The organism is Paenibacillus durus ATCC 35681, assembly GCF_000993825.1.
Lineage (GTDB): Bacteria > Bacillota > Bacilli > Paenibacillales > Paenibacillaceae > Paenibacillus_AQ > Paenibacillus_AQ durus_B.
Genome location: NZ_CP011114.1, coordinates 57,672 through 519,044 on the forward strand (window position 1 = coordinate 57,672; position 461,373 = coordinate 519,044).

At 50.0% G+C, this 461,373-nt stretch carries 397 protein-coding genes, 15 tRNA genes, 3 rRNA genes, 12 pseudogenes and 3 riboswitches (2 of these 430 running past the window's edge); of the genes and pseudogenes, 318 read left to right on the forward strand and 109 right to left on the reverse strand.

Features of this window, described 5'->3' with window-relative positions:
* The 4 genes from VK70_RS00260 to corA all read left to right on the forward strand — a co-directional run.
* A protein-coding gene (locus tag VK70_RS00260; protein WP_025697492.1) for an amino acid ABC transporter permease crosses the window boundary here: on the forward strand, positions 1 to 383 show its 3' portion. Its footprint begins 268 nt before the window's first position; the window shows 383 of its 651 coding nt (coding positions 269-651); its start codon lies beyond the left edge, outside the window; the stop codon is at positions 381 to 383.
* Positions 384 to 479: 96 nt separating this feature from the next.
* Entirely contained in the window at positions 480 to 1,763 is a 1,284-nt protein-coding gene (locus tag VK70_RS00265) for an ATP-binding protein (RefSeq protein WP_046722600.1), read from the forward strand.
* A 3-nt stretch (positions 1,764 to 1,766) separates the two neighbouring features.
* Positions 1,767 to 2,669 (forward strand): response regulator, encoded by a 903-nt coding sequence (locus VK70_RS00270; protein ID WP_025699057.1) that lies wholly within the window; start codon positions 1,767 to 1,769, stop codon positions 2,667 to 2,669.
* Positions 2,670 to 2,753: 84 nt separating this feature from the next.
* The gene (corA, locus tag VK70_RS00275) at positions 2,754 to 3,713 is read left to right on the forward strand and encodes a magnesium/cobalt transporter CorA (protein ID WP_025699055.1); all 960 of its coding nucleotides are present in this window, start codon (positions 2,754 to 2,756) and stop codon (positions 3,711 to 3,713) included.
* Positions 3,714 to 4,145: 432 nt separating this feature from the next.
* Here the strand turns inward: corA and VK70_RS28750 are convergent, their stop codons facing one another.
* From VK70_RS28750 to VK70_RS29190, 5 genes are all read right to left on the reverse strand, one after another.
* Positions 4,146 to 4,340, reverse strand: a complete 195-nt coding sequence (locus VK70_RS28750; protein ID WP_233277744.1) for a Rossmann-fold NAD(P)-binding domain-containing protein — start codon at positions 4,338 to 4,340, stop codon at positions 4,146 to 4,148.
* Between the two features lie 39 nt (positions 4,341 to 4,379).
* Positions 4,380 to 4,856, reverse strand: a complete 477-nt coding sequence (locus VK70_RS00280) for an SDR family NAD(P)-dependent oxidoreductase (protein ID WP_233277745.1) — start codon at positions 4,854 to 4,856, stop codon at positions 4,380 to 4,382.
* A 70-nt stretch (positions 4,857 to 4,926) separates the two neighbouring features.
* Positions 4,927 to 5,670, reverse strand: a complete 744-nt coding sequence (locus tag VK70_RS00285) for an SDR family oxidoreductase (protein ID WP_025699053.1) — start codon at positions 5,668 to 5,670, stop codon at positions 4,927 to 4,929.
* 40 nt (positions 5,671 to 5,710) lie between these two features.
* Positions 5,711 to 6,616: an SDR family oxidoreductase gene (locus tag VK70_RS00290; protein ID WP_046722601.1), complete on the reverse strand. Its 906-nt coding sequence runs from the start codon at positions 6,614 to 6,616 to the stop codon at positions 5,711 to 5,713.
* Positions 6,617 to 7,000: 384 nt separating this feature from the next.
* A complete protein-coding gene (locus VK70_RS29190) occupies positions 7,001 to 7,153 on the reverse strand; it encodes a hypothetical protein (protein WP_158454091.1) in 153 nt (50 codons plus the stop codon).
* A 268-nt stretch (positions 7,154 to 7,421) separates the two neighbouring features.
* Here VK70_RS29190 and VK70_RS00295 point away from each other — a divergent pair, with 268 nt between their 5' ends.
* Positions 7,422 to 7,895: a DUF2798 domain-containing protein gene (locus VK70_RS00295; protein ID WP_025699050.1), complete on the forward strand. Its 474-nt coding sequence runs from the start codon at positions 7,422 to 7,424 to the stop codon at positions 7,893 to 7,895.
* A 150-nt stretch (positions 7,896 to 8,045) separates the two neighbouring features.
* On the opposite strand, the gene VK70_RS00300 is transcribed toward VK70_RS00295, so the two are convergent.
* Entirely contained in the window at positions 8,046 to 8,606 is a 561-nt protein-coding gene (locus VK70_RS00300; RefSeq protein ID WP_025693832.1) for a hypothetical protein, read from the reverse strand.
* A 363-nt stretch (positions 8,607 to 8,969) separates the two neighbouring features.
* Here VK70_RS00300 and VK70_RS00305 point away from each other — a divergent pair, with 363 nt between their 5' ends.
* From VK70_RS00305 to rlmD (VK70_RS00320), 4 genes are all read left to right on the forward strand, one after another.
* Complete coding sequence (locus VK70_RS00305) at positions 8,970 to 9,260, forward strand: YerC/YecD family TrpR-related protein (protein ID WP_025333183.1); 291 nt, start codon at positions 8,970 to 8,972, stop codon at positions 9,258 to 9,260.
* 5 nt (positions 9,261 to 9,265) lie between these two features.
* Positions 9,266 to 10,039: a sirohydrochlorin chelatase gene (locus VK70_RS00310; protein ID WP_025693833.1), complete on the forward strand. Its 774-nt coding sequence runs from the start codon at positions 9,266 to 9,268 to the stop codon at positions 10,037 to 10,039.
* Positions 10,040 to 10,302: 263 nt separating this feature from the next.
* The gene (locus tag VK70_RS00315) at positions 10,303 to 11,193 is read left to right on the forward strand and encodes a diacylglycerol kinase (RefSeq protein WP_025693834.1); all 891 of its coding nucleotides are present in this window, start codon (positions 10,303 to 10,305) and stop codon (positions 11,191 to 11,193) included.
* Between the two features lie 69 nt (positions 11,194 to 11,262).
* On the forward strand, positions 11,263 to 12,999 hold the full coding sequence (rlmD, locus tag VK70_RS00320) for a 23S rRNA (uracil(1939)-C(5))-methyltransferase RlmD (protein ID WP_046724009.1): 1,737 nt from the start codon (positions 11,263 to 11,265) through the stop codon (positions 12,997 to 12,999).
* Positions 13,000 to 13,060: 61 nt separating this feature from the next.
* Here rlmD (VK70_RS00320) and VK70_RS00325 read toward each other — a convergent pair whose 3' ends face one another.
* From VK70_RS00325 to VK70_RS29295, 3 genes are all read right to left on the reverse strand, one after another.
* Positions 13,061 to 14,368: an alpha/beta hydrolase family protein gene (locus VK70_RS00325; RefSeq protein ID WP_025696949.1), complete on the reverse strand. Its 1,308-nt coding sequence runs from the start codon at positions 14,366 to 14,368 to the stop codon at positions 13,061 to 13,063.
* 178 nt (positions 14,369 to 14,546) lie between these two features.
* Positions 14,547 to 14,975 carry a DUF3021 family protein gene (locus VK70_RS00330; RefSeq protein ID WP_025696950.1) on the reverse strand — a complete coding sequence of 143 codons (429 nt, stop codon included), beginning with the start codon at positions 14,973 to 14,975 and terminating at the stop codon, positions 14,547 to 14,549.
* Between the two features lie 14 nt (positions 14,976 to 14,989).
* Complete coding sequence (locus tag VK70_RS29295) at positions 14,990 to 15,451, reverse strand: LytTR family DNA-binding domain-containing protein (protein ID WP_324607994.1); 462 nt, start codon at positions 15,449 to 15,451, stop codon at positions 14,990 to 14,992.
* A gap of 124 nt (positions 15,452 to 15,575) precedes the next feature.
* On the opposite strand from VK70_RS29295, the gene VK70_RS26165 reads away from it, so the two are divergent.
* The 3 genes from VK70_RS26165 to VK70_RS00350 all read left to right on the forward strand — a co-directional run bounded on the left by VK70_RS26165 (position 15,576) and on the right by VK70_RS00350 (position 18,148).
* Positions 15,576 to 15,914, forward strand: coding sequence for a GNAT family N-acetyltransferase (locus VK70_RS26165; RefSeq protein ID WP_051505141.1), 339 nt, complete (start codon positions 15,576 to 15,578; stop codon positions 15,912 to 15,914).
* 34 nt (positions 15,915 to 15,948) lie between these two features.
* On the forward strand, positions 15,949 to 16,197 hold the full coding sequence (locus VK70_RS00345) for a hypothetical protein (RefSeq protein ID WP_233277747.1): 249 nt from the start codon (positions 15,949 to 15,951) through the stop codon (positions 16,195 to 16,197).
* Positions 16,198 to 17,227: 1,030 nt separating this feature from the next.
* Positions 17,228 to 18,148, forward strand: a complete 921-nt coding sequence (locus tag VK70_RS00350; protein WP_025696953.1) for a type I restriction-modification system subunit M — start codon at positions 17,228 to 17,230, stop codon at positions 18,146 to 18,148.
* A 51-nt stretch (positions 18,149 to 18,199) separates the two neighbouring features.
* On the opposite strand, the gene VK70_RS26870 is transcribed toward VK70_RS00350, so the two are convergent.
* The 4 genes from VK70_RS26870 to VK70_RS00365 form a co-directional block, all read right to left on the reverse strand.
* The gene (locus tag VK70_RS26870; protein WP_081754920.1) at positions 18,200 to 18,487 is read right to left on the reverse strand and encodes a hypothetical protein; all 288 of its coding nucleotides are present in this window, start codon (positions 18,485 to 18,487) and stop codon (positions 18,200 to 18,202) included.
* Between the two features lie 115 nt (positions 18,488 to 18,602).
* The gene (locus VK70_RS00355; RefSeq protein WP_046722603.1) at positions 18,603 to 19,574 is read right to left on the reverse strand and encodes a serine hydrolase domain-containing protein; all 972 of its coding nucleotides are present in this window, start codon (positions 19,572 to 19,574) and stop codon (positions 18,603 to 18,605) included.
* Between the two features lie 24 nt (positions 19,575 to 19,598).
* Positions 19,599 to 20,423, reverse strand: a complete 825-nt coding sequence (locus tag VK70_RS00360; protein ID WP_025698959.1) for a WYL domain-containing protein — start codon at positions 20,421 to 20,423, stop codon at positions 19,599 to 19,601.
* Positions 20,410 to 21,720, reverse strand: a complete 1,311-nt coding sequence (locus VK70_RS00365) for a helix-turn-helix transcriptional regulator (RefSeq protein WP_025698960.1) — start codon at positions 21,718 to 21,720, stop codon at positions 20,410 to 20,412. The genes VK70_RS00360 and VK70_RS00365 overlap by 14 nt, the downstream gene beginning before the upstream one ends.
* A gap of 440 nt (positions 21,721 to 22,160) precedes the next feature.
* Between VK70_RS00365 and VK70_RS28150 the strand changes: the two genes are divergently transcribed.
* From VK70_RS28150 to VK70_RS00380, 4 genes and pseudogenes are all read left to right on the forward strand, one after another.
* A complete protein-coding gene (locus VK70_RS28150; RefSeq protein WP_155986975.1) occupies positions 22,161 to 22,301 on the forward strand; it encodes a hypothetical protein in 141 nt (46 codons plus the stop codon).
* Positions 22,302 to 22,314: 13 nt separating this feature from the next.
* Complete coding sequence (locus VK70_RS00370) at positions 22,315 to 23,430, forward strand: slipin family protein (RefSeq protein WP_025698962.1); 1,116 nt, start codon at positions 22,315 to 22,317, stop codon at positions 23,428 to 23,430.
* A gap of 27 nt (positions 23,431 to 23,457) precedes the next feature.
* Positions 23,458 to 24,294, forward strand: coding sequence for a nucleotidyltransferase domain-containing protein (locus VK70_RS00375; RefSeq protein WP_025698964.1), 837 nt, complete (start codon positions 23,458 to 23,460; stop codon positions 24,292 to 24,294).
* 50 nt (positions 24,295 to 24,344) lie between these two features.
* Positions 24,345 to 24,688: pseudogene (locus VK70_RS00380) on the forward strand (RtcB family protein); the annotation flags it as partial.
* 22 nt (positions 24,689 to 24,710) lie between these two features.
* On the opposite strand, the gene VK70_RS00385 reads toward VK70_RS00380, so the two are convergent.
* The 5 genes from VK70_RS00385 to VK70_RS00400 form a co-directional block, all read right to left on the reverse strand.
* Positions 24,711 to 26,135 carry a PQQ-dependent sugar dehydrogenase gene (locus VK70_RS00385; RefSeq protein WP_025698967.1) on the reverse strand — a complete coding sequence of 475 codons (1,425 nt, stop codon included), beginning with the start codon at positions 26,133 to 26,135 and terminating at the stop codon, positions 24,711 to 24,713.
* A gap of 167 nt (positions 26,136 to 26,302) precedes the next feature.
* Entirely contained in the window at positions 26,303 to 27,847 is a 1,545-nt protein-coding gene (locus VK70_RS00390) for a flavocytochrome c (RefSeq protein ID WP_025698969.1), read from the reverse strand.
* A gap of 525 nt (positions 27,848 to 28,372) precedes the next feature.
* Positions 28,373 to 28,462 carry a putative holin-like toxin gene (locus VK70_RS29300; RefSeq protein WP_268958508.1) on the reverse strand — a complete coding sequence of 30 codons (90 nt, stop codon included), beginning with the start codon at positions 28,460 to 28,462 and terminating at the stop codon, positions 28,373 to 28,375.
* A gap of 124 nt (positions 28,463 to 28,586) precedes the next feature.
* The gene (locus VK70_RS00395; protein WP_046722605.1) at positions 28,587 to 29,651 is read right to left on the reverse strand and encodes an iron-containing alcohol dehydrogenase family protein; all 1,065 of its coding nucleotides are present in this window, start codon (positions 29,649 to 29,651) and stop codon (positions 28,587 to 28,589) included.
* Positions 29,648 to 30,301, reverse strand: a complete 654-nt coding sequence (locus VK70_RS00400; RefSeq protein ID WP_025694834.1) for an MtnX-like HAD-IB family phosphatase — start codon at positions 30,299 to 30,301, stop codon at positions 29,648 to 29,650. The genes VK70_RS00395 and VK70_RS00400 overlap by 4 nt, the downstream gene beginning before the upstream one ends.
* A 167-nt stretch (positions 30,302 to 30,468) precedes the next feature.
* Between VK70_RS00400 and VK70_RS00405 the strand changes: the two genes are divergently transcribed.
* The 24 genes from VK70_RS00405 to VK70_RS00515 all read left to right on the forward strand — a co-directional run bounded on the left by VK70_RS00405 (position 30,469) and on the right by VK70_RS00515 (position 61,305).
* Positions 30,469 to 31,914 carry an ethanolamine ammonia-lyase reactivating factor EutA gene (locus tag VK70_RS00405; RefSeq protein ID WP_025694835.1) on the forward strand — a complete coding sequence of 482 codons (1,446 nt, stop codon included), beginning with the start codon at positions 30,469 to 30,471 and terminating at the stop codon, positions 31,912 to 31,914.
* Positions 31,915 to 31,938: 24 nt separating this feature from the next.
* Positions 31,939 to 33,303: an ethanolamine ammonia-lyase subunit EutB gene (locus VK70_RS00410; RefSeq protein ID WP_025694836.1), complete on the forward strand. Its 1,365-nt coding sequence runs from the start codon at positions 31,939 to 31,941 to the stop codon at positions 33,301 to 33,303.
* A 22-nt stretch (positions 33,304 to 33,325) separates the two neighbouring features.
* On the forward strand, positions 33,326 to 34,027 hold the full coding sequence (gene eutC / locus VK70_RS00415; protein ID WP_025694837.1) for an ethanolamine ammonia-lyase subunit EutC: 702 nt from the start codon (positions 33,326 to 33,328) through the stop codon (positions 34,025 to 34,027).
* A 217-nt stretch (positions 34,028 to 34,244) separates the two neighbouring features.
* The gene (locus VK70_RS00420; RefSeq protein WP_025694838.1) at positions 34,245 to 35,801 is read left to right on the forward strand and encodes a contractile injection system protein, VgrG/Pvc8 family; all 1,557 of its coding nucleotides are present in this window, start codon (positions 34,245 to 34,247) and stop codon (positions 35,799 to 35,801) included.
* A gap of 28 nt (positions 35,802 to 35,829) precedes the next feature.
* Entirely contained in the window at positions 35,830 to 36,981 is a 1,152-nt protein-coding gene (locus VK70_RS00425) for a pentapeptide repeat-containing protein (protein ID WP_046722607.1), read from the forward strand.
* On the forward strand, positions 36,974 to 37,498 hold the full coding sequence (locus tag VK70_RS00430; protein WP_046722609.1) for a hypothetical protein: 525 nt from the start codon (positions 36,974 to 36,976) through the stop codon (positions 37,496 to 37,498). Before VK70_RS00425 ends, VK70_RS00430 begins: the two co-directional genes overlap by 8 nt.
* Position 37,499: 1 nt before the next feature.
* Entirely contained in the window at positions 37,500 to 38,198 is a 699-nt protein-coding gene (locus VK70_RS00435; RefSeq protein ID WP_046722611.1) for a DUF4280 domain-containing protein, read from the forward strand.
* A gap of 22 nt (positions 38,199 to 38,220) precedes the next feature.
* Entirely contained in the window at positions 38,221 to 41,178 is a 2,958-nt protein-coding gene (locus VK70_RS00440) for a hypothetical protein (protein WP_046722613.1), read from the forward strand.
* A gap of 31 nt (positions 41,179 to 41,209) precedes the next feature.
* Positions 41,210 to 42,127, forward strand: coding sequence for an ankyrin repeat domain-containing protein (locus VK70_RS26170; RefSeq protein ID WP_025698332.1), 918 nt, complete (start codon positions 41,210 to 41,212; stop codon positions 42,125 to 42,127).
* 263 nt (positions 42,128 to 42,390) lie between these two features.
* A complete protein-coding gene (locus VK70_RS28155; RefSeq protein ID WP_155986917.1) occupies positions 42,391 to 42,600 on the forward strand; it encodes a hypothetical protein in 210 nt (69 codons plus the stop codon).
* Complete coding sequence (locus tag VK70_RS00450; protein WP_158454037.1) at positions 42,575 to 43,681, forward strand: pentapeptide repeat-containing protein; 1,107 nt, start codon at positions 42,575 to 42,577, stop codon at positions 43,679 to 43,681. The genes VK70_RS28155 and VK70_RS00450 overlap by 26 nt, the downstream gene beginning before the upstream one ends.
* Positions 43,674 to 44,198: a hypothetical protein gene (locus tag VK70_RS00455; RefSeq protein ID WP_046722617.1), complete on the forward strand. Its 525-nt coding sequence runs from the start codon at positions 43,674 to 43,676 to the stop codon at positions 44,196 to 44,198. Before VK70_RS00450 ends, VK70_RS00455 begins: the two co-directional genes overlap by 8 nt.
* 1 nt (position 44,199) lies before the next feature.
* Positions 44,200 to 44,919 carry a PAAR-like protein gene (locus VK70_RS00460; protein WP_046722619.1) on the forward strand — a complete coding sequence of 240 codons (720 nt, stop codon included), beginning with the start codon at positions 44,200 to 44,202 and terminating at the stop codon, positions 44,917 to 44,919.
* A 23-nt stretch (positions 44,920 to 44,942) separates the two neighbouring features.
* A complete protein-coding gene (locus VK70_RS27625; protein ID WP_052755966.1) occupies positions 44,943 to 48,050 on the forward strand; it encodes an ADP-ribosyltransferase in 3,108 nt (1,035 codons plus the stop codon).
* Between the two features lie 15 nt (positions 48,051 to 48,065).
* Complete coding sequence (locus VK70_RS00470; protein WP_025694554.1) at positions 48,066 to 49,091, forward strand: ADP-ribosylglycohydrolase family protein; 1,026 nt, start codon at positions 48,066 to 48,068, stop codon at positions 49,089 to 49,091.
* 140 nt (positions 49,092 to 49,231) lie between these two features.
* Positions 49,232 to 51,292: a zincin-like metallopeptidase toxin domain-containing protein gene (locus tag VK70_RS28760; protein ID WP_052755967.1), complete on the forward strand. Its 2,061-nt coding sequence runs from the start codon at positions 49,232 to 49,234 to the stop codon at positions 51,290 to 51,292.
* 17 nt (positions 51,293 to 51,309) lie between these two features.
* Positions 51,310 to 51,651: a hypothetical protein gene (locus VK70_RS00480; protein WP_025698523.1), complete on the forward strand. Its 342-nt coding sequence runs from the start codon at positions 51,310 to 51,312 to the stop codon at positions 51,649 to 51,651.
* A gap of 245 nt (positions 51,652 to 51,896) precedes the next feature.
* Entirely contained in the window at positions 51,897 to 54,452 is a 2,556-nt protein-coding gene (locus tag VK70_RS28765; protein WP_233277748.1) for a deaminase domain-containing protein, read from the forward strand.
* Between the two features lie 23 nt (positions 54,453 to 54,475).
* Positions 54,476 to 55,180, forward strand: a complete 705-nt coding sequence (locus VK70_RS00490) for an Imm3 family immunity protein (RefSeq protein WP_025699831.1) — start codon at positions 54,476 to 54,478, stop codon at positions 55,178 to 55,180.
* A 383-nt stretch (positions 55,181 to 55,563) separates the two neighbouring features.
* Positions 55,564 to 56,715 (forward strand): pentapeptide repeat-containing protein, encoded by a 1,152-nt coding sequence (locus VK70_RS00495; RefSeq protein ID WP_046722622.1) that lies wholly within the window; start codon positions 55,564 to 55,566, stop codon positions 56,713 to 56,715.
* Entirely contained in the window at positions 56,708 to 57,232 is a 525-nt protein-coding gene (locus VK70_RS00500; protein ID WP_046722624.1) for a hypothetical protein, read from the forward strand. Before VK70_RS00495 ends, VK70_RS00500 begins: the two co-directional genes overlap by 8 nt.
* A gap of 1 nt (position 57,233) precedes the next feature.
* Positions 57,234 to 57,956: a PAAR-like protein gene (locus tag VK70_RS00505; RefSeq protein WP_046722626.1), complete on the forward strand. Its 723-nt coding sequence runs from the start codon at positions 57,234 to 57,236 to the stop codon at positions 57,954 to 57,956.
* A gap of 23 nt (positions 57,957 to 57,979) precedes the next feature.
* Positions 57,980 to 60,961, forward strand: coding sequence for a zincin-like metallopeptidase toxin domain-containing protein (locus tag VK70_RS27630; protein ID WP_052755968.1), 2,982 nt, complete (start codon positions 57,980 to 57,982; stop codon positions 60,959 to 60,961).
* A 14-nt stretch (positions 60,962 to 60,975) separates the two neighbouring features.
* Positions 60,976 to 61,305 (forward strand): hypothetical protein, encoded by a 330-nt coding sequence (locus tag VK70_RS00515; protein WP_025697008.1) that lies wholly within the window; start codon positions 60,976 to 60,978, stop codon positions 61,303 to 61,305.
* A gap of 490 nt (positions 61,306 to 61,795) precedes the next feature.
* Here VK70_RS00515 and VK70_RS00520 read toward each other — a convergent pair whose 3' ends face one another.
* A complete protein-coding gene (locus VK70_RS00520) occupies positions 61,796 to 62,626 on the reverse strand; it encodes a nitroreductase family protein (protein ID WP_025697010.1) in 831 nt (276 codons plus the stop codon).
* Positions 62,627 to 62,759: 133 nt separating this feature from the next.
* On the opposite strand from VK70_RS00520, the gene VK70_RS00525 reads away from it, so the two are divergent.
* The 4 genes from VK70_RS00525 to VK70_RS00540 all read left to right on the forward strand — a co-directional run bounded on the left by VK70_RS00525 (position 62,760) and on the right by VK70_RS00540 (position 66,665).
* On the forward strand, positions 62,760 to 63,626 hold the full coding sequence (locus VK70_RS00525; protein WP_025697011.1) for a LysR family transcriptional regulator: 867 nt from the start codon (positions 62,760 to 62,762) through the stop codon (positions 63,624 to 63,626).
* Positions 63,627 to 63,713: 87 nt separating this feature from the next.
* Positions 63,714 to 65,252: a spore germination protein gene (locus VK70_RS00530; protein ID WP_158454038.1), complete on the forward strand. Its 1,539-nt coding sequence runs from the start codon at positions 63,714 to 63,716 to the stop codon at positions 65,250 to 65,252.
* A 10-nt stretch (positions 65,253 to 65,262) separates the two neighbouring features.
* Positions 65,263 to 66,435, forward strand: coding sequence for a Ger(x)C family spore germination protein (locus VK70_RS00535; RefSeq protein WP_233277817.1), 1,173 nt, complete (start codon positions 65,263 to 65,265; stop codon positions 66,433 to 66,435).
* Positions 66,435 to 66,665 carry a hypothetical protein gene (locus VK70_RS00540; protein WP_025695094.1) on the forward strand — a complete coding sequence of 77 codons (231 nt, stop codon included), beginning with the start codon at positions 66,435 to 66,437 and terminating at the stop codon, positions 66,663 to 66,665. The genes VK70_RS00535 and VK70_RS00540 overlap by 1 nt, the downstream gene beginning before the upstream one ends.
* Here the strand turns inward: VK70_RS00540 and VK70_RS00545 are convergent.
* From VK70_RS00545 to VK70_RS00555, 3 genes are read right to left on the reverse strand one after another with little or no spacing between them, the layout of a single operon-like run.
* The gene (locus tag VK70_RS00545) at positions 66,662 to 67,768 is read right to left on the reverse strand and encodes a GerAB/ArcD/ProY family transporter (RefSeq protein WP_081754801.1); all 1,107 of its coding nucleotides are present in this window, start codon (positions 67,766 to 67,768) and stop codon (positions 66,662 to 66,664) included. The two genes, VK70_RS00540 and VK70_RS00545, sit on opposite strands and share 4 nt — an antisense overlap.
* Before the next feature lie 35 nt (positions 67,769 to 67,803).
* A complete protein-coding gene (locus VK70_RS00550) occupies positions 67,804 to 68,541 on the reverse strand; it encodes a class I SAM-dependent methyltransferase (protein ID WP_046722629.1) in 738 nt (245 codons plus the stop codon).
* Between the two features lie 7 nt (positions 68,542 to 68,548).
* A complete protein-coding gene (locus VK70_RS00555; RefSeq protein WP_025696787.1) occupies positions 68,549 to 69,676 on the reverse strand; it encodes an ABC transporter substrate-binding protein in 1,128 nt (375 codons plus the stop codon).
* 333 nt (positions 69,677 to 70,009) lie between these two features.
* Here VK70_RS00555 and VK70_RS00560 point away from each other — a divergent pair, with 333 nt between their 5' ends.
* The 10 genes from VK70_RS00560 (at position 70,010) to rlmD (VK70_RS00605) (ending at position 80,560) form a co-directional block, all read left to right on the forward strand.
* Positions 70,010 to 70,762, forward strand: a complete 753-nt coding sequence (locus VK70_RS00560) for a FadR/GntR family transcriptional regulator (protein ID WP_025696789.1) — start codon at positions 70,010 to 70,012, stop codon at positions 70,760 to 70,762.
* A 20-nt stretch (positions 70,763 to 70,782) separates the two neighbouring features.
* Positions 70,783 to 71,478 carry a DUF2271 domain-containing protein gene (locus VK70_RS00565; protein WP_025696791.1) on the forward strand — a complete coding sequence of 232 codons (696 nt, stop codon included), beginning with the start codon at positions 70,783 to 70,785 and terminating at the stop codon, positions 71,476 to 71,478.
* A gap of 126 nt (positions 71,479 to 71,604) precedes the next feature.
* On the forward strand, positions 71,605 to 71,709 hold the full coding sequence (locus tag VK70_RS28160; RefSeq protein ID WP_158454039.1) for a hypothetical protein: 105 nt from the start codon (positions 71,605 to 71,607) through the stop codon (positions 71,707 to 71,709).
* Positions 71,710 to 71,890: 181 nt separating this feature from the next.
* On the forward strand, positions 71,891 to 72,916 hold the full coding sequence (locus VK70_RS00575; protein WP_025696795.1) for a LacI family DNA-binding transcriptional regulator: 1,026 nt from the start codon (positions 71,891 to 71,893) through the stop codon (positions 72,914 to 72,916).
* 23 nt (positions 72,917 to 72,939) lie between these two features.
* Positions 72,940 to 75,132 carry an alpha-galactosidase gene (locus tag VK70_RS00580; RefSeq protein WP_025696796.1) on the forward strand — a complete coding sequence of 731 codons (2,193 nt, stop codon included), beginning with the start codon at positions 72,940 to 72,942 and terminating at the stop codon, positions 75,130 to 75,132.
* 211 nt (positions 75,133 to 75,343) lie between these two features.
* Positions 75,344 to 76,585: an MFS transporter gene (locus tag VK70_RS00585; RefSeq protein ID WP_025696798.1), complete on the forward strand. Its 1,242-nt coding sequence runs from the start codon at positions 75,344 to 75,346 to the stop codon at positions 76,583 to 76,585.
* Between the two features lie 100 nt (positions 76,586 to 76,685).
* Entirely contained in the window at positions 76,686 to 77,051 is a 366-nt protein-coding gene (locus tag VK70_RS00590) for a DUF4180 domain-containing protein (RefSeq protein ID WP_025696800.1), read from the forward strand.
* Between the two features lie 71 nt (positions 77,052 to 77,122).
* Positions 77,123 to 77,701: a class I SAM-dependent methyltransferase gene (locus VK70_RS00595; RefSeq protein ID WP_025696802.1), complete on the forward strand. Its 579-nt coding sequence runs from the start codon at positions 77,123 to 77,125 to the stop codon at positions 77,699 to 77,701.
* Between the two features lie 121 nt (positions 77,702 to 77,822).
* Entirely contained in the window at positions 77,823 to 78,860 is a 1,038-nt protein-coding gene (locus VK70_RS00600) for an HD-GYP domain-containing protein (protein ID WP_025696805.1), read from the forward strand.
* 209 nt (positions 78,861 to 79,069) lie between these two features.
* Positions 79,070 to 80,560: a 23S rRNA (uracil(1939)-C(5))-methyltransferase RlmD gene (gene rlmD / locus VK70_RS00605; RefSeq protein ID WP_046722631.1), complete on the forward strand. Its 1,491-nt coding sequence runs from the start codon at positions 79,070 to 79,072 to the stop codon at positions 80,558 to 80,560.
* A 52-nt stretch (positions 80,561 to 80,612) separates the two neighbouring features.
* On the opposite strand, the gene VK70_RS00610 is transcribed toward rlmD (VK70_RS00605), so the two are convergent.
* Together VK70_RS00610 and VK70_RS00615 are read right to left on the reverse strand one after the other, a co-directional pair.
* Entirely contained in the window at positions 80,613 to 80,888 is a 276-nt protein-coding gene (locus VK70_RS00610) for a type II toxin-antitoxin system RelE/ParE family toxin (protein ID WP_025699195.1), read from the reverse strand.
* Positions 80,888 to 81,163 (reverse strand): hypothetical protein, encoded by a 276-nt coding sequence (locus tag VK70_RS00615; RefSeq protein WP_025699194.1) that lies wholly within the window; start codon positions 81,161 to 81,163, stop codon positions 80,888 to 80,890. The genes VK70_RS00610 and VK70_RS00615 overlap by 1 nt, the downstream gene beginning before the upstream one ends.
* Positions 81,164 to 82,191: 1,028 nt before the next feature.
* Here VK70_RS00615 and VK70_RS00620 point away from each other — a divergent pair.
* Positions 82,192 to 82,956 (forward strand): sugar phosphate isomerase/epimerase family protein, encoded by a 765-nt coding sequence (locus tag VK70_RS00620; protein WP_025699192.1) that lies wholly within the window; start codon positions 82,192 to 82,194, stop codon positions 82,954 to 82,956.
* Positions 82,957 to 83,329: 373 nt separating this feature from the next.
* On the opposite strand, the gene VK70_RS00625 is transcribed toward VK70_RS00620, so the two are convergent.
* The 5 genes from VK70_RS00625 to VK70_RS00645 form a co-directional block, all read right to left on the reverse strand.
* Positions 83,330 to 84,364: an NADH:flavin oxidoreductase gene (locus VK70_RS00625; protein WP_025699191.1), complete on the reverse strand. Its 1,035-nt coding sequence runs from the start codon at positions 84,362 to 84,364 to the stop codon at positions 83,330 to 83,332.
* Between the two features lie 100 nt (positions 84,365 to 84,464).
* Entirely contained in the window at positions 84,465 to 85,304 is an 840-nt protein-coding gene (locus VK70_RS00630; protein WP_036640882.1) for an IS3 family transposase, read from the reverse strand.
* Positions 85,298 to 85,642: a helix-turn-helix domain-containing protein gene (locus VK70_RS29400; protein ID WP_025695928.1), complete on the reverse strand. Its 345-nt coding sequence runs from the start codon at positions 85,640 to 85,642 to the stop codon at positions 85,298 to 85,300. The genes VK70_RS00630 and VK70_RS29400 overlap by 7 nt, the downstream gene beginning before the upstream one ends.
* A 157-nt stretch (positions 85,643 to 85,799) precedes the next feature.
* Positions 85,800 to 87,338 (reverse strand): DHA2 family efflux MFS transporter permease subunit, encoded by a 1,539-nt coding sequence (locus tag VK70_RS00640; RefSeq protein ID WP_051504985.1) that lies wholly within the window; start codon positions 87,336 to 87,338, stop codon positions 85,800 to 85,802.
* A 36-nt stretch (positions 87,339 to 87,374) separates the two neighbouring features.
* Positions 87,375 to 87,989, reverse strand: coding sequence for an FMN-dependent NADH-azoreductase (locus VK70_RS00645; RefSeq protein WP_025694419.1), 615 nt, complete (start codon positions 87,987 to 87,989; stop codon positions 87,375 to 87,377).
* Between the two features lie 165 nt (positions 87,990 to 88,154).
* On the opposite strand from VK70_RS00645, the gene VK70_RS00650 reads away from it, so the two are divergent.
* Together VK70_RS00650 and VK70_RS26190 are read left to right on the forward strand one after the other, a co-directional pair.
* A complete protein-coding gene (locus tag VK70_RS00650) occupies positions 88,155 to 88,820 on the forward strand; it encodes a helix-turn-helix transcriptional regulator (RefSeq protein ID WP_025694418.1) in 666 nt (221 codons plus the stop codon).
* Positions 88,821 to 88,850: 30 nt separating this feature from the next.
* A complete protein-coding gene (locus VK70_RS26190) occupies positions 88,851 to 89,276 on the forward strand; it encodes an amidase family protein (protein ID WP_324607995.1) in 426 nt (141 codons plus the stop codon).
* Between the two features lie 90 nt (positions 89,277 to 89,366).
* On the opposite strand, the gene VK70_RS26195 is transcribed toward VK70_RS26190, so the two are convergent.
* Positions 89,367 to 89,696 (reverse strand): hypothetical protein, encoded by a 330-nt coding sequence (locus VK70_RS26195; RefSeq protein ID WP_025694416.1) that lies wholly within the window; start codon positions 89,694 to 89,696, stop codon positions 89,367 to 89,369.
* Positions 89,697 to 89,895: 199 nt separating this feature from the next.
* On the opposite strand from VK70_RS26195, the gene bioB reads away from it, so the two are divergent.
* Positions 89,896 to 90,855 carry a biotin synthase BioB gene (bioB, locus tag VK70_RS00660; RefSeq protein WP_025694415.1) on the forward strand — a complete coding sequence of 320 codons (960 nt, stop codon included), beginning with the start codon at positions 89,896 to 89,898 and terminating at the stop codon, positions 90,853 to 90,855.
* Here the strand turns inward: bioB and VK70_RS29405 are convergent.
* Positions 90,848 to 90,994, reverse strand: a complete 147-nt coding sequence (locus tag VK70_RS29405) for a hypothetical protein (RefSeq protein ID WP_411431689.1) — start codon at positions 90,992 to 90,994, stop codon at positions 90,848 to 90,850. The two genes, bioB and VK70_RS29405, sit on opposite strands and share 8 nt — an antisense overlap.
* 102 nt (positions 90,995 to 91,096) lie before the next feature.
* Between VK70_RS29405 and VK70_RS26890 the strand changes: the two genes are divergently transcribed.
* The 5 genes and pseudogenes from VK70_RS26890 to VK70_RS26895 all read left to right on the forward strand — a co-directional run.
* Positions 91,097 to 91,264, forward strand: a complete 168-nt coding sequence (locus VK70_RS26890) for a transposase (protein WP_081754742.1) — start codon at positions 91,097 to 91,099, stop codon at positions 91,262 to 91,264.
* Positions 91,257 to 91,472: a hypothetical protein gene (locus VK70_RS00670; RefSeq protein WP_025694414.1), complete on the forward strand. Its 216-nt coding sequence runs from the start codon at positions 91,257 to 91,259 to the stop codon at positions 91,470 to 91,472. Before VK70_RS26890 ends, VK70_RS00670 begins: the two co-directional genes overlap by 8 nt.
* Positions 91,473 to 91,533: 61 nt before the next feature.
* The gene (locus VK70_RS00675) at positions 91,534 to 92,496 is read left to right on the forward strand and encodes a helix-turn-helix transcriptional regulator (RefSeq protein ID WP_025694413.1); all 963 of its coding nucleotides are present in this window, start codon (positions 91,534 to 91,536) and stop codon (positions 92,494 to 92,496) included.
* Positions 92,497 to 92,609: 113 nt separating this feature from the next.
* Entirely contained in the window at positions 92,610 to 93,236 is a 627-nt protein-coding gene (locus VK70_RS00680) for a type 1 glutamine amidotransferase family protein (protein WP_025694412.1), read from the forward strand.
* Positions 93,237 to 93,351: 115 nt separating this feature from the next.
* Positions 93,352 to 93,498 (forward strand): annotated as a pseudogene (locus VK70_RS26895) (PEP/pyruvate-binding domain-containing protein); the annotation flags it as partial.
* A gap of 66 nt (positions 93,499 to 93,564) precedes the next feature.
* Here the strand turns inward: VK70_RS26895 and VK70_RS27640 are convergent.
* On the reverse strand, positions 93,565 to 93,819 hold the full coding sequence (locus VK70_RS27640) for a hypothetical protein (protein ID WP_155986870.1): 255 nt from the start codon (positions 93,817 to 93,819) through the stop codon (positions 93,565 to 93,567).
* Positions 93,820 to 93,929: 110 nt separating this feature from the next.
* Between VK70_RS27640 and VK70_RS00690 the strand changes: the two genes are divergently transcribed.
* Both VK70_RS00690 and VK70_RS00695 read left to right on the forward strand, forming a co-directional pair.
* Entirely contained in the window at positions 93,930 to 94,493 is a 564-nt protein-coding gene (locus VK70_RS00690; protein ID WP_025694410.1) for a Chromate resistance protein ChrB, read from the forward strand.
* A gap of 15 nt (positions 94,494 to 94,508) precedes the next feature.
* The gene (locus VK70_RS00695) at positions 94,509 to 94,907 is read left to right on the forward strand and encodes a YkvA family protein (protein ID WP_036638835.1); all 399 of its coding nucleotides are present in this window, start codon (positions 94,509 to 94,511) and stop codon (positions 94,905 to 94,907) included.
* 491 nt (positions 94,908 to 95,398) lie between these two features.
* Here VK70_RS00695 and VK70_RS29410 read toward each other — a convergent pair whose 3' ends face one another.
* Positions 95,399 to 95,479, reverse strand: a complete 81-nt coding sequence (locus tag VK70_RS29410) for a putative holin-like toxin (RefSeq protein WP_376717980.1) — start codon at positions 95,477 to 95,479, stop codon at positions 95,399 to 95,401.
* Positions 95,480 to 96,172: 693 nt separating this feature from the next.
* Between VK70_RS29410 and VK70_RS00700 the strand changes: the two genes are divergently transcribed.
* The 7 genes from VK70_RS00700 to VK70_RS00735 all read left to right on the forward strand — a co-directional run bounded on the left by VK70_RS00700 (position 96,173) and on the right by VK70_RS00735 (position 102,415).
* A complete protein-coding gene (locus VK70_RS00700) occupies positions 96,173 to 96,874 on the forward strand; it encodes a hypothetical protein (RefSeq protein ID WP_025694408.1) in 702 nt (233 codons plus the stop codon).
* Positions 96,875 to 96,890: 16 nt separating this feature from the next.
* The gene (locus tag VK70_RS00705) at positions 96,891 to 98,129 is read left to right on the forward strand and encodes a Shedu anti-phage system protein SduA domain-containing protein (RefSeq protein ID WP_025694407.1); all 1,239 of its coding nucleotides are present in this window, start codon (positions 96,891 to 96,893) and stop codon (positions 98,127 to 98,129) included.
* A gap of 334 nt (positions 98,130 to 98,463) precedes the next feature.
* Positions 98,464 to 99,234, forward strand: coding sequence for a hypothetical protein (locus VK70_RS00715; protein WP_025694406.1), 771 nt, complete (start codon positions 98,464 to 98,466; stop codon positions 99,232 to 99,234).
* Entirely contained in the window at positions 99,231 to 99,683 is a 453-nt protein-coding gene (locus VK70_RS00720; RefSeq protein WP_025694405.1) for a hypothetical protein, read from the forward strand. The genes VK70_RS00715 and VK70_RS00720 overlap by 4 nt, the downstream gene beginning before the upstream one ends.
* Positions 99,684 to 99,956: 273 nt before the next feature.
* Complete coding sequence (locus tag VK70_RS00725) at positions 99,957 to 101,420, forward strand: DHA2 family efflux MFS transporter permease subunit (RefSeq protein ID WP_233277749.1); 1,464 nt, start codon at positions 99,957 to 99,959, stop codon at positions 101,418 to 101,420.
* Positions 101,417 to 101,827 carry a hypothetical protein gene (locus tag VK70_RS00730; protein WP_025694403.1) on the forward strand — a complete coding sequence of 137 codons (411 nt, stop codon included), beginning with the start codon at positions 101,417 to 101,419 and terminating at the stop codon, positions 101,825 to 101,827. Before VK70_RS00725 ends, VK70_RS00730 begins: the two co-directional genes overlap by 4 nt.
* A gap of 51 nt (positions 101,828 to 101,878) precedes the next feature.
* On the forward strand, positions 101,879 to 102,415 hold the full coding sequence (locus tag VK70_RS00735; protein ID WP_025694402.1) for a PadR family transcriptional regulator: 537 nt from the start codon (positions 101,879 to 101,881) through the stop codon (positions 102,413 to 102,415).
* 229 nt (positions 102,416 to 102,644) lie between these two features.
* On the opposite strand, the gene VK70_RS29415 is transcribed toward VK70_RS00735, so the two are convergent.
* Entirely contained in the window at positions 102,645 to 102,881 is a 237-nt protein-coding gene (locus VK70_RS29415) for a transposase (protein ID WP_081754741.1), read from the reverse strand.
* A 145-nt stretch (positions 102,882 to 103,026) separates the two neighbouring features.
* Positions 103,027 to 103,776: a class I SAM-dependent methyltransferase gene (locus VK70_RS00740; RefSeq protein ID WP_025694401.1), complete on the reverse strand. Its 750-nt coding sequence runs from the start codon at positions 103,774 to 103,776 to the stop codon at positions 103,027 to 103,029.
* Between the two features lie 281 nt (positions 103,777 to 104,057).
* On the opposite strand from VK70_RS00740, the gene VK70_RS00745 reads away from it, so the two are divergent.
* Entirely contained in the window at positions 104,058 to 104,633 is a 576-nt protein-coding gene (locus VK70_RS00745; protein ID WP_025694400.1) for a LysE family translocator, read from the forward strand.
* A gap of 24 nt (positions 104,634 to 104,657) precedes the next feature.
* Entirely contained in the window at positions 104,658 to 105,434 is a 777-nt protein-coding gene (locus VK70_RS00750; protein ID WP_025694399.1) for an AraC family transcriptional regulator, read from the forward strand.
* Between the two features lie 189 nt (positions 105,435 to 105,623).
* Here the strand turns inward: VK70_RS00750 and VK70_RS00760 are convergent, their stop codons facing one another.
* The gene (locus tag VK70_RS00760) at positions 105,624 to 106,103 is read right to left on the reverse strand and encodes a MarR family winged helix-turn-helix transcriptional regulator (protein WP_025694398.1); all 480 of its coding nucleotides are present in this window, start codon (positions 106,101 to 106,103) and stop codon (positions 105,624 to 105,626) included.
* Positions 106,104 to 106,274: 171 nt separating this feature from the next.
* Here VK70_RS00760 and VK70_RS00765 point away from each other — a divergent pair, with 171 nt between their 5' ends.
* The 9 genes from VK70_RS00765 to VK70_RS27650 all read left to right on the forward strand — a co-directional run bounded on the left by VK70_RS00765 (position 106,275) and on the right by VK70_RS27650 (position 116,101).
* A complete protein-coding gene (locus VK70_RS00765; RefSeq protein ID WP_025694397.1) occupies positions 106,275 to 107,147 on the forward strand; it encodes an SDR family NAD(P)-dependent oxidoreductase in 873 nt (290 codons plus the stop codon).
* Complete coding sequence (locus VK70_RS00770) at positions 107,148 to 108,605, forward strand: DHA2 family efflux MFS transporter permease subunit (RefSeq protein ID WP_025694396.1); 1,458 nt, start codon at positions 107,148 to 107,150, stop codon at positions 108,603 to 108,605.
* Positions 108,606 to 109,087: 482 nt separating this feature from the next.
* Positions 109,088 to 109,933, forward strand: coding sequence for an oxidoreductase (locus tag VK70_RS00780; RefSeq protein ID WP_025694394.1), 846 nt, complete (start codon positions 109,088 to 109,090; stop codon positions 109,931 to 109,933).
* A gap of 160 nt (positions 109,934 to 110,093) precedes the next feature.
* Positions 110,094 to 111,002, forward strand: a complete 909-nt coding sequence (locus VK70_RS00785; protein ID WP_025694393.1) for an AraC family transcriptional regulator — start codon at positions 110,094 to 110,096, stop codon at positions 111,000 to 111,002.
* Positions 111,003 to 111,307: 305 nt separating this feature from the next.
* Positions 111,308 to 112,039, forward strand: a complete 732-nt coding sequence (locus VK70_RS28610) for a DUF6448 family protein (protein WP_025694392.1) — start codon at positions 111,308 to 111,310, stop codon at positions 112,037 to 112,039.
* 14 nt (positions 112,040 to 112,053) lie between these two features.
* Complete coding sequence (locus VK70_RS00795; RefSeq protein ID WP_025694391.1) at positions 112,054 to 112,269, forward strand: heavy-metal-associated domain-containing protein; 216 nt, start codon at positions 112,054 to 112,056, stop codon at positions 112,267 to 112,269.
* Between the two features lie 21 nt (positions 112,270 to 112,290).
* The gene (locus VK70_RS00800) at positions 112,291 to 114,147 is read left to right on the forward strand and encodes a heavy metal translocating P-type ATPase (protein WP_025694390.1); all 1,857 of its coding nucleotides are present in this window, start codon (positions 112,291 to 112,293) and stop codon (positions 114,145 to 114,147) included.
* 53 nt (positions 114,148 to 114,200) lie between these two features.
* On the forward strand, positions 114,201 to 114,881 hold the full coding sequence (locus VK70_RS00805; RefSeq protein ID WP_025694389.1) for a Crp/Fnr family transcriptional regulator: 681 nt from the start codon (positions 114,201 to 114,203) through the stop codon (positions 114,879 to 114,881).
* A gap of 79 nt (positions 114,882 to 114,960) precedes the next feature.
* A protein-coding gene (locus VK70_RS27650; protein WP_144415158.1) for an IS630 family transposase occupies positions 114,961 to 116,101 on the forward strand; the annotation gives its coding sequence in 2 pieces (ribosomal slippage) (positions 114,961 to 115,400 and positions 115,399 to 116,101; 1,143 coding nt in all).
* Positions 116,102 to 116,153: 52 nt separating this feature from the next.
* Here the strand turns inward: VK70_RS27650 and VK70_RS00820 are convergent.
* Positions 116,154 to 117,158, reverse strand: a complete 1,005-nt coding sequence (locus VK70_RS00820; RefSeq protein ID WP_025696905.1) for a phosphotransferase enzyme family protein — start codon at positions 117,156 to 117,158, stop codon at positions 116,154 to 116,156.
* Positions 117,159 to 117,457: 299 nt separating this feature from the next.
* On the opposite strand from VK70_RS00820, the gene tnpB reads away from it, so the two are divergent.
* Together tnpB and VK70_RS00830 are read left to right on the forward strand one after the other, a co-directional pair.
* Positions 117,458 to 118,546: an IS200/IS605 family element RNA-guided endonuclease TnpB gene (gene tnpB / locus VK70_RS00825; protein ID WP_082210197.1), complete on the forward strand. Its 1,089-nt coding sequence runs from the start codon at positions 117,458 to 117,460 to the stop codon at positions 118,544 to 118,546.
* Between the two features lie 234 nt (positions 118,547 to 118,780).
* Positions 118,781 to 119,116: an antibiotic biosynthesis monooxygenase family protein gene (locus tag VK70_RS00830; RefSeq protein WP_025695366.1), complete on the forward strand. Its 336-nt coding sequence runs from the start codon at positions 118,781 to 118,783 to the stop codon at positions 119,114 to 119,116.
* A 126-nt stretch (positions 119,117 to 119,242) separates the two neighbouring features.
* On the opposite strand, the gene VK70_RS00835 is transcribed toward VK70_RS00830, so the two are convergent.
* Positions 119,243 to 120,115, reverse strand: coding sequence for a LysR family transcriptional regulator (locus tag VK70_RS00835; RefSeq protein WP_025695365.1), 873 nt, complete (start codon positions 120,113 to 120,115; stop codon positions 119,243 to 119,245).
* 122 nt (positions 120,116 to 120,237) lie between these two features.
* Here VK70_RS00835 and VK70_RS00840 point away from each other — a divergent pair, with 122 nt between their 5' ends.
* Positions 120,238 to 121,137: a DMT family transporter gene (locus VK70_RS00840; RefSeq protein ID WP_025695364.1), complete on the forward strand. Its 900-nt coding sequence runs from the start codon at positions 120,238 to 120,240 to the stop codon at positions 121,135 to 121,137.
* Between the two features lie 31 nt (positions 121,138 to 121,168).
* Positions 121,169 to 121,552 carry an NAD(P)H-dependent oxidoreductase gene (locus VK70_RS00845; RefSeq protein WP_046722643.1) on the forward strand — a complete coding sequence of 128 codons (384 nt, stop codon included), beginning with the start codon at positions 121,169 to 121,171 and terminating at the stop codon, positions 121,550 to 121,552.
* On the opposite strand, the gene VK70_RS00850 is transcribed toward VK70_RS00845, so the two are convergent.
* Positions 121,503 to 123,437 (reverse strand): pyruvate kinase, encoded by a 1,935-nt coding sequence (locus tag VK70_RS00850; protein WP_046722645.1) that lies wholly within the window; start codon positions 123,435 to 123,437, stop codon positions 121,503 to 121,505. The genes VK70_RS00845 and VK70_RS00850 overlap by 50 nt on opposite strands.
* Before the next feature lie 178 nt (positions 123,438 to 123,615).
* Between VK70_RS00850 and VK70_RS00855 the strand changes: the two genes are divergently transcribed.
* The 3 genes from VK70_RS00855 to VK70_RS00865 all read left to right on the forward strand — a co-directional run bounded on the left by VK70_RS00855 (position 123,616) and on the right by VK70_RS00865 (position 126,211).
* Positions 123,616 to 124,002 carry an iron chaperone gene (locus VK70_RS00855; RefSeq protein WP_025695801.1) on the forward strand — a complete coding sequence of 129 codons (387 nt, stop codon included), beginning with the start codon at positions 123,616 to 123,618 and terminating at the stop codon, positions 124,000 to 124,002.
* An 18-nt stretch (positions 124,003 to 124,020) separates the two neighbouring features.
* Positions 124,021 to 124,902: an aminoglycoside 6-adenylyltransferase gene (locus tag VK70_RS00860; protein ID WP_025695800.1), complete on the forward strand. Its 882-nt coding sequence runs from the start codon at positions 124,021 to 124,023 to the stop codon at positions 124,900 to 124,902.
* 85 nt (positions 124,903 to 124,987) lie between these two features.
* The gene (locus VK70_RS00865; protein WP_025695799.1) at positions 124,988 to 126,211 is read left to right on the forward strand and encodes a GGDEF domain-containing protein; all 1,224 of its coding nucleotides are present in this window, start codon (positions 124,988 to 124,990) and stop codon (positions 126,209 to 126,211) included.
* 456 nt (positions 126,212 to 126,667) lie between these two features.
* Here the strand turns inward: VK70_RS00865 and cdiI are convergent, their stop codons facing one another.
* The 10 genes from cdiI to VK70_RS00915 all read right to left on the reverse strand — a co-directional run bounded on the left by cdiI (position 126,668) and on the right by VK70_RS00915 (position 140,712).
* On the reverse strand, positions 126,668 to 127,060 hold the full coding sequence (gene cdiI, locus VK70_RS00870; RefSeq protein WP_025698578.1) for a ribonuclease toxin immunity protein CdiI: 393 nt from the start codon (positions 127,058 to 127,060) through the stop codon (positions 126,668 to 126,670).
* Positions 127,061 to 127,075: 15 nt separating this feature from the next.
* Positions 127,076 to 130,054, reverse strand: coding sequence for a contractile injection system protein, VgrG/Pvc8 family (locus VK70_RS00875; protein WP_025698576.1), 2,979 nt, complete (start codon positions 130,052 to 130,054; stop codon positions 127,076 to 127,078).
* A gap of 24 nt (positions 130,055 to 130,078) precedes the next feature.
* A complete protein-coding gene (locus VK70_RS00880) occupies positions 130,079 to 130,480 on the reverse strand; it encodes a DUF4280 domain-containing protein (RefSeq protein ID WP_025698574.1) in 402 nt (133 codons plus the stop codon).
* Between the two features lie 30 nt (positions 130,481 to 130,510).
* Positions 130,511 to 131,140 (reverse strand): hypothetical protein, encoded by a 630-nt coding sequence (locus tag VK70_RS00885; RefSeq protein ID WP_025698572.1) that lies wholly within the window; start codon positions 131,138 to 131,140, stop codon positions 130,511 to 130,513.
* Between the two features lie 2 nt (positions 131,141 to 131,142).
* Complete coding sequence (locus VK70_RS00890; RefSeq protein WP_025698570.1) at positions 131,143 to 131,667, reverse strand: imm11 family protein; 525 nt, start codon at positions 131,665 to 131,667, stop codon at positions 131,143 to 131,145.
* A 12-nt stretch (positions 131,668 to 131,679) separates the two neighbouring features.
* Positions 131,680 to 132,780: a pentapeptide repeat-containing protein gene (locus tag VK70_RS00895; protein ID WP_025698568.1), complete on the reverse strand. Its 1,101-nt coding sequence runs from the start codon at positions 132,778 to 132,780 to the stop codon at positions 131,680 to 131,682.
* A 21-nt stretch (positions 132,781 to 132,801) separates the two neighbouring features.
* Positions 132,802 to 134,325 carry a hypothetical protein gene (locus VK70_RS00900; protein WP_025698566.1) on the reverse strand — a complete coding sequence of 508 codons (1,524 nt, stop codon included), beginning with the start codon at positions 134,323 to 134,325 and terminating at the stop codon, positions 132,802 to 132,804.
* A gap of 404 nt (positions 134,326 to 134,729) precedes the next feature.
* Positions 134,730 to 135,185: a hypothetical protein gene (locus tag VK70_RS00905; protein WP_025698564.1), complete on the reverse strand. Its 456-nt coding sequence runs from the start codon at positions 135,183 to 135,185 to the stop codon at positions 134,730 to 134,732.
* Positions 135,186 to 135,274: 89 nt separating this feature from the next.
* Complete coding sequence (locus VK70_RS00910; protein WP_025698562.1) at positions 135,275 to 137,122, reverse strand: glycoside hydrolase family 66 protein; 1,848 nt, start codon at positions 137,120 to 137,122, stop codon at positions 135,275 to 135,277.
* A 218-nt stretch (positions 137,123 to 137,340) separates the two neighbouring features.
* Positions 137,341 to 140,712, reverse strand: coding sequence for a hypothetical protein (locus VK70_RS00915; RefSeq protein WP_144415159.1), 3,372 nt, complete (start codon positions 140,710 to 140,712; stop codon positions 137,341 to 137,343).
* A 257-nt stretch (positions 140,713 to 140,969) separates the two neighbouring features.
* Here VK70_RS00915 and VK70_RS00920 point away from each other — a divergent pair, with 257 nt between their 5' ends.
* From VK70_RS00920 to VK70_RS01015, 20 genes and pseudogenes are all read left to right on the forward strand, one after another.
* A complete protein-coding gene (locus VK70_RS00920) occupies positions 140,970 to 141,491 on the forward strand; it encodes a TetR/AcrR family transcriptional regulator (RefSeq protein WP_025697722.1) in 522 nt (173 codons plus the stop codon).
* A 109-nt stretch (positions 141,492 to 141,600) separates the two neighbouring features.
* A pseudogene (locus VK70_RS00925) lies at positions 141,601 to 142,571 on the forward strand (NAD(P)H-binding protein).
* 717 nt (positions 142,572 to 143,288) lie between these two features.
* Positions 143,289 to 143,568: pseudogene (locus tag VK70_RS28770) on the forward strand (IS4 family transposase); the annotation flags it as partial.
* A gap of 427 nt (positions 143,569 to 143,995) precedes the next feature.
* Positions 143,996 to 144,760: a VWA domain-containing protein gene (locus tag VK70_RS00935; protein WP_025697718.1), complete on the forward strand. Its 765-nt coding sequence runs from the start codon at positions 143,996 to 143,998 to the stop codon at positions 144,758 to 144,760.
* A gap of 42 nt (positions 144,761 to 144,802) precedes the next feature.
* Positions 144,803 to 145,261 (forward strand): tellurite resistance TerB family protein, encoded by a 459-nt coding sequence (locus tag VK70_RS00940; RefSeq protein WP_025697716.1) that lies wholly within the window; start codon positions 144,803 to 144,805, stop codon positions 145,259 to 145,261.
* Between the two features lie 345 nt (positions 145,262 to 145,606).
* Positions 145,607 to 146,206 carry a TerD family protein gene (locus VK70_RS00945; protein ID WP_025697715.1) on the forward strand — a complete coding sequence of 200 codons (600 nt, stop codon included), beginning with the start codon at positions 145,607 to 145,609 and terminating at the stop codon, positions 146,204 to 146,206.
* A 25-nt stretch (positions 146,207 to 146,231) separates the two neighbouring features.
* Complete coding sequence (locus tag VK70_RS00950; RefSeq protein WP_025697714.1) at positions 146,232 to 146,810, forward strand: TerD family protein; 579 nt, start codon at positions 146,232 to 146,234, stop codon at positions 146,808 to 146,810.
* 66 nt (positions 146,811 to 146,876) lie between these two features.
* On the forward strand, positions 146,877 to 147,455 hold the full coding sequence (locus VK70_RS00955) for a TerD family protein (protein ID WP_025697712.1): 579 nt from the start codon (positions 146,877 to 146,879) through the stop codon (positions 147,453 to 147,455).
* 14 nt (positions 147,456 to 147,469) lie between these two features.
* The gene (locus VK70_RS00960) at positions 147,470 to 148,051 is read left to right on the forward strand and encodes a TerD family protein (RefSeq protein ID WP_025697710.1); all 582 of its coding nucleotides are present in this window, start codon (positions 147,470 to 147,472) and stop codon (positions 148,049 to 148,051) included.
* Positions 148,052 to 148,121: 70 nt separating this feature from the next.
* Positions 148,122 to 149,369, forward strand: a complete 1,248-nt coding sequence (locus VK70_RS00965) for a TerD family protein (RefSeq protein WP_025697708.1) — start codon at positions 148,122 to 148,124, stop codon at positions 149,367 to 149,369.
* 26 nt (positions 149,370 to 149,395) lie between these two features.
* On the forward strand, positions 149,396 to 150,193 hold the full coding sequence (locus VK70_RS00970; RefSeq protein ID WP_025697706.1) for a TerC family protein: 798 nt from the start codon (positions 149,396 to 149,398) through the stop codon (positions 150,191 to 150,193).
* A gap of 127 nt (positions 150,194 to 150,320) precedes the next feature.
* Positions 150,321 to 151,532 carry an HpcH/HpaI aldolase/citrate lyase family protein gene (locus VK70_RS00975; protein WP_025697704.1) on the forward strand — a complete coding sequence of 404 codons (1,212 nt, stop codon included), beginning with the start codon at positions 150,321 to 150,323 and terminating at the stop codon, positions 151,530 to 151,532.
* Positions 151,513 to 152,859 carry a phosphoribosyltransferase family protein gene (locus VK70_RS00980; protein ID WP_046722651.1) on the forward strand — a complete coding sequence of 449 codons (1,347 nt, stop codon included), beginning with the start codon at positions 151,513 to 151,515 and terminating at the stop codon, positions 152,857 to 152,859. The genes VK70_RS00975 and VK70_RS00980 overlap by 20 nt, the downstream gene beginning before the upstream one ends.
* A gap of 120 nt (positions 152,860 to 152,979) precedes the next feature.
* Complete coding sequence (locus tag VK70_RS00985) at positions 152,980 to 154,275, forward strand: IS110 family RNA-guided transposase (protein WP_046722653.1); 1,296 nt, start codon at positions 152,980 to 152,982, stop codon at positions 154,273 to 154,275.
* Between the two features lie 402 nt (positions 154,276 to 154,677).
* Positions 154,678 to 155,814, forward strand: a complete 1,137-nt coding sequence (locus VK70_RS00990; RefSeq protein WP_025697333.1) for a cysteine protease StiP family protein — start codon at positions 154,678 to 154,680, stop codon at positions 155,812 to 155,814.
* Positions 155,811 to 156,611 carry an HAD family hydrolase gene (locus VK70_RS00995; protein ID WP_025697335.1) on the forward strand — a complete coding sequence of 267 codons (801 nt, stop codon included), beginning with the start codon at positions 155,811 to 155,813 and terminating at the stop codon, positions 156,609 to 156,611. The genes VK70_RS00990 and VK70_RS00995 overlap by 4 nt, the downstream gene beginning before the upstream one ends.
* A gap of 94 nt (positions 156,612 to 156,705) precedes the next feature.
* Positions 156,706 to 157,728 (forward strand): ATP-grasp domain-containing protein, encoded by a 1,023-nt coding sequence (locus VK70_RS01000; protein WP_025697337.1) that lies wholly within the window; start codon positions 156,706 to 156,708, stop codon positions 157,726 to 157,728.
* A gap of 48 nt (positions 157,729 to 157,776) precedes the next feature.
* Positions 157,777 to 158,427: a hypothetical protein gene (locus VK70_RS01005; protein WP_025697338.1), complete on the forward strand. Its 651-nt coding sequence runs from the start codon at positions 157,777 to 157,779 to the stop codon at positions 158,425 to 158,427.
* Between the two features lie 14 nt (positions 158,428 to 158,441).
* On the forward strand, positions 158,442 to 159,536 hold the full coding sequence (locus tag VK70_RS01010; RefSeq protein ID WP_025697339.1) for a toxic anion resistance protein: 1,095 nt from the start codon (positions 158,442 to 158,444) through the stop codon (positions 159,534 to 159,536).
* A 525-nt stretch (positions 159,537 to 160,061) separates the two neighbouring features.
* Positions 160,062 to 160,604, forward strand: coding sequence for a hypothetical protein (locus VK70_RS01015; protein WP_025697341.1), 543 nt, complete (start codon positions 160,062 to 160,064; stop codon positions 160,602 to 160,604).
* Positions 160,605 to 160,672: 68 nt separating this feature from the next.
* Here the strand turns inward: VK70_RS01015 and VK70_RS01020 are convergent, their stop codons facing one another.
* Positions 160,673 to 161,272 carry a TetR/AcrR family transcriptional regulator gene (locus tag VK70_RS01020; RefSeq protein ID WP_025697343.1) on the reverse strand — a complete coding sequence of 200 codons (600 nt, stop codon included), beginning with the start codon at positions 161,270 to 161,272 and terminating at the stop codon, positions 160,673 to 160,675.
* A gap of 170 nt (positions 161,273 to 161,442) precedes the next feature.
* Between VK70_RS01020 and VK70_RS01025 the strand changes: the two genes are divergently transcribed.
* The 5 genes and pseudogenes from VK70_RS01025 (at position 161,443) to VK70_RS01050 (ending at position 166,746) form a co-directional block, all read left to right on the forward strand.
* Positions 161,443 to 162,390 carry an NADP-dependent oxidoreductase gene (locus VK70_RS01025; protein WP_051505156.1) on the forward strand — a complete coding sequence of 316 codons (948 nt, stop codon included), beginning with the start codon at positions 161,443 to 161,445 and terminating at the stop codon, positions 162,388 to 162,390.
* 51 nt (positions 162,391 to 162,441) lie between these two features.
* Positions 162,442 to 163,332: a MerR family transcriptional regulator gene (locus VK70_RS01030; RefSeq protein WP_025697347.1), complete on the forward strand. Its 891-nt coding sequence runs from the start codon at positions 162,442 to 162,444 to the stop codon at positions 163,330 to 163,332.
* 131 nt (positions 163,333 to 163,463) lie between these two features.
* Positions 163,464 to 164,227 (forward strand): annotated as a pseudogene (locus VK70_RS01040) (IS5 family transposase).
* 116 nt (positions 164,228 to 164,343) lie between these two features.
* Positions 164,344 to 165,603: an FxLYD domain-containing protein gene (locus tag VK70_RS01045; RefSeq protein ID WP_046722659.1), complete on the forward strand. Its 1,260-nt coding sequence runs from the start codon at positions 164,344 to 164,346 to the stop codon at positions 165,601 to 165,603.
* 12 nt (positions 165,604 to 165,615) lie between these two features.
* A complete protein-coding gene (locus tag VK70_RS01050) occupies positions 165,616 to 166,746 on the forward strand; it encodes a S1C family serine protease (RefSeq protein WP_025694089.1) in 1,131 nt (376 codons plus the stop codon).
* Positions 166,747 to 166,845: 99 nt separating this feature from the next.
* Here the strand turns inward: VK70_RS01050 and budA are convergent, their stop codons facing one another.
* On the reverse strand, positions 166,846 to 167,562 hold the full coding sequence (budA, locus tag VK70_RS01055) for an acetolactate decarboxylase (protein ID WP_025694090.1): 717 nt from the start codon (positions 167,560 to 167,562) through the stop codon (positions 166,846 to 166,848).
* Between the two features lie 42 nt (positions 167,563 to 167,604).
* Complete coding sequence (gene alsS / locus VK70_RS01060) at positions 167,605 to 169,302, reverse strand: acetolactate synthase AlsS (RefSeq protein ID WP_025694091.1); 1,698 nt, start codon at positions 169,300 to 169,302, stop codon at positions 167,605 to 167,607.
* A gap of 257 nt (positions 169,303 to 169,559) precedes the next feature.
* On the opposite strand from alsS, the gene VK70_RS01065 reads away from it, so the two are divergent.
* The 3 genes from VK70_RS01065 to VK70_RS01080 all read left to right on the forward strand — a co-directional run bounded on the left by VK70_RS01065 (position 169,560) and on the right by VK70_RS01080 (position 171,932).
* Complete coding sequence (locus VK70_RS01065) at positions 169,560 to 170,987, forward strand: NAD-dependent malic enzyme (RefSeq protein WP_025694092.1); 1,428 nt, start codon at positions 169,560 to 169,562, stop codon at positions 170,985 to 170,987.
* A gap of 307 nt (positions 170,988 to 171,294) precedes the next feature.
* Positions 171,295 to 171,552 carry a hypothetical protein gene (locus tag VK70_RS01075; protein WP_025694094.1) on the forward strand — a complete coding sequence of 86 codons (258 nt, stop codon included), beginning with the start codon at positions 171,295 to 171,297 and terminating at the stop codon, positions 171,550 to 171,552.
* Complete coding sequence (locus tag VK70_RS01080) at positions 171,549 to 171,932, forward strand: retropepsin-like aspartic protease (RefSeq protein ID WP_025694095.1); 384 nt, start codon at positions 171,549 to 171,551, stop codon at positions 171,930 to 171,932. The genes VK70_RS01075 and VK70_RS01080 overlap by 4 nt, the downstream gene beginning before the upstream one ends.
* 220 nt (positions 171,933 to 172,152) lie before the next feature.
* Here the strand turns inward: VK70_RS01080 and VK70_RS01085 are convergent, their stop codons facing one another.
* Positions 172,153 to 173,736 carry an acetate--CoA ligase gene (locus tag VK70_RS01085; protein WP_025694096.1) on the reverse strand — a complete coding sequence of 528 codons (1,584 nt, stop codon included), beginning with the start codon at positions 173,734 to 173,736 and terminating at the stop codon, positions 172,153 to 172,155.
* Positions 173,737 to 174,007: 271 nt separating this feature from the next.
* Between VK70_RS01085 and VK70_RS01090 the strand changes: the two genes are divergently transcribed.
* The 3 genes from VK70_RS01090 to VK70_RS29195 all read left to right on the forward strand — a co-directional run bounded on the left by VK70_RS01090 (position 174,008) and on the right by VK70_RS29195 (position 177,257).
* Positions 174,008 to 175,966: an asparagine synthase-related protein gene (locus tag VK70_RS01090; RefSeq protein WP_025694097.1), complete on the forward strand. Its 1,959-nt coding sequence runs from the start codon at positions 174,008 to 174,010 to the stop codon at positions 175,964 to 175,966.
* A gap of 37 nt (positions 175,967 to 176,003) precedes the next feature.
* A complete protein-coding gene (locus VK70_RS01095) occupies positions 176,004 to 176,927 on the forward strand; it encodes a phosphoenolpyruvate carboxykinase (ATP) (RefSeq protein WP_025694098.1) in 924 nt (307 codons plus the stop codon).
* Between the two features lie 195 nt (positions 176,928 to 177,122).
* Positions 177,123 to 177,257, forward strand: a complete 135-nt coding sequence (locus VK70_RS29195) for a hypothetical protein (RefSeq protein ID WP_267885647.1) — start codon at positions 177,123 to 177,125, stop codon at positions 177,255 to 177,257.
* Between the two features lie 82 nt (positions 177,258 to 177,339).
* Here the strand turns inward: VK70_RS29195 and VK70_RS01100 are convergent, their stop codons facing one another.
* On the reverse strand, positions 177,340 to 179,037 hold the full coding sequence (locus VK70_RS01100; protein WP_025694099.1) for an ABC transporter ATP-binding protein: 1,698 nt from the start codon (positions 179,035 to 179,037) through the stop codon (positions 177,340 to 177,342).
* 414 nt (positions 179,038 to 179,451) lie between these two features.
* A pseudogene (locus VK70_RS01105) lies at positions 179,452 to 180,733 on the reverse strand (IS1380 family transposase).
* A gap of 372 nt (positions 180,734 to 181,105) precedes the next feature.
* On the opposite strand from VK70_RS01105, the gene VK70_RS01110 reads away from it, so the two are divergent.
* The 12 genes from VK70_RS01110 to VK70_RS01155 all read left to right on the forward strand — a co-directional run bounded on the left by VK70_RS01110 (position 181,106) and on the right by VK70_RS01155 (position 192,630).
* Positions 181,106 to 182,095: a radical SAM/SPASM domain-containing protein gene (locus VK70_RS01110; protein ID WP_025695557.1), complete on the forward strand. Its 990-nt coding sequence runs from the start codon at positions 181,106 to 181,108 to the stop codon at positions 182,093 to 182,095.
* Between the two features lie 58 nt (positions 182,096 to 182,153).
* Positions 182,154 to 182,303 carry a hypothetical protein gene (locus tag VK70_RS28165; RefSeq protein WP_155986907.1) on the forward strand — a complete coding sequence of 50 codons (150 nt, stop codon included), beginning with the start codon at positions 182,154 to 182,156 and terminating at the stop codon, positions 182,301 to 182,303.
* 91 nt (positions 182,304 to 182,394) lie between these two features.
* Complete coding sequence (locus VK70_RS28170; RefSeq protein ID WP_155986908.1) at positions 182,395 to 182,544, forward strand: hypothetical protein; 150 nt, start codon at positions 182,395 to 182,397, stop codon at positions 182,542 to 182,544.
* 120 nt (positions 182,545 to 182,664) lie between these two features.
* Positions 182,665 to 183,891: a radical SAM/SPASM domain-containing protein gene (locus VK70_RS01115; protein WP_025695558.1), complete on the forward strand. Its 1,227-nt coding sequence runs from the start codon at positions 182,665 to 182,667 to the stop codon at positions 183,889 to 183,891.
* Positions 183,891 to 184,844: a S8 family serine peptidase gene (locus VK70_RS01120; RefSeq protein WP_025695559.1), complete on the forward strand. Its 954-nt coding sequence runs from the start codon at positions 183,891 to 183,893 to the stop codon at positions 184,842 to 184,844. Before VK70_RS01115 ends, VK70_RS01120 begins: the two co-directional genes overlap by 1 nt.
* Before the next feature lie 20 nt (positions 184,845 to 184,864).
* A complete protein-coding gene (locus tag VK70_RS01125; protein ID WP_025695560.1) occupies positions 184,865 to 186,421 on the forward strand; it encodes an ABC transporter ATP-binding protein in 1,557 nt (518 codons plus the stop codon).
* A 101-nt stretch (positions 186,422 to 186,522) separates the two neighbouring features.
* A complete protein-coding gene (locus VK70_RS01130; protein WP_025695561.1) occupies positions 186,523 to 187,197 on the forward strand; it encodes a response regulator transcription factor in 675 nt (224 codons plus the stop codon).
* The gene (locus tag VK70_RS01135; RefSeq protein WP_046722661.1) at positions 187,185 to 188,372 is read left to right on the forward strand and encodes a HAMP domain-containing sensor histidine kinase; all 1,188 of its coding nucleotides are present in this window, start codon (positions 187,185 to 187,187) and stop codon (positions 188,370 to 188,372) included. The genes VK70_RS01130 and VK70_RS01135 overlap by 13 nt, the downstream gene beginning before the upstream one ends.
* Before the next feature lie 117 nt (positions 188,373 to 188,489).
* Complete coding sequence (locus tag VK70_RS01140; RefSeq protein ID WP_025695563.1) at positions 188,490 to 189,164, forward strand: ABC transporter ATP-binding protein; 675 nt, start codon at positions 188,490 to 188,492, stop codon at positions 189,162 to 189,164.
* Positions 189,161 to 191,590: an ABC transporter permease gene (locus tag VK70_RS01145; protein WP_025695564.1), complete on the forward strand. Its 2,430-nt coding sequence runs from the start codon at positions 189,161 to 189,163 to the stop codon at positions 191,588 to 191,590. Before VK70_RS01140 ends, VK70_RS01145 begins: the two co-directional genes overlap by 4 nt.
* A gap of 23 nt (positions 191,591 to 191,613) precedes the next feature.
* Positions 191,614 to 192,072: a hypothetical protein gene (locus VK70_RS01150; RefSeq protein ID WP_025695565.1), complete on the forward strand. Its 459-nt coding sequence runs from the start codon at positions 191,614 to 191,616 to the stop codon at positions 192,070 to 192,072.
* An 18-nt stretch (positions 192,073 to 192,090) separates the two neighbouring features.
* Positions 192,091 to 192,630, forward strand: a complete 540-nt coding sequence (locus VK70_RS01155) for an NADPH-dependent FMN reductase (protein WP_025695566.1) — start codon at positions 192,091 to 192,093, stop codon at positions 192,628 to 192,630.
* A 96-nt stretch (positions 192,631 to 192,726) separates the two neighbouring features.
* Here VK70_RS01155 and VK70_RS26905 read toward each other — a convergent pair.
* The 3 pseudogenes from VK70_RS26905 to VK70_RS01170 all read right to left on the reverse strand — a co-directional run.
* A pseudogene (locus VK70_RS26905) lies at positions 192,727 to 193,492 on the reverse strand (alpha-galactosidase); the annotation flags it as partial.
* Positions 193,428 to 193,613: pseudogene (locus VK70_RS29420) on the reverse strand (response regulator transcription factor); the annotation flags it as partial. The pseudogenes VK70_RS29420 and VK70_RS26905, both read right to left, overlap by 65 nt.
* A gap of 192 nt (positions 193,614 to 193,805) precedes the next feature.
* A pseudogene (locus VK70_RS01170) lies at positions 193,806 to 195,087 on the reverse strand (IS1380 family transposase).
* Positions 195,088 to 195,294: 207 nt separating this feature from the next.
* On the opposite strand from VK70_RS01170, the gene VK70_RS01175 reads away from it, so the two are divergent.
* Positions 195,295 to 195,645 carry a hypothetical protein gene (locus VK70_RS01175; protein ID WP_025695306.1) on the forward strand — a complete coding sequence of 117 codons (351 nt, stop codon included), beginning with the start codon at positions 195,295 to 195,297 and terminating at the stop codon, positions 195,643 to 195,645.
* Between the two features lie 78 nt (positions 195,646 to 195,723).
* Here the strand turns inward: VK70_RS01175 and VK70_RS01180 are convergent, their stop codons facing one another.
* Positions 195,724 to 199,719, reverse strand: a complete 3,996-nt coding sequence (locus VK70_RS01180; protein WP_046722673.1) for an S-layer homology domain-containing protein — start codon at positions 199,717 to 199,719, stop codon at positions 195,724 to 195,726.
* A 258-nt stretch (positions 199,720 to 199,977) separates the two neighbouring features.
* Between VK70_RS01180 and VK70_RS01185 the strand changes: the two genes are divergently transcribed.
* The 15 genes from VK70_RS01185 (at position 199,978) to VK70_RS01260 (ending at position 216,759) form a co-directional block, all read left to right on the forward strand.
* Positions 199,978 to 202,101, forward strand: coding sequence for a right-handed parallel beta-helix repeat-containing protein (locus VK70_RS01185; RefSeq protein ID WP_025694694.1), 2,124 nt, complete (start codon positions 199,978 to 199,980; stop codon positions 202,099 to 202,101).
* A 176-nt stretch (positions 202,102 to 202,277) separates the two neighbouring features.
* Positions 202,278 to 203,261 carry a sugar-binding transcriptional regulator gene (locus VK70_RS01190; RefSeq protein ID WP_025694695.1) on the forward strand — a complete coding sequence of 328 codons (984 nt, stop codon included), beginning with the start codon at positions 202,278 to 202,280 and terminating at the stop codon, positions 203,259 to 203,261.
* The gene (gene trpB / locus VK70_RS01195; RefSeq protein WP_411431690.1) at positions 203,261 to 204,556 is read left to right on the forward strand and encodes a tryptophan synthase subunit beta; all 1,296 of its coding nucleotides are present in this window, start codon (positions 203,261 to 203,263) and stop codon (positions 204,554 to 204,556) included. Before VK70_RS01190 ends, trpB begins: the two co-directional genes overlap by 1 nt.
* A complete protein-coding gene (gene trpA, locus VK70_RS01200; RefSeq protein ID WP_051505011.1) occupies positions 204,495 to 205,316 on the forward strand; it encodes a tryptophan synthase subunit alpha in 822 nt (273 codons plus the stop codon). The genes trpB and trpA overlap by 62 nt, the downstream gene beginning before the upstream one ends.
* A 226-nt stretch (positions 205,317 to 205,542) precedes the next feature.
* Positions 205,543 to 206,289, forward strand: a complete 747-nt coding sequence (locus VK70_RS01205; protein ID WP_025694698.1) for a YveK family protein — start codon at positions 205,543 to 205,545, stop codon at positions 206,287 to 206,289.
* Positions 206,270 to 206,938, forward strand: coding sequence for a CpsD/CapB family tyrosine-protein kinase (locus tag VK70_RS01210; protein ID WP_158454041.1), 669 nt, complete (start codon positions 206,270 to 206,272; stop codon positions 206,936 to 206,938). Before VK70_RS01205 ends, VK70_RS01210 begins: the two co-directional genes overlap by 20 nt.
* A 50-nt stretch (positions 206,939 to 206,988) precedes the next feature.
* Positions 206,989 to 208,833, forward strand: coding sequence for a polysaccharide biosynthesis protein (locus tag VK70_RS01215; protein WP_025694699.1), 1,845 nt, complete (start codon positions 206,989 to 206,991; stop codon positions 208,831 to 208,833).
* Positions 208,834 to 208,857: 24 nt separating this feature from the next.
* Positions 208,858 to 210,027, forward strand: a complete 1,170-nt coding sequence (locus VK70_RS01220) for a glycosyltransferase family 4 protein (RefSeq protein ID WP_046722675.1) — start codon at positions 208,858 to 208,860, stop codon at positions 210,025 to 210,027.
* Positions 209,990 to 211,177 (forward strand): glycosyltransferase family 2 protein, encoded by a 1,188-nt coding sequence (locus VK70_RS26215; protein ID WP_081754854.1) that lies wholly within the window; start codon positions 209,990 to 209,992, stop codon positions 211,175 to 211,177. The genes VK70_RS01220 and VK70_RS26215 overlap by 38 nt, the downstream gene beginning before the upstream one ends.
* A complete protein-coding gene (locus tag VK70_RS01235) occupies positions 211,134 to 212,192 on the forward strand; it encodes a glycosyltransferase family 1 protein (RefSeq protein WP_233277750.1) in 1,059 nt (352 codons plus the stop codon). Before VK70_RS26215 ends, VK70_RS01235 begins: the two co-directional genes overlap by 44 nt.
* A gap of 5 nt (positions 212,193 to 212,197) precedes the next feature.
* Positions 212,198 to 213,145, forward strand: coding sequence for a glycosyltransferase family A protein (locus VK70_RS01240; protein WP_025695705.1), 948 nt, complete (start codon positions 212,198 to 212,200; stop codon positions 213,143 to 213,145).
* Positions 213,142 to 214,215, forward strand: a complete 1,074-nt coding sequence (locus VK70_RS01245; protein ID WP_025695706.1) for an EpsG family protein — start codon at positions 213,142 to 213,144, stop codon at positions 214,213 to 214,215. The genes VK70_RS01240 and VK70_RS01245 overlap by 4 nt, the downstream gene beginning before the upstream one ends.
* A gap of 12 nt (positions 214,216 to 214,227) precedes the next feature.
* The gene (locus VK70_RS01250; RefSeq protein ID WP_025695707.1) at positions 214,228 to 214,962 is read left to right on the forward strand and encodes a glycosyltransferase family 32 protein; all 735 of its coding nucleotides are present in this window, start codon (positions 214,228 to 214,230) and stop codon (positions 214,960 to 214,962) included.
* Positions 214,963 to 214,975: 13 nt separating this feature from the next.
* Positions 214,976 to 215,590 carry a sugar transferase gene (locus VK70_RS01255; protein ID WP_025695708.1) on the forward strand — a complete coding sequence of 205 codons (615 nt, stop codon included), beginning with the start codon at positions 214,976 to 214,978 and terminating at the stop codon, positions 215,588 to 215,590.
* A 5-nt stretch (positions 215,591 to 215,595) separates the two neighbouring features.
* A complete protein-coding gene (locus VK70_RS01260) occupies positions 215,596 to 216,759 on the forward strand; it encodes an aminotransferase class I/II-fold pyridoxal phosphate-dependent enzyme (RefSeq protein WP_025695709.1) in 1,164 nt (387 codons plus the stop codon).
* A gap of 211 nt (positions 216,760 to 216,970) precedes the next feature.
* On the opposite strand, the gene VK70_RS27660 is transcribed toward VK70_RS01260, so the two are convergent.
* Together VK70_RS27660 and VK70_RS01270 are read right to left on the reverse strand one after the other, a co-directional pair.
* Positions 216,971 to 217,237 carry a hypothetical protein gene (locus tag VK70_RS27660; protein WP_144415162.1) on the reverse strand — a complete coding sequence of 89 codons (267 nt, stop codon included), beginning with the start codon at positions 217,235 to 217,237 and terminating at the stop codon, positions 216,971 to 216,973.
* A 184-nt stretch (positions 217,238 to 217,421) separates the two neighbouring features.
* Positions 217,422 to 218,078, reverse strand: coding sequence for an acetyltransferase (locus VK70_RS01270; RefSeq protein WP_046722677.1), 657 nt, complete (start codon positions 218,076 to 218,078; stop codon positions 217,422 to 217,424).
* A gap of 184 nt (positions 218,079 to 218,262) precedes the next feature.
* Between VK70_RS01270 and VK70_RS01275 the strand changes: the two genes are divergently transcribed.
* Genes VK70_RS01275 through galE form a run of 9 tightly spaced genes read left to right on the forward strand, consistent with a single transcriptional unit; the run spans position 218,263 to position 229,073 of the window.
* On the forward strand, positions 218,263 to 219,447 hold the full coding sequence (locus tag VK70_RS01275) for a nucleotidyltransferase domain-containing protein (RefSeq protein ID WP_025696176.1): 1,185 nt from the start codon (positions 218,263 to 218,265) through the stop codon (positions 219,445 to 219,447).
* Positions 219,444 to 220,673 (forward strand): glycosyltransferase, encoded by a 1,230-nt coding sequence (locus VK70_RS01280; RefSeq protein ID WP_025696178.1) that lies wholly within the window; start codon positions 219,444 to 219,446, stop codon positions 220,671 to 220,673. The genes VK70_RS01275 and VK70_RS01280 overlap by 4 nt, the downstream gene beginning before the upstream one ends.
* Positions 220,663 to 221,694: a glycosyltransferase gene (locus VK70_RS01285; RefSeq protein ID WP_025696180.1), complete on the forward strand. Its 1,032-nt coding sequence runs from the start codon at positions 220,663 to 220,665 to the stop codon at positions 221,692 to 221,694. The genes VK70_RS01280 and VK70_RS01285 overlap by 11 nt, the downstream gene beginning before the upstream one ends.
* A gap of 18 nt (positions 221,695 to 221,712) precedes the next feature.
* Positions 221,713 to 222,870 carry a polysaccharide pyruvyl transferase family protein gene (locus VK70_RS01290; RefSeq protein ID WP_025696182.1) on the forward strand — a complete coding sequence of 386 codons (1,158 nt, stop codon included), beginning with the start codon at positions 221,713 to 221,715 and terminating at the stop codon, positions 222,868 to 222,870.
* An 8-nt stretch (positions 222,871 to 222,878) separates the two neighbouring features.
* Positions 222,879 to 224,072 (forward strand): glycosyltransferase, encoded by a 1,194-nt coding sequence (locus tag VK70_RS01295; protein ID WP_025696184.1) that lies wholly within the window; start codon positions 222,879 to 222,881, stop codon positions 224,070 to 224,072.
* Between the two features lie 13 nt (positions 224,073 to 224,085).
* A complete protein-coding gene (locus VK70_RS01300; protein WP_025696185.1) occupies positions 224,086 to 225,279 on the forward strand; it encodes a glycosyltransferase in 1,194 nt (397 codons plus the stop codon).
* Between the two features lie 18 nt (positions 225,280 to 225,297).
* The gene (locus tag VK70_RS01305; RefSeq protein WP_025696187.1) at positions 225,298 to 226,473 is read left to right on the forward strand and encodes a glycoside hydrolase family 88 protein; all 1,176 of its coding nucleotides are present in this window, start codon (positions 225,298 to 225,300) and stop codon (positions 226,471 to 226,473) included.
* A 13-nt stretch (positions 226,474 to 226,486) separates the two neighbouring features.
* Entirely contained in the window at positions 226,487 to 228,037 is a 1,551-nt protein-coding gene (locus VK70_RS01310) for a lipopolysaccharide biosynthesis protein (RefSeq protein ID WP_025696189.1), read from the forward strand.
* A 1-nt stretch (position 228,038) separates the two neighbouring features.
* The gene (galE, locus tag VK70_RS01315) at positions 228,039 to 229,073 is read left to right on the forward strand and encodes a UDP-glucose 4-epimerase GalE (protein ID WP_025696191.1); all 1,035 of its coding nucleotides are present in this window, start codon (positions 228,039 to 228,041) and stop codon (positions 229,071 to 229,073) included.
* A gap of 58 nt (positions 229,074 to 229,131) precedes the next feature.
* Here galE and VK70_RS01320 read toward each other — a convergent pair whose 3' ends face one another.
* From VK70_RS01320 to VK70_RS01330, 3 genes are read right to left on the reverse strand one after another with little or no spacing between them, the layout of a single operon-like run.
* Positions 229,132 to 229,461 (reverse strand): helix-turn-helix domain-containing protein, encoded by a 330-nt coding sequence (locus tag VK70_RS01320; protein WP_025696193.1) that lies wholly within the window; start codon positions 229,459 to 229,461, stop codon positions 229,132 to 229,134.
* A gap of 48 nt (positions 229,462 to 229,509) precedes the next feature.
* The gene (locus VK70_RS01325; RefSeq protein WP_025696195.1) at positions 229,510 to 229,965 is read right to left on the reverse strand and encodes a lasso peptide biosynthesis B2 protein; all 456 of its coding nucleotides are present in this window, start codon (positions 229,963 to 229,965) and stop codon (positions 229,510 to 229,512) included.
* A complete protein-coding gene (locus VK70_RS01330; protein WP_051505112.1) occupies positions 229,962 to 230,261 on the reverse strand; it encodes a lasso peptide biosynthesis PqqD family chaperone in 300 nt (99 codons plus the stop codon). Before VK70_RS01330 ends, VK70_RS01325 begins: the two co-directional genes overlap by 4 nt.
* A gap of 355 nt (positions 230,262 to 230,616) precedes the next feature.
* On the opposite strand from VK70_RS01330, the gene htpG reads away from it, so the two are divergent.
* The 10 genes from htpG (at position 230,617) to VK70_RS01380 (ending at position 240,387) form a co-directional block, all read left to right on the forward strand.
* Positions 230,617 to 232,497 carry a molecular chaperone HtpG gene (htpG, locus tag VK70_RS01335; protein ID WP_025696199.1) on the forward strand — a complete coding sequence of 627 codons (1,881 nt, stop codon included), beginning with the start codon at positions 230,617 to 230,619 and terminating at the stop codon, positions 232,495 to 232,497.
* Positions 232,498 to 232,699: 202 nt separating this feature from the next.
* Positions 232,700 to 233,857: a nucleotidyltransferase domain-containing protein gene (locus VK70_RS01340; protein WP_046722682.1), complete on the forward strand. Its 1,158-nt coding sequence runs from the start codon at positions 232,700 to 232,702 to the stop codon at positions 233,855 to 233,857.
* A 306-nt stretch (positions 233,858 to 234,163) separates the two neighbouring features.
* Positions 234,164 to 235,093 (forward strand): ABC transporter ATP-binding protein, encoded by a 930-nt coding sequence (locus VK70_RS01345; protein WP_025699518.1) that lies wholly within the window; start codon positions 234,164 to 234,166, stop codon positions 235,091 to 235,093.
* A gap of 1 nt (position 235,094) precedes the next feature.
* Positions 235,095 to 235,637 carry an ABC transporter permease gene (locus VK70_RS01350; protein ID WP_025699519.1) on the forward strand — a complete coding sequence of 181 codons (543 nt, stop codon included), beginning with the start codon at positions 235,095 to 235,097 and terminating at the stop codon, positions 235,635 to 235,637.
* Between the two features lie 127 nt (positions 235,638 to 235,764).
* Positions 235,765 to 236,202 (forward strand): HEAT repeat domain-containing protein, encoded by a 438-nt coding sequence (locus tag VK70_RS01355; protein WP_025699521.1) that lies wholly within the window; start codon positions 235,765 to 235,767, stop codon positions 236,200 to 236,202.
* 25 nt (positions 236,203 to 236,227) lie between these two features.
* A complete protein-coding gene (locus VK70_RS01360; protein ID WP_025699523.1) occupies positions 236,228 to 236,701 on the forward strand; it encodes a 2-thiouracil desulfurase family protein in 474 nt (157 codons plus the stop codon).
* 379 nt (positions 236,702 to 237,080) lie between these two features.
* Positions 237,081 to 237,731, forward strand: coding sequence for a type 2 periplasmic-binding domain-containing protein (locus VK70_RS01365; RefSeq protein WP_025699525.1), 651 nt, complete (start codon positions 237,081 to 237,083; stop codon positions 237,729 to 237,731).
* A 21-nt stretch (positions 237,732 to 237,752) separates the two neighbouring features.
* Entirely contained in the window at positions 237,753 to 238,703 is a 951-nt protein-coding gene (locus VK70_RS01370; RefSeq protein ID WP_144415318.1) for a DMT family transporter, read from the forward strand.
* Positions 238,681 to 239,088 (forward strand): DUF2000 domain-containing protein, encoded by a 408-nt coding sequence (locus VK70_RS01375; protein WP_046722686.1) that lies wholly within the window; start codon positions 238,681 to 238,683, stop codon positions 239,086 to 239,088. The genes VK70_RS01370 and VK70_RS01375 overlap by 23 nt, the downstream gene beginning before the upstream one ends.
* A 12-nt stretch (positions 239,089 to 239,100) precedes the next feature.
* Positions 239,101 to 240,387: a 4Fe-4S dicluster domain-containing protein gene (locus VK70_RS01380; RefSeq protein WP_025694981.1), complete on the forward strand. Its 1,287-nt coding sequence runs from the start codon at positions 239,101 to 239,103 to the stop codon at positions 240,385 to 240,387.
* Positions 240,388 to 240,717: 330 nt separating this feature from the next.
* Here the strand turns inward: VK70_RS01380 and VK70_RS26915 are convergent, their stop codons facing one another.
* Positions 240,718 to 240,846 (reverse strand): DUF4023 domain-containing protein, encoded by a 129-nt coding sequence (locus tag VK70_RS26915; protein WP_081754791.1) that lies wholly within the window; start codon positions 240,844 to 240,846, stop codon positions 240,718 to 240,720.
* A gap of 164 nt (positions 240,847 to 241,010) precedes the next feature.
* Between VK70_RS26915 and VK70_RS01385 the strand changes: the two genes are divergently transcribed.
* The 19 genes from VK70_RS01385 (at position 241,011) to VK70_RS01475 (ending at position 248,733) form a co-directional block, all read left to right on the forward strand.
* Positions 241,011 to 241,865: a gamma-glutamylcyclotransferase family protein gene (locus VK70_RS01385; RefSeq protein WP_025694980.1), complete on the forward strand. Its 855-nt coding sequence runs from the start codon at positions 241,011 to 241,013 to the stop codon at positions 241,863 to 241,865.
* A gap of 334 nt (positions 241,866 to 242,199) precedes the next feature.
* Positions 242,200 to 243,754: ribosomal RNA gene (locus VK70_RS01390) — 16S ribosomal RNA — on the forward strand.
* A gap of 216 nt (positions 243,755 to 243,970) precedes the next feature.
* A 23S ribosomal RNA gene (locus VK70_RS01395) occupies positions 243,971 to 246,897 on the forward strand.
* 147 nt (positions 246,898 to 247,044) lie between these two features.
* Positions 247,045 to 247,161: ribosomal RNA gene (gene rrf / locus VK70_RS01400) — 5S ribosomal RNA — on the forward strand.
* Together the 16S, 23S and 5S rRNA genes with 15 tRNA genes alongside form the textbook arrangement of a ribosomal RNA operon.
* Before the next feature lie 59 nt (positions 247,162 to 247,220).
* Positions 247,221 to 247,297: transfer RNA gene (locus VK70_RS01405), tRNA-Ile, on the forward strand.
* 3 nt (positions 247,298 to 247,300) lie between these two features.
* Positions 247,301 to 247,373, forward strand: a tRNA-Asn gene (locus VK70_RS01410).
* Positions 247,374 to 247,440: 67 nt separating this feature from the next.
* Positions 247,441 to 247,529: transfer RNA gene (locus VK70_RS01415), tRNA-Ser, on the forward strand.
* Positions 247,530 to 247,576: 47 nt separating this feature from the next.
* Positions 247,577 to 247,651, forward strand: a tRNA-Glu gene (locus VK70_RS01420).
* A 7-nt stretch (positions 247,652 to 247,658) separates the two neighbouring features.
* Positions 247,659 to 247,734, forward strand: a tRNA-Val gene (locus tag VK70_RS01425).
* Positions 247,735 to 247,757: 23 nt separating this feature from the next.
* A tRNA-Met gene (locus tag VK70_RS01430) sits at positions 247,758 to 247,834 on the forward strand.
* Positions 247,835 to 247,861: 27 nt separating this feature from the next.
* A tRNA-Asp gene (locus tag VK70_RS01435) sits at positions 247,862 to 247,938 on the forward strand.
* Positions 247,939 to 247,987: 49 nt separating this feature from the next.
* A tRNA-His gene (locus tag VK70_RS01440) sits at positions 247,988 to 248,063 on the forward strand.
* Positions 248,064 to 248,081: 18 nt separating this feature from the next.
* Positions 248,082 to 248,156: transfer RNA gene (locus VK70_RS01445), tRNA-Gln, on the forward strand.
* Positions 248,157 to 248,226: 70 nt separating this feature from the next.
* Positions 248,227 to 248,302 (forward strand) — tRNA-Lys (locus tag VK70_RS01450).
* Positions 248,303 to 248,314: 12 nt separating this feature from the next.
* A tRNA-Leu gene (locus VK70_RS01455) sits at positions 248,315 to 248,402 on the forward strand.
* A 7-nt stretch (positions 248,403 to 248,409) separates the two neighbouring features.
* Positions 248,410 to 248,484, forward strand: a tRNA-Gly gene (locus VK70_RS01460).
* Between the two features lie 6 nt (positions 248,485 to 248,490).
* Positions 248,491 to 248,567, forward strand: a tRNA-Arg gene (locus VK70_RS01465).
* Positions 248,568 to 248,577: 10 nt separating this feature from the next.
* A tRNA-Pro gene (locus VK70_RS01470) sits at positions 248,578 to 248,651 on the forward strand.
* Between the two features lie 11 nt (positions 248,652 to 248,662).
* Positions 248,663 to 248,733: transfer RNA gene (locus VK70_RS01475), tRNA-Gly, on the forward strand.
* Positions 248,734 to 248,800: 67 nt separating this feature from the next.
* On the opposite strand, the gene VK70_RS01480 is transcribed toward VK70_RS01475, so the two are convergent.
* The gene (locus VK70_RS01480; RefSeq protein WP_025695098.1) at positions 248,801 to 249,001 is read right to left on the reverse strand and encodes a hypothetical protein; all 201 of its coding nucleotides are present in this window, start codon (positions 248,999 to 249,001) and stop codon (positions 248,801 to 248,803) included.
* A 129-nt stretch (positions 249,002 to 249,130) separates the two neighbouring features.
* Here VK70_RS01480 and VK70_RS01485 point away from each other — a divergent pair, with 129 nt between their 5' ends.
* Complete coding sequence (locus VK70_RS01485) at positions 249,131 to 250,033, forward strand: LysR family transcriptional regulator (protein WP_025695097.1); 903 nt, start codon at positions 249,131 to 249,133, stop codon at positions 250,031 to 250,033.
* A 175-nt stretch (positions 250,034 to 250,208) separates the two neighbouring features.
* Here the strand turns inward: VK70_RS01485 and VK70_RS01490 are convergent, their stop codons facing one another.
* Entirely contained in the window at positions 250,209 to 251,672 is a 1,464-nt protein-coding gene (locus VK70_RS01490) for an IS1182 family transposase (RefSeq protein ID WP_025695462.1), read from the reverse strand.
* A gap of 149 nt (positions 251,673 to 251,821) precedes the next feature.
* Entirely contained in the window at positions 251,822 to 253,114 is a 1,293-nt protein-coding gene (ltrA, locus tag VK70_RS01495) for a group II intron reverse transcriptase/maturase (protein WP_046722687.1), read from the reverse strand.
* A gap of 601 nt (positions 253,115 to 253,715) precedes the next feature.
* Between ltrA and VK70_RS01500 the strand changes: the two genes are divergently transcribed.
* Entirely contained in the window at positions 253,716 to 254,957 is a 1,242-nt protein-coding gene (locus tag VK70_RS01500; RefSeq protein ID WP_025695249.1) for an ISL3 family transposase, read from the forward strand.
* Positions 254,958 to 255,091: 134 nt separating this feature from the next.
* Here the strand turns inward: VK70_RS01500 and VK70_RS01505 are convergent, their stop codons facing one another.
* The gene (locus tag VK70_RS01505; RefSeq protein ID WP_025695250.1) at positions 255,092 to 255,874 is read right to left on the reverse strand and encodes an SDR family NAD(P)-dependent oxidoreductase; all 783 of its coding nucleotides are present in this window, start codon (positions 255,872 to 255,874) and stop codon (positions 255,092 to 255,094) included.
* 204 nt (positions 255,875 to 256,078) lie between these two features.
* On the opposite strand from VK70_RS01505, the gene VK70_RS01510 reads away from it, so the two are divergent.
* Positions 256,079 to 256,414, forward strand: a complete 336-nt coding sequence (locus VK70_RS01510; RefSeq protein WP_036639954.1) for a winged helix-turn-helix transcriptional regulator — start codon at positions 256,079 to 256,081, stop codon at positions 256,412 to 256,414.
* A 372-nt stretch (positions 256,415 to 256,786) separates the two neighbouring features.
* Entirely contained in the window at positions 256,787 to 257,431 is a 645-nt protein-coding gene (locus tag VK70_RS01515) for a DUF1847 domain-containing protein (protein ID WP_025695252.1), read from the forward strand.
* A gap of 260 nt (positions 257,432 to 257,691) precedes the next feature.
* On the opposite strand, the gene VK70_RS01520 is transcribed toward VK70_RS01515, so the two are convergent.
* The 4 genes from VK70_RS01520 to VK70_RS01535 all read right to left on the reverse strand — a co-directional run bounded on the left by VK70_RS01520 (position 257,692) and on the right by VK70_RS01535 (position 264,108).
* Positions 257,692 to 259,479 carry a stalk domain-containing protein gene (locus VK70_RS01520; RefSeq protein ID WP_025695253.1) on the reverse strand — a complete coding sequence of 596 codons (1,788 nt, stop codon included), beginning with the start codon at positions 259,477 to 259,479 and terminating at the stop codon, positions 257,692 to 257,694.
* 174 nt (positions 259,480 to 259,653) lie between these two features.
* Complete coding sequence (katA, locus tag VK70_RS01525) at positions 259,654 to 261,111, reverse strand: catalase KatA (protein ID WP_025695254.1); 1,458 nt, start codon at positions 261,109 to 261,111, stop codon at positions 259,654 to 259,656.
* Between the two features lie 213 nt (positions 261,112 to 261,324).
* Positions 261,325 to 262,941 (reverse strand): alpha-glucan family phosphorylase, encoded by a 1,617-nt coding sequence (gene glgP, locus VK70_RS01530; protein ID WP_025695255.1) that lies wholly within the window; start codon positions 262,939 to 262,941, stop codon positions 261,325 to 261,327.
* A 255-nt stretch (positions 262,942 to 263,196) separates the two neighbouring features.
* Complete coding sequence (locus tag VK70_RS01535) at positions 263,197 to 264,108, reverse strand: LysR family transcriptional regulator (protein ID WP_025695256.1); 912 nt, start codon at positions 264,106 to 264,108, stop codon at positions 263,197 to 263,199.
* Positions 264,109 to 264,247: 139 nt separating this feature from the next.
* On the opposite strand from VK70_RS01535, the gene VK70_RS01540 reads away from it, so the two are divergent.
* The 4 genes from VK70_RS01540 to aroD are packed head-to-tail and all read left to right on the forward strand — an operon-like array spanning position 264,248 to position 269,184.
* A complete protein-coding gene (locus tag VK70_RS01540) occupies positions 264,248 to 266,239 on the forward strand; it encodes an NAD(P)/FAD-dependent oxidoreductase (RefSeq protein ID WP_025695257.1) in 1,992 nt (663 codons plus the stop codon).
* A 30-nt stretch (positions 266,240 to 266,269) separates the two neighbouring features.
* Entirely contained in the window at positions 266,270 to 267,133 is an 864-nt protein-coding gene (locus VK70_RS01545; RefSeq protein ID WP_025695258.1) for a shikimate dehydrogenase, read from the forward strand.
* 40 nt (positions 267,134 to 267,173) lie between these two features.
* Positions 267,174 to 268,388, forward strand: coding sequence for an MFS transporter (locus VK70_RS01550; protein WP_025695259.1), 1,215 nt, complete (start codon positions 267,174 to 267,176; stop codon positions 268,386 to 268,388).
* A 31-nt stretch (positions 268,389 to 268,419) separates the two neighbouring features.
* Positions 268,420 to 269,184 carry a type I 3-dehydroquinate dehydratase gene (gene aroD, locus VK70_RS01555; protein WP_025695260.1) on the forward strand — a complete coding sequence of 255 codons (765 nt, stop codon included), beginning with the start codon at positions 268,420 to 268,422 and terminating at the stop codon, positions 269,182 to 269,184.
* Positions 269,185 to 269,273: 89 nt separating this feature from the next.
* Here aroD and VK70_RS01560 read toward each other — a convergent pair whose 3' ends face one another.
* The 3 genes from VK70_RS01560 to VK70_RS01570 form a co-directional block, all read right to left on the reverse strand.
* Complete coding sequence (locus VK70_RS01560) at positions 269,274 to 269,828, reverse strand: shikimate kinase (protein ID WP_025695261.1); 555 nt, start codon at positions 269,826 to 269,828, stop codon at positions 269,274 to 269,276.
* 191 nt (positions 269,829 to 270,019) lie between these two features.
* Positions 270,020 to 270,772 carry a MerR family transcriptional regulator gene (locus VK70_RS01565; protein WP_233277751.1) on the reverse strand — a complete coding sequence of 251 codons (753 nt, stop codon included), beginning with the start codon at positions 270,770 to 270,772 and terminating at the stop codon, positions 270,020 to 270,022.
* A 154-nt stretch (positions 270,773 to 270,926) separates the two neighbouring features.
* Positions 270,927 to 271,736, reverse strand: coding sequence for a 3'-5' exonuclease (locus VK70_RS01570; protein WP_025695263.1), 810 nt, complete (start codon positions 271,734 to 271,736; stop codon positions 270,927 to 270,929).
* Positions 271,737 to 271,880: 144 nt separating this feature from the next.
* On the opposite strand from VK70_RS01570, the gene VK70_RS01575 reads away from it, so the two are divergent.
* The 4 genes from VK70_RS01575 to VK70_RS01590 all read left to right on the forward strand — a co-directional run bounded on the left by VK70_RS01575 (position 271,881) and on the right by VK70_RS01590 (position 275,881).
* The gene (locus VK70_RS01575) at positions 271,881 to 272,381 is read left to right on the forward strand and encodes a CYTH domain-containing protein (protein WP_025695264.1); all 501 of its coding nucleotides are present in this window, start codon (positions 271,881 to 271,883) and stop codon (positions 272,379 to 272,381) included.
* Between the two features lie 128 nt (positions 272,382 to 272,509).
* Positions 272,510 to 273,919: a threonine synthase gene (gene thrC, locus VK70_RS01580; protein WP_025695265.1), complete on the forward strand. Its 1,410-nt coding sequence runs from the start codon at positions 272,510 to 272,512 to the stop codon at positions 273,917 to 273,919.
* 41 nt (positions 273,920 to 273,960) lie between these two features.
* The gene (locus tag VK70_RS01585; RefSeq protein WP_036639960.1) at positions 273,961 to 274,950 is read left to right on the forward strand and encodes a Gfo/Idh/MocA family protein; all 990 of its coding nucleotides are present in this window, start codon (positions 273,961 to 273,963) and stop codon (positions 274,948 to 274,950) included.
* A gap of 19 nt (positions 274,951 to 274,969) precedes the next feature.
* The gene (locus VK70_RS01590; protein ID WP_025695267.1) at positions 274,970 to 275,881 is read left to right on the forward strand and encodes a radical SAM/SPASM domain-containing protein; all 912 of its coding nucleotides are present in this window, start codon (positions 274,970 to 274,972) and stop codon (positions 275,879 to 275,881) included.
* Between the two features lie 521 nt (positions 275,882 to 276,402).
* On the opposite strand, the gene VK70_RS01595 is transcribed toward VK70_RS01590, so the two are convergent.
* Together VK70_RS01595 and rarD are read right to left on the reverse strand one after the other, a co-directional pair.
* Entirely contained in the window at positions 276,403 to 276,741 is a 339-nt protein-coding gene (locus VK70_RS01595) for an ArsR/SmtB family transcription factor (RefSeq protein WP_025695268.1), read from the reverse strand.
* Between the two features lie 54 nt (positions 276,742 to 276,795).
* Entirely contained in the window at positions 276,796 to 277,695 is a 900-nt protein-coding gene (gene rarD, locus VK70_RS01600) for an EamA family transporter RarD (RefSeq protein ID WP_025695269.1), read from the reverse strand.
* Positions 277,696 to 278,149: 454 nt separating this feature from the next.
* Here rarD and VK70_RS01605 point away from each other — a divergent pair, with 454 nt between their 5' ends.
* Positions 278,150 to 279,361, forward strand: coding sequence for an MFS transporter (locus VK70_RS01605; protein WP_025695270.1), 1,212 nt, complete (start codon positions 278,150 to 278,152; stop codon positions 279,359 to 279,361).
* A 330-nt stretch (positions 279,362 to 279,691) separates the two neighbouring features.
* A complete protein-coding gene (locus tag VK70_RS01610) occupies positions 279,692 to 281,533 on the forward strand; it encodes an ATP-binding protein (protein WP_025695271.1) in 1,842 nt (613 codons plus the stop codon).
* Positions 281,534 to 281,728: 195 nt separating this feature from the next.
* Here the strand turns inward: VK70_RS01610 and VK70_RS01615 are convergent, their stop codons facing one another.
* Positions 281,729 to 282,775 carry a LacI family DNA-binding transcriptional regulator gene (locus tag VK70_RS01615; RefSeq protein WP_025695272.1) on the reverse strand — a complete coding sequence of 349 codons (1,047 nt, stop codon included), beginning with the start codon at positions 282,773 to 282,775 and terminating at the stop codon, positions 281,729 to 281,731.
* A 467-nt stretch (positions 282,776 to 283,242) separates the two neighbouring features.
* On the opposite strand from VK70_RS01615, the gene VK70_RS01620 reads away from it, so the two are divergent.
* From VK70_RS01620 to VK70_RS01640, 5 genes are all read left to right on the forward strand, one after another.
* Positions 283,243 to 284,688 (forward strand): glycoside hydrolase family 32 protein, encoded by a 1,446-nt coding sequence (locus VK70_RS01620; protein ID WP_025695273.1) that lies wholly within the window; start codon positions 283,243 to 283,245, stop codon positions 284,686 to 284,688.
* 46 nt (positions 284,689 to 284,734) lie between these two features.
* Positions 284,735 to 286,198, forward strand: coding sequence for a glycoside hydrolase family 32 protein (locus VK70_RS01625; RefSeq protein ID WP_025695274.1), 1,464 nt, complete (start codon positions 284,735 to 284,737; stop codon positions 286,196 to 286,198).
* A gap of 338 nt (positions 286,199 to 286,536) precedes the next feature.
* A complete protein-coding gene (locus VK70_RS26920; protein WP_082210199.1) occupies positions 286,537 to 292,719 on the forward strand; it encodes a GH32 C-terminal domain-containing protein in 6,183 nt (2,060 codons plus the stop codon).
* A gap of 168 nt (positions 292,720 to 292,887) precedes the next feature.
* Positions 292,888 to 293,445, forward strand: coding sequence for an SLOG family protein (locus VK70_RS01635; protein ID WP_025694339.1), 558 nt, complete (start codon positions 292,888 to 292,890; stop codon positions 293,443 to 293,445).
* A gap of 165 nt (positions 293,446 to 293,610) precedes the next feature.
* A complete protein-coding gene (locus VK70_RS01640; RefSeq protein ID WP_025694340.1) occupies positions 293,611 to 294,408 on the forward strand; it encodes a nitroreductase family protein in 798 nt (265 codons plus the stop codon).
* Between the two features lie 172 nt (positions 294,409 to 294,580).
* Here the strand turns inward: VK70_RS01640 and VK70_RS01645 are convergent, their stop codons facing one another.
* Complete coding sequence (locus VK70_RS01645; RefSeq protein WP_025694341.1) at positions 294,581 to 295,063, reverse strand: hypothetical protein; 483 nt, start codon at positions 295,061 to 295,063, stop codon at positions 294,581 to 294,583.
* Positions 295,064 to 295,338: 275 nt separating this feature from the next.
* Between VK70_RS01645 and VK70_RS01650 the strand changes: the two genes are divergently transcribed.
* The 3 genes from VK70_RS01650 (at position 295,339) to VK70_RS01660 (ending at position 297,997) form a co-directional block, all read left to right on the forward strand.
* On the forward strand, positions 295,339 to 295,737 hold the full coding sequence (locus VK70_RS01650; protein ID WP_025694342.1) for a (deoxy)nucleoside triphosphate pyrophosphohydrolase: 399 nt from the start codon (positions 295,339 to 295,341) through the stop codon (positions 295,735 to 295,737).
* Between the two features lie 296 nt (positions 295,738 to 296,033).
* Positions 296,034 to 296,387, forward strand: a complete 354-nt coding sequence (locus VK70_RS01655) for a hypothetical protein (RefSeq protein WP_025694343.1) — start codon at positions 296,034 to 296,036, stop codon at positions 296,385 to 296,387.
* Positions 296,388 to 296,416: 29 nt separating this feature from the next.
* Positions 296,417 to 297,997 (forward strand): ATP-binding protein, encoded by a 1,581-nt coding sequence (locus tag VK70_RS01660; protein WP_025694344.1) that lies wholly within the window; start codon positions 296,417 to 296,419, stop codon positions 297,995 to 297,997.
* Positions 297,998 to 298,127: 130 nt separating this feature from the next.
* On the opposite strand, the gene VK70_RS01665 is transcribed toward VK70_RS01660, so the two are convergent.
* Positions 298,128 to 299,066 (reverse strand): hypothetical protein, encoded by a 939-nt coding sequence (locus tag VK70_RS01665; RefSeq protein ID WP_025694345.1) that lies wholly within the window; start codon positions 299,064 to 299,066, stop codon positions 298,128 to 298,130.
* Positions 299,059 to 299,211 carry a hypothetical protein gene (locus VK70_RS28175; protein WP_155986868.1) on the reverse strand — a complete coding sequence of 51 codons (153 nt, stop codon included), beginning with the start codon at positions 299,209 to 299,211 and terminating at the stop codon, positions 299,059 to 299,061. The genes VK70_RS01665 and VK70_RS28175 overlap by 8 nt, the downstream gene beginning before the upstream one ends.
* A 206-nt stretch (positions 299,212 to 299,417) precedes the next feature.
* On the opposite strand from VK70_RS28175, the gene VK70_RS01670 reads away from it, so the two are divergent.
* The 13 genes from VK70_RS01670 to VK70_RS01730 all read left to right on the forward strand — a co-directional run bounded on the left by VK70_RS01670 (position 299,418) and on the right by VK70_RS01730 (position 325,419).
* Positions 299,418 to 301,244 (forward strand): vWA domain-containing protein, encoded by a 1,827-nt coding sequence (locus tag VK70_RS01670; RefSeq protein ID WP_051504981.1) that lies wholly within the window; start codon positions 299,418 to 299,420, stop codon positions 301,242 to 301,244.
* Between the two features lie 16 nt (positions 301,245 to 301,260).
* The gene (locus VK70_RS01675) at positions 301,261 to 304,650 is read left to right on the forward strand and encodes a tubulin-like doman-containing protein (RefSeq protein WP_025694347.1); all 3,390 of its coding nucleotides are present in this window, start codon (positions 301,261 to 301,263) and stop codon (positions 304,648 to 304,650) included.
* A 4-nt stretch (positions 304,651 to 304,654) separates the two neighbouring features.
* Positions 304,655 to 307,147: a transcription initiation factor TFIID gene (locus tag VK70_RS01680; protein WP_046722697.1), complete on the forward strand. Its 2,493-nt coding sequence runs from the start codon at positions 304,655 to 304,657 to the stop codon at positions 307,145 to 307,147.
* A 54-nt stretch (positions 307,148 to 307,201) separates the two neighbouring features.
* Positions 307,202 to 308,476, forward strand: coding sequence for a vWA domain-containing protein (locus VK70_RS01685; protein ID WP_025698242.1), 1,275 nt, complete (start codon positions 307,202 to 307,204; stop codon positions 308,474 to 308,476).
* Between the two features lie 39 nt (positions 308,477 to 308,515).
* Positions 308,516 to 309,157, forward strand: coding sequence for a hypothetical protein (locus VK70_RS01690; protein ID WP_025698243.1), 642 nt, complete (start codon positions 308,516 to 308,518; stop codon positions 309,155 to 309,157).
* 311 nt (positions 309,158 to 309,468) lie between these two features.
* Complete coding sequence (locus VK70_RS01695; protein ID WP_025698245.1) at positions 309,469 to 310,725, forward strand: TRAFAC clade GTPase domain-containing protein; 1,257 nt, start codon at positions 309,469 to 309,471, stop codon at positions 310,723 to 310,725.
* Positions 310,726 to 310,728: 3 nt separating this feature from the next.
* Positions 310,729 to 313,821 (forward strand): GAP1-N2 domain-containing protein, encoded by a 3,093-nt coding sequence (locus VK70_RS01700; RefSeq protein WP_052755973.1) that lies wholly within the window; start codon positions 310,729 to 310,731, stop codon positions 313,819 to 313,821.
* A 94-nt stretch (positions 313,822 to 313,915) separates the two neighbouring features.
* Positions 313,916 to 314,106: riboswitch (cobalamin riboswitch) on the forward strand.
* Between the two features lie 267 nt (positions 314,107 to 314,373).
* Positions 314,374 to 318,897, forward strand: a complete 4,524-nt coding sequence (locus tag VK70_RS01705) for an S-layer homology domain-containing protein (protein WP_052755974.1) — start codon at positions 314,374 to 314,376, stop codon at positions 318,895 to 318,897.
* Between the two features lie 399 nt (positions 318,898 to 319,296).
* Positions 319,297 to 320,187 (forward strand): DUF4430 domain-containing protein, encoded by an 891-nt coding sequence (locus tag VK70_RS01710; RefSeq protein ID WP_052755975.1) that lies wholly within the window; start codon positions 319,297 to 319,299, stop codon positions 320,185 to 320,187.
* The gene (locus tag VK70_RS01715; RefSeq protein WP_081755035.1) at positions 320,139 to 321,125 is read left to right on the forward strand and encodes an energy-coupling factor transporter transmembrane component T; all 987 of its coding nucleotides are present in this window, start codon (positions 320,139 to 320,141) and stop codon (positions 321,123 to 321,125) included. The genes VK70_RS01710 and VK70_RS01715 overlap by 49 nt, the downstream gene beginning before the upstream one ends.
* Positions 321,041 to 322,891, forward strand: a complete 1,851-nt coding sequence (locus tag VK70_RS01720; protein WP_051505226.1) for an ABC transporter ATP-binding protein — start codon at positions 321,041 to 321,043, stop codon at positions 322,889 to 322,891. Before VK70_RS01715 ends, VK70_RS01720 begins: the two co-directional genes overlap by 85 nt.
* A complete protein-coding gene (locus VK70_RS01725) occupies positions 322,864 to 323,547 on the forward strand; it encodes an ECF transporter S component (RefSeq protein WP_046722703.1) in 684 nt (227 codons plus the stop codon). Before VK70_RS01720 ends, VK70_RS01725 begins: the two co-directional genes overlap by 28 nt.
* Before the next feature lie 165 nt (positions 323,548 to 323,712).
* Positions 323,713 to 325,419: a methyl-accepting chemotaxis protein gene (locus tag VK70_RS01730; RefSeq protein WP_025697175.1), complete on the forward strand. Its 1,707-nt coding sequence runs from the start codon at positions 323,713 to 323,715 to the stop codon at positions 325,417 to 325,419.
* A 132-nt stretch (positions 325,420 to 325,551) separates the two neighbouring features.
* Here VK70_RS01730 and qoxD read toward each other — a convergent pair whose 3' ends face one another.
* From qoxD to qoxA, 4 genes are read right to left on the reverse strand one after another with little or no spacing between them, the layout of a single operon-like run.
* Complete coding sequence (qoxD, locus tag VK70_RS01735) at positions 325,552 to 325,845, reverse strand: cytochrome aa3 quinol oxidase subunit IV (RefSeq protein WP_025697177.1); 294 nt, start codon at positions 325,843 to 325,845, stop codon at positions 325,552 to 325,554.
* A 1-nt stretch (position 325,846) separates the two neighbouring features.
* Positions 325,847 to 326,443 carry a cytochrome aa3 quinol oxidase subunit III gene (qoxC, locus tag VK70_RS01740; protein WP_025697179.1) on the reverse strand — a complete coding sequence of 199 codons (597 nt, stop codon included), beginning with the start codon at positions 326,441 to 326,443 and terminating at the stop codon, positions 325,847 to 325,849.
* Positions 326,440 to 328,389, reverse strand: coding sequence for a cytochrome aa3 quinol oxidase subunit I (gene qoxB / locus VK70_RS01745; protein WP_025697181.1), 1,950 nt, complete (start codon positions 328,387 to 328,389; stop codon positions 326,440 to 326,442). Before qoxB ends, qoxC begins: the two co-directional genes overlap by 4 nt.
* Positions 328,390 to 328,428: 39 nt before the next feature.
* Complete coding sequence (gene qoxA, locus VK70_RS01750; RefSeq protein WP_025697183.1) at positions 328,429 to 329,340, reverse strand: cytochrome aa3 quinol oxidase subunit II; 912 nt, start codon at positions 329,338 to 329,340, stop codon at positions 328,429 to 328,431.
* Positions 329,341 to 329,754: 414 nt separating this feature from the next.
* On the opposite strand from qoxA, the gene VK70_RS01755 reads away from it, so the two are divergent.
* The 11 genes and pseudogenes from VK70_RS01755 to VK70_RS27665 all read left to right on the forward strand — a co-directional run.
* Positions 329,755 to 330,927, forward strand: a complete 1,173-nt coding sequence (locus VK70_RS01755) for a polysaccharide deacetylase family protein (RefSeq protein WP_025697184.1) — start codon at positions 329,755 to 329,757, stop codon at positions 330,925 to 330,927.
* A 219-nt stretch (positions 330,928 to 331,146) separates the two neighbouring features.
* A complete protein-coding gene (locus VK70_RS01760; RefSeq protein ID WP_025697185.1) occupies positions 331,147 to 331,533 on the forward strand; it encodes a GntR family transcriptional regulator in 387 nt (128 codons plus the stop codon).
* Complete coding sequence (locus tag VK70_RS01765; protein WP_025697187.1) at positions 331,530 to 332,432, forward strand: ABC transporter ATP-binding protein; 903 nt, start codon at positions 331,530 to 331,532, stop codon at positions 332,430 to 332,432. Before VK70_RS01760 ends, VK70_RS01765 begins: the two co-directional genes overlap by 4 nt.
* Positions 332,407 to 334,440, forward strand: coding sequence for a DUF6449 domain-containing protein (locus VK70_RS01770; RefSeq protein WP_025697189.1), 2,034 nt, complete (start codon positions 332,407 to 332,409; stop codon positions 334,438 to 334,440). The genes VK70_RS01765 and VK70_RS01770 overlap by 26 nt, the downstream gene beginning before the upstream one ends.
* A 59-nt stretch (positions 334,441 to 334,499) precedes the next feature.
* Positions 334,500 to 335,021 (forward strand): mismatch-specific DNA-glycosylase, encoded by a 522-nt coding sequence (locus VK70_RS01775; protein ID WP_025697191.1) that lies wholly within the window; start codon positions 334,500 to 334,502, stop codon positions 335,019 to 335,021.
* Positions 335,022 to 335,285: 264 nt separating this feature from the next.
* Positions 335,286 to 335,987 (forward strand): YjjG family noncanonical pyrimidine nucleotidase, encoded by a 702-nt coding sequence (locus VK70_RS01785; protein ID WP_025697195.1) that lies wholly within the window; start codon positions 335,286 to 335,288, stop codon positions 335,985 to 335,987.
* An 83-nt stretch (positions 335,988 to 336,070) separates the two neighbouring features.
* On the forward strand, positions 336,071 to 337,003 hold the full coding sequence (locus tag VK70_RS01790) for a manganese-dependent inorganic pyrophosphatase (RefSeq protein WP_025697197.1): 933 nt from the start codon (positions 336,071 to 336,073) through the stop codon (positions 337,001 to 337,003).
* 191 nt (positions 337,004 to 337,194) lie between these two features.
* Positions 337,195 to 337,629: an RrF2 family transcriptional regulator gene (locus VK70_RS01795; RefSeq protein ID WP_025697199.1), complete on the forward strand. Its 435-nt coding sequence runs from the start codon at positions 337,195 to 337,197 to the stop codon at positions 337,627 to 337,629.
* A gap of 186 nt (positions 337,630 to 337,815) precedes the next feature.
* Positions 337,816 to 338,469: a nitroreductase family protein gene (locus tag VK70_RS01800; protein WP_025697202.1), complete on the forward strand. Its 654-nt coding sequence runs from the start codon at positions 337,816 to 337,818 to the stop codon at positions 338,467 to 338,469.
* Positions 338,470 to 338,730: 261 nt separating this feature from the next.
* The gene (locus tag VK70_RS01805) at positions 338,731 to 339,831 is read left to right on the forward strand and encodes a Glu/Leu/Phe/Val family dehydrogenase (protein WP_025697204.1); all 1,101 of its coding nucleotides are present in this window, start codon (positions 338,731 to 338,733) and stop codon (positions 339,829 to 339,831) included.
* A gap of 131 nt (positions 339,832 to 339,962) precedes the next feature.
* A pseudogene (locus tag VK70_RS27665) lies at positions 339,963 to 340,043 on the forward strand (SDR family oxidoreductase); the annotation flags it as partial.
* Between the two features lie 544 nt (positions 340,044 to 340,587).
* Here the strand turns inward: VK70_RS27665 and VK70_RS01810 are convergent.
* Positions 340,588 to 341,193 carry a peptidylprolyl isomerase gene (locus VK70_RS01810; protein WP_046724048.1) on the reverse strand — a complete coding sequence of 202 codons (606 nt, stop codon included), beginning with the start codon at positions 341,191 to 341,193 and terminating at the stop codon, positions 340,588 to 340,590.
* A 225-nt stretch (positions 341,194 to 341,418) separates the two neighbouring features.
* Between VK70_RS01810 and VK70_RS01815 the strand changes: the two genes are divergently transcribed.
* Positions 341,419 to 342,642 carry an MFS transporter gene (locus tag VK70_RS01815; RefSeq protein ID WP_025697207.1) on the forward strand — a complete coding sequence of 408 codons (1,224 nt, stop codon included), beginning with the start codon at positions 341,419 to 341,421 and terminating at the stop codon, positions 342,640 to 342,642.
* 68 nt (positions 342,643 to 342,710) lie between these two features.
* On the opposite strand, the gene VK70_RS26220 is transcribed toward VK70_RS01815, so the two are convergent.
* Entirely contained in the window at positions 342,711 to 343,307 is a 597-nt protein-coding gene (locus VK70_RS26220; RefSeq protein WP_025697208.1) for a hypothetical protein, read from the reverse strand.
* Between the two features lie 193 nt (positions 343,308 to 343,500).
* On the opposite strand from VK70_RS26220, the gene VK70_RS01825 reads away from it, so the two are divergent.
* The 22 genes from VK70_RS01825 to VK70_RS01930 all read left to right on the forward strand — a co-directional run bounded on the left by VK70_RS01825 (position 343,501) and on the right by VK70_RS01930 (position 370,245).
* Entirely contained in the window at positions 343,501 to 345,393 is a 1,893-nt protein-coding gene (locus VK70_RS01825; protein ID WP_025697210.1) for a sensor histidine kinase, read from the forward strand.
* 145 nt (positions 345,394 to 345,538) lie between these two features.
* On the forward strand, positions 345,539 to 345,922 hold the full coding sequence (locus VK70_RS01830; protein WP_144415164.1) for a hypothetical protein: 384 nt from the start codon (positions 345,539 to 345,541) through the stop codon (positions 345,920 to 345,922).
* A 432-nt stretch (positions 345,923 to 346,354) separates the two neighbouring features.
* Positions 346,355 to 347,800 carry a sensor histidine kinase gene (locus VK70_RS01835; protein ID WP_233277752.1) on the forward strand — a complete coding sequence of 482 codons (1,446 nt, stop codon included), beginning with the start codon at positions 346,355 to 346,357 and terminating at the stop codon, positions 347,798 to 347,800.
* Between the two features lie 24 nt (positions 347,801 to 347,824).
* Positions 347,825 to 348,460 carry a response regulator gene (locus tag VK70_RS01840; RefSeq protein ID WP_025697216.1) on the forward strand — a complete coding sequence of 212 codons (636 nt, stop codon included), beginning with the start codon at positions 347,825 to 347,827 and terminating at the stop codon, positions 348,458 to 348,460.
* A gap of 279 nt (positions 348,461 to 348,739) precedes the next feature.
* Positions 348,740 to 349,480 (forward strand): YveK family protein, encoded by a 741-nt coding sequence (locus VK70_RS01845; protein ID WP_025697218.1) that lies wholly within the window; start codon positions 348,740 to 348,742, stop codon positions 349,478 to 349,480.
* Positions 349,464 to 350,102 (forward strand): CpsD/CapB family tyrosine-protein kinase, encoded by a 639-nt coding sequence (locus tag VK70_RS01850; protein ID WP_025697220.1) that lies wholly within the window; start codon positions 349,464 to 349,466, stop codon positions 350,100 to 350,102. The genes VK70_RS01845 and VK70_RS01850 overlap by 17 nt, the downstream gene beginning before the upstream one ends.
* A 48-nt stretch (positions 350,103 to 350,150) precedes the next feature.
* Complete coding sequence (gene galU / locus VK70_RS01855) at positions 350,151 to 351,038, forward strand: UTP--glucose-1-phosphate uridylyltransferase GalU (protein WP_081754931.1); 888 nt, start codon at positions 350,151 to 350,153, stop codon at positions 351,036 to 351,038.
* 63 nt (positions 351,039 to 351,101) lie between these two features.
* Complete coding sequence (locus VK70_RS01860; RefSeq protein WP_025697224.1) at positions 351,102 to 351,791, forward strand: sugar transferase; 690 nt, start codon at positions 351,102 to 351,104, stop codon at positions 351,789 to 351,791.
* A 22-nt stretch (positions 351,792 to 351,813) separates the two neighbouring features.
* Entirely contained in the window at positions 351,814 to 352,758 is a 945-nt protein-coding gene (locus tag VK70_RS01865; RefSeq protein ID WP_025697226.1) for a glycosyltransferase, read from the forward strand.
* Between the two features lie 4 nt (positions 352,759 to 352,762).
* Positions 352,763 to 354,112, forward strand: coding sequence for an O-antigen ligase family protein (locus VK70_RS01870; protein WP_233277753.1), 1,350 nt, complete (start codon positions 352,763 to 352,765; stop codon positions 354,110 to 354,112).
* Positions 354,109 to 354,882 carry a WecB/TagA/CpsF family glycosyltransferase gene (locus VK70_RS01875; protein WP_025697231.1) on the forward strand — a complete coding sequence of 258 codons (774 nt, stop codon included), beginning with the start codon at positions 354,109 to 354,111 and terminating at the stop codon, positions 354,880 to 354,882. The genes VK70_RS01870 and VK70_RS01875 overlap by 4 nt, the downstream gene beginning before the upstream one ends.
* Positions 354,883 to 354,917: 35 nt before the next feature.
* Complete coding sequence (locus VK70_RS01880; protein WP_025697233.1) at positions 354,918 to 356,411, forward strand: O-antigen ligase family protein; 1,494 nt, start codon at positions 354,918 to 354,920, stop codon at positions 356,409 to 356,411.
* A 101-nt stretch (positions 356,412 to 356,512) separates the two neighbouring features.
* Positions 356,513 to 356,812, forward strand: a complete 300-nt coding sequence (locus tag VK70_RS01885; protein ID WP_025697235.1) for a hypothetical protein — start codon at positions 356,513 to 356,515, stop codon at positions 356,810 to 356,812.
* Complete coding sequence (locus VK70_RS01890; protein WP_046722707.1) at positions 356,802 to 358,022, forward strand: glycosyltransferase family 4 protein; 1,221 nt, start codon at positions 356,802 to 356,804, stop codon at positions 358,020 to 358,022. Before VK70_RS01885 ends, VK70_RS01890 begins: the two co-directional genes overlap by 11 nt.
* Positions 357,988 to 359,127: a glycosyltransferase family 4 protein gene (locus VK70_RS01895; RefSeq protein ID WP_025698507.1), complete on the forward strand. Its 1,140-nt coding sequence runs from the start codon at positions 357,988 to 357,990 to the stop codon at positions 359,125 to 359,127. The genes VK70_RS01890 and VK70_RS01895 overlap by 35 nt, the downstream gene beginning before the upstream one ends.
* A 94-nt stretch (positions 359,128 to 359,221) precedes the next feature.
* Positions 359,222 to 360,322 (forward strand): glycosyltransferase, encoded by a 1,101-nt coding sequence (locus tag VK70_RS01900; protein WP_025698510.1) that lies wholly within the window; start codon positions 359,222 to 359,224, stop codon positions 360,320 to 360,322.
* 4 nt (positions 360,323 to 360,326) lie between these two features.
* Positions 360,327 to 361,667 (forward strand): UDP-glucose dehydrogenase family protein, encoded by a 1,341-nt coding sequence (locus VK70_RS01905; RefSeq protein ID WP_046722711.1) that lies wholly within the window; start codon positions 360,327 to 360,329, stop codon positions 361,665 to 361,667.
* Positions 361,668 to 361,752: 85 nt separating this feature from the next.
* Positions 361,753 to 363,126, forward strand: coding sequence for a sugar phosphate nucleotidyltransferase (locus tag VK70_RS01910; RefSeq protein WP_025694423.1), 1,374 nt, complete (start codon positions 361,753 to 361,755; stop codon positions 363,124 to 363,126).
* 143 nt (positions 363,127 to 363,269) lie between these two features.
* Positions 363,270 to 363,352, forward strand: a riboswitch (cyclic di-GMP riboswitch).
* A 12-nt stretch (positions 363,353 to 363,364) separates the two neighbouring features.
* Positions 363,365 to 365,128: a glycosyl hydrolase gene (locus VK70_RS27670; RefSeq protein WP_162151000.1), complete on the forward strand. Its 1,764-nt coding sequence runs from the start codon at positions 363,365 to 363,367 to the stop codon at positions 365,126 to 365,128.
* A gap of 222 nt (positions 365,129 to 365,350) precedes the next feature.
* Positions 365,351 to 366,847, forward strand: coding sequence for a glycosyl hydrolase (locus tag VK70_RS01920; protein ID WP_046722715.1), 1,497 nt, complete (start codon positions 365,351 to 365,353; stop codon positions 366,845 to 366,847).
* 44 nt (positions 366,848 to 366,891) lie between these two features.
* A complete protein-coding gene (locus VK70_RS01925; RefSeq protein ID WP_025694426.1) occupies positions 366,892 to 369,567 on the forward strand; it encodes a discoidin domain-containing protein in 2,676 nt (891 codons plus the stop codon).
* Positions 369,568 to 369,789: 222 nt separating this feature from the next.
* Complete coding sequence (locus VK70_RS01930) at positions 369,790 to 370,245, forward strand: Dps family protein (RefSeq protein ID WP_025694427.1); 456 nt, start codon at positions 369,790 to 369,792, stop codon at positions 370,243 to 370,245.
* Between the two features lie 119 nt (positions 370,246 to 370,364).
* Here the strand turns inward: VK70_RS01930 and VK70_RS01935 are convergent, their stop codons facing one another.
* Positions 370,365 to 371,069, reverse strand: coding sequence for an AIM24 family protein (locus tag VK70_RS01935; protein WP_025694428.1), 705 nt, complete (start codon positions 371,067 to 371,069; stop codon positions 370,365 to 370,367).
* 47 nt (positions 371,070 to 371,116) lie between these two features.
* Positions 371,117 to 371,605 carry a coiled-coil domain-containing protein gene (locus VK70_RS01940; protein WP_025694429.1) on the reverse strand — a complete coding sequence of 163 codons (489 nt, stop codon included), beginning with the start codon at positions 371,603 to 371,605 and terminating at the stop codon, positions 371,117 to 371,119.
* Between the two features lie 243 nt (positions 371,606 to 371,848).
* Between VK70_RS01940 and VK70_RS27675 the strand changes: the two are divergent.
* From VK70_RS27675 to modB, 10 genes and pseudogenes are all read left to right on the forward strand, one after another.
* Positions 371,849 to 371,959, forward strand: a pseudogene (locus VK70_RS27675) (helix-turn-helix domain-containing protein); the annotation flags it as partial.
* Between the two features lie 196 nt (positions 371,960 to 372,155).
* Positions 372,156 to 372,869 carry a hypothetical protein gene (locus tag VK70_RS01945; RefSeq protein ID WP_025694430.1) on the forward strand — a complete coding sequence of 238 codons (714 nt, stop codon included), beginning with the start codon at positions 372,156 to 372,158 and terminating at the stop codon, positions 372,867 to 372,869.
* 204 nt (positions 372,870 to 373,073) lie between these two features.
* Positions 373,074 to 374,036, forward strand: coding sequence for a helix-turn-helix transcriptional regulator (locus VK70_RS01950; RefSeq protein WP_025694431.1), 963 nt, complete (start codon positions 373,074 to 373,076; stop codon positions 374,034 to 374,036).
* Positions 374,037 to 374,320: 284 nt separating this feature from the next.
* A complete protein-coding gene (locus VK70_RS01955; protein ID WP_025694432.1) occupies positions 374,321 to 375,310 on the forward strand; it encodes an ABC transporter ATP-binding protein in 990 nt (329 codons plus the stop codon).
* The gene (locus VK70_RS01960) at positions 375,307 to 376,299 is read left to right on the forward strand and encodes an ABC transporter ATP-binding protein (protein ID WP_046722721.1); all 993 of its coding nucleotides are present in this window, start codon (positions 375,307 to 375,309) and stop codon (positions 376,297 to 376,299) included. Before VK70_RS01955 ends, VK70_RS01960 begins: the two co-directional genes overlap by 4 nt.
* 134 nt (positions 376,300 to 376,433) lie before the next feature.
* Entirely contained in the window at positions 376,434 to 378,083 is a 1,650-nt protein-coding gene (locus VK70_RS01965) for an ABC transporter substrate-binding protein (RefSeq protein WP_025694997.1), read from the forward strand.
* A gap of 69 nt (positions 378,084 to 378,152) precedes the next feature.
* Positions 378,153 to 379,157: an ABC transporter permease gene (locus VK70_RS01970; RefSeq protein ID WP_025694172.1), complete on the forward strand. Its 1,005-nt coding sequence runs from the start codon at positions 378,153 to 378,155 to the stop codon at positions 379,155 to 379,157.
* A gap of 12 nt (positions 379,158 to 379,169) precedes the next feature.
* Positions 379,170 to 380,063, forward strand: a complete 894-nt coding sequence (gene nikC, locus VK70_RS01975) for a nickel transporter permease (protein WP_025693095.1) — start codon at positions 379,170 to 379,172, stop codon at positions 380,061 to 380,063.
* 299 nt (positions 380,064 to 380,362) lie between these two features.
* On the forward strand, positions 380,363 to 381,139 hold the full coding sequence (modA, locus tag VK70_RS01980) for a molybdate ABC transporter substrate-binding protein (protein ID WP_025694173.1): 777 nt from the start codon (positions 380,363 to 380,365) through the stop codon (positions 381,137 to 381,139).
* Positions 381,140 to 381,166: 27 nt separating this feature from the next.
* Positions 381,167 to 381,829 carry a molybdate ABC transporter permease subunit gene (modB, locus tag VK70_RS01985; protein WP_046722722.1) on the forward strand — a complete coding sequence of 221 codons (663 nt, stop codon included), beginning with the start codon at positions 381,167 to 381,169 and terminating at the stop codon, positions 381,827 to 381,829.
* A gap of 71 nt (positions 381,830 to 381,900) precedes the next feature.
* Here the strand turns inward: modB and VK70_RS01990 are convergent, their stop codons facing one another.
* Positions 381,901 to 382,878 carry a substrate-binding domain-containing protein gene (locus VK70_RS01990; protein ID WP_025694822.1) on the reverse strand — a complete coding sequence of 326 codons (978 nt, stop codon included), beginning with the start codon at positions 382,876 to 382,878 and terminating at the stop codon, positions 381,901 to 381,903.
* Positions 382,879 to 383,072: 194 nt separating this feature from the next.
* A complete protein-coding gene (locus VK70_RS01995; RefSeq protein WP_025694823.1) occupies positions 383,073 to 383,276 on the reverse strand; it encodes a TOBE domain-containing protein in 204 nt (67 codons plus the stop codon).
* A gap of 380 nt (positions 383,277 to 383,656) precedes the next feature.
* Here VK70_RS01995 and VK70_RS02000 point away from each other — a divergent pair, with 380 nt between their 5' ends.
* From VK70_RS02000 to VK70_RS02020, 5 genes are all read left to right on the forward strand, one after another.
* Positions 383,657 to 385,066 (forward strand): deoxyguanosinetriphosphate triphosphohydrolase family protein, encoded by a 1,410-nt coding sequence (locus tag VK70_RS02000; RefSeq protein WP_025694824.1) that lies wholly within the window; start codon positions 383,657 to 383,659, stop codon positions 385,064 to 385,066.
* A gap of 182 nt (positions 385,067 to 385,248) precedes the next feature.
* A complete protein-coding gene (locus VK70_RS02005; RefSeq protein WP_025694825.1) occupies positions 385,249 to 386,187 on the forward strand; it encodes a TRM11 family SAM-dependent methyltransferase in 939 nt (312 codons plus the stop codon).
* Between the two features lie 279 nt (positions 386,188 to 386,466).
* The gene (gene thpR, locus VK70_RS02010; protein ID WP_046722723.1) at positions 386,467 to 387,075 is read left to right on the forward strand and encodes an RNA 2',3'-cyclic phosphodiesterase; all 609 of its coding nucleotides are present in this window, start codon (positions 386,467 to 386,469) and stop codon (positions 387,073 to 387,075) included.
* Between the two features lie 63 nt (positions 387,076 to 387,138).
* The gene (locus tag VK70_RS02015) at positions 387,139 to 388,089 is read left to right on the forward strand and encodes a cell wall hydrolase (RefSeq protein ID WP_025694827.1); all 951 of its coding nucleotides are present in this window, start codon (positions 387,139 to 387,141) and stop codon (positions 388,087 to 388,089) included.
* A 52-nt stretch (positions 388,090 to 388,141) separates the two neighbouring features.
* The gene (locus tag VK70_RS02020; RefSeq protein ID WP_025694828.1) at positions 388,142 to 388,825 is read left to right on the forward strand and encodes a metal-dependent hydrolase; all 684 of its coding nucleotides are present in this window, start codon (positions 388,142 to 388,144) and stop codon (positions 388,823 to 388,825) included.
* 83 nt (positions 388,826 to 388,908) lie between these two features.
* Here the strand turns inward: VK70_RS02020 and VK70_RS02025 are convergent, their stop codons facing one another.
* Positions 388,909 to 390,096 (reverse strand): UDP-N-acetylglucosamine--LPS N-acetylglucosamine transferase, encoded by a 1,188-nt coding sequence (locus VK70_RS02025; RefSeq protein ID WP_025694829.1) that lies wholly within the window; start codon positions 390,094 to 390,096, stop codon positions 388,909 to 388,911.
* Positions 390,097 to 390,372: 276 nt separating this feature from the next.
* On the opposite strand from VK70_RS02025, the gene VK70_RS02030 reads away from it, so the two are divergent.
* The 6 genes from VK70_RS02030 to VK70_RS02055 all read left to right on the forward strand — a co-directional run bounded on the left by VK70_RS02030 (position 390,373) and on the right by VK70_RS02055 (position 401,103).
* Positions 390,373 to 390,954: a TetR/AcrR family transcriptional regulator gene (locus tag VK70_RS02030; protein WP_025694830.1), complete on the forward strand. Its 582-nt coding sequence runs from the start codon at positions 390,373 to 390,375 to the stop codon at positions 390,952 to 390,954.
* Between the two features lie 190 nt (positions 390,955 to 391,144).
* The gene (locus VK70_RS02035; RefSeq protein ID WP_046722725.1) at positions 391,145 to 393,499 is read left to right on the forward strand and encodes a YhgE/Pip domain-containing protein; all 2,355 of its coding nucleotides are present in this window, start codon (positions 391,145 to 391,147) and stop codon (positions 393,497 to 393,499) included.
* 346 nt (positions 393,500 to 393,845) lie between these two features.
* Positions 393,846 to 398,441, forward strand: a complete 4,596-nt coding sequence (gene gltB, locus VK70_RS02040; protein WP_046722727.1) for a glutamate synthase large subunit — start codon at positions 393,846 to 393,848, stop codon at positions 398,439 to 398,441.
* A gap of 195 nt (positions 398,442 to 398,636) precedes the next feature.
* Positions 398,637 to 399,215, forward strand: coding sequence for a hypothetical protein (locus tag VK70_RS02045; protein WP_025699353.1), 579 nt, complete (start codon positions 398,637 to 398,639; stop codon positions 399,213 to 399,215).
* 189 nt (positions 399,216 to 399,404) lie between these two features.
* Positions 399,405 to 400,328 carry an ABC transporter ATP-binding protein gene (locus tag VK70_RS02050; protein WP_025699351.1) on the forward strand — a complete coding sequence of 308 codons (924 nt, stop codon included), beginning with the start codon at positions 399,405 to 399,407 and terminating at the stop codon, positions 400,326 to 400,328.
* Positions 400,321 to 401,103, forward strand: coding sequence for an ABC transporter permease (locus VK70_RS02055; protein WP_025699350.1), 783 nt, complete (start codon positions 400,321 to 400,323; stop codon positions 401,101 to 401,103). The genes VK70_RS02050 and VK70_RS02055 overlap by 8 nt, the downstream gene beginning before the upstream one ends.
* Positions 401,104 to 401,258: 155 nt before the next feature.
* Here VK70_RS02055 and VK70_RS29305 read toward each other — a convergent pair whose 3' ends face one another.
* Positions 401,259 to 402,416: a M23 family metallopeptidase gene (locus tag VK70_RS29305; RefSeq protein WP_025699349.1), complete on the reverse strand. Its 1,158-nt coding sequence runs from the start codon at positions 402,414 to 402,416 to the stop codon at positions 401,259 to 401,261.
* A 215-nt stretch (positions 402,417 to 402,631) separates the two neighbouring features.
* On the opposite strand from VK70_RS29305, the gene cls reads away from it, so the two are divergent.
* Both cls and VK70_RS02070 read left to right on the forward strand, forming a co-directional pair.
* Positions 402,632 to 404,062 carry a cardiolipin synthase gene (gene cls, locus VK70_RS02065; RefSeq protein ID WP_025699347.1) on the forward strand — a complete coding sequence of 477 codons (1,431 nt, stop codon included), beginning with the start codon at positions 402,632 to 402,634 and terminating at the stop codon, positions 404,060 to 404,062.
* A 91-nt stretch (positions 404,063 to 404,153) separates the two neighbouring features.
* Entirely contained in the window at positions 404,154 to 405,062 is a 909-nt protein-coding gene (locus VK70_RS02070) for a YitT family protein (protein ID WP_025699346.1), read from the forward strand.
* Between the two features lie 94 nt (positions 405,063 to 405,156).
* Here VK70_RS02070 and ligD read toward each other — a convergent pair whose 3' ends face one another.
* From ligD to ku, 3 genes are read right to left on the reverse strand one after another with little or no spacing between them, the layout of a single operon-like run.
* On the reverse strand, positions 405,157 to 406,041 hold the full coding sequence (gene ligD / locus VK70_RS02075; RefSeq protein ID WP_025699344.1) for a non-homologous end-joining DNA ligase: 885 nt from the start codon (positions 406,039 to 406,041) through the stop codon (positions 405,157 to 405,159).
* 18 nt (positions 406,042 to 406,059) lie between these two features.
* Entirely contained in the window at positions 406,060 to 407,016 is a 957-nt protein-coding gene (locus VK70_RS02080; protein ID WP_025699342.1) for an ATP-dependent DNA ligase, read from the reverse strand.
* A gap of 9 nt (positions 407,017 to 407,025) precedes the next feature.
* Entirely contained in the window at positions 407,026 to 408,024 is a 999-nt protein-coding gene (gene ku / locus VK70_RS02085; protein ID WP_025699340.1) for a non-homologous end joining protein Ku, read from the reverse strand.
* A gap of 219 nt (positions 408,025 to 408,243) precedes the next feature.
* Here ku and VK70_RS28180 point away from each other — a divergent pair, with 219 nt between their 5' ends.
* The 9 genes and pseudogenes from VK70_RS28180 to VK70_RS02120 form a co-directional block, all read left to right on the forward strand.
* Positions 408,244 to 408,393: a hypothetical protein gene (locus tag VK70_RS28180; RefSeq protein WP_155986980.1), complete on the forward strand. Its 150-nt coding sequence runs from the start codon at positions 408,244 to 408,246 to the stop codon at positions 408,391 to 408,393.
* 4 nt (positions 408,394 to 408,397) lie between these two features.
* Positions 408,398 to 408,583, forward strand: coding sequence for an H-type small acid-soluble spore protein (locus VK70_RS02090; RefSeq protein ID WP_025699338.1), 186 nt, complete (start codon positions 408,398 to 408,400; stop codon positions 408,581 to 408,583).
* Positions 408,584 to 408,775: 192 nt separating this feature from the next.
* The gene (locus tag VK70_RS02095; RefSeq protein WP_025699336.1) at positions 408,776 to 409,768 is read left to right on the forward strand and encodes a DMT family transporter; all 993 of its coding nucleotides are present in this window, start codon (positions 408,776 to 408,778) and stop codon (positions 409,766 to 409,768) included.
* Positions 409,769 to 409,881: 113 nt separating this feature from the next.
* On the forward strand, positions 409,882 to 410,388 hold the full coding sequence (gene tsaE / locus VK70_RS02100) for a tRNA (adenosine(37)-N6)-threonylcarbamoyltransferase complex ATPase subunit type 1 TsaE (protein ID WP_025699334.1): 507 nt from the start codon (positions 409,882 to 409,884) through the stop codon (positions 410,386 to 410,388).
* Entirely contained in the window at positions 410,372 to 411,205 is an 834-nt protein-coding gene (gene tsaB / locus VK70_RS02105; RefSeq protein ID WP_046722731.1) for a tRNA (adenosine(37)-N6)-threonylcarbamoyltransferase complex dimerization subunit type 1 TsaB, read from the forward strand. Before tsaE ends, tsaB begins: the two co-directional genes overlap by 17 nt.
* Positions 411,202 to 411,717 carry a ribosomal protein S18-alanine N-acetyltransferase gene (gene rimI / locus VK70_RS02110; protein ID WP_025696164.1) on the forward strand — a complete coding sequence of 172 codons (516 nt, stop codon included), beginning with the start codon at positions 411,202 to 411,204 and terminating at the stop codon, positions 411,715 to 411,717. Before tsaB ends, rimI begins: the two co-directional genes overlap by 4 nt.
* Before the next feature lie 5 nt (positions 411,718 to 411,722).
* The gene (tsaD, locus tag VK70_RS02115; RefSeq protein ID WP_025696162.1) at positions 411,723 to 412,772 is read left to right on the forward strand and encodes a tRNA (adenosine(37)-N6)-threonylcarbamoyltransferase complex transferase subunit TsaD; all 1,050 of its coding nucleotides are present in this window, start codon (positions 411,723 to 411,725) and stop codon (positions 412,770 to 412,772) included.
* Between the two features lie 676 nt (positions 412,773 to 413,448).
* Positions 413,449 to 413,586 carry a hypothetical protein gene (locus VK70_RS28185; RefSeq protein ID WP_155986925.1) on the forward strand — a complete coding sequence of 46 codons (138 nt, stop codon included), beginning with the start codon at positions 413,449 to 413,451 and terminating at the stop codon, positions 413,584 to 413,586.
* 47 nt (positions 413,587 to 413,633) lie between these two features.
* Positions 413,634 to 414,803 (forward strand): annotated as a pseudogene (locus VK70_RS02120) (2-isopropylmalate synthase); the annotation flags it as partial.
* Positions 414,804 to 415,311: 508 nt separating this feature from the next.
* Here VK70_RS02120 and VK70_RS02125 read toward each other — a convergent pair.
* The gene (locus VK70_RS02125; protein ID WP_046722732.1) at positions 415,312 to 417,264 is read right to left on the reverse strand and encodes an ABC-F family ATP-binding cassette domain-containing protein; all 1,953 of its coding nucleotides are present in this window, start codon (positions 417,262 to 417,264) and stop codon (positions 415,312 to 415,314) included.
* A gap of 291 nt (positions 417,265 to 417,555) precedes the next feature.
* Between VK70_RS02125 and VK70_RS02130 the strand changes: the two genes are divergently transcribed.
* From VK70_RS02130 to VK70_RS02255, 26 genes are all read left to right on the forward strand, one after another.
* Complete coding sequence (locus tag VK70_RS02130; protein WP_025696942.1) at positions 417,556 to 418,188, forward strand: 5-formyltetrahydrofolate cyclo-ligase; 633 nt, start codon at positions 417,556 to 417,558, stop codon at positions 418,186 to 418,188.
* Between the two features lie 5 nt (positions 418,189 to 418,193).
* Entirely contained in the window at positions 418,194 to 418,670 is a 477-nt protein-coding gene (gene moaC, locus VK70_RS02135; RefSeq protein ID WP_025696940.1) for a cyclic pyranopterin monophosphate synthase MoaC, read from the forward strand.
* 45 nt (positions 418,671 to 418,715) lie between these two features.
* Positions 418,716 to 419,204 carry a MogA/MoaB family molybdenum cofactor biosynthesis protein gene (locus tag VK70_RS02140; RefSeq protein WP_025696938.1) on the forward strand — a complete coding sequence of 163 codons (489 nt, stop codon included), beginning with the start codon at positions 418,716 to 418,718 and terminating at the stop codon, positions 419,202 to 419,204.
* 160 nt (positions 419,205 to 419,364) lie between these two features.
* Positions 419,365 to 419,601, forward strand: a complete 237-nt coding sequence (gene tatA, locus VK70_RS02145) for a twin-arginine translocase TatA/TatE family subunit (protein WP_025696935.1) — start codon at positions 419,365 to 419,367, stop codon at positions 419,599 to 419,601.
* 121 nt (positions 419,602 to 419,722) lie between these two features.
* Positions 419,723 to 420,493 carry a twin-arginine translocase subunit TatC gene (gene tatC, locus VK70_RS02150; RefSeq protein WP_025696933.1) on the forward strand — a complete coding sequence of 257 codons (771 nt, stop codon included), beginning with the start codon at positions 419,723 to 419,725 and terminating at the stop codon, positions 420,491 to 420,493.
* A 465-nt stretch (positions 420,494 to 420,958) separates the two neighbouring features.
* Positions 420,959 to 421,240 (forward strand): co-chaperone GroES, encoded by a 282-nt coding sequence (groES, locus tag VK70_RS02155; protein WP_025688079.1) that lies wholly within the window; start codon positions 420,959 to 420,961, stop codon positions 421,238 to 421,240.
* 64 nt (positions 421,241 to 421,304) lie between these two features.
* On the forward strand, positions 421,305 to 422,933 hold the full coding sequence (gene groL, locus VK70_RS02160) for a chaperonin GroEL (protein ID WP_046722735.1): 1,629 nt from the start codon (positions 421,305 to 421,307) through the stop codon (positions 422,931 to 422,933).
* A 59-nt stretch (positions 422,934 to 422,992) separates the two neighbouring features.
* A riboswitch (guanidine-I (ykkC/yxkD leader) is annotated at positions 422,993 to 423,094 on the forward strand.
* Positions 423,095 to 423,181: 87 nt separating this feature from the next.
* The gene (locus VK70_RS02165; protein ID WP_025693853.1) at positions 423,182 to 423,523 is read left to right on the forward strand and encodes a DMT family transporter; all 342 of its coding nucleotides are present in this window, start codon (positions 423,182 to 423,184) and stop codon (positions 423,521 to 423,523) included.
* Positions 423,520 to 423,834, forward strand: coding sequence for a DMT family transporter (locus tag VK70_RS02170; RefSeq protein ID WP_025693852.1), 315 nt, complete (start codon positions 423,520 to 423,522; stop codon positions 423,832 to 423,834). The genes VK70_RS02165 and VK70_RS02170 overlap by 4 nt, the downstream gene beginning before the upstream one ends.
* Positions 423,835 to 424,597: 763 nt before the next feature.
* Complete coding sequence (locus tag VK70_RS02175) at positions 424,598 to 425,278, forward strand: GntR family transcriptional regulator (protein ID WP_025693851.1); 681 nt, start codon at positions 424,598 to 424,600, stop codon at positions 425,276 to 425,278.
* 7 nt (positions 425,279 to 425,285) lie between these two features.
* A complete protein-coding gene (locus VK70_RS02180) occupies positions 425,286 to 426,500 on the forward strand; it encodes a trans-sulfuration enzyme family protein (protein ID WP_025693850.1) in 1,215 nt (404 codons plus the stop codon).
* A 13-nt stretch (positions 426,501 to 426,513) separates the two neighbouring features.
* Complete coding sequence (locus VK70_RS02185) at positions 426,514 to 427,680, forward strand: amidohydrolase (protein ID WP_025693849.1); 1,167 nt, start codon at positions 426,514 to 426,516, stop codon at positions 427,678 to 427,680.
* Positions 427,681 to 427,714: 34 nt separating this feature from the next.
* A complete protein-coding gene (locus VK70_RS02190) occupies positions 427,715 to 428,758 on the forward strand; it encodes a methionine ABC transporter ATP-binding protein (protein ID WP_025693848.1) in 1,044 nt (347 codons plus the stop codon).
* Complete coding sequence (locus VK70_RS02195) at positions 428,733 to 429,392, forward strand: methionine ABC transporter permease (protein WP_025693847.1); 660 nt, start codon at positions 428,733 to 428,735, stop codon at positions 429,390 to 429,392. The genes VK70_RS02190 and VK70_RS02195 overlap by 26 nt, the downstream gene beginning before the upstream one ends.
* Positions 429,393 to 429,422: 30 nt before the next feature.
* Positions 429,423 to 430,457, forward strand: a complete 1,035-nt coding sequence (locus VK70_RS02200) for a uroporphyrinogen decarboxylase family protein (protein ID WP_025693846.1) — start codon at positions 429,423 to 429,425, stop codon at positions 430,455 to 430,457.
* Positions 430,454 to 431,299: a MetQ/NlpA family ABC transporter substrate-binding protein gene (locus VK70_RS02205; protein WP_025693845.1), complete on the forward strand. Its 846-nt coding sequence runs from the start codon at positions 430,454 to 430,456 to the stop codon at positions 431,297 to 431,299. The genes VK70_RS02200 and VK70_RS02205 overlap by 4 nt, the downstream gene beginning before the upstream one ends.
* A gap of 17 nt (positions 431,300 to 431,316) precedes the next feature.
* Positions 431,317 to 432,123: a pyrroline-5-carboxylate reductase gene (proC, locus tag VK70_RS02210; RefSeq protein ID WP_324607980.1), complete on the forward strand. Its 807-nt coding sequence runs from the start codon at positions 431,317 to 431,319 to the stop codon at positions 432,121 to 432,123.
* A gap of 2 nt (positions 432,124 to 432,125) precedes the next feature.
* Positions 432,126 to 432,890, forward strand: coding sequence for a VOC family protein (locus VK70_RS02215; protein ID WP_025693843.1), 765 nt, complete (start codon positions 432,126 to 432,128; stop codon positions 432,888 to 432,890).
* Positions 432,891 to 433,044: 154 nt separating this feature from the next.
* Positions 433,045 to 434,421, forward strand: coding sequence for a nitrogenase cofactor biosynthesis protein NifB (gene nifB / locus VK70_RS02220; RefSeq protein WP_046722738.1), 1,377 nt, complete (start codon positions 433,045 to 433,047; stop codon positions 434,419 to 434,421).
* 6 nt (positions 434,422 to 434,427) lie between these two features.
* Positions 434,428 to 435,306, forward strand: coding sequence for a nitrogenase iron protein (nifH, locus tag VK70_RS02225; RefSeq protein ID WP_046722740.1), 879 nt, complete (start codon positions 434,428 to 434,430; stop codon positions 435,304 to 435,306).
* A 106-nt stretch (positions 435,307 to 435,412) separates the two neighbouring features.
* A complete protein-coding gene (locus VK70_RS02230; RefSeq protein WP_036641463.1) occupies positions 435,413 to 436,039 on the forward strand; it encodes a nitroreductase family protein in 627 nt (208 codons plus the stop codon).
* Positions 436,040 to 436,278: 239 nt separating this feature from the next.
* Positions 436,279 to 437,052, forward strand: coding sequence for an endonuclease/exonuclease/phosphatase family protein (locus tag VK70_RS02235; RefSeq protein ID WP_025697121.1), 774 nt, complete (start codon positions 436,279 to 436,281; stop codon positions 437,050 to 437,052).
* Between the two features lie 24 nt (positions 437,053 to 437,076).
* On the forward strand, positions 437,077 to 438,204 hold the full coding sequence (locus VK70_RS02240; protein WP_046722743.1) for an extracellular solute-binding protein: 1,128 nt from the start codon (positions 437,077 to 437,079) through the stop codon (positions 438,202 to 438,204).
* Between the two features lie 93 nt (positions 438,205 to 438,297).
* Positions 438,298 to 439,305 carry an ABC transporter ATP-binding protein gene (locus tag VK70_RS02245; RefSeq protein ID WP_025698502.1) on the forward strand — a complete coding sequence of 336 codons (1,008 nt, stop codon included), beginning with the start codon at positions 438,298 to 438,300 and terminating at the stop codon, positions 439,303 to 439,305.
* A 75-nt stretch (positions 439,306 to 439,380) separates the two neighbouring features.
* Entirely contained in the window at positions 439,381 to 441,033 is a 1,653-nt protein-coding gene (locus VK70_RS02250; RefSeq protein ID WP_411431697.1) for an ABC transporter permease, read from the forward strand.
* 277 nt (positions 441,034 to 441,310) lie between these two features.
* On the forward strand, positions 441,311 to 441,766 hold the full coding sequence (locus VK70_RS02255) for a ZIP family metal transporter (protein ID WP_233277754.1): 456 nt from the start codon (positions 441,311 to 441,313) through the stop codon (positions 441,764 to 441,766).
* A gap of 249 nt (positions 441,767 to 442,015) precedes the next feature.
* Here the strand turns inward: VK70_RS02255 and VK70_RS26230 are convergent, their stop codons facing one another.
* From VK70_RS26230 to VK70_RS02275, 4 genes are all read right to left on the reverse strand, one after another.
* Positions 442,016 to 444,919: an S-layer homology domain-containing protein gene (locus VK70_RS26230; protein ID WP_081754978.1), complete on the reverse strand. Its 2,904-nt coding sequence runs from the start codon at positions 444,917 to 444,919 to the stop codon at positions 442,016 to 442,018.
* A 382-nt stretch (positions 444,920 to 445,301) separates the two neighbouring features.
* Positions 445,302 to 446,606, reverse strand: a complete 1,305-nt coding sequence (locus tag VK70_RS02265; RefSeq protein WP_025699677.1) for an ABC transporter substrate-binding protein — start codon at positions 446,604 to 446,606, stop codon at positions 445,302 to 445,304.
* 108 nt (positions 446,607 to 446,714) lie between these two features.
* Entirely contained in the window at positions 446,715 to 447,551 is an 837-nt protein-coding gene (locus VK70_RS02270; protein WP_025699675.1) for a carbohydrate ABC transporter permease, read from the reverse strand.
* A complete protein-coding gene (locus VK70_RS02275) occupies positions 447,551 to 448,501 on the reverse strand; it encodes a carbohydrate ABC transporter permease (RefSeq protein ID WP_081755013.1) in 951 nt (316 codons plus the stop codon). Before VK70_RS02275 ends, VK70_RS02270 begins: the two co-directional genes overlap by 1 nt.
* 149 nt (positions 448,502 to 448,650) lie before the next feature.
* Here VK70_RS02275 and VK70_RS02280 point away from each other — a divergent pair, with 149 nt between their 5' ends.
* Together VK70_RS02280 and VK70_RS02285 are read left to right on the forward strand one after the other, a co-directional pair.
* The gene (locus tag VK70_RS02280) at positions 448,651 to 450,492 is read left to right on the forward strand and encodes a cache domain-containing sensor histidine kinase (protein WP_025699673.1); all 1,842 of its coding nucleotides are present in this window, start codon (positions 448,651 to 448,653) and stop codon (positions 450,490 to 450,492) included.
* Entirely contained in the window at positions 450,489 to 452,102 is a 1,614-nt protein-coding gene (locus VK70_RS02285) for a response regulator (protein ID WP_025699671.1), read from the forward strand. The genes VK70_RS02280 and VK70_RS02285 overlap by 4 nt, the downstream gene beginning before the upstream one ends.
* 827 nt (positions 452,103 to 452,929) lie before the next feature.
* Here the strand turns inward: VK70_RS02285 and VK70_RS02295 are convergent.
* The 3 genes from VK70_RS02295 to VK70_RS02305 all read right to left on the reverse strand — a co-directional run bounded on the left by VK70_RS02295 (position 452,930) and on the right by VK70_RS02305 (position 455,479).
* On the reverse strand, positions 452,930 to 453,919 hold the full coding sequence (locus VK70_RS02295) for an aldo/keto reductase (RefSeq protein ID WP_025699668.1): 990 nt from the start codon (positions 453,917 to 453,919) through the stop codon (positions 452,930 to 452,932).
* 120 nt (positions 453,920 to 454,039) lie between these two features.
* Complete coding sequence (locus VK70_RS02300; protein WP_025699666.1) at positions 454,040 to 454,882, reverse strand: AraC family transcriptional regulator; 843 nt, start codon at positions 454,880 to 454,882, stop codon at positions 454,040 to 454,042.
* A 285-nt stretch (positions 454,883 to 455,167) separates the two neighbouring features.
* Positions 455,168 to 455,479 carry a (2Fe-2S) ferredoxin domain-containing protein gene (locus VK70_RS02305; protein WP_025333537.1) on the reverse strand — a complete coding sequence of 104 codons (312 nt, stop codon included), beginning with the start codon at positions 455,477 to 455,479 and terminating at the stop codon, positions 455,168 to 455,170.
* A gap of 338 nt (positions 455,480 to 455,817) precedes the next feature.
* On the opposite strand from VK70_RS02305, the gene VK70_RS02310 reads away from it, so the two are divergent.
* On the forward strand, positions 455,818 to 456,513 hold the full coding sequence (locus VK70_RS02310) for a general stress protein (RefSeq protein ID WP_025699664.1): 696 nt from the start codon (positions 455,818 to 455,820) through the stop codon (positions 456,511 to 456,513).
* A gap of 200 nt (positions 456,514 to 456,713) precedes the next feature.
* The gene (locus VK70_RS26235) at positions 456,714 to 457,616 is read left to right on the forward strand and encodes a GNAT family N-acetyltransferase (RefSeq protein ID WP_025699663.1); all 903 of its coding nucleotides are present in this window, start codon (positions 456,714 to 456,716) and stop codon (positions 457,614 to 457,616) included.
* A gap of 94 nt (positions 457,617 to 457,710) precedes the next feature.
* On the opposite strand, the gene glpX is transcribed toward VK70_RS26235, so the two are convergent.
* From glpX to VK70_RS02335, 4 genes are all read right to left on the reverse strand, one after another.
* The gene (gene glpX / locus VK70_RS02320; protein ID WP_025699662.1) at positions 457,711 to 458,703 is read right to left on the reverse strand and encodes a class II fructose-bisphosphatase; all 993 of its coding nucleotides are present in this window, start codon (positions 458,701 to 458,703) and stop codon (positions 457,711 to 457,713) included.
* Between the two features lie 136 nt (positions 458,704 to 458,839).
* On the reverse strand, positions 458,840 to 459,640 hold the full coding sequence (locus VK70_RS02325) for a pyruvate, water dikinase regulatory protein (RefSeq protein ID WP_025699659.1): 801 nt from the start codon (positions 459,638 to 459,640) through the stop codon (positions 458,840 to 458,842).
* 18 nt (positions 459,641 to 459,658) lie between these two features.
* Complete coding sequence (locus VK70_RS02330) at positions 459,659 to 460,315, reverse strand: helix-turn-helix transcriptional regulator (protein WP_046722747.1); 657 nt, start codon at positions 460,313 to 460,315, stop codon at positions 459,659 to 459,661.
* A gap of 191 nt (positions 460,316 to 460,506) precedes the next feature.
* On the reverse strand, positions 460,507 to 461,373 hold the 3' portion of the coding sequence (locus tag VK70_RS02335; protein WP_025699655.1) for a DMT family transporter. Its footprint extends 120 nt past the window's final position; the window shows 867 of its 987 coding nt (coding positions 121-987); the start codon falls outside the window, past its right edge; its stop codon occupies positions 460,507 to 460,509.

Below are 461,373 nucleotides of genomic sequence, written 5' to 3' on the forward strand. Positions count from 1 at the left end.
CGGCGATTGCGGCGCTGACGATTTTTGAAGGGGCGATGATTTCGGAAATTGTGCGCGGCGGACTTACCTCGGTTGACAAAGGGCAGATTGAAGCGGGACGCTCGTCGGGACTTACGGGAGTGCAGACGCTGTGGCATATCGTGCTTCCCCAGGGTCTCCGGCGCATGGTTCCGCCGTTGGTCAGTCAGTTTATTTCCCTGCTGAAGGACACATCGTTGGCGGTAATTATTTCTCTGGCGGAACTGATGCACAATGCCGGAATCATTATCGGACACGGCTACAACTATACGATTCCGACGCTGCTGCTTGTAGCGCTGATCTATTTTACAGTCAATTTCCTGCTGTCCCAGCTGTCCAAACGCCTGGAGACAAAGAATGCATGATGCCATGACGAAGTCGTTTTTCGTAGTATTTTATAGGAATTCACAGCGGTTTATGGTACTATAATGGCTAATACTAGCACGCGGGAGTATTGGCTAATGGGGCAGCCGCTTAACCGACATCCATATATTCAGATTCTGCTGGTCGCGGTTGTAACGGCGATTGCCGGGGAGTTCAAGATCAATCCCTATGCTGGCGACATCTTCAGAATCGGCTTAGGCAGCAGTGCATTTCTGCTGTTTTTGCTTTTGTTTCGGCATCTTCCGTTTATACTCACCGGCGTGGCTACGGGCGTATCCGTGCTGCTGTTCCGGACAGGCCTTGATCTGGCGGGAACGGATTTTACCCTGCTGGAGATTATGGCCAGACACTGCTCCGCGATGGTGTATTACATAGTTTTCGCTGTACTGATGCGTGTAATCAAAGAACGGATGGACGGTTTCCATCCGCTGGTGCTGGGGGCGGTGGCAGCAGTCATCGATCTGCTCTCCAATGAGATGGAACTGCTGACCCGGCTGTTTGTGCTGGGAACGACCTCGTTCCGCCTGAATGAATGGACGTATCTGATGGCGATTGCCATGCTGAGGACCTATTTTACGACCGGTCTATACAGCAGCATATCGATTAGCCGGCTTCGGCTGGTGCAGAAGGAACAGAACCGCCGGATGGAGCAGATGCTCGGCTTCGGATCGGGCCTGTACGGGGAGGTGTTCTATCTGCAAAAATCAATCGGCACGCTGGAACAGGCTACGCTGGACAGTTATGATTTGTATCGCAGTCTCAAAGACGGCGGAGAGCCGGCCCACAGCCGCCAGGTGCTCCATATCACGCAGCAGATTCATGAGGTGAAGAAGGATTCGCAGCGGATTCTGGCGGGTCTGACGAAGCTGGTGGACCGTGAAGTAACCGGCGACATGCCGCTGTCTGGCATTCTTCGTTTTACCGTGAAGAGCAACCAGAAGTATGCCGACATGCTTGGCAAGAATATCACGATCATTCAGCAGACCACCTCCGATTATGCCACTGCAAGCTATATCCCTCTGCTCACGCTGCTCAATAACCTTACAGCCAATGCCGTCGAGGCGATCAAGGATACGGGAACCATCTATCTGAACATATACGAAAAAGAAGAAATGACCGTGCTGACGGTCACCGACAGCGGCGGCGGTGTGAACGACCGCGACCGCGAGCTGCTGTTCGAGCCGGGCTTCACAACCAAATTCGATGATGAGGGCGTGGCGGCAACGGGAATCGGACTGTCGCATGTGCAGGATATCGTCAGGTTATTCGAGGGCAAGATTACGGTCAGCAACGCCCCCTATGCAGGAGGGGCCATGTTCAAGATCGCCATTCCCACGAAGAATCTGCGAAAGGAGGAGTAGAGCATGCCGCTATCTTTCTGTATTGTTGACGATGACCGGAGCGCCAGAAGAATGCTGCAGCATATTATCGAGGCCAGCGGGCTTGGCGAAGTGACGGGGACAGCCGAAGGCGGCCAGGAAGGCGTCAGGCTTATTCTGGAAGAGTCGCCGGACATTGTGCTGATGGATCTGCTCATGCCCGACCAGGACGGGATTGAGACAATCCGCTCCCTGCAGGCGCAGGGCTGCAAGTCCAAGTTCGTCATGATTTCGCAGATCGAGAATCAGGATATGGTCGGAAGGGCGTATGAGAGCGGCATCGAATTCTTCATCCGCAAGCCGATTAACCGGATTGAGGTGGAGACCGTGCTGCGCAGGGTGAACGAACGCTATGCCATGAGCCGCTATCTGGACGAAATCAAATCGAGTCTGGAGAAGCTGGAAGGGCTTCAGTTCGGAGGGGCTCCTGCGATTCCGGCCCGGCGTACGGTTAAGGATGCCGTTCAGCCAATCCTGATGAACATGGGCATGATCGGCGAGAGCGGCAGCCGCGATATTACAGCAATCATGGAAATCCTGATGGAACGGGAGGATGCGGGAACGCTGCCCCCGCTTAAGGAGTTGTACGAGGCGGTGGCCGCCCGTTATAAAAAGGGCACGAGCGACATCGCCAAGGAAACAAAGGCTATCGAGCAGCGGCTGCGGCGGGCGCTGGCGACGGGGCTGACGCATTTGGCCTCCATCGGTCTGACCGATTACAGCCATCCCAAATTCGAATACTACGCGCCGCTTTACTTCGAATTTGAGGATGTGCGCGCCAAGATGAAGGAGATTGATCAGGGCCGGGAATCCGGCAAGGCCAAAGTGAATATTCGCAAATTTTTGCAAGTAATGGCTCTGGAGCTTCAGGAAGGACTAGGGCGCTAATAAGATCCCCTCCCGAATTTGGGCAGGGGTTATTTCTGCTGTACAATGATGAAAGCAAGGCACCTTAAGGAGGGCAGGAGGATTATGATACGGACACTGGCGGTAACCCATCAGGGGGAGGTGTTGATGGACAAGCCGCTCTTTGAAATTAACTTGGAGGATTACAAATGGATATGGGCGGATTTTTCGGAACCTACTTCGGACGAGACGATGCTGCTGGATACCTATTTTCACTTTCATCCGCTGGCGATTGAAGACTGCATACATGTGCTTCAGCGTCCGAAGCTCGATTATTACGAGGATGTGCAGTTTTTTGTGCTGCATGCGTTGAATGAGACGACACTGAGTGCCGAGGAGGTGGATTTGTTTGTCGGCAAATCGATTTTCGTGTCCTATCACCTCCATGAGCAGGTGGAGCTGGAAGAAGCCTGGGATCGGGTTGTAAAGGAACTCCATAACCGGAAAGGCTGGTCCGGCGGTCCGATGCTGGCGGCTTACACGGTGATGGATAAACTGGTGGACAACTATTTTCCAAGCCTGTATATGATTGAGGACGAGCTGGCGGAGCTCGACAGCAGGGGGGGCCGCGAGTCGGTGGAGGAACTGCTGTCCCAGGTATTCGATGTTCGTGGGCGCCTCTTGAAGCTGCGCCGGACGATTGTGCCGATGCGGGATTTGATGTACCGGATTCTCAATTCCCAGCATATCCAGAGCAATGCGGAAGAGCGTATGTATTTCGGCGATATTTACGATCACCTGCTCAAGCTGACGGATATGATCGAGACCGACAGGGAAATGACGTCAGACCTGCGCGACAGCTACATATCGCTGAATTCCAACCGGATGAACTCGATTATGAAGACGCTGACGGTCATCACAACCATCTTCATGCCCTTAACGCTGATTGCCGGGATTTACGGTATGAATTTCAAGGTAATGCCTGAACTGAACTATGCCTACGGGTACCCCCTTGTCCTGCTCATCATGGTGCTGCTGGGGGGAAGCATGGTGCTGTGGTTTCAAAGACGGGGCTGGTTTAAGTAAACGGGGCAGTAGAGGACAGGAGCGCATCAGAAAAGCACCGTTTAGGGGTTGCTGATGCGTTTATATGCGCTGCGATGATGGCCAATTTAATGCGTTCGTCCTCTAGTCTTTGACCATCATTGCTCGTGTTGCTGATTTTACGTGGTTCTTCCGGTTCAAGATGATAAATACAACAGCGGCAGACTAAGACGCAAAAGTAAAGTCCTAGACTGGCCGCTGTATAAAGGGCTAGAATTTCTCGGTGCTCAGGTTCCTGAAAGCATGTAGGGTCACGTAACAAATCTGATTAGGCAGGCACGTAGTGTTCAAAACACGCCAGCTCGATAACTTGCAACATGAGGCTGCCGCGGATGATCAATCCTTGCTGAAGTGAAGGGAACCGTTGGTTTGTTTTTGTTAAGCGACTTCACCAGTTGGCATGATGAATGCGGATTACCACGCTAAAACTCCTCTCTCATTCAGGAATTCACCGTTGTGACGCTTACCATCTGTTGCGTAACCTACGATAATGGCGGCGGCCTCCTCTTTAGATTTACCGCCTTCAGCATTGCCGTTCAGATCTGTTGTAGTAAAACCCGGCGTTACTGCAAAAACTTGAGCGTTGCTGTTTCTTAATTCATAGGCCATGGAAAGGGTCATGGCATTGTTGGCCGTTTTAGACGAATTTTAGTCAAAGGCGTTTAATGTGAATTTAGCATTTTGCATATGGTCAAGTGAGGCCATGTCGGTCGATACATTTACGATAGTGCCTTCGTTATCCTTAATTAACGGAAACAAATGCTGGTTTAATCGGAAAGTACCGAAAAAGTTGACTTCAAAGGCGTTGCGCAGGTCTTCTTCTCTGGTTTCTGTAAAAGAGCGAGAGAAAGCGCCTGGCATACCGGCGTTATTGATCAGAAGCTTCAAGTCTGGGTAATTCTTTTTGATCATATCTGCAACCTGCTCGATCTTCTCCAAAACGGTCACATCTACTTGTACGAACTCCACGTCTAGCCCCTGGGCAGCTAGTTCAGACACGGCTGTCTGGCCTCGTTCGATGCTGCGAGCGCCAAGGATTACTTTCCAGCCTATTTCACCAAGCTGTTTTGCAATCTCAAATCCAATTCCTTTATTAGCGCCGGTTACAAATGCGGTCTTTTTCATACAAATCCTCCATTCCAAATTATTTTTTCGTTTAACGATTTATTAATTTTCGTTGAAACGATTCGCGAAATCAGATGGAACCGCCATTGGCACGGATAGTCTGCCCGTTAATCCATTGGGATTCGTCGCTCGCCAAGAAAAGCACGATTTTGGTGATGTCCTCCGTTTCCCCTAATCTCCCTAAGGCATTCATACTGGCAAACGTCCTAATCTGCTCTTCCGATTTTCCGGCGGTAAACAGTTCCGTGTTCACCGGCCCCGGCGCGATCGCGTTGATCGTAATTTTCCTCGGTCCAAGCTCCTTAGCCAGATGACGCGTAAATTGCTCGACGGCACCTTTCGTCCCCCCATATAGGCTGTACGTGGGAAGCATCATCCCTACAATAGAAGTAGAGAAGTTAATAATGCGGCCGTTCTCGCTCATGGTCCGCGCCGCTTGCTGAATTGCGAAGAATGTTCCCTTCACGTTAATTGCGAAATGCTTGTCGAAGTCCTCTTCCGTAATGGCGGTAAGCGGCTTCGTCGCCATGACGCCAGCGTTGTTCACGAGAATGTCTAATCGCCCATAGGCCCGTAGCGTTTCGTCGAACAGCCGTTCAACTTCAGAAACTTTCCCGACATCGGCTTGCACGGCAATTGCTTCGCCGCCACTTTGTCTAATACCGTTCACGACTTCTTCTGCTTTCGCTGGACTGCTTGCGTAATTCACAACGACCTTCGCGCCAGCCAAAGCCAACGTTTCGGCTATCTTCTTCCCGATGCCTCGAGATGCTCCTGTTACCAATGCTACTTTCCCTTCCAGCGTTTGAACCATTATTGATCCCATCCTTTTTATAATTTGATATGATTCCGTCTTACATCACGGCCGATGCAGTGAGCAATTCATCTAAACCTATGCGGCGAATGAATTCAATACGAACTTTCTCGGAAAGCTCCGTCACCTCTTCGGCACCGTCATTGACGAAATCAATGACAGCGCGAGCGGGGCGGCTGCCAGTCGGCAAGCTCACGATCCGAGCGACTTCGTCGGCCACGGCTTGAGGGTCGGCTTCGGGAGGTGTAAGGGCACTTAAACGTGCGCCGACCTCCTCGAGCAGGCCGTTGATCCGCTCGTACTCCGAAGAAGTCGCGTTGTCTTGCGGTCGGCCCGCATTCGGGAAGTGAGAAGTCCCTTTCGTAAAGGCTCCCGGCACGACAAAGGACGTCTCAATACCGAACTTCGCGACTTCGTAGGCCATCGTCTGCGCCAGAGAGTCCATGGCCGCTTTCGCTGCGACGTAAGGTCCAAGGAACGGAGGAAATCCGCCTCTTACGGTCGTGCTGCTGATCCAAAGTAGCAATCCGGATTGTCGCGCCCGCATGTACGGCAGTGCTGCGCGGTTGACTCGCTGTGAGCCGAGGACGTTCGTCTCGAACACATTCATGATTTCCTGCGGGGTATAGGCTTCCACGACCCCGACGACGAGATGGCCGGCATTGTGCATGACTACATCAAGTTGACCTTGTTCTTCTACGATGGTTCGAACCGCTTGATCCGCTGAGGTTTGCGACAATACATCTAGTTCAATTGGCCTTAAAGTGTACCCATGAGCCTCGGCATAATTGTAAAGTTCCTCCGCTTTCTTTGTGTTTCTACCGCTGATGTCGCGCATGCTGGCGTATACCGTATGTCCCTTTGCTGCCAATGCCTTCGCGGATAAATAACCGATTCCAGAGCTGGCTCCTGTGACAAGAACGATATTTCCTTCCTTCTTGACCATTATTCTCACATCTCCTCTCTTGTCGATCCCAATATACACCTGACACATATCAAATGTCAAATAACAAAATTATAATATTGTCATTACATTCATCTCTCTCTTACTCTCCAAGATTAATTCAAGCCAAACAGCTTGACTAGCGCGAAACCTAAACCCGAGAGAAGGAGAGGACCGATCATATCGGCGGCGAATTTTTCTTTGATACGAACTAAAGAGGAATGTAACAACAATGGCTATCCATGTTTTGTGGAAAGGCTTCTTTCTAAATGCAATATTAAAAAGGCAGCGACGACTAGACCCTCTAAGGCCTAGACCACCGCTGCTTTTATTTATGCTTTCGTTCTATGTTTTTGTAATAAGGATTGGTACAGCTTATTAAACCACTTATCGTAAACCGGACAAGAGCAGCTGCCATACGGCGTCGAACCCCTTGTCGATTTCCGGATTCTTCCACTCCGGCGCATGAGCGGGATGGTGGAAACTGCTCGTCGCCAGGAAGAAGGCACGGGCCTTATTTGCCGCATTTCCGCAGCGTATGTTCTTTTTTTCGAGATGAGGGTTTCAACCCACAATCTCAACCTCTCTTCCGCGCTTCCTTCCTGCTTTTCCGCCTCCGCCTGCAATGGAAGCAAGATACTGTTATATAACCACCGTTCCGTAACGGCTTCGCGCAAAGCCGCATGCGAAGATAAAGGCGAAATAAATTTTCGTGACAAAAATGTATATTTGTCACTTGATATTTGTCTCGAAGTTAGTTTATATTAGATTCAACTAACAAATCTTATCGATAAAGGAGTTTTAACAAATGAGAATTCATGCCAAGTACCGTCAGCTTCTTTTCATTTCGTCGATGTCGATCACGTTAACGTTCATCATGTCCGGTATCATGACTTATGTACTCGAGGGCGGTTTAATCCCGCATTTCATGAGCGCATGGATGAAAGATTGGGGCATTGCTTTCGTGATCGCATTCGGGCTTAACTTTTTCCTTCCGGTTAGAATTCGCCGCTTCGCAAACCGCTTTAAGAAGGGGCAGTTGGTTGTCTATGTATTAACGATTTCGTTCATCATGACTTTTATCTTGTCCTTTGTCTTGACTGCCATAGCCATGCGCGGTTTTATCCCTGGATTTGCAGGCTATTGGATGGGAGCCTGGCGCGTCGCCTTCAGCATCGTCTTCGTATTGAATTTCTTCCTGCCACAATGGGTCGGCCGAATCGTCGGCACATTGATCATGAAACCCGCAAATACCTCTGTAATCACAGGCGTATCCGTGTAAATCCGACGAACAACTACTCCAGACGGTTCCCCTCCCCCTTCGGTCTACGGCATAAAGTTCAGGCCGCGCCTTCTCTTCAAGTACATATGGGGCTCTGGCGGCTGAGGTCAAAATGACGATCCCTGCCGCCAGAGCTTAAGGCGGCGCCGTTTACTTGCGGCGCCGCTTGCCGGAGGACGAGCCGGAACGCCGCCGCCCCGAAGAGCCCGATGTGCGGCGCTTCGGGGCGCTTCTTTTGCTGCGCCGGCGAGGCTTGTAGGCTGCGGAATCTTCCTCCGCTGCGAGCAGACCGGTCGCCGCGCCAAGCGCACCCGCCCCTTTTCCTTTGCCTATGCTGCCCATAACGAGCTTGAACATCGGAGCCATCTGCTGAAAGCCCTGCATCACCTTCTGTACTTTACCTATGGAACTGACGAGCCCGTCGATTCCCCCCATGCGGTCGATTATGCCCTTGATCTGCTCCATGTTCCCCATGTTGGCGAGTCCGCCGAGGTTTCCGAGCAGTCCGCCGCTTTTAGTAGCCGCCTCTGCTGCTGCCGGAGCAACAAGCGCGGTTTCGGCTGTTTCCGCTCCCACAGAAGACAATGCGCCTGCTCCTCCGGGTCCCGGCACCTGCACGTAAGTATTGATGCCAGGGTAGGGAGACGAACTGAACGATTCAGCCAACCCGCGGCTGCTTCGAGGGGAATGATTATAGTAATGCTGAGGCATGATATCACATTCCTTTGTCGGTTATTTTTGCTATACTGTATGTCATGGGCGAACATAAGGTATGGACGGATGCCCGGGGTAACAGGGATAAGAGCGGAAAAGGGCAGACGCCCAGCAGCCGGGGGAATCTTGAATAATCCTTGTCCGGCTTTGTTTTTGACGCCTTGATGCAGTAAGATAGGGAATGGTGCTGATAGATGGGAGAGCAAAGCAGGCAGCAGCAGACATTAATATTTTGTGCGTATGGAGTGGACAATTGTCCGCCATTTTCATTCTTTACAGCGTGAAATCGTTAATGCTTGAAAAAAGCGCTCTGGTGCAATATAGTAAAGGCAGTAAGCCACTTTAGGGGATGATTATATTATGCAGCTTAAGAAGCTGAACGATAAAAGTATCGATCAACTGTTTGAAGCCATTTTAACTTTAAAAAATATGGAAGAATGCTATGTGTTTTTTGACGACCTGTGCACGGTAAACGAGATTCAGTCGCTCTCGCAACGCCTTGAAGTTGCTCGAATGCTGGGCAAAGGCTGCACGTATAACCAGATTGAAGCGGAGACCGGAGCGAGCACGGCGACGATCTCGCGGGTCAAGCGGTGCCTTAACTATGGTAATGACGGCTATAAGCTGACGCTGGAACGCTTGGGGCGCTGATAACGATGAACCCGGGCGTGCTCATCATCAGTCACGGTTCGCGCGATACGTCCTGGGTGGCTATCGTTGATGAGGGTGTAAATGAATTATCGCTGCGGGAGGATCTTCCCGTGGCGGTTTCTTTTTTGGAGCTGGTGGAAGGGCGTTCCATTCAGGACGGAATCGACAGCTTGGAAGGACAGGGCGTTACGGATATTCTGGTCATTCCGCTGTTCGTCTCATCGGGCAGCACCCATGTTGATGAGATAGCCTATGCGCTCGGGGTCAAGGATGAACCGGAAAAAGAAACCGATCTTGAGCGGTTTAGAGTAACCGCCCGCGTTCACTATGGCGCCCCCGTCGACGACGATCCGGATATCGCGGTCATGGTCTGGGATAAGGTCCGGGAGCTGTCGGCCGATCCCGCCAGGGAGACGATACTGCTGGTCGGCCACGGGAGTATGCATGCCGGCTTCCGCCAGCGCTGGGAGCGTGGAATGTCGTCGCTGGCGGAACGCGTCCGCAGAGTCAGCGGCGTTGCGGCAGCAGATTACGCGCTGCTGAGCCCGGACAACGCGGGTGATAAGGTGCGGTACTGGCGTGAACAGGGGCATGAGGTGCTGGTCGCGCCGATTTTTTTAAGTGAAGGCTATTTCACCAAGAATGTCATTCCGGGGAGACTCCAGGGATTAATCTATAAATATACCGGAAAAACGCTGCTGCCCCACCCGCTGCTGCCGCACTTTATCGCCGCCCAAGTAGAGGAGATGCTGAAAAGGCTGCGCGGGGGAGAAAGTTAGGCAGGCGTGTATTCCGTACCTGATCCGTAGATAGTGCAGTTGTCGTTCTCCGGGGCTGCGAAGCGCATTCGGCGTGTTCATTTCATGCTTCATGCGCTGCGAAATTCCCGCTGCTTACAGTCTCGCAAATGCGTCTATTAGGGGCTGTATTTGGCAATCCCCATGTGCTTTTTCCTCTCTTACCCACATATATTGATTGTGCCCTTCAGAATTGGGTATAATCAGTTAAGTTGTTAATAAAGAAACGGGTGAGAGTTCCGGAAATGAAAACTGCGAGATTGATATATAACCCAACTTCCGGGCGGGAAGAAATGAGGAGAAGGCTAGCCGATATTCTGGAACGTCTTGACCGGGGCGGCATTGAGGCTACCTGTCATGCGACGACGGGCGAAGGCGATGCGACGGAAGCCGCAGCGGATGCGGTGAATCGCGGATATGATCTCATTATTGCGGCTGGCGGCGATGGGACGCTGAATGAGGTGGTTAACGGGATGGCGGAGAAGCCGAACCTTCCTCCTCTCGGGGTGCTTCCGCTGGGAACCACAAATGATTTTGCGCGTGCTATGGGGATTCCAAAATACTGGGAAGAATCCTGTGATCTGATCATTCAGCAGCAATCGCGGCTTATTGATCTTGGCAAAGCCAATGACCGCTATTTCATCAACATTGCTGGCGGCGGCACGCTGACCGAGCTGACATACGAGGTGCCCAGCAGACTGAAGACGATGATGGGGCAGCTCGCCTATTATTTAAAAGGAATCGAGAAAATGGCCAGCCTGTCCCCGACAGAACTGGTGATCCGCGCCAACGGACAGGAGCTGATCCATGACGAGTTCATGCTGTTCCTCATTGCCAACACGAATTCCGTCGGCGGGTTCGAGAAGCTCGCTCCCGATGCGCGGATCGACGATGGGCTGTTCGATGTGATCGCTCTGAAGAAGTGCAACCTCGCCGAGTTAATCCGCCTGGTCACCCTGGCGCTGCGTGGCGAGCATCTGCAGGATAAGAAAGTCGTGTATTTCCGCACAAATGAAATGGAAGTCACCTCTCCCGGCCATGTCCAGCTCAATCTGGACGGAGAGCTTGGCGGGACCCTTCCGGGCCATTTCCGGATACTGCCCCAGCATTTGCGGATATTCGCGCAGAATTCGTAAGCAGGCTGAAGGCGAAAGGCAATATACACCATGAATAATGAAGATCATGAAAGAAGTGAAACCGAGCGAATGAATAATAACCGCAGCGGCCGCCGTCAAGGCCGCCGGGACAGCAAGGCGGAGGTCACCTCCGGGCTGCCTGTAAATAAAAACGATGAAGTCGTGCTGGATATCATCGGCATGACGCATGAAGGTGAAGGGGTAGGCCGGGTAGAGGGCTATACCCTTTTTGTGCAGGGGGCGCTGCCCGGAGAGAAAGTCCGGGCCAAGGTGCTCAAGACGAAGAAGCAGTACGGGTATGCCAAGCTGCTTGAGCTGGTAGAGGCAAGCGCTTCCCGCATCGCGCCGCCCTGCCCGATCTATGACCAGTGCGGCGGCTGCCAGCTGCAGCACATGGACTACGCCGCCCAGCTTAAGTGGAAGCGGCAGCTTGTGGTGGACAACCTGGAGCGGATTGGGAAGCTGGATGTGGTGAAGGATGGGGCGGACGGAGAGCCGCTGGGTGAACGGAAGCCGAGCGGGGAGCCGGGTGAGGCTGGCGGTGAAGCTGATGAGAGGTTGCTGGCTGAACGGAAACAGATCGGGGAGTCGGATAAGGACGGCGAGAAAACGGATGGGGAAGCAAGGAGCCCGGTGAAAGCAGTGCCAGGTGCTTCGGGAGACTCTGCAGGCGTTTCGACAGATGAGGTTTCAACGGGAGCGAACACTCCGGCTCCCGGCGGACCGACGGAAGCAGCAGGACAGGGAAGGAATGCCGCTCCGGGCGAGGCTTTCCGTTCCGGCGGTATCGTGGTGCGGCCGACGCTCGGCATGGACGAGCCTTGGCGGTACCGCAACAAGGCCCAGGTGCCGATCGGCGCTGCCGACGGCGGCTTGGTCGGCGGATTTTACGCGCGCGGCAGCCACCGCATCATCGACATGGAGACCTGTCTGATTCAGCATGAGCATAACGACGCCGTAGTATCGGCGGTCAAGCGAATCGGCCGGGAGCTCGGCATCTCCGCTTATAATGAAGAAACCGGCCGCGGCCTGCTGCGGCATGTTATCGTCAAGAAGGCGTTCCGCACGGGCGAAATGATGCTGGTGCTGGTGACCAACGGACGGGATATCCCGCATGTGGACGCCTGGATCGGCAGCATCCGAGAGGAACTCCAGGATGTCGTGAGCATCTGCCAGAACGTCAATACGCAGCGGACGAACGTTATTTTTGGTGGCGAGACTCGCGTATTGTGGGGCAGAGACGTTATATATGATTATATCGGGGATGTGCAGTTTGCCATTTCGGCGCGCTCTTTTTACCAGGTGAATCCTGCGCAGACCGAGGTGTTGTATGGCAAAACGGTCGAATACGCCGGACTAACCGGCCGCGAAACCGTCATCGACGCCTACTGCGGCATCGGTACGATCTCTCTCTTCCTCGCGCAGCATGCGGATAAAGTGTATGGTGTCGAGATCGTGCCTGAAGCCATCGAGGATGCGCGGTCGAACGCTGAACTGAACGGTATGAAGAATGTGGTGTTCGAGGTCGGCGCATCCGAAGACGTCATCCCGAACTGGAAAGCGAAGGGCGTTACCGCCGACGTCATCGTCGTCGATCCCCCGCGCAAAGGCTGCGACCCCCGCCTGCTGGAGACCATTCTAGAAATGAAGCCGGAGCGTGTGGTGTATGTGTCCTGTAACCCGTCCACCCTGGCCAGGGATTTGCGGGTGCTAGAGGATGGAGGGTACAAGACAGTGGAGGTGCAGCCGGTGGATATGTTTCCGTGGACGGTGCATGTGGAGTCGGTAATATTGATGGTTCGTTAAGAAGCCAGACCATATGCGGTCTGGGCTTTTCTTATGTTCGATTTGGTTGACTAACAGATGCTCAATACGTCGCTTTTGGAGCAAACTGACCTTGATTCTTTAGAGTATAGTCAAAAAAACGAAGGATAAGTTCATTTTGAGTTTCAATCGCATAATATTTATCGATATCTGCTTTTCTGCCTTGTTGCAACAGGTTTGCCAATATAGGTGAGAATAGAGGTAGATCGGTCAAACTTAAATGTTTTGCACCTTTAAAATGAACAGTGTATGCATCTTTAAAATTTTTATTCGAAATTCTATTCGCGATATACGGAGAACTGCTGTCGAGCTGTATCCACACATCATCCGAATAAACGTTAAGAAGCGGGATGGTGAAAGCTTCGGATTTTGCAGTTAATTCGTTCGTAACTTTATCATACACAAGCTCGCTATAGAAAGGAGCATCTATATTTACTACGGCGTCAATGTCATCGCGTTCTCTGCTCAGTGCTACGCTTGCCGAACCCCCCATAGAATGGCCGAACACGCCTATTTTCTGTGTATCGATGCGTTCATATACAGAATCTTTTTTTTGCTCGGCTTGTTCCAAAATCGTATCCATGACAAAATCCATATCATCCGTTCGCAATTTCATCCATTTTTGATTAAGCTCGAAAAACTTACCAAGCGAATAAACCCCTTCTATATTTGCATTGCTGAATTCTTGCATGTACTCGGGATTAATCGTCACGACCTTTCCATCCTCGGAAACGGTATAAAAAGAATGATAGGGATGGTCAATCGAAACGACGACATAACCGTGGCTCGCAAGTTCTGTAAAGGTAGAAGTGTTGCTGGTTTTAATTCCGAATGCTCCATGGGAGAACACAAGCAAAGGATAGGTTCCGTCTGCCTGTTCAGGATACCAAAATTCCACGTTAACAAACCGGTTGTCTTCCTGATCCGTAAATTCTTCGATACGATTCTTATCCATATAGGTGTAAGTAGCGGTCGCCACTGCGTACGGACCTGTCACTTGCGGCAGCCTATACTGTGGAAAAAGTAAAACAGGAACAAGGGTAACGACTACGGTCAGTGCTAACAAAAGGAATTTCCATACCGTAGAAAAAGCTTTGTAACGCAGAGTGTGTGTTTGTTTGCGCAGGAGCGCAACCATTTCCTTGAACGCTAATATAAAGAGCAAGCCTGCAAACAGCCCCCAAGTGTACTCCCATACGACAACTTTCCCAAAGCTCAACATCATGAATCCTATAAACATTGCGATCCTCGTCCAACTCTTTATCTTGCTGCGGCTTTGCTTGGTTACAATGGAATAAACGGCAATTACCAGCTTGAAGACTAACGTAACAACAAGGATTAAAATCTCCATAAGACTTCTCTGCTCCTCCTCCAACTTTTTATGGTTCATCATAATAAATGGAAGAGCAGGTGTATACGCATAAACGATAAGCTGTAGCTGAGAGCCAATAAGTTGTAAAAAAACAACGCAAAGATGTGTACTTACGCTGCGAATACAACTTTATTGGGGAGCGGTTTGTGTATATCTTCTAAACCTCGTTTTTAAATGTTTTTAGTCTTTCATTGATCTTTTGAGCTTCCTTTTTGTCATTCTTATATGTCAGCAGGCGAACGATAGCGTATACTGCGGCAATTTGCAAAGCCAATAATAGTATGCCGAAAGTGCCGTATACGAGATTCAATAGGACGGCCAGAGAAATTAATAGGGCTTCCAGAAAAAAGAAATGTAAAATCACTCGGAGGCGCATTTTATTCTCGCTAACCGCATGCGGCGTATATAAAATGATTCCGGTCAAAGCACCCAGAAAAGAGAAAGCCATAATTATAAAAATCGTCTTTAATTCGAAATTTGCATCAGGAGCATAGATTTGCCGCAAAATAGCGATGATTATAATGATGGAGGCAAATATAATTAAGAAATCTCTAATCATTTCTTTTATGAGCTCGGAATACTTCATATAGGCCCCCCCTTTTATAATCCAAGCATATGTTTAAGTATTGGTACATACTGCCGTGATATGAATACCTTTTCCCCGTTATCCAATAATGCTTGAAAACGGCCGCTGATCGACGGATGAACACTGGCAATCTTAGCTATATTTAGAATGGTCGATTTGGAGGCGCGAAAACAATGTTTCTCTTTGCATAGTTCCTCCAGTTCATAAAGCTTTTGTTTGACTTCATGAACGTTGTTCTTACCATACGCAAACACTTTTCCGTCAACAGCTTCAAAATAATAAATATCACTAAGTTTGATGCGGCTGATCTTATCCTCATGATAACCAAGTATAATGAGCGTTTCGGTTTTTATTTTATTAACGAGCTCATGTATTTCTTCGTCTACTTGGTGACACCTGATGCGGATCTCCTCTTCTTCTGTATGGTCTATTACTTCGATGGAAATTTTGATAGAATCACCCTCGGAAATTCGAATTAAAACTTGTTAACTTTTATAATACGAGAATCATAACGTGATTTACCATGATATTTTATAAAGATACGATATGAGTTCACATTCACCGTCATCTATATTACTATAAATTCAGATTATATTAGCAATGAATCCTTGTGGATATATAGCAGGGATATTCGTCTCCAATGAAGCGCAATCGAAAGGGATTGGGACAAAACTTCTTGAAACAATAAAGGAGCGTTATTCCGAGCTTAGTTTAACTGTATATAAAAAGAACATGAAAGCCGTCAATTTTTATCAACGAGAATTATTTGTAATTAAGCAAGAACAGATTGATAAAAATACGGAAGAAGCAGAGTACCTCATGGTATTTATAAATACAGGAAGACTGATTTTCGTTCAGAACCTGATCAAACGATTGGTTGTATTATTCTTACTATATTATGCGTATCATAGCAAAAAAGTGAATGGTATAATGAACTAAAGTTCTTACAGATTACACGGATAGGACGGTGAGGATGATGGGGATAAATCGGGAAGAATTAAAAAGGTTAATTGATCAGATACCGGAGCAAGATGCACTCCAGGTGTACGATTTTATTGGGTATTTTAATATGAAACGGGAAAAAGACAATACGCCGTCGTTGGATATTTCATCGTTGTCGAAGGACCCAGATCTGATCCGGCAGGTGCTGCACAGCCGAGAGGATTGTGAACAAGGGCGTGTCTATGGAAGGGAAGCCGGACTCGAATATTTGCAGGCATAGGTAAAGTAATTCGAGCATGGACAGAGTATATAATGTATATTGGACGCAATCTGCTTTGGATGAAATGAGCGCCATACTTGCATATCCTCCGGAAGTGAAGGAGTGTATTTACCTGGATTCGTTTGAACGGTTGCAGTATACACCTACGCTTACCGCTAAGTAAATCAATAGGGGCACACTTCGGGGACTCTGAGCAAGGCTTGGACTTTAACAGGTCATTCTGGTATTTGAGGTTGATGAAGAAACGGCGAAGGTATGGATATATGGCATTAAGCATAAGCGAGAAAATGTTTATTGGAAACGCAGCGGAAGATAAAGTGAAATGGATAGATACAGACTCCACTCCGCGGCGGAGTTTTTTTGACTCAAGCTGCAGTACGCAGCAACCTAATAGATTCATAACTTCATCCGTGATAGCCGCTCAGGGCATGTGGAGAGTGTGGCTTTGTTGGCGAGAGGTGGTATAGATCGCTGAGATTACAGTGGTGGAAAGGGTTTGGGGAGTAGTACAGATGGGATGATAATTATTAAACAGAAGATGAATTTAGCAGAGTTGACTAATTGTTGAGGAATCAACAGATTAATTTGAGATGCGCCTGATTCTTGAATCAGGCGTTTTCAATTTTGGTATAGAGGTTTTACTTCTCGTGTTCAAACGGTAAAATCAAAATCAATTAAAAAGGGGGCATGGCTAAAGTATTTTATTCTATAAGGCATAGTTGAAAATTGATTTAGTGTTGAGAGGTGGAGAATTTAAGCAATCCAAGTCAGTGCAATTATCAGCTTTGCAAATGTGGGGCTTTAGCCTATATGGAAAGCAGGTGTTTTGAAGAGTCTAGTCGAATATTTTCAGTTATTTTGACGATTCCTCAACCATATTCTTGACATATTGGGTAGTATGGTATACAGATTTATGCTTCCCGATAATTAGTGGCGTTTTATATCGTGTATAATTTAATATGGTAAAGTTGGTTTGTGGATTAGACTGGATAGAGTTCATAAACACTGAGTTTCAATTGGAGGACTATTAATGGATCAAAGATTGCATAATCAAATCGTTAATTTTATATGGAGTATTGCAGATGACTGTCTTCGTGATGTTTATGTCCGGGGCAAATACAGAGACGTGATCTTGCCGATGACGGTCATTCGTCGTCTTGATGCAGTGCTAGAGCCAACAAAAGATGCTGTGCTTCAAATGAAAGCTAGCTTAGATAATGCTGGTGTAATAAACCAAACAGCTGCACTTTGTAATGTGGCGGGTCAAGCTTTTTGCAATTCGTCCCCTTTTAAGCTTAAAGATCTCAAATCTAGGGCGAAGCAACAGCAACTTAAGGCAGACTTTATTGCATACTTAGATGGATTCTCTCCTAATGTACAGGAAATACTTGAAAAATTTAAGTTTAGAAACCAAATTGACACAATGATCGAAGCAGATATTTTGGGCGCGGTTATTGAAAAATATGTAAGTCCAACCATTAATCTTAGCACTGAGCCGGTCCTCGACGACAATGGCGAAGTTAAACTCCCTGCACTTGATAATCATTCGATGGGGGTAATTTTCGAGGAGCTTATACGCAAATTCAGCGAAGAAAACAATGAAGAAGCAGGAGAACATTTTACTCCTCGTGATGTTGTTGAGCTTATGGCAGATATCGCTTTTTTACCAGTAGCCGACAAGATAACGGATGGTTCATATCTTGTTTACGACGGTGCTTGTGGTACCGGCGGAATGCTTACTATTGCAGAAGAAAGATTGCAACAACTGGCTGCAGAACATAACAAAGAGATCTCCATAAATTTATTCGGGCAGGAAATTAACCCTGAAACGTATGCCATAACAAAAGCGGATATGCTGCTTAAAGGCGAAGGCTTGCAAAATCGTAAAGGTTGTTTCTGGAAGTGCCCAGAATGTGGGGAAGCTGATCACGGAAATTGTGGCCATTCGTGATATCGTCATTTAAAAGCACAAGCACCGGGCTTCCCTGACCGGCGCTTGTGCTTATTTTCTTCTAAAGATCTTTTCCCAATCGTTAATTACTTCTGCCTGAGTCAATAATCGACTCCTTAACCATTGTGATGTTTCCCATTCACTTATAGCTTGCTGTCTGGTTTTAAAGAAACGGTAATCACAAATATTCCAGGAACAGAATAACTTCCGGTACCATTTACCATTTTTAACGTCCCCTGTGTAGCGGCGTACGGCTTTGCTAACCTGTCGTTTACACCAGCGGGTACCTGGGGTGTCGTGGTCTGTCCATACCGGTAATTTTTTTACACTTCTGCTCATTTGGCTTTCTAACCTCCTTGGGGGAAGCTAGAGGCCGTCTAATATTTTCATATTTCACCTCATCAAAAGTTTGTTGTTATCTGTATATAGACGCTGTAGATATAAATTGATTCCTTTAATTAGGGGGATTTTCTCCTACAAGCACAGGTGCAATCCTCTCGCGGAACACGTCAATGGAATTCCGCTTGTGACGCTGCTGGTCCTGAGTGAGGACGACCACAACGTCCAGCTCAGGGAGACAATAGACGAATTGTCCGCCGTAGCCGCGGGCATAGAAATACTCCACGGCGTTCGAAGCTGCATCCGGCACTGCGACGCCCGAAACGGCGCCCGCGAAGCGGTCGGTCCACCAATGCCAGCCGTAGCTGCCGTGGCGGGGCGGCTCGGTGCCGACAGCAGGGCTGACAGCCCGCCGCACCAGGGTGCGTGAGATCAGCTGCCTTCCCTCCCACATGCCCTGCTGCAGGTACAGCTGGCCGAATCTCCACAGATCTATGGGCCGCAGCTTCATGCCGAAGCCTCCGGTATGAACGCCCTGTGGGTCTTCCTCCCATTCATATGCCTCGATGCCAAGCGGGCGCAGCAGATGCTGTTCCGTGAACTGTGCGGTGCTCATGCCGGAGCACATGGCGAGAATCGCCGACAGCAGCTGGGAATTGCCGGAGTTATACACCATGCGCGTTCCGGGAGTGTTCTCCAGCGGCTGTTCTAGCACATAATGGACCCAATGGGCGGAGCGGGTCATCTTGGGAAAAGAGTTGCGCCCGCCGAACTCGTCCCAGCTCCAGCCTGCGGTCATCGTCAGCAGGTGCTCTAGCGTAATCTCCGCTTTGCGGGGATCATGGTCGCGTGTGAGCTGAGGGAAGAAGTCGCTCAACCTGGTATTTGCAGACGGGACGATTCCCTGATCCATTGCAATGCAGATGGAAGCGGATAGGATGCTCTTGGTGCAGGAATTGATGCGGGCAAGCTCCTTACGGGTAAGGTCATCCCTGTAATGCTCCAGCAGCAACCGGCCGTTCCGGCTGATCAGGCAGCTGCGCAGATCAAGCGGAGCGATAGCGGCAGTCAGCTCGGATAGATTCATCGTAGGCGGCCTCCTTGTACATGTTCATGAGGATAACTCCTCACCCTCCGAAATTACCCCGTATCGCTCCAAAGCCTTCGTCGAGGCTTCCAGCATCCGCTTTTTTAAATAATCGCCTTCGACTACCCGTACCCGTTTGCCCAGGAAACGGATTTTGGAGAGCAGATACTCGAAATCATCCCCCAGCAAGCAGACTCTAACTCGGTATGTATCATTGTCCGAATCATACTCCACATCTTTTTCGAAGCTGGAGAAGGCGTACAGGATGCGAGACAGCTCTTCGTTATAATCGCGGACGATTTCGATTACCGCTTCAGATTTGCGCGAATCCAGCATCCTTCCGATCTTCCGGAAAATGCCGTCGGCCATCGAAGGTTCGATGGGTTCCGCTGCGACAGAGTGAATTTTTTTCAGTCTAGTGGTCATGAGGGTGCGATGCCGAAGGTGATACCAGAGCAGGTACCATTCTCTTTTGACCATGGAATATTCCAGTTTGTAAGGAACGCCCGGTTGATCGCTGTTCACGCGCCCGCTCTTGATGGCATAGGTTAAACGAACTCCGGTCTTATTTAAAATGTGCCGGCGCAGCGTACGCATGAGCGGGTGATAAACCTGCTTCTCCATGCTGCGGGCTTTTTCAATCAAATGGCTGGAGATGTCCATTAGCGGGTCGGGCTCGAGAATCGTACGCAGCTTGTTCAAGGTGTCCGGGGTGAAAGCCTCGGCTGCGGCCGGGTGCTCCAGCATGGTCTTCAGCCAGGCCCGCTCATGTGAGGTGACCATAAAGGTACCGGAATCCTCCAGACGGGAGATGATCTGGTGATTAAAGATTTTCTCAAACAGATTCATAGTAAGACTGGATCTCCTTCCATTCGGCGATCATTTCCCGGCGGAAGCGAATGGGCTCAAGAGCCTCGCAGCTGGACCCGAAACTTCGCAGCCACGGTCTGATCTCGGTCGTCCCGTTTACCGTAATTTCATAAATAAAAGAATATTCGTCCTCAAACACAATCTGGCCCCACTGTCCCTGCAGCAGAACTCTTTCCTTTACAAAATTGGGCTCGGAATCTCCGGGATTGTAAAATCTCACCCGCACCGTCACCGGCTTGCCTGTATCAATCAGCCAACTGTACCTCAGCTTTTCTTCCAGCTCACTTTTCTTCTCCTCAAACCAGGCTTCGGGCACCGATTCATCTTCCTCGATTTGAGTGATGCCTTCCATCCGGTATTTCCGGATTCCCTCTCTTCCATGGGAAAGTAAATACCATCGTCCATACTGATGATCGTAGACGATTTTTAGCGGAAGCGTCTTTTCCGCTTTGGCCTTCGTTTCCCTTTCGAATAAGGGGTTGGTGTTTTTGGAGGCGTAGCTTTTTTCAGACTTAGGCGAGAAATAGAGGAACCGGACTCTGCGGCGGTGACGGATGGCATGAAGGAGTGTGAATAGATGCGCTTCATCCAAAATCCGAGAGTAATAGTGATACTTATATAAAAATGGCTCGATCGCGCGCTGCTCGAATTGACCCCGCAGAAGATGCTTCTTCAGTCCGTCCCGCAGCAGATAGCCTTGAACGGAAGGCACCTGTGTGTTCGCCATCACATCCACGAAATCATATAAATCGATAAGCTCCTCTTCCGACAAGCTCCGGATCAGGTCATCTTGAATGCGATACCGGTAGGGGCGGGGTCCCGGCTCTTTAAGGATGACGCCAACCTCTTCCAGGTATTTGAGGTCCGACCGAATCGTCTTCTCGTCAGGCAGCGGAATGCCTGGGGACAGACTGTCGCAGCATATATCCAAGAGTTCCATCGCAGTCAAAGCCTGTTCATTCATCGCGCCTAACAGCAGCGAAATTCTCTGGCTTTCGGATTCTTTGACCGATTTGGCCCGAAACAGAAACAGCAGCAGAGGATCGGTAGAGTCATAATAGCTGAAGCGAATCGTCTCGGATAATTCGGCGCTCTGTTCCTGCGGTAAATGCTGGTGCATGGAACTGATCACGTCCTTGAGCCGCCGGATCGTTTTGTCAAAGGTGTGGACGGAAATGCCCAGTCGTTCTGCGAATTGCTGTCTGCTAAATGCGCCGCTTGTCAGCACAAGCATACGCAGGAATTGGATCTCTTTATCAAAGCTCTCTTTAGCCACAATAATCCCCCGTTCGCATGAGATCTCTTCCTTCATTGTAACAGGGGCAGGATTTGGGTGAAACGGAAAAGTTTATGCCCAGTCGTAATACTTTTACCATGTTCCTTTAGGTTGAAATGAGCGATTATAGAACCTGTATTCATCATACATCGGTTCTTATTCGGACGGTCGTAACGAGGCGGGGATATCGGTTTATCCCGCAGTGCTGTGCATGGTATGTTACGGTATCCTGTACGATCGGATCGGTAAGAAACCATTTTTTGGGGTTCGATTCCCCAATCGCCTGTGACGCGATTCTGGTAGAATACTCGACTTTCAATCGAGCGAGAAATTGTACAGAGACCAAAGGATAGAATCCCTAGCGGCTAGTTTGAGCGCACTGCAGTAAGGCCCTGCAATCCGTGGATGCCGATGAGTGAAACTCCGGGAGGCTTTTTAGGATGGAAGAGGAAGAAGGATGGCTGAAGCAGGGTCACCCTCCTGATTCAAATATCCTTAAAAATCCCTGGCAGATCGCTTATCTAAAACGAGATTCCGCCGGAACCGCAGTGGGATTCTACATCCAATGGTTGAACCATTAAGGGGGTAACGAATATGTTAAAAAAAGTAACGATACAAGCTGACCAGCGTGGGTTGCTTTTTCATAAAGGAAGCTATGTAAAAAAGCTGATTCCGGGAACCTATCACCATTTATTGTGGTTACAACCCACAGTTGTGGTGTTGAATATCGCGAAACCATTCGTTGTAGAGGGTAAAGATTTGCAGTTGTTCCTTCATGATGATGACCTCTTGCGAGACCTCGATATCGTACGAGTGCAAGACCACGAATACGTCCTGCATTACGAGGACGGGCAATTCGTACAACTGCTTAAGCCTGGTGTCTACGCCTTTTGGAGCATACTCAAGAAACATACTTTTTTACATACGGATATCAGACAACCTGAATTGCCTGCCGAGGTAGACCGGTCGATCTTACCGAAGCTCACAGCAAATACGCAGTCCTATGAAATCGCGAGTTACGAATCCGGATTCTTGTTTTATGATCACGTTTTGCAACGAGAGCTTTCTCCTGGCAAATACTACTTCTGGAGAGGCCCCGTTTCGCTTATGGTAAAGACGATCGATCTAAGACAACAACAAATGGATCTCATCGGCCAAGAAATCATGACGGAAGACAAAGTTACGCTGCGGTTGAACTTCGTTTGCCAATACAAGATCGTAAAGCCATTACGTGCTTTGGAAATGAAATCGTTCGACGAGCAAATTCATATCCAGCTTCAGCTCATGCTTCGGGAATATGTCGGAACTCTTAAATTAGACGATCTTTTGAAACGGAAAGAGGACGTTGCGTCGTTCATATTGTCCCGTTTACGTGAGAAGGGTGAAGAGTTCGGAGTACAATTCCTTAGCGCGGGGGTTAAGGATGTTATTTTACCGGGTGAAATGAAAGATATCCTAAACACCGTCCTGCTGGCGGAGAAGAAGGCACAGGCGAATCTAATCACTCGTCGGGAAGAAACGGCATCGACCCGAAGTTTGCTTAATACCGCGAAGCTGATGGACGAGAATCAGACGTTATTCCGTTTGAAAGAGCTGGAATTCCTAGAGAAAATATGCGAGAAAATCGGGTCCATCTCTTTAACGGGCGGTGGAGACCTATTGGAACGGTTGAGCTCACTTATTGGTGAGAAAAAGGCGGCAAGTAAATAACGAACCGTGCACTAAGGAGGGTTTCATATGAGCAGTTATCATCAAGATATCTTGACTGTGCTTGAGCGCATCGAGCGCGAAGAACATGTTCGGATCCTGTACGCTTGCGAATCGGGCAGCCGTGCATGGGGGTTCCCTTCAAAGGATAGCGACTACGACGTAAGATTTATCTATGTCCGGCCTGTAGAGTGGTATTTATCGATTTTCGATAAACGGGATGTGATTGAACGTCCCATCAGCGATATGCTGGACATCAACGGGTGGGATCTGAGAAAGGCTTTGAACCTGTTCCGCAAGTCGAACCCGCCTCTACTTGAGTGGCTCCAATCTCCGATTGTATACAGGGAAAACCGCTTGATAACCGAGCAAATCCGCCGGATCTCTCCCTTAACCTTTTCTCCAAGATCATGTATCCATCACTATTTGCATATGGCCAGGGGAAACTACCGCGATTACCTCCAGGGGGATCAGGTCAAAATCAAAAAGTACTTCTATGTTCTTCGCCCGATCTTGGCTTGTGAATGGATCGAGAAATACGTCACCATGCCACCAATTGAATTTGACCAGCTTGTCGATGGTTTATTACCTGGGGGAAGCGAGCTTAAGGCGGTGATTCTCGATTTGCTGGACCGTAAAAAAGCAGGCGACGAGATGGATTTTGAACCAAGAATCAACCCGATCAATGATTATTTGGAAGAGAAAATAGCGTATTACGAGCGAACGGCTTCGGAAATGCGGCCCGGTGACGGTAACCAGGATCAGCAGCTTGATGATTTGTTCCGGTCCGTACTCCATGATGTATGGGAAAAGGGTGGTGAAGACGATGATTCTTTGAAAGAACGTATTCATAAGCGAGGAAAATAAAAGGATTGTGAACACGGGAAACACATTTTTTACAGGAGTTGAATGGTCTTATGGCTTATCAGAAAATAAACGGCTGCTTGTCTGGGGCACCCCCGACGCGGGGGCGCTCGCTCAAGCGAAAATGTGCGCAGACACAGGGAATGTGGTCCAAACGCTGCTGATGGCGGATCATCATAAAGGGTACAGTCAGCCGATCGGCGGGGTAGTTGTATATGACGGGCAAATCTCCCCTTCCGGTGTTGGATATGATATTGCATGCGGGAATAAAGCGGTGCGAACCCAATTGACTGCGGAAGACATAAAGCCCAGATTGGCGAAGATTATGGATGAGATCGCCCGGAGAATTTCCTTCGGGGTGGGCCGTGTCAATCCAGAAAAGGTCGACCATGACCTTCAAGCAGTTTTGAGCCTATAAATCATGGAACAATTTCAAAAACAGTACCTTGGTTAAAATCAGCCACTTTCATAGATCCATAAACCCCTAAATATAGTCTAGTTTGATCCGGATTCGTTCCCAAACTGACAAAATAAGCTGATTGAGACCCAAAATTATAATCGGTTTCTATAACGCTAAAATCATTTAGTTTACAATCTGTTCGTACCCTGGTGTAAGCTAAAACTCCTCTAACCGGAGGTTGAGATTCTTCATTCCGAGCTAGATCGGTAAACACGACGCTTCCCGATAATTCGGGGATTCTATTCCCCATATATGGCTGGACCCCTGTAAGTGCAGTTGCTCCAAACTTATCAGACCTGGGATCTTTATGAAAATAACTAATTAGAGGCTGAAGACGCTGTACTGAAGTTATTACTGCTTCATCGTAATAAGCGATTGTTTTCTCATCCAAAGTCGAATTTGCAGAGGAGCCTCTTATTATCGATGTAGGAAAAGCACCTTCCCACCCTCGCCAGCCAAAGTTAATAAACCCTTCTTGGTCAGGTTCAGATTTCATTAAAGAAGCTTGAATAAGCTGAGTAACCGGTATTGGTTTATAATGAATGAATGAAAAAATCGACTCTACCAGATCTTGTCCGACATTTCCCACATATTTGATATACTGATTATAAAACCTTTGATATGAAATGCCTGGTATATTGCGAACCCCTTTGGCAATTACCGTAAGCATTTCATGAATGGAGGCAGGAAGTTCATTAAAACGTGTAACCACGGGTGGATTATCGATATATGTATTCTTAGCTACATCAATTTCAATTATTTTGCCGGCGATTTCCATATCATCCTGGCTTAAATTAAATGGATCATAGCCTGATCCTCCATCTCCGGTTGTTAAAACAAGCTTTCCTGTTTCAGGTGAAAAGTTTAAGCTATTGACACCATTATGATTTAAAAATGGTCTTCTTAAATGAAGTAGTGTCCGTCGTTTTTGAGGCTGACCATTCGATTGTAAAATCCATTCTTCAACTGTATCAATATGATCATATTGAATTTCCCTATTTATCCACTTTAGGTTTAAAGTTCCAGGGTCGCATGGGTTAGGTTTAAATGATTCAAAAGCACCTGGAAGAGCACCTGGTCCTTGTGTTCCAGCTACTGAATAATGAAGATAAAACAGGCCATTATAATAAAATTCAGGATGAAACGCTAGTCCTAGCAATCCCCGTTCATCATATCCACCACTAGAGACGCCTAGTTTTAAGATTCGCGGGCGAATATCCAAAAAAGTCCCGATCATTCCGTTTCCTATGTAAAAGATCTCTCCTACCTGAGTTGCAATAAATAATTTTTCGATTGTGTCGCCCGGAAGTATGGCTGTCTTCAAGACAGTGGGTAAATTTATCTTACTGACAATGGGTCGTAAACTAACTTTAACTTTTTTCAACTACTTAACCTCCTTCTTATGGTTTTCTTTTATAAAAATATGATTAGGACTGTTCTATTAGTACCAAATTGGGGTATGGGGATCGCTCCTTGCTGATATAGATCGCCCCGAAAAAGAAAACCGCTTGGACCACAAGGCCCAAGCGGTTACTGTTTACTCAGCGTATCTTATTTCGCTTTTAAAAACTCAGCAGCTTTAATGCCCGCCTGGCGGCCGAAAATAATGATTTCGGCTACGGAGTTGCCGCCGATGCGGTTTTGGCCGTGCAGGCCGCCGGTGACTTCACCTGCTGCGAAAAGGCCCGGAATCGGTTTGCCTTCTTTATTGAGCACTTCGGTGTTCGTGTTGATCTTCACGCCGCCCATGGTGTAGTGGATGCCAGGGCCGATCTTGATCGCGTAGTATGGCGCTGCGGACAGGTCGTTGTCCATTCCTGTGGTTCTGCTGAATTCGGCATCCTTTTTATTTTTCACACTGCTGTTCCAAGTATCGAGTGTCGCTTTCAGCTGATCCGCCGGAACATTGATTTCTTTGGACAGCGCCTCAATGGTGTCGGCTGTTTTAACAAAGCCCATTTTTTCATACTGCTGAATCGCTTTAGCCCGGGATTTCACGCCGGAATCAAACACCAGGTAAGCGGATTTTTCGGTAAGGGCATTGATGGCTGCCGTGACATTGTCGCGGGTATCCAACTCGTTAACGAATCGCTTGCCGTCTTGGGCAACGAGAATGGCGCCTTCGCCGCGAACCGCTTCCCCGATGAGATAGGATTTTTCCTGCTGCACTGTTGGGTGGACTTGAATTTGATCCATATCCACAGTTGTACCGCCAACGTTAAGAATCATTTTAATGCCGTCGCCGGTGCTGCCTACTTGGTTAGTGGTTACATATCCTTTGAGATCCGGTCTAACTTCTTCAATCATTCCCTTATTGGCCCCGAATCCGCCGGTCGTCACAATAACAGCATCCGATGCAATTGTTTTTTCGTCGGTTTGGTTGAAGAGGACTTTCACACCGTTAACTTTGCCGTCTGCTTGCATAAGCTCCTTCACGTCGGCGTTAACAAAAAGCGGAATCCCTTGTTCTCTTACATTCTTCACCAAGCCTTTGACCAGGTATTGTCCGATCGCGGAGCCGTCTTCAGGACGGTGTGTACGCTTTTCGTTCATTCCGCCTGTAATCGTTATATTGTTCAATTTAATGCCGATGGAATCCAGCCAATCGATAGCGCTCGCGGAATTGTCAACGAAGAAACGAAGCATTTCTTTGTCGTTGGTGCCATGGCCGCCTTTTAATGTCTCTTCATAAAATAAATCATTGCTGTCTTGAATGCCTTGCTCTTTTTGGAATTTCGTCTGCGAAGCGTTCATCCCCGAAGAGGATTTGGTCGTATTCCCGCCGGCAACCGGCATTTTTTCAAAAATAACCGGGTTCTTACCGTTCGCTTTGGCTTCAAGCGCGGCAGTCATACCGGCACCGCCCGCACCGACAATGATGATATCATATTTATCTTTCAGTTGATCGATCGGCGTATATTCGGTTGTAGACGCTCCCGAAGTTGCTTCCGCTGTTACCCCCGCAGTCGGTCCCGCAGTTGCTCCAGCCGCTTCTTTGTTCCCTGTGTTGTTGCCCGCATTCCCGCTTCCGCATCCCGCGATAACAAGCAGGACCGAGAGAACGAGAATAAGAGCCGGTAATACTTTCTTTTTCATTCTTTTAACCCCCAGTTTTAAATCTCTTTATTAAGATGAAAGAAAGAACCGAACAAGGAGAGAGAAACGACGAAATGGGAAGTGAAGGAGCGTGAGCGTGGCCTTAATTCTCTGGTCTTCAAATCTTATTTCGCGGTTATGTCCCGGTCTCCATCGTTATTTCTTTAGTTCATTACATTAAGTATACCATTTACATTGTTTGATTGTGAAGTATTTCACAATTATTTTGAAGTGTGTTCTTGATAATGTCAAAGTACAAATTTCAATGGTGTGAATCGGAGGCTTTGATGATGGATGATTTGGAATGAGTTATGGGGCCTAGCCCGAGTGCCTTCTTGTCTTCATGTGGATAGCCTCATGTCATTGAAATATCTTTTCCGCGTGTTATAATAAAGCCAGAAACAGCGTACAATGCAAAGAGAGCCGTGCTGGTAACACGACTCTCTGAGCAATAGCCGCTTTTAAGGGCGGCGGCTTAACAGGTTAGGCCTCATGAAATAGACCGCATCCTTGGACCAGGTCGGTCTATTTCTTTTTGAGGTAATTGAGCAAAGCAATAATGAACATGCCGAACATGAACATCAATGACAACGCTTGATAAACCTCCACAGGCATCACCTGAAGGCTTTCACAGAAAGCCACTTCGTAAGCATAAGCTTTTCCGGGAGATTAGCCGACCGTCCTTGCAAGCCATTCTATTGCTTCTGCGATTATACCATGGATGTATCAGGATTGGATATTAACTCAAAATCCGCCCCAGCGTCTCATCGCTGCGAAGCAGGCGCTGCGCCTTATCGCGCATCTCCGGCAGATGCAGATACGTCCGGCGGGACGGCTTAATGGACGGGGCCAAGTCAATCGCCCGTTCGAAATCCTCCTGCTTCATCCCGAGCGTTGCGACGAAATCGAAGAATCCCGTTTCGCCCAGGAATTTGCGGACCCGCTCCACCCGATGCTCCTGCACGAGACACATCAGGTAAGAGGCCACTCCCACCTGAATTCCATGAAGCTGCGGCCGCTCCACAATCTGGTCCAGAGCATGGGAAATTAGGTGCTCGCTGCCGCTTGCGGGCGCGCTGCTTCCGGCAATCTCCATGGCAATCCCGGAAAGCGTAAGGGAATCCACAATCTCTTTAATAAAAAAGAACTCGCGAATATCGGTGTAGGGCATGCGTACAATGCTGTTCACCGATTTTTTGGCCATCATAACGGCAAAGTCGTTCACGCGGGTAGCGCCAAGCGATTCTTCGAACCGCCAGTCGAAAATCGCCGGGATTTTTGAGAGGATATCTCCAAGTCCGCTGTAAAGAAACTGAACCGGCGAATTGCGGACAAGTCCGAGATCGACCAAAATGCCGTAAGGCATTCGGGCGGGAACCGACGTGCGGCGGCCCCCCACATAAAGGGAGCAGCCGGAGCTGGCAAAGCCGTCGTGGGCGACCGAGGTCGGTACGCTAATAAACGGCAGACCGTTTAAAAACGCGATATATTTTGCAATATCCAGCGCTTTCCCCCCGCCGATCCCGATAATGGCTTCTGTGCGAGCCGGAAGAGTAAAGGCGGTATTGGCAATAGCTTCGAGGCTATTATCCAGAACATCCCGGTTGTCCAGAATTTCAATCTGCGCTTGCTCCGTCAACGATTGAATAATTTGCGGCTCGCATAAAGGGCGAATTCCTTCGCCAAAGCAGAGCACAATGCGCGAGAACCCGGCCTTGCCGAGCAGTTCACCAAAATGGGAAAGAACCTGGTCGCCAACCTCCAGAAGCGCTGGGATTGCTACCTCGTGGGCCTGGCGCTTCATTTCGGCCACCCGTTTTCGTTCAGATACCCGGAAATGGCATGATAATTGTCAACCGGAACGTAACTGACTCCATCACGCGTCAGCAGATCGCGCAGCTCCCCACGGGCGAAAGCGATGTCGGCCGCTTTGGCCGCTTCCAGGTCCGGCTCGCTGTCCCCGGCAAATAGCACCGTCCGGTAGCGCCTCCGGATATCCTCCAGCACCTTGCGTTTATCCAGCCCGAAAACTTTCGAGAAAAATGGATTTGCGGTGTCGGGAGTGATCCGCAGCGCGCCGTTTTCGTGTACGGCCGGCATGGAAATGACCGTTACATTCGGGATTTCCAGCGCCTGCATAAGCCGCTCGATATACCAGGATGTACCCGCGCTTACAATATAAAAGTCTCCCCCGCGCGCCTGAACCTCATGGACAAAATCAACCGCCCCCGGAGTGAGCGGGATTTTGCGAATCTCGTCCAACAGCTGCTCTTCCGTAAGATTAAGCTTGCCAAAGATAATGTTAAGAAACTCCACGTCGATCTTCTTTGTTTTCTTCCAGTCCTGGTAAAATTGATGTCCCCATTCCGGGAAAAAACGGTCAATCATCAAATGGTAAAAATCCCGCTCCGATAGCGTGCCGTCAAAGTCGGAAAGAAACGCAAATGGTTTCATTATTAGAGAACCCCCCAGACCAAAATATTTCATATTTAAGATTACCATACTTTTCTTTATTATTTATTATAGGTACCTATTTCAGATCGTAATCTGTATACAAGCTGGTTTCAAGATGGCGTGTCTAATTTTTGTGGGTAAGTTATAGGGAGAGAAGGGCAGTAGATATGGATGAGCTGTCGTTTACAAGTGTCGGGATCGACATCGGAACCAGCACGACGAAACTGATTGTCAGCAGGCTTCGGCTCGGGCGGGTATCGGGGGCCTTCCATTTGCCCCGCTATGAAATTGTAGAACGGGAGCTGCACTATGCAAGCCCCATTTACACCACGCCGCTGCTGTCCCAGGAGGAAATCGACATGGATGAAGTAGCCCGGATTTTGCGGCATGAATATGCCCATATCGGTTTGAGCTTATCCGAGGTAAAATCGGGAGCCGTCATCATCACCGGAGAAACGGCAACCAAGGCGAACGCCTGCCGGGTGGTGCATTACCTGGCAGAGCGCTCCGGGGATTTCGTCGTAGCTGCCGCCGGAGCGGATCTGGAAGGGCTGCTGGCCGGGAAAGGTTCCGGCGCCGAACAGCGCTCCAGGGAATTTCCGGGAGTTGTGGCGAATGTCGATATCGGGGGCGGCACGGCGAATGTCGCTTATTTTCGGGAAGGGAAAGCAATCGGCACCGTCACCTTCCATGTCGGGGGCCGATTGATCCGGCTGGGTGAGCAGGGCCTCGTTCATTCAGTTTCTCCGCATTTGCAGAAGTGGCTGTTGGAACGCCGGATTCCGCTGACGGCAGGCAGGAAGACGACGCCGGATCAGCTCAAGGCGATTGCTTCCGCGATGTTCGGCGACATGCTGGCTTATTTGGCCAAGGAGGCGGTTGATCCGTCTTTTCGGCATCTGATCGCCGGATCGCCGCCCGCCGGGTCTTTGCCCGAGATTGACGAGCTCATGATTTCCGGCGGGATCAGTACACTAATGGCCGATCAGGAAATCCTGGATTCCCTGGATGCCATTTCCAGATACGGAGACTTTGGACCGCTTCTGGCCAGCTCGCTGCGGCAGCAAGCGGACAAATGGCCGTTCCGGATCGTCATCTCCGGTCAAACCGTGCGGGCAACCGTCATCGGAGCCGGTATGCAAAGCGTGGAAATCAGCGGTTCCACCGTACATATTGATCCGGCAGTGCTCCCGCTCCGTAATATCCCGGTCCTCCATCTGGAATACACCGGGATAGGGCCCGAGGATTGGAGACAGGCAGCGGATGAGGCCATGCTGGAGGCCGCAAGGTACGCTCTGCCGGAAGCCGAGGCTCCTTACGCCATCGCTTTAAGCGGAGCCGTCATTCATTCGTACTCTACCTTGCAGATGGTGGCTGAGGCGCTGCTGGATACGTTTACCGGTCATTTTCCCGACGCGAAAATAATGGTTGTTGTCTGCGAGCATGACATGGCCAAGGCGCTGGGGCAGGCTTTATCGATCCGCTGCGGGAAGCGCCTGAACATCGTCAGTATTGACCAAATTCGGGTGGAGCGCGGCGACTACATTGATATCGGAGAACCGCTGCCCGGCATTCTCGTTCCTGTTGTGATTAAGACGTTAGCATTTTCATAACTGATACGGAAGGGAGATGGCCGGATGATCAAGAGCATGGCAATGCTCGGGCACACCTACCATTTTAACAGTCTCAAGGAAATCCTGGCCAAAGCGAATGAGGAAAAGTCAGGGGATCAGTTAGCCGGAATCGGACCAGCGGATGCCCGTGAACGGATCGCCGCCAAGTTTGTGCTGGCCGACCTGACGCTGAGTGAGATAAGGAATGATCCGCTGCTGCCGCCCGAAGAAGATGAAGTGTCGCGGGTGATCGAAGAGGCGATCGACGAGACGGTGTATAACGGGATTCGGAACTGGAGCATCGCCGAGCTTCGCGAGTATATTTTGTCCCATAAGGCCGGGCCGGATGAGCTGAAGCGAATCGGTTCCGGCATGACCAGTGAAATGATTGCCGCGGTCGCCAAAGTGATGTCCAATCTCGATTTGATTACAGCGGCTTCCAAAATCCGCACGGTTACCCGGTGTAACACTGAAATCGGGCAGCGGGGCGTGCTGGCCACAAGGGCGCAGCCGAATCATCCTTCGGACAGCATTCCCGGCATTTTGGCCGCTACGTACGAAGCGCTCAGCTACGGTGTCGGAGATGCCGTCATCGGGATCAATCCCGTGATCGATTCGGCGGAGAGCGTCCGGGCGATTTTATCCGCAGTCAAAGAAGTAATGGACAGGTGGAGCATCCCGACCCAGAATTGCGTCCTTGCGCATGTAACAACCCAAATGAGAGCGCTCGAACAAGGGGCCCCGATGGATTTGTTATTTCAAAGCTTGGCCGGAACCGAGCAGGGCAATAAAGGCTTTGGCGTAAATATCCGGCTGCTGGACGAAGCAGATGGGTTGATGCGGTTGAAGGGCGCTTCGCAGGGCTCGAATCGGTGGTATTTTGAAACGGGGCAGGGCTCGGAGCTGTCCTCGTACGCTCATTTCGGGATTGACCAATTGACGCTCGAATCGAGATGCTACGGGCTGGCTCGAAAATACAAGCCGTTCCTCGTCAACACGGTCGTCGGTTTCATCGGACCGGAATACCTTTACGACAGCAAGCAGGTCATTCGTGCCGGATTGGAAGACCATTTTATGGGCAAAATGCACGGGCTTCCGATGGGTGTGGACGTATGTTATACGAACCACATGATGGCGGAGCAGAACGATATGGAGAACCTTGGCGTGCTGCTGACGTCGGCGGGCGTTAACTTTCTCATCGGAGTGCCGATGGCGGATGATTGTATGCTCAATTACCAGTCGCTCAGCTTTCACGATCTCGCCGCCCTGCGGGAAACCTTTGGTTTACGGCCTGCTCCGGCGTTCGAGGAATGGCTGGTTAAGATGGGGATTATGGAAAATGGCAGGCTGACGGATACGGCCGGAAATCCGGCACTCTTTATGGGTTAAACTACATTTACGGAGGTGCGGTATGGAAGATTGCGAGAAATTGGAGGCGTTAATGAAGAGTACTCCGGCGCGCATCGGGGTGGGGCGTGCGGGAGCCAGGCCGCTAACCCATACGATGCTGCAATTCCGGAAAGATCATGCCGCCGCTGTGGACGCCGTTTACGGGGAAGTGGATGAATCGATCCTGCGGCAGCTCGGATTATTCACCGTGGAGACCTGTTACGGAAATAAGGAGACCTATTTGAAACGCCCGGATCTTGGACGCATCATTACAGACGAAGGCATAGCGGTTATCCGCGAAAAATGCGTCAAACACCCGCAAATTCAAATTGTCGTGTCGGACGGTTTAAGCGCCGATGCGATTACCGCGAACATTCTCGATGTGTATCCGGCCCTGCTCGATTCCTTGCGAGTCAATGAGCTGAACCCGGGAATCTCATTTTATGTAAAAGGGGGGCGAGTTGCCTGCATGGACCACATCGGAGAGGTGCTGCAGCCGGATGCGCTCGTGCTCCTGATCGGAGAACGGCCCGGACTCGTAACCGCCCAATCCATGAGCGCTTACATGTGCTACAAGCCCCGCAAGGGTACGATCGAATCCGACCGGAACGTCATCTCCAACATCCATTCGGGCGGGACGCCTCCGCTGGAGGCGGCGGCACATATCGGCACGATGCTCAAAAGGATGCTGGAGCGTCAGACGAGCGGCACGAACTTTTTCTAAAAGAAGGGGAATGTGCATGCATTTGGTTTTGAGTGAATTGAAGCCATATAACGGCTTAATAAACATTTAAAAGCTTATTCCAACTTGAATTACAAGTAGGGATGAGCTTTTTCTATTAGACCAAATTACTTTATTTTGAAATTGAGGAGTTATATTAAAAAAATATCGAAAAAAGTCGATATATAGTAAATTAATGAATTTATAAGGAGATGAGTGAATGGCAATATCGGCGGTTAGCTATGAACATTTGCAAATACTTCCTTTTGAAATGAGATTGCATCATGTGATGCTGGTCAAGAAAATCGATGATCACGCGAAATTGACGTTTACAGGCATTATTTCGGAAGAACAGGAAGATCATTATGTACGAATGGCAGATGAGAATACCCCTGTGGAGCTTCTGTATGCCGATGAAAATGGACAGAGCAAGCGGTTGTTTCACGGTACAATTCTTAAGCTCCATGTCAAGGTGGAGAACAACGTATATTGGCTGGAAGCGGAGGCCATATCCCATACGCATGCGATGGACCTCAAGCCGGAGACGCGATCTTACCAGAATCATTCGATGCCCATCCTCGATTTAATGCAGAAGATCAGCGGTTACTACCCGAAAGGGCAAATCTTTAATACGTTTGAGGAAGATAAAAAGCTGGGTGCTTATACGCTGCAATATCAGGAGACGGACTGGCAGTTTCTAAAGAGGCTGGCTTCCCGTTATCATGCGGTGCTAGTTCCTGTATCAACGGAAGATAGCGTACGCGTATATATGGGCATTCCGGATCACCGGGACGCAGGCGAGCTCGAAGCTACACACTACCGGATGTATAAGGATATGCTGGCCTACAAGAAAGAGGCGGCTGCCGGAAAGAGCGGGCTTAGTGAACAGGACTATATTTGTTACGAAGTGATGCTGCACGATCAGGTGCTTGAACTTGGAGACAAGGTAACCTTCAAAGGCCAGCAGCTTCATGTGTTCGAAATGCGAACCGAAATGAAGCAGGGTCTGCTTACTCATCATTATACCCTCGGTTTGAAACGGGCAGCTTACAGGCGAACGAGAACCAATTCCAAGCTGGTTGGCGCGTCTATTTCAGGCAAAGTCATGGAAGTGGTTCGGGATGAGGTCAAGGTGCGGCTTGATTACGACCAGGACTGGAGCCTTGAGACTGCAATCCCGTTCCCGTATTCCACCATGTATGCGTCGGATGATCAGACAGGCTGGTACTGCATGCCGGAGAAAGGAGATAGTGTCCGGATTTATTTTCCAAATGCGAAAGAAGCGGAAGGCATTGCACTCAGCTCCGTGCGGAAGAAGCTGCCGGAAGAAGCGATGGCTCCCGCATCCAGTCCGGGCAGTACATCCAGCGCTGCAGGGGGACACAGCCAAAATGTAACGACGACAGTTGTCCAGCAAGAACAGCTGCAGCCCATTATTAATTACGACAAGGATTTAAAGGAAGACTTAATGGCCAATCCGAACACGAAGTTTTTGCTGACGCCAACCGGCCAGAAGATCACTTTCGAAGAAGATAAAATCACCATTACCGGTGCGGCCGGGGGCGCAACCATTACTTTAACGAGCGCCGGCACGATTATTCTGAATTGTGAAAATAAAATTATGCTGCAGGCAAGCAAGCAAATCGAAATGGTGTCGGAATCCATTATGATGGTCGCCAACCAGATTGAAATGTCTACGAAGGACGCAAAAGGCGGCCTTACGATGGATCAGGGGCAGGTCGTGATTAAGGGCATCGAAGTGCTGATGAACCAATAAAACGCACCTAAGAGAGGAGTGCGCGGGGATGCACGACATGGAGATATGGAACTATTTTATTGAAGAAGATGTCACGCCGCAGCGAAATCGGCAGATTAAATCTTTACATAACTATTATGTCCGGCATAAAAAGCAGATTTTAGACCAGCTCGTCCCGCTATTCGACCGGTTCTGCCAGAATGTACAGCTCCTGCAGCAAGAAGGGCATTTACAGAAATGCGCCTGCATTCACGTCTCCCTGCTGCGGACGAGCCTGAACGAAGGAAGGCCCGTCTATATGCTGGAGGCCAGCGGCAGGGACACGGAAAGCAACGTGCAGCTGACGCCTTTCCGTTATGATGCGGGATGGATTTATGGATTCGCGGACGCTTGGGATCAAGCATGTGAGGAGAAGCGCAAGCATTATATGAACCGCATTCAGCGCCATTCGTTCGAAGCCTGGAAGACAGAGCAGCTGTATCCGTTTCACGTCTATATGGTACACGCTGTCCGTTATGCCATGGATACCATCCGGCAGCTTGTTTCTTTCCAAAGCATAGAGAAAGACAGTCATTTTGAAGTGCGCGTCGGCGAATATCGGGATCATGAAGTCAGTGAATCGGTGTATCGCGTCAATGAGAGACAACGAACCTCCATTACGTGCAAAGGATGGCTGGAAAACCGGTCAGATCAAGAATATATCTATGAACATATTGCCAGAGTCGATTTGTCTCGTGGTCATTACGAAGGGATTGATCTGAATTATGCCAGGTTCGAAGAGGTGACGCTGACAGGAAGTCGTTTCGGGGGCAGCCGAATGCTGGGTACCCGCTTCGAGCGCTGCGTATGTGATCAGGCCGATTTTGCCGAGAGTCTTCTAGTTGATGCGGATTTTCGCGATTGTGATCTGACCTATGCGAGGTTCGACCGTGTACTGGGCGATCGGGATATCGCGGTAGAGGGGCATGGCCTGGTGTTTGGCCTGAACGGCGTACAGTTTCAACGGGCCAACCTGACCCATGCCAGCTTTCGGGATGCGAAAATTGCGGGAGATTTTACAGGTGCGAAGCTGGAAGAGGCGGATTTCACAGGGGCAGACCTGACCGGCAGCCGGATGCTGGAGCGGGACGCTTTCCGGGTTTCACTGACGAAGGAACAGCGTGAAACGATCACTTGGGTGGAGGAGCCGCAGCATGAGTAGGATGGAATACTATGTGCTGGAACATGATCGGCGCTTGCCGGCGAACGGAGCGAATCTGGCGTTTCCGGAACGTATGCTCAGGGGCTACGGACATGCGGAGCAGCAGGAAGTCATCTATGTTAAGCCGGACAATAGCCTGACTTCCAGCAGTCTGATTGAACATCCCATCCTGCTGGTCAGCGAGGAGCTGCGGGCCACTATAAACAAGCGGATTCCGGAGATCGCTTATAAAAGCGTAATCGTAATGGACCTCAAGCAGCAGGGGCAATTCGATTATGCATGGATGGATTTTCCGGAAATTCCTTGTCTTGCGCCTGACCGCACGGAGACGGACAACGGACAGGTTCACACCATTTGGGTAGACCCGGAAGCTTTGAGGGAAGCTGCCATTTTCCAAATTCCGTATTACCGGAGCCGTGTGCTGGTGGCGCGTGTGGACGTAGCGGAGAGCTTGCTTAGAAAAAGCCTGTACGGCTTAAAGATCAGACCAATCCGGTTGACGGGAGGAGAAGCTTGAGATGGGAGTTACAGACACGATATTAAAGAAAGATACGCTCGCCAAGCTGCTGGCATCCCCGTGGCGAAGCGAGGATACCTATGTGACAGCAGGGGCGTATATGCATTGCACGTTTGGTACGCATGAAGAAGTGCTGAACAAGCAGGACCCGAATGGAGTGTATATTAACGGAAACCCGATGCTGACGGTGGAGGATTGCGTGGTATCCGCGTCGGAGCCGGGAACGATTCAGGGTATTCCCTATGACAAAATGGGTCAGGAGCTTGATGGGAACTTTTATTCGTTCGGCTTTTGCCGGAGTGAGCTGCTTCCGATGAAGGTGGCTGAAAAAAATTCGGGTATGCCGGACTCTTCGTATATTTTTGACCCCGATCCAACGGAGCCGACCTTTAATCAGTATATTTATCCGTGTGCACCCAAGCTGCTGCCAACGGTATCGGCGTCCACCCCTGCGGGCCCGCCATTCAAGCCTCAAGCAGAGGCGCGGCCAGGGCTGTTAGGTACACTATCTGCGCTTACTACGATGCTGGAGAATTTGTTGGGGGCTCAGAGCCAGTGGACGAACGGCAGTCCGAATGTATCCATTCAGGGAGTGCCGGCGCTGACCAGCAAGTCCTGTTTATTTTGCCAGTATGGGGGGAAGATCCGGTTGCTTACGAATGGAATGGACCCGGCGCCTCCTGAGTTTTCCGCGAGATAAAGAAGGGAGGTCAAGTGAAAGCATGGGAGCAGGATATCAAGGGGATGGCTATGAGCTGCAGTGGCCGTATGCGCTGAAAGCCATCCGCAGTTTTCGGATTGAACGGAAATTTAATACACATGCGCGGTGTACCTTTACGGCGGTCATGACGGAAGAGGAAGCGGAACTCTGTATACAAAGAAGCAGCTTTGAGGACAGCCTGGTCCTCCGCAAGCCTGCCGAGCCGAAGGCGGAGAACTGGTTCGCCGGGGGCATTACGGGTATCGATATTCACATGGAAGACGGGATTCCGCATGTGAAAGTCGAGGCGATTTCGCGTACATATGCGATGGATATGGAGCCGAAAAACCGGTCATATCAGAATAAGCATTTGACCTATTCGGACGCCATAGAGCGGCTCGTCGCTGATTACCCCGGAGGGGCTGCGCAAAATATGGCGACAAGCGAGGAAGCGGCGATCGGCGCGTTAATGGTTCAATTTGGAGAGACCGACTGGGAGTTTATGAAACGGCTGGCCTCCCGGATAGGGACCGTTATTTTGCCGGATGTGGCGCTGGATGCGCCTCGTGTCTATTTCGGCGTGCCGGATTTGTCATGGGGCGAGGAGCTGAAGTCCAAGCGTTACACGGCCGTGAAGGACCGGGCCCGCTATGAAGAGCTGAAGGCGCATGCGGAAGGAAGCGAAGCGGACCTGCCTCACGAGGCGGATTTTGTCCATTACCGGGTCATCAGCGAGCAATATTGCGAGGTCGGAGATGATGTCCTGTTTAAAAATCAGATGTGGGTCGTGTCTGAATCGGTGATCAGCTATGCATCGGGGCTGCTGCAATATGAATATGTGCTGGTGAAGCGTCAGACGCTGAGAATGAAGCTGCGGCGGAATGAGCGGATTCAAGGCGTCTCCCTCGAAGGCCGGGTCGTGAAACGGGCGAACAATATGGTGAAGGTTCATCTGGACATCGATGCGGAGCATGATGCGCAAGGGAACTGGTGGTTCCCCTACTCGGGGGAAGGGAACAATATCTTTCACTGTCTGCCGGAGGAAGGCGCGCGGATCAAGGTGTATTTTCCAAGCGGTACCGAGAAGCAGGCGATCGCGATTAACTCGGCTCGCGGCGGAAGCGAGGAGATGAAGAGCCGGACAGTGTTCCAGAAGCCCGCGACGAAAGTGTTCGAGATGCCGGGAGCGGCCAAAATGCAGTTGGGAGACGACGGAGTCCTGTTCGAGAAAGGGACGGTCAGCCTGCATCTGGATGGCGGGAACATTACCGTTAAGGCAAGCGAGGATCTATTGCTGGTGGCAGGCAACCGGATGGAGCTGGGGAGCGGGAGCGAGAAGGGAGTACTCGAGTCCATTCGGATGCGCGCTGCGCGGCAGATTGCGCTGCAAACGAACGCTGCCCATTATATGGTCATCCAAGAAAACCGGGTGGGCATCAAGAGCAGCAAGCTGGACTTCCAGAAAGTCGAAGCGGATTTCATGGAGCTGCTGACGGATGAAGAGATCAAGCAGATGTATATCGATGAACAGACCGAAGCGAAAATTTGGAAAGAAGAACTGGATTTCAACAAAAATATCCCCGTGCCTATGTCTGGAATGCCTGTGACCGTACCCTTGCCGGAAGGCAATAAGGCGGACATTCGTGCGAAAGTGGCAGCCGAAGTGAACAGCAATCCGAATGGAATCGCTGCGGCCCGAAGCTGGCTAAGCGGAAAATCGGCGGAAGAGCAGCAGAGCGCCTACCAGAAGAGCTACGCCCAGCCAGTTGAACCGAAGAAGAGTAAGAAAGAGAAACAAGCGGAGCTGGCAGAGAGTCAGAAGGAATATGAGCAGGAAGACCGGGACCGGACAGCGGTGTATGAGTGGAATCAAAGCGCGAAGAAGATCATAGAGCAAGGGGCAAAGGAAGGCAAGTCGTCAGCGGAGATCCATGCGATGCTTCCACCGCAGCCTGTACTTATGCCAAGAGCGCCGCAGGAAAGCCACGGGCCGGGCATGATCGAGCAGATGCTGAATCTCACGGGAATCGGGAAACTGTTGGAAAAGATGGGTCCAGCTATGGACGCGTGGCAACTGGAGAATGTCATTCCGCAGAAGCCGGATTATCTCAGCAAGCATACGGAAAAAACGGTATACTTATCCCGGTATACGTACCAAGTGTTGGTCATCGATCCCCAAGTTCTGATCGCGGAGTTTAATCTCTTGTTTGGAGCGGTGGCGATCATCGGGGCGTTTTGGACGGGAGGGGGATCGTTGTATCTCCTGGCGCTCGCAGATGGGGTCATAGGCGCAGGCATGGTCGCCGTCAACATTGAGAAGCTAATCGATCTCAAGAACGGAAATGGGAATACGAATCCGAGCATCCTCGGCATAGACCAGGCGATGCTGGATGATATGGGGCTCGCCCTCGCGTTTGTGAACCTGGCATTCTTGATGAAGCACGGCTTATATAAGGCGGCGGATAAACTGGCGAACAGCAGGAATAATGCGGCGCTGGATGATGTTTGGAAGGCGGGTAATGGTAAGGAAATCAGTGAACGAGGTGGTTATGGAAGTCAGGGTCAAGAGGTTCCATATTTAGCAGATTTCTTTGATGGAGCAGACAATGGAATTATTAGGGGACTAGATGAACCGACATTTTATTATGTTAAAAATGAAGCAGGAGGAACTATCTTTGTTTCAACAGATAAAATTAAACAAAAACATTTTGCAAATTTAGTAGATGAAGCTGAAGGTAGCGTGAATATTTTAACCGGAGCACATGGGACTATAGACGGTACTTTAATAGCAGAGAAAACGTTTTTTGATTCTGATTTATTAAAATGGGGAGAAAAACAAAATGTAAAGATTCTAGACATAAATGAATTGTCGGCAGATCAAATTAGTCAAATAGTTAATAGTGATGGAATTACAATATGTGGATGGTGTTATAGTGAAAGGTCCCTAGATATATTGAAAGCGATGAACTTAATAAAGTAATGAGAGTGATAATACGAAAGGGAGAATTTCAATGGTGGATTATAAGGATTTAACATGTTATTCACTACAACATTTCGAGAATGCTAAAAATGTGGGATGGATAAATAAAAAAGAAGATTTTCATAAAGGTAGTGTTACGAAAGAATTTATCGAAAAATTGTGGGGATATATAAAGTACCCGCTCAATACGGTTAGGGATGCCAATGAATCGAAAGTAATGTTATTTAATGGAGAAAAAGTAACTTTGGGTTTTTCTGAAATAAGGGTAATGAGTGAAGACGGTAAAAACAGATTTGCTGCACCTGATTTAATTTTTCAGTATGTCATGGAATATAACTATTGTCCTCCTAAAGAATTTATCAATGCTGTCCTAAGTGGACCGGGGCCTTATTCGTTAGAATACAAAAATTATATGTCTAAATATAATGAACAAAATTTATGGGGAGAAGATGCTGATATTGTAGAATTATCTGAAAAACTTAGAAGAAGTATTATAAATAATAATGATTTCATAAAAAAAACTATTGAAACGGATTCAAAATGTATAAACGTTTTAACTAAAGAAGGTTCGCTGCTTAATGTTTCTATTCTAAATAAAAACATTGACTTGGCAAAGCAATTAATATGGATGGATATAGATATTAATAAGTTCAGTGGGGTTGAGTTGATCAATGCAGTATTAAATGATGAAAATGAATTAGTAGAACTATTGCTCTTAAAAAATATTATGTTTAATTTAAGTTCACCTAAGACAAACCCTCTTTTTATAGCAGTGAGAAAAGGGAATTTTGAAGCAGTAAAATTGCTATTGAATAAGGGAGTAGATCCATCGATAGAATACTCGAATGAATTTATGAAAAACTTTAATGTAATTCAGTTAGCACAAAAAATGAATCAAAGTGAAATAGTAACACTATTAAACGAACATGAACCAAACAGATATCAATAATATTGAGAAGGCCATTCAGACTGAAGCTTAAAAAATGAATACAAGAGAATCAATGGCGAACCACGGATACCTTCTCGGGGGTCTCTCAAGATTTTTGTATAAACTCACTTTACAACCCGAACAACAGAGTCGTACAATACAACCAACAAACCAAACACTAAACAACTTAACAAACACTTGATAACCTTTCAAAAGCTTATTCCAACTTGAATCATGAGTAGGAATGAGCTTTTTTTCATGCCCAAAATCAAAGGAGGAAGAAAGTGAAGAAAAACAATGGTAAAACAGGCACAAGCAGCGGAAAAGTGAGCGTCAAACCCAGCCCACCTGTTCACAAGCTCAAGACCCGAAAAGGTCGAAGTGCTGATGAATCAATAAATACACCGGAGAGTGAGGCACGGGATGCACGATACAGAGATATGGAACCATTTTATAGAAGAAGATGTGATGCCGCAGCGAAATCAGCAGGTTAAATCTTTACATAACTATTATGTGAGGCATAAAAAGCAGATTTTAGACCAGCTCGTCCCGCTATTCGACCGGTTCTGCCAGAATGTACAGCTCCTGCAGCAAGAAGGGCATTTACAGAAATGCGCCTGCATTCACGTCTCCCTGCTGCGGACGAGCCTGAACGAAGGAAGGCCCGTCTATATGCTGGAGGCCAGCGGCAGGGACACGGAAAGCAACGTGCAGCTGACGCCTTTCCGTTATGATGCGGGATGGATTTATGGATTCGCGGACGCTTGGGATCAAGCATGTGAGGAGAAGCGCAAGCATTATATGAACCGCATTCAGCGCCATTCGTTCGAAGCCTGGAAGACAGAGCAGCTGTATCCGTTTCACGTCTATATGGTACACGCTGTCCGTTATGCCATGGATACCATCCGGCAGCTTGTTTCTTTCCAAAGCATAGAGAAAGACAGTCATTTTGAAGTGCGCGTCGGCGAATATCGGGATCATGAAGTCAGTGAATCGGTGTATCGCGTCAATGAGAGACAACGAACCTCCATTACGTGCAAAGGATGGCTGGAAAACCGGTCAGATCAAGAATATATCTATGAACATATTGCCAGAGTCGATTTGTCTCGTGGTCATTACGAAGGGATTGATCTGAATTATGCCAGGTTCGAAGAGGTGACGCTGACAGGAAGTCGTTTCGGGGGCAGCCGAATGCTGGGTACCCGCTTCGAGCGCTGCGTATGTGATCAGGCCGATTTTGCCGAGAGTCTTCTAGTTGATGCGGATTTTCGCGATTGTGATCTGACCTATGCGAGGTTCGACCGTGTACTGGGCGATCGGGATATGGTGGTAGAGGCGCATGGCCTGGTGTTTGGTCTGAATGGCGTACAGTTTCAACGGGCCAACCTGACCCATGCCAGCTTTCGAGATGCGAAAATTGCGGGGGATTTTACAGGTTCGAAGCTGGAAGAGACGGATTTCACAGGGGCAGACTTGACCGGGAGCCGGATGCTGGAGCGGGACGCTTTCCGGGTTGCGCTAACGAAGGAACAGCGTGAAACGATCACTTGGGTGGAGGAGCCGCAGCATGAGTAGGATGGAATACTATGTACTGGAACATGATCGGCGCTTGCCGGCGAACGGAGCGAATCTGGCGTTTCCAGAACGTATGCTCAGGGGCTACGGCCACGCGGAGCAGCAGGAAGTCGTCTATGTGAAGCCGGGCAATAGCCTGACTTCCAGCAGTCTGATTGAACATCCCATCCTGCTGGTCAGCGAGGAGCTTCGGGCCATTATAAATAAGCAAATACCGGAGATCGCTTATAAAAGCGTAATCGTGATGGACCTAAAGCAGCAGGGGCAATTCGATTATGCATGGATGGATTTTCCGGAAATTCCGTGTATTGCGCCTGACCGCACGGGGTCGGAAAACGGACAGGTTATGACCATTGGGGTAGACCCGGAAGCTTTGAGGGAAGCTGCTATTTTCCAAATTCCGTATTACCGGAGCCGTGTGCTGGTTGCGCGTGTGGACGTAGCGGAGAGCCTGCTTAGAAAAAGCCTGTACGGCTTAAGGATCAGACCAATCCGGTTGACGGGAGGAGAAGCTTGAGATGGGAATTACAGACACGATATTGAAGAAAGACACGCTTGCCAAGCTGCTGGCATCCCCGTGGCGGAGCGAGGATACCTATGTGACAGCAGGGGCGTATATGCATTGCACATTTGGCACGCACGAAGAAGTGCTGAACAAGCAGGACCCGAACGGAGTGTTTATTAATGGAAGCCCGATGCTGACGGTGGAGGATTGTGTCGTATCCACGTCGGAGCCGGGAACGACTATGGGTATTGCCTTTGACGCAATGGGTCGGGAGCTTGATGGCAACTTTTATTCGTTTGGCTATTGCCGGAGTGAGATGCATCCGATAAAGGTGGCTCTAGGAAATGGGGGGGCTACAGCCGCTCCGTATACGGTTGACTTTCCTCCGTTTATGCTAGACCCCGATCCAGAGCAGCCGACCTTTAATCAGCTTACTTATCCGTGTGCGCCCAAGCTGCTGCCAACGGTATCGGCATCCGCCCCTACGGGCCCGCCATTCAAGCCTCAAGCAGAGGCGCGGCCAGGGCTGTTAGGTGCACTATCTGCGCTTACTACGATGCTGGAGAAATTGGCAGGAGCTCAGACCCAATGGACGAACGGCAGCCCGAGTGTATCCATTCAAGGGGTACCGGCGCTAACCAGCAAGTCCTGTTTATTTTGTCAGTATGGGGGGAAGATCCGGTTGCTCACAAATGGGATGGATCCGGCGCCTCCTGAGTTCTCCGCGAGATAAAGAAGAGAGGTCAAGGTGAAGACATGGGAGCAGGGTATCAGGGGGATGGCTATGAGCTGCAGTGGCCGTATGCGCTGAAAGCCATTCGCAGTTTTCGGATTGAACGGAAATTTAATACACATGCGCGGTGTACATTTACGGCGGTAATGACGGAAGAGGAAGCGGAACTTTGCATACAAAGAAGCAGCTTTGAGGACAGCCTGGTCCTCCGCAAGCCTGCCGAGCCGAAAGCGGAGAACTGGTTCTCCGGGGGCATTACGGGTATCGATATTCACATGGAAGACGGGATTCCGCATGTGCAAGTCGAGGCGATTTCGCGCACGTATGCCATGGATATGGAGCCGAAAAACCGTTCATATCAGAATAAGCATTTGACCTATTCGGATGCCATAGAGCAGCTCGTCGCCGGTTACCCCGGAGGGGCTGCGCAAAATATGGCGACAAGCGAGGAAGCGGCGATTGGCACGTTCATGGTTCAATTTGAAGAGACCGACTGGCAATTTATGAAACGTCTGGCCTCCCGGATAGGGACCGTTATTTTGCCGGATGTGGCCCTGGATGCGCCGCGCGTCTACTTCGGCGTACCGGATTTGTCATGGGGCGAGGAGCTGAAGTCCAAGCGTTACACAGCCGTAAAGGACCGGGCCCGCTATGAAGAGCTGAAGGCGCATGCGGAAGGAAGCGAAGCGGACCTGCTTCAGGAGGCGGATTTTGTCCATTACCGGGTCATTAGCGAGCAATATTGCGAGGTTGGAGATGATGTGCTTTTTAAAAATCAGATGTGGGTCGTATCCGAATCGATCATCAGCTATGCATCGGGGCTGCTGCAATATGAATATGTGCTGGTGAAACGGCAGACGCTGAGAATGAAGTCGCGGCGTAATGAGCGGATTCAAGGCGTCTCCCTGGAAGGCCGGGTCGTGAAACGGGCGAACAATATGGTGAAGGTTCATCTGGACATCGATGCGGAGCATGACGCGCAAGGGAACTGGTGGTTCCCCTATTCGGGGGAAGGGAATAATATCTTTCACTGTCTGCCGGAGGAAGGCGCGCGGATTAAGGTGTATTTTCCAAGCGGTACCGAGAAGCAGGCGATCGCGATCAACTCGGTTCGCGGCGGAAGCGAGGAGATGAAGAGCCGGACGGTGTTCCAGAAGCCCACGACGAAAGTGTTCGAGATGCCGGGAGCGGCCAAGATGCAGCTGGGAGACGACGGGGTCCTGTTCGAGAAAGGGACGGTCAGCCTGCATCTGGATGGCGGGAACATTACGGTTAAGGCAAGCGAGGATCTGTTGCTGGTGGCAGGCAACCGGATGGAGCTGGGGAGCGGGAGCGAGAAAGGAATACTGGAGTCCATCCGGATGCGCGCCGCGCAGCAGATTGCGCTGCAAACGAACGCTGCCCATTATATGGTCATCCAAGAAAACCGGGTGGGCATCAAGAGCAGCAAGCTGGACTTCCAGAAAGTCGAAGCGGATTTCATGGAACTGCTGACGGATGAAGAGATCAAGCAGATGTATATCGATGAACAGGCCGAAGCGAACATCTGGCAAGAAGAACTGGATTTCAACAAGAATGTCGCCGTTCCGATGTCGGGAATGCCGGTGTCCGTACCCTTGCCGGAAGGCCACAAGGCGGACATTCGTGCGAAAGTGGCAGCCGAAGTGAATAGCAATCCGGATGGAGTCGCTGCGGCGCGAAGCTGGCTGAGCGGAAAATCGAAGGAAGAGCAGCAGAATGCCTACCAGAAGAGCTACGCCCAGCCGGCAAGCGAACCGAAGAAGAAGAGTAAGAAAGAGAAACAAGCGGAGCTAGCAGAGAGTCAGAAGGAATATGAGCAGGAAGACCGGGACCGGACAGAGGTATATGAGTGGAATCAAAGCGCGAAGAAGATCATGGAGCAAGGAGCAAAGGAAGGCAAGTCGCCAGCGGAGATCCGGGCGATGCTTCCCCCGCAACCTGTACCTACGCGAAGAGCGCCGCAGGAAAGCCATGAGCCGGGTATAATCGAGCAGATGCTGGATTTCACGGGGATCGGGAAAATGATGGAAAAGATGGGTCCAGCTCTGGACACATGGCAACTGGAGCATGTCATCCCGCAGAAACCGGATTATCTCAGCAAGCATACAGAAAAAAAGGTATACTTATCCCGGTATACCTTCCAAGTGTTAGTCATTGATCCTCAAGTTCTGATCGCGGAGATCAATCTCTTGTTTGGAGCGGTGGCGATCATCGGGGCTTTTTGGACGGGAGGGGGATCGTTGTATCTCCTGGCGATCGCAGATGGGGTCATAGGCGCAGGCATGGTCGGCATCAACTTGGTGAAACTGAACGACCTCAAGAACGGAAATGCGAATACAAATCCGAGCATCCTCGGCATAGACCAGGCGATGCTGGATAACATGGGGCTCGCTATCGCGTTTGTGAATCTGGCGTTCTTGATGAAGCACGGCTTATACAAGGCGGCGGATAAACTAGCGAACAGCAGGAATGTTGTAGCGCTGGATGAGGTTTGGAAGGCAGAGGGGATGGGAAATGGTGGTAAGGGAGTTAGTTGGGCTAAACACTCAATTAATAACCTAGAAGAAGCTCATCAATGGGGAAGCAAGTATTATGATAGCTGGATTGAATCACTAACTGAGAGTGAAAGAAATGCTATCAAGCAATATACTGGAGATGATTATAGCATAATAAATGCCTATCTGAGAGGATTCAGTGATTCTTTAGATGGTGTAGAACTACAAGTGATTAATGATATCAAGAGTGGACTAAGTAAAGCGAAAGTTCCATATGATATGCGAGTATATAGAGGAACAGATCTTAAACCCTTTGAAGATCTGCTTGAAATAGGTAAAGATGGAAAGATAAATTATGATTCGCTAGTAGGGAAGTCAATCAAAGATAATGCGTTTATTAGTACCGCGATTGTAAAAGAGTCTTCATTTGATTTTATGAAAGTCTCTTGGGAGATAAATGTTCCAAAAGGAGCTAATGCTGCTTATGTTAGTAAGATTAGTTATTACCCTGGTGAAGCAGAGTTACTTCTGAATGCTGGACAAGAAATGATAATAAAAAGTGCAAAAGTTGATAGTGATGGTAAACTACATGTTGTTTTAGATTTGATACTATAAAAGTAGGTGGAATAAATGACAGGTAGAAGAATGGTAGACAGATGGGAAGACGATAATAAGATTTTTCTTGGTCTAAATATAAAAAAACGAATACTCCCTACTATATATGGTGGTATTATTGGTGATTTAATGGGGGTACCAGTTGAATTTAGGCAAAGAGGTACATTTCACATACAAGATATAGTTGGATACGGCACATATAATCAACCTCCTGGAACATGGTCTGATGATACTTCGTTGACGTTATGTTTGGTAGAAAATGTAGTGGAAAAAGAAAACATAGTGAATTTAATGCGGAAATTTGTTAAATATCAAGAAGAAGGTTATTGGACTCCTTTTGGAAAGATGTTTGACATTGGTAGAACTACAGCTGAAGCAATAAATAGATTTAAAGAAGGGATTTTGCCGAAAAAATGCGGAGGTCAGTCTGAGTATGATAATGGTAATGGTGCCATTATGAGAATTTCGCCATTGGTATTTACGTTATATAATGAGTTTGATTTTGTAAAAAAAACAGAGATAATCAAACAATATACAGAAATTACTCATGCACATCCTCGTGCTATAGTAGGGTCAATTATCTACATTGAATTTTTAATAAGGCTATATCATAATAATTCTTTTGAAAAGTCAATAAAAGAAATTCAAGAGCTTTTCAATGAAAATTTTGGAGAAGAGCATGTATATCTAAAGGAATTGAGATATTACAAGAGAATTTTTAATGAAAATTTTTTTGGAACACCGCAAGAAGAAATTTTATCAGATGGATATGTGGTTCATACTTTAGAAGCAGCGATTTGGTGTTTAGGAAATACAGCTTCATTTAAAGAAGCTGTATTAAAAGCAGTGAATTTAGGTGAAGATACGGACACCGTGGCTTCGATAACAGGATCATTGGCAGGGATGTATTATAAAATGGATGAAATTCCAGAAGAATGGTTAGAAAAAATAGTTAGAAAACAAGATATTGATGAGTTGATAAAAAAATTCTATGAGTTTTGTGCTAATAAAGCGATTATAGATGAATATGGTAGTCTATAAACAAAAGAGTTTTATAAAGCTTTTGTATAAATTACTGAGTATTTAATTTACCAAAAATCCGTATTATGTAGAACTTTATCTGCATAATGCGGATTTTCACTTCTTTTTCATTGCAACCTTTCGCGGGAGAACTGATCGAAATGGTGAAGGTTCATCTGGACATCGATGCGGAGCATGACGCGCAAGGGAACTGGTGGTTCCCGTATTCGGGGGAAGGGAACAATATCTTTCACTGTCTGCCGGAGGAAGGCGCGCGGATTAAGGTGTATTTTCCAAGCGGTGCCGAGAAGCAGGCGATCGCAATCAACTCGGTTCGCGGCGGAAGCGAGGAGATGAAGAGCCGGACGGTGTTCCAGAAGCCCACGACGAAAGTGTTCGAGATGCCGGGAGCGGCCAAAATGCAGCTGGGAGACGACGGGGTCCTGTTCGAGAAAGGGACGGTCAGCCTGCATCTGGATGGCGGGAACATCACGGTTAAGGCAAGCGAGGATCTGTTGCTGGTCGCAGGCAACCGGATGGAGCTGGGAAGCGGGAGCGAGAAGGGCGTGCTCGAGTCCATTCGGATGCGCGCCGCGCAGCAGATTGCGCTGCAAACGAACGCAACCCATTATATGGTCCTCCAAGACAACCGGGTGGGCATCAAGAGCAGCAAGCTGGACTTCCAGAAAGTCGAAGCGGATTTCATGGAGCTGCTGACGGATGAAGAACTCAAGCAGCTGTATATCGATGAACAGGCTGAAGCGAAAATCTGGCAGGAAGAACTGGATTTTAACAAGAATGTCCCCGTGCCGATGTCCGGAGTTCCGGTGTCCGTACCCTTGCCGGAAGGTCATAAGGCGGACATTCGTGCGAAAGTAGCAGCCGAAGTGAACAGCAATCCGAATGGAATCGCTACGGCGCGAAGCTGGCTGAGCGGGAAATCGGCGGAAGAGCAGCAGAACGCCTACCAGAAGAGCTATGCCCAGCCAGCTAACGAATCGAAGAAGAGTAAGAAAGAGAAACAAGCGGAACTGGCAGAGAGTCAGAAGGAATACGAGCAAGAGGACCGGGACCGGACAGCAGTGTATGAGTGGAATCAAAGCGCGAAGAAGATCATGGAGCAAGGAGCAAAGGAAGGCAAGTCGCCAGCGGAGATCCGGGCGATGCTTCCCCCGCAGCCTGTACCTACGCGAAGAGCGCCGCAGGAAAGCCATGAGCCGGGTATAATCGAGCAGATGCTGGATTTTACGGGGATCGGAAAACTATTAGAAAAGATAGGTCCTGCTCTGGATGCGTGGCAGCTGGAGCATGTCATCCCGCAGAAGCCGGATTATCTCAGCAAGCATACGGAAAAAAAGGTATACTTATCCCGGTATACGTTCCAAGTGTTAGTTATCGATCCTCAAGTTCTGATCGCGGAGATCAATCTCTTGTTTGGAGCGGTGGCGATCATCGGGGCGTTTTGGACGGGAGGGGGATCGTTGTATCTCCTGGCGATCGCAGATGGGGTCATAGGCGCAGGCATGGTCGGCATCAACTTGGTGAAACTGAACGACCTCAAGAACGGAAATGCGAATACGAATCCGAGCATCCTCGGCATAGACCAGGCGATGCTGGATAACATGGGGCTCGCCATCGCGGTTGTGAATCTGGCGTTCTTGATGAAGCACGGCTTATACAAGGCAGCGGATAAACTAGCGAACAGCCGGAATATCACGGCGCTGGATGAGGCTTGGAAGGCATGGAGGAGTAAGCCAGGGATTATTGTTGAAGATTTAGATTTTAAATTGTGGGAAGAAATGCGTGTAAGCGGTCAGGTTAGATTAACACCAAATGGACTAAGAATTATGAGTATACGAGATATGAAGATATATCAGAGAGAAATGAGTACAATAAAAACAAAAGTTATTTTCGATAAGAAAGGAAATATATTACCCGAGAATGCAGCTGGAGGTTTCGATCCTGAAACCGGAGTAATTGTATTAAGGGCTGATGCATCTTACTTAAGTGCAGTTCATGAATCATATCATCTTAAGCAATATAATCTACTTGGAAAAGAAGAATATTTGAAGTTATCGAAAGCTGAAAGAGAAGAATTCGTGTACAATGAGATTATGAAAAACAAACATTTATTTAATGCCGCTGAAATATATGAAGCGCAACGATACATTTTCAAAGTAAGAAATGGAGCATGGCCTTTATCTGATTGGAAGGGATATTAGGAATAATGGGAGGAAATATGAATACTAAATTAACAGCTAGCCAAGCTATGGAAATTGCCCGGGAATATAAACAAAAGTATAATCTACGAGGAGTCATTCACGACAGTGTGGAAAGGTCTGTGAAATTTTATCCTTCATTTTATGGAATTAAGGGTTGTGCTTGGCTTGTTTTGGTAGATATAACACCGAACATTTTTGAAGGCGATGATGAAATTACTATTGTTGTATCTGATGGAGATGGTGTTGTTGACCATGTAATAGATCATAATGGCATATCACATTATTATCATATTCCCAGTAATAGAGATTATACCGACGAAGAGTTTGAAGCTTTCGCTGACGACGAGAATGATGAATAAAAGAAAAATAGTGTTTTTACTCATCTGTTGAAGTGCAACGTAGGATTATAAATGCAGCCTGATCCTACAACACAAATAAATAAACCATAAACATAACTTGCTCGAACAAAATACACTTGATAATTTTTAAAAAGCTTATTCCAACTTGAACTGTGAAGTAGGAGTAAGCTTTTTTTGTATATTATAAACCAAAGGAGGAAGCGACAAAGCAGATACAGACATTAGAAAAAGAAGGTTTAATTGACTTGCTGGCCTCCCGGATAGGGACCGTTATTTTGCCGGATGTGGCCCTGGATGCGCCTCGCGTCTATTTCGGTGTGCCGGATTTGTCATGGGGCGAGGAGCTGAAGTCCAAGCGTTACACAGCCGTAAAGGACCGGGCCCGCTATGAAGAGCTGAAGGCGCATGCGGAAGGAAACGAAGGGGACCTGCTTCAGGAGGTGGATTTTGTCCATTACCGGGTCATTAGCGAGCAGTATTGCGAAGTCGGAGATGATGTGCTTTTTAAAAATCAGATGTGGGTCGTATCCGAATCGGTCATCAGCTATGCATCGGGGCTGCTGCAATATGAATATGTGCTGGTGAAACGGCAGACGCTGAGAATGAAGTCGCGGCGTAATGAGCGGATTCAAGGCGTCTCCCTGGAAGGCCGGGTCGTGAAACGGGCGAACAATATGGTGAAGGTTCATCTGGACATTGATGCGGAGCATGACGCGCAAGGGAACTGGTGGTTCCCCTATTCAGGGGAAGGGAATAATATCTTTCACTGTCTGCCGGATGAAGGCGCGCGGATTAAGGTGTATTTTCCAAGCGGTGCCGAGAAGCAGGCGATCGCGATTAACTCGGTTCGCGGCGGAAGCGAGGAGATAAAGAGCCGGACGGTGTTCCAGAAGCCCGCGACGAAAGTGTTCGAGATGCCGGGAGCGGCCAAAATGCAGCTGGGAGACGACGGGGTCCTGTTCGAGAAAGGGACGGTCAGCCTGCATCTGGATGGCGGGAACATTACGGTTAATGCAAGCGAGGATCTGTTGCTGGTCGCAGGTAACCGGATGGAGCTGGGGAGCGGGAGCGAGAAGAGAGTGCTCGAGTCCATCCGGATGCGCGCCGCGCAGCAGATTGCGCTGCAAACGAACGCTGCCCATTATATGGTCATCCAAGAAAACCGGGTGGGCATCAAGAGCAGCAAGCTGGACTTCCAGAAAGTCGAAGCGGATTTCATAGAACTGCTGACGGATGAAGAGATCAAGCAGATGTATATCGATGAACAGGCCGAAGCGAACATCTGGCAAGAAGAACTGGATTTCAACAAGAATGTCGCCGTTCCGATGTCGGGAATGCCGGTGTCCGTACCCTTGCCGGAAGGCCACAAGGCAGACATTCGATCGAGAGTGGCAGCCGAAGTGAATAGCAATCCGGATGGAGTCGCTGCGGCGCGAAGCTGGCTGAGCGGGAAATCGGCGGAAGAGCAGCAGAACGCCTACCAGAAGAGCTACGCCCCGCTGGCAAGCGAACCTGAGAAGAAGAGTAAGAAAGAGAAACAATCGGAACTGGCAGAGAGGCAGAAGGAATATGAGCAGGAAGACCGGGACCGGACAGCGGTGTATGAGTGGAATCAAAGCGCGAAGAAGGTCCTCGAGCAAGGGGCAAAGGAAGGCAAGTCACCAGCGGAGATTGAGGTGATGCTTCCACCGCAGCCTGTACTTATGCCAAGAGCGCCGCAGGAAAGCCACGAGCCGGGCATGATCGAGCAGATGCTGGATTTCACGGGGATCGGAAAACTGTTAGAAAAGATGGGTCCTGCTCTGGACGCGTGGCAACTGGAGCACGTCATCCCGCAGAAGCCGGATTATCTCAGCAAGCATACGGAAAAAAAGGTATACTTATCCCGGTATACGTTCCAAGTGTTGGTCATCGATCCCCAAGTTCTGATCGCGGAGTTCAATCTCTTGTTTGGAGCGGTGGCGATCATCGGGGCGTTTTGGACGGGAGGGGGATCGTTGTATCTCCTGGCGATCGCAGATGGGGTCATAGGCGCAGGCATGGTCGGCATCAACTTGGTGAAACTGAACGACCTCAAGAACGGAAATGCGAATACGAATCCGAGCATCCTCGGCATAGACCAGGCGATGCTGGATAACATGGAGCTCGCCATCGCGTTTGTGAATCTGGCGTTCTTGATGAAGCACGGCTTATACAAAGCGGCGGATAAACTAGCGAACAGCAGGAATGTTGTAGCACTAGAAGATGCTTCGAAGGCTTGGAAGAGTAAGTGGGGGATTGGACAAGCTGCTCAGAGACAAACAGAGGGATTTCCTACTAAATTAATTGATCCAATAGCGGATAAACATATTATAGATAAAGTAGCCGAAGCAAGGGGAGGATTATCTAATAGATATAAAGAAGATGGTAATTTTGCTTACGCTGAAGTAAATGTTACAAGTGTCGATAAGACAGACTTTTATGCACATAGCGGAATTCATGACGCAAGCAAAAAAATTCCTGGAACTGGGGAGTTTTCATTCAAACCTGAAGAGCCAATATTTAAGGCAACTGAAGCTCCTGATAAAGCAGGAAATATTTACTTGAGGGACGGAGATACAGAGTATAAAATTTTAAATGATCTAGCAAAGAGAATAGGCGATAATCCAAATGCAACAGGAAAAATCAAATTGTTTACTGAAAAGGACACGTGCGCTAGTTGCAATAAAATTATTCAACAATTTAATGAAAAGTATCCCAATATTATAATTGAAGTAGTTCATAATGGTGATGTTCCTATTCCACCTAAGACTTCAAAATAATAATTTTCGGAGGTTTCTATAAAATGGCCCATAGTTATGAAGAGTACTCAGAATATATAAATGAGACATATAATGAATTTAAAGAAGACGAAAAAATGAGTAATAAGGAGGCGATTGCAAGGACACTTAATGAATATGATATGTCAATGAAAAAAAGTGAGACAGATAAAGCAGTTATTGGTGTAACAATTGCAGAAATTTTAGTTTCTCATTTGAGGATTCTGAACACTTTCAAGGATTACATGATAGAAACGATATCCGAACTAAATTTTAAATTAATTGAACAAGAGAATAAATTAACACGTGAACAATACATTGATTTACTTTTACGTAAGGAGCAAGTGTTTAAACAATTAGAAAATAAACCTTTGGATTATTATCCGAGGGTATGTTGGTACTATGAAGAATTGACAGATGAAGTTAATAAATTCTTTGATCAAATTAACACAGGCAACATAAATAAGGATGAAATAGTTGCTAGCGTATTTCAACGTTTTGAACGAGATTGTAAGAATACACTAAGTGAAAAAATAATCGTGTATACAACGCTAGCTGAAAATCTGTTGAAACTTGGTTACACAAAAATAGAAGGGTTACAGAGGATTAAAGAGGAGTTGCAACTATTCAATGTGGAAGATGTTCGTGAGGAGCAACTAATAAAAGAGGAACGGATGAAGCTAGTAGTTAGAATTGATAACGCATTAGAGCAATTAAACAATATAGGTTAGTAGCTGTAAAACTTGGGATTATTATAACCACTCTAACGACAAGAACATAGAATACGATCAACGGGTCTGTCAAGATTTCTGTGAAAACTCACTTTACAACCCGAACAATAGAATCGTACAATACAACCAACAAACCAAACACTAAACAATATAAACAAACACTTGATAACCTTTCAAAAGCTTATTCCAACTTGAATCATAAGTAGGAATGAGCTTTTTTCATGCCCAAAATCAGAAGAAAGTGAAGAAAAAAATGGAAAAACAGGCACAAGCAGCAGAAAAGTGAGCGTCAAACCCACCCCACCTGTTCACAAGATCAAGACCCGAAAAGGTCGAAGTGCTGATGAACCAATAAAACGCACCTAAGAGAGGAGTGCGCGGGGATGCACGACATGGAGATATGGAACTATTTTATTGAAGAAGATGTCACGCCGCAGCGAAATCGGCAGATTAAATCTTTACATAACTATTATGTCCGGCATAAAAAGCAGATTTTAGACCAGCTCGTCCCGCTATTCGACCGGTTCTGCCAGAATGTACAGCTCCAGCAGCAAGAAGGGCATTTACAGAAATGCGCCTGCATTCACGTCTCCCTGCTGCGGACGAGCCTGAACGAAGGAAGGCCCGTCTATATGCTGGAGGCCAGCGGCAGGGACACGGAAAGCAACGTGCAGCTGACGCCTTTCCGTTATGATGCGGGATGGATTTATGGATTCGCGGACGCTTGGGATCAAGCGTGTGAGGAGAAGCGCAAGCATTATATGAACCGCATTCAGCGCCATTCGTTCGAAGCCTGGAAGACAGAGCAGCTGTATCCGTTTCACGTCTATATGGTACACGCTGTCCGTTATGCGATGGATACGATCCGGCAGCTTGTTTCTTTCCAAAGCATAGAGAAAGACAGTCATTTTGAAGTGCGCGTCGGCGAATATCGGGATCATGAGGTCAGTGAATCGGTGTATCGCGTCAATGAGAGACAACGAACCTCCATTACGTGCAAAGGATGGCTGGAAAACCGGTCAGATCAGGAATACATCTATGAACATATGGCCAAGGTCGATCTGTCTCGTGGTCATTACGAAGGCATTGACCTGAATTATGCAAGATTCGAAGAGGTGACGCTGACAGGAAGTCATTTCGGGGGCAGCCGAATGCTGGGTACCCGCTTTGAGCGCTGCGTATGCGATCAGGCCGATTTTCGCGAGAGTCTTCTAGTTGATGCGGACTTTCGCGATTGTGACCTGACCTACGCGAGGTTCGACCGTGTACTGGGCGATCGGGATATGGTGGTAGAGGCGCATGGCCTGGTGTTTGGTCTGAATGGCGTACAGTTTCAACGGGCCAACCTGACCCATGCCAGCTTTCGAGATGCGAAAATTGCGGGGGATTTTACAGGTTCGAAGCTGGAAGAGACGGATTTCACAGGGGCAGACTTGACCGGGAGCCGGATGCTGGAGCGGGACGCTTTCCGGGTTACGCTAACGAAGGAACAGCGTGAAACGATCACTTGGGTGGAGGAGCCGCAGCATGAGTAGGATGGAATACTATGTGCTGGAGCATGATCGGCGCTTGCCGGCGAACGGAGCGAATCTGGCGTTTCCGGAACGTATGCTCAGGGGCTACGGCCACGCGGAGCAGCAGGAAGTCGTCTATGTGATGCCGGGCAATAGCCTGACTTCCAGCAGTCTGATTGAACATCCCATCCTGCTGGTCAGCGAGGAGCTTCGGGCCACTATAAACAAGCGGATTCCGGAGATCGCTTATAAAAGCGTAATCGTGATGGACCTAAAGCAGCAGGGGCAATTCGATTATGCATGGATGGATTTTCCGGAAATTCCGTGTATTGCGCCTGACCGCACGGAGTCGGAAAACGGACAGGTTATGACCATTTGGGTAGACCTTGAAGATTTGAGGGAAGCTGCTATTTTCCAAATTCCGTATTACCGGAGCCGTGTGCTGGTTGCGCGTGTGGACGTAGCGGAGAGCCTGCTTAGAAAAAGCCTGTACGGCTTAAGGATCAGACCAATCCGGTTGACGGGAGGAGAAGCTTGAGATGGGAATTACAGACACGATATTGAAGAAAGACACGCTTGCCAAGCTGCTGGCATCCCCGTGGCGGAGCGAGGATACCTATGTGACAGCAGGGGCGTATATGCATTGCACATTTGGCACGCACGAAGAAGTGCTGAACAAGCAGGACCCGAACGGAGTGTATATTAATGGAAGCCCGATGCTGACGGTGGAGGATTGTGTCGTATCCTCGACGAAGCCGGGAACGACTATGGGTATTGCCTTTGACGCAATGGGTCGGGAGCTTGATGGCAACTTTTATTCGTTTGGCTATTGCCGGAGTGAGATGCATCCGATAAAGGTGGCTATGTCAGGGTATACAATCCCCCCATATAGGGTCGATATGGTCGACTTCCCTCCGTTTATGCTAGACCCCGATCCAGAGCAGCCGACCTTTAATCAGCCAACTTATCCGTGTGCACCCAAGCTGCTGCCAACGGTATCGGCATCCGCCCCTACGGGCCCGCCATTCAAACCCCAAGCAGAGCGGCGGCCTGGGCTGTTAGGTGCTCTTCCTTCGCTTACTACGATGCTGGAGAAATTGGCAGGAGCTCAGACCCAATGGACGAACGGCAGCCCGAGTGTATCCATTCAAGGGGTGCCGGCGCTGACTAGCAAGTCCTGTTTATTTTGTCAGTATGGGGGGCAGATCCGGTTGCTCACGAATGGGATGGACCCGGCGCCTCCGGAGTTCTCCGTGAGATAAAGAAGGGAGGTCAAGGTGAAGACATGGGAGCAGGGTATCAAGGGGATGGCTATGAGCTGCAGTGGCCGTATGGGCTGAAAGCCATCCGCAGTTTTCGGATTGAACGGAAATTTAATACACATGCGCGGTGTACGTTTACGGCGGTCATGACGGAAGAGGAAGCGGAACTTTGCATACAACGAAGCAGCTTTGAGGACAGCCTGGTCCTCCGCAAGCCTGCCGAGCCGAAAGCGGAGAACTGGTTCGCCGGGGGCATTACGGGTATCGATATTCACATGGAAGACGGGATTCCGCATGTGCAAGTCGAGGCGATTTCGCGCACGTATGCCATGGATATGGAGCCGAAAAACCGGTCGTATCAGAATAAGCATTTGACCTATTCGGATGCCATAGAGCAGCTCGTCGCCGGCTACCCCGGAGGGGCTGCGCAAAATATGGCGACAAGCGAGGAAGCGGTGATCGGCACGTTCATGGTTCAATTTGGAGAGACCGACTGGCAATTTATGAAGCGGCTGGCCTCCCGGGTCGGGACCGTTATATTGCCGGATGTGGCGCTGGATGCGCCTCGCGTCTACTTCGGCGTGCCGGATTTGTCATGGGGCGAGGAGCTGAAGTCCAAGCGTTACACAGCCGTAAAGGACCGGGCCGCCTATGAAGAGCTGAAGGCGCATGCGGAAGGAAACGAAGGGGACCCGCTTCAGGAGGCGGATTTTGTCCATTACCGGGTCATTAGCGAGCAATATTGCGAAGTCGGAGATGATGTGCTTTTTAAAAATCAGATGTGGGTCGTATCCGAATCGGTCATCAGCTATGCATCGGGGCTGCTGCAATATGAATATGTGCTGGTGAAGCGGCAGACGCTGAGAATGAAGTCGCGGCGGAATGAGCGGATTCAAGGCGTCTCCCTGGAAGGCCGGGTCGTGAAACGGGCGAACAATATGGTGAAGGTTCATCTGGACATCGATGCGGAGCATGACGCGCAAGGGAACTGGTGGTTCCCCTATTCGGGGGAAGGGAATAATATCTTTCACTGTCTGCCGGAGGAAGGCGCGCGGATTAAGGTGTATTTTCCAAGCGGTACCGAGAAGCAGGCGATCGCGATCAACTCGGTTCGCGGCGGAAGCGAGGAGATGAAGAGTCGGACGGTGTTCCAGAAGCCCACGACGAAAGTGTTCGAGATGCCGGGAGCGGCCAAAATGCAGCTGGGAGACGACGGGGTCCTGTTCGAGAAAGGGACGGTCAGCCTGCATCTGGATGGCGGGAACATTACGGTTAATGCAAGCGAGGATCTGTTGCTGGTGGCAGGCAACCGGATGGAGCTGGGGAGCGGGAGCGAGAAAGGAATACTGGAGTCCATCCGGATGCGCGCCGCGCAGCAGATTGCGCTGCAAACGAATGCTGCCCATTATATGGTCATCCAAGAAAACCGGGTGGGCATCAAGAGCAGCAAGCTGGACTTCCAGAAAGTCGAAGTGGATTTCATGGAACTGCTGACGGATGAAGAGATCAAGCAGATGTATATCGATGAACAGGCCGAAGCGAACATCTGGCAAGAAGAACTGGATTTCAACAAGAATGTCGCCGTTCCGATGTCGGGAATGCCGGTGTCCGTACCCTTGCCGGAAGGCCACAAGGCGGACATTCGTGCGAAAGTGGCAGCCGAAGTGAATAGCAATCCGGATGGAGTCGCTGCGGCGCGAAGCTGGCTGAGCGGAAAATCGAAGGAAGAGCAGCAGAATGCCTACCAGAAGAGCTACGCCCAGCCGGCAAGCGAACCGAAGAAGAAGAGTAAGAAAGAGAAACAAGCGGAACTGGCAGAGAGTCAGAAGGAATACGAGCAAGAGGACCGGGACCGGACAGCAGTGTATGAGTGGAATCAAAGCGCGAAGAAGATCATGGAGCAAGGAGCAAAGGAAGGCAAGTCGCCAGCGGAGATCCGGGCGATGCTTCCCCCGCAGCCTGTACCTACGCGAAGAGCGCCGCAGGAAAGCCATGAGCCGGGTATAATCGAGCAGATGCTGGATTTTACGGGGATCGGAAAACTATTAGAAAAGATAGGTCCTGCTCTGGATGCGTGGCAGCTGGAGCATGTCATCCCGCAGAAGCCGGATTATCTCAGCAAGCATACAGAAAAAAAGGTATACTTATCCCGGTATACGTTCCAAGTGTTAGTTATCGATCCTCAAGTTCTGATCGCGGAGATCAATCTCTTATTTGGAGCGGTGGCGATCATCGGGGCGTTTTGGACGGGAGGGGGATCGTTGTATCTCCTGGCGATCGCAGATGGGGTCATAGGCGCAGGCATGGTCGGCATCAACTTGGTGAAACTGAACGACCTCAAGAACGGAAATGCGAATACGAATCCGAGCATCCTCGGCATAGACCAGGCGATGCTGGATAACATGGGGCTCGCCATCGCGGTTGTGAATCTGGCGTTCTTGATGAAGCACGGCTTATACAAGGCAGCGGATAAACTAGCGAACAGCAGGAATGTTGTAGCGCTGGATGATGCTTGGAAGGCATGGAGGAGTAAGCCAGGGATTATTGTTGAAGATTTAGATTTTAAATTGTGGGAAGAAATGCGTGTAAGCGGTCAGGTTAGAATCGCACCTAATGGTCAAAGAATAATAAGTATTCGTGATTTAAAACAATTTACGAAAGAAATGAATACTAAAAATATTAAGGTGGTTATTGATAAGAAAGGTAAAGTTTTACCTGACCTAGCAGCAGGGGGATTCGATCCACAAACTGGTCAAATTGTATTGAGAAAAGAGCCGACATTTTTAAGTGCAATGCACGAGTCCTATCATGCAAAACAATGGCTCGAACTTGGAAAAGAAGAATATTTGAAACTATCAACCTTGGAAAGGGAAGAATATGTATATAGTCAGATAATGAAAAATAAAGATTTATACACCACTGAAGAGATTTTGTTTTCACAAAGGTATATATTTAAATTAAGAACTGGTGGATGGCCTCCACCTGGATGGAAAGGTTTTGAATGATAAGGGGGGATACAATGGATACCAATATAACACTGGATACAGCTTTGAGTGTTGCTCAAGATTATAAGAGTAAATATAAGTTATCAGGTGATATTTTAGAAAACTTGGAACGTACTATAAGATTCTATAGCGAGTTTGATAGTGTCAATGGACCAGTGTGGCTGGTTATAGTAAGTATAGAGCCAAATGATTTTTTTGCAGAGAATGAATATACGATTGTTATTTCAGATAAGGAAGCAGCTGTCAAATATATTATCGACCCTAATGGTCATGTCTTTTGTCCTCATTCAGAAACTACGACTGAGGAAGAATTTGACGAGATTTGGAACGATGAAGATGACTAAGGAGAACAAAAAGTGCTTAATAATCGTGGGTTACCAGTGACGAATGAAGCCATCATTAAAAGACTGGCCACACCGACCAATCAACCCAACACGTACCGTCCGTTAATCGGACAAAAGAGAGCAATTCAGCTATTCACGCTCTTAGATTAGATGATCTGATTCGGGCTATTGTCGGAATAGTGTAGCGGGATGCGTCCAAATAATGGAAATTATTCAGGCTTTACCGTGATTATTTAGTTTGTCTTAATATGGATGAATTTATTCCGATGTGACAAATTCAAGAAAAAACACACTTAATAAACTTACAAAGCTTATTCCAACTTGAGCCATGAGTTAGGAATAAGCTTTTTTCGAATTGACGGTAGATTTCAATTTTTCGTTAATGACTTCATAATGTTCTTGAAGCCTCTCAATCTGTTGCCAACTCTTCTGGTAAGGTCCAGCTTCTTCCATGGAGCGATAGATATTACATCCTGGAGTGTACTCTTAGTCAAGATAATGAAGGCGCAGCTGCATCAGACTCATAAAAACTAACTTCCAGCGGGTTTCTTTCCACTAATCTTGGATAACGGTACTTTGGGTAGCCTACCATAACGGCCCCTGTTATTTTCTTTCCTTCAGGAATATTGAATAATTTCAGCATGGGGGAATGATCCTTGAGGGCAATCTTCTCAAATATTCCAGCCCAGCATGAACCTAATCCAAGCGTTGGCGCATACAGCTCCAAATAGGCCAAGGAAAGAATGGAGTTTTCTCTGCCTCTTGGGAAATTCTCATCAGCAATGGCTAGAACAAGAGCGGGGGCTCCCCGTAAAATCGTGTCGATACCTTGCTCATGATAAGGCTTAAAAAAGTTATCCCGTCCCTGACTGAGCTGGGCATCACTTTCCAATCCTTCCACTGCAATTGCAACAGCCCGGTCAATGACATCCCTATTGTCTATTATTTGATAGGACACTCCCTGCAGATTGCTTCCGGTAGGGGCATAATGAGCGATATTTACAAGCTGTATTAGCTGTTCTCTTGGAACGGGAGCGGCTTTATATGACCGGATGGAACGTCTTGTACGAAGGAAGTTTTCCGCCTCCTCCGGGCTTAATTTTGGCAGCTTTCTTGAGCTCGTTTGATCAGCAAGCGGTGTTCTTTTGTTATCAATAGCTTCTTTGGGACAGACGGCCACGCAATGGCCACAGGCAATACAATTTTGTGGAAAAACTTCTTCCGGACCATTTTCTCCAAGCTTCAATGCCTGTTCCGGACACTCGCTTATACAAATCCCGCACTTCGCACATTTCGCTTGATCTACAGTTATCAAATTCATGTTCATCCTCCTTATTCATCTCGAGATCCCTATCCGATGGATTAAGCATTGCCGTTTGATCTGATCTGATGATACAATACAATCAGACATAAATAAAATGAATATTACTCATAGGAGGCATATCAAAACTGGTATGAATAATGCACAATTGCAGTTAATCGTCAAAATTGCGGATACGGGGAGCTTTACTAGAGCCGGACAGGAGCTGAATATGACACAGCCTGCCGTAAGCCGTGCCATATCCTCGCTTGAAACTGAGCTTGGTGTGGTCCTGTTCATTCGTAACCGTCGTAACGGGGCAATGCTTACAGACATCGGGAAGCGTATCCTCCGGATTTTCAGGGAAATTTTGCAGGGGTTTGAGAAAGTTGATCAGGAGATTGCCAAGGAAAAAGGACTGGAAGTAGGGGCTATTCGAATCGGAGCATTTCCGGTAGCCTCCGCCCATTTTATTCCCAAGATTATCCGCTGCATTACTGAAAAATATCCGAATATTGAATTTTCGATCCATGAAGGGACCATAGCCGAAATTAAGGAGTGGCTGGAAACCCGGTTCATTGATGTGGGATTGCTTATTCCGCCGGTTCATGAGCTTGAGACCTTTCCGTTATACCGGGAAAAAATGTTCGCCGTCCTAAGAGACGACCACCCATTATTTAAACAGTCCGTAATCCGGGTACAGGATTTGCAGGACGAACCGATGATTATATGCAGAGCAGGCTTTGAACCGCCTGTTATCGATTGGTTCAATAAAGCCGGAGTGAACCCCTTGGAAAAATTTGTGGTCTATAACTACAATACAGGCTTAAACATGGTGCAAGAAGGACTGGGAATGGCGATCATGTCCGAGCTGTCGTTATTCAATCTGCCGCCAAACGTCGGTGTTCGCGAGATTGAGCCGCAAGGATACCGGGATATTCATATCGCAGTTCACTCGTTAGAGGAATCGTCAATCGCTGTAAAATTATTTATTGAGACAGCACTTCAGTTATTTGCTTAACTGCTATGGTATTCCATTAATCTGGATAAATCCCCCCTACAAGGCACATGTTATTAACAGTAAATGTTGTATACAGAGGTGCTACCGATGATGACCTGGCGACGAAAACAGCTGAGCAACAGCACCCCGGTTATGGATGATCCTGTTGCCACCGAAGAAACGTTGACTGCCGAGCTCAGTCAGAATGAAGCCTTTGTGAAGCAAGCGTTTCAACGGTGCTCAGATTTAGTATGCCGCAAAATTAATGATCAAGACGGAACTCTACGGCAGCTCATTGTTTATTTAGAAACGTTGACAGATGACAAGAAAGTGAGCGAGCAGCTCGTCAAGCCGTTAGCGGCTGATCCGCAGAACCGGGCGGCCGTTGAAACGGAAACGTGGGAAGGCGAATCGATGCCGGTTGACAAAAAGGTGGTAACGTCCAGATGGTCGGAAGTTATCCGGCTTGTCCTACGCGGGCATGCTGCCGTGTTCACCGAAGGCGAAGATCAGGCCGTTTGCTTTGCCGTGAATGCCGTGATTCAAAGATCGATCCAAGAGCCATCGTCGGAACAGGTCATTCGAGGCGGCAAAGAAGGGTTCATTGAAAGACAGTCTGTCAATGTTGGGCTGCTGCGCAATTATCTTCGTACTCCGCGTCTGAAAATGGAGGCTTTCAGCGTAGGCGAGCTGACGGAAACGAAGGTGCTGGTTGCTTATATCGAAGGACTCGCCGATGTTGCCGTCATCGATCAGGTACGAAACAAAATCGCTTCCATCCAAATTGACGGCGTATTGGAATCCGGTACCATCGAGGAACTGATCGTAGATGATCCGTTTCCTATTTTTCCTCATGTTCAAATAACCGAACGGCCGGACGTCGTTGCAGGGAGCCTGCTCGAAGGAAGAGTCGCCATTCTGGTCGATAACACTCCCTTCGTTATGATCGTGCCGACCACGTTCTGGGCCGGTTTGCAGGCAAGTGAAGATTATAATCTTAACTCCCCCGTAGCCACTTTCACGAGATGGGTCCGGTTTATTTTTTTGTTCGTGGCTATTTTTGCCCCTTCTTTCTTTGTTGCCGTGACGTCTTATCATCAGGAAATGATCCCGACGAGCCTGCTGCTGAGCATCGCTTCCGCGCGGGAGCCGGTGCCTTTTCCGGTTATGATCGAAGCTATAATCATGGAAATTATGTTTGAAGCGCTGCGGGAAGCGGGTATTCGCTTGCCAAGGGCTATAGGCCAAACGGTAAGCATTGTCGGCGGTCTTGTCATTGGGCAGGCGGCCGTGCTGGCGGGCATTATTTCGGCGCCTATCCTGATCGTCGTATCGACAACAGGCATAGCGGCCTTCCTCATACCACGCTTCAATTTTGCCAACGGAGTCCGCCTGCTGCGGTTTCCCATCATCCTTCTGGCGGGATCGCTGGGATTATACGGGATGGCACTCGGTTTCTTGGGCATTTTGCTCTATGTTGTCCATTTAAAATCGTTTGGGGTTCCTTATTTTACACCGGTAGCTCCCTTTTCGTTTAGAGCCTTTAAGGATGTCTGGGTTCGGGCGCCCCGAAACAATGGCAGCGGCTTATCTGTCCCCTCTTACGAAAGAGCTGTAAAAGCGCCGCAGCAGGAAGGAGGAGAATAGCTTGAAGCGAGTGGTGCGGATCTGGCTTGTGCTGCTAATTCTGCTCTTCCCTACCGGCTGCTGGGACCGGAAAGAAATCAACGACATCGGTTTGGTTATGGCAACCGCGATTGATCTGACGGAAGACGGACAAATGCAGGCAACCCTTCAGGTGGCCGTTCCTTCGCCCTCCTCGCAAACGACCGGCGCCTCGAAGGAAACGGAGCGCTTTTTTCTGATTTCGGATGTTGGAAAAAACGGGATTGAAATTGAGCAAAAGCTTCAGCAAAAAATGTCCAGAACATTATTCTTTTCGCACCGCAGTGTGATCCTGGTGGGGGAAGCTCTGGCCCGTAAAGGTGTGGATGATATATTGGATACCTTCACCCGAAATCCGCGAAATCGCCTGAAAGCCTATATACTGGTCGCCAAAGGAGCAAAAGCGGGGGATCTGCTTCAAGTTGAATACCCTTATGAGCTTGCCCCCTCTGAAGCGTTGAAGGAAATGGAGATGCTGCGGGGAAAAGGAACGGTCGCTACGCTGCGCGATTATATGATTGCCTCTGCAAGCGAGGGTACGAGCCCGACAACCGGTGTATTGGAGCCGACCGTTTTTCGCAGCTCGGGGAAAAAAGGCGAAAATCCACTGTTCCGTATAACCGGAACGGCCATTTTTAAATCGTCAAAATTGGTTGGTTTTCTGAACAATGCGGAGACGCATGAATTTCTTTGGTTCAAGGGAAATAAAAAGGGGGATGAAATCGCTGCCGATCTGCCGGGCGGCATGGGAAATGCGGCTTTCAGCGTAACCTCCAGCAAAACAAAAATCAAGACCGATTGGAAAAGCACTCCGCTCAAATTTCATATTAATCTAACAGCAAAAGGGGATTTGGTTGAGAACGATTCCAAGCTTGACGTATCCAACTCGAACAACCTCAGAACAGTGAAAAAGGCGCTTGAGCAGCAGGTGGTCCAAAATATGAAGGATTTTTTACGAAAAATCCAAACTGAATATCATGCCGATATTGCCGGCTTCAGCCAGCAGCTGCAAAGAGATAACCCGCAGAAGTGGCGCGTCGTGGAGAAGGAGTGGGACCGCTACTTTGCGGAGGCCGATATTTCCGTAACGGTAAATCTCGCCATAAACAATACCGGTGAAATTGGCCCTTCCTTACAGTTTAAAGACAAGGAGATCTTGAAGTAATGTTCATACTGCCGGCTCTATATATCCTTTGTCTGGGCGCTTTCACTTTCATCCCCATTCGCCGGTTGTGGAGGGGGAGCGAGAAGCGGGAAGCTTGGATCTATGCGTTATCCATGTCCGTGTCCGCCGCCGTGGGCGCGCTTCTGATCGCGGGTATCGAGGTCCCAACCTTTATCCTCCCGTACAAAATCGTATTCGAATCCATCGGGAAATCGATTTTGGCCCGTTAATGATTTACAAGCTTTGCTTTGATCGAATCAATCGCAAGCAGCAGAAGAGGAAGCAAGCTTTGCATAAAGAGAGCCAAAATCGGATAAGTGAACGTAATCCAGAGTTGAAATTCCGCGGCATTTTTAAAAATCCAGACGGAACCGACAGCGGATAACACCGTGATCGGAACAACGGTTTTTCGGTAATTTTTCGCGCCGAACAGCTGGGTTGCGCTTATGCACAGCATATACAGCAGCATGGCCACCTTAATGAAAATACCGAGAATCCAAATCATAATGGCGATGGCTTCCAGCCTCTCCAAAGGCCCGATAATATCGGTGTATTTGATGACATTTAGAAAAGCGAAATTCATCCGCGGCGTAATCGGACCGAACACCATGATGGTCAGCGAATCGATGGCCATAATCAGCAGAACGATGCCCCAGAGCGCCGTGAGCAATTTTTTGCGGACCTGCTGCGGCTTCTCGTTCAAGTGCGGAAGGAACCATCCCAAGAAGAAGAATTGGCTCATCCAGGCGGACGGAACGACCGAGCCTTTGATGACCGGAACAAGCCCCTCCGCGAGTACAGGAGCTAATCTTGAAGGGTCTGCATCCCGGATGGAAAAGACAAAGACGGGGAGCAGCAGCGCAACGATGATCAGTACGATGACCTCATTGCATCTGCCGATGGTCTCGACTCCGGCCAGTACGGCGAGGCCGCACAGTAACAGCAGCGTTATGATCAATACGAGCGAAGGCGTATTCATCAGGAGAACGTTGTTCAGAAACCGCGCGTGTTCGTTTACGGTGCTGGAAATAAAGAAAAACAAATAGTAAGTGAAGAAAACGCCGATAAGCTTACCTGCCCATTTCCCGCAAATCGCAGCCGTATACTGCATAATGGATTGACCGGGGTAGCGCTTGGACAGCGCGGTCAGCACGTAGATGTTCACGATCCCTGTTAATGAAGCCGGGAGAATCGACAGCCAGGCATTTTGCTTGGCATAGGCGACCATGATTCCTGGAACAGACAAGATCAGAGTAGAAACGATAAAGGTGAAAAAAAGCAGGCTGAGCTGATAACCGGATATTTTGCCGCTGGACTGCACGCTTACTCTCACATCTCTTCATAGGTTGGTATTCCTATTTTTGCCTGCTACTTTCGCGCATATACCATGAACAGCGAGGAGGTCACGCTTGGGGAAATCGTGGAGTATCTCGCGTCGGTGTTGGCCTCGTCTTTGATCCGCCGGATAATATCCAGATCCATCTCGATGTATTTCATGCCGAGCGAGATCAGCACCTCCGCATCCCACTGCGGGCGCGTCTTTTCGCATATGTATAACGATTTGGCAATGGCATTACGTTCCCTGAGCTGTTCAGCGGTTTGTGTGGGATGCTGCAGCTGCTCTCCTTTTTCATCAGCTTCTTTGAAGGCTTGACCATAGTTGGCGTCAAAATTTAAAATACCGCCGCCGGGCGCAAGCACGCGGCACATTTCGCTGTATGCCTTATAAGGGTCGGGCAGCGTCCAGGTTACATTGCGGGTAATGATGAAATCAAAGCTCTCATCGGGGAAGCTGAGGCTCTGGGCATCCATTTGCTTGTACACAATCCCGGTATACCTCAAATTGGCGGCGTTGGCTTCGGCTTTGGCAAGCATCGCGCTTGAATAATCAATGCCGGTCACGCTGCACCCCAGATCTTTCATAATGAAGGAAAAGAAACCGGCGCCTGTACCGAGATCCAATACTCTCGGCGAATCTAATTTCGGCAAATGCTCCTTGATCACCTTGGTGTATTTCCCGCGCAGACCGCTATTAAAGTCATGCAGACGCAGCTCGCTGAAATCATCGGCCCGATCCGTCCAATAATTGTTAATTCGTTCCTGCATTACATACTCAGCTCCTTTTATCTTTATACTCAATGCCGTAGAAGGTTTTGTAGAAATGCTGAACCATTGCGTTCAGATCCACATCTTTAAATGCATCGGGGTATAACGTTTTGGCCAGCCAAATTTCACCGAGAGCCATGGATTCCGGTGCAGGATTACCCCAAGGCTTGGTATAATCCGGCGCGATAATCAGCTTGCCATTCTTCACAGCATCAATTGCGGCCCATGCTTTATCGCCCCGTATCTCATCCAGCACGGATGCATAGCGGCTCTGTACAAAAATCACTTCCGGATTCCACGCTGTAACCTGTTCAACACTGACCTGCTTGTACCCTTTTATCGTTTCCGCGACGTTGCGGGCGCCTGCTTTAGCCATGGCCACACCGACATATTTGCCTGTCCCGTAAGTGTACATATTCTCGTTGGCCATATAGACCTTGATTCTGTCCTGTTCGGGAACTGTACTCAAGTGTTCGGATACGATGGCCCGGTTGCTGACGACATAATTCCATAGCTCTGCCGCTTTATTTTCTGTTCCCGTAATTTGGCCGATCAGGTTGATCGCCTGCTTGAGTCCCTCGGTATAAGCCTCATCCGGATTAACAAGGTCAGGATGTATCGTTGAAGCCTGCTCTTTATCCGCCACATACAAAGTGATTCCAACAACCGGTATGCCAAGCTGTTCAAGCTGCGCAAGGGTCTCTTTCGGAATTTGGTTGGACACGAATACGACATCCGGCTTCAGGCTGGCGACAGCCTCAACATTCAATTCGGAGATCGATCCCGGGGTTTCCAAATTTCGTATATTGGGATAGACATCGGCTGCGTAGCTTCCGAGCAAGCTCTCCCAATCACGCAATACGCCTACCAGCTTGTCCTGAGCATGAAGCTCCAGCATAATATCCAATGTGTGGTGCTGAAGGGCAACGATTCTGTCTACTTTCCCCGGAATTTCAACCGTGCGGCCTAATTGGTCGACAATGGTATACGTCGGTTTAGCGGATGGAGCGGGCTGCTGCTCCCCGGCCTGAGTATTGTCCGCCGCCGTGTTCGTTCCATTCCCGCAGCCGTAGAGCGGCAGCATCAACATAAGCATACACAGCAATAGAGTTAATAGGATTCGCCTGTTTTTCATCACATTTCCCCCTGATTCTAAAAGCGTTTGAAACAACTTTTGATATGTTTCGACAATGTTAGTGACCATTATATAAGAGCAATATTTATAAATCAATGAACTAAATATGTCTAAATTATATTAAATTATGCGTATATATACTAAATATAATATTGAAATTCAAGGCTTGATTAACAACCTTTCGGATGTTTGTCGGCGTAGATGCCGCAAGCCGGAGGATGGTTTAAGCGAATGGAAGCTTGCCCATCTTCCTTGACCTGATAAATAGAGCAGCGGTAAAATGGTTATGCCAGTATTGGTATAACCATTTTGTTTTGCAGAGGAGCATACCCTATGCCGCCGGTGGAGAAACAGAACATCAGAGAATACGTGATTCAGCATATTTTGCAAAAAATTGAGAACGGCGAACTGAAATCCGGCGATAAGCTGACCAATGAGCGTGAGTTGTCCGACAGGCTTGGAGTCAGCCGGGTCCCGCTGCGCGAAGCGATTTCCGCGTTGTCGACGCTGGGCATTCTGGAAGCCCGCCAGGGAGAAGGCACGTTCGTTAGCGAGTATAATCCCGGCGTGATCGGCAAGATCATCCGGACCTACCGCTTGTTCGACCGTTCACTGATCGAGGAGATTTTTGAAGCGAGGGTGCTGCTGGAGGCCGATGCGGCCAGACTGGCCGCCATGAACCGTACGGACGAGGATCTGGACAAGATCAAAGACGCTATGAGCAGGCACGAAGAGACGGTGCGCCGGTATTCAGAGAAAGAGGCCGATATCGTAACCGTGCTGGAATGCGATAATGAAGTTCATTTGGGAATCGCCGCCGCTGCTCATAACAACTTCTTTCTGCAAATCATCGATACGGTCCGTCACGCAGGGCAGAGCCGCCATATTTTCGATGGAAAATACACGGTGAACCCGCTTCACGTCGAGGAATCGGTTGCTTATCACGGCAGCATCGTCCGTGCTATCGAGCAGCAGGATAGCGAAGCCGCCTACCTGGCAATGAGAGAGCATATTCTGCACATCCGGGCTGCTCTCAACGTAGACAAGCTGAAGGAGGATTTCGACGGCAAAGCCGTTTCTTCTTAACAGAAAGGAGTTATTCTGTCATGAAAATAATCAAGGGAGCCGGACTGTTATCGACGGCGTTTCTGATTGTGCTGCTTTTAACCACGGCTTGCGGCGGGAGCGATCTGGCGGCATCAAGCAGCCGGGAAGCAAATTCACTGACGGGGGCGGCAGCTGGTTCATCGCCGGCTGCTTCCATAGGCAATCCCTCTGCCACTGGAGAGCAGGCTGCCCGGTCTGCACAGGCCGGAAAAGCGACCCGGAAGCTGGAAATTTCATTTCCTTTCGTCCGCCAGGACGGAATCGCCACCAATCAGTTCGCCGTATGGGTGGAGGATGGCAGAGGCCGATTTGTCCAAACGCTTTATGCAACCCGCTTTATCGCTACCGGAGGATATAAGCTGCGGCCGGAGGCCATTCCGACTTGGGTGAAACATTCAGGGCTCTCGAAGGCTTCGCCGGAAGCGGTGGACGCGGTCTCGGGAGCGACACTTTCCAGCGGTCCGTTAAAGTTTGCCTGGGACTGTAAGGATCGAGACGGCAACCCCGTTCCAGATGGGACCTACCGGTTCTACGTGGAGGGAACGACGCGCTGGGAGAACCGAATCTTGTACGAGGGAACGATTGCGGTCGACAAAAAGCGGGCGACAGCGAAAGCTGCTGTGAAATATACGACCAAAGAAGCGACACAGAGCGGAATGATTGGCCAGGTGACTGCCGTGTATACACCTAAATAAGGAGGAAGATGAGCAGATGGGAAAGAATTACCGTTCGGAGCTTGTCGGGGCCTTCGGCTGCCCGATTGACGAGAATCCTACCGGAGTTATGGAAGAAGCGGCTTTTCAGGCGAAAGGCCTCTGGGAATGCTGGTCAATCAAGGGGCGGTTAATTTTACTTTATGGACGGGAGTGGAAGCTCCTATCGACATTATGACGCAAACGTTAAAAAATGAGTTTGGGCTATCTTGAAATAATCACATCCAGCATGTAAAATCGGCGTTTTACCGTAAATCCGGGCAGGCCTTAATCGGCAGGCTCGGTTTTTTTATATAAATAATTGATTGAAAACGATTTCTTTGATATATTAGGAATATGAAGTTTACTAAGTATTAAGTAAATTTCTTAGTAAATTAGTGGGGTTGTGAACAATATGACGAGAATTAAGGATATTGCGGAATTCGCGAATGTTTCCACGGCTACGGTATCCAGAATATTGAACAATGACCCCTCGCTTTCCGTCTCGGGTGAAACGAGGAAGCGAGTTCTGGAAGTTGTGCATGAGCTGAACTATAAGCCTGGAAGAAGAAAGAGAACCAAAGCCGTTCAGGACAAGGAAGCCTTTAACATAGGCTTGATTCTGACGAATGATGAGGCTATTGATCCCTACTTCATGTCGATGAGACAAGGCGTTGAGAGTGCCTGTGATCAATATTCGGTCAAAATCGCCTCGGTCTTCAATATTGGCAAAAGCGATTTTTCTCCGGGCAGAATGGCCGGTCTTGACGGGCTTATTGTTCTCGGAGATGTAAACAGCGAGGAGCTTAAAGACGTCTATGTCCAGAATCGCAACATTGTATTTGTTGACTTCTTGCCCGAGGAGGAGAATTATGATGTCGTGATTTCCGACTTTGAAACCGCTACCCGCAAGATTTTAAATTACCTGTTCAGCGCCGGCCACAGTCAAATTGCCTATATCGGCGGAAAAGGTCAAATCCGCAGCATTCATAATGGAAGAGTGCTTGATAAAGAGGATATCCGGCTCAGCACTTATGAGAGAATCATGAAGGAAGGGGGACTTTTTCAAGCGGATAACGTTCTGGTAGGGGAGTTCGGACCGATGAGCGGGTATACCCTGATGAAGCAGCTCATAGGCAGCAAGTCTTTTCCGACTGCGGTTGTCGTTGCCAGCGACCCTATGGCTATAGGCGCCATGAAAGCGCTGCATGAAGCAGGCATTCAGGTTCCCGGTGATATTTCCATTTTTAGCTTTGATGATATCGAGGCATCCGCTTTTTTGAGTCCGACGCTGTCTACGGTCAAGGTCCATACGGAAGAGATGGGAAGAACTGCGGTGAAGCTTTTGGCCGACCGTATGAAGAGCGGAAGAGAAGTGCCGCTGAGAGTAACTTTGCCAACCGAACTTGTTGTAAGAGAGAGCAGCGGGCCGAAATTATAATAATCATGGGAGTGATAAGATCGATGGGAATTCAATTTGATGCAGAGAACCGGCTTTTTCATTTGCAAGCCAAGGACACCAGTTATGTGATCGGAATTGTTCGTGATGAATTCCTGCTTCATCTGTATTGGGGAAGAAAAATTAACGAATATCATCATTCCAACCGGATCCAGTTGCTCGACCGCGGATTTTCCGGAAATCCTTATAAGGAAGACCGCGCCTTCTCCCTCGACACGCTTCCGCAGGAGTATCCTCAATACGGGAATACCGATTACCGGAAGCCCGCTTATCAGGTGCAGCTTGAGAACGGATCGACGGTATCCGATTTGCGCTACGTGTCGCATGCTATTTTTAAGGGGAAACCTGCTTTGGAAGGCCTTCCTGCTACATATGTGGAGAGTGAACAGGAGGCGGAAACGCTTGAGATCGTCACGGAAGATAAAGTGTCCGGGCTGCAGGTTATTTTAAGCTATACCGTGTTTGAGCAGTTCAATGTCATTACGAGATCAGTGCGGTTCGCGAATAAAGGGTCCGAGTCCCTGAAGCTGCTGAGAGCCTTAAGCTTAAGCTTGGATTTTCAAGACGCCGAGTTCGACTTCCTCCATTTGTATGGAGCCCATGTAAAAGAGAGACATATCGAAAGACGGCCGCTCAGACATGGAATCCAGTCCGTCGAGAGCAGTCGGGGCGCTAGCAGCCACCAGCATAATCCGTTCATTGCCCTGCTTAGACAAGGCGCGAATGAAACCTCCGGTGAGGTATATGCCTTTAACCTTGTATACAGCGGGAATTTCCTGGCCCAGGCTGAAGTGGATCAATTTAATAATACAAGAGTGACGATGGGGATTAATCCTTTTGATTTTAGCTGGAAGCTTGAACCCGGCGAAGAATTCCAGGCGCCCGAAGCGGTTATGGTCTACTCATCCGAAGGCCTTGGAGATATGTCGAGAACCTTTCACGCCTTATATCGTACGCGGTTAACAAGAGGACTCCACCGTGACAAAGAACGGCCTATTCTGGTCAACAACTGGGAAGCGACGTACTTCGATTTCAATGCCGACAAAATACTCGATATCGCGAGCGCCGGCAAGGAGCTTGGAATCGAGCTGTTTGTTCTGGACGACGGCTGGTTTGAAAAAAGAAATGACGACAAGTCCTCGCTCGGCGACTGGTTCGTGGACCGGGAGAAGCTGCCGGAAGGGCTGGACACCCTTGCGGAGCGTGTGAGAGAAATGGGGCTGCAATTCGGACTGTGGTTCGAGCCCGAGATGATCTCGGTGGACAGCGATCTGTACCGTAAGCATCCGGATTGGTGCCTGCATGTGCCGAACCGTCTCCGTTCCGAGAGCCGCAATCAGCTGATTCTTGATTTTTCGAGGGAAGAAGTTTGTGAAGAAATTATAGGGCAAGTAAGCGCGATACTTAGCACGGTTCCGATTTCCTATGTAAAATGGGATATGAACCGTCATATGACGGAGATTGGCTCGGCGTCCCTGCCTGCGGACAGACAGAGAGAGACGGCTCATCGTTACATGCTCGGGTTATACAAAGTTATGGATGCCATCACCTCCTCCTTTCCCGAGGTCCTGTTCGAGAGCTGCTCCGGCGGGGGAGGAAGATTCGATCCCGGTATTCTCTACTATATGCCGCAGACGTGGACGAGCGACAACACCGACGCCGTTTCCCGCTTGAAAATCCAGTACGGCACAAGCCTCGTGTACCCGATCATTACGATGGGCTCCCATGTATCTGCGGTGCCGAACCACCAGGTTCACCGGATCACCTCGATGGAGATGCGGGGCGACGTAGCGATGTCCGGCAACCTGGGCTATGAGCTGGATCTGACCAAGCTAACGGACGGGGAGAAAGAGACGGTCAAGCAGCAGGTAGCCAAGTACAAGGAGATTAGAAGCTTGATTCAATTCGGGGATTTCTACCGCCTGCTCAGCCCGTTTGAAGGTAACGATACCGCCTGGTTGTTTGCCGATCAAGATAAGAAGGAAGCCATCGCCTTCTATTTCAATGTTCTGGCCGAGCCTGCGGCCCCGCTCAAGTTCCTGAAACTGAACGGAATCGATGTGACGAAGAAATACCGGCTGACCGGGACGGATGAGGTATACGGCGGTGATGAGCTTGCTTATGTCGGCCTGAGTATTCCCGCCGAGGCGGAGCGGGATTTCCATAGTTACGTTTGGCATTTTACTGAAGTTAATTAAAAAAACGCGGGTAAACTTGCGGCCTTTCCCTTTGGGAAGGGCCTTTTTACTGTCTTTAGAACTATTTTTCAGGTAATGCAAACGCTCTATTGAATGTATGCGTTATCTTTGGTATACTGATTTTAGTAAAAAAAACCGGTATTTAACTAGTTACATTGTAGAAAGCGTTTTACTTGTTTACAAGCCTTATCATGCTGAAGGAGGAGAATTAATGAGAACGCTTAACAGAAATTATTGGATTTTTGGGGTATTCTTTATGCTTTACTTCTTTATCTGGGCTGCTTGTACGATGTTCTTATCTCTATGGCTGACCCAAGAGGGCGGACTGAATTCCACTAAGACAGGCGTTATTTTCTCAGCCATATCGATTGCAGCGATTTGCTTTCAGCCTTTTTTCGGAATCGTGTCGGATAAGCTCGGCCTGAAAAAGAATTTACTCTGGCTGTTTATCGGACTGCTGGTGTTTATCGGACCGTTCTTCGTTTACTTATTTCCGGCTTTGCTCAAGAGCAATATCATTCTGGCGGCTGTAATTGGCGGCGCTTACCTGGGAGCCATTTTCAATGGCGGAGTCGGCGCAATCGAAGCTTATATCGAGAGAGTCAGTCATTTGAATGGGTTTGAATACGGGCGGGTCAGAGTGTTCGGGAACATTGGCGCCGCGGCAAGTACTTTTGTTACAGGACATTTGTTCAATACGAATCCCGATTTGATCTTCTGGATCGGCACAGGCATGGCGCTCCTGCTGGCCGTTGTGTTCTCCTTTGCCAAGATGGGAAATCCTGAGCCTAACGCGGTAAACGCGGACAAAGCGGCGGCGCCTCCCAAAGGATCTACCCTTGAGCTTTTTAAAAATAGAAAGTTCTGGATGTTCGTACTGTACGTCCTTGGCGTTGGCTGCATATACGATGTTTATGATCAGCAGTTTGCCGTGTATTTCACCCATTTCTTTGCTACGCCGGAGCAGGGAACGCAAGTCTTTGGCAACCTTGTAACTCTGCAAATCTTTTTGGAAGCGATTGTAATGATCCTGGCGCCGTTCATTATTAATAAGATCGGAGCGAAAAATGCTCTCCTGTATGCAGGTTTCATTATGTCTATCCGGATCTTGGGATCGAGCCTGGCGGACGGAGCGGTTGCGATCAGCTTGCTAAAATTAATGCACGCCCTGGAAGTTCCGATTCTGCTCGTAGCCGTCTTCAAATACATCTCGGCGAATTTTGATATGAGATTGTCAGCGACGATTTATCTGATCGCATTCCAGTTCACCAAGCAAGTAGGAGCTATCTTCCTGTCGACCATCGCGGGGAACATGTATGATACGGTTGGATTTAAAAGCGCATACTTGCTGCTTGGCTCCATTGCTCTCATCTTCACTGCCATTTCAATCTTTACATTATCCGGCAAAAAGATGGTTCTTGTGAAAAATGTAAGCGCTCAAGAGGCGAGCTGAATATATCGGTCATCAAGTTAAATACTGAGGTATAATGGAAGGACCTGGACAGCTTATTGTTCGGGTCCTTAATTTTGTATTCATAAAGGAGCCTAATTTCATGGAAGTCACAGTAGATCAGCGGGGCGATTCCAAAGTAGCTGTAATTTCAAGCGGTAGTCTCATTATTAATAGCGTAAATGACGCACTGGATTTAATGGTAACCGCCCGTTATCAAGGGTGTGACAAATTACTCCTGAGAAAAGAAAACATCACCGAAGATTTCTTCGAGCTGAGAACAGGGCTTGCGGGCGAGATTTTGCAGAAGTATGTCAACTATAATATGGTCTTAGCCATTGTTGGTGAATTCAGCGGATATAACAGCAAGAGCCTGAACGACTTCATCTACGAATGTAATCAAGGAAACAAAGTGCTGTTCAAGAAAACGGAAGCCGAAGCATTGGCGGAACTGCACGCGCAAAGATGAATACTGGACCGTCAGCAACCGATATAAAATGTATAGCCCGATTAGAAAGCTACAACTAGCAGAGGTGCCGTATGAACAATCATCAACCGGAACGCGCCGGGCTGGAGCGGCTGGAGTCGCAAGAACGGTTAAGCGGGATGCCCCCGGAGAGGCTGCTGAGCGTTGCGGGCCTTGGGAACGATGAAGCTGTGCTGGATATTGGAGCGGGGGGAGGGTATTTTACATTCTCCGCAGCGGAGCTGACGCAGGGGCGCGTATATGCGGTGGATTCCTCAGCCTATATGCGGGATGTGCTGCGCGGCCGCGCCAAGGAAGCGGAAAGAACCAACGTCGAAGTGGCCGAAGGCACCGCGGAACATCTTCCGCTGGAAGATAGCGTTGTCGATTTAGCCATTGCGTCGCTCGTGCTGCATATTTTGAGTGCTCCCGAAGAAGGGATAAAGGAAATGCTGCGGGTGCTGAAGCCCGGCGGCAGAGGTCTGATTGTAGAGTGGCTGCATCCCCGCCCTGATGGGAAGCCCGGGCACCGCATTCCGCTTGAGACGATGAGACATGAGCTGGAGGCCGGGGGCGCACACATAGTCAGCGTGGATTTTTGGGCCGATACGTATTACTCCATAGTTTTCAGAGCGCCTTTGCCCGCATCTTAAAGAAGGATACTTTATTCCTTGAACTTGGATTTTTGCAGATGGATGTATAATAGTTCCGTGTAACTTTCTGCCCAGTAAGCAGCAAATCAGGCATGTATAGCAAAAAACGGAGTTGATAAAGATGTCTTTTGAACATTTGTCGGGTAAGATAGCGAAATTTGATATTGTAAATAAAAATGGCGCCGTGTTAGTACCTGCCGGTTCCGTTCTCAATGAGGATACTCTTCGCTTGCTCCAGCAGCATGAGATCGACCCCGCCGATGTCCTCGTACAAGCTTCGGAGGTTGGAACGCCGAGTGCGGAGGATCGAACGCCGGGTACTGCTCCTACGAAGCTGATACAGGGGGCTGCAGACTATTCCAAAGCTCTGTTCGACCGGCTTCAATTCGACCGCAAGGTGCCCCTGATTGAAATCAAGAACGGGCTGATCCCCGTTGTACGCCAAATTTCCAGGCATCCAGATCTGTTGGAGCTGTTAGAGTCCGTCAAAGCCAAGGATGAATACACGCATCAGCATAATATCGGCGTAGGTGTAATATCCACCCTGATCGGGCAGTGGCTGAATCTGGAGGAGTCGGAGCTTGCGCTGCTGTCGCTGGCGGCCACCATGCATGACATCGGCAAGGTCCGGATTCCGCAAGAGCTATTGTCAAAGCCGGGAAAGCTGACGAAAGAAGAACTGGTTGAAATGAAGCGGCACACCATCTACGGCTACGAAATACTTAAAGGAACCGTCGGGCTAAGCCCGCGTGTCATGCTTGTCGCCTTGCAGCATCATGAACGGCTGGACGGAAGCGGGTATCCCCTGCATTTGAAAAAAGGGGAAATCGACTACTGGAGCCAGATTGTCGCCGTTGCGGATGTATATCACGCGATTTCGTCCAAGCGGCCGCATCACGATCCCATGCCTTTTTACCAAGTCGTCACCCTGATGCGTCAAGGCTCGTTCGGTGAACTGAATCCAGAAATTGTCTCGCTGCTTCTGGATAAACTAATTCATGCGCTGCTGGGCAAAAAAGTGGTGCTAACGGATGGGCAATTAGCGGAAGTGGTTCACATTAACGCGCTCGACGACCTGCATCCCCTGGTTAAGATTGAGGATTCTTTGCTAGATTTAAGCCGGAACAGAGATATTCATATCCAGCAAATCCTGAGCTAGGGAATTAAGAGTTCTGTATTATGAGAAACGGCTGCCTTCATGGGAAGAGGCGCGGCCGTTTCTTTTTACATAGGGCGGTTATCTGGCGGTGGCGTGCAAGAAGAGAGCGTGTAAGAACGAGCGATTGTTTACGTATGGCTGGCGATGGCTTTCCTTCATGCAACATGGTATAGTGGACACGAAAAAAGCAAACAGAATGGAGAACCTTCATGAATGAACGTAAGCGTCCCGCCAAGGGAAACGCATCATATAGCAGATCTCCCGGGGCCAAAGGCTCCGGGTATAAACCGCGCTCAGAGCGGACATCGGCAGCCGCGAGCCGGGAGCATGCGGAGGAACTCCGCACCGGAGACCGGATTGTTGTCACGGTGAAGCGGCTCGGCATTAACGGCGAAGGCATCGGATATTACCGGCGTAAGGCCGTGTTTATTGACGGAGCGCTGCCGGAAGAAGTCGTGAAAGCCGAGGTGACGCAGCTTCAGCCGAAGTTCATCAAGGCCCAGCTGTTGGAGGTGGAGAAAAGGTCTCCCGACCGAATCGAACCTCCCTGTCCGGTGTTCGGGATCTGCGGCGGCTGCCAGATTCAGCATATTTCCTACGAAGGCCAGCTGCGGGCCAAGACGGAGCTTGTGCGCGAGGCATTTTCCCGTTATGCCGGTCTGGAAGACGTAAAGATCAAGCCGATGCTCGGAATGGAGCATCCGTGGGATTACCGCAACAAGGCCCAGCTTCAGCTGAAGCGCAAGGGAAATGAAGTTATCGCCGGTCTGTACGAGGCGGGAAGCCATGATATTGTTGACATCAGCGGCTGTCCGATCCAGCATCCGAAGGTCAACGACGCAGTGGAAAAAGTGAAATCGGTGCTGGAAGAGCTGCAAATTCCGCTGCATAAGGAGAAAGGCGCCAAAGACGGCGTACGGACGATCGTGGTCCGGTACGGCTTTCAGTCCGGCCACCTGCAGGTGACGCTTGTCGCCGCGAGCACGAGGCTGCCCCGCCAGGACGACCTGGTCCGGCTTCTTCGCTTAACGCTGCCGGACGTGATTGGAATCGCCCTAAACGTCAATCCGAAGAAGACACCACTCATCTTCGGAGACCGGACGATTACCCTATGGGGCGAAGACACGATGGAGGAATCGCTGGGCGATTTGCAGTTCTCGTTGTCGCCGCGCGCCTTCTTCCAGCTCAACCCGCAGCAGACGGTCAAGCTGTACGAATCGGTCCGCGCGGCTGCCGGCTTGACCGGCAGGGAGACCGTCGTGGACGCTTACTGCGGCACCGGCACAATCGGGCTGTGGCTCGCGCCGTATGCCAAGGAAGTCCGCGGCATCGAGGCGATCCCGGAAGCGGTGGAGGACGCGAAGCAGAACGCGGCCCGCAACGGCCGCAGCAATGTCAGCTTCCATACCGGAGCCGCCGAGGAGCTGCTGCCGCGCTGGGCCAAGGCCGGCCTGACCCCGGACGTCATCGTTGCCGACCCGCCCCGGACGGGACTTGATCCCCGGTTCCTGGAAGCGGTGCTGCGCACCAAGCCGAACCGGTTCGTCTATGTCTCCTGTAACCCTTCGACCCTGGCGAAGGATTGCAAGGTGCTGCTGGACGGCGGCTATGCCATCGAGTGGGTCCAGCCCGTGGACATGTTCCCGCAGACGAGTCACGTGGAAGCTGTTTGTTCCTTGGTGTATAAGGGGTCTGAATAAGCTCTTAGAGGAGAGTTGGGGACGAAATGGGGATGGTAACTTTTTTATCCATTTACGCTTTTTTATTTTGCCGCGCGTGTTTGAGCGCTGTAATCGTATATGCTGTACCGTCCTTAGAAGGTCGGAATGAAACAATGAATCGATCGACATGAACAAGAAAGGTATTTTTAAAATAGCGCGATCTGAAAACAGTTCCTGTGAGCAGTATTTTTTCTTCAATCCGCTGCACCAATCTTATACGATATTCGGCCGTTTCCTCATCTGAGAAGTACTTGCTCTTGATTTGAGCTAGACGCTTCAGTGCAGGAGCCGTCCATTCAACCTTCATTACAATTCCCTGTTTTTGATCATTTCGATTACTTGTTTGGTTGAAAAAACGTGGCCCTTCTCAATCGCCAGCTCAGATTCTTTTATCATTTTCCGAATATCTGGGTCCGCATCGAAATCGGCAATGAGGGAGGACATTAAACTGCTCTCATCTGCGTTTTCCGAGGGTTCAATAATTTCATATTCTGTATCGTTGAGTCTGATTACCTGTTTATGATCAGCATTGATAAAAGGGCTAATTATATTCCCATGTCGATCTTTGAGTTTGAAATGCATGTTGTTCTAACCTCCTAGCTCAGGGTCCATATTTATAATTATACCCCACATATGAAATAAAGGGTACTGTCTGTCTAAGGCGCTACAGTAGCTATTGGGTATTATTCTTCTCCTTGTTTATGAGTTAAGCTTGTAGTAATAAATATGTAGTAACGTACCCTGCATCTTTTCCTAATGTAATTGGAGTTAAGTATGATGTTTTATCGGAAGAAGATCTCCAAAAAGATTGGTTTAAAGGACGTGCTCCTGATATACAAAAGGATGAAATGAAATATTTGTACATTTGCGGTATATAAACCGGGGGAATATTATAATTCATAAGTGTACTGGCAAAAGGGCGCGGTGTTCTCTTCAGAGAAACCGCGTCTCTATTTTTCATAAAGTAAATTACTAAAAAACAATCATATTTCTTAAAGATCCGGGGTAAATATATCTTTCCGCCAAGGGGCGGCTAGGCCTTAGGGTCATCATTTTTGTACACTCAAGGCATGTTGAATGCTGTGCATTGATAGTGAGAAGTAAAGAATAAGAAGAGGGGTTCGAGAATCTGTAAAAGATACATTTATTAATGGATGGATTTATGTAACCATTGGAAAAATTGCATAAAATGATTTTTAACCATACAGCGGGTTACATTTTATGGTAACTTGGTGATGGAAGTTTTTCTACTGAAAATGATGGAAGGGGTGACGTGTTTTGATAAGGATGGAGTGTTAGAGATGATTCGAGATGGGGATTTCGAGAGCAACGCTGAGTAATGGATAAACAAGATCTACCTTGCATTACGCTTGGTGGATCTTGTTTATTTTAGGTGAATAACAGCCACATCTTAATGTAAAATAGATCTGTAATTAAGCCACTTCCGGACTGTTGACGCTGAAGCGAGAACCCGAAAATTGTGAATTTATTGGTTCGCGAATGTATAGCATGGATGTTTTTTGGATTTGGGCAGGGTATATCAAGTATAATGGCGAAGTCTATGAATTATATAAAAGCTATGACGGAAAAAACAAGAAAGGAAGCGGCTTATGATCACTATTTATGACTGGTTTGGCTATGAATTGCCGATAAAGGAACGTTATCAGTTAATAAAAGAAGCTGGATTTGATAGCGTTTTATTATGGTGGAGTGAAGACTTTGGTCGGAACGATTACCGCAACGGGCCACAACTTGCGCGAGAAGCGGGTCTTTTTATAGAAAATATCCACACGCCAATCCAAAACGAAAACAACCTCTGGCTTGACAATCTGGACGGTGAAGCCTTAACCGACTGCTATTTGCAATGTGTTGCAGATTGCGCCGAATTTGAGATTCCGACAATGGTGGTGCACTTGCCCAACGAAAACAATCCATATAACACATTGGGACTGGATAGAATCAAGAGAATCACTGAAAAAGCTGAACAACTTGGTGTTAATGTTGCACTGGAGAATTTATGGAACCTTTCCAATCTGGCATATATGCTGGAGCAAGTGGATTCCCTGCGTATCGGATTCTGTTATGACTGCGGACATCACTACCGCTACTATCCGGGCAATGATTTATTATCCATGTACGGTTCCCGGTTGATGGCACTACATTTACATGATAATAACGGAAGTTATGCCCAACACGGGTTACCCTTTGACGGCACGATTGATTGGTCAACAACCATGAAAAAAATTGCGGAAACGGATTATTCAGGAGCGACTGCAATAGAGGCCATGAATTGGGATTATGAGGATTTATCAGCTAAAGATTTTTTACATAAAGCGTTTGAACGAGCAAAAAGGCTGGAAGCATTAAAACACTAGCTAGTTGTATGAGGGTATGAAACTAATACAATAAAGAATCTGATCTAAAAACGATAGATTTTCCGCCAAGGCCTCTCCAGGTTTAATCGGCATCATTTTTGTACACTCAAGGCATGCGTAGTGTCATTACATCAAAAATATCAATAGGGACGCCTAAACTCGCTAGACGATGAGTGTACAACAGCTGCAACTATAACTATTTCCGCATGTCAATTGCTGTCCAATAAGGGGATTGGAAAGTGAGTCAGTCCCACAAAATGGGTAAAGAAGCTCCTAAACCACTATATGAGTGGGGATGAGAGCTTCTTTTTCACAACCATTTTTTTATATTAGAGCGAGCGTGCAAAACCTCGGCATGCCTTGAATGTCCCCGTTAAATCAAGGTCCTCAACGCATCGGCGGTAAACGGCTGCAGTTCGTTCAGCCGTCCGCTCCGAACTTTCATGACCCATTCCGGGTCGACTAGCAATGAGCGCCCTACTGCCACCAGATCGAATTCGTTGCGTACGAGCTTATCGATCAACCCTTCAAAGCCGACGATTGGCGTTACTTTCCCCGATGCCAATGAACTCATGAATTCTTCGCTCAAGCCCACCGATCCAACTGTGATTGTCGGTTTTCCGGTTATTGATCTGACCCAGCCTGCTAAATTCAGGTCCGAACCCTTAAATTCCGGTTCCCAGAATCGCCGGGTCGAGCAGTGATAGGCATCAATACCTGCGGCTGTAAGCGGTTCTAGGAACGAAGCTAATTGTTCCGGCGTATCCGCGAGCTTAGCTCCGTAAAATGATGTCTTCCATTGGGAAATGCGTAGCACGATGGGAAAATCGGGACCAACGGCCTTTCTAACGGAGGCAATCACCTCTGCGGCAAAGCGGGTCCGTCCGGCCCAGTCATCGCCACCGTAGCGGTCAGACCTCCGGTTGGTCTGGTGCCAGAAAAATTGATCGATCAAGTAGCCGTGTGCGCCGTGGAGTTCTACACCGTCGAACCCGAGTCTCTTCGCATCGGCAGCAGCTTGGGCGTAAGCCTCTATAATGGAATGAATTTCCGATTCGCTCAAGGATACGGTTACCGGATTGCCTGACAGATCGAGTCCGGATGGACCGACTGGGGGTGATTCCGGATTTGGCGGACGCCCGACTTGCTTTGTCATGCCAACATGCCACAGTTGGGGGAGGATGAGGCCTCCTGCTGCATGCACTTGCTCCGCGACGGCGGACCAGCCTTCCAAAGCAGGTCCGTAGAAATGGGGGACGTTTGGATTGTCCGCCGCAGCCGGATGATTGATAACGGTGCCTTCCGTAATGATCAGACCGACGCCGTTCTCGGCTCGGCGCCGGTAATACTGAGCGACATCAGATCCAGGGATACCGTTAGGCGAGAATGCCCTCGTCATGGGTGCCATTACGATACGATTAGGAAGACGCAACTTGCCCAGCGTGAACGGAGCAAATAAAGGCTGAACGGTTTGGTCATACCCCTGTCAAGTAGACAATGAAAAAAGGCTAAGCAGCCAGCGCGTGCCGGTACTCAATCGGTGCGCGCTGTTTGAGTTTGGCCTGAAATCGCTGGTAATTGTAAAAATAGATATACTCCTCCACTGCTTGATGTATCTCGGTTTCTGACTTACACTGGTGGAGGTACAACTTCTCCGTCTTGAGATGCGAAAAGAAGGATTCGATGCAGGCGTTATCCAGGCAGGTTGCTTTGCGAGAGTGGCTGCCCTTGACGCCGAATTCCTCGAGTCGCGTGTTGTACGCCGCAGACGTGTACTGGAAGCCCTGATCCGAGTGGAGCACGGCCCCGGACACGTCTCTTTTTCGTGTCCATTGTTCGACCGTATCCAGGACGAGCTTGACGTCATTTCGCTCTGAGATCTGCCAAGCCACAATCTCATTGTTAAACAGGTCCTGAATGGCGGACAAGTAATAAAAGCGCGCACCGTCTGAGATATACGTAATGTCAGTCACCAGCTTCTGCTGTGGCCCTGCCGCATGAAACTGACGCCTCAGCCGGTTCGGGTAGACCACAGAAGGCGTGTAGCTCGAGTACTTTCGTTTCTTCCGGATCACCGAGGGAATCGACAACTCCTTCATTAGTCGCCATACTTTCTTGTGATTGACGAGATAACCCGCCTCCCGTAAAGCGGTTTTCATCCGGGGATATCCGAAGTAGGGATGAATCAAGTGAATCGCTAGCATATGCTCTTTGATTTCATGATCCCGCGAATGAGTTTCTTTACGCTTTGACCCGCTTGCTCGCCACTTGTAGTAGCTGGCTCTAGGGATTCCGGCAATGGCTAACAGACGTGTCACGCCGTGCCGGTCGCGTAACTCCTCTACGATTTGGTAGTTGTCCTGCGGACGGGGGCGACCTCCCTGACCAGATTTGGGTACCGCTTTTTTAGATAATCTACCTGCGCTTTCAGATAATCCCGTTCTTCCTCGACGCTAGCAAATTTCGTGCGTTGCCGCCCTTTAAGAGGGTTGGTTAATCCCTTGCGGGTGTCATACGCTTCCCCCGTTTTGTACTTCTTCACCCACTCCTGAAGTTGGGTCTTACTCCGGATTCCCAGTCGGGCTGAAACCGTCGTGTAACTGCCCGTCCCCTCCAAATAGGCCTGAACCGCCGCCGTCTTAAACTCTTCTCCATAGGTTTGAAATTTCTGTCCCTTTTTGGCCATACAAATATCCCCTCCAAGTTCACTCTATCCTCATGATACCATGAGGACTTTTTTGAGTGTCTACCTGAAGGGGATAATATCAGTTGGATGAACGTCGGGAATAACTTTTTTTGAATGATTATTCATGCGCGTATTCCTCCTGCTGGTAGTTTTTGGATTAATGAGACACGGATTGGGTGACGGTGTCAGCAGACGCAGCATCGGAACGCTTATGCAGCTTCGACGCTCCAACCGTCAGCGCGGCGATCGCACCGATAATCGTTACGCAAAGCGCAAGAGCAAATCCCTGGTTGATCGCGTTGCCCATCGCGAGTTTATAGAAGGAAACCAACTGCGGTTCAAAATAATCCTTGAAACGGAATACGGTTTCGGGATTCAACGGATCGCGATTCGGATCTGGATTCGGAAGAAGCTGGAATTTACCAATAGCCGTTGTGACCGATGACTTCATCTGCAGATTGACGATGACGGCCATGACCGAGACGCCCATCACGCCGCCGATGCTTCTGCTGAAGCCGACGAGCGAAGCGGAAACCCCTATATATCGTTTATCCACGCTGTAGGCGACGGCATTCTGAGTGATATTATTAAGGGGTCCAAGAACACCCAGGCCGAGCACAACGGCAAGAGCGATGATTTGCCAATGAGGTACCTCAAGCGAGAGATTCATGAGCAGGATGGAGATTCCGATTCCAAGCACCATATTGACGAACATCACGGTACGAACCCGGAAGTGAGCCTGCAAATATCCGATTAACACGGAGCCGCAAATCATGGATAACATCAGCGGGGTCAGTAACAGCTTCACGCTGAACCCGTCGAACACATACATGGCATACAGGGGTAAGTAGGTCATCGCAGAGAAAAGTAAGGCGCCCTGACAAAAAACGACAATGTTTGTGCCGGTCACCATTCGGTTCTTGAAAAGCTGGAGCGGCACGATCGGTTCTGATGCCCGTTGCTCTACAAAATAGAAGGCAATCATCGCCAATGCTGATATCGCGAACAATCCGATGATAAGCCAAGAAGACCAAGCGTAGTCTTTGCCGCCTAACTCCAACGCAAACATGGCAGAGACCGTCATGATAACAATGAGCAGCGCCCCTAGGATGTCGATCTTCGGTTTGGCCTCGGAACGGGATTCCCGAAGCGTGCAGAGGAGCGAGACGAACGAAACGATACCGATCGGAAGGTTGATGTAGAAACACCAACGCCAGTTAAGCGACTCCGAGACCCATGCACCGAGCAGCGGTCCCCCGATTGAGGACAATCCTAATACCGCACCGAACAAACCGGACATTTTCGCTGCGTCTTTCGGGTCGTTAAACAAGGTGTATATCAGCGAGAGCGAGATCGGGAAAATGGCGCCGGAACCGATGCCCTGAATGACCCGATACACGATGAGTTGTTCGATGCTGCCGGCCGTTCCGCAAAGAGCGGAACCGAGCAGGAATAGACCGATTCCGATTAAATAAAAGGTTTTGCGACCGAACATATCGGAGAGCTTGCCGAAAATAAGCATCGTACTGGTCCCGGCAAGAGCGTAGGTTGTGAACATCCAAGTGATTTTATCCAGGCCGCCGATGTCTGCTATGATATTACCCATGCTCGCGGAAATGATGGTGTTGTCTAGGGAGGACAGTATAAAGCCCAGTAAGATGGATATGAGAATGATGCCTTTCTTTTGCTTGCTCACGGTTATCACCTTTCAAGGGTCAGCCTCTAGCTGACGTTAGAATATTTTTGCTGCTTGCTCCACATTCTGAAGCCCTTCCGCGATAATCTCTCGGCTGCGATCAGGATATTGATTATGCCCCTCAATCACAATCGTTGTCACGTTATGAATGCCGAACACCCGCAAATGCTTTTTGACGAAGTTTACGGCCATTTCCTCTCCATCTGCATAGACACCCCCTCTGGCGTTTAATAAAGCGACCTTCTTATCGGGCAATAGTCCAACTAGTCCTTCGGCCGTGTACTGAAAGGTTTTGCGCGGCTGATGCAGATAGTCCAGATACGAATGCAATATCGCGGGAACCGTCAAGTTCCAGAGGGGGAAAGCGATGACGATTTTATCGGCGTACAGAAATTGCTCCAGATGTTGGTTAACAATCGTATGCGTGGCTTGTTCTTCCGGGGTTAGCGCGATGCCATTAGCGGATTTGTAGTTTCCCACGATCATACTGTCACCCAAATAAGGCAGCTGCTCTTGATACAAGTTAACTTGCACAATCAAATCGTCCGAATGGGTTTCCGTGTAGCTTTTCAAAAACGCATCGTACATTCTCACGCTGACCGAGTGTTCCGCAGAGCGGTTGTTCGCTTTGATAAACAAGGTGGTGGCCATTTTGAATTCCTCCATTCATAAGTCAATTTAAGATAGTTTAACTTTATAAAGTATTTATTTTACAAAGTAAATATATCCATTGGTTTTGACTTTGTCAATATTTTTCTTTACAATGTTTCTTGTACTGGATTGCCGCAATATGCACGTTATTGGAGGTGGTGGCTGATGAGCAAGAAAGATCAGGAATCCATTACGTCAACCAGAAAAAAGATAGTTACGTTACTGAAGCAGCATGGACCCATGGATGCCGTATCATTAGCTTCCAAGCTGTCCTTGACGGGAATGGCGGTGCGTCAGCATTTATATGAACTGCAGAATCAACAGGTCGTTGAATTCGAAGAAGAAGCCCGCCCTATGGGCAGGCCGGCTAAGATGTGGAAACTGACTTCAGGGGCGAATGCCTGGTTTCCTAATGGATATTTGCAGCTGTCGGTCAGCTTGCTCCACGGGATCCGAGCATCGTTCGGGGAGGACGGGGTAGAAAAAATACTAGACGACCTGCATCAAACACAGAAGCAGCATTATCATATGTCCATATCGGATGAGACTGAATTGCAAGATAAGCTTCAGAGGCTGTCCATGCTCCGTATGAATGAGGGGTATTTTGCCGAAGTTCAGGAACAGGACGATGAAAGTTTTTTATTGATACAGAAGCATTGCCCTATCTTGGAGGCTGCCGATGCTTGCAGGGGGTTTTGCCGCAACGAAATTGAACTTTTTCAATCCGTGCTGGGCGACAATGTTGTGATTGAACGGGTCGAATATCTCTTGTCCGGCGAGGGTCGTTGTACTTATCGGATAACGGAGCGGAAGCAAGCGGTCATTGGTTAATGGGGATGGATCGAAGTTCCAGTGCCGTTCGTGGAAGGAAATCCCGGAGCAGTATTACCCGTTACTGAAAAGATTCTACGCACGGGGGAAAACCAGGGGTTTACGGCTGCGGCGCTTTTCCGCTCGCAACACCGATTGGCTGAAATCCGGCGGCAGACAGAGCAGCTGCTTCGTAACGCTGTTCTCGTTATGCCTACGGCGGGAGGTACGTGGACAAGGGAACAGGTAATGGCGGATCCTATCGGAACAAACAGCCAAATGGGCTTATACACCAATCATTGCAATTTGCTGGATTTAAGCGCTATAGCTATTCCTGCCGGCGAAGCGGATGAACGACTTCCGTTTGGGATCACGATGTTTTCGCTGCCCAAGAACGAAGAAATTACAGGCGACCCATCCAAACCTCATTGTTGTCACGGGAGAATTAATCGACGGCAGGTGTACGGATCTGGATAAGGCTTTGCATTTCGTGGCGGGGCCACAAAAATTGCTCCGGTCTATTATGTGTCCGGCAACCATGAAGTGGGTTCGGGAGTCTATGATGAACTAAAGCAGCAACTGATAGAAGCCGGGGCAACGGTACTGGATAATGACAAAGTGAATCTTGTCTAGGGAGAAACCGCCATTACGCTGCTGGGACTGGCCGACCCGAATTTCGCGGCTTACGACTACATGGAATCCAACAAAGAATCTCGGGTATAAGAGGAGCTTGACCGCTTGATGGACGACACCTCCCCCCTTCATATCCTGCTTGCTCATCGACCGGAATTGATCCATGCCCATGCTCGGGCCGGTGTCGATTTGGTTTTTACCGGTCACGCGCGCATGGGGGCAATTCAGACTCCCTTTTGTAGGGGGGTGGTGGCTCCGGATCAAGGTTTATTTTCCGCCTATACGAGCGGAAGCTATACAGAAGGAGACACGACGGAAATTGTTAGTCGGGGACTGGGAAACAATATAATTCCCCTGCGAATATTTAATCGGCCGGAAATTGTGGTGGTTACGCTTAACAGTGAGTAGCCATCCTGGCATTGGCATCCATATGGATATTGGAATTTGCGGAGGGGTATTGAAGATGACATTTGATTTTAGGAACCTGTCCCGGCAGGAAGCCCTAACTATCCTTGATTTACCTGACGAGAACCTGCCGGAATTGCTTGATACCGTATACGCCATTAGGAAGAAATATAAAGGCAACGTAGTCAATATTCAGCTTCTTACCAACGCCCGTAGTGGGAATTGTTCACAAAACTGTGCTTATTGTGCCCAATCCTATCATTCCACAGCGGATATTGATCGATACAATTTTATATCCTCCGATAAATTGTTGCAGGATGGTTATGTTGTTCAGGAAAAAAATCTTGCGAGGCATTGTATAGGGCTGAGTGGCATGCGGTTCTCTGACCATGAGATAAATGAGTTTGCGAAAAATATCAGAGAACTAAAAAAAGCAGCGCAAACGCCGATATGCTGCTCTATCGGGCTTTTAACGCTTGAACAGGCCCAAAAACTTAAAGAAGCGGGAGTTGACCGAATTAACCATAACCTGAACACAAGCAGAGATTTTTACCCGAATATCTGTACCACGCATACTTATGAAGAAAGAATAGCAAATATTAAAATGTTACAGAGCATAGGGTTTGAAATTTGCTGTGGCGGCATTATAGGTCTTGGAGAAGATAAAACCGATATTGTGAACATGCTGTTTGAAATCCAAGCCATAAATCCACAGGCCGTACCCATTAACTTTCTGATCCCCATTGAAGGAACGAGCTTGGCCAGTGCGGATACATCTCATTTGACCCCTGAATATTGTCTGAAAGTATTGTGTCTTGCCCGGCTCCTGACTCCTAAATCGGACATACGTTGTGCCGCTGGGAGAGAGGTGTATCTAAAGGGAAAGGAAAAATGGATGTTTTATGCGGTTGACTCTATTTTTGCCTCCGGGTATTTGACTGCCGACGGTCAAGGTATCGAAGATACCATTAGAGTCATAACTGACGCAGGATTTCAATACTGCATAGAAGCTACATAATGGTACTCCCGCAGCAACCAAAATATAATGGCTGTGGGGGCGCTTTGACATGATAGTCGATATCTGTGGCGGCAGGAATGATGGGTGGGCAGTTGTCCTGATCGAATAGTGGAATTGTCAATTTATCGGGACTTTTCATGTTTCTATAGCATATAAAAAAGCACCCGGTTAAAGTGATATGATCCGCCTATAGTAGACAGAAAAAAGCAAGCCATATACTCTGCTACTATGGGGGGATTCTATGGGTGAAAAGTGGAAAACATATGACGTGGCCTTTAAAAAGAAGGCCGTGGATTTATATCTCAAGGAAGGATTGGGATATAAGTCTGTTGCGGAGCGCTTGGGGATTGACCACAGCATGGTCCGGAGCTGGGTTAAATTTTTTCGGCGGACACCCAAGTATGAGTAAATGGTGGGACTTTTCAGAGATTTTTGATGAAGATATTGATCAATTATTTGTTACGGTTAAAAAATTGATTAATAGACTAATAGTGCATGAGAATTGCCATAGAGTGGTAGAAAAGAGTCCAGTTCTTTGGTCAACTTGGTTTTTGGATAATGCGATGATTCTATGGGATACTGTTTGGTTTGAAAGAATACAGAAGAATGTAAGGTGATTTTAAGGGAAAAAGATATTTATAAAATATTCAGGTTTAATAAAAGTTGAGGGTTCATGTTATGCCAAAAAACGATAATATGCTGGCAATTCTATGGATGCTGAATTCGGGCGTAAAAATGACTGCAAAACAAATATCCGAAAAGTTAGAAATAAATATAAGGACAGTTTATCGGTATATTGATGCACTATGTGCCAGTGGAGTGCCTATAATATCCGACTCAGGTCATAATGGCGGGTATAGCTTGCTGAATAATTTTATCAGAGCACCTCTGCTATTTGATATTGAAGAAAAAAAGGCACTCCTTCATGCTGCTGTTTTTGCAAAAGAAGCCGGATACCCTTTGAGCGAGGCATTAGGCAATGCGACATCAAAATTGAAAATGTATTCGAATCAGGAGCAGGAAAGTATACTTAGCCGTCATTTAGCCGGGTTTGAAGTTATAAACCGCATGGGAGGCCCTTCTATTCAGCCGGTATTGGCGGAATTGGAGCAGGCAGTAGCAAACGAATTCTCTGTAGAAATTGATTATCGCACAAGCCATGAAGAACAACCCAAAAATAGGGTGATAGACCCCTATGGAATGGTTTACTGGAACAATAAATGGTATACTGTTGCATTTTGCCACCTAAGGAATGAGATCCGCAGCTTTCGGGCAGACCGGATTCTACAAATCAAGCGTACTCAAATAATATTTAAGCGTTCCGAAGCTTTTTCGGCCCGTGAATTTTTTATGCAAAATCTGTTACCTGATTTAGTGGGCAAAGACGGGTTAGTTTCTTTAATTATCGGAGGCAGGTCCGAGGCATTGGATGACTTATGCCTGCATTGGTTTTTGGGGCATCATCTGAAAGAGCGGATATCAAATCAAGCAATCTTTTTACTTGAGGAAAAATCAATTCATACCTATGTCCCTTATTTTCTCCTATCCTACGGGAAATCCATTCAAGTAATCGAACCACAGAGTTTGAAGGAAAAACTTGTTGCTGTTGCGTCGGAGTTAATGGAATATTATCAACTTTAATAGCTTCACTGACAGCAGATGTCAGTGAAGCTATTTTATTATAATGATAATCATTGATTACCGATGGATGGTAGGCATCACTTGATGAATTGTAAAATAAGGAGAACATGCAAATGAATAATACGGTATATCTTTATGTGTTTGACACAATGGCAGACTGGGAAATAGGCTACTTAACTGCCGAACTGAACTCGGGAAGATATTATAAAAAGGGGCTGGCCCCATCAAAAATAGTTACTGTGGGAATTGAAAAGACTCCTGTAACTACAATGGGCGGATTGAAAATACTGCCTGACATCAAACTGGATGAGTGCAGCATTAAAAGTACAGATGCATTGATTTTACCCGGTGGAGATACATGGACAGAAACAATTCACCAACCCATCTTAAAAATTGTTGAGAGGTGTTTAAAGGAAGGTATATTGGTTGCAGCGATTTGTGGTGCTACAGTGGGACTTGCCCAGACAGGATTGCTGAATTCACGTTGGCATACAAGCAATGATCTGGAATACCTTAAAATGATCTGTCCCACTTACACGGGCGAAAAGTATTACAAAATGGAGTCTGCTGTAACTGAAGGAAAACTGATCACTGCATCTGGAATAGCTCCGTTGGAATTTTCTGTACACGTCTTGAGGGCTCTAGGTGTGTTTTCTTCAAAAACATTAGATGCCTGGTATCGTCTTCATAAGACTCATGAATCTAAATATTTCTATGAGCTGATGAATTCAATCCAATGAAGGTCTAAGGCATAAAATTGATAATTGCTGCTAGAATAACAAAAGGAAGGGTTTTCTACCTTTCCTTGCATTGGGTTAGCGTCTCAAAGAAGGAATTGCCAAAGGAGGTAAGCATATGAGTTCCTATGTGCTTGGTTTTCAGGACATTGACAAAACAAAACTCATGATTGTTGGGGATAAAGGCGCGAATCTGGGGGAACTTTCCAAGATTGAAGGAATACGCGTACCAGATGGCTTTTGTATTTCTACTGAAGCCTTTAAAAGTATGTAGAAATCCTAATCAAACGAAATCTGGCCTAAGGTGGTTTTTGTCAACAAAAATCGTTAATCAGTTAATTTCCAATAAAAAACAACAGCAAGAAAGGAGTTGTTGGTCATGCCAGGCACGGAATTGCTCTTCCGTGTCTTTTTGTGTTTCGAGAACGGATTCCAGTTCTGCCTTATGTTTGGCAAGGGCTTGTTGCTCCGGCTGAATACGGGTGAACTGCTCGATGGTTACACGTTGAATAGAATAGAGAGTGATGAGTCCCAAAATTTTTGTGAATTGCCTTTGTACGCACAAAAGAAGAGCATTCCGCATCATTACTACGCGAATTACCTAAGTTAAATACAGAAGATAAAAATGCAACAATCGTTGCATTTTTATATCTTGAGTGTTAACCTGAAATTATTGGGAGCAAGGGGGCTATCATTTTGAATAAGGGTCATTCTTGGCTTGTTTTATCTTATAAAGTACCATCAGAGCCTTCGACTATCCGAGTGCGAGTTTGGCGAACATTGAAAGCACTTGGCGTTGTTTATATTCAACAATCCGTTTGTGTTGCCCCGGATACTGAGGAAGTAAAAAAGAAAATACAATCAATAAAAAGACTTATCGAATCAAATGAAGGAGAAGCCCTTTTGCTTGAAGTAAACAAATTCGCTACGCATACAGAAGAAGAACTAGTTATGCTTTTCAATAAGCATCGATTAGCGGAGTATGAAGAACTTTTAGAAGGCTGTAAAAATTTCCTTATTGAAATTGAGACCGAAACAAAAAAGGGGAAATTTACCTTTCATGAAGTTGAAGAAAATGAAGCAGAACTTGGTAAGCTGATAAGATGGCATAAAAAAATAACAAAAAGGGATTTTTTCCTTTGTTCAAATTCTGCACAAGCAAAAGAACTGCTTGACCAATGTAAACAAATGTTTAGTGAATTTGTCGAAACCGTTTATTCGACTGAAGGTAAAGTTGAAGGGGAGATTACAAAAGATTAAATCGGGGGCTTTATCATGGGAGAAGCGAAGGCATTGGAAAGAGTAAAGAGTAAGGCAAGAGAAATAAAACGAAATATTTTTGTGTTATACCTAGCTTATAAAGACCCAAAAGTTCCGTGGTATGCTAGGCTATTTACGATATTAGTTGTTGCCTATGCATTTAGTCCAATTGATTTAATTCCTGATTTCATTCCAGTTTTGGGTTATCTTGATGATTTAATTATTGTTCCGCTCGGGATAACGCTTGCACTTAAAATGATTCCAACGTCGGTTATTGAAGACTGTAAGGTAAGGGCGGAGGAAATTCGAAAGAACGGAAAGCCGAAAAATTGGGTGACTGGAGCAATAGTTATTTTAGTTTGGATTTTGTTAGCTATTTGGATTGGGAGCATGTGTTATAAGTTCTTCACATAAGATTTGATTTTCATTGTATTTGAAGAGGATTGAGCCGCCTTTGTATAGGTGGCTTATTCTATGGCTCTTAGAAGTTCGTTTAAGGGCTTACAGAGTGTAACTTAGACCCCACCCAGTGCCGAATGAAACAGCCTTTACTATCGGGACGAAGTTGACCCGTATTGGCTATGTGTAGGGTTTCCCAACCTAGAAACTAAGATAATTTCAGAGTAAACACCATTACAGAGGACACCTCGTCCTCCCGCTTTCTATGTCAGAATAAAACCAATTCAACCTAAAAAGGCAAACTCTAGCCCCAGCTAACCGCGTTAATCGCGTTAACTGGAGTTAACAATTGCTACCCTCTGTGGTATACTCAACTTAGAAACAGCGTACAATGCAAAGAGAGCCGTGCGCCAACACGACTCCCCGAGCAATAGCCGCTTTTAAGGGCGGTTCGGCTGTAGACAATCGGAGTAGCAGAATAGACCGCTTCCTTAGCCTGGGGCGGTCTATTTCCGTTTATTGGTGAGTATCAACACAACCAGTGTCGCAAATGAGATCATCAGCGTCAAAGCTTGGTATACTTCCACGGGGCATCACCTCCCTTCCGAGAGGTTAGCCGAGACCGCCCATATCAGCCCTTCCATTGCTCCTGCGATTATAACATGAGAAGGATATTTAAGGAATATAGTGGTACAAGTATACGACACGACCGTTGGTGCGAATTTGGTGCAAAAAATCGTCATAACAATTATGATAGCGCGGCAAGCCACAACACGAACACTCCAAAAAGCCTTATTCTACGCGGTTTATTGGCACTATAACAGAAGGCCCAATAATGCGGCTACCCGCAGACGAGTCACGTGGAGTGTCTAATATTGATGGTTCGAAAATGAGATGTGGCAGGTTCGCTTCAGATTATTTGATTGATGTACTAGGCATGTGGGGTGCTGTGTGTTGCTTATTAGGAAATAGATAGGTGCTACAATTACCATAAAAAAATGTACAATCAGTAATTGATGCTATCTTGAAGGCTTCTGCTCACTCGCGGCGGAAGCCTATTTGTATCCAAAGAAGGTATATATGAAAATAACATCGAAATTTGTATATTGAGTTTTAGTTTGAATATAAAGAAGGTGATGACAATCCTTAACCCAGATTCTCTATGTCCGTGCGATAGTGGCTATTTATTGAAGTTTTGTTGTTTACCTGATATACCTCCCTTATCGGCTAGAGATTATCCTTATAGAAACCTAAATATCGAGTCAACAGTAGTCGATTATATGGATCGAGTAATTCCTTCAAACATAAAGTTATCCGTGCATATGGTTAATCCTAATCAAGAGTTTCAGCCTTTTAATGAAATAATAGAGGAATTAGTCATAAGAGCTTGGAAATCAAAAATTACTGAAAATCAGATGGCAAAACTATCCCCATATTTAACCAACTTAAAAGATCAATTGAATGCAATTCGCTACCATCAGCGGCAGTTCTTATTTAGGTTAAGACTTCTCTATCTGGAACAAATCCCGTTGGAACCAATCAGAGGTAATGCTTCAGTGGTTATGATTGATATTCCATTGAGATGCGAACTCGAATCATTTGTTAGTAAGATCAGATCATGTTTGGATGTGATAGCTAAGTTAGTAAGTTGTTATTTAAACGCCAAAGAAATGACACACGGTGCTCTTTTAAGGCACTTAGAAAGTTCAAATAAAGGCTCAAAGAAGAACATATTGACGATTTACCATCGTAACCTCGGATGGTTTAAAGAAACCAAGGAACTCCGCGATAAAATTATTCATGATGGTACGTTTAATGCTTTTAGAGGCTTTGAACATGAAAATGGGCTAATTAGCCAACCTAAACTGAATGATTTTACAGCTGAACATTTTTGCTTTAAACAGTGGAAACAACTTTGGTCTTTCACTAACGATGTACTGCCCCTCCTCTACCCTGTTCAGGAAATGAACGAGAAACATTGAAAGGAGGTACTTAGCTATGAGTGAAATTAGTCAAAATATTGAGAAATATCTAAAACAACTGGTAGATGCAATTATAGAAAAGATGTCTACTGGATACTGGGACAAGATGCGTGAAATACTACGGAAAGAGCCGTATCTAAAGAAGACATTCCCTCATCTACTTCTGAACCCTGAAAAACTAGTAATTTATATTGGGAAGAAGCATTGGGCAATTGAGTATATTGGTGCAACTTATCAAGAAAATTTTGATGTTGATAACGATGAATTAAGTATTAGATTATTTGACTATTCTCGAACTTCAGAGGATTTTTTTGAGGCGATCTTGGGTTTTAATTTTGATGGAAGTTCTATCAGAATACCACTTCCTGAAGGTACAAACCAAGACTTATATATTCCAACAAATTCGGCAGATGACATTCTGTACGAAAATGGTTGGAACTATGCAGCGCAGTCAATGATGTTAAGTTATAATATAGCTGGGATTGATTTGACGGAAAAAGAGCACTATAGACTAATAAACTGTTTTTTCTATGGAACAAATTCGCACGGCCTGATTACAAGACATATCAAATGGATGGAGATATTCCCATATGAAGTAGTGCCACATGACATAGGTATGAGCAAGTCTAAGATATCTTTTTTTCGTGATTTTAAGAATCAGGCATTGCGAGATGTCGAATCCGAGTTTCCAATTCCTCCCGACCTCCAATATGATAGGTTAGTTAGATTGAACAGATTTGTTGAGTTGTTTAGTGCCGCATATTTATCGGAATTAGAGATCACATCATTTTTGGCGGAACCTGAAAATCAGTTTATACTGAAGATGGCTTTCTTTGCTAAAGAAGTTCATTCAGAACTGGAGTGTCATTGGGCAGAATCGAAAAATAAAGCTATTCGCCCAGATTTCTTTATTACAAATCCAAATGGATATTCAGATATTGTAGAGTTTAAAATGCCGTATTTAAAGAATTCAACTGTAGTAGGAACAGAAAATCGTGAAACTTTTAGTGCTGAAATTAATTCGTATATATCTCAAACCAGAGTTTATGCCAAGTATTTTGATGACCCACGGAATAGGGAACATGTTTTTAATAAATACGGCATTAAAGTATTATATCCAAAGAGATGGCTTGTAGTTGGGCGAAGATGGATGTTCGACAATGATAATTGGAGGGAAATAGAAAACGAATTCAGGGATTTTGCAATCAGAACTTATGATGATTTGATTGATGGTGTTGTAAGTCAATTGTATTGAATTAGAAATACATAGGGACTAGTGGCGGAAGCTTTTTTTCTTTTTTATACGAGCATTGACAATAATTTATGGGTAGTAAAATAGGTAATGGCGGTAGCACGGCATGGTCGGTTACACTGCCCCAAAGAATTGATTACCAGCATCATTTTATGGGATTGGGAATTAGCTCAGCTGGGAGAGCGCATCGCTGGAAGCGATGAGGTCAGGGGTTCGAGGTCCCTATTCTCTACCAACACCACACACAAACGCCAGAGATGCCGTTTTTTTGCTTTAGATTGGGCTTTAAGCAGAGGGCTGATGTAAGTTGGTTTCAAGTGGGGGTGCAGGGGGTACAATGAGTAATTACTTGCAAATACCTTTTCAAGATTTGATTGGAGAAAAAAGTCCCGTGCAGCAGGCTTTAAAATGTCTTCGAAGTATGGCTGATAAAAAGCCAATGCCGAATGCCAACACTGATCAATCTAAATCGGCAGTTACACTTTTATTGACGCATCTTCTGGGATTGTGTGATAGTGCTGGTTTAATTAATTGTCGTGGTTATCATTCCGTAGCGATTACGATATTTCGTCCAATTGAGGATGCTACCGATTGTTTGGCTGCAGTCGCATTAGACGCTAATGCTGCTAGAAAATGGACTGAGGGAAATTTAAAGAGTAGTGATGCTGCAAAAATGTGGACTGAAACTGCAAACTTAACTCTGCCTGATGGAGTTCCTCTTGGTGATTATCGAAGAGAAATCCGACACGCTCTTAATAACTATAGTCATTGCACTCCTAATCAAGCACATTGGAATGTGTATCTTGAATCTCTCGGTGAGAAAAGGTGTACGATGGAGTTGAACACGAGACCATTAGTTATTAACTTGAATGCATATTATATTGATCAGTATCTCTGTGTACATGTATGCGAACTCATTGAAATTGTACTGGTGGTGTTCTCGGAGTACTTAATCTCAGACATGCCATTGAGAAAGCAAATCGAAGAACTTAAAAGTAGTATTGGGAAGGTTGTTATTGATTTTTTGGAGTTCATTAAATCCGATAAAATTGATGTTTCGATTGCACCGGAGATAGCAAGACTAAATAAATGTGAGGAGACATCATGAGTATTTATTCTTTCTTAGAAGCCGCGGAGCACTTGTACGATAACAATTTCTATGAAGAAGCATTCTGCTTAGTATGCGTTGCAATTGATGCTTCTGCCCAGAGACAATACCCGGATTTAAAGGTGGGCGAAAGATACAAAAAATTTATTTCTAGTCATTTTGAAATAATATGCAATAATGGGTTTCCAGGAATATCTGCAAGCTCAATTAGGATAAAGGTTAATGTTGATGTCAAAAACTTGAGGACTGATGAAAATGGTTATGTAGGCATGGAGGATATAATTTATCACATTATTCGGTGTGGTCTAGTTCACGATTGCGTCATTGATCAGTCTATCAAGTTTATTGATTCAACTATCATTGGGGATTGGGTAGAAGGTTTGTTTTTTCTTCCAAAGGCAATCATAATAGGGCTAATCAACGCAGTAAAAAGTATCTTGAATAGTTAAGTATAATCCAGTTTCGGCTCACTTCTAAAACACCGTACATGTGAAGAGTGTGGCGTTGTTGCACTCTATTGACAAATAATCGGAATGCCTAAACCGTATATTGCTTTTCATATGGCAACAGCATTAAAAAAGTCCTTGGATTGTGGTCATGACCCAATCCAAGGACTTTTTTTAAATTTCGTCATTTTTAATTCTTGATAATTAAGTCGTTACGACATATAATACAAGTCGTAGAGACATGTCACAACGACTTATAATGAGGAGGTGAAGGAAGTGGATATATCTGAACCATCTGCAAGGCATCAGGAGAACCAAGCTTTTTCCTTGAAGGCAATTATAGCACCCTTGTTGGCCATTATATCTGGAACGGTCATGGTCATCTTGGACGGGACAGTGGTCAATGTCGCGGTTCCTCAACTGGTTGAAATATTTGGAACAAACCTCATCTCTTTTCAATGGGTCATCACCGGCTATGCATTAGCGATTGCTGCGGTTATCCCTCTTGCGGGCTGGTTGACGGACAGGTTCGGGGCGAAAAGGATTTTCCTTTTAACCATCATCTTGTTCACTTTAAGCTCCGCGCTTTGTTCGATGGCGCAGACAATTGAACAGCTTATCGCGTTTCGCATCATACAAGGTTTGGGCGGGGGGATGATCGCTCCAATTGGAATCGCGATGGTGTTTACATTGGCTCCGCCTGAACGCAGAGGAACCGTTCTCGGAGTACTGGGCATCCCCATGCTAATCGCTCCCGCACTGGGTCCGATCCTTTCCGGGTGGTTGTTGGAAGAAGCCAGTTGGCATTGGATATTCCTGATCAACGTGCCGGTGGGCATCATTGCCATCTTAATGGGGCTGAGATATTTGCCTAATCATGAGCGTCAACCTGCTCATCGACTCGACGTTTATGGAATGATTCTCGCCCCTGCAGCATTCGTCTTGCTTACCTATGGCCTAAGCGAAGGAGGGCAAAGCTGGTCATCCCCTAACACGATCCTGGCCTTGCTAACAGGTGTTGTCATTTTGCTGCTATTTATAATCATGGAACTGCGACACCCTCAACCGCTTTTGGAAATGCGTGTGTTCAAATCAGCTTTATTCAATCGAAGCATTCTCTTGTTATGGATTCTACAGATTACGCTCTTTGGTTCCATGCTGCTTATTCCCCTGTATCTGCAAGATGTAAGAGGCATGACTCCGTTGGAATCAGGTGTATTGCTGCTAGCCCAGGCTCTTTCTTCCGGCGCTGCGAATCCGATTGGCGGCCGTTTGTTTGATAAAATTGGCGTACGGCCGTTAGCGCTCGTTGGGTTAGGCTTAGTTGCTGCGGCGTTGTTTATTTTATCGAACATGACAACGGTAACTAGCCAAAGTTTGATCATTGTTAGTTTAATCTTACTGGGACTGGGCACGGGGCTGGTTATGATGCCGCTCAATACCCATATTCTGAGTTCCGCATCGCATCATCCCGTTGGCCGCGTGACTCCGATCACAACATCATCGCAGCAGATCGTTATTTCTTTTGGCATAACTGGATTAATGGGTTATTTAACTTCGCGCATTGAGGGTTATGGAACCAGTCTGACAGACCCCCTGCAGGCAGCAGCTTTGGGCTTTGACGATACGTTCCTGCTTGCTGCGATTATCGCCTTGTTGTGCGTGTTCCTTGCCCTGACTCTACGCAAACCGCCAGTATCGATAAAACCTGGAAAATCAGAAGGAGTGAAAGTTGAATGAGAACAGTCATGTCCGTGATAAGAATAGGGCTTGGCATTCTGCTATTAGGCATAGGGATTGCCGACCTATCAGGGTTAATGCCTCCTATGCACTATCCAGAGCCGGCAAATACGTTTATGGAAGCTTTGCTGGATACGAAATATGTTATGTTTATTGTCAGTGTGCTAAAGATAGTCGTCGGTGCATCCTTGTTGTCCAACCGTTATGTTCCATTTGCATTAGTTGTTTTCTTTCCTATTACCGTGAATATGGTTTTGTTTCATGCCTTCTTGAACTTTGAGGGAATCGTTCCTGCCGCGGTGATTGGGATTCTCCATATCGTTCTTCTGGCCGATTATATTGACGTTTACAGACCGCTTTTACAATCCAAAAGTATCCATTCGGCAGACCGATTAGTAGAACGGTAGGAATTTGATATATTGTTGTATAGAGGACGATTTCACTATGGAGGCGATAACTTGTACGAATTGTTTGTTCTGGGGGAATTATCGATAAGCCCTAAGCACGGATATGAAATTCAGTTCATGTTAAAAAACACGGTCGGCCCCATCCGACAAATCAGCAATGGAACGCTCTATCCCCTAATTTCCAGATTAGTGGAGAATGGGTTGATCAATCAGCGCGACGAACCGCAAGAAGGTGGCAGACCGCGTAAAATCTATGAATTAACAGAAATGGGACGGCATCGCTTCCACGAGCTTATGGACGCGCCGCTTGAATACAACACTGATATTGATCTGCAGCTTCATTTTAAAATGACTTTCTTCGGTTATGTATCCAAAGAGGTTCGATTGGCAACTATGGGACAATATTTAGAGTATCTGCAATATAATTTGAAATATATCACGGAATTAGCAGCGCAGGTTGCTGCAAAACCGGAAATTCCAGAACAAAAGAAACCGGATATTCTAAGAATGTTTGGTCATCGAAGGGCGGTTATGGAGTCCGAAATTCAATGGGCATTAAAAGAAACCGAGTATATTGCGACGTTATGAATCATTTTTGAAGGACTAACTTGCTTATCATCATGTTGACGATGCTTACCCGACCCATGTGGAGTGCTCAGTGCTGCTAAAATGGCGGGAGCAGGATTAAGAACTATGCCCCGGATGAGCTTTTTCAAAGGCATGGATTCTATCCATGTCTCAGATTGTCGACTTATGGCTTCTTAATTCACTCAAATCAAGAAGCCATTTGAGCTTTATACATATTTTCCCTTAAATCTCAAAAATTAATGAAAATAGTTGCAAAAGCGAATGTTAGCCCGTTCTTCCACAACCTATTTACCAGTTTCTTTAAATTCATATACGCAAATAAGAAGTTTAGTTCCATCTTTACTCTGGCTAAACCTCTGTGTTTTGCATAACGCATACTATGAAACTCTTTGGCATCCGCAAAAACCCGTTCAATGGTTTGACTACGGAGAGCATAAAGCTCTTTGCTACCTGTTGTATGTCGTATATCTCAGCTTTTTCAATGTATTCATCCCAAACATGGCGAACAACAAGCTTTATATGGTTTTTGCTTTCTGTGCAATGACTCAGGTATGGACAATCCTTACGTTTATCAGGGTTACTCTTGTACTCTCTATAGCCTTCACGTACTCTTATAGTTTTCTTGCCTTGATTACAAAAGTTACAGGAAACATCTTCGCTCTTTTTACGAAATCACTGTTTTCATCCCACAATTGCATTATTTCATTGTCGGTTTCCTCAATCATTTGTTCAATAACAAATCCCGCTTTTGCCAACGCATTCACATAGGTTGATAGTTTACGGTCCGATAATGTTAGCACACCTTCTCCGGCTAAATCAAGAGATACCGAATACCAAGATTCATCGAAATAACACTTGTTAAAAGCAAACATATTATTTTCTGCAACAACACATTTGTGTATAGGATGAGACCAACTGAAAATAAATACGCCGTCTTTTTTTAGATAAGAAGCGATCCGGCAAAAAGTACCCTCAAGGTCGGTGGTCCAGCCTATGGCATAAATCGAATAAACAAAGTCAAAATAATCCTCTGGTATGCCACATTCTTCTTCCATGGGAGAACAGATCAATTTTGCTGAAAGACCGCACGACGTTAAATGTTGCGTTGCCTTTTCGATTTGTTTTTCTGATATATCCATACCCCATAGTTCAGATGCTTTGCGGTCCCCTTGATACTGCAAGGATTGACCGTTTCCACAGCCTATCTCCAGCATCTTTTTTCCTGAGACATCACCAAAAAGTTGGCATTTTTCTTCTGAGACAAATGCTCCATAAAAAGGAAGCACGATTGCTTCTAAAAAGTCATTTCCTTTTGTATCCCAATAGAAGCTGTTTGTTTTATAAACTGCATTCTTGTTCATGCCGGCGCCCTCCCTCAATATAAATTTTCCGTACTTGCGCATTATCCGAGCCATCAGCAAATAGAATATCGGCGGCCTGAGGCATGGATTCTATCCGTGTCTTTTTTTGCCTATGAGGAATCGAATCTCTAATTTTCTTGCGGACAACTGGGTTGCCTCTTCGTGGTAAGTTCATTTTGGATTCTCACTCGTCCTTGGTCAGATCCTGCAATAATATACTATAAGCCATTTAATTTTAAGATGTATAGTCATGTGAGAATACCTTGAAAGGAGTTTTCCTCATGAATATCACATCTTTTTTATTATACTGTATTATTATCACTATAACACCAGGGCCTACTAATATCGTCATATTATCCACAGTGCATAATTTTGGGACAAAAAAGGCAATGGAATATACGTATGGAGCAACTATTGCTTTTGGTCTATTGCTTGTTATTTCCGCTATGTTGAATACTATGCTTATAACGGTAATGCCTAAAATTTTAATTGTTATGCAGATCATCGGAAGCTTTTATATGTTCTATCTCGCTTATCAAATTTACAACATGGATACATCAAAACCAACTGTAAACCAAACGGGTACCTTTATGTCAGGCTTCCTTATGCAGTTTTTAAATCCCAAGGTGGTACTATTTACAATGACTGTAATCCCTAGCTTTATTCTTCCCTACTATACCGCCATGCCTGCGGTAACAATAAGTGTTATAGCTATAACTCTTATTGGATTTTTAGCCTTTATTACATGGGTTCTTTTCGGTACAATCTTCAAGGCGTTTTTACAAAAGCATACAAGGGCTGTTAATGTAATGATGGCTTTATTTTTAGCTTATGCTGCAGTAATGATATGGATATAGGTAAGCTATTAAGAGGTGAATGAAGTGGACAAATTTATCTATAAAAAATCGGCAGGTATTACTGCGTTGTCAGCAAGCATTACTGATTTTACGTATAAAAAGCACTCTCACAAGGAGTATGCAGTAGGTGTAACATTGCGTGGTATTCAAGAATATAACTTGGATGGCAGTTTGCAATTATCCTATCAAAATGGTGTTATGCTGTTTAATCCGGAACAGGCACATGACGGAATGGCACATGATGAGGCAGGTCTTGATTACGTAATGCTATATATTGAGCCGCAATTGCTTTTAGAGGTGATTGAGAAGAAAGATAGGGTGCGTTTTTCAACCCCCATTGTGTATGATTGTAGACTGGAACAAAGAATATTAAGTCTTGCTAAGGCAATATTAAGCGAAAAAGATGAGGCTTTGTGCAGCGAGTTACTCTTATCCCTGACAGATAGCCTTATTCAAACCAATCTTTCTACAGAATATAAGAAGGATAACGCTCTAATTAGAAAGGCAAAGGATATGCTTCATTCCAACTTGGAAAATGTGCTTAAACTTGAGGAGATAAGTAAAGAGCTTGATCTATCGAAATTTCAGTTTATCCGATTATTCAAGGCTCATACTGGAATTTCACCATACCAATACTTTCTTAACTGCAAGATCGAACGTGCAAAGCAGCTAATAGAAAAAAACGGAGATATTTATTCAGCAGTAGCTGAATGTGGTTTTGTTGATTTAACCCATTTAAATAAACACTTTAAAGGTGTATATGGAACAACAGCATTCGAATACAGGTCACATCTAAATTGAGGAGTGAAATCGGCGGTCCAATGAAACAGACAACGAAAGTCCTTTTGGCCAGTCTAATTGGCAGTACGATTGAGTGGTATGACTTTTTCCTGTATGGGACTGTCTGCCAGAATCGAATGAATCAGCGAGTCCCGTTTTTCAAGCAAAAGAACCTTCAAATCCACCGGATAGGTGGAGATGAGGGTTTTTTTATGCGTGAGGTTGATCAAATCCATTAAATTTTCTGAGCATCGTAATGAACGCTTCAAGTTGATCATTGTTCCAATTGGAAATTCGTTCATAAAATGCATTCTCTTTCTCCTTAAGGGCATGAATGGTCATTTGTTGTCCAAGCTCAGTGAGAGACAGAAGGACCCCTCGTCCATCATCGGGCGAATTTTCTCTATTCACATAACCCAAATGCTCAAGCTGTTTAACAAGGCGGCTAACGGAACTGCGGTCCATGGCTGTGGATTCCGCAAGAGCGGCAGCGCTTGTTGGTCCGTACGAATAGAGCCAACGAATAATATGGAAGGCTGCAGGCTGGATAGAGGGATCGAAACGTCCCGCAGTCCTGACACTTAGCGCATGGGAGGCGCTGATAAGCGCATGAAGCTGTTCGCCAAGCTGTAGTTCTAATTCCTCTCTTACTACATTTTTGCCTCGGTTATTATCTTGATCATATTCCACTGTTTTGCCCACATCCCCTATAAATGATAAGAATAAATCCGTGTAAGTAGTTGACATATATCCATTAAATCAATATAGTTGACATATGTCAATCAAATGTTGACGGTAGCCTGTTCTCTAAAGCTTAAGAATTATTGCACAAAAAAGTATACCACACAGAGGAGACTTATTATGACTAAACCCATCGTTGTCATCACTGGAGCAACAAGCGGGCTGGGGCAAATTGTCGCCATGAATTTGGCTAAGACCGGCGCTCACCTTGTTATAACGGCCAGAAGCAGGGAGCGGGCTGAAGCAACCCGAAAATGGATCAAAGACAGCTCACCTTCAACAAAAGTAGATTTCTTTTACGGGGACTTGTCCCTGATGAAGGATGTCAAACGTGTTGGACAGGAAATTACCGCCGCTTTTCCCAAGATCGATGTACTTGTGAACAATGCAGGGCTCCATGCCTTCGAACAGCGGGTCACTTCTGAGGGATTTCCTGAAATGATTGCGGTGAATTATTTGGCCCCGTGGCTATTGTCGCAAGTGCTGGAACAATCCTTAAGAAATGCGGGAACGGCCAGAATTGTAAATGTGGCTTCCGAAGCCTCGCGAAATCACGGGATTCTAAAGCTGCCCGATGATTTAACCGATACCACTCCTTTTACAGCCAGAGGCTCATCTGCAATCTACGGAAAAACCAAGCTCTTCAATATTATGTTCACAGCTGAGCTGGGCCGCCGGTTAACCGGAACCGGAATCAGTGTAAATGCATTGAATCCCGGATTCAATGTTACAGGACTTGGACGTGAGCTTTGGTTCGCCTCCATACTTGAACGTATCTTAAAATTACTCCATATTGGCGATCCGCGAAAAGGAGCTGAAATCATCACCCGGCTGGTTATGGACCCGAAGTACCAGAAGGTGACGGGGGGATATTTTAACGTTGGTACCGGGGATTCCATTGGGCCTGTGCACCCAGGCGGGGATACCGAAATGCAGAACAAGCTATGGAGGGCAACCGCAGATCTTTTGAAACAAAAAGGAGCACTGAATTAAATGAACACGATTAAAAAAGGACCTCTGTTGTTCATCATGATATTGGGCGCTTTCATAGCCGTTCTGAATCAGACGATTATGAGTGTGGCTATTCCAGAATTAATAACAGATTTTAACATCGCGGCCACAACGGCTCAATGGCTGACCACAGGGTACATGCTGGTAAATGGAGTTTTTATTCCTGTCACAGCCTATCTTATGCAGCGTTTTACGACCCGGGAATTATTCCTTTCAGCTATGCTTGCGTTTCTTGCCGGATCTGTTGTATCTGGAGTAGCTCCCGGCTTTGAACTGCTGCTCATCGGCCGTCTTATGCAGGCTGCGGGAGCAGGCATTATTATGCCGCTCCTGATGAATGTGGTGCTTGCCATCTATCCTCCGGAGAAGCGTGGAGGCGCAATGGGGCTTATTGGAGTAGCTATTATCTTTGCCCCTGCAATCGGTCCGGCCTATGCCGGGTATATGCTGGACCATTACGTCTGGCGCTCGCTGTTCTATGTCATTATTCCGTTTGCGGCGCTAGTTATCCTTCTGGCCTTTTTTTACTTGAAAAATGTAACGGAGCGAGCCTATCCCAAGCTGGATATTACCGGCATGATCTTGTCCACTGTTGGATTCGGCACTTTATTATACGGATTCAGCAGAGCAGGCGCAATCGGCTGGACAACGACCGAAGTTATTGCAACCATGCTCGTTGGCGTGATCTCATTGGTTCTATTTTCAATAACCCAGCTTAAGAGCAGAACCCCCTTGCTGGAATTAAAAGCATTCCGATACAGCATGTTTACGCTAACCACCCTTATTAATGTTGTTGTGACGGTGGTCATGTATGCGGATATGATGCTGCTTCCGATCTATTTGCAGAATATGAGACACTACACGGCATTCGATGCCGGAATTTTGATGCTGCCGGGCGCCTTGCTTATGGGCTTGCTTATGCCCGTTGCGGGGAGGCTGTTCGACCGGTTCGGAGCCAAATGGCTTTCAATCATTGGAATCACCATTACAATTGTTACGACCATCAGCTTTATTTCATTGACGGACTCGACAAGCTACGCCTATCTTCTGGTAATGTCCAGTATCAGACGGGTCGGAATGGCCCTGTTCCTGATGCCGATTACAACTGCGGGCCTTAACGTTCTGCCGGCTGAGCTCAATGAGCATGGTACGGCCATTTCCAATACGGTTAAGCAAGTATCGGGTGCCATCGGCACAGCGCTTCTGGTCACCATCCTGACCAACCGGGCGCAGTTTCATGCGGTTAGGATAGCTGCCGAAGGAGTGGTTAGCGATCAGGCGCAATTGCTGCAGAAGGCCTCTATAGCGGGGATGAACGATGCATATTTAGCCGTTATTATTTTTGGAGCAATCGGGCTGGTGATGTCCTTCTTCATTAAGAAAACAAAGCAGCCTGAAGTCACTCTGCAAGGTGATTTGATACAGGATTCTGTTGAGTGAATAAATGAGCTATGTGATATATAATGCAAACAACCGATCCTAAGATAGGGTCGGTTGTTTGCATTTGGTACTCCGAAAAGGGATTATCTTTTTATATCCAGAATTTCGGATACTGGCGATGTTCATCAAGGTTATTGATCAAAAGGGCAACCAACACGATAATCAAAGAGCCTAAAAAAATCATTCATGTGATAGGCGCAACGATCGAAATGCCCCTGTTATTAGAGATTTCCAAGTTAAAGTCCGGAAGCAAGGTGAGTTTTGTATGTCTCGGAAAGGCAGGCGGAATAACCACCTTGGTTTATCCGTTGAAGTTCTTGTGGGTGCATTTTTCATTTCTAAAAACGGGAATGAGCTAAATGAACAAATAGATCGGACCTTACGGAAAAGCGAGAAGCACCCAATATACGTTAAAGTTAATTCATCAACAGGAACTCATAATAACGTACAACAAAAATAAAACACAAAGGATGGGATTCAATATGGCAAATCAGAAAGTTTGGTTTATTACCGGAGCAGCAAGAGGCATTGGTTTGGAAATCCTCAAGGCTGTGTTGGAAACCGGGGATTATGTTGTTGCAACGGTTCGGAGTTCGGCGAATTCTTTAGCTGATAAATTAGGAAACCCGGAGAATCTTCAAGTTGTTCTACTGGATATCACCGATGAGCAACAAGCAGTTTCGGCTGCGAATCAAGCCATTGAGAAGTTTGGCAAAATTGATGTCCTTTTGAATAATGCAGGATATGGGCTTCTGAGTGCGGTTGAAGAAGCCACTGCTGATGAGGTGCGGAACAACTTCGAAACGAACGTCTTCGGCTTGTTGAATGTGACCCGGGCGGTCCTGCCTCACATGCGTCACCAACGTTCCGGACACATCATCAATATCTCGTCCGTTGGAGGATTGAGCGGATATATCGGATGGGGAGTGTACGGTTCAACCAAATTCGCTGTTGAAGGATTGACGGAGGCCCTTGCGTTGGAATTGGCTCCGCTTGGGATTCATGCAACCGTAGTAGCCCCGGGCTTCTTCCGTACGGAATTTCTGGATGCTGCCTCGCTAACGCGGTCAGGTAACATCATTCCGGATTATGCGGAAACGGTGGGAAAGATGAGAAGCATTGCTACCCAAGCAAATAAGAAACAGCCGGGCGATCCCGTCAAGTTAGCCAAAGCAATCGTGCAGGTCGCAAACGCGGAGAAGCCACCGGTCCACTTACCACTTGGCAAGGATGCGCTGCAAAGATACCGGGAAAAGACGGCAAATTTTGAAAAGGATATTGAAGCTTGGCATGATGTGATTACAGGGACAGATCATGATGATGTCTAAATTTCAAAGTCGAATATGATTCAATTGAACCGGGGGCGTTTGCACTCCGGTTTTTTTATTCCAATTGTTATACGCCAAGGGGGGCTTTTTTGATATGATGAAGATAATTTTCGCCGTATTTACATGACCGTTTGTATCTCTTTTATAGGAGGAAGTATAGATGTTTTTGCAAACCGTAAAAGTAGCAAAGGTTCCTAACGATCTGGCCAGAGAACCGTATAATCAAGGGATCTTGAAGATGAAAGGGCTATCCGTTGTTGAGTCTTGTACCTTTACAAAAGGTCTAAAGGGAACGATGTTTTTGGAGGACCATCTGCTTTTGTTTGTACTAGATGGAAGTTACACGGTAAGATTCGGCAGTCAGGAATATATCGTACGAAAGAATGAAATGGTCCTGCTTCAGAAATCAATCATGATTGAATATGAGAAATCGGGAGAAGAGGGTTCTGGCTATGTTTTGGACTATATGATGTTCTTTCTTAAAGAAGAGCTGCTCACCGAATTTATCAAAATGGCAGATCTCGAAAGTAACCATCCATCAGCGTTAGTACCAGTATCTGTAAAAGCGGTCAATGAACGATTAATTAATTACATCTATTCAATGAAACCGTATTTCAAGGAAACCGATAACATCAGGGATGGATTGATTAAAGTAAAATTGTTGGAATTACTGTTTGATGTTGCGGATGCTGACGAACAGTTTTTATACCAGTTTTTACAGCTCAAACGTACAAAGAGGAAGAGCATAACCGAGGTGGTGGAGGAGAATATAACCAACCCTGTTTCGCTAAATGATCTTGCTTACCTGTCAGGCAGAAGCTTGTCAGCTTTCAAACGAGATTTCCAAGCGATCTACAACACATCACCGTTAAGATGGATCCGTAATCGCCGGTTGGATATCGCGAAAGAAATGCTGCTTCTTACCTCTTTATCCGTTACGGATGTTTGTTTTTCGACTGGATTTGAGAGCGTGGCTCATTTTTCCAAGGTGTTTAAAGAGAGGTTTGGTGTAGCTCCATCCACATACAAGCAACCCCTGCCAAAGCCCAATCATGAGCCTGCTCCTTGAAATCTGATTCAAATGGAACTGCTGATGATTCCCATCATTTAGAGATTATTCTGGATAGTATTGAAGACGCCAAAGAAAATCGACATAAGTAACTTTTGAAAATGGGCAACCGTGAAGGAAAAAGAGCGAGTGTTGGTGAAGATCTAACCACCATACTCGCTTTTTTTTGAGCTTAAGAGGATTATTTTGTAAACCCAGGCTGTTCGCTGACAGGTTTCCTTTTATTTTTGACATAGGTCAAGGTTTTAATCTTTTGTTCTATCTACAATATAGCCATAACCTAAATATTAGGAGGTGCTTTTTAGATGAGAAAATTTAAAAACTCAAAAATCTTTGCAGCGCTTTTAATGGCTTTAGTTATTGTTGCAGCTTTGCCTACAGTGGCTAGTGCTCATTGTGACACAATGGATGGTCCTACTGTGGCAGACGGAAAAAAAGCAATGGAGACCAATAATGTTAACTATGTTTTGAAATGGGTGCAGCCAGAATATGAAAAGGAAATATCACAAATATTTACTCTTAGTATGAAAGTTAAAGATCTAAGTCCGGAAGCTAAGGAGCTTTCCGAAAAGTATTTCTTAGAAAATCTGGTTAGAGTTCATAGAGCTGGAGAAAATGCGCCATTTACGGGATTAAAACCTTCAGGAACTCCTATCGATGAAAAAGTATTGGCAGCAGATAAGAGCATTGAAGCTGGAAACTTATCTCCTTTAGAAAATTTGATAGAAAAAGATAAAATGCCTGAGCTTAAAGAAAGATTTGAAAAAGTAATGGCTTTAAAGAATTTTGATGTAAACAATGTTGAAGCTGGAAGGGAATATATAGAAGCCTATGTAAAATTGTTCAAATTTGCTGAAGGAGAAGAAGATCATGATGCTCACGGTGCTGAAGGCAATCACGCTGCTGTAACTGCTCACGCTGAAGAAAGTCAGGAAGAAGCAGAAACTTTACCGGTAATTCCATGGAGTTTAGCAGGAGTATTTTCTGTTACAACTCTAATATTAGGCATTGCTTATCAAAGAAAGGCTTCAAAATAAAAGGAGGTCATACCATGACAACAAGAACTTATCAATTAGAAACCGTAACTTGCCCCAGCTGCATCGCAAAAATTGAGGGAATGCTCAAAAAGACACAGGGCATCCATGAATCCGAGGTGTTGTTCAATACCTCAAGAGTGAGAGCCACTTTTGATGAAAAGGTAATTGATTCGGAAACGATCAAGAGCAAAATTGACAAACTTGGGTACAAGGTATTGGGAGAAAGGTAAGAGGAAAAAGGGGGGATCGGGATGTTTAAACCGACCAAAGGACAACGGATATTATTATCAGGTATACTGATGGCAGTATCTTTTATATTAAACAAAACAATAGGATATGAACCGGTAACAATCTTCGTTATGATTGCTTCCACCGTTGTGGCCGGTACCCCTATTTTCAAAAAAGCGATCGGGGCGTTAAAGTACCGGATCGTCGGTATAGACGCCCTGGTAATTATAGCTGTGACCGGTGCACTGTTTATCAGAGAATATTGGGAAGCCGCGGCGGTCACCTTCTTGTTCGTGTTCGGCGATTACCTGGAATCCAGAACAATTGAAAAAACGAGGTCTTCCATCAAAGCCCTTTTTGATCTGGCACCGGATACAACAAGAGTCAGAAGAAGCGGCGAAGAAATGAAAATCAGTCCTGAAGCGGTAGTCAAAGGAGATCTGGTAATTGTCAGACCCGGAGAGAAAATTTCTGTCGATGGTATGATTGTTGAGGGATCCGCATATATCAACCAAGCGGCGATAACAGGGGAATCCATTCCGGTAAATAGAGGGATTAACGAAACGGTTTTCTCCGGAACCATCATCGAATCAGGGTATGTAATCATCAAAGCCGATAAAGTAGGCGACGATACGACCTTTGCACGAATATTGAAACTGGTGGAAGAGGCACAGGATAAAAAAGCAAAAACGCAAAAATTCCTTGAGAAGTTTTCAAGATATTATACTCCGGCAATCATTGTATTGGCGGCCCTGCTATATCTTTTTACAAAAGATCTGGTGCTGGCGTTAACACTGCTGGTCATCTCCTGCCCAGGCGCTCTGGTCATTTCCGCACCTGTATCCATTGTAGCCGGTATAGGAAACGGGGCTAGGCACGGGGTGCTGGTTAAAGGCGGAGAGATTATGGAGAAGTTAGGAACAATCAAGGCCATCGCTTTTGACAAAACAGGGACCTTGACGATAGGAAAGCCTTCGATAAAGCGTGTCAAAGCGTATGGTATCACGGAAGATGAATTGTTAAGACTCGCGGCTATCGGAGAATCCTATTCCGAACACCCATTGGCAAAAGCAATCATTAATGAAGCAGAAGAAAAGCTCGGATCTATTAAGGAAGAACCGAAAGATGTCAAAATCATAACAGGACAAGGCCTTATGTTTACGACTGGTGCAAAATTCTATATGATAGGAAACAGGAAGTTATTGGAAGTGAATGGTGTGAATATTGAAGATGTAGAAGGATATTTAAAATCAGAGGAAGAAAAAGGGCAGACAGCGGTCATTATAGGCGATATAGAAAGAGTTTTGGGCATTATATCCATCGCCGATGTAGTAAGGGAGGATGCAAAGAAGCTGATCTCCAACCTGAAATCACATAGGATTCATAAGGTATATATGCTGACCGGGGATAATAAAAGGGCCGCTAAGGCAATCTCGGATGAGTTGGGTCTGGATGGTTATTACGCGGAGCTGCTGCCGGAGGATAAGGTGCGTGTACTGGGTGACCTTCAGGAGAAGTATGGAAGAACCGCCATGGTCGGAGACGGAGTGAATGATGCCCCTGCTTTGGCATCGGCGGATTTAGGAATTGCCATAGGCGGAGAAGGTACCGATGTAGCAATGGAAACAGCAGATGTTGTACTCATGTCGGCAGAAATAAAGAAGTTGTCCTACGCCATAGGGCTAAGCCGGGCTACTGTAAGAAATATGAAGCAAAATATTTACTTCGCATTATTTGTGGCTGCAATGTTGCTGGCGGGAGTATTGATAAAAACCGTAAATCTATCCTTTGGTATGCTCATCCATGAGGTGTCGGTGCTGCTCGTAATCATAAATGCCGTCAGATTGTTAGGCTACAGTGAAAAAGGTCAAGTCAGATAAGTTCAGATGATATCACTCTCATCTGAACTTATTCTGAGTAGGAGGAGATTTTGGTGAACTATAAGTGCCAAAAGAGAGGCGTATCCAATTGTATAGAGATCGTGCCAATCTTCAGCAGCTTGACCCAAGAAGAGATGCTGGAGATTGCAGCTATAACAACTAATAAAACCTTTGAAAAGGGTGAAATGATCTACCTGGCGGGAGACAAAGGGGAAAAACTGTATGTGATTCATAAAGGACACATCAAAATTTCCCGGCTGAGCTCCAATGGAAAGGAACAGGTGATACGGGTTTTAGGCCCTGGGCAATTCATGGGTGAACTATCCTTATTCAGTCAACTGCCCATAACGGATAACGGAGAGGCATTGGAAACATCAACCATGTGTCTGATAGAAGGCGGCAAGCTTAAGGAACTAATGAAAAAATTCCCTTCGATAGCCTTTAAAGTAATGGAGGAGTTAAGCCGTAGGCTGGAAAAAGCAGAGAACCTCATTGAAGATATCAATTTGCATTCCGTAGAACAGAGATTAGCTCAAGCTATACTAAAGCTGTCAGATGGCAAGCGTGAGGTAAAACTTACGATGACAAAGGGTGATTTTGCCTCTCAGATAGGAATGAGTCAGGAAACTTTAAGCAGAAAACTATCTTCTTTTCAGGAGCAGGGAATAATTAAGTTAATCGGTCATAGAAGGATAGTGATCCTGGATAGAGACAGACTGGAGCAAGTCGTATAGAGTTACTAGTACTTCATCAGTCTAAAAGCAGTTAAATCATGGAATCTATGATATAGTCAAAGTAAAAGAGGTCGAGCCGATGAAAAAACGAGACTATATCGTAAGTCTAAACGCTGAACAACAAGAGGAACTGAAACGTATGTGTAGCCAAGGAAAGTCGACGGCGCGCGCGTTGCGGCGAGCCCAAATTCTGCTGTGGGCCGATGAAAATCGGCCAGGCGGTAAACTTTCGGATGTGGAAATCGCCGAACGCTCAAACGTGCATACCAACACGGTCCATCTCGTTCGAAAACGGTTTGCCGAGCAAGGCCTTCAGGCCACGCTTGAGCGAAAAAAGCGGTTAACCCCACCGAATCCTCCCAAAGTTACAGGCGAACTGGAAGCCCAAATCATTGCACTCAGTTGCAGTCCACCGCCCGAAGGAAAGAGCCGCTGGTCCTTGCGGATGCTGGCCGACAAAGCCGTTGAACTGAACTACATCGAAAGTCTTTCCTATGACACGGTAGATAAAATTTTAAAAAAACGAGCTCAAGCCTCATCTTCGTAAATGCTGGTGCATTCCGCCAAAGCAAAATGCCGCGTTCGTTGCCACCATGGAAGATGTATTGGAAGTGTATCGACTGCCTTACGATCCGGCTTGTCCCGTCATCTGCATGGACGAAAAACCGTACCAGCTTCTGGATGAAACCCGGGTGCCCATTCCGATGAAACCCGCTAAACCGCTGCGAGAAGATGCGGAGTACGTGCGCAATGGAACGTGCAGCATTTTCATTTTTACGGAACCACTTGCGGGCTGGCGACATGTGAGTGTTCGTCCACAGCGCACGCGGGTGGAATGGGCGGAACAAGTCCGCGATCTGTTGGATGTTCATTACCCGGAGGCTCCGAAAGTGCGCCTCGTGATGGATAACCTGAACACGCATTCTATCGCCTCCCTGTACCAGGCATTCGAACCGGAAGTGGCTTTGCGTCTGGCGAAACGCCTGGAAATCCATTACACACCAAAACACGGTAGTTGGCTTAATGTGGCCGAAATCGAACTCAGTGTCATGACCCGCCAGTGTCTGGGACGCCGGATTCCTTCTTTAGAAGATTTGGCCCATGAACTTACCGCATGGGAAGCGGGACGCAATGCGTCTCAAAAGGGAGTAGACTGGCAATTCACCACGGAAGACGCCCGAATCAAACTGAAACGCTTATATCCACAATTTAAAGACTGATGAAGTACTAGGTGCTAAAGAGGGGCGACGCCCCTCTTTTTTGTTGCATACATCAATTCCAAATATCAACAATAGGAATGCCCTGTTCAATTCTTATTTTGGCTTCAGCAATGTAATCTTTGCCCCACTGATTTAATTGCGATAGAGCAGGATGATTTTTGTACATGCCGATGTATACAATGATTTCCCGAAGACGAAGAAATAATGGGATTTTTGTGAACCAATAATCATCGATCGCATTTTCGAGAGTGTAACCCTGCATGAAATGCTTCATGAAACGGGCCGCTTGGGATTCGCGCATCTCTCTTCCATCATCACCGCCGTATACATAAACGAGATAGTACATCGGAGTAACGATATCATCAATAAACCAACTGTACTGGGCATCGTCGAAGTCAAACAGCGTAATCCCGCTCTCATTTACCCTTAAATTTCCAACATGAATATCTCCGTGAGTCAATCCATAGGATTTAGCGTCAATCGGCAATTCTTTTTTTATTAGTGATATTGTATTTGTACAGCCAAGAGTTACCTTTGCTTGATTAGAAGGAATAAACCTGTGCATATTCTTCAAGTAAAAATTGTGTTGCCACTCATTACGTTGTATGGTCGTAGTTGAAGGGGTATAAGCCCTGGAGAGAGCATGTAATTTCCCAACGGCTGCACCGCATTTATAATACAACTTATGGTCATGAAGACAGTCAGGATAAGAAACCGCTTCCCCCTTTGCTTTGACAAAAGAGGCAACAATAAAAGAAGAATCCTTGATATGGACATATTCGACTAGATTTCTTTTTGTAGATTCAACTGGCACGGATACGGAGAGACCGTTATGATGAAGGTATAGCAGCCAATCCAATTCGCCTTTAACCAAATCCATACTGCGGTGTTCCGTTGGCGTAAACCGTAGAATAAACTGGTGTCCATTTTTCGAGTATTCGTATACAAAATTCATGGAACCGCCAATGCTGGTCAGTTCCTCTGCGGATATGTCATATAAGGCTGCTCCATACCGTATAATCTCTGCATCAAATTTTGATTTAATTTCCTGCTCCAAGTCGTTTTCTCCTCTCTAAGATAAATTCTTATAGAGAGAAGTTACGGATTCGGATGTACCTGAAACAATGAAAATTCATGATCCATCGCTCCTTTGTAGGGATTTACTAATTCTTACTTTCTACTTGATGTGTCGTAAACCCTTTTATGGAATAGCTATGTTAAATTACATTTTTTTATCTAAAAAGCCGAGAAGACTCCTTCCTCTATAGGGAGGAGATGAATCGGTGGTTTTTTTTGCTCCGAAGCGAACATATGTGCTATAATGGAAATATCCTACACGAAAGGAGGCCCCGTGGCATGTTGGTGCATAAAGCTTACAAATATCGCATCTATCCCAACCCGGAACAACGGCAGCTCATCCACCAAATGTTTGGCTGTTGCCGCTTTGTCTTCAATCATTTCTTAACCAAATGGAACGAAACCTATGCGGCAACCGGTAAAGGGTTGTCCTATAACACCTGTGCCACACAGCTTCCTGCACTCAAACAGCAATTTGAATGGTTGAAATCGGTAGATAGCATTGCTTTGCAATCGGCGGTGCGGAACGTAGCAGACAGCTTTGAACGATTCTTCAAGAAACAAAATCAGGCTCCACGTTTCAAAAGCCGCAAGCATCCTGTGCAAAGTTACACCACCAAATACACTAATGATAACATTGCTATTGATGGAAACCGACTTAAACTTCCGAAGCTTAGCTGGCTTCACTTTGCCAACTCCAGAGCGTGTGAAGGTCGCATTCTTTCGGCTACCCTGCGGCGAAATGCGGCAGACAAGTATTTTGTATCCATCCTCTGCGAAGTGGAAATGAAACCTCTGCCGCAGACCGATAAGGAGATTGGCATTGATCTTGGACTCAAGGAATTAGCGGTCTGCTCCGATGGGTTGCGGGTTGCCAATCCCAAAGTGTTTCGCAAATATGAACAAAAACTTGCATTTTGGCAACGCCGCATGGCTCGCCGTAACCAAGGGGGCTCCAATTGGCAAAAAGCCAAACAGAAGGTTGCCCAAATCCATGAGAAGATCGTGGGCAGCCGCCAAGATGTTTTGCATCAACTCACCACGAAGCTGATTCGTGAAAACCAAACGATCAGCATCGAAAATCTGAGCGTGGCGAACATGCTCAAAAATCACCGGCTGGCCAAATCCATCGCCGATGCGTCCTGGGGTGAATTTGCCCGTCAGCTTTCGTATAAAGCGGAATGGTATGGACGTACGTTGAAGTTTGCCGACACATTCGCTCCAACGAGCCAAAGGTGTCATGTATGCGGCACTATCCATTCCGAAGTAAAGAAATTGTCTGTGCGGCAATGGGAATGTCCATCGTGCCATACCCTTCATGATCGAGATGAAAATGCCGCACAGAACATCAAGAGCCTTGCTGTTTAAACGTCAACCCTACCTTTCCTTTAGATATTTTGCCAGGGCAAAAATCTTAAAACTGTGGGAAGATCGGTACAGATTTTCCTTTGGAAAACTGCGGGAACCGCAGGGATCGCTTGGTCTACGATTTTTCGTGAGAAAATATCGATATGAATTCCCCTCAGTAGAAGGGATTACCCAAGAATCCCCCACTTCAAGTGTTAGCTAAGTGGGGGAGTGTTCAAAAAACGGAGGATTTATATGAGCGGTATTGCCCAAACACCACAGCCACCTTACTATGCGGTAATTTTCACTTCTGAACGAACAGAAGGGGATAATGGTTATGCTGAAATGGCAGATGAAATTATGAGGCTTGCATCAATCCAACCTGGATTTTTGGGAGTAGAAAGTGTCCGAGAAGGTTTAGGCATCACTGTGTCCTATTGGGATTCTCTCGAAGCAATACAAAAATGGAAACAAAACGAGAGACATCTAATAGCACAACGTAAAGGAATGTCAGAATGGTATCTCAAATATAAAACGAGAGTTTGCAAGGTGGAACGAGATTACGGATATGAAGCAACAAGTATGAATTGAATTAATGTTATAGTGAAGGACGTTAGTGAAATGGGAAGCGGTTGGATGGGGAAAAGTTAATATATGGACGAATAGTTGATGGGGAGTGTTGTTCACTCCCTTTTTTTATAGCAAGGTTAGCCCCCGCTAATCCTCACTCAAAAACGCCTGAACATTTTTAACAAACTTCCTCGCTGCTGGTGACATGTTTTTAAAGGATGGAGCAGCAATGCCAATGGAACGGTAATGATCTCCTTCCAGGCTGAGAATGCGAATATTGTTTGGGACTTGATATAAGACCATTTCGGGAAGGATGCTGATTCCCATTCCATTTTGAACCATGGAGATAATCGCCTGGTCATCTTCCAGCTCGAATTTAATGGCGGGGGACACGTTGTTTTCCTTGAATATTCGCCTCACATCGTTATCGCAGCTTTTCTTGGGCAGGATGAACGGCTCTTCTCTGATTTGATCAAAGCGAACCTCATGAAGTAGAGCAAAAGGGTGTTTATCGGGAACGATCAGCACCATTCGGTCTTTTTTCAATGGAATGACTTCAAATGACTTCGGTGCGGGCAGCGAGAGAAAGCCGAAATCGACTGCTCCGCTGGCAATCCAGTGCTCGATTTCTTCATAGCTTCCTTCCAGCAGTTTCATTTCAATCGAGGGGTGGCACTCGGCAAAATAACTCATCATTCGGGGCAGCCACTGTATGGATACGCTCGAAAATGTGCCGATCCGCACCGTTCCCGTTTCCAGCCCGTTGATATTTGCAATTTGCTGCTTTAACCGCTCGTTCCCCTTCAAAATTTCACGGATGTAGGGCAGGATCAGCTCGCCGCTGCTCGTCAAATGAACTCCGGCACGTCCTCTGCTTAATATGGAAAATCCCCACTCCGACTCCAGGCTGGCAATTGCATGACTCACAGCAGATTGGGTTAGACCCAGTTCCGCCGCGGCTTGGGACAGGCTCCCTAATTCCACAACTGTATGAAAAATCTCATACTTGGCCAGTGACATTTTCTCATCACCCTATTGGTATTATTTTTTTTCAACTGAGTCATGAATAACATTCATTTTCTTTATATAAAATTTACACGTATACTTCGAAGTAAGCAATCCCATGCTGAAAGGAAGTAATTATGAATACTCAATTAAAAGCCAATCTTATGTTGTTGATCGTGACCTTGTTTTGGGGTTCGTCCTATTTGTTTATGAAGATGGGGCTTACGAATGTACAGGAGTTTAACCTGATTGCCTTGCGGTTTGGACTGGCTTTTATCGTATCCGGACTGGTCTTTCACAGGCGGCTTATTCATACGGATTTTAAAACGGTGAAATATGCATTTTGGCAGGGCACCATTTTATTTCTCGTATTCGCCTCGATTACGTTTGGCGTGAAATCCACATCGGCGTCCAATGCCGGATTTTTGGTTAGTTTAACGGTCGTATTTGTCCCGCTGCTGCTTGCTGTCTTTTTTAGGAAGATGCCCGAAAATAGAGTTATGCTCGGAGTCGTTTTAGCCTTGACCGGCATAGGCTTCTTAACTTTAAAAAATCAATTCATCATCAATTCCGGGGACTTTTTGTGCATCTTAGGCGCGTTGGCTTATGCCCTCCACATCGTCGTTACAGGGAAACTGACCAAGGATGTGGATTCCATTGCTCTTGGAGTTCTACAGCTTGGATTCGCAGGAGCGTGGGGACTGCTATTCTCCGCTTTCCTGGAGCAGCCGCAGCTTCCAAGTACAACAGAGGGTTGGGTTTCGGTGCTGGGATTAAGTATTTTTTGCAGTGCCATTGGTTTCGTTGTACAGACGACAGCCCAAAAATATACGACTCCAACCCATACAGGTCTGCTGTTTTCATTGGAGCCCGTTTTTGCGGCATTATTTGCGTTTGTTTTTGCAGATGAAAGGCTGGAAATCAAAGGATATGTAGGAGCTAGCCTCGTTTTGTTGAGCGTATTAATTACCCAGATCGATTTGAAAAAGGGGCTAAGAAAATCAGGATTCCTAAATCCAAGGCGAAGTCGGAATTAACTCTATAACAGGATAAAAGGAGATGAACAGAATGAACGTACTCCTTGTCTATGCCCACCCGGAGCCGAAGTCATTCAACGGAGCGTTAAAGGATCTTGCCGTTGCCTTTCTGACAGATGAAGGTCATCAGGTTAAAGTGTCCGACCTCTATGCGATGAATTTCAAGGCTGCTGCCGATCGCGATGATTTTCTCATGCTGGAGAACCCGGATTTTTTTATGTACCAATTTGAACAAGGAAAGGCTACTAAAACAAATACCTTTGCCTGGACTCCCGCACGTGATGAGGATGCCCGAATCCGGTACTTGGAAGATTACAAAAAGCGTCTTCAAAATCTCTCCGCGATACTTTCTATCCCGTATCATCCTATTTCTCATTATGACGAGCATCACCAATTGAAAATGGAGTACAGGTAAAATACTTTTCCCGAAACGTGGATGCAAGACGCAATTCGCGCATCATGGAGCGTTTTTTGTGTTGATGTCCTTGCATCCTTTTCAGGATATTGTCCAGTGCCTTGACTGTGTCGACGATATGCTTTCCTTTGTTCAGCATAACGCATTCGGAGCCTTCGCCCATGGCTGCATCGGTTATTTCTGCCCGGGATGGAAGTCCTTCCTTGGCCATGCTCTCCAGTACCTGAGTAGCCCAGATGACAGGAACATGCGCCGCCTCACAGATCCACAGGATTTCCTCCTGTACCTCGGCCATTCTCTCGAAGCCGCACTCCACGGCAAGGTCGCCTCTGGCAATCATCACTCCGCAGCGGGGGACCTTCATAATCTCCAAGAGCATGGAAGGCAAGTTCTCAAAGCCGCGCTGCGTTTCGATTTTCAGTACGATCCCCAGTTCCTGGCTATTAAGCTCATACAGGTGTCTACGAAGAAGTTGCACATCCTCCACACTATTAGCGAATGACAGAGCCACAATGTCTGCATGACTGGCAACAAACTTCAAATCCTCCACGTCCTTGGTAGTCATAGCCGACAAATGAAGATTGCTGTTAGGCAGGTTGATCCCTTTTTCACCGCCCAGCTTATGACCGCCTTCCCGTGTATGGGTTATTCGAACATACAATCTGTCAGCTTCAGCCCGTTCAACAATTCCTCCGATTTTGCCATCATCAAACCAGATCTCCTCTCCTGCTCTGATATCCCCGAAAACTTCATGCGCGGGAGATCCGATTGCCGCGGGACTGATTACATTTCCTTCGTTATCCAGAGCTGCGGGCCGCCCGTACTCTAGTTCTGGCTCTAAAATAAGGAGATCCCCAATGGTCAGGTGGATGGTATTTTTCTTGGCAGGGAGACTGCCAATTGTCGTTTTAAACTTTGTACCCGTACCGGATTCGGTATGAATGACTAATTCAGTGCCAGGTATGATATAGGCAGTTTTATTAGCCTCCGCTAAACATCCTTTTTCCGTGACGTCAATTACCTTCAGAGTCCGTCTCGCGTCACGCGCATCCTGTATTTTGATACGGTCCCCTGTTGCAAGCTTGTCCAGCCATTCTCTTTCTACCGGCAAGAAATAGTCGGCTGCTGTGATGGGGGACGACGGAGTTTCCTTGGCGAATAGCCACACCCGAGCAGGTCGAATGATTTGACCATAATCATTTTTCAAAGGGCGTATTTTTATTACCGCCGGTTTGGGCTGGGCGGACCCGGTTCGAAGCTTCGGACCCGCTAAATCCATCATAATTTGGCATGAAAGATTCGTTGCCTTCTCAGCTTTGCGAAGATTGTTAATGACCTTTGACCAAATCTCCTGATCGTCATGAGCACAGTTGATACGCATACAGTTCATGCCGCTCATTAAAAGATTATACACAAGCCAATAGTCGTCAGCTGCTTCGTTGGGCATGGTAACCATAATCCGCACATTTCTGTCAGCAGGCGGGGCACCAAGCAAGGCTTCCGTATGTTCTCGCAGAAGCTGCTGGCCGGCTTTACTATCCAGAATCGGGGAATGAAGACTCCAAGGACGCTGTACCAACTGGTGAAGCACTCGCAAGACCGCATCGACTGTTGCCAACACAGTAAGCTCAGATCTTCCCAATGAGGATAGCCCCATCTGAGCCAGCTTACCCTGCAGCGAGCGTATGTCTTGACTTCGCAATGCCAGGTAATGCAGCAGGTTCTGGGCGCTAAACAAGTAATCTGGATGACGATCAAGCAGAGCACTATTAGACTCACCAGCCATTCTCAACATGTCTTCCCGAATCGCGCTGAGTTGGCTGATCAACTCCTCAATCTCGGCCGATTGATGCAAAAAGCTGTTGTAATTATATTTATCTATCATACCTGGCTCACCTCTTAAAAATAAGTAATATACGAATTTGTTTATGGATAAGCAGGTTCATCATTTCCTCTTCCAGTTTATTAGATATATTCACAAAATGAAAGCCCTTCCATATAAAAATAACGGATATAATGAGATTGAAAGCTAAACCTAAACCCGTGAAAGGAGAATGGCTCCCATGAAAGAAAAAATCACTTATGGGTCGATTGACGAGTATATTGCAGCGTCCACTCCCGAGGTTCAGGAGATTCTTCAGACTCTAAGGCAAGTGATCCAGGAGTCGGCGCCGGACGCGAAGGAGAAGATCAGCTACCAGATGCCTACATTCGAGCTCCATGGAAATCTTGTGCATTTTGCGGCTTTTAAGAAGCACATCGGTTTTTACCCGGCCCCGAGCGGAATCGAAGCGTTCAAAGAGGAAGTGGAGGAATATCACAAGTCGAAAGGGACATTACAATTCCCTCTAGATAAGCCGCTGCCCTATGACCTCATCAGCAGAATCGTTAAATACAGAGTTGCAAGCAACATTGAAAAAGCGGAAGCGAAATTGAAGAAGAAGAGCTGATTATCGGGGGGATAAAAATTGAGAAGCGAGCAAGAAATGTTCGATTTGATACTAGGAATAGCTCAAAAGGATGAACGAATTCGCGCGGTGTATATGAACGGCTCACGCACCAATTCGAATGCCCCCAAGGATATTTTTCAGGATTATGATATTGTTTATATAGTGACAGAGACAGCCTCTTTTATTAATAATGAACAATGGACAACTATGTTTGGTGATATGCTGATGATGCAAGAGCCGGATAAGAATGACCAATCAACAGGCATAGATATGGATTTTTCCCGGTCTTACGGATATCTAATGCTGTTTACAGATGGAAATCGTATCGATCTTCATATTGAAACCAAAGAATCGATGCTAACAAGGTATGTTAGCGATAAACTCACACTTCCCTTATTAGATAAGGACAACTGCCTGCCAATCATCCCTCCTCCTACAGATATTGACTATCATGTACAAAAGCCCACGGAGCCACTATTCATGGGCTGCTGCAATGATTTTTGGTGGTGTCTGCAAAACGTTGCTAAAGGAATTTGGCGTGATGAATTGCCGTATGCGAAACAAATGTTTGAATGCGTCATTAGACGCCGTTTGGATGAGATGATTTCATGGTGGGTGGGCACAAACTATGATTTTCAAGTGTCTATAGGAAAAATGGGGAAGTATATGAAGAAGTATCTCCCTGAATCCTATTGGGATATGTATAAAGAAACCTATTCGGACAGCAACGATCATCATATGTGGAATTCGGTTTTCACAGCCTGCGAATTATTCCGGATTCTGGCCAAAGAAGTCGCCGAGCATTTTCAGTATACCTATGAGATCAAGGATGACGTGAACATGACTAATTATCTAAGGCGTGTTAGAGAATTGCCTGTTGATGCCAAAGGAATATTTTGAATTTTGCTGTGTATAAGTTACTGGCTCATTGTAACCGATAATAATATGTAACACAGAACAACATCATGAAGGGAATTATTGAACTTTGAAGACTAGAATTAAAGCAGCTTTTTCGATCATACTGCCATTTATTTTAATTGCTCTAGCCTATATTTTTTACACCAAGACTAACACCATGTCCAAACCGCAACTCGATATCATACAACTGTCTCCTTATGCAATATTTCTTTTAGGGGCTGTTGTTTCTTGGAAATTTAACCGCAGCCGGGAATTTTTCATCTTAATCATTCTTACTCTATGTCTAGCGTTAATTAAATATTTGCCGGGGATTATTGGTAGACCAACGCAAATTGCTGATATCTATTCGATCATTGGTTTAGTGATTCCTATAAACATTGCGCTTTTTTCTTTTTTAAAAGAACGAGGGATATTCAGTTTATGGGGGTTTATTCGTATAGGGTTTATTCTTTCCCAATTCTTATTCATATTCTGGTTGCTTAACTCGGGACAAAGAGAGTTTCTCAATCTTATTCATAAAGACATATTACCTGTGAAGTTGGATTCAATAACTCCAGTATCGCAAGTGTCAATAATAGCCTTTATGGTAACTTTAATCATACTCATCATTAGGCAAATTTCATACAAATCCTCACAGGACATTTCCTTTATAGGTGTGTTATTTGCATTGTTTTTTGCACTGCATCATAATACTAATCCAATATTTTATGCCATATTTTTCGCGGCTTCAGGAATAATTCTTATAACAACAATCATACAGGATTCGTATTCCATGGCATTTTCTGATGAACTTACAGGTCTGCCATCAAGACGGGCCCTCAAGCAAGATATGATGAAATTGGGCATGAACTATGTGATTGCTATGTTGGACATTGATTTTTTTAAAAAGTTCAATGACACTTACGGACATGATACCGGAGATGAGGTTTTAAAGCTGGTTGCTTCGATCATAAAGGATGTAACGGGTGGGGGAAAATCCTTTCGTTATGGCGGAGAGGAGTTCACCATTCTTTTTCCAGGCAAAAGCATAAATGATGTGCTTCCTCATCTTGAAGAACTGAGAGAGAAAGTATCCAAAAGGGGTTTTACACTGCGCGGGAAGGGCAGATCTAAAAAAAATTCAAAAAGCAAATCTAGAAGCGTAAAACCATCCAAACAAATTTTCATAACCGTAAGCATCGGCGTCTCCCAAAAAAGTGAAAAGCACAAAACTCCAGATGCTGTGATGAAATCCGCCGATACCGCTTTATATCGTGCAAAGAAGAAAGGCAGAAATTGTGTTAGTAAATAAAGGAGAACTAGAAAAGATGGTTCTGTGAAACTTGAGGACTTCGAAAGAAATTCATTCGAAGTACTTTCAGAGAGTATTGAACAATTAAAAATGATGAACTCTCTGCATCTTCATATATTTGCCGCTAACTATAACTGGCTTCCGGCAGAGAGACATTTCAATCTGATTTAAGCGCACGTTGCCGTAGGGCCAGATGAAGTTCAGATGTTTAAAAACAGGAGATAAACGGAGATGGCAAAAAACAGGTCAATCATGGTGGTATCTGACCATAATCGACCTGTTCAATTTAACGGAATAGCGTTATTTGGGTTATAAAATTCAAGCATTAATATGCGTACAGGGCAATGGATAAATCTTCATACAATATCACGAGGGTTATATGTGTTATTGGTTGAATGATGAAATCGTTCGTACTGGGTAGTCTAGTCCCCACAGCAGCATAAATAGATTGATATATTACTCTACTTTAAATCTTTTTTTGATATTTCGCAGACATTCCTCAACTTCATCTTTAAAATCTGGATTATTTTTCACATACTCCATGCTATATTGTTCCACGTAAGGGTAAAATTCCTGTTCTTCCATGATTACCTCTTCATTTGTAATATCATAACTTATAGATACTTTATTCTCACCAATATAATAATCTTCATCTGGTGTATAATAGGCTGATAGTGCACATCCTATAAACTCAGAACCGCAAATGTTATTACCAGACTCAAATTGAAATTCACTTAGCATTCTAAATGGGCGTCTTGTGTCTAGATCAAGGAAGCCCATGGATAAGAATAATTGATTAATAATCCATTCTTTTCTTTCCTTGTTTACAACTTGTATATTATCATTCATCTTTTCGACTCTCCTCTAATCAAATACTGGGTAAATTGAAATTATTTTTCCATTTACCACCAACCAATCAAATCTCAATCCATTTTCTGCAACCCCACTATTTCTTCCTTCCACCATAGATAATCCCGATTTTTCTGCATTTTTCACCACTTCTTGCCCCCATTTAACGATATCCTCTGGAGTGATAGGAGGACCAAATACTGTTTTGGGATCTCTAACATTCTTATAAACTACATTCCCGTCTGCATCTAGTTTAAGTTTTAATCCCCCATTTACATAATCAGTTTCTAACGAAGGAATACGATAGTATATCTCATATATTCCGTCAATTCTCGGATGTCGTTTGGGTTCACCTATAATAAAATCCGAACGAGATAAACCGTACTTTGCTGCTTCTTCGTCAATTGTCCTATAAAAACTCTCCAAATAATGTGCACCTTTTACACTAGGTTTACTTCCTCGGCCGATTCCATGTCCATCGATCAAATGCTCCATCAATTCCCTATTGTTCATATTAACTGTTTCAGAGAAAATGTTTAGTTCATTATTACCTGTCCCCTCAGCACTTCTACCCGTATACTCCCCTGATTCTAGCGCATTTTTTTGCCTTTGTCTTTCCGGCGAGAGATTTCCACCTGAGCCTTTGGAGGTGGGATGAAGGTCAGGACCCAGATCATGGAAACTCCAGTGTCCTCCAGCTGTTGCAGGAGTAAGGGAGCCAGACCCCAGGTTCATCTTTTGGGCTATGCTTTGCAGAAAGCCTTCCAGGGATGCGGGACTGTTCGGAATGCTGATGGCATGGGTTTTTAATTTTCCATCTCCTGCTGCGAGTTCTGGATGACCCTCCTTTTTTTCCAGTTGCCCAAGCATTGCGGATATTCCTGATTTTTCGGCGCGCTCACCAACTTGTTCACCGACGCGTTCACCAAACTTTCCCGGTTTCAGCTCCCCCGGTTTCAACTTGCGGAAAAACTTCATTGGTGCTGTAAACGCTTGTTCTCCAGGAATGAGCGTGGTTGCGAGATCCAGCTCGGCAAAGGCAGCTTCTACTTCGGTCTGTCCCGCCCGGTAATTTTCTTCCGGTGTGCTGGTTAACGGATTTAACCGTTTGTTCCGCTCTCTTTCCATAAGAAGCTCCATGGTGTCCTTGCCATAATCTAAAGCATCGTTCATCATTTCCTTCATGGATGTATTTCTAACGTAGCTGACGGTATCTAACATGCCTTTAAAGGTAGCATTTCGTTCTTCCAGAGGGGCGATCTCTTTTCCATGATTCAGGATGGAGTAAGTTCTTCGCATCTCCTCATCGTTTTGTCCCGTTAAGACTATATCGCCTATATCGACGACATGGTTCCATAGTCCCTTCGCAAAACTAAGTAATTTTTGCTTCGCTCCTTGTGAATTGGCATCCACATTCGTCAGCTTGCGTTGATCTAAAACTGCGTCGATTCCGAGTTCCGCGACTTGCTGCTCAAAGCTCGAAAGGAGCGGCTGCGGATAGGACTGATGCACGGAGGCTTGAAGCAAAATTTCCGAGCTAAGGCTATTCACGCCTTCTTCAAGGTCCAGTGCGTCGGTTGTTGTACTCAGATGCAGACCATCGGTCCCCTTGAGCAGGATGCTTCCGGCAGAGAGACTCAGGCTGCCTGTCGCTTGAATCTGCATATTCTGAGTGCTCTGAAGAGTCACCCCGTGACCGGTATTCATGGATATGTACAGCGATCCTTCCTGAGCGCTTATGTTCAGCTCCGAGTTCCCTAAGGACACTTCTTTTCCCTGCGGATTCGCGAAGGATTTGACCCCGGGATCGGCCATTTTACGGTGGTGCCGTTCGGCAGGCGTTTCCGCCGCTACTCCCTGGACCGTGTGGGATGAAGGGGGAGGAGCAGCACCAGATGGTTTCGTACGCACTGACTGAATAACCATGGCATCGTCTTCGTCCGCAGTGGGAAAATAGAGCTTCACCTGTGCGCCTTTTTCCGGCATAAGATACCACACCTGATTGCCTTCGGCGGAGTAGGGGAACCACCTGGCATCTGTGGGGTCCTGCTGATCGTCCATGTCCAAATGCAGCCGAACCTGATTCCGGCTCACTTCCAGTATTTTTCCTTCAATCGCCGCTCCAATAATAGTCCTATTATAGGTTTTGGCAACGGTCACGCCTTGAGGCAAGGCGCATTCATACGACCAGGTCATGACGCCGCTTGTCATCGTGCTGGTGCGTTTGGTAATGACGTAGGTGAGGCCAGACCGCTTGACTTCATCTCCTGGCTGCAAGATTTCCTGCAATTCGAAGGTGTACCCTGTATAGTCACTGGCCGAGGTATTCGTCCTCCCGTTAGCCGCATGGTTTAAATAGGGGGCAATCCGCCGCCGCATCCGAAACGGCACATCCTCTAAAGCGATCTGGCGCCTGGCTTCCGGAATTCCGATCCAGATTTGACTCCGGTGAGCGGTGATATTGGGCAGAAGCATAGCTCCGGCATGGGAAGCCAGACGTTTTAAAAAGCCCCAGTCCGTTTCCTGATACTGCATAATAAATTGGTTCGTCGGTCGATTCCCGAACGCTTCATCCAACTTATCGGAGCCGGAATAATCGGCCAGCACCGCGTCAATGATATCAACGTATTGTTGGTTCACTTGCTGAAAGGAACGGTTCTTGAGTTCGGTATCCAGCTTGAAGCTATGGGAGATGACCTGGATTGTGACTTGTATTTCCTGATGAAGATGCTCGATTTCTACACTGTACAACTGCCCCATGAATAAGGGATGCCGACCGCTTTTGTCTGTATACCAGAGTTCGATTTCATCTATACTGCTCGCCCTGGCTGTAATCGCATCTTCCTGATTGGGCTGAATTTGGCCTGTAATCCACAATCTGGCGTGTTCTCCAAGCTCGTGGATCATTTTAACCTGATTTAAGCGTACGTCGCCGTAGGGCCAGATAAAATTCAGATGTTGGTAGGTTAAGAGAGCTGTTGGGGATACGTTCATACCTTGGACTCCTCGCTTCGTAAACTAACTATTTTGTCCGTCATCCAGAATCGAGATGATGCCGCCGCCGCCTGGACACGAACATATTAATGTGGACTTGCTGAGCAAGGCGTGTTCCCCCTCGATCAGCACATTTTCTTTGCCGTTAGTCCATTTGCTCCCAAAAGCAATTTCAGGTTTACAGGGAAGAATCTGCAGCTTACATACACCAAAGGCGTATTCCTTACTGATATGCGCTCCGGGTATGGCGTCAGCGACGTTTAGGACCGGTTTATCCTTGATGTAAATTCCGTGGCTGTACATGGCATTCAGCACCCCCGGGTCAGTACCTTGACTGCATTGTAAAGTGGCTCCTCTCACCACATAGGAATATTCTTCGCCAAGTACACCAAGCGCCAACGCGCGCAGCAGTATGGGCAGCAGCATGTAATTTCCTCCTTGGATATGAGTGTAAAATTAGGGAGACTCCAGCCATTTTGACGTATGCAGCATGGCATAGGTCAGTGGATACCATAAGGGGGCGTCCTCCAGCTTAAATTGACAGCTCCCGATTACAGCCTTGCCATTCCAGGAACGCACGAAGGCAATCTGGTAATAGGGAGAGGGGGAGACTAGAAAAATAGATTCATAACAGCCGATGATAGCGTCCTGAATAGGAAGGTTTTTTTCATCCACCAGCTTCATACTCGGTTGTGTACGACTCATTTGCTCTATCAGCTGTTGTTGATAGATTTCCACCTGCGAAGGCTCCAGTTCGTGCTCGCTTTGGTGAAGACCAAACAGGATTCCGTGAGGCTTGTCCTGAACGACGTAGCTTCCCGGTTGATCTTTCGTCTGCTCAGCCCGAGCCTCTGGAATCCAAGAACTCGGCAGAGGTATCGTGAGTTGATTATCGTAGAGCTGAAGGGCTTGGAACTGTATTTCCTTTCCATCTGGCAGTATCAAACAGCCTGTAGGAATTTTCTCTATCGCTTCTTCAATGGGTATCATCATCCAGTTCTCATCGCTCTCGCTCACATCTAACTGCTCTTTCAAGGCTTGTTGATTATGCAGCTTCAAAAAAAATTCATCCCAATACTCCGTCAAGCTCAAGCCTCCTCGTGAGAAAGTTCTACCTTTTGCAGCCGGAAACCGCTCAACCCTCGGCGAAGCAAGCTTTCGGCAGCATCCAGGCTAACGATGAAATAAGGTTCCCTTACGTTGGATAGCCGGAAAAAGTGGTGTCCTCTGACCTTTTGGCTATCCAGCACAAGGTGTTTCAAGGTTTGGTTGTGCGGATAATACTCGGTATGCTCCGAAATCACGTCTAGATCAGGGACATGCGGAATCCAATATAACTCCTGACGCTTGTATTCTCTGTCAACGATATACATCTGTTTAAAACGCGCTTGCGTATTATATAGTTCTAAAATCCGTTTCATGGGATCGGAAAGCAGCGGTTGTGAGGCTGAAAAAGGCAGCCAATCCGTATACTCGGTCTCTGCCTTCGCATGAACATCTAAAACCTGAGCCGGGACCATGCGGACAAATGGTGTATTTAAAAGGCCGATATTCAGAGGTTCGATGTTACGGGAAATACGGCTGTCATCGAGCAGCACATAATAATGGCGCATGCACATTCCTCCTTACTCTGTCCACACGATGGACTTAAGCTGTTCATCACTGAGCTTCCATAGCTGTTGGTATTTTCGCGGGACTTTGGTTCCGTACATTGAGGCTCCCTCAAAATAGGCATGTTCGAAGGAATACGCATCCGTGAAATCCGCCTCGTCCAGATTGGCAAAGTCAAAGCGTATACCACACAGGCCGGGTACACGGTGACCTTTTTCCCGATAAGCTTGTCCGCTGGTTCCTCTAAAATCGGCTCCTTGCAAATGACTGTACCTAAAATCGGCATCGCTGAGCAGGGAGCCGCGAAAGCTGCCCCCTTCGATATGAGCTTCTTGCCACTGGCTTCCCATTAATACGCAGGAAAGAAATTGGCTTCCTCGCAAATCACTTTGGCTGAAATCGTTATATCTCAGGTCTTTTTCAACGACGTGCAGATGAGGAAGAGAAAGATTTCTTAAATTTTCATAGATATATGGCTCTTCATTCGTCTGCATCAGTAGTTTTCTTACTTCGTCCGTATTAGGGTTTTCTTGATCCTCAACATATACACATTCGCTGATATCCTTATATTCGCCAGTACGAATGAACAAACGTTTCGCCTTATGAATGGCCTTGTACTCGGGGAGCTGGACGGCTTCTGTAATCGCTAAGTGAATGATGGAACTCACGAATTGGTGGAAAAAGGGCGTGGCTTTCAACATCAGTCGTTCGATATCGGCCGCATGGAGTACACCCATGTATTTCTTCCGATCTTGTTCAAGTGCTTCCAGCATGGCAGTAAAATGGGTAAAAACCCAGGAGGCATCATAGGATAACCGACATTCGGCTTGATCTTCATACCATTTGCCAGAATAAGCCTCAACCATGTACAAGTAGGAGTGTTCCAGGATCTGAGTCCGCAAAAAAGAATAGTGGATATAGGCAATGGGTTCTTTATCACCTTGCTGCTGCATTCTCAGAATATGAGAGCATAGCTTTTGAAAGGATGCCGTAAAATTCGAAATAAATTGAGCCTTGCCATGGTGTAACTCTGCCTCCAATGTCTCCATTTGTATTTCCAGCAAGGGCAGGTAATGATGTTCGTAAAAATGTTGAAGCGCTTGTTGTTTATCCATATGGCTGATTCCCTCCTCCAATTAGTTCATTTTGATTTCAGTCCCGGAGAAGGTTGTCGTTTTATCCAGCGTAATGCTGTTGCCATTGCCGGAAAGCTCGATTTTCCCGGCAGACAGCTGAAGAGTGCCTGATGACATCGAGAGCTGGGAGGTGGCGCTGATATTGATATTTTTTCCACTTACAATATCAATTCCACTTTGGTCGCTGATCGTAATGGACATATCACTAGCGGAAATCACGATTTTATCGGGAGCGAGCATGATTTCCTTGCCATATTTGGTCCGCAGTGTCTTAATGGCGGGATCAGCCATTCGATCTGGAGCAGGAGCTGCTGCCGGCAGAGATGAAGAAGAGTTTGATCCGTCAGACGAAGCAGATGCAGTCGAATGCGTTGAGGTTGCTGTCGCATGTCCAGAAGTCGCAGCTGATTTTCCTGATGAATGCTGCGCTTCCCTTTTGACTGAGCTGATGGCGTAGCCTTCTTCCTCCTTATAGCTGGGGAAATAGATGCGGATACTGTCATTTTCCTCTGGCATGCAGTACCAGCCCGTGTTATCTGCAGACGCATAGATAGTAGAGTAGGGGAACCAATAGTCGGTGTTCGGGTCCTGCTGATCGTCCATGTCCAGCTTGGCGCGGATTTTGTCCCGGTGAACGCTGAGTACCTTGCCTTGAATGGAAGCGCCGATGATCGAGCGGTTATACTCTTTAATGGGGCGCAATCCGCTTCGCGGGGACAGCTTGCACGTATGCGTCAATACACTGTCCTTCATTTCCGTCAACACTTCGGCCACCAGCAGGTGATGACCCTTAAAGGTAACTTCATAGCCAGGTTCCAGCAAGGTTTCCGTCTTCACCTCATACTGGATAAAATCCTCATCCCGCACGCCGGGAATATGATTGTCCGAGGCGGTTTGGAAATCCGCGATCCGTTTGGACACCTTATATTGGGCCGAATTGATTTCTCCCTTGCTCAGACCCATGGGCAGGCCAACATAAAACTTGGGCACTCCATAGCCCACTGCAGGAATGAGCGGAGAATAGAAGTGGGAAGCCATCCGTTTTAGAAATTGCCAGTCGGTTTCGTCGTATTGCATAATAAACGTACCTAGAGGTGTATTGTGGGTCACGACATCCAGCGCTTCCGCTTTGGGGTAGGCGGACAAAATGCTCTCAATCAGGCCGTTATAGGTAAGCTTGGGATTTTGAAAAGACCGCTTATGCCGCTTGATGTCGAGTTCGTATGTATGGGATATCGCTTCAAAGGTCAGGTAATGAACGCCGTGAACCACGTTCTCCTCCACATCCAAGGCAATGCCCCGAAAGAGAGGATGGCGGTTGCCGGAATTGTCCGTGACAAAGGCTTTAACCTGAGTCTCTTCATCCGAAGCACGAATATAGCTCTCGCGTCTTTCTTCGGAAATAATTCCGGTACAGAACATGCGGGCGTGGTCGTTTACGGTTTTCACAATTTTAAGCTCATGAAGATGAGTAAATTCATAGGGCATAATTTCGATATGACCGTAAGTTATGGTATCTTTCATAGGGATCTGTCTCCTTTTATGATGATTTTAAGGTTCATCTGTATGCTGCTTTGAAAATCCAGTATATGCATATATCGGCTAAAACAGGGATTCAGTTTACAAAATGACCCATTAGTTGAGGGTTTTTCAATGGTAATTATTGGGGGTTGGGTATAATTTGCGGAATCGACAAGGGAGGAGGGAGGCTAACAAATACGCAGAAGAGTCTGTATGATTCGCATGAATATGATATGATAACTGCAATCCCACCGGGTGTGGGTTAGACTGCTGCCACCTATGAGTACCGTCCTCCTTTGCTTGAAAATTTGGCTGGCGAAACCAATTCTCAGTATAGCAAAGCAGGACTTTTTTCCATCATGCCTCACGGTACTTCCTGTACAGTTCTCCCAGGCATAGCCTGGGGCTTAAATATTCGAGTTATGTTTGTTCAAAATCGTCTCAGATGGATCCGCATTTACCCTTTTAAAATATAACTTGGATCGTTTGTTTATCGTCATAACCATTAGGATTACAAGATAAGGAATCGCCACTATGAGAGTTCCTTGGCCCAATGAGGCTAAAATTACTAAGATGATACAGACAATAGAGGACTTATATCTCTTCATTTTTATGAAGGTGAAAATTAATGAAGTTAAGATCAATGGAAACATCAGCCCTCCCTGAATGCGTCCTAATACATAGCTTTGTTCTGACATATCTTGAGGCATATTATCGATCATACTGTAAACGATTTTGTTCGCCCAATAACCCGAGGAGCGCATCGGATCCACCTGCGAAACCACAAAATAAGGAATCCCAAGCGCGAATATTTGCAAAATCATTAGACCTTGGATCACTTTGATAGATAATGGCATTTTCATAGAATGAGTATCCTCCGTAAAAGCATGTTTTTTTCTACAGATTGATTGAAATTATGAGGTGCGACACTAGCAGAGCATAAAAACGGCACCTAAGATTTATTGATATAAATCATATCCCAATACTGCAGCGACTGAACCGTAAAGGTCACGTAATTGCCTCGATCGTCCGATCCGGTTGTGAAGGAAGACGTATAAGTTTTTCCGTTATCGTAATCAGGAGAAGCCCAACTTACCGAGTTTACCGTGCCGGAACCGTAGTAATATTTGACGGTAACATTTGATTGCAAAGCTGGGACCGGATACGTAGCATCCGCATCGCGCCAATGGTTTGACGGAACGCCAAGCAGATTGATTAGATGAATGACATCATACCCGTTGCCGGATTTCGTAAATGTCCAAACGGTGTTTGGGGTTGCATTTGTGCTGGTTGCTATGTCGTGCAGATACACGATGTTATGGGTATTTGAGAGTCCTCCACGCAACAGATTTTGATAAGAGACCATGAAATCGTAATAATTTCGCAATTCTTTTTTTAATTCATCGCTCATGATGAGATGTTTATTCGGAAAGTATTCGAGAGACAGCATATTCGTACCGTCCCCCAGCTCGATATGTGCTCCTCCGCTTGCGAAGATGGTGGCATCTGTCAGAAGGACGCCCGGCGCGTTAAAATAACCCTGATTGAATTCTCTAAAATTTTCTTGATAATTACGATCCATATACGCTGCAAGAACGGTTGCTTTATTTCCTCCGCTTGCCAAAGTTCCGGAATCAATTGAATTTTTCAAATCATTGTAAGTTGTTTGTCCGCTGCCCTCCCACATCTCGGAATATAGTATATCTGCGTTGCTTGCGCCGGCTTCCTTTTGCCCGTAATTCCCCACACTGTTAAATACAATCGATTTCCCGAGCGACGCCTTTGCGTTGTTGATAAAACCCTGGAACGTCTGGTCCATGTCGACCGGATTTCCATGGAAGTCGTACATTCTGCCGCCGCCGAGAGAATCGATATGCCAGCCATCGAAAGGAAAGGCGGAGAACACCTCTTTTTCGCGATTGAATATATAGTTCTGCCATTCTGTATTGGCCGGATTGAAAATATAAAGAGCTGACGAAGCCCAGCCGCTAGGTAAAGGATTGCTATATTGGCTGGAGGGAGGATTATCGTTAAAGAGACCCCATTGGTAGTTCACGCCGCTGCCGTCTTCCTCATAGCCGCTAAATGCACCGTGCATAAGATTATAATTTATCGCAGCGGCGTTGAACGAGTGTGCGGCATTTATATAATCCGACACCGTTTGGCGGTAAATTGTACGGTTCCCAATATCGCTCCAAGAGGAGGAAGGGTTGTCAGCCGATCCTGCTAGGGGAACGTGCTGCTTCCACTGCCAATCGTAAAATTGGATCGCGTTAATATGGTAATTTTTCAATTGCCAGGCAATATTGTACGAAGTGTCGGAAGATTGCGAATCAAAAGTTGAAATATACCCATACCGTGGAAACTTTTGCCAAGTAGAGGATACATCAACTGCTGTGTTCATATTGTCAAGAATATGGCCTGAGGCGTCTATTGCCCAAATTTCCACAGAGTAACCTTGATAGTCGGTTGCCGGGGGATCCCAAGTAAACGCGATGCTGCTTGCAGCCCCAGCGTCGAGATTGAATTGTTGGGACTGCGGTGGCGCCACTTCATCGCCCAAATGTTTAAAATAAACGGTCAGGGTCCCGTTGGAGATAGTTGTGTTTGTGTTATTTTGCAAATTTGCATAAATAATTACGGTGGAGCCGGGGGTGTATCTCGCCTTGTCTGTGTTTACGTCGGTAATTAGTTTACCGATACTCGCGGCGCGAACCGAGAACTGGCCGGAAAACGCCAGTATTATTGCAAAGATAACAGCAAATAATCCCCTTGTATGATTATGTAATCGATGTCCCATAATACTTCCTCCTGTCGATATTTGAATAATATTTCCCTTCTGAGTAAGTTTTTGTTTGACCATATATGTTTATCGGCTTAGCCCTTTTCTTTTTTGAGTAAAATCTAGGCGTAGAGCCGACCGGCATTATTGGTTCACCGCTTGAAAAGGAGGGAGCATAAGCCCCCTCCAGTTTCCAGCCATTTGCTAACGATTTGCGATCTTATAATGGAGAATGGTTACAGCTTCAAGGTAACCGTATTCGAGTAAGCTGACAGCCCAGCCTCATTTACAGCCGCTACCCGATAGGTGTAGCGATTGCCGCGCATGACAGTTCTATCCGTGAAGCTGACGTTACCCGAGAATCTCAGTCCAACTGGGAAGAAGACTCCGCCATTATCAGAGCGTTCGATCACAAAACCAGTCTCATTATTGGAATTGTCCCTCCAGGTCAGACGAACTCGCGGTCCGGCTAGCCGTCTTGCCGTCAAATGAGTTGGAGCCGCCGGCGGCTGAACCTGATGGGGATCAACCTTCACGACATTGGAAAAGTCGGAGTCGACTGTCACCGCCGGGAAGCCGGGAGTAGCGGTATCGCCGACAGTGTTGGAGGCAAACACCCGGTAGTAATAAATGTTGATAGTGATGCCGATTGGATCGGTGTATGAAGTTGAATTAGCTGGCAGCGTTGCTATGGTAGTCCATGGGCCAGAACTGCTGGCTGCCCGCTGGACAGTGAAGCCAGTATCGTTCGCGGAATTGTCCGTCCAGGTTAAAACTGCACGCTTGTTGACAAAGGAACCGGTAAGATTGGCAGCGAGACTGGAAGGCGCTTTCGGCGGAACGGCAAACGCCATAGCATGCATCATATCCATCTCTTCATGAGCTAAAAGATGGCAGTGATACACGTATTCCCAACCGAAGTTCACATAGTGGTTGGTAATTTGGTTGATTGGATTTCCCAAAGGATCGGTCCATCCTGCAGGTGGCGGCGGTGTCAATATAGCGCCCTCGGGCATTGTCGGGTCGATCAGACGAACACTGTTGGGTACCTCGAATGGCACCTGTGCAGGGGAAGGAGTTCTAGGTCGGAGAGCAATAATTGTATGCTCGAGCGGGTTTACTCTAAAGGTTTCCTTCCAGCCCAGTTCATTAGGATCAGGCGGCAGCATAGCTCCGTCCCAGGCAACACGGTTAATGAGCTGCGCAGAAAACAAGTGGGTATGAATGGTATGGGTATCCACGCCGTTGTGAGTGATTTTCCAGATCTGAGTTCCATCATCCAGTGAGCCAATCGGAGTCGCATTAAGATTTGCTGTGCCTTTGATAATTTCAACGGGGGGGCTGGCATAGCCGTAAACCACAAATTGACTGAAGTTAGAACTCGTGATAGGGAATTCGAGTCCAAGCATGCCGCTCATCCGTCCATACCTCGTGTCGTAGACTTCACCCATTTCATCTTGTAAAGCCTTCGGTTCGATCTGCAGGGTAACAGGCGGCTGAAGAGCTCCGCTCGCATCTATCGGACTAAAGGTTTTGGAAAACTCAAAAAGTTGCACGTAGGCGCTGGAAGCGTTAGCAGGTAAATTATTAACGTTATAGGCGGAGTTATAAGCAGCCTGCGGGATAATGATCGGATCATGAGTTGCTTCAAAGACGCCTCTTTTTGTATCTGTTTTAGAAAAAGCTGCTTCCAGCGCAGTAATGTCATACGCAGGTGCGGGAGCGGCTGCCGCCACTCTGATCTGTATGATCGTGCGGATATTAGGGCCGTAGCCAGGCTGCGTGGAAGGCGCGCCGCCTTCGGCAGTTAGGTCCGGGTTGCCGGTGTAATAGTCATAGCGCGGATCGGCAGCGGGGAAAGCTGCAGGAGCATCGTTGTAAAGAATGAGGGTCTTTCCGGCATATTGGGAAAAGTCAACGATGACATCTGCCCGTTCAGCGGTTCCCAGCAGGAGCGAGTGCTGATCGACATTTCCGAAGTTGAAGTTTGTCGCATTCAGATTCCATGTGATCGGCTGGCTGGGAATCACCACAGGTGCCGGCAGGAAACCGCTCTCGGTGCCGATCTGAATCCAATCCGGTCCTTTTAAGGCAGGATCGGGCACGCCGCTTGGCCAGTCTGCAGGAATGCCCGGAGTTCCACTAGCGGGTACCATCTTGACTTCTGTAGCATATCCCGTGTCAGGCGAGATATAGCCGGCGGGATCAGCTACATACAATTGCAAATTAAAGAAACGGTCATCGGCAGCATTCAGAATGCGGAAACGATAAGCCTTGGGCTCCACTTCCAGGTAGGGGTAGGCGGTACCATTGACAAGTGGAGTATCCATAAACGCTTCACCCGGCATGGAAGGGTTCGGCGTCCCAGGCATCATTGGCGGAAGCTCGGGTGCATTTACGGGATCGTAGTAGGGGTTCGGAACCGGCCCATGCTCTATATTCGTTGTGGGCGGCCAAAACCACGGACCATACATCCATCGGCCAAATGCGTTTGCCCCGCTGGGGTCCCAAGGATTCTGGGCCGGGCTGTAGACATGAGGATACCACAGGTCGCCGGTATTGGGTGTACCTGGCGTTGTTCCCCATGCCCAAGTGGGATCCGTGTTAAGGATGGTTTTGGCATCAACGAAGGTTTTGTCTTGGATAACGAGGGGAATCCCAAGGTCGGGAAGAATCTTTTGCAAGCCCGGATTCACCCCGGTTGTGTTGGTTCCGTTGATAAGATCCTGTTCCACCTGATCTGTCAATAGATAAGCTGCGGCTTCTCCGGCATAGACATTAAGGCGAGTGATGCCATAGGAGTGATCATGATAGAACATGAGCCGTGCACTTTGTGCATTGGTGTAGTACAGGGTCTGTATACCATCGCGGGGGTCGTCTGCATTCTCCATATCAGGGACATTTACTACACTGACGCCCTGGGGGTAGGGAGTGTCTTCTCCCGCCGGGGTAATCCACTGATGGGGCGTTCCGTCGCTAATCCAGACCGTATTACTGCCATGGAGATGGATGTTGGCGCGATTTTGTGTGTAATCCATCGGCACGGCATTCATTCCTTGAGGTCCCATCCCCGCCCCCATAACGGTAGTATCTACCGGAATGAAGAGATTGCCGCCAGCGCCGGTAGGAAGCAGATTATAGAATTTGATGCGTACCGGTACGTCACGGGTGGCGATAATAGCAGGCCCCATATAATGAGGGGCATCTACTCCATAAGCCTGAGTACCATCACCTTTTACAATCGGCGCCCCATTATGGGTTAAAGCAATTTGCGCACCGGGAACGGCTGTTGTAGACAATTGCACATAGCCTCGGAGCGTGGTGGGCGGCAGATCGGAGTGCATCTGTTCTGTAAACTGGGCTACGGCGATTTCATAGTAGTCAGAACCCGGATAAGTCGTCGTATCAGGGGCAGCAATCGGGATATACTGGCCTAAAGCGTTTGTGCTGTTAGGTCCAAGCCCTGGCATTGCATCAACGAATTTTCTCAGCGGCGGGCTGTAGGCCCAGTTGGCGGTACCGAAATAATCCGGAATCAAATATCCAGTATTCGGATCTGGCACGAGAGCCGCCCGGTCTATAGATTTTTTTGTCTGCATCTTTCTCATCCTCATAAAGTTATTTATGAAGCAATGCTATCCTTAATCTTTTCCTTCTCTAAATATTATTCATTCTGTAAATTAGGGTTTGTGCGTGAATCATCATGTATGATAATTATTTCACTAACTCGATTTGATAGACGGATATAGTAAAGAGGACATCACTTGTAATAGAGAATGCTGCCGAATTGCTTGGACGTTCATATTCGTATATAATGAATTGACTAATTGATGAATCACTAACCTAATTGAGGGGGCGCAATTCAATGACAAAATCCGAGACGAAATCGGTTAATCGCAAATCGGACATCATTTCGGCGGCGATTGAGGTATTCGCGGAGACTGGGTACTTTCGGGCAACGACGGCACAAGTCGCGGAACGAGCCCAAATATCGCAGCCCTATATCTTTCGTTTTTTCTCGACTAAAGAAGCTTTGCTGCTGACGGCGCTGGAGGTATCCTGGACGCGAGTGATCGATTCTTTCCGCAAAGTTGTGGAGTCCACGTCGCCAGAACACCTGGAGACCGAGCTAATCCAGGCCTACGTGGTTATTTTGGAATCCTATCGGAATGAAGTGCTGCTTCAGATGCAGGCGCAGACGATCCAGGAAGAATCGATCCGGGAAGCGATGCGAAATGGATTCGGGGAAGTCCGCCAAATGGTTCTGGATGCCTTCCGCTCAGCCGGCATTCCAAATGCGGAGGAACGGACGATGCTATTCCTGGCCCGGGGAATGCTATGTAACATTTCGGCAGCGCTGGCTATGCCCGAGTTGATGGAAATATGAGGAGTGGAAGAGCTTTTTAAAAGTGGTGATTGACTAATCAATCACTACTTGATACATTGTTATTAAGTTAGTGATTGATCAATCACGATATTACGATGAGGTGATTCCATTGGAAAAAGCGATTGTCGTAGGAGCAACTGGCGGTAATGGGGCTTCGGTTACGGAGGAACTGGTCAAGCGGGGGATACGGACAGTGCCTTCGGGCGATCTCGCGAGAAGCTGGAACAGCTTAGGGCTAGACTCGGTAATCCGCAGAATTTAACAATTGCAGTAGGTGACGCTTGTCGTCCGCATGACATCGTGACCGCTTCAGAAGGTACGGACGTCCTGTTCCATTGCGCCAACGTGCCGTATCACGAGATGGTAAGCAAGCTGATTCCTCTAGGCGAATCCGTGATGGAGGCCGCAGAACGTCTGAGCTTGAAGGTGGTCGTGATCGACGGCATTTATCCTTATGGAAGAAGACAGATGGCGCGGGCGACCGAGGAGCACCCGAAGCAGCCGCATACTAGAAAGGGCAAGATTAGGCTCGCCTACGAGAAAATGCTGTTTGGCGACCGATGGAGCCGGGCTAAGGTTATGATCGTCCGCTTGCCGGATTATTTCGGCCCTACAGCGAACGAGGCTTCTTATTTAGGCACTACGCTCGAAGCAATCGCAGCCGGTAAGATGGCTTTTTTCATTGGCAATATGCGTGTCCCTAGGGAGTTCGTCTACTTGCCGGACGCGGCGTTCATGATTGCGGAGCTCGCTGCCAGAGATGATGTTTATGGCGAGAACTGGCATATTCCGGGCGCAGGCTTGATCTCGGGCAGGGAGATTGTACGAATCGCCCGTAAGGCAAGCGGAAGCGCTAAGCCAGTTATTCCGCTTGGAAGAGTTGGGCTATCTTTGCTCGGCATGGCCGTGCCGGTTATGAAGGAGGTAGTAGAGATGCTCTATCTAACCGAAGAGCCGCTTGTCTTGAGCGGGGATAAATACGAGCGTTTGATCGGACCGGTACGGGCGACAGCCTTTGAAGAGGGAATTACCGTTACGGTTCGCGCGTTGCAGAGAAAAAATGGCTCTTTTATTGGATGATAGTGATTGATTAATCACTAACTATGGTGCGGGAGGCAATTTATGGAGCGTTTATCCTCTTGGATTACGGGAATGTCCCGGTTGGAGCAGCAAACGCTATGTTTGGCGGAGTCTATACGGTAACCGGCGTAGGCACTGCCTGTACGGCTGCCGGACCTACAGCAGCACCGTAGACAGGCGCAACAGCTCGCTCAAACGCAGCGCGGCCAGGATTTTCCTGCCATAACGCAGGTTTTTCAGGCGAATAGCGGCAAGCAAGATGGAGTCCCGGCGAAAGTGCAGGAATTTGAAGCTGGAACCGCTAAGATCGATGATTGGAGCCGAAGTGCCTGCACTTTTGCACGAATGTAGGGGAGGCCAAGCTTTTACGGGGAAAAAGATGTAGCGCTGCAGGTTTTTCCATCACGATTAGATTCAATATCACATTTAGTTATAGCAAAGAGGGACTTGCCGCCCCTCTATATCTATGTGTTTAAGCCTGACTATTCGTCTGCTTGGAGCGTATTAAAGTGGCCACCAAAACCGAGCTCGTCCTGCCTATTGAGGATAGGGATGGTATAATTGGCTAGTGGAAAATCTGGTGATTTTAGTTAAGAGATGTTAAACGATGCATATTGGAGCTGATTTGGATAATACCGTTCTTGAGGCTACTTCAGCATATTTACAATATTATAATCAAGCTCCGGATTATCGTTAACACCGGGCGATGTGGATGATTTTTATATATACCGTTTGCTTGCGTGGCAGCACCGGCAAAGTACGGACCAGCGAACACTCGGAGGGTTGTTTTATTTTCTCTGTGATGAGATCGCCACCTTGGACTGGACGGTTGCCTTGAGGCAGTTGATCAAGCTACTCCATGAAATCGCCGTCAAGACCGGCAAAAAAACTTCAGCTCTGATTAAAAGTCAACTCCAGCAGTCAACTCCAGCAGTGGATCGCCGGTTTGCTCAGCTACATCAAGGCTTATCTGCCGATTTCAGGCTACGAAAGTTGAGTTCCAAGTTCGAGTTTTTTCAATAAGGTGATCGAAGAAAGATTGTAGATCGTGTTAATACGGTTGAAGCGCGTCTTTGGAAAGGCAGATTTCTCTATTCGTAAATAAGCAAATAAAGGCAACTATTCTGGGAGAACATCATGTAACAATCTTATAACGGATGGTAAAGCCATACCCCATAACAAAATTCATAGGGTAAGAAGATAGTTACCGAGCAGGAACTCGCTATGTATCTACGTGATCATGACTTATTCATTGCGGACGAAAATTTAAACAAATTGTATGCAGTAACTAAATAGACACTAAAATCACATAGTTCTAGAATCATTTCATGTAAAATAAAAAAGGACACTCCGAAAATTTGCCAGTTGGTGTCGAAAAGAATAATGTTAACGCTGGAATTTGATAAATCTTAAGGGGGGATATTTTGAGTATCGATCTTAAAAAAAGGGCTGAAGAAAATTTAATCAATCTATCAAAAAAAGCAACGATCAGTCTTGCCAAAAAAGGTTTGAATGGCCAAAAAGCTAGAGTAAGCCTAGCACTTGATATCTCAGGGTCCATGTCAGGTATGTATAGAGGTGGGATTGTACAAGAAGTCTGTGAGCGTATACTGAGCCTTGCTATGAATTTTGATGACAACCAGGCTGCTGATGTGTTCCTGTTTGGTGCTAAATATCATACGGTGGGAGAAATTCAAAAAGATAACTTTTATCAGTTCGTGGATCGCGAGATCCTTTCCCGCTTCTCACTTGAAAGCTCAACTAATTATGCAGGTGTTATGAATCGCATCGTGGATTACTATTTCCCAGACGCTTTATCTGTTCAAAAGAAGGGGTTTCTTGGTCTAGGAAAAAAAGAAATAACTGTAGATGAGAATAAATATCGTAATGAAGAACCCGTATACGTAATTTTCATTACAGACGGCAACAACTTTGACCAGACCGAAACAGAAGGGATTATCAGACAGTCATCCAAACTGGGGATTTTCTGGCAGTTCGTTGGAGTAGGTAGGCAACAATTCACCTTCCTAAAAAGACTGGACGATCTTAAAGGAAGGTTTATCGATAATGCGAATTTCTTCCAAGTTAATGATCTTCGCAAAATTTCCGATGAAGAACTTTATGATTCTTTGCTGAATGAGTTTCCATCCTGGCTTTCAGAGGCGAGAAGTAAATCATTAATTAAATAAAGATACATATTACCCCAAATATTTTTATGGAGGCAGTCTCACATGAGTAATGGATTAAACTCTTTTCAAGGATGGTTAAGCCGTACAAAAGGAAATTTAATGGATGGCGTGAAAAAATTCAAAAACAAAGAATTACTTGATGCAATCGTTGCTGGCTGCGCGATGGTTTCTGTAGCAGATGGAACAATTGATAACTCGGAGAAACAAAAAATGGCAGGATATCTGGGTCGCAGCGATGAACTTAAAGTGTTTAACATGAGTGAGGTAATTGAACGGTTCAATCACTTCTCCGGTAATATGGAATTTGATGTAATGATAGGCAAACAAGAAGCTCTTCGAGTAATCGCGAAGTTTAAATCAAAGCCAGAAATCGGCCGGGTGATTGTTGGTGTGTGTTGTGCTGTTGGTTCTGCAGACGGAGACTTCGATAATAACGAGAAAAGTACCGTCCGTGACATTTGTAATACTCTAGGACTTTCGGCAGGTGAATTTGGCCTATAAGCTTTTTAGACACAAGTCTGAAAAACATACTTCATTGACATTTTAGCAATCATAACCAATACTTAAGATAATCGAATGGTTCACAATGAAAATACCTATAACTGTCTTTTTTTGGCATGTTATGGGTATTTTTTGACATCAACTACATTTTTTATACGGAAATTCCGAGATAAATATATGTAGGCGATGAACTTAAATGTTTTTTTGGTAGATTGTTGAAACCGCATCTCGGTTATCCCCGTATCAAAGGATGTAAGAAAATAGGGGGTTGAAAAATTGCCGATATAGGAAAAAACACCTATATCAATTAACAGAATGACAACATTTTAAGGAGGTATATTTCAAGTGACAATTTCGCTCGTAAAAGGACAAAAAGTTGACCTTACTAAAGGGAACACCGGTCTTTCGCTTCTTACGGTTGGTCTTGGTTGGAACCCTGCGGAAGTGGAAGCCCGCGGATTATTCGGGGCAAAAAAATCCAAGCCCAATATAGACTGTGATGCATCAGCCATCCTGCTCAGCGGTAATGGAAAGCTGGCAAAGCAAAATAATGTCGTTTGTTTTCACAACCTAATAAGTCCCTGCGGATCGGTTAAACATTCTGGAGACAATTTAACAGGTGATGGAGACGGCGACGACGAGCAAATTTTTATTGATCTAAAAAAAGTGCCGGCCGATGTGGAAAAAGTCCTCGTTGTTGTGAACATCTACCAATGTGAGGTTCGAAAGCAAGACTTCGGAATGATTAAGTCAGCTTATATTCGTGTGGTTAATTCATCCAATAATGACGAACTTATTCGTTTTAACCTCACCGATAATTATGCTGGCAGGACAGCTCTAATTGTCGGAGAAATTTATCGACATAATGGCGAGTGGAAATTTAATGCTGTAGGAGAAGGTACCCATGCTGCCCATATTAATGTTCTTGCGCAGCAATACCAATAAAAAATTGCAGAGGAGATATTAAATCATGGCAATCAATCTTCAAAAAGGGCAAAAAATCGATCTAACCAAAACAAATCCGGGCCTTACGAAAGTTATTGTCGGACTTGGCTGGGATACTAACAAGTACGACGGTGGAAAAGACTTTGATCTAGATGCCAGTGCCTTTTGCTTGAATGCTGCTGGTAAAGCCTCCTCAGAGAATGATTTCATTTTCTATAATAATCCTCAAAACGCAAGTGGCTCTGTAGTACATACGGGTGATAACCGAACAGGTGAAGGGGAGGGGGATGACGAGCAGTTGAAAGTAAATCTGGACTCTGTCCCCGCCGAAGTAGAGAAGATTTCTTTCTGCATTACAATAGATGATGCTGTAAACCGTGGCCAGAATTTCGGACAAGTGTCTAATGCATTTGTGCGAGTTGTAGCCGAAGACTCTGGTGAAGAATTGATTCGCTACGACCTCGGAGAAGATTTCTCCGTTGAAACTGCGATTGTTGTTGGGGAACTGTACCGGAACAATGGCGAATGGAAATTCGCAGCTATAGGTAGTGGATATCAGGACGGCCTTGCCGGTCTTGTGAGAGACTTTGGCCTTGATGCCTAATCTGCATTGAATCGTCGTCTATACCGCGGCTCACATTCTATTTGATAATGAAAGGGGAAATATTAAATGACTGTAAATCTCTCTAAAGGTCAAAAGGTTGATCTAACCAAAACAAATCCGGGTCTTACCAAAGTTTTTGTTGGACTTGGCTGGGATACTAACAAATATGACGGGGGTAGCGAATTCGACCTCGACGCAAGCGTGTTTTGTCTGAATGCCGATGGGCGAGTAAGTTCTGATTCTGATTTTATCTTCTTTAACAATCCGAAAAACACGAATAGTTCCATTGAGCTTTCCGGTGACAACCGTACTGGCGAGGGAGCTGGCGATGATGAAACGGTCAAAATCGACTTGGCTTCCGTTCCTCAAGAAGTACAGAAAATCGCATTTAGCATTACCATTCACGAAGCACAAAGCCGTAATCAAAACTTCGGGCAAGTGGCTAACTCATTTGTTCGTTTAGTAAACGAAACCAATGGTGAAGAACTTATCCGCTATGATTTAGGGGAGGATTTCTCCGTAGGAACAGCGATCGTAGTAGGAGAATTGTACCGTCATAACGGTGAATGGAAATTTGCAGCTGTTGGTAGCGGCTTTCAAAATGGACTGGCGGGGCTTTGCCAAGACTATGGTGTAAATGTATAAAGGGGGAAATGGATATGACAATTAGCTTATCTAAAGGACAACGTATTGATTTGACGAAAACCAATCCGGGTCTTAAGAAAGCTATTATCGGACTGGGATGGGATATTAACAAATACAACACAGGCGGGGATTACGATCTGGATGCATCCGCTTTTCTTCTAAACAACGAAGGGAAGGCTCGGGGAATTGATGACTTTATCTTCTATAACAACCTTCAAACAGCAAACGGGTCTGTAAAGCACACTGGAGATAACCGGACCGGCCAAGGGGAAGGCGATGACGAACAAATCGTTATCGACTTCTCGCTTCTTCCACAAGAAGTCGAACGAATCGGTATCACGGTTACAATCGATGATGCCGTTAGGAAAAATCAAAACTTCGGGCATGTGTCTAATGCATTCGTAAGGGTTGTAGATGAGGCAACAAATCACGAAATTCTACGTTATGACCTTGGTGAAGAATTCTCATTGGAAACAGCTATCGTTGTATGCGAGTTGTACCGAAATCAAGGAGAGTGGAAGTTCCAAGCGATCGGTTCCGGTTTCCAAGGCGGTCTTGCTGCACTTTGTCAGAATTACGGACTTGATGCCAAATAAATTTATCGGGTGCTGATTATAAGGAATCAGCACCCGATTCATTGGACCCTCTTTTGAAAGGTTGATGAAAATGACTAGTTCGTTACTTAAAGGCCAGAAAGCAGATGTTACTAAGAGTAATCCTACGGCTGCCAACGTGATTGTCGGGATGGGTTGGATTAGCAATTCTTCTGTCGAAGTGGATTTTTCTTGCTTTATGCTTGGAAAAAACGACAAAGTTACAAATGATAATGATCTGATTTTTTATGGTAATCCGATTGGTCCTAACCAATCCGTGTCTGTACTTGATATTGAAAAAAAAGCGTACGGTGGCGTTACTGACAAAGCACAATTATCCATTCACTTTCAAAAAATCCCCGGAGCTTACGAAAGAGTTTCCTTTGCACTAACCATCTACGAGGGCGAAAAAAGAAGACAAAACTTCTCACTTCTTGACAATACATACATACGGATAGTTGACCCGGTAAAAGGGGAAGAAATCGTTCGATTTAATATCGGGAAATCTTTTTCTGTAGAAACGGCCATTGTAGTAGGAGAATTGTACAGATATAACGGTGAATGGAAATTCAATGCGATTGCAGCTGGCTATTCAGGTGGACTAGCTGCCCTTTGCGGAAGCTATGGAATTGAAGTTAACGATCAGCAAGAAGCAGCACCAACTTTAGAAATAAAGCCAACTCCAGCTCCGCCGGCACCACCAACTCCTGGTGCATCACCAATTAATCTAAAAAAAATTGAGCTGAAAAAGCGCGGAGATGTTATTAATCTTCAAAAAGGTACGGGCCCAATTGGAGAGATTTTAGTCAATTTAAATTGGAATCAAAAGAAAAAGAAGGGATTCTTCAGCAGCAGCGCTGGAATTGATCTGGATCTCGGCTGCCTATTTGAACTGTCTGATGGATATAAGGGTGTCATACAAGCTCTGGGGAATGCATTTGGTTCTACCCATCGAGAGCCTTATATCTCTCTCGATGGAGATGATCGAACCGGTTCAGTAACCACAGGCGAAAATCTCCGGATTAATGGCCATCATATCACTGAAATAAAGAGAGTATTAGTATTTGCTTACATATACCATGGGGTTACCAATTGGTCCGAGGCTGATGGAGTTGTTACGATTAAGCAGTCCTCTGGTCCTGACATTGAAGTTCGGTTGGATGATCATAACAACCGAAAAGGAATGTGTGCAATCGCGATGATTACAAACGTTGATAATAAAACCTTTAGTGTAGAGAAGCTGGTAAACTATGTTGCTGATCATTTAGACCTCGATAAAAAGTACCATTGGGGTCTGCGCTGGACTCATGGAAGTAAGTAATACATAAATTAGTTGGAGGGAAACTTATGACTGAGTTTTTAGGAAGCTTTATAGAAAACTTTTCAAGCTTCTTTAGCTGGGCGCACACCATGAAAATCTTAGGAGATCCGATGAACTGGGGGATAATTCTCTCTCTAGTCCTTCTCGAGGGACTCTTATCTGCAGATAATGCCCTGGTGCTTGCCGTGCTCGTAAAACATCTGCCAAAAGATCAGCAAAAGAAAGCATTATTTTACGGTATCCTTGGGGCCTATGTCTTTAGATTTCTCGCTATCAGTATTGGAACTTTCCTCGTTAAAATTACTTGGGTTAAGATTGTTGGCGGCATATACCTCTTATGGATTGCGCTTAGTAATCTGTTTGAACTGGAAGTTAAATGGGCACGTATTGCTAATATACCTTTAATCCCTTATATCGGAAAGAAAGGTGATGAAGAAGAGGAAGAAATACAAAATAAAACCTACGGTTTCTGGCGTACAGTTCTCACTGTAGAATTAATGGATATTGCATTCAGTGTCGACAGTGTAATTGCCGCTTTTGGCGTGAGTAGTGAAGTATGGGTATTGTTCCTTGGTGGCATACTGGGAGTCTTGATGATGCGGGGTGTTGCACAAGTATTCTTAAAACTCATTGAAAAATTTCCGGAGCTTGAAAAATCCGCCTTTATTCTCATCATTATTATTGGCGGAAAGATGCTTGCAGCTGTAGCCGGCTATGAAATGTCCCATATCTTATTCTTTGCTCTTCTAATAGCTGTATTTGTAGGCACAATAATTATGAGTTCCCTTCGGAAGAAGTCGGAATCCGCTACTGAATCCGCTTAACGGAAAAGCAGTACAACAGATATCCCTCCCTGAAAGGAGGGGTATTTTTTTAACCCGTTTAAATAAGGCAGACGCCAATAGACATATGTAATAATTAACTGCACATTAGTTATGGGAGGTTAAGAGGATGAGGTACTTTAGCTATCTAAGTAAGGAAGAAGAAGATCGGATGTTTCATTTGCTGCCTGTTTCCTTCTCTAATACATCTGATAGAGAAGTTTTGGCTTATGCTGTAGGCGCTGCTTTATATATGCCTGCAACAAGGGAGAGCTTTTCAGAAGAAGTCCTAGCCGCTAAAATAAAGGGGCTCGTATCGATTGTTATCGATCTTGAAGATGCAGTTGGTGACCATCAAGTGGAACTTGCTGAAGAGTCGCTATGTAGACAACTCTTTCATATCTCTTCCCGCATTACAATGGGTGTCTTCAAGAAACAAAATCTTCCTCTCATATTTATTCGGGTTCGAACACCGGAACAGCTTAAGAGAGTCATTACTAAACTTGAGGGAAATATTGAGATCATAACAGGTTTTACACTTCCAAAATTTTCTGTTGAAAATGGACTGGAGTACTTTAATATCCTTCATGGATATAACCAATCTAAAGGTGAAGGTGCCCCAAAACTATATGGAATGCCCATTCTTGAATCATCGGATGTGATTTATAAAGAATCACGGTCCAAGACACTTCTGCACATTAAGGAGATTCTGGATGGATATAAAGACTACGTTCTAAATGTAAGAATTGGCGCTACTGATTTTTCAAGCTTGTTTGGTTTACGCCGTAGTCCAGATATGACCATTTATGATATTGGCGTAATACGGGATTGTATTACTGATATTATTAATGTTTTTGGCCGGGCCTGTGACGACTATATAATTTCAGGACCGGTTTGGGAGTATTTCAAAGGTGATCGCGTTTTAAAACCACAACTAAGACAGACTCTTTTTGAGGAGACAGGAGGTCGCCAGGGACGAAGACGTCGCATGGAATTCATTAACGTCTATGTGGATGGACTCATTCGGGAGACCGCCATGGATAAAGAGAATGGAATTATTGGGAAAACTATCATCCATCCATCGCATATATTACCGGTTCAATCAATGTACATTGTCTCTCATGAGGAATATATGGATGCAACAAGCATTCTAGAAAACAATACCGGGCTCCATGGGGTGTTAAAAAGCAACTACTCCAATAAAATGAATGAAATCAAACCGCATCTCAGCTGGGCAAAGCGGATCATAATGCGAGCTGAAATATACGGTGTTCTTCAGGAAAACACGAACTTTACAACACTAATGATAGAGGGAAATGAACATGAACAAATTGGCCTATAAAGTATTGAATGATTTGGATGTTGATATCGAAGTGACTGGAAACCCGTTTAACCTTCCAATAGAAAGTATTTTTCAAATGGCGGCTAGAATCAATAAAAAGAGAAGCTTCCTTTTTGTAAGCAAAGTGTTGGGCAAACATATCCCTGTAAACCCAAACACATCGTTAATAGCTGGAGCTGTACTAAGTATACTGTATCAGAAACATCTTAAAGGACATTTGCCTTACTCCATAGAACAAGTGATCACAGCAATTGTAGATCCCGCGAATGCTAACCACGTATTTCACATGATCAAATCCAATACGCTACCTCTCTGTGAACCCACAATATTTATCGGGTTTGCAGAAACAGCTACAGCTCTCGGTCATTCCATGTTTGATATATTCTCGGGGCCTGCGAAATACATACATACCACTCGCGAAATGATAAATGAAGTTAACCCAACTCTCGATTTTGTTGAAGAGCACTCTCATGCAACCTCGCACCGATGTTACCCTTTATACGAACAATTCTTTCAAGGTGAAGAGTCGATAGTATTGGTTGATGATGAAATAACTACGGGGAAAACGGCTATTAATATCATTCGGGACCTGCATCATAAGCATCCCAGAGCTCGTTATGTTGTTGCTAGTCTACTGGATTGGCGTTCGGATGAAGACAAACAGCGATTTGAAGATGTGAAGCATGAACTTGGCATTACAATCGATTGTCTGTCCTTACTTCAAGGTAAAATAACCGTTAGTGGTGGGCCGGTTGAGTCCCTAGTTTCAAACAAGGGCATATCCACCCCTAATGCAAATGCTGAGGTATTACATTATTCACTAGATAAATATTTTATGCATATACCATTCTCTTCCACCAACACATACGGTGAAACGAAAACCGAAAGCTATCTTAAACATACCGGTAGATTTGGTATAGATGCATTAGATATCCCGAACTTGGACGAATCGATTACGCGGAGTGCAAATGAATTGAAGTCATACCGAAGAGGGAAGAGAACCCTGTGTCTTGGAACAGGAGAGTTTATGTATATCCCGATGCGAATTGCCTCGGAAATGGGACAGGGTGTAGCTTACCAATCGAGTACAAGGAGCCCGATTCACCCTTACGCAGGCAAGGATTATGCCATAAGGAATGTTTTCCCGTTCGACTACCCCGAGGATCCGAGCATCAATTACTTTTTCTACAATATCCCTCATGGTACCTATGACGAAGTCTTCGTTATGATGGAGCGAGAAAGCAGACCGGAGAAGTTATTTTCATATTCCGAAGCACTTAAAAAAACAGGAATACCGATCATTCACTATGTACATTTCAACAATTAACAAAACAGGAGCCATTCCTGTAATGAATTAAATTGAGGTTTGAACAAAAAAAGCGCCTCCTGTATGCTGGGTCTCGAATGCGATCACATTCATGCCCGAATTAAAAGGAGGACGCTCACTATGAAGTATAAACAATCGAAGAAACAGAATCAACGAATCACCCGAATTTCCGAAAGTACTCTTGTGGTCGGCGCAGATATCGCCAAAGAAACCCATGTGTCCCGCGCTATCGATTTTCGCGGGATTGAACTGGGGAAGGATTGTGTGTTCTCCAATACCCGTACCGGGCTAGAGCAACTGGTTCAGTGGATGAAGGGGCTTCAGCGGGAGCATGCCAAGACGGACGTCATCTTCGGCATTGAGCCCACCGGACACTACTGGTTTACGCTGGCGGAATATTTAGGGCGGCAGGGTATTCCTTTGGTCATTGTAAATCCCCATCACGTACACCAAAGCAAAGAACTGGAAGACAATTCACCCACGAAAAATGACTATAAAGATGCCAAGGTCATTGCCGATTTGGTGCGAAACGGGAAGTACAGCGAGCCTAAACTGCCGACGAGCGTTTATGCCGATCTGCGGATTCTCATGAATCTTCGGGAAAAGATCATGGTGAACTTCGGACAGGTGCAACGCCGGGTTCAGAACTGGCTGGACCGCTTCTTTCCGGAGTACACGCAGGTATTTAAAGACTGGGAAGGCAAGGCTTCACGCATTACGCTTGGTGAGTTTCCGACGCCAGGCGAAATCGTAGAGATGGGCACAGAGGCCATTGTACAGCGGTGGAAGAAAGACTTGAAACGAGCCGTAGGAGCCAAACGAGCTCAGCACCTCATGGAAACGGCGAGAAGTTCCATCGGTCTGACCGAAGGACTTCCTGCAGCAAAAATCGAGCTCAAAACGCTTCTGGAGCAGTACGAAATGTTCGCCAGACAACTCGAAGAGATTCTGACCGAGGTGGAATGTCTACTCTCGCAAATCCCGGGAACGAAAGAGATGCTCACCGTACCGGGCGTGGCTGTGGTTACCTTGGCGGGGTTCCTGGCGGAAGTCGGGGATCTGAGCGGTTACGAGCATGGACAGCAGATTATTCGGCTGGCCGGACTGAACCTCAAAGAGAACAGTTCAGGAAAGAAAAAAGGCAAATCCAGCATTACCAAACGTGGACGCGCAAGGCTAAGGGCCTTGCTATTTCGGGCAGTGATGCCCATGGTAGCAAAGAACGCCGAGTTTAAGGCGCTGCACCAGTACTTTACCAAACGAAGTCAGAATCCACTGAAGAAAAAGCAATCCATTGTGGCGTTGTGTGGGAAACTCATACGTGTCCTGCATACGCTGGGCACCAAGCAAATTCCGTACGATGCAAACGACGTTTTAGGGCCGGTACGTCAGGCCCAGATCCAGATGGCAGCTTAAGAAAAACCGAAATCACGTTTCTCACCGGACTGAAAGGACCAAAGACAATGGAAGCACGGAGCAGCCGTAGGTTTTTCACCATAAGGGCAACGACCCTGTAAAGGAGCAAGAAACGGCGTCCACCTTTTGAGAGGCAGAACGAAGGAATGTAAGGGCAAAGACCCCGCGTGACATGGGAGGGTAAGCCGTCAAGAGTAGGATGTGGATATCCAAGGTGCGATCATAGAAAATATCCATGGGCTGGGGACAACTTCCCCCAATCTCTATTCCCGCCATCGGCTTCACCAGAAAATAATGTCATCCTTACATGACTTCTCCATCTCTCCAATTGTCAAAGGTTGAAAACCTAAGAACGAGTGAGTAAACAAGAGAAAATATTAATTTATAGTGGGAGGCAGACAAATGATAAAAACGATACCGCCCATTCCAGCGCCAACCCTTGTTGGTAGCTATAAAAGAGAAGATGTGATATTCCTTTTAAAAGATCTAGGTCAGATAGCGCTTGAAAAAGCAACGGAAGACCGTGAAGAAGCGATACAGTCAGGTACTCATTATTCGGAAATGTTACCTGTTGAGTATCAACCTACTTCGGAGTATATTCAGCTGTTTCACGATACCCTTTTAGGTACGGCACGTAAGGTAGCTATGGCCGCTGGGGTGGTCGCCGAGTTAATCGTAAAAAAGCGCGGGTTCGATACTGTTCTTGCATCATTAGCTCGAGCCGGTACTCCTATTGGTATCCTGATAAAACGTTATATTCAGCAGTTTTATCAGATTAATATGCCGCATTATAGCATTTCGATTATTCGTGGAAAAGGTTTAGATCATAACGCTGTTCACTACATGCTTCAAAACCATCCGGGCAAGAAAATACAGTTTATTGATGGTTGGACAGGAAAGGGAGCCATCCGGAAGGTTCTAGTTGAAGCGTGCTCAATCTTTCGTGAACAATTCGGCATTGAATTAAGTGATGATTTAGCAGTACTGGCTGATCCGGGATGTTGTTCCGAAACCTTCGGAACAAGAGAAGACTTCTTGATCCCTAGCGCTGCCTTGAACTCCACCGTATCAGGCTTAATGAGCCGCACGGTACTCCGGAATGACTTAATTGGGCCAATGGATTTTCATGGGGCAAAATTCTATAAAGAATGGCTTCCTAATGACCTCTCTAATATATTTGTAGATATTGTTTCTAAACTGTTTTCCGAGATAGCTGAAAAGGCCTGTGAGGAAGCTGAACGACTTTATTCTAAGCCGGAAGAAACAGCATCAACGTGGAAGGGACTAAGTGATATAAGACGTATTCAGGAGCGGTTTGGAATTCAAGATATTAACTTAATTAAGCCTGGGGTTGGCGAAACCACTCGTGTCCTGCTTCGGCGAGTTCCATGGAAAATTCTTGTTGATCGTTTGGACAATCCCAATTTAAAGCACCTTTTTCTTTTAGCCAAAGATCGGAATGTTCCCGTTGAAGTATATCCAGACCTCACCTATTCTTGCTGTGGTTTAATTAAGCCGGTAAGGGGTGAAGGTGAATGATCTTTGCTAGTGATTTAGATCGGACCCTTATCTATTCCCGGGGAGCCATAGGCGAAGATGTAGGGGAAGCTGATCTGGTTCCTGTAGAATTATATGAGGGTCGGCAGATATCATTCATGACTAAGTCGGCCCTCCATCTGTTGGAGGAAATTACAAAAATCGCTTTATTCGTGCCGGTAACTACGAGGACTGTTAGGCAGTATAAAAGGATATTCCATTTGCTCGACGTTTTTCAACCTAAATACGCTATTACCAGCAATGGTGGAACGGTTTTGATAGATGGTGTTCCAGACGTCAATTGGTCAAGAAATGTACAGCTAGCGCTAAAGGAAAGCAGCTCGCCAGAAGAAGCCAAACTAACATTTGACCGTTTCAGATCATCGGAATGGATAATAAGCGAGCGGCTTGCCGATAACTTTTTCTATTCTATCGTTGTAGATCGTGACAAGTTTCAGGTACCTTTAATAGACGAGTGCCGAAGCTACCTGAAGAAACTTGGATGGACGATTTCGGTACAAGGAAGAAAAGTATATCTGATTCCAGAAGGTATTAATAAAGGTAATGCCGTTAATTATGTTAAGGAATTAGCCGGGGCACGATATGTAGCAGCATCAGGTGATTCTTTACTTGATGAAAGTCTTTTAAGAGTATCCCATTATAGCCTGTCGCCTTCCCACGGAGAGCTGTTCAATACTAAATCTTCAGATAAATTCTTTCGATTTACAAAGCAGTCTGGAATTCAAGCTTCGGAGGAATTGGTCATAGAAATACACAAATGGTTCAAAAGTTTAATTTAACGGTTTATCAAAGACTTTATACGCAAACGAAGAGTCGTCTGAATCTGAGTGTGTCAGCATGTTAAAAACAGAATTTTGAAAGGGATGCTTCTCTTTGACTACGAGAATCTGGTACAACCGAACTTTTTCTACGGCAAGTCATTATCTTGAAATGATCCGGAATAATTCTGAGGGGCAGCCATTTGAGTTTTTTGCCACTCATCCTAGAAAATATTCTCTTATGCTCCAGGTTGCTGACCACGCAGAGATGGAACCTATTATACCCTTAAAGGACTATGCACAGTACTGTCTGAACTTCTGCAGCAAGCATAAGATTGATGTATTCATTCCTCATTATAGAATGTTCGAAATAGCTAAACACGAACATGCGTTCAAACAGATCGGTACAAAACTATTGTTATCCGGTAATGCTAGCCTTATACAAACCGTTTCGGATAAGGGTGAATTATTTCGCACCCTTTCTGGTGTGGAAAATGTTATTGTTCCTGATCATTATATCGTTAATAATGCAGAGGAGTTTGTGTACGCTTATCAATCTCTTAAAGCTAAGGGGCACCGTGTATGTTTTAAGCCTGTGAGAGGCGAGGGAGGTTCGGGGTTCCGGATTATTCAGGAGCAGCAGGCTTCTTTGGAAAGTCTTTATAATCCGGTCTCAGCAGCAGTCAATTTGCAGGAAGTAACCAAATTGCTTTCCTCGGTGCAGAATTTCGAGCCTCTTATGGTCATGGAATATATGAATGGTTATGAATACAGTATCGATTGTCTGGCGGATCATAACTATTTGTATGCAGCTATCCCTCGTAAAAAGGTAGAGGGACGTATTCGGGCATTAGAAAATAATCAAGACCTGATTCAACTTGCCCATTCCATCCATAAGATTTTGCCTCTTCGCTATAACTTCAACATTCAGGTTATCTATCAAGACTCTGTTCCAAAGCTTTTGGAGATTAACCCACGAACTTCTGGAGGATTGTATACATCTTGTCTTTCCGGGATTAACTTCCCCTATCTCTCTGTGAAGTTACTACAAGGACAGGTAATACAAATCCCTGAACCAAGCTTCGACATTTTTGCAACACATATTGAACAAGAGGTACTGATGACCCGTTTCTGTTAACCTCATATAATTCTTTGGATTTTGACCAAACTGAAGAGGTGAACCATTATGCGCTACAAAATAGCTATTGGCATCACTTTATTAGGATATCTCTTTCCTTTAACCGTCACATCAAGATTTTTACCGGGAGCTCTTAATCTTATCATCCCAACATTATTTGCATTAGGGAGTATCCTTTACCTCTATAGAACAAGGAGAGGGAAGCAGGGACCCTTTCTTCCTTCGAAAGAGAATTTACCACAGCGAACCGAACAAGCTTCTACAAGTCCTTTAAATTCGGCTGCAGAACCAGATGAATCCGATCCTTTTTGGAGGAATATATGTGATTATATTCATGTACTAGAAGAAATGATCATTTCCGAAGGACAAAAAAACAACCTGGACAGTGAAATTGTAGAGAAATCACTGAGCGTACTTACAAGAGTACTTCGCTTAGTTCCGCAGCTTAAAATGATTAACAATAACGACATTAACCATAATCTTCAGCGTTTGGTATTCAAAGACATAAACGGGGTCATTAATCCTTTTCTAAATTTGAGCGCAGCATCCAAAATTCAGAATAGGCGTCTCCTGCTAAACGGGATTAGGGATATTAACTCAAAACTTTCTCAATATGTAGAAACAATCGAACAAAAAGACCTTATGGAACTTAGAACCAAAATAGATATAATTCAAAAAAGATACAGATCCGTTGATTAAGAGGAGGAAATTATATGTCAACATTTCAAGCCATACAATTAAAAAAGGAGGATATGAATAATGTCGAGCAGGAGGCGAAGCTTCTCATTCAGCAGGTCTCATCTGCTGATTTTATGGACCTGGAAAACTTAATGGATTCAATTGGCCGTATGGGTCAAAAAACGATGGAACAAGCTAGCCAGTCGCTTTCTATGCTCGAGCGGCCGGTTAATGAATTGATTTCGGGAAATCGCTCGGAAGTGTCTAATAGTATCCTGAAACTTCGTGGGGAGATTGATTCTTTAAGCAAAAGTAAACAACTGGGTTTCTTTGACAAGATGCTAAAAAAGACACCGATGAAAAACTATATTTATAAGTATCAATCGGTTAAAACCAATGTAGCTGCCATAGTACTATCCCTCCGAAATGGGAAGGATACTTTGGAAGAAAACTTAGCATATATGAGGAATCTCAAACGTTCTTCACTTGAATCGGTTTATAACCTGCAGATTCGTATTGCAATGGGGCATAAGCTTCAGGAACTTTTTGAACAAGAGATAGCCAAGCCAGAGAACGAAAGCCGTAAATCCCATTTGGAGAGAGGCCTCCGAAAGGTGGTAACCCGGATTCAAAATTTTGAGGAAATGATTATGCTGTATCAACAGGCTATTGCCGGTGCAGATATCATTAATGACAATAATGATAAGCTGATTGATTCCGTAGACGCTACTATAGATAAGACCCAACATTTGATTACAGTCTCCGCTATGATTGCCTTGGCCCTTCAAGATCAAGTGGATACCATTAACGCTGTAAACGCTGCTAATAACACTTTGCAGGACATGTTTGAAGAGAATGCTCGTATATTAAAAGATACCACACAGAAGACAAATGAGCTTTTAGGTAAGCCTGGAATGGAAATGGAATCCATAGACCGGGCAATGAGTGACTTGTTTACAGCAATAGATCTATATGAGCAATCTAATCGAACCATTATTAAATCGGCAACCGAACACACGAAGCGGCTGAGTGATCTTAATAAACAGTTTCATAACCGTTTGGGTCTTATTTCTGGAAATCTAAATACTCCTCAACTGAATACAAAACAGCAAGCAAGTTTCCTGGATTGATTTTTTTGAAGAGGGGACTAACTTTTTTTTGAATAAATAGGTAATAGAATTGGGTATCCTATTAGCATAAAACATCATCATCCTTAATAACTTTAATAGTAAACAGGAAAATGAGGTGTAGAAATGCTAGGAGTAATATTCAGTATCTGTTTTTTCATTTACCTAGTTATTGTGGCCAGCTATAAAAAAGCAGAAGGAGTTGTGGATGGGCCAAGCAAAGTAATTTGAGACTTTAAAATGTCAGAAGTATGATCCGTTACAATAAAAAAGCTAGATATTAAGGATAATGAAATAACTCGTAAGAGAAGCCTTTAAATTTTGAAATAAGGCTTCTATTTTCGTTGTTAAGCGTATTATAGCGGAAATACCCTTAAGTATTGTATTATTAAGACATAGTTGTAGTTTTAGGTCTGTGAAAATAGGAACTTATATAGATAAAGATAAGCTAACAGTTAAATACAATAGCTCTCATAATTTGAAATATCAAAAATGCACACGAATAATTTGAGTGGGAGACCAGACCTTATGGAATTTCAATATAACGTCGTATCGTACGGTACTATAAATGTTTGGTATAACTATGGTGGAGAGACATTTAAATTTAATTTATTTAAAACAGACGGTTCATGGCTATTACATCCCTTTGAGGGAATACTGATTAGTAATAGGGACCTTTATACACTCGTTCTGAAAGAATTACTTCAGAATAAATATTTTCAAGTTATGTTGGCTAAAGAGGGAATTCATCTTTCTGCCCTGAAAACAACTATTGATATTGGGAGAACAGACGAAGATAATTATCGAGAAAATCGGGAAGCGGATTTCACAATCAACAATCTTCAAAGTTTAACTCTCGAAGAGATCATAGAAATGGAAATTAGTGATATTCTTAATAAAATTTCGATTTATAAGAGAATCTTAGAGCGAATGTTTATGGATGGAATAGATCATAATGACTTTGAGTTTCAGAAAGTTAAGCAGTTTGTAACAATATATGAAGAAACTCTGAGAGGTTTTGAAGATCTTAGTGGTCCTCGATTTGACTTTAATAGACTCCCAAAGTTTTGATGTAATATTTCTTTAGCTGGTAATTTTGATGGTTCTTAATGATACCAGATCTGACAGACTAGGTAAGATTAATCCAGCAGATCAATACGAGCTATTCTTGCTGCACCCTCCGTGATCATAACAAGTACGTGATCGGTCACTTTTTCCACGGTAAAACCGCTTTTTCCCCTGCTCCACTGGGCTGCAGCACCAAAGATCGACCAACTGATCATGAGGGCCATCGTTTCGATGGGAACTTTCCACTCCGCTTGAGAGGCTTGAAGCTGTTCAAGCCACCGTGATAACAGCGCCGCAAGCTCCTCCTGCACCGTTCGTTCGAACAGCTGATTTACCGTATCAACGGGACTGCAGCGGCCGTATAACGATCTAAAGTGCTCCAACACTGCATGAATGAGAATGCGTAAATTGTTGTTATCCCACACGGAGGCTGACGGCAGCTTGTCGTCCAAGAGGCTTCGGAATTTCTCGCGAATGGATAGTTCTAAAAGGGCGTATTTGTCGGGAAAATGCGCATAGAACGTGCCTCTGTTGACATCCGCCCGGTCGGTAATGTCCTGAATCGTCATCGCGGTAAAGCCCTTTTCTCTCATCAGCTCCATAAAGGATTGCTTTAATAATTGCTGTGACCGCCTGCTGCGCCGGTCGATCCTTTTTCTTTGTGATTCCATCCGTCTTACTCCCCTCTACACAGGGTTTTATAATCTCCAACATTATTCCGTTTTTGTTGAATAACCGACGAAAGAAGCGGACTGTGCATTGTTCCTTTTCTCCCGGCCGCTCTACTATTGTAATAAGTAAACAAAGCTCAATCAATGGTATACAGGAGGGGGAAGGGTCTATGCAAGTTGAATCTGTGGGGAAGATGAAAGCAATCCGGTATCATGTCCACGGAGGGCCTGAGGTGCTCTGCTATGAGGATGTGCCTGTTCCGAAGGAAGGCGAAGGTGAAGTGTTAGTCCGCGTCCATGCTGCAGGCGTAAACCCGGGTGATTGGCAAATCCGTTCGGGGCTCGCCGGCGACCGGTTTCCGCTCCCCTATATTCCGGGCTGGGATATATCAGGGGTTGTTCAGTCTGTCGGTACGGGAGTTGATGGGTTTCGGGAGGGTGACGCCGTTTACGGGATGACCCGCGACAGTTCGGGATGTGCGGAATATGCCGCCGTACCTGCCAGGCAGCTTGCGCACAAGCCTAAGTCGGTCAGCTATGTTGAGGCGGCAGGGATGCCGATGTCCGCGTTTACCGCTTGGCATGCTTTGTTCGAGCAAGGAGAGCTGAAGGCCGGTCAGACGGCGCTGATCAATGGCGCCTCCGGCGGAGTCGGCCATTTCGCGGTACAGTTGGCCAAATGGAAGGGGGCGAAAGTGATCGGCGTCGCTTCCGGGAGAAACGAGACTTTTTTGCGGGGACTGGGTGTTGATCAATTCGTAGATTATTCTGCTGCTCCTTCCGGGCAAGCGGTGCGGAACGTTGATCTTATCTTGGATACGGTGGGAGGTATAGATGGAGATCGGCTTCTGGACGTTCTTAAGCCGGGCGGTACGCTGGTTCCAATTACTTGGGGACAATATTCGTCCGAGAAGGCTGCCAATATGTCAGTAACGGTACTAGACGTAAAGCTGTTACAGATTGAAACCGCTTGTTTGGATGAGCTTGCTCGTCTAGCCGACAGCGGTGTTTTGCGTATAGCGATCGATTCGGTGTTCCCGCTTGAGGAAACGTCTAAGGCGCATGAAATCAGTGAGAGCCGCAGGGCGCGCGGAAAAATTATTATTCAGGTTAAGTAATATTGACTGTCACATTGGGGGTTAGTTTAGAATCGTGCTTGAGGTGATCACATGCGAATTCATGAAATTTGCAAAGAATGTAACGTGACTAAAAAGGCAGTAGAATACTATGAAAAGCAAGGTCTGATTAACCCCCGGTACGACAGCAGCAACTATAGATCCTTTGATCATGACGATGTAATCCGGATAAAAGAAATTGCCATGTTACGAAAGCTGAATATCAGCATTGCCGATATTAAAATCATTATTGCAAGTGATGACAGGCATGCAGCCTTATCCAAATATAAAATGAAGAAAGAGCTCCAGATGCAGCAAATGAGAGCGCAATATGACTGTTTGATTGATTTTTTGGAGAATGGCTATAACCTTGAACAGGCAATAGATACAGTTAGTCGAAGATTGGATAGTAATATGGCGATTAAAGACAGACTGCTTCAAGCTTTTCCTGGAACCTATGGAATGTACCTGTATGTGCATTTTGGCAGATTCCTGAATGAGAAGCTTAACAGTGATGAACAGAAATTAGCCTACTACAAGATGGTTGAATTTCTTGACCATGTCAATGATATGGAATTTCCGAGAGAGCTGGAACAATTTCTGGCCAAAGCCTTTGACTCAATGAGTGAGACGGATTTACAGCAGATCGATGACTCGATGAATAGGGCTGTCGAAGATTATAGTAATTTTATTACTGAAAATAGGGAGAGCATTGAACAGTACTTAGCCTACCGGAATTCAGACGAGCATAAATCAAGTTCTGTCTATAAAATGCAACAACTGTTGATTGAATTCCAACAAAGCAGCGGATATTACGATGTTTTTATTCATAATTTACAAATTTTAAGCAGTTCCTATCGAAAATATCAAGACCAGCTGAGACAGGCAGATAAAGAGTTCTTCAACCAATACCCTGATGCGGAGAACGGGTTTGGAAACAAGTGAGGCTTTCATTCTGCCATTTGGCCCCGGGTTATGGCAGCAGAACCTGAACAGGTATGCTGCTTTTTTGCTGTTCTTTTCTAGGAAGTGTACGCAAACTGTACAACTCGTAGAAATCTAGTAAAATAAGGAACATGAGAAGAAGATACGAGTTAACGGATGAAGAATGGAATAGACTTGAACCCCTGTTGCCCCCGGCCCGAAAAAAACAAGGAGGACGTCCGCCTAAGGATCGGCGCCAGATGCTCAATGCGGTGCTCTGGGTAGCTCGAACGGGAGCGCCATGGCGAGATTTACCGGGTTATTATGGCCCTTGGTCTTCCGCCTACAGCTTTTTCTGGCGGTTGCAGAAAGCAAACATTTGGGATGAAATATTGAAGCATGTCGCCATCGAACCGGATTGGGAGCAAGTCATGGTCGATGCCACCATCGTCCGCGTCCATCAACATGGAGCAGGCGCAAAAGGGGGCAGGATCGACAGGCCATCGGGCGTTCGCGCGGAGGATTAACCACTAAAATTCATGCGATGGTGGACGCGCTAGGCTATCCGCTGCGTTTCGAATTGACGCCAGGACAAGACCACGATTCGGTCACCGGCTATCGACTTCTTCATGAATTGGACTTCTGCCCGGGCGAAGTGTTGGCTGATCGCGCCTACGATACGAACGCCATTCTGGAGCTTTTGCAAAGCCGAGCGATTACTCCGGTTATTCCAAGCAAACGCAATCGGCGGGTAAAGCGTCCGTTAGATTCTGAAACGTATAAAGAGCGACACTTAATCGAATGCTTTTTCAACAAAGTGAAAAACTATCGACGTCTAGCCACTCGCTATGAAAAAACAGCAAACATGTTCATGGCTTTTTTGACGCTGCTTTCGATTCGGTTATGGCTCAGATAGGTTTGCGTACACGCCCTAGTTTTTATACAAAATGAATATCGCCCTATCCAGCATATGGTATAGTAATAGTTAGCGATTATGGGTCTAAGGAACTGGGGGATTTTGGGGGGAGAAGGGTGTATTGTCATCAATGCGGGGCCAAAAGCGCTCCGAAACAAAAAGTATGCGACAAGTGCGGGGCGAGATTACTGACGGCGGAAGAACGGCAGGTCCTGCTGGAAGTGGCCGCCGGGGCAGAGGCGATTCAGCAGCCGGCGACGGCGGCGCATCGCCCGGGGGAGACGCTTTCGGGCCAGGACGTCAAGACAGGGGCAAAAGGGAAGGCTTCGGGAGCAGGGCGCGTGTTTCTTTGGCTGATTCCCCTGCTGCTTGCGGGAAGTGCGGGTCTGGCGCTTACGATGTATTACAACTATGAGCAGTCGTTGAACCGCGAGGTGACGGGATTGCAGCAGAAGGCTAAAAAAGAAGCTTTGGCCGGACACTATTCGTCGGCCGTTCAGCTGCTGGAAGAGGCAGAAGGGAAACGGCCCCGTTACACCGCGCTTCGCCAGGACCGCGAGCTTGCAGCCAAGGCGGCGGAGCTGCAGCTGCAGCTGGAGAAGACCTCGGGGCTGCTGAAGGAGCAAAAGCTGGACGCCGGCGAAAAGGCGCTGAACCAAATCGCCAATAGGGTAAACAACCGGCAAGAGCCGCTGTTTACTCCGCTTAAGAAGCAGCTTGCTGCGGGTCAGGTGAAGCTGGCGGTGCTGAAGGTGAAGAGCGAGCTGGACAAGCTGAATACGGTGGATGCTTTGGGCGAGAAGCTGGACAAGGTAAGCGGCCTGTCCGGCCAAGAGGCTGCGGCAGTAAAAGCGCAGATCATCGGCAAGATCGTCGGAATCAGCTATGCGGCGGCCGAGCGTAAGCTTCGGGACAAAGACTTCGCCGGAGCCATGGCGGAGGTGGACAGCGGTCTGTTCTACGCCGTGGGCAACAAGAAGCTGACCGCGTACCGGAAGCAGATTGCGGATGCCAAGCAGGCGTTTGAACGGGCGGAGGCGAAGCGCATCCAGCTTGCCGAACAGAAAGCGGCGGAAGAGGAGCTGAATAACCGGACGGCGGCGGTTGAGGTATCCGGCCTGCATGTGGTGCTGGACGATTACGGTGATTTGCAAATCACCGGAACGGTCACCAACAAGGCGACCCGGCCGATTTATTCGGTCAGCATCAGTCTCGACATCTATGATTCTTCAGGGGCGTATCTGGGAAATACCTATGCCGGCGTATCTCCGTATCATCTGGAGCCGGGGGAGTCGGGCGATTTTACCACTTGGTATTATGGGGTATACAGCCAGGCCCAAGCCTCTGTTGTCAACGCAACCTGGTATTTGGAGTAGGAGGGCCGGATTATGAGTAAAGGGATATGGATAAGCATGATCGCCTGCCTATTGATCGCGGGCGCCGGAGCGGGAGGTACATACTGGATTCGTCAATCAGCTGAGCGCGAGTTGAATAACGGTCCGCTGCTGGCAGTAGCGGGTCAGACGAAAGCCGCCGCACAGCCGGCAGCCGTTAAAGCGAAGAAGACACGCAAAGAGATTATTGAAGACAGCCAGAAGCGGGTCGTGACGATTGAAAGCGGGGAAGGGCTCGGTTCGGGATTTCTGTATAACAGTAAAGGTGATTTGCTGACGAACGCGCATGTGGTTGCCGGTTCCCGGGATGTAACGGTGCGGACGAAGAGTCACCAGGAGTACAAGGGGAAAGTCATCGGAATTGGCACCGATACGGATGTGGCTGTTGTCCGTGTGACGGAGCTTAAGCAAACCGAGCCGCTGAAGATTGCCCGCAGCAATAAAGCGGAGATTGGCGATGAAATATTGGCGCTAGGCAGTCCGCTCGGACTGGAGAATACGGTCACGACAGGCATTATCAGCGGGCTGGGCCGCAGCTTTGATATCGAGCCTTACACTTATAGCAATATGTACCAGATTTCCGCGCCGATTGCGCCCGGCAACAGCGGCGGGCCGCTGGTGAGCGCGGAGACGGGCGATGTGCTGGGGATAAACTCCGCCTCCGCCACCGATGAAGCCGGGATTGGCTTCAGCATTCCGATTTCCAGTGTGCTGAAGCAGGCGGAAGCATGGTCGAAGCATCCGATGACGGAGCTGCTGGACGTAAGCGATGACGGCTACGGCGAGGGAGACGTGCTGACGGACAGCCGGAGTGTTGTAGCTGCTTTTTATCAAAGTCTGAACGATGGCGATTATGTCACGGCTTACTCTCTGCTCGGTAGCGATTGGCAGAGCAAGACTGACTATGAGGAGTTCCGCAGCGGTTATTTGAAGACCGGCTATATTACCATAGGGACCCTAACTGCCGAAGAGCAGGACGGCGGCGCTATGGTCAGCGTCGATATTACGGCCGAAGAACGCCGCGAGACGGGGACCGTATACCAGACTTACCGGATGAGCTACTCGGTGGGGTATGAGAACGGCAATCTGAAGATTTTGCATGGCAAGGGCAAGAAGGCGGATTAAAAAAAGGGCCATAGCCCCGCTGTTTCAGATAAGAACAGGCGGGCTATGGCTTTAAGTGTTAGCATGGTCGGGATTGAAAGTTGCATATTGCAACGGCTCTTAGTAAGAGCCTTCAGCAATCATAATGTCGCGCTCCAGGTCGGCTACGGATAAATCCTGCTTCAGATAAGCATTATCCTGCGGGAGCGCAAGCTGAAAATCAGTACAGGTGCAAATGGAAATGGTACCCTGCTCGAGCACGAAATCCATTACATGTCCACCTCCGTCGCGGACGTCATTGATAAAATGCAAATGATATCCGGCAACGGCGATCCCTTGTGCGAAAGCGGGAGTCCAGAAACCGGCGATGACGCCGTCCACATCGGCAAAATCAAATGACGGCTGGGACTTCGTAACCTCCACAAATGGCGGATACGGCTTATCCTGATGCGGCACGGTGCGGGTGTGAACCTCCTGGAAATGACCGTCGATTCGGATCGCATGGAACAGATTCGGGCTGGGAACCAGATCGTCCAGTATCTTCTCCAGCTCTTGACGGGTTACCGCCTTATTCAGCGGGGCGGTCTGCTGCTGTTCAAAAAAGGTCACGGAGGAGAACGGCGTACTTTCGTCGAGACTGACTTTTTGGGCGGTTCCGTCAGGGTATAAATGAAAGAATTCCCCGTCAAAGGCGATCATCTCGCCATCCAACTGATGAAAGGTTCCGATGCCGAAATCGCCGTGCTTTTTCAATTCTCCAAATGTGACTGTCCCATCATACAGACCGCTGAGCAGCGCAACCATGGTCGAGGCTTGATAGATGACGTGACTATCCATTTATCCTCATCTCCTTTTTAGTGGATGATATACATAATAATATCAGTTTGCCTTATCCGGCAGCAGCTTTTCCCCTAGCTTGGCGCTGTCTCTGTAGTCAATCGGGATCTCGACGACCACGGGGCCTATTTGATCGAGAGCGCAGCGCAGCACTTCTTCCAGTTCCTCCGGCCGATTGACCCGTAGGCCTACTGCGCCGAAGCTCTCGGCATATTGGACAATATCAATGCTGCCAAAGTCTACACCCGAGGTTCTGCCGTACTTGTTCATTTGCTGGAATGCGACCATATTATAGGTGCCGTCGCTCCACACAATATGAACGAGCGGAAGCTTCAGGCGGACCGCCGTTTCCAGTTCCATCGAGGAGAACAGGAACCCGCCGTCCCCGGATATGGAAATGACTTTCTCGCCCGGACGCACCAGCGCGGCGGCAATGGCCCAAGGCATAGCTACACCGAGGGTTTGCATGCCATTGCTGAAGAGCAATCGGCGGGGTTCATAACAGCGGAAATAACGAGCCATCCAGATATAGTGTGAACCGACGTCACAGGTGACCGTCACCTGATCGTCAATCAGCCTTCGCAAGGTGAAAATAAAATCCAGCGGGTGAACAAGCTCTGAGTGGGAGGAGTAGACTTCATTTCCGTCCTGATCCAGCTTCTGCTGCAGCTCTTTCAGCACGGAGAGCGATTCGGGGGGGAATAGAAGGCCTTGTAAATGCGAAGCTAACGCTTCGACGGTTAAGACAATGTCGCCGATTAACTCGATTCGCGGCTGGTAATCATGGTCGAAGTCCGCCTGCCGGTTATCCAGATGATACACTTGCCGGTCGCCTTCACGATTCCAAAGATGAGCATCGTACTCGATCGGATCATAGCCAATCGTCAGGACGACATCGGCTTCTTTCAGCAGAAGATCGCCTGGCTGGTTGCTGAACAAACCGACTCTGCCCATAAAATGTTCTTCCAGATCACGTGAGATTATGCCGGCTGCCTGAAAAGTCTCAACAACCGGAATGTCGGTGCCGCGGATCAGATTACGGATTGCCGAGGTTACTTCCGGCGAACTTGCTTTCATGCCGAGCAGAATAACCGGGAGTTTGGCCTTTCGTATATTGGCGGCGACCGCTTCGACAAGGTCAGAGGGGGCCGGGCCAAGCTGAGGAGTGGTCAGAGGCCCAAAGTTGAAGGGGACCGCTTTGTCGAGCAGCACATCCATCGGGAGGCTGACAAATGCCGCTCCCGGCTGGCCGGTAGAAGCCTCACGGAACGCATTCGTAATCGCTTCAGCGACATTATTCGGATGTTCAACTTCCACACTGTATTTCGTGACCGGTTTGAATAAACCGGCATTATCCATGGATTGATGCGTATGTTTCAACCGGTCTGCCCGGGAGACGGCCCCTGCGAGCGCCACGACCGGGTCGCTTTCGGAGTTGGCCGTCACGAGCCCCGTAACCAGATTGGAGGCGCCCGGACCGGAAGTTACCAGGCATACTCCCGGCTTTCCGGTTAAGCGGCCGACAGCCGCCGCCATAAATGCGGCGTTCTGCTCATGCCGGCAAACAATAAGCTCTGGGCCCCGTTCCCGCAAAACATCAAATACAGAATCGATTTTGGCTCCGGGAATTCCGAAAATGTATGGAACCCCTTGCGATATCAGACTGTCAACAACCAGATTAGCACCGGTTGTCGTTGTGGCGATCGGTGTAGAGATTTTTGAATCTGCTCTCGTGCCCATCCTATCCATCTCCTTGTCTTTGAAATCTCTGAAAATCCAATTCATTTTCTTTATTTCCATGAATATGCAGAAAGCATGACGCCAACATCTATTATATTCCCATAAAAAGTAAAATCAAGTGAAAAAGTTCAAATGAATCATAGAAAATTTAGCATAGATCATCGCAATTTCATTTCACGAGATAGTCAAATAAGAAACCAATACCGAGAAGGTCTGTGGTATAGTGAAAGCATAAGTACAGGACAAGGGGGCTCATTATGACGATTGCAACAACGATGATTATCCGGCTGGATATCGAGAAGTCGGTTGCTTCCTTCGGGGATGTCGCTTCCGGCATTGCCGCGGCGGGCGGGGATATTGTCGCTATAGACGTTATCCGCGCGGGCAGGGAGATCACGACCCGGGATATTACGGTGAATGTGCTCGACGCCGGCAACGAGGAGATTATCCGCGTATTGTCGGAAATGCCGGGAATTAAAGTGATCAATGTATCCGACCGGACGTTCCTGGCTCATCTGGGCGGCAAAATCGAGATTATCCCAAAGCTGCCAATCAAAAACCGCGAGGATTTGTCGCAAGTGTATACTCCCGGAGTAGCGCGGGTTAGTATGGCTATTGCGGAGGATAATTCGAAAGCGTATACATTAACGATGAAACGCAATACGGTTGCGGTCGTGACCGATGGGACTGCGGTGCTGGGCCTGGGGGACATCGGACCGGAAGCCGCCATGCCGGTAATGGAAGGCAAAGCGATGCTGTTCAAGCAATTGGCCGGAATCGACGCTTTTCCGCTGTGTCTTGATACGAAAGATCCGGATGAAATCATTAGAATCGTCAAGGCGGTCTCCCCCGGCTTTGGCGGCATCAATCTGGAGGATATCTCCTCTCCGCGCTGCTTTGACATCGAGCGGAGGCTTGCGGAGGATCTAGATATTCCTGTATTCCACGACGATCAGCATGGTACGGCGGTCGTCGCCCTGGCAGGACTTATGAACGCGCTTACAGTGGTTGGCAAGACGCTGGAGACGGCCAAAATCGTCGTCGCCGGCATCGGCGCGGCGGGAGTCTCCATCTGCAATCTGCTGCTGGCTGCGGGAGCCGGGCATGTGTGCGCGGTCGACCGGGAAGGCATCCTCTGCAAAGGTGTGCCCTATACGAACGAGGAATGGCGGAAACTTGCCTTCTCTACCAATCCCGAGGGTATCCAGGGTCTGCTGGGAGAAGCGGTGAAGGGGGCGGATGTGTTCATTGGGGTGGCCGGAGGCGGCATCCTGAACGTCGAGCATGTCCAAAGCATGGCTCAAGACAGCATCGTCTTTGCGATGGCGAATCCCATTCCAGAAATACAGCCGGAGCTGGCAGAGCCGCATGTGCGTGTTCTGGCGACGGGCAGAAGCGATTATCCGAACCAGATCAATAATGTGCTGTGCTTTCCGGGCTTGTTCCGGGGTGCTCTTGACTGCCGGGCGAGAACCGTCAATCTGGAGATGAAGCTGGCGGCAGCCCGCGCAATCGCGGCGGTGGTTCAGCCGGATGAACTCAACGAGCTGTATATTATCCCGAGTATTTTTAATGAAAAAGTGGTAGAGCACGTGCGCGGCGCGGTTATCGGGGCGGCCATCCGAACCGGCTCAGCGCGCAGAATACCGCCGGATTTCCGAGATCCTAATCATTTACAGAATTAACCACAACGGGTACACTTAATGAAAATTTGCTTCGCGCAAAGGAGATGAAGATCCCTTGCATCAACCAGGTGTATTTTATGGAGGAGGGTTTGTCCTTTTAACTTTCATTAGGTGGCTTATATCCATTGGATTGGGGATTTATGGGTTTTTTCTGTTCGTTAAACTTGCCCGCAGAGGAATCGAAGCCTTGGATTTGTATATATACGCAAAAAACCGGGAAATACGCGATCATTATGAATCCGTTCATCCGAAGGAATGATGCCTTGATTGTGATACAATAATAGCAATAGCAATTGGAGGTGGCGAAATGCGCTGGCAAGAAGTACAGGAACGGTTTCCGGCTGAATGGGTTGTTTTGGAAGCAACGAAGGCTCACTCCGATGGAGGTCATCGATATATTGAAGAAGTGGTTGTAATCGATGCGTTTGCCGATTCTACGGAGGCACTTCGCCGCTACAGCGAACTGCACCGGCAAGAACCTGACCGCGAATATTGCTTCTTCCACACATCCCGACCGGAACTGATAGCGAGGGAACGTTATGTTGGAGTTCGAGGGCCAAGATGAATATAACTGAGGAATACGGATTGCCCTTTGTAAGAATAGTGATTGTTTTTAGGGGGAAAGAACTTGAACTGAATAAGATGCTGCTCGATACGGGATCGGCAAGTACGCTTTTCAATGCTGATTTGGTCCGGGAGATTGGGATTATTCCTGAAGAAAATGATGTTGTGGATACCATTCGAGGAGTAGGTGGAGTGGAGTACGTATACACCAAATTCTTGGAAGCCATCCATTTCGATGGTCACTCGATTTCACATTTTCAGGTCGAGATTGGAAGCATGGACTATGGTATGGAGATTGATGGTATTATTGGATTTGATTTAATGAAGGCAATTGGTCTAATAATCGATACGAATGAAATGACAGTCAACTCACATCTGTAATTGATATAGAATGCTGTATTCTGAGGCTAGAAACACTGTGAGTAAAAGAGTAAAATGGATAACCCCGCCAGGCTTAAGGCCTGACGGGGATGTTTGCGTTTAAAATATAAGAAAGTATAAGCTTCGCGCTTATCATTTGCCTTATATTTCTACGAGAAACGATACCGTCCCTAACAGGACGGCGCAGCCGTTTCTTCTTTAGTATTGAAATCGGCCGGAATTATGCTTTCGCCGCCAACTCCCGAGCCCGCAGCTCGACGCGGCGGATCTTGCCCGAGCTTGTCTTCGGGAGGTCGGAGATAAACTCGATTTTGCGCGGATATTTATAGGGAGCCGTGATTGCCTTGGTATGCGCCTGCAGTTCTTTCGCAAGCTCCGGCGAGCCGGAGACTCCGTCTTTGAGCACGACAAAAGCTTTAACCACATGCCCCCGGATTTCGTCGGGACTGGCTACGACCGCGCATTCTTTGACCAGCGGATGCTTCATCAGCGCTTCCTCCACCTCGAAGGGCCCGATTGTATACCCGGAGCTGATAATGATGTCGTCGCCGCGTCCCTCAAACCAGAAGTAGCCGTCCTCGTCTTTGGCCGCCCGGTCGCCGGTAATAAAGTATTCGCCGCGAATGCTGCCCGCTTTGCGTTCCGGTTCTTTGTAGTACGCCTGGAACAAAGCCGGCATGCTCACATGAACGGCAATATCGCCGACCTCGCCTGGAGGAAGAGGAATACCGTTCTCGTCCACGACATCGATCATCCCCTGAGCGGTTGCCCGACCCATGGAGCCGATACGGATCGGCATGTTCTTGAGCGTACCGATCAGCAGCGTGCTTTCCGTCTGCCCGTAGCCGTCGCGGATGGTGATGTCGAAATGGCGCTTGAACTCGTTGATGACCTCCTGGTTCAGAGGCTCTCCGGCGGATACGGCGCAGCGCAGGCGGGAAAGGTCATACCGTCCGAGTCCGTCAATTTTGGCCATAAGCCGGTATTCTGTCGGCGTACAGCATAAGACGTGGATATCACGCTCCTGAATCAGCTGCAAATAGCGGTTGGGCTGAAAAGCGCCATTATAGATAAAGCCGGTGGCTCCATTGCCGAGTACCGACAGAAACGGGCTCCAAATCCATTTCTGCCAGCCGGGAGCGGCCGTTGCCCATACCGTGTCCGATTCATGAATATCAAGCCACAGCGAAGTGATGCGCAGATGCGCATAGCCCCATCCATGGCTGTGAACAACCGCCTTCGGGTTACCGGTGGTGCCGGAGGTGTAAGCGAGAATCGCCATATCATCCCGGGTGGTGGGAGCTGCGGCAAATGTATCCGGCTGGCCTTCCATCAGCCCCTCCAGTGCCACCCAGCCGGATTCGGCTTCACTGCCATCTGCCGAAACCGAGAGGAGGAACTCGAGCGCGGGCAGGTCATCCGCGATTTTATTCACTTCTCCCGTCACCTCCGACCAGGATATGACCGCTCTGGCTTCGGAGTGGCGGAGCCGATAGTCGAGATCCTTCGAGCGCAGCATTTCCGAAGAAGGAATGATGACAAGCCCAAGCTTCAAGCAGGCCAGATATATAACATAGGCGATGATTCTGCGCGGAACCATAACGAGGACCCGGTCGCCCTGACGCAGTCCCAGCCCCGCCAGGCCTCCGGCCAGCCGGTTGGCCAGCTTCATCAGTTCGCCATACGTAATTTCCTCGTATTCCCCTTTATCGCTCAACCATTTAAGCGCAAGCTTGCCGGACGGATGGCGTTCCATCTCAGACGTCATATTGTAGCGTTCCGGGGCTATCCATTGCTCTTTCATCAACTAATCCATCTCCCATATATGAAAGGTAATAGTAATTACGATGCTATTATAGCATGAACTCTTAGTACCAGGTACTATTCGTGTTACGAATATATTAACATTCGAATGTATGCAGGCGGTTAAAGCTCGTTTCGTAAGGCGGGATAAACGGGTATTCTCTTTTTGCGGGGAATGACAGTTTGTTCTTTATAAAGTACAACAAAGATGATAAATTAATTACATACTGCAATCTTCAGCTGCAAGGAGACGAGATTTCGGAGGGGACAGGATGGGTGCAATTAGCGGGATTTATAGGTTTGGAAGCGATGCGGATGCTGCCCCGGCCGGGTCGTCCATTTTCAGGAAATTGAAAGTCTGTTCTTTTCAGCGTACAGAGGAATGGAGCGATCGCTCCGTACATTTGGGCTGCGGAATTATTTATAACACGCCTGAGTCCAAAATGGAACAATTACCGCGCTTCAATGAGGGTCAAACCCTGGTCATTACAGCGGACGCGATCATTGATAACCGTGCTGAATTGCTGGAGCAATTCAAGCTGAAACCGGGGGAATCACCCGTTATAACCGACAGTGAGCTTATTCTCCGGGCCTACGAGACATGGGGATATTCATGTCCTGAGCACTTGATTGGCGATTATGCCTTTGCCATTTGGGATGCCGGGAAGAAGGAGCTTTTTCTCGCTCGCGATGCCATGGGATCAAGGACGCTGTATTATACTTATGAGCGTGGTTTTTTTGCTTTCTGTACAATAGAGACGCCGTTATTGGAGCTGTTCGGCGAGCAGGCCGAGCTGAATGAAAAATGGATTGCGGACTTTTTGGCGATAGACGGAATTCAGCATGAAATGGAATGTGAAGAAACGGTATACCGGAATATTTACCAGCTGCCGCCTGCGCATTATGGAATAGTAAGCGCCGAAGGTTTTTCCAAGAAAAAGTATTGGGAGCCGTTAAGGGATATCAAGCCGATCCGTTTCAAGACAGATGAAGAATACGTGGAAGCCTTCAACCGCTGCTTCTCCGAAGCAGTGACCTGCCGGCTCAGAAGTGCGGGCGAGACGGGGATTTTCCTGAGCGGCGGGATGGATTCCGGGTCGATTGCCTGTGCCGCGGCGCCCAAGCTGGCTGAACAGGGCAAGAAGCTGTACGGCTTCACATCCATTCCGGTTCCGGAGTTCAACGAGCGGCCGCCCAGAATGACCATTTATAACGAATCCCGTGAAGTGGGACTCATCGCCGAGACGTATCCTAATATTGATATTACGTACAGCAGTTTTGCGGACAAAAATTGCATGACCGATATCGACGAGCTGATTCGGATCTTTGAGCAGCCGTATAAGATTTTTCAAAATATGACCTGGTATCATTCATTTTTAAAAATGGCCGCCTCAAGAAACTGCACCATTATGCTGAATGGACAGACAGGCAACAATACGATCTCGTACGGCAACTTCGCGGTTCATCTGGTAACGCTGTCCAGACAAGGGAGAATTGTCTCGGCTGCCCGGGAGCTGTATGGATTCAGCAGATTGGTGAATGAGCCGGTAACCAAAGTGCTGCGGAGTGCGATTCCGGTAGTGCTGCCGCACCGCTTGAAGCTATGGAAGAACCGGACGCGGCTGCGGGAGTTCGATCGTTTTACCAATGTGGTCGTCAAAAGGTCGCTTGTTGGCAAATGGAATGTAACCAGCAGGCTGGATCAGATTGAAGCGAATACGCCGATCAGCCGTTATCCGGATTATGAAGAAGACAGGAAGGCAAGGACCAGTCCGCTGCCGTTCACGCACATAGGGGCGGTGGAAACCAAGCTGTCATTAGCCAATGGAATTACCATTCGCGACCCTTCCCGGGATAAACGCGTGTTTGAGTTCTGCATGGCGATTCCTTCCGGACAATTTGTGCGAAGCGGCCAAGAACGGTATTTGCTGCGCCGGGCGATGAAGGGCGTACTCCCGGACCCGATCCGGCTGAACATTATTGCCAAAGGGCTTCAGAGTGCGGATTGGATGTACAGGCTCGCCCCGATCTGGCCTGAGGTTCTGGCCGAAGCCGAGCAAGCCTTGGAACAAGGGAGCTTAGAGGCATACGTAGAAGTTGATAAGCTCAAGGAGAATCTTGCCAAAGCAAGCGGGGATGTGCGCAAGGCGGAGGATAGTCTGGTCAGATCCATTTTGACGGCCGTCATTTTCTCCAGATTCATCGAAGATTTCAAGCGGCGGTATTCTTAACATTCGATACGATATCCATGGCCTGAGGTGGGGTAAAATGAGCGATCATGACTTCGAGTTTCGTTACAAAGCTTTTGGGTTTAATATAGCGTCCAACTTTCTGCTTGAAGGCCTGCTCCCGGCGGAAGGGCCGCCTGAAGTGTATATCCGAGAGGGAAAAGTGCCTGTAGAGGTGCCCGGTCCACAAGATTCCCATGCGTATACGGTCGTAGAGAACGACGGCTTTGCCTTTCGCGTTAAAGATATCGGCACGTTTCTGGTCTTGGACGGCAAGCAGATCATCGCGGAAAAAAGTGAAGACTGCGAGCCGGAGGCTCATGTGCTGTTCATCCTTGGCACCTGCATGGGCGTGCTCTTGATGCAGCGCGGCCTGCTTCCGGTTCATGGCAGCGCTCTGGCGCTGGCGGGTAAGCATATTATCATCACCGGTCAATCGGGCGCGGGCAAATCGACGCTGGCGGCGGCGCTGAATAGGCGCGGGTGTTCTTTTTTGGCGGATGATATTGCGGCACTCCAAGAAGACGAGAGGGGAGAATCGTGGATTGTCCCCTCTTTTCCAAGGCAGAAGCTGTGGCGGGATACGGCTGAGAAGATCTTTGGCAGCGTAGATTCCTTGAACCGAATTCCGGGTGTCCGGGACAAGTATCATGTGCAAATGGACGGGGAGTTTATTAAGGCTCCGAAAAGGCTGGACGCGCTCTTTGAATTGACCACGCATCCAGGTTCTGAAGTAGCGGTCTCTGAAATAAAGGGTCCGGAGAAATTGATGGTTATCTTACGGAATATCTATCGTCCGGAGATCATCGAATTTATGGGAAAACAGAGCGAACACTTTATTCGCTGCTCCAGGCTTGCTTCAAGCCTGCCTGTTTTTCATATCGAACGCCCGGAGGCGGGTTTTACAGTTGATGAACAAATCAAGGGCATAATTCATAGACTGAAGCAGCTTTCATCACCATAAACACCAATATTTGCGATATTTTTCTGAATTATTAATAGCTTTGAGTGGAAAAGCCGTTCGTAATAACGATCAAAATTCTTGATTTTTGGGAGAAAGTATTGTATTGTAGATAAAAATATTGCAAATCTCCTTCATGCTAAACATGGTTTTTAAGGACAAGTGGCAATATTTTTACAATATCAGGAGGTGAAGTGCATGAGCAAGAAAGTTTGGGAAAAGCCGGAAGTAAAAGAGCTTAAAGTGAGCAGCACAGAGTATGGGAATCTGCTTAAGACCAAACCTGATGCCAGTTACTCTGACGGTGTGCACACCTGGTATTCATTCTCCTAGGACTGAAACAAAAGAAGAGACTTCGGACGGTTCTACGGTTTGAGGTCTCTTTTTGATTTATGAAGAAGGAGCTTGCCTACTCTTAGTGAGTAACAAGCTCCTTTTTTTGTTCGAACAGTTGGCCTTTGGACAAGCGGTAGATGTGATCGCATACATCAAATACGGATAAACGGTGGGTGATGGCGATGCATGTTCGCGGGGGCTGGAAATTCCGGATATTTTGCAGGACGGTCCACTCCGTATCCATGTCAAGCGCCGATGTCGCTTCATCGAGAAGCAGGATCGGCGTCGGCCTCAGTAGCGCGCGGGCAATCGCGATTCGTTGGGCCTGGCCTTCGGATAAGCCGGAGCCGTGTTCGCCGATAACCGTATCAATGCCTTGGGGAAGCTTCTCGATAAAGCCCCGGGCGCAAGCGGCCTCAATGGCTGCGTTGATTTCCTCCTCGGTGGCTGAGGGATGACCGATCCGCAGATTGTCCGCAATCGTGCCGGAGAATAAAGTATTGCCCTGCGGAACATAGGAAAAATAAGACCTTGTATCAGCGGAAAGGCTGATCCGTTCATGATTGTTGCCGATAATGCAGACATCCCCGGTCTGGGGCTTGATTAACGCGAGCAGAAGCCGAAGCAGGGTGGTTTTGCCTTCGCCCGAGGTGCCGATGAGAGCGATCAGCTCGCCGGGCCGAATGCGGAGAGAAACACCGGTAAGAATCGGCTTATCCGCCTCATAGCCGTATACTACATGCTCCATTTGCAGACCGGATATGCCGTCCCGAATGGAGGGAAGATTCTCTCTCTTATTTTCCGATTCCAATTTTTGAAAGACGATAAGCCGTTCCGCTGATGTAATCATAGCGATCAGGACAGGGAACGTACGGGCAAGACCTTCAAGCGGTCCCTGAATTTGTCCTACAAGCTGCAAAAAAGCGGTAAACATCCCAAAGCTGGCAGCTCCGATAGATATGCGGTATGCCCCCCAAATGAAGGCCAGAAAAAAGCCGAGCCGGTATCCGATCCCCATAGTCAAATCTGCGGCAACATTAAACCGGGTGCGTTTAAGTATCCAGAACAGCCGGTTCGCTTGAGAGGCTTGCACCTTTTGCAGGCTGTCTTGTTCGTGCTCGAATGTCTTCACAATCAGCAGATTTTGGACGCACTCTTGCAGCAGGGAACGATAGCGGCTTTCCGCGGCCTGAATCTGATGCTGCATTTTCTTCAGCCTGCTGCCTATGTACCAGCTGATGAGCACGGACACAGGTCCAAGCAGAAAAGCGAACAGTGCCAGCGTCTTGTCAAAATACAGCAAAGTAATGAAGGCCGCCGCAAACTGGGCAATCAGGGAAATGATGCTGGGCAGGGTGTTAACCAAGCCGTCGGTAATATTGGCAACATCGTTGGTCAGATGCGTCAACAGATCGCCGCTGTGGTATTTTCCGGCCGCGCTCCACTCTGCTCTATACAGCCGGTCCATAAAGTTCCGCTGCAAATCATTGTTCATTGCCTCTCTCAGCTTCACGGTTCGCAGGGTCAGCATTGAAGAAAGTGCTAACTGAAGGATCAGAATCAGGGCGAAAGCGATTGCGTATATGCCGCTGACGCGCATGCTGCCCTCTACGGCATGATCAATCACCTGCTTCGAGACAATGGCAAGAACGGCGCCGCTTAGTGAAATGATTACATTTAAAATAATGATAACGGACAGCGCGCCCCATTTTCCCGTCATGCACTGTTTCAGCCAGCGGTAAATATCGGTGTTCAAGAGATGTCTTAGTTTTTTCATATGGAATGATCTCCAATCTGCCGGATTAATGAACAACTATTAGAGTGAGCAGGCAAGTCTGTGATGCGGGAGAGTTCGCTAGAAGAAACAACATCTGCCGGTTGGGGGTGTCTGTAGTCTTAAGGTGAGTCTATCAAAGATAGACCAAAAATCAAGCATGATATTTACAGTTCAATGATTGTATTTACAAAATGTAACTTCCATTATATTCTTCCTGAATTCGTGAAATAATCAAAGCCTAAGGAGGCTCTCCCTTTTGCTGCAGCGATTCGTGTGTCAATCATAGAAGAGAGCGGATTTGGTTAAAATGAGGCATGGGGAAACAGAGCATGCCTTGGAACAAGCCCCTTTCGAACATAGGTTCCTTACTCTTTAACCCGACAAGCTCATATAAATTCGCCGAAACGTCGGAAATCAGGGACTGTGCCTTCCGAAGCGGATCTTCGTTTGCCTCGCATGCTCCACCATGCGCGAAGCCAGCCAGATCAGGTTCTCTATGACCGTTTTTACCCGTCTGCGGTGGACCTTTGTTCGTACCGGGGCATCCGGTTCTTGCAGCGAAATTTGCCCGATGACCCGCAGCAAATTATAAGCCATGAGGCCAGCACACAAGACCAAGTCATTCGTGGCAAATTTATCCGAGGGCAGTCGCTCCAAATTCAGATCCGTCTTGAGTTCGCTGTGAAACTGTTCGCTCGTGGCATGGTTACGGTAGAGCCGAATCACTTGCCATGGCGAACAGGTCAGTGTTGTGAAAAACACCTGCACTTCTATCCGAGGCACCAACAGGAGCTGCCCATCGGCTTCCATCGTTCGCTCAATGACTTGATACACGACGCGAATTGGACGTTCCAGCTTCTTCTCGTTCCATTCCATCGCGCCCAAGTAGACGCGTGTGCCTTCCCGTTCTTCACAGCAGATTCCGTCTTGCTTGGCAATCATCAGCCATTCCTCCGGCGACTCCCGACGAAGATTGCGCTTGACGATAAAATCCACGTTTTCGTTCAAGCATACGTTCAAATTCTCCAACGCAGCGTTGCCAGCATCCATGCGCACGAGCAGCGGCAAATCGGTTGCGGCGGGCATAGTCCAGACTGTGCGATAGAAATGCAGCCGGCCGCTTCTTTTTGCACATGCGTGCTGCCTTCGCGCAGATTGACATTAACTCCATAGCCTTCCTGTCCGAGATAGGCAAAAAACGGCGCATAGCCGTCCACCTTTTTGTACGTCAGGGACACGCCTTCTTTCTTCGTGTGGCTATTGTCGAACGGCGAGACATCCAGATCCAGCGGTGGCCAGGACAACGCTTTCCCTTTTGGGAGCGTGACTGGAACAGGGGTCAGCAGTGCGTTCAAGGCGCGTAGTAAGTCCGCCGACTCTTTGAGCAAAATCGTCTGCCAGTCGTAGCTGTGGGCGGCTGCCAAATCCAGACGCTGCCGGAGGGTGGCGAGGACGGGACGTGTTTAAGGCCTAAGGATTTCGCAAAGAACCGATCCTCCCGAAAGGGCTCAATCTGGTCAAAATCGCTTTTGCCTTGGCACAGCAGTCCAAGATAGGCATAGAGTACATCTGGATGAGTGACCATGGGGTGCTGTGCACCAGGTAGCGAGTGCCGAATGAGACGTTTGGCAAGCCGGGTATGTGAAAGAAGCAGGCCAATGAGGGCCAAACCGGTATGAGCGCTCAGCCACTCCACGGACTGATCTAGTTAAAAATGGACGGGGTTCATTGTGCACCTCCCAGGTGAGTTCAAGAAATACGGGAATTCTTCCCTTTTTCTTTATATTACTTCACTGGGGTCTCTTTTTCTAACCTTTTCAGTATTTCGCTTCACGGATTCAGGATTAACTATTATCCTTCTTATATATACATATTTGTAAAAATATTTAAAGGGTTATTATATAAAAGATATAAATAAAATCCGTTAAATGGATGATTGATTAATATACAACTAAAAAATGTAATTGTAAATGTCATATATTATATAAAAAAAGTTTTAATGTAATATTATGTAATCGAATAAGAAAATTATGTCATATTATGTTATTAGATACTGGAGTTGAAAGTGATGATTATACATGTTTTTGTTACTAACGATTGCAATCTAAGTTGCGATTACTGTTATGTTTCTGGACTGAGAGAGAAATTATACTTCAATACAGAATATGTAGATTCACTTATTATTTTTATCAATAGAGCGTTAAGCCTTAATAAATCAGAAAGTTTGACGGTTAATTTTTTTGGTGGAGAACCTCTTCTTAATAAGGCGTTAGTTGAAGAGATTATTACAGCGTTAGAGAGAATTAAAATCGAAAAGTACTTTATGATGACTACTAATGGGACCCTTTTAACATCCAAAAACATTGACTTTTTAGCTGAGCATAATTTTATTTTATCAGTTAGCATTGATGGAACTCCAGAAAATCATAATAAACATCGTATATATGCAAACGGTAAACCATCGTGGGGAATGATAGAATCTAATTTAACTTATTTACTGGAAAATATTCCCGGAACAACAGCGAGGATAACCTATAGTTCAGATAATGTCGCAGATCTATATAAAAATGTTCTGTTTGCTGAAGGGCTTGGTTTTAAAGAAATAAAACCGATACCCAATTTTTTTGATGAGGATTGGAACGATCAGCACTTTTCAACCCTTAAAGAACAGTTTAGACAACTTGAAAGATTCGCAAAAGAAAAAAAAGATATTAATTTGTCAATAATGAACAAAAAATTAAAAGTTCAGGGTGATTGTAGCGGAGGAGTAAGCAGCTTTTCGATCAATGCAAATGGAGATATATATCCTTGCAACTATGTTGTAGGGGAAGAAGCATTCTGTCTAGGGAATATAAGTAATGGTGCTAAATATGAGTTACATACTTTTCCTACTGACCATAGTCAACGGGAAGATTGCAAAGGGTGTTCATATTTCAAGTCTTGTACAAGTTCGAGATGCATATTTGTGAATTATAAAATGACTGGTGAGATGTACAAGCCGAGTGGATTTTTTTGTGCTTATGAACGTTTAGAGAGTTCATATGTTTATCAAAGTTGACAAATTGAATTAAAGTTAAAGTTTGTGAATTTCATCTGATTTGAAGGGAGGTGAGAAAATGAAAATTAATCCGCAAAAAAAAGAAGGACTTAAATTGGATGTTAAGGGTTACGGTTGCTGGGATGATTGCCAAGTTCTTGTTTCTAATAATCCAATTGAACTTGGATGTGGATGGAAAAAAACTGCTCGAGATTCAATTTTTAGCTAATTTCGCGTTATAAGAAAGCAATAATTGTCTTTATATTGCCTTAATTTAGTGCGGTATAAAAAATACCGATTTAGGAAGGATGGTGATTTAATTGAAGATTAATCCAGAAAAGAAAGAAGAATTGAAATTAGATGTAAAAGGTTATGGTTGCTGGGATGACTGTCAGGTGTTTTATGCGCACCAGACAAATATAGCTTCTTGTGGTTGGACAAGAACCGCTGAAGCAAGTATTTTCAGTTAATACTCAGATAATTATTTAGCATGAATCTTTTAAAAAGAAAAGTGTACTAATTGGTGCACTTTTCTGCCTTTTTTTATATTAATTTTAAACCGAACAAAAAATTATTAATTAGGAGGAACTATGATTACATCTAATGTTCTGAAATTTAATACTAATTTTAGATTACTAAAAAATAATAATGAAGTAATCTTAGGAAATGTTATCAATGGTCTTTGGATTAAATGCCCTGATTATGTTTATGATTTTTTAAATGATTGTATTTCTAAACAGTATAATGCAAATGAGATATTAGAAAAGTGTCAGGATCATGAAACGCAAGAATACATGATGAACTTACTCCGAAAACTACAGGAGATCGAGATTACTGACTATTCTACAGAGTCATTAAAAAGTTCATCAGAAATAAAGAGTGTGAGTATAGAAATCACAACAGGGTGCAACTTGCGATGTACCCATTGTTGTGTAGGTTGCGGGGATATTCTAAGAGAAGATATGGATATAGCAGATATAAAAAATATTATTAATTGGTGTGAAATTCATAATGTCTCCAGTCTTGTTTTTACCGGAGGAGAAATATTCCTAAGAAAAGATATATGGGATATTTTAAGTTACGCTCGTTCTAATTACACTGGCATTATTGAGATAATGACTAATGGCACACTTCTCAAACAGGATAAGGTTCCGGTACTCAAAAGTTTGGTGGACTATGTCTCGATTAGTCTTGATGGATATAACGAACACAGCGTGACTCTTGTTCGCGGTCCGGGAGTTTTTGAGAAAGTGATGACTACAATTAAGAATTTACAAAAAGAGGGGATTACGAATATTAGCCTTTCAATGGTTTTAACAAAGCATAATATTTCTCATGCAAATGAGTTTAAAGAACTGTGCTTATCATTAGATGTTAAATCTGCTATACGGGCATTCAGTCCTGAAGGGAGAGGTGAAGAAAATTATGAAATGCTTAGTCCTCCCATAAAAATAAATGCCATGGATATTCTCACAGCAAATGAAAAAGATCAACTGCAGAATACAGCCAACTTTAAATGTGTTTGTGATTTAGATTCCAAAATTCTAATTTCTTGTGATGGGGAAGTCTACCCTTGTTTTCTGACTAAAAGAGGAAATAAGTCTTTAGGGAACATTACTGATTTACTTGAAGGCAAATTAGAAAAGCTATATCTTTTACCTATAGTTGATGCCATGCAACCATGCGCTTCCTGTAATGTGAGATATTTTTGTGCTTCCCCATGCCCTGGTCATGACCGCAGCATCTTCTCGGTTGAAGATTATCGAAATGAGGTTTGTACTCAAATGAAACCTTATTATACTAAGGTTGTCTGGTAATGCGAGGACAAGCTGAGGTTGTTAAAGATAAAAAAACTACGATAGCTCTTATTGATAGTGGAATAGATGAAAGTTCTCAAATAAAGGCCAAGATTAAATATAAGTACAATTTATCGGAAGAAAAAACGATTGTAGATGGTCATGGTCACTCTACAGCTTTAATAGGTATGTTAGATGAATTCTGTGGTGATTCCATAGAGTTGATAATCATTAAAGTTCTTAATGATCAATGCCGTTGTTCTTCAAAAACGCTTCTTGAAGCTCTTGATATGGCTATTGAATTAAAACCGGATATTATTAATCTAAGTTTAGGGACTGATAATTTATCGCTTAGGAGGGAATTTGAAGCTAGGTGTGATCAAGCCTTTTCAAAAGATATCGTTCTAGTTACAACAACAGTTGAAACTAGTGATACTCTGCCTTTTATGATTGAAAAAACAGTTAAAGTGAAGTCACATGAAAATATAATTGAAGCAAACCAGCTTTATTTAGATAAAAAATCAGTATTCTATACCTTAGGAATTCCGCATATTGTCCCCTGGAAAAATGGAAAGTATGTCTTTATTAATCGAAACAGTTTTGTGACACCTTATTTTATTAGTAAATTTGTAGAATTCAAAAACTCTCATGATTTGAATAATTATTCTATTTTGAGGGAAGTTAGGGGGAATTGCGTCGGATTTTCTCAAATTCAATTAAAAGAAATTAAAGTTACAGAACCAATTGATCAAAACTTATACAATAGAGTGATTTCAATAATTAGCCAATTTATTCCAAACATTGAGGGTATCCAATCAACATTTACACAAGGTCTGAACATTAACAACTGTATAGATGTTCTGATGAAAGTAGAAAAAACTTTGGGACAAAAGTTACCTTTTGCACATTTTAATTTGTATGATTTTACATATGTATCTAATCTATCGAATAAAATAAAAGGATTTCTAGTTTGATAATCTTCTCAGGAGGATCAATGAGCAAAAAAAAAATAATAATAATAAATCAAATAAAAAAGGTAAGGAAACAAATTTCCATTGTATTTCTCCTGACTATTATAGCCGCATTTTTTGAATTGGCTGTGCCGTTCCTTACCCAAAAAATTATCGATTCCGGAATATTGCGTAAGAATTTTGAATTAGTTGTTGTAATGAGTTTGAGTATGGTTGTCCTCTTCATCATTCTGTCGATAATTAATTCTATTATCAACGTATTGTTTGCCAAAATAAGCGTAGAAGTGATTACTAACTTAAAAAAGGATATTATAAATAATTTACTTAGATATCCAGCTTCATTTTTTGATAATAATAAAACGGGTTATGTAATCTCGAGAGTAGAAGAAGTCGATAATTTAAACTCATTGTTTTCACCAGTAATTATGAGCTTTCTTAAAAGCCTCCTCTCTTTTTTAGGCGCATTTTTTGTGATTATGACAATTAAGTGGGAACTGCTTTTGCTTGCCGCGTTATTTTTACCGATACTTTATTTTATTACTAGACTAACTTCCAAGCAAATTTATAACTCATCAAAAGAATTAAGTGAGACGTCTGCAGAAGCACAAGGAGAGATTTATGAAGATATCGCAGGATTAGCTGAAATGAAAAATTCTAATTTGGAAAGTCACAAAGAAAATGAAATAAAGCGCTATTTTAATATTATTGCCAAAAGGCTGATAAAACGAAATTTTTTTGTTGTAATCGGTAGTGAGTCAGTGTCTTTATTCATTACAGTTTCCAGATCAATATTTATAATCATGATTAGTTATTTTATCATCAAGGGAGAACTAACGGTGGGATCATACTTCTCACTCTTATCCTACCTATCAAGTTTATTTATTCCTGTACAAATGTTTTCATCCATTAATCTCTCCATTCAGCCTGCGCTGGCGGTGTTATCAAGAATGGATTTTTTTATGGAGAACGAAATTGAAAGTGAAAGATGTGGAACAATAATAATTGATGAAATTGATACTATTCAATTTAAGAATGTCTCATTTTCATATCCTGATAATGAACGGGAAGTCTTAAATGACATAAATTTAAAATTGAATAATAGTAAGAATTTATTTATATATGGACCAAATGGCAGTGGGAAAACAACGATTGTAAAACTGTTGTTGGGATTTTATACTAATTATAGTGGGGAAATTCTTATCAATGGTTATAATCTTAAAGAGATTAGCATCAACGATTTGCGAAGTGAAATAGGGGTTGTGTCTCAAAAAATACACTTGTTTTCTGGTACCGTAATGGACAATATCAAGCAGTGGGACGAAAATCTTACAGACGAAGAAGTAGCTTGTATCCTGGAAGAATTCGAACTATCGGATGTATTAATAAATGAGAAGTACCATCATATTAATGAACTAGGGAAAAATTTATCAGGTGGTCAAATGCAAGAGATTGCACTCTCCAGAGCAGTTTTAAGACAACCCAGCTTATATATATTTGATGAGCCAACATCTAACCTGGACGTACAAAATAAAGAGAAATTTGTTCAGCTTTTAAATAAACTGAAAAAAATCTTTGTATAATCATAACGCATGATGAGTTTTTGATGTCTAAAATGGACTCTGAACAAGATTTGTATTTAGATATCTCTAATACTAAAGAAACTGCAAATGGAGTATAGACCATGACCAATCAAATTCTGATCGTTGATGATGAAACGGATATAACCAATCTGCTACAAGATTACTTTGAGATGAATGGTTATAAAGTCTTAACAGCACGAAGCGGAACGGAGGCTTTGCAAAAGGCAGCGTATAGTCCAGACATTATTTTATTGGATATTAATATGCCAGAGATCGATGGTCTTGAAGTATGCACCCGAATACGGGATTTTGTGTCCTGTCCTATTATATTCCTAACCGCTAAAGTAGAAGAGGCTGATAAAATCAATGGCTTTCGTGTCGGTGGTGACGATTATATCGTCAAACCGTTCAGTATTGATGAGCTTGGAGCTAGGGTGGAAGCACATCTGCGCCGTGAACGAAGACAATCTATTAAGACACAAACAAAATTCTCAAATGATCTAGTTATTGATTACTCTGCAAAAATGGTTTATTACAAAGACCACTCTCTCTCCTTTGCTAAGAAAGAATTTGGGATAATTGAATTGTTGTCGATGAACAGTGGTCAAGTTTTTGATAAGGAACATATTTATGAAAGGGTCTGGGGATGGGAGCATGAAGGTGACAGCTCCGTTGTTACAGAACATATTAGAAGAATTCGGGCCAAGTTTACTGAGGTTAGCGACCATATATATATATCGACGGTATGGGGTGTGGGTTATAAATGGGTAGGTTAAGAAAAGGTTTTCGTGATTTATCCATTAGGTTAACATTTATGGTTTATATGCTTGTATTTATACTTATTGCAGCGCTGCTCAGTATGATTACCATTGGTCAAGCAAGTCAAATGCGTAATAATATGTTTTTAAAGTATAACAATTCTTACACGTTAGCCGATATTGAGAATCCAGCTATTATCTATAATATGGAGGACGTTAATACAGACTATTCTTATAAAGATAAACAGATCATTAAGTTTTGTGATTTTTTAGATTCATGGTCTATTTTAATATTTTTTGGGCTATCTATCCTGTTGTCCTCTTTATTGTTTTACCGTAATAAGCTTAAGAAACCAATTGAAATTATGCGTGAAGCTTCTGAAAAAATATCCAATAATGACTTAGATTTTCATATTCAGCAATATAGCGAAGATGAAATGGGACAATTATGCGGATCATTTGAGAAAATGCGAGTTGCTTTGGTGGAAAGTAATCGTCAGATGTGGCGATCCATAGAAGATAGAAAACAGTTAAATGCAGCCTTTTCACATGATCTGCGAACACCGCTTACAGTAATCCGGGGTTATGCGGATTTTTTGAATAAATATCTACCAGAAGATAAAATAAGCAAGGAGAAATTACTGGATACTATTTCAACCATGAGCGCACATATTTTACGACTGGAAAACTATGTGCAAATAATGAGTGAGGCACACAAACTTGAGGATATATCTGTGAATCTTAATACAGTGAATAGTGAATGTTTTTTGAAACAACTAAGCAGTTCTGCTGAGGTTCTAGCACGAGAGCAAGCGTTTAAATTCACATTTATAAATAATATTTTTGAAGAAACTTTAAATATTGATGCAGACCTTGTGGCTAGGATATACGAAAACATGATTACGAATGCCATTCGTTATGCACGCCAGACGATTTCCGTACGTTTTGAACTTGTGGAAGGACTATTCTCCATGACAGTTAGTGATGATGGAAAAGGGTTTTCGAAGCAGGATCTCAAGTTGGCAACAACCCCTTTTTATAAAAGTAAAACAGAGGTTGATGGAAGCCATTACGGGATGGGACTAAATATCTGCAAGGTATTATCTGAAAAAATGGGGGGCACTATTCGTCTTGTCAATAATAAACATGGTGGTGCCTGTGTGAATGTTACGTTCTTATGCTCATTTCCCTAAAATTGTAATGATGCTGGAAATAGTTGATAAAAAATAGAGATTTGTTGGATATCCTTTCCTTAGAGTACAAATTCAGGGGAGGATATTTTTTTGTATCCTTTATAAGGAGGCGCTGATATGATTCTGGATGGGAAGAAATTGTGCAAATATTATGGCACAGGAGAAAGTCAAGTGAAGGCAATTCATAATGTTGATTTCTCTGTGGCGAAAGGTGAGTTTATTTCTATTGTTGGGCAGTCCGGTGCAGGAAAAAGTACTTTAATGCACATCATTGGTGGTTTGGACGCACCTACGAGCGGCGAAGTAATAATAAAAGGAACTTCCATTTATACATTGCCAATGAGCCAATTAGCAGTATTTCGCCGTCGTGAAATAGGGTTTGTGTTTCAAGCATTTAATTTGGTACCGTCACTTAATGTCTGGGAGAACATTATTTTACCCATTGGACTGGACAGTAATAAGGCTGATGTTAGTTATATTGAAGATATATTAAATACATTGGGGATTTATGAAAAGCGGACCAGTCTGCCCACAGTATTGTCTGGCGGGCAACAGCAACGGGTGGCAATTGCTCGTGCATTAGCACCCAGACCCGCTATTGTGCTCGCGGATGAACCCACAGGAAATCTCGATAGCCGTTCCAGCAACAGTGTTTTGGATTTGCTACGTTTATCGGTAGAGAAATATAACCAGACTTTAATTGTTGTAACGCATAATGACAAAGTAGCTAAGCTTGCAGATCGGACTGTTCGGGTGGTGGACGGTTCAATTGCAGTAGAGGTTGAAGGATGAAAAATACTATAACTGTTAGGGATGTATCACTGAAAAATTTACGTCATCACAGAAGTCGGACATTATTGACTCTAGGTACAGTGGCTTTATCCGTAGCATTGATTTTTGTGGTTCTGACCTACTTTTATTCTGACGATCAGCGGAGCAAGCGAGAAGCGATTAATGAGCTAGGTGCCTATCATGTACAATATGAGCATTTGTTGCCGAAGCAGCAACAAGAAATTGAGAATAATCCGAAGATTAAAAAACATTATCTTTCCTATAACAGTAAAAATGTTAAATCTGACTCATTTGAAAAATTAAACATTAACATGGCTATAGGTTATATAGAAGGAATTAATGAAGGACTGGTTCAATTAAGGCAAGGGCGGGCACCGGCAACGGACGACGAAATTGTCTTGGATAAATGGGTGATAGAAGAACTTGGTTTTCCCTCCATTCTAGGAGAGGTAATTCCATTGGATTTACAAATTATAAACGCAGGGAAAACGGAACATATAACAAAAAGTTTTAAGCTAGTAGGCATTATTGATGATATTGCTGTACGTAAGGCGGCTAGAGCTGGCCTAATGTTTATATCCAAAAGCCTTTCCCAGCGTTATAGTCCTGATCCGGATGTCGTTATATTTGCTCTTTTAAAGTCGGACTTTAATGCTTCTTCTACGGCACACAAAATTGGTAAGGGGGCTAAGTTAAAAGAAGACCAAATTCAAATAAACGAACGTTACAGTGGTGCATATGAGCAGAATCCTGTATCGGTCCTGAAAGCAGCCGTAGTTGTATTTGTAATTGTAATTAGTGCAGCCATGGTTATCTATAACATTTTCAATATATATATATCCCAACAGATCCGTTTATTTGGCATGATGAAAGCTATAGGAATGACCCCTAAACAACTACGGAGGATGATCTTTACAGAAGGGCTGATTATTTCACTAGTTGGGAGCGTCATTGGTCTTTTGTTGGGGGGATTTGGCAGCGCGACATTCATTCCCTTCCTAGGACATGTAGCTAGTGGAGGCTCTGCATTATATGTTGAGATGTCCCCTTATATTGCTTGCTTCGTTTTTGTTGCAGGCCTGATTCTCGTTATGCTTTCTGTTCATATTCCTGCTAGAAAAGTAGGAAGAATTACGGAGATTGCGGCTATTCGTTATAATCCCGCCGAAGAGTTAGGGAAGAGAAGTTCCAAAACCAAGAATAAATTAAAAAACTCAATTAGCGGTTTCTCCTTGGTGTTGGCACAACTTATTCGATATCGCAAACGTACCTGGGTGACTGTAACATCGATTACGCTGACAGGGCTTATTTTTGTGGTCACAGGGAGTATTTTTAGTAGTATGAATATCGATAATATGGCTGGAAGTATGGTGCCTGGTGATTATAAATTAAGTACTGCTGCTTACCGTGGATCTGACGAACAACTCGATTTGTTGAACGAGAAAGTTATTAAGCAAGTGAATAATATGCCTGGGATCAAAACAGTACTGACGGAAATGTATGATGTATTGATCTACAACAAACAAGATGCAAGCATTCACCTCAAGGACATGGAGAGTATGAGAAACCCAGAAATTCGAACCGATATTTATGCTTACGATGATGCCTTAATGAAAAGTACACTTAAGATGCTTGGGAAAGATGATTCTATGCTAACGGAAATGAGAAATGGTGATAATCTCATCGCGGTTGCTGAAGATGGAAGCTACCAAGTGGGAGACAAGATTCGAATGGCACAGTACGGAGCAGGAAAGAAAGAACGTGTATTCACTATTGTTGGTGTATTGCCCAATTATATTACGTATAAAGGTGATTCTTCAGAAGGAGGAGTTTTAATTGCTCATCAGGACTTGTTCAAACGATTAAGTTTAGATCAACGTATAAAACAGGTTAGTGTATTAGTTGATCAAAAACAACAGGGGAAAGTGGAGCGAAATCTAAAAGGCATTGCAACTGCTGATCGAAGAATAACGTTTACTTCTTTCCAAGAGATTTATCAAGAATTTAATGGGATGAAAAAAGTGCTCCAGTTGGCAGCTAATGGTCTTATTTCAGTATTACTTATTATTAGTATATTTAACTTGATAAATTCCAACTTAACCAGTATGTATTCTAGAAAACGGGAAATTAGCTTAGTTGAAGCTATTGGCTTGTCGCGGAGTCAGCTAACCTTGCAGTTAGGCAGTGAAGGTTTAATTGTGATTATGATCAGTTTGCTAATCACTTTTTCATTAGGTATACCTGCCGGATACTTTGGAGTTGAATTCTTTAAGCGATCGGCCACCTATGTCCAATATCAATTGCCCCTGAGAGCAATGCTAATATTAATTTGTGCCTACTTTGCAGTACAAGTATTAACTACTTTTTATATGCAAAGGCGTTTGAGTAAGGAGAGTCTAATGGAACGAATCCGGTTTAGTGAGTGACTTTTTGAGGGAGGTCTATAACTATGCATGAGCATAAAGTGAAGTTGACAAAACATTGTTGGTGTAGCTTAACTTTATTATTCGTTATCGCACTGTTCTTAACAGCGTGCGGAAGAGACAATGGAGATGGTATTTCTCCAGAATATCATGGCGTAAAATATACAGGGCAAGGCACATTGGAAACTAAAGTTAATGTGGTTATTTACAATGAAGATGAGGTTTTGTTTCTGCAGACCGTTAAGATAATTGACGATAACCCTACAGTCTGGAAAGCACTAAAGGCAATTTCAGACAATGTTGAACAGGGTATGCCAATAGAAAAGGATCAGGAAGGAAAAATAGTTAAGGTCGATGGTATCGGGAATAATCAAAAGAACCACTGGGAGCTGTTTATAAACAATGTCATTGAAGATGGGGATATAGAGAATATAGGAATTGACGAGGAGCAGCCGTTGACATTAAGATACACTGCCCATCCTTAGAAAATATAGAGCTTTCCCATGTCAAAATTGAATATTGGAATTATTCTGGGAAGCACGCGCCAAGGCCGTTTAAGCCCGCAGGTGGGAGAATGGGTAAAGGGCATTGCCGACCAGCGCGGCGACGCCAATTATGAAATTGTGAATATCGCAGATTTCAAGCTTCCATTACTGGGCGAAGCGGGTGCTTCAGAACAAGCCGGGCGCTGGAATGAAAAGCTGAATTCACTGGACGGCTTCGTCTTTATTGTACCGGAGTACAATCACAGCATTACAGCCGCGCTGAAGAACGCTCTGGATTATGCCCGGGAAGTATGGAACAATAAAGCTGCGAGGATTGTAAGCTATGGCTCCGTCGGAGGAGCACGTGCGGCCGAGCATCTACGCGGCATTCTGGGCGAGCTGTCTATCGCGGATGTCCGTGTTCATCCGGCGTTATCCCTTTTCACTGACTTCGAGAACGGCCAGACTTCCAAACCGGCGAATCTTCACCTTGCGAGCGTAAATGGCATGCTGGATCAAGTGGTTGCCTGGAGCGGTGCGCTGAAGACGCTCCGCTGATGATCCTGCTTAATATACCAAACATCCCTCACATACAGGCGGTCCTGGGGTGAGGAATGTTTAGCGTTTAAACGTAATTCCCGTCTATGCTTACTATTATTCGACTGCAACGAAGTGGAACAGCTTGCTTTGGAAGTCACCGTGCAGCTCCGGCAGGAGAAGTCCGGCGTACATCAGCCGGTCTCCACCGTATACAGCGCCGGTTTCCTTAAGGACGTAGTCCTTCTCCGGGTCCAGCCCCTGAAGGCGAAGGCGCGGGTGGCTCGTATTCGGTCCGGCCAGCACACGGAAGTAGTCGGCCAATGCCTCGGAGAGATTCTCCGCGACGAACATCCAGGCCGTTTCATTGCCTTCAAACGGTGAGAGCAGACAGTACATGTCGCCCTTCTGGACGAGGGAACGGATTTCCTTGTAGAAGGCGACCTGGGCAGCCGCTTCCGCCTGTTCCTCCGGAGTGAAGAGGGTCAGATCCAACTCGTAGCCGAAGTTGCCGGACATGGCCACGTCGCTACGCATCGAGAGCGAGGTGATTGCGGTGCACCTGATGGTTCGGAACTGCCGAGATATGGGAGCCCATGCTGCTTGCCGGGTAGACGATGCTGGTGCCGTACTGGATTTTGAGGCGTTCCACGGCATCGGTGTCATCGCTGGTCCAGGTCTGCGGCATGTAATGAAGAATGCCGGGATCGAATCTGCCTCCGCCGCCGGAGCAGCTTTCGAACAGCACATGTTCCGTATTAATCCATATCGGCATTCGCACTGAAGCTGCCGCTATAGACCAGAGTGAAGCCATAAGCCTCTCCACTGTCTTCCCCGGTCTGCTGGGAGAGTAGAACGAGGAACGGATTCTGCTGATGTTCCGCGCTTACTGTCAATGCCCTGCCGTCCGTTGTGTCACTCTGTGTCAGGGTGAGGAGAATTCCTTTGTTTAAGGTGCGGTCATCCTCGACGATTAGTATATTCATCATTAACCCTGAATCCATGAAATACCCCAAGCTGGAGCAGTCCCTTGTTTTGACTTGCAACGATTTGCGCTCGAACCTAAGCCAGGAGCGGATTGGTCTATGTCCCAGGCAGAGGAAAACAGAGCTTGCCCTGAAACAAGCCTTTTTCGAACATATGTTTTCGGAGTTTCAACTCGACAAGCTCATATAAATTCGCCGAAACGTCGGAAATCAGGGACTGTGCCTTCCGAAGCGGATCTTCGTTTGCCTCGCATGCTCCACCATGCGCGAAGCCAGCCAGATCAGGTTCTCTATGACCGTTTTTACCCGTCTGCGGTGGACCTTTGTTCGTACCGGGGCATCCGGTTCTTGCAGCGAAATTTGCCCGATGACCCGCAGCAAATTATAAGCCATGAGGCCAGCACACAAGACCAAGTCATTCGTGGCAAATTTATCCGAGGGCAGTCGCTCCAAATTCAGATCCGTCTTGAGTTCGCTGTGAAACTGTTCGCTCGTGGCATGGTTACGGTAGAGCCGAATCACTTGCCATGGCGAACAGGTCAGTGTTGTGAAAAACACCTGCACTTCTATCCGAGGCACCAACAGGAGCTGCCCATCGGCTTCCATCGTTCGCTCAATGACTTGATACACGACGCGAATTGGACGTTCCAGCTTCTTCTCGTTCCATTCCATCGCGCCCAAGTAGACGCGTGTGCCTTCCCGTTCTTCACAGCAGATTCCGTCTTGCTTGGCAATCATCAGCCATTCCTCCGGCGACTCCCGACGAAGATTGCGCTTGACGATAAAATCCACGTTTTCGTTCAAGCATACGTTCAAATTCTCCAACGCAGCGTTGCCAGCATCCATGCGCACGAGCAGCGGCAAATCGGTTGCGGCGGGCATAGTCCAGACTGTGCGATAGAAATGCAGCCGGCCGCTTCTTTTTGCACATGCGTGCTGCCTTCGCGCAGATTGACATTAACTCCATAGCCTTCCTGTCCGAGATAGGCAAAAAACGGCGCATAGCCGTCCACCTTTTTGTACGTCAGGGACACGCCTTCTTTCTTCGTGTGGCTATTGTCGAACGGCGAGACATCCAGATCCAGCGGTGGCCAGGACAACGCTTTCCCTTTTGGGAGCGTGACTGGAACAGGGGTCAGCAGTGCGTTCAAGGCGCGTAGTAAGTCCGCCGACTCTTTGAGCAAAATCGTCTGCCAGTCGTAGCTGTGGGCGGCTGCCAAATCCAGACGCTGCCGGAGGGTGGCGAGGACGGGACGTGTTTAAGGCCTAAGGATTTCGCAAAGAACCGATCCTCCCGAAAGGGCTCAATCTGGTCAAAATCGCTTTTGCCTTGGCACAGCAGTCCAAGATAGGCATAGAGTACATCTGGATGAGTGACCATGGGGTGCTGTGCACCAGGTAGCGAGTGCCGAATGAGACGTTTGGCAAGCCGGGTATGTGAAAGAAGCAGGCCAATGAGGGCCAAACCGGTATGAGCGCTCAGCCACTCCACGGACTGATCTAGTTAAAAATGGACGGGGTTCATTGTGCACCTCCCAGGTGAGTTCAAGAAATACGGGAATTCTTCCCTTTTTCTTTATATTACTTCACTGGGGTCTCTTTTTCTAACCTTTTCAGTATTTCTATTCACGGATTCAGGTTCTTTATAGAGAACCATTTTTAGGTAATTAGACTCTTTCAAAGAGAGGATAATGAAGATATGGTAACGTGCATGAAGAAATACGCCCGGCTTACACTGATTGTGCTGTTAGTCAGCGTGATCATGCTGCCCGCTTCCGCCTATGCATCTGCTGGTTCGGCTGAAGCGAAATACAGCGCCTCTTATGCAACCTCCTTTTTCTCCTCACTGAGCAATGTATTTTCTTCCTGGTTCGATAAAGGGAGGTCCGTATCCCACGACGATGACAAGGAATCCGGCAATTGGTTAAGCTGGTTAAAAGGCAAGGACCGCGACCATGACGACGACGATGACGATGATGACGATGATGACTGGTGGGAGGACAATAAGCATGACTCCTACAAGTTATGGAAGAAGTATTATTGTTATTGAGGGATGTTCAAAAGAAAATTGGCCCAGGAGTTCTCTCCGGGCCAATTTTTATGGTCAAACTCTTTATTTTCAGGCGCTTTACCGCTGAATATTTCCGCTCTGCACATCATTGCTCTTAAGAGCAAGCACAGCTTTGTTAAGGATGTTATTCGTCACGGTATAGGGAGGCGCTCCTACCCCCGCATAGATCGTGGAAATGCCGACGGCGGCGATATTGGATGTGATCGTATTCCGGGTAATCGCCGCATTTAAGACATCGGCCGGATCATTTCTTTTCCAGTAATCATTAATCTTGATAAGCTCTGTGACGGTGCGCGTGAGGTTCATGGCGGTGACCGTGTTGTTGTCCAGAACGATTTTATTGGCCGTTTCAACCGTAATTGCTGGCGCATCCCCTTTAACATTGAACGTTGAGTTCGTGATCTTCAGATCCAGATTGGCATGGCTTGCGATAAGTGCCGCGTTCCCTGTGGTGTTGGACGTGAAGGTACAATTGTCGAAGCTGTATTTGCCATTCGCGACAATCGTCTGACCGAATCTGCTGCCGTCCGCCGCTTGAAATACGGAGTTCGTGTAAGTGCCTTGCGGCAAAGTCATGTTATAGGCAGAGTTAAAGCCCAGCACTTTGACATTGTTGAACACGCTGCTCTCCGTGGTGCTTCCCTTAAAGCTGGCGAGCGCTCCTTTTCCCGTAATCGTAACATTGGAAACTTCAATGCCTTTTCCATAGAGAGCAAAGCCCGCATCCACGTTCTTCGTAATGTTGATATTGACATTGGAGACTTTGACTCCATTCGTCGTTCTGGCGCTGACAGACAGTGTGCCGTCGGTGATCTCCATTCCATCGATTTTAATGTTCGGCCCTGCAAAGTAGGTGTAGGAATCATTCAACCGGTTATTTAAAAATGTGGCGTCGTGATAAGCGACAATCCGGCTTCCGTCAAAATGGTTGTTTACGGCCATGGCATTTCTGAACGAATCGGAGACGGCAAGCCCGATAACTCCCTTGGAAGCAAGATGATTGCCTTCAACGGTGACATCATGTCCGTCGTACAGAATGACATCATAGGCTGCATTGTTATAGAAATCATTGTTCCTGATATAAATATTGGTGTTCAGGCTGCCGTTCTGACCGAATCCCCCTTCGACGTCGATCCCCGATTGAGGGGCTGTTCCTTTCATATCATGCAGGCTGTTATTAATAATCTGCGCATTGTTGGCGCCGCCTACCGTAATCCCTTGCCTGCGGTTGAATGCGAACTCGGAGTTCCTAACGACCGTATTCTGGCAGACGACCCGGTTCCAGGATTCCAGGTAAGCCCCCGCCGACGAGGCTTTGTTGAACACAAGATGAAAGTAGGCGCCGCCGCCGGGTATGGTCAGGGTCTGTCTGGCTGTTGCCAGCTGGCTCATAATGAAAGATCCGTCCGCACGATAGAAATAAACGTTAAAGCCGCCAGGCAGGTTGATTAAATTGGAGATTTCAAAGGTCCGCTCCGTCTTAAAGATGGGATTGGTGAAATAGATGGCTTCTTTGGTCCGGATTTTTGTGCTATCGCTCCGCGGTTGACCGCTGCCATCGATTCCTCCCGACACGAAGCTGGCGGCATACAGATCTTTAAACATCGTTCCGTAGCCTCCAAGCACCAGGCCGTCTCCAGTGAAATTCGTCGCTTTAACTCCATCAATCGTTGTATTCGCCGCGCCTTCGACGAAGATACCGTACCCGCCTTCGTGAGTTCCTGAATTATAAGGTTCCCTCTGGGAATAGTCATGAGTCAGCTTGTCGCCAAGATAAGTTCCGCCGCGAAGCGTTACATTGCTCGCGCCGTACCCGACATACATGACATCGTATCTTTCCTTGCCGTTGGTTTCTTTCTGAAGGATGGCATCCATCGGCAGGTCAAACAGCATATTGCCAACCATGGAGATCCGGCTGTCCTTGTCGATCAGATACGTTCCGGATGGAAGCATTGTTGCCGTAATGCCATTCTGATGCGCCCAGGCCAGCGCCTGATTAATGCCTTTAACGGTTTCCACCGGATGGGTTCCATCGTTATAGATTCCCCACCGGGTCAGATCAATCAAATAATGTGTGGGCGATGCCGACGCGGTGCTGCTTAAGGGCGAGCGGTTTCTGCTAGTGTCTACGGCCTCCACTTGGATGTTGTAGTTTGTGCCGAAATCAAGGCCTGAAGCCACGTAAAAATTCTGAATGAGAGGCTCCGTATTGATTTGTTGTCCGTTAACATACACATTGTACCCGGCCAAGTCGCTCTCCGTATCGGCCTCCCATGAGACCGAAACTTTGCTTGGACCGCCCGCTGCGGACACCTGTGCAGGTGCTGCCGGCGGGGTAATATCCTTAGTTCGGATGGAAAGGGAAATGCCTTGAGATACATTGCCGCTTCTGTCCACCGTTCGGAGAGTGAAGGAGTAGTCCGTTTCCCCTAATAGTCCGTTTGCTTTGTAGCTTCCGCTAGATGAAGAGCCGATCAGCACGCCTTTTAGGTAAATATCAACATGGTCAAAATCGGGAGAAGCTGGATTATTCCAGGTCAATGTTACGGATTTGCCATCATCGACAGCGCTCGCCTGGCTGATTTCGGCAAGCGCCGAGCTGTCCACGGCCTGCGGGGTGACATTAACCGTAACCGATGGCTCCGATTCAAGCTCATTGTCGTTTACGGCGGTCACATACAGACTATAATTCTGGCCGTTGTTCAGGCCATCCAGCGTGTAAGTGGCGTCAGTTACCGTATCCGTATTGTATTGGTGGCCGTCCAGATAGACATTGTAGCCGATGATGCCGCTCTCGTCATTCTCTGTCCAATGCAGCAGCGCAGCGCCGTCCGAAGCGGTAGCGGACAGTGCGGACGGAGGAGACGGGAGGCTGGCGGGAGCCATGGTCACTTGCAGCTCTGTGCCGCTGGATTCAAGGCCGGACATATTTACGGTTTTTAATACATACTTGTAGACCGAGCCTGGAAGAAGACCGGCTTCCTGATAGAACCCGTCGGTTGTGGTTGCCTTTAGGGTTCCTCCCTTGTAAATGTTTACCGACTTGAAGTCCGGATAGGACGGATTGATCCAGGTAAACGACAGCCGGGTATCATCGCTGAACGATTTCAGGCCGGAAATTTCCTGCAGGACGGGCGCTTTGCCCGGAGCGGGAGTCGGCTCGGGAGCGGGAGCCGGCTGGGGCTCCGGTTCAGGAGCAGGAGCACCTGTGACCGGCTCGGGCGGGGCGGAAGGCAGCGGCGATGGAGAAGGAGCAGGCGCAGCCCCGCCGCCGCCGATCGGCGCCCCGCCTCCAGCGCCGGCGGGAGAGCCGGAACCCGCTTCCGCCGTACCGCCTGCGGAGACGTCCGCTGAATTCGCTGCGGACGGGCTGGCCGATGGCTGCGCCGATTCCTCCGGCGAGCCTGAGGCGCCGATCCGCAGCTCCTTGTAGAGCGCTCTCGCGAGCATGGCGGTAAATTCGACGCGGGTCACCTTCTTGGACGGCTGAAACCTGCCGTACTCGTCTCCGACCGCAATGCCGCTGGCGATTAGCTTGGAAATGGACGGAGCGGCCCAGTGGCCGCCGATATCCGAAACGCGGCTGGCGGCGTCTGTGCCCGGGCTGTCCAGTTTAAAGGCGCGCGCGATCAGAACGGCGCTGTCAGCCCGGGTCAGCGTATCCCCGGGGCGGAATGACCCGTCTAAATATCCGGTAATGAGACCATGCTTCATCGCAGCCTGGATGTAAGGATAAGCCCAATACGTCCGGGGCACGTCGGGAGGAGCCTGCTGCGAATCCGCATTCGCATTCGCGTCAACCGCGATATGGCTTGCCCGTACAATCAGCTTTACGGCTTCCCCCCGGGTAATCGGCTTGTCTGGACGAAAGGTTCCGTCACGATAGCCTCCGATAAGCTGCTGCTCTTTTAGCCGCGATATTTCTTTCTGGGCCCAATGCTTGGGCGAAATATCGGAGAATAGCACCGGACTCGCTGCGTTCGCTTGGGAAAACGTCGGTGCCAGGATCGCGACGATAAGACACATAATGAGGAGAACTGATGTCTTCTTCATATGGATTCCTCTCTCTTAATTTTAGAGATTTTATCATTCGTATTGGTTGCCTGACTTAGTTTATCGGTATTTATAATTGCGCTTTTGAGACAAAAAACGGCAAAATTAAGGGAAAAATGGGGGACTAAAGAACCGTTTTTTGTAAATAGGGCTTAAGCCTTTCCATCTGAAAAAAAACATGATAGTCTAAAATAGATGGTTCGTTTTAAAGAACGAATGATATGCGGATTGAATCTTGAACAGGAGGAAGGGACAGGAATGCACAAGCATTTGCGGAAGTTCATTCTGCCATTAACCGTTGTGCTGATCGGATTGCTGCCGCTGGAGATCTATGGCCAGGATTCCCCGAACCCGCCGGATGGGACGATTAATTTAGCCAAATGGAATATCTACAATGACGGAACTCATCCCGTGGAAACGACCAAAGGCATTAATGAAGCGCTAAGAAGCCTGCATAACAACGGGGTTAAAGCGGCGACACTGCCGTCCGGAACGTACTTAATCGATAAGGACAGCCGGATCAACATGGTCAGCGATATGACGTTTATCATGCCGGATGACGCGGTGCTGCAAAAGGAAGCGAACGGAAAAGAACGGTACGAGACGATGTTCTTGGGCTACGGGGTTAACAATGTAACGCTGCAGGGCGGAACTTACAGCGGCGATAAGCAGCAGCATGATTTCTCTAAAAAAGACAATCCCCACAGCGCGGGCACGCATGAGAACGGTTACGGTATTTTGGTTGAGGGTGCGTCAAATGTTGTGATCGATGGCGTCAAGACTATTAATTTTACCGGAGACGGGATGGCGATTGGCGGCGTTGGTAAATTGATTAAGGACCTGTATGAGGGAGGGTTTGTTTCCGGAGCGCTGGATGCAAAAGGAAATGCAGTGAGCGATAAGCACAAAATCCGCACCAAAACGCCGATTCCGCTTACCGCGCCGATTCTTCAATCAGAGAAGGTCTTTGAAATTTCCAATGTCCAAAAGCTGCCGCCTTTCTTCGAGGTCTATTTCTACCAAAAGAACGGGAAGTTGATCAAGAAGATATCGGCCAAGGTCCGGGATCAACTGGCAATTCCAGCCGGGGCCGCCTACTTTCATCTGGTGTTTAATAAGGCATCGTCCAAGGGTGGTTACCTGGAGGTATGGAACCGTGTCGTCAGCCGGAATATTACCGTCCGGAACTCGGAGTCCGCATTCAACCGCCGTCAGGGAATTACGGTCGGCGGAGCCGACAATGTACTAATTTTTGGAAATCTGCTTCATGACATAAAGGGGACAGCGCCGCAATCCGGCATTGATGTGGAAGGAGGATACGGGGAGAATGGCTACCTGAATACAAACATCACCATTAAAAACAACCAGTTCTATAACAACGCCGTGTACGATGTCATTCTTTATGACGGCCGGAACGCCTGGGTGGACGGCAATCATTTTGCTTCCAAGGAAGCGATCGGGCTTGCAGTCTCCCCGCCTTTTACAAACGCCTGGGTGTCCGATAACCATTTTGACGGGGCGCGCATTTATGCTTATCATGACGTCACCCTGCGGAACAATGAACTGAATGATTCCATTACCTATTTCGAGGGGCCGAATATCGTCATTGATGGAATGGAGATAACGAACGGCACGCTCGCCTTGAGCGCGAAGGATGCTTACGGAATCAAGGTCTCCAATGTCAATATCAACATTACGAAAAAAGTGGAAGCGGGCCTAAGCATCAGCAAAAATCCGCTGCGTCTGTCCAATGTTACGATTACCGGGGAGCCGGCTCTGCGGAGCTTGACCGGGAATACGGTTTCAGGAAGCGTGTTCGATCATCTGAAGATCATCCGCTATAACTCCGATTACGGGCTTTCTCTGCCGCCGGGAACGTATAAGGATTGCCAGTTTGAAGCATCCGAAGAAGGGAAGTTCGGCACGCTTTCCGCTGCACTGGCGGGAGATTATTTGTTTGACGGCTGTACCTTCAAAGGCAATGTCCAAGGGGCGGGTCTGCTGTACGCAGAGAATAAGCAATTAAATCTGACGGTGAAGAACTCCACTTTTGAATTACCCGGCGGCAGCGCGCAGGCGGTTAGTATACAGGCGGCTCGAAGCGCCGTTGTGGAGAATAATGTGGTTAATGCCAATAACCTTGCCTCAAGCAGCGCGGAGCTCATCAAGATCAACGACTACTGGAAGCGGAACGATCCATACGATGTGCTGAGCGCGGTGATTCGAAAGAACAAAATTACAACCAATCTGCCGGCAAAAGGAATCTCGACCGAGTATGCAGGCGTGGGCGCACCTCCTTATACGATAGAGGGTAACATTCTGGTTAAAGCGAAGCTCTCGCTAAAAGCAAATGATAGATTCAATAATAATATATTGCAGTAATGTCTAGATTGACCGGGCGAAGGAACTGTTCTATTTGTCATGAAAATGACATATGGGGCAGTTCCTTTTTAGTTTGAAAAATAAGGAAAAAAGCGATATACTCATGAAGTGTAGTACGTTTGTTCAATATATGAACATTTGTACATTGAGTGTGAAGGGATGTGCATGCCCGCATTATGACGGAGAAGAATAAAGATCGCTTCCGATTATTAGTAAAGATTTGCCAGCTGTATTACGAGGAAGGGCTGAACCAAATGGAAATCGCCAAACGACTGGGGATATCCCGTCCTCATGTAAGCCGGATGCTGACAGCCGCCAAGAATGAAGGGATTGTACGTATTTCGATCAATAATCCGTTTTCAGCCGAACAGGAACTTGAAAAGTCGCTCATCGATGCCTTCGGCATTCAAGATGCGCTGGTTGTCGATTCTTCTGATATGGAACCTGCCGGGCTTCCTGCCCTGCTGGGCCGAGCTGGCGCCGCGCTGCTCGAATCCGTACTGAGGGATGGCGATATAGTCGGCATTATGGCAGGGCATACGATAGGCTGCACAGCCGAGGAGATGGATTATTTTGCACGGGACGGACTGCAATTTGTCCCCCTGGTTGGAGGGTGGGGATCGGATGGCGCGGCCTGGCATGCAAGCACCAATGCCATGGCTTTTGCGAACAAGCTGAAATCCAAATACTCGATGTTTCACGCGCCTGCATTGGTGGCAAACGAAGAGACCGGCATGCTGTTGCGGCAAGAGCCGGAGATTGCAAATGTGCTGGAGCTAGCCAAGAGCAGCCGTGTAGCGGTTGTAAGCATTGGCGAAGTAAGCGAAGAAGCGACCATGGTCAAATCGGGGAGCTTTAGCGGGGAGGATATGGCAGCTCTGAAAAAGCTGGGCGCCGCTGCCAATCTGTGCGCATCCTTTCTGGATGAAAGAGGACAGGTGATCGGCTTTCCGGGCAGCAACCGGCTGATTGGTCTGACCGCCCGGGAGCTTCGCGCGATACCCATGGTCATCGGAATTGCCGGGGGCGCAGTTAAAGTCACGGCTATTACAGCGGCGCTCAAGGGCAGATGGATTGATGTTCTGGTGACGGATTCGGAGACGGCGCGAGATATTGTTGCCATATCATCACCCAACGAAGGAAACGGGAAAGGAGAATAATGATGTCCGGGCATAAAACGGTATTTCAAACGATATCCGCTGCGGCTGAAGCATTGGTAAAAGACGATGGTTACTATGGGAATTACGGAGGCTCGTTCATACCCGAAATCCTTGTCCCCGCATTTGCGGAAATCAAGGAGCATTTTGCAGCTATTAAACAGGATGAAGCGTTCTGGCAAGAGTATTGTTCACTGCTGGCGGATTACTCGGGGCGCCCTACTCCGCTTACCTATGCGGATCGGCTAACCGATTATTTCGGCCGCGCGAAGATTTATGTTAAACGCGAGGATTTGAATCATACCGGCGCCCACAAGCTGAACAACGCGCTCGGTCAAGTCCTGCTGGCGAAGAAAATGGGGAAAACGCGCGTCATAGCCGAAACGGGGGCGGGACAGCATGGAGTGGCTACCGCTACCGCAGCGGCGAAGCTTGGGCTCACGGCTACCATATATATGGGCCGGGAGGATATGGAACGTCAGTATTCCAATGTTTTTTGGATGAAACGGCTGGGGGCTGAAGTCATCGCCGTCGATTACGGTTCACGAACGTTGAAGGATGCGATCAACGAAGCGCTGAGAGATTGGGTGTCCAGCTTTGAGACGACGCATTACGTTCTGGGAACCGCATCGGGCGCGCATCCTTTCCCTGCCATTGTGTCCTACTTTCAGGCTGTGATCGGTATAGAAGCCAAAGAACAGATTTTGCGGGCGGAAGGCCGGCTGCCAAGCCGGGTCTACGCCTGTGTTGGCGGCGGATCGAACGCCCTTGGTGTATTTCAAGCGTTCTATCCGCATGGCGATGTTGAGCTGGTGGGGGTTGAAGCGGGCGGAGAAGGTCAGGGGTCCGGCAGGCATGCGGCCCGGATTGCTTACGGTGAAGGCAAGGCGGGCGTCGCTCAAGGATTTAAGACCCTTTTTCTGCAAAATAACGACGGGCAAATGAAGGATACGTACAGCCTTGCTGCGGGCCTCGATTATGTGGGCGTATCTCCGATATTGGCCGACTTGTCCGAGCGGGGCAGGGTGCGGTTCACGGCTGCAACCGATACGGAGGTAGTGGAAGCGCTGGAGATTATCATGAAGACGGAAGGGCTGATTCCCGCGCTGGAGTCCACGCATGCTTTTGCGGGAGCGTTTAACGATATCACGGAATCTTCGGGGTCTGATATCTTCATAATTAATATGTCCGGACGCGGGGATAAAGACATTTTTAATGTAGCGGAGGGATTGCAAGATGATGAATGGAAAGCATTTATCCGGAGAAAAGCCCGGCAATTCGAAAATGCGGCTCGCTGAACGGATTACAGGCAGCCCATCCGGGCAGCCGATCCAGATCATGACTCACCAAATTCTCGGCTATCCGGATTTTGACACGAATTATGAAATGATTCGTTTGTTTCAAGAGAGCGGTGCCCGCTTTGTCGAGCTTCAATTGCCCTTCTCGGAGCCCATTGCGGACGGACCGGTGTTTCTGCATGCCAATCAAGCATCGCTGGCGAGCGGAACAACAACGAAACAATGCCTGGAATTCGCGGAGCGTGTGGTCACGGATTTTCCCGGCCTCTCCTTTTTGTTCATGACCTATTATAACGTTGTCATTCAGTATGGGATTGAAGAGTTCGTTAAAGCGTGCGCCGCAATAGGCATTCAGGGTCTGATTGTGCCGGACGCCTACCCTGAGGAGAGCCAGGAATTTATGGAGGCTTGCCGTCAAAATGGGGTGGAGCCTATCCTGATCGTTACGCCGTATACATCCAGCGAGCGCCTTGTTTATCTGTCGGCAGTAACCGGCGGCTTTCTGTACTGTGCGGCGCGAAAGGGAGTGACTGGGACGAAGACTTCATTTGGCAAGGAGACAGAAGCATTTATCACTCGCGTCCGCAGCATAGCCAGAACTCCAATCGCTGTAGGATTCGGCATCCAGAGCGATCAAGATGTGCGTTTTTTGGAGGGCAAATGCGATATAGCAATCATCGGGACGCAGATCCTAACCGTACTTGAGCAAGAGGGGCTTTCCGGTGTTAAGCGCTTCTTAAAGACGATCATCCCCGCCTGACCCCCGTTTCGCTATAGGCTGAATAGCAAAAGAGGCATCTCTAGAAGCAATACAAATTGCTTTTGGAGATGCTTTTTTCTGTGCGTGTAAACGAACAGTTAGCCGGTCGTAAAAACGAACAATATCCATGAAATAAAGGGACTAATAGTTGACATGTTCTATATAAAGAACTAAAATTAATGAAAAATGTTCTTTATTAAAGTTACTCTTTAAAGTGGGTGAACATGTGGAAGATGACAACGAGGTATACGAAAAGGCGCCTTCATCCAGAGTTCCGGTCAAGGAAATTAATCTGAAGGAATGGGCAGCGGTTATCAGACGGAGATTATGGATTATTGTGCTAACGACTGTCCTTCTCGCCGTGCTGGGCGGCCTGTACAGCTCGCAGCCAGAAGTGCCCCTGTACTCTACTTCGGCAAGAATTATGATTCCCGCGGCTACTCCGGAGCAGCTGAGCACAATCAAGGTGTTCATTCGTGAACCGGTGGTTCTGGAACGCGTGATCAAGGACTCGGGTATCCAAAGGTCGGCCGGAGGCTTGCGCAATCAGATCAGTGTAGGAAGTGTGGACAATTCCATTGTTACAATCATTTCGGTTGTAGACCCGGACCCTGCCCTCGCGCCGCAAATCGTCAATGCCGTCGTGCGCGTGTTTACCGAGGAAGTGAGCAAGCGTATGGGCTTTAACGGAATCAGCGTTCTTACGGCAGCGGTGGAATCGCCGAATCCCGCGCCCATCAATCCGCCGAGCAATCGTGCACTGATCGCAGGCATAATAGCGGGCCTTGTCATTGGCTTGGGTCTTGCCCTTTTGCTCGAATCCCTGGATGACACCCTCCGCTCCGAAAGGGATCTTGAACGGATATTGGGCGTAGATTCATTGGGAGCCGTTCCCAAGCTGCAGCGCAAGGATTCAATCGGCAATTCAAGGCGGAAAAATGAGTATGTGCGGGGTGAAGCCATTGGCTCATAGGGAGAAAAAGCTGGATTCACGGGCGATATACGGCTGCTTTATTGTGCATAACAGTCCCACAGCGGCCGCTGCCGAGCAATACAGAAGGATACGGAATAATATTCGGATTGCAGCGGGAAAGAAGGAGCGAATCTCTCTTGTCATCACCTCTCCTTCGCCGGGAGAAGGGAAGACGACCTCCGCCGTAAATTTGGCGGTAAGCTTCGCTCAGCGGGGAGATAAGGTGCTTCTGGTGGACGCCAATGTCAAGAACCCTGCTCTGGGTCAGGTATTCAGCATCAAACAATGGCCCGGACTTGCCGATGGATTAGCTTCCAACATGGATTTTACGGAAACTGTATATCCCACAGATGTGGAGAGGCTATCCATCGTCCCGGGCGGATCGCATCTGCCGGGCGCGGCGGATCTGCTCGATTCGCAGGCGATGTCGGAATTTCTGGACCGGGCAAGAAATGAATACACTGTTATTTTATTTGACTGCTCTGCGGTATTGGAAACACCTGATGCTATCGCGCTGGCGGGCCGGTGCGACGGGGCCGTATTGGTTGTCAGCAGCGGGAAGACGCAGCAGAAGAAAGCTCTCGAGGCCAAGCGCCTATTGGATTTCGGGAAGGTAAGGATACTAGGAAGCCTGCTTAATCGGGGTTAGGAACAGGGACAGCCGCAGGATTGATTCGTTTTGGGAGGGAGTGGACGACGTTGTTTCGTAAGCATCGGCTAACTATTTTGATGTTGTTGGATTCGTTTATTGTGTTGACGGCTATTTTCGCGGGAAGCTTCCTGGTGAACGCCTCTTTTAATGTATTTACACATCCGGTGGTTATCAGTTCGGTTGCATTGCTCCTGAGTCATCATCTCTTTGCTTTTGTGTACCATTTGTACAAGAAAGCCTGGGAATATGCCAGCGTTGAAGAAATTATCCTCATCAGCAAAGTGGTGACATTCTCCATGGTTGCCGCGGCTACCGTTCAATACGTCTTCTCGGGCAACGTTCAATACCGTCTGCTGCTGGTGACATGGCTGCTGCATATGCTGCTGATCGGCGGGTCGCGTTTTTGCTGGCGGATCATCAGAGCCGCCCATGACAAGCAAGAGACGCAGAGCGAGCCGGATAACGCCAAGCGGACGCTGATCATCGGTGCGGGCGCGGCCGGAACGATGGTGGCAAGACAGCTCATGTCCGGTTCGAACAAAGCGCTGAAGCCGGTCGCTTTCATTGATGACAATTTGAATAAGCTTGGCCTCGATATCATGGGGATTCCCGTTGTCGGCGGAACAACAGATATTGTAGAGCTGGCTGAACGGTATCAAATTGAACATATTGTCATCGCGATTCCTTCGCTTTCCAAGAACCAGCTAAAAACCATTTATGACGAATGCACCAATACCTCCGCCAAAACACAGACCATTCCCATGCTGGAGGATATAGCGAGCGGCAAAGTCTCCGTCAGCCAAATCAGGGATATTCAGGTCGAGGATCTCCTGGGCAGGGAAGCGGTTCAGCTGGATATTGACCGAATTTCCGATTATGTCACGGGAAAGGTTGTCCTCGTCACAGGAGCAGGCGGCTCCATCGGTTCGGAGGTATGCAGGCAAATCTCCAGATTCCGGCCGAAAAAGCTGGTGCTGCTCGGCCACGGAGAGAACAGCATCTATACGATTGAAATCGAGCTGAAAGCGAAATTCCGCGATTCCGGCATCCAGTTCTATACCGAAATCGCGGATTTGCAGGATGAAAGCAAGATCATCAGCTTAATGGAGCTGCACTGTCCGGACGTGGTCTATCACGCCGCAGCTCACAAGCATGTGCCGCTTATGCAGCGTAATCCCGAGGAAGCGGTCAAGAATAACATCATCGGCACGATGAATGTCGCGCAGGCCGCCAGCGTGGCGGGAGTCGGCACGTTTGTCATGATCTCAACGGACAAGGCGGTCAATCCGACCAGTGTGATGGGATCAACCAAACGGATTGCCGAGATGATTATTCAGCACCATGACCGGTTCAGCTCGACCAAATTTGTCGCTGTTCGATTCGGCAATGTGCTCGGCAGCCGCGGCAGCGTCATCCCGCTGTTCCGGAAGCAGATTGAGCAGGGCGGACCGGTAACCGTCACGCACCCGGATATGGTCCGGTATTTCATGACGATTCCCGAGGCGTCGCGATTGGTCATTCAGGCAGGCGCTCTGGCGCGCGGAGGAGAAATCTTCGTGCTGGATATGGGCGAGCCGGTCAAGATTGTGGATTTGGCCAAAAATCTGATCCGCATGTCGGGCTACTCCACCGAGGAAATCGGCATTGAGTTCACCGGCATGAGACCGGGAGAGAAGCTGTATGAAGAGCTACTGCGGGATACGGAAGTTCATGAAGTGCAGGTTTATCCCAAAATCTATGTCGGCAAATCATACGAGGTTAACTTTGAATCCATTAATCATCTGCTCAAGGTCTACGATTCGCTGTCCATCGAAGAACTGAGAACGATGCTGCTGGATATTGCCAACAACCGCTTTGAAATGGCTCCGCTTAAGAAAGCGACAGTCGTCTAGACGCCATGGAAAGGAAGACGGCTTATGTCCCGAAAAGTGTTGTTTTGCGCAACGGTAGATTACCATTTCAGCGCCTTTCATTTACCAGTGCTCGAATGGTTCAAGCAGCGCGGCTGGGAGGTTCATATCGCGGCCAGGGGCGGGCTTGACCTTCCTTACGTAGACAAGAAATTTAATATCCCGATTGAGCGGTCGCCGCTTCGCCGGGGTAACTTGGAAGCTTATCGTCAGCTAAGGGAAATTATGCGGCAGAATGACTACGGGATTATTCATGCCCATACCCCGATGGGCGGCGTTCTGGCCCGATTGGCAGCAGCCAATTCCCGTAACAAGGGAACTCGGGTAATCTATACCGCCCATGGCTTTCATTTCTGCAAAGGGTCGCCGCTGACGAACTGGCTGCTGTATTACCCGATCGAGAAGGGTCTTTCGCGGCTGACGGACTGTCTGATCACGATTAACGACGAAGATTATCGCTTGGCCGCCCGGCGGAGGTTCAAAGCGCGGCAAATTGAGCATGTGCATGGCGTGGGGGTCAACACGGACAGATTCAAGCCGGTGACACAGGTGGAGAAGGCCAGGCTAAGGCAGGATTCTCCCTATGGGCCGGAGGATTTCCTGATGTTCTATGCCGCGGAATTCAACGGAAATAAAAATCATCAGCTGCTCATTCGCGCCCTGGCCCGGGTTCAAGATCAAGAACCCAGAATCAAGCTTCTGCTCGCGGGAGAAGGCCCGCTGCAGGAACAATGCCGCAAGCTGGCATTGGAGCTCGGGATTGCGGACAAAGTGGACTTTCTCGGCTACCGGAAAGACATTGACCGGCTGCTGCCCATGTGCGATGCGGCGGTTTCGGCAAGTCTAAGGGAGGGACTGCCGGTCAATATTATGGAAGCGATGGCCTGCGGCCTTCCCGTTATCGCAACAAGCAACAGGGGTCATGCGGAGCTCGTGAAGCACGGAGAGAACGGATATATCGTTGAACCGGGTCAGGAGGAGCCGTTCGCCGAGCATATGCTTCGCCTGTGCCGATCCATGGAGTTACGGAGCAGGCTCGGCAAGAGAAGCCTGGAGCTTACCGAAGCTTATAAATTGCCATCGGTCGTAGAGGAGCTTGCGTCAATTTACTCAAAGCATATGGGAGAGGAGGAGGGATATGAAGCCGGAAATCAGCGTTATCATGCCCATATATAATATGGAAGCTTATTTGCCGAGATGTCTGGATAGTCTGCTCAGCCAAAGCTTCGGCGATCTGGAGATTATCGCGGTTAACGACGGTTCGACGGACGGCAGTCTCCCCATTCTTGAGCAATATGCCGGAAGAGACGACCGCATAGTTCTCATCAACCGGAGCAACGGCGGCGTATCTTCCGCCCGCAATGAAGGCATCAGGCACGCAGCGGGAAGGTACATCGCCTTTGTCGATCCGGATGATTGGGCCGACCGGGAGATGCTCATGGCGATGCGCCAAACGGCGGAGGACGAGGATGCGGATATTGTCATGTGCACGTATGTGCGCGAGTTCGGTACGCACGCGAAAGAGAAAATATTCCGGCTGCCGGATGTGAAGGTATACCGGGGTGAAGAGGTTCAGGAGCATATTACGAGACGGCTGTTTGGTCCGCTGAGAGAGGAACTGGCGCAGCCTGATTATTTGGACGCCTGGGGACCCGTGTGGGGCAAGCTGTACCGGGCGGATCTGATTCACAGAGCGGCCGCCTCTTTTATCGATCTGGAAATTATCGGAACCAATGAGGACTCACTTTTTAACATCCAGGTATGTCACTATGCATCCTCCTTCGTCTTTCTAAATCGCCCGTTCTATCATTACTGGAAATCCAACACTTCGTCCATTACCTCCCGCTATAACCCTTTGTTGGAGAGTAAATTCAGCAAGCTGTACGGTTATATGAACTCTTTTATTGCAGAGCATGAACTGCCGGCAGAATATACTCAGGCGCTCCGCAACCGGGTGTGCATCAATATACTGGGACTCGGTCTCAACATTATAAGTGAAGATTACAAGGCATCGCCATTTGCCAAAATCAAGGATATTCACTTACTTGTCTCCAAGTGGGAAGTGGTCTCGGCGTTTGCCGGATTTGAGCTGAGGTACTGCACCAAAGCCTGGAGAATCTTTTTCCTGCTGGGAAAATGGAGAGTGGCTACGGGGATCTATCTGATGTTGAAGGTAATCAACCAATTGCGAATCAAGAATACGAGAGGTGTGGACAATGGAACCCGTTCGAATTCTTCAGGTCGTCACCATGATGAATCGGGGCGGACTGGAGACTATGCTCATGAACTACTACCGTCAGATGGACCGAGGCAAAATTCAGTTTGACTTTATGGTTCACCGGCTGGAGAGAGGCCACTATGATGACGAAATCGAATCGCTTGGCGGGGTCATCTACCGCATGCCGCCGATCAGACCGGGAAATTACAGGCTGTACTTTAAAAAATTGGCGGAGTTCTTTGGCACACACTCGGAATACCGCGTCGTTCATTCCCACATCAATGAGAACAGCAGCTTTGTTCTGCGGGCGGCGAAGCAGGCCGGAATTCCGTGCCGGATCGCACACAGCCATTTAAGCGACCTGAAACTGGATTTAAAGTTTCCTTTCCGCGTATACGCGAAAGCGGTCATGAAGGATAATCCAACCCGGTATTTTGCCTGCTCGAAGAACGCGGGACGCTGGCTGTTCGGCAAAAGGATTGAGAAGACAGATGATTTGATTGTCATGAATAACGCCATCAACCTTCGGGAGTTCGCATTAGACCTTTCTGTGCGCGAACAGGTGAGAGACGAGCTTCAGGCGGGCGAGCGTCTGGTGATCGGCCATGTCGGCCGGTTTAACGAGCAGAAGAACCACACGTTTCTGATTGACATCTTTCAGAGCATCTACCGGAGAAATCCCAATGTGCTTCTGGTTCTGGTTGGGGCGGGACATCTGGAGCTGGCGGTCCGGCGTAAAGTCGAAAAGCTGGGGTTAAGCGGCAATGTCGCCTTCCTGGGCGTACGTTCGGATATTTCCAGGCTGATGCAGAGCATGGATCTGTTCCTGTTCCCTTCCCTGTACGAAGGGCTTCCTGTCGTTCTCGTCGAAGCGCAGGCCGCAGGACTGAGATGCATCGCCTCTAGCGCAATTACCAGGGAGGCGGATTTAACGGGCAGGGTGCGGTTTATCGGTCTGCAGGACTCCCCAGACTATTGGGCGCTGGCGGTGCTGGATTCCTCCTATGAGCATGCGGATACAGCGGAGCAGCTGCGCGAAAGCGGATATGACTCCGCGCAGACCGCCGCGTGGCTGGCCTCCTTCTACCATTCGGCGTGGCGGCCAATTCTTAACCCGAGGTGATTACAATGGTTCCTTCGCTTACGGTCTTTACTCCGACTTACAATAGAGCGCATACCCTCCATCTATGCTATGAGAGCCTGCTTAGGCAGTCCTGCAAGGATTTTGTCTGGCTGATTATCGACGACGGCTCCACGGACCGGACCAGAGAACTGGTAGAGGGCTGGATAAGCGAAGGCAGAATAGCCATCCGTTATCACTATCAGGACAATCTGGGCATGCACGGCGGGCATAATGCGGCCTATGAACGGATTGATACGGAGCTTAACGTCTGCATCGATTCGGATGATTATTTGGCCGATGATGCGGTGGATAAAATTCTCACCTTCTGGAAGAAGTATGGAAGCGAGCAGTATGCCGGTATCGTGGGCCTGGACGCTTCGCCGGACGGGGAAATTATCGGAACGGACATGCCGGAGGGGCTGAAAGCGTCGACGCTTAGCGGCCTGTACGCCAAGTGGAAGGTCAAGGGCGACAAGAAGCTGGTGTACCGTACCGCCATGACTAGCAGCGTTCCGCCTTACCCGATTTTTCCGGGCGAGAAATACGTTCCGCTCTCCTATAAATATCTGCTGATCGATCAGCAACTCCCGCTGCTGATCATGAACGAGGTGCTCTGCCATGTGGAATACAGAGCCGACGGCTCAAGCCTGAACATGATGAATCAGTATCGCAAAAACCCGCAGGGCTTCGCTTTTTTTCGGAAAGTGGCGATGGTTTATGCGCCTTCGTTCAAGGAAAGGCTTCGCGAAGCGGTCCATTACGTGTCCAGCAGCTTGATCATGGGGAACCGGAAATTTATTGCGGAGTCCCCGCGAAAGGGAATGACTGTGCTGGCGCTTCCGCTGGGAAGCTTGCTGTACCTGTACATTCGGCGGACGCAGCGCGCAGCGCCGATTTCCGCGACAGAAACGCCGAGCAGGATCAGGCCGGTTCAGGAGAGTGACTCCCAATGACCGTATTATGGATACTCCTGGCTTTTGCCTATCTGTTCTCGCTTTCGGCCAGGTACTTCTCCACGCCGGACGTATCTCTTCCTGCAACCGTCAGACCTAATCGTGTCCTGTTCCTAGCTACGGCCGTCCTGTTCTGTCTTGTTGCCGGGCTCCGGAAGAATATTGGCGATACGGAGATGTATATCCATTCATATCTCACAGATGATTTCACTTGGCAGTATGTGTGGACCAACGACGACATCGGCTTTAATATTTTTCAAAAATTTTTGAAGATGTACACGAACGATCCGCAGTACATGATCTTGATTACGGCGTTTATCACCAACATGCTCATTATTATGATGCTGCATAAATACGCGCGGCTGTTCGAGCTGGGCGTGTATATCTACATTACTTCCGGCGCGTTTATCGTCTCCATGAACGGAATCCGGCAGTATTTGGCGACTTCGATCGTATTCGCCGCGACAAAATATTTGTTTGAAGGCAACTGGAAGAGGTATATCCCGGTGGTCCTGTTCGCTTCTTTGTTCCATCAAAGCGCGCTGATTCTGATTCCGATCTTTTTCATCGTTAGGAGAAAAGCTTGGACGGCCTCGACCCTGATGCTGCTCGGCTTCGCGGTCCTGATCGTCTTCGGCTACAGTCAATTCTCGCAAGTTTTGTTCTCGGCGATCAAGGATACGCAGTATGGCGTGTACCAGACCTTGTCGGAGGGCGGCGCCAATGTTGTGCGGGTGGCCTTTTTCGGATTGCCGCTGGTCATTGCTTATCTTGGCAGGAAGAAGCTGAGCGCGCAGTTCCCTGACATTGATATTATTGTCAACATGTCGCTGATCGGATTTGTACTGATGCTGGTCGCTACCCAGAACTGGATTTTTGCCAGACTGGCGATCTATTTTACCCTTTATCAGATTTTGCTTACGGCATGGATGGTGAAGGCGTTCCGCAGAAAGGATCAGAAGCTGGTGTATCTGGTTGTCCTGATCGTGTACCTTATCTATTTCTTCTATGAAAATGTGATCACACTCGGCATTGATTATAGAAGCAACATTATCACCTGGTTCAACTAAGGAGGCGGACGGATGAATTCTTCGACGAAGATCCCCAAGGTTGTCCATTACTGCTGGTTCGGCCGCGGCGAGAAGCCGGGAAAGCTTCAAAAATGCATCAAGAGCTGGCACAAGCATTTGCCCGGCTTTCAATTCGTGGAATGGAACGAGGATAACTTCGACGTAACGGTTAACCGGTATGTGAAGGAAGCCTATGAACACCGGAAATATGCGTTTGTCAGCGACTATGCCCGGCTGCACGCTTTATATACCCGAGGCGGAATCTATATGGACACGGATGTTGAAGTGATCAGGCCGCTGGACCGCTTTCTGGAGCTGGAGGCTTTCTCGGGGTTTGAGGATGGGCATTTTCTGCAATCGGGCACGATGGGGGCGGTCGCCGGACACCCCTGGATCAAGGAGCTGCTGGATTATTACGAGGGCCGGAGCTTTCTCCTGCCGGACGGCTCGCCGGATACGACGACCAACACGGCTGTGATCAGCGAAATTTGCATACGGCACGGTCTGGAGCTTAACGGAAAGTATCAGGTGACGGAGAACGGAGTAACCTTCTATCCCCGGACTTACTTTAGTCCGTACGATTACATTAATGGCGGAAGCTACCTGAGCGAGGAGAGCTATACGATTCATCATTTTGCGCAGTCCTGGCTTCCGCTTCACGTCCGGATAAGGAGCGGCGTAAAGCGGACGGTCAGCCGGGTAGTCGGTCCGGAGAATATTGCAAGAATGAGGAAGATATTCTCATAGGGGTGAGATTCGTATGAAAAGAGCATTTGATCTGGCGGTATCGCTGGCGTTGTTGATTGTGCTGTCGCCCGTTATCGCGGGAACGGCATTGCTGGTGCGGTTAAAGCTCGGTTCGCCGATTCTGTTCAAGCAGACGCGGCCCGGATTCCATGGCAAACCATTTCATGTCTATAAATTCAGGACGATGACGGATGAGAGGGACGCCTCGGGCGAGCTTCTGTCCGATCATATCCGCCTGACATCATTCGGGAAATTTCTTCGCAAATACAGCTTGGATGAACTTCCCCAGCTGTGGAATGTGGTTAACGGCGATATTAGTCTGGTCGGTCCAAGGCCCCTGCTCATGAGCTATTTGCAGCTGTACACGGAGGAGCAGGCCCGCCGTCATCTGGTCAAGCCGGGAATTACCGGATGGGCGCAGGTGAACGGACGAAACGCGATTTCCTGGGAAGAGAAATTTAAGCTCGATACGTGGTATGTCGATCATTACAGCTTCGCTCTGGATCTGAAGATTTTGGGCATGACGCTGCTTAAAGTCGTCAGATCGGAAGGCATCAGCAGCGGAAACCACGTCACTATGCCTGTATTTCAGGGAGGCGTGAACAAAGAAGAAGGAAGTGGAGGTTGATAAGGATGGCAAATGAACGGATCTTTCTGTCCCCGCCTCATATGAGCGGACGGGAGCAGCTATATATTAATGAAGCGTTTGATACGAACTGGATTGCGCCGCTCGGCCCCAATGTCGATGCCTTCGAACAGGAGATTGCCGAATATACGGGCGCGGGCGGAGCGGTTGCCCTGAGTTCGGGCACAGCTGCCATCCATATTGCGCTCTGTCTGCTTGGTGCCGGGCCCGGGGATCGGGTATTTTGCTCAAGCTTTACTTTTGTAGCGAGCGCCAATCCCGTGTGTTATGCCGGAGCCGAGCCGGTATTCATCGATTCCGAGCCGCAGACCTGGAATATGTCGCCCGAAGCGCTGGAGCGGGCGCTTGAAGAGGCGGACCGGGAGGGCCGTTTGCCCAAGGCGGTTATCGTCGTTCATTTGTACGGGCAGAACGCCAAGATGAAGGAAATCATGTCTTTATGCGGCCGCTATGATGTGCCGGTTATTGAGGACGCCGCAGAATCATTAGGCTCCACCTATGAAGGCAAGGCGAGCGGCACCCTTGGCAAGTTCGGCATTTACTCGTTCAACGGCAACAAGATCATTACGACCTCCGGCGGCGGCATGCTTGTATCCGATGATGAAGAGGCGCTGAACAAGGCGCGCTTCCTGGCGACCCAGGCGAGAGATCCAGCGCCGCATTACCAGCACAGCGTTGTGGGCTATAATTACAGGCTCAGCAATGTGCTTGCGGGCGTGGGCCGTGCCCAGCTTCAGGTACTGGATGAGCGGGTTGAGGCCAGAAGAACGGTATTCGAGAACTACCGGGAGGCTTTCGGGGGCTTGAAGGGCGTCGAGTTCATGCCGGAATTGCCGGGTACGCGTTCGAACCGTTGGCTGACTGCGCTTACGATTGACGAAGAGGATACCGGAGTCAAGATAAGCGATCTGTTAAAGGCGCTGGCCCAAGATAATATTGAAGCAAGACCCTTGTGGAAGCCGCTTCATCTTCAGCCGATCTTCGAGCGTGCGCTCTTCTATCCGCATAGCGAGACGCTCTGCGTATCCGAGCGGCTGTTCCGATCCGGCATCTGCCTTCCGTCAGGCTCCAGCATGACACTGGAGCAGCAGCAGCGGGTGATTGACTGCATTCAGCGCTCGCTGGGGAAGGTTGCGAACCCTGCCCGTTAGGCGCCCGGATTTCCGGACGGTCCCTGCTGTTCGCGAATCCGTAACTTTGCGTAATCGGGAACTTGCGAAAATGGGAACTTGAGATTTTGGAAACGGACTGAATCATTAGCGGGCAGAATCCGTAACTTGCTGAATCGGGAACAGGCATGGATTACCACCGTGACCGGAGGAACGGGCAAACATGTGGTTTGATACGAGCTGCAGCGAGGCGCTACGAACCAAACGAACCCAACGAACCAAACGAATCCAATAAACCAAACGAACCAAACGAATCCAATAAACCAAACGAACCCAATAAACCAAACGAACCAAACGAACCAAAAGAACCCAATAAACCAAACGAACCCTGCAAAAACCTGAAATTGTACATCTTTTGTCGGACTTGTAGCTTTTCGCTGGATGGGATGCCTGAAAAAATACAGTTATTTCCTGTCCAACTCTCCAATCCAGCTAGAAAAGCCTGAAATTCCTGCGCCATAACAGGTTTTTCCCGCTAACTCCCGTTTTTGCTCGAAAAAACCTGCACTTTCGACGTTTTCCAGCAGGAGACCTGAACTAATCCGTAACCAACGGGATCCTTGCGGTGCGACCGCCAACGGGATCCTTGCGGTGCGACCGCCAATGGGATCCTTGCGGTGCGGCTGCACCGCGCATCCCCTCCATTACAGATACCGTTCGCCCGCTGCGCGCGATCTTGCGATGACGGCGGGCGTCCCATAAGCTACGGCGTAGCCGCCAATATCGGATAGAACGGTGGCCCCCGCCCCAATAACGGTATGCTCTCCCACGCTAACGGAGTGGATAACATTCGCTCCCAGGGAGATAACGCTGTATTCGCCGACCGTCACATTCCCGCCTGTCGTCGCGCCCGGAGCCAATGTGACATAATCCCCGATCCGGCTGTCGTGATCGACCGAAGCCTTCGGATACAGCACGCAGTGCTCGCCGATTACGGTATCGCTGTTAACGATGGCCCCCGCCATCACGGCTGTGCCTTGACCGAGCTCCGCTCCCCTGGCGATCCAGGCGCCCGGATGGACAGCCGTCACGAAGGGGAAGCCCGGGTAGAGGGCGGCGATGCGGGCGGCGACAAGAGCCCGGGTCCAATTATCCCCAATGGCGACGATGCCCCCATGAATGTTCTCCCGATGATCGGCGATATAGTGTTCGTTTCCAAGAACCCGATACCCGTAAACCTCGGAGCCTGCGGCTTTGTAGCTGTCGAGCAGCCCGGAGATCCGGTATCGTCCTTCCCGTTCAATGGCGTCGATGACCGCTTTGGCATGTCCCCCTGCGCCGAACACGACGATGTTTTTCAAGCAAAATCCCCCCTTTCTTTGTTTCAATATAGCATATCCCTGCCGGTTCGGGATCAATTTATTGTTTTTGCGCTCTGACAATTGACAACTTTCTGCCAAGAATGTTACGCTTTGTTTGTGTTCGTTAAATAGAACGAATCTGACTTTCTTGTTCGCTATGTTCTCGGAGGTAAGGAGATATCCCATGAGAAATCCATTTGCTCTGAAGACGGAAGTCCTATCAACCGAAATGCAGCTTCTTCTGGCGCTTCTTGGCGCGGAGAAGGTGGAGGATTTGCCTGTCCGCCGTCCGGAGCTGTTCCGTGGGATGGACTGGGAAGCGTTTATCGAGCTGGCTGTGCATCACCGCGTGTACCCTAATCTTTATCCCAAGCTGAAAAATCTGAGGGAGGACGCGGTGCCGGCCGAAGTAATCAGCTGTCTTTATAATTTCTACAGCCGGAATACGTTTCAGATGCTTCATTTGAGCGGTGAAATGGAGTTTATTGGAGGGGAGCTGGACCGAAAGAATATCCGCGCGCTTTTTCTGAAAGGTCCGGTCATTGCCAAGGATCTCTATGGCGATATATCCCTGCGAACCTCCTGTGACCTGGATCTGCTGATCCCGCTTACCGAACTGGATGCGGCGGAGTCCTTGCTGGCCGGTCTCGGCTATGTGAAAGACGATTATATCCATACCGTTCTGAACGATTGGAAGTGGAGGCATCACCATACAACCTTTACCCATCCGAAAAAAGGAATCAAAGTGGAGCTTCACTGGAGACTTAATCCCGCTCCTTCTAGAGAGCCTGACTTTGAAGAACTGTGGAGCCGCAGGCGGATTAGCGATCTGACCCGGCAGCCGATCGCTTATTTGGGGCAGGAGGACTTGTTCCTGTTTCTCGTCTCCCACGGGGCGCGGCACGGATGGTCGAGGCTGCGGTGGCTGCTGGATATCAAACAGCTATTGCTTCAACAGCCGGATGCCGGGAAATTGACCGCTCTGCTCCGCAAATATCATTACTACCATGCCGGCGGGCAGGCGTTGACGCTGGCCGGCGGACTGCTGGACGCCGAGATCTCCGCCGGGCTTCGCAGCATGGAGCGCGCCCCGAAATCGCGGGCAATGGCGCAGCAGGCGATGTTCTACTTGGAACGGATGATCAATCTGCATTCCATCCCCGTTCCTGAGGACGTTGCCTCTTATCACAAGCGGCATCAATTTGCGCTGCTTGCGCCGATTCAGAAGTTTAAGTTTATCCTGAGCTTTCTTTTTCCCTATCCGGAGGATGCGGAAACGCTGCCTCTGCCGAAAAATTTGCATTTTCTATATTTTCCGCTGCGGCCTTTTTTGTGGGCCTGGAGAAAAACGGTAGGTGTGCAGAGATGAAAAAACTGCTGATCGCTTCATATGATATGGAAGTTGGCGGAGTAGAGCGCAGTCTGGCGGGCATGCTTAACCATTTTGACTACCCATCCTATGCCGTTGACCTCATGCTGTACCGCCACACCGGAGAATTTATGGAACTGCTGCCGTCCGCAGCGAGGCTTCTTCCCGAGCAGCCGCCCTATGCGACGTTCCGCAAGTCTATATATGAAGTCTTCCGCAGCGGACATTTCATGATCGGGCTGGGACGGCTCTTATCCAGACTGCATGCTTCAGCGGTAGGGAAGAGGAAAGGATTTAAGGAATTAGGGTACTTCCAAATGCAGTTGATGTGGAAATACACCCTTCCTTTTCTTCCCCGTCTGGACCCGGAATATGATGCCGCCATCAGCTATTTGTGGCCGCATGATTTTGTCGCTGACAAGGTGTCGGCAAGAACGAAGATCGCCTGGATTCATACGGATTACTCCACGGTTGAGACGAATGTGGACATGGATTTGAAGACGTGGGACAAGTTCGACCGCATTGTGGCGGTATCTGAAGCCTGCAAAGAGTCTTTTTTAGCAAAATATGGGAGTCTTAAAAATAAGGTGATCGTCATCGAGAATATGACCTCGCCGGAATTTATCCGATCCATGGCCGTAAAAGAATCCGCCGGCGATATGGCGCGGGACCCGCGCTTCAAGCTTGTTACGGTGGCGAGATTGTCGCATGCCAAAGGAATTGACAACGCGGTCAGAGCGCTCAAGCTGCTGAAAGACCGGGGATATGACGATATCGCCTGGTATGTGGTCGGTTACGGTGGAGACGAGGATTTAATCCGGAAACTGATCGCCGAGTCCGGGCTTGAGGACCAATTTATTCTTCTGGGCAAGCAGATCAATCCTTATCCGTATATCCACTGCGCAGACCTGTACGTTCAGCCCTCGCGTTATGAGGGGAAGGCGGTTACGGTTACGGAAGCCAAGATTCTCGGGAAGCCGGTGCTGATTACCGATTACACAACGTCCCGCAGTCAGGTGACGGACGGAATTGACGGCAGGATCACAGCCTTGTCGGTGGAGGGAATCGCGGATGGCATAGAGGAACTTTACCTCCGTCCCGATGTGCGTGAGAAGCTGGCGGATCACTGCCGGAAAGCCGATTATGGCAATAGCAGTGAACTGGAGAAGCTATACCGCTGTATGGACGAGAGTGATGCGAAGGAGGGTGTTCTTAGTGCGGTATAATGTCAGCGTTATTATTCCGGTATTTAACGCGGAGCCTTATCTTGCCGAGTGCATCCGGTCCCTTCAAGCCCAGACACTTACGGATTGCGAGTTCATTTTTGTCAACGACGGCTCTCTAGATGGCAGCCGGGTGATCATCGAAGCCGCGATGAAGGATGATCCCCGTATCCGGCTGATCAACCAGGAGAACCAGGGGGTGAGCATGGCGCGAAACCGGGGGCTGGTGATCGCTACGGGGGAATATGTCGGCTTCGTTGACGCTGATGATTACATCGAAAGCGATATGTACAGCACGTTGTACGGCCTGGCGGCGCTTGAGCGCTGCGATGCCGTGGTCTCGAATCTGGAGAGCGAGATCGACGGGCGGCCGGTCGTCACCCGATATCCTTTTGCCCAAGGAAGGCTGCTGGACAGGGAATTTATCCAAGCGGAAATCCTGCCCCGTTTTTTGAAGGCCGATGATCTGAATACGTCGGTCAATAAGATATACAAGCGGAGCGTCATTTCGGAGCATTCCATCAAGTTTCCGGAAAAGGTGGCTTTGGGCGAGGACGCGCTGTTCAATATTCATTTTTTTGCCCGGGCCGCTTCTATGAGATATATCGATTACACGGGTTACCACTACAGAGAGGTGCAGGGGAGCGCCACTAGGAATATTATGGAAAAAGATTACTTCGGCCAGGCACTCCGGATTTATCAGACGGAACCGCCGGAAATCTATAGAGAGCTCCTGTCCGAGCCTCTTATTAAGCGTTTGAAAGCCATTCGTTTTATCAAGACGGCCATGGCCTGCATCTACATTTATTTGAAGCCTTCCAAGACGGTAACCTTCCGGCAAAGGTATCGCTACATAAGCCAATTAATCAACAACCCTCACGTAAGGGAGGCGCTGCCCGTATATTGCGAAGCGGAATTCGGACAACTGGGCAGGTTCGAGAAGGCGACCATAATGATGATCCGTACCAGATTGACACTGGGCCTCGTAGGCATAGCCGCTTACAGCAGGCTGAGAAACGCCTAATATTAGGAGTGATGAGTCATGAAAATTATGATGTTTGCGCATGGCGGCAGCTTAAATCGGGGATGCGAGGCGATTGTCCGCTCCTCCGCTCAAATGATCAAGGAGAACATCAGCGGAGCAAGGGTGTTCCTGGCATCCGAGCAGCCGCATACCGACCGGGCCATTCCGGACCTGGACGGAATTTACGACGGCTCCAAATCGGAGATCGTGAGGCCGTCCCTGCAGTGGATGATGTCCGCGGTCCGTTTCAAGCTGCTTAAGGATGAGTCCTATGCCACCGGGATCATTGAACAGAACACGATCAGCCGGATCAAGGACGTCGATGTGTGTATGTCCATTGGGGGCGATAATTACTGCTACGGCGAGCAGCCGGGCTGGTATGAGATCGACCGCAGAGTCAAGCGGCAGGGCAAGAAGCTGGTGCTGTGGGGCTGTTCGATTGGGGAAGAAGACATGACCGACAGAAAGCTTGCCGATCTTAAGTTGTTCGACTTGATTCTGGCCCGCGAAAGCCTGACATACAATATGCTGCAAGAGCAGGGCCTGCGAAATGTCCGGCTATGCGCCGATCCGGCCTTTACGATGGCTAAGGAGGAGCTTCCGCTTCCTGACGGCTGGCAGCCCGGAAATACAATAGGCGTTAACTTTAGCCCGCTCGTCAGCAGCCGCAACAAGCAGTCGGGCTCGGCGGTGCGCGAATTGCTGTCGCATATTTTGCGGACGACGGATATGACGATTGCGCTGACCCCGCATGTGATGGTGGACGGCAACAACGACTATGAGCTTTTACGGTTATTCCATGAGGAATTTAAAGACACCGGCAGAGTCATCCTGCTTCCCGATCATCTCACGGCGGTTCAATATAAAGGCTATATTGCGCGGATGAGATTCTTCATCGGGGCCAGGACCCATGCAACCATTGCGGCATACTCCAATTTTGTTCCCACGATGGTGCTTGGTTACAGCGTCAAGTCCAAGGGGATTGCGAAAGATCTGTTCGGCGAGGAGAAGCTGGTGCTCGGTATTAAGGAAATTTCCAGCGGCGGCAATCTGATTGCTAAATTTAGTGAAATGCTGGTAGAAGAAGAAGAGATTAAGGCGGCGCTGAGGCAATCCGTACCCCGGATTCAGCAAATGTCCTATAAAGCGGTCGACTACTTGAAAGAGCTCGCCTAGAGGTGAACATGACAAAAAAACTTCTATTTGTTATACCGAGTCTGACTTCCGGCGGCGGTGAACGGAGTCTGATCAATCTGCTGAGCCAAATCGACTATAACGCGTATGAGGTTGACCTTTTCTTGTTGAATCATGAAGGACTGTTTATGGAGTTTATTCCGCCGGAAGTGAATGTGCTGCCCGTCCCCAAGCATTACAAACGCTTTGTCCTGCCTCTGCCCAAGGCTGTGCTGAAGCTGCTGTTGGCTGGACATTTTACACTGGTGTATCACCGCCTCATGTTTAGCCTGAAGAACCGGGGCGCAGGCAATGACTCCGTGAAAGAGCAGTACAGCTGGAAGCACCTGTCGTGTTTTTTCCATATTCTACCTAAGAAGTATGATACGGCGATCGGGTTCCTTGAGAAGACTTCGATCTATTTCTGTGTCGAGAAGGCCAAGGCCAAGAGCAAAATCGGCTGGATTCATATTGACTACGATAAGCTCGGGATGGACCCCGTCTTTGACGAACGTTATTTCGAGCAGCTGCAGCATCTGGTCACGGTATCGGAAGAATGCGCCAACATATTGGTCAAAAGATTTCCGGAGCAGGACCACAAGGTCAATGTGATTCATAATATTGTGTCCCCGGTGCTGATCAAGCAGCTCGCCATGCAAAATCCGCCCGATGATTTCAGCAGCAATGAGGATGGAATTAACATTCTATCCATCGGCCGGCTGCATCCGCAAAAAGCCTTCGAGTTGGCTATTGAAGCCTGCAAAGAGCTGGTCGATAAAGGCTACAACGTCCGTTGGAGCATTATCGGCGATGGAGAGGAACGGCAAAAGCTGACCCAGATGATCCGCCATTACGGGCTTCAGGATCATTTCAGGCTGCTGGGACTCCGCTCCAACCCGTATCCCTATATCCAAAGGGCCGATTTGTATGTCCAAACCTCCCGGTTCGAGGGCAAATCCATCGCGATCGATGAGGCGAAAATATTGAAAAAACCAATCGTGGTCACCAACTTCAGCACCGCCAGAGACCAAATCCGCCACGGCTTCGACGGGCTGATCGTGGACATGAATCCGTCCGCCATCGCGGCGGGAATCGAGCAGCTTATCGCGGATCGGGGGCTTCGAGCCCGGCTGTCGGATAATCTGGGGCAGCTTGAGCTTGGGACCGAGGATGAAATTTATAAGTTCTATAATTTACTCGCATAGAAGGGTGAGTGCCATGAGCGGGAAAAAGAAGCTGCTGTTCGTCATGAATAGTCTCGTCTGCGGAGGCGCGGAGAAGTCGCTCATTTCATTGCTTCAATCCATCGATTATTCCCGCTGCGATGTGGACCTGCTGCTGTTCAAGCACGAGGGCCTCTTTATGAATAAGATCCCGGATCAAGTCCGCCTTCTGGATGCTCCACCCAGGTATAAATATTTTGATATGTCCATCAAAAAAGCGCTGAAGAATTGCCTTGCCGAAGGCAAGCCGGGTCTGGCTATAGCGCGGGTTAGAGCGGGATTTCTGTTCAAAAAGGAGAGCCATCCGGCCAGGCGGGAACAGCTGCTGTGGAAATACAGCTCGAAGTCGCTGCCGCAGCTATCCACGGAATACGATGCCGCCATCGGATATATGGAGAATTCGCCTATTCGCTATGTGGTGGATAAAGTGGTGAAAGCTCGTAAGAAGATCGGGTTCATTCATAATGACTACGATAAGCTGGGCATGAACCCGGACCTCGATGACAAGTATTTCAGCCAATTAGACTGCATCGCAACCGTATCCGAAGAATGCGTGCAAATTCTGAAAGACCGGTTTCCCGCCTATAAGGAGAAAATCGCGCTGATGCATAATATCGTGTCTCCCTCCGCCATTATCGATATGTCTTCCGATGAAAGCCCGATTCAGAAGCAAGCACAAATAACGCTCGTCTCTGTCGGCAGGCTGAATTATCAAAAAGGCTTCAACCTGGCTGTGGAGGCCTGCGATTTGCTTGTCCGTGAAGGGTATGACATCCGTTGGTACATCGTCGGCGAGGGCGAGGAAAGAGGGAGTCTTGAGCGTCTGATCCGGGAAAAGGGTCTGCAGGATATTTTAATCCTTACGGGACTCCGGGAGAATCCGTATCCTTATATCAAGCAGTGCGACATCTATGTGCAGACCTCATTGTTCGAAGGCCGCTGCTTGACGATAACGGAAGCCAAAATCCTGCATAAGCCGATTGTCTCGACTGATTTTGAAGTCATCTACGATCAATTGACGGATGGATATAACGGGCTCATCGTGGGCAGGGACGCCCATTCCATATACGCCGGCGTCAAGAAGCTGATCGATGATGAAGGATTGAGGGAGCGGTTCATCGGCAATCTGGAGCATGAAGAGATGGGAACAGAGGACGAAGTCCATAAATTGTACCAGTGGATAAGCTAGTTTTAAGGGGTGAGAGCTATATTTGGTCTAACGTTTGGTCTCATAGTCATCGTAATCGTACTGATCATAGCGCTTATTGATGCGGCGCCTGTCTTTGGAGACTGGTTCGGGAGGATTCACATCGGCAGATACGGCGACAGGCATGTCTGGGCGAAAGCCGTTACGGAAATCGGCGCGAAATGGCTGACAAGAACGCCCAAAATTAAGCTTACCGACAATACCCGGTTGATCGTGCTGGATATGCTGAGAGGCAACTATACGAGACCGGCCATTCAGCATTGGCAAGAGGCTTCCCTGCTGCTCGGCTTTCACAGCTATTTAAGCAATAACACCGATCCGAAGGCGGAAGCAGCGGTGAACGCCCTGATCTCTTCCAAATTTGACAGCGCCGGCCAGTGGAATCACCCGCCGCAGCAGGTGGATGGCGCCATCTTGGCTTACGGGGTGATGAAGCATTCCGCAGGGCGGCCGGAGGCGTATAAAGCCGCGATGGATCAAATGTGGGAGCTGATCCGGGAGCATATCGGCGAAGATGGGACGGTGCAGTACCGCAAATCGATGAAGGATTACCGTTACGTGGATACGATCGGCTTTATTTGCCCCTTCCTGGTGGTATACGGATTGCGATACGGAAAGCCGGAATGTATCGAGCTGGCCGTAAGACAAATTCTCGAGTATGAGCGGTTCGGAATGCTGCAAGGAACATCAATACCGTGCCATGCGTACAGCACTGGGACGAAGTATCCGCTTGGCCTGTACGGCTGGGGAAGAGGGCTCGGATGGTATGCCATCGGCCTTATTGACGCTTGGCGGGAGCTCCCGGACAGCCATGAATACAAGAAGCCGCTGGAGGAAGCCGTCGTGCGGTTTGCCCGCTCCGCTCTAGCGGTGCAGGGGGAGCAGGGGCAGTGGAACTGGACGGTAACGAGACCTGAATCGAGAGCCGATTCCTCGGCGACCGCGATGCTGGCCTGGTTTATGCTGAACGCGGCACAGATCGAAGAAATATCACGGGAATGTGCGGCCGCCGCTGATTCAGCGATTCTCTATTTAATGAAGGCAACGAGAAGGAACGGCGCCGTTGATTTTTCTCAGGGAGATACCAAGGACATCGGCGTTTACTCCGTCCTGTTCAATATTCTGCCGTTCACGCAGGGCTTTTGCATCCGCTTGGCCAACTCGAAGGATCAATAGGCAGGGGATATACATGAGAGTAAAAAACTCCATCATTAATATAACGGCGGGCATCGGCAATCAACTGGTGATCACCCTGCTTAGCTTTGTCTCTAGAACCGTCTTCATTAACCGGCTGGGCATCGAGTATTTAGGCGTCAACGGCTTGTTCACGAACATTCTCTCGATGCTGACGCTCGCCGAGGCGGGAATCGGGACGAGTATTATGTACAGTCTGTATAAGCCGGTGGCGGAGAATGATTATGAGAAGATCGGCCGGTTAATGCGGCTGTACCGCAGAGCCTATCTGGTCATCGCGCTTGTAGTCACATTGCTCGGACTGTCGGTCATGCCTTTTCTGAACGTGATCGTCAAGGATCATAGCGTGGAGCATCTGCATTTGATTTACCTGATCTTTTTGCTCAATACGGTAACGCCCTATCTTTTCTCCTATAAAAATTCATTCCTAAGCGTTAATCAGAAGAACTACATCGTAACTGTGGCCTTCTCGGTGACTTCCATTATCTCCACCTGCCTGAAGATCGGCATCCTGTATTATACGTCGAACTACATCCTTTTTCTGATTGTGGACAGCGTGCTGACGATAACGACCTCCATCCTGTTAACAGTCGTCGCGAACCGGAAATACCCTTATCTGAAGCAAAAAGTGATAGGCAGGCTGGATGCCGGAACGAGGAATGGAATCGTCAAAAATGTAAAAGCGATTATCATCCAGAATATCGGCAGCTACCTGGTGCTCGAAACGGAAAGCATCCTGATCTCCACCTTTGTCAGCCTCAAGGCCGTCGGCTTGTATTCCAACTATAAAATGCTGATCGATATCGCCAGAACGTTCATCAATCAGGTGTTCATTAATCTGTATCACAGCGTTGGCAATCTCGTGTCGAGCGAAAGTACGGAAAAAGTGTACAGCGTATATAAAGTCATGCTGCTGCTCAGCTTTTGGCTGTACTCGCTGCTAGCGATACTGTTATATATCGTGCTCGCGCCGTTCATCACGCTGTGGATCGGAGAAAAGTTCCTGATGAGCAGCGGGGTTCTTGCCATTCTGCTGCTTCTGTTCTATGAGCGCGGGATGCGCAATCCGATCACGACGGTGAAGACCACAGCGGGTATTTTTCAAGCAGACCGGTATGTTCCGCTGGCTCAGGCGGCGGTCGGCTTGGGCATTTCCGTTATTTTAGTGCGGCAGACCGGGATTGCGGGAGTCTTCATCGGCTCCTTGGCCGGCGCTCTGGCTATGCCTTTTTGGACAACACCCTATTTAGTGTATAAAAAGGTATTCCATCGACCCATATCGGAGCACTACCGACTTTATGCATACTTCACTATAATAGGGGTGGGCGCTTTTTTTGCGGCATATTCAGCGAGTGGTCTGATCCGTGCGAATAGCTTTCCGCTTCTCATCGTTAAAGGCGCGGTCGCGTTCATCGTTGTCAATCTCATCTATGTGCTGCTCTTTCACCGCAGAGCTGAATTTGCCTACCTGCAAGGAATCGCCAAGACACTGCTTGGAAAGGTCACTGTAAGGTTCGGCCCATTAAAAAAGACGGAGGTTGATTAGGATGGCTATTCTTATCACCGGAGGCGCCGGTTACATTGGCAGCCATACCGCGGTGGAACTGCTGGAAGCGGGATATGAAGTTGTAATTGTCGATAATTTTGCCAACAGCCATCCCGAGGCGATCAAGCGGATCGGCGAAATTACGGGCAAGCCCTTTGCCTTCTATGAGCTTGATCTGCTTGATCGGGAGGCGCTGGACGATGTGTTCGCCAGACATGCTGTCGAAGCCGTCATTCATTTTGCGGGGCTTAAGGCTGTGGGCGAGTCGGTGCAGATTCCGCTAAAATATTACCACACCAACATTATGAGCACCTTGAGCTTATGCGAGATCATGCAGAAGCATGGGGTATTCCGCATCGTGTTCAGCTCTTCGGCCACCGTATACGGCGCTCCGGAGTCCGTACCGATTACGGAAGAATTCCCTACCGGCGCCACCAATCCGTACGGACGCACGAAGGAAATGATTGAACATATTTTACGGGATATCGCCGTATCCGATTCCCGCTGGGGCATTTCGATCCTGCGCTACTTTAACCCGATCGGGGCGCATAAGAGCGGGCGGATCGGCGAAGACCCGAACGGCATTCCGAATAATCTGCTGCCCTATATCTCCCAGGTAGCTGTCGGCAAGCTGGCCAAGCTCAGCATATTCGGCAATGACTACCCGACGGCTGACGGAACAGGCGTAAGAGATTATATTCATGTCGTGGATCTGGCGCAGGGCCATCTGAAGGCGCTGGAGAGGATAACGGGCCGTACAGGCGTGGACGTATATAATCTTGGGACGGGCCGGGGGCTGAGTGTACTGGAGATCGTGAAGGCGTTCGAGAAGGTGTCGGGCCAAGCGATTCCTTACCAGATCGTGGAACGAAGAGCGGGCGATATCGCCGTCTGCTACGCCGATACGTTCAAGGCGAATGAAGAACTGGGCTGGAAGGCCGCCCGGGGAATCGAAGAAATGTGCGAGGATACGTGGCGTTGGCAGTCCGCTAATCCCAGAGGCTATGCAGAGAGTGAACTGGAACCATTAAAGTGATCGATTGAGCCGTCTCGGAGGCAAAATGCTGAAGAGATGGCTTTTCTTTTTCATCAGACTAGCGCCGTTCCAGCTTCCACTTGCTGAATTCCAGGAACTCGCGAAACTCTCTTTTGCTGATACCGGAGTTCATCGCTTCCTTGACGAGCTCGCTCCATTCCATATCGGCCGGTTCGGCGTCTTCCTTCTGCTTGTCCGACTGTAGGAATTCCTCTACGGTTATGCCCAAAACCAAACCTACTTTTTCCAGAAACTGAATGGACGGATTCCGCTGAATCCCGCGCTCGATTGAACTCAAATAGGATTTGGCTACTCCCGCTCTCTCGGATAATTCAGTAAGGGAGTAATTTTTATTCTTGCGAAGCTGTTGTATCTTTTTGCCGATCATGGCGGACCTCCATTACTTGAAACTGATACATAACATATCGATTTCGATTTATTTACTCGACATTTTGGCAAACTTATCGACAACAGTAAATTGATGCATCTCTTCTGCGCCGGAAATATAATAAGGGCCGCTGCGAAGCCAGGCGTGAGCGATCAGCTTGCCGCTATGGTCCTTGCCCGTTCCTAAATAAAGGGTGCTGCCGATGCCCCTTCGCTCCAGCATTTTCATCCCGGCTATGGCTCTTACCAGACATTTGCTGTCCCACGGCGTATACTTGCTGACTGTATTTATGGAGCTGGCAATATGTCTCATGGCGGAAGTATGGCTTGCATCGTAGTCTTGATCCGTCTCTTGTCCTCTTTCACCGAGCGAAGGGGCGACTTTGGAGAACTTGTAGAAGAGGCGCGTCCGAGCCCAGCCTAATACTAAAAAAGCTTCCAAATAGAACAAAAGGGTAGTCTTGTCCAAAGTGAACAACAGCCGAAGCTTGCTTGCCATCTTCATCCGGCATCAGCTACTCGAATCAAATCTTCTTTCAGCAGGCTCTGTAAAAAAGGAATGACGTCCTGCTCGCAAATGTCAGCGTCGATTTCGTAGATTTGCTGAAGGGATTCGATGATCTCCTTCACGGACCTTGGAGTGCTGATGATGGTCCATATATCTCCGCCGACCTGGCCCAAATTGAAATACTTCCCCTGCTGTATGCTGAGCATGACCTTCTCGCCGTCCATATCGCTGACAATATTGCCTTCACATTGAACTAGAACGGTGTCTATGGATAAAATCTCTGCTTTTTTCACCAATAACCATCTCCTTAGCCGGAAATCTCAGGTGGTTTGTCTTGTAACATAACGTTCTTTCTAAAGAACGGGACTGAATAAATGTAAAAATATAACCGTGGAGCAAAGAAATTCAATAGCGATGTCATGTTCTTTATAAAGAACGTAAATTTATAAATATAAGGTACCATTCTACCAAATTATTGTCAACTATCCCTGGGAGTAATTTTGTATTCAACTGCAGCATATTGACCTAATTGTACAGATATGGTATATAAAAATAGGGATTAGCACTCGAATGATTCGAGTGCTAATCTGTGTGAAAAAGATGACGGACATGCTTTTTCGCAGGACGATTAAGGAAGGGGAATATTCCATGGCCAAGAAACAGTTTCAAGCCGAATCGAAAAGATTGCTGGAAATGATGATCAACTCGATCTATACGCAGCGCGAGATTTTCCTCCGTGAGCTCATTTCCAATTCCAGCGATGCCACCGACAAAATTTATTACAAGGCGCTGACCGATGAGTCGCTTACGTTCAACAAAGAGGATTACTTCATTAAGATAACCGCAGACAAAACGAACCGTACGCTAACGATCTCCGACACGGGAATCGGTATGACCCAGGAAGAGCTGGAGAACAACCTCGGGGTCATTGCCAAGAGCGGCTCGCTCGCCTTTAAGAAGGAGAACGAGGCGAAGGACGGCCATAACATCATCGGCCAGTTTGGGGTCGGATTCTATTCCGCTTTTATGGTAGCCGACACCGTTACGGTAATCAGCCGCCCGCTCGGCAGTGACACGGCATTCAAGTGGGAGTCCGAAGGCGCGGACGGCTATACGATTGAGCCCACCGGGAAGGATTCGGTCGGCACCGACATCATCCTGAAGATCAAAGAGAACACCGAGGAAGACAATTACGACGAGTACCTGGAAGAGTACCGCCTGAAGTCGATTATTAAGAAGTACTCCGATTTTATCCGCTACCCGATCAAGATGGATATTACCAGCAGCAAATTGAAGGAAGGCAGCGAGAACGAATACGAGGAAACGACCGAAGAGCAGACCGTTAACAGCATGGTCCCGATCTGGCGCAAGAACAAGAGCGAGCTGAAAGACGAGGATTACGAGAACTTCTACCAGGAGAAGCGCTACGGCTTCGACAAGCCGCTGAAGCATATCCATATCAGCGCCGACGGCGCGGTCGTGTACAACGCGATCCTGTTCATTCCGGAGAATACGCCTTTTGATTACTACACCAAGGAGTATGAAAAAGGCCTGGAGCTGTATTCGAATGGCGTCCTCATCATGAACAAATGCGGCGACCTGCTGCCCGACTACTTCAGCTTCGTCAAAGGGATGGTCGATTCCGAGGACCTGTCGCTCAATATCTCCCGCGAGCTGCTTCAGCATGACCGCCAGCTCAGCCTGATCGCGAAGAACATCAAGAACAAGATTAAGAGCGCGCTGCAAAGCCTGCTCAAAGACGAGAGAGAGAAGTACGAGCAGTTCTATGGCGCCTTCGGCAGACAGATCAAATTCGGGGTATACAACGATTACGGCATGAACAAGGATACGCTTCAGGACCTGCTGCTGTTCCACTCCTCCAAGGAGAAGAAGCTAGTCAGCCTGGACGAATACGTATCCAGAATGCCCGAGGAGCAAAAATACATCTACTACGCTTCCGGCGAGTCCATCGAGCGGATCGAGAAGCTGCCGCAGACAGAATTGGTGGCCGATAAAGGCTACGAAATTCTGTACTTCACCGACGATATCGACGAGTTCGCCATCAAAATGCTGATGAGCTACAAGGACAAGGAATTCAAATCCGTCTCCAGCGGCGATCTTGGAATTGACACGGAGGAGCAGGATAAAGCTGCCGAGAACGCGGATACCGAGAACAAGGATCTGTTTGAAGCCATGAAGGACGTGCTGGGCGGCAAGGTCAAGAGCGTCAAGGCATCCAAGCGGCTGAAATCCCACCCGGTATGTCTGTCGTCGGAAGGCGATTTGACCATCGAGATGGAAAAAACACTCCGGGCGATGCCGAACGGCGCCGATGTCCAGGCTGATAAAGTGCTGGAAATCAACGTGAACCACGACGTCTTCCAGTCCCTTAAAAGTGCTCAAGAGAAGGACCAGGAGAAGCTTGCCCTCTACACGAACCTGCTGTACAACCAGGCGCTGCTCATCGAAGGGCTGCCGGTCGGCGATCCGGTAGAGTTCACGAACGATATTTGCAAGATTATGGTGTAAGGCGGCAAATAAGTCTGCAGTTCAAAACAACCCGTATTCGGCTTACAACGCCGGAGCGGGTTGTTTTTTTACATATAGATAAGCACGGTCAGAGGAATTGACATCTTTCAATTCGCGGTGTTACGCTCACAGTAAACGGATGCCCTGTAGTGAAGACTCGGCTTTTTTTCTCAGTGATAACGCGGTATGAAGGAGAGTATCTATGACTAACCGGTATGCGCTTAACAAAGGAGTCTTATCTAGAGAGTTAGTGCTTCTTCTTGCGTTACTTGCTGCGGACAGTATGGACGAGACGGCGGAGCGGGAGCCGGAGATGTTCGCGGATATCGATTGGAAGCTTGTTGTACAGCTTGCCATGCATCATCGGGTTTATCCATTTTTATACCCCACGATTAGTCGTATGCGTGAAAAAAGGGTGCCATCCGGGGTCGGAGAATGTCTGCAAAATGAATATCGCCGGAATACGGTCCAAATGCTCCAGCTCGGCGGGGAAATGGGAAATCTCAGCGGGGAGCTTGCCGACCTGAATATACGCAATTTATTTCTGAAGGGGCCGGTGCTTGCCCAGGATTTATATGGAGATATATCGCTTCGGACGTCGCGCGACCTTGATTTCATCGTACCAATTGATGACCTAACCCGGGCGGAAGCGCTGCTTATCCGCCTTGGATATGTGAAAGAAGAGGAATTCGAGACCATTCTGGGGGATTGGAAATGGAGACAACATCATACGACATTCCATCATCCTGTTAACAATATTAAGGTTGAAGTCCACTGGCGATTGAACCCTGCTCCATCCAAGGAGCCGGACTTCGATCAGCTATGGGAACGCAGGAGGATAAGCAATCACTTTGGCCGGAGCGTCCATTATTTGAGCAAGGAGGATTTGTTCCTGTTTCTGGCGGCCCATGGGGCCAGGCACGGCTGGTCCAGACTAAGATGGCTGCTGGACATAAAGCAATTGCTGCAGCAGCAGCCGGACCCCGGCGCCTTGACCAGACTTCTTGATCGGTATGATCATGACGACGCCGGGGGACAGGCCCTCATCTTGGCCGCCGGATTGCTGAATGCGCCGGTTGATCCCGGCCTGTCCGGCTTGGCGGACAGGAAGAAGGCCCAGCGTCTGGCGGAGCTTGCCATGTTCTATGTGGAGCGCATGGTCAATCTGCATAATCCTCCGCTGCCGCCCGAAGTGGAACGGCATTACCGGTATTATCAGCCGGCGATTTTATCGCGGGGGCAGCAGCTTGTGTACGCGCTCGGTTTTCTTTATCCTTATGCGGCGGACGCGAAGACGCTGCCGCTGCCGAAGCGGCTGCATTTTCTTTATTTCCCTTTGCGGCCCTTTTTATGGGCGTGAAGAAAAGCATTCAGCGAGGCGAAATGAGGCCAGGCTTACAGCAGCCCTATAGCTTAAGAAAATCCGCATCCGGCTTGCGCTGGAGCGGTTTTTTTTGTGCCCAAAACCGAACATATGTGCTATACTTAAGGAAGTTCTGCCGCGAATGGAGGCCCCCTGCATGCTTACTGCGGCATTGGGTTTTTGTTTCCGTCATATACATCGCTGGACCGAGTGCAAGATCGGCTTGCGGACGGTTAAGCTGTTTCAGCCCCCGTCTTATTATATAGTCAAGTTCTGAAAAAACGGATTTTTGGAGGGATACCGATGCCGGTGCTTGAAGTGAAAAATTTGAGGAAATCATTCGGCGACGTCAAGGCTGTTCAAGACATCAGCTTCACCGTGGAAGCGGGAGAAGTCTTTACGATTATCGGGCCGAACGGAGCGGGCAAGACGACAACCCTGGAGATGATCGAAGGGCTTCAGCCGCCGGATGCCGGCAGCATTGCTGTTGCGGGACTGTCCTGGAGCAAGGACGAAAGCGCAATCAAGACGCTGATCGGTGTACAGCCGCAATCCAGCGCTTTATTCGACCTGCTTACCGCCGAGGAGAATTTGGATTTGTTCGCTTCATTTTATCCCAAACGCAAATCGACCGCCGAGGTGCTGGAGATGATCAATCTGACCGAGCACCGGAGCAAGCGGGTTAAATCGCTGTCTGGTGGACAGCGGCAGCGCCTCGCCATCGGACTTGCGATGATCAACGATCCGCAGGTGATTTTTCTCGATGAGCCGACGACCGGCCTTGATCCCCAGGCGCGCCGCAATATTTGGGATATTATCCTGCGCCTGAAACAGCTTGGCACAACCATCATTTTGACGACCCATTACATGGAAGAGGCCGAGAAGCTGAGCGACCGCGTCTGCATCGTCGATCAGGGTACGGTCATCAGCCTTGATACGCCTGCGGCTCTGATCGGCAAACTGACGAAGGAGCGGGAAGTGCGGCTGTCTTTTTATGATGGGGAAGATGCGGCGGCACAGACCGAAGAAGCGCTGCGCGGCCGTCCGGGTATTGCCCGGATGGAACGGGAGGGAGCGAATGTAACACTCTGGTCTCCGGAACCGGAACAGGCGCTATATGATCTCCTCGGATTCACCAAGGAGCATGGTTACCGGGTCGAGCATGTATCCATCCGCGAAATGAGTCTCGAAGATGTCTTTATTGTCTTTACGGGCAAGGAATGGAGGGATTGATATGAGCACAGGCGCACAGATTATGAAATTATTCGTTGCTCAACTCAAGACGATGTTCCGTGAGAAGGCGGTCTGGTTTTGGAATTTGTTTTTTCCTGTCATTCTGATGGTGCTGTTCATGGTTATCTTCGGCGGAGGAGGAGACGGCGGCGACTTCAAGGCGAAGGTAGCGCTGGTAAATCCTGCCCCAAGTGCATCCAGTGATTCGCTTGAAGCCGGACTCCGGAAAATTCCGGTCTTCGAGTGGAAGTCGGAGCAGGCCGTTGACAGCGCCCAGGCCGACGCCTGGGTCAAAGACAAGGATGTAGACGCGGCCATCGTTCTTCCGGAGAACGGGAACAGCGGGGATATCAAGCTGAAGCCAGTGACCCAGGTGCTTCCGCTGACCTATTTCGTCGAAGGTATGCGGGACGGCATGGTGTATGGGTCCGGCCTGTTCAGCTCTTCGTTCTGGTTCGGCATCGGCATCCTCGCCCTTTGGGGCGTGGCGGCATTCTCCATCGGGGCGCTGATTTACCGGAAGGGTAAGGTGGAGGTGCGGTAGATTTCGATTAAAGGATTCATAGAATGGACCGCTTTCTTTGTAGCCTCCAGCAGAAAGTTGAGTCCCGTGCAAGACTACGCTAAAATATCCCTATCACAAAGATTGATCAGAGAAGGGATTGTACAGTTTGAATAACGAAGACAAGAACGTTGAACTCCCCGAGAATTATGCTGAATTGAAAAAAGCCGCAGGACGCTCCGCCGATTGGCGAGCCCGTCTTGAGGCGGTGGAGGAACTGGGGAAATATCCTCACAGGCAAGTCATTGATATTCTGAAGCGATTGGCTGAAAGCGATCCGGTATATACCGTACAGGCGGCGGCTTATCGGAAGCTTGAAGCGTTTGGCGAGGCTGTAGCGGCGCCTTCCAAGGACAAGCCCGAGCTGTTCAAAGGCGTTTCCAAAATTCTGCTGCGCATCAAGAAAAGCCTCCCCCGTGAACATACGTATGAAGAGTTCAAAGAAAAGCTGAAGAAGATGAGAATCGACGTGTATGACGCTTATGAAGGTGACAAAGGCGCCGATTTCGACAAGTGGCTGGAGAGCAAGTGGTCTTCGGTAAAATAACGGAGCCTGCAAAGGAGTAAGACCCATGATCATCGTCAGCTCTTGCCTGGCCGGTGTCGAGTGCCGGTACGACGGTTCACATAATGTAGTGGATAAACTACAGAAATTGGCCCGTGAGAACAAGGCGGTGCTTGTCTGCCCCGAAGTGTTGGGCGGGTGTTCCACGCCGCGTGAACCGGCCGAAATTGTAGGCGGAACGGGCGAAGATGTCTTAGCCGGGAACGCCAAGGTGCTCGACCGGTCCGGCAGGGATGTTACCGCGCTCTTCGTCGCGGGCGCCTATAAAGCTCTTGAAACGGCGCGGAAGCACAATGCTTCTCTTATCGTTTTGAAAGAAAACAGTCCTTCCTGTGGCAGCGGCATGATTTATGACGGCCGGTTTGCAGGCAGCAAGATTCCCGGAGAAGGCGTTACGGCGGCGCTGCTTAGGCGCGAAGGCTTCAAAGTCATCTCGGAAAAAGAGTTCGCGTCCGGGGAGTTCGACGCCCGATATAACTAAAAAACGCCCCGGTCATCTGAACTGTGACCCATAAGAAGGACACTTTGAAAAAGTGACCCTCTTATGGGTCATTTGTATTTTATTCAGACTATTAATTGTTGATCATTCTATAAAATGGAATTGTTTGGTTGATGATTTACAATATTTGGTGTAAGATGGAATGGAAATTCTGTCGCCCTTGAGGCAGTCCAAAATATAATGACGCTCGCGGTCGCATTTCTTAATCTATCCTCAGGCGAAAATCACTTCAATTCTATGCCGGGAGGTGAATTTTTGCAGTGTTAAGTCGACAATCTAAAATACTTTAATAGATTGCAACAAACGATGTTTTGCCTAATTGAAGTGTTTCTATAAATCTCTTGCAGAGGAGCTTGAGGGAATGATAGAAATGTTAACAAGTATAAATAGGCAATATGATTATTTTTTGAATGATTTGAAACAAAGAAAGAAAATTAGCATTGGTACTTTGGGTCCGGCTGGAACAAGCAGTGAACAAGCCCTTAAGTATTTGATTACGAATATTAGGAAGCATACGGATGAAACCGAATTCGAAATCATCTTGAAAAACAACTTCAGCCAGATCTTTGACGATTTGGAAAAAGGGTTCATTAGCTATGCTCTAATCCCTAGTGCTTATGAACGAATTACTGATTTTTTCTGGAATAATAATTTTGAAAATAACCTGAATTTTATCTTTACAACGCCGGAATACGGTATCGTGTGCAGGGAGGGCCAATTGATTGATCCTAGCCGCAAGCTCAAAATAGCTTGCTGTTCGCCGGTTCAAAATATCATTGGTTCTTTATCGAACGGCGAACTGAAAGAACATAATGTGATCAAAATTTTAACATCCTCTACAACGGAAGCTCTGCTCTGCCTTTTGAATGGAATGGCTGATCTGGCCATAACCAACCAGACTTCTTTTGACCTCTATAAGGACCGGGGCATCCAGTTTGTTTACAAGAAGTACAGCGCCCGCATTGTTTGGTCATTATTCAAGCAAAAGGAATTACTTGAAGTTCATTATTAGATTTGAGGTGTGCTACTGGAAATGCACTTAGAGAAGGCTAAACTTGGCGAAAGCAGCTTGAAAATCAAACAACCGCTGGCGAATATAGCGATGTTGATTACGGTGGTTCTATGGGGATGTTCGTACATAAGCATCAAAACGGTCGTGGCTGAAATTCCTCCTGTTACCATGGCGCTGATCCGGTTTATGATTACCACGGTTATCTTGCTCACAGCTTTAAAGAAAGTGGAACCGTCCGCTAAATTAAATAAGCAGGATTTTCCCAAAATGGCGTTGGCCGGTTTATTCGGCATTACATTATACTTTATTCTGGAAAACACTGGAATGAAATATACGACCGCCTCGAACGCGTCTTTGATCGCGTCTATTATCCCTATCCTTGCCATTATTCTGGATATTCTTATTTTTAAATCGAAAGTATCCGCCCTTCAGATATTGGGCATTATCGGTTCGGTAATCGGGGCTTACCTTACCATCACGGCAAACGGACAAGTTGACTTTTCATCCGAAACCTTCATAGGTAATATGTTTGTCGTTTGCGCCATGTTCTCTTGGACCTTTTACACACTATTGAACAAATCATTGCAGAAGAAATATTCGGGATTATTTTTAATCACCTACCAAACCCTTTTTGGGACTTTGATTTTAGTTCCTCCGTCTTTGTTTGAATATTCCCAGTGGCATGCTTTTTCTTTATCTGCCTTGGCCAATATTATTTTTTTGGCGGTGTTCTGTTCAGCGGTTTGTTATTTCCTGTATGTTTACGCCCTCAAAAATCTGGATGTGACCATAACGACCGTTTATCTGAATCTGGTACCTATCGTAGGGGTTATCACCGGCTATATCTTCTTGAGAGAATCCATATTACCGATCCAGCTTTTGGGTGGACTGATCATTCTTTTAGGTATCATTGTTGTAAATGCCGGCAGCAAAAGAGGAGGACTTAAACATGAAAGTCGCTATCGTGATTGATAAAGAACTGCCTATAGGCTTTGCAGCCAATACGGCGGCCGTATTGGGAGTTAGCTTGGGAAATTTGGCTTCGGAGATTATCGGACCCGACGTTAAAGATGCTGACGAACGCATTCATCGGGGGATTACATCCAAGAGCATTCCCATACTTGGCGGTACCAAGGAGCAGCTCAAGATTATCCGGGAAAAGCTGAATGGAGAGGAGTTCGCCGATCTGATCTTTGTAGACTTCAGTCAAATCGCCCAGAAATCATTGGACTATGCCACGTATACCCACAAGCTCCAACAGACACCCGGAGAAGATATCGAGTATTTGGGATGCGCCTTATATGGACCGGAGAAAAAAATAAAACACTTAACCGGCAGCATCGGCCTGCTGCGTTGAGAGGAGCCGGGAATGGGACATATTAATAATATGAAGAAAGAATTCGGGGATTTGGCAAAAAGATTAAATGCTAATGTTGTTGGCCTTCCGGAGCCGCAAGAACAAAATTCCTGGAATGGCTGGCACACGATCCTCGAGCTCCTGTACACTCCCCAAGAAGCGGAAGTTGGAGCTAAGCTTCCCGTTTTCCCCGCTTCGTTAGAGGAAATCTCCCGCCGTTGCGACATGCCTCAAGAGGAAATAGAGGTTTTGCTCGATCAGATGGCGGACAAGGGAATTGTGATGGATCTTCGAAATCCCGAAACACAGGAAATTTTCTACTCCCTCTCCCCGCCGGTTGTCGGTTTTTTCGAACTCACGATGATGAAAATCGGAAAACAGAACGTTTCGAAAAAAGAGCTAGCTATTGCTGTTTCCGCCTATGCCGGTAATAGCGATATTTTTGTGCGGGAGGTTCATGGTTCCGGAAAAACGGCGCTTGGCAGAGCATTGGTTTATGAGTCCTTTTTGGACCCCGATTCCATGCCTGAAATATATGATTGGGAAAAAGCTGTTACTGTCATAAAAGAAGCCAAATATATCGCGGTGTCCCAGTGCTACTGCAGGCATACTGCGGAACACCTTGGAAAAAACTGCTCGGCTCCTATGGAAGTTTGCCTTTCACTGAATGAATACGGGGAATTCGTAATCCGAAGGAATTACGGCAGAGCAATCGATACATCGGAAGCTTTGGAAATTCTAAGGAAGAGCCGGGAGTATGGATTGGTCCACGTCGTCGATAATGTTAAACAAAAACCCGCATGGATGTGCAATTGCTGCTCCTGTTGTTGTGGCATGATGAAGGCCATACGGAACTGGGGATTTCCCGCTGTTAATCCAAGTAATTTCTTGCCCTACCAAAGCCAGCATAACTGCGTGGGTTGTCAGCGCTGCGTTAAGAAATGTCCGGTTCAAGCCATTTCCTTAAAACGAAAATCTGACAGTCAGCCGTTTCATCAAATCATCATTGATGAGGAGCGCTGCATTGGATGCGGTGTTTGCGTCTCAACCTGCAACAAAAAAGCATTAGAACTGACAAGGAGGGCAAATAGGCCGTTCGTACCGGAACATGCGGTTGAACTGCTTATTCATCGGGCTATTGAAAGAGGCAAGTTTGCGGAAATGTTATTGGAAAATGGGGAACAGTGGGGTAATCCGTTCTTCAATGAAGTTCTCCGGACGATTCACACACTGGAGCCGCAAAAGCAGCAAATGATCAAGTCCCAATTAAACTCCCGTTTCTTTGATTATATTTTATAGATGAACCCGCGAAAAGCTATCATTCAGTCCGGCGTCTGAAAAGTGAACTGTGACCCATAAGAAGGACACTTTGAAAAAAGTGACTCTCTTGTGGGTCATTTGTGTTTTAATCAGAGCTACGAGATCATTTATCACACCAGTTCGGTTAGGGCATACCTTTCTTGTGTAAGGACGGTGCTATAAGATCCTTGACGACTGTGTCGCGGCCACACTGGAACTGTCGCTGGTTGAATGGACGCTTAGTCGCCTGTTGGAATAGCTTGATGGAACATTCATCCCGAAGCCATTCTTCACTCGGACCAAATTCCGAGCGAAATCAATAATGGAATGTCATTTATTCGTACTGTGCTGCTTATTCTGCAGTTTGAATCCGGCGTTCCCTTTGCCGTGGTGCTTATTTTTCTCGTCTTTCTTCTGGGTATCATGCAATTTTTCCACAAATTCATTGGTGCTTTCCATGGGTCTCCTCCTTCAGGCTATGAGCTTGGTATTAATGTAACCCGTTTACTTGCAAACCATGTACTCCGCTTCCTCGTTCGGCAAGACGATATGCTGTTCAGTTAATTCGTCGGTATGATAGAGTAAAAATAAAGAACGCACGCTGAGCAAAAGGAGCAAACGACATGGAACTTGTTTTTGTCTATGGAACATTACGGCAGGGAGAAGAAAATCATCATCTAATGGATAATGCCCGGCTGGTTGCGCTCATAGCGTGGACCCGGGGGATTTTGATGGATACGCGGCGCGGCTATCCGGCTATGGTGGAAGAAGGCTCAGGCGTTGTGGCTGGCGAGCTGTACGAAGTGACGCCGGAGATGATGATCCGGTTGGACGAACTGGAGGACTTTCACGGTCCCGGGAATCCGGCGAATGAATATGAGCGGATCAGAACGGAAGTAACGACCGACAGCGGAAAGCGGGAAGCGTGGGTGTATGTATACCGGGAGCGAAAGCATGATGTGATTGATCAAGGGGATTGGAAGCTGCATTTGCTGAGGCAGAAAGCGAAAGTGCTTTATTTTGCCTATGGAAGCTGTATGGATATGGAGAGGATTACGCTCGCCGGAGCTGCCGAATGGTTCGCCGATGTGAGAGGACGCGGAGCAGCCGAGGGGTTTAATCTCCAATTTACGTATTGGGCCGAGGACGGGGGACGTGCCGATCTTGTCGAGACCGGAGGCAGGACGGAGGGGAAGCTCTACTATATACCTGCCGAATGTCTTGACAGATATTTATTTCTTCGGGAAGGTGTACACAGCGGGAAATATCGTCCTGCAGTTATCCCTGTTCAGTGCGCTGACGGCAGCATGCAGGATGCGGTAACGTTCGTGGTTGTAGACAAAGGCTCTGAGTTGTCTCCACCCGGGCATTATCTCCAGGAGATTTTGCGCGGAGCGCAGCCGATCGTGTCTGCAGAGTATTATGCGGGATTGGAAGACCGCGTCTGGAAGGAGTATGGATTCCGGCTTGATGAATAAGGCTTGTTAGGGATATTTCCTATTTAAGCATAAAAAATAATTAATTTCGCAAAATAATACTTGCGCTTCTTTTGTATTCATGATATATTCTAATTCCGGCCAAGAAATACGAGTTCTGGTTCGAAAGAAATTTCAAAAAAGAGCTTGCATTAAACGGTCGGATATGATATATTATAAAAGTTGCTGCTGAGGCAAAGTTGAACGGCGGCAAACAAGTTTGATCTTTGAAAACTGAACAACGAGTGAGTGGGAATTCGCTTTTGGCGAGTTCCAAAATGAAGAGAAGAAATTCTCGTCAGATGTTTCAAAATGAGCGAATCGCTCTTTCAATACTTTATTGGAGAGTTTGATCCTGGCTCAGGACGAACGCTGGCGGCGTGCCTAATACATGCAAGTCGAGCGGAGTTGTGATGGAGCTTGCTCTTGATCAACTTAGCGGCGGACGGGTGAGTAACACGTAGGCAACCTGCCCCTTGGACTGGGATAACTACCGGAAACGGTAGCTAATACCGGATAATTCCTCTTAGCTCCTGCTAGGAGGCTGAAAGGCGGAGCAATCTGTCACCGAGGGATGGGCCTGCGGCGCATTAGCTAGTTGGTGGGGTAACGGCTCACCAAGGCGACGATGCGTAGCCGACCTGAGAGGGTGAACGGCCACACTGGGACTGAGACACGGCCCAGACTCCTACGGGAGGCAGCAGTAGGGAATCTTCCGCAATGGGCGAAAGCCTGACGGAGCAACGCCGCGTGAGTGATGAAGGTTTTCGGATCGTAAAGCTCTGTTGCCAGGGAAGAACGTTCTCTAGAGTAACTGCTAGAGAAGTGACGGTACCTGAGAAGAAAGCCCCGGCTAACTACGTGCCAGCAGCCGCGGTAATACGTAGGGGGCAAGCGTTGTCCGGAATTATTGGGCGTAAAGCGCGCGCAGGCGGCTGTTTAAGTCTGGTGTTTAAACCATGGGCTCAACCTGTGGTCGCACTGGAAACTGGACAGCTTGAGTGCAGAAGAGGAAAGTGGAATTCCACGTGTAGCGGTGAAATGCGTAGAGATGTGGAGGAACACCAGTGGCGAAGGCGACTTTCTGGGCTGTAACTGACGCTGAGGCGCGAAAGCGTGGGGAGCAAACAGGATTAGATACCCTGGTAGTCCACGCCGTAAACGATGAGTGCTAGGTGTTAGGGGTTTCGATACCCTTGGTGCCGAAGTTAACACAGTAAGCACTCCGCCTGGGGAGTACGGTCGCAAGACTGAAACTCAAAGGAATTGACGGGGACCCGCACAAGCAGTGGAGTATGTGGTTTAATTCGAAGCAACGCGAAGAACCTTACCAGGTCTTGACATCCCTCTGAATCGCCTAGAGATAGGCGCGGCCTTCGGGACAGAGGAGACAGGTGGTGCATGGTTGTCGTCAGCTCGTGTCGTGAGATGTTGGGTTAAGTCCCGCAACGAGCGCAACCCTTGACTTTAGTTGCCAGCAGGTAGAGCTGGGCACTCTAGAGTGACTGCCGGTGACAAACCGGAGGAAGGTGGGGATGACGTCAAATCATCATGCCCCTTATGACCTGGGCTACACACGTACTACAATGGCCGGTACAACGGGAAGCGAAGCCGCGAGGCGGAGCCAATCTTATAAAGCCGGTCTCAGTTCGGATTGCAGGCTGCAACTCGCCTGCATGAAGTCGGAATTGCTAGTAATCGCGGATCAGCATGCCGCGGTGAATACGTTCCCGGGTCTTGTACACACCGCCCGTCACACCACGAGAGTTTACAACACCCGAAGTCGGTGGGGTAACCCGTAAGGGAGCCAGCCGCCGAAGGTGGGGTAGATGATTGGGGTGAAGTCGTAACAAGGTAGCCGTATCGGAAGGTGCGGCTGGATCACCTCCTTTCTATGGAGAATCGTTTCCCGCAGCGGAAACATTCAAATACGGAAGCTTGACTTCCGGCAACGCTCACTCGTTGCTCAGTTTTGAGAGTTCAATCTCTCAAAAGCAAGAACCTTGATCCTTGAAAACTGGATACCGAAACGAAAATTGCGTTTTAGAACATCTTTTAGCTGAAACTTGTGTCAAGCGATTGATCAAGTGAAGTAAGAGTGCTTAGTTGGTTAAGCTACTAAGAGCACACGGAGGATGCCTAGGCGCCAGGAGCCGACGAAGGACGTGGCGAACAACGAAAAGGCCTCGGGGAGCTGTAAGCAAGCTTTGATCCGGGGGTGTTCGAATGGGGAAACCCGGCTGTGGTAATGCACAGTCACTTCCATCTGAATACATAGGATGGATAGAGGCAGACCAGGGGAACTGAAACATCTAAGTACCCTGAGGAAGAGAAAACAAGAGTGATTCCGTCAGTAGCGGCGAGCGAACGCGGAACAGCCTAAACCGAAGAGCTTGCTCTTCGGGGTTGTGGGACGTCTTACACGGAGTTACAAAGGAATAGGGTAAACGAAGAGGTCTGGAAAGGCCCGCCAGAGAAGGTAACAGCCCTGTAATTGAAAGTCTATTCCCTCCAAGACGGATCCCGAGTAGTGCGGGGCACGTGAAACCCCGTATGAATCCGGCAGGACCATCTGCCAAGGCTAAATACTCCCTGGCGACCGATAGTGAAACAGTACCGTGAGGGAAAGGTGAAAAGCACCCCGGAAGGGGAGTGAAACAGTGCCTGAAACCGTGTGCTTACAAGAAGTCAGAGCCCATTTTAGGGGTGATGGCGTGCCTTTTGTAGAATGAACCGGCGAGTTACGTTTAACGTGCAAGGTTAAGGCGAGGAGCCGGAGCCGCAGCGAAAGCGAGTCTGAATAGGGCGCTTAAGTACGTGGGCGTAGACCCGAAACCGGGTGATCTACCCCTGTCCAGGGTGAAGGTGCGGTAACACGCACTGGAGGCCCGAACCCACGAACGTTGAAAAGTTCGGGGATGAGGTGGGGGTAGCGGAGAAATTCCAATCGAACTCGGAGATAGCTGGTTCTCCCCGAAATAGCTTTAGGGCTAGCCTCGGTGAATAAGAGTAATGGAGGTAGAGCACTGATTGGGTGCGGGGCCCGCAAGGGTTACCAAGCTCAGTCAAACTCCGAATGCCATCTACTTGTCGCCGGGAGTCAGACAGTGAGTGCTAAGATCCATTGTCAAAAGGGAAACAGCCCAGACCATCAGCTAAGGTCCCCAAGTGTGTGTTAAGTGGGAAAGGATGTGGAGTTGCACAGACAACCAGGATGTTGGCTTAGAAGCAGCCACCATTGAAAGAGTGCGTAATAGCTCACTGGTCGAGTGACTCTGCGCCGAAAATGTAACGGGGCTAAACACACCACCGAAGCTATGGCTTGATGCTTGCATCAGGGGTAGGGGAGCGTTGTATGCGGGTTGAAGGTTGATCGTGAGGACAGCTGGACTGCATACAAGTGAGAATGCCGGTATGAGTAACGAAAAGATCAGTGAGAATCTGATCCGCCGAAAGCCCAAGGTTTCCTGAGGAAGGCTCGTCCGCTCAGGGTCAGTCGGGACCTAAGGCGAGGCCGACAGGCGTAGTCGAAGGACAACAGGTTGATATTCCTGTACCACCATAATCCGTTATGAGCAATGGGGGGACGCAGGAGGGTAGTGACGCGGACTGATGGATGTCCGTCCAAGCAGTGAGGCTGATGTGTAGGCAAATCCGCGCATCGCAAGGCCAGGCTGTGATGGGGAGCGAAAACTATAGTAGCGAAGGTCATGATCTCACACTGCCAAGAAAAGCCTCTAGCCAGGAGAAGGTGCCCGTACCGCAAACCGACACAGGTAGGCGAGAAGAGAATTCTAAGGCGCGCGGAAGAACTCTCGTTAAGGAACTCGGCAAAATGACCCCGTAACTTCGGGAGAAGGGGTGCCTCGGTAGGGTGAATAGCCCGAGGGGGCCGCAGTGAAAAGGCCCAAGCGACTGTTTAGCAAAAACACAGGTCTGTGCGAAGCCGCAAGGCGAAGTATACGGGCTGACGCCTGCCCGGTGCTGGAAGGTTAAGGGGAGCGGTTAGGAGCAATCCGAAGCTGTGAACCGAAGCCCCAGTAAACGGCGGCCGTAACTATAACGGTCCTAAGGTAGCGAAATTCCTTGTCAGGTAAATTCTGACCCGCACGAATGGCGTAACGACTTGGGCGCTGTCTCAACGAGAGATCCGGTGAAATTTTAATACCTGTGAAGATGCAGGTTACCCGCGACAAGACGGAAAGACCCCATGGAGCTTTACTGCAGCTTGATATTGAACTTGGGTACGATCTGTACAGGATAGGTGGGAGCCTTGGAAGCCGGAGCGCCAGCTTCGGTGGAGGCGCCGTTGGGATACCACCCTGATCGTATCTAGGTTCTAACCTGGTACCCTAAGCGGGTACGGGGACCGTGTCAGGCGGGCAGTTTGACTGGGGCGGTCGCCTCCTAAAGCGTAACGGAGGCGTCCCAAGGTTCCCTCAGAATGGTTGGAAATCATTCGAAGAGTGCAAAGGCAGAAGGGAGCTTGACTGCGAGACCTACAAGTCGAGCAGGGACGAAAGTCGGGCTTAGTGATCCGGTGGTACCGCATGGAAGGGCCATCGCTCAACGGATAAAAGCTACCCTGGGGATAACAGGCTTATCTCCCCCAAGAGTCCACATCGACGGGGAGGTTTGGCACCTCGATGTCGGCTCATCGCATCCTGGGGCTGAAGTAGGTCCCAAGGGTTGGGCTGTTCGCCCATTAAAGCGGTACGCGAGCTGGGTTCAGAACGTCGTGAGACAGTTCGGTCCCTATCTGTCGTGGGCGTAGGAAATTTGAGAGGAGCTGTCCTTAGTACGAGAGGACCGGGATGGACGTACCGCTGGTGCACCAGTTGTTCCGCCAGGAGCATGGCTGGGTAGCTACGTACGGACGGGATAAGCGCTGAAAGCATCTAAGCGTGAAGCCCCCCTCAAGATGAGATTTCCCAGTATGTAAGACCCCTTGAAGACGACGAGGTAGATAGGTTGGAGGTGGAAGCACGGCAACGTGTGGAGCTGACCAATACTAATCGGTCGAGGGCTTATCCAAAACAACGCAATGTTTCGTTTCGATCCAGTTTTCAGGGAGCAAGAACTCTGGTTGATGTAACCCTAGCGGTTGCGGTAAACCGGAGTTGCGATCAGCATTTGGCGATGCTGAACACCTGATATATGCATTTGCAATGACAAATGCCCGTTTGGTGGCGATGGCGGAGGGGTTCCACGCGTACCCATCCCGAACACGACCGTTAAGCCCTCCAGCGCCGATGGTACTTGGACCGAAGGGTCCTGGGAGAGTAGGACGCTGCCAAGCGGACACAACATATATTCGTTGTGGTGTTTTTTACCGCGACGGTTACATATTACCTAAAAGGGCCCTTAGCTCAGCTGGTTAGAGCGCACCCCTGATAAGGGTGAGGTCGGTGGTTCGAGTCCACTAGGGCCCACCATGGTCCCTGATAGCTCAGTTGGTAGAGCACTCGACTGTTAATCGAGTTGTCACAGGTTCGAGTCCTGTTCGGGGAGTTACCTTTCCGGAAAGTATAATAGACAGAAATGTTTATAGTGCTTTCCGGGGTACCTTACATATCATGGAGAGGTGTCCGAGTTGGCCGAAGGAGCACGATTGGAAATCGTGTAGGCGTCAAAAGCGTCTCGAGGGTTCGAATCCCTCTCTCTCCGTTGGATTCGTTTGCCGCAAGAGATGATATTGATACACGTTATAGCATGGCCCGTTGGTCAAGTGGTTAAGACACCTCCCTTTCACGGAGGTAACAGGGGTTCGAATCCCCTACGGGTCACCAATTATATGGAGGCTTAGCTCAGCTGGGAGAGCATCTGCCTTACAAGCAGAGGGTCGGGGGTTCGATCCCCTCAGCCTCCACCATAAATCAATACTCTTATTACTGACGCGGGGTGGAGCAGCTCGGTAGCTCGTCGGGCTCATAACCCGAAGGTCGCAGGTTCAAATCCTGCCCCCGCAACCAAATCTTCTTAACAAAGAAGTGCCTCGTGGAACCGTGGTGTAGAGGCCTAACATGCCTGCCTGTCACGCAGGAGATCGCGGGTTCGAATCCCGTCGGTTCCGCCATTTGATTTATCTGTTCTTGTACAACCATTTACCGAATCATTTAATTATGGCGGTCGTGGCGAAGGGGTTAACGCACCGGATTGTGGCTCCGGCATTCGTGGGTTCAAGTCCCATCGATCGCCCCATTGATTAATTTGTACTGTTGGGGATTAGCCAAGCGGTAAGGCAACGGACTTTGACTCCGTCATGCATAGGTTCGAATCCTATATCCCCAGCCACTTCACCCCAAAAAGTGAAGTTAAGCTTAGATGATGATTCCGAGTGCTTTTCGGAGACCCCATCTTACGCGAGCCATTAGCTCAGTTGGTAGAGCACCTGACTTTTAATCAGGGTGTCGAAGGTTCGAGTCCTTCATGGCTCACCATGTTTTATCTTTGCGGTCGTGGCGGAATTGGCAGACGCGCACGGTTCAGGTCCGTGTGGGCTAACCCCCCGTGGAGGTTCGAGTCCTCTCGACCGCACCATATCTTTGCGGACGTGGCTCAGCGGTAGAGCATCGCCTTGCCAAGGCGAGGGTCGCGGGTTCGATTCCCGTCGTCCGCTCCATATTTTGCGCCCTTAGCTCAGCTGGATAGAGCGTTTGACTACGAATCAAAAGGTCGGGAGTTCGAATCTCTCAGGGCGCGCCACTTATATTAACGGGATGTAGCTCAGCTTGGTAGAGCACCTGGTTTGGGACCAGGGGGTCGCATGTTCGAATCGTGTCATCCCGATTTTCACCTTTGCGGGTGTAGTTCAATGGTAGAACTTCAGCCTTCCAAGCTGATAGCGTGGGTTCGATTCCCATCACCCGCTTACTGCGTCAAAAAGACTTCTGCGCTGCAGAGGTCTTTTTTTATATACATCCGTATCCACAGTGTTCTTATACGGCTTTAGGTTTGCCGGGGAAGTTTTGGTTCGTTTCCTGGCGGGGAGCCGTTGCTTCTTCAAAGGGAACTGCTTTCTCCACGCTTCTCAGCTTTTTCAGAATGTCATACACACTCGTGATTTCTCTGGTGTCGATGATGATCTCTTTGCTGCCTGATCCCCCGGGCACTTTAAAACGCCAACGTTTATTTTCCATCGGTTTCACCTCTTAAATGGATTTCTTTTGTAATTCCATCATAAGGGGAGAGGCCAATCATGTATAATGAAGGGAAATGATGGAGGACATCACTATGGCTGATAGCTAAAAAGAGGGGAGCGTGCCGGGATGGATATTGGACTTCTGAAGGTGTTCAGGGCGGTCGCCGAGGAAGGAAGCATTTCAAAAGCGGCCCAGAGTCTTAACTATGTACAATCGAATGTGACGGCAAGAATTCAGCAGTTGGAGCAGGAGCTGAAGACTCCGCTCTTTTACCGGCACAGCCGGGGGATCACGCTGACCTCCGCGGGTCAGACCCTTATGACGTATACCGAGAAGATTTTAAACCTGCTGGAGGAGGCGGAAAAAGCGGTTCTGGATTCGCCCATTCCCAAGGGCTCCATTACGGTTGGCTCCGATACGACGGCGGCGATACGCTTGCCCTCTATTTTATCCGCCTATCGCGGCAAATTTCCTGAGGTTGAAGTCCATCTGGATATCGGATCAACCGATCATCTCATCAATGCCGTCCTGCAGTATTCCGTTAACGGAGCCTTTGTCGATGGGCCAATCGAGCATCCGGACATTGTTCAGGAGCTTATCATTAACGAGCGTTTGGGTCTTATCATACCGGAGACGATGGATTTTCGCGGGCTCCGAACCATTCAGGACAAGACACTGCTGATCTTGAACCCGGACTGCATGTATCGGCTGCGGTTTGAGGAGTGGCTCCGGGACGAAGGTTACCGTCTAGCCAAAGTCATGCAGTTCGGAACGATGGAAGGGCTGCTGGGCTGTGTAAAAGCGGGGATCGGCTTTGCCGTACTGCCTGTATCTTATTACAATAAGCTGAATGTCAAGGACGGCATCCGGTGCTATCCTTTTCCGGAGAGGTATCGGGAAGTTCCGACGGTTTTTATACGGCGGCGCGATCTGTACATGACGAGCGCCTTTCATAAATTTATCGAGGAGTTAAAGGAACATCTGCCGGAAGCGTTATCGTGCAGACCGGGCTTCGGAATCTTAGAGTAATAAATCCGTCTTGATGTTTTTTTGTAACATTTAGGGATCAAAACTGGAATCAGTGCTTGACGAAATAATCCAAGGATCTAGAGTAAAGGGCTGAAGAAATTTTCAGCCCCTCCTCATCAAACCGTACGTCAGACTGTCTAACAACTGATTGCTGAGCATGCTTTAAAACGTGGGTTTATGCAATTTTGCTCAAATAAACGTCGTGCATATTAGATTTTGAACGAGCTTGGTCACTGAAGAGACGTATGAGGTCCTTCACGCCCTTTATTTTAATCAGTCTCTTGAAATTATAGGCAAGACAAATCAAATGGGTCTCAGTACCTACTGATGCCAACCCTCGTGTTAAAAAGTATGTATAGCCCAAGTGACGTTTCATCGTCCCGAAAGGGTGCTCAACGATTGCCGTTCTTTGCTTATAAATATTACTTTGACTACGTGTATTTTCGGTAATCCGCTCGATCACTTCTTCGTCTTTAAGTCTGGTTACCACCCTTCCACCTTTGGCAGACGTGCAGGACTCTTTTTGTCCGCAAATATCGAAGGCTTCGCAAGTGTAACGCCTATACTCTTTTCCATTTTGTTTTCCATTCCATTTGAAGGGTAATTCATAACCCAACGGGCAAATATATCTATCGTCGATGGCGTCATATTCAAAGTTCTCTTTATCAAATCCGCTTTCCACTTTGTTTTGCTTTCCCTTTTGCGGCTTAATTAAGAGTTCGGTGCTTTCGTCGACAACATCGATGATTTCAAGGTAATTATAATAGCCTGTATCGGCCAGAATTGTAGTTTTTTGATCATGGAAAACTTGCTTTGTTTTCTCCGCCATATTGGATAGCTGTCCTTGATCGTTGACATCATTGACCGTATCGCAGTCTACGATCAGTTTATACTTGCTGTCCACCGCAGTTTGAACATTGAAACAAACTTCATGCTTCCCGTTGTTTTTCATTGATTTGGCATCCGGATCGGTAACACAAAGCTGCTTTTCACCTGTTTCCTTGAGTTTTTGTTTAATTACCTGCAACTCGTGCATTCTCTCTTGATAGACCTCTAACTTTTCCGTGATTTCCTGCTTTTTTTGGCGATTGTCCTCCATTAAAAAGTCATGCAAATAGGCATCGATTTTTTCATCGATATACTCTAGCTTCTTACTGACAATATTAGCATTAAAGTGTTGCTTTTTAGAGCAGTTCGCCTTTAATTTTGTGCCGTCAATCGCGACAAGTTGACCATCGATCAACCCGAAACCTTTTAACAGTAAGGTGAACTCTTTGAACAGCTTTTTTATAGCCGTTTGGTTATTCTTCATGAAAGCAGATAAAGTACCGTGGTCCGGATGGAGCTTGCTAATTAGCCACATCAGTTCAATGTTTCTTTTCGTTTCGGTTTCCATCTTGCGAGAGGAACGGATGCCGTTCATATAACAGTAAAGATAGAGCTTGAGAAGATCTTCCCTGCGATAAGGTTTTTGCCCTGATTTGGTGCCCGAATACACCTGAAACCCCAATTCTTCCAGGGCCAAACTATCGACGTAAGCATCGATGACTCGGACAGGATTTTCTTCTTCTACAAAGTCGTCCAAAGTATTTGGCAGTAAATGAATTTGATGTCTATCTTCACCTTCAATATAAGGCATATACGCTCATCTCCTTTGATGTAGAGATTCGACAAAGCTCATCTATTTTCATGTCAAAAAACGAGGATTTTTTAATAATTGTTAGACAGTCTGACGTGAGGTTTTCCCTCATACGGCTTTCCGATGTTCGTCATTCATGGGCATGCAGATCACAAGAGCGCTTTAAGTCCCATCGTTTGAGCTAAGATTTTCACTTCTCGAACTGAACTCATCCACCTGTTGCGCTGGCGTTTCTTGGCATGCCACCGGGCAAGTCGCTGGAGAATGTACCAATCCAGTTTCGCAAGCTTCTGCTGGCTGTAAGGCGTGTAGTAGTAGTTGCGCCACCCCTGTATCTTCGGATTTAGCCATGCCACATGATCGTTAAGCGACTTATGACGCATGGCCGGCGGAGCCAACCGCTCCTTTACTACTTCCCGTATGCGTTCTTCCGCTTTCCGGGTTAGCCACTGCTGGGTCGTATAGTACACCTTCCCTTGCGAGGTCTCTGCCTTTGTCTTTCGGTGGTGCAGCCCCAGGAAGTCGAATCCCTCCTCGCCAGTCCATAGTCCGACAACCCGTGTCTTCGCCCTGTGCAAGGTCAGGTCCAGTCGCTCCATGATCGCTTGAATGAGAGCGTACGCACGGTCCGCTTCCTTCTTCGTCTTGCACACTACGACCAGGTCGTCCGCATACCGGGTAAGTTCTCCAATCCCGCTGCCGTGACGCTCCCACAGGTTGTCGAAGTAATTCAGGTAGATATTCGCTAGAAGCGGCGAAATGACTCCGCCTTGCGGTGTTCCAAGGTCTGAGCGCCGGACGCTTCCTTCTTCCAGAACCCCAGCCTTCAGCCACTTCCTCACCAGTTTTAGTACACGTCTGTCGCTGATTCGCATTTCTACCAGCTTCATAAGCTTCTCCTGATTGATGTTGTCAAAGTAGCCTTGGATGTCGACGTCGACCACCCAATTGCCTTTCCGGTTACAGGCTTTCCGAATTCGTTCCAGCGCCTGCTTGGCGCTCCGCTTCGGTCGAAATCCAAAAGAGGATTCTTGAAAATCCGCTTCAAAGATGGGTTCCATGACCAGCTTCACTGCCATTTGTATGACCCGATCCCGGACAGTGGGGATGCCAAGCGGCCTCATTTTGCCATCCTTCTTCGGGATGTACTGCCGCCGCACTGGCTGAGGATGATACTTGCCGTCTTTCAAAAGCTGCTCACATTCGTGCAGGAATAGCTGCTCGCCGTACATTTCAATGTCCGCCAGCGTCTCTCCGTCCACGCCTACCGCTCCCTTGTTGCCCCGTACTCTCCGCCATGCTTCCCGCAAGATGTCCATCCGGTATACCTTGTCATACAGCGCGTGAAATCTGCGTTTCTTGTTTTCCTTGGCCGCATGACCTAGTTTCATTTGGAGTTGTTGAACGTTTTCCTTTGGTGTTGTTAGCCGTTTGGCATTCACTGACTCGTACCTCCTTGTGAAACCTGAACAAAGCAGGGCTCCTTCCCTCCCGCAGGTTGTGTTGTCCTGCGATTCTTCGGTACTATGAGCCCCTCGGACTCCCTTCCTGCAGACCACTCACTTCACCTGTTGAGCTTATAGAGCGTCTCTTTACGGTGTTTCAAAAAAAAACTCTGTGCAGGGGAGGGTATCCCCAGTTCACTGCATCCTCTTTCAGACCATGCCGCTCCCCATACGCCGGAGGATTCTTCGCTGTCGCTCCAAGTTCTAAACAGCTTCCGTGGCCTTCGTCCAATGATCCGAGACTCGGCTTCCTCTTCTCCCTCTTGCGAGGCCTTTTTGACGACGCGGCAGGATTCACTTTATGTTACGGCCTGGTATGTTGCTCGCCTTGTCTCTGACAAGTACTTTCGTCGATACGCTTCTACGCACAGATTTCGCCATACGCAGGTATCCTAGCTACACGGGGGCTTGGTCCCTCCCGTGACCGGACTTTCACCGGCTAGAAGATGCGTGCTTATCTGGGCACGCGAAAATGGAAAAACATCTGCTATTCCTGTAAAGTTGTAAGTCCCCACCCACAACGAAAAGGAATAGACAGATGCTGACTCAGTATATCAATGAAATGCTCGATTTGCCAGAGCTAAAGATTCACCAAATCTTGTCCATCGGTACCGATGCCATTCACATAGAAGCGATACCACTTGGTGACAAGCAACGCTGCCCATACTGTAAGTCTGACCGAGATGTCATCCGTAAGGGAAGGAATGATGCACGGACCATCCGCCATCTTCCTGTGTTTGAAAAGAAAACGTATCTGCACGTGCCGTCCATTCGGATGTATTGCACACGCTGCGAAGCCGGGTTTGTATGGGTATACGAATTTGTCGGACCCAAACAGCGCTACAGTAGACTTTTCCGCGCTCATACGGTTGAACTAGTGCTCGGTTCCACGGCTGCACACGGTGCCCGCATGCAGCAAGCGCCGGTCAGCACCGTACAGCGTATGCACAACGAGGCGGTTCCGGGCCAGTGCGAGCAGATCTATGAGCAAGTATGGGAAGAAGCGAAAACAACCGCCGCCCTGGTTTTAGGTGTCGATGACTTTGCCATCAAAAAAGGCCATACGTATAACACAGGCATTCACAACCTCAAAGGTGAAACGATGCTGGACCTATTACCGGGTCGAAAGCTTGAAGATCTGCAGGCGTATGCCCAAGCGCATCCGGACTTTCTCTTGCTTAACCCCAAGGCTGTGGTTATGGATTTGGCGCAGGTTTATCATGTCTGGATCAGTGAATGTTTCCCGAATGCGATTCGCATCGCGGACCGGTTTCATGTTCACGGCTACGTGATCGAAAGTGTACAGGAGGTTCGGAAAACGGTGCAACATACGCTGTCGCCACGGGCTAAGGCCTATCTGAAAGCGAACCATCGTTTATTGAATCCTCCTGCGGAATCGCTTGGCGAGGAAAGTAGAAATCGACTGGAAGTGCTGCTGAACTATTCCCCGCTGTTGCGCAGAGTATGGGAATGGAAGGAAGCGTTCACGACTTGGTATGACTGCTCGCCCAACTTTGCCGTAGCCAAACTGGGATTTGAGCGTTGGTGCAAGCAAGGCGCTCAGATCGAGCACACCGCCGTCCGAGGTACCTTAAAGACGATGTGCAATTGGAAAGAGGAGATTGTGAACTATCATCAATGCCGATGGACAAATGCAACCGTAGAGGGTCGCCATAATCGTATCAAAGCTTTCCAACGCCGCCACTATTTCACACGAAATCGTAATCGCTATAGATCTGGTATTCTCGTCGAATGCCATCGTCATCGGATGTTCAGCTAATAGTCAAGCACTGATTTTATTCGAACGTGGTGAAAACAAAAAAATTACAAAATTGTCCTCCAGTATCTAAAATTGGAGGACAATTTCCTAATTACAAACCCTTTAACATCAAATTCCAGTTATTTTTATTGCTATTATAGCCTACTTCCTCCGGTGGCATCAATAAATTGCCCCGTGATCCATCGCGCTTCCTCAGATGCTACAAACACAACTACATCAGCAACTTCTTCAGTGGTCCCAACTCTTCCAAAAGCAGAAATTGAAGCTGCTTCAGCATGAGCTTCTGGGTTTGCGAGCCAATCCTTGTTCATATCAGTAGCCGTAGTTCCAGGCCTTACTGCATTAACAGTAATACCTCTTGATGCAAAAAGTGGAGCTAAAGCCAAAGTAAGTGTCTCAATGGCTCCCTTGGAAGCCGAATAAATGGTATGTGTTGGACCGGCAACACGAGTAAAGCCAGTAGAAATGTTAATGATTCGTCCACCGTTCCGTATAAACGGGCTAGCTGCTTGAGTAAGAAAGTATGGAGCTTTAAGGTTAACATTAATTACATCTTCAAACGTTTCAGTTGACGTTTCTTCAAAAGGAATGGCCGGTGCAATTCCTGCGTTATTGATTAAGATGTCCAAGTGCACAGTTCCAAATTCCAAGCTAACAGCATCTTCAAATGCAGTCCAAAGCTTTTTTACACCGGAAATGCCAGTCGTTAATTCTGCTTGCAGAGCCACAGCCTTTGAGCCCAAAGCCTTAATATCATCAACAACTTTTAAAGCAGCATCCCTATTATTGGCGTAATGAACGCCTATAAATCCTGCTCCGCCAGCAGCTAATTTTTTGGCTGTTTCAGCCCCTATACCACGGCTTGCCCCTGTAACCAAGGCAACTTTACCACTGAATTTTCCTTCATTCGTCGACATATTATCCCTGCTCCTTTTAAGATAAATTTGATGCATAATCAATATTATTATAATATAATAGATTTAAATAGTACGATATTTTTGTATCGTTAGGATCAAATGGGATACTTAAGAGGGGGATAACGGTTCAAACGTAGGGCTTGTTTTTTAGCATTACTGATAGAGGGTTATATTAACTTAGAGCAAAAGAAGAGGTGAAGTTCCATGATTGAATTAAAAAAGGCTGACTTAAGTTGTCCGTTCACTGCAGCTCAGAAAGTATTGTCTGGTAAATGGTCATTCATGATCATTTTTCATCTAAAGGACGGACCAATACGTTTTAACGAGCTGTTACGGAAATTTGACGGCTTAACGCATGCGTCACTGACTAAACAACTGAAGCAGTTGGAAAGCTTTCAAATTATTCACCGTGAGGTTTATAATCAAGTTCCGCCAAAGGTGGAATATTCTTTAACTGATTTGGGGAAAAAGCTTTATCCGATGATTAATGTGCTGACGGAATGGGGAAGCGAGTATATTGAGAATTGCAAGATAAACTGAAGCCAGATCGCTCTCGCATCACGCCCCGTAGTCGGTCTGTCGCAATAAATAATCAAGCACTGATTTTTAGGTTGAGCCACATTTAGAGCAATTTTATTTATGAGTAGTCCTTCTTGTATTGACGATCGTAAAGCTAAGCATTAAAGTCATACTAAGTTAGTGTGAATAGTGTGAGAATTGATCCATCTAGACGACTAGAGGTCACTCAAACGCTGACTTGCTGGCGGGATGAGTAATGAAATAAAAACCGACTTTACCAAAAGAGGTTAAGATACAAGGCATGCTGCGGGCTGCGCTTGTATGCTTAGCCTTTTTTATATTTAGCAGTTAGGCCGGCCGTTAGTTCATACATTCAAACTGGAGGAGGACATTATGGCGGATTATAATTTTTCATGCACGAGCTGCGGCGTATACAACTGCACAACAAGGGAAGCGGAATTTCCGAAAGCCTGCCCTACGACGAATTCCGATGAGGTGTTCCTCGAGGAAGCCCTAGATGCCTATAAAAAGGACGAGCTGGTGTCGAGAATTGCAAGGGCATCGGCGGAGGTCGAGGGACAATTTTACGGCAAGCTGACCCGGGTTGAAGAGATTATTGAATTTGCGAAAAAGTTAGGCGCTAAGAAGATCGGTATTGCAACCTGTGCCGGATTGATTCAGGAAAGCAAAGTTTTTGCGAAAATTTTAAAGGCCCGGGGTCTAGAATTCTATAGTGTCATATGCAAAGTCGGAGGCGTGGACAAGACCGAAATCGGCATTCCAGATGAGGATAAAGTGAGAAAAGGCGGCCATGAGTCGCTCTGCAATCCGCTTATGCAGGCCAAAATCCTCAATGCGGAACAAACCGATCTGAATGTGGTGGTTGGACTTTGCGTCGGTCATGATTCGTTGTTTATGAAATATTCGGACGCCCCTGTAACAACGTTGGTAACGAAGGACCGCGTTATGGGTCATAATCCGGTTGCCGCTCTGTATACGACAGGCTCGTATTACGCCAAGCTTCTCCGTACGGAATAAAAAACTTGAAGGTGAGCGGATCGGCTGGGATGAGGCGCTGGATATCATTGCGGCCCAAACCCAAAAGATGATGCGGAGGTATGGGCCGGAGTCCATTTAATTGAATTATGCCAGCGGCATTCATAGCTTCTGGTGGTTGTGAATCATCCATACATATGTAATGGAATAAGCGGTCTGAAGCGGATCGCTCCGGCTGCTCACTTTAAACAGCAAAGTAGCATCCCCATCAATGGAAATGCTGCTTTATCAGTGTTCGCCGCTTATTTCACGACGAGCGTGAAGCTTACAATAGCGGCAAAAGCGTCGAACGGGAGGCTCCCTGGCGGATTAGACAGCGTGACGGTGTAGGTGCCTTTTCCCTGTTCCGGCTTGATTCGGTAGGTGAAGCTGCCGTCCTTGGCTACCGGAATGCTGACAGCCTTGCTCTCTCTTCCATGGGCCGGCCGCAGCGTGAGCCTCAGAGAGGAGAAGCCATTGCCGCCCGCTGTTATAGCGCCGCTTAAGTCGGCATAAGAGGATGTCTCCGCGTAGCCCGCCGGCCACGAGGTTCCGTCGCTTGAGGTCAGCTTCAGATCAAGGGCCAGGGAGTCATAGGACGGATCACCGCTGTAACGGAAAGATATATCGGCCGCAGTTAACGCGGATTGGACAGGAATGGTGTTGATGATGCGGTCAGTTATGGAGTCACGGTATACGAATGCATTGTCCCCGGGCAAAAGAGGGATGCTGACCCGGTACATAGCGTATTTACGTCCGCTATAGCCCTGCGGAGGTTTGCTCTGGGTGTAGCTGTATGAACCGAAAGAACCGAACCGGCTGCTCTCGTATGAAAAACTGCCGATACCGAATACCGATAGGGAGAGAGTGTCACTGGACGCCTGAAGTACCCGGTTGGTCGTGAACCAGCCGGTATGTTGGATTTTTCCCGTCTGCGTCGCAGGGGTATAGCTGAACACAAGGCCCAACTGCTCATGCAAAAAACGGAGCGGTACTAAGGTTGCGCCATTCGCTTTGTGGACCTTAATGGTGGCGATTTTTTGAGTTCCTTTATACACTTGGCCCGTTTTTAAATAAAGCTTAAGCTGATTGTAGTATCCTTCTTCCGAGAAATAAACGGCATTCTCCGCCGGGACGGTTTGCATATTCCCCTTAATAAATACAATGGCATCTTTTAAAGGAAAATAGGGAATCCCGTCAATAAGAAGGGGAGCGACGCTGAGCGCCGTGCGCTTGTTCTCCCGGGGGTAAAAAGCGGTCTTACTGCCAATCCGCCAATTCAGCTCCGAATCCATCGGCAGCAGCACCACATCCGCCTGATCCAGCAGATTAATGACCGGCCGGAAGCTGTAAAGCACCGACAGGAAATCGGCGAAGGAAGTATGGCTTACCAGCTTGTAGCCCGTCTTGCCATCAAAAGACCAATAAGCGGAGTAGACGGCGCTGTTTCCCGTGCCCGATACGTTAACGATGCCTTTCGCGTCGGCAGATAAGGGTGTTGCGAATTTAACAGCCTGGGAGAAGGTCTGAACAAGCTGCCGTTTGCGGCTGACCGTCCCCGCTGCTGAGGAATCCGCATAAAAAGTCCAGCCGTTCTTTGCAAATAGAACCGTATCTCCATGCGGGAATGACGGTTGGGCTGCTCCGGCGGAAGTTTCCATCAAGGCGCTCCGGGAATGGCTGACAGGCGATGCCGCGCCGGGCAGTGTGCTGGCCGGGGATGGAGTTTTATCAGTCCTGTAAAGCCGGATGGCATAGCCCTCCTCCGTTAGCCGGCTTGAAATGCCGTAGTAAGACGAGCCGGAATCCGGCAGGCGGGTAGGAAGATAGGCGGTCACGGGACTGGACTTATACAGTTCATTCGCGAGCGTCTCCCAGATGCTGCGGTACCCGAAGCCGGGGTCCAGAACGACCGGTCGGCCGGCTGATCTAGGCGATGCTTCTGCGGCTGCGCTTCTTCCGGCGTAAGGAATCATCGCGGCTAGAAGAAATACAATTAGGACTGCGGCTGTCCATTTGACGACGGGTTTAGTTTTATAAACGATGGTCATTGATGCTACCTCCTCAAATGCTTGTTTGTCATTTAATGAGCAGATCATTACTGATTAGACGCACATAATTCCCAAAAGTTTCAAATTAATCAAAGGGGTCAGCGTCTTAGGATGGCAGCACAAAGCCCCGAACCAGGCGGTTCAGGGCTTTTCTTAGAATAAAAATGGGGGTTATTAGTTCTCAGCCGCTACTGACAGTCCGAGTCCTTCGGCAATTCGGGTGCCGAACTCGGGATCGGCTTTGTAGAAATGGCCAATCTGACGGAGCTTAATGTCATCTTGTTCCACCGGCTTCATCGCATCGACGATGTTGCGCACCAGTCTGGTGCGTTCGTCTTCACTCAGCAGGCGGTACAGATCACCCGGCTGGGTGTAATGATCGTGATGGTCATAGGCGACGCTGGCGGCCTGCCCGGAGACTTCATATGGGGCAATCTTATGCTCCGGAGACTCTTTCGGTCCGCCGAAGCTGTTCGGCTCGTAGTATACGGAGGCGCCGCCGTTGTTGCCGTCGGCCATCGCGCCATCGCGCTGGTGGTTATGCACCGGGCACTGCGGACGGTTGATCGGGAGCTGGTTATGGTTCGGGCCTACCCGGTAGCGGTGGGCGTCGGCATAGGCGAACAGACGGCCCTGAAGCATTTTGTCGGGAGAAGCCTCGATGCCTGGAACGAAGGAACCTGGGGAGAAGGTGGCCTGCTCCACTTCGGCAAAATAGTTCTCCGGATTGCGGTCCAGAACCATGCGGCCGACCTCAATCAGCGGATAATCTTTTTGCGACCATACTTTGGTGACGTCGAACGGATCGAAGCGGTACGTATCCGCGTCTTCGATCGGCATAATCTGCACGTACAGCTTCCATGCCGGGAAATCGCCGTTTGCGATTGCGTTGAACAGGTCCTCCGTATGGTAATCCGGATTCTCGCCGGCGATTTTGGCCGCCACATCGACATCCATGTTCTGAATGCCCTGCTCGGTTTTAAAATGGTATTTCACCCAAACCGCTTGTCCTTCGGCGTTGACCCATTTGAACGTATGGCTGCCGAAGCCGTGCATATGGCGCAGCGTTGCCGGAATGCCGCGGTCGGACATCAGAATGGTAACTTGATGCAGCGACTCGGGCGACAGGGACCAGAAATCCCAGACGGCTGTCGGATTTTTCAGATGGGTCTGAGGATGGCGCTTCTGCGTATGGATAAAGTCCGGGAATTTGATCGCATCACGGATGAAGAAGACCGGCGTGTTGTTGCCGACCAGATCATAGTTTCCTTCCTCGGTGTAGAACTTGACGGCAAAGCCGCGCGGGTCGCGGACGGTATCGGCCGAGCCCAGCTCACCGGCAACGGTGGAAAAGCGGATGAACATGGGCGTGCGTTTGCCGATGTCGGAGAGAAAGGCTGCCTTTGTATATTGGGAAAGATCCTGAGTGACTTCAAAATATCCGTGAGCTCCGGCTCCTTTGGCATGAACGACACGTTCCGGGATGCGTTCTCTGTTGAAGTGAGCCAGCTTTTCCAGCAGGTGGACGTCTTGGATCAAGGTCGGGCCTCGCGAGCCTGCGGTAAGTGAATTTTGGTTGTCTCCTACCGGAGCGCCCCAACTGGTCGTTAAGCGGTCATGGTTTGAACTCATGTACATGTCACCTCATATGATTAAATTTAGATTTAGTATAAGTATATGATAAATAGTGTTTTTGGAAAAAGCAATATTTTTAGATCATTTTTTTATAAAAGGTTTTTAAAAAATTGGCAGGCAGAGGGTGCAAGACGGTTAAAAAGGCGGAAAGTATACGGTGGCATTATAAACCCCGCCCGATTCGGACGGGGGTTGATGACGGGGAAACAGTCAGGAGGGGATATACATTTTGGCGTAGTACTCCTCCAGCATGCGCTTGGTTGCGAATTCCGTGCGGGTCGTCTCGATGCTTCTACGCATCATTTGCGTCCATTTCTCGCGGTTGTCGTAATAGGTCGGCAGGACGTGGTTCAAGAGAGTATCGTACAGCGCTTCGCTGTCATGACGGTCGAGTAGCTCAAAATCGGTCGTCTCGAAGCCGTCGCCGATCTGCCAGCCGTTCTCGCCGTCGATGCAGGCTTCCGGCCACCAGCCGTCCAGAATGGAGCAGTTGAGCACGCCGTTCATGGCGGCCTTCATCCCGGAGGTTCCGCTCGCTTCCAGCGGTCTCCGTGGATTGTTAAGCCATACGTCGGAGCCGCGGGTCAGCATTGCGCCAATCGTCATGTCGTAGTTCTCCAGGAACACGACGCTTTTCGGATACTTTTTCATCATGGCGACTAGGTTGCTGACAATTTTTTTGCCGGTGTCGTCCAGCGGATGCGCCTTGCCGGAGAAGACGATCTGCACTTTGCCCGATTCGAGGTAAGGCTCGATGATGTCCGGCCGCGAGAAGATGAGATCACTTCGTTTATAAGGGGCGGCTCTGCGGGAGAAGCCTAGCAACAAATTGTCCTCATTCAGCCGGATGCCGGAACGCTCTTCGATAAACCCGATCAGCTCGCTCTTGATCTCCGCATGGGCGCCCCACAGGTCGCCGTTCTCTTCGTAGGCGCGGGTGATGCGTTCGTCCACCCAAGTAGGCGTATGAATGGCATTGGTGATGGCAATGATCGGCGAGCGGCCGGGAACTTCCTTCCACATTTTATTCGCGGTCTCGGCATGGAGCTTGGCTACTCCGTTGGAAATGCGGGAGAGACGCAGACCGGCGACAGTCATGTTAAAGGGGTCTCCGCCGATGCGTTCCATCTGGCTGCGGGTCAGCCCGTTGAAGGCGCCCATATACTCCAGACGGCTCAGCGGATGCGACTCGTTGCCTTCCTTGATCGGCGTATGCGTGGTGAATACAACCTCCTGCCGGGTCGCTTTCCAGGCTTCCTCAAAGGTGTCGCCGCCGGCCATTTTTTCGCGGATTAGTTCAACCGCCGCCAGCGCGGCATGCCCTTCATTAAAATGATACACATCCACCGGGATTTCCAGCGCCCGCAAGGCTTTTACCCCGCCGATCCCGAGCACGATTTCCTGGGCGATCCGTTCTTCGCCGAACCAGCCGTACAGCTGGCCTGTAATCCATGCGTCGGCATTCTCCGGGATGTCCGTGTCCAGCAGGTAGAGTGGATTATTGCCAAAATGCTCCGTCTTCCAAACCTTGCAGATAACGTCTAACCCGCGGATCTTGACGGTGACTTTTACGCCGGTATCTTCGAGAAAGTCGTACACATAGTTGTGGTAAGAGTCATACGGATTGCCGTTCGCGTCGATCCTCTGGTCGGTATAGCCCTGCTTCCATTTCAGGCCGATGGGAATGATTGGGACATGGATATCCTTGGCGCCCTTGATGTAATCGCCGGCCAGAATGCCAAGCCCCCCGGCGTACATTTTGAAATCGGAATGCAGCCCGTACTCCATGCTGAAATAAGCGACTGACGGTAAGTTCTTCTCGTTCAAGCGGATAAGCCTCCCTAATCTTCGGATTAGATTGAATTGCAGCGAATTCTTGCGGCTGTATCGTAGATGCAAACGTTTGACTCATAAACATGAATCGCTTATTTGAAAACGATTTCAGGTACATTTTAACATAAAATAAACCGCGAGTGTAACAACGTTTTTGTGGAGATGTCGGCAGAGACCCAGCGCGATTCCGTGAAAATGAAATGGCGGACTGAGGAGTAAACCTTGGACCGCCTTTTTGCCTTGATATGGTTAGACATGTTTATGCGTTTTTAGAAAAAATTTCTTTCCATAATTGATGGCGAAATTCCGGAACTCCGTGGCGGCGGGAGATAAATAGCGGTTGCGGACGCTCGCGACGTAAATAAAGCGTTCGTAAGACGGGTTGCTGATATTGAGAATATCCACATCAAAATGGTTAAGGGCGGAGATACGGGGCATCACCGCAATGCCGTATCCTACCGATACAAGACCCGCCATAGCGGTGTCCTCTTCAATTTCGCATACGATCTTTGGTCTTGCGCCCACCCTGGCGAACAAGCTGTCGATGATCGGCCGCAGGCCGCTTTTTGGGTTGAAATAAACCATAGGATAGGGAGTCGTCTCTTTAAGATCGATACTGCCCAGTTCAGATAAAGGATGATTCTTGGGCGTAATGACGACCAGTTCTTGCTCGGCCAAAGGAATAAACTCGATTTCGGGTTCATGTTCCATATAAGAGCAGAAGGCGATATCGTATTGGTCGTCTTTTAAGCCTTGTATTATATTTTTCGTATTTCCCTGATGAAAAGTGAAAGACATTTTCTTATGTTCATCGAGCAAGGAAAAAGACTGCACCAGCGCGGGTACAAAATGAGCGCCAAGTGTGTAGATAAAAGCAAGGTCGATCACCCCGGTTGATGGGCTGGTCAGTTCGCGGACCTTCTTCTCGCCTTTCTCCAGCTCGTCCAGAGCGCGGTTAACATAGCTAAGGAAGAGCTTGCCGTACTTGGTAAGCCGGATATTCCGTCCCTGCTTCTCAAATAAATAAGTTCCCAGTTCCTTCTCAAGCTCCGATATGGCATGGCTGAGGCTTGGCTGGGTAATGGATAATTTGATCGCCGCCTGTGTGATATGTTCCGTTTCGGCAATGACCCGAAAATACTGCAAATGACGTAAGTTCATAGGGGCTTCACTCCTTTATACATAGATAGATTCTATTAAAAAAGCTCGAAATATGAATTAGATTTATAATAACATGTCCTCTATAATAAGCTGTGAAGATTTTCACTTGAACGTACGAGCTTATTATGGAGGGGACAACATGTATCAACATCTTTTTTCACCGCTGACCGTTAAAAGCATGACGATAAAGAATCGCATTGTAATGCCGCCGATGGGCACGAACTACGGTGATCCGAACGGTGAATTTACCGAGGATCATCTGAAATATTACGAGCGGCGGGCAAAAGGCGGCGTTGGACTCATCATTGTGGAAAATGCATGTATTCAGTTCCCGATGGGCTCCAATGGAACGACGCAGATCCGCATCGACCACGACCGCTACATTCCGGGCATGTACAGAATGACCGAGAAGCTGCACAAGCACGGAGCCTGCGTCGCGCTGCAAATCAACCATGCCGGAGCTTCCGCAGTGCCTGAACGGATTGGCGGCCAGCCGGTATCTTCCTCGAACATTCCTTCGAAGACAGGGGGAGCCGTCCCCCGTCCGCTGGAGAAGGACGAGATTCTTGATATCGTCGAGCATTACGGCAAAGCGGCGAAGCGCGTGGTTGCCGCCGGCTTCGATGCGATTGAAATCCATGCCGGACACTCATACCTTCTCTGTCAGTTCCTGTCGCCGGTCTATAACAAGCGGACCGACGAGTTCGGCGGCAGCTTTGAGAACAGAGCGAGATTTGCGCGGACGGTTATCGACCGGATCAGAAAGGAAGTCGGACCTTTCTTCCCGATCATGATGCGCTTCAGCGCGGACGAGTTTATCGAGGGCGGTAATACGCTGGAGGATACGCTGCAAATTCTCGAGTTTTTGAATAACGAAGTCGATATCTTTAATGTTTCGGCGGCGCTGAACGATTCCCTGCAATATCAGATCGACCAAATGAATCTGCCGGATGGCTGGCGTGCTTATCTGTCCAAAGCGGTCAGAGACAAGTTCGGTAAGCCGACCATTGCCACCGGCAACTTCCGCGATCCGGCCGTACTCGAAAAGACGCTTGCAGATGGCGACGCGGACCTGATCGGTATCGGACGCGGACTGATCGCCGACCCGGATTGGGTGGGCAAGGTGCAGACCGGACATGAAGAAATGATTCGCAAATGCATCTCCTGCAACATCGGCTGCGCCGGACACCGGATCGCGCTCAACCGTCCGATCCGCTGCACGATCAATCCTGAAGTCATTCACGGCGAGGATTACAAAGAACATAAAGTAACCCGGCAGACCAATGTTGTCGTTATCGGCAGCGGCACCGCCGGCCTTGAAGCGGCCTGCACGGCTGCCGAAGTGGGCTGCACCACCTTCCTGTTCGAGCAGAGACCGCGTGTAGGCGGGCTTGCACGGGAAATCGCCAAGCTCCCGGATAAGAAAAGAATCGTTGATTTCCCGAACTATCTGGAAAAGAGAAGCGAAAGGCTGAAAAACCTGATTACCTTTACCAACACGAAAGCCGACGCGCAGCTTATTGAAAACTTCAAGCCGGATGTTATTATTAATGCTACCGGTTCGAAGCCGCTCCTGCCGCCGATTGCCGGACTGCTTGAGCATATTGACAAGGAAGGCGAGAACATTTTCTCTATCTTCGGTCTGCTGGGCCGCGTTGACGAATTCTCAGCCATGGATCTGGAAGGCAAAAAAATCGTCGTTATCGGCGGCGGAGCCGTTGGCCTGGACGTTGTGGAATTTTTCGCGGAACGGAAAGCCGAGGTAACGATCGTTGAACGGCTGCCGGAGCTTGGCAGAGACCTGGACCTGATCACCAAGCTGTCCATGATGCAGATGATCAAGGACAAGAATGTCTCCGTCCATACGCATACTGCGCTGGTGGAAGTGGCGGGAGATCATTTCAAAGTCAACTATGAGGGCGAGGATAAGAATTTCGCGTTTGACTACGGCTTTGTCTGCCTGGGCATGAAACCGGAGAATCCCGGTCTGGCCGAGCTGCAGAGCCATTTTCTGCAGCGCAATGTCGAGGTTGTAAACATCGGCGACAGCTTCAGAACCCGCAAAATTCTCGACGGCATCCGTGAGGGACGCAACATTATTTCGACTTTAGAAAAAATCGGCGCATTGTAACAATTGACCACGAAGGGAAGTAATTAAAAGATGGCAGAGCGCATCACAGGTTATACGCAGCTTATAGGTTTGCTGGGAACTCCAATTGCCCACAGCCTATCCCCAACCATGCATAACGAAGCTTTTGCTAAACTTGGACTTGACTACGCATATATGGCCTTTGGCGTCGGCAACGAACAACTGCCTGACGTCATCAAGGGCTTTCGGGCACTGGGTCTTCGCGGCTTTAACGTTACCATGCCGAATAAATCGCTGGTGCTGGACTATCTGGACAAGCTGTCTCCTGCCGCTGAACTGGCGGGCTCGGTGAACACCGTGGTTAACGACGACGGTGTTCTGACCGGCCATATCACGGACGGCACGGGTTACATGCGTGCGCTTAAGGAGGAAGGCATCAATGTTATCGGCGAGAAAATGACGATTGCCGGTGGCGGCGGCGCAGCTACAGCGATCTGTATTCAAGCCGCTCTTGACGGAGTAAAGGAGATATCCATCTTCAATAAGAAGGATAAGTTCTATCCCCGCGCTGAGGCGACCGTGGAGAAAATCCGCTCCAAGACCGACTGCAAAGTGCAGCTGTTCGATGTTGACGATCAGGAAGCGCTCCGGCGGGAAATTGCCGACAGCGTCATTTTTACCAACGCTACCGGGGTAGGGATGAAGCCGCTTGAAGATCAATGCCTCATTTCCGACCCTTCAATGCTGCGTCCGGATTTGGTGGTATCGGATGTCGTTTATATTCCCAAGAAGACCAAATTGCTGGAAATGGCCGAAGCCAGAGGCTGCCGCACAATCAACGGTCTGGGCATGATGCTGTGGCAGGGAGCCAGAGCCTTCGAGATCTGGACTGGCAAAGAAATGCCTGTCGGCTATATTAAAGAGCTGCTGTTCTAGAAATTTTCGTAATAATGAAGAAAAGATTGGGTGAAGCCAGATGAAAAATAAATATATGCCGACTGCAATTTCTCTGTATATCAACTACTTTGTGCATGGGATGGGCGCCATTATTATGGCGCAGAATATGGATTACTTAACCAAACAGCTTCATACGGACACTACCGGCGTCGCTTATGTCATTTCGGCGCTCGGCATTGGCCGGCTGCTTGTGCTCTTTGTATCCGGCGTATTATCTGATAAATTCGGACGCAAGCCGTTTGTGTTTACCGGAATGGCGATTTATGCGCTGTTCTTCGCCGGTATTTTGCTAGCTCCCAATGTGTCCGTCGCCTTTATTTTCGCCCTGCTCGCGGGGATGGCCAACTCGATATTGGATTCCGGAACCTATCCCGCGCTGATGGAATCCTTTCCAGAAACGCCAGGTACAGCCAATGTTATCATTAAGGCTTTCATTTCAGCCGGACAGTTTGCGCTGCCGCTGATTATCAGCTTCCTGATTTCCAATGATCTATACTACGGATATTCGTTCCTGCTGTGTATCGCAATCTTTATCGTGAACGGGCTGGTGCTATCTCGTCTTAAGTTCCCGGATCATAAAGTCCAGGCGGCTTCGGCAGCCTCATCTGAAAGCGGCGGCGACAGCAAATTCAGAAACAAACCGAATTTTTGGATTGAGGGAATCTGCCTGATTCTAATCGGTTATACCGCAACAGCTACTTTTTATCTGATTTCCGTCTGGCTTCCCAAATACGGCGAACAGGTCGTGCAGATGTCCAAGACATCATCGCTTCAACTAATCAGTTATTACAGTATCGGGTCGCTTCTGGCAGTATTCGTTACGTCTTATCTTGTCAAAAGCCTGGTTCGTCCCGTGACCTTCGTTCTGCTGTATCCGTTCATTTCTTTTGTGGCGCTGCTGGTGCTCTGGCAGGTAAGAACTCCGCTTGTCTGCGTTATCTCTGCCTTTGTGATCGGGTTCTCGGCTGCTGGCGGGGTGCTTCAATTGGCGCTGACTACGATGTCCGAACTATTTCCGAGCAGCAAGGGGAAAATTACAGGTATCGTCTATACGGCATCCAGTCTGGCTACGTTCTCCATCCCGGTAATTACCGGCATTTTGTCCAAGACGAGCATCAGCAATATTATTCTGTTTGACGCAATCATTACCTTTGTCGGCATCCTGCTGGCTATAATCGTAAATATACGTTACCGTAGAGTTATTAACCCGGTTTCTACCGGGGTTCAAGCTTAAGTGTTATGAGAATGAGTAAGGAGTGAAATCAATGACCGGCACGGTTAAGGTTAAACAAGTCATCATCGGAGAGGGCATGCCGAAGATTTGCGTTCCGATGGTCGGGGCAACGGCAGCGGAGTTGAAAGAAGAAGCTGAAGCGCTAAAATCACTGGATCTCGATGTAGTGGAATGGCGGGTAGATTTCTTCGATCAGGTCGAAAATATTGAAGCAGTCAAAGCGGCGCTTGCCGACATCCGTAATATAATCCCGGATCTCCCGCTCGTCTTTACATTCCGCAGCGCCAAAGAAGGCGGGGAAAAGGAGATTGCCACGGAATATTATGAAGAACTGAACCGGGCGGCCGCCGCAACGGGTCTGGCCGATATTATCGACGTCGAGCTGTTTACCGGGGACGATACTGTAAAATCGCTTGTGGATTATGCGCATCAGCAGGGCGCCTATGTCATTATTTCCAATCATGATTTCCATAAAACGCCGCCTAAAGCGGAGATCGTTTCGCGCCTGGAAAAGGCTCGGGAGCTTGGCGGAGATTTGCCTAAGATTGCATTAATGCCGGCTGACGCCGGGGATGTGCTAACTCTGATTGAAGCAACTTATGCAATGAAGGAAAAATACCCGGATTGCCCGGTTATAACGATGTCGATGGCGGGAAAAGGCATGATCAGCCGGATTGCCGGAGAGGTATTCGGCTCCGCTCTAACCTTCGGATCGGCGAAAAAGGCGTCGGCGCCGGGACAGATTCCGGTGTCCGAGCTGCGTACTGCTCTGGAACTGGTGCACCGCAGCCTCTAATCCGGGAGGGCGGGAATCCTTACACCTGAAAAGAACCCATTATCCGTTAAAAAGGTAATGGGTTCTTGCATTTTCTCAGGCAACCACCGCTAGCTATACAGCTCCCAGCCGAGCTTTAGCGTATCGATGATGTGATCCGCTATTTCTTCGGGGTCGAGCGAGTCGGTAGAGACTTTGGAATGATTGGTTTCGTAAATGGCCTGCCGGCTGTAGAACAGCTTCTCGATCTCCTCCAGCGTCTTGTTCTGCAGCACCGGGCGGCTGTCTATGATGAGCTGCAGCCGGTCTTTCCAGGAATCCCAGCTTAAATCGAGATAAAAGACGATGGAGTTGGCCAGGCAGACCTGCTTGATTTCCTCTTGGAGAAAGGAACCCCCGCCCAGAGAAATAATCTTCAGCCGGGTGGTGGTGCACAGCTTAATAATAAATTCTTTTTCCATTTGTCTGAAGGCTTTTTCACCCATCGATTCAAAGATCTTTGATACCGGCATGCCGTGAAGCTTCTCGATTTCCTGATCTATATCGATAAAATCGCGGTACAGCTTGTCGGAGAGATGTCGTCCGATTGTCGTTTTGCCGACGCCCATGAAGCCGATAAGCACAATATTCTTTTCCCGTAAAGGTATATCATTATTGATTTGCAAGCCCATTCATTCCACTCCTTACTGCACGGAAGCTGATAACTTTTACATGAACTGCCGCTTTAAATGAATAAATTCATTATAAGGTCCACAGAAACTTACAGCAAGACAATGTGAATTTGTTCACCAACCGGTCGCTGAAAAAGAGAGGCGCGAAGGGTACCCCTCGCGCCTCTCATGCACGGTGGAATCATTTAGTTTCGCTTTGCTGTGTAGATGAGTACGGCGTCTCTAAGGAACATGGCAAGGCCCGGCTTATGCTTATCATAGTATGCGGTGAAGCGTTCGTCGTCGACGTACATCTGCGCGACTCCGGCATGTGCTTCAGGAGAATAGTTGCCCCAGTGCGAAGTCAGCCACTGCCGGTGAAGATCGGCGGCATGCTGTGCCGGTTCGCCGGCAGGGTCGCCGGTCTTCATGCCTTCCTCAAGCGCAGCGAACATCTCCTGCTCCGCCTGTTGAACAGCTTTGAATTGTTCCTCCGTCATATTGAGCAGCTGTTTGTTGGAACGGTCAACGGCTTCGTCGCCGTATTTCTCGCGCACTTCCTTGCCATAGGCCTGCTCGTTATCGTCAATCAGCTTTTGCTTGAAGCCTGCAAATTTCTCGGTATCGCTCATTGAAATCCTTCCTTCCTTATCGGCCAGCGTCTTCTCCACATTCGAGATCAGCAGGTCGAGTTGTTTTCTTTTCTCCAGCAGCATGCCATGATGCTCCCTCAGCGCTTTCGTTCCGTCGAATGAGGGCGAGGTTACGATTGCCTTGATGTTCTCCAGACTGAGGCCCAGCTCGCGGTAAAATAAAATCTGCTGCAGCAGATCGACCTCGGGCCGGCCATAGATGCGGTAGCCGGAGGAGTTAATTCGGGCCGGTTTCAAAATCCCGAACTCATCGTAATAACGCAGCGTGCGCGCGCTGATTCCCGCAAGTGATGCGAGCTTTTGCACTGTGTATTCCGTGGGTGGCACCTCCTCACAAGCTCAATGTACACCTTTACGCAGCGTCAATGTCAAACACTTTTATAGTGCAGGAGTATAGGGCAGGAGAAAAACCCTTGCTGGAGCAAGGGCTATGACGGAAAGGAAGGGCTGGAATCCGCGTTTAGCCTTCGGTTTTCGGATTTACCCGAGCGGGGCGGGCGGGGAAAGCGCCAGGGGCAGGCATCTTCTCAAGCTCTGCGGCAAAATAGCACTGAAGCTCCTCGACCTTGCGCGGGTCGTCGAGCGGAATTTTTCCGGCAAAATAATGCTCTACAACCAGTTCCCAGGTAGGGATGATTTTTTGTGACAGTATCGCTTTGATCGCGATCTTGACCGTCTTGCGCTCCCGGGCGTTGGAGAAGGTATCTTTGTAATATTTCACCTGATCCAGATCAAGCTCGCCGTAGAGTGCGCGGAAAATGTCCGACGTCATGCGCGCATCGCCGAGCGCACGGTGGGCGGAGCCGGCGGATTCAAGGCCGAGAAGCTCCATAGAGCCCTCCACGCTGATATCATTCTTCAGTCCCCGGGCGCGCAAGAGACCTTTCAGCAGATCGTAGTAAGGCGTCTTCATCCAGTAGGTGTCGTCCATCTTATGCATGCGGGTATCCTGGATAATGCGCTTCATATCCTCACCGCCCCAGGTCAGCAGCAGCACACCGTCCGGGCTTTGGTCCAGCCAGCGCCGGAAGGCGGAAATGACTTTGGGAAAACGGGGGGCGATATCGATTTCTTCCTGCGGGATGCCCGTTTTTTTCTTTATGAATGAATTTAGAGTGGCAAAATAGACGGGTCTGATCAGCGAAGTGAACTCGTCGACAGGGCGCAGCGAAGCGTCCAGCCGTACGGCGCCGATCTCGATGACCTCCATCGGATGCTCGCTGGCAAACTTGCGGCCGTTGAATTCAATGTCCAGAATGATATAATCCACAAAAGTTGCCTCCGTATACGCTTAGACTGATACGATTTCTCGCACCGATTACTCTATTTTAACAAATTGTTCCCGGATTGACTTCCTTTCAGCGCCATTTTACAATTTACTAACCTGACACACGCGAAAAGGAGAGAAATATAGATGGCAATGGAAATCGAGCGCAAGTTCCTGCTTCCTGAGTTTCCGCAGCAGCTTGTTCAAGAAGGGAAGCTGAGCATTCACAGCCGGCAGCGCATCGAACAGACTTATTTGGCGATTGACGGGCCGCAGGAGCTTCGTGTGCGCAAGCTTGAAGACCTCAGTTCCGGCGAGCTGCATTACACCCATACTTTCAAGAACGGCCTCGGCATCAGCCGCGAGGAGATCGAATATGAAATCTCGCAGGGCTTGTACGAACAAATGATTCGCGCCGTCCGGGCCGTGCCGCTGATCAAGGAACGCATTACCGGCGAATGGAACGGCATAACAGTTGAAATTGACATCTATGACCAGTTGAAGCTGTCGGTTGTCGAGGTCGAATTTCATTCCCTGGAGGAAGCCCAAAGCTTCACACCGCCGGATTGGTTCGGCCTGGATATCAGCGAAGAGAAGAAATACAGCAATAAGACGGTCTGGAAAGAATTGCAGAATCCGGCCCGCTAGCGAAGGAATTGCGAAAATTGGCGGAAAACTGGCGAAAGCATGCAGAATACAACGGACTTTAACACATAAACGTGTTAATATATAGGGTGAATTCGAAAGCGCGAAATATTCAGGGGGCTGAGTAGAAAATGAAATATATTAGCACAAGAGGCAAGGTTGAACCGAAAGGTTTTATTGATACGGTCTTGATGGGGCTGGCCGATGACGGCGGATTGATGATTCCGGATGTCATTCCTTCCGTATCCGCACAGACGCTGGAGGAATGGCGGTCTTTGAGCTTTCAGGAGCTGTTCCTGAAGATTTTCTCCTATTATACAAACGGTGAGATCCCGGACGAAGACCTGAAGGAATTGGTCGAGCGGAGCTATTCTTCCTTCCGCCATCCGGAAGTGACGCCGCTTAAAGAAATCAATGATTCGCTATATGTGCTTGAGCTGTTCCACGGGCCGACCTTTGCATTCAAGGACGTCGCGCTGCAGTTTATGGGTGAGCTGTACTCTTATATTTCCAGAGTGCGCGGCGAAATTATTCATATTCTCGGCGCAACCTCCGGCGATACCGGTGCGGCGGCCATTGCGGGCGTGCGCGGCAAGGAAGGCATCAAGATCTGTATTCTGCATCCGCATAACAAAGTCAGCAAAGTGCAGGAGCTGCAAATGACGACGGTGGATGACGCCAATGTGCTGAACCTGTCGGTCAAGGGCAACTTCGACGACTGCCAGAAGATCATCAAGGAACTGTTCGCCGATCTGGACTTCAAGAGCCGGTATCATTTGCGCGCGATCAACTCGATCAACTTTGTGCGGATTTTGGCGCAGACGGTCTATTATTTCTACGCTTACCTGCATCTGCCGCAGGCGGCGCAAGGCAAGACGGTCAACATCAGCGTGCCGTCCGGCAACTTCGGGAATATCTTCTCGGGCTACCTTGCCAAAAAGATGGGGCTGCCTCTCGGCAAGCTGATCATTGCCACGAACGAGAACAACATTCTGGAGCGCTTCGTCAAGACCGGAGAGTACAAGCCCGGCGGTTTCAAAAGCACGTACAGCCCTTCGATGGACATCCAGGTGGCAAGCAACTTCGAACGTTATCTGTATTATCTGCTTGGCGAGGACTCCGCGAAGGTGTCCGATTATATGGCGAAGCTGCAGCGTGAAGGAGCCATTACGGTTGATCCGGCGCTGCTTGAGCAGGTACAGTCCGAATTTGCCGCGCTCGGCGTGAAAAATGAAGAGTGTCTTAACGTAATCGGTAAATACGAGAAGGAAACCGGCTACTTACTTGACCCGCATACCGCTTGCGGCATTGCCGCCTATGAAGAACATAACGGGCCGGGCGAGATTGGCATTACGTTCGCGACGGCGCATCCCGCCAAGTTCGACGAAGCGATTTCCCTGCTTGGCATCAAACAGGAATTCCCCGCGCAAATCGCCGGTCTGTCGGCGCTGCCGCAGCACATGACCGTGACCGAGCATGACAAGGCGGAGATCGCCAGACAGCTTGAGACCTTCTATACGCTTTCCGCAGAAATCGGATAGGGATCGATGATGAAACAGCCTTTAAAGGGAGAGATAGCTGCATGACTATTCGATTTGGCGTAGTGGGAACCAACTGGATTACGGACCGGTTCTTGGAGTCGGGACTGGAAAATGAGGATTTTCTGCTGACTGCCGTGTACTCCCGCAGCGAGGAGAAAGGCAAGGCGTTCGCCGCGAAGTACGCCGGGGCCTCCGTTTATACCGACCTGGAAGCTATGGCGGCAAGCAACGAGATCGACGCCGTCTATATTGCAAGCCCTAATTCGCTGCATGCTGAGCAGGCGCTGATTTGTATTAACCACGGCAAGCATGTGCTGTGCGAGAAACCCGCCGCGTCCAACGCGGCGGAGCTGAGACGCGTAACCGAGGCTGCGCGGCGCAATAATGTGCTGTTCATGGAAGCGATGAAATCGACATTGGTTCCGAACTTCGGGATGATCAAAGAGAACCTATATAAAATCGGCCGGGTCCGGCGCTATTTCGCCAGCTACTGCCAGTATTCCTCCAGGTATGACGCCTTCCTGCAGGGGAAGGTGCTGAATGCCTTTAACCCGGCGTTCTCCAACGGCGCCCTGATGGATCTCGGCATTTACTGTCTCTACCCCATGGTGGTACTGTTCGGCAAGCCGGATACGGTGAAGGCTACCGGCGTTATGCTGTCCTCCGGCGTTGACGGCGAGGGCAGCATCGTCATGCATTACGACGATATGGATGCGGCCGTGATATATTCCAAGATTACCGAATCCTATCTGCCGGCGGAAATCCAGGGCGAGAACGGAACAATGATAATCGATAAAATCAGTCAGCCGTATGAGGTTAAGATTCGTTACAGGGACGGAATCGTTGAAGAACTGACCGTGCCGCAGACTTACGAGTCGATGTTCTACGAAGCTCAGGAATTCATCCGCCTGCTGAAGTCGGGGGAACGCGAGAGCTCCGTCAATTCGCATGCCTGCTCGCTGGCGGCGGCGGAAATTATGGAGGAAGCGCGGAGGCAGATCGGACTGAGATACGCCTCGGATCAATGGTAAGAGAAACGGAGAGCGGAGCTTGAAGACATTTAAAAAGGTATACATCGAGATTACAAGCGTCTGCAATCTGGCCTGCAGCTTTTGCCCGCAAACGGCGCGGCAGGCCAAGTTTATGAATACGGAAACGTTCCGTGTCATTCTGGATGAGATTAAGCCGCATACCTCGCATATTTATCTGCATGTCAAAGGCGAGCCGCTGCTGCATCCGAGAATCCACGAACTGCTGGATGCCGCGCATGACAAAGGCTTTAAGGTCAACATTACGACCAACGGCACGCTGATCCGTAAAGCGGGGCACAAGCTGCTGGGGAAGCCGGCGCTGCGGCAGATGAACTTCTCGCTGCACAGCTTTGACGGACACGAGGGCTCCGAGGACCGCGCAGGGTATCTTTCGCATATCATTGGATTTGCCAAGGAAGCTGCGGCGCAGGGCGTCTTCATCTCCTTCCGGCTGTGGAATCTCACGCCGGATAATCTGACGAATCTGCAAAGAAACCGGAACAGAGAGACGCTGTCCGTACTGGAATCGGCATTCGGGCTGAACTACCGGATCGAGGAAAAGATCGTTCCCGGCAGCAGCGTGAAGATCGCCGAGCGGATCTTTCTGAACCAGGACCATGAGTTTGAGTGGCCCAGTCTTAGTGCTCCCGAAGACGCTGGCATAGGGTTCTGCCATGCCCTTCGCAGCCAGGCCGCCGTGCTGGTTGACGGGACGGTGGTGCCCTGCTGTCTGGATGGAGAGGGCGTCATTAATCTCGGCAATATCCACCAGACGCCATTCTCCGAAATCGTAGAGGGAGAACGGGCGAACAATCTCTTCTACGGCTTCTCCCGCAGGGAAGCGGTGGAGGAACTGTGCCGCAAATGCGGATACAGACAGCGGTTCGGTTCGAGTGAACCGAGTAGAACGGCTTCAGGCATGAGCCTTTGAGCCGCAAGGAGAGCTGGCCGGGATGACAGGGAACGGATGGACTATATAGGGACTGTCCCATAAGTGAAGAAGCCGGCAGGTCTTTCGGTTATTGAAAGACTTGCCGGCTTCTATTGTTCTGTTTGTCGCCCCCTCCATCGAATCAGGTTAGGAATCAGGGCAATCGTGGTTGTGATTTAAGTTCAGCGTCTTGCAAAACAGCTAAGATGCAGGCTTTTTTACTCAAAGCGCTTATTCACAGGGAAATCCTGCTATCATACAGGAATTTGAGGCTGTGCTGACTGAATTTGAGGCTGAGCGGAGAAAAACCTGTATTTCCGTAGGCATGTTATACATGGCTATTCTCAGGCGACCAAAAGATGCACAATCTCAGGTTTTTTGCATACTTTGCTTCATCATGCCCCAGGACTGGAAATACCTTACCCTGTACACCTGCCTAAATTGCCCCTCAAAAAAGATCGTCCCGCAGCCATTTCCATGGTATATGATACCCCTTCTTTTGCACGATGAATGTATGGAAATCAGCCCGGCTCGATTAACCGCTCTGCCTCCCCTGAAGCATGATAGGCATCCATTATCGATGCCAGCAGTCCGGGGAAACGGGCTTCCAAATCCTCCGTACGGATGCTGGAGAAGCGCTGGGTGCCTTGCACGCGAACGTGAAGAATGCCTGCCTCCCGCAGCGTCCGGTAATGATGGGAGAGGGTGGATTTGACGACGGGAACAGCGATATCGCCGCATCTCCGCTCTCCTGATTTATGGATTACATCAACCAGATATAACCGGATGGGGTCGCTTAGGGCGTACAGCACAGAGGACAACTGTATATCTTGGCGGTCCGGATGATGGGGCATTTTCATATCCAAAGCCTCCTTCGTCTGTTACTGTTAGAATTTCCGTTACCCTGCTAAGAGTCAAAGAGCATCAGCCTGACTGACCGGTACGACCCTCTCTTTGGACTTCTTGAATGTAACGAAGGAATAAATAATTAGGGCCAGCCAGATGAATGAAAAGCTGATTAAATTCCCTTCCGTAAACGGTTCGTTAAATAAGAAAATGGCAAGCAGCAGACTCGTAGTCGGCGCGATATATTGGATAAACCCGACGAGTGAAAGCGGAAGCAGCTGCATGGACTTGGCGAACCAGAATAAAGGCATCGCTGTCGCTACACCGGAAAGCATGAGAAGCAGGATCGAGAAAAACGGTAAAGAAGCGAAGGTTCCCGTTCCCTGCGATTGTATGTAGAACAGGTAGCCTAATGCGACGGGCAGCGCAACAATCGTTTCTCCGGTCAGACCGAGCAGAACATCCAGCTTCGCTATCTTTTTAGCAAGACCGTACAGGGCAAAAGTAACCGCCAAAGAAATGGCCACCCACGGAATATGCCCGTATTGAACAGCCATAATCAGAACGCCGGTGCCCGCCAAACAGAGAGACAGCCATTGTCCCGGCGACAGCCGTTCTTTCAGGAAGACGACGGCGAACAATACGCTGATCAGCGGGTTCATATAGTACCCCAGGCTCGTTTCGATCACATGATTGTTGTTAACGGCCCAAATGAAGAGAAACCAGTTCAGGCTGATAAAAATGGAGCAGAGAACAATGGCGGCCGCGCTTCTTCGGCTTGATCCAACACTCTTTAGCCGTTTCCACTGCTTGGACACCGTAACGAGAACCGCTACGAATACAAAAGACCAGGTAATCCGCTGCGCCAAAATTTCCCACGCGGGCATCGCTGTAAACAGGCGCCAATATAAAGGCAAAAACCCCCATGATAAATAGGCCAAGACGGCATAAATGATACCCTTCTTCATCAATTGATCCCCCAGTAACAATCGAGAATATGATTAGTGAAGTTCGACTGTAATCGAACTTATGAATAATGGAAATTTAGCACACAATCAGATGAAATGCAACTAGATTTGATAATGACCCTATCCGGAATGAAGAGAGCTGTATCGAGTGGTGCGACAGGGTAATCGAAGCGCTGGGCAGGAATGAAATTTAAAAAAGAGGAATAAGGGCTGGTCACAATAGAGAATTATTGATAAAATTTATAAATAACTAAGGTATTTTCAATTTGTTTTTATAAAACCCGCTTACTACAATAAAGAGAGAAGATATTTCAATGTGAAAATATTCTCCTTAAACAACCGGTGCGGCATGCCTTGTGAAAAAGAACACAAGAACCTCTGTCAAAAGCCAAGGGGATTTTGTAATCGGAATGCTTGCAGGGCGGTGCACAACCGAGCGAAATGGAGGGAGAGCATGAAGAACAAGTATTTGTCAGCATCTTTGGGATTGTACATTAACTATTTCGTTCACGGCATGGCATTGATCATTATTGCTCAAAATATCGATTTCTTATCTAAGCAGTGGAATACGGATAATGCCGGTGCCGCTGCGGTCGTCTCTTCTTTGGGCATTGGGAAGCTGGTCGCCGTCTTTTTTTCGGGCAAGCTGTCCGACCGGTTCGGGCGGAAGCCATCGGTAGTGCTGGGAATCTTTTTTTATGTATTATTCCTGGCCGGTATTCTGATCAGCCCGAATGTCGCGGTTGCTTATATGTTCGGCATATCCGCCGGTGTGGCAAATTCCTTCCTGGATACAGGGACGTATCCGGCATTGATGGAGGCCTTTCCCAAGAAGTCCGCGCCCGCGAATATCATCATAAAAGCCTTTATCCAAGGCGGACAGTTTGTGCTGCCTTATCTCATCGGATTTTTGATACTGCGGGATTTATGGTTTGGATGGAGCTTTATTTTTCTAATTGCGGTTCTCTCTGTCAATCTGGTATTTATCCTTACCCGCACGTTCCCGCCTATGACTGACATTTCTCAGGCAAGTGAAGAATCGAGGCCGCAAAGGGTAAGAACCTTTCATTTCAGCTTGAATGAAATTTGCCTGATCTTATTCGGATTCGTTGCGCAAACCTTGCTCTACATCCTGGGACAATGGATTGCCAAGTACGGCTCGGAGGTTGTGCATATGAGCGAAGGCTCATCGCGGCTTCTCGTTAGCTACGGAAGTCTTGGCGCGATCTGTTGTGTGTTAGTCACTTTTACACTGGGCAACCGGGGTATTAAGTCGATCTATTTTATGATGCTTTATACAGTTATGACAGCGGTCATTTCACTCGTGATTTGGGCGTTTCCGGTGCCGGTGGTCTGCACTGCAGGGGCCGTGCTGCTGGGTTATTTCTCTAGCGGCGGACTGATCCAGCTCGGACTTACGCTGCTGGCCGAGAAATCTTCGCGGGGGAAAGGGCTGGTAACGAGCTTGTACACGATCGCGGAGGGAGTCGCTATTTTCACCATTCCCCTTGTAGCGTCTGCCATCTCCAGAGTTAATATCGGGGGGATCTTCCTGCTGAACGGGGCGATCGCTTTGTTCGGATTTACGCTGACTCTGATTATTTTTACCCGGGATAAACGGCCCATTAATGAAGCAAGCGTCCAAGTAGAACAAGTTCAGTGCTAGAGAGGAAAGTCCGCAGAGATCATAGCAGCATTTGCGGCATTTTTTTAAAATATAAGACTTAATAAGCTTCGCGCCTATCGTTTAAAATCAGCCCTTCCTAATGATTCTCAGGCGGCCTATGCGGCCCTGATCTTAGGAGGCGGCTTTTTTTGCGCTGCGGGCAAAGAATTCATAGATTTTTAAATAACTGAATTGGTTGGCTGTAAAGGGAAACGGGTAAAAGAATTTAGGGTTTCACCGGGAGACTCACGGATAAAAAATAGATCTATTTTAGCTATTGGACGCAGCAGGATAGGGTAGCCCGGAAAGAAAGTGGAGGAGTGCTTGACTATGGATGGAGAGAGACCAGCGCCGGTGCCGTTAAACCTGATCAACGAGATTGCTAAGGTAGGGCATATTTTATACACGTACGATGACTGCGACAGCTATATCGACAATGCTCTGTCCTATGTTACGACCGGTATTCATCAAGGATACCAGATCTTGTTCATTGACAATGAGGTTAAGTACCGCAGGCTGCTTGGCAGGCTTGAGGAGGCGCTGTCCGCCGAGCAGTTGGAGGATGTTCATTACATCGACAATTTTGAATTTTACCGTCAATACGGGGATTTCCATTGCGATAGCATTATTCATCATTTTGAGAGAATTTTGAGGCCTTTCCTGGACCGGCAGATCCCGGTTAGAACCTGGGCTCATGTCCAGTGGAATGAGAAAGAGCGGGACAACATTCACATTACGCTTGAGGAATTTGAAAGAAAGGCGGACGGTCCCGTCATCGGCAACGGTCTTATGTCCGTCTGTGCCTATAACGCTCGGGAAATCTCCGCATCGCTGCAAAATGTTCTGCTAGAGACGCATGAATATTTGATGACCGACAGGGAATTCATCGCCTCTCCCCTGTATAAGAGTTCTCAAGTGCTTGAAGGAACTTTTCCTTCGCTCTCGGTCCAGAGCCAGCTTCTGAATGAGCAAAAGCAGCTTCTGATCGAGAAGGAAACGGCTGAACAAATGAGCAAGATCAAGAATGAATTTATCGCTATGATGAATCATGAGATACGGACCCCGATGAATGGCGTGCTTGGGATGACGGAACTGCTGTCCGAAACGAATCTGGATCACGAGCAGACGGAGTATTTGGATGCCATCCGCAAAAGCGGGGAATCCCTGCTCCGAATCATCAACGACATTCTGGATTTCTCCAAGATTGAATCGGGCCGCGCCTATGCCGTAAACGAGCCTTTTCGGATTAGGGACTGCATTGCGGAAGTGCTGGATGTACTGCTGCTGAAGATTTTGGAGAAAGACCTGGACATCAAAGTATCCGTCGACCCCGACATCCCGGAAAGGATTACAGGTGACTACAATCGCCTGAGACAGGTGCTCCTCAATCTGATTGAGAATGCTGTGAAATTTACTGAAGATGGTGGCATTAATATCTCGGTCAGCAGTCTGTTCCAGAGCGGCCGCAGGATTCAGCTTCAGGTGACCATCAGGGATACCGGAATCGGAATACCGGAGGAGGCGCTTAAAAATCTTTTTCAGCCGTTCTATCAAGTGGATAATGGCTTGACGCGAAAGGTGGAAGGAACCGGCCTCGGTCTGGCCATCTCCAAAAAGCTCGTGGAATTGATGGGCGGCGAGATCATGGTGCGGGTGCCGGAAGAGCCGGGAACCGCCTTTTTATTCACTGCGGAATTCGGAATGATTCCTACGGAGAGCCGCGCTGCGGCTGCGGAAGAAGGCTCCGGCAAGTTCCCTTATTCCATGCGGGTGCTTGTAGCCGAAGATAATGAGATCAACCAGCTTATCCTGAAAAAACGCCTTGAAAAGCTCGGGCATACCGTGACCATCGCGGCAAATGGAAGGGAGGCGGTCCGGTCCGCCGTCAGCATACCTTACGACATCATTCTGATGGATGTCCGAATGCCGGTGATGGATGGGCTCGAAGCGGCGCAGGTAATCCGAAATACGCTTGCCCCCGGTCAAGTGCCTTACATGGTGGCGTTGACGGCCAATTCCCTGCGGGACGACCGCGGCAAATGTCTGGACAACGGGATGGATGAATATTTGACAAAACCGGTCAATAATGAGGAGTTGGCTGCCGTGCTGGAAAAAGCGGCGGGCCGAAAAGCCGATCGGGACAAAGCCCTCAATATGCCGGAAAATCGATAATCAGAAAGTAATGCGATGATGATAGGATAGGAAAGCACAAAAGGCAGGCTCTTCGCTTGTAAGCGAGGGAGCCTGCCTTTTTTTAATCAGGAACTTTCGGGATAGCGCTTCATTACGGGCATGCGCCCCTTAAGCTGATCTGCGAAAATCATCTTTGGCAGCGTGTGCGGCATGTGTGGCGTGCAGCGGGACAGCCTAGGATTGGCGGGCAGAGATTCCGCTTGCCGACTCTGCCGCCTGCCTGGTCGATCCCCGCAGGACAACGCTTGATTCCAAATAGATGATTTCCTTATGGCGGTCCGGCTGCTCAATCCGGTTAAGAAGCGTCTCGACGACGCGCGTTCCGAGCTCATAGGGGTAAGTATGAACCGTAGTTAGCGGCGGGTCGATGATTTTAGCGTTCGGGACGTCGTCAAACCCTGTCACTTCAATCTGCCTTGGCACTTGCACCTTCAGTTCCTTGAGCGCGCGGATCGCGCATATGCCGATATCGTCATTGGCGCAAACAAACGCGGTGGGCAGCTTAGTGAGAGCCTCCAGCCTCTCTGTCATCCATTCAACGGAAAGGTAGGGCTGTGTGTCGTCCGGCGTTATGCTGAAAGCGAGGTCGGGCCCCTGGCCGGATTCCCTCATCGCGCGCTCGAAACCGAGCCATCTCTCGTAAAAGCTTCGGCAGTGGTACAAATCTCCGATGAAGCCGATATTCTCGTGCCCCTCTTCGAGCAACGTCTTGGTGAGGGTGTAGGCGGAATATTCATTCTCGACCATAACAATATCGTACTTGTGGCTGCCAAAGACGGTCCTTGGAAGGAAATCGATGAATACGGTCGGGATTCCGGCGCCAAGAATCGTTTCGACATAAGGTTCATGAAAAATCTCCATGCAGACGATCCCGTCGATATTGAACGGATTGATATTGGACGGCAGCACATTGCTGCGGATATCATCAGGCTTCACCAGCATCAGAATTAGATTGAAGCCCTGGGCGCTGAGGCCCGTTTCCATTCCTTTAATCGTCTCGGCATAGAAGCTGATGGCGTTGATATCTCCCCGGGTGAGCAGCGCGATGTTTCCCATATTCATGCTGGAGAAATTCTTATACTTAAGCTCGGCCGCTTTTTGCAGAATCTTCTCTCTGGTTGCATCGGGAATTTGCGGATGATTATTCAGTGCTTTGGACACGGTGTTGCGCGACAATCCCAAAGCATCGGCGATATGTTGAATGGTCACTCTCTCGGCCATAGGCAGCAAGCTCCTTTTTGACTCATGACTTTTACATAAGTATTTACACTAGTTATAAAAATGCGACAATAAATTGCACAAACACAAATATGAATGTAAAGAGGAGAATTGGGAGATTGAGCTAATATATGCCCGTTACATTTAATGTGCATACACTTTACGGTAAATAAACATCTTTTGCTTTCTTAATTATATAATTTTTTTCAGGTACTGCATAGTTTGCCCCCAGGATCGGCTTGCCACTCTATGAAAACAAGAATAAACCTTGGTATGGAAACGAAAACATGGAAGACAAACGGATAAAATAAATACCTAAAAAAGGATTGACACTCTGAATTGAAAGCGCTATACTTCAATTGCAATAATTTAGTTTACATTTGTAATGTATTATGTAAATCAAATGACGTTAAGATGAATAACCGCACTTTTGAGTGGATCTGAAAAAGGCGGAGGACAGGAGGGGGAACATGGCTGAAACGTATCGCGAGCTTTACCGCCCGCAATTTCATTTGACGCCGCCGGAGGGGCCGATGAGCGATCCGAACGGGATGGTGTTCTACGAAGGAGAATACCACCAATTCTATCAGTTCACGGGCAGATGGGGCCATGCGGTGAGCCGTGATCTGCTGCACTGGGAGCATCTGCCGCTGGCGCTCGTAGCCGACGAACTGGGCGACGTCTGGTCGGGCAGCGCCGTGGTGGACTGGCGGGACAGCAGCGGTTTCTTCGGCGGAGGGAGCGGTTTGGTAGCGATATTTACCCATTTTAAAGAAGGCCTCCAATCTCAAAGCATCGCGTATAGCCTGGACAAGGGAAGAAGCTGGGTGAAGTATGCGGGCAATCCAGTCATCCCCAATCCCGGCCTTCAGGATTTTCGCGATCCGAAGGTGCTGTGGCATGAGGGGACGGGACGCTGGGTCATGGCGGTCAGCGTAGACAGAGCCATTCATTTCTACAGCTCGCCCAATTTGCGGGAATGGCGGTTTGAGAGCAACTTCAGCGGTGCCGGTTGTCAGGACGCCGTATGGGAGTGTCCCGATTTGTTCCGTCTTCCCGTCTTGGGCGAGGACGGCGAGAGCCGCTGGGTGCTGCATGTCAGCGTCGGCGACAACGAAATTACGGACGGTTCCACCGCCCAGTATTTCGTCGGACACTTCGACGGCCGCCGCTTTGTTTGCGAGCATGAGGACGACCGCCCGCGATGGACCGATTTCGGGCAGGACTTCTACGCCGCCGTTTCGTATTCGGATATTCCGCAGGAAGACGGCCGGACAATCTGGCTTGCCTGGACCTCCAACTGGCAGTATCCGTTCCATTCTCCGACCGAGCCTTGGAAAGGCGGCATGTCGATTCCAAGGACGCTCGGGCTAGCAAGAAACGGCAGCGGAGAGCTCCGCCTTGTACAGCAGCCGATAAGGGAGCTTTCAACGCTGCGCGAAGAACCGCTCGAGTACGGTCCGGTGGAGATTAAGGATGAAATCCTCCGCCTTCCATTCAAGGGACTGTCGTACGAATTCGAGGCCGAAGTTAGCTGGGACAGCGCAGCGGAATTTGGTATTCGTGTCAGGGTATCGGATGATGAGCACACTGTTCTCGGGGTAAGCCCGCCGCGCGGCGAATTGTTCCTCGACCGGCGCAGCTCGGGATTCAGCGAACTGCCGAAGCGTACCGGAGGAACGGCGAATTTCGCCAAGGTACTCCGGGCGCCGCGAAGCTTGGAAGCGGGTAGGCTGACCATGCGGGGCTTTGTGGACGATTCGGTCATTGAATGGTTTATCGGCAATGGCGAGGAAGTATTTACGTCGCTTGTCTACCCCCGGCCGGATAGCGCCGGACTCGAATTGTTCGCCTATGGAGGAAACGTATCGTTCAGCCAATTTACGGTGTACCCCCTGAAACCTGTCTGGATATAAACGGAAGAATAGAAAAATATCATTTCGAACAGGATGGTGAGCTGCTGTGAGTAACACACTGGAAAAAGAGACAATACCGATTACCAATGCAAGGTACCGGCTTCAATATCATTTAATGCCGCCCGTCGGCTGGATGAACGATCCTAACGGACTTATTTATTATAAAGGCGAATACCATGCCTTCTACCAGCATTATCCTTACGGCCCCTGGCAGGGACCGATGCACTGGGGACATGCGAAGAGCAAAGACCTTGTGCATTGGGAGCATCTCCCGATCGCCCTGACTCCCTCAATGCCCTACGACTACGCGGAGAACACGGTGTACGGCTGCTGGTCGGGCAGCGCGGTTGACGATGACGGATTGCTGACTCTGATTTATACGGGACATGTGGAGAGCAACGATCCGGTGGAGGTGCAGTGCATCGCGCGCAGTACGGACGGCATCCATTTTAAAAAGGGCGCGGCTTCCATCATTGCCGGTCCTCCGGACGCGGAATGCTTCGGTTTCCGCGATCCGAAGGTATGGAAGCACGGCGAGGTCTGGCATCTGGTCGTCGGTTACGGCACAGATGGCAAAGGCAAGGCACTGCACTACACCTCAAGCGATCTGGACGAATGGACCTACGAGGGAATTGCGGCGGAGAGCGACGGAACGATGGGCGATATGTGGGAATGCCCTGATATGTTCCCGATTGGGGAAGCCCCGGACAGTCATGTGCTCCTCTTCTCTCCGATGAATATTGCGCCTGTCAAGACGCTCTATCTGTCCGGACAATTCGACTACGGTACGGGGAAATTCAGTACGCAGCATAAGGACCGGGTGGACTACGGATTCGATTTCTACGCTCCGCAGACCTTCGAGGATGCGTCCGGACGGCGGATCTTGTTCGGCTGGATGAACATTTGGGGCGCGGAGATGCCCGAGAAGGAAGACGGCTGGATGGGCGCCTTCACCCTGCCGCGTGTGCTGACGCTCGCTGAAGATGGCAGCCTGCTTGCCAATCCTGCGGAAGAATTGAAGGCGCTGCGCGGCGAGCATGTGAACGCGGCTAACGTCCTGCTTAAAGACGGCGAAGAATTTTCATTGGCGGGAGCGGAAGGAAGCGCGCTGGAAATTGAAGCCGTCTTTCTGGCGGACGCTTCATCCGGCGCCGAATTCGGTCTGCGCGTACGCTGCTCGGATGACGGCTTGCAGTATACGGAAGTTTCCTATAAGGCATCCGAGGGTGTGCTGCGGATGAACCGGGATCATGCCGGAGCAGGCGAGGGCGGCGTCAATGAGGCTTCGCTTATTCCGATGGAGGACGGACGGGTTAAGCTGCGCCTGTTCCTGGACAGTTCCTCGGTGGAATTATTTGCAAATGACGGCCGCCGGACGATTACGAACCGGATTTATCCGCTGGAAAGCAGCTTAGGGCTCAAGCTGTTCTCGAGAAATGGGGACACGGTGCTTGAATCGCTTAATGTATGGCGGATTCAGCCGACTCTTCCGGCTAATTCGGTAGAGTAATTATGGCGGATGTGGTAAAAGTATCGGAGGATGAACGGGAATTCCTGACGGGATCTGCGAAAGGAGTTGTACGGGATGAAGCGGCCTGAAGTTTGGGCCGGTTTTTTAAACAAGCGCAGCCTGCCGGTCAGTAAGAAAGGCTTATAAGTTTTCAGTAGAGCGGAACAATTCTCTAATCGCAAGAAGACTGCCGCTAATGAAGGATTCGGCGGCATCTTCGAAAGGCACCAATCGGTGCTTTTCTTAATGCACTAATAAGGTAACGCTTACATTTCAAAGGGACGGAAGTGAGCGAAGTGAGAAAAGGGAAGAAGCATCCAGGGAGTCGCTGGTTAAACGTGTTTGTTGTATTTCTGCTGCTTGGGACCGTTATGTTCCCAGGTTCATACGCGGCGGCGTCGGAGGCCGGTGGCGAAAATGATACAGGCAATAATGGAAGCGCTTCAACTAATGGTGTCGGCAGCAACCTAAGTGGCTGGACGGCGAAGGACAAGGGAACGATCGAAGAAACGCCGGAAGGATTGAAGCTGTCCTCGGCGGAGAACGGATTTGCGCTGTCAGCAGAACAGGGGGAGAGCTTCAGCTACGAAGCGGATGTAACCCTGCTGCAGGACAGCGGCGTGGTATCGCTTGTCTTCCGCTCGAACGACAGCGGCTGGGGCTCTTACATGGCCCAGCTTGACCCGGGAGCGGATATCCTGAAGCTGAAGGACGCGAACGGCGACCGGGTGCTGAAGATGGAGAGCGTGACACTCAGCGCCGGAGAGACGTACCATCTCAAGGTGACGGCGGAGGGCCCGTCGCTGAAGGTGTACTGGAACGGCGGAGCGGAGCCGCTGCTGGCCGCGCTCGATACCGCCTACACGAGCGGGTACTTCGGGATGCATGTCTGGAACAGCGCAGCGGTGTTCCAGAATATACACATGGAAGTCATGAATACGGAGACGAAGCCGGGAACGGTGAACAGCAACCTAAGCGGCTGGGCAGCGAAGGACAAGGGAACGATCGAAGAGACACCGGAAGGATTGAAGCTGTCCTCGGCGGAGAACGGGTTTGCGCTGTCAGCAGAACAGGGGGAGAGCTTCAGCTACGAAGCGGATGTGACCCTGCTGCAAGACAGCGGCGTGGTATCGCTTGTCTTCCGTTCGAATGACAGCGGCTGGAGCTCATACATGGCCCAGCTTGACCCGGGAGCAGATATTCTGAAGCTGAAGGACACGAACGGCGACCGGGTGCTGAAGACGGAGAGCGTGACGCTCAGCGCCGGAGAGACGTACCATCTCAAGGTGACGGCGGAGGGTGCGTCGCTGAAGGTGTACTGGAACGGTGGAGCGGAGCCGCTGCTTGAGGCGGAGGATACCGCCTACACGGGCGGGTACTTTGGGATGCATGTCTGGAATAGCGCAGCGGTATTCCAGAATATTTATGCGGGTCAGCCGGGTAAAGCAGAGCCGGTAGAGATGGCCGGCGTCAGCAGCAATCTTACAGGCTGGTCGCAGCGCGGTGTTGGAACCGCTTCCTCAAATCTTGAAGGTCTTCAGCTGACGGCATCGGGCGAAGCTACGGTCATGTCGGAAACCTATGCTCAGGACTTCACTTATGAGAGCGACGTGACGCTGAAGTCTGCGGACTCGGCAGGCTCCTTGCTGCTGCGTTCGGATGAGACGGGGCGGAACGGATTTCTGGTCCAGGTGGATGGAAAAGCAGGCAAGATCAGATTGCTTGACGCGAACAGCGCGCATCCGGACCGGCTGTGGATCGAGAAGAGTATCGCCGTTCTGCCGGATGTCAGCTACCACGTCAAAGTCAAGGCGGATGGGAAGCGGATAAAGGTCTATTGGAACGGCAAATACGATCCCATAATCAGCGCCGAAACGGAGCTTTACTCCGATAACAGGCGGCTGGGGCTTCGCGCAAGCGGCACTACGGTGTTCCAGAATATCGAGGTGAGCGATCTGCTCACGAATATAGAAGAGCTGAACACCGAAGCCAGCGGATGGATGAAGGATCTGCAAGGCCTCAAGGGAACGTCGGAAGGAGCGCAGTGGTCGCTGCATCTTTTCGGCTCGGAGGCGAAGGATTTTGTTCTGGAGAGCAACGTTACGATTGCCGTGTATTCACCGTCCGCCGAAGCGGCGCTGCTGTTCCGGGCAAACGAAGACGGTTCCGGCTACTGGCTTCAATTGAACGCGAATGAAGGCACGGTTAAGCTGGTGAAGTCGGGTTCGGCAGGACGGGAGGTGCTGGCTTCCACTTCGGATATTCCGCTTGCTCCCGGGAAGAAGCATCATATTGAGATTCATGCAGCGGGATCACAAATCTCGGCTTATGTGGACGGCTATAAAGGAGCGGCTGCCCAGCTTGAGGATACCGGTTATGCCTCGGGCCTGACCGGTCTTGCCGTAACCGGCGGCAGCGCTTATTTTCAGGATGTCTATTTGACGCCTTCCGTCGGTTACTACAATGAAATTTACCGTCCGGCGTATCATTATACGCCTGCTCGCGGCTCGGCAAGCGATCCGAACGGGCTGGTCTATTTTGAAGGGGAATATCATCTCTTTCACCAGAGCGCCGGACAATGGGCCCACGCGGTCAGCACCGACCTGGTTCACTGGCGGCGTCTGCCGCTTGCGCTAAACTGGAATGATCTGGGCCATGTCTGGTCCGGGGCTGCAATTGCCGATGAGCATAACGCTTCGGGGCTCTTCGGCGATTCGGGCGGTAAGGGGCTTGTTGCTTACTACACCTCCTTTAATCCGGACAAAACGGGCGGCAATCAACAGATCGGGCTCGCTTACAGCAAGGACAAAGGCCGTACCTGGCAGTATTACGGGAACGAAGCGATTATCAAAAATCCGGGTTATACAAGCGGAAATGAGCCAGTAGTCTGGGATTTCCGCGATCCGAAGGTGGTGCGCGACGAAGCGGGCAACCGCTGGATCATGGTCGTCTCCGGCGGCGATCATATCCGCTTCTACACCTCGGAGAATCTGATCGACTGGACGCTGACCGACAGCTTCGGTTACGGCAGTTATATACGGGGCGGCGTGTGGGAATGTCCTGACCTGTTCCCGCTGAAGGTGGACGGGGATGCCTCGAAGCAAAAATGGGTGCTGATGATTAGCATGGGCGCTAATCCGAAGACGACCGGATCGGACGCCGAATATTTTATCGGCGAGTTGACGCCTGACGGTAAGTTTGTGAACGACAATCCGCCCGGGACCGTACTCAGGACCGACTTTGGCAAGGAAATGTACGCTGCGACTTCCTTTGCGAACGTACCCGGCAACCGGCGAATTATGCTGGCCTGGATGACGAACTGGGACTATCCGTTCAGCTTCCCGACCTCACCGTGGAAAGGGCAAATGACGATTCCGCGCGAATTGTCGCTCAGGACGACGCCGGAAGGCATCCGTTTGGCGCAGAACCCGATTGCCGAGCTTGAGGTTCTCCGGGGTACGCCATTCACGGTCAGCGATACGGACGTCTCCTCGGATACGGAAAATATTCTGGCCCCATCCTTCGGCAATGCCTACGAAATTGAGGCCGAGCTTGAACTGCCTGAGAAGAGAGCCGCTTCAGAATTCGGATTCCGTCTGCGTGAAGGCGGGGCACAGCGGACCGTTGTCGGTTACCGCACAGGAAGCGGCAAGCTGTTCGTTGACCGTTCCGCTTCCGGGCGGACCGATTTCTCATCCAAGTTCTCGTCTGTGCATGAAGCCAAGGTGCAGCCGGAGAACTCCGCGCTGAAGCTTCATATTCTGGTGGACGAATCCTCTGTCGAGGTGTTTGCGGCGGACGGCAGGACGGTATTCTCCGACGTTATTTTCCCGGATAAGGCGCGCAGCGGCATGAGCTTCTACGCCAAGGGCGGCACAGTGAAGGTGAAGTCGATTAAGGTCTATCCGCTTAAAAATATTTGGAACGAAGGTTTGCAGCCGGACGCATCGGCCGGCCGGATCATTCTGGACCGCAGCCTACTGGAGCTGGGGGCCGGGGAATCCAAAGAGATATTCGCTGGTGTGCAGCCGCATGAGTCCGCTCAGGAGCTCGTCTGGACCTCCGGCGACGAATCGGTTGTAACAGCCGCCCCGTCCGGTTCCGCCAGCGCTGTGCTGAAAGCGGTTGCGCCCGGCACGGCAGCCGTTACTGTAAAGACGCGGGACGGCAGCGTGTCCGCCGTTATCACGGTAACCGTAGGGACCTTCAATACGAATCTGAAGAACTGGAAGGCGAATTCCAGCTGGGCCGTTACGTCCGAAGGCATCAGGGGTACCTTTGACACCGACTCGAGCTATATGTCCGGGGAACGGGCGGCCGATTTCACCTATGAAGCGGATGTTATGCTTCCGCGCACAGGCGGGGCCGGATCGATCCTGTTCAGGTCGAATGCCGACGGAACGAGCGGGTACTATTTCAACCTTGACCCGAATCTGAAGTTGGCAAGGCTGTTCTATATGGCCGACGGCCAGTTCCAGGACCGGCAGGTGCTGGCGAAAGTGCCGATGGCTCTAACGACTGGAGTGAAGCATCATGCCAAAATCACAGCCGCAGGCACGCGGATAACCATCGAGCTGGACGGCCGGCGGATTATTGATGTGGATGACGACACTTTCCGCCAGGGCACATTCGGCGTGAACGTATTCGGCGGCGACGCCTATTACCAGAACGTTAACGTGTCCGATACAATACCGGCCGACGATACGCTGTACAGTTTCGTTAATGCAGGTACCGGAGCGGCGCTTACCGCCGACAGCCAGAGTTCCTTGGCTAAACTTAAAGCGCTGCCGCAGCAGGAGACGATTAATCAATACTGGAGCTATTATCCGATCAAAAATAACACCTACACGATCCGGACGGGAGAAAGCGGCAAATCGCTCGACTGGGATACGGGAGCCAACACGATCCAGCTATACGCTTATCTTGGTTATGACAACCAGCGTTGGCTGGTGCATAACAACGCCGACGGAACGATAACGATCCTGTCCAAGTTCAAGCCGGACAAAGCGCTGGAAGCCCGGGAGGACGGGACGGTCGGATTGGAAAATGCCAATGGTTCCGCTCTTCAAAAATGGCGGGCCGTGAAAGTGGAAGCCGGCGGTCAGCAGCCGAGTCCGCTGCCTTCGGCAGCGCCGTCCGCGGCGCCATCTGCCGTAACGTCAGCAGCCCCGTCAGCCGGGGAATCAGCGGCGCCATCGGCCACGCCATCAGCGACGCCGCCGGCCGAACCGATCCCGGCGCCGGCGCCGACACCATCGCCGGTGCAGCAGCCGGACATTGGCGTAACGGGAACCGCTGATCAGGCGGCGGCATCTTTCTTTTCCGCCGCCAAGACGGAGCAGGGGGACCGCTCGGTGCTGGAGATCAAGCTCGACAAAGCCGCGCTGGAGCAGTTGGCTGCGGATAAGGCAGCCGACCTGCAGATCAAGGTTAGCGGCAAGGAGGATGTTGTGGTGGGCGGCTTGTCGGCAGCGGAGTGGAACAGACTGTTTCAAGGAGGCAGCCGCCTTACCGTTAGCACGCCTGAGCTTATTGTGCCGCTGCCTGTACTCTCGCTCGGAGATTCCATCGAAGGGCTGGGCGCAGGCGCAAGGGCGGAGGATATCGGAGTGCGCCTATCTATTGAGCACAGTCCGGCGGCATCCGATGCGGAGAAGACGGCCGCCAGCCAAGGCTATCGGTTGTTGGCTAATCCGCTGGCCGTCAAGCTGACGCTTAGCTACAAGGATAAGAGTGTATCCGCGCCTTTGAAGGCCCCGGTTGAACTGCTGATTACGGTCCCGGCGGAGCAGGCGGGAACCCAAGGCGGGATTGCCGCAGTTACGGTTCAGGATGAAGGGAAGCTGTTCGCTGTGCCCGCTTCGCTGAAGACGGTTGATCATATCCGGTATGCCGTGATCCATGAGGCTGCCGGTTACCGGACTTACGCGCTGCTGAGCGGCAGGACTTCCTTCTCCGACACCCGGAACCACTGGGTCCAAGGGATCGCCGCAGACTTAGCGGACCGTATGATGCTTACCGGCGGCGGGGACGGCCGTTTTGCGCCGGACCGCACGGTTACGCGAGCCGAGCTGGCGGCGCTCTCCGTGCGAAGCCTTGGGCTCATGGGCGGAAAGATACCTTCCGCTGCCTTCAGTGACGTGCCCGCCTCCTCTTGGGCCTATGGGCCGACGGCGCTTGCGCAGCGGTTCGGCCTGATGTCCGGTTATCCCGGCGGCGTCTTTGGCGGCAGCGGCGAGGTGACCAGGGAGCAGGCCATGATGGTCGCTTATAACGCCGTCCGCCTGATCCAAGGGGGTGGCGCCGCACCCGATGCTGCGAAGACGACTAGCAGCCTGTCCTCTTTCGCGGATCGGACCGAGCTGTCTTCATGGGCTTCGGAAGCGGCGGCCTATCTTATTGACAGCGGCATTGTCAAGGGAGACGGCTCACGCGAGCTCCGGCCAAAGGATACGCTGACTAGAGCGGAAGCAGCCGCCTTGATTCATCGCATGCTTCAGGCAAACGGCTGGATCGACTGAATGTAATATCAAGCACGAAGCGGAGCCGTCCGCAGGGTTTCTGGAACCTTGCGGGCGGCTCTATTTTTTTCGATGAGAAATGGCGGATTTCGCGCCTTGGCTGCGGGCAGAGTCCGGGAACGGCTGGTATAATGGAAGGACCGACTGAAACGAGGAAAGAGGCATGGCATGAAAACACTGCTTGTTACCGGCTACCGGGCACATGAGCTGGGTATTTTTGACCGGAAGCATCCCGGCATTCCCTATATCAAAAAAGCGCTCGCTTCTCGAATGGTCCCGCTGCTGGAAGAGGGGCTGGAGTGGATCATTACCCCCGGCCAGTACGGGGTTGACCTGTGGGCGTGCGAGACCGTGCTGGAGCTAAAAGAACACTATCCCGGCCTGAAGCTGGGCATTATCGCGGCCCATGCCGCTCCCGAGGAAAGATGGAAGGAAGAGAAGCAGGACGAGTTCCGCCGGATTGCGGCGGCGGCCGATTATTATGGGGCAGTGAGCAACCGGCCCTACGAAGGAAGCTGGCAGTTTAAGGCGAGGGATGAGCTGCTGATGCGCAAAAGCGACGGGCTGCTCCTAGTGTATGACGCGGAAGCGCAGGAAGGAAGCCCGAAGTACATCAAGGAGCGGGCGCTCAAGCTTAGCGAAGAGAGCGGGTATGCGCTGCTGACGATTTCGATGGATGATATCCAGAGGATGGCAGAAGAGGAGCATCTGTCGTCATACGACTGATACAAATGGGCAGAAAAATGCGTATTTCATCAAAAAAGCCAGTTGTCTTTTTTTTAGGTGCAAAAGTTGAGTTCGTATAACCGCGCCTTTTGATCGGTTTCAATGCTATAATTGTGGCATAACCAAGTGAAACTTCTTACAAATTCAATTCAGGGGTGAACCAACTTGAGAATCGTAAAAATGGAACCTAAGCTGTATGCCAGCATGGAATCACGGGTATCCCGCAGGAAGTATACGGCACCACCCGCTGCGGAGCAGCTTGATGAATTGAAGCGCTATGCGGAGGAGCTCAATGAAGACGCAGGAGGAGCCGTACGGATTGGGCTTTGGGCGGATGGAGCCGAAGATGTATTCGGCGGATTGAGCAACAGCTACGGCATGTTTAGCGGTGTGAAGGCTTTTGCCGCTTTTATCGGCAGAGAGAAGGGGGAAGAGGCGCGAGTCAAGACTCTGTGCGGTTATTACGGGGAGCAGTTCGTCCTGAAGGCTAATGCGCTGGGCTTAGGAACATGCTGGGTTGCAGGCACCTTTGACAAGGCGATGGCGAAGCGGATCGCCGGGGTGGGCGAGGGTGAACTGCTCATTTGTGTGGCTCCGCTCGGAGCTGTACCGGATAGCCTCAGCCTGAGGGAGAAGATGGTAAAAGGCTTCTCAGCCGGACGCAAGCGCAAGCCGCTTGAGCAATTGCTCCGCAATCCCGGGGAATTGGAGACGGCTCCCGACTGGATGAAATCGGCGCTCGCTGCGGCACGGACCGCCCCGTCGGCGATGAATTCTCAGCCGTGGAGATTTACCCTCTTACCGGCGCAAAATGCGCTTGCCGCGCAGGCGGAAGGTCGTACCCACCTGGGGTCGGTCGATCTCGGAATTTCTATGGCGCATATCGAGATAGCTGCGCTTCAGGCCGGTGTTTCCGGAGTGTGGACGGAAGAGGCGGGAACCTGGACGTTTACGGCAAAATAAGAAGGATTAAGGATGAAGGATAAAGGAGCGCATCAGAACATGGCGACTCATTTGCGCCTTAATCGCTCAGGCCTAAATGCAGATCGTGGCCGCCGCCGTGGTCTGAATGTACTCCCGAAGACAATAAGCCGCAAACTGAAGGATTGCTTGGTCCCTGACAAGAAATCTAATCTTACAGCTGAGAAAAGCCCTCTTCCGCCAAATACTCCTTCGCTTCATCCGGCGTCTCAAACGCCATTTCCAGACTCAGGCCCGAATAGAGATACCACAGATCGTCTTCAGCTTTAAGCGTAAGCTTCTCGCCTTTTCCGTTCACCCAGTTCGTCTCGGCTGCAAGCCGCTTACGCTTTTTGGCTGTCGGCGTAGCTTCGGGCAAAGGCTCAGAGAGCGAAGCGATGGAAGCGTCCAGCAGGGAGCGCAGCTCCTCCTCGGAGAAGTCGCGGATATTGACAAATCCCTTGTCGTCCATTTTATAACCTGTCAGCAGACCCGCGTATACATAGCCGTTGCCGTTCGGATGGAGATGAAAAGCGACGGTTTTTTTGTCGTGCAGGCTTTCTTCGTAGTGATAGTTGACCCTTCCCAAAGATACATCTTTGCGCTGAAGCTGTGGATAGGAGTCAAGAATCTCGATTTTTTGTTGAAAAGTAAGCATAAGGATAGCCTCCGTTGTTCGTATCGGTTCAGCTGGGACGGGAGAAGTGAAGCGTTTATCCCCAGCTTTCGCCATTTGATTATATCATGCTGCAAGCGCCAGCGCCGCTTTCGATTCGTCTATCCCCAGATTGTGGAAAATCATGTGGATAATATGGGATAACCCGGCCTTTATTGTTTATTTGTGGATATAATGTATATTATTTATAAAATAATCCACTGGATATTCACAATTTCCAGCGTTATATTTCAATTATACCTTCGGAGGTGACGGCAATGATTCAAGTAGCGGCGGCTATCATTTATAATAAAGAAGGCAAAGTTCTCATTGCGCGCCGCAGAGAAGGCAAGTCCCAAGCGGGGCTGTGGGAATTTCCAGGCGGCAAAATCGAGGACGGAGAAGACGTCAGCGCCTGCCTCCGGCGGGAATTGACCGAGGAGATGGGCATCGACATCGTTCCATACGAATATTTTGGAGTAAACGAGCACAGCTACGGCGGTGGTCTGCATATCCGGCTGATCGCTTGGAAAGCGGAATACCGGGGAGGCGAAATCGTGCTGATAGACCACGACGACTACCGCTGGGAGAGTCCGGGAGAGCTGGAACGTTTTATTTTTGCGCCCGCGGATATCCCGTTTGTGCAGAAGCTGAGCTTGGAACACGGCAGACAGTGAGACGGTTTGGGAATATCCAGGCACACGCTCCTGCCGAACGTAAACAGGGCGGCATTTTATGCCGATGGTAAATCGGTTTTGTACTGCCCTTGAGCATTCTTAATCCTCATTTGTGTTACCGCTTTCATCAATATTGGCCTTTGTTCCGCACAAATCACGCTGCTTTGAACAGCATTTTTTCTGGTATTGGACCAATCGCTGCGGCGAGAGTAAACCATTTACCTCTTTTGGTGCTATATTTAGCATTCCACAAACGGTATTATATAGAAGAAGAACCATTCATAGGGGGAGATCATTTGAACCGGGAGTCTAAAAGAATTTTGCTGCATACGGCCGTATACGCAATTCTATTCTTCCTCCTGCCTTTATACTTTCGGAACCGGACGGGTACGATGAGCGATCTGGGCGCGTTGGTAACGCTGCTGCTCATGGTTAATCCGGCGGTTATCCTGGTTCTGTCCGGAGAGCTAGGGCTTCGGCTCGGCTTCAGACCGCTATCCGCACTGCAGCCCGCGTTTCTGTTTGCACTTTCGGTCTTCATCGTTTTTGAAGCTAGTAGCACGGCTCTTATATATACGGCTGCATATGGTCTGATCTCGCTGCTCGGGAACGCGGTCGGCGCTTTCATCAGGAAGCGTAAGATGGGATAAAATATATTCGATTTGGGAGGGAAGTCAAGGTGAACAAGGACGAGAACAGCTTTAAGCTCTTAGTTTTGTCTGAAGCGGGACAGGAGCTCATCTTGAATGAAAACCCGAAGAAGCTCCTGGATAATCTGTTCGATAAGCTCTCCGCCCATTTGGATCTGGATCTTTATCTTAATTATATTTTTGACGAAGAGATTCAGCGGCTTCGATTAATGAATTATCACGGAATTACCTGGCGTGAACAAGCGCTTATTGAGTGGGTTGATCTTGGAGAAGCCGTGTGCGGAGAAGCCGCGCAGAAGCTTACGAGAATAATCGTCGAAGACATTCAAAACTCCTCGGACCCGAGGGTCGGGATTATCAAGGGCTTCGGGCTGCAGGCTTATGTAAGCCATCCTCTGATATCCTATGGAAAATTTGTGGGCACTTTGTCTTTTGGATTGCGCAAACGCCCTTCTTTTTCCGCTATTGAATTGGATATTCTGCAAAATATATGCAGTCAAGTGTCGATCGTGCTGGATCGTATCCTGTTAATTTCCGCTCTGAAAAAAAAGAATTGGGAGCTCGCCCAAAAGAATAAAGAACTCAGACACTCGGAAGAGCAATTATCTGCCATTTTTTCCGTAATCCCGAGTCCCATGCTTGTCGTTTCTCTTTACAATAACCAAATCATTGAATACAACGATCCTCTATTATCTATGCTGGGCATAAGCGGAGAAGAACTGGCCGACCGGTACTGGCCTGAACGGCATAGCGAGAATTCATTGCTCAAACGGATAATGGAGGCTTCTTTGCAGTCTTTGTATGGGGGCCATATTGAAGTTACTTTTAAGAACGCTTTGGGGCAGCAAAAGATTTGTCTATGCCAAACCGTTACGGTTGACATCAACCAAAGTCCCTGCATGCTTACCGTCTTCAGTGATCTTACGGAGCATAAGGAGTACGAAAAGGAAATGGTGCGGCTCGATCAGCTTCATCTCATCGGAGAAATGGCGGCGGGCATCGGTCATGAGGTGAGGAATCCGTTAACTACGGTTCGAGGGTTTCTGCAGCTCATGAGCAAAAAGGAATCCGGCAAACAGTCCTATCTGGAGATCATGATTGAGGAACTGGACCGGGCCAACTCCATCATCTCCGAATTTCTCGGGCTGGCGAAAAATCAAAGAATCGACATGAAATACGATCAACTGAATGAACTGATTGTAAAAATTCTTCCATTGATTCAAGCGGACGCGACGGTTGCGGGGAAGACGGTAAACGCCGAGCTGGGGCAAATTCCGTCTATGTATATGGATGAGCGGATGATCCGCCAGCTTATATTGAATATGGTTCGCAACGGGCTGGAAGCCATGCCGCCGCAAGGACGCTTAATCATTAGAACCTTTGCTGAAGAGGATGCAATTATACTGTCCGTCGAAGACAACGGCAAAGGGATTCCTTCTGACCAGATTGAGCATATATGGAAACCATTTTATACGACCAAGGAAAGCGGCTCCGGTCTGGGACTAGCCGTATGCTTCAACGTTGCCAACAAGCATGGCGCCAAAATCGACGTCGCCACGGGACCGAACGGAACTACCTTTTCAGTTAAGTTTAAGCGGCTGCCCGCCTGAGATTCTTAAATATTGAAAGCTCTCGCCCCGGTAGACAATCGGGAGAGGTACATATAATTATCACAATTTGCTGCAGGATTCGTAAAGTTTTGATCGTCATATAAAGTAGCCCCTTTTAGCGTCATGCCTCTTAAGGCTGGGCTTGCCCGAAATCAGGGTCCCAGCGGTACTTGGCTTCCCGGATTTCCTGGACCCGGATATCGAGGCCGTTCCAGGACTCATCCGGGTAGGCGGAGATCAACTGATGCAGGCGGAGAAACCGGTCGCGCGGAAGCGAATGGGCGTAACGGCTGATGAATCCGGAGTAGAGCAGGGCGTAGCGCTTCATGCGGACTGCCGCTCCGGCCACTGCGGCGAGGATCGCGGAGCCGCCCTTCATTTCAAGAATTTGGGCCTCATACCGCTGCACATAGCGCAGGGTGCGGTCCTTGATCAAATCGCGGCGGAGTCTTGCGACTTCGCCGATGTATTCCGCGAGCAGCGGTTCAAAATCTCTTAGCAGCAGCTGCTCCATCTCAAGATCCATGTCCTTGCGCAGCCGGAAGCCGTGCAGCAGGGCGACGCGCTGCCTGGCGACGCGGTCGCCCCGGAGCAGCACGGCGATTTCGCGCAGCTTCTCATAGGCAAGCGTATCATTCTCCCGCAGCACGGACACGGCTTCCTGCCGGTTGACCTCCAGGCCCTCTTTGACCGCGGCGATATTCCGGCCGAGCAGTTCGTCCAGGGTGCGCAGATTTTCGGCCGGACGCGCTTTCCGCTGGGCGGCGAAGAGCGCCGCCAGCAGGGCGAGCCCGCCCAACGCGCACAAGGCACGCTGCAGGGAGTCCGCGGCGAAATAGACCGCCGCCGCCGTCAGCAAGGCGACGATCAGCAGGGATACCGTCATGCGGCGTCCGGCAAGCGAAACCGCCCGCTCCTCCACGGAGACAAGGGCGGCTCTGCCGCAGTAGAGGCAGCGCTCTTCCGACAGGGCGGTGAACCGTCCGCATCGCTTGCATACACGCAATTTGCCGAAGGAATAGCGGGGGGCTTTGAAGGGACGGAGAACGACCGGTTTTTTCTTAGTCATGAGTTCTGTCGCCTCCATTCAGCGAGGCCAGCAGCCGCCCGTCGATCTCTTCCCGGGCAACCGGCCTGCGTCCCCGAAGGAAATAGCGGAGAATTTGGATGACGGTATAGAGAAACGTAATTCCGAGTATAACGTATGAAATCATGGAGCTGTCCTTTCTTAGGGGAACGGTGCGCGCTCGAATAGGGTTCGAAAAAGGCTGACGGATGCCGCCCGTCCCTGCCTGCTCAGCGTTCCTTAAGTTGAAGTTTACAGGGTTTAATTATATCATAATGGCATGCTATTGACAGAATTTAGCTGCCTTGACCCGGTCTAAGATGCCGTCTATCAAATATAAGAGGAGTTATAATCATGCTTCGTAACGATGTCCGAAATAGAAGGTTATTGTCTTGGTTCACGCGGCGCCTTGCCGCGCTGCTGTTGGTATTCTGCTTCGCGGCGGGTCCGTTTGCGGCGTTACCGGCCTATGCTGCCCAGTCTGCTCCGCCGGGCGCGTCGTCGCAAATTGACGCCGTGCTGGTGCTCGACGTCAGCAATTCCATGAAGACGAGCGATAAGAACAACATCGCCGGCGAGGCGATGAAGATGTTCATAGATATGCTGTCCGCGAAGGGGGACAAGGTCGGCGTCGTCGCCTACACCGACAAGGTGCAGCGCGAGAAGGCGCTCCTGACGATTAACTCGCCTTCGGATAAGCAGGATTTGAAGGATTTTATCGTCGGTCTGGATAGGGGCTCCTACACGGATATTGCCGTCGGGGTAGATGAGGCGGTCAAGGTTCTTGAGAACGGCAGCGATCCTGCCCATGAGCCGATGATCGTGCTGTTGGCCGACGGTAACAATGACCTGAATGAAGCGACCGGCCGGACGCAGAGCGAGTCGGACCAGGAGTTGACCGCGGCGGTAGACACCGCCAAGAAGAAAGGTTATCCGATTTACACGATCGGCCTGAATGCGGACGGCAAGCTCAATAAGGCAAGTCTTGCCAAGCTGTCCGACCAGACGGGCGGCAAAGCGTTCGCGACGAATACCGCAGACGATCTGCCCGAGATTTTGAGCGAGATTTTTGCCGATCATCTGAAGCTTAAAGTGGTGCCGGTGCAGTCGATAACGGCCAGCGGCGAGTACCAGGAGGTAACGGTGACCGTCCCGAATGCAAGCGTCCTGGAGGCCAACATTTCCATCATCTCGTCGAAGCCGGTAACGGCGAAGCTGACCGACCCGTCAGGGGCGGACGTGGCGATTCCTTCGAACAATGTGCTGCTGTCCAAGTCGTCGACGTACAGTCTGCTGAAGCTGCTGTCCCCGAAGGAAGGAGATTGGAAGCTCCAGATCAAGGGCGTTCCGAAGGATAAAATCGACATCAATCTGATTTTCAACTACGATCTTGAGCTTAAAATGGACGCTGTGCCGTCCAAGACCTACAAGAAAGGCGATACGGTAGACATCTCCGCCCATTTATTCAACAATGGTACGCAGGTGAATGAAGCGGCACTGTACGGGAACATGAAGGCGGTGCTGCTGGCGACCGACCTGGACACCGGAAAGACGGAAGAGCTTCCGCTGGACAATTCAGGCGGCGAGTTCAAAGGGAGCTTCGAAGTTAAGGACAGCCACAATTACGAATTGAAAGTCCGGGCGGAAGAGAGCAGCTTCTACCGCGAGAGCCAAGTAGTGAAAGTGAACGCGGGCGGAGCGGCCACCCAGGCGCCTGTCACCGCAGGTACGGCCGGCAGCGAGCAGCAGGACGGCGGCAGGTCGTGGACCTTGATTCTGATTATTGCCGGAATCCTGCTGGTTCTGGCGGCTGCCGCCTTTATCTGGATGCTGCGGAAGAAAGCGAACCGCGGTTTTGTCGGCCAGCTGGTCATTGAGGTGCTGGACGGGAACACCGGCGAGAAGACGTATCCGCAGTATAAGAAGCTGACGGGCTTCCGGGGCAGATTCAATCTGCACCAGCTGCTTCAGCTTGCTCCGGAATTTAGGGAAAGCGAGAAGCTGGTCTTCACGCCGGGCAACCACGACCGGCTGCAGCTTCGCGGCGGCGACGGGATCGCCGTTGAGAAATCGGGCCGGGCCGTCGACGCCTCCCGGGGGCTGGAACTGAAGAGCGGAGACCGCATTTCGGTTCCGCTCAGCAGCGTGGACAAGACGATTATGCTGGAATATTTGGTATAGAATTAGGGGGATAAATATGAAACCGGTCGTAAGAGAACATATTCAGCAGCTTGACGTTTCGCTTGGCGGAGGTATCGTCAGCGACAAAATCAGAGTTGACACGATCGACAATCCGATTCTGATTATCGGTCTTGGAGGAACGGGCATCGACGCCCTGCTTCGCCTGAAATACCAGATCAACCGCCGGTTTAAGCTGCCGGAGGACCCGATTTCCAAGAAGAAGCGGGATAAGCCGGACAATGTGGAGTTCCTCGCTTTCGAGACGAATGAGCAGGACCTCGGCAAGAAATACAGAGGCATCGGCCTCGACCCGCAGAACGAGTTCGTGAGACTGTCCAACGCCGAAATCGGCGGACTGCTGCAGAACCGCAGCATCCTTGACCCCTACATTACGGAATGGCTGTCGCCCGAGCTCAGCATTACGGACGGCATGAACGGCGCCGCCGGCGTACGGCAGGCGGGACGGCTGCTGCTGTTCACGAAGATCAACCAGGTTGTGGGCGCGATCGACAAGAAGATCAAAACTTTGTCGGTCGGTACGAACAAGAAGCTGATGGTCTTCCTGCTGACGGGGTTGTCCGGCGGCACGGGCAGCGGCTCTTTTCTCGACATCGCCTACATTGTGCGGGGCATCATCGAGCGTGATTACGGCTCTGCCGGAATCGACCGCGTCAATACACTCGGGTATCTGTTCACGCCGGATGTGAACCTGTCGAACAAGAGCCTCAGCGAGCATACCCGCGAGTACATCCGAAAGAATGGCTATGCTGCGCTCAAGGAGCTGGACTACTGGATGAACGTGGACAGCCGGGGCGAGCGTTTCCGCCAGCAGTATGGCAATATTTTGACCGTCAATTCACCGCTTCCTCCGTTCAATTTGTGCCACCTCATTTCGGCGACGAACACGGAAGGCAAGCTGCTGGAGAACGCATACGACTACTGCATGAACGTGACGGCGGAGAACATTACGAACTTTATGGCGAGCGAGGAGAAGCAGTCGGGCGAGGAGTTCGCCATCCACGACTATATCAGCAACATCCGCACGAACATCGCGCAGATGCACAAGAGCTATCCGGCCAACTACGAATACAACATTATCGGGGCTTCGTCCGCCGTACTACCGATTGAGGAAATGACGACGTACCTTGCTTACCGTCTGTTTGACAAAATGGATAAAATGTTCCATCAGGCGCCAGGGCAGGAGGATGTCGAAAAAATAGCCCGCAAGCTCGGCATCGATCTGGAGAGCGTAATCAAGTCGTTCGAAGCCCGTGTGCAGGAGCCGCTGCCCGGCTATGAGAACAGTGAACGGCTGAGCCATTCCAATGTTATTAAGCATCAGGTTGTCGATATGGACACCGAACTGGAGCAGAGCTTTCTATCGCGCGTAAGAGAAGAGTACATCAAGGTGAGAAAGCAGCTTCCCGGCGAAATCGTCGGACGCTTCGGCGAGGAGATGGAGCGGACGTTCCTGCATCCCGAGCAGGGGCCGTTCTATGTGTCGCGGCTGATCTATACGGAAAAAGGCTTCTGCATCCTGAAGCTGATCCAGTCCTACATTGAAGCGCTGCGCGAGAATCTGCTGCGTCTGCCGCGTGATATCGAGACGGCCCGGGAGTCGGCGGAGGACAAACTGGGCGATGCGCGGAGCGCTTTTGTCTCGAAAGAGAAGAAGAAGAACGCTTATATCGACGCGAAAATCAACGAATATTGGCTGCATGCCGACACCGAGCGCACCGAGCGGATGATCGAGTTCTACGAGGATCTCTACGAGCTGCTGAACGAGGAGAACAGCCGGATTTACGGCGTGTTTACGGAGATTTTGAACGCGCTCAGCTCGATTTTTTCCAAGAATGGGGATATCCTCACAAGCGGCGAAGAACAGACCGACCACAAGGGCAACAAGACGTATTACTGGAATATCGTAAGCGTGCCGGACATTGCGCAGACGATCTCGAAGATTATGGATCAAAAAGACGGCGACGACCTGATCCGCGACTTTTCCCGGGAAATGCTGCGAAATTCCAGCCGCTGGGTCAGAGAGCAGGAGATCGACATTGTCCGCTCCATTTCCGAGTTCCTTAGCGACAAGTTCGGGGATCTGATCACCCGGTCGATGGAGGATTTTCTGACGATGAAATACGGCAGCGAGGAGCCGCTTGACAAGCTGGTGGAACGTACGGTTGCCGGGAAGCTTGACGAGGAGGCCGTGCCGGTCTTCCATCTCAGCAACAGCTCGGGCAGCCTGCACTTCCCTTCATGGGGCTTCGTATCGGTGCCTGTGAAGGCGCCGGGCATTCTGAAGGGGATTCGCAATTACCAGAACAACGCGCTCGGCAAATCGCATTTTACGGTCAAGGAGAGCGAAGTCAAGAACCGGATATTCTGGCTGAATACGCGCAACGGCGTGCCGCTGTTCGTCTATACGCCGCTGCGGGTATATGAAGAGAACTACGAGCGTACCATTCTCGACAAGGAAGGAATCGGCCGCCATCTGGTGCAGACGGACAAGAACAACTGGACGTATCTGCCGTCGCCGATTCCGGAGCAATCCTGGGGTGATACTTACAGCAACGCGCGGGTACGCGAGTACAATGCCAGAGTGCGCGCAGACTTCGCCAAGGCGCTGGAAGCCGGAATCATTGTTGAAAAAGGCTTGGATGAGAATACGAGCAACCGCTATTCGGTCGTGTTCAGAAAGCCGTTCGATATTGAAGCGTTCCTGCGCGGCTACGACCTTCAGCTTCATGCGCCCCGGCCGAATCTGGGGGAAGTGAAGAAAGCGGCGGACGAGCTGAGAAGGCTGCGTGAGAATGGGCTGGAGCGCGAAGTCGCGAAGGATATCTTCGGAAGCATTAGCCGGGAGCTGGCCCAGGAAAATCTGATCCGCTCGCCGCAGCTTACAACAAGAGTGCGCGAGGAGCTGGCGAAGGTTGAGGCGATCTCGGCCAAAGCGGAAGAGCTGGATGCGGTGCTGCGCCAGTATCTGGACGAGGAGAAATGGCTGGACCAGTTCTTGGAGTCCCTCTACACCGATGTTATTGTGAAAAAAGGGGCGCTCTTCGTCTACGACAAAGACGAGGAAGAGGACGCTTGGGAGCCGTTCGCCAATCTGATGAAGGAACGCAGCTACGTGGAATATGCGGTCTACAGCCGTTTCCGCTCGCTGGATGAGAAGAGCCGCAGCGTACTGCTGCGGAAGACGGCTCGGCGCGCTGCGGAAATGACCGCGTCCGAGGATGTGTCCCCGCTGCTGAATAAGCTGGATAGCCTGTATGAAGCCTTCCTGGAATCGCGGGACAGCCTGGAATACGAGCGGGTGGAGCATGCTGATGGCGACGAAATGTACGCTTTCTACAAGGGTATGACCGGAAAGCTCGGCAGCATCCGCAGAAAGCTGAAGTAAGCCTATGATCAGATCACTGGCAATGCATTATGCGGCGGAATACGCCGCCCGGGAGGACCGACTGCAGGATCAGGGTGACAGGCGCAGCAGCATTCATTACCCTGCTCTGTTTCTGTTTGTAGGAGAGAAGACGGCGCCCGCAATCCGGCCCGTGCTGGATAGCTGCCGCCGCAAATGGGATAACGCCGGCGGCGTTCTGGCGGTGCATGCCGTTCCAGAAGGCTGGGAGGCGGAGGAATCCGGCGGCCGGAAGGATGATGCGTCATTCGCTGGAGCCGGGAAGCCTGCATATGGCGGCACCGCTCCCGGCGGCGTACATGACCGGAGCTGGGTTCCGGCGTCCGCCGTGACAGACTGGCTTTCAGGCCAAGTGAGAACGATGATTCTTCCCCGGTCTGAAGGCCGCGATCCCCGCACGCTCCGCCGGGATCTGTACCGGGAATTTCACGGAGAGCAGCGCTATCTGGCGGAGATGAACACCGTACTGCGGCGCTTGACGGACGGCATAGCGGATTACGGCCGTCTGTATTCCTCCTTCGATGTCATTCATCTCTCCATTATTACGCGGGTCGACGACCCGCTTAATGTGCTGCTGCCGGAAATCACGCTGCTGACCCGCGCCGTGCTCGGCCAGTCGTTCAAATCGGTGCAGACCGACCTGTTCGCCCTGATCAGCGAACGGGAACAAGCCGAGAGCTTCGGGCTTTCCAGCTCTGTGGGATTGGCTTTCTTGCGTGAGCTGGAGGGAATGCAGGCACCGGATTATGAATATACCGCTCCGCTGCTCGTCACGGAAGACGGGCTGTCCATTCCGGTCAGCCACGGTCCTTCGCCGCTGTTCGACCTTGTTTACGTCCTATCGGATAAGAACGAGCACGGCACGTCTCCGGCGGGCGGAATGGAGGACAATTACGAAATTATTTCCCATATCAGCCTGCTGAAGAATGTGATGCGGCCTTCCGGCGGCTTCGGCCCGGAACAGGCCGGCTACAACAATATGGCGTTCAAAAGCGGAATCAGGGGCAGCACGGGCCGGCAGGGATACGCCTCTGCCGGCTTCTCCGGCGTCAAACGGCCGAACCGGCAGATTGCGCTGGCTGTGCTGTACTCTACGTTCCGCCGGATCAGGGAGGATATGTCCCGCGAGAGCCGGCTCAGCCCGCGTGAACGGCTGGAGCTGCTGGGCTTAAGCCCTGACAGTCTGCGGGAGCTGGCTCGGCGGCTGCTCCCGGATAAGGAAGGAATCCTTGAGATGACGGGCTTGATGAGCCATGGACGCCCTTCCTACCATGAGCTTAGAAGGCTGTCTCTTCGCGAAGCGGAAGAGCTGATCTTCGGCGGCGGCGGCGAAGCCTACTTTCAGAGCAATTTCGCTTCGCCCGCAGCTAAGCGGCTGGAAGCCGCCGATCCCCTGCGGGAATGGGCGCCGCTGCTAGCTTCACCAGATGGAGCAAATCCGGGAATCACGTTCTTCCAGTTGGCGGAGTGGACCGCTGACAGGGACGATGCCGGCAGCGTGCTGCACGGGCTTCGCCAGCATATGGCCGGCCTCAGAGCAGCGATTGTCTCATCACGGGAAGAACTGGAGCTGCTGTACGGGGACAGTGTGGACCGGCTGCCTTTTCAGCGGGTGCCGCTGATGGATAAGCGGACGGTCCGGAATTTCATCCATTATCTGTTTGCCGAAGGCTACGGCGCAAAGTATGAGCTGCTGCTGCTAGAGAGCGAGCTGGCGCTGTGCGCCCGCCTTGAAGCCGGACTGGAGTCGCTCCATTCAGCAAGCGTCCAGCGGGTGAAGACGATGGAGCGGCTGGAGGAGGAGCTGAAGGCGGCGGCGCTGGACAGCATCGGCCGGGCCGAAAGCGATATTGGCCGAAACATTATGGAGTATTACCGCATCGTTACCGATGAAGTGATCGGCGAGATCGAAGCTCGGCGCGGTCTCGGCGCCCTGGTGAGCGAGCGTTATATGGGAAGCATGCCGGACCTGCTGGACCAGGGCATTGTTACGGTGCTGGAACGGCTGATCGAGGTATGCGGCCGGGAAATTCTGACGGCGGAGCCTTTTGCGCTTTCCTTCGAGGAAGAACTGCTGCGGCGTGCAAATGTCGCGGCGGCGTACGACAACCGGGAGGTATTATCTAAGGAGGAGCTGTTCCGGCGCCTGTACCGCTCGCTGGAAGAGGAGGCGGCCATCCATGTCCGTCTCTTCGAGTACACCCAGGAGCACCGGCATGAGGAAAAATATTTCTTCGGCGACAGCGGCTCGGAATTTATGCGCTATGCGCTTTCTGCGGACGAGAAGACGCGCATCTACCGGCTGGGCTATGTGCATGAGCTGCGGCGCAGCGGCGTGGAGAAGCTGAACCTGATGGGCGGGTTCCATCTGGAGGACCTGTTATACTACCGCAACGGCCGGATCTATTATGAGACTTATTTACAGAATGGCTATGAACTGCATGGCGTGGACGAAGAGTCGCTTCCCGCTCTGCGCTAGGGGCGAGACGGCCCTGGATCAGGGACCCGTATTACCTGAAAGGATGATGAACTAATGCAGCGAAAATTAAATCTGCTACTCCTCTTGTTTAGTCTGATTGGCGGAGCGGTCGCCTTTTGTTTAGGCGAGCTGCTGCTGGGGCGTCTGCTCGGAGAATGGCCTTCCATTCTGGTCATCGGCCTTTATTTTGCCATTGTGGCGCTTGGCATGGGGCTCGGCTGTCTGCTGGCGGAGATGATTTCGCCCAGACTGAACGGCTGGTCATGGCGCCAGCGCTACCTTGGCTTATCGTGGAAGCTGCTCCCGCTGGCCGTTGTTATACTGCTGGGCGTGGGGATATTGATGGAGTTCGTATATGAACTCAATTTTGGCGGTCTAAAGACGGTCAAGGATGTCGTGATGGTCATTGACGATTCCGGCAGCATGGAGCAGAGCGATCCCGGCAACAGCCGCTACTCGGCAGCCCGGGACCTCGTGATGCGGATGGATGGGGATAACAAGGTAGCCGTACTGACGTTCAGCGATGAGGCGATGGTCGTTCAGCCTCTGACTTCGCTTGCGAAGGCGGGGAACCGGGAGCAGGTGACGTCAGCCATTAACAATCTGCGGACGACTCAAGGCGGAACGAATCTCAGCGGCGCGCTGTCGGAGGCGCTGAATGTCATTAACGGCGACAGTGCCGCCGACCGTGGAGCGATGGTTATTCTGCTGTCGGACGGAGTAAGCCGGCTTGATACCAGTACGGAGCTTCAGGCGTACGTGGACCGCGGTATCGCAGTTAACACCATCGGACTCAGCCTGAGCGATCCTTCCGGTCCTGCCCTGCTGAAGTCAATCGCCGCGACAACCGGCGGACAATATTATGATGTGGAGGACGCGAACCGGCTGGCCGACATTTTCCGCCAGATTTACGACCGTCTCGGCGACCGGACGCTGGTTACGGAGCGGACGGACAACACGCAGCATAGTCCTTACTACGGGGCCCTGCGTATTCTGTCGCTTGTATTGATCGGCGCCGCGCTCGGGCTCGGGCTCGGCATCGTCTTCGACAACCGCCATCTGGCCAAGAGCTTCGGCCTGGGAGGGATCGTGTCTGGCCTCCTGGCCGGCCTCACGCTGGAATACGGCCTAAGCAGCCATGGCTTCCTGAATGCGATGGTGCGGCTGCTAGCCGTGCTGCTTCTGACCGGAGTAATCGCGCTGTTCACCGCAATCGTTCCGGTGGGAGAAGGGCGCCTGACCCGGAGGGGGCGGGGAGAAGCACAGCCGTCCCAGCGACCGTCGCAGGGTTTTCCGACACGCGGGAATCGAAGCAGCAAAGGCTTCTAGCAGCAAGGTGAAGATTACTTGGAAAGGGGCTGTGCGGCGATGAGGTACATCGAGCATTCACCGGACTTGCCGGCGATCACGGATATAACCTCGCGCGTGGAGGATCGGACCTGCACGCTCCGGTGGCGCTGGCCGGACGGCCTGCAGGCGGTCTATATCCACAAAGGCCCAGGCGGCGGAGAGCATCCGGAAGAGGACAGCCGTCCGCCCGGTAGTTTGAAGCTGTATACGCGTGAAGAATACAAGGCGGGCGGCGGTTATTATGACCGTCTGGAAGAAATCGGTCTGGTCGTCTATACTGTGTTTGCCCGGGTGACGGAGAATGGGGAGACTCTGCTGGTCCGCCAGAGGGACGGCGAGAACCGTACGACCGTCAGCGCGGGCAAAGCCCGGATCTATTACGCGATTGACCGCAAACGGGGCTTGTTCCGCAAGGAACAGACCGTACATATGACCATTACGGCGGAAGTTCCCGTCGGCAGGGAAGTCCTGTGCTATGTCAAAAAACGCGGCGGTTATCCGGCGGATAAAGAGGATGGCATCCGCTTTCCCTTTGTCCAGGATTTCGCGCCCGGACGGAACGCTCTTCCGCCGATTGAGATCGGTAAGGATGATCACATCCGTATCTTTTTTACCGACGGGCCGAAATATGGCCGGTACTATGAGCTTGTGCCGGAATGATCGGGGCAGGGGGTCTGCGCCGTCCGCATGGAAGCCGTGTCCTGTAGGGCGGTCTTCTATTATGCATAGAACTTATGATTTTTCGGGGTCCTCGCAAAGTACCTGAGTATGCTTCGAGGCCATGGCTTGCACTTTGTAGGGCTATTTTGAAATATAACGTACCTGCGTTTTGAAAAGACGCCGTCAGGCGTTTCTTCTTAAAATATAAGAAAGTATAAGCTTCGCGCTTAGCATTTGCCTTATATTTCTACGAGAAACGATACCGTCCCTAACAGGACGGCGCAGCCGTTTCTTCTTGGGAGGGAGAATATATGTCCTTTTTCAGCCGCTTTTTAAAAAAGAATCAGCCGCAGCCGCGCCCGCTTTTTTATGATATTGTATGCCCGTACTGCTTCAGCAAATTTGCTCCTTCGGACGTGGTCTTTCGGGCCGCGCACAGCCGGGATGACGATGAAGATTACGCGCTGGGCGAAGACGATGTGCTCAATAAATACCGCGAGCGGTTCGGACTCGATTCGGTGGACGATCTCGAAGCGATCATTCCGCCGTCCGACATTCCGGAGGAGCATCATCATTATACCGATCATGTGCTGACCGGACTTACCGACCGCTACGGAAAGCTTACCCGCAGACGTCTCTGCCCACACTGCCACAACGAGCTGCCGGTGACCGCGGGGAAGGTGCCGAGCAACATCATTTCGATTATTGGCGCATCTCAGGTCGGCAAATCGGTCTACATGACCTCGCTGATCCACACGCTTCAGCATACGACGGCCGGACATTTCGACGCGGCCTGCATGCCGCTGAACGCCGAAATCAGCCGCAAATTCCGCAGTTTGTACGAGGACCCGCTGTTCGAGCGCGGTGATCTGCTGTCTTCGACCCAGAAGGAGAAGATGCAGGAGCCGTTTATTTTTCAATTCGTGTTCAAGAATGAGGAGAAGCCTCCGCTGACGCTCGTCTTCTTCGATGTCGCGGGAGAGGGCATGGTCGATCAGGACTACCTCGGGCTGCACGGCCAGCATATCAAGAATTCGGCGGGCATCCTGTTCATGGTCGATCCGCTGCAAATTCGTTCAATCCGCGAGAAAATCCACATCAACATTGGCGACCGTCCCGGCGAATGGGTCTCGCAGTATGATGAGCCGCGCGACGTGGTGCTGACGATGTTCGGCGATTTCATCGCCTATCAGGAGAAGAGCAGAACGGATATTCCAACCGCCGTTGTACTGACCAAGAGCGATATGCTGCACTCGCTGAAGGACGAGGACGGGGATTACATTAAAGCGAACAGCAACGTATTCAACAATTACGTTCACCGCGGGACGCTGAATATGGACGAGGTCGGCAATATCGACGGCGAGATCAGCTATTTTATCGGGAAGGTGGACCGTCCGTTCAAGGATACGATGGATGTGTATTTCTCCAATACCGCCTACTTCGCGGTTTCGGCACTTGGCAGCAATCCCGTCGATCAGAAAATCGAAGGCGTCGTCAGCCCCATCCGGGTGGATGAACCGTTCCTGTGGCTGCTGCACAAGCTGAAATTCATCGAGGGGAGCGATTAAGCGGTGAGTATTCATTCGGAAGCCGGCATCGCCCAGCAGATGTACACCCGTGAACGGCGCGGTGTCTACCGCTCCACTGAGGGTTTTGACACGGTGGCGAAGTCGGAGAGTCTGGACAATAATTTTGTCAAAAAAATCCTGCACCCCTTCTGCCTGTACGACGCTCCGGCGGAGCTGGCCGCAAAAGGCGAGAAGGACGAGTCGCTGTATCCGCCCGCGCTGCATCTGTTCCATCTCGAGAGCGGGGAGACCGTGCTTGGGCAAAGCGTCTTCCAGGCGGCGGATTTCACGGGTCTGCGCAGCGCTTTTTTCACCCACAACTATGTTCTTCCCGCCTCGCGAGCCGAAGAAATCGTCCGGGATTACGGCGGTTATCTGCACGCGGACTTTGCGAATGGGTTCAGTGGAGAACCGGGGGAAGCCCTGCCGGTGCTAAGCGGCATTCCGGTACCGCGCCGAAATCGCCCAAGGCCGGCGGAAGTCTTGAAATCGCTGGGCATTAGCGAGGAAATGTTCAAAAGCCTGCTCCAGGCGGTCATGCAATCGGTGTCCGGCAAAAAGAAGATCTACATATCGCTGAACACGCCCGTAAAGGAGCTGTCCGCACGGGCAGCCGATTTGACCGAAGTGCTGCTGTGCTGTCTTCCGTTTGAATTCCGGCGCAGACTCGGGGTCATCACATATGCGAAGGAGCCGCAAAGCCGTAAATACATCCACCTGACGTTCGTGGAGACAGGCTCGCTGCGCCCCGGAGACCGGGCGACGGAGAAGGATTTTATCTTCGATTTCGCCGCCGGACGGACGCTGAACGCGGATTTTGCCTCCGCTCCGCAGCCATTTCTGGAGCTTGCCTGGGAGCTGCTGCGCGAACCCAAGGCTGCAGAAGATTTTGCCGTGTTTGCGGATATTATGCTGGGGGGAACGAGCGCGGAGCGGAAGCTGTCGCTTGGGGCTTATAACGAGCTGGCTGTTTTTTACCGGATTGAGCAGGGAAATGAAGCTTTATATACGGAGAACAAAAGCGCTGTGCTCAGCGGGCTGCTGGGCTATCTGGATGGAGAAGGAGCGCTGGAATCGAAAATCCGGCTAAATGATCTGTTCCTGGAGCGCTTTGACCGCGAGTTCGATGCCGTGCGGCAGAAAAACATTCCGGAGAAGGCAGTGCTGGAGAGCTTCCGGGACTACTTTTCGCTGAAGGGACATAACTACCGGACGCGCATTGTGGATTATTTCATCAACGGGATGCTGAACGCGCAAAATGCGGGCCGCGTGGATGCGCTGTCGGCGGCGTACAGCGTGATTGAAAGCAGCGGGGAACTGGCCGCCGCCTTTTTCGGCAAGCTGCTGACGACGCCGGTCTTTGCCCGGCTGCTGTTCCAGCCTTATGTGGAACTTAGGCTTGCATCCGCCGCGAGAGCTGCGGACCTGCTGGAATTTGTCGTGCATTGGGACAGGTTCATGCCGGAAGCGCTGGGACAGCCTGCCGTCGTTGACAGCCTTAGGGACTATTTGCCCGAGAAACTGGCGCGGGAACGCGATCCTGTTGCGGCTGTGGCGGCGATCCATGATTACATCGAGCAAGCGGAGAAAGACCGCCGCCGGAGGGGCGGAATCCGCCCGGAAGCGTTGGCGCTTCAGAAGGAGCTGGCCGCTGCGGCGGACCGGTATCTGCTGGACCGGCTTTCGCTTGACGACATTACCGAGGAGCAGCTGCTAGAGCTGTCGTTCGTCCGTTTTTCGCTTGATATGGGCGAGTGGGACCCGCCGCTTGATCTGCAGAGCAGACGGAAGGCGAACGTGCTCCGCGCGGCGTACCGCTGGTTCGGTGAAGAGAATCCGGACGAGCATATTTTTGACGGGTTGTCCCCGCAGGAGATGGATGATGTGCAGCTACTCGGACGGCGCTGGCTGAAGGAGGGCCGGGGTGCGGAGCCGTTCGCCCGCCTGCCGCTTGCCTTTTACCACAGCCGTTCCCGCGAGGGAGGGCCGCTGGAGTATGTCGCGCTGCTGGAGCATATCCGCCGCAATGCGGATGGCGATAAGGAGGCGGTGTACCGCTTCCTGGCCTGGTCGCAGGACAGTCCGCTATTTTCCATTTCCTCCAAGAAGCTTCATCCAGGCTACCGGCGGGCGATTCTGAAATATTTTGCGGGCCATGACCGTGATGCGTTCAAGAACCGCGATTTCCGTAAAAATTACATGGCCGCAGCCGGACCCGCTCTGCAAGGCGTATACGGCGAAGCCCGGTCGCAGGCAGCCTCGCCGCTCGCGCAGTGGGTACGCCGCAGCCGGTCTCGGCTGATGCTCCTCGGAACGGCCGTCATCTTTCTACTGGCCGCCGGAGTTCTGGCCGCCAGCTTGCTGAAAGGCGGCGGAGACGAAGCCGCTCCGGCAGCCTCGCCGGAGCCTTCCCCTTCGCAGGGGGCGGGGATCGTAAGTTATCCCGAAGCCGCCGCGTATCTTGAGCAAGGCGACGGTAAGGGCGGAAGCTCACTGATGTTCGCCTTCGCCTCTGCAGACGCCTGCCGAAAGTTTAACCCTGCGGAGATTAAAGTGGATTCCGGTGCAGGAAAGGCTGTCATCTATAAAGTTGGCGGTCTGGACCATAGCTGTGGGGCTCCGGAATCCCCAGCTCCTTCGGGCGCTGCGGACGCGGGGGATTCAAGCACAGCAGGCGGTGCGGTTGCGGCAGCAGACGGAAGCGGCGGAACAGGTGGGAATGGAACGGATGGAAATCCGGCGGACGCAGAGACCCATGCGGAAGGAGCGGCATCCGGCGGAGCGTCTTCGCCTGCTTCGGCTGCTCCAACGGATTCTATGGAAGATGCGGCCGGAGCAGCCGGTTCGCCGTCACCGTCAGGGGAGCCGCTTGCCGCTTCAAGCACGCCGGTATCTCCGCTCCCATCTGATAACGGCTCCGCATCGCCAGAACCTGCGCCATACCAGGTGAGGGTAACGCTGGTATCTTCCCCCAAGCTGACTGCCGGAAGCATGATTGAGGCCGAAGATTACACGCTGGTTCTGAAGGATGATCCGCGTGCGGCATCATCTCCGGCGGCTTCCGCAAGCGCGAGCCCGAGCCCGGCGGCGAAGTAACGAGTACGCTTCCCGTTTATTTTTCACGGCTGAATGGCTGGCAATGTATGGACAACCCCTACGATAACCGATATGATATAGATTGCCTAAAATTTAATAGAGTCTTAAAAAAGGTGCGGGCCTAGAAAGCCCGCTTAAAAGGGAAGCCGGTTGAAGTCCGGCGCGGTCCCGCCACTGTATATGCGGAGCGATCCTCTGAAATCTGCCACTGTTCATGTAGAACGGGAAGGCGAGAGGGAGCGATGAGGCATGAGCCAGGAGACCTGCCTTTTCTAGTCGAGGCCTGGGTGCCCTTCGGGGGGTGAGGACACCCGGACATTTATGCGCGGCTGATGCTGAGGATGCTATAAGGCATCGGTTCCGGCCCGGATTACGGAAAGACCGTCCCTCTATGGGGCGGTCTTTTTTTGAAATATAAGACTCTATAAGCTTCGCGCCTATCGTTTGGTCTTATATTTTAACGAGAAACGCACCTGCGTCTTAAAAAGACGCTGTCATTCGTTTCTTCTTACTTGAGAGACTCCCATAAATTCAGGAGAAAGAGGTTGAGGAATGAAGAGCAGGATTTCTTCCAAAATGTTTAAGCTGGGAATGGCCTTATTGATGATTTTCTCATTGCTGAGCGCGTCGTTTGCTCCGGGGGGACGGGTGTTTGCCGAGACAGCGGCTGCCAGTTATCAGGAAGCGGGCGTTACGGATGCCTTATACGCTGCGGACGCGGGTTTATCATCACAGCCGGTCAGTGTAACCGATGCCGTCTATTCTGCGGCCGAGTATATTCTGAAGCAGGGCGTAGCCTCGGATTGGCAGGCAATCGGCTTGGCCCAGGCCGGGTATAAAGTGCCGGATTCCTACGGGGCCGCGCTTCAGAATACAGTAAAGAACGCAGGGGGGAATTTCTCCGCAGTAACGGACTACGCCAGAATCGCTTTGGCAGTTAAGGCGATCGGCCAGGACCCGGCGAATTTCGCCGGCAGCAACCTGATTGCGGCCATTTATAACAACGAAGGAATGTCCGGCCAAAGTCTAAACAATCCCGTCTATGGACTAATTGCACTGGATTCCGGCAGCTATACGGTGCCGTCCGATGCAAAATGGACCAGAGACAAGCTCGTTCAAGAGATTCTGTCCGCACAAAATGTTGATGGGGGATTCCCTCTCAACGCCGGAGGACCAAGCGGGCCTGACACTACGGCCATGGCCTTGGCCGCCCTATCTCCATACAAGAGCGAGCCTGCTGTTGCCACTGCGGGGGAAAGAGCGGTACAGTGGCTGTCCGCTCAGCAGAATGCGACTCACGGAGGCTATGGAGACAGCAGCGAAAGCGTCTCGCAGGCGATTATCGGGCTGACCGCATACGGCGTTGATCCAGCCGGTTCCGGCTTCACCAAGAACGGCAGCAATCTGATCAGCCGTTTGATGAGCTTCAGGGTAGCGGACGGAAGCTTCGCCCATACGCTAGGCGGAGGCAGCAACTCTCTAGCAACGGAGCAGGCGCTGCAGGCGCTGGTCGCCTACAACCTGTACAGCCGCGGCGGCGACAGCAACCTGTATGATTTTATCGATAATCCGCCTGCCGTGCACCCGCTAGTCCATGTCACTGTAGCCATCGAAGGACCAACGGCGTCCTTGGGCGAGGGCAGTGTGTACGGCAGCAGCGCTTTGGACGCGCTGAACAAGCTGGCGGAAGACAAGGGAATTGCAGTTGTTAGCAAAATGACCGCTTACGGCGCGTATATTACCGAAATAGCTGGCATCAAAGAGAAGAAGTACGGCGGCTATGACGGCTGGATGTATATTGTCCAGCGCGGCGGTCAATGGGTTAGCGGTTATGCCGCGATTAACGACTTTGCGCTTCAGGACGGAGACCGGCTCTATGTCTATTATGGAGACTATGGTGTCACCCAACTGGTGGATTCCGTAACATTCTCGCCGCTTCAGCCGAAGGAAGGCAAGCCTCTGGAAGTAACGGTTCATAAAAAGACATGGGACTTAAACGGAAATCCTGTAGTCGCGGCGGCTTCTGGCGTCTCCGTCTCCATCGGCGGCAAAACGGCTGTTACGAACGACCAGGGCATAGCGTCCTTTGGAACCGATCTGACGCCCGGAACGCAGGCGCTCCAAATTACCGGCTATCAGGACAATGCCGCGCCGACAGTAGTGCGTTACACCGGGACGGCTGCGGTTCTGCCGAAGGAAGTGCCGGTGTCTTTGGCGGTAGAAGGACCGCAGGGAACGCTTGCAGAAGGCCCGGTAGGTGCATCTAATGCGCTTGAGGCGCTGCAACGGCTGGCTGAAGCCAAACACATTGCGCTGGATATTACGCAATCGTCGTTCGGCAGCTTTATTAGCGGCATTGGCGGAATCAGCGGCGACATGAACAACTGGTGGTCGTTTGTCGTTCAGCGCGGCGGCCAGTGGATTTATCCGAGCGTAGGAATAGGCGACTTCGAACTTCAGGTTTCGGACAAGGTGCTGGTCTATTACGGCGGCTACTCGACCCAGGTTGTCCAATCGTTGGAGCTGTCGCCTTCACAGCCCCAGCCGGGGCAGGATTTTGCGATTAAAGTCAATCAGGTTCAATGGGTGTGGAATAACGCAACCTTCAGTTCTGATCCTGTTACTTCACTGGCTGTAGGCGCGAAGGTAAGTGTTGGCGGACAGACGGCAGAAACGAACGACGAGGGCATTGCTTCATTTAATGCCCTCTCGGCGGGAAGCTATACGGTTGAAGTGACGGGTTACCAGGCGGGCGGTGCGCCAAGTTTGGTGCGATATACGCGGCAGCTGGCCATTTCCGCACCGCCGGCGGTATCCAAGGCGACCCTTTCCGTTGTCGGAGACAGCGCGAGAGGAACGATTCTTCCAAGTACCTCCGTTACCCTAAGCAACGGAGACACTCCTTACAGTCTGCTTGTCCGGACGCTTGGCAGCGGCAAAGTAGGGGCGCGGCCAATTTCGGGAAGCGAATATGTCTATTCGATTGACGGTCTGGCCGAATATGACGGAGGCCCCGAGAGTGGCTGGAAGTATTTCGTCAATGGAAACGAACCGTCTGTCAGCGCCGATAAGTATATGCTTCAGGCCGGAGACGAGGTGCTGTGGAAATATGTCACCTCTTCGTCGGAAACGGCGGTCGGCGGCGCTTCAGGCGCAGCGGGCGTCGCACCTTCGGGTGTGGCGATCACTTCCGCCAATACGCTGCCGCTGAGTCAGGTTGGCGCAACAACGGCTGTCAGCGGCACGCCGATGACGGCGGCGAAATCCGCCGAACTCGGCAAGACGCTGGCGGCGAACAGCGTATCCTTGGCGCAGCTGGCTACACCGGCGGGCGCTGTTCTGAAGGATGCGGCGGGCGAGGTGCAACTGCAAATTCCAGCGGGAGCGGTGGAAGGAGGTGCCGTTACCATCAATGTGCAGGAGCAGCCTTCATCCCGGCCGGAGCTGGTGTCCGGCTTGTACGAATTCACGCCAAACGGAACGAAATTTGCGAAGCCTACGGATTTGTCCATCCAAATTCCCGTTGGTGCGCGCTATCCGCAAAATCTGGCGCTGGCCTGGCTGGATGAAAAGGCCAATCAATGGATTCCGGTTCCGGCTGTGCTGGATCTGTCGACGGGAACGATTACCGGCAAAGTGAGTCATTTTACCAAATATGCCGTAATCGACCGCAGTAAATGGGAGGCAGCCGGAAGTGAAGTGAAAGCCGATATTTCGGCAGCGGCGAAATGGATCTTGTCGGCGGGAGAACTTAGCGACTGGCAGGCCTTCGGCTTGGCCCGTTCCGGCAATGCGCTTCCGTCAGGATATCTGGCAGGTGCGCTGAGACAAATATCGGAGAGCAAGGGCGAATTCCGCAAGGTGACCGATTACGAACGGTTGGTGCTCTCAATCGCCGCTGCTGGCGGAGATCCGAGAAATGCGGCGGGATATGATCTAATCGCCAAAATCTATAATAACAAGAACCTCACGAACCAGGGCAGCAATGGACCAATCTTTGCGCTTCTTGCGCTGGATAGCGGAAACTATTCCGTTCCAGCGGATGCGGCATGGACCAAGGTGAAGCTGGTTCAGTGGATATTGGATGTACAGAACACGGACGGAGGCTTCCCGCTGACTAAGGGCGGCGAGAGCAACGTGGACCTTACCGCGATGGCGGTTGCCGCACTGTCGGCGCACAAGGAAGAAGCCGGCGCGCAGGCAGCCGTCGATAAAGCGGTGGCCTGGCTCTCGGCGCAGCAGCTTGAAGACGGCGGCTACAAGCTGTCCGGCGAAGAGAACAGCGAAAGCGTAGCACAGGTTATCATCGCCCTCTCCGCAGCGGACATTGGACCGGGTGATGTCCGGTTTGTCAAGGCGAAGGGAAGCCTGCTGAGCAATCTGGCAACGTTCAAACGCAGCGACGGCGGCTATGCGCATACGGTGAATGGCGGCAGCAGCGGGCTGGCGACCGAGCAGGCCCTGCTTGCCCTGACGGCGTATGACCTGTATCTGAACGGAAAAGGAAAGCTGTACAGCTTGACGGATGCCCCGGCAGCAGCCGGAATCGTATTCGCCGACGAGCATCAAATCTCAGTATGGGCGCTGTCTTCGGTGCATGAAGCTTTTGACAAAAAGCTGATGGAAGGCGTAGGCGGAGCAAATCCGTCGTTCGCGCCGAAATCGGCGATTACCCGGGCGCAGTTTGCAGCCCTGCTCGTCAGATTAACCGGCAATACGCCTGCCGCTTCTACGGCGGTTTCCGGATTTGACGACGTAAAATCCGATTCATGGTATTATGGATATGTGATGAAAGCCAAAGAGCTTGGCGTAATCGACGGAGTAACGGCTGCTTCGTTCAAGCCGAACCAGTCCGTCAGCCGCCAGGATATGGCGGTAATGATTGCGCGGGCTTACAAGCTGGCTCCTTCGTCCAAGGCATCCTTCAAGGACGGTGCTGTAATCGGCAATTACGCGGTTGACGCCGTGAACGCGGTCACGGAGAAGGGGTACATGACCGGCTTCGCGGGTTCATTTGATCCAAGCGGCGTCGTCACGCGGGAAATGGCGGCGGTTGTGGCGGTCAGACTGCCGTAGTCTGCCGGAGGGAGCCGCTGATGGAGCGGCTGGACGCTGCGATTGTCTGCGGGGGCAGTGCCTCGCGCTTGATCGGCAACCTTAGAAAAGGGCCCGATCTCAGGTAAACCGATGATACAAGCAGGAAAATGTCCCCTTTATTTTTGCTAAAAGGATGTTTACGGTTGATCGAACTGGAAAAACTCCGGTTAATCGGCCGGTTTTCCTTGGTTTCGGGCTAATCCCCCGAATTTAGATGGAGATTTTCCCGTTTGATCTTCCCGGCGGACCTTGTACTGATGGATAAGCGGGAGAAATTCCGCTCTGTCCATTCCGAATGGAATCATACAAGCATTAATACAATGAACGGGGGCGCTCTGCTGCCCTCGTTCTTTCCCTTTAGACGGAGGTGTTCCAATTATGATGTCAATCCGAACAGCGGGCGCCCGCTCCATAGCGCCCCTTCTGCTGGCAGCCGCGCTGCTGCTGGCCGGCTGCGCGCCGGGCCATGACAAGGCGGCGGCAACGACTCCGCCGCCAAGCCCCGCCGCCGGTCAAGCCCCCGGCGGCACCACAGTCCCGGCTTCGGCTCTGCCCGAAGCCGGGACAGGCGCTCCCGGCGCAAGTCCTGCGCCGGGCAGCGCAGCAGCGGCTGCATCCGCCGCTGCGCCAGCCTCGGCCGGGCCTTCCGCTGAAGCGGCCCGGCCAGCGTCTCCCGGCGCTTCGCAGACGCCGGGAGACCGCGCCGCCGCGCCGTCGGCGGCGGCGCAAACCGCCGGGGCCGCTTCGCCCGGCCCGGCGTCCAAGAGCACGCAGCCGCCCACTGCGGCGGCTGCCCCGCAGGCTGCGCCGAAGCCGCCTGCGGCCGTGAAACCGGCCGCCCCGGCGCAGCCGAAGCCTGCGGCGACGGCGGCCAGCCCGTCGCCGTCACCGTCATCCGGCGGCGACCGGCCCGCCGCCGAGCAAGCCGCCGCCGTCACAATGTCCATTGTCGGCGACGATGAGGCGGGGACCATTCTGCCGCCCACCTCGGTAGAGGTAGAGGAGGGCGACAGCGCGCTGGATGTGCTGAAGCGGGTCACCCGGCAGCACAAAATCCAGATGGAATACAGCGGCGCAAGCGCCGCCGGTTACGTTGAAGGTATCAGTAACCTGTACGAGATGGACAAGGGCGCGGAGAGCGGCTGGATGTACCGCGTGAACGGCAAGTTCCCGAGCGAGAGCGCCGGGGCTTACCGGCTGAAGCCGGGAGATACGATCGAATGGCTGTATACGCTCGATATGGGCAAGGATCTGGAAGCCTCAAGATGAGCGGCTTCCGGTCCATGCATCCGGGGGTGGCCGTCGTCTATTACGCCGGGCTGCTGCTGTTCACACTGCTGCTGTTTCATCCGGTATTCCTGATGACCGAAACTCTGGCCCTGCTCAGTCTGATGCTGCTGCAGGGACAGGGGCGGCGGATAGCGGGCAGCCTGGCTTTTTGCCTGATTATCGCTGTTCCCGCCGCCTTGCTGAACCCGCTGTTCTCACACAGAGGAGCCGTCATCCTGTTTTATTTCATGGACCAGCCGATTACCCTTGAAGCCGTGCTGTACGGGCTGATGATGATGGTTGTGCTGATCGCGGTGTTTATTATTTTTCTTTCGTACAACTATACGATAACACCGGATAAATTCATGTACCTGTTCGCATCTGCCGCTCCCAAAAGCGCCCTGCTTGCGCTCATGACGCTCCGCTTCATCCCGCTGTTTCAGCGGCGGCTGCGCCGGATTGCGCTGATTCAGGGCGCGCGCGGCGTTTCGGTCCGCGAGGGCAGTCTGCGCTCGCGCATGGCGGACGGGATGACGCTGCTGAAGACGCTGCTGACCTGGTCGCTGGAGGAAGCGTTGCAGACTGCCGACTCGATGAAAGCGCGCGGGTACGGCATCCGCCGCCGAAGCTCCTATGCGGTACATAGACTTGACCGGAGGGATATTTGGGTCCTGGCGGGGCTGGGAGCCGGCGCACTAGGTACCCTGTGGGGCTGGTCTCAAGGATACGGCCTGCTGATGCTGTATCCCCGGATGAGGCCGCCGGTATTTAGCTGGCAGGAAGCGGTGATGTACGCCGCCTTTTGCCTATTCGCAGGGCTTCCCCTCTGGGTGGAAGGAAAGGAGAAATGGTTATGGAGATCGTCCGCGCGCAGGAGCTGTCCTTCCGCTACCCCGGGGAAGAAAGGGCTTCACTGGACGGGCTATCCTTTGGAATAAAAGAAGGCGAGTTCGTCGTTCTTTGCGGCCCATCGGGCAGCGGCAAAACGACGCTGCTGAGGCATTTGAAGCGGGAGCTGACACCAGTGGGAGAGGGGAGCGGCGCGGTTTTTTACCGGGGCCGGGAGCTTTCACAGCTATCGCCGGAGACTGCGGCCGGGGAAATCGGCATGGTCTTCCAGAATCCGGAGGCGCAGATCGTGATGGAGACGGTATGGCAGGAGCTTGCCTTTTCCATGGAAAATATGGGTCTGTCCCCGTCTGTCATGCGCGGCAGGCTGGCGGAAATGGCCGGGCTGTTCGGTCTGGAGCCTCTGTTGTACAAGCCGGTGCACGAATTGTCCGGCGGGCAGAAGCAGCTTGTCAATCTGGCCTCCGTCCTCCTGCTGCATCCCCGGCTGCTGCTGCTGGACGAGCCGACCTCCCAGCTTGATCCCGTGGCGGCGCGCGAGTTCATTTATTTGCTGCGCCGCCTGAACGAGGAGCTGGCGATGACGGTTATTTTAAGCGAGCACCGTCTGGAAGAAGCGCTGCCGCTGGCGGACCGTGTGCTGCTGATGGAGAACGGCAGGCTTGCGGCTGACGGCAGTCCCCGTGAAATTGTGCGGGCAGCAGGGAGCGGGCTAGGTGAAGGGCGTCACGCCTATCTGCCGGCCGCTTCGCGCCTGTACCTGGCGCTGTCTTCCGGGTCTGCCGATGTACGGCCGGATACGATTCCGCTGACCGTACGGGAGGGCAAACGCTGGCTGGAGTCGGCCATCGAAGAAGAGCAATCGACGCGGCTGGTCTCTGCGACCGGGCCCGCCTCGGGCATTGACCGCCAAGCGACGAAAGCGTCCGGTCCAACTCGGATAGACGCGGACCGGCTGGACCGGCTAGGCGGGAGCAGCATAGGCAACATGCATGAAGAAGTAGGGCCCGGGGAGAACAAGAGGATTGGAATTTCATCCCCCCGGTCCGTTTCCGGCTCTTTCGCGCGGAGGGTCCAGTCATCCCGTGACGGGGAGGCCCTGCTGGAATGCCGGGAAGTAACCTTCCGATATGAGAAGGACGGTCCGGAAATATTGAGGAAGCTGGATTTCTCGCTGCACCGGGGGGAGCTTACCGCTATTCTTGGCGGTAACGGCGCGGGCAAGTCCACACTGCTGCAGCTGATGGCCGGGCTGCTTAAGCCGCAGCGGGGCCGGGCGGCGCTGCCAAAAGGCGTCACCGCAGGCTACCTAGCGCAAAATCCGCTGCTGTATTTCAGCTATGACACGGTGTTAGAAGAACTGCGGCATATGGCGAAGTATGCGGGATTGTCCGTTTCGGAGAGCGAGCGGGAGATTGCCTCGCTGGTGGATGCCTTCGGACTTGGAGGTGTGCTCGGCAGCCATCCGCATGACATCAGTGGCGGCGAGCAGCAGAAGGCGGCGCTGGCTATGGTGCTGCTGCTGCAGCCGGATATTCTGCTGCTGGATGAGCCGACGAAGGGGCTTGATCCCGCCGCCAAGGAGCATTTGGCGGAACTGCTGAGAGCGCTGGCCGATTCCGGAACAAGCGTAACGTTCGTTACGCATGACGTCGAATTTGCGGCGCGGCACGCTTCCCGCTGCGCTATGCTATTTGACGGGAGCATATCGGCGGAAGGGCCGCCGGAGGCTTTTTTCGGCGCGAATTATTTCTATACGACAGCCGTTAACCGGATGGTCCGCGATCGGCTGCCCCAAGCATTAACCGTTGAGGATGTGATGTCACAGTGGCACGAATTCGTTTCCCGGTCCTGATTGCGCTTGGCCTGTTTATAGGCGGGCTCGCGCTGTCCTCCGCGCTCAAGGACCGCCACTATCTGCTGCTGAGCCTGGTGCTGCTCTGCGCCGCGCTGCTTCCAATGTTCCTAAGGCTGGAACGCCGCAAGCTGGAGCCACGGGAGCTGGTGCTGCTTGCCGTTCTTGCCGCGATTGCCGCCGTCAGCCGCATTCCGTTCGCGGCCCTGCCCAGCGTTAAGCCGGTATCGGCCATTGTTATTCTGTCGGCGTACGTATTCGGGGCGGAAGCGGGCTTTCTGATCGGGGCGGTGGCCGCCCTTGTCTCGAATCTGTATTTCGGCCAGGGGCCGTGGACGCCGTGGCAGATGTTCGCCTGGGGGATGGCCGGGCTTACCGCCGGCTGGTTGCGGAACACGCGCTGGATGCGAACAAGACCCGGGCTGCTGCTGTTCGGTTTCATATGGGGATTTTTATTCGGGTGGATCATGAATATTTGGCATCTAATCGGTCTGCCCGATGCTTTCAGCCTGGGACTCGTGGCGACCGTATACACGGCCAGCTTCTATTTCGATTTGGCGCATGCGCTGTCCAACGTCGTCTTCCTGTCCATTTTGGCGGGAGGCTGGATCAAGGTGCTTGAACGTTTTCGCAAAAAATACGGGCTGCTGCGTTAGAGAAATTCTGACGTGTCCATGACAAGCCGGCGGATCATTGATCCGCGCGGCTTTTTTTGTCAAAAATTGTTGTCGATTTTCCTTTTAAAATTATTCATTTTGGAAGGGAGTTCTGCCGATAAAGAATTGTATATGTAAAAAGTCACCCGGAGAGCGAGGATTGCAATGAGAAATTTGAAATTAAAGTACAAAATGGGACTTATTATGCTTATCGCCCTGTTTGCGCTGATCAGTGTGGGAGCAATAGGGATCGTTACCGGTCAGCAGCTGGCGGGCCGTTCTAAAGTGATGTATGAGAAGAACCTGCTGCCCGTTATGTGGTCCGACCAAATTCGGATTAACAACGGTTTGATTGAATCCGATTTGCTGGAGCTTATGATGACGGAAGATGGAGCGGCCAATGGGGATCTTGTCAAGGATATCGAAGCGAAGAAAGCGAGTAATGATGCTCTGTCGAAGAAGCTGCTCAACGTTTCTTTTGGTTCGGCAGAAGCCTTAAATAGATTGAAAGAATACGAATCATTGCTTACGGAGTACCGGAGCCAGCGAGAACGGATCATTAATCTAGCCAAGGCTAACCGCAATGCGGAGGCGTATGCCCTTTTTTCCGGGAATTTCAGCACTCTGCGCAGCAAAATGGTAAATCTGCTCGGCAATGCGGGCAGTCTTCTTCAACAGGATGCCGAGAAGCAGTACGCTGAAGCAACGGCAAAAGCCGAGAGTACACGGAATCTGAATATTGTGCTGATTATTGTCTTTACCCTCCTCACCCAGGCGGGAGCCTACTTTATCGTCCGCATGATTACAAGGCCTTTGGCCGAACTGGGGAAGACCATGGAGCAGGCGGAGCAGGGAGACTTAACGGTTACGGTGGCGTACAGCTCCAAGGATGAAATCGGTCATATCAGCGACTCATTTAACGGCATGGTGGCGAGCCTGCGCCGTATGATGCAGAGCGTGTCGGAAAGTGCGGAGACATTGTCGGCTTCTTCCGAGCAGATGACCGCCAGCGCCGAGCAGACCTCGCTTGCTTCCAATTTGATTGCTTCCACCGCTTCGGAGCTGGCGACAGGGTTTGAAACGCAGGTGTACAGCATAGCCGAGACGAACGCTTCCATTCAGGCGATGTCGGAGGATATCTCGTCGGTGGAGAGCGGGAGCGAGCAGATGTCGGTTCTGATGACGAAGGCGGCGGATTCTGCCGATCACGGAGCGGAACAGGTCAACCGCATTGCGGAGCAAATGACGCAGATCAACACAAACGTGACCGAAACGCAGCAGATTATCGCATCTTTGGCCAAACTGTCCGAGGAAATCAGCGACATCATTACGACGATTAATGGAATTGCAGGGCAGACGAACCTGCTGTCTCTTAATGCTTCAATTGAAGCCGCCAGGGCAGGCGAGGTCGGACGAGGGTTTGCCGTCGTAGCGGGAGAGATCCGGAAGCTGTCCGAGGAGACAGCCAAGAGCTCGGATCATATTACCGGTATTATAACGCAAATCCAGCAGCAGACCGGAGAAGCCGTGGAGTCGATGGCTCAAGGGGCGCGGCTTGCGACAGAGGGTGTGGCCGGCAGCGCCGAAATTTCCGAGGCATTCTCCCAAATCGTAGTTTCCATCCAGGATGCCATCCGGCAGACCGAAAGCATTAATAAAGTGGTAGGACATGTTTCCGAAGAATGCGGAGATTTGGTCGCCGTTATGGAAATGGTGAACGAAATCTCGCAAAAGGGCGGAGCAGGTATTGAGGATGTTAGCGCGTCCACCCAGGAGCAGATGTCGGCAATGGAGGAAATGTCGAGCTCAGCCCGTTATCTGTCTTCGCTCGCGGAGGAACTGCAGAAGAATCTTGCCGGGTTCAAGCTGTAGGTCCGCTGTCGTTAAATGAAATAGGCGGTGATCAGGTCCCGTATGGGCCGGGTCGCCGCCTTTTTTCGCGGCCAAAAAACAAAAGCGCCCCAGCCGCAGCAGCGGCCAAGACGCTTAAAGAGAAAACCCAAATTAACTGTACCAGCCCCACACAAAGATGAAGAGCGTGCCGAAGATGGTGACAAGACCGACGAACAGCGCGTAAGCGATGTTGATGTACAGCTCTTTTTTCGTATCGGCCGATTCCCCGATGTGCATGAACAGGAACAGCTGCAGGGAAGCCTGGATCAGAGCGGTAACAACCAGAATGGCTACATTTGCGGCATGGGAGAAGTCACCGTAAATGACAGCCAGCGCTGCGGCGGAAAGGACCAAAGAGGCGATATAGCCTATCACATGGCGAACGGGAAACAACTGCTTCATCATGTCACATCAGTCCTTTCAGATAGACGAAGCTGAAGATGAAAATCCAGACAACGTCCAAGAAGTGCCAGTACAGCGAGAAGATGAATGATTTATTGGCCGTGGCCGGGTTGATTCCTCTCCGCATGAGCTGGATCATAATCGCCGCGCCCCACAGGAAACCGAAGGTAACGTGGGCGCCGTGAGTGCCGAGCAGTACGAACAGACTGGACAGGAACGCGCTCGTTTGAAGCGTCGCTCCCTCGTGCACGTAAGTCACAAACTCCGTAATTTCGATGCCAAGGAAGCCGAGGCCCATCAGCAGTGTGATGCCGAAGAAGACGAGCATGGCTCGCTTGTATTGATGGCGCATGGCGTGAACGGCCAGGCCGATCGTAAAGGAACTGGTGAGCAGCAGGAACGTCTCAATCAGCACCGGGCCGATCTCGAACAGCTCGCTTCCGCTGGGACCGTCCGCAAAACGGTTCACCAGAACGAAGAATACGGTAAACAGTGTGGCGAACAGCGCAATTTCCGCTCCCAGGAAGACCCAGAAGCCGAATATGCGGTTGCTGTTCTCGTGTGTGCCATACTCAAGCGGTTTGGAGGTATCTACTTTCATACCGTTCCACCCCCCAGTTTCTGTTCTGTCGTGATGACTTTATCAGCAGGAATATAGAAGCCGTGGTCGCGCTCGAAGGACATCGCCGCCAGGACAATCAGAACGCCAATGCCGGCAACAATCGCCGGAATCCACATGCTGAATACCAGGAAGAATCCAAGGAAGAAGAAGACGACGCCAAGGACAAACGGTTTGCCCGTATTGCTCGGCATATGAATCTTCGTGATCGGATCTTCGAACAGCGGCTGCTTGTCGTGCTTCATGGCCCAGAAAGGATCGCGCGATTTGACCTTCGGAACAACCGCGAAGTTGTATTCCGGGATCGGGCTATGGGTCGCCCATTCGAGCGTGCGGGCATCCCAAGGATCGCCGTTCTCGTCGCGCGGCATATAGCGTGTACTCCAGTAAATGTTATACACGAGAATGACGAAGCCGATTGCAAGCCCGAGCGCGCCGGCGAACGAGATCATGTTAAGCGGACCGAAGCCTGTTTCCGCGGAATAGGTGTACATCCGGCGGGTCATGCCTTTGAGGCCGAGAATGAACAGCGGGAAGAACGCCACGTTAAAGGAAATGATGATCCACCAGAAAGCATGCTTTCCGAGACGTTCATTCAGGCGGAAGCCGAACACTTTAGGGAACCAGTAGTGGAAGCCCGCGATAACGGCGAATACGGCGCCCGGAATCAGAACGTAGTGGAAATGCGCGACCAGGAACATTGTGTTATGGTACTGATAGTCGGCGCTGGCCATGGCCAGCATGACGCCGGTAACGCCGCCGATCGTGAAGATTGGAATGAAAGCGAGCGAGTAGAGCATCGGCGTCGTGAAGCTGATCCGGCCTTTTCGCAGGGTGAACAGCCAGTTGAATATCTTGACCCCGGTCGGCACGGCAATGGCCATCGTCGTAATCGAGAAGAAGCCGTTGACCATTACGCCTTGACCCATCGTGTAGAAGTGATGCGCCCAGACGAGAAAGGACAGCAGGGAGATAATCAGCATACTGGCCACCATCGAGGTGTAGCCGTACAGATTTTTCTTGGAAAAGGTTGCGATAATTTCACTGTAAATACCGAAGGCCGGCAAAATAACGATATAAACCTCCGGATGGCCCCATACCCAGAACAGGTTGGCCCAGAGCATATCCATGCCGCCGTTGGCCATGGTGAAGAACTGGGAGCCGAACAAGCGGTCGAACATCATCAGCGCCAGCGCCACGGTCAGAACCGGGAAGGCGAAGACGATGATAACGTTCGTAATCAGTACGGACCAGGTAAACATCGGCATGCGCATCAGCTTCATGCCCGGCGCGCGCATCTTCAGAATTGTTACGATAAAGTTGACGCCTGTCATCAGCGTACCGATACCGGAAATCTGCAGCGCCAGCGAGTAGTAGTTATTGCCGACCGTCGGGCTGAACTCCAGACTCGCCAGCGGGAAGTAGGCGGACCAGCCGGCATCCGGCGACCCGCCGATGACGAACGAAATATTGAGCAGCATGGCTCCGAAGAAAAAGAGCCAGAAGCTGACCGCGTTAAGACGCGGGAAGGCGACGTCGCGCGCGCCGATTTGCAGCGGCACAACGACGTTCATAAGACCGATAATAAAAGGCATAGCCATGAACAGAATCATAATGAGACCGTGGGTCGTAAAGACCTCATTGTAATGCTGCGCGTCGAGAAATTTCATGTCCGGCGCGGCGGTTTGCAGACGCATCATCAATGCGTCGATGCCTCCGCGGAAGAGCATGAGCAGGGCGGCCAGAATGTACATGACGCCGATCCGCTTGTGATCCACGGTGGTTAGCCATTCCCGCCACAGCCATCCCCATTTTCTAAACACGGTTAAACCCACGACAATCCCAATCGAGACGAGGGCAATGCTGATCATGGCCCCGTAGATCAGGGGTTCGCCGTGAACCTTGAATTTTTCCAAATCAAAATTCATTGGGAGGACTCCTTTCAGGTTGTTCAAGTAAGTCTGGAATTAGTTGCTCTGGTGCGAATGTTCATCAGTACTCATTTCCATATTGCTGTGATCCATATTGCTGTGATCCATATCCATATGCTCGCTGTGTTCTGCCGGAGGAGGACTGAAGGTCAGATGTGTGGACGAGAACGTTTCGCGTCCTACATGGGCCGCAGCCAGCAGCGATTTGAACTTGTCTTCCGTAAGCTGAGAAGCGGTACTCTTGACGTCTTTTACCCATTTGTCATAGTCGTCGCTGCTCATCGAGGTTGCTGTGAACTCCATTTGCGCATAGCCCTTGCCGCTGAAGTTCGTATTTCTTCCGAGAAAATCGCCCTGAGTTTCCGCAACGAGATTCAGATAAGTGGTCATATCGCTCATCGCGTACTTTTGTCCGGCGAGCTGCGGAATCCAGAAACTGGTAATCGGTCCGAAAGAGTACAGTCTGAATTCAACCGGACGATTTACAGGGAAGTTCACGTAGTTTACCGTTTCAATGCCTTCCTCAGGATAGCTGAAATGCCACTTCCAGTTGGAGGACGATGCGTAAATGACCAGCGGCTTCTGATCCTTGTAGTCTGCCGGAACGTTCTCCACCGCGTGCGTCGTCTTGACGGTTACTACCGACAGGAAGGCGACGATGATGATCGGAATAGCGATCCAGGTTGCTTCCAGCCATATATTTCCTTCTTCATGCGGAGGAATATACCCTTCGTTGCTTTTTTTTGCACGGTACTTCACCAACATGATAATGTAGAGAATGTAGACCACGGCCAGGACGCCGAGCATCACCAGAATCGACAGGATGATCGTGTCGGACAGCGTTTTTGCCGCCGGACCCTGCGGATTCAGAACGGTAAGCGAACTGCATCCGGGCAGCAGCAGGAAAAGGCTGAAAAACATTGCGTATAACGGCCCTTTTTTGTTCATGATAAACTCCTTCCTTTAATACTAGTTTCATTAACCGGAATACAATAACCTCTATCTATATTAAAAATTCCTTAAAGGGAATGCAAAATACACAATATAGTCCTATATCCATATAAATCCTATATAATGGCGATTTATTTAATTTTCTGTGTAAAAATTGTTACAAAAAGACGTAAGCTATGATATAAATCACTGTCACTATGCGGTTTTCGGGATATTCTATAAAGTTCAAACTTTGTTCATAATTTCACTATTGTTGCTAACTTTGTCACAAATATAATCGCCTGCCGCACCGCATTTTTCCTGCAAGTAACAATTTTTTTGCCTGCTGGTAACATTCTTTCAAATTCGCCCCTTTCTATTTATGCTATCTTAAATAATGAGAGAAGCTAAATAGATAGGAGACTTGCGGCCTTGTCAATCAAAAAAATACTGCTATGCGTTATTGTATGCTTCCTTGCATTGGGCGCAGTACCGGCTGTGCACGCCGAGGAAAGCGGCGAAATGAAGTTGGGGATTAATGACAGCGTTACGGATATCCGCGCTGTGTTCGTGGGGTATACCTTTTATGTGCCGGTGCGTGAACTTGCGGACGAATTGAAGCTCAGCCTTGGGGGAACGCCGGAGGACTTGATGCTTTCGGGTGACAGAGGAAGGATTAGAATTTTGAAGGAAGGAAAGGGAATTGCGGGAGACGGGACGGAAATCAGCCTGACCGTCTTTAAGCGTGGCGGCAAGCTGATGATTCCTCTGAAAATCGCCTCGGTGCTGGGCTATTCCGTGTCCTATAAGCCGGAACGGCATTTGCTGCGGATTACGGACGGTTCTCAGGTGCTGGATGACGGTGCGTTTGCCGAGAAGTTCAAGGAGAAGCTGAAACCGGAGGAGCCGCCCAAGCCGGCACCCAGCCCGTCTCCGGCTAAGCCTGAATCTTCCAAGCCGGCCCCGAATCCGCCCAAAACGGGCGTATCCGGGAAGGTCGTCTATTTGACCTTCGACGACGGACCGTCGGCAACCACCGGTCAACTGCTGAATATACTTGACAAGCACGGAGCGAAGGCGACTTTTTTCATGCTGGGACCAAACATCGAGCGTTACTCTAGCCAGGTGAAGCGGATGGCCAAATCGGAGCATGGCCTTGGGCTGCATGGCATAACCCATGTGAAGAGCAAATTTTACGCATCTCCGGCGGCGGCGCTGAAGGAAATGAACCAGGACAACGCCGATCTTGAAGCGGTCTCCGGACGCACCACCAAGCTGATCCGCCCGCCGTATGGCAGCAAGCCGTATTTTACGAAAGCTTTTAGAGATAAAGTGCTGGGCAGCGGATACCATCTTTGGGACTGGAACGTTGATTCCTTGGACTGGAAATATAAGACCGCCAGCGATTCGATCTATAACAATGTGGTCAGCCAGGTAAACAAACTGGACAAGTACGGCGTTAGTCCCGTCATTCTGATGCACGACCAGAAAGCGACGCTTCAGGTGCTGCCCCGCATTTTGGATTATCTCCACAAGAAAGGGTATCAATACGAAATCATAACATCCGATCTTAAGCCGCTGAACTTCTGGCATGATGCGCGGTGACCTAATGCGGGCTCCCATTTTACAGGGGCATCCCCTTTGCATCAGCTGATTCTGCCGTTCCCGTTGTGAGGAGAAATCTCCTGGCGGGAGCGGCTTATTTGATTTGGATAGAGTATATTGACAATTCCAGCCTACTGTATTATTAATGATAGTACAGTTAACACACCTAGACTGCAAGGAAAGTCATAAGCCCGGGAGCGGGGAAAGGGGGAATCGCATGTGTTTGAACTGGATGTTCGCAGCCGCAAGCCGATTTATGAACAGCTGACGGATAAGATCAAAGAGATGATTCTGTACAGTATTTTGCAGCCTGACGAGCAGCTGCCCTCTGTGCGGACTTTGTCGGCGCAGCTTACCGTGAATCCCAATACGATTCAGAAGGCTTACCGGGAGCTGGAGCGGGAAGGCTACATTTATTCACGGGCGGGAAAGGGCAGCTTTGTCTCCCCGGCGCAGCAGGGAATGAATGCGGCCAAAAGGGCGGAAGTGCGCGAGGAACTGCTGCGGCTGATGGCGGAAGCTGTGTACCTTGGCTTTACGGCAGCGGAAATTAGCGAGCTGTTCAAGCTGGCTTTGGAGAAAAAAGGGGAGGGGGATCAGACATGATTGAGATACGGGAGGTCAGTAAGATTTTTCAGGACCGGAAGGCGGTCGACGGGCTTTCTCTAACGATACATAAAGGGAATATATTCGGGCTGCTCGGCTCGAATGGAGCGGGTAAGACAACACTGCTTAAGACGATTGCGGGGATATATGAGCCGGAGTCGGGGGAGGTTCGGATAGACGGCAAGCCGGTATTCGAGAACCCAGGCAGCAAGGGGCGAATCGTATTTATGCCGGATTTTCCTTATTTCTTCCCGCAGGCTTCCATCGTGCAGATGGCCGATTTCTATAAAGCGATCTATCCGGGCTGGAGCGAGGAGCGCTTCAAGGAATTGGGCGAGCTGTTTCCGCTGGACCCAAGGCGCAAGCTGAACCGTCTGTCCAAGGGAATGCGGCAGCAGGCCGCTTTTTGGCTGGGACTCAGTTGTATGCCGGATGTGCTCATTATGGATGAACCGCTTGACGGGCTTGATCCGGTGATGCGCAGGCAGATTAAAAATGTACTGTTCCAGGAGGTTGCCGAACGCGGCATTACCGTTGTTATTTCCTCACATAATTTGCGGGAGATTGAGGATCTCTGCGATCATATTGGCATTATGCACGGCGGAGCCCTGCTGATCGATAAGGAGCTTGACGAACTGAAATCCGACACGCATAAAGTGCAGGTTGCTTTCCGGGACGAACGTCATGAACACGCGCTGACGGCAAAACTGCCGGTGCTTCACCGTGAACAAAGAGGCAGCGTCTTCCTTTATATTGTAAAAGGTGACCGTAAGCGGATCGAGGAGTATTTCCGCGTATACGACCCGTATGTTCTGGATCTGCTGCCGCTGACCCTTGAGGAAATCTTTATTTACGAAATGGAGGGGGCAGGCTATGACATCGCGCCGATACTTCTTTAACCGCGGAATAATCCGGCAAAATCTTAGGCAGCATTTGTGGATTGCAATCATCTATTTGCTCGGTCTGCTGTTCGCGCTGCCGCTGCAAATGTTCCTTGGCGGATATCCCGATGCACAGCCGCAAAAGGTGGACGATTTGTTCCGGATCAGCGGCTCGCTGCCCATGCTGTTCACGCTTACGCTGCCCGTGGCGGCCGGATTGCTGCTGTTCCGCTATCTTCAGCATAAAGGGGCGGCGGACGCGATGCACAGCCTCCCGCTGCGCCGGAAGCATCTGCTGACCGTTCAGTTGTTCAACGGCTTCATTCTGCTGCTCGTTCCGGTGTGGCTGACGACGCTTGCCGCCGGCTTGCTGCGGAACTTGGAGGGGAATATGTTCCTGTACAGCTGGGTGGACGTATGGACCTGGGGAGCAACAGTCAGCATTTTGGCTCTGTTTCTGTTCACCTTGACCGCTTTCGTCGGCATATGCCTTGGAATCACCGTGCTGCAGGGCATCGTTGTTTATATTCTGCTGATTCTGCCCTCTGTGCTTTTCCAGGTAATCTTTTACCATTTATCCAACTACCTGTACGGTTTTCCTAATCAGATCAGTATGAGCGGCATGGACTATTGGTCACCCTTTCTTCAAATGATGAACGTTACCGCCAAACCTTACTCATGGGTTGAGCTAGGCATATATGCGACTTTGATCGTTCTGTTCATCCTGCTGTCCTATCTGCTGTACCGCAAGCGGCGGGTGGAAACGGCAGGTCAGGCGCTTGCCTTTACGTACTTTAACCCGTTGTTTAAAGGCGGAGTTATGCTGTGCGCCATGCTGATCTCCGGCACCTATTTTGCGCAAACGCGCTCGGGCGGCATCGGGTGGGCCATCGCCGGCTTCGTGATCGGAGCCGTAATCGGATATGCTGCAGCGGAAATGGTCATCCGAAAATCGTGGCAAATCCTGAACCGTAAGCTGCCCGCCCGATTTATAGGGTACGCGGCGGTCCTCGGACTGCTGCTGTATAGTCCGGTATCGCCCTTGACCGGCTATGAAGCGAGAGTGCCGGCTGCTGATACCGTCGGCGGGATCTACGCCGGCAGTTATTACGATGCCTACACGACATCGAATTTCGCAGCCGCTAGCTCCGTAGATTACGAAGTGGCCCACAGTCCCTACGAGGGAGTAGACCCATTCTCGCCGGACCCGGCTTATATATCGGCCGTACGAAAGCTGCATGAAGCGCTTGTACAGGCACGGCCGGGGGAAGGGAAAGACCGGTACAAGTACTATTCGCCGGGTACGTTCTTCTATACCATTGCCTATAAACTGAAGGACGGACACAAAATGATCAGACAGTACAATGTACCGCTGGCCGGTTTCGAGCCTGAGCTGAAGGCTGTCATGGAGTCCCCGGAATTCAAGCGGACCCAGTACATTCTGCCGCAGCTTGACAAGCCCATTTCCCATTTTCAGATCAGCTCCGGCTTCAGGAGCATCGCGATTACAGACCCGGGGGAGATCGCCGAGTTCAAGGAGCTTTTGAAAGAAGAATACCTGAACATGTCTTTCAATGAGCAGATAGATAATCATGTTCCACTGGCTACCATTAATACGTATCCGCAGGAATCAATAGGGAGAGCATATTCTTTTTCCAACTATCAGTGGAAGTCATCCTTCCATAAATTGGCGGCATGGCTTGAGCAAAGGGGCTATGTGGACCGGATTAAAGTGAATGCGGACGATGTGGTGTCTGTTGAAATCGCGAAGCAGAGCGCCGAAGTTTCCCTTGAAGGAGGTAAAGCTTACAACCCGGAGAATTATCTTAATCTTGCGCGGAATCAGGGGCGGTCAATCCTAATCAAGGACAAGACGCAAATTAATGATGTGCTGCAAATAAGAAAAAATTTCTCGCCGGACGCTGACTCATATGTCGCACTCGTGAAATATAAGAACGGGAACAGTGATTTTTACCGGCTGGACAGGGCGGATATGACACCCGAGTTAATAGCGCTGCTGCCGTGAAGGGCAGGGGAATCAATGGATTAATTTACAATTATGTCATCAAAATGGAGGCGACGGCCATGAACCCGGTGAAGGATCATCTCGACTTCGGGCTGCACATTGTATTTATCGGCTTTAACCCGAGCCTGCGGTCGGGAGAAGTCGGCCACCATTATGCGAATCCGCGCAATAATTTCTGGAGAATACTGCATCGCAGCGGACTTACGCCGCGGCTGTACGACGCTTCCGAGGATGGCGAACTGCTTAAGCTGGGCTACGGTTTCACTAATATCGTCGCCCGTCCCACAAGGGGAGCGGAGGATATCACCCGGGAGGAGTACAGGGAGGGGCGCGATCTGCTGCGTGCCAAGCTTGCGAAGTACCGGCCGCACATCGCCTGCTTCGTCGGCAAGGGCGTGTACACGGAATTCAGCCGCAGGACGAAGGCCGACTGGGGCTTTCAGGAGGAACTGGAGCCGGTGGTGGATGGCGTGCGCGAATTTGTCGCACCGTCCTCCAGCGGACTGGTGCGGATGCCGATGGAGGACATCATCGGGATTTACCGTAGGCTGAATGAGGCCGTCCGGTCTGACGTGGAATGAATTTGTGCGCGAAACCGATATCCTTACTCCCTAGGAGGCGTATAAGCGGCTTCAAGGGGGCAGACAGTTATCAAGAAGCAAATGCAAGCAGCCTGAGTCCTGTATTCGCAGAGACGCAGGCTGCTCGTTTTTTTGAGAACGTTCAAAAAAAGGTTCTCCTGTATTATTTGCTGCGCGGCAGGAATGCGAAAGGAAGAGGTTGAACTTAACAATGATACAATCAGGACTACGGGATCATGCATGATAATGGGGGTAATAGTACAAGTGAAATATGATGTTATTTTGTTCGACGCCGATGACACGCTGTTCGATTACGATCAGTCGGAAAGCTATGCGCTGAGGGAAGCCTTTAAACAGTTTGGCATGCCGGAGGGCTTCGAAGACTGCGGATCTACATACAAAGAAATCAACAAGGGATTGTGGAGGGATTTGGAGCTCGGGCTGATCTCCTCCGACGCGCTGCGCGTGGAACGATTTACCCGGCTGTTTGCCGCACATGAGCTTGAGCTGGACCCCGAGTCCTTCAGCGCGGCATACCTGTTCCATTTGGGAGCGGGGACAGGAACCTTCCTGATTAAGGGGGCGGCGGAAATATGCAGAGAATTATCCGGCTGCCGTCTTGCGGTGATTACGAACGGCATTAAAGAAGTTCAGTATTCGCGCATCCAAGACTCCCCGCTGCGGGATGCGTTCGCGCATATCATCATTTCAGAGGAAGTCGGAAGCCAGAAGCCGGAGCCGGGCATTTTCGATCACGCTTTTGCCAAACTGGGACTTACACATGAAGACAAGCCTAACGTACTGATCGTCGGCGATACCCTGACATCGGACATCCAGGGCGGCATTGCGTATGGGATCGACACCTGCTGGTTCAACCCGCGCGGAAAATCCGGGGACCCCGGGATCACTCCGACCTATGAAATCAAGGCGCTGCCCGAACTGCTGAGCATTGTGGGCGGAGAGTAATCCCGGGCTCTCTCGCTTCTGGCGGCTTCCTATCAATGTATGGTATATTATAGTGAACAAAAACCAAAGTAAGGAGCTTGGAAATGGAAAAAACATTGATCTTTGGGCACAAAAACCCCGACACCGATACGATTTGTTCCGCCATCGCCTATGCCGCGCTCAAAAAAGAGCTGGGCTGGGACGTTGAAGCCATCCGCCTTGGCGAAGTCGGCTCCGAAACGCAATATGCGCTGGACCATTTCGGCGTGGAGGTTCCGCGTCTTGTGGAGAATGTTGCTGCCGAAGCGAAGCAGGTTATTCTCGTCGACCATAACGAGCGTCAGCAAAGCGCGAGCGACATCGATCAGGTGCGCGTTGTTGAGGTTATCGACCATCACCGGATCGCCAACTTTGAGACGGCGCATCCGCTGTATTACCGCGCCGAGCCGGTAGGCTGTACCGCAACGATCTTGAAGAAGCTGTACAAGGAGAACGGAGTGGAGATTTCGAAGCCTGTTGCGGGACTTATGCTGTCCGCTATCGTGTCCGACTCCCTGCTGTTCAAATCCCCGACCTGCACGGAAGAGGACGTGGCCGCAGCGAAAGAGCTGGCGGAAATCGCCGGTGTGGATACGGACAGCTACGGCCTGAGCATGCTGAAAGCCGGAGCGGACCTCAGCGACAAGAGCATCGATACGCTGCTTAATCTGGACGCGAAGGAATTCAGCATGGGCGGCAAAAAAGTGATCATCGCCCAGGTCAACGCGGTGGATACGAATGACGTGCTGTCCCGGCAGGCCGAGCTTGAGGCTGCCTTGCAAAGCATTATCGACGAGAAGGGTCTCGATCTGTTCCTGTTCGTCGTAACGGACATCCTGAACAGCGATTCCGTCGGCGTCGCTCTGGGCAGCGCGGCAGGAGCCGTGGAGCAGGCTTACAATGTGAAGCTGGACGACAACAAGGCTCTGCTCAAAGGCGTCGTTTCCCGCAAGTCGCAAATCGTGCCGGTGCTTACCGAGACGATAGCCAAGCTGTAAATTTAGACAACTGATTTGTAGCTGCTAAGCGCCGCTTTGCGGGGCTGCTTAACGGGGAGTTCCGGAGGCCGTAACTGGCGCGGAATTCCCTTTTTGCTATGGGGCTCATACATGTGTGCTGCGAAAATCCATTGCCTGTTGGTTTGTCCATTGTTACAATTAAGAAGATTTAAGGACAGGAGGCGAATTTTATGGCTAAACGCAATATAGGCACCTTGCAATACAAATCGTTCGGCCTGGCCCTTCAGGCGCTTGTGGTGATTGCCAAGGACGGAGGAACCTGTCCAAGCTGTGAGATTGCCAAGCTGATGTCATCCGAGCCGACGCTGCTGCGCCGCATTCTCGCCAAGCTGGCGAAGGAATCCATCCTGGTTACCCGCGAAGGGCGGGACGGCGGGTATATGCTGAACAAAGCGCCCGATCAGCTTACGCTGGCCGAGGTATACCGCGCGCTGGAGGTAGGGGAAGCCCGGCATCAAGCGGTCAGCGGCACGATGTGCGTGAATGATTTCGGCACTCAGATGAAGACGGCATTCTGCGGCATTCTGGAAGAGGTCGACCGCAGTGTCACCGAGGTGCTGGAGAAATATACGGTTGCCGACGTCGTTCGAAAAGCGGGATATTGACATAGCGCTTTTTATTGTTTTATACTGTGCTTATTAAACAACAGTTATATCGGCGGCGAATTACTGTAAGGTGAATCTTTTTTTTGGCTTTAACTGTGCTGTTATACACACAGAAAGAAACAAGGATAGGAACATCAAGCCGCACGGCCCGGCCGGCGGGAATATTTTTCAGGAGGTTAACCTGCTATGGAAACACAAGTTAATGCTAATCCGGCTTTCAGCCAAGTCTTGCGCGAACGCCATTCGGTGAGAAAGTATGATTCTTCCCGGAAAATGTCCAACGAAGAAATCAATGACCTGTTAAACGATGCGATTCTGGCGCCCTCTTCTTCCAATCTTCAGCCTTGGCGTTTTATCGTCATTACGGATCAGGCGCTTAAGGAGCAACTGCTGCCGATTGCGCACAACCAGCAGCAAGTTGTGGAATCGTCTGCCATTATTGCCGTGCTTGGCGACCTGGAGGCCTACCGCAACGTGAACAAGATTTGGGACTCGGCGGTAGAAGCGGGTCTTGCGACGCCGGAAGTGCGGGATATGATGGTGGAGAACAGTTGGAACAGCTACTCCGCTTTTAGCCGGGAGAAGCAGAAGGAGATCGCGCTGGTGGACGGCGGTCTGGTGTCCATGCAGCTGATGCTCGCCGCTAAGGCGAAAGGCTATGACACGGTGGCGATGGGCGGCTATGATGCCGAGAAGTTCCGTGAGATGTTCCAGATTCCGCAGCGTTATGCGACTGTCATGCTGATTGCCGTAGGCCATGCCGCGGTCCCGGGCCGCCAGACCTCGCGCCTGCCGCTTGAGGATGTCGTTTCTTACAACGGCTTCAAGGGTCAAGCTTAATATCATGAAGTATCATTAATAATCCCCGATCCTTTCTTCCTGGAGGCATCGGTTAATACGAACCCCCGCCGAACCCGGCGGGGGTTCGCCGCGTCCATGCGCCTGTTCTTTCGCGCTTGGAGAGAAGCGCCGGTTTCTGCTACAATCTTGGGTAGAGGCGGCTGCGCGGCGGGCAGGACATTCGGTTCGATCAGAAGCCGGGGCGCCGTATTACATTAAGATTTTAGAATTACCATACAACGGACAGGAGAAATGGAGAACATGGAGTTATTTTCGGCACTGGAACGGGACGATTACGAGCAATTGCTGTTCTGCCAGGATAAGGCATCCGGCCTGAAGGCGATCATTGCGATTCACGATACCACGCTTGGGCCTGCCCTGGGCGGGACCCGCATGTGGACGTATGCTTCCGAGGAGGAGGCTATCGTCGATGCGCTTCGTCTGGCAAAAGGCATGACCTATAAGAACGCCGTGTCCGGACTCAATCTGGGCGGAGGCAAGACCGTAATTATCGGCGATCCGAAAAAAGACAAGAACGAAGCGATGTTCCGCGCCTTCGGCAGATACATACAGGGGCTGAACGGCCGCTATATCACAGCCGAGGATGTTGGAACAACCGAAGATGATATGGACATCATCCATCAGGAGACCGATTACGTTACGGGGATTTCCAAATCTTACGGCTCTTCGGGGAATCCTTCGCCGGTTACGGCTTTCGGCGTATACCGGGGCATGAAGGCGGCGGCAAAAGAGGCGTTCGGCACGGATTCGCTGGCAGGCAAGACGATCGCTGTTCAGGGCGTCGGCCATGTCGCCTTTGCGTTATGCGGGTATCTTCAAGAGGAAGGCGCCCGCCTAATTGTCACCGACATTATTAAAGAGGCGGTTAAGCGGGCCGTGGATGCTTACGGCGCCAAAGCGGTTGATCCGAATGATATCGTCGGCGTGGCCTGCGATATTTACGCGCCATGCGCGCTTGGTGCGACGATTAACGACCAGACGCTGCCGCAGATCAAGGCCAAGGTAATTGCGGGCGCGGCCAACAATCAGTTGAAGGAGTCCCGCCACGGCGACGCGCTGCATGAGAAGGGCGTTGTGTACGCGCCCGATTATGTGATCAACGCGGGCGGCGTTATCAATATTGCCGATGAGTTGAACGGCTATAACAAGGAGCGGGCGCTGAAGCAGGTAGCGAAGATTTACGACAGCATCACCCGGGTGCTTGAAATTTCGCGCGTGAAGGGCATCCCGACCCACACGGCCGCCGACCATCTGGCGGAGGAACGGATCGCTCTGCTGAAGAACAGCCGCAGCACCTTTCTTCGCGACGGCCACCATAATCTGAGCAGAAGACATCTATAACGGATTTTCCGGACCGGGGATAATCGCCGGTATCTCACGAATGAAGACAAAGTTTATTCCATAAAAGCGATGGCAGTTCATGACTTTATTTTTACGTCTAGGGCTGCCGCTTTTACGTTTGGGGGAAAGTAATGACTCATTCACAACGTAAAATTGCTCTTATTACGGGAGCGAGCAGTCAAAATGGTATAGGAACAGCTATATGCCGCAGGTAAGCTAGTCAGGGAATAGATATTTTCTTCTTTGCGTGGAATTTGCCCGCCGTTACGAGAAGTTTAATTTAGAAACTGGAAGAATTATCAGTATTACATCAGGTCAGGAGAGTAGTCGCTTACAAAATGAAGGAGGGAGATCATCCTGATGCACTCCCACTCAAATGGAAGCGGGACAGTGCAGAAAGCCTGAAATTGTGCATCTTTTGGTCGCTTGATACACCTGTTCTATAACATACCTGCGAAAATACACTTTTTTTCCTGTTCAGCCTTAAATTCAGTCTGCAGAGCCTCAAATTCCTGTAAAATCGTAGGATTTCCTTGTGAATAAACGTTTTTGATCGAAAAAAGATGCACTTTAGCTGGTTTGCAATAACGCTGATCTATATCGACGCTGATCTATAATCACAGCCGGCCTGATCTCATCCCTTGATGTCGGAGCGATTTCCCTGATTCCTAAACGGGTTCGATGATGGAAATGACGGATAGAAAAGCAGAAGCCAGCCAAGTCTTTCAATAACCGAAAGGCTTGCTGGCTTTTTAATTACTGTACTTTATTGGGCTCAGGATAGGTGACACCCAAGGTGTCCACCGATACTTTCTTGATTACCGGCGGATTGGCGGGGCGGTCGTTGGCGTCTCGCGGAAGATTGACGATCGCGTCGACAACTTCAAGCCCTTCGGTGACTTTGCCGAAGGCCGCATACTTTCCGTCCAGACTCGGAGCAGCGTCCGTCATGATGAAAAATTGCGATCCCGCCGAATCGGGATCATTGGCCCGGGCCATCGACAGAACGCCTCTTGTGTGCAGGAGCGAGTTAGAGAAGCCGTTCTCGGAGAATTCTCCGGAGATGCTGTATCCGGGCCCTCCCATGCCTGTCCCCTCAGGGTCCCCTCCCTGAATCATGAACCCGGGAATAACACGGTGAAAAATCGTACCGTTATAGAACCCTTTTTGAATTAATGAAATGAAATTGTTCACCGTATTCGGCGCAACCTCGGGATACAGCTCGGCCTTGATGATGCCGCCGTCCTCCATTTCGATGGTCACCAGAGGGTGGCTTGCCTGCGGCTGCGACCCCGCAGACTGGGACGCGCCGGGGTCCGCGCTGCCCGGCTTATTGCCGCAGCCGGAAGCCAAGGCCAGCATCAGAAGGCCCAGAACCGCCCATACGGCGAAAGTATGATTTCGTATAACTTTCACTTACCGTCTCTCCTTTTTCATTAATCCGTTCGTCATATGCCATCATAACCCGGGCCAAACCGCTTTGCAAAATTCGCTCGAAACAACTCGAAACAAATGGGATTGGCACAAGCCGCAAAGAGGTTTACAATAATTAGGATGCTTCAGAGATTATTGAAAGGATTGTATTGTGTGGGGAATTTTTCATGGAAGCGGAATCTGGCCGTACTTTGGATAGGCGTGTTTTTTTGCAGCACCTCGTATTCGCTCTCGATTCCGTTCATGTCGATTTTTCTGAGCGATGATCTGGGGGTGGACAGCCATCTGGAGATATGGTCAGGCATCGCATTCGGCATCTCGTTTCTGGCCAGCGCGCTGATTTCTCCTTTCTGGGGGTCCCTGTCAGACAAATATGGACGCAAGCCGATGCTTATTCGTTCCGGCTTCAGCCTGGCCGCGCTCTATTTGATGAATTATTTTGTCTATGATCCATATGTATTTCTTGTTGTTCGGGTCCTTCAAGGACTTCTGGCCGGGTTCGTGCCGGCGTCGATCGCATTGGTGGCGACGAATACGCCGGAGGAGAAGACCGGGTATGCGCTAGGCGTGATGTCTACCTCGGGTGCTGCCGGAAGCATCATCGGTCCGCTCATCGGCGGTGTGATCAGCTATTATTACGGCAACCGCAGTGCCTTTCTGTTCTCAACGGCGATTGTGCTGGTGTCAGCGGTAATTGCTACCTTTTTTGTAAAAGAGCAGGTCTATGACCGGTCGGCTGTGAGATCGCGGGTACGCGATGATATCAGGGAGGCTAGGAGTAACCGAGCTTTCGTTGCTCTAATGGCGCTGACGGGAATCAGCAGCTTTTCCGTAATGATTCTGGAGCCGCTTATTCCCATTTATATGATGGATATGGGGATTGCGAAGAATAGTGCGTCGCTTACTTCGGGGATCGTCTTTTCATCGGTAGGCATAGCTACCGTGCTGATGGCTCCCAGGTGGGGAAAAATAGGCGGACGTAAAGGCTACGAATTCATCCTGTTTATCGGGCTTCTGGGCGGCGGAATCGGCAATATCCTGCAGTTCTTCGTTTCCGGTTATATCCAGTTCGCGCTGCTCCGTTTTGTCTATGGACTATTCTACGCCGGGGTTCTTCCTTCCATTAATGCTATGGTCGTACAGGTAACGGAGCCGGGCTTTCGGGGACGCGCTTTCGGCCTCAACCAATCGGTTTCCCAACTGGCGACCATGGCGGGACCTATCCTTGGCGGCCTGCTTGGAGCCTTCCTTCCCATTCCAGTGGTGTTCGTAATTAACGGGCTGATCCTGTTGACTGCCGCGCTGCTTGTGAAGAGACACCGGCTTGAAGCCCGTGTTGACGCCCCAAGGGCGAAGGAGACTCCTTCTTCCTTGTGAGGAGAGCGGGCTGGAGCGAAGTTAAGGCGCCGCCAGACGGAGGTCGCCTGGCGGCGCTTTCATTTTCTTTATTCATCTTCGCCCGTTGAGCCGTTCAGCACATCTGTGCCCGGCATAGCATCAAGTGAAGGGGATGCCGGATCGACCGGACTGCCAGCCTGAATATCGTCAGCGTCAGGAATATCCTCCAGCGGATCGATTTCGTCCTCCGAAGTCCATTCGTCATTGGCGTAATCGATAACGCCTTGAATCAGCCCGGCGGCGCCGGCGGCCAGGGAAGCATCGGAGTGCAGCAGCTCATCCCGGCTTGGAGCAGGTCCTCCAAGAATGCGGTCCTTCCTGTCGGGTAGATCGTCCTGCCCCGGATCGGAAGCGTTCAACCCGATATCCGCAGCCAGCCTCGGATCACGGGCCAATGCTTCATTGAAATCGGAATATGCGATTCCTTCGGCGGTGGAAGCGGCGCCGACCGGATCATGGCTGGTAAAAGGAGATTCAATGGGAACGAGAACGCTGCCAGAGGCCTCTTCGCTCACGCTCTGCGCAGTTTCTGTTCCCACAAGCCGGATGTCGTCCGCCGGAATGTCCTGTTCCGGAGAGATGCCGCCCATTTTGGCATAGCGTTCATACGTAAAATCGGCTTCCGTCTTATTGAATTTGACCATAGTTCTCATCTCCTTTTGGATGGGTCGAATGACTTCTTTAAGGGTCCATATTAATTTTATACCCTTCTAAAGCCAAACGAATCCTGAAGCGGAATCGCGCCGTTGTATTTTTGAGCAGCATAAAGGAACAAATCGAAAAATGTCGAAAATTATAGCGTACGATATACCTATTTTAGATAGTTGAGGTGCCACAATGAAATTGCCACTACACAAAATAGCGGCTGTAGTGTTTGTCATACTGCTGTTGGCCTCCATGATTGAGGTTGGAATTGCGATGGAGCGGGGGAAACAAGAGGGCAGAGAGCTTCGGGGGTGGCAACTGAAATGGGTGAACGCAGCGGAAGGAGATAGCGCGCATCCTCCTCGCACGGGATCAGGGTGGATTGACATTTCGCCTTCGGACGATCTGTCTGAGCTTCCGGGAGATATGACCGGGGTATGGTTCCGTACTCCTTTGCCCACGCTGAGCGGCAATTCGGCCGCGCTGTTAAATAAAGTGTATGGAAGTGACATCAGAGCTTATGTAGATGATACGCTGGTATACGATTCGAACGGCAGGGGAAGCCGGGGCGGAGGCAAGCTTCTGATTCCGCTAACAGCGCCGCAAGTAGGCAAAGAGTTGTACATATATAGCGGAGGGACCGGCAGCCGCCTTGGCTTGGAAGGAGAGATCAAGGTTGGCAGCTACGCCAAGCTGCTGAATGTTTATTTGAAGGAAAATCTGCTGGATCTCATGATCGGCGGGTCGCTCATTTTTATGGCCGTCGTCCTGGGCGTGTGCTCGGTATTTTTAAAAAGAGAGCTGTTTGTCAACGGAATTCTGCTCATGCTGATCATGCTGTCGTCCGGGGTGCTGATGATCTACTATTCTCCCTATCTTGAAATTGTAATGGAGAATAAATACAGGTGGTTGGAACTGCTCTTCGATGCGGCGCTGTTCACATTGCTGCCGGCATTCACCTACTTTTTCGAGAAATTATTTGGTTCGGGCCTGTTTAAAGCCGTTACCCGGTTGAGGAAGCTCCAAATAGGATATTCGCTGTTCTGCGTGGGACTTAGCGTGCTCAATATTGCCTTGTCTTACCGCCTAGACGTTCTGTATAGAATTTTTACAGTTGATGTCGTGGGAATTCTCATGATCATTCAGTTCCTGCTTCTGCTGGGGCTTGCGATCCGTTACTCCCTTCGCGGCAATGTGGAGGCCATTATCTTCACCACCGGGTTTGCCTTGTTTGCGCTAGCGTCGCTCAGCGAGCTGTCCCTGTACTATATGTCCGGCGAGAAGTACCAACTGTACTGGTGGAAATGGGGCATCGTCGGATTTCTTGTTTCCCTGATTGTCATCGTAGGGCGGAGATTCGCCAGGAATCACGAACAAGTGGTGGAATATTCCAAAGAACTGGAGAAGTTCAACAACGATCTTCAGCGTTCCGAAAAAATGGAAATTATTAGCGAGCTGGCTGCATCTGTGGCGCATGAGGTACGCAATCCGCTCCAGGTTACGAGAGGCTTTCTGCAAATTATCGGCGGAGCTCAGGGCAGCAAGGAAAGAGAATACTTGCAATTGGCGATTTCGGAGCTGGACCGGGCTTCGCATATTATCAATGATTTCCTCACATTTGCCAAGCCGGCGATGGATAAGGTGGAATGTCTGGATGTCGGGGAAGAACTGAAGCATGTCGCGGGCATTCTGCTGCCTCTGGCCCAAATTCAGGGGAGCCGAATCGAGATTCATCTGGAAGCCGGTCTGTACGTCAAGTTCAATTCTTCCAAGTTCAAGCAGGCGCTGATCAATATTATCAAGAACGGCATCGAAGCCCTCCAGGACAACGGGCTGGTAACCATTACTGCCCAGAAATCCGGCGCTTACGTCATCATTAGTGTTCGGGATACGGGGGAAGGCATGACGGCCAGCGAGATCGCCCGGCTGGGGGAGCCTTATTATTCCAATAAAACGAAAGGTACCGGACTTGGATTGATGGTAACCTTCCGGCTCATTGAAGCGATGAAAGGCACGATCGAGTTTCAGAGCGTCAAGGGAAAGGGGACGGAAGTAAGAGTCAAACTGCCTGCTGTGAAGCCGTAAGTCCCGCTTGTTCTGGAGATTCTGCCAGGACTATATCTGGCGCTGGAGGTGCAGAGGGCCGCAGCCGCCGGTGTTTCTGTCGCTACGCAGACCCAGCTTTGGGCCCAAGGCAGCTGATAAAAAAACGAAAAGCGCCCTGTCCTGTATGAGCCTTTACGGCCATGAAGGACAGGGCGCTTTTGTTAAACAGAAGCCCCGAGCTTTAGTCCCGGACTGCGGCCGGTTTCGGGGCGGCGCTGTCGGCGTCGAGCCGGCGCTTCAGGAAGGCGAGTCTGGGATAAAGGAATGGAGAGAGACGGGACTTTTGGCGGAAGGAACCGTCTTTCGGGCGGAGGAGACGCATAATCTCGCGGCGAGATTCAAGGAAGTGATGGAGTGGATGGGGGAGGGCAACCTCCGCGATGCCGACAGAGCGGCTCAGGCGCTGGAAGGGATGCTTCCGGATTACCTGCGTTCTAGACGCCGTCAGGCGTTTCTTCTTATCCGGTTAGGGCTCCTTGTGCTGTTGCAAATACCCGTGGCATTTTAGCTGACATGAATTCAATGCTTATTTCCAAATTATCCTCTTATACCCCATTTTTGATTGAATAAAACAGGCGAAAATAAAAAAAATATCCTTAATTTTTAACTATGTAACCGTTATCAGGTAGAAAGGTAACTTGTTATTGTCATCTTTCTTTTGTATGATGCATTTAACACAGCGGTTTTAAGGCAGGTAAAAACTCGCATTTTCCACAAATTTGGAGAATTGGGTGGTGGGATGAATATCAGGTTATCTGCGGAAGATCGTATGATTACATTTTTCAGGTACTTATCACTGTTCCTTACTTCGCTGATGTTCTTGGTAACGCACACGGGTCCTGCCCTCGTTTATAAAATTTTGATTATTCTGGCGTTGGGCTTGCTGGCTCATATGTTTACCGCCTTTTATCGGAGTTTCCGGCACAGGCCGCGTGCCGTTATGGCGTCGGTTAGTATTGAGATGCTGCTGATTCTTCTGCTGGCCATTGGTACAGGCGGATACAACAGCCCGTTCAAGCTGTATTCGCTTAATCCTATTTTGATTGCAGCGGGTTCCTTGTCCTTTTATTTTTGCTGGAGCCTGCTCGCCGGCTATTTTGCCATCTTCCTTGGATTTTGCTATTTTTTTTATAAATCGGCGGATGACACCTTTGCCTCTGTTCTGCTGGAGAACGGAAATCTGTTCCTGGCTCTTGCGCTCACGGCAATCTTTATGCAGCTGCTTTCGAAGCTTAAGCGGCAGCGGGAGGAAGCCGAGGCGCGCACGGACGAAATGCTAGAGCATATCAAATCGCTGTATCACATCGTGGAAACCTCAAGTGAGCATGATTTTATGAACATCGGACAGGTGATTACCGACTATGCCCTCAAGCTGACGAAGCTGAATAAAGCGCTGTTCTGGTTCGCGGGAAACAGCGGGGGGCCGGGGCTTGTAAGCCGTCAGACCGGTTGGCTGCCCGAGGAGGAAGAATATCTATTCGGGGAGCTCAAGAAATATGAGCCTGAATGGCGGCGTCAGAAGGAACCGATATTCAGGAGCGTTCCCGGATTCGGGGACATGCTGCTGATGCCGGTTCGGATGAGCACCCGGTTTGTCGGCGTCATCGGGGTAAAGCTTGAAGCGCATGAGGGACTGGAGGGCCGGAGATGGTACATCCAGCAGCTGATGTTTCTGGCGGAGCTCAGCGCGATTACGCTGGAACGCCATGAGCTGAGCGTCACCGAGAACCGCCTCATTGTGACCAATGAGCAGAACCGGATTGCCGACGAAATGCATGACAGCGTCTCGCAGAGCCTGTTCGGCATTGTCTATGCAGCGCATTCCCTCAAGCAGGCCTGCCGAAAAATGACGCCCTCCCAGTTGGAGGAGCAGATCGAGCTGATCCATGATTCGGCGACCAAGGCCGCCAAGGAACTGAGGATCACCATTTACAGTTTAAGTTCCAAGAAAAGCGGCGGTCCGACCTGGCTCGGTATGGTAAGATCGCATCTGAAAAGTTTATCAAGATTGAATGATGTTGAGATTGATTTCAAAGTGAAGGGCGATGACTTCAGCCTGCCCTACCCTTATCACAAAGCGCTTTTCCGGATTATATCCGAAGCGACCGGCAATGCCATCCGCCACGGCGGCGCCGGCAATATTGAGGTTGAGCTGACCTTGAAGCCAAGATGGGTCGGACTGGCTATCCGCGACGATGGGGTCGGCTTCGACACCGATCTGCTGTGGACCCGTTCGATGGAGGGCACAAGCGGACTGGGAATGAAGAACATGCAGCATTTGGCGAGTTCCCTTGGCGGTGATTTCCAGTTATCCAGCAACGAGAATGCAGGTACCCAGATTCTGATTTCAATTCCGGTAGGCGTAGTTGAATTAAAGAACGCATAAAGGATGATAGGAGGTCTTTGCATTATGGAAATCGTCATTGTGGATGATCACCCCCTCGTTAGAAGAGGGCTGGCAGCTGTTATTTCCATGCAGCCTAATTTGAAATTTGCGGGCGAAGCAACGAATGGTGAAGAGGCTCTGCGCGTCTTTGAAGAGGTGCGGCCTGATTTGGTGCTGATCGATTTGAAGCTTGCCGACGAGTCGGGGATTGATGTGATCAAGGCCGCGCGCAGACGCGGAATCGACAGCAAGTTCATCCTGCTGACATCCTCGGCAAGCCGGGAAGATTTCCTGAAGGCGGAGGAAGTACTGGTCGACGGCTATGTACTGAAAGAAGCGCTCCCTGAGGAGCTGCTGTTTGCCATTCAGCTGGTCTATAAGGGCAGGAAGTATTACGATCCCGGCCTGATGGAAGACAAGATGAGAATGAGCGGCAAGGGTCCGACGGATGAATTGACGCCCAAGGAACGGGAAGTGCTGATCGAGCTGGGGCAGGGCGCCTGCAACCGGGAAATTGCTTCCCGGCTCTTCATCAGCGAGTTCACGGTCAAGAAGCATGTCAGTCAAATTTTGGCCAAGCTTCAGGTTGCGGACCGCACTCAGGCCGCGCTTTACGCGAACGCGGTTGGCTTAACCAAATACGAGATGTCTGTCGAATAATCGGCAGGCAAACGAAAATCCATATTTACAAGCACGGACATTTTGTCCGTGCTTTTTTTCTTTTTCGGCAAATTCCGCCAGCGGCGTGTCAACACAGCTCATGCCTTATGGTACTAAAGTATACCATGAATTGGCCTAAAGTGGAAATTTTCTTTATTCAAAAGTGAAAACGAAAGTAATGGCAGGGACCATGCCCCGAAAAATGTGGATTGTTAGAATTAAAGCAAGTTACCTGAAATTTTCAGAAGTCTTTCAAAATCCAACGGAAGGAGGCTCGCTGTGGAAAAGACGATTTTGGATTACCTGAATCTGATCAAAAAAAGGTTATGGCTCATCGTGCTGTTCGTACTGATCTCCTGCAGCACCACCTATTATGTCAGCAAGAATTACGTGGTTCCCGTCTATTCTGCATCTACACAGCTGCTGGTGAACAACGCGGCTGACCTGCCGGAAGGCAATAACCTGAACAATCTGAATTTCAGTCTTAATTTGATCGGAAGTTACAAGGAAATCATTAAATCGCCGGCCATTATGGACCGTGTCGCCGCCGCGCATCCGGAATTCGGGCTTACAGGAGACGCGCTCAGCTCCAAGGTAGCCATCAAATCTTCAGAGGGAAGCCAGATTATCAATCTCAGTGTGGAGGATACAAGCTACGCGAAGGCAGCCGGCATCGCCAATGCCGTATCGCAGACTTTCATTCGCACCCTGCCGGAACTGATGAATCTGAACAACGTCAACTTCCTCACTCCTGCGGACCCGAAAGATGTTCCGGGACCGATTAACGCAGGATTTACGATGAATCTGATTATCAGCTTTGTCGTATCGCTGATGGCGGCTCTGGGAATTATCCTGCTGCTGGAGACGTTGAGCGGCTCCCTTCGCTCCGAGAAGGAAGCGATGCACGAGTTTGGTCTTCCGGTCATCGGAACTATTCCGGTCATCCGCAAACGCGACCTCGGCAAGGATGGGGACAACAAAGCAAGAGTAGGGGAGGGAGCGTATGCTGCGATTAAGTAACAGCCTCATCGCTGAGCGAAATCCGCAGTCGCATGTGTCTGAATCATTCCGCTCGCTTCGCACCTACATCCGTCAGCTCGGGCTGCTGCAGGGCGGAGGCAAATCGCTGCTCTTCACGTCCGGCGGAGCGGGGGAGGGAAAGACGACCGTTCTGGCCAATCTCGCCGTATCCTTTGTGCAGGACGGAAAAAAGGTCGCCGTGGTGGATTGCAACTTGCGCAGCCCTGGCCTTCATACAGTGTTTGGAGTGGAGAATAGCGACGGGCTGGCTGACTGTCTGAGCGGCCAGAAGGAGGCAGGCAAGATCGGCGTATACGGCAACCTGGCCAATCTTACCATCGTGACGGCAGGAGTCTCATCCGTCAGTCCGCCCGATCTGCTGGGCAACGCCAAGATGGCGGAACTGCTGGAGGAATTGAAAGGAACCCATGATCTTGTTCTGCTGGACACGCCCCCTGCGGTGGAATACAGCGATGCCCGGGTGCTTGCGCCGCTCACGGACGGCGTTATCATCATTGCCCGTTACGGCAAGTCGAAGCGGGAGTTGATCGGCAAGGTCAAGACGCTGATGGAACAATCCGGGACCGCTATTCTCGGCATTACCATAAACCAATTCAAGTAATAATGAGCTGGACGCAAGCCAAGCAAAAATTACTTTTAGGAGGTACGGATGATGAAAAAAGTGAAAAAGGTAATTATTCCCGCAGCCGGACTGGGTACCCGTTTTCTTCCTGCAACTAAGGCGATGCCGAAGGAAATGCTTCCCATCATCAACAAGCCTACTATTCAGTACATTGTGGAGGAAGCGATCGCTTCCGGCATCGAGGATATTATTATCGTAACCGGTAAAGGAAAGCGGGCGATTGAAGATCATTTCGACAACGCCTTCGAGCTGGAATCGCGGCTGCTTGAGGATGGCAAGCTCGAACTGCTTCAGGAGGTACAGCGTTCATCCAAGGTTGAAATTCACTATATCCGGCAAAAAGAACCCAAAGGACTGGGACATGCGGTCTGGTGCGCCAGACGGTTCATCGGCGACGAGCCGTTCGGCGTAATGCTCGGCGACGATATTGTTACCGGACAGACGCCATGCCTGAAACAACTGATCGACCAGTATGAGGAAACGCAGAACTCGGTTATCGGCGTGCAGGAAATTCCCGATGAATTCACCAACCGGTACGGCATTATCGAACCGGATTTGCAGGACGGTCGTCTGTACCGCGTTCACAACTTTGTCGAGAAGCCGCCGCTCGGCACCGCCCCTTCCAATCTGGCGATTATGGGACGCTACGTGTTTACGCCGAAGATCTTTAAATATCTCGATCTGCAGGAAAAAGGCGCCGGGGGCGAAATCCAGCTGACCGACGCGATTCAGAAGCTGAACCAAAGCGAGCGGGTCTACGCCTACAATTTCGATGGAACGAGATACGACGTCGGAGAACGGCTTGGTTACATTTTGACAACGCTGGAGTTCGCTTTGGAGAACAAGGATTTACGCTACCCTCTCATGGATGCCATGGCGGCATGGCTCAGCAAGGCGGAACAAGCCACCAGTTAACAGGCTGAAGCTCAGGCACTTATATATTACGGGCCGATCTTTACAAGGAGGATTGAGAGGGAAATGAGCATGCCAAAAATGCCGGATGACGCTGAGCCGATTCTGTCTAATGTTTATGTGCTGCATGCCGAAGAAGCGCGGGAAGCCAGTTCCTACCTGGTAGTGAAGCGGGTAATCGACATTCTTTTTTCCGCTCTGTGTCTATTCCTGCTGCTGCCCCTGTTTGCCGTAATCGCCGTACTGATCAAACTGGATGATCCGAAAGGAAAAGTGTTCTTCCGCCAGACCCGTGTTGGCAAGGACGAGAAGCCGTTTGAAATGTACAAGTTCAGGTCCATGATCTCGAATGCCGAGGAGCTGAAGAAGAATCTCATGGCTTACAACGAGGTCAGCGGGGCGATGTTCAAGATGAAGAATGATCCCCGCATTACGAAGATCGGGAAGTTCCTGCGCAAGACGAGCATTGACGAGCTTCCCCAGCTCTGGAATGTGCTGGTCGGCAACATGAGCCTCGTCGGTCCCCGGCCGCCTCTTCCAGATGAAGTGGCGCAGTATACGGAGTACGACAAGCAGCGGCTGACCGTAACGCCGGGCTGCACAGGCTACTGGCAGGTTCACGCGCGCAACAGTGTCGGCTTCGAGGAAATGGTCCAACTGGATCTCACGTATATCCGCATGCGGAGCACAGCGCTCGACTTGAAGATTATCGTAAAGACGGGACTCATGCTTCTGGGATCGAAAAATGCTTATTAATTAAGAAATTAGGTGAATGCCCATGTTTGAGCACGGAAACGTACCCCGGCTGTCAATCATCATTTGCACTTACAATCGGGCCGGACTGTTATCCAAAACGCTGGATTCCCTGCTCGGGCTCGATATGCTGGACGAGGCGGAGGTCATTGTAGTTGATAACCGGTCGACCGATGATACGGCACCCGTCGTGAGACGGTTCGTGGATAAATACACAAGTATGATCCATATGAAGTATCTGCTGGAGCCGGTTCAGGGACTGTCGGCCGCCCGCAATGCGGGCATTCTGGCAGCCAAATCGCCGCTCATTGCCTTTCTCGACGACGATGCGCTGCCTGCCCGCACATGGATATCGACGATTGTAAACACCTTAGAGAGCAGACCGCGCGTGATGGCTATGGGCGGCAAGGTTGCTCCTATTTTTGAAAGCGGCAGACCGAACTGGCTGATCAAGCCGTTCGAGTTTCCCTACACGATTATGGATTTGGGCAACCGGATCAAGGAGTACCCGGGCAAGTTCCACCCCTGCGGCGCCAACATGGCGATGAGGCGCGAGGTCTTTAACGTCAGCCTGTTTCCGCTGGAGCTTGGACGCAAGGGGGAATCGCTGTTGTCCGGCGAGGAGACCTGGCTGTTCGGAAAGATTCGGAAAGAAGGGCAATCCGTTCTTTATCATCCGCAGATGGCTGTGGACCACTTCGTCCCGGCAAGCCGATTGACCGAGGACTGGATCATGAAGCGGTACTACAGTCAAGGGTTGTCCAATGCCCTTGGAAGCAGCGGCCAACTGGGCAGCCTGTCCCTTTGGGGCAAGACAGCGGCCAAAGTTCTGTATATTGCCGCCGATTCCGTATTGGCCGCGATATCCAGGAACGAAGGAAGAAAGCTGCTGAACAAATGCAGGCTGGAGAGCGTCCGCGGAACGTTTCACATGCTGCGGAATCGAAATCGGGAATCGGCGACGGGGTGAATGAATGATGATAAGCGGCCACCGGGCTTCCAAATTGTATGCTCTGCCGTATGGAATGCTGTTTCTTCTGTCGGCGTTGTTTCTAGGCACGGCAGTGATATACGAGCCGGCTATCGCGGTTGCCGCTGTCGGATTGCTCCTTCTGCTCGTCGTATCCCTGTCCAGGCCGGATTACATCAGTTATTTCGTGCTGCTGACGACGGCGGTATCGATCAATTTTTTGTACGATGGAAGCTTGTTCGGAATGGAAATATTGTCGCTCTACAAGCTGGCGATGCTGGCTCTGCTGGTGCCCTGCATTCTGGTTAACGGACTGCGTTTCAAGCTCAGCTACCCGCTGTGGGCTCTGGCGGTGATGGTGTTCATGACGTTCACCTTCTCCATCTGGCTGTCCCAGATGACGTCGTCTATTGCGGTCAAGGCGTTCATCGGACTTTCGCTTCCGTTTATGTTTCTCTTGATCAACTGGAAAAAAGAAGTGGCGCAGCGGCATATCTACATGATCTGCCTTCTGCCGGTCGTAAGCCTGCTGGTTGGAGCGCTGCTGCAGGTGGCCCATCTCCATCCCATGCTTAATGTGGAGTTTACAGGAGCGGTACGGATTCAAGGGGCGAATATTCCATCGCATCTTGCGATGCTTGCCTTTCTGGGAACGGTCATCCCGTTTATTGAACTCAGGAGGAATCCGGGCCATGAGCGTTTCTATTACAGTGTGCTGGCCGTGAATTTCGTAACTTTGATCGGTACGGGGACCCGGGGGCCGCTTCTCGCGCTGCTTCCTGTAGCGCTGTACTACTTCTACGACATTTTCCGGCGCTATTTGAAGGGCAAGACCCGGTATCTGATTCCGCTGCTGTGCTCGGTGATCGTGATTTCAGGCGCGGCGCTCATGCAGTGGGACAATATCAAGAAACGTTCGTTTGAAAGGCAGACGAGCGATGGAATCGACCTGTCGGGACGCTCCGAGGCCTGGACTTATTTTTTGGAAAAAGCGTCGGGCTCCCCATTGGCGGGAAGAGGTCTTGGCGCCGTTACAGTGGCCAACGACGGCACGCTGTATAAAGGCTTTGTCGTTCCCCACAACGAATACATCCGGTTTTACTTCGACGGGGGGTACATCGGCTCGATCCTGCTGCTGCTGTCCTTGTTGGCTGTGTTTATTCTGGTTTACAGAGCTTTGGCGCCGCCGGTTAAGCCTTATTACCTGCTCTTTATAGCAGCATTTATGATCTATTCGTTTTCTGATAATACGCTGTCGACGGTCCAATTTATTATTCCGTTCTGTTGGTACCTGAACTGCCTGTACCGGGCTTCGCAGTCAACCGATTCCCCACAAAAAGAAGTGATACGATGAATCAAGTGAACATGTTCGATGTCAACTTTAACAATTATGATTTCATGGACCTGCTGGAGTATATCGATACTACGATCCGGGAAAGGAATCATTCCTACATTCTGACCTGCAATGTGGATCATGTGATCAAGCTGCGCAAGGACAAGGAATTCCGGACGGTCTACTCTGAAGCGGGCGCTGTGGTCGCGGACGGGATGCCGCTCATATGGGCTTCCAAGATGCTGGGCAAGCCGCTCAAGCAGAAGGTGTCCGGCGCCGACCTCTTCAGCAGATTGGGACATGCGTTCCAGCAGCGGAAATACCGGCTGTTCTTTCTCGGCTCTGCGGAGGGCGTGCCGGAGCGGGCTACGAAGAACCTTAAGGCGGCGTACCCGGATATTAACATTGTCGGTTGTTATTCTCCTTCCTACGGCTTCGAGAATAACAAGGAAGAGAACGAGCGGATTATCGGAATGCTGAATGAAACCCGGCCGGATATCGTATTCGTCGGCGTAGGGGCTCCCAAGCAGGAGAAATGGATCTACCGCCATTATCTAACCTACCGGGCGCCAATCTCGATTGGCGTCGGAGCAACGTTCGATTTTCTGTCCGGATCGGTCAAGCGTGCCCCTGATTTCATGCAAAAAAGCGGACTGGAATGGTTCTGGCGTCTAAGCCAGGAACCGGGAAGGCTGTGGAAGCGGTATTTGGTGGACGACGCCCAGTTTCTGCTCCTTCTGCTCAAGGAGATGCGCAAACGGGATAAAGAGAATGGACAGAGCCTTGAATAAAGGCTTGTCCCCAAGGAATGGAGGTGTATGAAACGATGATCAGCCGTCATCAAGGCAGTTCCGGTCTTATCCACCCGGGAAACCTTCGCGCTCTGGCAACAGCGGGAATCTTTACTGCGGTCTGTGCGGTTCTGCCGCTGATGATCGGTTATGTCAGCGCGAAGCTCAGCTCATCAAGCGGCCTGCAGCTTGCCATGGTATCGGCTCTGCTGTTCCCGGCCCTTCTGCTCGCGCTGCTGAAGCCGCGGCTGCTCGTGATCTACACCCTGCTCGTCTGGGCCATCGCTCCTGAACTGCGCCGCATAGCCGATTGGAGTGAAGGGGTCTACCATTCCGTATCGCTGCTCAGCCTGGCGCCTCTGCTTGCGGGCGGTGCGGTGGCCATCCCGGTTATGCGCAAGATTCATGCCATCCGCCGTCCCTTTATGAGACTGCTGCTGCTGTTCGCGGTCCCGCTTGGCTATGCGACCCTGATTGGACTTGCGAAGAACGGGATGGGTTCGTTCTACGATCTGACGAACTATCTTGTTCCGCTGCTGCTGCTGCCATACTTTGCGGTGACGCCGTTTACGGCCCGTGATATTGACAAGCTGCTCGGCGGATATGCCAATATCGCGGTTCTGGTTGCCGGATACGGGATTATCCAGTATTTGACGGTGCCCGCGTGGGACGCCTTCTGGATGATGAACTCAGGAATGAATTCCATCGGCACGCCGCATCCGCTGGAGGTCAGAGTCTTCTCCACCCTGAATTCGCCGGGCCCTGCTGCCACCTTTCTCGTATTTGCTCTGGTGCCGATGATTCTTGAGAAAAGATGGAGGGGCGCCTTCGGTTGGATCGGTGTCCTGCTGGTGGTGGTGTGTCTGCTGACCACGCTGGTCCGGGCGGCATGGCTTCTCCTGCTGGTTATGCTTCTGGTGTACATCGCTTCCTCGTCGTCCAAAGGAAAATGGAAGACGCTGATCCAGGTGCTGTTCGTAGCGCTTGCTCTATTCTGGATCGTACCGAAGCTTCCGGGAGCGGAAGGGCTGACGTCCCGGATGGAGACCCTCTCTTCCATCCAGGAGGACCGCTCGTATAATGACCGGCTCAATCTGCTGGGCAGCATGATTCCTGCGATCAAATCGAATCCCGTAGGCCAGGGGATCGGCAGCGTCGGACAGAGCACGAAGCTTGGAAACAGCGGCGAGCTGGGGGAGTACGGCATTATGGACAACGGGTTCATTGCCCTGATGCTCACCTTCGGCGCTCCGGGCGGTCTGCTGTTCTTCGGTGCGCTTGGCATGGCGGCTAAGCAGATCATGGCCAAAGTCACGGGTACAAGCCGGCTTCAGATGTATGCGAGGCTGGCCCTTGCAACATGGACTGGAGCGGTGGTCGGGCTTGTATCAGACAACGGTTTTCTCGGACTTAAAGGTTACCTGATTTGGATGCTGATTGGCCTTGGCCTTAGCGCCAGAGAGGTACTGGACGGGAGAAAGACAGAAGCTACGCAAGCTGCGGTTCAGCCGGGGGCTGCGCCCCGCTAAGCAGCAGGGCGGAAAGTCTGCTGTGGATGAAGACGACGATGAATTCCTATATGAACGTGAAGAGACGGAATGCGAACGGTTAGAAAAAGGAGGAAACCAGCATGGATTCACTGACAGGCGTGCTTGTAGGCCCGGGCTATGGCCCGATTCCAGCGGTCAATACTTTCCGGGATGACATCATCCGGCTTGACAGGGCGATGTACCCCTGCCAACCGTTCGCCAAAGAGACTATCGCCCATGATGGAGGCGGGGAGTCTTCAGCGCAGACCGGGAAGAGTCAAGACTTCCCGGATCATGTGCGAATTCATGGTCGGCTTCAAACTTTACAGGCACTACGGGCTCTGAGAGCCAGCCAGACGGAGAAAGAGCGGGAGAAAGGAGAGAAAGGCTATGTCCTATAGTGACGGACTGAATATTATGTCGACCGGCCTAAGCTGGCCGACGGTGCAGCCCGGCGGACTCAACACGTATTACAAATCCATCTGCGAGCAGCTTTCTTCCCGCAACCGGGTGCACGCGCTGATCTGCAGCAAGGAGAAGCCGCAAACGCCGGAGGAACTCGTTATCCACAATGCCGGGGACCCTAAAGAATCGATCTGGAGGCGAAAGGATGCCTTTCAGAGAAAGGCGTCGGAGCTAATGAACGCCGGGAAAGAACGGATTGATATCCTGTATTCCCATTTCGCTCCATACGGAGTCGGCCCTGCACTAGAGGCGAAGAAACGCGGCATCCCGGTCGTGATGACCTTTCACGGGCCTTGGAACGAGGAGATGAAAATCGAGGGCCAGGGCATCAAGCATCAGGTCAAGACCGCGATCGCCAAGTCGATCGAGCGCAAAGCATACCGGCTGGCGGATAAGTTCATTGTTCTCAGCGAGACTTTTCGGGATATTCTGCATTCGCTGCATGGCGTTCCGCTTGACAAGATCGTCATCATTCCCGGCGCGGCCAATATCGACCGGTTCATTCCGGCCAACAACCGGCTCGCCGTTCGGCGCATGCTGAATCTGCCGGAGGGGGCGACCACGGTGCTGACGGTCCGGAGACTGGTCAACCGGATGGGACTGCTTCAATTACTGGAGGCATGGCGCACGGTATCCGAACGCTTCCCGAACTCGATTCTGCTAATCGGGGGAAAAGGCCCCTTGCGGGCGGAGCTGGAGGAGCGGATCGCCGATTACGGGCTGGCGAGCAAGGTCCGGCTGCTCGGCTATATCCCCGATCATGAGCTGGCTTCGTACTATCAGGCGGCTGATCTGTTCGTCGTTCCGTCGCAAGCGCTGGAGGGCTTCGGCCTGATTACTACCGAGGCGCTTGCGAGCGGGCTGCCGGTCATGGCAACGCCGATTGGCGGCAACCGGGAAATTCTGCAGAATTTCCGTCCGGAGCTGCTGTTCAAGAGCGCGTCGGCTGCGGACATGGCCGAAGGGATCTCCCACATGCTCGGCAACCGAAGGCTGCTTCCCAGCCGGGAAGAATGCAGGGAGCATGTGCTGGAAAGATACACCTGGGAGCATGTCGCGGATCAGGTGGAAGCCGTATTTAGAGATGTTATGGGGAAGGGGGAGACGATCAATGCTCAGAGTGGCGTATATCGATCACACGGCTAGATGGAGCGGCGGCGAAGTGGCGCTGTTCAACATTCTTACCCATATCGGGGATCAGGTTGATCCGCTCGTTATCTTGGCGGAGGAAGGAGCGCTGGCCGACCGCCTGCGCGAGAAAGGGATCGACGTCCGGATCATTCCGCTCGACGAGAGCATCCGCAGCCGCGGGCGCAACACCGTCAATCTGGGCGCGCCGGCTGCTGCTATGAAGCTGCTGGCCTATGGCCGCAAGCTCGCTCCGCTGCTGAAGAAGGAGCGGGTAGCCTGCGTGCATACCAACTCCCTTAAGTCTGCGCTGTACGGAACGGTTGCCGCCAAGATGGCCGGCGTACCGCTGATTTGGCATATTCGCGACCATATTGGCGCGCCTTATCTAAAGCCGGTTGTCGCGAAAGCCATCCGGCTGCTCTCGCGTCTGCTTCCCAACGGCGTTATCGCCAACTCGAAGTCGACGCTGAGCGCGCTGGAGCTGCCGCGTTCCAAGAAGACGCTGGTCGTCTATTCCGCTTTCGCCAAAGCGATTGGCGGCGGAACCGGACGGAGGGAGCAGAAAGATTTCAACGTTCTGCTGGTAGGGCGTCTGGCGGAGTGGAAGGGACAGCATATTTTGCTGGAAGCGGCGAAGAGGCTTCAGGATAACGGACGAATCAAGTTTTGGCTGGCGGGCGACGCCCTCTTCGGCGAAGACGAGTACAAGAAGAAGCTGCTGGCGACGATTGAGCGGGACCGGCTGACGAATGTAACCCTCCTCGGCCATGTGGAGGATATCCAAGGACTGATGCAGCAGGCGGATTTGCTCGTGCATACCTCGATTACGCCGGAGCCGTTCGGCCAGGTGATCGTCGAAGGGATGGCGGCTGGCCTGCCGGTGATTGCCTCCAACGAGGGAGGGCCGGTGGAGATCGTTGTCCCTGGCGAGACCGGGCTGCTCATCCAGCCGGGCGACCCGGCGGTCCTTACGGAAGCCATTAACTGGATGGTGGATCATCCCCAGGAGAGGGAGAGAATGGCGGAAGCCGGAATCAAGCGGGTAAAGGAACATTTTGTAATCGAAAATACGGTTAAAGAGATCGTCGATTACTACAGAGGCTTGCTGGCGGGCACCTGAAGGGGCTGGCGTGGATAACAGCTGTGAAGCAAGCAGCCGGAATACAGCCGCTTTTTGACAAAAATTGCCCCATAAAATGTTGAGGATGATTCACATGAAAATTGCGATAGCGCATGATTACTTAATCCAAATGGGCGGGGCGGAGAGAGTGGTGGAGGTCTTTCACCATATGTATCCGGAAGCTCCGATCTTCACGACGGTTTTTAACGGAAGCCGCCTGACCGAGAACCTCAAGGACGCGGATATCCGGGCCTCCTGGCTGCAAAAAATTCCGGGAGTGAAGGACAACTTTAAAGGGGTGCTGCCGCTTTATCCCATGGCTATTCGCGATCTGGACTTCCGCGGGTTCGATATCGTTCTGAGTTCCAGCAGCGCGTTCATGAAGAGCATTCAGGTGCCCAAGCGCACATTTCATCTCTGCTACTGCCACACCCCGATGAGATTTGCCTGGGACTATGACACCTATATGGAACGGCAGTCGAACTCGGGTCTATTCAAAAGAGTGCTGAAGCTCTACATCCAGCAGCTCAAAATGTGGGACCAGCGGACTTCCAAAAATGTGAACCAGTTTGTAGCCAACTCATCCGTTGTCAAGAGCCGGATACGGAACTACTACCACCGGGATGCCGATGTCATCTTCCCGCCCATCAATACATCCCGGTTCACCAGTTCAAGCTCCATCGGCGATTATTATCTGATCGTCTCCAGGCTCGTGTCCTACAAGCGGATCGATCTGGCGGTGGAAGCCTTCAACCGCAACGGGCTGAAGCTGCTCATCGTCGGCGACGGTCCCGACCGGAAACGGCTGGAGGGAATGGCCAGGAGCAATGTGAAATTCCTCGGCCGCCTTGAAGACGCTGAGGTCAACGGGCTGATGTCGCAGTGCAGGGCATATATTTTTCCTGGGGAAGAGGATTTCGGCATCACGCCGCTGGAGGCGAACGCCGCAGGAAGACCGGTTATCGCTTATCAGGCGGGCGGGGCGCTGGACACGATTGTCCCTTATGTCAACGGCGTATTTTTCAAGCGGCAGGAGGTCGAGGATCTGCTCCAGGCCATCGCCGAAGTGGAATCGTATGCATGGGACGTCGGAAAAATTATGAAGCACGCGCAGAAATTCGATGAACAGACTTTTATGGTGCAGTTCAAGCAGTATGTCGAACAGGCGTATGTCAACTTTTTAAAAGGAGGATGATGATATGAATCTGGCGGTAATCGGCACCGGCTATGTCGGCCTCGTATCCGGCGTATGCTTCACACTTGGGGGTAACCACGTCATTTGCGTCGACAAGGATGAGGACAAGATAGCCAAACTGAAACAGATGAAGTCGCCAATCTACGAACCGGGAATCGAGACACTGATTGAAATGAACCTGAAAGAGGGAAGATTGCAATTCTCCTCCGATATTCAGGAGTCGGTGCGCCGCTCGGATATCGTCATTCTCGCCGTAGGAACGCCTTCTCTTCCGAACGGCGAAGCGAATTTGCAGTACATTGAAAGCGCGGCGGCGGATATCGGACGGGCGATGGAGGGCTATAAGATCATTATGACGAAATCGACCGTTCCCGTAGGAACGAACGAGAAAATCCGTCAGATTATCGCCGCTAACACCGGGTATCCGTTCGATATCGTGTCAGCGCCGGAATTCTTAAGGGAAGGCTCGGCCATTCAGGATACACTGCATCCCGACCGGATCATTATCGGTCTGGACAATCCGGCCTTGGAGCCTGTCATGAGGGAGCTTCATCAAGGATTCACCGACAATATTGTCGTCACCGATATCCGCAGCGCAGAGATGATCAAGTACGCATCGAATGCTTTTCTGGCGACGAAGATCTCGTTCATCAATGAGATTGCCAATATTTGCGAAAAGGTCGGCGCGGATGTGACCGAGGTGGCCGAGGGAATGGGTCTGGACAAGCGGATCGGTTCGTCCTTCCTTCAAGCCGGTATTGGATACGGCGGCTCCTGCTTCCCTAAAGACACGAAAGCGCTGATTCAGATCGCCGGTAATGTCGATTACGAGTTCAAACTGCTTAAATCGGTGGTGGAAGTCAATCAGGGCCAGCGGTATATGATCATCGCCAAGCTGCATGAATCGCTTGGAAGCCTGCATGGCGCGAGTATCGGCATCTGGGGGCTTGCCTTCAAGCCGAATACGGACGACGTACGCGAATCGCCGGCAAGGGAAATCATTGAGGCGCTAGTGACGGAAGGCGCGCACGTGAAGGTGTACGATCCGATCGCCGCGGATAATTTCCGCCAGCAGTACAATCACCCGAACATTCAATGGTGCGCTGTGGCGGAGGAAGCAGCGTCCGGCAGTGACGCGCTCTGCCTGCTGACGGACTGGGGCGTATTCAAGGATATCAATCTGCATCTGGTATCCGCGAGCATGCGCAAGCCGATCCTGATCGACGGCCGCAATGTATACTCCAAGGAGCAGATCGAAGGAACCGGGCTGGAATACTATTCGGTAGGACGCCCTCGAATGGGCGGGCTCAGCGGCTATTCTCCGAGTGTGGCGGGGGCGGTATAACCGCCTCCCCGCACGAAGCACGACAACGCTTGTTACGCTTCGGTTCTTCACGGCCATATCATGACCATTTAGGGAGGGTACATTTATGAAATTGGTGCTTTTATCTGGCGGTTCGGGAAAACGGCTGTGGCCTCTGTCCAATGATTCACGTTCGAAACAGTTCCTGAAGGTTCTGGAAAGCCCGCTCGGCGAACCTGAATCGATGGTCCAGCGGGTATGGCGGCAGCTGGGAGAAGCGGGGCTCGCGGAATCGTCGTATCTGGCGACAGGACGCGGACAGGTGGAAATGATTCAGAGCCAGCTCGGCACGGACGTGAAGATTATTATCGAGCCCGAACGCCGCGATACCTTCCCGGCGATTGCGCTTACGGCCGTCTATCTGTATTCGGTAGAGGGCGTGCGGCCGGATGAGACGGTGGCGATTCTGCCGGTCGATCCTTATGTGGAAGGCTCCTTCTTCGGATCGGTTTCGCAGCTTGAGCAGGCGCTGGACGACAGCGGCGCGAACCTGGCGTTGATCGGCGTCGTGCCGGAGCTGCCTTCGGAGAAATATGGCTACATTATCCCTTCGAGCGCTGAAGCTCGGGAGAATGGAGTCATGCCGGTGAACGGTTTCCTTGAGAAGCCGGACCGCCTGCGCGCCGAAGAGCTGATTGGACAGGGCGCTTTGTGGAACTGCGGGGTATTCGCCTTCCGGCTCGGATACCTGCTTGATATTTTGCAGCAAAAAGGGCTGCCCTTAACCTACGAGGAGCTGCAGAAGCAGTACAAACTGCTCTCTTCGATCAGCTTCGATTATGAGGTAGTTGAACGCGAGGAAAAAATCGTTGTTCAACCGTACGACGGATTCTGGAAGGACCTGGGCACTTGGAATACGCTGACCGAAGAGATGGCGAGCAACCAGATGGGCAAGGGCGTTCTGACCGAGGATTCCTCGACAAGCTGCCTTGTCAACGAGCTTGATATTCCGATCACGGTAATCGGTGCTCAGGATCTGATTATCGCCGCTAGTCCGGACGGCATTCTCGTTACTCACAAATCGGAAAGCCCGCGTATCAAAGAGGTGCTGAAGGGCACCGAGCAAAGACCGATGTACGAGGAACGCCGATGGGGCCACTACCGGGTGATCGACTATGTCAAATACCGGGAAAGCAGCGAAGTGCTGACCAAGCGGATTTTTATCGCAGAGGGAAAAAATATCAGCTACCAGTACCATCTCAAGCGCAGTGAAATCTGGACGTTCATCAGCGGGGAAGCCAGCATCATCCTGAATGAAAAAATGCATAAGGTAAAAGCGGGAGATGTTGTGCGCATACCGGAAGGGACGAAGCACAGCATTCTGGCTCTGACCGATGTGGAGTTCATCGAAGTGCAGACCGGATCGGAGCTCGTGGAAGAGGACAATATCCGCATTACGCTGGATTGGAAGGACATTGAACTGCAGCAGTTTATTTCTTAAAAATGATAGATAAAATCATTAATTAACCATTTTTGTGAACTACTAAACAGGTCTTTTGACCCATTTATTGAGGATTTATGCAAAATAGACTTCATGAATAATTAAATAACGTCGATATGTACGGTAGAAGGCTAAGCCTTCCACTACGACAAAGGCAAACCTATCGTGAGGTAGGGACGCAAAGCCATAGGGCCTCTTATTTCAAAGAGGAAGCCTGGTTACCGAAAGGAAGATGGAATTGAAAGTTCACCGTATGTATCGACTATTCTTTTTTATGCTATCCCTGTGTCTGCTCTGGACATTTGTCCTGCCCGCGGGTTCAGGAAGCCCGGCGATTGCTTCGGCTGCGGAGGCTCCGGGGCGCCCGGTCAACCCTGATGCTTCTCCCGAAGCGGTCAAGCTGCTGAGCTACCTGTACTCGATTTCCGGAACCCGCATTATTACCGGCCAGCATGATTATCTGGAAAGTCCGGACGAGTTCAACAACAAGCTTCAAGTAACGAGCAGCAGGTATGCAGCCCTCCATGGATATGAGCTTGGGGCGATTAACGGGCAAACGGATGGCGCCGTGACATGGCTGCGGCAAAATGTCGTCAGCAGCGCCATCCAGTGGTATAAGGCCGGCGGTATCGTCGCCATGACGTATCATGCGAATCTTCCCGGTACGGCTTATGACTGGGCGAACGTGCAAAAATCGCTGTCCCAGGCCGATTTTGACAAGTATGTCACGCCTGGAACTGCGCAGTACAACAGCCTGATCACGGAGCTCGACAAAGTGGCGGTATCGCTGAAAACTCTGCGTGATGCCGGGGTGCCTGTACTGTGGCGTCCGTACCATGAAATGAACGGCGATTGGTTCTGGTGGGGCAAGAAGAACAATTTTGCAGCTCTGTGGAATATTATGTATGACCGTTTTGTTAATGTTCATAAACTTAACAATCTGCTGTGGGTATGGAGCCCGAACGCGCCGAACAGCTGGGCCGATCCTTACGTCAAGACCTATCCCGGTGCGGATAAGGTAGACATTCTGGCGGCGGACATTTATAACAAGGATTTCAATCAGTACTATTATGACAGCTTGTTGACTCTGGCTGCCGGCAAGCCGATTGCCATTGGTGAGAGCGGCGAAATGCCCGATCCGGCGATGCTGCCCAAATCACAGAGCAAATGGGTCTTTATGATGACTTGGGGCAAAATGCTGTACGAGAACAACAGCACTACAACCATTAAGAGCTTTCTGAACAACGGGTTTACGTTAACCCGCGATGAGATCATTACGGGAATGGCTTCGTTTACGGTGTCGGCAGCATTACCAAGTCCGACACCTAGCCCGACGCCATCACCATCGCCGAGTCCGACGCCATCGCCGAGCCCAACGCCAACGCCGAGTCCAACACCGTCACCGACGCCGAGCCCAACACCAACGCCGACGCCGAGTCCAACACCGGCTCCGACTCCGGCTCCGATTTTTCAGCCGATAGGAGAAGGTTCGGGGACGCTGGATCATGCGAATGACCCGGGCGGCACGGAACCAGCACCTTCGGTCACGCCGGAGCCTTCGCAGCCCCGCAACGGGCTGATTGGCGAATATTTCTCCAATATGCAGCTTTCCGGAACGCCTGCGCTGGTAAGGGAAGAATCGGCCATCGATTTTAACTGGGGAGCCGGAACACCGGACAGCTCTTTCGGCCCTGACTATTTTTCCGTCCGTTGGAGCGGTAAAATCAAGGCACGCTATACCGAGAACTATTCCTTCTATACAAGTTCGGATGATGGCATACGGTTATGGGTCAACGGGACGCCCGTCATTATCAGCTGGTCCGCTCAATACGGAGTAGAGCGGAAGGGAAGAATCGATCTGGAAGCCGGGAAACTGTACGACATTAAAGTAGAATATTACGATAATACGGGGAGCGCCAAAGCTCGTCTGATGTGGGAAAGCCCAAGCCAAATTAAGGAAACCGTTCCCGCGAGCGCGTTTTATCTTTCCGGATCGCTTTGATATAGGGTCGCTTTGATATATATATATATTTTGCGAATATTCTGGTGTGGGCCGCCGATATTTTGAAAGTATAACCTAATTCAGTTCATTAGAGCCTTGACAGCCCTGCTTACTTTTCAGCAGGGCTTCTAAGCTATCGAGCTCTTTTTTGGATAATGGCCGTTATTTCCGGCATCCGGAAGACGAACATTCGGGGGCGACAATCCAGCTTAAGAAAGGAAAATGACATTGAATATATTCCGTAAACAGCGGCTGTTCGTTGTGACTATGCCCTTGATATTGCTTGCCGCTATACTGCCCTGGGTAAACACCGATAACATCTCCCCGGCAGTACCAAAAACCGTCTCGCCGGTTAATTCATCCGCTTCAGCAGAATCGCGGAATTTGCTTGAATATCTGGTGAACTTAAGCGGAAACGGCCTGATCTCCGGCCAGCATGATTATCTGGAAAGCCCCGATGAGTTCACTGGCAAGCTGAAGAAGGCGGCTGGAAGCGATGCCGTGCTTCACGGCTACGAGCTCGGAGCGGTTAACGGCCAGTCGCCCGGCATGATTGACCGCCAGCGCGAGGCGGTAGTGAAGAGCGCCATCAACTGGTATAAGAGCGGCGGTATTGTAGCCATGACGTTCCATGAGAACCTTCCCGGCACATCTCCGACCTGGTCCAATATATCCAAGAGTTTGAGCCAGAGCGATTTTGATGCCTATGTGACACCCGGCACAGCCCAGTATGACATGCTGATTGCCGACCTGGACAGGACAGCCGTATATTTGAAGCAGCTGCAGGCCGCCGGGGTTCCCGTATTGTGGCGTCCGTACCATGAAATGAACGGCGATTGGTTCTGGTGGGGCAAGAAAAATAATTTTTCTGCTCTCTGGAATATCATGTACGACCGATATGTGGGTAAACATAAATTGAACAACCTGCTCTGGGTATGGAATCCGAATGCGCCCAACGGGTGGGCCGACGCCTATGCGCCTTATTATCCGGGGGCGGATAAGGTCGATATTTTGGCGGCAGACATTTATAATAACGACTTTCAGCAGACTTATTATGACAGCCTGTTGACGCTGGCGGACGGGAAGCCGATTGCCATAGGGGAAAGCGGGGAGCTGCCTGATCCCCAACTGCTTGCCAAGAGCCAGAGCAAGTGGGTCTACATGATGACTTGGGGCAAAATGCTGACCGAGAACAACAGCCAGCAGAAAATAAGCAGCTTCATGAGCGCGGACTATACGTTGTCCAAAGACGATTTTATCCGCATGACGAACTGGCAGCCTGAAGCCGCCGGAAATGGGCTGAAGGGAGATTATTTTAGCAATAAAGACCTGAAAGGCAAACCGTTCTTAAGCAGAACCGACGCAAATCTCAACTTTATCTGGCATGATGCCCCGCCGGCCAACGGCATGGAGAGAAACTTCTATTCCGTGCGCTGGCAAGGCCATGTCCAGGCTCCCGTCACGGGCAGCTACACCATTAAGGCGGTGTCCGACGACGGAGTGCGGGTATGGATCGGCGGAAAACTCATTATCGACAGCTGGGTGCCGCAGAACGATGTTGCCCGGGAAGGAAGCATTTGGCTGAAGGGGAATACCCGTTACGACATCAAGGTGGAGTACTTTGAGAACAAAGGGAAGGCCGATATCAAGCTGCTCTGGAAAGGGCCGGATCGGCAGGAGGAGGTCATTCCCCCTAATGTGCTGTTTCTTCCCAAATGAGAACATTGTATCTAACCGACTTCTAGAGAAAGTGAGGACAGGGAATGAGAGAACCAGGAAAAGCCCGGCCTTTATCTATACTTCTGAAGCTTACAGGACTTGCCATCTTATTCTTGCTGTCTGTATCGTTTTTGGGGAGTGAAGAGACGGAGAGGCAGGAAAGCGGGATGAGCAAGTTCTCCTCCGCGTATAAGACGGCAGCTGCAGCCCCTGCGGGTGATATCATCTGGCAGCTCGGCAGCCGTGATGCATCGGCCGGCGAGTTCGCGCCGAGTGACACTTCAAGCGCCAGAAGTACGGTCAGCCTAAAATCATCGAAGCCGGACGCGTCCGTGCTTAAAAAAGTGCCCTCCGGTCTTGACGGCAGGAGCGCGCCTGAACTAAGTATATCTTACCGTTTGAGCAAAATCCCGGAGAACGGGGTTCTGTTCCAGGTAAGCATTCTCGACGCCTATAAGTCGGTTCCGCAGATGGCGGTATTCTCGAACAGCGAGCTGTCGGGGATTATTCAGATCGCGGGTGTTGCGGGAACGGGCAGCGAATACAAATTCCGCAAAACGTATGAACTTTATATCCCGAAGGAACAACTGCAAGTCGGTGACAACGAGCTTAAGCTGAAGGCCGTTCATTCCCTATATGCGTCGAGCGCGGAGGAGCAGTATTTATGGTGGACTTGGGATGATCTGAAATTGCTGTCTTTGGATTCCCCGATTCCCGAGCCGATTCACGGCAGTTATGTGCTTACGGGCACGATGGTAACCAACAAGCAGTTTTATTTTGATACAGGCGCCACCATTCATCTGCCTTACATTATGAAGTGGCTGGGCGTGGCCTACAGCGGCAATATTATGCGTACGGGCGGCGCCAGCGATGTGAACTTTTCCCGTTCCGATTTGGAGAATTACTATAAGGTGCTTAAGGATTATAATATGCAGGCGGTCGCGCTGTATTTGTACACCGGGGATATCAAGCTAAATGCGGACGGCTCGCTGCCGGAAAGCGCGAAGAAGAAGCTGACCGAATATTTTCAGAAATACGGCTCTTACATTCAATATTACGAGGTGGACAATGAGCCGGGGTTGTTTAACCGCTCCAAAGCCGTCAATCTGGCGATAGCCGAATGGCTGAATAAGGAGGGCAAAAAAATTGCGCCCCATCTGCAGACGGTCGCTCCCGGCTGGACGTACTGGCCGAAGTACAAGGAGGACCCCTGTGAAAAAAGCCAACGGGGCGGCGTAAAGCAGTGCGGAGACCCCGACGGCTGGGAACGCGATCCCGCGCAGCGGATGGAGCTGGAGCAGGACACCGATCTCACCAATGGGCATTCTTACGGCGAATCTTACGTTGCCAAGAATGGCGGCAGCTTCACTGAGAACCTGAAGACGTTCAAAGGCTCGAACAACGGCCTCCCCAAAAAAATGCTGGTTACAGAGTTCGGCACCTCCGACACCCATGTGGACGATTATCGTTACGGGGCGGAGGAGCGGACGTCAGCCGCATTTGACCGGATTATGAGAGCCCACATCGGCTATGCGGATATGTTCGTGCAGCACGCCGCTTTTTTCTACAACTATAGTCTGTTCCAATTCAAGAACCTCAATCTGAAAAATCACGACCCGGCCAAGACGGAAATTTATTACACAAAAGAGAACGAGGATTCACGCGTCAGCATCATGCGCAGATTGAGCCTGGCTTATGCCACCCATGGCGCTCCACTTACCTACCGTCTGCTCAACAAAAGCGCTCTTGCCGACAAGCTGGTCTATGTCCGGGCTGTGGATACATCCAAGCTGGCCCCGCTGGCGGGAACGAATGCTGCCTCGAACAAGGTGCTGGTTAACCTCGTCAACTTCGAGGATACGCAGCAGACCGTCAGCGTCAAGGTTACTCTGCCCAAGAAAACGGCGTACGAGGGAGAACGCTTTGGAAGCGGCGATACGTATGAAAAAGCGCGCCGCTACGTGACCGGACTGAATGCGGGACCTGATCTGACCTTCACGGAGACGCTGGCGCCGGGAGAAGCGGTTCAGTATATTTTGCAGCCATCCGCTGCGGTGCAGGACGAGGCCCCGCGAGACCTGACGGCCACCGCGGCCAGAGGGACTTCCGTGCAGCTCAACTGGCTGGAAGCGCCCGGAACCGGCTATGATGTGTTTCGTTCAGAGGGGACGGGGGGCGAAATGAAAACCATAGCAAAGGGTGTTGGCGACACATCATACATCGACCGGGGGCTAAGAGAAGGAGAGGTGTACACCTACGCGGTAAGGGTGACGGGCTCGGGCCTGCTATCGGACAAGGCGCAAATTACGGCTACCGGTCTTGTTCCGCTGGACAGGACCGGGTGGAAGGTGACGGACAATATTAACCAGAGCCCAAAGAAGTTGTCCTACACGATCGACGGAGATCCGAGCACGCGTTGGGATACCGGAGTAAACATGACTCCCGGCGAGGCCATTCAGATCGATATGGGAATTTCGCATATGATTGAAGCCGTCCAGATGGATACCTCGCGTTCTCCTTATGATTATCCCAGGGGTTATTCCATCTATGTGTCAGAGGATGCGGTCAACTGGGAGCGGGCTGCTAACGGAAGGGGGAAGAAGGACGTCGACATGTATCCCTTTTCGCAAAGAAAGGCCAGGTATGTAAAAATCATCCAAACCGGCGCCGGCGGGAACTTCTGGTCCATCCATGAACTGCAAATATACTCAAGAGAATAGCCGAGGACGTCAATGCCTGCATGAGAACCCTGTAAAGAGGGTTCTTTCCTATTTTATATGTACCGATTGTGACAGAAATAATAGCCGCTGCTCCGATGAGTATGATAGGATATGCACCAATTACGGGTGAAAGCATTGCAAAATCGTAAGAGATATGATAATCTATATATAGATTTAGAATAAGTCTAAATATTAAATATTTATAACCGGGAGGAATGAATCATGAGTACTGATCTGAAAACTCAAACCGAACTGCATGCCACATTGAATCGTCAAACTGCCAACTGGACACTGCTGGGAATTAAGCTTCATCATTACCACTGGTTTGTTACCGGAACGGATTTCTTCACGCTTCACAGCCAATTCGAAGAGTATTATAACGAAGCTGCTGAATATGTGGATACTGTGGCGGAACGTCTGCTTGCGATCGGCGGTAAACCCGCTTCCACGATGAAAGAATATTTGGCTCTGTCCAGCCTGGAGGAAGCGAAAGGCGGCGAGAGCGCCAAGGAAATGGTAGCGGCTTTGGTCAAGGATTACACGACTATCGCGCAAGAGCTGAGCGCCGGCATTACACTGGCTGAAGCGTCCGGCGATCAACCGACAGGCGATCTGTTCATCGGTATCAGAGCGAGTGTCGAGAAGCATATCTGGATGCTGAACGCTTACCTCGCCTAAGAATCGGCAACGGCTGCGCGCCGGGCGGTTGTCCGCATACGGCCGCGATTTATGAGCGCGCAAATGGCCGGTTCCAGTCAGAATTTGACTGGAACCGGCCATTTTTGACTGTTGCCGCCTTATTTGATAAATACGCCGCCGAAGGGAAGGATTTCCCTCAGCAGCCGCTTGAAAAGACCGTCCTCATCATTCTCCCGTTCAAATCTCCGGTTCTGCCGCCCGGCCTGAAAGAGAACAGGGCCGTTGCCGGTCATTTTCCAGTGATAGCTCATATGCTGGCTGGCCAGATGGTTGCCGTAGACCGTCAGCTCAAGCACAGCATTCTCGGGGTAGGCGATCACACTGCCCGCATCGACATATAAAGGCTGCACCGGGTCCAGAGCGGCTTCGCATACGACTCCTTCCGTCAGGATGCCGATGCTTCCGCTGCCGGAGAACCTGACTTTGACGACGTCCCGGGTCACGATCATATTCTTTACGCTTAGCACGCGGGTCTGCATGTTAATTCCTTTGCTATAGTAGAACAGGTGCTTGAAGTCGTAGAGCAAATCGTCCTTGCCGTCCAGCGTAACCGTCTTGACGCTGTAGCCCGGAGGCAGAGCCGCCGTAAACCGGCAAGGACCGGTCATATCCGCCCGGATCAGCTTACGCTTGCGGTACATTCCCTTTACATCCATGAATCGGTCGGCCCGCCCGGAGGATGGCCCCTGATAAGCGATAATCTGCTGCGGATGCAGCACATGAAGTTCCTCGTTCTCCTCCAGCGTGAAAGTCAGAGCCTCTCCGCTCAAGGCGTTTCCTCTGTCCTGTACTTCCGCCTTCACCGCCCGTACTCCTTTCTCAATCAGGGACGCTCCCCGACGGATTTTGATTATTTATGCAATCTGTCCCCTCTCCGGGAACGGCTTCGCATGCCAAGGCGGATAACTCTAGTGAGAATAAAATAACCCGCAATCAGTCCGAGACCTGTAGCCGCAGTCACTTTAAGACGGTGTATATAGCTTTCCCGCGCGGCGCGCTCGTCTCTAAGCTCATCGATCATCACGGTAAGCTGCCGGTTCTGCTCTTGAAGCGAGGTGTTCTCGCTGCGGTACGCTTCCAGCTGATTTTTGGTTTGATCCAGTTCATCTATAGTCTGTCCAAGCGCATTCTTCGTCTGCTCCAGCTCGTTTACGGTCTGATGATAGCCTTCCTGCAGATTATTCATCTGGTCGGGCAGTTCGGAGAATTGCTCCAGTCCGCGGTACAGGTCACCAAAAATATTCGCATGGGCTGCCGGCGCGGGAAGAGTATAGAGGGTTCCGGTCAGCAGAATCGCGGACAGCAGACGCGGCAGTGAAGGAAGAATCTTTAATTTCATAGGTTGAATCACCGCCTGACGTGTAAATGTGTTTTTCCTATCCTATATTATAACACGCCAGTGTACGACAAATTGTGGCAATAGCCGCCCGTTCTCCCTCAAATACCCTATTCTACCTGTTTCAAAGCTCTGACTTACGAAGCCTCTTCGACGGCTCTCACGTCCCGCGCTTTCCTTGCGCTCCTCTCGACTAACAGCAGTTTTGTTGCTGGAAACTTCTTGAATAGGAACTTGTGTTCGGTTATACTTGGAGGTGAACGGAGGGCATCGATCCCACACCTAAATCAAGCCACACTCATTAACAAGACGATTGGATGCAGCCGTTTTGTGTACAATCGTTTTTTGGCAGGTTGGAAGGTCAAAGAAGAAGAAAATGATTGATTGCATCATGCCATTTATAGCTGTTGCTTTTCGAGAGCGGTTCACTTTCTATGAATCGGCTCTTTTTTTTGTCGATAATATCAAACCGAACATATATTCCATGACAAGGAGTTGTCCGCCAACATTGGTACATTAATAGAAAACCCAAAAAAAGAAAGAGGTGGAAATAATGCAAGCCAGAATTCAACCGGCTTACACATGGAGCCATGATTACATTTTTTCCGGCAAATCGCAAAAGGCCGTCCTGCTTATCGAATGGCGCGGTGCCGCGCAGCCGGGTATTAGCCGGAAGAAGTCGCAGAAATTGGCTGCACGCGACATAGAGCTGCATATATGGCTTGAACCTCATGTTAGCCTGACCGAGGTGCACGGCTGCCGCCCAGCGGAATTAGGGGATCAGGGACTCCTACTCTCACTGGGGGCCATCCGTTCAGGGCAGAGTAAATATATTGCACTGGAATTTAGTCTAAATTCCCTTGCGGCCGGCAGGCATGAAATGCTGTGGCTGCAGTGGCGATACAGACAGCGGCCGGGTGAACGTGGACGGGAGCTGCCTGTACAGAAGCTGAGTCTGGAGTACAGCCGCCATACCGGATATATCGATGCGGCCAGTTCATTTTATGTAGAGAAGCGTGTGGAATTGTTAAAGGTAGAGAAGACCATTGCGGAAGCGTTGTTATTATATTCGGAAGGACAGCAAACGCTTGCCCGGGAGGAGCTGCGGCGTCATGCGGATAATCTGCTGCTTATGGCCGTGCGTTCCGGGGATCCTGACCTGCTGCGAGAAGCCGAGTCGCTATACATACAGTGCGAACGGAAGTCCGATCCGATTGAACAAGAGCAAACACCCGCATGTGAAAGACCGGGCGCAGCCGAAGGATAAGTGATTTCAATATTTTGTGAGAATATTCACTTATCATCCAGGAGAGTAATGAAGAAGCAAGTTGTTAAGTATGTTAAAATAGTAAAATAGTTCTATTACTTAATCTATTATATAAAATTTTTAATCTTATAAAATAGATACATATATCTAGATGTTAATAATTCAATGAGTCTATTTTACTAATTGTGGCAAGGAGAAGTTATTATGACAGACCGATTAATCCGTCTGATGCGTATTATTACGCTCGTTCAGGCCAAGCCTGGCATTTTGGCGCGCGAGTTGGCTGAACGCTGCGGCACCAGCGAGAGAACGATCTATCGGGATATGGATGCTCTGAGTGCTATGCATATCCCGATTACCCACATGGGGCATGGGAAAGGATATGCTTTTATCGGCAATTTTGCGTTGTACCCCCTGGACTGGTCATCGGAGGAATCGGCCGCATTTTCGCAGCTTAGCCACGCCATAGAGATGATTAAGCCGTTGATGCCCCGTGGCTTCGAGAGTGCTTATGAAAAAGTGATGGCGGCCGAATACAAGCAGAAGGCGGACAGAGAAGAAAAAATGGAAATCGCCAGGAAGGAAGCCGGTTCTCTTTGGCTGGAGCGAAACGGCGCCGTGCCGGAACAGTTCCACCTGATCCGTATTCTTCACGCTGTTCTGAAACAGAAATGCATACGCGCCGATTACTTCGACAATGCTCAGGAGGAGAACGGACTCGAGATTGATCCGTATTACCTGGTCCCACTGGAAAATCGTTTTCATCTTATCGGATATTGTCACCGCATGAAGGTCATCCGAAGCTTTCACACCCATGATCTGACGAATGTCAAACTGACGGATAAGAACTTTTCCAAACAACCGTTCAACTTGCAGGCATTTACGAAACAAAAGTGGTCAGTGGATGAGGACAGCCTCCGTATGGTGTTTAAGGTCAGGTTTACTGAAGGTGCGCTGGAGGAAATTAGGAGGGGAAAAAGTGGGATTGTTCCCATAAAAACGGAGCAGCATGGTAAGTACGCCTATTTTGAGGTCTCGCTTGAGCGGGACAGGGAATTCATTGATTGGGTGACGAACTTTAAAGAAGCAGCGGAAATCATCGAGCCTGTCCATTACAGGGAAGTTTTACGCTATCAACTAGAGAAATGGCTGTCGCTGTATAAATAGCGCAGTCTTTTTTTTGAGTGCTTTTTCGTGAAAACGCATGTACATGCATATTGATGAAAAAAGGCTTTCCATGTTTTTGAAAATTATACTTGTCGGGTCGGAATATATATAGTAAAGTCAACTTATATCACAGCTCTGTTGGTTCAAAGCAGCATTTCTTTCATGTAGTGTCAGGTTAATGCTTTTATATGATGTTACGTCATTGATCTCTCTCTGAACCGGAGAGTTTTTATTTGCTTCAAATTTGACCTATGTTCAATTTTGCCGGAAGAGAGGTAAGCTTCTTGATCCAACCTATTCTACAAATTGAGAATCTACATACGCATTTCTTTACGGAAAAAGGAGAAGTGCCTGCGGTCGACGGCGTCGATCTCTATATCAATCCCGGCGAGGTACTGGGCGTGGTGGGAGAATCGGGCTGCGGAAAAAGCGTCACCTCCCTGTCCGTGCTGAAGCTTGTGCCTAATCCGCCAGGCCGCATTGTCGATGGCCGCATTATGTTCAAGGGTACGGATATCGTGCCGCTGAAGGAAAAGGATATGCGGAAAATTCGCGGCAACGCCGTGTCCATGATTTTTCAGGAGCCGATGACCTCACTCAATCCGCTGTTCACCGTAGGCCAGCAAATTATCGAAACGGTGCGTCTGCACCGGGGATTGTCCAAAAAGGAAGCCCGCGAGCATGCGGTGGAAATGCTTCGCAAGGTCGGCATCCCAAGGCCGGAGGCTATTATCGACGAGTACCCGCATCAACTGTCGGGAGGCATGCGTCAGCGGGTAATGATCGCGATGTCGATCTCCTGCAGTCCGGAGCTGCTGATTGCGGACGAGCCGACAACCGCGCTCGACGTGACGATTCAGGCGCAGATTCTGGATCTGATCCGCCGGCTCAACGAGGAGCAGGGGACAGCCGTTATGATGATCACCCACGATTTGGGCGTCGTTGCGGAGATGTGCCACCGGGTCGCCGTCATGTACGCAGGCAAGGTTGTGGAGGAAGGTTCAGTTCATGATATTTTCAAAAATCCGCTGCATCCGTACACCCAGGGCCTGATCGCTTCCGTGCCGAGGATGGATGAGACCCGCGAGCGCCTGTATTCGATTCCGGGCAACGTGCCGATTTTGAGCAAAAATATGCAGGGCTGCCGGTTTGCGCCGCGCTGTTCGCAAGTGATGGACATCTGCCGCCAGTCTCTGCCGGAGCTAACGCTTCAGGAGAACCGGCACAGCTGCAGATGCTGGCTGCATGACGGTAGTCAGGAGGATGCGGTATGAGCGAAAATCTGCTGGAAGTAAAGGGACTCAAGAAATACTATCCGATTAAAAAAGGGTTTCTGAATAAAACGCAGGGCTTCGTCAAGGCCGTGGACGACATCTCGTTTGCCGTCCGCAGAGGCGAGACATTCGGCCTGGTGGGAGAGAGCGGCTGCGGCAAATCGACGACCGGACGCTCGCTGCTCCGGTTGATTGAGCCGACGGCCGGGGAGATCCTCTTCGAGGGACAGGACATACGCAAGCTGTCCATGGAAGAGCTGCGCAAGCGGCGCCGGGATATGCAGATTGTGTTCCAGGACCCGTTCTCCTCGCTGGACCCGCGCAACACGGTGGAGCGGATTCTGGAGGAGCCGATGATCGTCCACGGCGTTGGTGACGCCAAGGAGCGCAAAGCCGCCGTTCTGCGGCTGGCTGACGTTGTCGGCCTGTCGAAGGCTCACCTTCAGCGCTACCCGCATCAGTTCTCCGGAGGCCAGCGGCAGCGGATCGGCATCGCCCGGGCGCTTGCCCTTCAGCCGAAGCTGATTGTGGCGGATGAGCCTGTCTCCGCGCTGGACGTATCCATCCAGTCGCAGGTGATTAACCTGATGCAGGATCTGCAGCGCGAATTCGGATTAACCTACATTTTCATCGCGCATGATCTCAGCGTGGTAAAGCATATTTGCGACCGGGTCGCGGTGATGTACCTTGGGCGGATCGTGGAGATTACCGACAAGGAGAAGCTGTATTCCCATCCCCAGCATCCTTATACGCAGGCGCTGCTGTCGGCGGTCCCCGAGCCCGATCCGGATTTGCGGAAGGAGCGCATTATTTTGCAGGGCGAGGTACCGAGTCCGGCGAATGCGCCGGTAGGCTGCGCCTTCAATACAAGATGTCCGCATGTGATGGATATATGCCGCAATTCGCGGCCGCAGCTTGCCGAGACGGAAGCGGGACACTTCACTGCCTGTTATCTGTACGGCGGGGAATCCAGAACGCAGCTTGCCTAAAGAGAGGAAGGCCCGGCTGGCTTTGGCCGGAAACTCTGCCATATGCGCAAGACGTGGTTTATGGCCGCCCTTTCAGAGCGGCTCTATATAAACGCATTATATATATTTATGGAGAGAAAGGGGTATTAACGAAAATGAAGAAATGGGGCAGTCTGGCTTTAACCCTTACGCTTGGCGCGGGACTCGTACTCAGCGGCTGCGGCGGCAATAACGCAAGCTCGACTAACAGTGCGGCGACCAGTTCGCCGGCAAGCACGGCGACCGCCGGCGCATCGGCGCAGGATACGCTTGTTGTGGGACGCGGCGGCGACTCCGCTTCGCTTGACCCTGCGATTATAACCGACGGAGAATCTTTGAAAATCGACCATCAGGTATTCGATTCCCTGCTGGAGTACAAGCCGGGAACCACCGAGGTCGAGCCTTCCCTGGCAGACAGCTGGGAAGTATCGCCGGACAGCCTGATCTATACGTTCAAGCTGCATCCGGGCGTAAAATTCCATGACGGCACGGATTTCAACGCCGAGGCGGTTGTATTCAACTTCCAGCGCTGGAGCGATCCGAAGAGCCCGTACAAATTCGAAGGCGATTCCTTCGATTACTATGATTCCATGTTCGGACCGGACGGCTCGCGCGTTATTAAAGAAGTCAAGGCTGTCGACGATTTGACCGTACAGTTTACACTGAATCAGCCGCAGGCTCCTTTCCTGCAAAACCTTGCGATGACTTCATTCGGCATCGCGAGTCCAACCGCAATTAAAGAAAAGAAAGAAAACTTCAAGAACGAGCCGGTCGGCACAGGCCCATTCGTCTTCAAGGAATGGAAGCATAACGATTCCATTACACTCGAAAAGAATGCAAGCTACTGGAAAGAAGGACTTCCTAAGCTGAGCAAAGTAATCGTTCGTTCCATTCCGGACAACACCGCACGCTTCAACGCGCTGCAAAACGGCGAAATCGACCTGATGGAAGATGTGAGCCCGGATGATCTGTCGACGCTGGAAGGCAACAGCGATCTGCAAAAGATCGAACGTCCTTCGTTTAACGTTGCTTACCTTGGCTTCAACTTCAAGAAGAAGCCTTTTGACAACGTAAAAGTAAGACAGGCGCTGAACTATGCCGTTAACAAACAGGCCCTTATCGACGCATTCTTCGCCGGACAGGCGCAGCCGGCCGTCAATCCGATGCCGCCGTCGCTGTGGGGCTATAACGACCAAGTGAAAGATTATGAATATAATCTGGACAAAGCGAAGCAGCTGCTGGCGGAAGCCGGTTATCCGAACGGCCTGCCGGATACGGTAACGCTGTACGCGATGCCGGTATCCCGTCCTTACATGCCGGACGGCAAGAAGGTTGCCGAAGCGATTCAGGCAGAGTGGGAGAAAATCGGCGTGAAGACCGTCATCGAGTCTCCGGAATGGGCGACTTATCTGGACGATACGAAAGCCGGCGAGAAAGACGACATCTACATGCTCGGCTGGATGGGCGACAACGGCGACCCTGACAACTTCATTTACACTTTGCTTGACAAGGACTCCATCCCTGGCAACAACCGCAACTTCTATGTAAACGAAGACCTGCACAAGATCCTAGTTGATGCGCAAAAAGAAATCGATCAAAACAAACGCGCCGACCTGTACAAGCAGGCTCAGGTGATCATCAAAGAAGACGCTCCTTGGATTCCGCTCGTGCACACGACTCCGCTGCTTGCGGCCAAAGCGAATCTGAAAGGCTTTGTTCCGAGTCCGACAGGCACGGAATATTACAGCGAAGTTTACTTCGAATAGCTTCATAGCACACGATCTTGCCGCCGCTAAAGAGCGGCGGCAAGTCCGTGTAAGGAAGGTGATCCGTTCTTGAGTTCCTACTTATTAAAACGTATCATGGTGCTGATTCCCGTCCTGATCGGCATGACGATAATCGTATTTTCCATCATCCATGCCATTCCGGGAGATCCGGCGGAGACCATTCTGGGCCAGAAGGCGACAGAACAGTCCAAACAGGCGCTGCGGGACCAGCTCGGTCTCGATAAGCCCTGGATAACGCAGTACTTTGATTACATGGGCGATCTGCTGAAAGGCGATCTAGGAACCTCGATTCGCACCAAGACGCCGATTGCCAAAGAAATCGTGCCTTACCTGGCGGCAACGCTGGAGCTTACGGCAGCCGCAATGCTGTTCGCCACCTTTGTTGGCGTGAATGCCGGCATTTTAAGCGCCTGGAAACAGAATTCATGGTTTGACTATACCGCGATGATTATCGCGCTGATTGGAGTGTCCATGCCGATATTCTGGCTTGGCCTCATGGAACAACTGGTCTTTGCGTTAAAGCTTCACTGGCTGCCCTCGATCGGGAGGATGGATCAGCGGGACCCGGTGGAGAGCATTACCAATCTGTATGTCATCGACAGCATTTTGGCGGGGCGCTGGGATCAGCTCTGGACCGTCATTAAGCATTTGATTCTCCCGAGCATCGCGCTCGGAACAATTCCGATGGCGATTATCGCCCGGATGACCCGCTCCAGCATGCTGGAGGTTATGAATTCGGACTATATCCGCACGGCCAAAGCCAAAGGACTGTCTCAGTTCATTGTCGTGTACAAGCACGCCCTCAAAAATTCGCTCATTCCCGTGCTGACCGTCGTCGGTCTTCAGACGGGCGCGCTGCTCGGCGGAGCAGTGCTGACAGAGACGATCTTCGCCTGGCCGGGCGTGGGACGGTATATATTTGAAGCGATCAGCTCGCGCGATTATCCGGTCATCCAGTCCGGAATTCTCATCATCGCTTTCATCTTTGTTTTCATCAATCTGCTTGTGGATCTGCTGTATGCCGCCATCGATCCGCGCATTCAATACAAGTAAGGAGGGACCCTTTTGTCACAGGCATCATTGAATATCAATTCGGAAGCCGCTTCTGCCGAAAAGGTCTCCGGCCCTTGGCGCGACGCATGGAAGGCATTCCGCAAAAATAAAACGGCGATGCTCGGGCTCGGCATTATCGTCTTCTTCATTTTGATCGCGCTGCTGGCGCCGTTCATCGCCCCTTATGATTACAAAGAACAGGTGCTGATGGACCGGCTGAAGGCGCCGTCCGCCGCTCACTGGTTCGGTACGGATGACCTTGGCAGAGACATGTTCACCCGCATCATCTACGGCGCGCGCATTTCGCTTTGGGTAGGCTTTTTCTCCGTCATCGGCTCCATTATCGTCGGCACATTGCTCGGCGTGCTCGCTGGCTTTTACGGCAGATGGATCGACATGCTTATCTCGCGTCTATTCGACATACTGCTTGCGTTTCCCAGCATTCTGCTGGCCATCGCCATCGTGGCGATTCTCGGGCCGTCGCTGCAAAATGCGCTTTACGCCATCGCCATTGTCAACATTCCGACTTACGGGCGGCTTGTGCGCGCGAAGGTGCTCAGCCTGAAGTCGGAGGAGTACATTACGGCGGCGCGGGCCATCGGCATGAAGAACACGCGCATTCTGCTTACGCATATTCTGCCGAACAGCCTGACGCCGATTATCGTGCAGGGGACGCTTGGTATCGCGACCGCGATTATCGAAGCGGCCGCGCTCGGCTTTCTCGGGCTCGGCGCCCAGCCTCCTGAGCCTGAATGGGGCAAAATGCTGTCCGATTCCCGCCAGTTTATCCAGAAAGCGCCCTGGACGGTCGTCTTTCCGGGCCTGTCCATTATGCTGACCGTGCTCGGCTTCAATCTGATGGGGGACGGTCTGCGCGATGTGCTCGATCCCCGGATGAAGAATTAGCCCATTTAAGATTTCTCCAAATACCCTTCAGTTCCGCCGCTTCGGCTTAAACTATGCCGATCCCGGCAGGCTGAAGGGTATTTTTGTCGTCTGTGTATTTTTCGAACACCCCGGCCTGTTTGGCTCTCTTCTTTTTACATGTAAGCATTTCTTCCCTTGCAGAAAGCGAGTTATTTTGACGTTATTTGTTCAAATATAACACGATGATATGAATCATAACAAAATATATGGTAGATTTTGCGAAGATGTGCTAGAATAGCTCCTAATCATATCAATACATACACTGGAGGAATGGGAGAATGTTAAAAAAGCTGGCAATGACAGTAATGGCGGTGGCAGTATTTGCTGCAACGCCCTTGGTAACAAGCGGTAAGGCAGAGGCCGCAGGCAAGACGGAAATCATCGTATCTGCGGCGGCGAGCCTGCAGGACAGCCTGGACAAAATTGCTGCTCAATACGAGAAGGCTCATCCTACGATCGATCTGGTCTTTAACTATGCCGCTTCAGGCACGTTGCAGAAACAAATCGAGCAGGGCGCTCCGGCTGATATTTTCTTCTCCGCAGGCGACAAACAAATGAAAGCTCTCGTTGATGGCGGACTCATCTCCACAAACAAAGAACTGCTGAAGAATCAATTGGTCGTCGTCGTTCCTGCGAGCTCGAAGGCGAAGCTTAATACGATCTCCCTGCTTACGGGTCCTTCCTTCAAGAAGGTGGCCGTTGGTCAACCGGAATCCGTACCGGCTGGACAATATGCACAGCAATCCCTAACTGCCAAGAAGCTTTGGGATACACTGCAAAGCAAGCTTATCTTTGGTAAAGACGTACGCGCGGTGCTCTCCTATGTTGAAACCGGCAATGCGGATGCAGGCTTTGTATACAAAACCGATGCTTTGACCTCCAAGAAGGTTAAGATCGCTCTTACTGTAGGCTCTTTCGCTCACAAACCGATTAACTATCCGATCGGTATTGTAAAAGGAACTAAACATGAGGCAGAAGCCAAAGCATTCTACAGCTACCTCCAAACTAATGCAGCAACCAGCGTATTCAAATCCTACGGATTTTTGCTCTACTAATAAATAAAGACTGCGGGTTGAGTATACATGGACATCAATTGGACCGACTTTATGGCCCCAGTGTGGTTATCGATTAAAATTGCGGTTATCACGAGCGTGATCGTATTCGTCCTGGCGGCTGCAGCCGCCAAGGCGATGGCGAACCGGAAGTTTCCGGGCCGCAGCCTGATTGAAACCGTACTGCTGCTGCCTCTGGTTCTTCCGCCTACGGTTGTAGGTTTCGTGCTTCTGGTCGTATTGGGAAGAAAAAGCTGGCTTGGCGAATGGTACGAGAATTTAACCGGTGGAACGATTCTGTTCACCTGGGGATCGGCGGTGATTGCCGCCGTCGTTGTCGCTTTTCCGCTCGTTTATCGTACGCTAAAGGCAGGCTTTGAAGAAGTTGACCGCGATTTGGAAGATGCGGCGCGCGCTCAGGGGGCTGGAGAGCTTCAAGTGCTTCGCTATATTACGCTCCCGCTGGCGATCCGAACGCTTGCAGCGGGCTATGTGCTCGGCTTTGCCCGCGGCCTCGGCGAGTTCGGGGCGACAATTATGGTGGCGGGCAATATTCCCAACCGGACGCAGACGATTCCTACGGCGATTTATGTGGCTGTGGATGGAGGGGATATGACGCTCGCCTGGCTGTGGGTCATTTCTATAATCGCAATATCAGCGGTCATGCTGATGTTTGTCAACCGCTACTCCTAATAAAGAACAATAAATAACCCTCCTAGTCCGGCAGTATCAGCAGCCTGCGGATAGGGAGGGTTTGCTATTCATTATGTTTCGTAAATAATCTTCCCGGTTTCGGACAGATCATATCCATACAGCGACTTAAGCTCATTATGAAGAGCTTGGGAGCGGCATATTTCGAGCACCGCCGAGATCCAATCCTGGTTATCCGGCCGTTTCAGCATTACTAGATCGTACTTTTCTTGGATGAGCGGAATAAAATCAACGCCTTCGACTATTCGGGAGGCCTTTTCATTCCCAACGCCGACATCGGCCTCGCCACGGGCGATTCTGCCGGCAACCGTCACATGGCTGATTTCCTCCGTTGTATAGCCTTCAATGTTCTGTGCTTTCACTCCGTTCAAGCGCAGTTGTTCATCCAGCAGCACCCGCGCGCCTGAACCTCTCTCCCGGTTAACGAGTCGCAGACCGGATTGCCCCAGGTCTTTCCAGTCATTAAGCCCTTTGGGATTGCTTTTCTGTACATACAGACCGGCGGCCCTGCCCAAGAGACGAACAACAAGATAGCTGGAGCCGACGAGCATTTTGCGGATATAAGGAATATTGTACTCGCCTGAATCGCCATCAAGCAAATGGGTGCTGACGATATCGGATTCCCCGCGATACATGGAAATCAGACTGTCAAGGCTTCCCGCATATGAGCGCAGCGGACGCAGCGAGGGGGAGAACTTCTCCAAATGTTGTGCTAGTATATCCAGACTGATATCCTGGCCGGTGATGACAATTTCACGCACGGATGAACGGAACGTCGCCGGGGTCTGAATGCTAGGTGCAGAACTTATCGCATGAAGCCCCGGTTTAGTAGAGGTGAGCATGGACGCTTGGCGTCCGTGCTCTCTGGACTGCTGCTTGTACATTTCAAGATCCGAGGCATCCACACGCATTTGCTTGCCCACCCGGTAAGAAGAAAGCTCGCCTTTCTTAATAAGGTCATAGACCTTCAGTTTTGATATTTTAAGCAGCTGGGCAACCTCTTCGGTTGTATAGGATGTATTGTCAGACATAGAGTAAATCCTCCTAAGAAGTAGGCTGCGTCAGCAGCCATCACACCTATGGGTGTACTAACACAAGACTACCTTATTTTCTATCCTGACGCAATTATTGAAGGTACAGGGAACTGAAAAGAACCGAATGTACACGCAAGTGATGTACGTCCGGTTCTTATTTGCGTCTGCTATTCAAAAAGCGGCTAACCGCCTTAGGCCATCAACAGGACGGAAGAAGCTTTGAAAAGGGCGGTAACTGTAGCGCCTTCCTTAATTCCGAGCTCTTCAAGGGCATCCAAGGAGATAATGGAAGTGATTTTTTGTCCGCCAGTGTCAATAACAACCTTAGCATTGATCGGTCCTGCCTCTATAGCTACTACACGGCCTTCCAATTGGTTTCTGGCACTAATTTTCATTGTACATTCTCCTCTCAATTTTGGGTAATAAGAGTTGTATGTGATGTAAATCTTGATGTCTAATTATACTTATTTATAACTAATTATAACTAAATAATAATCTATATAGTGAAATCATACTACATGATGTTTGGAAAATCAAGGTATTTTGAGTAATATCGATTAAATTCACGGAAAATATTTACCATAACCCGAAAAATCGGAAATTTTGGCGATAAAGATTTAATAAGACCAAATAACAGAATATTAAGAAATTTACAAATACATTAGAGTTAAGTAATGGAAATTTTATATGTTCGAAAAATTGGTGAAACTTTTGCCGAAAATGCATTATAATGTAGTATTAAAAACAGATAGCCATCATATAAGGGGTAGGGAGCATGAGACTGAATGAACTAAGAGAACACCGCCAATATCCGGAGATTACCCGCCTGGAGACATCAAGGGCTGCATATGAACGTGACTATTCCCGGTTGATTCATTCGCCGACCTTCCGCAGGCTGCAGGGGAAATCGCAGGTATTCGGAGCAGGTACCGGGGATTATTATCGGACGAGGTTAACCCATTCGCTTGAGGTGGCTCAAATTGCGCGTGAGGCGGCCAAGAGCCTGCTGCGTTCTTATCCGGAAGTGGGCTTGGAGAAAGCCGGGAATCCGGGACTGGTCATTGATCCGGAGGTGGTTGAATGCGCGGCGATTGCCCATGATTTCGGCCATCCTCCATTTGGACATAAAGGGGAAGAAGTGCTCGACAACATTCTGGACCGCTTAATTGAGGAGAAAACCGCGAAGAAGGCGGCGGTGACCGGAGCGGACCCGGCGCGCAAACTCGAAATTTACAATGAGATGAGAACCAAGTATGAGCATTTTGAAGGCAACGCGCATAATTTCCGGCTCATCATGTTCCTGGAGAAGCGCGAGAACATCGACGGACTCAATCTGTCCGATGCCGTTCTGCTTGGAATCAATAAGTACCCTTTTCCCGGAACGACGCTTAAAAAGGGAATGTATCTCAATGAGTGGGAATATATCTCGCATATCCGCTCGGAATGGGGAATTCCGGAAGGGAAGAAGACGCTCGAAGCGCAGCTGATGGATTTATGCGATGATATCGCTTATTCCGCCCATGACCTTGAGGACGGCATCAAGGCCGGGAAGATTGAAGTCCATGAATTCTTCATGCATGACCCTTATATTTTAAGGCTCATTGTCGAGAAGATCATGACGCTGGAGGATTCTTTCTGGCATGGATGGACAGAGGAAGCAATCCGGCCAAAGGTAGAAGAGGTGCTGAACTCGTTCCTGCGGATCTGGAAGGAGAAAATGCCGACCTGCGAGCACGATTATTCCCGGACCCGCCGCGAGGTCAAAGCCTATTGGGTCAGCACCTTTGTCGCCAGCCTCGGTGTCATACCGGATGGTGATTGGAAGAAGGTTACTTTTATCAAGGAAGGAAAAGAAGACGAGGACCTGCTGCGCACGGTAAGCGTACTGAAGAGCTTTGCCTGGGTGACGATGATTCGCGATTTGCGCGTTCAGCGGCTGCAAAAGCGCAGCGAGTGGATTGTACGGAGGCTGTGGGGGGCGTTCCTGGACCCCGATACGTCGAAAGCGATCATCCCTACCGATTGGCTGCAGCGTTTTGAGAAGGACCAGCGTAAGCAAAGACCGATTTGGACCTGGGAGCATATGGTGATCGACTATATTGCCGGAATGACCGATGCTTTTGCCGAGAAAATTTACAATGAGCTGTTCGGGCTTAAAGTCGGCTCAATTTATGATCTGGATTAAATTTCAACGCCTAATCTATAGAAATATGGAGAGGGCGTTTTTTGTGTGCATTTGGCTCTGAGCGCTGTAGAGCATTGCTGTTCCGGCAAGCGGCGGTCCGTTTTCAGGTATAATAGAGTGCGGCGGCGGGGATGAATGCCCGCTGTTCCTTAAATGAACTGTGAAAGGCGGGACTATACCGATTGGATTACAAACTGACGCCTTATTTGTATATGTACCGCAGCCATGAGAATGAAAGCGAACTGTGTTCTCTGGAGCTGGATGTATTATTGCAGGGGGATGTTCTGGCTTCTGGACTGATTATTGCCCGGGAAAAGATTGATCCAAGCCGAAGTCCGTTTTTATCGGGGAGAATCGACATTTTATGCGCTTCGGATTCGGAGGAGGAAATCGCGCATTTCGCAGGCGGCATCAGGCTTAGGGAAGGGGAGACCTTTAAGCTGTTCTGTCCCAAGGAAGGGGGAGGAACCTACGAAGAGCGCAGAGAGCTGGAGAGGAAGGTCGGCAGACAAATATCCGGAACGGCTGACATGCGGTCGCCGGACCGCGTATTCGGTCTGGTAAAGCATGAGGGCATGCTTCTGCTCGGCGAGTACCGCGAGAGCGACAGGAGCTGGCAGCGGCGCAAGGTTAAGCCGCACAACTATTCGACCGGGCTCGGCGTGGCGCTGTCCCGGTCAGCCGCCAACATCGCGGCTCCGCGTCCGGAGGGCCTGCGGATACTCGACCCTTGCTGCGGAATGGGGAGCGTGCTGATCGAAGGGCTGTCCATGGGCATGGACATGGCCGGATGCGACCTGAATCCGCTCGCTGTACGGGGGGCGAGAGGGAATCTGCGTCATTTCGGCTACCCGGAGAATATCGTGACGCTAGGCGATATGAGAAATCTGTCCGGGCATTATGATGCGGCTATACTGGATATGCCGTATAATCTGTGCTCGGTTCTCTCGCCGGCCGACACCAAGGAGATGCTGGAGGCGCTCCGCCGCTTAACCGGCCGCGCGGTTATTATTTCCACACAGCCGGTAGAGGAGAGCATCGCCGCAGCCGGTTTTTCAATAAAAGGCGGCTGCACCGTGTCCAAAGGGTCCTTTAAGCGGTCGCTTTGGCTGTGCCATTAGTATTGCCCGGCGGTAGTCGGTCACATTTTTGGACGGAGTACCGTTAGCCAGATGTGATTTCATATTTTTTGCCCAACCGATGACAATCTTTGTTTCGGCAAGGATGTTAAGCTCCGGTTATTTGGCATCGGTTTGCGTAAAGATATATCCAGGAGCGGCTCTGCGGATTGCTTCTTGCTGCTGCTTTGTGAGCGGCTGCGAGACAAATAATGGATTTTGCCGCAATGTTCCCTCCCGTCTAGAAAGAATATCAAATCTGCGGAAAAAGGTGAAACGACGATGAATGATAAAGCGGCGGTCGGTTTGGGCGGAACGGCTTCTGAAAGATTGTTCACAGCGGTGAGGTTGCCGCCCGAGCTTCGCGGGGCCGTAGGCGGCATGTGCCGCAGCCTGTCACAGGAGCTGTCCTTTGCCAAATGGACTCATGAAGAGGATTATCATATAACGCTGCAGTTTCTGGGCGATACCGACCCCCGGTCCATTCCGGAGCTTGTGTCGGCGCTGAAGGGGGCGGCAAGGGACTTTAGACCGTTCACCCTGTCTTTGCGGGAAACAGGCATCTTCGGGCCTCCGTCCGCTCCGCGCGTCCTATGGGCGGGAGTGGGCGGGGAGACGGACCGGCTGGAGGAATTGCATAGCCGGATCGCGGCGGCTACGCTGCCGCTGGGATTTCGCGCCGAGGAGCGCGCTTATAAGCCCCATGTGACGCTGGCTCGCAAATACAGGGGAGAGCGTGCTTTTAACCCAGAATATCTTCATGCGTTTAAGCAGGAAGCGGATGCTCTCCAGATGTCCTGGAGAGTCGAGGAATGGGTCCTTTTTGTTACGCGAATGCACAAAAAACCGATGTATGAAATTGTCGAAACCATAACAATTTTAAAAAAATAGTTTTCAAACCTCTCATTTTGGGTTACATTTTTAAGAATGTGCCGAAAAACTAGGAGGATTGAAATGTCTATTTTTAAACAAAACCGCTGGATACTGCCGCTGTTCGGCGTAATTCTAGTGTGTTTCTCTGCGATAATATTGCTGGTGCCAGAGCTCGGATTAAGCGAAGAGCGGGACAAGGTCTATGTGGGCCGTTTGCAGTCACCGCTGCTTTCATCTGCGCCGGGGCCTGGACAAACCGTTGTGAGTGCGGGTGATAGGACCAAGCCGGTGGCGGAACCGGCCATCACTGCCGGGACCGCCATAGTCCGGCAGAGCCATCCCGAGCTGTCCGCCGTCCCCCGGGCGCTTGTGACCGCCTGGAAGCCTGTGCCCGCCTCCGAATGGTTGAACACAAAACCATTGGTTCTGAAAGGTAATAGCGCCTCAGCGTCCGTAACGGCTAAGAACAAAGCTTCCGCAGCCGTCCCAATCAGGCAGCCGCAGAATGCGCGTGAAACGAGGCGGAAGGCGGCAGGGACAGCGGCGGGCAAATCCAAGGACAAGAAGACTGCTTTAACCAAGCAACATCCCCCCGCAATACTTTACTTCTCACGGACCAAGCTATTAAGCCGGGAAGAGCGCGACCAATCCACCCGGAGCTACGCTGTATCCGAAGAAGAAGTGCTTCTGCTCCAGAAAATCGTAATGGCAGAGGCGGAAGGCGAACCGTACAAGGGCAAGGTGGCAGTTGCCAACGTTGTTCTGAACCGGCTGCGGTCAGCCCATTTTCCCAATACTATTAAAGCGGTCATATACCAGAAACATCAGTTTAGTCCGGTAGCCAACGGGCGGCTAAAGCGGGTAAAGCCAAACCAGGACTCAATCAGAGCTGTTAACGCTGCGCTTTCCGGGGTCAAGGAAGTCACAGACGACACCTATTATTTTCTTTCGCTTAAGCTTGCCCAGGATCTTACCGTTCATCATTCCCAAACTTTTTCAGAAAAAATTGGAAATCATAGCTTTTATCGATAGTTTATCTTCTCGTAATGGGGTAATCTACTATTATGTAGAGGAGGGAAAAATCATGAAAATTACTTATTACGGTCATTCCGCGCTGCTGGTTGAATCACCTGACGCTAAAGTCATCATTGATCCGTTCTTATCGGGAAATCCGGGTTCGGGAATCGCTCCGGAGAATATCCGGGTGGATGCGGTGCTGCTGACCCATGGGCACTCCGACCATCTCGGCGATGCGGTGGAGATTGCGAGGAACAACGACTGCCCGATATTCGCGGTCTATGAGCTTGCCGAGTACTGCCGGATAAAAGGCGCGAAGGTCAAGCACATGAACATAGGCGGCAAACTTGCCGATTCCGGGTTTACCGTTAAGTATACGCCGGCCTTTCACTCTTCCTCCATACAGGAGGGCGACTATTGGATATATCTAGGCGAGCCTGGGGGAATTCTGCTGACCCTTGAAGGCAAAACGCTGTTTCATGCCGGCGATACGGCGCTGTTCGGGGATATGAGGCTGATCGGGGAACGCAATGCTATCGATGTCGCCGCGCTGCCAATCGGGGATGTGCTGACGATGGGCCCGGACGATGCGCTGCTGGCGGCGAGCTGGCTGCGGGCGGCCAAGGTGATACCGGTGCACTATAACACTTTCCCGGTGATCGAACAGGACGGAGCCGAGTTCTGCAACCGGCTCAAGCAGGAGGGCATCACCGGATTCCCGCTTAAAGCCGGAGAGAGCGTGGAGATTTAGGAAACCCCCGCAGGCAAAAACAAAAAGGACGAACGGCAAACAGCCGGATCGTCCTTTTGGCGGTATATCCCGAATTCAATAAATTAAGGCGTCGAGTATACCGCTTTATCGCTGAGCGTCTGCGCCGGGGAGCCGTTCTCCCCGGACAGCTTTCCCTGTTTGGTCAGCATCTCCAGCACCGTTACCGCGCAGTGATGCGGCTGGTAGTGGTCAGGAGAGAGACGGAGGCGGCGCTGCTTCTCAAGTTCTGCATACTCGCGCTGGAGAAGCCGGAACCATTTGTCGATAACCGTCTCGGAGTCCAGCACCTCGGCCAATCCGAGCTCGACGAAATATTGAGAGTTCTTCTCTTCTTGCCCGGGAATAGCCTGATAGAAAAGCATAGGGATGCCTTTGGCCAGCGCCTCGGTGCAGGTCATGCCGCCCGGCTTTGTAATCAGCAGATCGGCGGCGTCCATCAGCTTGTTGACGTCGCTGCTGTATCCGAGAATCGTGATATTCGGATGCTGGAACCTTGGATCGCTGCGCAATTTGTCCACCAGTTTATTATTGCTGCCCATACAGAAGATGAGCTGGATATGATCAATCTTGGCCGTCAGCGCGTTCATGATCTCTTTACCGAACATCAGGCCCCAGCCGCCGCCCATAATAAGCACGGTGGGCTTATCGGCAAGTCCCAGCTCCTGGCGGAGCGCCTCCCTGTTGGATCGTTCCCAGAATTTAGGATGCACAGGGATTCCCGTTACCTTTACCTGATCGGAAGGAGTGCCGCGTCCCGTCAAGATCGCCTTTACCCGAGAGGTGGAGACGAGGTAACGGTTCACCTCAGCATTAACCCAACTGCCGTGCGCGTCGTAGTCGGTAATCAGTGTGTACAGCGGCACTTTCAGCCCCAGATGCTTCAGCCTGGAAACGACGGCGGCGGGAAGAGGGTGTGTGCATATAATAAGATCTGGTTTGAGCTGCTCGATGACTTGCCGGGCATGTGTATAAAAAACACGATGCAGCGCCAGTTTAGTGAACCGGTTCAGCGATCTGTGATATTGCGTTCTGTACAGCATTCCAAACAACTTGGGCTGGCTGCTGACGGTCTTGCGGTAGGCGGAAAGAATCCATGGAGCCACCGTCGGATTCAGGAATTTGCCCAGCTCGATGACCCGGCATTGGACCGCAGGATTGAGGCGCTTAATCCCCTCAGCCAAAGCATAGGCGGCCCCTGTATGTCCTGTGCCGAAGCCTTCCGAAAACAGCAGTACTCTTTTCTTTCGCATAATTTCACCCGCTACTTTCCATTTCGATAGAATTGCAAAGTCTGTTACATTCACTATACGCTATTTTTGCTAAGAAATTCTGTACTCTTTTTACATTATACAAATAAGACGTAAAGAGAAAGTTAAAACACTGCAAGAACTAAAAAATAAAACAATTCGAAACATATTGCAATCTTGCGCACAAAATGGTAAATTAATTAACGACTAAATGACCGGATTCGTAAAATAGTCAGTTCTTGACCGGCATTTGTTAAGCTTCAGAAAGGAAGTGCGCGGATGGCAGTGGTGGATCGAAGGCAGCAGGTGATTAAGGCGGCGGCAAAATCTTTTTCATTATTCGGCTACAAGGCGACAACAATGGATCAGGTGGCCAAAATCGCGAACGTTGGCAAAGGCACTATCTATACTTTTTTTTCGAACAAGGAGCAGTTGTTTGACGAGATTCTTCACTCGGTTATCCTTGAGATGAAAAATATCGCCGACCGGGAGATTAGGCGCGACAAGCCTTTCTTTGATAACCTGCAGCGTGTGCTGGACGCCCTGCTGGACTTTCGGAGCGAGCATGAACTGATTATCAAGCTTTCCCAGGAAAAGCGCGAATTCGGCACGCTGCAGGCGCAGGAGGGACTCGATAAGATCGAGGGCGCCATTATCGCATATCTGGAACGGGAGGTGGAGTACGCCATCAGCAAGAATGAAATTAAGCCGTGTGATCCGAAGGTTATATCGGTGGTTATGCTGAAACTGTACGTTACGCTGACGGCCGAGCTTAACAAATTGCAAGCCCCTCTGAGCAAGGAGGAGATCAAATCGTATTTCCGGCTGATTCTGGCTGAAGGTCTGGCGCAAACGACGTAAGAGAATGGCGGCAGGCGTCTCTTACTCATTCTCTCCTGAAGTTTGCCGAATCAAACGAAAAATTTAGGTGAGAGCAAGAGCCGAGAGGCATTTTTTTGTCCTCTAAATTGACCAATCGGGGAAAATAGTCAGTTATTATTACAAGCTATTTTGCGTAAACAGAAAGAAACAAGTAAAGGAGAGAACCGGAGTGAAATCATTATCTGTCTTTATGAAAGACATGGGTACGGCGCTTAAGAAACCGATGACGCTGATTACCATCCTGGCCGTGCTTTTCATTCCGACGCTTTATAGCGGAGTGTATTTGAAGGCGTTTTGGGACCCTTACGGCAATCTCGATAAGATGCCGATCGCCATCGTTAATCAAGACAAGGGCGCCGATTACGAGGGAACTAAACTGAACGCCGGCCAAGATCTGGTGAAGGAGCTTAAGAAGAGCAAGGATTTCAACTGGGTCTTCGTAAGCCGCGAACAGGCGGAAGAGGGATTGAATAAAGACGAGTACTATGTGGCAATTATTGTACCGGAGAATTTCTCTGCCAATGCGACGACTATGCTGGATGATCAGCCGAAGCCCGCACAGCTCATATACGAGCCGAAGCAGGGGGAGAACTTTACCGCCAGCACCATCGCGGGTTCGGCGGCCAAGGAGCTTAAGGCCAAAGTATCTGCTAAGATTACAGAAGCTTACGTGAATTCTGTGTTTGATAACATAACCGATATCTCAAACGGCCTCGGTGAAGCCAGCGATGGTGCGGCCAAAATCGCAGACGGCGCGGGTCAGCTGGACAATGGCGCAGCCAAGCTGAAAAATAATCTGGTCGTTCTGACCGATGGAGCGGGCAAACTGCTTAGCGGCGTTCAGCCGCTGAAGCAGGGCGCCGCCGCGATCAAGAGCGGCGCCGCCGAGCTGCATACAGGCGGCAGTTCCCTTGCCTCCGGGCTGAATCAGCTGTCCGCCGCCCATAAACAGCTGGCGGACGGCGCAGCGCAGTCGGCAGCGGGCGCCAAGCAGCTAAGCGGCGGGCTGCAGCAGTCCGCCCAAGGCGCGGCGCAGCTAAAGAGCGGAGCGGGAGCCGTCGCGGACGGCAGCTCGCAGCTCAAGAGCGGAGCGGAGTCTGTCGCGGACGGCAGTGCGAAGCTCCAGGCCGGCCTGACGGCCTCCGTGGACGGCAGCGCGAAGCTGGCTGACGGGCTTAAGGCCTCCGCTGAGGGCAGCGCGAAGGTAAGCGCCGGCGCGAAGAGCGTCTCGGATGGACTGCAGCAGCTGGCGCAGGCCAATCCGCAGCTGGCAGCGAGCGCTGATGTGCAGAAGCTGATTGCCGCGAGCAAGGCGGTGGCGGACGGCAGCAGCCAGCTTCAGCAGAGCCAGGCGCAGCTGGCGCAGGGCGCGAGCGATTTGCACGGCGGCCAGGCGCAGCTGGCGCAGGGCGCGGCGCAGGTGTATGACGGCGCGCAGAAGCTTGCGGACGGCGCCGGCCAGCTGAATAGCGGCGCTCAGCAGCTTGCGGGCGGCGCCGCGCAGTTGGCCGAAGGCCAGCAGCGGCTCGCCTCCGGCGCGGATTCGCTGGCAACCGGCGGCGGTAAGCTGGCAGCCGGGATGCAGCAGTTCGGGGCCAAGCTCGGCAGCGCCGCAGCGGGCGGCGGCAAGCTGGCGGCGGGAAGCGCCAAGCTGGAAGCGGGGGCCTCGTCGCTTATGGCGGGCGTCGCCAAGCTGGGCGGCGGAATCGGCTCAGTTGCGGAAGGCTCTCAGAAATTGAGTGACGGCGCCGGAGACTTGAAGGACGGGACGGCCGATCTCAAGGCCGGTTCGTCGGAGCTTGCGGGCAAGCTGAACGATGCGGCGGATAAGACGGGCGGCATCAAGACAACCGACGAGACAGTCAGCATGTTCGCCGAGCCGGTGGAACTGAATCAGGAAACGCTGAGCGAAGTGCCGAATTACGGCACCGGGCTTGCCCCTTATTTTCTGTCTCTGGGACTGTTCGTCGGAGCGTTGATGTGTACAATCGTTATCTCAATGCGTTCTACTACAGTGGATGAAGCATCCCGGTTCAACCGGTTTGTGAGCCGTACCCTTATTTTCTCCGGCATGAGCCTTCTGCAGTCTCTGGTGGTAGCGTCGATTATGCTCTACGGACTGAGACTTGAGGTTCAGAGTGTGCCAAGATTTTATGTATTTACTTTTATCGCGAGCCTATCGTTCATGTGGCTGATTCAGGCTCTGGTAACCTGGCTGGATCAGCCCGGAAGATTCGTGGCAATCGTGCTGCTGATCTTCCAGTTGACGACAAGCGCAGGCACATTCCCGCTGGAGCTCATTCCGAAATGGATGCAGTCGCTTCATCCGCTGCTTCCGATGAGCTACAGCGTTCAAGGCTTCAGAGCGGTCATCTCCACCGGCGATTACGGCAGAATGTGGAGCGACGCAGGCACGCTTGCCATTTATGGTGCGGTGTTCCTCGTAATCACGCTGCTGTACTTCATTAGCCGTGGACGTGACGAAAAAACGGAGCTAAATAGTGAACAAGTTTTGTCTGTATAAATCTTAATATATGACAGCTGAAGTATGATTAGCCGGAGCGCCCCTAAAGGGCGCTTTTTGGTTATTGCAGGAAAATAAAACGGTTTCAAAACAGGAGATTAAAAATATTACATGGGTAAAACGTTTCCAATGAATAAGCACTTATTCAGTTGTATTGCATAAATATTCATGGATGAGATTTTTTAAGCTTTTATCCGGTAAAGCTGTGTCGCAAAAGCTAATGTTAATCGGCATAATAAAAAAGTTTAAATTGCGCTCATGTAAGGTCGATGATAAAATAATATAACCAATCTGCGTTGAATAATTATTAATAATGCCCTACTTTATTATAGAAAGGTTGCGTAAGATGAGACACACTGAACTGCCCCCTAAACAGGGCCTTTACGATCCCCAGTTCGAGAAAGATGCCTGCGGTATGGGCTTTGTCGCCCACATCAAAGGCAAGCCCTCTCATGAGATTGTTAGCAACGCCTTAACCATGCTCGCCAATATGGAGCATCGCGGAGGCCAGGGAAGCGAGCCGAATTCCGGCGACGGCGCGGGCATTATGCTGCAAATTCCGCACCGGTTCTTCTCCGAAGAAGCGAAAGCGCTCGGCTTTGAACTGCCGGAAGCGGGCCGTTACGGTGTCGGCATGCTCTTTTTGTCTCATAATGAAGACATCCGTGCCGCGCATGAGCGCACTTTGAGTGAAATTATTGTCTCGGAAGGGCAGACGGTGCTCGGTTATCGCGATGTGCCAACCAGCGACGGCATGCTGGGCAAGACGGCGAAGGCCGCCAAGCCATATGTTCGCCAAGTATTCATTGGCCGCTCCGTCGATATTCAGGACGATCTTGCTTTTGAACGCAAACTGTACGTGATCCGCAGACGGGCTGAGCTGGCGATCCGCTATGGCGGATCGGAAGAAGGCGCTTCCTTCTACCTGCCGAGCTTGTCCTGCCGCAAAATTGTATATAAAGGAATGCTGACTACCGAGCAGGTCGGCCCGTTCTATCTCGATCTGCAGAACGAAGCGCTGGAATCGGCGATCGCGCTTGTCCATTCCCGGTTCAGCACCAATACGTTCCCGAGCTGGGAGCGTGCCCACCCGTACCGCTTCATGATCCATAACGGCGAGATCAATACGCTGCGCGGCAACGTAAACTGGATGCATGCCCGCCAGTCGCTGTTCAAGAGCGAAGTGTTCGGCAGCGATCTGGAGAAGATCAAGCCGGTTATCAATCCGGACGGGTCCGATACGGCGATGTTCGATAACACGTTTGAGTTCCTGTACCTGAACGGCCGTTCCCTGCCGCATGTGGCTATGATGATGGTTCCCGAGCCGTGGAGCAATCATGACAGCATGGACGAGAAGAAGAAAGCGTTCTATGAATACCACAGCACCCTCATGGAGCCGTGGGACGGCCCTGCCGCCATGGGCTTCACCGACGGTGTGCAGATCGGCGCGATTCTTGACCGCAACGGGCTGCGGCCTTCGCGTTATTATGTAACCAAAGACGATTTAATTATTTTGTCCTCTGAAGCGGGCGTACTGGATATCCCGCCGGAGAACGTTCTATACAAAGACCGCTTGAGACCGGGCCGCATGCTGCTGGTCGACACTAAGGAAGGCCGCATTATTTCCGACGAGGAAGTGAAGGCGGCAATTGCTTCCGAGCATCCGTACCGCGAATGGCTGGATGAGCATCTGATCGGCCTGAGCGAGCTTCCGGAAGCTCCCGAACTGCCTAATCCGAAGCATGACAACGTTCAGCAGCTTCAACAGGCATTCGGCTATACGTTCGAGGACCTGCGCAAGGTGCTGGAGCCGATGGCTTCCAGCGGCGCCGAAGCGGTAGGCTCCATGGGCTATGACGCTCCGCTTGCGGTGCTGTCCGACCGTCCGCAGCGGCTTTACAATTACTTTAAACAAATGTTCGCCCAGGTAACCAACCCGCCGATTGACGCCATCCGCGAAGAACTGGTGACTTCGACGACAACAACGATCGGGCCGGAGCGTAACCTGCTGAATCCGGAACCGGAAAGCTGTAGACAGATTGCGCTGGAAACGCCGATTCTGTCCAATGAAGACTTCGCGAAGATTCGTCACGTTCGCCGCACAGGCTTCAAGTCGATGACCATTCCGACACTGTTCCCGGCCGAGTTGGGAGCGGAGGGGCTGCGGACCGCGCTTGACCGTCTGAACGAAGCGGCTGACCGCGTGATCGAGAAGGGCCACAATATTCTTATTCTGTCCGACCGCGGAGTGGATCGTGAGAATGCAGCTATTCCGGCACTGCTTGCCGTATCAAGTCTGCATCACCATCTGATCCGCCAAGGCACCCGGACGAAGGTTACGATTCTGCTGGAATCCGGCGAACCGCGCGAAGTGCATCATTACGCGCTTCTGCTTGGCTACGGCGTCAGCGCCGTGAATCCGTATCTGGCTTTCGAGAGCCTGGACGACATGATTTCCCAAGGCCTGCTGAGAGGCGTATCGCATGAGAAGGCCGTCAAGAACTATATCAAAGCCGCAACAAAGAGCGTGGTCAAGATCCTGTCCAAGATGGGCATCTCCACGATCCAGTCTTACCGCGGCGCCCAAATCTTTGAAGCAGTCGGCCTGAAGTCCGATTTCGTGGACCGCTACTTCACCTGGACTCCTTCCCGCATCGGCGGCATCGGCCTGGAGGAAGTGGCGATGGAGACTCTTGCGCATCATAACCGCGCCTTCTCCGACAAGGACGGCAAAGACAAGGTGCTGGATTCCGGCGGCGAATATCAATGGCGCAGCGATGGGGAGGATCATCTGTTCAACCCGCAGACGATTCATCTGCTCCAGCATTCCGTCCGCAGCGGCGATTACAATATGTACAAGGAATATTCGGCGCTTGTTCAGGGCGAGAGCAAGAAGCATCAGACGCTCCGTTCCCTGCTTGAGTTCAAGCCGGTAGGCGAGCCTATTCCGCTGGAAGAAGTGGAACCGGTGGAATCGATCATGAAACGCTTCAAGACCGGCGCCATGTCCTTTGGCTCGATCAGTAAAGAAGCGCATGAGGCGCTGGCGATTGCGATGAACCGTATCGGCGGCAAGAGTAATACAGGCGAAGGCGGGGAGGACCCGGCGCGCTTTATTCCGGATGCCAACGGGGATTCCCGCCGCAGCGCGATCAAGCAGGTCGCATCCGGCCGGTTCGGCGTAACCTCGAATTATCTGGTGAACGCCGATGAGATTCAGATCAAGATGGCTCAGGGCGCGAAGCCGGGCGAAGGCGGACAGCTTCCGGGACGCAAGGTATATCCTTGGGTTGCCGAGGTTCGCGGTTCCACGGCAGGCGTAGGTCTGATCTCGCCGCCGCCTCATCATGACATTTATTCCATCGAGGATTTGGCGGAGCTGATCTATGACCTGAAGAATGCCAATCCGCGCGCGAATATCAACGTGAAGCTCGTATCCGAGGTTGGTGTCGGAACGATCGCCGCAGGTGTGGCGAAGGGCCGTGCCGACGTTATTCTGATCAGCGGATACGACGGGGGCACCGGCGCGTCGCCGATGAACTCCATCCGCCATGCCGGTCTTCCGTGGGAGCTGGGTCTTGCCGAAACGCATCAGACGCTAATGCTGAACAATCTGCGCGACCGGATCGTGCTGGAAGCCGACGGCAAAATGCTGAGCGGCCGCGATTTGGCGGTGGCTGCGCTGCTGGGCGCCGAAGAATTCGGCTTCGCTACAGCGCCGCTGGTGGCTGTGGGCTGTATCATGATGCGTGTCTGTCAAATGGACACTTGTCCGGTTGGCGTAGCAACACAGAATCCGGATCTTCGCAAGAACTTTGCCGGCGATCCGCAGCATGTCGTTAACTTCATGACATTCGTCGCGCAGGATTTGCGCGAAATTATGGCGAGCCTGGGCTTCCGCACCATTGAAGAAATGGTCGGACGCACCGACTGTCTGGACGCCGTTCAGGCTTCGTATCATTGGAAGAAGAAAGGCGTCGATCTCAGCGGATTGCTGCACACGCCGCAGCTGCCTGAAGGCAGCACGCGTTTCAACAGCAAGAAGCAGAATCACGGGCTGGAAGAGACGCTGGATGTATCCAAGCTGCTTCCGCTTGCCGCAGCGACGATTGAAAATGGAACGGCTGTGGAAGCATCCCTGCCGATTACGAACGTCAACCGCGCCGTCGGCACGATTCTTGGCAGCGAAGTGACGCGCAAATACGGCGCCGCCGGATTGCCGGAGGATACGATCCGCCTGCACTTCACGGGCTCTGCCGGCCAAAGTCTTGGAGCCTTCATGCCGAAGGGCATTACGATTACCGTTGAAGGGGATACGAATGACTACATCGGCAAAGGACTCTCCGGAGGGAAGCTGATCGTTAAGCCTTCTCCGAAAGCGACGTTTGCCGCCGAGGAGAACATCATTGTCGGCAACACGGGATTCTATGGAGCGACCAGCGGCGAAGCCTACATCAGCGGCATTGCCGGCGAACGCTTCGCGGTCCGCAACTCCGGCGCCAAGGTTGTCGTTGAAGGCGTGGGCGACCACGGCTGCGAATACATGACCGGCGGGCGCGTCGTCGTCCTGGGCGGAACCGGGCGCAACTTCGCGGCGGGAATGTCGGGCGGCATCGCCTATGTATTCGATCCGGACAATACGTTCGTCAACCGCTGCAACCTGGAAATGGTGCTGCTGGAGCGCGTTGAGGAACAGGAAGAGATCGCAGAGCTGCACAGCATGATCATCCGTCATACGGAGCTGACGAACAGTGCGCTCGGACAGCGTGTGCTGGATAGCTGGCAGGACAATCTGCCGAAATTCGCCCGCGTCATTCCGAAGGATTACAAACGGATGATGGACCAAATCCGCAAGGTGGAAGAAACTGGTCTGACCGGTGAAGCTGCTATGATGGCTGCGTTCGAAGCGAATATGCGCGAACTGGCGCGGGTAGGCGGCTAAGTCACCGGACAACATAATATAAATACACAGCGGCAGGCCGAAGCAAAGCTTCGAGTCTGCCGCTTTTTTTGAAATATAAGGATTTATCAGCTTAGCGCTTATCAATTTGTTTGACAGTCTTCAAATGGATTTTATGGCATAAAATATGGTAATATTGACTTAAATATTTCCATTTTAGATAAATAGGGGATGACTATGCGACAATTCCAATGGATGTTAGGCACTATTTTTCTTGTACTTTCGCTAGTTACAGGTTGTAATCAATCGGCGTCCAATACTGGGCCCGAAAGCGCAGCTCCAGCAAAGGAAAGCAGCAATCCTTCGATTGAAGACAGGGCTACCACAGAAGTTAACGACGCTATTAAAGCGGCGGAGAATTACAAAAATGCCGAGTATGAAATTAACGCTTCTGAGGATATTTTGTCCGTTGAATCCGTGCATAAGCGAAATGAAACGATTAAACCTTATTTAACAGAACAGTTTTACGAAAAGGCATCTAATACTCGTTACACCCTCCTGCCTTTGAAGGTCGCTGACAAACAGAAGGTTTCTTTAAAGCTGGTAGACCTGCAATGTGATCTCAGAGAGAAGAAGGAGAATATTGTCGTTTTAAACTATAAGCTGAACCTTTTATTTCTGAATCAGGAAGGCAAGGAAACTAAACGTATTCCTATAGATGGAATCCTGACTCTTTTTAATATTAATGGGCAATGGCTTGTACAGGGTGATACATTTGATGTGAACACATTTAAGGACTTTATTGTTGAAAAATAAGCCTCCTCTCCAAATCGAAATTCACGATTTAGACAGCTTCGGGGGAAATCCCTGCCGGGCTGTTTTTTGTATGGAGTGCGCGGCGTTAGACATTTTTTTTATTTTTTTGCAGGTTTATTGTAGAAAGAGGCGTCTAACCTTTATATGGGCATACTTGCCGAAAGTTCGTAAGGAAAGGATGGGACAATAATGACAGTAAATACGGCAGAGACGGAACCGGTTGCCAGGCTTATTGGTGTAACCAAGCGTATCGGTTTAAAAACGCTGGTCGGCGATTTGACGCTCGATATTCCGGCGGGGCAGGTCTTTGGCTTTCTCGGGCCGAACGGCGCGGGGAAGACGACAACCATTCGGATGATGGTTGGACTGATCTCGATTAGCCGGGGCGATATTGTGATCGGCGGCAGAAGCATCAAGACCAATTTTGAAGAAGCGGTTGCCCAGGTTGGGGCCATTGTTGAGAATCCGGAGATGTACAAGTTTCTAACCGGATACCAGAATCTGAAGCAGTATGCGCGAATGGTTAGCGGCGTGACCAAACAACGTATTCAGGAAGTTATCGAGCTTGTCGGGCTGAGCAGCCGTATCCACGACAAGGTGAAGAGCTATTCGCTCGGCATGCGCCAGCGTCTCGGAGTAGCTCAGGCGCTGCTTCATCGGCCGAAGCTGTTAATTCTTGACGAACCGACCAACGGGCTTGATCCTCAAGGAATCCGGGAGCTCCGGGATTACCTGCGGCGGTTATGCCGGGAGGAAGGGACGACCGTGTTCGTCTCCAGCCATTTGCTGTCCGAAATGGAGCTTATGTGCGACAGCGTCGCCATCATTCAGAACGGGAAGCTGATCGATGTCCGCCAGTTAAAGAGCGCGGAAGGCGCTCCGGCGCAGGGCAGGGAGTTTGTGTTCGACGTGGATAATGTCCAGACCGCCCAGGCACTGATCGGCGGGACGGTGAAGGATGCTGCAATTGTCGTGCAGACGGTTCGAGAGGATATTCCGGATCTGAACGCGAAGCTTGTGAGCGGCGGAGTCAAGGTATACGGCATCAAAGAGGCTGTCGTCTCGCTGGAGGATCAATTCCTGGAAATGACGGGAGGTGAGGGCATTGAGTAAGTTTAGTTCGCTTGTACATAATGAGAATATAAAAATATACAGCCGGGCCCGCACCTGGATCATGCTGCTTCTGCTGGCGGTTTTCAGTATCCTGATGCCTGTGCTCATGTATGCTAGCAGCTCGGTTGAGGGCCGGCCTGGAATGTGGGACGGCTTTCAGATTACGGTGAGCGTCATCTTTTATCTGAATACAATATTTACTGTAGTTATCGCGTCGGACGCCGTGGCGGGGGAATTCTCCTGGGGAACGATTAAGCTGCTGCTGATCCGGCCCTGGAGCCGCTCGAAAATTCTGCTGTCGAAGTACATTTCCATGGTGCTGTTCAGCGTGCTTACGACTGTACTGTTGGTCGTTTGCGCTTACGCTGCCTCGCTGTTTTTGCTTCCATCAGGACGCGATGTCTTTTCCCGGAGCGGCTGGAGCCCGGAAGCGTACAGCGCGATGTTCGTCTTATGCCGGTATGCGGAGCTGTTCCTAACCGCTGCGCTTGCCTTTATGGTTTCAAGCGTATTCCGCGCGAGCGGGCTGGCGATCGGCCTGTCGTTGTTCATTATATTTGTTAAAAATATTTTTATCACCATCTTCAATCCTGACCGTTACGAATGGGCGAATTATTTGCCGTTCAGCCATATGGATCTTAGCGGCTATCTGGTCTCGGGTACGGGACCGGGAGGGGCGACGCTGGGGTTCTCCATTGCGGTGCTTGCCGCCTATTATGCCGTGTTTCTGCTGCTGTCCTGGATTGTGTTCAGCCGAAGAGACGTTGCCGGTTGACCTGAAAATAAATAGGGAAACGGGCCCGCTTCCCTGGCTCATTTGAACCGTTCGCTCGTACAAAGAGCGGGCGGTTTTTATATTTAAGCGAGGCGTAAAGCATCGGCTCAACTTCAATATCGGTTTATTTTTCGGCGCAATCGCTATAACCGGCCTCAGTCCTGTTGGACATAAGATAAAGGATTAACGTCCTTATTCTGCTTGATCACCTGAAAGTGCAGATGGGGAGCGGTGCTCCGTCCGGTGCTGCCGACCTGTCCAATTCTTTGACCTTTGGCAACATTGTCACCGGTGGACACATCCAGGCTGCTGAGATGCATATATAATGTCTGCAGTCCGTTCCCGTGGTCGATCACAATATAATTGCCCCGCGCTGCGGACTGCTCAGCGGCAGCGACTACGCCGCCCTGAGCGGCAACCACCGCATCGCCTGTTTGAGCCGCGATGTCGATTCCGGCGTGAAAAGCGAAGCTTCCTTTGAAGGGATCGGTACGGTAGCCGAAGCTTGAAGAAATCGTCCGGGATAAGGTGGGCCACAGAAAAGCCTGCGCCTCTTCCCCCTGAAGCCGTGCGGTGTCCGCTTTTTGAGCTTTCAGCACCGTACCTGAAAGGCTGCGGACCATCTCTTCGAGCATGCCGCCAATTTCCGTAAGCTCATCCTTCGTCTCCCGGACGGCCGAAACCTCCCCAGGGCTGCTGTAAGAGGCGATATATTCTCCCCCTAGCTGTAAAGCCGGTGTATGCTCAATGGCGGTGTGAAAAGCTCCGATGCGGATGGTGATCGCTGAAGGGGACACGGATTTTGCCTGTGTCATGGGCAGAGGAAAGGTTACGTTGTTGGGCTGGAAAGCGGCAACAGGGACCTCTTTCGTTCGATCGGGAATTGGTATCGTTTCTCTCCCTGATTCTCCCGCAGCCGCTTCTTTGTCGGCAGAAGATCCTCCCTGGGCTTTGCGGACCACACCTTGCAATTCCCGCTGCAGCGAGTCTGCGCGTTTCAATTGCTCCTTGATCCCTTTCGTTTCTTCCACAAGACCTAATGCATCGCTTTGCACCGACTGCAGCGCTTTTTCCTTATCTGCGACCGCCTGTTCCAAGCGCACATTCTGCGAGGACAGCGCGGCGGCTTCCGCCTCAAGCTCCTGTATGGAGCGGGAGGCATGATAATGCATGGAGCTGATCAGACTCGACAGGGAGAGGACGGCTGCAGCCGGCAGGGCCACGGCCATCGTTTTGGAAAGCTGGATTTTTCTGGCCGGACGCCCGGCATCCTGGACGACGAGCAGGGTAATCTTGTCCGATTGGCTTTTCATAGCGTCTCCTTTCCGCATCCGGACCGTAAGCTAACGTCTGAACGCTTATCTTGTTGCTCTCTTTTGCCTATTACTCTATGTATTCGTGTCTGGGCGGGATCATGACATGCTTGTTGATTGAATAAACCGGGAGAGTTCGGTAAAGCTTGTACTTATGAAGCTTATACGGCCCTGCCTGGAAACGGCGGACGATAGCAAAGGAGACTAAAGACAGCATGAAAATATTCGCAGTGGCGTTATGCTTATTTATTATTCAAATCATGGTGATTCTGGTTCTGGAGTATCGTCGTCCCCAAAGAGCTGTCGCCTGGTTGTTTCTGCTGTTTTGCTGCCCGCCGCTTGGTCTGCTGAGCTATTACATCTTGGGCAGGGATTACAGAAAGAGCCGTAAGCTTAAAGCTCAACCGGCGGCGACTCGGCGGGTGCTTCATGATTATGCTGCTGAGCGGAGTCGGCTTATTACCCGCACGGAGGATACCGGGAATCCGGAATTAACCGGCCGTAAGGATCTGCTGCACCTATTGGACGGGCTGTCGGAAAGTCCGGTCACGGGCAGAAATGCCAGCCGGATTCTGGCTAGTGCAGGCGAAGCCTATGAATCCATGTTGGAAGCGATGGAATCGGCGTCAGAGCATATTCATCTGGAGGTTTATATTTTTCGCGATGATGCCTCCGGAGAGAGATTTCAGGATGTCATGATCCGCAAAGCCCGGCAGGGTGTAAAAGTCCGCTTGCTGTGCGATGGGCTCGGCAGCCGCAAGCTAAGCCGAAGTTTTCTGCGCTCTCTGACGAGCGCCGGGGTCGAGATGCACTTTTTCCTGCCGCCGCTTGCCTCCCTGTTCGGTGGGAGGTTCAACTACCGCAATCATCGTAAAATTCTGATTGTGGACGGTCTCGTCGGCTTTACCGGCGGAATCAACATCGGTGACGAGTATTTGGGCAAGGATCCGAAAATGGGATTTTGGCGCGATACCCATCTGCGCCTGGAGGGTGACGCCGTCTATTTCATGCAGCATGTTTTTCTGAAGGACTGGCAGCTGGTTTCCGGAGAACGTCTGAGCCATCCGCGCATGTTTCCTGTTCATGGCTGCGGGGGCAAGGAGGGAGTACAGATTATAGGGAGCGGCCCGGACGGCGATATCGACGCCAATGAGGCGATGATTTTTGCTGCGATTTGCGCGGCGGAGCACCGGATTTGGATCGCGTCACCTTATTTTATCCCGGACCCGGCGATTCTGAGAGCGCTCAAAAACGCGGTGCTGCGCGGAGCCGATGTACGGATTATTATCCCGTCAAAGCCGGACAACGCACTCGTATATAACGCCTCGTTGTCCTATTTGGACAATTTGCTGGATACCGGCGTGAAATTTTACCGCTACCGGAAAGGCTTTATGCATGCCAAAGTGTGGATTGCCGACGGTCTGCTGGCTTCCGTAGGCAGCGTGAATATGGATATGCGCAGCTTCTATTCCGATTTCGAGCTGTCGGCGATGCTGCTTCAGCCGCAGCGTATCGAAGAGCTAGCTGACCAGTTCCGGCGCGATCTGAAGGACAGCGATGCGATCGACCCGGAGATCTTCCGCAGCAGGGGAAAGCTTGCGCGCGCAAAAGAAGAGATTTGCAGCCTGCTTTCGCCGCTTCTGTGAGAGAAAAACTGATCATTCATTATCGTGTATAACAATATGATATAATATAAGAACTTTAGATAAAAATTTCGATAAGGATAGGGGGAGTTTAATGGGTACGAGTCCACAAGCATTAGTTAAAGAAGAACCTAATAAACCCCGGAAGACCGGGACGATCAAGACTGCCAAACTGGCGCAGCGGGCCGTAATGATGGTAATCGGGGCAAGCATGATGGCCGTGGCGCTGGAGATTTTCCTCGTTCCAAACCAGATGGTGGATGGCGGCATTACAGGCATATCCATTATGCTGTCGCATATTTTTCACATTCCCCTTGGCATTTTACTGACACTTCTTAATCTTCCTTTTCTGATTGTCGGCTACAAGCAGATCGGCAAGACGTTCGCATTGTCCACGCTGTTTGCGGTCGTCGTAATGTCGATCGGCACCCAGATGCTGCATCCTGTGCAGCCGATTACCGTGGAGCCCCTGCTGGCGGCGGTGTTTGGCGGTGTTATCCTCGGGGTCGGCGTCGGACTCGTGGTACGTTACGGCGGATCGCTGGACGGTACAGAAATCGTGGCGATTCTGGTCGCGAAAAGACTGCCTTTTTCGGTAGGCGAGGTCGTCATGTTCTTCAATCTGTTCATCTTAACGGGAGCGGGCTTTGTCTTCGGTTGGAATAACGCTATGTTCTCATTGATTGCTTACTACATCGCCTTTAAAATGATCGACGTTACCCTCGAAGGTCTGGACCAGTCGAAATCGGTCTGGATCATCAGCGACAAGTACCGCGATATCGGCGAAGCGCTGACGGAGCGCCTTGGCCGGGGTGTGACTTATCTGGAAGGGGAAGGCGGCTTCTCGGGCGATAACAAGAAGGTGATCTTCGTTGTCATTACCCGGCTAGAAGAAGCCAAGATGAAGGCAATCGTCGAAGACTGGGATTCCGATGCTTTTGTCGCAGTCGGCAATATCCACGATGTCAAAGGCGGGCGCTTTAAAAAGAAATCGATTCACTAAGCTTTGCATATCGGCGGCTTGCCACATACCCAAAACCTCCGCTTCGCAGCCTGCGAAAGGCGGAGGTTTGTTGTTTACGGAGCGCCAGACACGCTCACTTCAGACCGGCGATAACAAGCTCTACCGGTTGAGGAGGCAGCAGCGCGATCAGGTCGCCCTTAGAACGAAGACGTTCCTCGATATTAAGGAGATGAAAATCCTCCGGCGAGACATTGTTTGCGACCTCGTCCCAGGTTAGCGGCGTGGATACGGTAGCCAGCGGGCGGGCGCGGGGCGTATAGGGCGCGGCCAGCGTCTTACCGCCGTAATGCTGGAGGTAATCGAAATAGATTTTGTCGCCGCGCTGTTTCTTTAGCCGCTCCAGCGTGAACAGCTCCGGATGCTTCTCAGTCACATACCTGCCGACAAAATGTCCGACCTTCCTAAGCTCGTCAAAGGTAACTCCGGATCGGATCGGGACGATAATCTGCACGCCGGTCGCTCCCGAAGTCTTCGGCACTGAGGCCAGTCCGAGCGACTTCAGCACGTCTCCGACAATGGCCGCCGCCTCCATGATACGAGGCTCAACCTCCCGGGAAGGATCAATATCAATCATCCATTCACATGGCAGGCTGCTGCCTGCGTAATGCAGCGAGGGGTGAAATTCCAGAGCGGCCGAATTGCCGAGCCAGAGCAGTCCGGGCAGCCCGTCCAGCGTGATATAGTTGATACTTTCATGCATGAAGGTGCGGATAAAGGGCGGCAGCGGGTCGGGGGCGTTTTTCTGGTAAAAGGACTTGCCGGTGACTCCGTGCGGGTAGCGTATGACCGTAAGCAGCCGTTGATTAAGATAGCGCAGCAAGTATGGCGACAAGGCGGCAAGCTTTTCCAGGTAGATGCGTTTGGTTATTCCCTGTTCGGGCCACAGCAGCTTATCCGGATTGGTGATGGAGACTTCCTGCCCTTCAATGGTGATGGAGCCTTTGACGGCGGTTGGCATATCCGCATTCCTCCTTCCTCAGACTTCCGCCAAACGTTCCGGCAGCCGGCATTCTTCAGGTGAAATATCGACTTTTGCCTGAATGCTGGGTTGGCGCAGTGTACCGGATGTATTCCATTCCAAAAAATGGATCTTGAACACCAGCTCCGGCCTGATCCAGAACGCGCCCTTGACCCGCTGCGGCAGCGAAGCAAACGGCATATCGCCAATGGCAAGACTGTGCGAGAGCGTGGTTAAATCCCGCCAATCCTTCACGGTCAGCTTCCCTGTTCCCGCATGTCCGATATAATGGAGCCGGCCGTCAGCGTCATACAAGCCGAGCAGCAGAGCGTTAACGATGCCGTCCCGAAACGTGACGCCTCCGGCGACGGCATTGAGATCGAAAATAATTTTGCGCTTAAGCCAGCGCTTGTCTTTTCCGCCCGGTGTATAGAGACTTGTAAGCTCCTTGCAGACAATACCCTCAAGCCCATTGGCTCGGGCGGTGGACAAGAGCGCGGCGGGATCGCTGTAGCTGGGCACGGCCTGCACATGCGGGTGAGGCAGCAGCATTTCTTCCAGCAGATGCTGACGTTCGGATAACGGCCGGTCAAGCAGCCATTCTCCGTTGCAGTATACAATGTCGAACACCATGTACAGAACCGGAATCTGCCGTACCATGGAAGCAATGGCGGAATCTTTCTTCAGACTGTCCCGGCGCATGACCTCGTGAAAGGACGGCTTTCCTCCGATGAGGGCGATGACTTCACCATCCAAAATCACGGAATCGGCCCCGCAGTAGCGGCCGGCATCGGCGAGTTCCGGATACTGTCTTGTGCGGTTATTTCCCCGCCGGTTGATCAGCTCGGTAGAATTTCCGTCATAGTAGGAGACCATGCGGACGCCGTCCCATTTGATCTGGGCAATCCACTGTTCTCCCGTGGGCAGACGGGCTGTAATTATCGGCTCAAACGGGATGATGGGCTGAAGTTTCATCAGGCGATCCTATGATACCGTCTGCTTGCTCTTCGCGCCGCGGCGTTTCGGCTTGGGTGCGATTAGGGGGTCGGCATCGGGAAGCGGAGCTGCCGCTTCGTTTGCCGCCGCGTTTCCGTTAGTCCCCGCGCCCAGTGCGGACTCGCCGGAAGCCTTTGGCGCGGCTTTTTTTCGTCCGACTGCCGCTTTGCGCGGTTTGGCGGCGACAGCTCCCGGCGATGTTCCCGGATCGGACGGAACATGCTGCACTGCCTTGATGCTGGCCTGAAGCGCGGCCATCAGATCGATGACATTGGTCTCCTGCCGCGCCGGAGCAATGCGGATTTCTTCACCGGCCACTTTGCTTGCGATAAGATCAAGCATCCGCTTGCGATAATCATCCGTATATTTCTCCGGTTCGAACGGAGTTGACAGCTGAGAAATAAGCAGCTTGGCCATATCCAGCTCTTTGTCGTTCACCGCTACGGCTTCCGGCAGGCTTGGAACCTGAGAGATGGGCCGAATCTCATCCGGATAGAACATCGTTTCAATGGAGAGGCAGTTCTCCAGCACCCGAATAGCCGCAAGGCTGCTTTTGGAGCGGATCGATATTTTGGCGACGCCGATTTTCCCCGTCTGGCGCATTGCCTCCATCAACAGACGGTATGCGCCTGCCCCGGCCTGATCGGGAGAGAGATAATACGTTTTTTGAAAATAAATCGGATCGATATCCTTCAAATCCACAAAGTCAAGAATCATAATATTCTTGGTGCTTTCTTCCGTCAGCGTGTCAAGCTCGTCCTTGTCGAAGATCACGAATTTCCCTTTTTCATACTCATAGCCCTTGCCGATTTCCTCCCAGGCCACTTCCTTATCGCAGACAGGGCATTTGCGCACATAGGACAAGGGGCTGCCGCATGCTTTGTGAATATAGCGCAGCGATACATCTTTATCTTCGGTCGCCGAGAACATTTTGACCGGCACATGCACAAGTCCGAAGCTGATGGCGCCTTTCCAAACGGTATGCATCGAATAACACCTCATTTTCTAAAGTCATAAGTGCAGTCCTCATTTTGTGGGGCTAACTGAAAAATTCGGCTTTGGCTTAGTATGGGCGGCAGGTGTCTTTTTACACCTTGAAGAATTTCGGTTAAGCCGGTCCTTTGCATAAACTGGTTCGCAGCTGGGAAATATAACACCGCCTGATTACGGCAATTTTTGGCGCGGCGATGGCAGGAGGAAATGCAGATGGGCAGCAGGTGGCAGGAAAAAGAGAGCGGTCCTGAAATACCCGGAACTTCGGTGGACTGGGAAGAGCTTACCGCCCGGCGGCGGGAAGAGGATATTGTTCCGGGGACGGACAATCTGGACGCGGATCAGCTTACAAGGGAGGAATAAAGGAATGGACGTACAACGGGCGCAGGATATTTTCGCTTCCAAAGATAACATCGCGGTACATCTTGACGGGAAGCCCGTATGGATTGAGCATGTGGATGCGGCAAACGGCATGGCAACGGTTCAGATCGGCTCGCGGCCGACGGATGTGCAAACGGTCGGTGTGGACCGGCTGGAGGAGCAGAAGCATTGACAAGATTCTGACAAAATGATTTTTGCAGCAAAAATCAGCAGTGCGGCTGCAAGTAAATCAGCTCATATTAACGTAAAACGACGCCTTCCTATCGTCTGCGGCAGCAGATTGGAGGCGTTTTTTGGTATGGACATAGAGGTTGATGTTGTTATAATTTTGATAAAACAAGACCTAAAGAAATGAGCTGATGTTTTGAGACCGTTGCTGCTTGGCGTCTGTTCGGCGCTGTTTTTTGCCGTCACCTTCGTATTAAACCGCCGGATGGAGCTGTCCGGAGGAAGCTGGGCTTGGAGCTCCTCGCTGCGGTATTTGTTTACGCTGCCCTTTCTGCTGGCCCTTGTGGCCGGACGCCGCAGACTGAAGCCGCTTCTTCGGGAGATGGCGAATCGGCCCTGGGCCTGGCTGCTGTGGGGCACGGTCGGTTTCGGTCTGTTCTACGCCCCGATTACCTTTGCGGCGGCTTACGCCCCCGGCTGGCTTACGGCCGGAACATGGCAGATTACGATTATTTCCGGCTCCCTGCTGGCGCCGCTGTTCGTAACCCGAATAGAAGGGCCTCAAGGAACTGTAGCCGAAAGGGGCAAAATCCCGCTTCGCGGGCTCGGGCTCTCCCTGATCATTCTGGTTGGCGTCGCGCTGCTCCAGCTCGAGCATGCCCAGAAGCTGTCGGCCTCGCAGGTGCTGCTCGGCATCGTACCCGTCCTTATCGCTTCCTTCGCCTATCCGCTCGGCAACCGTAAGACCATGGAGCTTTGCGGCGGCCGGCTCGACGTGTTTCAGCGTATTCTTGGAATGACACTGGCCAGCATGCCGTTCTGGCTGCTGGTCGCGCTGTTTGGCTGGGCGGACTCCGGACTTCCTTCCGGGGGTCAAATGGTCCAATCCCTGATCGTCGCGCTCTCATCGGGCATCGTGGCGACGGTGCTGTTCTTCCGGGCCACCGATATGGTCAGACACAGCATGACGGGACTTGCGGCGGTCGAGGCCACACAATCGCTAGAGGTGCTGTTCGCGCTGCTCGGAGAGATGCTTATCCTGTCCGCTCCCGCTCCGTCGCTTGTTTCCTGGACCGGAATCGCCGTCATTATTATGGGGATGATTCTGCACAGTTTATTCTCCCATGCCAAGCCCGCAAAGCGCCCGGTAAAGCAGAATGAACGGGAAAGCATTTCTTCGGCGCAGTAATAAGGGAGCCGGGTGTGTTGCGGTAAGGCTGCGGGACCGATATAATAAAAAGTATTCAAAATTTCGGACGATAGCTGCGGATACGCCGCTCTGTCAAAGGATGGTTGTTGCAGTTGGAAAATAATCCGGAAGCGGTATTTACTTTTCATTCCCGCAGCCTGCGGGAGACCGAAGCATTGGCGGAGGAGCTGGCCGCCGCAGCCGCGCCGGGCTGGGTCATCGGACTCGACGGCGATTTGGGCGCGGGCAAAACCGCGTTCTCGCAGAGCTTTGCCCGGCATTTGGGAGTCCAGGGCATTGTCAGCAGTCCAACGTTCACGATTATTAAGGAATACGCAGGGCGTATTCCGCTTTACCATATGGATGTGTACCGGCTGTCGGCCCATGAGGCTGACGAGCTTGGTTTGGACGAATATTTCTATGGGCAGGGAGTTTGCCTGGTGGAATGGAGCAGCATACTTTCGGACCTGATGCCCGAGCGGCATTTGCATATCCGCCTGGAGACGACAGGGCCGGAGGAACGCGTGATCACAGTAACTGCGGCCGGGGAGCCTTATGAGGGCGTCTGCCGCGGTCTGATACAGAAGTGGGGTTATAGCAAGCATGACGAATGCAATTGAACAGCCGCGCAAGCGGTTTTTGGCGTTGGATACGGCGACGGCAACGCTCGGCGTGGCAGTGACCGAGGGCGGCAGGGTGCTGCATGAAATTAATGCGTCGGGAGAACGCAACCATTCCGTGCATCTTCTGCCGATTATCGGCGAGGCGCTGCAGGCTTCGGGCGGAAGCGAAATGCTGGACGGCATTTCCGTCGGCGTAGGACCCGGTTCCTATACGGGAACCCGGATTGCCATTACGGCGGCCAAGTCGCTGGCGTGGGGCTGGAAGCTGCCCGTCGCCGGCGTGTCCACGCTGCAGGCGCTGGCCTGGGGCGGCTGGAGCAGCGGCGCGGGAAGCCCGGACGAAGCCGCCGCCGGGAATGAACGGTCCGCTGACGGCTTCGGACCGGACTGGATTATTCCGCTGCTCGATGCGCGGCGCGGTCAGGCGTATACGGCTCTGTTCGCCGCAGGCGGCGGGAGTGCGCCGCAGCGCCTTGCGCCGGACCGGATACGCCTGATGAAGGATTGGGTGCAGTCCCTGACGGAGCGCCTGGAGAAAGCTAAGGCGCTAGGGGAGTCCCCCCGCCGGCTCTGGTTTGTCGGCGAGACGGCGGTTCACGGAAGCGGAGAAACACTGGGGCCGCTGGAGGGCGTAGCCGAGCTGCGCGTTTTGCCTTATGAGCTGGAAGGCCGCTGGATCGGATTTCTTGGGGAAGCGCGGCATGCATCCGGAGATACCGACGATGTGCACGGCTTAATTCCCAATTATACACAGCTTGCGGAAGCGGAAGCGAATCTGCTCAAAGCCGGTAAAGGAGGCGTGAAATCGAGATGACGGAAGCTGAACCGGCAAAAGGGCGGGAAGAAGGTCTTAGTTTTCGGTTGATGAAAGTGGAAGATATCCCCGATATTCTCGTGATCGAACATGAAGCCTTTACGATGCCCTGGACAGGAGAGGCCTTCCGCAATGAGCTTACGCATAATCATTTTGCCAGGTACATGGTTATGGAGTTTGATGGCAGTATTATCGGCTACGCGGGAATGTGGGCGATTGTAGACGAGGCGCATGTGACGAATATTGCGCTGCTTGAGGCGTACCGGGGGCGGAAATGGGGCGAAAGGCTGCTAGATGAGCTGATGAAGACCGCCGCCTATCTCGGGATGAAATCGATCACACTGGAAGTGCGCGTATCCAACGAAGTCGCCCAGAATTTGTACCGCAAAAAAGGATTTCGGCCCGCCGGCCTGCGCAAAGGATATTATTCCGACAACCGCGAGGATGCGCTGATTATGTGGGCGGATCTGCCGTCTTATCTGGATTACGGGGTTATGGAAGGAAGAGTGTGATTGGAATGAAGGACGAAACGGGCGCTCCAAAGCCTGTCTATATATTGGCAATCGAGACAAGCTGCGACGAGACGTCGGCGGCTGTTGTAAAAGACGGCTATGAGGTGCTGTCGAACATTATCTCCAGCCAGATCGAAACTCACCGCGCTTTCGGCGGTGTGGTGCCTGAAGTGGCCTCCCGCAAGCATGTGGAGGTCATTACGCTTATTGTGGAAGAGGCGCTTGCCCGGGCCGGGGTCACTCCGGATAGGCTGGACGCGGTCGCGGTAACGCAGGGACCGGGACTGGTCGGAGCTCTGCTGGTCGGCGTCGTGGCCGCTAAAAGCCTGGCGCTGGCCTGGAACAAGCCGCTGATCGGGACGCATCATATCGCCGGACATATTTATGCGGGCCGGCTGGTGCAAGAGCTGAAGTATCCATGCCTGGCGCTGGTAGCTTCCGGGGGACATACGGAGCTGGTCAGCCTGGAAGCGGAAGGGCGCTTCCGGATTATCGGGCGCACGCGGGACGATGCGGTTGGCGAAGCCTACGACAAGGTGGCCCGGGCGCTCGGCTTCCCCTATCCCGGGGGGCCACATGTGGACAAGCTGGCGCATGAAGCGGCGGAAGCGGCGGCGCTGCCGAGGGTGTGGCTGGAGCCGGATTCCTACGATTTCAGCCTCAGCGGCCTGAAGTCGGCGGTGCTGAATCTGGTGAACCAGAGCCGGATGAAAGGGCTGGAGCCTGATGTGGCGGCCATCGCCCGCGGCTTCCAGGAATCGGTCGTCGAGGTGCTGGTGGAAAAAGCGGTCCGCGCCGTCCGCGCGACGGAAGCGCGGCAGCTGCTGTTGTGCGGCGGCGTAGCTGCGAACCGGGGGCTGCGCGAGGCGCTTGCGGCCCGCTGTGAAAGTGAAGGCATAGAGCTGATCATTCCTCCGGCCGTATACTGCACGGATAACGCCGCGATGATCGGCGCAGCCGCTTATGTGAAATGGAGCCATGGCGGCGGAACGCCGCTGGACATGGTGGCCGATCCCGGCTTTTCCCTGGAAGATTGGTCGGTTAAGGGCTATTGACAGTGGCGATTGTCCGCGCGTATAATCATGACAATCATAATGATAAACGTGATGATCGGAAGCAGTAAGGTTATTCCGGGGTAAAGAGAGCTGCGGGTCGGTGCGACGCAGCCGAAGGAATCCTGAACTCGTCCGGGAGCGGAACGGCGGAAAGAGATGCATGGTAAGCTATGGAGCACATGCGTCGACCGGCAGTGCACGGCTGGTGGAAAGTACGCCGTTACGAATCGTCCCCGTGATAGGACGGTCATTCGGACAGGGAAGAAGCATTTATTCTTTACCGGGCCGCATGACAGTTGAGTGGATATGTTGAAGAGGCCGCCTATGCGCCAGAACGATATATCAACAAGAGTGGTACCGCGAAGGCACAGCCTGTCGTCTCTTGATGAGACGGCGGGCTTTTTTTGTTAACAAGAAAGACAGAATAACGCGATGAACGGGAGCAGTAGAAGGAAGGATGGCAAGGCAGAGAGCTGCGGGTCGGTGCGACGCAGCGGTCATCCCCCTTTGAATCTCGCCCGGGAGCGGATGCGCGGAGACCGCGGCTTGCAGCCGCGCTGAATTTGGAACCGGGGAACGGCCGATCCGGTATCCAGTCAGCGGGCCAAGCGGCGAGGTACGCGGCTTACGGATCGTCCCCGTTACCGGACATTCCCCGCAAGGAGCGCTTCCTGAAATGGAGCAGCGCTTCGGGGAAGATGAGCTGGACGCTGCCGAGGGAATAAGATTTCCACCTGCGCGTCAAGAAGAGTGGTACCGCGGAGGGGAAACCCGCCGTCTCTTTGATGGAGACGGCGGTTTTTTGCGTGCTTAGACAGCGAAAGACCATACCCAAACCTATAAATCGGGAGGAATTTTAAAATGACAGTGCGTCCTAGCAGGAAGATAAACATTTTTGATACAACGCTCAGAGACGGGGAACAGGCGCCGGGAGCGAGCCTGACGCCAGAGCAGAAAATCGTGCTCGCAGGCAAGCTGGCCGAGCTTGGGGTGGATGTGCTGGAGCCGGGCTTCCCGGTCTCCAGCCCCGGAGACTTTGCGGCGGTCCAGACGATTTCCCGCCAAATCCGGAACGTGGAAATCTGCGGCTTCGCCAGGGCTGTCAGAGGGGATATTGACGCCGCCGTCAAGGCGACACAGGACGCCGAGCGCCGGCGCATCCATCTCTTTATTTCCTCATCCGACATTCATCTGCGCCATCAGCTGCGCAAGAGCCGGGCCGAGGTCGTGGCGGCTGCCCGGGAAATGACCGCTTATGCCCGTCAGTTCTGCGATACGGTAGAGTTTACGGCAATGGATGCCGCGCGCACGGGTATCGACGACCTGATTGAAATGGTTGAAGCGGTCATTGCGGAGGGGGCGACGATCATCAATCTGCCGGATACGGTCGGCTACGCTCTGCCTCATGAATACGGCGAGATGTTCCGGCGGGTGCGGCAGGGCGCGAGGGGCGGCGACAAGGTCAGCTATAGCGCCCACTGCCATAATGATCTTGGCCTTGCCGTCGCTAACAGCCTTGCCGCAATCGCCGGAGGCGCGACGCAGATCGAAGTGACCGTTAACGGAATCGGCGAGCGAACGGGCAACTGCGCTTTGGAGGAACTGGCAATGGCGCTGGAAACCCGGGGAGATGCGCTGAATGCCAAGACCGATCTGGCTCTAAACAAGCTGTATGAGACGTCGCGCCTGGTCAGTGAGATGATGCATTTTCCGCTCGCCTACAACAAGCCGGTCATGGGCCGGAACGCGTTCCAGCATGAATCGGGCATCCATCAGGACGGACTGCTCAAAGACCGCAGCACCTATGAAATCATGGACCCGGAACGCCTTGGCATCCCGCGCAGTATGATTATCCTGGGCAAGCACTCTGGACGGCACGCCTTGAAGGACCGGGCTGCGCAATATGGCATCACTCTGGAGCCTGCTGAGCTGGAGGAGCTGTACGAATCCTTCAAGCGGCTGGCAGACCGTCAGAAAGCCGTCAGCGACGATGAACTGCTGCAGATGATAAAGCAATCGCCTAGCCGCCAGGCGTAAGGTAAAGGCTGGGAGTGCTTCATGTCCGGGCTGGCAGCAGCGCCGAGCCGCTAACATCCGCAGTTTAACCGACGGAGATGGACAATAAGCCGTTACAAGAAACCGCAAGCGCATCTTTCCAACAGCTTAAAAGCGAGGGAAGATGCGTTTTTTTGCAGGCAAAGCACAGACGGACGGTTTTTGTCAAGCTGTGGACAAGGTTATCCACATATTCCGCTCGATCTGTGTAAAAATCGTGTAAAAGCAGCATTAAAGCCTGTTTTTTTAATGACGGGAACAGGGGGCAAGTTTTTCACAGGCGGGTGTGGGAAATGTGGATAATGTGGATAATCTGGTGGATAAAAAAGGCTTGACACAACAAACGGCGGTTTGACGCACAAAAAAAGACCCGTCGGGTCTTTTTTTAATAACAGTTATGCACGAAATCTGGGGACAACCTTGTGGATAATAGAGTGTGACCAAATCCTAAATTGTTAAAAGAATGTTAGACGACTTTCTCCTATTATTCGTCAGCAAGAACTTCCCATTCGCTAAAAAATCCGGCAAGCTGCTGTTTCTTTTCGTTTAAGTCCCGCTCATGCTCCTGAAGCACCATGTAGTCCTGATAGACCTCCGGCTTCGTCATCTCCGTTTCGAGTAGCGTGATTTCTTCCTCCAGTCCGGCGATGGCGTCTTCCAGTTCGGCCAGCCGCCGCTGGCGGCTGCGTTCCTCGCGCTTGGCCTGTTTGTCGGCCTCGTATGAAGAGGAGCCTCCTTTTTCGGGAGCGGATAATTCCCTATCAAGCCTGGTCGGAGCTGAAGAAGGAGCGTCCCCGGCGGTTTCGCTTGCCAGATCCTCCAGTTCTCCTTTTTTTGCGATATAGTCGTCGTAATTTCCGAGATACTGGTCGATTCCGTCCGGATGAAGCTCCAGCACGCGCTCCGCCATCTTATTTAGAAAATAGCGGTCATGGGAGATGAAGAGCAGCGTGCCTTCAAAATCGATCAGCGCCGATTCGAGCACCTCGCGGCTGACCAAATCAAGATGGTTGGTCGGTTCGTCGAGGATAAGCATATTCGCTCCCCGCAGCATCAGCTTGGAGAGCGATACGCGCGCTTTCTCGCCGCCGCTTAGCGCGGAGACTTTCTTCTGGACGTCCTCGCCGCTGAACAGAAAGTTACCGAGAATCGTCCGGATTCGCGCCTCCTCGAGCATCGGATATTCGCTCCACAGCTCCTCCAGCACGGTGTTCTGCGGATTCAGCCGGGTCTGCTCCTGATCGTAGTAGCCGATTTTGACCTTGGCACCCCAGTTTACACTTCCCGCTGAAGGCTCCCGGGTGCCGGTCAGGCACTGCAGGAGCGTCGACTTCCCGATACCGTTAGGGCCGATCAGGGCGGCCGTATCTCCGCGTCGCAGCTCGAAGGAAGCGTTCTTGAACAAAGGCGCGTTCTCTCCGAAGGACACGGCAACTTCTCTAATCTGCAGCACTTCCCTGCCGGAGTGAAAATCCGGCTCGAAGGCAAAGTTCGCTTTTTTCAGCTCACCGAGCGGCCGTTCGATCCGGTCCATTTTTTCCAGCGTCTTGCGTCGGCTCTGTGCCCGCTTGGTCGTGGAAGCCCGCACGATATTGCGCTGCACGAACTCCTCCATTTTGGCGATTTCGACCTGCTGCTTCTCGTACTGCTTGAGTCTGCTCTCATATTCGGCGGCCTTGAGATCCACATAGCGGCTGTAATTCCCCGTGTACCGCTGCGATTGGTGGCGCTCGATTTCCACAATGGTCGTGACGAGTCTGTCAAGGAAGTACCGGTCATGGGATACGACCAGAATGCCTCCGGAATACCCGCGCAAATAATCCTCCAGCCAGGTCAGCGTCTCAATGTCCAGATGGTTGGTCGGTTCATCCAGCATCAGAAGATCCGGAGCCTGAAGCAGGATGCGGGCAAGCGCCAAGCGGGTCTTCTGTCCGCCGCTGAGCGTTGCGATCGGCGTGTCCGGAGGAAAATCTCCGAAACCCATGCCGTGTAAAACGCTGCGTATCCGCGTGTTCATTTCGTATCCGCCCCGGTCTTTGAACCAGTCCGAACGCAGGGAGTAGCGTTCCAGCAGCTCCTCGTAACGCTTCTCGTCCTCGGCGGCGGCCGGATCGGCGATCTGCTGCTCTAGCTGCCGAAGTTCCGCTTCGGCTTCGATGAGCGGCGCGAATACGGACAGCATTTCCTCATGAATGGTCCGCTCCGATTGCAGCCCGCTGTTCTGGGCCAGATACCCTACCGTCGTTTCTTTGGATTTATGAATATGACCGCCGTCATAGGACAGCTCCCCGGCCAGTATTTTCAGCAGGGTCGACTTCCCGGCTCCGTTGACGCCGACGAGTCCGACCCGTTCCCGCTCGTTTACCTGCAGGTTGATGCCTTCCAGCACGGGCTGGATGCCGTATAATTTCGTAATACCTGTCGCTTGAAGAAGCATGTTGATGAATCCTCCACCCTTAAGCCATAAGCGGCGCCGGTTCAGCGCTGCTTATGGAACCTTTATTCCTAAATATAGTTTACATGAAAAGACTTTTTTGCGCGAGGCCGAAGGGTTCCGGGGTCATCTTGGCGAAATTAAAGGAAGAGTGGTAAACTGAAGGTAATGATTTACCCTGCAATGTCAGACATTGATTCCGCTGCTTGCCGTGTGAGGCACGGGTTTTCGGCGGAAATTTATATATCTTGGCTAGCCAAGAACAAAGCAAGACTTATTAAAGGAGGCAGAAGAGTGACTGACGGGGATTTGCAGCTTGCCGACTTCAAGCGTGAGCTGCGCAGCCGCGCTGCCGCCGTCCGCGACGGCATAGATCCGCTGCGGAGAGAGGAGTGGTCCTCACTCGTGTGCCGACATGCACGGAAGTGGCTAGAGGGAACCGGTGCGAAATCGCTGATGTTCTATGTTCCGTTCCGCTCCGAGCTGGATACCCGTTCTCTGATTAAATGGTGCTGGGCGGAAGGGCGCAAGGTAATTCTTCCCCGTGTCCATGCCGATTCCGGAGAGCTGTCGCTACACAGGGTGAAGTCATGGAACGAGCTGGCCCAGGGAACGTACGGCATTCCCGAGCCCGCCGGGACTTCTCCGGCAATTGGGGAAGAAGACATTCCGTCTGTGGTCTTCGTCCCGGGCCTGGCTTTCGATGCCAGGGGAGGAAGGCTCGGTTACGGCCGGGGTTATTATGACCGGCTGTGGGACCGGTTCGAACGAGCCTCCGCTTCAGGAACACGAGAGAACACGGTCTGGGTCGGCCTCGCATATGGCGCGCAGGTGCTGCCAGAGGTGCCGATGGATGTTCATGACGCTTACATGGACATGCTGATTACCGAGCAAGGAATGCTGAACTGCCGAAAGAAAGGGGAATGACGACGATGGAGCTGACTCATTTTAACGGGCAGGGAAGAGCCCGCATGGTCGATGTAAGCGACAAGGAAGTGACTAAGCGTACGGCAACTGCGCAGAGCATGGTGCGGATGGCGCCGGAAACGCTGAGCGCCATCAAAGCCGGCTCAATCGGCAAAGGCGATGTGCTTGCCGTGGCCCAGGTCGCGGGCATCATGGCCGCCAAGAAGACGGCCGATTGGATACCGATGTGCCATCCGCTGCCTTTGACGGGCATCGACATTCACTTTTCAGACAACAACACAGATGAACTATATATAGAAGCGACAGTCAAGACCACCGGCAAGACGGGTGTGGAGATGGAGGCGCTGACCGCTGTTTCCGCTGCGGCGCTGACGGTGTATGACATGTGCAAGGCCATGCAAAAAGACATGGTGATTGGTCCGACGCTGCTTGCGTCCAAGACCGGCGGCAAGAACGGCGATTATGCCCGCGAAGAAGCGTAGTTTTGCGTATCATTACATAACGAGGATAGAGAGGAAGGAGAACCTATGGCGTGGAAGACAGCAATCCTGACGGCCAGCGACAAGGGGGCCCGGGGCGAGCGGGAGGATACGAGCGCCCAGGTCATCCGCGAGCTGGTTGAGGAGGAACTTGGAGGGGAGATCGTAGAATACCGGATTGTACCCGACGAATTGGATGAAATCATTGCGGCGCTTATCGAATTGACTGATTATTTCCAGGCCGATCTGGTGCTGACGACGGGAGGGACCGAGCTGGCGATTCGTGATGTTACGCCGGAAGCGACGCGCCGGGTTATTGAGCGGGAAGTGCCGGGGCTGCCTGAGGCGATGCGCAGCACGGTGATGCAGAAGAACCGCTCCGCCATGCTGTTTCGCGGCATCTGCGGCGTTCGCGGCCGGACGCTGATTGTCAATCTCCCGGGAACTCCAAAGGGCGTGCATGAACATTTGGCCGCCGTTATGGATCAGCTGCCGGAGGCGCTGCTGATGGTGACCGGACAATATCGGCAGCAATAATCTGCGGCATTCCTCGGACTAATCGGGCTTTCATCCTCAGACAACTGTCTCCGTTAGACTTTCGACACAGATAACAGATGCATGTGTGATATATATTATGGTATTATAGTTATGTCGAAAACGGTGTCATGAACGGAACATGCGACAAGGAGGAATGAACATGTTAAACGGCATTGGAGCGCCGGGGATCATACTGCTCGTCATTCTGGCTTTGCTGCTTTTTGGTCCGAATAAGCTGCCCGAATTGGGGCGTGCCGTCGGAAGAACCTTCCGCGAGTTTAAGGAAGGAACCCGTGATATTATTGCCGACACCGAGCCGGCGGATAAGGGCGAAGCTCCTGCACCGGCTGCACAGAAAGCTCCCGTTTCCCCCATGGAGAAGCGTTTGCCGGAATGACATCCGCAAGCTTGAATAGATAAGACTACATGCGGCGGCGCCCTTAAGTCCCCGGACTTTACGGGGCGCCGCTTTTTTGGGGAGTACTCCTGCTGCACACTATCCGGGAAGGGGGAGGAACATGCCTTTGCAATCCGGAGCCATGACGGTGGTCGAGCATCTTACGGAGCTGCGCAAAAGAATCATTTACATCCTCGTCGTATTCGTCATCGGACTGGCGGGCGGACTGTTCTGCGCGAAGCCGGTCTACGAATACCTGATCGCAGCCGACACAGCCCGGGGCTTTGTGCTGCATGCCTTCTCGTTCTGGGACGGCATCGGCATGTACATGAAGATTGCCATGGCCGTATCGCTTACCGTAACCTTGCCGTTCATCGTCTACCAGCTATGGGCATTCGTCAGTCCCGGCCTGCGTCCGGTGGAACGGAGCGCCGCACTGCGGTACGTGCCGTACGCGCTGCTTTTGTTCGTGCTGGGTCTCCTCTTTGCGTACTATATCGTGTTTCCAATGGCGCTTTCCTTCACCGTCTCGGTTACGCGTGACATGGGACTTAAGGAGACGTACGGCATTGCGCAGTATTTCAATTTCATGTTCAGCCTGGTGCTGCCGATGGCGCTGCTGTTCGAGCTGCCCCTCATTGTTATGTTTCTGACCAGACTGCGGATTCTGAATCCGCTCCGGCTGCGCAAGGTCCGGCGTTACGCCTATTTCGCGCTCGTCTTTATTGCGGTAGTGATTACGCCGCCCGATTTCATATCGGATTTCCTGGTGACCATACCTTTGCTGGTTCTCTACGAATTCAGCGTATTCCTGTCCGCGCTTGTTTACCGCAAGCAGCTCGCCGCCGATGCGGCGCTGGAAGCCCGGTACACTGCAGGCGATCACGCCTGAGGGAATGCGGCGATAGAGTCTCCTAGACGGAGGCGACTCTAATCGGAGTGCCGCGCCGCACGTTCTGTATCACCCCGGGCAGAGCGGCGCTTCAGCGGCATTCGGATTTTACGGGCCAGGCAGGCCGCTAGTATGCGGTTTGCCGAGGGGAGTAGGCATATTTTTGCAGGCTATGGATAGAATGAAAAAGGGTATGACTTGGACAATCCGTTCAGATCGGCCTTTTTCCAAATTCGTCTAGAAAAAAGAGCAAAAGGACTTGAAATCCGCATTCAAGTTGAGTAATATAAAAATTGTTGTTAGCACTACCGGCTGTTGAGTGCTAACAGAGCGAAGGGATATGTTGAGACGCGCTGCCGGCTCTCATATTTCATGAATGCGCCCGGGTATGCTTTTTTTCGGAACGTCATTCTTCCAACCTGTGTTCAAGCATAACAACATAATTTTCAAAGGAGGCTATTTTTCATGATCAAACCTTTAGGTGAACGCGTACTGGTGGAACCAATCGAGCAGGAGGAAACGACTTCTTTCGGTATCGTGCTTCCGGACTCGGCCAAAGAGAAGCCGCAGGAAGGCAAAATCGTGGCCGTAGGCAGCGGCGCTCTGAAAGACGGCGTTCGCGTCCCGCTGGAAGTGAAGGAAGGCGACCGCGTGATTTTCTCGAAGTATGCGGGAACTGAAATCAAGTATGAAGGCAAAGAATATTTGATTATGAAAGAAAGCGACATTCACGCGATTCTGGGATAATTCCCGAAGACGTTCATAAGACTTTAATACCGATACTTACAATTCATAGGGAGGTATTTTGATAATGGCAAAAGATATCAAGTTCAGTGAAGACGCCCGCCGCGCGATGCTGCGTGGGGTAGATGCTTTGGCAAACGCGGTTAAGGTAACGCTTGGACCGAAAGGCCGCAACGTGGTGCTGGAGAAGAAATTCGGCAGCCCGCTGATCACGAACGACGGTGTTACAATCGCCAAGGAAATCGAGCTGGAAGACGCGTTCGAGAACATGGGCGCTCAACTGGTTAAAGAAGTTGCGACCAAGACTAACGACGTAGCCGGTGACGGTACGACGACTGCAACCGTTCTGGCTCAAGCGCTGATCCGCGAAGGTCTGAAGAACGTGACTGCCGGCGCCAGCCCAATCGGTCTGCGCAAAGGTATCGACAAAGCGGTCCGCGCTGCAGTAGAAGAACTGCAAAAGATCTCCAAACCGGTTGAAGATTCCCAAGCGATCGCACAGGTTGCCGCTATCTCCGCAGCCGACGAAGAAGTGGGTAAACTGATCGCTGAGGCTATGGAAAAAGTGGGTAAAGACGGCGTTATCACCGTTGAAGAATCCCGCGGCTTCCTGACTGAGCTTGAAGTGGTTGAAGGCATGCAGTTCGACCGCGGCTACATCTCCCCGTACATGATTACCGACACGGACAAAATGGAAGCCGTTCTGGATAATCCGTACATCCTGATCACCGACAAAAAGATCAGCAGCACGCAAGAAATCCTGCCGCTGCTTGAAAAGATCGTTCAGCAAGCCCGTCCGCTGCTGATCATCGCCGAAGACATCGAAGGCGAAGCTCAAGCGATGCTGATCGTGAACAAACTGCGCGGAACATTCAACGCTGTTGCCGTTAAAGCTCCTGGCTTTGGCGATCGCCGCGAAGCGATGCTGCAGGACATTGCCGCTCTGACCGGCGGCCAAGTCATCACCGAGAAGCTCGGTCTTGACCTGAAAAGCACGACTGTCGAGCAGCTGGGTAACGCCCGTCAAGTGCGCGTAACCAAAGAGAACACGACAATCGTTGACGGAAGCGGCGCGAAGGAAGACATTCAAGCCCGCGTTAGCCAAATCCGTTCCCAACTGGAAGAAACCACTTCCGAGTTCGACAAGGAGAAGCTGCAAGAGCGTCTGGCGAAGCTGTCCGGCGGCGTAGCCGTTGTTAAAGTTGGCGCTGCTACAGAAACCGAGCTGAAAGAGCGCAAGCTGCGCATTGAAGACGCCCTGAACGCTACCCGTGCTGCGGTTGAAGAAGGTATCGTATCCGGCGGTGGTACAGCCCTGATCAACGTGTATGGCGCCGTATCCGCTGTTCAAGCGACAGGCGACGAGAAGACCGGCGTGAACATCGTGCTCCGCTCCCTGGAAGAGCCGATTCGCACAATCGCCGCGAACGCAGGCCAAGAAGGCTCCGTTATCGTTGAGCGCCTGAAGAAAGAAGCGATCGGCATCGGCTACAACGCCGCAACCGACGAGTGGGTCAACATGATCGAAGCCGGTATCGTCGATCCTGCGAAGGTAACCCGCTCCGCGCTGCAGCATGCTGCATCCGTAGCTGGGCTGTTCCTGACCACCGAAGCCGTTATCGCCGACAAGCCGGAGCCTGAAAAAGCCGGCGCGCCTGACATGGGCGGCATGGGTGGAATGGGCGGCATGATGTAAATGTAATACCAAAACCCTTGATTTGCCTGGTGATCCGGGCATTTCAAGGGTTACAAAATAGCTAGGTTTTCTAGGGTTCCGCAACAAAACTTGTTGGCCTGGACCGAGAGAAAGCCCGCAGCTAAATGGCTGTGACACGGAAGGATAAAAGCCTGGGAGATGAACTGCGTATGCGGTTTATTTCTTAGGCTTTTATTTTTTTGTTTATCTTAGCCCATATTACACAGAGATTCAGAGAGGAGATTGTTATGAACAAAACATGGACATTAGTTATTGTTGCAACTGTTTTTGAGGTGTGCTGGGTTATTGGTTTAAAGCATGCCAGTACTTTTTTGGAATGGGGAGGAACGGTAATTGCGATTTTTATAAGTTTTTATTCAATGATAATGGCGTCACGTTCGTTGCCGGTTGGCACTGTATATGCTGTATTTGTTGGTCTAGGAACCGCGGGTACTGTCATCGCGGAGATTATTTTGTTCGATGCCGAAGTTCAAATTGCAAAAATTGCTCTCGTCGGCCTGCTTCTCATCGGGGTTGCCGGACTAAAACTGCTTAGTAAAGAAAAAAAGGATGAGGTGAGAGATAGATGAATTGGATTTTTCTTATTTTAGCCGGGATATTTGAGATGGTTGGAGTATTACTGATTAACAAACTGAATCAGGCGCGAAATTGGCAGGCCTTAGCATCGATGATAGCTGCCTTTGGGCTAAGCTTTTTATTTCTGTCAATTGCAATGAAAACTCTCCCCATGGGAACAGCATACGCTGTATGGACAGGTATAGGTGCTTCCGGAGGTGCAATACTTGGAATGATTTTTTACAAAGAGCCTAAAAGTATACTGAGAATCACTTGTATTGCATTGGTGCTGGGATCTGCAGTTGGCTTAAAGCTTGTAAGTTGAATACCGAACGGTCCGGCGGTGTGGGAGGTCGGTTACTCAAATAATGGATAGCCTCCTACCCGATTCGACAATAAAATTGACTATTCCTATGGTTATGGTTTAATATACTTTAAGACAGGCTCCAACAAGCAGTCGGCAATTCTCCTGTTAAGCAGTTAATCACTTGTTCATTAAGCTATCAGTTGGTTCTGATCTGTCCTCTAATTGAATTTACTTAATAGTGTGAATTATATGTTATTAAACATAACACGCATAAGGGAAGTTTTAATTTTTTTTCGAGTTTTTATTTAAAAATGTGATTAATAATAACATAAATTTGTAGACAATTTCGTTATCTGTATGTATTATAAGGCTAAATTCTACGAGCTGAGCTAGATAGATGTAAGGTTTCGATTTTGGTCGCAAGCTGAGAGAAATGGACCGGGGTAGACTAGCTTAATAATTGTATACAATTATACAATTATACTTCTGTGGAGGGAACTATATAAGATGAACTTGAAAAATGACATCAGGGTAAGGAGTAACGAAGGGGAAGTTTGGAACTGTAGGAGCGATAGCGATCGCCCGAAAGCTTTCCGGAGGAAAGCTCGCTTCGAAAGCATAGGCTGTCTCCGGATTTCATCCGCGAAGAGCGGTTCTGATTAAGAAATCTGGAGACAACAGCGGCCGGAAGTCCAAACATTCCTCGTAGTTACGACTGATATTTGATGGGAAAATCTTAAGTTCATCTTATATAGCAGATTATTGACTAGGGGATGGATTTATGGACAGTTCTGTTATGAGAACACGCAGGCTATCGAAGGATAATACTTATTTTGCATTAAAACAAAAAATTATTGATAGTGAGCTAAAGCCTGATCAAGTTGTACATGAAGAAAATTTGGCTGCTTTGCTCGGAGTTAGCCGCACTCCACTAAGAGAGGCTATTCAAAGGTTGGAGAATGAGGAGTTTCTCGTTCGGCAGCCGAATGGCAGGTTGAGAGTGGCGTCAGTAACAGTGGAAGAGGTTAGAGAAATATTCCTGATCCGCAGCATGCTGGAAGGTTATATTGCCAAGAGTGCGGCCAAAAATGCAACCGATCAAGATATCCAAAATTTAACGGCTATGATTGAAAATATTAAACAGTCCTTTCGGTCAGGCAAGAGTCAGGATTTTGTGTCCTATGGCTTTGAATTCCATGATTATTTATCTGAAATGAGTGATCTCAAGACCTTTGTGAAAATCTTGAATCATCTAAGAGATCACGCGCTTCGCTATTGCCGGTTTGTTTCTCTGCATGGAGATTGGAACACGCAGGCGGATGAAGAGCATAACTTTATCTTGCAAATGATAGCCGACCGCAATGAAGACGGCGCGGAAAAAGCGATGCAGGATCATATATTAAGCAGCTTATCCGCCGCACTGGAGAGAATCCAAGGAATTCAAGCAAACAGAGAGGATTGAGTTGGATATGAAGACAGAATGGAGTATGGACACGAGGATTATTCATGAAAGCCAGTTTCCGGACCCTCACACGGGCGCCATCTCTCAAAGCATCATACCTGCAGTCGCTTATGCGTTCCCAGATGCGGAAACAGCTGCGGCAGTTGTAGCTGGCGAGGAAGAAGGCGTTTATTACGGCAGATATGGAAATCCTACATCCCGTACATTGGAGAAAAAGATAGCGGCACTGGAAGGCGGGGAAGATGCTTTAGGCGTTTCCAGCGGAATGGCGGCCATCTCCATTGCTCTTCTCGGCTTCTTGAAGCATGGCGATCATGTCCTGGTGACCAAGGATGTGTATGGCGGCACCTATAACTTCCTGACTTCATTGGCGCCAAGGTTTGGCATACAGTTTGATTTTATCGATTGTACAGATCCGGATTCAATGATTAAGGCGATCAAGCCCAATACAAAAGCAGTGTATATCGAAACTCCTTCTAATCCAAGATTGACCATTCTTGATATCGGAAAAATCTCGGAAACCTGCAAGTCCTATCAGCTCCCCGTCATTGTCGATAACACCTTTATGAGCCCTTGCTTGCAGAAGCCTTTGGAGCTTGGGGCCGATGTAGTGGTACACAGCGCTACTAAATATATTAATGGACACGGGGATGTCTTGGCAGGATTTATTGTTGGAAAAAAAGACACCATCCAGTTCATGAGAAAGAAACTGATGGGCGATTTGGGGCAAAATTTGAATGCTTGGGACGCCTTCTTAATTTTAAGAGGAATGAAGACCATGGCCTTGCGGGTAGAAAGACATTGCAGCAACGCCCAGAAAATTGCCGAATACCTTGAGTCTCATCCTTTCATCGATAAAGTCTTTTATCCGGGCTTGGCGTCACATCCTCAACATGAGCTGGCCAAACAGCAAATGAAGGGTATGGGAGGGATTGTTTCTTTTGAAGTAAAGGGAGGCTTAATTGAAGGGAAAAAATTAATCAACTCGCTGAATTTAGCGATGATTTCATTCAGCCTGGGAGATCCGGAGACGCTCGTACAGCATCCAGCCTCAATGACTCATGCTTCCATTCCACAGGAAGAGCGAATGAAATTTGGGATTACGGATGGATTAATTCGCGTGTCGGTCGGGCTTGAGGATGCGGATGACATTATCAACGATTTCGATCAAGCCCTGACTGCCCTGTTTTCTGATTCCGAAACCGAAATCACAACGAAATAAAGGGAGGAAGTCCATGTCTACTAAACAGCCGGATGAGATTGAACAAGCTTTAGGCAGTCAATTGATTGATGTTCGCAGAAATCTTCACCTTGAGCCTGAACTATCGTATGAAGAATTTAAAACGACAGAGAAACTGCGGAAATGGCTGACGGACGCCAATATTCGCATATTGGACCTCCCTTTGAAAACGGGGCTCATCGCAGAAATCGGACGCGGGGAAGGGCCAATCGCAGTCATTCGCTGTGATATCGACGCTCTCCCGATTGAAGAGCAGACCGGATTGCCTTTTGCGTCCGAGATTCCGGGAAAAATGCATGCCTGCGGTCATGATTTTCACACGGCTGTCATTTTAGGCGCCGCATATTTGCTAAAAGAACGTGAAGCCGAGCTGCCCGGAACGGTCAGAGTATTATTTCAGCCGGCGGAGGAGACCGGTCACGGGGCCGAAAGTGTCCTGGCATCGGGAGGGCTTGATGATGTAGCTGCCATATTCGGCCTTCATAACTCGCCAGAACTGCCTACAGGATCATTCGGAACGAGAACCGGAGCTTTAACTGCGGGTGTTGACCGGTTTGAAATTACGGTAAAAGGTATCGGCGCTCATGCCGCAACTCCGGAGAATGGTGTGGATTCCATCGTAACGGCGGCTCAAATCATTACTGCGCTTCAGACGATTGTCAGCCGCCAGAACAGCGCAAGCGAGCCGGTTGTGCTGAGCGTTACCCGAATCCAAGGAGGGTATACCTGGAATGTGCTGCCGGAGATGGTTGAACTGGAAGGCACCGTCCGAACTTATAATGAAGAGATCCGTCGCACAATCCCGGTTAAAATGACGCAAATCATCGAAGGAATTGCTGCGGCAGCCGGAGCGGAGGCTAAGCTGCATTGGTTTCCCGGCCCGCCTGCAACGATAAATGACGGATACTGGGCCGATTTTACCAAAGAGATTGCGAAGCAGGCAGGTTATGAGGTGCATGATATCGCGCCGCAAATGGGAGGTGAAGACTTCTCATTGTACTTGCAGAAGATACCGGGCGCTTTTGTGAATATCGGAACCGGCCCTGCATATGCGCTTCATCATCCGCGTTTCGATGTAGATGAGGCTGCATTATTGCCGGCTGCTGAGTATTTCGCTTTATTGGCAGAGCAAGCGCTGGTGAAGCTGAAGGAGAAAGGTTAGCCCTAAATCCGAAAATGAAATGAGAGGAATGTATATGATTGAGTTAAAGGATGTTTACAAGACATACACCCGCAAAGGGATCTCGAACGAAGCCTTGAAGGGAATTAATCTGAAGGTTGAGAAAGGCGATATCTTTGGGGTTATCGGCTATAGCGGCGCGGGAAAGAGCACTTTGATTCGTTTGGTCAATTATTTGGAAAGACCGACGAAAGGACAGGTTTTTGTGGATGGGCATGATTTAGGAGAATACAGCGTGAAAGAGCTGCGTGCCGCCAAAAAAAACATCGGCATGATCTTTCAGCATTTCAACCTGCTCGAATCGAAAAAGGTATTTGATAACGTGGCCATTCCCCTCATTTTGTTGAAAAAGAATAAAAACGAAATTCGCCAGCGTGTTATGGAGCTGCTGGAGTTTGTTGGATTAGCCGACAAAGCGGGCAGCTATCCGAGTGAATTGTCAGGCGGGCAGAAGCAGCGCGTCGGGATTGCCAGAGCGCTTGCCTCGAACCCTTCCATTCTCCTTTGCGATGAAGCGACATCAGCGCTGGACCCGCAGACGACGCGCTCCATTTTACAGCTTTTGAAGAAAATCAATGCAGAATACAACATCACGGTTATGATCATCACCCATGAAATGTCAGTCATTCAGGAGATTTGCAACAAGGTGGCGGTCATGGAACAAGGGCGGATTATCGAGCAAGGAAGCGTTCTGGAGGTATTCGGACATCCGCAGCATCCGACCACGCAAAATTTTGTGAAGACCGTTATTCAAAACAGCATTACAAGCAGCGTACAAAAATCGATAAAAAGAGAACCGGGCAGCGGCATCTACAAATTGGAATTTGTCGGTCAAACCGCTTCGGAACCTATCCTGTATAAAATGATTCGCTCCTATGATGTGCAAGTCAATATTCTGTTTGCCAATATGACCGAGATTGAAGAAACGACACTCGGGAAAGTGATTATTCAGTTAAAAGGGGAGACTGCCGAGGTTGATAAAGCCTTGTCTTTCTTGAAAAGCAGTGGAGTCGGTGTAGAGGAGGTGGAAAAGCATGATGTCAACTACAGTTACAACTGATCAGTTTATGCAGGCGATTGTTGATACCATTTATATGGTGGGGATGTCCTTGTTTGTAGGGGCATTAATTGGAATACCTGTCGGGATTTTACTTGTGGTTACCCGCCCGGGCGGGATTTTGGAGAACAAAATCCTGTATACCATGATAAATCCCGTGATCAACATTGTCCGCTCCCTGCCTTTTATTATACTGCTCGTTGCCATTATTCCGTTTACCCGGCTGATTGTTCAGACTTCAATTGGGACAAGCGCAGCGATCGTGCCGCTGATTATTTATATCGCACCTTATATCGGGCGCTTGGTAGAGAATTCTCTGCTGGAAGTCAATCCGGGAATTATGGAAGCGGCAGAGTCGATGGGAGCTACACCGTTTCAAGTCATCTGGCATTTTTTGTTGCCCGAGGCTTTCGGATCGTTAATCCTGTCCCTGACGACTGCGACGATCGGCTTGATTGGCGCGACCGCGATGGCAGGAACGGTTGGCGGCGGCGGAGTCGGAGACTTGGCTATCGTCTATGGATACCAGCGATTTGACAAGGTTGTTGTCATTGCCACGGTAATCATCCTTATTATTTTCGTTCAAGGTATTCAGTCATTAGGCAACACTTTGGCGAGAAAGATTCGCCGCTATTAATAAAGAACTTTAAGGGGAGGAAAACGACAGGTGAGTGAATGGAGCAAACAAGACCGCTTTAACGCCATATTATCCGGTGAAAGGGCGGACCGTCCGATTGTCAGCGGCTGGCGTCATTTCATCGACAAGGAACAAAATGCAGACGATTTGGCGGAAACAACGATTTCGTTTACCAAGAAATATGATTGGGATTGGGTCAAAATTAATCCGAGAGCTACTTATTTGGCTGAAGCCTGGGGAAATCAGTATGATTTTCATGACTATCAAACCGTATTTCCGAGACAGGAAACGACCGCTGTTCTAGCGGGTGCTAATCTTTGGGATCTTGAGGTGAAAAAAGCCGCCGAATCAGCCTCATTATTGGAGCAATTGGACGCGGTGCGGAAGATTCGTCAAGGCCTGCCGGATACCCCTTTGATTCAAACCGTTTTTTCACCACTCACCGTACTGCTCTTTATTGTGGGCCGGTCTGCTTATGTAACGAAAACGGTGTTTGGCATCGAAAATCCTGTCACTTTGGAATCGTTGTTCACCGAGCACCGGGCGGCGGCGCATCATGCGTTACATGTGATTTCATTAACCTTAGCCGATTATATAACAGAACTGAAGCAGGCGGGATCGGACGGACTGTTCTATGCGGTGACGGGTACAGCCCATCCGGGATTGTTCAGTGAAGCGATGTTTAATGAATTTTCCAGACCTTATGATTCCATTGTACTCGAGGCTGCGAGCTACGGGAAAAATGTCCTGCATACTTGCGGAGCCTATTCCCAGCCTGAAAGATTTAACGATTACCGGATCGACGGCATCAGCTGGGACACGAAGGCCGAAGGAAATCCGGACCTGGATGCGGACTTAACGGCAACCAAGGTAGGCGGCGTCGATCATGCTTTGTTTGCGGTAAATGACATTGCTGAAATTCAGCAGCAGGCCGGGGAAGCCTTGAGCATGATGAAGGACCAGCCTTTTATTCTCGCTCCAAATTGCGCAATCCCGCTTAACGTAACCGATGAAGCTCTGAAACAGCTGAAAAAATCCGTTTTTGAAAAGGAGACAAGAGTATGAAAAAGTTATTGCTCGTTCTTTTAGTTGGGGTTGTGGCATTGTTGTCGGCTTGCGGCCAAAATTCGAATAAAGGCTCGGGTTCAGGGGCTGCGCCGGAAGAAAAGAAAGAGATTACCGTCGGATTTGGCGTCGGGACGTATGAAGAGCAGTTCCGCCAATCGATTCAGCCGATTTTAGAGAAAAAGGGCTACAAGATTAATATTAAGACCTTCTCTCAGAACATGCAGGTCAACCCTGCCATGAAGGAAGGCTCCATTGACGCAAGCATCTTCCAGAGTACGGCGTATATGGAGGCGATTAACAAAGAAATTGGCGCGGACATGGTTGGAATCGCCTATGTGCCGGGTGCGCCGCAAGGTCTATACTCCGTCAAGCACACCACACTTGATGATGTAAAAGACGGCACTACCGTTGCTGTCCCCAATGATCCGGTTAACCAGGAACGCGCCCTTCGGATTCTGGAAGAACTTGGATGGGTAAAGATTAAAGAAGGAGCAGGTGTAGAGGACTTTAACATTAACAGCATGGAGCCGGACAAGTATAAGATTGATATTAAAATTCTGGACCCAGCGCAAATCCTGGTATCTTTGGAGGATGTGGATTATGGAGTCGTCAACGGAAACTATATTGCTAACGCCGGCAAGAAGATTACAGATGCATTGAAAATCGAAAATACGCCAATGCAGCACAGAATCATCGTATCCATCAACAAGAAGGATGAAAATACCCAATGGGCCAAAGATTTGAAAGCCGCCTATGAGTCGCCGGAGTTTGAAGAGTATATCAAGGGAATAGAGAAATACGACGGATTTATTCTGCCTGAAGCGTGGAAAAACAATTAAGTTAGGAAGTGGCTGGTTTGATCGAAAAACAGATTCACTTTATCGGCGGCGGACAAATGGCTGAGGCCATTATCCGCGCCGTTGTAACCAATCAAACGATATCCGCGGATCGAATTAGCGTAACGGATATCAATGAGGCGCGTCTTCAGTTTTTAAGCCAAACTTATGGAGTGAACACGGACAGCGCTCAGGAGAAATTTTTGGCCGAAGCAGACTTGATTGTGATTGCTGTCCGGCCGCAGGATAATCTGGCAGCCCTTGGACATGCTGTACAACAATTCGCAGCACCAACCGCCGCAATCGTTTCGATTGTAGCTGGTGTGACGATGGATAAGCTGGCCGGCTTTTTTGGAGAAGAACGTCCCATTATTCGGGTCATTCCCAATACGTTGACCGATACGGGTTACGGCTATAGCGGGGTTGCCCTCAATGCCTATGCCAATCAGGATCAGGTGGAGGAGTTCTTGCTGGGATTCGGAAAGGTGCAGTATCTGGATGAATCGCTCATTGATATCTTTACCGGATATGGTGTGGCCGGACCGAATTACATTTATTATTTTATTGAATCGCTTGCGGATGCCGGTGTGCTCGCCGGATTGCCCCGGGAACAAGCGTGGAACGTTGCGCTGGAAAATGTCTTTGGAGCAGTCATCATGCTGAAGCAGACCGGTCTTCATCCAAGACAATTGCTTGACATTAATAACTCGCCCGGCGGTGTTGGCATTCATGGCTTATACGAGCTGAACAACAGCGATTTCGCGGCTGGTCTGCAACGAAGTGTCCTAGCAGCCGTAAAGCGGACAACCGAGTTAGGGGCGAAATAGCAATGGCATCGAAAAATTGGGATCATCTTGTTCATTATGTCAATGATTTGGACCAACCGGTTGAGCTCTTCCTGAATCATGGTTTGGTCGCCTTCAAGGGAGGCTCGCATACGGAGTGGGGAACCTTTAACAGCTTAAGCTATTTTGGGCTAACCTATATCGAGTTTCTGGGCATTGAGAATCTTGAATTAGCGAAGGCAACGGAACATAACCGTGTGGTAAAAGATGCGGTCGAAGTATTGCCAGAGCATGAAGTTTTGAGCAGAGTCGTTATTCGGACCGATGATATTGAGGAAATGGCCGCTTCTTTGGAAGCGGCAGGCTTAAAGCTTTCCCCTATAATGGATGGCAAGCGTCTGGATAACAAGGGCAGATTAATCGAGTGGCGGATGATGACCATTGACGGTGATTTTGGCGGGCTGGTCTATCCGTTTATCATTCAATGGAAAGGGACGGATGCGGAAAGATTGGAGCGCTTAACGTCATCCGGCATCATTAGCTCTCATCCAGCTGGCAATGCCGAAATCAAACGGGCGGTATTCCATGTCTCCGATCCGGCTGCCGCCGCTGAGCATTGGGGAAAGCTATTTGGACTGACTCCCTTGGAGCCGGAAGACCACTCAGCTACCCTTAAGATTGGCGATCAGTTTTTTGATTTCGTAAAAGGGGACGAGAATCAGTTCAAGCAGGTGGTTTTTGAAACGGATTCTGTAAAGCTGAAAGGGAAAACCATTCGGATTGGCGAAGGCGAATATGTTTTTGCTTAAAAGCGATGTCCTCACAGTTCTCTCACAAATTCATAGTTGACATATAGGTATTATCTGTTTAAGATGGGAATTAGAGATATACCGACCATACGAATGGAGGCATTTTCCTTTTGGAAAGTGCCTCTTTTGTCGTTATTTTAAGGAGGTGGGAAAAATGAAGCTGGAGTCGACGTTGTGTTCAACAAGTGCAGCAGAGGACGATATCAGTCGCCACCCTTGCTACAGCGAGGAAGCTCACCGGTTTTTTGCCCGGATGCATATCCCGGTCGCTCCCGCCTGCAACATTCAATGCAACTACTGCAACCGTAAATTCGACTGCGTGAACGAAAGCAGACCTGGGGTTGTCAGTGAGGTGCTCACTCCGGAACAAGCGGAGCGGAAAGTAAAAGGTGTGGCAGCACAGCTCATGCAGCTGTCGGTGGTCGGCATCGCCGGACCCGGCGATCCGCTTGCAAATGCGGACAAGACTTTCGATACCTTTGCGAGAGTCAAGAAGCATGTACCTGATGTGATAACCTGTCTCAGCACCAACGGACTTACGTTATACCGGCACATCGACCGGATCGTGGAACTCGGGATCGGGCATGTAACGATTACGATCAACGCCATCGACCCGGATGTCGGTAAAGAGATTTATCCTTGGGTATCTGATGAAGGCGTGCGTTACGAAGGAAGAGAAGCCGCCGCTCTGCTGATCAGCCGTCAGCTTCAAGGCGTGGAGGAACTGGCGAAGCGAGGCATTCTCGTCAAAGTCAACTCGATTCTGATTCCGGGGATCAACGACAAGCATCTGGTTGAAGTATCAAAGAAAGTCAAGGAGCTCGGCGCGACGCTTCACAATGTAACGCCGCTGATTATCGCTCCTGGCAGCCAGTATGAGAAGGACGGACGCAAGGCTCCTCGTCCGAGAGAACTGAACCAGCTGCAAGAGCAGCTGAGCGAGGGCGGAACGAAGCTGATGCGCCACTGCCGCCAATGCCGCGCCGATGCGGTTGGGCTGCTCGGCCAGGATCGTAACCAGGATTTCCAACTGGAAACGATGGAAGCCGATCCGGTGATCGACCTCGATGCAAGAGAACAGTTCCAGCAGGAGCTCGATAGCAAAATCCGTCAGCGCCTGATCGCGAAGGAGAACCGCCGGTCGATTCTTGACGAGAACAAGAAGACAAGAGTCGCGGTCGCTTCCAGAGGCGGAGACAAGGTCAACCAGCATTTTGGCCATGCGACGGAATTCATGATTTTCGATACCGACGGAGCCGAAGTGAAATTCATCGGTATCCGGAAGATCCAGGCATACTGCCACGGCACAGCCGATTGCAACGGAGACAAGGGTGAAACGCTTCAAGAGATCACCTCCATCCTCAGCGATTGCCGGATTCTCCTCAGCTCCGGTATCGGCGACGCGCCTCGCGCGGCGTTGAACAAAGCAGGCGTACTGCCCCTGGTCCGCAAAGGCGGAATACAGGAAGCTATCCTTGAAAGTGTGAAATACGGTTCCTATTTTGAAAATATAACTATATCGAAGGGATAATCAATCATGAGTAAGAAACCAAGACAAATCGCATTTTACGGTAAAGGCGGTATCGGTAAATCCACGACTTCCCAGAACACTTTGGCTCAGCTGGCAACGACTTTCGGTCAAAAAATCATGATCGTAGGCTGTGACCCTAAAGCCGACTCTACTCGTCTGATCCTGAATACGAAAGCTCAACAAACGGTACTTCACCTGGCTGCTGAATTGGGTTCGGTCGAAGACCTCGAACTCGAAGACGTAGTAGCAACTGGCTTTGGCGGCATCCTCTGCGTAGAGTCCGGCGGTCCGGAACCAGGCGTAGGCTGTGCAGGCCGCGGTATCATCACTTCCATCAACTTCCTGGAAGAGCAAGGCGCTTATGACGGCATGGACTTCATCTCCTACGACGTACTGGGTGACGTTGTATGCGGCGGTTTCGCAATGCCGATCCGCGAGAACAAAGCCCAAGAGATCTATATCGTATGCTCTGGTGAAATGATGGCGATGTACGCAGCGAACAACATCGCACGCGGTATCCTAAAGTATGCTCAAAGCGGCAGTGTTCGTCTTGGCGGCCTGATCTGTAACTCCCGTAAAACCGACCGTGAAGACGAGCTGATCACGGAACTTGCGCGTCGTCTGAACACTCAAATGATCCACTTCGTACCACGTGACAACGTCGTACAACATGCCGAGCTGAGAAGAATGACGGTTACTCAGTACAACCCTGAGCATCCTCAAGCCAACGAGTACAAACAACTGGCTGACAAAATCCTGCACAACGAAAAGCTGACGATCCCGACTCCGATCGAAATGGACGAACTGGAGCAACTGCTGATCGATTTCGGTGTGGTAGAAGACGAAGAAACGGCTATCAAGAAGCTCGAAGCTGCTGGTCACTAATAAAAGCAACAGACTTCGCGTAACAATAGAGATTATCCGGCGAATGGCCTCCTGCACAACCCGAAAATTGCAAGGAAATTATTCTATGGGAGAGGTTGATGCTAAAATGAGTCAACAAACGTTCAATCCGACTGAGCAGCTTTCCGAGGAAGTACAGGCCAATCGCAAAGCCGATCATTCGATTAATCCGTTGTTTTTAAATCGTTGGTCTCCTCGTTCGTTCTCCGACCAGAACGTTAGCGAAGAGGATCTGCTGACTGTATTGGAGGCCGCACGCTGGGCTCCGTCCGCTAGAAACGGACAGCCTTGGCGTTTCATCCTGGCCAAGACGGAGGAGCAGCTGCAAACCTTCCGGGAATTGATCTTCCCAAGCAACCGGGTGTGGGCGGATCAGGCGCCCGCCATTATTGGTCTGGCTTCCTACAAGCTGTGGGAAGATGGCCAGCCCAACCCGTACCATGCGTTCGACACCGGCGCCGCCTGGCAGGCGTTAGCGCTTCAAGCCTCGCTGCTGGGCTTATCCACCCGCGCTATTGCCAGTTTTGATAAAGAGAAAGCCCGCACTGCCTTGAATGTGCCGGATGATTACGATGTGCATCTGCTGATACCGATTGGATACCAGGGGCAGGCCGATGCCCTGAACGAAGATTTCCGCAGCCTTGAGAAGCCGAACGGCCGGCGGTCTTTAAATGACAGCATTATTGAAGGAGGATGGGCCGAGCCGCAAGCCTAGTAAGCTCCTGTGGACGGCTAAAGCCCACAAAATATGTATCTATGAAGCCTCTCATGAGTTCAATGAACTTATGGGGGGCTTTTTTGTGGAGTAAATCAATGAATTAATATTTAAAAAACAAATTTCGACAATTTAAATAATATTCCGAGCCCAAAATAGATCAGGTGGTAAGTTCGTCAGAGAAGGAGGAGAAAGATATATCAGAACAGATCCCTACTCTATATCCGGCCCGTTACCGTATGGCTTCGTTTAATATCCGCTTTGATAATGCCGGAGATGGGGTGAACGGCTGGGAATACCGCAAGGCGAATCTTCTGGAGATGCTCAATTATTATTCTTGGGACATCATCGGCCTGCAGGAGGTCTGTGGAAATCAGCTAACCGAATTGGCCCGTCTCTCTGGATACCATTATGAGGGGGAGGGGCGTGACGGAGGCGGGGATGGCGAACATTGTCCCATTTTTTTTCGAAAGGATATTTTTGAGAAGGAAGATGGAGGAACGTTCTGGCTTTCTTTGTCTCCTGGCAAGCCCTCTAAATCATGGGGAGCGGATTGCCCCCGCATATGCACCTGGGCGAAATTACGCGACCTTAGAACCGGGCAGATCATCGTATTTATCAACACGCATCTGGACCATATCAGTGAAGAAGCCAGATTTCAAGGGGCGAAACTGATTGCCGACTGGATTCGCTCGTATGCTTCAGATGTTCCGGTAATCGTAACGGGCGACTTTAATGCGGACCAGGAAGAACGCTGTTACCGAAAATTATGCGAAAATCTGCGGGACGCGAGGTTGTTTTCAAGAACGGCTCCCTATGGCCCGGCAGGCACTTTTTCAAATTTTGATTACAGCATGCCTTGGAATGAACTGAAGAAGATCGACTATATCCTGACTAGTCGGCATGCTGATGTCTTGTCGGTGCGGACGGTTGCTGACAGCTTTGACAGAAAGTACCCTTCCGATCATTTTCCCGTAACTGTAACGGTGGAAATCCAGACCGAACAAAATTAATGAAAGAAAAGGGGAATATAAAGGATTATGAAAAAATCGGTTAACCTGCTGTTGATCTTTATGTTTTGTTTGTTGCTGGCGGCCTGCGGGAACGGAAATTCTCCCGCCAGTGAAGCGGCGAATGGAGGCGCCGCTTCTCCGGCTCCGGCAGAGACCGGCGGGCAAAGCGAGGCGCAGAGCAGCCCGGAAGCCGCCAATGAGAAATTGATCGTCTACACCAATTCCAATTCGGACGGTAGAGGCGAATGGCTGATTGAGAAGGCGAAAGCGGCCGGATTCGAGATTGAGATTGTGGGCGCGGGCGGCGCCGATCTGACCAATCGTCTGATCGCGGAGAAGAACAATCCTATCGCCGACGTAGTATTTGGATTAAATTCCATGCTGTATGAAATTCTGACGAAGAACGATGTGCTGGAGCCCTTCACTCCGGAGTGGGCGGGAGAGATCGAAGAGGGGCTGAGTGACCCCGACGGCTACTACCACAGTTTAGTGAAGCAGGCAATTCTGCTGGCCTATAATCCCGAGAAATTCACTTCGGAGACGGCGCCTAAGGATTGGAGTGATCTGTGGAACAAAGCTGAATACCACGGTTTGTATGAATCGCCCACTCTGCTTGGACAAGTTACTCCGCGGATCGTTGTATCGGGGATTCTGACGCGATACCAGGACCCAAGCGGTGAATACGGTATTTCAGATGAAGGCTGGGCTGAGATCAAGAAGTTCTATGACAATGGTGTTCCCGCTGTGGAAGGTGAAGACTTCTACTCCAAGCTGGCCAGCGGCCAAACTCCCATTGGAGCCTTGGTATCGGGTGTATTGGCATCCAAAGAGAAGCAATATGGCGTTAAGTCGGGCATTGCTTCACCGGAGATCGGTGTTCCGGTCATTGTTGAGCAGACGGCAATTGTAAAAGGGACGAAGAAGCGGGCGACCGCCGAACGCTTCATCAACTGGCTGGGAAGCGCCGAAACGCAGGGGGAATTCGCTAAAGAGTTTAACTCGATGCCGGCCAACACTAAAGCTGCAGAGCAGGCTAGTGAAGATGTGAAAAAACTATATGCCTCCATAAAGACGCAAACGCTGGATTGGGCGTTTATAGCCGAGAATATTGACAACTGGGCCGAGAAAATCGAGCTGCAAGTGTTAAAATAACGGCAAAAACAAAGTTTCGGCAAACTGCGCATTTGAGCATTCGATGCGCAGTTTGCGTTTCCGTAAGACCACTACAAAAGTGCAGGAGCCTATATGATCACATTTAAAGATATTCATATTCAACTCGGAAACGTTTCGGTTATTCCAAAGCTGAATCTCCATATAAGAGAGGGAGAATTTTTTACATTTCTAGGACCGTCCGGCTGCGGAAAGACAACGATTCTACGCAGTCTGGTCGGTTTTATCAAGCCTACAAGCGGGCAAATTTTGCTGGGAAGTCAGGACATTACGAATGTTCCAATCGAAAAGAGAGGAATCAGCATGGTATTTCAGAGCTATGCCCTGTTTCCGACTTTGAACGTATACGAGAATATCGCCTTCGGGCTGCGTGTCAAGAAAATCCCCTCCTCCCGTCTGGATATAGAAGTCCGCGATATTGCGCAAAAAGTAGATTTAAGCGAGGAGCAGCTCTTCAAGAAAGTGTCCGAATTGTCCGGCGGACAACAGCAGCGGGTAGCCATTGCCAGAGCGCTTGTGCTTAAACCCAGCATTCTGGTATTGGACGAGCCTTTGTCCAATCTGGACGCCAAGCTTCGGGTGCAACTGCGCAACGAACTGAAGAGTCTGCAGAAGAAGTTTGGCATTACCACGATTTATGTTACTCATGATCAGGAGGAAGCGCTGACTCTTTCGGACCGGATCGCGGTGTTTCATCAAGGCGCTGCCGAGCAGGTAGGGACGCCGCAGGAGATTTATAACCATTCGGCGACCGAGTTCGTCTGCAACTTTATTGGGAGCAGCAATCTTTTGGACCCCGTTATTACCGAAGGGCCGTTAAAGCCTTGGGCAGAACCGAACAAGAATGTTTATATCCGTAATGAAAAAGTCAGCCTGCAGCCTTTTCCGGATAGTGAAACTGTGGTTGCGCTTAAAGGAAGAATTGTGGAGCAGGAATTCTACGGAGTATACACCAAATATACGATTGAGACCGCCGGTTACGGAACGCTCAAATGTGTGGAAACCGCAAACAGCCTTAACTGCCGCGCGGTAGGAGACGAAGTTGAGGTTAATATCAATGTCAAAGATATTTTGCAGTATTAGACGAAAGGGGGACTATCAATGAATATGCCTAAACTCAGATCCGCCTTATCGTCAGTCAATCTTACGGCCTGTCTCATGTTTGCTTTTCTTGGCTGGTTTATCGTCACTTTTCTGATTTATCCCAATCTTAACGTATATTACGAGATTTTCTTTGAAGGTGGCAAGTTCTCGCTGGATGCGGTGCATAAATTAATATCGTCCGAACGGGCAATGAACAGCTTGTATAACAGCTTCATCCTTGCCGGATCACTAATCGTTACGGTCAATGCAGCCGGCATTTTTTTGGTTCTGGTTACGGAGTATTTTGACATTAAGGGTGCTAAAGTTCTAAAGCTCGGCTATTTCACTACGCTGGTTTACAGCGGAGTCGTACTTGTGTCCGGGTATAAATTTGTATACGGGGAATCCGGCTTCATAACCAAGCTTCTGTCCTTTCTGTTCCCCGGTTTTGATGTCAATTGGTTTCACGGGTATGGAGCGGTACTGTTTGTCATGACATTTGCCTGCACATCCAATCATGTCATCTTCTTGACCAATGCGCTCCGAAAGCTGGATTTTCAAACCGTTGAAGCGGCGAAAAATATGGGAGCCTCCACCTTTTATATACTTAGGCGTGTAGTATTGCCGGTGCTGAAGCCGACGATTTTTGCGCTGACCATTTTGCTTTTTCTTACCGGACTCGGGGCGACATCGGCGCCGCTGATTTTGGGAGGGACGGAATTCCAGACCATTACGCCCATGATTCTTACCTTTGCGAGAAGCGTAACCTCCAAGGATTTAGCGGCTCTTCTGGCTCTTATTCTTGGAGTGGCCACGCTGCTGCTTCTGACTCTGATGATCCGGTTTGAGAAAAACGGGAACTTCATGTCGGTATCCAAAGTAAAGTCCACGCTGGTGAAACAAAAAATAAACAACAGATTTGGCAGCATACTGGTTCACATCGCTGCGTATATCCTGTTTGCCGTTTATACCATCCCCGTTTTGCTTATTATTTTGTTTTCATTTACCAATGCCCGGAGTATTTCTACTGCCACGCTGTCTCCCGGTGTATTCACGCTGGATAATTATATCACCGTGTTTTCAAATATGACCGCATTCAAGCCGTATCTGGTCAGCATCTGCTATGCGGCGGCGGCTTCTTTGGCCGTAGTTGTGCTGTCATTGATGGCTTCGCGAATCTTGCATAAGTATGGGAATATCTGGGGTCGTATACTGGAGTATTCATTGCTGATTCCCTGGATGCTGCCCTCTACGCTGATCGCCATCGGCCTGATTGTCACCTTTGACACACCCAAGCCGATTTTGGGTAATACTGTGCTGCTGGGTACGCTCTGGCTGCTGCTTATCGCTTATGTAATCGTTCATATTCCATTTACGCTCAGGATGGTGAAGGCATCCTTTTTCAGTATTGACAGCAATCTGGAAGACGCCGCCAAGAATTTGGGAGCCCGTTCTTTCTATTCGTTCAGGAGAGTGCTGCTGCCGATTATTCTTCCCTCAACCTTGGCAGTCCTGGCTCTCAATTTCAATGGCATCCTTGCGGATTATGATCTTACAGTGTTTCTGTACCATCCGCTATACCAGCCCCTGGGCGTTGTAATCAAAAATAGCACCGATGCTCAGGCGCTGGCCGACACTCAGGCGTTAACCCTGGTGTATTCCGTAATCTTGATGGTGATGTCCGCCATTACCCTGTATGGTGTATACGGAAGAAAGAGCCGCGGATGATCATCCGGCATCTGTAATTATACCCTCAAACCCGTAAACCGTTTCCGGTACAGAGCCACCTGTACTGCTTCCGCCTCCTGAGTCTGCCGATGTCCCTGCGGCAATTGATACATGTATTTCCGGCGGCAGACATAAGCTCTCTTATAGGCTTGTTTAAAGGAGAGGGCTTTTCTTGATTGAAACTCTGTTTGGCAGTTTTTTTCATCAATGGCGACTGTTCTGGGAGTGGTTCCGATGCTGTTCGTGCGGGAGCTGTTATTGATGTCGAGAATAAGCCGTGGTATACCAGCATGGACGCCAAAGCGCTTCTGGTTCTGATTGCGCTCTTATTCACAACATACCGGAGGGACTCAGCACAGGCTTCAGCTATGCCAGTGGACAGTCCAGTCTCGGACCGATGGTGGGTATCGCGATCGGTGCCCAGAACATGCCGGAGGGGTTGGTTCTCGCCGTATTCCTGCTGAACTCCAAAACAAGCAAATTGAAGGCATTGGCCTTTGTCACGCTTACCGGATTGATGGAGATGGCCTCTGCAGTGCTTGGTTATTTCACAGCAGTTCCATTCGGAATGTCGTCGGTTATGGCTTGGCGTTTGCGGCGGGGAGCGATTCTGTATATCGTATATAAAGAGCTGATTCCCGAAAGTCATGGGCACGGCTATGAACGGCCCTCAACCTATTCCTTTATCGCCGGACTTCTGGCTATGGTTTATAGTACGCATCTATTTGGCTGAACGGATAAGAAGCCTTTAAGTGAACCCTACCTAAGCCAAACAGGCTGAGCCGGCTGTTCAGATCTTTTATTCTGAACGGCTGCTGCCAGGAGGCTCGCCAATCTAAGCCTCTCATGAGTTCAATGAACTTATGGGAGGCTTCTTTTTTTAGATAAGGTTCTGATGAACGAATATAAAGAAGCCCTTCCGGCTTCCCTGAGGGAAGCTGAAAGGGCTGAAAAAAGGGGGATCGTCCCCTGCTAGGGCTAGTTAGCCAACTTGTTGTAGCGCATGGTCCAAGCTAAGCAATGCATTCAAGTATTCTTCCGGTGTGGATTGCGGGTTATCTATAACAAGCTCAGCTTGATCAATGGCAGCCTGTAAATTGGCGTCATTGAGTCCTTCGTTCCGTCCGCGGGCGAAAGCAACTCTGCTGTTCAACACGGATTCTACCGTAGGAACGGTCAAAATAAGCTCTTTCGTTACAGAGGAGAACCCACGTCTAAGTTGCAGCGTGACCTTGTATTGAACGGGTTCAAGCGTTCCATTATATCCGTTCAGATATACCTTGCTGTTGTCGTTCTTCAGATAGACATCGTCACTGACCGTCGAGACCGGCTCCAGACCGATGACTTTAACCTGTAAGTCCGGAGGCAGAAGCACTTCCGGATCTGCCAAATATACATCTTGGTATACCGCTAAAGTTACGGGTACCTCATGGTCGGCAAAAGCGGCGGCAACCGTTGTTTTTAGTTCCGCATACTCCGCTTCTCCTAGTATAGTTACTGGTAAAAGAGGGCTCTCTCCCATGACAGGACGGGTTATTGAAACATAAATAGTGCTGCTACCTGTTCCGAGATCCAGACCACTCAACTTCACGCTGTTAGAGCCAGCCTGAACAGGAGCGGATTGCGCGATAAGATTGTAATAATCATTGTACACATTAACAACTTCTCCTGCGGAAAGACCGCCCACTGTTACAACGTCGGTTGCTCCGGGATTATTCTCTACATTGATGCTATCAGATACCGGTCTAGCGTTAACCATTCCTTCATCAAAATCTTCATTGGCGCGAGGCTCGGTTTCCGTCAGTTCGTTCTTGTCCTCAAAATCTAAGCTGCCGCCGTTTACCGTCATATTAAATACATTCCAATAGATTTCTTTGCCGCTTCCAGCCGGAATATGATAAATCTTGACTGGTGTCGCATTGGAACCATTATAGATTTCTACCTTGGCGCCCGAAGCGGATAAGGTATCGGCTCCACCCGGTCCGTTACCGCTGTAGTTGTGGACATAGAAAGTGTACGTTCCGTCCACACGCTTGCGTATTGTAGTCGTTTCAGGTCCATATGAATCAGTATCATCGTGATCCAGATCGGCGTAGAGTTCGCCGTTGTATCCATATTTCTTATCGGCGTACCATGTATGGAAGGCCTTATTATTCGGCGTTGGCCCGACAAGGTGAGAGTCTTCATCGAGTGGCTTCTCGTTCCAGGTGAGCACGATTCGAATCTCGTCGGCAGCCGGAATTTTGATGGCCGTGGCGTTTTGTTCCGTATTCTTATAATCGCTAAGCGAAACGCCCACGACATAAGTTGTAATAAAGCCCGGTTTGACCAGTTCCCCGGTGTAGATGCCAGGAGCCAGGTTGGCAAAATAATAGCCATACGTATCCGTTACGACGGTGGCGGCAATATCGCCTGAGGTAACTCCCAAGCCTCTGCGGAAATGAATGGTCATATCAGCAACCGGTTGATCATCCACATCTGTAATTCTGCCCTCAAACCCGTAAACGGTTTGCGTGACAGGGCTGCTGCTTCCGCTTCCTGGGTCTACCGGTATCCCAATGACAACTGTTACATTAGCAGCCCGAACCACATTGGCCGGAGTCTGCGAGATGGTTGAACCGGAAACATTAATAATGGCTGTACCGATTGAACCCTGTCCGGTGACTCTGACGGGAGCATTCAGAATCAGCGTATTAACGCTGGCTCCTGCAGCGATATCGATGCCTGTATTCGAGGCAGAGGAAGCAACCTGCAGATTTTGAATAGAGCCTGCGGTCAGATTGACCCGGATAGAGGCGGCAAATACATCCACTGTCTCAAAGGTTCCCGCCAAACCAACCTGAGCATTCGCCGGTATCAGTGCGGAAAGGTTGACCTGCCCGAAACCGTTACCACTGCCAGGACCCTCCTCTAGGAGCGCACCGGATTGAAGCGTAATCTGCTGGACAGAGCCGGAGCCCTCGGTGACAATGCGGATGCTTCCGTCCTGTTTGTTCACGATTACGGTTACCAGCACAGAATCATCCACATGGATACTGTTCTTTCCGCCGCCGTTAATCGTAGTCGTTCCTTTAACTGTGACGTTTTTCAAAGTGATGTCGCCTTTGCCTACCTCTTCGCCGATGATCAGATTACCGTTAATTACGGTATTTCTGAGAACAATGTCCGGCGCATTGAGATATACGGAGCCGGTGATTGTGGCGATTCCAGTCTCCGGACCGTAACTTCCTGCCTTATCGTAAACGACGGTTTTACTGGCTGCGCGCGTCTTAAGCGCCCGGTCCAGAACGACAACCGCTTCAGCTCTTGTGGCGGTCTGCAACGGTCTAAACTTCCCGCTGTATCCTTTCATAAGTCCGGCTTCAACTACAGCTGAAATTTTGCCGATACTCCATGCCCGGCTAGCTTGGGTATCTGTAAATGAGGCAGGAGAAGATGATTCCTTCAGCTGCAGCAGAGAGGAAACAACAACTGCCAGTTCCTCCCGGGTAAGAGGCTTATTCGGCTTAAAAGTCTTGTCCGTATAGCCGGTTATGTATCCCGCCGCCACTGCCTTGGCAACATCGTTATAATACCAATCTGCTTCCTTAACGTCTTTGTACGAGATGGCGGCTGTATTGGTATAGCCGAATGATTTGTTAATCAGTGCTGTAAACTCTGCGCGGGTAATTTTGTGATCCGGCTTAAGCGATCCGTCCTGGTATCCTGCAATTAACCCCTGCTGCTGCCACTCTTTAAGAGTGCTTTCTGCCCAGTGGCCCGCAGTATCGCTTGCTTTGCCCGAATTGACGTCAGCCGCAAAAGCTTGGCCGAATGAAGCCAAACTCATGCATACAATCAGCATTACCATGAGACTCTTTTTCAAAATGCTATTCTTTTTTCTCACTTGCCAAACACCCCACCAGTCTTTATTTGATTTAGTTTACTTTTAACTGAAATAGACCGATAGTCCTCCCTTCTTTGGTAATGAATACATTTTTATTATCGGAATCCATATGAGACAAATGAATCATTTTGTTAAATGAATGCATAGATATGTTAAAAAATAGGTATTTAGACATGGGTTTATTCGTATAAATGAAGGGTAAATAACTTGGTTTATTTTTTCGAAAGGATCATGTTTACGTGGATGTGCAGCTAGTGCCTAAGCCAAACAGGATGAGCCGACATATTATAAAGCGAGCCTCCTTAGCCGGCTGTTCAGATCTTTATCCTGAACGGCTGCTGCCAGGAGGCTCGCCAATTATTGATAAGGCCTACGGGCCTTATTATTGTTTTACGATGTCTTGAACGGCTTTATCCAGCTTATCAAGCAGCTGATCGCGATTGATCTGGCCGCCCAGATATTCCTGCATTGCGGCGCCGAAGCCTTGAGTCACGCCATCCGGGAATCTGTCCCAGTTCCAGCTCAGAGCCGTCTTCGATTGTTCCTGTACGGCTACGGCGACTTGGCCGATATCTTCAGCGGTGGTCGGAATGTTGGACAGAGCCGGAATGAATTTAAAGTCTTTGGTCAAATATTTCTTGCCGGTTTCCGAGGTGACCATCCAATTGAGGAAGGCCTTGGCTTCTTCCGGATGAGCCGATTTGCTGTTCACGATCCAGTTGTTCGGCACGCCGACGTAGATATGTCCTTCTTTGTCGCTAATCGGAAGCGGCAGCAGGCCGAGCTTCAGCGCAGGATCAATCTTGTCGATGTCTCCTTGCGTCCAGTTGCCTTGCATCATCATGGCTGCTTTGCCTGAGGCGAAATCGGCGACTTGGGTCGCATAGTCGGTAGTCACTTTATTGTCTTGGGCGTTGTTGAAGATAACATCCACAAGATCCAGCCATTGCTTGAACACTTCATTGCCTTTGATCGTTTGTTTGCCCGCTTTCAAATCTTCGATGTACGCAGCCGGATCGGGTTGGTTGGCCATCGCCACATTTACAAGGTGAATACCCAGCGACCACCATTCATTGGTTGCTTCAAAAGGGGTGATGCCGGCGGCTTTCAGCTTGGCGACTGCATCTTTGAGCTGCGGCAGTGTCTTCGGTTCTTCGGTAATGCCCGCTTTGGCGAACAGGTCCTTGTTGTAGATCAGACCATAGCCTTCCACGTTCATCGGCAGGCCGTACAGCTTGCCGTCCACGGTTGTAGGAATCTTGGAAGTATCGATCAAACTGCTTGCCCAAGGCTGGTCCGACAGGTCGGTTGCCCGGTCCATATAAGGGACAAGTGCGGCGAAACCGCCGTTGTTGAAGATTTCAGGCTCCGATCCGGAAGCGATTTCAGCCTTCAACAGCGCGCCGTAGTCTTCCCCGCCGCCATGGGTTTCCACTTCAACCTTGACTCCGGTTTCCTTCTGATACTCTTCGGCAAGGGCATTGAGTTGTTCGGCGATCTCTACTTTGAACTGGAATACTTTGATCGTCACATCTTTTTTGGGCGCTTCCGATGCCGCAGGAGCCGCGGTCCCTGATGTGCCGCTGTTCGTGCCCTCGGCGGCGGAATTGTTATTCCCCCCGTTGCCGCAACCCGCAATAATAAGGACGCAAACGATTGCGATTAGAAATGCGAACCGTTTCTTCATTTTTCTGCCTCCCTGTTTTGTAAGTGCTTACAACATGATCGTAATTCAATGTGACGCATGCCAACACTTAATATTTTGTCTGAAAAGGTGGATATTGTTGCTGGCATGTCAGCCTTTAACGGAACCGGCGGTTACCCCCTCGACGATATATTTTTGCAGAACGAGGAAGAACAGCAGGATCGGGGTGATAGCCATTACCAGACCTGCGAGAGCAAGGTCCCACTTCTTAGTATATTGACCGAAAAATTTGGTGACGGCAAGCGGCAGTGTGGTCAAATCCTTGTTGCCGCCAATAATCAGGACAGGCAGAAGGTAGTCGTTCCAAATCCACAGCGTGTTCAGGATAACAACCGTAACCATGATAGGCATCAGCAGCGGGAAGACGATCCGGAAAAAGACGCCGTAAGGATTGGAGCCGTCCACCCGGGCTGCTTCTTCCAGCTCAAGAGGTACGGTCTTGATAAAGCCGTGGAACAGGAAGACCGACAGCGGCATGCCGAAACCGAGATAACAGGCGACGATCCCGTACAGCTCTCCGCGCAGCTCAAGCAGACTGGTAATCCTTACAAGCTGAAGCATCAGCGATTGAAACGGAATGATCATGGCCGCGACCAGCAGCAGGAAGACAAAAGAGTTGAACTTCGTAGGTCTTCTAACAATTTGGTAGGCGGCCATTGAGCTGAACAGGACAATGAATATGACGCTGAACACCGTAATTTGCAGGGAATTAAAGAACGCCTGCGGAAAATCGATCACTTTCCACACATCGCTGTAGTTGCTCCAATGAAAAAGCTGGGGAAACGAGGCGGCGTCGAGCAAAATTTCCTTCAAGGTTTTCACCGAGTTCGTCAGCACCAAATAGAAGGGCGCCAGAAACAGGACCGCGAGCAGGACAGCAAGAATTTCGAGAATGAAGGTTTTGGACTTGTATGTGCTGACGTTCATTATGCGGATACCTCCTTGCGCTTGGTAATGATAACCTGCGTAACCGTGATGATCGATACGGCGGCGAAGAACAACAGCGCTTTGGCGGTTCCCAGCCCGTAACGGTTGTTAATCAGCGCTTCCGAATAAATGTTATAGGCCAGCGATTGCGTCGAGGTTCCCGGCCCGCCTTTGGTCAGCGACAGGTTGAGGTCGAACATTTTGAACGCGTTGGAGGTCGTAAGGAACAGGCAGATTGTGATGGCCGGCATAATGAGGGGCACATAAACGCTTTTAAAAAGCTGGTAAGGACGCGCGCCGTCAATCTTGGCTGCCTCGATCAAATCCTTCGGAATGCCGGCGAGAGACGCGATGTAGATGACCATCATATAACCTGCGGTCTGCCACACGAATACGATGATGAGTCCCCAAAAACCGGTATTTGGCGTTCCGAGCCATGGAAGGGTGAAGAAGGGAATGTTCGTCAGGTCGCCGATGGTGGCGAAGCCTTTAGTGAAGATGAACTGCCAAATATAGCCGAGCAGGATGCCGCCGATGACATTGGGCATAAAGAAGACCGTCCGAAGCACTTTCTTGGTCTTAAGCGACGCCATCAGCACAAAAGCCAGCAGAAGCGCCAAAATGTTAGCGATTACAACAGAAACGACGGTGAAGCGAAGCGTGAAATACAGCGAGTGCCAGAAATTGTCGTCATGCAGAATGCGGCTCCAGTTGGCCGAGCCTGTCCATACCGCTTTATCCAGGTCCAGCCCGTTCCAGTTGGTCGAAGAGTAGTAAAATCCGAGAACGAAAGGGGTGATCACAATCGTCAGGAAGAAAATCAGACATGGACCTAAAAATACAATCTGCTGTCCCCAGCCCTTTTGAATACCCAGAGCGTGTCTCAGAGCGGATTTCCTATTTACGGTGGACTGTTCCCAGCCCTTTTGAATGCCCAGCGCTTTTCTCATGGCGGATCTCCTTTTTACGTAGTATCATTGCCTTACACCTTCATTATAGGTAGAGCGGAGAGCCGTCAACACTCAATTTGGTGACCGTTAAGGTGGATTATATTGCGGCTTGGGCAGGCAGGTGGGAGAGCCAAGGAGGAATAAGACACATGTTCAAACACAGCATTCGCAACCGGCTGATGGCGCTCGTGCTGCTGGCCGCCGTCATTCCAGCTGGCGTCTCGGTCATATTCTCGTATCTATACACGAAGCAATCGGTGACCGAGCAGTCCGTAGAACAGAACCGCAAGCTGCTGGCGCTCGGGGCGGCCAACCTGGATAATTATTTTCAGGGAATCAATCAGCGTGCGCTGAGCATATACAGCGGGATCAATGTACAGAGCTCGTTCTATACCTCCATTTTATCAGTCAAGAATCCGAATGCGCTTCCAAAAGGGGCCGTTCAGCCGGATAACCGCAACATCGTGTCCACCCAGTTGTATAATTTCTTCCTGTTAGACCGGAATATTTTTCAGATCCATCTTTATGTAAGGGCTAACAAACAGTCTAACACGCTGCTGCAGGGGCAGTTCCGCAGGGAGTACAATCCCCGGTACACGCCTCTTTCCAATCCGGGCGGACCGGTCCGGCCTTTCGTGGAAGCGACGCATATGGATCATCAATACGGTATAAAGTCGGGATTTCCGAACTATAAAGCGGGAGCGACGCCGGTGTTCAGCGCTCATTATCCCATCTACCGGACGCCCAGCGACGAAGTGATTGCCGATCTGTCGCTCGACTTCCGGCTGACGGAGCTGGAAGCAATAGCCAAGTCGATGTACAACTCCGAAACCGAGCGTCTCTATATTGTGGATGAGCAGGGAAAGGTCCTGTACGCTTCGGGCGGCGAGTGGATCGGCAAGCCGATTGAAGCAGGCTGGAGCAAGCTTCCGCAGGGAGCAAGCAGCGGCCATTTTTCGTGGAATAATAAGGAGTTCAAGGGTATTATTATGTATAGACATATAGACTCGGCTATTTTTAAAGGCAATATTATTAAGCTGGTGCCCTACGAAGACCTGTACAGAGACGCGCGAACCATCAGCCGCATTAATACCGGAATCGGCGTGCTTTTTCTGATTATCGCGGGAATTGCGGGCGTCCTGATCTCCATCGGCTTTACAAGACCGATTAAGAAGCTGATTTCCTATACGCAGAAGGTGCAGATCGGACAGCTGGACGCTTCCGTCGATTTGGTGCGCGTGGATGAATTCGGGCTGCTGGCCCGCAAGATTACCGATATGACCCGTACGATCAACGACTTGATCCTTCAGGAATACCGGCTGGAAATTGCCAATAAGACGAACCAGCTAAAGGTGCTGCAGGCCCAGGTTAATCCGCATTTTTTGTACAATGCGCTGCAATCGATTGCCACCCTGTCCCTGAGGTATAACGCGCCGAAAATATACGATCTCATTTATTCCTTGGGCAGTATGATGCGGTATTCCATGACGACGGACGGGAACCAGGTGACGCTTCAGGACGAGGTTGAGCATGTGCAAAATTATGTGGCTCTACAAAGGGAACGCTTCGGCGAGGAGAATTTGCGGATGGACGTCGACATTGAGGGAAGAGCAAGCGGCATTTTTGTGCCGAAAATGATCCTGCAGCCATTGGTCGAGAACATATTCAAGCACGGTTTCCGCGACGGGATTAAGGATGGAGTGATCACCATTACAGGCAAACTGGATGCGGAAGGTCGGCTGGTCATTAGGGTCCGTGACAACGGCAAAGGCATTCCGGATGAACGTTTAAAAGAAGTAAGAGACTGTCTTGAACGGACGGAGCACAGCGGGGAGGGTGGAATCGGACTCCGCAACGTGCTGGCGAGACTCCGCCTTCAGATCAGCGAAAGATCGCAGCTCCTGCTGCAAACCGGTGAAGATGGAGCGGAAGTTGTATTGATCATACCCCTGGATGATACGGCCTTTAGGAAGGAAGAGGGAGCGGAATGAAAGTACTGATTGTAGACGATGAAAAACATGTGCGCGAAGCCATCCGCTATTTCGTACCCTGGGAAAAATACGGCGTTCGCGACATATACGAAGCCACGAATGGCCAGGAAGCGATGGAAATCATTCTGGAGCAGCAGCCGGCGGTTGTGTTTACAGATATGCGGATGCCGCTCATGGACGGCGCCAAGCTGCTGGAATGGCTGCACCGCTATTCTCCTTACACGAAGACCATCGTAATCAGCGGCTATCAGGATTTCGATTATGTCAAACCGGCTATTGTCTACGGGGGAATCGACTATCTGCTTAAGCCGCTGAACAGCAAGCAGCTGATCGCCGCCGCCGAGCGCGCCTTTCAGAAATGGAAGGAGGAGAAGCTGGAGCGGGAACGGACCTTTCATCAAAATATCCAGCTCAACGTTCTCCGTCCGCTGTACTGGGATAAGACGCTTTCGGATCTGGTTAACGGCACCATCTCCTTTCAGGACCTGGAGGAGGCGCTGTTCGAGGAGCTCGGGCTTCCAAGGAGCGCCAAGCGCTGCCGGACAGCCGTCATTTCACTGCAGTCCTCGGGAGGCCAGCTGCTGCAAAGGTTCCAGGGGGATATTCAGCTGACTTCTTTCGTTCTGGCCAATGTCTGCAATGAAATCGTAAGCTCGCGGAAGCGGGGCTTTGCGTTTCGTTATTGGCATGAAGGCGCGGATGTGGCCGTGCTGTTCTGGGACGTTGTGGATGAGGCGGAGAGCCTGCTGCTAGAGATTAACGAGTCGGTTAAGCGGGCGTACGGCATTCCGCTCGACATCGGGCTAAGCACGGTCCTTCCCTTTCCGGAACGGCTGTGCGCCGCGTTTACGCAGGCGAGACAGGCGCTTGCGGGGCGGAATCTTCTAGAGACTGGAAACCGCATTCATTTGTACCGGAAGGATCTACCCGAAGCGGCGGCGGACGGAGGGGTAAAGACCGCAGAACTGCTGGAGAAGCTTGGACTCTCGCTGCTGTCGGGGGATGCGGAGAAAGCCGTCCGAAGTCTTGAGGAATGGACCGATTCGGTAGCCGGAAGCGGTGTGCTGACCATGAGCGGCCTTAAAGCTTGGGAGGAACGGCTTAAGCATGTGCTGACCAAGTGGCGGCAGGAATGGGCCGGAAGCGAGGAGGCTTTGAGTGATGAGCCGTCCTTCCCGGCGGGGATGGATGAGAGCGGTAACTTCTCTATTGAACGCTGGAGGGAAGGGCTTAAGGCGTATCTGTTAGCAATGGTCGGCGAAAGCAAGCTTTCCCGCACCTCGGACAGCCGAATCATGCGGGAAATCCGGGATTACCTCGATAAGAATTACCAGCAAGAGATTACACTGCAGCATATTGCCGACCGCTTCTTCCTCAGCCGGGAGAACGTCTCGCGTAAGTTCAAGCAGGTTACAGGTGAAAATCTGTCCGACTACTTAACGAATTTGCGGATCGACAAGGCCAAGGAGCTGCTGCAAAATTCGGAGATGCGCCTGTCGCGGATTTCCGAGCTGGTCGGTTATGAAGACGAGAAGTATTTCAGCCGCGTGTTCAAGAAGGCGACGGGGCTGACGCCGCGGGAGTTCAGGAAGCGGGAAGAGGAAGGGTGAAGTTTTTTTAGAAAGTAAAGCTATCAACTTCAGCGATATAAGTGTTGCTTCTAAACTAACGGGCGGGTTGGTTAAAGAGTTTGCGAATACTTTGTGGATGAACTTTTGGTCTTGCTCGCAAAAATGCGCTATACGAAATACCTAAAAGTGAGGTTAAAGGGATGAAGAGTTCAGTAAGAATTGTTCAAATCTGTATACTTGTTATTCTTACTATATTATGTTTTATATTTGGTCGTATAGTGATTGATAGTTACGATGGAGAACTATTTAGCCATTCAGCCGTACCCATAGTATATTCTAGTCTATTTTTTATTTTATTAGTTGGAATAGGAATAACTCTTGGGTTTTTAATAAAGGAGTCAACTTTAGCAAACAAGATTATTATCATATGGCCATGGATACATATTATTAGTATAGTTATTCTTATTATTGTAGGACAACTTTGGAAACTAATTTTGGGGCTTTTAATGTATTCCATTATAGTTCTGCCTATAAGTTTAATTGGTGAGGGGATATCATTAGGGTTCCAGATAAACAGATTATTTTTCCGAAGAGGTCGAGGGTTCGAAATATTTGTGATGGGCTTTATTAATTTATTTATTGTCAGTTATATTTTTTATGAAATGTCTAGGGATTATACCGCAAACCTCTTTATGTAAGTTATTCCGCAAGCAGAACAACGAGAGCTTGATTACTAATTACGGAGTACCAGCGAATAGAATAATACCTCTGTGTATATATTTTTAAAAATACGGCCATGAACCTGCCCCCGCCCGAAGGCAGCCGCAGATACATGGCCGTTTGGTTGTGCCCGCTATTTGGGACAGTTATCCCCGCAATATTTCCTCAATCTTCGCCAGCTCTTCCGCGCTGAGCTCGGGCGCTCTCACTGCGGCGGCGGCGTCTTCGATCTGGCTGACCTTGCTTGCGCCGATCAGCGCCGACGTCACCTTGCCTCCGCGAAGCACCCAGGACAAGGCGAGCTGGGACATTTTCTGTCCGCGTGCCAAGGCCACTTCATTAAGCCGCCGGACCTTGCCTAGCACCTCTTCCGTGAGATCATTCTCGGACAGGAATGCGCTTGGTCCGGCCGCTCGGGAATCGGGCGCGATGCCGTTCAGGTAGCGGTCTGTCAGGATGCCTTTTTGCAGCGGTGAAAAAGCGATCGTACCTACGCCTTCCTCCTCAAGCACATCTTGAAGCCCATCCTCGATCCAGCGGGACAGCATGGAATAATTCGGCTGGTGAATGAGGCATGGGGTGCCGAGCTGCCGCAAAATGCGGATCGCTTCTCGGGCTTCTTCAGCGCGGTAATTAGAAATGCCGACGTACAGCGCCTTACCTTGACGGACGATCAGATCCAGCGCGGCCATCGTCTCCTCAAGCGGAGTATCGGGGTCAGGACGGTGGTGGTAGAAAATATCGACATAATCCAGGCCCATCCGTTTCAGACTCTGATCGAGACTGGCGACGAGATATTTTTTGGAGCCCCATTCTCCGTATGGACCCGGCCACATATAAAACCCGGCTTTGCTGGAGATGATCATTTCGTCCCGGTAGGGAAGAAAATCTTTTTTCAAAATGGCGCCGAAGTTCTCCTCAGCCGAGCCTGGGGGCGGTCCGTAATTGTTCGCAAGATCGAAATGCGTAATGCCCAGATCGAACGCTCTTCGGATCATGGCTCTGCCGTTCTCAAGCGCGTCAATCCCGCCGAAGTTATGCCATAGGCCGAGCGAAATCGCCGGCAGGCGCACGCCGCTGCGTCCGCAGCGGTTATAAACCATGTTCTCGTATCTGTCCGTATTGGCCGTGTACATCGTAGATTGCCCTCCTGCAATGTTTTGGCGTTCACCCTGATTAGGCGAGCTGTTATTGCTACGCTTTCATTGTAGCGGAAACGGAGAGGCAAACGAATGTCAGCAAGGGAGGAATATATATCATAATGTCAGATTCACATGACCTTCCCGGTAGCTCTTGGGCGAGCAGCCTTGGACCTTTTTGAACATCCGCGAGAACAGGAGCGCATCCTCGTAACCGATGGAGCGGGCAATCTCTCCGATGGTGCAGTCGGTTCGGGTGAGCAGTTCGCACGCTTTGGCCATACGGTAGCCCAGCAGGTACTGGCGCGGCGGCATGCCGACAACTTGCTTGAAGAGCGCAGATACATATTTGCGGTTAAGCTGCAGCATTTCGGACATCATTTCCATCGTGATATTCTCGTAGTAATGGGACTCTAAAAAATGCAGGCACTTCTCCACATGCTCGTTCTTGCGTCCTTGCACAGCGGAATCCTCGGCAGACGCAGGGACGGTGCGAAGAAGAACGGCCAGGAATTCGTACAGGATCGCCGTTAATGGCAAGTCGAGTGCGCCGCTGGTCGCGGCTGCCTCTGTCAGCCTGTCATAAAGTCCGTTCATCACCACGCCATCCATGGAAAAAACGGGATATTCGGGCGACAGGGTTGTTCTGGACAGAAGCGGCTTCACCCTTTCTCCCGTGAAGGCGATCCAGGAGTAGTGCCAAGGGTCGCTCTCATCGGCGGCGTAGGAGGCAACGACCCGGGGATAAGTCAGAAAGGCCTGTCCCGGGTACAGGATATGGGATTGTCCTCCCACCCTAACCTTGCCGGTCCCTTTATGGACGAAATGAATTTTATAGTATTCTCTGAAGCCGGGACCGAAGGTATGTCCGGGAGCGCATTGCTCTCGGCCCCAGAATAGGAGATGCAGATCCGGAGAGACACCGAATGGCTGCTCCGCGTTGTAATGAAAGATGGCCATATTTTGCGCTCCTTGCTTAGAAAATTAAGGTATAGCGGTCAAGCGCTTCACCACTTCATTATACCTTAAAGGCAACCGTAAATTGATCAATTGAAGTTAACGCGAATCGCAAGCAGGTCTGGAAGTGCAAGCACCCGCAAATCAAGCCGGTCGCCGTATTTGGGTGACGGAAGGTTTGCGGGTGCTTTTTTGGAATGAATATTTTGCAAAAAATAAAAACCGGCGTTCCAAACGGAGCCGGCGAACAGTTGATGAGACCTATTCTTGTATTCGGGTGCGGAAAGCTTAAGCTTCCATTTTCAGCATAACCAGCTCGTCAACAGGATTGCCCTCGACCAGATGCTCCTTAACGATACGCTGAACATCGTCGGTGGTCACATTGTAGTACCATACTCCGTCCGGATAGACAATGAGAAACGGGCCGTTGCCGCAAAGGCCAAGACAGCTGGTCTTGTTGATCTTAACCGTCTTATTGATCCCTTGTTCAACAAGCTCTTCCTTGAAAGCCTGCATAACCTCTTCTACGTCCTGGTTATTACAGTGCTCACTGCAACAAAACAGCAGATGTTTCTTTAAAACCTTAAGCCGCATGTTCATGGTTTTTCCTCCTTGGTTTGCGTTGCTTTTATTTACACCTTTAGCATGAAGTATAGTCCTTTTGTTATCGTTTGTAAGGAAAAAGGAGTGAGTGTTCCAAAAGATTCAATAATCTGAAAATTATTTCACATATTACGTAATATATAATAACGCGACTATGACTTGTGATGGATTTTTTGACGAATTTTTATCATATTACAGTTTCTTTTCTGTTTAGAAATTATTTTTGAGGATTCTTCTTAGTGGCCGCTGCTTCACCGTTTATTCGCAATTGATTTGGTTAAGTAAGCTATGAGTAATTTAATCTAAAATTTAAATAATTTCAGGAGGTAATCGTTATGAATAAGAGGATTGTGGGCGTCTTTACGAACGAGCACGATGCGTCTAATGCGATCGGGGATTTAAAGAGTCATGGTTTTCGAACAGAGGATATCTCCGTGATTGCGAGAAATAAAGAGGATATGAGGACAATCAGCGAAGAAACGGGAACGAGAGCTATCGGAGGGATGGCTTCAGGAGCGGCGGCGGGCGGCCTGCTCGGCGGAGTCACCGGACTGCTCGCCGGTATTGGCGCGCTGGCAATCCCGGGTATTGGGCCGATCATTGCGGCAGGTCCCATTGCAGCGGCGTTGACCGGTGCGGTTGTGGGCGCCGGAACCGGCGGTTTTGTCGGCGGGCTGATCGGTCTTGGCATTCCGGAGGATGAAGCGGAAACCTACAATTTTCATGTGGATGAAGGTTGTATTCTGGTTATTGTCGATGCGGATACCTCTCAGGAGAACGAAGTCTATGAAATTTTTCGAATGCGGAACTCACGGAACAGCTATCATTATGTAGATAGTGATACGATGCCTGACAGCATGATGACTGACGACTCAATAGTCAATGATCCGATAAATGACAGATGGGCTACGGGGTCTGTTGATAGCGCATTCAATGGATTCGGTCTTACGGGTACAGATGACATGAATAAGGAACGCAAGCAGCGTCCGCACGATAATCTGCCGGTCCTTCATAAAGAAATCGGTGATTGAAGGGCGCGGCAGCGTGACATTTTGACAGCCGAACCGGCCCGCGTGGCAGAAGAGACACATCTATGTATAATAAGTGTTAAGAGACTTTATAAGAGAAACAAAGTGGAGATAGGCCTAAAAAGCGAAGAGCGGTCTCTCGAGCCTGAAAGGGCCCGGAGGGCCGCTCTTGTCTGCGAATGATACATAAGGGGAAGATGAAGTTGAGAATTGAAGCATTGCAGCCTGACCGGCTGGCGGAGTTCGGTGCCTACTGCAAGAAACATAGAAGTGAGATCGATGAGTCGTTTCTGTACGACGAGGATTTGAATGGCTTTCAGCCCGGTCCGGAAAATCCTGCCTACATCGCCGTTAACTCGGAGGGAAAGCTGACAGCGGCTGCTTCACTTATTGTGGATGATTACAACCGGAGAGGACGAAAGGGCCGCTTCAGAATATTTCATTCGGAAACGGAAGACATGAAAGTATTTGAAATGCTGTTAGCGGCTGTGCTTAAGCATACGGAGGGACTGGACAAGTTAAATATTTTTGTGCCATCGGTCAACCCGGAGCTGATGCGGGCTTTGGAGAAGCTGCATTTTGTAGTGGAGCGATATGCCTGCCTGCTCGTAAATGGCTGCCGGGAGACGGCGGCATTCAGCCTGCCGGATGGATATGTAATCCGCCCTTTCCGTCCGGAAAGCGATGCGGAAATTTGGAGCGGAATCCGAAACGCGGGATTCGCCAAGCTTCAGGGCAGCGAAACGCCCGTTACACCTGAGATGGTGCTGAAGATGGCTGCCGGGGAAGATTATATTGACGGCGGAATGATGATCCTGTATGACGGGGACAAGCCTGCGGGCATTGTCAGGGGAAGCGCAGACCAGTATGAAGGTTCGCCGATCATGAATATTGGGCCGCTCGCACTCCTTCCGGAATACCAGGGGAAAGGGCTGGGGAGAATTCTGCTGCGAGCCGCCCTGCAATTTGCCAAGGAAAAAGGCTATACGGGAACCATTCTGTGCGTTAACGCCGAAAATGAGCGGGCAAAGGCATTGTATCTTCAGGAGGGCTTCGAACAAGCCGAATCCGCAATATGCTATAAATTTGAGCTGCTAGGCGTTTAATTTCGGTAAGCAAGCAGGCGGCTGTGCATGAAGAAGACCGTGCCTCTCTACTTGAGAGCGGGCACGGTCTTCGTTTGCTGCAATATGGAATGATTTACAGGGAAGCAACCTTCTTGCCCGCAGTTCCTTGCGGGATGTTCTTGCCAGGAAGGAAATGGATGCTGCGGATGTAGCGGATCGTCCGGCTTTGCGCCCGCATGATGACGGAATGCGTCTCAGCGCGATCCTTGCCGATGAAGCGAACGCCATTCAGGAATTCGCCGGAGGTTACCCCGGTAGCGGCAAAAATCACGTCGCCCGTTCCGACCATATCATCCATGTACAGCACGCGCGTCGGATTGGCAATGCCCATCCGCATGCAGCGCTGTAGCTCGAACGGACCTTGCGGCAGCAGTTGGCCCTGCATTTCGCCGCCAAGGCATTTCAGCGCCGCTGCAGCAAGCACGCCTTCCGGGGCGCCGCCGGAGCCAAGGTACAGGTCGACGCCGCTTTCCGGCAGAGCGGCTGCGATCGCTCCCGCTACATCGCCGTGGCTGAGCAGCTTGATGCGCACCCCTGCCTGGCGGAGGGAGTTAATCAGCCCTGCATGCCGCTCGCGGTCGAGCACCATGACGGTCATCTCGGACAGCGATTTGCCAAGATGATGGGCGGCTTTGGTCAGCGTGATTTCCACCGGGTCCTCAAGGCTGAGCTTGCCCACCAGTTCGGGACCGCAGGCCAGCTTCTCCATGTAGATGTCCGGAGCGTGCAGCAGGCTGCCCTTGTCGGCAATAGCGATGACCGATTGGGCATTTTGCAGCCCGGCGGCGACGACCTCCGTGCCTTCCAGCGGATCGACAGCCACGTCGACGAGCGGTCCGCGTTTGTTGCCGACCTTCTCGCCGATATACAGCATGGGGGCGTCGTCCATTTCGCCTTCGCCAATGACTACGGTCCCGTCGATGGAGACGGAATCGAACATGGAACGAATGGCCGTTGTCGCCGCATCATCGGCGGCATCCTTATCTCCGCGGCCAATCCAGCTTGCCGAAGCCAAAGCACCCAATTCCGTCACCCGTACAATCTCAAGAGCCAATTCGCGTTCCATAGTTAATTCCCTCCATCCATATGATTAATTTCTCTTATTAGCTTCACTTTGTGAGGCGAAAAAAGGGTATCCGGGGTCCCCATAAAGTACTCGGAATCATCACCCGAAGCCATCGCTTCACTTTGTTGGGTTGCTTTTAAATGTAACCCATAATAATTCCGGCAGTTTCCTCGATTGCCTTGTCGGTAATGTCAATGACCGGGCAGCCGAGCCGCTCGAACAGCGCTTCGGCGTAATGGATCTCTTCCTTGATCCGTTCCAAGCTCGCATACTGGGAACCGACCGGAAGTCCCAGCACCTTAAGACGCTCCGACCGGATCTTCAGCATATGCTCCGGCTCCATCGTCAGTCCGATCATCCGCTGGGGCGGTAGCTTGAACAGCTGGCCCGGCGGGCTGATCTCCGGCACGATCGGATAATTGACCACTTTCTTGCCGCGGTGGGCAAGAAAGATGCCAAGCGGCGTCTTCGAGGTGCGCGACATGCCGAGCAGCACGATGTCCGCCTTCAGCATAGCGCCAAGATCCCGGCCGTCGTCACTGGCGACGGTGAATTCAATCGCCTCGATCCGCCGGAAATAGTTCTCATCGAGCTGATGCAGCAAGCCCGGTCTCTGGCGGGGCTCATCATTGAAAGTGTCAATGAATGCCTGCATCATCGGCCCCATGATGTCCACGATGCGCAGGTCCAACCGGACCGCTTCCTCGCGGATCGTCTCCCGCAGCTCCGGCTGCACCAAGGTATAGGCGACAAAGCCGTTATGCTTGGCAGCTTCCTCAAGCAGCTTTCGCAGCTCATCCTCATGTCTTACATTTCCGTACCGTTTGATCGTGACACGCTGATTCTCGAATTGGTGTAAGACGGCCTGAACGACAGCTTCCGCCGTATCCCCTAAAGAATCTGAGCATATCGTAATGAAATGTGAAGGCTCATCCATGCTCTGTTGATTCCTCCGTTATCCTTTAGCTTCGGTATCGAGGAGAAGCTTTACGATGGAAGTCTTGGTCAGCCGTCCTACCACATCCAGCTTTCCAATGGCTTCTTCTCCCTCGCAGGGTACCACTACCGGCAAACTGTCTACCTCATGAAAAATCATTTTGTGCGCGGCGTCCAGCACCGTGTCGTCGGGTTCGACTGTAATGAGCTTGGGCTGGCGTGTCATCACCATGCTGACCGGAATGGATGCGGCTCCGGGATTGCCAAGGGTGACCTTCAGGAAATCCTTGCGGGAGGCGACCCCGGTCAGCTTGCCGTCTTCGTCGCAAATGATAAGTGTGCCGACATCCTGGAGGAACAGCGTAACGACCGCGTCGTGAACCGTTGTCGTCTCCCGGATAATAATGGGCACGCTTTGAATATCCTTGACCTTCGTTTCCTGCAGCAGATAGCCGCTGCCAAGACCTCGGGAAGATTTCCCTCCCGGGAAATAGCCGACCTTCGGCTTCGCGTCGATGTAGTCGAGCATGACCAGCAGCGACAGGTCCGCGCGGATGGTCGGGCGGCTGAGCCGCAAAGCTTCGGCAATCTGCTCGCCGGTGATTGGAGCGTTCTTTTTAACAATGTCGATAATTTGTAGTTGCCGGGAAGTTAGTTCGATTGCAAATCCCTCCACTTTCTTGATGCAAGAAAGCGATCCTTCTGTAGGAAAGGGCCGCCGGAGTGGATGCCCCCTTTCCCCAATACGTCATGTTTGGAAGAATAATCTCTTTCGTTGCTTATATAATACATAATATTAATCATAATTGCAATATATAATACGTCTTATTTCGGATTTTATGTGAAAAATGAGCTATATACCTGCGATTAATCCTCACTATTGATCTTTTTATGCATACGTAAGCCCTGCTCTAAAGCAGCTGTCCCGGCATAACGTCTGTCAACAGACGGACTGGGAATAAATCTGGTGAGCAGCTGCTTCAAGGCTTTCGCGTTGACAAGCATCGTTCCGCTTATGATAGTAATTACACCCAGCAGGGTCATCCATGAAACCGTCTCGCCATAAAAAAGGATGCCCACACCGACAGCGATTGGCGGCGAAATGTAGAGCCAGGTGGACGGGAAGACGGGGTTCGTCTTGGCAACGAGCCAGTAGTACAGGCTGTGACCGACCATGGAACCGATGACCGTCAGATACAGAAAGGACCCGGCAGCCTCCCAGGAGAGAAGAAAGCTGATGCTTGGCCGCTCCGCGAAAAGGGAGAGCAGGAGCATCAGCGCCCCGCCGTAAATCATTTGCGCCGCATTCAGCGCGATGGGATGGACATCCGGGAGGCGGGCGGTGACGGTCCGGGTATATAGGGTGCCCGAAGCATAAGCCCATTCCCCGATCAGAATGACGGCGCAGCCGGCAAGCCAGAGCGGGGAGGCGCTGAGAGACAGACTGGGCAGGACCAGCAGAAGCACGCCTGTAAAGCCGATGAGACAGCCGGCCAGAGACAGGGGGGAAGCTTTTTGCCGAAGCAGGAACGTCTGAAGCAGCAGAATCATGATCGGTCCGGTTGCGGAGAGCACGGCGGCAAGGCCGGAAGAGACGTACTGCTCGGCCCAATACAGAGCGGCGAATGTGCCAAAGGTTAGCCCAAGCCCGGTTAGCGCCGTTTCTTTGCGGAGCAGCAGGGAGAGGGAGGCTTTGCGTTTCCACGACATCCACAGCAGCAGCGCCGCTCCTGC

Excerpts from the sequence above, each read along its gene's own strand:
- VK70_RS01665 (WP_025694345.1), bottom strand. The coding sequence starts at position 299,066 with ATGACTAAGAAAAAACCGGTCGTTCTCCGTCCCTTCAAAGCCCCCCGC.
- VK70_RS00600 (WP_025696805.1), top strand. The coding sequence starts at position 77,823 with ATGTCTTTTGAACATTTGTCGGGTAAGATAGCGAAATTTGATATTGTA.
- VK70_RS00480 (WP_025698523.1), top strand. The coding sequence starts at position 51,310 with ATGAATACTAAATTAACAGCTAGCCAAGCTATGGAAATTGCCCGGGAA.
- VK70_RS01095 (WP_025694098.1), top strand. The coding sequence starts at position 176,004 with ATGAGCGATCATGACTTCGAGTTTCGTTACAAAGCTTTTGGGTTTAAT.
- VK70_RS01145 (WP_025695564.1), top strand. The coding sequence starts at position 189,161 with ATGAAAAATACTATAACTGTTAGGGATGTATCACTGAAAAATTTACGT.
- rlmD (WP_046724009.1), top strand. The coding sequence starts at position 11,263 with ATGAATAATAACCGCAGCGGCCGCCGTCAAGGCCGCCGGGACAGCAAG.
- VK70_RS01680 (WP_046722697.1), top strand. The coding sequence starts at position 304,655 with ATGATCAGATCACTGGCAATGCATTATGCGGCGGAATACGCCGCCCGG.
- VK70_RS00780 (WP_025694394.1), top strand. The coding sequence starts at position 109,088 with ATGGCAAATCAGAAAGTTTGGTTTATTACCGGAGCAGCAAGAGGCATT.
- VK70_RS00270 (WP_025699057.1), top strand. The coding sequence starts at position 1,767 with ATGCCGCTATCTTTCTGTATTGTTGACGATGACCGGAGCGCCAGAAGA.
- bioB (WP_025694415.1), top strand. The coding sequence starts at position 89,896 with ATGACATTTGATTTTAGGAACCTGTCCCGGCAGGAAGCCCTAACTATC.
- VK70_RS01635 (WP_025694339.1), top strand. The coding sequence starts at position 292,888 with ATGAAAACACTGCTTGTTACCGGCTACCGGGCACATGAGCTGGGTATT.
- VK70_RS00390 (WP_025698969.1), bottom strand. The coding sequence starts at position 27,847 with ATGAAAAAGAAAGTATTACCGGCTCTTATTCTCGTTCTCTCGGTCCTG.
- VK70_RS02080 (WP_025699342.1), bottom strand. The coding sequence starts at position 407,016 with ATGAAACTTCAGCCCATCATCCCGTTTGAGCCGATAATTACAGCCCGT.
- VK70_RS00295 (WP_025699050.1), top strand. The coding sequence starts at position 7,422 with ATGAGAATTCATGCCAAGTACCGTCAGCTTCTTTTCATTTCGTCGATG.
- VK70_RS00440 (WP_046722613.1), top strand. The coding sequence starts at position 38,221 with ATGGGAGCAGGATATCAAGGGGATGGCTATGAGCTGCAGTGGCCGTAT.
- VK70_RS00355 (WP_046722603.1), bottom strand. The coding sequence starts at position 19,574 with ATGAATCTATCCGAGCTGACTGCCGCTATCGCTCCGCTTGATCTGCGC.
- ku (WP_025699340.1), bottom strand. The coding sequence starts at position 408,024 with ATGCATACCGTTTGGAAAGGCGCCATCAGCTTCGGACTTGTGCATGTG.
- trpB (WP_411431690.1), top strand. The coding sequence starts at position 203,261 with ATGATGTCCGGGCATAAAACGGTATTTCAAACGATATCCGCTGCGGCT.
- VK70_RS00910 (WP_025698562.1), bottom strand. The coding sequence starts at position 137,122 with ATGGGACATCGATTACATAATCATACAAGGGGATTATTTGCTGTTATC.
- VK70_RS01620 (WP_025695273.1), top strand. The coding sequence starts at position 283,243 with ATGGCTGAAACGTATCGCGAGCTTTACCGCCCGCAATTTCATTTGACG.
- VK70_RS01015 (WP_025697341.1), top strand. The coding sequence starts at position 160,062 with ATGGAATTTCAATATAACGTCGTATCGTACGGTACTATAAATGTTTGG.
- VK70_RS00920 (WP_025697722.1), top strand. The coding sequence starts at position 140,970 with ATGACAAAATCCGAGACGAAATCGGTTAATCGCAAATCGGACATCATT.
- VK70_RS01140 (WP_025695563.1), top strand. The coding sequence starts at position 188,490 with ATGATTCTGGATGGGAAGAAATTGTGCAAATATTATGGCACAGGAGAA.
- VK70_RS28150 (WP_155986975.1), top strand. The coding sequence starts at position 22,161 with ATGGAAGAGGAAGAAGGATGGCTGAAGCAGGGTCACCCTCCTGATTCA.
- VK70_RS01910 (WP_025694423.1), top strand. The coding sequence starts at position 361,753 with ATGAAATTGGTGCTTTTATCTGGCGGTTCGGGAAAACGGCTGTGGCCT.
- VK70_RS02265 (WP_025699677.1), bottom strand. The coding sequence starts at position 446,606 with ATGAAGAAACGGTTCGCATTTCTAATCGCAATCGTTTGCGTCCTTATT.
- groES (WP_025688079.1), top strand. The coding sequence starts at position 420,959 with ATGATCAAACCTTTAGGTGAACGCGTACTGGTGGAACCAATCGAGCAG.
- VK70_RS00745 (WP_025694400.1), top strand. The coding sequence starts at position 104,058 with ATGAATATCACATCTTTTTTATTATACTGTATTATTATCACTATAACA.
- thrC (WP_025695265.1), top strand. The coding sequence starts at position 272,510 with ATGAAATATATTAGCACAAGAGGCAAGGTTGAACCGAAAGGTTTTATT.
- VK70_RS02000 (WP_025694824.1), top strand. The coding sequence starts at position 383,657 with ATGAGACTGAATGAACTAAGAGAACACCGCCAATATCCGGAGATTACC.
- VK70_RS01645 (WP_025694341.1), bottom strand. The coding sequence starts at position 295,063 with ATGCTTACTTTTCAACAAAAAATCGAGATTCTTGACTCCTATCCACAG.
- VK70_RS01940 (WP_025694429.1), bottom strand. The coding sequence starts at position 371,605 with ATGAAATTAAAGATTCTTCCTTCACTGCCGCGTCTGCTGTCCGCGATT.
- VK70_RS01895 (WP_025698507.1), top strand. The coding sequence starts at position 357,988 with ATGCTCAGAGTGGCGTATATCGATCACACGGCTAGATGGAGCGGCGGC.
- VK70_RS02195 (WP_025693847.1), top strand. The coding sequence starts at position 428,733 with ATGATGTCAACTACAGTTACAACTGATCAGTTTATGCAGGCGATTGTT.
- VK70_RS00460 (WP_046722619.1), top strand. The coding sequence starts at position 44,200 with ATGGGAATTACAGACACGATATTGAAGAAAGACACGCTTGCCAAGCTG.
- VK70_RS01950 (WP_025694431.1), top strand. The coding sequence starts at position 373,074 with ATGACAGACCGATTAATCCGTCTGATGCGTATTATTACGCTCGTTCAG.
- VK70_RS00585 (WP_025696798.1), top strand. The coding sequence starts at position 75,344 with ATGAGAACGCTTAACAGAAATTATTGGATTTTTGGGGTATTCTTTATG.
- corA (WP_025699055.1), top strand. The coding sequence starts at position 2,754 with ATGATACGGACACTGGCGGTAACCCATCAGGGGGAGGTGTTGATGGAC.
- VK70_RS00950 (WP_025697714.1), top strand. The coding sequence starts at position 146,232 with ATGGCAATCAATCTTCAAAAAGGGCAAAAAATCGATCTAACCAAAACA.
- VK70_RS01675 (WP_025694347.1), top strand. The coding sequence starts at position 301,261 with ATGAAACCGGTCGTAAGAGAACATATTCAGCAGCTTGACGTTTCGCTT.
- thpR (WP_046722723.1), top strand. The coding sequence starts at position 386,467 with ATGAATGATAAAGCGGCGGTCGGTTTGGGCGGAACGGCTTCTGAAAGA.
- VK70_RS02295 (WP_025699668.1), bottom strand. The coding sequence starts at position 453,919 with ATGTACACGGCCAATACGGACAGATACGAGAACATGGTTTATAACCGC.
- VK70_RS01840 (WP_025697216.1), top strand. The coding sequence starts at position 347,825 with ATGGAAATCGTCATTGTGGATGATCACCCCCTCGTTAGAAGAGGGCTG.
- VK70_RS00900 (WP_025698566.1), bottom strand. The coding sequence starts at position 134,325 with ATGAAAGATACCATAACTTACGGTCATATCGAAATTATGCCCTATGAA.
- VK70_RS26165 (WP_051505141.1), top strand. The coding sequence starts at position 15,576 with ATGAATCCTTGTGGATATATAGCAGGGATATTCGTCTCCAATGAAGCG.
- VK70_RS28610 (WP_025694392.1), top strand. The coding sequence starts at position 111,308 with ATGAGAAAATTTAAAAACTCAAAAATCTTTGCAGCGCTTTTAATGGCT.
- VK70_RS01880 (WP_025697233.1), top strand. The coding sequence starts at position 354,918 with ATGATCAGCCGTCATCAAGGCAGTTCCGGTCTTATCCACCCGGGAAAC.
- VK70_RS00840 (WP_025695364.1), top strand. The coding sequence starts at position 120,238 with ATGAATACTCAATTAAAAGCCAATCTTATGTTGTTGATCGTGACCTTG.
- tatA (WP_025696935.1), top strand. The coding sequence starts at position 419,365 with ATGTTAAACGGCATTGGAGCGCCGGGGATCATACTGCTCGTCATTCTG.
- VK70_RS01065 (WP_025694092.1), top strand. The coding sequence starts at position 169,560 with ATGACGATTGCAACAACGATGATTATCCGGCTGGATATCGAGAAGTCG.
- VK70_RS01130 (WP_025695561.1), top strand. The coding sequence starts at position 186,523 with ATGACCAATCAAATTCTGATCGTTGATGATGAAACGGATATAACCAAT.
- VK70_RS00310 (WP_025693833.1), top strand. The coding sequence starts at position 9,266 with ATGAACCCGGGCGTGCTCATCATCAGTCACGGTTCGCGCGATACGTCC.
- VK70_RS00305 (WP_025333183.1), top strand. The coding sequence starts at position 8,970 with ATGCAGCTTAAGAAGCTGAACGATAAAAGTATCGATCAACTGTTTGAA.
- VK70_RS00740 (WP_025694401.1), bottom strand. The coding sequence starts at position 103,776 with ATGAACAAGAATGCAGTTTATAAAACAAACAGCTTCTATTGGGATACA.
- VK70_RS01610 (WP_025695271.1), top strand. The coding sequence starts at position 279,692 with ATGGATGGAGAGAGACCAGCGCCGGTGCCGTTAAACCTGATCAACGAG.
- VK70_RS00955 (WP_025697712.1), top strand. The coding sequence starts at position 146,877 with ATGACTGTAAATCTCTCTAAAGGTCAAAAGGTTGATCTAACCAAAACA.
- VK70_RS01100 (WP_025694099.1), bottom strand. The coding sequence starts at position 179,037 with ATGAAAAAACTAAGACATCTCTTGAACACCGATATTTACCGCTGGCTG.
- VK70_RS01765 (WP_025697187.1), top strand. The coding sequence starts at position 331,530 with ATGATTGAGATACGGGAGGTCAGTAAGATTTTTCAGGACCGGAAGGCG.
- VK70_RS00700 (WP_025694408.1), top strand. The coding sequence starts at position 96,173 with ATGGATCGAGTAATTCCTTCAAACATAAAGTTATCCGTGCATATGGTT.
- VK70_RS02180 (WP_025693850.1), top strand. The coding sequence starts at position 425,286 with ATGAAGACAGAATGGAGTATGGACACGAGGATTATTCATGAAAGCCAG.
- VK70_RS01770 (WP_025697189.1), top strand. The coding sequence starts at position 332,407 with ATGACATCGCGCCGATACTTCTTTAACCGCGGAATAATCCGGCAAAAT.
- VK70_RS01370 (WP_144415318.1), top strand. The coding sequence starts at position 237,753 with ATGCACTTAGAGAAGGCTAAACTTGGCGAAAGCAGCTTGAAAATCAAA.
- VK70_RS01360 (WP_025699523.1), top strand. The coding sequence starts at position 236,228 with ATGATCATCGTCAGCTCTTGCCTGGCCGGTGTCGAGTGCCGGTACGAC.
- VK70_RS01490 (WP_025695462.1), bottom strand. The coding sequence starts at position 251,672 with ATGCCTTATATTGAAGGTGAAGATAGACATCAAATTCATTTACTGCCA.
- VK70_RS26215 (WP_081754854.1), top strand. The coding sequence starts at position 209,990 with ATGAAGCCGGAAATCAGCGTTATCATGCCCATATATAATATGGAAGCT.
- VK70_RS01705 (WP_052755974.1), top strand. The coding sequence starts at position 314,374 with ATGAAGAGCAGGATTTCTTCCAAAATGTTTAAGCTGGGAATGGCCTTA.
- VK70_RS01925 (WP_025694426.1), top strand. The coding sequence starts at position 366,892 with ATGAGAGAACCAGGAAAAGCCCGGCCTTTATCTATACTTCTGAAGCTT.
- VK70_RS02185 (WP_025693849.1), top strand. The coding sequence starts at position 426,514 with ATGTCTACTAAACAGCCGGATGAGATTGAACAAGCTTTAGGCAGTCAA.
- VK70_RS00875 (WP_025698576.1), bottom strand. The coding sequence starts at position 130,054 with ATGAACGTATCCCCAACAGCTCTCTTAACCTACCAACATCTGAATTTT.
- groL (WP_046722735.1), top strand. The coding sequence starts at position 421,305 with ATGGCAAAAGATATCAAGTTCAGTGAAGACGCCCGCCGCGCGATGCTG.
- VK70_RS01605 (WP_025695270.1), top strand. The coding sequence starts at position 278,150 with ATGAAGAACAAGTATTTGTCAGCATCTTTGGGATTGTACATTAACTAT.
- VK70_RS01790 (WP_025697197.1), top strand. The coding sequence starts at position 336,071 with ATGGAAAAAACATTGATCTTTGGGCACAAAAACCCCGACACCGATACG.
- nifB (WP_046722738.1), top strand. The coding sequence starts at position 433,045 with ATGAAGCTGGAGTCGACGTTGTGTTCAACAAGTGCAGCAGAGGACGAT.
- modB (WP_046722722.1), top strand. The coding sequence starts at position 381,167 with ATGGACATCAATTGGACCGACTTTATGGCCCCAGTGTGGTTATCGATT.
- VK70_RS01110 (WP_025695557.1), top strand. The coding sequence starts at position 181,106 with ATGATTATACATGTTTTTGTTACTAACGATTGCAATCTAAGTTGCGAT.
- VK70_RS01115 (WP_025695558.1), top strand. The coding sequence starts at position 182,665 with ATGATTACATCTAATGTTCTGAAATTTAATACTAATTTTAGATTACTA.
- VK70_RS00575 (WP_025696795.1), top strand. The coding sequence starts at position 71,891 with ATGACGAGAATTAAGGATATTGCGGAATTCGCGAATGTTTCCACGGCT.
- VK70_RS26915 (WP_081754791.1), bottom strand. The coding sequence starts at position 240,846 with ATGGAAAGCACCAATGAATTTGTGGAAAAATTGCATGATACCCAGAAG.
- VK70_RS00995 (WP_025697335.1), top strand. The coding sequence starts at position 155,811 with ATGATCTTTGCTAGTGATTTAGATCGGACCCTTATCTATTCCCGGGGA.
- VK70_RS00980 (WP_046722651.1), top strand. The coding sequence starts at position 151,513 with ATGAACAAATTGGCCTATAAAGTATTGAATGATTTGGATGTTGATATC.
- VK70_RS00730 (WP_025694403.1), top strand. The coding sequence starts at position 101,417 with ATGAGAACAGTCATGTCCGTGATAAGAATAGGGCTTGGCATTCTGCTA.
- VK70_RS01090 (WP_025694097.1), top strand. The coding sequence starts at position 174,008 with ATGGGTGCAATTAGCGGGATTTATAGGTTTGGAAGCGATGCGGATGCT.
- VK70_RS00855 (WP_025695801.1), top strand. The coding sequence starts at position 123,616 with ATGAAAGAAAAAATCACTTATGGGTCGATTGACGAGTATATTGCAGCG.
- VK70_RS01715 (WP_081755035.1), top strand. The coding sequence starts at position 320,139 with ATGGCTGTATACGCTCGATATGGGCAAGGATCTGGAAGCCTCAAGATG.
- modA (WP_025694173.1), top strand. The coding sequence starts at position 380,363 with ATGTTAAAAAAGCTGGCAATGACAGTAATGGCGGTGGCAGTATTTGCT.
- VK70_RS01945 (WP_025694430.1), top strand. The coding sequence starts at position 372,156 with ATGCAAGCCAGAATTCAACCGGCTTACACATGGAGCCATGATTACATT.
- VK70_RS01900 (WP_025698510.1), top strand. The coding sequence starts at position 359,222 with ATGAAAATTGCGATAGCGCATGATTACTTAATCCAAATGGGCGGGGCG.
- VK70_RS02070 (WP_025699346.1), top strand. The coding sequence starts at position 404,154 with ATGGGTACGAGTCCACAAGCATTAGTTAAAGAAGAACCTAATAAACCC.
- VK70_RS00560 (WP_025696789.1), top strand. The coding sequence starts at position 70,010 with ATGCCGCCGGTGGAGAAACAGAACATCAGAGAATACGTGATTCAGCAT.
- VK70_RS00515 (WP_025697008.1), top strand. The coding sequence starts at position 60,976 with ATGGATACCAATATAACACTGGATACAGCTTTGAGTGTTGCTCAAGAT.
- VK70_RS01875 (WP_025697231.1), top strand. The coding sequence starts at position 354,109 with ATGAATCAAGTGAACATGTTCGATGTCAACTTTAACAATTATGATTTC.
- VK70_RS00375 (WP_025698964.1), top strand. The coding sequence starts at position 23,458 with ATGAGCAGTTATCATCAAGATATCTTGACTGTGCTTGAGCGCATCGAG.
- VK70_RS01800 (WP_025697202.1), top strand. The coding sequence starts at position 337,816 with ATGGAAACACAAGTTAATGCTAATCCGGCTTTCAGCCAAGTCTTGCGC.
- VK70_RS00285 (WP_025699053.1), bottom strand. The coding sequence starts at position 5,670 with ATGGTTCAAACGCTGGAAGGGAAAGTAGCATTGGTAACAGGAGCATCT.
- VK70_RS01485 (WP_025695097.1), top strand. The coding sequence starts at position 249,131 with ATGGATATTGGACTTCTGAAGGTGTTCAGGGCGGTCGCCGAGGAAGGA.
- VK70_RS01995 (WP_025694823.1), bottom strand. The coding sequence starts at position 383,276 with ATGAAAATTAGTGCCAGAAACCAATTGGAAGGCCGTGTAGTAGCTATA.
- VK70_RS00430 (WP_046722609.1), top strand. The coding sequence starts at position 36,974 with ATGAGTAGGATGGAATACTATGTGCTGGAACATGATCGGCGCTTGCCG.
- VK70_RS00785 (WP_025694393.1), top strand. The coding sequence starts at position 110,094 with ATGTTTTTGCAAACCGTAAAAGTAGCAAAGGTTCCTAACGATCTGGCC.
- VK70_RS01865 (WP_025697226.1), top strand. The coding sequence starts at position 351,814 with ATGTTTGAGCACGGAAACGTACCCCGGCTGTCAATCATCATTTGCACT.
- VK70_RS00425 (WP_046722607.1), top strand. The coding sequence starts at position 35,830 with ATGCACGACATGGAGATATGGAACTATTTTATTGAAGAAGATGTCACG.
- VK70_RS02050 (WP_025699351.1), top strand. The coding sequence starts at position 399,405 with ATGACAGTAAATACGGCAGAGACGGAACCGGTTGCCAGGCTTATTGGT.
- VK70_RS01345 (WP_025699518.1), top strand. The coding sequence starts at position 234,164 with ATGCCGGTGCTTGAAGTGAAAAATTTGAGGAAATCATTCGGCGACGTC.
- VK70_RS01890 (WP_046722707.1), top strand. The coding sequence starts at position 356,802 with ATGTCCTATAGTGACGGACTGAATATTATGTCGACCGGCCTAAGCTGG.
- VK70_RS00615 (WP_025699194.1), bottom strand. The coding sequence starts at position 81,163 with ATGCATTTCAAACTCAAAGATCGACATGGGAATATAATTAGCCCTTTT.
- VK70_RS01030 (WP_025697347.1), top strand. The coding sequence starts at position 162,442 with ATGCGAATTCATGAAATTTGCAAAGAATGTAACGTGACTAAAAAGGCA.
- VK70_RS02015 (WP_025694827.1), top strand. The coding sequence starts at position 387,139 with ATGTCTATTTTTAAACAAAACCGCTGGATACTGCCGCTGTTCGGCGTA.
- VK70_RS00880 (WP_025698574.1), bottom strand. The coding sequence starts at position 130,480 with ATGCTGCTGCCCATACTGCTGCGCGCGTTGGCGCTTGGTGTACTTGGC.
- VK70_RS01885 (WP_025697235.1), top strand. The coding sequence starts at position 356,513 with ATGGATTCACTGACAGGCGTGCTTGTAGGCCCGGGCTATGGCCCGATT.
- VK70_RS00670 (WP_025694414.1), top strand. The coding sequence starts at position 91,257 with ATGAGTAAATGGTGGGACTTTTCAGAGATTTTTGATGAAGATATTGAT.
- VK70_RS00530 (WP_158454038.1), top strand. The coding sequence starts at position 63,714 with ATGATGACCTGGCGACGAAAACAGCTGAGCAACAGCACCCCGGTTATG.
- VK70_RS29305 (WP_025699349.1), bottom strand. The coding sequence starts at position 402,416 with ATGAAAAGCCAATCGGACAAGATTACCCTGCTCGTCGTCCAGGATGCC.
- VK70_RS00420 (WP_025694838.1), top strand. The coding sequence starts at position 34,245 with ATGGCAATATCGGCGGTTAGCTATGAACATTTGCAAATACTTCCTTTT.
- cdiI (WP_025698578.1), bottom strand. The coding sequence starts at position 127,060 with ATGAATGATAATATACAAGTTGTAAACAAGGAAAGAAAAGAATGGATT.
- VK70_RS01290 (WP_025696182.1), top strand. The coding sequence starts at position 221,713 with ATGAAAATTATGATGTTTGCGCATGGCGGCAGCTTAAATCGGGGATGC.
- VK70_RS01515 (WP_025695252.1), top strand. The coding sequence starts at position 256,787 with ATGGCGGATTATAATTTTTCATGCACGAGCTGCGGCGTATACAACTGC.
- VK70_RS01540 (WP_025695257.1), top strand. The coding sequence starts at position 264,248 with ATGTATCAACATCTTTTTTCACCGCTGACCGTTAAAAGCATGACGATA.
- VK70_RS01075 (WP_025694094.1), top strand. The coding sequence starts at position 171,295 with ATGCGCTGGCAAGAAGTACAGGAACGGTTTCCGGCTGAATGGGTTGTT.
- VK70_RS01825 (WP_025697210.1), top strand. The coding sequence starts at position 343,501 with ATGAAATTGCCACTACACAAAATAGCGGCTGTAGTGTTTGTCATACTG.
- VK70_RS00360 (WP_025698959.1), bottom strand. The coding sequence starts at position 20,423 with ATGAATCTGTTTGAGAAAATCTTTAATCACCAGATCATCTCCCGTCTG.
- VK70_RS01545 (WP_025695258.1), top strand. The coding sequence starts at position 266,270 with ATGGCAGAGCGCATCACAGGTTATACGCAGCTTATAGGTTTGCTGGGA.
- VK70_RS01850 (WP_025697220.1), top strand. The coding sequence starts at position 349,464 with ATGCTGCGATTAAGTAACAGCCTCATCGCTGAGCGAAATCCGCAGTCG.
- VK70_RS01730 (WP_025697175.1), top strand. The coding sequence starts at position 323,713 with ATGAGAAATTTGAAATTAAAGTACAAAATGGGACTTATTATGCTTATC.
- VK70_RS01125 (WP_025695560.1), top strand. The coding sequence starts at position 184,865 with ATGAGCAAAAAAAAAATAATAATAATAAATCAAATAAAAAAGGTAAGG.
- gltB (WP_046722727.1), top strand. The coding sequence starts at position 393,846 with ATGAGACACACTGAACTGCCCCCTAAACAGGGCCTTTACGATCCCCAG.
- VK70_RS00540 (WP_025695094.1), top strand. The coding sequence starts at position 66,435 with ATGTTCATACTGCCGGCTCTATATATCCTTTGTCTGGGCGCTTTCACT.
- cls (WP_025699347.1), top strand. The coding sequence starts at position 402,632 with ATGAAAATATTCGCAGTGGCGTTATGCTTATTTATTATTCAAATCATG.
- VK70_RS02235 (WP_025697121.1), top strand. The coding sequence starts at position 436,279 with ATGGCTTCGTTTAATATCCGCTTTGATAATGCCGGAGATGGGGTGAAC.
- VK70_RS01325 (WP_025696195.1), bottom strand. The coding sequence starts at position 229,965 with ATGAAGATGGCAAGCAAGCTTCGGCTGTTGTTCACTTTGGACAAGACT.
- eutC (WP_025694837.1), top strand. The coding sequence starts at position 33,326 with ATGGAAGATTGCGAGAAATTGGAGGCGTTAATGAAGAGTACTCCGGCG.
- VK70_RS27640 (WP_155986870.1), bottom strand. The coding sequence starts at position 93,819 with ATGATGCGGAATGCTCTTCTTTTGTGCGTACAAAGGCAATTCACAAAA.
- VK70_RS01835 (WP_233277752.1), top strand. The coding sequence starts at position 346,355 with ATGGCGTCGGTTAGTATTGAGATGCTGCTGATTCTTCTGCTGGCCATT.
- VK70_RS00580 (WP_025696796.1), top strand. The coding sequence starts at position 72,940 with ATGGGAATTCAATTTGATGCAGAGAACCGGCTTTTTCATTTGCAAGCC.
- VK70_RS02175 (WP_025693851.1), top strand. The coding sequence starts at position 424,598 with ATGGACAGTTCTGTTATGAGAACACGCAGGCTATCGAAGGATAATACT.
- VK70_RS01180 (WP_046722673.1), bottom strand. The coding sequence starts at position 199,719 with ATGAAGAAGACATCAGTTCTCCTCATTATGTGTCTTATCGTCGCGATC.
- moaC (WP_025696940.1), top strand. The coding sequence starts at position 418,194 with ATGGAGCTGACTCATTTTAACGGGCAGGGAAGAGCCCGCATGGTCGAT.
- VK70_RS00895 (WP_025698568.1), bottom strand. The coding sequence starts at position 132,780 with ATGGATAAACAACAAGCGCTTCAACATTTTTACGAACATCATTACCTG.
- rlmD (WP_046722631.1), top strand. The coding sequence starts at position 79,070 with ATGAATGAACGTAAGCGTCCCGCCAAGGGAAACGCATCATATAGCAGA.
- qoxD (WP_025697177.1), bottom strand. The coding sequence starts at position 325,845 with ATGATGAAGCAGTTGTTTCCCGTTCGCCATGTGATAGGCTATATCGCC.
- VK70_RS00985 (WP_046722653.1), top strand. The coding sequence starts at position 152,980 with ATGAAGTATAAACAATCGAAGAAACAGAATCAACGAATCACCCGAATT.
- galE (WP_025696191.1), top strand. The coding sequence starts at position 228,039 with ATGGCTATTCTTATCACCGGAGGCGCCGGTTACATTGGCAGCCATACC.
- VK70_RS00490 (WP_025699831.1), top strand. The coding sequence starts at position 54,476 with ATGGCCCATAGTTATGAAGAGTACTCAGAATATATAAATGAGACATAT.
- VK70_RS00470 (WP_025694554.1), top strand. The coding sequence starts at position 48,066 with ATGACAGGTAGAAGAATGGTAGACAGATGGGAAGACGATAATAAGATT.
- VK70_RS00370 (WP_025698962.1), top strand. The coding sequence starts at position 22,315 with ATGTTAAAAAAAGTAACGATACAAGCTGACCAGCGTGGGTTGCTTTTT.
- VK70_RS00695 (WP_036638835.1), top strand. The coding sequence starts at position 94,509 with ATGGGAGAAGCGAAGGCATTGGAAAGAGTAAAGAGTAAGGCAAGAGAA.
- VK70_RS01250 (WP_025695707.1), top strand. The coding sequence starts at position 214,228 with ATGAATTCTTCGACGAAGATCCCCAAGGTTGTCCATTACTGCTGGTTC.
- VK70_RS01585 (WP_036639960.1), top strand. The coding sequence starts at position 273,961 with ATGACTATTCGATTTGGCGTAGTGGGAACCAACTGGATTACGGACCGG.
- VK70_RS00350 (WP_025696953.1), top strand. The coding sequence starts at position 17,228 with ATGGATCAAAGATTGCATAATCAAATCGTTAATTTTATATGGAGTATT.
- qoxA (WP_025697183.1), bottom strand. The coding sequence starts at position 329,340 with ATGAACAAAAAAGGGCCGTTATACGCAATGTTTTTCAGCCTTTTCCTG.
- VK70_RS00395 (WP_046722605.1), bottom strand. The coding sequence starts at position 29,651 with ATGAAGCGCCAGGCCCACGAGGTAGCAATCCCAGCGCTTCTGGAGGTT.
- VK70_RS01050 (WP_025694089.1), top strand. The coding sequence starts at position 165,616 with ATGAGTAAAGGGATATGGATAAGCATGATCGCCTGCCTATTGATCGCG.
- VK70_RS00835 (WP_025695365.1), bottom strand. The coding sequence starts at position 120,115 with ATGTCACTGGCCAAGTATGAGATTTTTCATACAGTTGTGGAATTAGGG.
- VK70_RS00680 (WP_025694412.1), top strand. The coding sequence starts at position 92,610 with ATGAATAATACGGTATATCTTTATGTGTTTGACACAATGGCAGACTGG.
- VK70_RS01830 (WP_144415164.1), top strand. The coding sequence starts at position 345,539 with ATGAGCCTTTACGGCCATGAAGGACAGGGCGCTTTTGTTAAACAGAAG.
- VK70_RS00410 (WP_025694836.1), top strand. The coding sequence starts at position 31,939 with ATGATCAAGAGCATGGCAATGCTCGGGCACACCTACCATTTTAACAGT.
- VK70_RS00500 (WP_046722624.1), top strand. The coding sequence starts at position 56,708 with ATGAGTAGGATGGAATACTATGTGCTGGAGCATGATCGGCGCTTGCCG.
- VK70_RS00620 (WP_025699192.1), top strand. The coding sequence starts at position 82,192 with ATGATCACTATTTATGACTGGTTTGGCTATGAATTGCCGATAAAGGAA.
- VK70_RS01185 (WP_025694694.1), top strand. The coding sequence starts at position 199,978 with ATGCACAAGCATTTGCGGAAGTTCATTCTGCCATTAACCGTTGTGCTG.
- VK70_RS29195 (WP_267885647.1), top strand. The coding sequence starts at position 177,123 with ATGAGCAAGAAAGTTTGGGAAAAGCCGGAAGTAAAAGAGCTTAAAGTG.
- VK70_RS02280 (WP_025699673.1), top strand. The coding sequence starts at position 448,651 with ATGTTCAAACACAGCATTCGCAACCGGCTGATGGCGCTCGTGCTGCTG.
- VK70_RS01595 (WP_025695268.1), bottom strand. The coding sequence starts at position 276,741 with ATGAAAATGCCCCATCATCCGGACCGCCAAGATATACAGTTGTCCTCT.
- VK70_RS00800 (WP_025694390.1), top strand. The coding sequence starts at position 112,291 with ATGTTTAAACCGACCAAAGGACAACGGATATTATTATCAGGTATACTG.
- VK70_RS02215 (WP_025693843.1), top strand. The coding sequence starts at position 432,126 with ATGGCATCGAAAAATTGGGATCATCTTGTTCATTATGTCAATGATTTG.
- VK70_RS01240 (WP_025695705.1), top strand. The coding sequence starts at position 212,198 with ATGGTTCCTTCGCTTACGGTCTTTACTCCGACTTACAATAGAGCGCAT.
- VK70_RS02250 (WP_411431697.1), top strand. The coding sequence starts at position 439,381 with ATGTTTGCTTTTCTTGGCTGGTTTATCGTCACTTTTCTGATTTATCCC.
- VK70_RS00505 (WP_046722626.1), top strand. The coding sequence starts at position 57,234 with ATGGGAATTACAGACACGATATTGAAGAAAGACACGCTTGCCAAGCTG.
- VK70_RS00315 (WP_025693834.1), top strand. The coding sequence starts at position 10,303 with ATGAAAACTGCGAGATTGATATATAACCCAACTTCCGGGCGGGAAGAA.
- VK70_RS01220 (WP_046722675.1), top strand. The coding sequence starts at position 208,858 with ATGTCCCGAAAAGTGTTGTTTTGCGCAACGGTAGATTACCATTTCAGC.
- VK70_RS01255 (WP_025695708.1), top strand. The coding sequence starts at position 214,976 with ATGAAAAGAGCATTTGATCTGGCGGTATCGCTGGCGTTGTTGATTGTG.
- nifH (WP_046722740.1), top strand. The coding sequence starts at position 434,428 with ATGAGTAAGAAACCAAGACAAATCGCATTTTACGGTAAAGGCGGTATC.
- VK70_RS00555 (WP_025696787.1), bottom strand. The coding sequence starts at position 69,676 with ATGAAAAACAGGCGAATCCTATTAACTCTATTGCTGTGTATGCTTATG.
- aroD (WP_025695260.1), top strand. The coding sequence starts at position 268,420 with ATGACCGGCACGGTTAAGGTTAAACAAGTCATCATCGGAGAGGGCATG.
- VK70_RS00565 (WP_025696791.1), top strand. The coding sequence starts at position 70,783 with ATGAAAATAATCAAGGGAGCCGGACTGTTATCGACGGCGTTTCTGATT.
- VK70_RS00400 (WP_025694834.1), bottom strand. The coding sequence starts at position 30,301 with ATGAAACCATTTGCGTTTCTTTCCGACTTTGACGGCACGCTATCGGAG.
- VK70_RS02270 (WP_025699675.1), bottom strand. The coding sequence starts at position 447,551 with ATGAACGTCAGCACATACAAGTCCAAAACCTTCATTCTCGAAATTCTT.
- VK70_RS27625 (WP_052755966.1), top strand. The coding sequence starts at position 44,943 with ATGGGAGCAGGGTATCAGGGGGATGGCTATGAGCTGCAGTGGCCGTAT.
- VK70_RS01685 (WP_025698242.1), top strand. The coding sequence starts at position 307,202 with ATGCAGCGAAAATTAAATCTGCTACTCCTCTTGTTTAGTCTGATTGGC.
- VK70_RS01810 (WP_046724048.1), bottom strand. The coding sequence starts at position 341,193 with ATGCTGGCCTTGGCTTCCGGCTGCGGCAATAAGCCGGGCAGCGCGGAC.
- VK70_RS00965 (WP_025697708.1), top strand. The coding sequence starts at position 148,122 with ATGACTAGTTCGTTACTTAAAGGCCAGAAAGCAGATGTTACTAAGAGT.
- VK70_RS00720 (WP_025694405.1), top strand. The coding sequence starts at position 99,231 with ATGAGTATTTATTCTTTCTTAGAAGCCGCGGAGCACTTGTACGATAAC.
- VK70_RS00830 (WP_025695366.1), top strand. The coding sequence starts at position 118,781 with ATGAGCGGTATTGCCCAAACACCACAGCCACCTTACTATGCGGTAATT.
- VK70_RS29300 (WP_268958508.1), bottom strand. The coding sequence starts at position 28,462 with ATGCCTGTGGAGGTTTATCAAGCGTTGTCATTGATGTTCATGTTCGGC.
- VK70_RS02245 (WP_025698502.1), top strand. The coding sequence starts at position 438,298 with ATGATCACATTTAAAGATATTCATATTCAACTCGGAAACGTTTCGGTT.
- VK70_RS00495 (WP_046722622.1), top strand. The coding sequence starts at position 55,564 with ATGCACGACATGGAGATATGGAACTATTTTATTGAAGAAGATGTCACG.
- VK70_RS26170 (WP_025698332.1), top strand. The coding sequence starts at position 41,210 with ATGGTGGATTATAAGGATTTAACATGTTATTCACTACAACATTTCGAG.
- VK70_RS00890 (WP_025698570.1), bottom strand. The coding sequence starts at position 131,667 with ATGCGCCATTATTATGTGCTGCTCGATGACAGCCGTATTTCCCGTAAC.
- VK70_RS01535 (WP_025695256.1), bottom strand. The coding sequence starts at position 264,108 with ATGAACTTACGTCATTTGCAGTATTTTCGGGTCATTGCCGAAACGGAA.
- VK70_RS02300 (WP_025699666.1), bottom strand. The coding sequence starts at position 454,882 with ATGGCCATCTTTCATTACAACGCGGAGCAGCCATTCGGTGTCTCTCCG.
- VK70_RS00435 (WP_046722611.1), top strand. The coding sequence starts at position 37,500 with ATGGGAGTTACAGACACGATATTAAAGAAAGATACGCTCGCCAAGCTG.
- rarD (WP_025695269.1), bottom strand. The coding sequence starts at position 277,695 with ATGAAGAAGGGTATCATTTATGCCGTCTTGGCCTATTTATCATGGGGG.
- VK70_RS26890 (WP_081754742.1), top strand. The coding sequence starts at position 91,097 with ATGGGTGAAAAGTGGAAAACATATGACGTGGCCTTTAAAAAGAAGGCC.
- VK70_RS00650 (WP_025694418.1), top strand. The coding sequence starts at position 88,155 with ATGAGCAAGAAAGATCAGGAATCCATTACGTCAACCAGAAAAAAGATA.
- galU (WP_081754931.1), top strand. The coding sequence starts at position 350,151 with ATGATGAAAAAAGTGAAAAAGGTAATTATTCCCGCAGCCGGACTGGGT.
- htpG (WP_025696199.1), top strand. The coding sequence starts at position 230,617 with ATGGCCAAGAAACAGTTTCAAGCCGAATCGAAAAGATTGCTGGAAATG.
- tsaD (WP_025696162.1), top strand. The coding sequence starts at position 411,723 with ATGAAGGACGAAACGGGCGCTCCAAAGCCTGTCTATATATTGGCAATC.
- VK70_RS01010 (WP_025697339.1), top strand. The coding sequence starts at position 158,442 with ATGTCAACATTTCAAGCCATACAATTAAAAAAGGAGGATATGAATAAT.
- VK70_RS02190 (WP_025693848.1), top strand. The coding sequence starts at position 427,715 with ATGATTGAGTTAAAGGATGTTTACAAGACATACACCCGCAAAGGGATC.
- tnpB (WP_082210197.1), top strand. The coding sequence starts at position 117,458 with ATGTTGGTGCATAAAGCTTACAAATATCGCATCTATCCCAACCCGGAA.
- VK70_RS00280 (WP_233277745.1), bottom strand. The coding sequence starts at position 4,856 with ATGAAAAAGACCGCATTTGTAACCGGCGCTAATAAAGGAATTGGATTT.
- VK70_RS00325 (WP_025696949.1), bottom strand. The coding sequence starts at position 14,368 with ATGGAGATTTTAATCCTTGTTGTTACGTTAGTCTTCAAGCTGGTAATT.
- VK70_RS02140 (WP_025696938.1), top strand. The coding sequence starts at position 418,716 with ATGGCGTGGAAGACAGCAATCCTGACGGCCAGCGACAAGGGGGCCCGG.
- VK70_RS00610 (WP_025699195.1), bottom strand. The coding sequence starts at position 80,888 with ATGAAGGTTGAATGGACGGCTCCTGCACTGAAGCGTCTAGCTCAAATC.
- VK70_RS00525 (WP_025697011.1), top strand. The coding sequence starts at position 62,760 with ATGAATAATGCACAATTGCAGTTAATCGTCAAAATTGCGGATACGGGG.
- VK70_RS01615 (WP_025695272.1), bottom strand. The coding sequence starts at position 282,775 with ATGGCCGAGAGAGTGACCATTCAACATATCGCCGATGCTTTGGGATTG.
- VK70_RS02045 (WP_025699353.1), top strand. The coding sequence starts at position 398,637 with ATGCGACAATTCCAATGGATGTTAGGCACTATTTTTCTTGTACTTTCG.
- VK70_RS00675 (WP_025694413.1), top strand. The coding sequence starts at position 91,534 with ATGCCAAAAAACGATAATATGCTGGCAATTCTATGGATGCTGAATTCG.
- VK70_RS01720 (WP_051505226.1), top strand. The coding sequence starts at position 321,041 with ATGGAGATCGTCCGCGCGCAGGAGCTGTCCTTCCGCTACCCCGGGGAA.
- VK70_RS01085 (WP_025694096.1), bottom strand. The coding sequence starts at position 173,736 with ATGAAAGAGCAATGGATAGCCCCGGAACGCTACAATATGACGTCTGAG.
- VK70_RS01650 (WP_025694342.1), top strand. The coding sequence starts at position 295,339 with ATGATTCAAGTAGCGGCGGCTATCATTTATAATAAAGAAGGCAAAGTT.
- VK70_RS02020 (WP_025694828.1), top strand. The coding sequence starts at position 388,142 with ATGAAAATTACTTATTACGGTCATTCCGCGCTGCTGGTTGAATCACCT.
- VK70_RS28180 (WP_155986980.1), top strand. The coding sequence starts at position 408,244 with ATGGGCAGCAGGTGGCAGGAAAAAGAGAGCGGTCCTGAAATACCCGGA.
- VK70_RS01175 (WP_025695306.1), top strand. The coding sequence starts at position 195,295 with ATGGTAACGTGCATGAAGAAATACGCCCGGCTTACACTGATTGTGCTG.
- VK70_RS00645 (WP_025694419.1), bottom strand. The coding sequence starts at position 87,989 with ATGGCCACCACCTTGTTTATCAAAGCGAACAACCGCTCTGCGGAACAC.
- VK70_RS01025 (WP_051505156.1), top strand. The coding sequence starts at position 161,443 with ATGCAAGTTGAATCTGTGGGGAAGATGAAAGCAATCCGGTATCATGTC.
- VK70_RS00990 (WP_025697333.1), top strand. The coding sequence starts at position 154,678 with ATGATAAAAACGATACCGCCCATTCCAGCGCCAACCCTTGTTGGTAGC.
- VK70_RS01385 (WP_025694980.1), top strand. The coding sequence starts at position 241,011 with ATGGAACTTGTTTTTGTCTATGGAACATTACGGCAGGGAGAAGAAAAT.
- VK70_RS28750 (WP_233277744.1), bottom strand. The coding sequence starts at position 4,340 with ATGGCCTATGAATTAAGAAACAGCAACGCTCAAGTTTTTGCAGTAACG.
- VK70_RS01795 (WP_025697199.1), top strand. The coding sequence starts at position 337,195 with ATGGCTAAACGCAATATAGGCACCTTGCAATACAAATCGTTCGGCCTG.
- VK70_RS01860 (WP_025697224.1), top strand. The coding sequence starts at position 351,102 with ATGAGCATGCCAAAAATGCCGGATGACGCTGAGCCGATTCTGTCTAAT.
- VK70_RS01550 (WP_025695259.1), top strand. The coding sequence starts at position 267,174 with ATGAAAAATAAATATATGCCGACTGCAATTTCTCTGTATATCAACTAC.
- VK70_RS00625 (WP_025699191.1), bottom strand. The coding sequence starts at position 84,364 with ATGGCACCCATGACGAGGGCATTCTCGCCTAACGGTATCCCTGGATCT.
- VK70_RS01960 (WP_046722721.1), top strand. The coding sequence starts at position 375,307 with ATGAGCGAAAATCTGCTGGAAGTAAAGGGACTCAAGAAATACTATCCG.
- VK70_RS00300 (WP_025693832.1), bottom strand. The coding sequence starts at position 8,606 with ATGCCTCAGCATTACTATAATCATTCCCCTCGAAGCAGCCGCGGGTTG.
- VK70_RS02275 (WP_081755013.1), bottom strand. The coding sequence starts at position 448,501 with ATGAGAAAAGCGCTGGGCATTCAAAAGGGCTGGGAACAGTCCACCGTA.
- VK70_RS02310 (WP_025699664.1), top strand. The coding sequence starts at position 455,818 with ATGAATAAGAGGATTGTGGGCGTCTTTACGAACGAGCACGATGCGTCT.
- VK70_RS01965 (WP_025694997.1), top strand. The coding sequence starts at position 376,434 with ATGAAGAAATGGGGCAGTCTGGCTTTAACCCTTACGCTTGGCGCGGGA.
- VK70_RS01190 (WP_025694695.1), top strand. The coding sequence starts at position 202,278 with ATGACGGAGAAGAATAAAGATCGCTTCCGATTATTAGTAAAGATTTGC.
- VK70_RS00970 (WP_025697706.1), top strand. The coding sequence starts at position 149,396 with ATGACTGAGTTTTTAGGAAGCTTTATAGAAAACTTTTCAAGCTTCTTT.
- VK70_RS29405 (WP_411431689.1), bottom strand. The coding sequence starts at position 90,994 with ATGAAAAGTCCCGATAAATTGACAATTCCACTATTCGATCAGGACAAC.
- VK70_RS00765 (WP_025694397.1), top strand. The coding sequence starts at position 106,275 with ATGACTAAACCCATCGTTGTCATCACTGGAGCAACAAGCGGGCTGGGG.
- VK70_RS01775 (WP_025697191.1), top strand. The coding sequence starts at position 334,500 with ATGAACCCGGTGAAGGATCATCTCGACTTCGGGCTGCACATTGTATTT.
- VK70_RS01480 (WP_025695098.1), bottom strand. The coding sequence starts at position 249,001 with ATGGAAAATAAACGTTGGCGTTTTAAAGTGCCCGGGGGATCAGGCAGC.
- VK70_RS01150 (WP_025695565.1), top strand. The coding sequence starts at position 191,614 with ATGCATGAGCATAAAGTGAAGTTGACAAAACATTGTTGGTGTAGCTTA.
- VK70_RS00770 (WP_025694396.1), top strand. The coding sequence starts at position 107,148 with ATGAACACGATTAAAAAAGGACCTCTGTTGTTCATCATGATATTGGGC.
- VK70_RS28185 (WP_155986925.1), top strand. The coding sequence starts at position 413,449 with ATGGAGCAGCGCTTCGGGGAAGATGAGCTGGACGCTGCCGAGGGAATA.
- tatC (WP_025696933.1), top strand. The coding sequence starts at position 419,723 with ATGCCTTTGCAATCCGGAGCCATGACGGTGGTCGAGCATCTTACGGAG.
- VK70_RS02125 (WP_046722732.1), bottom strand. The coding sequence starts at position 417,264 with ATGCTTCTTCAAGCGACAGGTATTACGAAATTATACGGCATCCAGCCC.
- VK70_RS00595 (WP_025696802.1), top strand. The coding sequence starts at position 77,123 with ATGAACAATCATCAACCGGAACGCGCCGGGCTGGAGCGGCTGGAGTCG.
- VK70_RS00940 (WP_025697716.1), top strand. The coding sequence starts at position 144,803 with ATGAGTAATGGATTAAACTCTTTTCAAGGATGGTTAAGCCGTACAAAA.
- VK70_RS01870 (WP_233277753.1), top strand. The coding sequence starts at position 352,763 with ATGATGATAAGCGGCCACCGGGCTTCCAAATTGTATGCTCTGCCGTAT.
- VK70_RS01120 (WP_025695559.1), top strand. The coding sequence starts at position 183,891 with ATGCGAGGACAAGCTGAGGTTGTTAAAGATAAAAAAACTACGATAGCT.
- VK70_RS00915 (WP_144415159.1), bottom strand. The coding sequence starts at position 140,712 with ATGAGAAAGATGCAGACAAAAAAATCTATAGACCGGGCGGCTCTCGTG.
- VK70_RS28760 (WP_052755967.1), top strand. The coding sequence starts at position 49,232 with ATGGTGAAGGTTCATCTGGACATCGATGCGGAGCATGACGCGCAAGGG.
- VK70_RS00975 (WP_025697704.1), top strand. The coding sequence starts at position 150,321 with ATGAGGTACTTTAGCTATCTAAGTAAGGAAGAAGAAGATCGGATGTTT.
- VK70_RS01805 (WP_025697204.1), top strand. The coding sequence starts at position 338,731 with ATGGAGTTATTTTCGGCACTGGAACGGGACGATTACGAGCAATTGCTG.
- VK70_RS01235 (WP_233277750.1), top strand. The coding sequence starts at position 211,134 with ATGAACTACTACCGTCAGATGGACCGAGGCAAAATTCAGTTTGACTTT.
- VK70_RS01695 (WP_025698245.1), top strand. The coding sequence starts at position 309,469 with ATGTCCTTTTTCAGCCGCTTTTTAAAAAAGAATCAGCCGCAGCCGCGC.
- VK70_RS01310 (WP_025696189.1), top strand. The coding sequence starts at position 226,487 with ATGAGAGTAAAAAACTCCATCATTAATATAACGGCGGGCATCGGCAAT.
- qoxC (WP_025697179.1), bottom strand. The coding sequence starts at position 326,443 with ATGAAAGTAGATACCTCCAAACCGCTTGAGTATGGCACACACGAGAAC.
- VK70_RS00290 (WP_046722601.1), bottom strand. The coding sequence starts at position 6,616 with ATGGTCAAGAAGGAAGGAAATATCGTTCTTGTCACAGGAGCCAGCTCT.
- VK70_RS00850 (WP_046722645.1), bottom strand. The coding sequence starts at position 123,437 with ATGATAGATAAATATAATTACAACAGCTTTTTGCATCAATCGGCCGAG.
- VK70_RS28165 (WP_155986907.1), top strand. The coding sequence starts at position 182,154 with ATGAAAATTAATCCGCAAAAAAAAGAAGGACTTAAATTGGATGTTAAG.
- VK70_RS02025 (WP_025694829.1), bottom strand. The coding sequence starts at position 390,096 with ATGCGAAAGAAAAGAGTACTGCTGTTTTCGGAAGGCTTCGGCACAGGA.
- rimI (WP_025696164.1), top strand. The coding sequence starts at position 411,202 with ATGACGGAAGCTGAACCGGCAAAAGGGCGGGAAGAAGGTCTTAGTTTT.
- VK70_RS27660 (WP_144415162.1), bottom strand. The coding sequence starts at position 217,237 with ATGGCGCAGGAATTTCAGGCTTTTCTAGCTGGATTGGAGAGTTGGACA.
- tsaB (WP_046722731.1), top strand. The coding sequence starts at position 410,372 with ATGACGAATGCAATTGAACAGCCGCGCAAGCGGTTTTTGGCGTTGGAT.
- VK70_RS01135 (WP_046722661.1), top strand. The coding sequence starts at position 187,185 with ATGGGTAGGTTAAGAAAAGGTTTTCGTGATTTATCCATTAGGTTAACA.
- VK70_RS02230 (WP_036641463.1), top strand. The coding sequence starts at position 435,413 with ATGAGTCAACAAACGTTCAATCCGACTGAGCAGCTTTCCGAGGAAGTA.
- VK70_RS01710 (WP_052755975.1), top strand. The coding sequence starts at position 319,297 with ATGATGTCAATCCGAACAGCGGGCGCCCGCTCCATAGCGCCCCTTCTG.
- VK70_RS28175 (WP_155986868.1), bottom strand. The coding sequence starts at position 299,211 with ATGATTTCATACGTTATACTCGGAATTACGTTTCTCTATACCGTCATC.
- VK70_RS01295 (WP_025696184.1), top strand. The coding sequence starts at position 222,879 with ATGACAAAAAAACTTCTATTTGTTATACCGAGTCTGACTTCCGGCGGC.
- VK70_RS00405 (WP_025694835.1), top strand. The coding sequence starts at position 30,469 with ATGGATGAGCTGTCGTTTACAAGTGTCGGGATCGACATCGGAACCAGC.
- VK70_RS01990 (WP_025694822.1), bottom strand. The coding sequence starts at position 382,878 with ATGTCTGACAATACATCCTATACAACCGAAGAGGTTGCCCAGCTGCTT.
- VK70_RS01510 (WP_036639954.1), top strand. The coding sequence starts at position 256,079 with ATGATTGAATTAAAAAAGGCTGACTTAAGTTGTCCGTTCACTGCAGCT.
- glpX (WP_025699662.1), bottom strand. The coding sequence starts at position 458,703 with ATGGAACGCGAATTGGCTCTTGAGATTGTACGGGTGACGGAATTGGGT.
- VK70_RS01005 (WP_025697338.1), top strand. The coding sequence starts at position 157,777 with ATGCGCTACAAAATAGCTATTGGCATCACTTTATTAGGATATCTCTTT.
- VK70_RS01320 (WP_025696193.1), bottom strand. The coding sequence starts at position 229,461 with ATGATCGGCAAAAAGATACAACAGCTTCGCAAGAATAAAAATTACTCC.
- VK70_RS00550 (WP_046722629.1), bottom strand. The coding sequence starts at position 68,541 with ATGCAGGAACGAATTAACAATTATTGGACGGATCGGGCCGATGATTTC.
- VK70_RS02305 (WP_025333537.1), bottom strand. The coding sequence starts at position 455,479 with ATGAACATGCGGCTTAAGGTTTTAAAGAAACATCTGCTGTTTTGTTGC.
- VK70_RS02165 (WP_025693853.1), top strand. The coding sequence starts at position 423,182 with ATGAACAAAACATGGACATTAGTTATTGTTGCAACTGTTTTTGAGGTG.
- VK70_RS01520 (WP_025695253.1), bottom strand. The coding sequence starts at position 259,479 with ATGACCATCGTTTATAAAACTAAACCCGTCGTCAAATGGACAGCCGCA.
- VK70_RS01380 (WP_025694981.1), top strand. The coding sequence starts at position 239,101 with ATGGGACATATTAATAATATGAAGAAAGAATTCGGGGATTTGGCAAAA.
- qoxB (WP_025697181.1), bottom strand. The coding sequence starts at position 328,389 with ATGAATTTTGATTTGGAAAAATTCAAGGTTCACGGCGAACCCCTGATC.
- katA (WP_025695254.1), bottom strand. The coding sequence starts at position 261,111 with ATGAGTTCAAACCATGACCGCTTAACGACCAGTTGGGGCGCTCCGGTA.
- VK70_RS01020 (WP_025697343.1), bottom strand. The coding sequence starts at position 161,272 with ATGGAATCACAAAGAAAAAGGATCGACCGGCGCAGCAGGCGGTCACAG.
- VK70_RS26870 (WP_081754920.1), bottom strand. The coding sequence starts at position 18,487 with ATGAGCAGAAGTGTAAAAAAATTACCGGTATGGACAGACCACGACACC.
- VK70_RS01280 (WP_025696178.1), top strand. The coding sequence starts at position 219,444 with ATGAAAAAACTGCTGATCGCTTCATATGATATGGAAGTTGGCGGAGTA.
- VK70_RS02090 (WP_025699338.1), top strand. The coding sequence starts at position 408,398 with ATGGACGTACAACGGGCGCAGGATATTTTCGCTTCCAAAGATAACATC.
- VK70_RS00960 (WP_025697710.1), top strand. The coding sequence starts at position 147,470 with ATGACAATTAGCTTATCTAAAGGACAACGTATTGATTTGACGAAAACC.
- VK70_RS02030 (WP_025694830.1), top strand. The coding sequence starts at position 390,373 with ATGGCAGTGGTGGATCGAAGGCAGCAGGTGATTAAGGCGGCGGCAAAA.
- VK70_RS00795 (WP_025694391.1), top strand. The coding sequence starts at position 112,054 with ATGACAACAAGAACTTATCAATTAGAAACCGTAACTTGCCCCAGCTGC.
- VK70_RS00715 (WP_025694406.1), top strand. The coding sequence starts at position 98,464 with ATGAGTAATTACTTGCAAATACCTTTTCAAGATTTGATTGGAGAAAAA.
- VK70_RS01670 (WP_051504981.1), top strand. The coding sequence starts at position 299,418 with ATGCTTCGTAACGATGTCCGAAATAGAAGGTTATTGTCTTGGTTCACG.
- VK70_RS00455 (WP_046722617.1), top strand. The coding sequence starts at position 43,674 with ATGAGTAGGATGGAATACTATGTACTGGAACATGATCGGCGCTTGCCG.
- trpA (WP_051505011.1), top strand. The coding sequence starts at position 204,495 with ATGATGAATGGAAAGCATTTATCCGGAGAAAAGCCCGGCAATTCGAAA.
- VK70_RS00905 (WP_025698564.1), bottom strand. The coding sequence starts at position 135,185 with ATGAAAATGCCATTATCTATCAAAGTGATCCAAGGTCTAATGATTTTG.
- budA (WP_025694090.1), bottom strand. The coding sequence starts at position 167,562 with ATGGATAGTCACGTCATCTATCAAGCCTCGACCATGGTTGCGCTGCTC.
- VK70_RS01905 (WP_046722711.1), top strand. The coding sequence starts at position 360,327 with ATGAATCTGGCGGTAATCGGCACCGGCTATGTCGGCCTCGTATCCGGC.
- alsS (WP_025694091.1), bottom strand. The coding sequence starts at position 169,302 with ATGGGCACGAGAGCAGATTCAAAAATCTCTACACCGATCGCCACAACG.
- VK70_RS00345 (WP_233277747.1), top strand. The coding sequence starts at position 15,949 with ATGATGGGGATAAATCGGGAAGAATTAAAAAGGTTAATTGATCAGATA.
- VK70_RS01365 (WP_025699525.1), top strand. The coding sequence starts at position 237,081 with ATGATAGAAATGTTAACAAGTATAAATAGGCAATATGATTATTTTTTG.
- VK70_RS01340 (WP_046722682.1), top strand. The coding sequence starts at position 232,700 with ATGACTAACCGGTATGCGCTTAACAAAGGAGTCTTATCTAGAGAGTTA.
- VK70_RS01080 (WP_025694095.1), top strand. The coding sequence starts at position 171,549 with ATGAATATAACTGAGGAATACGGATTGCCCTTTGTAAGAATAGTGATT.
- VK70_RS01930 (WP_025694427.1), top strand. The coding sequence starts at position 369,790 with ATGAGTACTGATCTGAAAACTCAAACCGAACTGCATGCCACATTGAAT.
- VK70_RS01690 (WP_025698243.1), top strand. The coding sequence starts at position 308,516 with ATGAGGTACATCGAGCATTCACCGGACTTGCCGGCGATCACGGATATA.
- VK70_RS02170 (WP_025693852.1), top strand. The coding sequence starts at position 423,520 with ATGAATTGGATTTTTCTTATTTTAGCCGGGATATTTGAGATGGTTGGA.
- VK70_RS00845 (WP_046722643.1), top strand. The coding sequence starts at position 121,169 with ATGAACGTACTCCTTGTCTATGCCCACCCGGAGCCGAAGTCATTCAAC.
- VK70_RS00520 (WP_025697010.1), bottom strand. The coding sequence starts at position 62,626 with ATGAATTTGATAACTGTAGATCAAGCGAAATGTGCGAAGTGCGGGATT.
- VK70_RS00330 (WP_025696950.1), bottom strand. The coding sequence starts at position 14,975 with ATGAAGTATTCCGAGCTCATAAAAGAAATGATTAGAGATTTCTTAATT.
- VK70_RS01155 (WP_025695566.1), top strand. The coding sequence starts at position 192,091 with ATGTCAAAATTGAATATTGGAATTATTCTGGGAAGCACGCGCCAAGGC.
- VK70_RS29400 (WP_025695928.1), bottom strand. The coding sequence starts at position 85,642 with ATGGCCAAAAAGGGACAGAAATTTCAAACCTATGGAGAAGAGTTTAAG.
- VK70_RS01500 (WP_025695249.1), top strand. The coding sequence starts at position 253,716 with ATGCTGACTCAGTATATCAATGAAATGCTCGATTTGCCAGAGCTAAAG.
- VK70_RS00450 (WP_158454037.1), top strand. The coding sequence starts at position 42,575 with ATGCCGCAGCGAAATCAGCAGGTTAAATCTTTACATAACTATTATGTG.
- VK70_RS00705 (WP_025694407.1), top strand. The coding sequence starts at position 96,891 with ATGAGTGAAATTAGTCAAAATATTGAGAAATATCTAAAACAACTGGTA.
- VK70_RS01300 (WP_025696185.1), top strand. The coding sequence starts at position 224,086 with ATGAGCGGGAAAAAGAAGCTGCTGTTCGTCATGAATAGTCTCGTCTGC.
- VK70_RS01275 (WP_025696176.1), top strand. The coding sequence starts at position 218,263 with ATGAGAAATCCATTTGCTCTGAAGACGGAAGTCCTATCAACCGAAATG.
- VK70_RS01505 (WP_025695250.1), bottom strand. The coding sequence starts at position 255,874 with ATGTCGACGAATGAAGGAAAATTCAGTGGTAAAGTTGCCTTGGTTACA.
- ligD (WP_025699344.1), bottom strand. The coding sequence starts at position 406,041 with ATGCCAACCGCCGTCAAAGGCTCCATCACCATTGAAGGGCAGGAAGTC.
- VK70_RS26220 (WP_025697208.1), bottom strand. The coding sequence starts at position 343,307 with ATGGTCAAATTCAATAAGACGGAAGCCGATTTTACGTATGAACGCTAT.
- VK70_RS28160 (WP_158454039.1), top strand. The coding sequence starts at position 71,605 with ATGCTGGTCAATCAAGGGGCGGTTAATTTTACTTTATGGACGGGAGTG.
- VK70_RS01260 (WP_025695709.1), top strand. The coding sequence starts at position 215,596 with ATGGCAAATGAACGGATCTTTCTGTCCCCGCCTCATATGAGCGGACGG.
- VK70_RS01375 (WP_046722686.1), top strand. The coding sequence starts at position 238,681 with ATGAAAGTCGCTATCGTGATTGATAAAGAACTGCCTATAGGCTTTGCA.
- VK70_RS01245 (WP_025695706.1), top strand. The coding sequence starts at position 213,142 with ATGACCGTATTATGGATACTCCTGGCTTTTGCCTATCTGTTCTCGCTT.
- VK70_RS01350 (WP_025699519.1), top strand. The coding sequence starts at position 235,095 with ATGAGCACAGGCGCACAGATTATGAAATTATTCGTTGCTCAACTCAAG.
- VK70_RS02325 (WP_025699659.1), bottom strand. The coding sequence starts at position 459,640 with ATGGATGAGCCTTCACATTTCATTACGATATGCTCAGATTCTTTAGGG.
- VK70_RS01575 (WP_025695264.1), top strand. The coding sequence starts at position 271,881 with ATGGCAATGGAAATCGAGCGCAAGTTCCTGCTTCCTGAGTTTCCGCAG.
- VK70_RS00265 (WP_046722600.1), top strand. The coding sequence starts at position 480 with ATGGGGCAGCCGCTTAACCGACATCCATATATTCAGATTCTGCTGGTC.
- VK70_RS00590 (WP_025696800.1), top strand. The coding sequence starts at position 76,686 with ATGGAAGTCACAGTAGATCAGCGGGGCGATTCCAAAGTAGCTGTAATT.
- VK70_RS01920 (WP_046722715.1), top strand. The coding sequence starts at position 365,351 with ATGACATTGAATATATTCCGTAAACAGCGGCTGTTCGTTGTGACTATG.
- VK70_RS02205 (WP_025693845.1), top strand. The coding sequence starts at position 430,454 with ATGAAAAAGTTATTGCTCGTTCTTTTAGTTGGGGTTGTGGCATTGTTG.
- VK70_RS27630 (WP_052755968.1), top strand. The coding sequence starts at position 57,980 with ATGGGAGCAGGGTATCAAGGGGATGGCTATGAGCTGCAGTGGCCGTAT.
- VK70_RS02285 (WP_025699671.1), top strand. The coding sequence starts at position 450,489 with ATGAAAGTACTGATTGTAGACGATGAAAAACATGTGCGCGAAGCCATC.